Raw genomic sequence first — 410,090 nt, forward strand, 5'->3', positions numbered from 1 at the left:
TCCCGTATCAAAAACACTCATTGATGCGGACGCGAAATTTAGCTTCGAAGAGGTACCTAACTATGATGAGCTTTATTATCAAGCTAATCTAATAAAGATTAAAGGTATTCTTAACAATGAAAAAGACGATGATAATGTTGCTGCAGTAGCTACAATTGAAGAAGCAGATTATATTTTAAAGAATATGTCCACCCCGACGCCTTTCAAAGACCCTAAAGAGGCTTTATTTGGTATTGGTGATTTTATTTCTAATTACTCATCAAATATCTATGAGGCTCATCGTGTTACTAGAATTATCAATGAATTTAGAAATATTAATATCCAAGCAACTGAATATGTTGGCCCAAACGGTAATGTTTATATTCGCCTATCTGGGCATGCTGGAGTTAGAGCTTACTTAAATGGGACTCGGTATTTAATCAACAATCCTCGCATTCTATACATGGGTGTAGGAACCCAAGGTATGAATAACATATCCGTTGGTGCAACTCGATTCGCAATCGTTTTTTCAGCAGCTTACAGAGTAGTAGAATTAATATTCAAAAGTGAATATTCACTAGTGGATTTTTTTGTGAACATCACCATGGATATGGCAAAATTAGCTATTAGCACACAGATAAGTACTGCCATTGTAGGAGGTTTAACAACCGCAGGATTAATTACAGGAGGAAGCGTTATTGTCATATCCGTGGGGATATTTTTACTAGGAGCAGCAATCGCTTATGCTCTGTATAAATTAGATGATGAATTCCAAATTAGTGAGAGTATTATTAAAGCCTTAAAAACTCACAGGCCAAGAAAACCTGAAACACCTTATCACCCAGACCAATTTTTCTCACAGTGGGGGAGGTTCAGTCGTGGTTAAAATAAACCCATTTAAATTGTATTTAATTGCAGCGTTTCTTTTATTTTTAGCTTTATTTTGTTTCTATAACTCTATCATTTATTATAAAAATTATTTCATGATGAAAGATAGAATTTTATTTTCATTTCAAACTGGTCTACTTTGTTTTGCAGCACCTTTTATTATTTATTTTTCATACCTATCTTTTACATGTGGATATACAAAAAAACCACAAAAAATGAATAATAAATTAGCCAGTTTGTTTGCCGGAATCGGGGTAGTGGGTATCATATTTAGCTTTTTCTTTTCCGCCTATGTCAGCATTGATTTAGCATCGAAAGGCTACTACACCTGCTACAAGCCATCTATTTTCGCGCCAAATGAATACGTTATATCAAAAGAGATGTGTAAGTAATATTCATCTCTTTTGATACTAAAAACTACTTAACCATCTCACTATTAATACTGTAGCTTGATGTGTTCGCCATTAAATGACTTCTTGATATAGATTCGTATTTCATTTGAACCCGTTGATATGGCATGGATTCATTATCTTTTATTGAATCAGGAAATATGTCGGAAATCTCAATCAAGGAAACACCAGTAAGTTTGATTTCATAATATCTTTCAAGTTGACCAGCTTGACTTGTTCGGTAAAACATAAATTTTGCTTCTAGCACTTCGTTACTATCCAAAGCCACCGAAAGTAAAGGAGATGATTTATCAATCGGCTTAGTAAATACGACGGGTTTATATGAAGCATTCTGCTCGCGAAAAGAACCGCTATTTAGGCCTATTACTTGAATTTCGTCTTCATGGCCTATCTGATAGCGATTACCGATTGAATCCTGAGATGAGCACCCTGCCGAAATCAAACCTTGGCTTTTACCTTTTAACACTAAATACGTCGGATATGCCATACTCTCTCCTGTAATCGTTGGCCTTTAACTATTCATTGTTCATATTACCTGAATTTAGGTTAAGTACACCAATTTAATTCACGTTTAAAGGCTGAATCAAGAATGGTAAGAGTGAAAACCTACAGCCCTTTGTAGGGCTTGGCATATGTCAGGCAGGGTTATCTAAGAACAGAGGCATTTTGTGGCTGTACGCGTTGCTGGAGGCAGGGAAAGCCATAAAATCTAGCTCTAAAGGCTCATCTACCGCGATTAAACAGCCTAAGATAAAGCTCTCCGCTATCGCCATGCGTTTGGGCTTTAAAACCTCTATTTGCTTAACGTTGAGTGGCATTGATGGGGCACCTATAACAATCGAATTGAAGTGCCCCTTATTTGGCCCTTTTTGGGGATGGACACAAGAGACGTTATAAGATGCCACTGGATAAAGTTGTCATTAATTTTTTTTAGATATTTTTTATTTTATGGATGATTTGAGACGTTAGCATACGTCAAGATAGTGCGAAGGCCGGACTCATACATAATACTTAACCTCATGATCTAAATTAAAATATAAAAGTATAAAATTATTTATACCAACGCATGTACCAACAGATGAAATTCTTACTTTTTCTGATGGTTATCCAATTCAGGTAATTGTGATTCTAGTAAGCAGACCAACATCACTAACTTTAACATGGTATTATTGCATTATACCCTGTAAGAGACCTTATTTAAGTAAAGTATTTTACTTTACTCTTTCTCGGAATCATTAAACCACTTAGGCATGGAGCTCCCATCTATAGGTAATCTTATATATCTATCATCACCAAGTTCATCCTTGATGCATCTCAACTCTTCAAAGCCCCACTTTCCATCTCTATCAGAAAAATATACGGTGTATTTATCAACATGGAAGCCAAAGTATCTTTCTTGAGGTTCTGAAATTTCCAATTGACCGCAATGTGCTGAGACTCTCCACTCATAATCAGTAGAAATATCTAGAGCTAGCACCATGAAATTTGGAATCCACCGTAAAACTAATGATAATACGATGGTAGCAGCAGCCAAAAGAAGTACTGTAGTCATGAAGCGAATTCCCTTCAATTTACCAGCCATTTTCAAAAAGAATATATACAAAAGCGGCTGAAGAACTAAAAAGAAAATAAATACCATGGATGAGAATGTCCATATTAACTCAAGAAATGGTGAATTAGTTATATCCATATTACTTATTTTCATGAAAAAACTAGCTGCTATAGCGCTTACAACAAAATATACTATAGATATTACTGATAAAAGAAAAAACCAAAATCTCGAAATAAATTTATTCCCCTTTCTTTCAAGATCATAAAAGAAAAAAACACCATTAAACAACACTAAAATGATAAATACGAGAAGAACATATCTAGCAATTCCCACTTCATTCAAATTAATAAGTACCGATAGTAATAAAAATGAAAAACAAGAAAGTAACGTTAAGAACTTAGAGTAATCAATTTCTATTTCATCTTCATCTATAACTAAAAACCTTAGAAATGAATATCCCATTTTAAAACACAGGACACAGAAAAGTATAATTATTATAAAAAAAGAAAGAATAACAATTTCGTATTTAAGTGGGAAGCTAAAATTAACGATAAGAAAATTAAAGGTCAATAATAATAAAAATACAATTAGATAAATATTTTCTTTTATTTCTTTAAATATTTTCATGTGATCCTTTCATCTTCAATATGTTAAATTAATAAACCTTATAGTTTGAGAGTAATGCTGACGAAACCATCAACATTACTAACATATCACTTTCCTGCTACCGAAACCTTAGCCAACTCTGGATTATTAGCCTGAAAGATCGATAGCGGTAACTCAACCTTACGCCCATTCTGATCTTCCACCGCTTTAACGACTTCAAACTCAGCGACGTCCTCGCAAGGAATTTCTAATCCAGTAAACGTGGCACGAGTAGCGCTAGAATCGCCAAAAGGTTCCACTTCCAGTATCGTATCCCCTAATACTTTTCCTTTTCCATCTTTCATTCGCAGCGTTAGTTCAAGCGCACCAAACTCCGCATGGTCTAGAACCATATGGCTACCACCATTATCGAGGGTAAATGAGTAACCACAGTAACCTTGGTTAATAAAATTTGAGCTGGTATGTGTGATGCTCGCATAACGCTGTTGTTCTTCAGCCAAACTAAATGCACTGACTGCTAATAAACTCATCGCAAATATACTTTTTATCTTATTCATTCCGTTACCTTTTGTTATCTTGTATAGTCCTCGCTACCGCAAGTAACGGTAGCGAGAATGTTATTTATTGTTGGTTGGTTTGGAATCCACCTTTAGTACGATCTTTTTCTTTCCAGCGCGGTCGATTCTTGCCTGATAATTCTTTTTGCTGGTTCCAATAACCTATCGGATAGCGTTTGACGATAGTACCGCTGACACCAATGTCAACTGACGAATATTGCCCGTTATTAATGTATCCTTTTTGGACATAAGCATTAGGGCTACAAGTGCCTGTATCACGTTGTTGCCAGTTTCCGTCAGTTCTTGCCACGATATAAAAATCACCAAATGCGCAACCTGACGCAGATTTATGATTCAATATAGCAACATAGTGCTTGGTTGAACCAACAATCCTACAAGTACTATTTTGGCTTCCACACACTTGCCATAAGGTTTTACCGCCATCGCCTTTATATTCCCAAATGGTATTTTTAGGGGGCCGGCTGGTGGCAGAGGCGGATGATGTCATCAACCACAGTGAGGCCAATACAGTTACAACTACATATCTTTTCATTATAAATTCCTATCAACATAAATAGAAACGTCAGATTGACGCTTGATGAACACCGTCTAATGGGTGCTTGGTTTTCCCTGATATGGCGTATTCGATGGTTATCGGGTGAATGGTGAATAAGGTATCCACAACAAAAATTGCTGATCATGTTTAATGTGATGACTGACGGTTAAGTCGCACTAAAATCCAGTGACGAATTCGCCGATGAAGATAAAAGGCAATACCAGTGGCGATAAGCAAATCAACCAGTAATATCGTGGTGGCGATACCTTCAGTAAAACCGTATAGCCAACCGGATGACATGATGATCAGTAGGCTAGAGAGGGCTAATCCGATAATGATGGACGAGATAATGGCAATTAATTTGGGATTGAAATGGATTTTATAGTCAATCCCCTTAAAAGCACTCAAAACCCATAAGCCTAATTGCGCCAAGAGTTGTGGGGTAACCAAAGCTAAGAGATATAAAACGAAGTACATCAATGTGATCCCATACGGATTCATGATGAGAGCGATAAGTTGGAAATGTGTTAACAATACGCCAGTGATCCAAAGGCATAACAAAATACTGATAACAATAGCGATGCGTTCTAAACCCCGTTGTAAGTGTGAAATGGTGTTCATATTTTTAAGCTTCCTTATGTGATGATGAATTCACAGTGTGATGGTGACTTTGAATGGGCATGGCCCATTCGTGACCGCAATCGCGACATATCCAGCCCGTACCCCATGCAATGATGTCTTGCTCAGAAGAACAGTGAGGGCAATGTGTGGGATGCGATGCTGGTGGGGTTAATAACGTCATGGTCGGTTCCTTTCTTTGTGTGATGGAAGAGAGGTAAGTACTTGTGATATCAATCGAAAATGCGGTAAGGCTGCGATAAAACTGTTTTGTTGTGACAGTTGCATCACTGCGTGTTTCGGTGTGAAGGGGGTATTGAGTGATTGAACTTGCTGGATATCCTCTAACAACAAGACATGTACTTGCTGGTGGTATTCCGCCAATAAATACCACTGGCCTTCACGATAAATGAGTTGATAAGGTTGTAGTGGATTAAAACGACGCTCAGGCGTGAGTAAGCTAATGGATTGCTTACTGGTAATGGCATACACCAATTGATAGAAATGGCCGGCATGCAAAGCCGAAATCTTATGGGCATGATGCCAAATCAAACAAGGCGCATGGGGCTGCTGGGTTAACAGTAACCCGAGTAAGCGGCTATCTAGCCCCGGAAACAACCGAGTCATCCCAATCTGTTTCACAAAGGTAAGAACATCTTTGTCTCGATAAGCTTTTAGTGTATTGATGGGCAAGCGATAGCAACCTTGCCGACCTTCTACCCCCAGATAAGCCAAGCGTTCACGTAGATCGCGCTGTAACGTGCGTTCAGAAACATTGAACTCTTGGGCTAAACATGAGAGCACAAGGCTTTCTCCTGCCATTAAGCGGGCAATCAACGCAGAGAGTCGCACAGCCATGCGGTCATATTTTCGGTTAGTCTGAAACATAACGTATTGCTCTCAATAACAGGCGTTAGGAAATTAAGAAGTGAGGGAGTTTAACTTAGGGGATTGACAGGTTATGTCTGTTGGGAAAAATTCTCATTGGACTTTTTAGTGAAAAATCACTATAAGTAATTCATTGATAAATAACGTTATGCTTTTTATTTGAACGATAAGAAAGTAAGGCGTAACGACACAACCTGTCAGGGCGGGAAAATTAGTTGGGCTGGCGAGGGGCGAGTTGGTTAAATAAAGTATCCGCCATCACCCACAGGGCTTTATTGAGTTTGATATCGCCATCAATCCCATTTACTGAACGAGTACGAGCACGTTTTCCTTTTGCGGTTCTGCCTGATAATCCCCCTTTAATCAGGTTTTCTTGTAAACGTTGGTATACCGTCCAAAGGTCTTCTTTCTTATCTTCAACGCGCCGAGGCTGTAGAATTTGCTCTCGTGTGACTGGCTGGAACTCTTCACCAAAGCGGTAGGTCAAAGCCGCTTCAGCAAAGGCTTGCTGGGCTGGTGGGGGTAACAATAACGACTGCATACTTTCGCGTTTTTCAGCCACTTGCTCAAACGTATCGAGTACCTCATACGCCCCTTCAATTACTTTCCCCACCACATCCCCTTTGTGAAGTACTCTCACTTCCCCTAATACATCGCCGCACACCAAACCGTTGGAGCATACGGCTCTAAAGAGTCCCGGCAACATCTGATAGCTGCTTGAGCCATCATGGCTATTAAGCAGAATAATTTCAGGGACTTGTATACCCGTGATTTGGTCATGTCGTCTGAGCCGTAACATATGCTTGGTGTGCTCTCGACGACTGATATCCCGTACCCGAGTCTGGCAGGCAAAGAACGGATAGAAGCCTTCTTTTTGCAGGCTATCTAACAAGGTAATGGTCGGAATGTAGGTATAGCGTTCACTGCGAGAATCGTGCTTTTCTTCAGAAAACACACTCGGTACAGTACGGAATAACTCTTCGATAGTGAGTGGACGCTCACGACGAATACTGTTAGCAGAGCCAAAACGCGAAGCTAATAAACTCATGATAGACTCCTGATTAATCAATTAAGCGGAAAATGGCAGCGGATTCGGGATGTTGTGAAGCGTAGTCACGCAATTGATAAAAACGGTCGCACATCACTTCGCTTTCCGTTTGGAACGACCAGATGCTGTACAGGATCAGACACACCACAATCCCTGCCGCTTCTTGACTCACAGTGGCTTCATTGCCGTTGTGCATGTTGAATAGGGTTAAGGTGTCTGCGTTGATATCGGGGAATATAAAGGCACCGCCATTACTGAGCACGCCGTACTCCCAGTAACCGCCATGATATTCGTCGCAGAATTGACCCATCGTGGTGAAGATCACCACTTCAAAGGTAGCCCAGCCTTTTACTGCACCAAAATGGTTGAACCAAAAATCTAGGCGTTGCTCATCAGGGACTAATTCCATTGTGATAGCAGATTCAGTTGAATGATTCATTAGTTGATACTCCATTAAAAAGAAATAAAAAAGCGCCAATCCCGTTAAGGAGTGGCGCTAGATGTCATTAATGTTGCGTTAATTTAAGAAGCTAAAAGAATACGCTCCACAGGGACTTAGCGACGGAAACGATGCTGTTTTTGACTGTACCAATCGTGCTTTTTATCAAGACAGGTAGGGGAAGGATGTCTATCAGCGTATCGACGATATCACTGACGCATTGCCCAAAATCATTACGTGCAGAGTTCTCTACGGATTGCGTCCGGTAAGTGCTGCTCAGTTGTCTAGCTACCCCGCTACTGGCTTGCACCGGTAACGCCTGTATTAATTGCTCTGCTAATACAGTCAGTTGATAGTTTTCGATTGCAGATACAACCATCACAGGGTGATTCGGCTTAAATGCTGTTATCACGGCTTGTTGCTTCAATTCTAAGTTAGCTGCTTGCTCTAAGGATGGCTGGTGAGACAGTTCATTCCACTGGCGACAGGGTTCTATCTTGTCAGCTTGATTCAGCACAAATAGAAAGCGGTTTGGTTGATAACCACATTGCTCAGTGAGAAAGCGATAACACTGTTCATCAGAAGACCATGCCCTATCATCGGCTTTGAGTACCCAGATAATTAAATCCAGTTCTGGTAATAAGTTACGATATAGCTGGTGGTACTCTTTATCTCGTTCTATGCTTTCCCCCAGGCCGGGTAAATCAACAAAGGTGAGTGTATGGTTGTTCATCGTCATACTGTAGCGTTGGGCTTGGCGCGTACAACCTGAAACATTACTCACAGACGATAGACGGGATTGGAACAGAGCATTAATCAGACTGGATTTTCCAGCCCCTGTTTTACCCATTAAGCCTATGGTGGGGGAGTAATTGATAAGTTTATTCAAATGGGATAAAAACATATCCTTAACCCCTTTAGGGAGGAAAAGAAAATGATTTTCGAGTTTATTCATCGTTGCAACCTTAATATATGTTAAGTTCGCATAGATGATATATATTTGAAATTTATTTCATTTTTTCATATTCATCAATAATGAAGCTATTTAACCACTCCGACGCGGGTACACCATAGTTAAGGGCTAACTCTGTCAATTTAGTTCTTGCCTCTGCTGAAAGTTGAATATCTTTCGGTGTTTTTTTTGGCCTTACCGAACCTTTTGATTTAGTAGTTGTTCTGTGTTTTCGCTCATTTCGAGCTAGAAGTAATTTTTTATAGCGCTTATCTTTTTCATCTTGGGGTGATTGCCATAAATAAAAACCAGTCACAATGTAAAGATAAAGCTCTTCACTATCCTGATATTCGGTTTTAGTCAATGCTTTACTTTTGACCAGATAGTTATAGGCCCACTTGCACATTTTTATATCGGATGGTTTTAACCAATCAAAGTACTTGTAATGGCAGGTTTTCTTAATTACGTCATTTCTTAAGTAGTCAAGCATACTATATATATCAGTAACATAATCTGAGTATTGAAAAGCATTAAGCCTAGCTACAACAAAGTTAATATATTCAATAGATTCTACATATCGCCCTTCATGACTCTTCGGTGCAAAAATAAATTTCTTATCAAAAAAACCGTTCGTTACTGTTTTTATAACACTACTAAAGTCGTCCTTAACTGTGAGATCTGTTAAGTAGTTTCGTATTTTGAACATATAAAAATTAGCGTCTTTGCTGTTGCTCAACACACGCCATATGAGGTAACAAAAAACTTTATTCTTTCTCATATAACCATAAATTTCATTCTCTATATATGAATAATTCATCGTCATGAAAGCCTCATTTTTTCATCAATTAAAATATGATTATTATTTTATAATACGGTAATAAAAAACTATTAAAACCACCAATAAATAGCTAATTAAAACACATTTTTATTCATGATTTAATCGTGATATTCATGTTCTTTCATTCCTTAATTTTAAAGGGTTATACATAGATTATTAGGCTTATACTAATACAATAGTGCTGTTTTTATTGATAAGCATACTAAAAAAATAATTCTAATATTGTGAAAGTGACGCTGTTATCCATTTCGCGTTAGAAAATTAATATCAGAGTACTTTTTAATGAGATGAGTCACTGAGTCTCTGACAAGCAGGACTTCTGTGTGTAAAAACGGTGCTGGTATAGTTATATATTTAATAGAGTAAGAATGGCATTTTATAGACCTAAAGATCACTCAAACAATCTTGACTAACTTATCTATTTTTTACATCCATCGAACTAGATATGACTTAAAAAACCTTAAGGAATAAATCATGTCTAGTTATACCTACAATGAGGACTATCTTCGTCAGATAGACCGAACAGTCCGTAAATCACTCCTCACCAATAATCGTGTCACAGCTATTCGCGTAGATTTACGCTTCCCGTCATCGACAACTTGTTACCATGAGGATTCAACAGTCATAACTCGTTTTATTGAATCCCTAAAAGCCAAAATAGGCGCAGACCTAAAACGCAAAAATAAAGTATGGGCTCGTAATTATTCATGCCCCTTATCTTATGTTTGGGTGAGAGAGTTTGGTGAAATCAATCGCAGAAAGCACTATCACTTATTGCTGCTAGTCAATAAGGACGTCTATTGGAGTTTAGGTGATTACACTAGAGCGGAAGGAACGCTTTATGCATTAGTACAACAAGCATGGTGTAGTGCAATTGGTGTTAACTACTCTACGGAGCGTTATTTAGTTCATATCCCAGATAACGCTGTTACTTGGCTAGATAACAATAATGCCAACAATGAAAGTACGATATTCGAATTAAACCAGCGCTGTCGTTACTTAGCCAAAGAACATACAAAATATTATGGTGATGGTGAGCGTTCATTTGGATGTAGCCGTTAATCTACCAATAAAAAACATGAGGGGGATATCTTTTGGAAGAGAGATATCCCTAAACACTTATCGATATCCCTTCTGCCTTTTAACTTTAAAGACAGGAGTTCAATAATGAGCACTCAAGCTATTCCCTTATTAGATGATCAATTCGTTGATATGAAATTTATAACCCGTTTAACTGGACTAACTGATAAATGGTTTTATAAGTTGATACAAGATGGGGAGTTTCCAAAGCCGATAAAACTGGGGCGTAGTTCTCGTTGGTTAAAGAGCGAGGTTGAAAATTGGCTACAGGCACGTATTGCCGAATCCAGAGCTTAACCCATCTCCCCGCCTTCCGTATCAATCGCATCAGCTTTTAAATCACACCGAAAATTCAACAATAAAAAAGTATCATGACTCTCATGAGGTATAGCTACACTACGACTAGAGCTAGCTGGCTTTACCAAAATCGCCATTTATCGGTGAAGGAGACATCCCTAACGAAAATAACCGCCAGTGTATGGCAGCTGATATATGCTTTCATGACACCGACAACACACTCGCTGTTGTTCCGGTATAACTGTACCGCTTGATACTTACTAAAATGCTTCCTGAATTATTATCTGTCCAAGATGAAATGGATGTCAGCTTAATCACCGATAACCCCCTGCTAAGATCCCCCCCGATGCTGGAGAGTATCTTTCTCAACGAGTACGTGAGGATTGGACAATGTTTATTTGCCAACAAACTTATTGGTCTGTTTAACCAGTACAATAACTCTGAGCTAGGCCCCAAACTGATGTGGTTGTGCTGGTATGATTTGATGTTAGGTTTTCCTTTAGATGATGGGCTGAATACCCTGAAGATGAAAACTGAAGAACAGTTGGTAAAACGGATAATTGGCAGGCAAATGGAGAACTGGGGACTGACGAGGATAATGGATGATTATGTGTTGTTTGGTTGATAAAGAAAACGTCTAGAATATCCCCACAGTAACTTAGTCCGTCAATGAATCTAAAGCTTCACTAGGAATAAAAACATTTAAAACAAATTATTAGGGCTTTAATTTTAGGAAAATAGACACTAAAAACAGCGTTACCTAAGTACACGAAAAACAATCCTATATTCAGAAAGAATTAAAAAATATCGTTCATATCTATTTTAGAATGGCAAAGCAGGATAGATCTTAAATAATGGCACTCACATTCAAAAGAAAAATGTGAAAAAAAATGATTGAACACATAATCTAAATATCTATCCATGTTGTCGGAGAGACACAAATCAAGATTGTGAATTTTTATACTTGTGCTCCCTCACTGACACGGTATGATTTTATGCTTTGTTTCGCCGTATTATGCTTACCGCCTTTACTATTCATAAAGCGCAATGAAAAGCATCATTATCAGCTAAGGATATTGAAAATGAGTTTCTGGATATTTATTTTTGCGCTGTTCGTTATTTGGTCATTATTTTTCAAAAAGAAAAAACCGGTGGCTCCTAAGGTGAATAACAAAAAACCAATTAACAAAGTATCTTCTGGTAAATCAACTAACAACTTATCAAATATACACTCTCGGGCACCTGACGAAGATGAACTAGCAACTTTTACTTTCATTAACGAGCAAGTAGTTGATTTTCACGCTAGGCAAGAACAACCACAAAAAAATTTATCCCAACGCCATACAACACCCGCACGATGGATAAAACCAGATGAAAGCGTAACAATTGAAAATATCGTCATTAATGGTGGTTATTTTTATTTCGGTGGACAGTTAAAAGCGGGTTCATCAGGAGAGCATCACTATCGTTATAACGACAATTCCGATGCATCTCTAGTTAACAGTGCTTTATCAATCCAACATGCTTCGGTACATCATCAGGATGAATCACTGGGATACTGGCCTAGCTTTTCAACACTATCTCCACCTTCTCGAGGGGCTTATCTTAGCTGGTTAGCAAGCGATAGAAATGATGCAAGCTGCCCTATTGGTTATGTTTTTATCTATTTCTATGGTCTTGAACGTCGCATACTGGTAGATGGAGCACAGAAAGCAATACCTGCCGATGAATTCAAATCATTATTTGGAGAAGTTTCACGTTTAAGGTCGATATTTAAATTAAACAACTCCTTCTATCGGTATTCTACTCAATTAATAGAAACCATGTTACTTCTTCGACCTGATGTTATCAAAATTGAAAATGAGAGCGATTACTTTGCATCAGGGAGTTCACTTTTGTTCCGATTCCGCCTAGCTACAGTAGTGGAACAAGGGGAACCATTGCCAGTCGATCTGGCTTTGGCTTGGGTAAAATATTACGCCGAATATGCTCTACGAACTCCAGCAAGACGTTGTGTTAATGAATTTACGGCTCTATTTAAACAACGTTATGCAGATAAATTCAACAATGGCCTTATCATCAAGCCAAACAAGACCCGTTTGGAGTTAAATTATTATCCAGCAAGCAGTACACTACGTGGAATTAACATTGAGCATCTTAATCTACCTGACCCTAGCGTATTAAGAGCTCCGGTACAGAAATTAATACAAATTGCAGAATCTTGTACCGATTCTTTGGATGCTTATAGCCGCTATCTCGGCAAGAAAGAAGCGTCAAGAAGTGATATTGCCGCCATAATGCTTCTCCCTGATGAAGTCCTAAACGAAGATGCAGAACATACGTTTACGAAGTTTAAACGCTGGGCTGATGAACAAATTAGTGAAAATGCAGGATTAGTAAAAGTTGCTAGCTTTTGGGCAATACTTGATATTCCTGCCCCAGATAAGATCAATAAAAAAGAAGCCGAATTGATACAAAATTTTATTCAACGCACAGGTTACGGCGTTGCACCAGATACACGTTATCACCATGTAAAACCTGAGCCTGACGGAAATATCGTTTTATTTTTAGAGGGTCATGGTGAATTCTTCACGCCCTCTACAGAGTTTTTGTCAGTGTCTGTAGCACTTCGATTGGGTGCAATGATTGCGCAAATGGACCAAGATGTAGACATTACTGAACAGATTGTACTGGAAAAAACGATTGATCATAATGGCACCTTGTCACCAACTGAAAAACGCTCGCTACATGCCTACCTAAGATGGTTACTCAATACACCTGCCAATATGGCTGGCTTGAAAAATAAAATTGAACAACTGAACGATAAAGAAAAATCTACTATTGGTAATGTAATTCTTAGGGTCGCTTGCGCTGATGGAAAAATTGACTTAGCTGAAATTAAGCAACTAGAAAAAATCTACTCCAGCCTTGGCTTAGACAGCAAAGCTGTTACTAACGATCTCCATCATCTGTCAATGACAGGAAAAACTTCAGAGCACAGAACACAAACAGTATTGGAAAGAAATAATATTTTCTCACTTGATGAACACGCTCTTGCCCGTCATGAATCCGATACAGCAAATGTTCATCAGTTGCTGAGCACAATTTTTGAAGAAGATAGTGCCACAGAAGAGCGACCAAAAGATATTCCATCAAATTCAACAGTTACTCTTGATGAAACACACCATCAACTCTATCAACTTTTGTTAGAGAAAAATCGCTGGGAAAGAAATGAAGTCGCTGAACTATGTCAGCAACTTAATTTGATGTTAATCGGTGCAATCGAAGCTATTAATGATTGGTCTTTCGAACAGGTTGATGCACCTCTTCTTGATGAAGACGATGATGGCATTTACGTCGACTTAGAAATTGCACAAGAACTCAAAGGATAATTTATGTCTGATATTCGTATTCGACTCAAAGAACGAGACGCCATTATTAACTCATTGAAATCAGGCGTGACCCCTAAAATTGGTATCCAGTATATTCAAGTTGGTCGAGTTAACGAAATAAAAGCTTTGTATCAAGATATCGAGCGTATTGTTGATGGCGGTGCGTGTTTCCGACTAATTATCGGAGATTACGGTTCAGGTAAGACATTTTTTCTAAGTGTCGTTCGTTCAATTGCATTAGAGAAAAAGCTAGTAACTGTCAGTGCTGATTTATCACCAGAGCGCCGTATTCATGCTACAGGAGGGCAGGCACGCAACCTCTATTCAGAACTAATGAAAAATCTATCCACTCGAAGCAAACCGGATGGCAATGCTTTATTAACCGTGGTTGAGCGGTTTATCACCGAAGCTAGAAAGGAAGCCGATAGTAAAAACTCCTCTGTTCCGACAATCATTCATCAAAAACTTTCTGAGCTCTCTGATATGGTTGGTGGCTATGACTTTGCTAAAGTTATTGAGAGTTACTGGCTGGGTTATGAGCAAGATAATGAAACATTAAGATCAAATGCTATCCGGTGGTTGAGGGGTGAATACACGACAAAAACCGACGCTCGTATCGACCTAGGTGTACGTTCCATTATTTCGGACTCTTCCTTTTATGACTCACTAAAGCTAATGAGTCTATTTGTTCGACAAGCTGGATATGCTGGTTTGCTGATTAATTTGGATGAACTAGTTAATTTATACAAACTGAGTAATACCCAAGCCCGGGTTGCTAACTATGAGCAAATACTTCGTATTTTAAATGATTGTCTACAAGGAACGGCTGAGTATATTGGTTTTTTACTTGGCGGCACACCGGAGTTCCTATTTGATCCACGTAAGGGATTATACAGTTACGAAGCGCTCCAATCACGATTAGCTGAAAATAGTTTTGCTCAGCGAGCGGGGGTTATTGATTATTCATCTCCATCACTACATTTAGCAAGTCTGACACCCGAAGAATTATATATCTTGCTAAAAAATCTTCGTCACGTTTACTCCAGCGGAAACATGGATAACTATCTTGTTCCTGATGAGGCATTAACAGCATTTTTACACCATTGTAGTAATACTATCGGTGATGCTTACTTTCGTACACCACGAAACACCATTAAAGCTTTCCTAGACATGCTAGCTGTACTCGAACAAAACCCTTCCATTCAATGGACTCAATTAATTTCAAATGTCACCATTGAGAAAGAGAAGCCGAGTGATATGGATGAAATTATATCAACAGGGAATACTGATGAGGACGGCCTCGCGGATTTCAAATTATGACGGCTGAATATCAGTTGTTAGATCCACGCATACAAAAGTGGATATATCGGCAAGGCTGGACAGATCTCCGAGAGCTGCAAAAAAAAGCAATTCCTTCAATATTGTCTGGTGATAGAGATGTGTTAATCAGCGCGGCTACCGCCGCGGGTAAAACTGAAGCTTTTTTTCTACCAGCCTGCTCTGTGACTGCAAACATTAGGAATGGCTTTGGAATTTTGTATATTAGCCCGTTAAAAGCCTTAATTAATGACCAGTACCGACGATTGGAAAGCTTAGGTGATACACTAGAAATGCCAGTCACACCTTGGCACGGCGATGTTACACAAAGCAAAAAATTAAAGATTAAAAAAAATCCTTCTGGGATTTTACTGATAACGCCTGAATCACTAGAAGCAATGCTTATCCGTAATACAGGATGGCTAAAACAGGCTTTTACTCCATTATCTTATATCGTCATTGACGAGTTTCATGCCTTTATCGGATCCGAGCGAGGTATGCAGCTTCTCTCTTTATTAAACCGTATCGACCATCTTCTAGGAAGGATTAATAATCCGATACCCAGAGTCGCGTTAAGTGCCACTCTAGGTGAACTGGAACAAGTACCATTATCTCTCCGACCGAATCAAAGTTTGCCCTGTGATATAGTTACTGACAATCAAACTCACTCTACACTGAAGGTACAGGTTAAGGGCTATTTGGAACCTCTAGTCATTTCAGGCAAGCAACCCCCTATGTCAGCCGAAATACAAATCTGCCACGATATTTTTCGATTTTGCCGTGGTGATTCCCATTTAGTGTTTGCTAATAGCCGTAAGAGAACAGAAAGTATTGCAGCTACACTTAGCGATCTCAGTGAAATGAATATCGTCCCCAATGAGTTCTTTCCTCATCATGGCTCATTATCAAAAGAGCTGCGAGAAACGCTCGAACAACGGCTCCAGAAAGGTAATATCCCTACCACCGCTATTTGTACAATGACTTTAGAACTCGGTATTGATATTGGTAAAGTTAGCTCTGTAGTGCAAGTTACTGCCCCTCACTCCGTCACTAGTTTACGCCAGCGAATGGGCCGTTCAGGCCGACGTGGTTCTCCCGCTATATTAAGAATGTTAATTGCCGAGAATGAACTGGTGCCTACATCAGGTATAGTTGACCAACTCAGGCTTCAGCTTGTTCAGTCATTGGCAATGATACGCTTACTTATTGGCAGTAAATGGTTTGAGCCAGCGGATATTCGTCAAATGCATTATTCCACGCTGTTTCACCAAATATTGGCGATTATTGCACAATGGGGAGGTGTACGAGCAGATCAACTCTGGCTACAGTTATGTCAACAAGGACCGTTTCGAAACGTTTGCATCGATGACTTTAAAATGCTGTTACACCATATGGGGAAACATCAATTTCTGACGCAAACTTCTAGTGGTGAATTAGTTCTCGGAGTAGAAGGTGAATATCACGTTAATCAGTACACTTTTTATGCCGTATTCAATACCCCAGAAGAGTTTCGTATTGTTGCAGGAAATAAAACACTAGGTTCCATTCCTGTTGATTCACCACTAATGCCAGAACAGCATATTATTTTTGGTGGGCGACGCTGGAAAGTGACTGATATCGACGATGAAAAAAAAATTATTTATGTCGAAACAACAAAGGGAGGGCAACCACCTATTTTTGGCGGTGAAGGAATGTCTATTCATGATATCGTTCGCCAAGAAATGTTTATGATTTATCAAGAAGGCGACTACCGTATCGCTATTGATGATCGTAAAGCTGATTTTGCTGATACTACAGCCAGAGCATTATTTGATGAGGGGCTACAATGTTTTCGTAGTAATAATCTAGCTTCGGAATATTTTATCCAACAGGGACAGCATGTTTATATTTTCCCTTGGTTGGGCGATCAAACTGTAAATACTCTGTCAGCATTGCTTATCCTACATGGCTTTAAAGCAGGCTCATTCGCAGGTGTTATTGAAGTTGAAAAAACAACAGTTATTGAAGTTAAACAGATGCTAGCTAACATTCTTCGAGAGGGATTACCTACAGAATCAGTCTTAGCGGAAAAAATCTCAGAAAAATGCCTTGAAAAATATGATGAATTTTTACCAGAAATATTACTTAACAAGGAATACGGGCTGCGAGCTTTCGATATTAATAGCATATCCAATTGGATAAAAAAATATTGTTAGAAAATACAATGCCACAATAAAAAATAGCCACAAATCGAAAGTGGCTAGTATAGTTATGACTTGTGACATATATAAATTATATTATCATTTTATAACATATTGTTTTTATAGTTATTCGTCTATGGCGAAACAAATATTTTAAGATCCACATCATAGTCATGAGCTGTCGCTAACCAACTATTGATTAATTGAAAAGCTTGTAATGTTTCACCATTTGCCTCTGGGCCAAGTTTTAATTGATTTTCAAAATGATCAGCAGAAAAACTATTTGCTGATACAATCCAAATTTCTTTCTTAACGGCAGTAGAACGTCTTCTTGCAGCGACAGTATCCCAAAGTTCGTTGAGTCTTTCTTGCCTATCCTGTTCATTATGGGCACTAAACAAATCACCGTTAAAAATTCGAATCCTTTCACGAATGCATTGAGTCGCTCCTGATGAAGGCCAAGCAGTACTAAGTCTTCCCCAATTACTTGGTCGTAAGTTGACATCACTGCTAATAAGCATTTCGATATTTTTAATAGCTTGAGTACCAACTTCCGCAAGCGCGCCTGCAGATGATTGAGGATTAACAGAACTACCGCATTTTACATGAACAAAAACCAACTTATTTTTAGATGAAACAATAAAATCTGCAGGTTCAGTGCCCATGTCAGTAATAATTAATAAATCGGCTTCTGGGATATATGGAGCAAATGGACCTAGATCACGTAGAGTGGGATTAGCTAAACCATTAGATTTCAATTGATCTACCAAATAAAAAATAGAGTCAGAACAAAAACCTTCATTTATAATTTGATAATTATTGTTTTGATAGCCTTTCTCATCTAGATTATCTCCAAGCAAAGAATCAAGACCTATAATTACATTAGCAAGGTTAGAAGTACCTAGTTCAAAAGTTTCCGCCAATGGTAACTTTAATTGATAAAATTTTCCTTGAGAAAATCCTATTCCATCAGCAAGCAAAGCTTTGTATAATTTTTCATTGAGAAGATTTTTTATTTCTTGATAATTTTCACCATCTATTGAATAAAGCATATCTGTTTCTGGCACTATATTTAAAAATGGTTCTTCACTTTGTAAATTAACTAATATTTTACTCTCATCAATACCCTCAACAAGTAAAGCACCATCATTATATTCCAAATATAAAAATGAATTATCCAGAGAGTATCTATTGCCATTTATCAAAAGATGAATAGGTGAATTGAAATCAGTTAAAAAATCAAAAATCAAACTCTGTACTTCAAAAGTTTCATCAACTAGAATTGGTTTTGCATATGAGTGAACCAATGCATTATTTAGATTTATATTCGCAGATATCACATTATCAATACCCAAAAGCCAGTCATTCAAGTCTGCTAAACTAAATGATGATTCCTTTTGATCTGATATACGGCCAGAATCAATACCTACGTAATAACTACCTTTCTTTTTTTTCCACTGATCATATGTATCACATCTCATAGTCGCTAGCCTATATGATGCATTTGATTGTATGTCAATCATTTGCTCTAAATTACGACCTTTTACAGCAATACTCTCTGGTCGTTTTCTTGCAGAACTGATTGATTTACTGCTCGTTTCCTTTGCTGATGACGACTCACCCAATGACATCACATTAAATAACTTATCTTGAGACAATACAGAACCAAGATTTAAATCTTTATCGCCACTAAACCGACGTCCACGGCTATCATAAATAGCAACAACATTATTTGATAGTTGTTTAAACAATGTAATCTCAAGCGATGGTTCGAAGAAAAACTGATCTGTCAAAAATCTAGATTTATTAAAGGCAATAGATATAATGCCACGAATACCCATTTCAGTATCAAACTCTTTCGCAAGCTCACCTTCTTTATTGCAACGCCAATAAAGCTGATCAGACATTAGCTGACTACAAAAACCTGTTGATTGGTTTAGAAAACAGATAGAAGCTGTTGGAATATTTAATGATTTTATTGGATCAAATGTGTTTAAATCAAACTTGCTTACAAAACGATTTCCATAATAGCTAGCATTAGGGAATGCTTCCAAATACCGCTCAATCAGTTTATTACTATCTAAGGAGGCTATAAATTTTTTAACCGCAGCTGAACTATTAAGTGAACTATCAAATTGTCTGTAGTTTTGCCACATTTTTTCATTTGCATCATTATTTATTTCTAAAACTATTGGTTCCACTTCCTCGTATAAACGAACAACCCGCCCAATAGTTTGGACTAACTCTCTCCCACTATTTACCGTATAAGTCAATACTAACAATTTTGCTTGAGGGATATCGATACCTTCATCAAGTTTTCGCTGATGAATAATTACTTCATAGCTAGAATTTTTAATATCTGCAGGAACGGAAACTTTTACATTTTCCCTTTCGTCTCTCATAAACTGCTCATGAATTGCCAGAACATTAAATTCATCAGTTAACAGCTGGTAATAGTGACTTATATCTTCAAATTTTTCACATTTTATTATGCATTTTATCCCTTCATTCATATCTAAGAACTGACGAATATTTGAGACTAAATTATCAGGGGCCACAGATATAAAAGTAGGATCTTTTAAAACATTATCAGCCAGCGCTCTTTCAAAAGTATAAATATAACTAGCATCAGACGTAATATCGAATTGAAATAGATCATTACGGTAAGGAGTTGCCGTAATAACAATTTTGTGAGCATCAAAACCTCGAACTAAAGTGCTCCAAACTGGTGAAGGTTCAGCATGTCCTTCATCAATAATAATAAGGTCTATATTTTGCTTTAACAGCTCAAGTTGATCACTGGTAAAAGTTTGCAATTTTTGGAAAGTGGAAACATAAATTCCATTTTTAGAAATATCATTTACACAATCAAATACTGGCTTGAGTGTGATTTCTTCATTTTTTGCTCTATCGTTAAAAAATTTTCCATTTATCTCCTTGAAAAGCTGATCACATACAGCTCTTCGATGACATAGTACTAAGACTCTTTTTTGTGTAGCCTTATGTGATAAAATACTGATTACACCAGATTTTCCAGCACCTGTAGGTAAACTAATTAAGCAAGAATTAATATCTTCATTTAATGGTTTTCTCAAGTAACTAAGTGCAGTTCTAATACTTTCTTTCTGACAGTTTCTAAGACTTTGCCATAAAATAGGATTAATAGTAAAACCACTCACATTCATATCAATATCCTCAAACTAGTCCATTAAAGATGAATTCAATTTTGTGATATATTAAAGAATTAAAATATATCTGAGCTTAATTTTTTATAATTAATTACAATTTATTTTGATTAAAATATTTACCTGTATACTACCACAAATAAGGATAGCTAGTTTTAGTTAAAAGTTCCCCCAAATTACGCCCCTCCCCCAACTCATCCATGTAATCTACATACCATTGCATAATTTTACACCCTCCAAATACTGAGCATAGTTATACGCGCCACGAATAACATTCTTGTCAATATGCACGAGCTGAATTTCAATCCATACTGAATTAAATTCCTTCTCATGCAATATCAACTCATCATGCCGCGGAAACCATTCTTTATACTCTAATAAATCAATAACCTAATTTAAATCTCCTTTAATGAGTCACCCAACTTAGCAAAACTAAACGGTGAAATCTCCCTCTCCCTATTCGCATCCAGATAATCCGCCCACCACTGTACCATCAGCCGCCTTTCCTCAATATGCTCCGCCTTATGAATATAAGCAGCCCTGACTGAATTACGCTCTTGGTGGCTCATCTGCCTTTCTACAGCATCCTTCGACCATAGCCCTGACTCAATTAACGAACTACATGCCATCGTTCTGAAACCATGACCACACACCTCCGTCTTAGTGTCATAGCCCATCACACGTAATGCGTTGTTTACCGTGTTCTCACTCATTGGCTTTCTAGGATTATGATCGCCGATAAAGATCAGTTCGTGGTTGCCGCTGAATTGATAGATCTGTTTTAAGATCTCAATGGCTTGTCGACTTAAAGGTACTAAGTGAGTAGTACGCATTTTTGATCCGCGATGTGAGTGTTTAACGCCTTCTATCGCTTCTCGTTCAGCAGGTATCGTCCACATGGCATTTTCAAAATCGATTTCATCCCAACGTGCAAAACGCAGTTCGCTGGAACGAATAAAGACTAATAAGGTAAGTTTGACTGCAAGTTTAGTTAAAGGTCTTCCCTTATAATCATCGATGCGTTGTAAGAACTCAGGTAGGCGTTTAAGCTCTAATGCCGCTCTATGAACTCGTTTGCCTGTCGCAACTGCGCCAGCCATATCTTGTGCAGGGTTATAGTCGATTAAACCGCTTTGTACGGCATAACGCATAATAGCTGTCACACGTTGTTGTAAACGTGCAGCGACCTCAAGACGTCCAGACATCTCTACAGCTTTAATCGGTTCGAGGAGATCACGAGTTTTCAGTTCGGCAATATTACGTTTACCAATAGCAGCGAAGATATTGTCCTCAAGACTTTTTAGAACTCGATGGCTATGCCCTTCCGACCACTTCTTATTTGTTGCATGCCAATCACGTGCAACCTTCTCGAATGTATTAAATTCTTTTTGTTGCTCTTCTTTCACTTCTTTGCGTTTTTCGCTTGGATCAAATCCGTTAGCAATTAACTTTCTGGCGGCATCTCTTTTCTCTCTGGCTTCTGCGAGTGAAATATCAGGGTAAACACCCAGAGCTAACATTTTTTGCTTACCGCCAAAGCGATACTGTAAACGCCAATATTTTGAGCCGTTGGTATGTACCATCAAGTGCATACCATCACCATCAGTCAATTTATACGATTTATCCAAAGGCTTGGCAGCCCTGACTTTAGCATCAGTAAGAGCCATAATTTATCTCCTTGCGTTGGTACAAACTATTATCGAATCGAGAGATACCAACACATATACCAACAATAGGTACTTGATGTGGGTTGACCTTAGTATACTTGGGAAGACTGAAAAGTGGGGAAAAGCCTTGTAAAACTGGGATTTCAGATACAAAAAAAGACGTCGGTTGACGTCTCTTGATGTTCTTATGGTGCCGAAGGCCGGACTCGAACCGGCACACCCGAAGGCGGTTGATTTTGAATCAACTGCGTCTACCAATTCCGCCACTCCGGCACGAAGTGATGTGTTTCTTGGAAAACGCTGCCATTATACTTGCCTTGTGTCTACTGGCAACACTTATTCGTGAAGATACTGTTTGTTCGATTAAAAAAAAAGCATATTCCTTAGATCTGATAAAATCACAAAGAAAGCTTCTTTTGTTTATATATCTATTAATGAGTATGTTAACTTCTCCCAAATTATTTTTCTTATCGCAAGGCTCTGTGGCTGGCGGCAGGTCATTATTTTTGTTAGTTTATCTGCAATCTAATGTCAATATTTAAGGTTTAATCATGGGTTTTGTTGGGTGGATAGCAACAGGTATCTTTATTGGCATCTTAATTGGTGTCGTAATGAAGATTTTCGCTAAGAAAAAATAATATTGGCTGAAAGGTCATTTGCAAACAATCATATCGGCTGGCTTCCAACATGAAGAAATCATTTCTAAAAATTCTGTCTGTATCTGCATTGTCTTTGGTGTTAATGGCGTGCTCAAGTAAGACAGAAAAAGCACCAAAGTTTCTGCAAAGTAATGATATTGAATCCTCAGATTGGCAGGTTTTTGAGGGAGATAGAAGGACTTACGAGCGCGTCGCTAAGATTGTCGATTTGTATGCTAACCGCATTTTTAATGAAAGCAATGCACGGGGCATGGCAATCATTGTTATCGATAATAATCAGGCGTTATCACGCTATTATGGTGAAACCGCACCTGGCAATGGTAAAAAACCCGGTCCAAATTCATTAATTCGCATTGCATCAATTACCAAATTAATGACAAGCGAAATATTAATTAAGCTCGAACAGGATAAGAAGCTGTTAATTACTGATCCGTTACAGCTGTATGCCTACCACGGCGTTAATGTGCCTGATAATGCCAGCGGGCAGCCTATTCGCTTATATCATTTAGCGAGCCATACCAGTGGATTACCTCGAGAACAACCCGGTGGAAAATGGGGCCGCCCTGTTTTTATTTGGCCAACTCAAGATAACCGTTGGACATGGCTAAAAACAGGTAAGTTAGATGCGACACCAGGCACAGAAGCTTCTTATTCCAACTTAGCATATGACTTATTGGCTGATGCGATGGTTAAAGCTTCGGGAGTCTCTTACCCGCAATTATTTAACCACTATGTGACGTCTCCCGCCAAAATGACGAATACCACTTATACCCCCAATAATGCGCAGTGCGCACGGTTAATGGAAGGAACAAAACCAAGCCCTTGCCATAACACACTCGCAGCAGCAGGAAGTGGTGGCGTGTATTCTACCCCTGCAGATATGCAAAAATGGATGCAGCAATTTTTATCGACAGACAGTAACTTAAGAAAAGTCACAGCAGCCCGTGAACAAGGCATCTATTTTCCACGCGAAAAGCTTTTAGAAATTAAAGGGATGGATGTTGCAGGCCATGCTGATGGGCTCGGTCTTGGGTGGGTGTATATGAAGCCTAAAAACGGCACTCCGGGAATTTATCAAAAAACTGGCGGTGGCGGTGGGTTTAATACCTATATGGCGATGATCCCACAGCAAAATATTGGGGTATTTGTGGTGATGACCCGCAAAGATAACAGTAAATTCAGTAAATTAACAATTGGAGTTAACGAACTGGTCGCTTCACTGTCTGCTAACCATGCGTATGGGAAACATTGAAGGAGTACCGCCGAAGCGTTACAAGCAATGGCGAGTTACACCCCAACCTTAAAACGTGGATTTACCCGCATTATTACATTAATTGCGACAACAGCCTGAGATATTCAGGCTGTTTTTGATAATTTTCTTAGCCTTTTTTATAATCAATTTTATTAGGTTCTCGATAATATTTTAGTAATGTCATTTACTTATAAGAGTCCATAATGAGAACCAAGAACTCCTCAACAATACTGAACTATCATTCCGAACCACAACGTAAAATTAGCCCAATCGAGTTTAATAACATTCTGAATGATATTAAAAACCACTGTATTAACAGCCCAAAAGAGTTAAAAGCAAGATCAATAACTATCTCAATCCCCAAAAGCTATTCTGATGATTTTGAAATGCTAGCGATTAAAGCCTATCGACAAGAAGAGCGGCGTATTTATCGAGAAGAATGTTCTGCTGCTTTCAAATTCAAAACACATAATGGGATGAAACGAGGCATTTTTTCTTTAGCTCAACAACTGGCTAATAAAAGCGGTGAAAATATTTTAGCGATGGATCCCCAGCCTCACGCAGCCCTCCCCAAAAGAAAATTATTTCGGCCACAACCGCCATTTATCGCCTTTATCAGCGCACTCGGTTATACACTTTTTAGCTAACAGTAAAAAACGCTGAGTTATAACCGCCAAAATAGTTAGCAAAACCATGTCGTTACCTGATAAATATAATAGCTTGGCCCTTCAAGCTATTATTTCACTCTCGATGTCGCTTTATACAATGTTTTTACCTGCCGAAAAGCTAGGATTATTTTCTCTCTCATTTTGTTAAAATAGGAAGTCAGATGAACATATCTTCACTTTTCTCACACCATATACTGCCCCCTTCCACGATTAAACAAGGTAGAGCATCTGAATTAGTTTTACGGCTCAGAAAAATCTATAATCACCACACAGCTTACCCCACTCCCCAGCAGCCTACTCAGATAGAAATCGATCTTAGCCAGCTTAATTATCTCAAACTGGGAAACAATCAAAAAGAGTTAGAAAAAACCGCTGAATATAAACAGTTAGTCGATAACACTCGCCAAAAAGCACAAAATGAATTTACCGAAAAAGTATGGAATTACGCCTACCCTCTTCGTCAGTCATATACCGCTAACGGTGGAATGTTTTCTTACGCCCAACAATTAGCTAACAAAAGCCGTTGCAATGTCATTGGTGTTAAAGGTGAGTATATCCCTGCATCAGAGGAAAATAAGCTGCAATACTTTATTTTTCACCCTAAAAACAAACTGTTAGGGATTATTTGTCACTTAGGTAATGCCCTGCTAAGTCAGCGATGCTAAAAAGAAAAAGGGCTGTGCCTCCGAAGACGCACAGCCCTTTATTTGCCTATAAACGGTTATTTTCGTTTAACTAACAATGTGATACTTACTATCAGGAATAGGACGCTTGGCAATGCTGCTGCAATAATCGGTGGCACCGAATACACTAAGCTCCAATTACCGAATCCTTGGTTAAGTACGTAAAAGAGGAATCCCCCCACAATACCTGAAATAACACGAACGCCCATAGGAACGGTACGTAACGGCCCAAAAATAAATGAAACTGCCATTAGCATCATAACTGCCGCAGAAAGTGGTGCGAGGATTTTTTTCCACATGCTCAGCTCATAAACCGCAGCCACTTGGCCACTTTCTTTTAAATATGAGACATATTGATACAGGCCGCGGATTGATAGCGAATCAGCATTCAGTGAAACTATTCCTAGTTTTTCTGGGGTTAGGTTGGTCTTCCAATCCACCGTCAATCGCTGTGAACCTGTGATTTTTTTCTCGCTACTTAGAATTGACTCATCCACTTGAGATAACACCCAAAGCTGATTTGTCGAATCGTACTCACCATTCGCAGCAAACATCACCGACTTCAATTTACGTTGGTCATCAAAACGATAAATCGACACATCTTGAATCGATGTCGCATTATTAATCCGCTGAATATGAATAAAATCATTGGCATCTTTTGCCCACATACCTTCATCTGTCACAACTAATGAGTTACCCACGATTTTTTCTGCGCGATAATTTCTTGCCCACTGTTCTCCCGCAGGTGCGATCCACTCACCAATAAACATTGCGACAATGACCAATGGAACTGCTGTTTTCATCACCGATAATGCGATTTGTAAGCGGGTAAAACCGGAAGCTTGCATGACGACTAGCTCACTACGTGAAGCCAGTGCCCCTAACCCCATGAGTGCTCCCAACAAGGCTGCCATTGGAAAGAAGATATCAATATCTTTTGGGACAGTTAATAAAGTGAATACACCTGCGCTCAATGCCGTATAGTCGCCATCACCCACTTTGCGAAGCTGCTCGACAAATTTAATGATCCCTGCCAGTGAAACGAGCAGAAATAGCGTCACTAAAATCGAATTTAAAATGGTCCGACCGATATACCTATCTAAAACACCAAACATCAGGCAACCCCTTTACTCAATTTAAGACGCATACGTCGCATTGGGACGGTATTCCACGCATTTAGGACTATCGCTAATATCAAATACCCCACATTCACCGCCCACATAGTATACCTTGGGTCAAGGTCACCCTTATCGGCACTATTACGCAATGTACTTTGTAATAAAAAGAAAATGAGGTATAGCAGCATCGCTGGAAGCATACTTAATACCCGTCCTTGACGTGGATTAACCTCGCTTAATGGCACGACCATCAAGGCCATAACGACAACGGAGAATACAATCGTTAAACGCCAATGGAACTCCGCGTTCACTTCAGGAGTATTTTCAGACCACAGTTGTAGCATATTTTTTTGCTCGACTCGGTCACTACGCGTTTCTGCGGTTTGGTGGTCAACAATAGCTTGGTAATTAACAAAGTCAGTTATTCGAAAATCTCGCAGTAACGCGGTTCCTTCATAGCGAGTACCTTCGTTTAAAACAACGACTTGTCGGCCATCGGGGTCTTCTTTCATATAACCGCTATCAGCCACCACAACTGAAGGCCGTTGTTCATTTGCAGCGCGTAGCTGTGCAAGAAATACGTTCTTAAAATTACTACCTTTTACATCACCAATGTACAGGACATAATTGCCATCTTTAGTGGTTTTAAATTGCCCTTCCACCATCGCGGCTAACCCAGGGTTCGCTTTTGCATCAGCCAATACTTGCTCTTGATATTGAGATGACCACGGCAACATCCATGTGATATTAGCCACCGCAACCATCGCGGTAATGACCGCTAGGACTAACGCGGCTTTTACTAAAACACTTTTACCTAAACCGCAGGCGTGCATTACCGTGATTTCACTTTCAGTGTAAAGTTTACTGTAGGTCATCAAAAGCCCAAGGAATAGGCTCAAAGGTAAGATAAGCTGCGCCATTTCAGGCACACCTAACCCCAGTAAAGGAAGTACTAAGTTTGAGGGAATGTTGCCCTGAACCGCAGCGCCAAGAATATCTATCGACTTCTGGCTAAAAAAGATTAGCATCAATACAAAAAGTATGGCTAACTGACTTTTCAGGGTTTCCCGTACCAAATATCTAATAATGATCACGCTTATTACGCCTGTGAAAACTTGTCTTTTGGGAAGAAAATGGCTAAGTTCGTTCGATGTCTGCCATTTACTAACATATACTCTAGTTTATTGTATGGCTACAATGATATAAAAGCATTCTCTATACTGGTTGAAATATCAGAACATGCTTAATATTCGAGAAACCAGATATACCCGCCATACTTCATGGTGTATCGCAATTAACAGCATACAACGTGAGCTATTTCGCGTATAGATGGTTAGTTTAACATAAAGAGTTCATTCTCTATGAGGTAGATCATGCGAAACGCTAATTTTAGCGGGAGCATCGGCCTTTGTCTTTAAGATTCAGGAGAACGCATGGAGTTTAGTGTAAAAAGTGGTAGCCCGGAAAAACAACGCAGCGCTTGTATTGTTGTCGGAGTCTTTGAACCACGCCGTCTGTCCCCAATTGCTGAACAGCTGGACAAAATCAGTGACGGATATATCAGCGCCCTGCTGCGCCGCGGCGAACTTGAGGGTAAAGTAGGGCAATCCCTGCTACTCCATCATGTACCCAACGTTCTGTCTGAACGCATTCTACTTATCGGTTGCGGTAAAGAACGCGAATTAGATGAGCGCCAATTTAAACAAATTATTCAGAAAACAATCAGCACATTGAATGAAACTGGCTCAATGGAAGCCGTCTGCTTCCTAACTGAATTACACGTTAAAGGCCGCAATAATTACTGGAAAGTGCGCCAAGCCGTCGAAACAGCCAAAGAATCACTGTATGTGTTTGATCAACTGAAAAGTAATAAAACAGAACATCGTCGTCCACTGCGTAAACTGGTTTTCAATGTGCCAACTCGCCGTGAATTGACCAGTGGTGAACGTGCTATTTCCCATGGTTTAGCGATTGCTTCAGGTGTTAAAGCGGCAAAAGATTTAAGTAATATGCCACCAAATATCTGTAACGCAGGTTATTTAGCGTCTCAAGCACGTCAATTAGCAGATATTTCAGACAGCAAACTCACCACTCGAGTCATTGGTGAGGAGCAAATGAAAGAGTTAGGAATGAACGCCTATCTCGCGGTGGGTCAAGGTTCACAAAATGAATCACTGATGTCCATCATGGAATATAAAGGCAATCCAGATCCCGACTGCAAACCTATCGTACTCGTAGGTAAAGGGTTAACCTTTGACTCTGGCGGTATTTCAATCAAACCATCCGAAGGCATGGATGAAATGAAATACGATATGTGCGGCGCGGCTTCTGTTTACGGTGTAATGCGCTTTATCACTGAATTGCAGTTGCCAATTAATGTCATTGGGGTATTAGCAGGCTGTGAAAACATGCCTGGTGGGCGTGCTTATCGTCCGGGTGATATTCTTACTACCATGTCTGGGCAAACCGTTGAAGTCCTCAATACGGATGCCGAAGGCCGTTTAGTTCTGTGTGATGCACTCACCTATGTTGAGCGTTTTGAACCTGAGCTAGTTATTGATATCGCGACCTTAACAGGGGCTTGTGTCATTGCATTAGGCAGTCACTACACTGGGTTGATGTCAAACCACAACCCATTGGCTCATGAGTTATTAAACGCATCAGAGCAAGCGGGTGACCGTGCATGGCGTCTACCACTGGCTGATGAGTATTTTGACCAAATCACGCCTAATTTTGCTGATTTAGCCAATACGGGTGGCCGTCCTGCTGGTGCTATCACCGCGGGTTGTTTCTTGTCTCGTTTTGCGACGAAATATAACTGGGCACACCTTGATATCGCAGGGACTGCTTGGCGTTCAGGTGCAGCAAAAGGCGCTACTGGTCGCCCTGTATCCATGCTAGCGCAGTTCTTATTGAACCGCGCAGGCCTTAATGGTGATGAGTAATCCCATTTAGCGCTTTAGCTGTACATCACTCATAAAAATATCCCGATGAGCATTTATGCGACTCGGGATATTATTTTTGGTTTTTTGATACACCAAGAAAGCCATTTTGAGGCAGCTATAAAAAAGGTTATAATTCAACATAGACATAATTCCGCGCTTGGTCACCAAAAACGCGTAGCCAACACCCCTACAAATTGAAGTATAGCAATTTAAGCTATACCCTAAATAATTCAGTTTGTAGGTAGGCGGCAAGCGGTTGAGGCCTTGGGAGCATACAAAAGTATGTGACTAAGGCGAAAGCGTGTAGCCAACACCCCTACAAATTGAAGTATGGCAATTTAAGCTATACCCTAAATAATTCAGTTTGTAGGTAGGCGGCAAGCGGTTGAGGCCTTGGGAGCATACAAAAGTATGTGACTAAGGCGAAAGCGCGTAGCCAACACCCCTACAAATTGAAGTATGACGGGTATATGAAAAAAGGTACGTTTTACCAACTAGAACAAGCATCACCATTTCCTGAGCTTGAAGCCCATGAATGGTTAGCTTGTGAGCTCGCCGCCCAAATGTGGCGCAGTGGAAAGCGTGTTTTGATTGCTTGCGAAACACAGCAACAAGCTGAAAAGATTGATGAGGCCTTGTGGCAACGCGATCCACACCAGTTTGTCCCGCATAATTTGGCGGGTGAAGGGCCGCGTTATGGTGCACCGATTGAAATTTGTTGGCCTGCTAAACGGGGAAATACCCCACGTGATATCCTGATTAATTTACAAAATCAGTTCGCAGATTTTGCCACGGCTTTCCATGAAGTGGTAGACTTCGTACCTATTGATGAAACTTTAAAACAGTTGGCGCGTGAGCGGTATAAAACTTACCGTAGCGTCGGCTTCAATTTGACTATGGCGGCGCCGCCAACTTACTGAATACAAAAAGATAATGGAAAAGAAACCAGATAGCCCAATGAATGAGCCTTCGCTCGATAAAACGTATAACCCCGCAGAAATTGAGCAATCTTTATATGCTCACTGGGAGAAAAGCGGTTATTTTAAACCTAATGGGGATACCACCCAAGACAGCTTCTGTGTCGTCATTCCACCGCCAAACGTCACTGGTAGTTTGCACATGGGGCACGCCTTCCAGCAAACCATCATGGATACGATGATCCGCTACCAACGTATGCAAGGTAAAAATACCTTATGGCAAACGGGGACAGACCATGCAGGTATCGCAACTCAGATGGTTGTTGAGCGTAAAATTGCAGCAGAAGAAGGTAAAAACCGTCACGACTACGGCCGCGATGCGTTCATTGACAAAATCTGGGAGTGGAAAGCGGAATCCGGCGGTACAATTTCACAGCAAATGCGCCGTTTAGGCGATTCTGTTGATTGGGATCGCGAGCGTTTTACTATGGATGAAGGCTTATCTAAAGCCGTTAAAGAAGCGTTCGTTCGCCTTTATAAAGAAAACTTGATTTATCGTGGTAAGCGCTTAGTTAACTGGGACCCAAAACTGCACACGGCAATTTCTGACTTAGAAGTTGAAAATCGTGAAATCAAAGGGTCTATGTGGCACCTGCGTTATCCATTGGCTGATGGCGCAAAAACGGCTGAAGGCAAAGACTATTTAGTGGTCGCAACTACCCGCCCTGAGACCATGCTAGGAGATACCGGTGTCGCCGTTAACCCTGAAGATCCACGTTATAAAGATTTAATTGGTAAAGAAATTATTTTGCCAATCGTTAACCGCCGTATTCCAATTGTTGGTGATGAACACGCTGACATGGAAAAAGGTACTGGCTGTGTGAAAATCACTCCAGCTCATGACTTTAATGACTATGAAGTCGGTAAACGCCATCAGTTAACAATGATTAACATGATGGACTTAGACGGCAACGTTCGTAACGAAGCGGAAATTTTCGATACCAACGGTAACCCATCTACCGCTTATAGCTGCGAAATCCCAGAAGCTTACCGTGGAATGGAACGTTTTGCAGCGCGTAAAGCTATCGTCGCAGAATTCGAACAACTTGGCCTGCTGGTTGAAGTGAAACCTCATGACCTGACGGTGCCTTACGGTGACCGTGGTGGTGTGGTTATTGAGCCTATGCTAACCGACCAATGGTACGTGCGTACCGAGCCTTTGGCTCGTGATGCCATTAAAGCCGTTGAAGATGGCCGTATTCAGTTCGTTCCTCGTCAGTACGAAAACATGTATTTCTCTTGGATGCGTGATATTCAAGACTGGTGTATTTCTCGCCAACTGTGGTGGGGCCACCGCATTCCTGCATGGTATGACGAAAAAGGCAATGTCTACGTGGGTCGCGATGAAGACGAAGTTCGTCGTGAAAATAATTTAGGTGCGGATATTGCTCTGCGCCAAGACGACGACGTACTGGATACGTGGTTCTCTTCCGGTCTGTGGACATTCTCTACTCTCGGCTGGCCTGAAAATACCGACGCACTGAAAACATTCCATCCAACAGATGTATTAGTCAGTGGCTTCGATATTATTTTCTTCTGGATTGCCCGTATGATCATGATGACCATGCATTTCATCAAAGATGAAAACGGCGAGCCACAAGTGCCATTCAAAACCGTTTATATGACAGGCCTGATCCGTGATGAAGAAGGCCAAAAAATGTCGAAATCCAAAGGGAACGTTATCGACCCATTAGATATGATTGACGGTATCTCTTTGGAAGATTTACTTGAAAAACGTACTGGCAACATGATGCAGCCACAATTGGCTGAAAAAATTGCTAAACGTACTCGTAAAGAGTATCCAGAAGGGATCGAAGCCCATGGTACTGATGCACTACGCTTCACTTTGGCGGCATTAGCGTCAACAGGCCGTGATATCAACTGGGATATGAAACGCCTGTCCGGCTATCGCAACTTCTGTAATAAATTATGGAATGCGAGCCGTTTCGTTCTGATGAATACTGAAGGCCAAGATTGTGGTCAAAACGGCGGCGAAATGAGCTTCTCACTGGCTGACCGCTGGATCATGGCGCAATTCAATCAAACAGTGAAAGCTTACCGTGAAGCGTTAGATACTCACCGTTACGATATCGCAGCGGGTATTTTGTATGATTTCACATGGAATGAATTCTGTGACTGGTACTTAGAGCTGTCTAAACCTGCTGTTCATAAAGGTAACGAAGCACAAGTACGTGCGGCTCGCTTCACCTTAATTGAGGTATTAGAAGGCTTACTGCGCCTTGCTCACCCAATCATTCCATTTATCACTGAAACCATCTGGCAGCGCGTCAAAGTGGTTAAAGGTATTGATGCCGATACCATTATGTTGCAAGCGTTCCCTGAGTTCGATGCGGCTAAAGTGGATGAGCTCGCGCTAAGTGACCTTGAGTGGATCAAAGAAGCCATTATTGCTGTACGTAATATTCGTGCAGAAATGAACATCTCCCCAGGTAAGCCACTGGATGTGATGCTGCGTGGTGCTTCTGCTGATGCAAAACGTCGCGTTGAAGAAAACCAAAGCTTTATCAAATCAATGGCACGTTTAGAAAGCATCCGCGTACTGGCTGATGGTGAAGAAGCACCGGTTTCTGTCACTAAACTCGTTGGCGGTGCAGAGCTGCTGATCCCAATGGCTGGCTTAGTCGATAAAGACGCAGAACTGGCTCGTTTAGATAAAGAGCTGGAAAAAGTGGTGAAAGAAATCGAAACCATTGAAAGCAAGTTAGCTAACGAAGGTTTTGTGAGCCGTGCGCCTGCTGCCGTTGTTGAAAAAGAACGTGAACGCTTAACTGCCAATATTGAAGCAAAAGCTAAAATTGAAGCGCAAAAAGTGACCATCGCCTCTTTGTAATTATTAATCAGCTAATCATTTTTAAGCCCTTATCGATTCATTGATAAGGGCTTTTTATTCGAGTATCATCAAATGACTGCGTTCGCAGTTCTCAGATTGAAGTTCCCTTCTGGTTCTCTCTACACTGAGTTGTACACAATAATAATCAAGAGTTTCACATGACAACACAAAACTACAAAATTCGTCTTATCGAACAACAAGATAACGCAGGTATTGCCGCGGTGATCCGCGAAGTTTCTGCTGAGCATGGCTTAACCGCAGACAAAGGCTTTGCTGTTGCTGACCCTATTTTAGATACCTTATTTGAGGTTTATAGCAAACCGCGCAGTGCTTACTGGGTGGTGGAAATGGATGGCAAAATTGTTGGCGGTGGCGGTGTTTCACAAGTCGCGGGAGGCGATAACGATACGGCAGAATTACAGAAAATGTATTTATCTTCCGTGCTACGTGGCAAAGGCTTAGCAAAACAAATCGTACTGATGTCACTGGAATTTGCTAAAGCGCAAGGCTACACTCGTTGCTATTTAGAAACGACCAAAGAACTTCAAGCTGCTATTAAGTTATATGAAAAATTAGGGTTTGAATTTATTGATGAACCGTTAGGAAATACGGGTCATAGTGACTGTGAAATTCGTATGTTAAAGGCATTATAATTCTACGCTAAACAAAAAAGGATAGTTTTTAGCTATCCTTTTAAGTAATTATATGATGCGACTAATAATTAATGCACGCGATCTTCAGGGTCAACATCATCACCGTCTTCGTCGTCATACTCTGCATCTGGGTCTTCAAAATACGTGCCCCAACCATCATAGTTGATGCCCATTTTTTCAGCCAACTTCATTAATTGCTCAACCTGTGCGTCAATCAGCTCTGCATTTAAAGCACTTTCACTGATTACATCGCAACACATCAGGGTTTCACCCGTTTCAATTTCGAGCTCTTCTGCATCCGTGACTTCATATCCTAGTTTAAAAGCTTCAACGGCTGCTTTCTCTAACAGAGCAAAGTTGTCCGCAGAGAAGTGATGCTCAATCGCATACAATGCATCAGGATCGCTACCATCTTCCAGTAATTCCTCGATGATCAAGCGAGTTTCTTCGTACTGCGCATCGAGTTCAGCTTTATCTACCATATCCACACCCCTTTTGTTTCTTTGTCGCTCATCTTTCTTTGCGCCATTCTCCCACACGGTTGACAGTGAAACCATATATTTAAAGATAATTTCTTTTACATTGGGGGTTGATTTTGAATTTTTATGAATATAAATTGAATATTAATTCAAATCAAAAAGGCTACCAATTATGAATCCCCTATATAATAAACCTTTTTTAAGGTTACTTGATTTTACTTCTAGCGAAATTCATTCACTTTTAAAACTCTCTTCTTGGTTAAAATCAGAAAAAAAAGCGGGCACAGAGCAGCCCCTCCTTTCAGGGAAAAACTTTGCCCTTATTTTTGAGAAAGACTCAACACGGACACGCTGTGCATTTGAAGTTGGAGCATTTGACCAAGGTGCTAGAGTCACTTATTTAGGGCCTTCTGGTAGCCAAATCGGCCATAAAGAAACCATGAAAGACACCGCTAGAGTGTTGGGTCGGATGTATGACGGTATCCAGTACCGTGGATTCGCCCAAAACACGGTAGAACTCTTAGCCGCGCATTCGGGAGTGCCTGTATGGAATGGATTAACTAACGAATTCCATCCCACACAGTTATTAGCCGATCTGCTGACCATTCAAGAGCACCGACCAAATACGCCATTCTCAGAAATTAAATTTGCCTATTTAGGCGATGCGCGTAACAACATGGGCAACTCGATGTTAGAAGCTGCTGCTCTCACAGGTTTAGATTTACGCCTTGTTGCGCCAAAAAGTTGCTGGCCGGAGGAAGACTTAGTGAACACTTGCCAAGCACTAGCTCAAAAAACGGGTGCGAAAATCACGCTCACGGAAGATGTCGCCGAAGGCGTTAAAGATGCTGATTTTATCTATACCGATGTGTGGGTATCGATGGGAGAAGCCAAAGAAGTATGGGCACAGCGCATTAATTTATTAAAACCATACCAAGTGAATATGAATGTGATTAAGCTCACTGGCAACCCAAATGTGAAGTTCCTACATTGTTTGCCTGCCTTTCATAATGAAGACACCACATTGGGCGCACAATTAGCTAAAGAATTCAATATGTTTGGTGGCTTAGAAGTCACGGAAGAAGTCTTTGAATCGCCTTATAGCATTGTCTTTGACCAAGCAGAAAACCGTTTACATACTATCAAAGCGGTGATGGTGGCGACATTAGCGCCAGAATTGCCTGCTAATATATTTTAATTATGCTGCTCTGTAGACATCAATTTAAGCAAAGGATGTCTACAGAAAAGTTTGACGAGTTAGAAGTGGCTATCAGGGATAGATCAGGTGCTACAACAAAATTACATTGTAAAATCTTTATTTTTGAAGTGTTGATATCACTTTCTTTTTTTGACCAGTAACTTCAGGGGCTGTTGTTCTAAACCGGTCAGACATTAATACTTTAGCATTCGCTAACATAATATCGCGCATTTCTTGAGGCGATAATCTTTCAACCTTATTATTCCCCATAAATCACCCCGTATCATTAATGTTCCCAAGCTGTATTGTATCAAATTCCACAATAATTTTACAGCATGGTGAAAAATAGACTATTTTAATAGCACTATTGATTCGACAGTAATTCCGTAAGTAACGATAGCTGAATTAATCGCAAAGCGTCACTGGTTGCAAACATAACATTTTCATCCCTTAATAATTTGAAACCAAACTTTTGATAATGTGAGATCAAACCTTCATCAGGTTCAATAATATAAACGGCTTTACTATCTGGATATTGAGTAAGGAAAAAAGTTACCGCAATAATAACTAAAGTAGTTAAACGCCCATTTAGAGGGTGCTCAGGGAGGTCTCGCACAAAAGACTCAATCAAAAAAATATGTAAGTCACCACGCTTAGTCGCGTAAACACCAAGTACTGCACCATCAATTTCAGAACCTTTCTCTAATCTGAACCCCATATGAAAGCTGTCTTCACTGAGAAAATGTCCAAATTTGCTAAGCCAATTTAACACAGACCGTTTATCTCTCACTAAGGACTCAAAGTCATCTTCTGATAGCGTACTTACTTGTAAATCTAAGAGAGCTTCATCAACAAACTCCTGTAAAAAATCGACTGTTTTATGTAGATTAGACTCCGAAGACACATGCGACTCCCTATATTGTTATCCGTTATACTCTGCTCCTCATACCTCACCTACAAAAATATTTTGGCCTACTTTGCTGAAAATTTATATCAAATAAAAGTAGGCCATTCAGATAGAAAAAAGTGATTAATAAAGAAATAATATATACTGATTAGGATCTTTCACCATTAGCCAATCGGCTATTAATTATTTCAATAACTGATGGCAAATCAGCTAAAGTATCAATCACATAATGAGCGCCAGCAGCATATAGTTTCTCTGTGGCTTGTTGTTTCAACGCGTTAACTTCATCAATTGGCATCCCTTGATATTCATCCCATGTTTTACCAAATTCATTACCCGAAACCGCTAACCCAACGCTCCACATTCCCGCATTGCGCCCTTCTTCAATTCCGGGAACGGCATCATCCACTTTGATACAAGCGGATACGGAACCAACACCTAGCTCAATGACGTTCTGTAATGCCATCCAAGGTCCCGGACGCCCACCAGCAAGTAGATCATCACTTGCTATCCAGTAGTCGGGTTGGTAGCCCAATGCCTTTGCTGCTGGAACTAACTTTTCCATCACGGCACGAGGGTAACCTGAACAAGAGCCAATTTTAATATTTTGGTTGCGTAATGTAGCGATTGTGTCGACAACTCCGGTGATTGGCGCAGCAAAATCGACAACTTTAGCAATTTGCAATGGCATAAAGGCCGCGTAGATTTTATCGATATCCTCACTACTCATTGAGCGGCCAAACTTTGCGTTCCATAAAGCGTCTACTTCAGGCAATTTACCCAGTGCTTCAATATGTTGCCATTTTCCTAGTCCCATAGGAATGCGCGCTTGAGCCAATGTAATATTTATATCAAACACAGATTTAAATGCTTCGATGAAAATCTGAGTAGGGGCAAAAGAACCAAAATCTACAGTGGTACCCGCCCAGTCAAGGATAACGGCTTCAATACGGTACATTTCTTTTCCTTATTTTTCCCAGTAAATGGCTTTTTTTATTGCTACCAACAATGCATCAATGTCTTTTTCATAAACTTCACCAATATTTCCAATACGGAAACAATCACTTTGCGAGACCTTGCCCGGATAAATGACAAAACCCTGAGATTTTAAACTCTGATAAAATTGCTTAAATTGGTAATCAGATGAATTTGGTGAGTAAAATGCGGTGATAATTGGCGAATGGAGGTTATCTTCTAACAACGTGGTAAAACCTAATTTACGCATACCGGACACCAACTTGTATTGATTCCCCTGATAACGTTGAAAGCGAGCGGCTACGCCACCTTCTTGAGCTAACTCCTTGAGTGCTTGGTCAAACGCCAATACGGTATGAGTTGGAGAAGTAAATCGCCACTTACCTTGGAAATCTTCCATACAGCGCCACTGCGCATATAAATCTAACGATAATGAACGGGAATGCCCCTTACAAAGTTCAAGCGCCTCGGTACGAGCGATAACAAAAGCGAACCCTGGAACCCCTTGAATACATTTATTCGCAGAGCTAATTAAAAAATCAATGTTAAGCTCAGCAACATCCATAGGGATCCCACCAAAACTGCTCATTGCATCCACGATATAGCATTTTTGATACTGCTTCGCTAACTTCGCGACTTTCTCGATCGGGTTTAAAATCCCTGTCGTAGTTTCACAGTGCACCATCGCAATATGAGTGATTTGGCTATCTTGTTGCAATAACTGTTCAATCTGTTGCACATTTGGCAACGACACTTCACCGCAATCATAAACACAATGAGCCACACCCAATCGCTGAGCCATTTCAGCCATTCGAGCACCGTAAGCGCCATTACTGATAATCAAAACTTTCTCTTTATCACCGATTGCACTACCTAAAACCGCTTCAACCGCATAGCTTCCACTTCCTTGAAGCAGGACCGAAGAATACCCTGCTTTGGCCGTTGCCAGTGCCACTAATTGTTGACGAATATTTTGTACAACGCCTAAATTATAATCATCATCCCATGTACAGCTATCAAACAGCATGGCTTCTTTCACCGTTTTAGACGTCGTAAGCGGCCCCGGTGTTAATAGCAAATAATTATTGTTTGTCATTCAATCCACCTATTGGTCTATACCAGATTTCCATTATAATGGTCGTAGGCTGCTCAAAAGGTCAAAGGAAAAGTGCTCGTGAAACAAAAAATTCATATAACTATGTATAATATGACTGAAACAATGACAGGAAATAACCATGAAATTATCAGCGGATGAAGCCCCGCAATATCTGCTTATCAAAGCCCAATTACAGGAAAAGATTCAAAATGGCTCGCTAAAATGTGGTGATAAACTCCCCTCGGAACGCGAACTTTGTGCCATTTTCAATACCACTCGTGTCACTATTCGCGAAAGTTTGGCACAGCTAGAATCCAGTGGGGCAATTTACCGGTCTGAACGTCGTGGTTGGTTTGTCACACCTGAGCGCCTTTGGTTAGACCCAACCCAAAATACTAATTTCCATAAACTTTGCCTCGAACAAGGTCGCCAACCGAAGACAGTTTTACTGGATGGAAGAGTTATTACAGTTCCTCTCGAAGCTATAGAGCCGTTAAAACTTCAATCATTTGAACAAATTTATTTACTCACCCGCCTACGTTTTGCTGATGACAGACCCGTTTGTTACTGTGAGAACCATTGTTTACCTGCTCGCGTTCCTGAACTGCTACGCCACGACCTCAACGGCAGTTTAACGGAAGTGTACGAAGCTCATTTCAATTTAATCTATACCAGTATGCATTTGTCTTTCTACCCAACGGCAATGCCTGCCCAAGCAGCACAAGCACTGGGGGTTACGGTTGGCCGTCCAGCCTTATTGTTGCAACGCTTAAACTATGACCAACATGGGCGAATTTTAGATTATGATGTTGAATACTGGCGCCACGATAGCTTGCGCATCGAAGTCGATACTTTGTGATTATTTCTATTTATAGAAAATAATTTTAGCTATTTAGCTGCATTTCATCTTTCTGTCATATAAACCCGTTAGCGTAAAAAAACATCTGGTATATACCAGAATACATTTTACCTTAACAGGAGATAACCATGAAACGCACCTACTTAGCTGGTCTATTAATGGCAACCCTTTGCTCTACCTCTGTTTTTGCCGCTGATGTTGTGACTGTTTACTCCGCTGATGGCCTGCACGATGGCAACAACAGTTGGTATAAAAATCAGTTCGAGGCATTTACCAAACAAACAGGCATTAAAGTACAATATGTCGAAAGTGGTTCAGGGGCGATAGTTGAAAGGCTCGCTAAAGAACGCACCAATCCACAAGCCGATGTGCTTATTACCGTTCCGCCTTTTATCCAACGTGCCGCAAAAAACCAGTTATTAGCTGAATTTATGCCAGAAAATGCAGCAAATATTCCTAATTCAAATCACTTTTACACGCCGTTGGTCAATAATTACCTGACCTTTATCTATAACGCTAAGCTGCTTAAGTCTCCTCCTGAAAATTGGGACTCCCTACTCGATTCTCGCTTTAAAAATAAACTTCAATATTCAACACCGGGACAAGCTGGGGATGGTACTGCAGTGATGTTACAAGTTTTCCACAGTTTTAATGGCAAAGACGCAGGGTTTGATTATCTCGGTAAGTTGCAGGCTAATAACGTTGGCCCATCCGCCTCGACAGGTAAGCTTACCGCCCTCGTGAATAAAGGGGAGCTCTATGTCGCTAATGGCGACTTACAAATGAATTTATCCCAAATGGTACGTAACCCTAATGTCCAAATTTTCTGGCCAAAAGATGCCAATGGGGAACGTAGTACACTGGTTTTACCTTATGTTGTCGGCTTAGTTAACAACGGCCCTGAAACCGAAAACGGTAAAAAACTCATTAATTTCCTGCTGGATAAACCATCACAAAGCCGTGTTAGTGAGCTTTCATGGGGTATGCCTGTTCGTTCAGATATCACACCATCTGATAAGCAATACCAGAGCGCTGTCCAAATGTTAGAAGGTGTGAAAACTTGGCAGCCTAATTGGGATGAAGTTGAAGTTTCCCTATCCGATGATATTTCCCGTTGGCAAAAAGTCACTGATGGTGAGTAACTTGTGATGTTGATGAAACGAAAAGCCACTACTACAATGCAGCAAACCGAGCACTCTGGGATCACATTAGAGTCTTTACGTGTCTCATATCATAATAATGTCGTGCTAAAACCTTTAGATTTAACCATCGACTCTGGGGAAATATTGGTGTTGATTGGCCCGTCTGGTTCAGGAAAAACCACGGTATTGCGAGCCATTGCGGGGTTTGCTCAACCTGACAGCGGGCGCATCTTATTAGGTGATATGGATATCACCCACCTTCCCCCATACCAACGCGGACTCGGTATGGTTGTACAAAATTATGCGCTATTTCCCCATATGAAAGTGGAAGAGAATGTCGCATTTGGCTTACGAGCTCAGAAACAACCTAAAGCACTCATTAACGAGCGAGTCATTGAAGCCCTTAAAATCGTCGGAATGACGGATTACGCAACCCGCTACCCTCACCAACTTTCAGGGGGGCAGCAACAGCGAGTTGCGATTGCTAGAGCGATAGCCGTAAGGCCTCGTGTTCTGTTACTCGACGAACCGCTTTCTGCGCTAGATGCGCAAATTCGTCATAATATGGTTGAAGAAATTGCCCGTTTACACCGCGAACTGCCCGATTTAACTATTCTTTATGTGACTCATGACCAAACTGAAGCTCTCGCACTTGGTGATAAAATTGGCATTATGAAAGATGGCTACTTAGTCGCACATGGTGAGAAAAATGCCTTATATCACCGCCCACCCAACCGTTTTGCTGCTGAGTTTTTAGGCCGAGCCAATATTCTAGCCGCTACTGCGCTTGGTTTTTCAACAAGCCCTGGAAAAGTGAATGTCAGTTGTGGTGGAACATTGTTGGAGGCTCATACATTAGGCATGCGAGCAGGCACTCACAAATGGGTGTGTATCCGCCCACAGCACATCACGCTAGTACCAAATTCCAATGCCACCAATCAATTACAGGCCACATTGACGTCTATTCGCTGGCAGGGGGATTTAACGCATTTAATTTGTGATGTTGCTGGTGAAACCGTGAGTGTTGCCATCACCCATTTGGCCTCTCCGCCTAAAATAGGCGACAAACTCACTTTATGGTTTTCACCTGCGGATACCGTTTTAATTGAGGAATAACATGTCACATATTAGCGTGCCAAAAGGTTCATCAATAACGATAAAGCCCATTTATTGGATATTGCCGCCATTACTGGTGTTAGTTACGTTGTTTTTTTATCCCTTATTGTTGATAGCCCAACAAGCACTACAAAATGAGGCGGGTAGATGGGGGTTGGATGCATTTTGGCAACTTATTGAGTCAAAACGCTTTATTAATGGGTTATGGAATACACTCTACATCGCCATTTTGGCCACCTTAGGTTGCCTTGTGATAGGTAGTGTATTGTCACTGATCTTAGTGTTTATTCCTTTTCCGGGAAGCCGTTTTATCACGCAAGTGATTGATACTTTTATTGCTCTACCGACCTTTTTGATTACCCTAGCTTTTACCTTCATTTATGGTTCTGCAGGGCTACTCAATGGCACCTTGATGGCATTGTTTGATTTAGAATTCCCCCCCGTTGAGTTTCTTTATTCTATCCATGGGGTGATTTTGGCAGAAATTACCGTTTTTACCCCTTTGGTCATGCGTCCCCTTATGGCGGCACTGCGGCAAATCGACAAGAGCCAGTTAGAAGCGGCAAGTATTTTAGGCGCACACCCTGCACGGGTTATCGCGCAAGTTATTTTCCCTGCGGCGCTACCCGCCTTATTAGCAGGGGGTAGCCTGTGCCTGCTGTTAACCACCAATGAATTTGGCATCGTACTGTTTATCGGGGCGAAAGGCGTCAATACCTTGCCGATGATGGTATACAGCAAGGCAATATTAGAGTCAGATTATGCGGTGGCATGCATGATTGCCTTAATTAACATCTTGCTTTCACTCGGGTTATTTTTCCTATACAGAATGGCGACCACTCGCCTTGGGGTAAGGAATTAATTATGTTGATTTGGTCTAAAAAAGGACGAGCCACTGCCACTATCATTGCCATCAGCTTATTTGGTTTATTGTTTTTACTGCCTTTAGTGATGATTTTAATGTCGAGTTTCAGCCGCCAATGGAATGGCATTTTACCTTCAGGCTTTACTTTTGAACATTTTATGAATGCGTTTAGTGGGCCAGCTTGGGATGCCATTTTATCCAGCCTAGTGGTTGGTTTTAGTGCCAGTCTATTTGCGCTGTTTTGTGGGCTTTGGGCTGCGTTAGCACTAAGAAGACACAGTGGAAAAATACAAAAGTGGCTGAGTATTGCATTTTATCTCCCCAGCGCTATTCCTTCTGTGTCGATTGGGCTTGGGATCCTTGTAGCATTCAGCCAAGGCTATTTACAGATGAACGGCACTTTTTGGATTGTATTTAGTGCTCATTTTGTGTTGATTTCTGCTTTTACGTTTAGCAATGTTTCCACTGGGTTAACCCGTATTTCTCCCGATATTGAAAATGTGGCTTTTAGCTTAGGCGCTTCTCCTTGGTATCGTTTATGCCATGTCACCCTACCACTATTGATGCCATGGATGATTTCAGCATTAGCATTAAGCCTATCACTGTCCTTAGGGGAACTTGGTGCCACAATGATGTTATATCCCCCCGGCTGGGCGACATTACCTGTTTCCATTTTCAGTTTAACCGATAGAGGCAATATTGCTGATGGTTCGGCACTAACGATTGTATTAGTTTCGATTACATTATTACTAATGATGAAATTAGAGAAAGTAGCAAAAAGGCTTGGGCAAAAATAAAAGTTATCACGCTAAATAGCCAAGTAACCTCTACCTACTGGGCTATTTAGCGGCCTGTATACTATTCCCACATATACTTATCTTTTTTTGTCCAGCCTTTGGATACCATACATTCCAAGTAATAATTATTACGGGTATCTTCATTGACATCAATCACATAGCTTTCCATAACTGGTGTTTGTTCTTTATAAGTTTTGTCTTTTCCACAATCATCATCTTTTTTGCATTTTTTTTCGACATAAGACATAACAGAGCGCTGCGCAACTTCATTTTTGATTGGGTACAAATGAAGGGCTTCGGGTTTACAAACTGCATTCGCCTCAGCTTGAGTGAATTTTGAGCCACCGGAAACAGGTACCCAAACAGATGAACAGCCAGAAAGAAGGAATGCCAATAGAATAAAAAGTCGTGATTTCATAATGATCATATTTAATTAAAAAGAAAAAATATCTTACTCGTACATAAAATGTGTGTAAATAAATGTACTGTATATTCAATCATGTGATTTAATTTTGGTTTAAAAAACACCAATGCTCAGCACATTCCCTATTGAGAGATACTATTTCTCCCATTTTTCAGTTAGTTCAAATATTCACCAAAACGCAAAAATAAAAAAAATGTATTTTTCTTTATGCAAACGCTTGCGTCATGGAATGAGATGCGTATAATGCGCCACAATTTGCCGGGAGAAACCATGAACGCTGCTGCTCTATTTTTTACAGAGAACACCTCCACTGCACTGCCTTCTGGCGGTCTGGACAGCCTGTTTTTCCCCTTCTTATTTACAGAAAAGCCCCTCAATTGAGGGGCTTTTTTTTGGCCTATAGACCTAACATGTCTTGCTGACACAGGAGAACAACAATGCCGAACCCTTTATACCACCGCGATATCATCTCGATTAATGATTTAGACCGTTCAGACCTTGAATTAGTGCTTAATGTTGCGGCTTCATTAAAAAAACAGCCGCAACCTGAGTTTCTAAAACATAAAGTCATCGCAAGTTGTTTTTTTGAGGCCTCTACACGCACACGCTTGTCATTTGAAACAGCTATTCATCGTTTAGGCGCTTCCGTTGTTGGTTTCTCTGATAGCACCAACACATCCCTCGGTAAAAAAGGGGAAACATTAGCCGATACCATTTCTGTTATCAGCCAATATGTCGATGCTATTGTCATGCGCCATCCGCAAGAAGGTGCCGCTCGCCTCGCTAGCCAGTTTGCAGGCCACATTCCTGTCATTAATGCAGGCGATGGTTCAAACCAACATCCCACACAAACATTACTCGACTTGTTTACTATCCAAGAGACCCAAGACCGTTTAGAAAACCTACAAATTGCCATGGTCGGTGACCTAAAATATGGCAGAACCGTACATTCCTTAACCCAAGCATTGTCTAAATTTGAAGGCAATCACTTCTACTTTATTGCCCCTGAAGCGCTTTCAATGCCAAACCATATTCTGCACATTTTAGAAGAAAAAGGCGCAACCTACAGCCTGCATAATAATATTGATGAAGTGATGCCAGAACTCGACATTCTGTATATGACCCGTGTACAAAAAGAGCGCCTCGACCCCTCTGAATACGCGAATGTGAAAGCACAATTTATTTTAAGTGCGGCTGACCTGCATTGTGCAAAACCAAATTTAAAAGTCTTACACCCACTACCACGGGTTGATGAAATCGCAGTTGATGTGGATAGCACACCTTATGCTTACTATTTCCAACAAGCAGGAAATGGGATTTATGCAAGGCAGGCATTGTTATCTCTAGTTTTAAATAAAGAATTAGCTATCTGAGGAGGACATACCATGACACAAGATCATAAATTACAAGTTGAAGCAATCAGCCACGGTACCGTTATTGACCACATTCCTGCTCAAATTGGTTTCAAATTACTAAAGTTATTTAAACTAACAAAAACAGATGAACGCATCACAATTGGTTTAAATTTGCCATCAAGCAATCTAGGTAAAAAAGACATTATCAAAATCGAAAATACCTTTTTAACTCCAGAGCAAGCTAACCAATTAGCCATGTATGCCCCTGAAGCCACCGTTAACCGTATTGAAGATTACCAAGTGGTAGAAAAGCTTGAACTCACACTGCCTCAGTATATCGACAATGTGTTAATTTGCCCAAACAGCAACTGTATTAGCCATAATGAACCTGTATCAAGCAGTTTCCGTGTGAAAAAAATCGGCAAAGAAGTCGCACTGACGTGTAAATTCTGCGAAAAAGAGTTCGATAGAGACGCTGTGATCAATAACCAATAGGTTGTTTTTGCGTAGACTGCGGTGTTGTGTAGGTGCAATCCATGTTTATAATGGTGCCTAACACCCCATAAAGTTATACTCAAAGTCACACCAAGCCACAAACACCGCTGTGGCTTGCCATATGACGAGTATTTTCTCTTTACGTGATGAAACGGAGTAGTTATGTCATACGAAATCAATACAGAAAACGCACCAGCAGCGATCGGTCCTTACGTTCAAGGCGTAGATTTGGGTAGTATGGTTATCACATCAGGGCAAATCCCTGTTGACCCTAAAACGGGTGAAGTGCCTGAAGATATCGCAGCACAAACTCGCCAATCACTGGCTAACGTAAAAGCAATTTTAGAAAAAGCTGGCTTAAGTGCGGCTAATATCGTGAAAACAACGGTATTTGTAAAAGATTTAAATGACTTTGCGACAGTGAATGCAACCTACGAAGAATTTTTCAAACAACATAATGCACCATTCCCAGCGCGCTCTTGCGTTGAAGTTGCTCGTCTGCCAAAAGACGTGAAAATTGAAATCGAAGCAATCGCAGTACGTAAATAACGATTAGTTCGAGCCAAACACCCCATGCTTTGGGTGGGGTGTCTTTCATTACTGTCTACCTCCGATACAGAATAAACTCCCCGCCACAGTAGTCATTTTCATGCTTTGCGAATAAAGAAAATCACATCTCTTTTTTTATTTAGCTCACTGATATGAATACTGGCAACTGAAAAGATTTATTTCCTCTGCGCTTTTGATCTTCATACAAATTATTTTTTTCTTTGTTTTAAATCAAATGTTGGCGATCTAAATAAAAGCAAAATACCACATATTGTGCTTTAATTACACCCAATGACACAACATATAGTATTTATTCACATTTTATCCACAGATTAGTCCCCGTGATAAACATGGCAAATAGCTGAAGTCGTATTGTGGATAACTTAACAAGGAGAATGCCCGTGGGAACGGTTGTTATAAAAAGAGATGGTTGTCAGGTCGGTTTTGACCTTCCACGAATTCAGGAAGCCGTTAAACGTGCAGCGGCTGCTGTGAATGTTAAGGATGACGATTATTGTCTTCAGGTTGCTTCTGTTGTCACAGAGCAACTTTGCAGCCGTGACCGAGTAGATATCGCTGAAATTCAAGATGCTGTCGAAAACCAATTGATGGCAGGGCCTTATAAAGACTTAGCCCGTGCTTATATTGAATATCGCCACGATAGAGACAGCGAACGCGAAAAACGCAGCCAATTGACACATGACATTCGTGGGCTAATCGAACAAAGTAACGTCTCTTTACTTAATGAAAACGCCAATAAAGACAGTAAAGTGATCCCGACACAGCGGGATTTACTCGCCGGTATTGTCGCTAAGCACTATGCAAAACAACATATTTTGCCAAGAGATGTCGTTATTGCACACGAACGAGGCGAAATTCACTATCATGACCTCGACTATGCACCGTTCTTCCCGATGTTTAACTGTATGTTAATTGACCTTGAAGGCATGTTAACTAACGGGTTTAAAATGGGAAATGCAGAAATAGAGCCACCAAAGTCTATTTCAACCGCAACAGCTGTTACAGCACAAATTATTGCACAGGTTGCGAGCCATATTTATGGGGGCACAACCATTAACCGTATTGACGAAATTTTAGCGCCATATGTCGCTATCAGCTACGAAAAGCACCTAAAAGTCGCCAAAGAATGGGGAATAGCCGACGCAGAAAGTTATGCACACAGCCGCACCGATAAAGAGTGTTACGACGCCTTTCAATCCTTAGAATATGAAGTCAATACGCTTCACACCGCAAATGGCCAAACCCCGTTTGTCACCTTTGGTTTTGGTCTCGGAACCTCTAAAGAAGCACGATTAATTCAGCAATCTATTCTGAAAAACCGCATTGCGGGCCTTGGCAAAAACCGCAAAACGGCGGTTTTCCCTAAGCTCGTTTTTGCGATTAAAGATGGCCTAAACCATAAACTGGGTGACCCTAATTACGACATCAAACAACTCGCTTTAGAGTGTGCCAGTAAGCGCATGTACCCCGATATTCTTAACTACGACCGTGTCGTTGATGTTACTGGGTCATTTAAAACGCCAATGGGCTGCCGCAGTTTCCTTGGCACCTATGAAGAAAATGGGCAACAAATTCATGATGGCCGCAACAATTTAGGCGTTATCAGCCTCAATTTGCCTCGTATTGCTATCGAAGCACAGGGCAGTGAAGATGCGTTCTGGGCATTACTGGATGAACGTTTAGCTATTGCCAAAAAAGCCTTAATGACTCGCATTGCCCGTTTAGAAACCGTAAAAGCACGTGTTGCGCCAATTTTATATATGGAAGGCGCTTGTGGAGTTCGCTTAAAAGCGGATGATAACGTCGCTGAGATATTCAAAAATGGTCGTGCATCTATTTCTTTAGGTTACATTGGGTTGCATGAAACCATCAATGCACTTTTTGGCACACAAACTCATGTCTATGATAATGAAAAATTGCGCGAAAAAGCTGTCGAGATTGTCAGCCACTTACGTCAAGCCACTGATGAGTGGAAAGCCCAAACAGGCTATGGTTTCAGTTTATACAGCACACCAAGTGAAAATTTGTGTGACCGTTTTTGCCGTCTCGATACCGCTGAATTTGGTGTGATACAAGGTGTTACCGACAAAGGCTACTACACAAACAGCTTCCACTTAGATGTTGAAAAACAAGTGAATCCTTACGATAAAATTGATTTTGAAGCGCCTTACCCTGCACTCGCGAATGGCGGTTTTATCTGTTATGGCGAATATCCAAACTTACAACATAATGTTAGAGCCTTAGAAGACGTGTGGGATTACAGCTATCAACATGTGCCTTATTATGGAACTAACACCCCCATTGATGAGTGTTATGAATGCGGTTTTTCCGGTGAATTTTCCTGCACCAGCAAAGGTTTTACCTGCCCGACTTGTGGTAATCATGATACTAACCGAGTTTCAGTTATCCGCCGTGTCTGTGGCTATTTAGGCAGCCCAGATGCAAGGCCATTTAATGCAGGAAAACAAGAGGAAGTCAAACGCCGTATTAAGCATTTAGGTAACGGCCAAATAGGTTAATGCCATGAATTATCACCAATATTATCCTGTTGATGTGGTCAATGGCCCCGGAACCCGCTGTACACTGTTTGTGGCAGGGTGTGTTCATCAATGCCGTGGTTGCTACAACCAAAGTACATGGCGAGTGGATTCAGGTGTGCCATTCACCCAAGAAATGGAAGACCAAATTATCCAAGACTTGCAAGACACGCGTATTCGTCGACAGGGATTATCCCTGTCCGGCGGAGACCCGCTACACCCAGCCAATTTGCCTGCAGTGCTCAAGTTGGTAAAACGCGTTAAAGCAGTTTGCCCAGATAAAGACATCTGGTTATGGACAGGATACACATTGGGTGATTTAACGCTTGAACAGCAAAAAGTGGTGAGTTTTGTCAATACCGTGATTGACGGTAAATTTGAGCAGGATTTACATGACCCGCGCTTAATTTGGCGCGGTAGCTCAAATCAGGTGATCCATAGGCTTCGTTAAATTTGGCATTCCCAATATAGCTTGGTGCCAAAACCTAATTTATTATCCACCATTTTGACATTCTGTAAGTGAAGCAGCCAAACTGGCAGTTTCGCTGCTATTGCCACAGGGAAACGACGGCAGTAGAAACTGCGAGCGAGCTGTGCTTCCTCACTTTCTAATATTTTAATTTCACCTGTAAATTGAATACCTTGTATTGCATTCACAGCTTTAGTTTGCGCCGATATTGTGCCAGCCACTTGCGGGTTAGCCACCATCAATTGCCCATGCTTGGAATTCGGGTCTGTCATTAAAATCAGACACATCGTTTTCGCATCAAATGCATAGTAACAACTGGCAGGCCAGATATCATTGTTGTGATGAGCAAAAAGGGAAAAAACGTGTTGGCGAGCAATATAGCGTTGGATGTGTTTTAAAGTTTGTTCAGGCGTCATAGCGGTTTCCATATAAACCCGTTCAGAACAAGCTTTCGGGTTACCCCTAAGCTTGCTTAAACTGTTCTGAACGTAGGCATAAAATTCGCTATTACTATAGCCTAACTAATTAAAAAATGGTTCTAATTAGTTTTATCACTCTAATTAACTTGGGTTTTTACACTATATCCCCCAAGCCTTTACTCTAAATAATTCGAGTTGTAGCTAGGCGGCAATTGAACGAGGCGCTAGGAGCATACATAAGTATGTGACTAGTGCGAATGAACGCGGCCAACAACGCTACGGCTCGAAGTATGACGAGTAAATATGACGAATAAATTTATTTATAAATAGCCGCGGTACCACTCATGCTATTCTCACCGCCAGCAGAAATCACACGGAATGAGGTTGCGCCAGCTTCATCAGCTTTTTTGGCTAATTGTGCGGTCAGGTCATTTACACTCACAGCACCCGTTACTGAGACATAACCAGCTGCAGGCTGATTAGTATGTTGAACTTCTTCAGCCGCCATTGAACCAAATGAAACAGCACCCAAAGTTAAAGCAGCAGCGAATAATGTTGATTTTTTCATTGTATATACCTTCTTGTAAAATTGATTTTTAGTTGGGATTTTTACTGTCCCTCTGTGATATGGATCATATTATGCGCTTTATTTTGAAAAGAGAATTAGCTAATTTTGCTATAGTCATTCAAATATTTTGAATATTAACCTAGGTTGAGGTTACAAATTTGTGACAGTTTAATATCATTTTTTATTTAAATTTTAATATGTTATAAATATCTTACTTAACGAATATATTCGTTGTTAACCTAATATTTTCTTCTTATAAATCAGCACAGAATGATAAAAACAACCCTAGAAAAAAAACAATCAAAACAAAGTGATTGGTATCTTTACTTAGTAAGAGAGAAAAATAACGCCTTGTATTGTGGTATCACCACCGATGTACAACGTCGTTTTGAGCAACATAAGGCAGGAACAGGGGCAAAAGCATTGAAAGGAAAAATGCCACTAGAACTGGTATTTTCTTGTTTTATTGGTTCTCGCTCAGCCGCGTCAAAAATAGAATATCAAGTTAAGCAACTGAATAAAAAGATAAAAGAAAGGCTGGTCATTGACCAGCCTGATGATTTAACTGACTACTTAGCTAACTATAAATTATTGAAGTGTGAAGAGTAAGTCACCAAACCTTGGTGTTCCCCGATTTCGCCATTTTCTAAGCCACAAACCAAAAAATGAGCCTGTTGTTCAGGCCATTGGCAGCTTACGCCGTGGCTTGAAGCCGGTTCAAAACCAAAACGCGAATAGTAGCGTTCATCTCCCAGTACAACGACAGCACCATAACCAAACTCATTAAGGCTATCTAACCCTTCATAGACCAGTTTTTCTGCGATCCCTTGGCCTTGATGCGCTTTACTTACCGCTAATGGCGCAAGACCTACCCATTGTACGTCTTCGTCGTTAACATCAACGGGTGTGAAGCCAACATAGCCAATCACTTCACCATCATCATTTGTTGCCACAACCCCGAGAGTTAACAAACCATCCTCACGCAAATGTTGAACAAGGTTAGCTTCCGCTTCAGTTGGAAATGTTTCACGCAATAATTTATCAATACCCATTGCATCGACAGGGATTTCAACTCGAATTAGCATGAAGTTAACGCAGGCGATTTAGGCTCTGCGTCCTCAGCTTCATTCACGGTTTTAATCACATCGGCTAATTGTAATAGAGCAAAACGCAGCGGTGCTGGCATGTTTTCGAGTTCGAAAGCGTCCATTAAATTCTTCACATAAAGTCCGAGCTCAGTATCCCCTTCAATCACCAATCTACGTTGGAAAAAGAGCGTATCGGGGTCTTCTTTACGCGCGGCGATCAGTACCAGATCATTCGCATTACCACTCACACTAACATCAGCCTCTGCATGCTGTTTTACAGACAATTGACCATCTTGCAAACTGATAAACCAGACTAATGCTAAGTCACGAACTTCAACTTTTAGCCATTTGTCTTCGAGAAAATCAAGTTCCCCTTCTTTTACTGATTCGCGAAATTGCCAACTTAGCAACTGCTCGAGAACCTGACGCTGTAATGCGAATGGGGTCACTTTTAAAGGCAGTTTCAAAAATGAAGGGCCTTTTGTGATGAGTTGAGAACGAATTTTACCTAACACAGTACTGACTCCCGTAGTAATTGTCTGCCCGTTTTCGTGTAACTACTTAACCGCAGTAGCAGCTCGAATTATTTAGGGTAACATATTGCATATTTAGATGATTAAATTTTCAACGCTAATAACCCCATTTATTGAAGTCATTAACCTAACATTTGACTCACGATAAGTTATCTTGCCAAAAAATGACATTATTGGTTTGATCCTATATCAATTTTTGCCCATCCCGCCAATATTTATTTCTCACTTCCCATTGATAAAAAACTATCTCTAATTACCGATACTATCCAATTAACGTTCAAAATTTAGTCAAAAATGATTTATTTTCCCTATTTAATAAACTTATTCTCTACTATTTGATACAGTTTCTTTATTACCCACCAGTCCCCTTATTTCCCTAACAACCTTAATTAACGAATACTGATATCCATTAACAATTTCTCTGCTCTAAATCAAAATCTATAACAGTTCTGTTGACTAGAATGGCAGCTATTAAATTTTATACAGGGATAGGACAATGGAATTACTCTGCCCAGCAGGGAATTTGCCCGCGTTAAAAGCGGCTGTCGATAACGGTGCTGATGCCGTTTATATTGGATTAAAAAATGATACCAATGCGCGCCATTTCGCAGGACTCAATTTTACTGAAAAAAAACTGCACGAAGCTGAGCGCTATATTCATAACCGTAAACGAAAATTACATATTGCGATTAATACATTTGCGCACCCTAATGGTTACGAACGTTGGCAAAACTCCGTCGATCTTGCTGCAGATCTCGGTGCCGATGCCTTGATCTTAGCCGATATCGCAATGTTAGAGTACGCGGCAAATAAATACCCGCATATTGAAAGGCATGTTTCTGTTCAAGCCTCTGCGACCAATACTGAAGCCATACGCTTCTATGAACGTAATTTTCAAGTCCATCGTGTCGTCCTGCCGCGCGTGCTATCTATTCACCAAGTGAAACAATTAGCCAAAAATAGCCCTGTACCGCTTGAAGTGTTTGCTTTTGGTAGTTTATGCATCATGGCTGAAGGCCGCTGCTATCTGTCTTCTTATCTCACGGGTGAGTCGCCAAATACCGTAGGTGCATGCTCTCCAGCCCGTTTTGTTCGTTGGCAACAAACTGAAGAAGGAATGGAATCGCGCCTTAATAATGTGCTGATAGACCGTTACCAAAAAGATGAAAATGCCGGTTATCCAACACTATGTAAAGGACGTTATCTTGTCGATGAACAGAAATATCATGTCCTTGAAGAGCCCACCAGCCTCAATACTATTGAATTATTACCTGAATTAATGGCAGCGAATATTGCCTCTGTCAAAATTGAAGGCCGCCAGCGCAGCCCAGCTTACGTGACTGAAGTGACCCGTATTTGGCGCCAAGCCATCGACCGTTACAAATCCAACCCGAATAACTTTGTCACCGACCCTAAATGGCTAAAAGCATTAGGTGGGCTTTCTGAAGGAAGCCAAACTACATTGGGTGCCTATCATCGTAAATGGCAGTAATTTAAAAGGTAAATATCATGCAGTACTCGTTAGGATCTATTCTTTATTACTGGCCAAAGCAAACGCTGGAAGATTTTTATCAACACGCCGTTCAAAGTGACGCCGATATTATCTATCTCGGTGAGACTGTGTGCAGTAAACGTCGAGAAATGAAGCCCAATGATTGGATAGAACTCGCACAACAACTCGCGAAAAGTGGTAAACAGATTGTGCTGAGCACCCTTGCTCTCCTTCAAGCACCTTCAGAACTTAAAGAGATCAGCAAATTAGTTGATAATGGCGAGTTTCTCGTTGAAGCCCATGATTTTGGTGTGGTCAACATGTTAGCCGAGAGAGGACTTCCTTTTGTCGCGGGCCACGGTTTGAATTGCTATAACGCACAAACCTTAAATATTCTCTTACGCCAAGGCATGGTGCGCTGGTGTATGCCTGTAGAGCTTTCTCGTGATTGGCTAGTCAATTTACTTCACCAATGTGATGATATCGGTATTCGTGGCAAATTTGATGTTGAAGTGATGAGCTACGGTCACTTACCACTTGCCTATTCCGCACGTTGTTTTACTGCTCGCTCTGAAAATAAGCAAAAAGACGAGTGTGAAACTTGTTGTATAAACTACCCACAAGGGCGCAAAGTACTTTCCCAAGAACACCAACAGGTGTTTACATTAAATGGCATTCAAACGCTCAGCGGCGCTTGCTATAACCTCGGTAATGACCTGCATTCAATGCATGATCTTGTAGATATTGTGCGCATTTCCCCTGAAAGTATAGAGTCCCTTGAGATAATCAAACAGTTTAAAGCCAATGAAAATGGGGATATTCCGCTGAATATCGTAAACCAAAACTGTAATGGTTATTGGCGACAAATTGCAGGGTTGTTGCTAGTGCCTTGATATACAATAGGTAATGAGCTCGAACTATAGCTCATTACCTTAACCAAATAATTCACTGTGCGAACCAATATCAACGAAAGTGATTAAATTACCTTTATCTGACAAGCGATAAACCAGTAAGAAATCACCACCAATATGAAGCTCCCTAGCTCCTTGCCATTCATGACCTTCTAATTCATGGTCAAGATATTCTTTTGGTATTATTTTTTGAGAAAACAGTATTTCCATAACGAGAACAGCCGCATTCATATCCCTACGGCCCGCTCGGTTATATCGTTCCCATGACTCCTTAAACGTTGGTGTATAAGCAACCTGCCTTGGTTGCTTAGCTCGCTTATTACTTGGCTTCTGAGTCAACTTTGCTTAACTCCACCATCATTTCGTTAATTGAATCGTAGTGCTGCTCAATAGCTTTAGCTTCTTTCAACGCTAGTGTAGTTTTCAGCGAAGGTTGCTTACGTTTTATTTCAAAGGGAACTCTTTGCTCTTGAACTACTTGTTCTAAAAACAAACGAATAGCTGCGCTAATAGTCAAACCACAATCTTGTAATACACTCGTGGCTTCCGCTTTTAATTGTTCATCAATTCGACTACGAACATCTGTTGTTTTCAATAGTGTTGACATATCATCCCCCTACACATATCAAACGTAGCTACATTGTGACTACATTGTGGTTGAGTTTAGCATTTGTCGATTAATTAGTCATTATTTCTTTAGGCCGCCTTTTCTAATAGACCATAAACACGATTAAATATTAATGCCGATGCCTGCGCCAGCGGTTAAACATATGGCTAATATGACGCAGTTCGCCATCTCGGAGCATACCAATAAATACCCCAATGACCGTATAAATAACCCCTAAAATCAGCATCATCACGATATCCATCAGGACATCGCTAAACGGTAGTCCCATTTGGTTAAGACCTGCCATGGCGTTTGTGGCCCATGTTGATGGTAGAGCCGATGCTATCATACGTACCCAATCAGGCATCGCTTGCAGTGGCCAAATCGTACCTGACATGTAAAACACAGGAGTCGTAATAAACGCCAAAGTTAAATAAATCATTTCGACACTGCGCAAACATTCCGTCACTAACTTGCCAAGCCCCAGAACAGCCAAGAGGAATGGGAACGTGAACATCCAAATCACATACAATGGCGCTTCTTGCCGGTAACCCAATACCCACGGCCAAAGGGCAAAAAATACGGTAGATAAAAATAACCAAATCGGAATTAAAGCAGATAGCGCCCCTAAATAAACGGCTAATGGCGGTTTTCCTTTCGGCGTAGAACGGACCGCGATACTGACTCGCACACAGGCAATCAACAGGGAGTGCTGTAATAACATCACTAACAAGCCAGGAAAAACGATTGCTGCGAAGCTGATCCCTGGGTTATACAGTGGCTCAGTTTCACTGCGAATAGGGGTAATAATCACTTTCGCTTGCTCTTGGCTATAGCCTGCTTTAGTGAGTAACTGGGTGTTATAGGCATTGAGCAGTGTTTGGTAGGCTTTTGATAACTCTTGCTGAATTTGCCCACTTGCTAGCCGGTTGGTGCCATCACCATACACTGGCACAGTGATATTTTTACCACTCAATAAGTGTTGTTGAAAATCTGTTGGAATGATAATTATCGCAAATAACTTTCTCGCAATCATATCCTGACGAGCTTGAGCAAGGTTATCATAACTCTGCAATTGCACCTTCGGCGTCGCATCAAGATCACGGATTAACTCACGACTTGCTGTGCTGTGGTCCATATCAATAACTGCAACAGGTAAGTCCCAAAGAACAGGCTTGGCATAAACTAAGCTCATAACGCATAGAGAAACCAATAATAACAGCCACATCGGTTTTTCCAACATCCCCAGCAGCACTTTACGAAAGGTTGCAAAATAGATAGCCATTAGACAACCCCTCCTTGGTTTTCTAACCGTTTTACTAGTCGCTTACGGATTAAAAAGCCAATCACGAATGGGTAAATCAATAAAAATAGACACACTTGAACGATGCGAGTAAAAGAAATCTCCCGCAAGAAAATATCAAACATAGCATTCAATGTATGTGTAAGTGGTTCAATATTAGAAATAATCTGTGCAGGCAATATCATTGATAGCTCAGGCACAGCCATACCCGAAAAGGCTAAGGCGATACTCACCAGCATCCCTATCAAGCTATACGCCATGATGGCACTTGAGGTAAAACTAAACAGCAATAAACCGATACTTTGCGCTGCTATCACATAGAAAAACCCTAATACAATCATATATAACGGGTTCCCTACCACTTTAGCATCAAAAATAGTGACTAGCGCCGCAATCTCTACGGCGAGCAATATACTGAAAAATAAGGTGTAAGGAGCTAACTTCCCAAGTAACGCCATGACAAACGGTTTAACACTTTGTAAGGTAGAACCTCGTGACATGGTGTAGATTGTTGCGGTAACAACAAATAGCTGTAGCATATGAATAGTTGCAGCAAACTGTTGATAATAAATATAACTACCGCTCGGATTGAACAAACTGTCATAAGAAAGTGTGACTTGAGCTAATGGCGGCAATGCCTTTCCCATGGACTTAGCCATTTCTTGGCGATACTTCGCATTCAGCTCTGCCACTAGCCCACTAAAATCTTGAATCGCATAACTGCCTGATGCATAAAAGAGCGCATTATAATACATCCGCAGCTCTGGCTGACGCCCCCGTAAAACATCTTCTTCAAAGTTATGAGGAATATACAATAACGCGTAATCTTTTGAACTACCGAGTCTTTTTAATGACGTACTCAAATTATCATCAATCGTTTTTACATCAGCGTGCGGGCCTGCGTTAAGGTCACGAATAATTTGCCGAGACACGGGACTATGGTTGTCATCCACCACAGAAACGGGTAAATCCATTAATGTCCCCTCTGAAAAGTTAGCGCTAACTAACGTAAACAGCATTAATGGAAACAGCCAACTTAACCAATGAAAAACAGGGCTACGAATAGCCATTTGGGTTTCACGGCTAAAGGCGTGCTCAAAACCGTGCCAAGCGAACTTAAATTTCATGGCAACACCTTTTACTTATCCCAGTGCCATAACACACTCATGCCAGGCCTTAACCCTTCGATCGGCTCTACAGGATATAAGCGAATTTCAAATGTTTTTAAATCGAAGTCACCCGTTGCACGTGTTGCTCGCTTAGTAGCATAGTCACCTTTTGGTGCAATATAACGAATTTCAGCTTCAACCACCTTATTACCCAACGCTGGGATATCCAGCTGTACTTTATCGCCTTTTTTCACATCAACTAAAATATCTTCACGCAAGTTATAGACAAAATAAGCTTGCGGCAGGCGTATTAATGAGACCAAAGGGCTTCCTGCATTAAATAGTTCGCCAATTTCAGCGGGGATAGGTCCTACTTCCCCATCAACCGGGGCTTTAACTTGCAAATCATCCACCTGAACTTGCAATTCAGCCAATTTTTGTTCTGCTTGGTCAAGCGCCGCCTCATATTGCTGACGTAATTCAATACGGTCACCATGTAAGCCTTCTTCTAACCGTGCTTTTGCCCCCTGGACTTGCGAAAATGCCACTTCTTTGGCCTTACGTGCGTTATCTAACTCATTCGCTGAAACATACCCTTTGTTTTTTAAATTACTTAAACGGGCATATTCACGAGAGGCATTTTGATATTGAGAGTTGGCTTGTGCCAAGGTGGCTTGAAGATCACGAATAGTTTCTTCGCGAGTACCATTAATAGAGAGTTCTAGCTGCGCCTTTGCTTGGTCTCTTGCCGCTTTTGATGCTGCATACTGCGCCTGTAGCTCAGGGCTTTCTAATGTTAAGAGAAGTTGCCCTTGTTTTACATCATCACCACGCTCAATATGGCGCTCAATCACCCGCCCTTTTGCTTTCGAGGTTACGATAACTTCAGGTGCATCTACTTCCCCCTGTAACAATAAATATTGGTTATGGGAATGAAAAAGTGCCGCTGCTGCTATTAAGATAAGCATCAGCAAAATCAGTGCTATTGTTCTTTTTTTCATTATTTATGTGAACCTTAAATAATAACGGGGGAAACTACCATCCCTAGAGTATGACAAGAAAGTTAAATACAGCGTTAATAAATTCGTGCGCAAGATCACGAAAAGGTAGGTCATTGACTAATATTGAAGCGATTTCAGCCTTATGTCAAATATTGATGAGTGTACTTTTCTCAAATGTCGATTACTTAACCAGTGACTTACGATATAATTTCAAGCCGAATAAAGACTAATAATAGATAGCAAGAATAAATAATTCCGCCACAAAATAAAAATCCCACAATGTATCATGCTCTAAATAGTTCACATTGTGGGTAGGCGACAAGAGAAGATAGCTTGGGGAGCATACACAAGTATGTGACCCAAGGAGCTGAACGTAGTCAACACCCCCAGAATGTGAAACATGACGAGCCATGCTCTAAATAGTTCGCATTATGGGTAGGCGACAAGAGAAGATAGCTTGGGGAGCATACACAAGTATGTGACCCAAGGAGCTGAACGTAGTCAACACCCCCAGAATGTGAAATATGACGAGCCATGCTCTAAATAGTTCGCATTATGGGTAGGCGACAAGAGAAGATAGCTTGGGGAGCATACACAAGTATGTGACCCAAGGAGCTGAACGTAGTCAACACCCCCAGAATGTGAAATATGACGAGCATGTACGAATTTGACTTAATATTACTCCTCCTCCAGCAAATGTGCGTCTACTTAGTGATCGCATGGGTCCTCAGTCGTACCCCGCTGGTTACCCCATTACTTAAAGTCACTATTCGCTTACCTCACAAGGTGATGTGCTACCTGATTTTCTCAGTATTTTGCATTATCGGTACTTATTTTGGTTTGCATATCAATGATTCTATTGCCAATACTCGCGCCATTGGTGCCGTGCTTGGGGGCCTATTAGGCGGTCCCGCTGTCGGCTTTGCCGTTGGTTTTACTGGTGGGTTGCATCGTTATTCATTGGGTGGTATGAGTGCATTTGCCTGTATGGTTTCAACGATTGTTGAAGGGTTGATTGGCGGGTTAGTTCATCGTTACTTTATGAAACGTGGCGAAATTAATAAAATTTTTAATCCTATGATTGCCAGCTGTGTCACTTTTATTGCTGAAATCATACAAATGCTAATTATTTTATTGTTGGCAAAACCTTTCGATGAAGCCCTCGAACTTGTTAAAAATATCGCTGCACCTATGGTCATCGCAAATACGATTGGCGCAGCTATGTTTATTCGTATTTTACTCGACCGCCGCGCTATTGTTGAAAAATACACAACTGCATTCTCTGCTCAGGCGCTAAAAATCGCCTTAACCACTGAAGGAATTCTGCGTAAAGGCTTTAATGCTGATAACAGTATGAAAGTTGCCAAGATTATTTATCAAGAACTAGAAATTGGCGCCGTCGCCATCACTGATCGTGAAAAAATACTCGCATTTATTGGTATTGGCGCTGATCACCATCGCCCGGGAACACCGATTTCGTCGAGTCAGTCAAGGCAAGCTATTGAGAATAATGAAGTTGTATATGCCGATGGCAATGAAACTCCTTACAAGTGTTCATTAAGCCCCACCTGTAAACTCGGTTCTGCATTAGTGATCCCATTACGCGGGGAAAACGAAAAAGTCATTGGTACAATTAAACTGTATGAAGCGAAAAATAGCCTATTTAGCTCCATAAATCGTACCCTTGGTGAAGGCATCGCCAGCTTATTTTCCGCGCAAATTCTCGCGGGCCAATATGAACGCAATAAGCAATCACTGTTACAATCCGAAGTTAAGCTACTTCATGCGCAAGTGAATCCACACTTTTTGTTTAATGTACTCAATACTCTGCAAGCCGTGATCCGCAAAGATAGCCAGCAAGCAGGCCAGCTTGTGCAATATATTTCGACATTTTTCCGCAATAATTTAAAACGACCTGAACAAAATGCCACGCTTGGTGAAGAAATTGAACATATCAACGCCTATTTGCAGATAGAAAAAGCCCGCTTTCAAGAAAGCTTACAAATTCATATTGAGATCCCAGATGAAGTCAAACAGGTTGAACTTCCGGCATTTACCCTGCAACCACTGGTTGAAAATGCAATTAAACACGGCACCTCACAGTTATTAGAAACAGGATATATTACAATACGTAGTTATATTGGCAGTGAACATGTCTACATCGAAATAGAAGATAACGCGGGGCTATACAAGCCCACTAAAAAGTCCGATGGCTTAGGAATGGGGCTAGTCGATAAACGCTTACGTTTAAAATATGGTGAGCAATATGGCATCAGCGTAGAACATGAACCAGAAAAATTCACTCGAATGAAAATTCGCCTGCCTTATTTGGCTACAACATAATAATGATTAAATTACCTCTATGAATGTATTGATTGTTGATGACGAACCTCTTGCACGGGAAAATGTGCGTTGCCTACTTGAAGAACACGATGATATTGAAATTATCGGTGAATGCGCCAATGCGATTGAAGCGATTGGGGTCATTCACAAAAAAAAGCCTGATGTGGTTTTTCTTGATATTCAAATGCCGCGCCTAACTGGCCTTGAAATGGTACGTATGTTAGATCCAGAAGACCGCCCCTATATCGTCTTTCTTACCGCTTTTAATGAATTTGCCATCCAAGCTTTTGAAGAGCATGCATTTGATTACTTGTTAAAGCCCCTTGAAACAGAGCGATTAAAAAAAACCTTAAACCGCCTACGTCAAGGTAAGCAAAAACAGAACCTTGAACTGCTCAGCAACAATGAGCCGCTCAAATTTATCCCTTGTACTGGCCATAGCCGCATCTATTTGATGAAGCTTGATGAAGTGCTATATGCCACCTCACGTATGAGTGGCGTGTATGTGATGAGCACACAAGGGCAAGAAGGCTTTACTGAGCTCACATTACGCACATTAGAAACTCGTACACCGTTAGTGCGCTGCCATCGCCAATATTTGGTTAACATGACTCAGTTAAATGAAATTCTGTTTGGCGACGGTGGACAAGCCGAGTTGGTACTCAGTTCCGGTGAACATATACCTGTCAGCCGCCGTTATCTCAAGCCACTAAAAGAGGCATTGGGGTTAGTTTGAGTCGCGCTTCAACTTCCTACGCACAAACTTGGTGTATAAATTAATAATAAATTTGTACATCTAACTGATTTTTTCTATAATCAGAAATATAAGTTCAAAAAATACACAATACGTTATTCTGGGTTGTGTGTTCACTATTTATAGGAACAAAATATGTCTAATACAATGTCGCAAAAAGCAGCACGTGAAGGCCTTGGTAACCCTGAGCTCTTTAAGGGCGGCGTTTTTGTAACAAAAAATGGGCAATCTGAGCTGTTTATCCAAACAAGTGAAGAACGTGAAATAGAGCTAAAAGAAAGGGAAAGAGAGCGCCAAGCAAATGCGCTGCTAAAATTGGTGATGGCAGCAAAAGATGATGTTAAAAATAAGAGAATCTTATCACCAGAAGAAGCGCTAGAAAAATTACGTGCAGCAAGAAAATAATGAAAGGAAATTGTGATGGAACAACCCTATACGGTCACCCTCGCAGAAACTGCATTATGGTCACTACAGGATGTAGAATCGTTTAAAATCAATTTTATGAGCAGTGTTCAAGCAGCCGCGTTTGTTGATGAGCTACTTTTATCATCCGTTAGAGCAATATCAGAAGATCCAAAGCGTTATCGCCCAAATCAAATGTTAGCCGATAATGGTCTACTAATTCGGGAGCGAATCGATATAACTAGCCAATATCGTTGTTTATATGAATTTGATATGCAAACAAATAACGTTGTTATCCTACTTTTTATCAGTACAGCACAAGATTTAGAAAAAACGCTTTATCGCTACTACATACTTAGGTAAAAATGGCTAGCAAAAAACCCGCATTTCCAAGAAGTGCGGGTTTTCATTTTATTAGGGAATAACTTCCCTAAAACCTAGCAATTACGCGTTATGGCTGCTGCTACGACGACGAGGTGCTGCATTAGTACCATCTTGACGTGGAGCAGAGTTACCACGGTCACGGTTACCACCGCCACGACGCTCACCACCGCTACGACGTTCGCCGCCACGGTCATTACGACGACCTGCACCAAAGCCACCTTCGCTGCCGCCATCACGACGACCACCACCACGACGCTCACCACCGCCGCGACGTTCGAATGGCTGAGCATCACCGATCAGCTGCATTTGAGTTGGTTTATTCAAAATGCGTGCACGACTTAAATGCGTTAACACGTCAGTTGGCATGCCTTTTGGTAATTCAATTGTCGAGTGCGTTCCGTACAATTTGATATTACCGATATAACGGCTGCTGATATCCGCTTCGTTAGCAATCGCACCAACAATGTGACGAACTTCCACACCATCATCACGGCCAACTTCAATACGGTACATTTCCATATCACCGACATCACGACGCTCACGACGTCCGCCACGCTCACCACGTTCTGCACGGTCAAAACCATTGCCGTTGCTGTTGCGGCGATCACCACGGCGATCATCGCGATCATTAAATTCACGACGTGGACGACGTGGCGCATCTGGTGGCAGGATCAGAGCACGTTCACCTTGTGCCATTTTCAGTAATGCTGCGGCTAAAGTTTCCATATCTACATCTTCTGATGGAGACATTTTTGCTAACAGTGAACGATATTGGTCTAAATCGCTGCTTTCTAATTGCTGTTGAATTTTCTCAGCAAATTTCGCCTGACGACGTTGGCTCAGCAGATCTGCATCTGGTAATTCAACTTCAGGAATAGTCAGTTTCATCGTACGTTCAACGTTACGTAGCAGACGGCGTTCACGGTTCTCAACAAACAGTAACGCACGGCCCGCACGACCCGCACGGCCTGTACGGCCAATACGGTGAACGTAAGACTCGGCATCCATTGGGATGTCATAGTTAACAACTAAACTAATACGCTCAACGTCCAAACCACGCGCTGCAACGTCAGTTGCGATCAAGATATCTAAACGACCATCTTTTAAGCGCTCTAAAGTTTGCTCACGCAGTGCTTGGTTCATGTCACCATTTAGTGCAGCACTGTTGTAGCCATTGCGTTCTAACGCTTCAGCCACTTCTAATGTTGCATTTTTGGTACGCACGAAAATAATTGCTGCATCAAAGTCTTCTGCTTCTAAGAAACGCACTAACGCTTCATTTTTACGCATACCGTACACTGTCCAATAGCTCTGAGCAATGTCTGGACGGGTTGTAATGCTAGCCTGAATACGAATTTCTTTCGGGTCTTTCATAAAACGACGTGTAATACGACGAATTGGCTCAGGCATTGTTGCAGAGAACAGCGCAGTTTGGTGCTCAGCTGGAATTTGGCTCATGATGTTTTCAACATCTTCAATGAAGCCCATACGCAGCATTTCATCAGCTTCGTCTAAGACTAAGCCTTTTAATTTAGAAAGATCTAACGTGCCACGTTTTAAGTGATCAAGAAGGCGGCCTGGTGTACCCACAACAATTTGTGGTCCTTGGCGCAGTGCACGTAATTGTACGTCATAACGTTGACCACCATACAGGGCAACAACGTTAACGCGGTTCATATGTTTAGAGAAATCACTCATTGCTTCCGCTACCTGAACAGCCAACTCACGAGTTGGAGCAAGTACTAAAATTTGCGGAGCTTTTAAATCTGGGTCGATGTTATGCAGTAATGGCAAACTAAATGCAGCAGTTTTACCGCTACCTGTTTGTGCCATACCTAATACATCGTTGCCATCCATTAACAATGGAATACATTGCTGTTGGATTGGTGATGGTTTTTCATATCCCAGGTCATTTAGTGCTGTCAAAATAGATGCTGATAAACCTAACTCAGCAAAAGAAATATCGGTCTCAGTAGTCATGTAAAGGTGCCTCATACATAATGGCAGCCAGTTTACATAACCATGCGAAAATCATTTCGGTCATTTTCATTTAAAATGTGAACTGGCTCAAATTGTGTTTATTAAACGAACAAATAGGCCGTCACCCCGAGGGATGATGACTTAAAAATTTATCATGAAATGTTCGTCAGCTATTGCTGGCCCGATTCTAAAAGGTCGTCTTGTTCTTGGCCTAACAGCGCCAATTCCAACAATGCATAGCGGTGTTCAACAAAGCTGTGAGCGTTGTTAGCTACCGTCAGTTTGAATAACGCAACTGCGCTATCCTTATCCCCCAGACTTAGGTAATGCTTACCTAAATAGAAGTTAGTTTCACTGAGATGCTCAGCGAGCGAAGTGTTATCCGTAGATGTTTCTTTCAAACGCTCCATCAATGTATTTTCATTGATATTGCCAAGATAGAATTCTACGATATTCCAGCCCCATTGCCCTTTCTCCGCTTGGTTGTAGCGGGCAGCAAGATTATCTTGCGCCATACGCGGGTCTATGTCTTTCTCTACGAGGTAAAGCCACAGAGTACGAAAAGGATCATTTGGATCTATCTGATAATACGCCAGCAGATCATCCTGCGCTAGTTTGTACCGTTCACCGTAATATAATGCGATGCCACGATTCATTCGCGCGAAATTGTAAGTTGGATCAAGCTCTAAAACAGAATCAAACGCTTCATAGGCAGCATCATAATTGCCTGCCTGCGTAAAATATATCCCTAAAAAATTAAAAACTTCAGGAATATCAGGACGAATGGCTAACGCAGTTGAAAAATCATTACGTGCCAGCGCCCTTAAACCGAGACTATCATACAACACACCGCGCTCATATAAAAGCTGTGCGTATTCATCATCGGTTAAAGACCGACTCGCAAGGATTTGTTCCATACGAGCCAGTATCACTTCTTGTTGCAATGAAGGTTGAAGTGGAACGGCAAATACCTCGTTCTTTCGCCAATCTTTGCTACTACATCCAATAATAACAAAAAAGATAAGCGCCAAGAGCACACGCGGTAACGTGCGATAATCTCTCACCCGAAGACAGATACTGTTCAACATACTCCGCCCTTACATTACCACGCTTTACAAATGATGGTTTCAGCAAATTTAGGCTGATAGCGCCCTAACTTAATAGAGCGCTGTTAAGTCAGCTTACTCTGCTGAGTCCTGCGGTTGTGCACTTGCTTCTTCAGTTGCTACCGCTTCTTTCATGCTAAGACGGATACGGCCCTGACGGTCGATTTCCAATACCTTAACAGGAACTTCTTGACCCATTTGTAGGTAATCAGTCACTTTCTCAACACGTTTGTCCGCGATTTGAGAAATATGAACCAGACCTTCTTTACCGCCGCCAATCGCAACAAATGCACCAAAGTCGACAATACGGGTTACTTTACCTGGATAAATGCGGCCAACTTCAACTTCTGCTGTGATATCTTCAATACGACGAATTGCTTCTTTCGCTTTAATACCATCAGTTGCTGCAATTTTCACAGTACCGTCATCTTCGATCTCGATAGTCGTGCCTGTTTCTTCCGTTAACGCACGGATCACAGAACCACCTTTACCGATGACATCTTTGATTTTGTCTGGATTGATGCGGATAGTGTAAATACGTGGAGCAAATTCAGAGATTTCTTCACGTGGGCCATTGATTGCTTGTTCCATCGTACCAAGAATGTGCAAACGCGCACCTTTTGCTTGGTTTAAGGCAACTTGCATAATTTCACGCGTGATCCCTTCAATTTTGATGTCCATTTGCAGTGCACTGATACCTTCACGGCTACCAGCCACTTTAAAGTCCATATCACCTAAGTGGTCTTCGTCACCTAAGATATCAGACAGAACAACGAAATCTTCGCCTTCTTTTACCAGCCCCATTGCAATACCTGCAACAGCGGCTTTAATTGGCACACCAGCATCCATCAGTGCTAATGACGCACCGCAAACTGATGCCATTGATGATGAACCATTGGATTCAGTGATTTCAGACACAACACGTACAGTGTATGGGAAATCTGCGTGGTCAGGCATCACAGCTAACACACCGCGTTTCGCTAAACGGCCGTGACCGATTTCACGACGTTTTGGTGAACCCACCATGCCAGTTTCACCGACAGAGTATGGAGGGAAGTTGTAATGGAATAAGAAACGGTCAGTATATTCGCCCATTAATTGGTCGATAACCTGTGCATCACGCTCTGTACCTAAAGTTGCAGTTACCAGTGCTTGAGTTTCACCACGAGTAAACAACGCAGAACCATGAGTACGTGGCAGAACCCCCGTACGAACGTCCAGTGCACGAACCATATCTTTTTCGCGGCCATCGATACGTGGCTCACCACGGATAACACGGCTACGAACAACTTGTTTTTCTAAGCTTGCTAAAATATCTGCAACTTCAGAAACATCAACGTTTTCGTCTTCAGCAACTAATACTGCAGTGACTTCTTCTTTGATTAAGTCAACCTGCGCGTAGCGCTCTTGTTTCTCAGTGATGCGGTAAGCATCGCCCATACGGCTTTCAGCTAATTGTGCAACACGGTCATGAAGAGCTTGGTTAACTGGCTCTGGCTGCCAATCCCATTTCTCTTTACCAGCTTCTTTCACTAATTCATTGATATTCTGAATAACAACTTGTTGTTGATCGTGACCAAATACCACTGCACCTAACATTTGCTCTTCGCTCAACAAATCAGCTTCAGATTCAACCATTAATACCGCGTTATCAGTACCTGCAACCACTAAATCCAAACGGCTGTTTTTCAGTTCGTCTGCTGTAGGGTTCAGAACATATTGGTCATTGATAAAACCAACACGTGCAGCACCGATTGGGCCATTGAATGGAACACCTGACAGCGCTAATACCGCTGATGCACCAATCATCGCAACGATATCTGGGTTAACTTGTGGGTTAACAGATACAACGGTCGCAATGATTTGAATTTCGTTATAAAAACCTTCTGGGAACAGAGGGCGTAGAGGACGGTCAATCAGACGTGCGATTAACGTTTCGCCTTCACCAGGACGACCTTCACGACGGAAGAAACTTCCAGGGATGCGGCCCGCTGCATATGTACGTTCTTGATAGTTAACAGTTAAAGGGAAGAAATCTTGACCTTCTTTCACTTTTTTCTGTGCAACTGCAGTCACGAATACTGCAGTGTCATCCATGTTAACCATAACAGCAGCAGATGCTTGGCGTGCAATCATACCGGTTTCAATCGAAACAGTATGTTGACCGTATTGGAATTTACGAACAATAGGATTTAACACTATATTACCCTTTTTGTAAGGCTACCTGAGATTCTCAGGGAGCATTGGTTTACTCTTCCTACTACAGCCTCGCGACTAATGAGAATACTGATGTTCTAGTGATCAATTCTCTCATTAGCCGCGCGAATCGGATGTAGCGAAGAGGCATTAATAAAAACAACTCACTACGATTTATAGCTTAGCATTTAAGTTAAGTATAATTCGAGTATTACTTCAACTTTCAAAATAACTTTTAGAAGAAAAGGGGCCTCTGGCCCCTTTTCTCTGAAACTGACTCTACTCGTCATACTTCAAGTTGCAACGTTGTTGACTACATTCACTCGTACTAGCCACATACTCATGTATGTACCTAGTAACTCACTCATTTGTCGCCTAGCTGCAACTCAAATTATCTAGAGTAAGATTAGCGGCGCAGACCTAAACGCTCGATAAGAGCAGTGTAACGCGCGATATCTTTACCTTTCAAGTAAGCTTGTAAGCGACGACGCTGAGCAACCATACGCAGCAGACCACGACGGCTGTGGTGATCTTTTTTGTGCTCTGCAAAGTGACTTTGCAGGTGGTTGATTTGTGCTGTCAGCAGAGCGATTTGAACTTCGCTTGAACCAGTGTCATTTTCACCGCGGCCGAACTCAGCAACGATTTTAGCTTTCGCTTCATTACTTAGAGACATAATAAACTCCAAAATGATTAATGTAAGTGATGAGAGCCAATCTCTAATTTAGCATCTCAAGATTAAGCGCCGCTATTCTACGCTGCTTAAGGCAGCAAAGCAATAAGCGCCACTACACGGACTGTTCATTTTCTACAACCAAACGCTTCGGTGCTATACGGCCATCTTCACTCACCAGAGCAATACCGATAAACCGCTGCTCAGCGCCACAAGTGACTCGAACCATACAACCTTCTTCAAGGCCTTGGACTGCGGCTCTCACAGGTTGACCCTGCTTAAAATAAGCCGCTGTTTCCTCTGTAATATTTACAGCTGGAAAATGAACGACTGCCGTATCCATTGGCAACAATAGAGAGTCGAGCAATGACTCAAAAGAACCTTCACCCGCATCTACTTTTTCCCGTAAAGCAGCTAATTGTTCTAATGTTACCATTCGCTCATAAGGGTAATTAGCCACTTGCACTCGACGCAGGTAAATCACATGCGCACCACAGCCTAACATCTCACCTAAATCATCGATAATTGTACGAATATAGGTTCCTTTAGAACAGTGTATCTCCAGTTCTAATTCATTATTTTCTAAACGAATAAACTGCAATTCATACACTGTAATTGGGCGAGCTTCACGCTCAACTGTAATCCCTTTACGCGCATATTCATACAACGGACGACCTTGGTGTTTCAACGCTGAATACATTGAAGGAACTTGTAATGTATCACCACGGAAAAATTCTAAAGCATCATCTAGTTGCTGCTGTGTAAACTCTACGTTACGCTCACTAATAATTTCGCCATGTGAATCTGACGTATCAGTGCGTTGCCCAAGACGTGCAATCACGCGATAACGTTTATCTGAATCGAGTAAAAACTGGGAAAATTTCGTCGCTTCGCCGAGACAAACAGGCAACATACCTGTTGCGAGAGGGTCAAGTGCCCCCGTGTGCCCGGCTTTATTGGCATTAAAAAAGCGCCGCACTTTTTGCAGCGCATCATTTGAAGAAATGTCCGTGGGTTTATCCAGCAGCACTACGCCGTCAATATTACGGCCGCTACGACGACGCCCCATTATTTTTCCTCTTTATCACTAACATCCGCACGACGTTTTTCATCATCGCGGATCACATTTGACACTAAATTAGACATCCGCATACCGTCAACAAGAGAGTTGTCATATTCAAATGTTAACTCAGGAATAATACGCAAACGCATTGCTTTTCCAATTAATGAACGTATAAAGCCTGATGCTTCATTTAATGCTTTAATGCCATCTGCAACCATTTCTTCTTCGCTTTTATCGTTAGCGATATTGAAGAAGGTCACAAAGACTTTACCGTATGCGAGATCGCGAGATAACTCGACACCTGAAACGGTAGCCATACCAATACGTGGGTCTTTGATCTCACGTTGTAAGATGATCGCAATTTCTTTTTGCATCTCTTGCGCAACGCGTTGTGCACGACTGAATTCTTTTGCCATCGTTATATCTCCTGACAATAAAGGGGGCAAGCGCCCCCTCATTCATACTGTTTTCTCACCACGACATTTCGTGGGTACTCACAAAATTAACCGTCAATAGAACGTTTAACTTCAATAATTTCGAAAACTTCAATCATATCGCCTACACGAACATCGTTGTAGTTCTTAACGCCGATACCACATTCCATACCGTTACGAACTTCATTGACGTCATCTTTAAAGCGACGTAGTGACTCTAGCTCACCTTCATAAATAACCACGTTATCACGTAATACGCGGATTGGGTTATTACGTTTGATAGTGCCTTCAGTGACCATACAACCAGCAACCGCGCCGAATTTCGGTGATTTAAATACATCACGAACTTCTGCAAGTCCAATAATTTGCTGTTTGTACTCAGGCGCTAACATACCGCTCATAGCTTGTTTGATTTCATCAATTAAGCTATAGATAACAGAGTAGTAGCGTAAGTCAACACTTTCACTTTCAATTACGCGACGAGCAGAAGCATCTGCACGTACGTTGAAGCCTAAGATGATAGCATTCGATGCCGCAGCTAATGTTGCGTCAGTTTCAGTGATACCACCTACACCAGAACCGATGATTTTAATTTTAACTTCATCAGTCGACAGCTTCATTAGAGAGTCAGTAATTGCTTCGCAAGTACCTTGTACGTCGGTTTTCAGAACGATGTTCAGCTCAGACACTTTACCTTCTTCCATGTTAGCAAACATGTTTTCCAGTTTAGATTTCTGCTGGCGAGCTAATTTAACATCACGGAATTTACCTTGACGATACAAGGCAACTTCACGTGCTTTTTTCTCGTCACGTACAACGGTAGCTTCATCACCCGCTGAAGGCACGTTAGATAAGCCTAAGATCTCAACAGGCATTGAAGGGCCTGCAGATTGAACTTCTTTACCTAATTCGTTACGCATTGCACGAATACGGCCATATTCGAAACCACACAGGACGATATCGCCTTTGTTCAGTGTACCTTCTTGAACTAAGATTGTTGCAACTGGGCCACGACCTTTGTCTAAGTACGACTCAACAACGACACCACTTGCCATGCCTGCATATACCGCTTTCAGTTCTAAAACTTCAGCTTGCAGCAAGATAGCATCGAGCAACTCGTCAATACCGGTACCTTTCTTAGCAGAAACACTGATGAACTGAGTATCACCACCCCAGTCTTCAGAAATAACACCGTACTGAGACAGCTCATTTCTAACGCGGTCTGGATCAGCTTCTGGTTTATCAATTTTGTTTACTGCAACAACAATTGGTACACCCGCTGCTTTCGCATGCTGAATAGCTTCAATTGTTTGTGGCATAACACCATCGTCTGCAGCAACAACCAGAACAACGATATCCGTTGCCTGAGCACCACGAGCACGCATTGAAGTAAACGCGGCGTGACCTGGGGTATCTAAGAAGGTAATCATACCCTTATCAGTTTGTACGTGGTAAGCACCAATGTGCTGAGTAATACCCCCCGCTTCACCTGATGCCACTTTCGTTGAGCGAATGTAGTCAAGTAGAGAGGTTTTACCATGGTCAACGTGACCCATAATGGTCACAACTGGCGCACGTGGCTCTTGAAGTGCAGAACCTGTATCACGGTCATTCATTACCGCTTCTTCTAATTCGTTTTCACGACGCAGAATAACTTTGTGACCCATTTCTTCTGCAACTAACTGTGCAGTTTCTTGGTCAATCACTTGGTTGATAGTCGCCATTGCGCCCATCTTCATCATCGTTTTGATGACTTGAGAACCTTTTACTGCCATTTTATTAGCAAGTTCACCAACAGTGATTGTTTCACCAATCACAACATCACGGTTAACCGCAACTGCTGGTTTAGTAAAGCTTTGTTGTAAAGAACTACCTTTACGTTGCTTACCTTTGCTGCGACCCGAACGGCCTGCGGCACGTTCTTCTTCGCGATCTGCTTTTTCAGAAAGTTTATTACCTTTCTTCTGGCGAGGTGCTTTTGCAGTACGATTACGTGAACGACGGCCTTCTTCTTTCTCATCACTTTCATCTTCAGCTGCACGAGCGTGCGTTGAAGTTGTTGTGTGATAATCGCTGTCTTCTTCAGTTTTCGTTTCAGCAGTCCACTTTTCACCGTTTTCTTCTGCCATTTTGCGTGCTTCTTCAGCTACGCGACGTGCTTCTGCTTCAACTTTGCGCTGAGTTTCTTCTTCAGCTTTACGTTTTAGCTCCGCAGCTTCAGCTTCACGGCGTTGTTTGTCGGCATTACTTTCTACAGCTTTGCCTGGTTTTTGTTGATTTTCGCTTGGTTTCACTTTTTCTCTTTCCGCTGCTTCGCGCGTAGCTTTATCTGCTGCTTCACGTTTTGCTTTCTCTTCGGCTTCACGTTTTGCCTTTTCTTCCGCTTCACGTTTAGCTGTTTCTTCTGCTAATCGTTTTGCTTCTGCTTGACGTTGTGCCAGTTCTTCAGCTTCGCGCTGTGCCTGCTCTTCCGCTTCACGCTGCGCCTGCTCTTCCGCTTTTGCTTCTTCAGCATCACGGTTCACATAAGTGCGTTTTTTGCGGACTTCGACATTTACCGATTTGCTTTTGCCACCGGTGACGGGGACACTCAGCGTACTACGAGTTTTGCGCTGTAGTGTCAATTTGCTTGGCTGACCCGCTACCCCGCCTTGTTCACGGTTTAAATGGCTCAGTAAAGCTTCTTTTTCTGACTGGCTAACAGAGTCATTCTCACCTTTTTTGATCCCTGCTTCAGCAAATTGCTGTACCAGGCGATCAACTGTGGTTTGAATTTCCGTTGCCAATGTTTTTACAGTTTCTGTCATGCCGTTCCTTCCTGCTACAGTGTTTACGCATCGTTACCGAACCAGCAAATATTACGTGCGGCCATGATGAGCGTACCTGCTTTCTCATCATCCAGACCTTCAATATCAATCAGGTCGTCGATGCCCTGCTCAGCAAGATCTTCCAGTGTACAGATTCCACGAGTAGCCAAATTATAGGCAAGAGTACGATCCATACCTTCAAGATTCAATAAATCTTCTGCTGGCTGATTATCACCTAGGCTCTCTTTTTGAGCCAATTCTATTGTGGTGAGGGCCGCTTTCGCTCTTTCACGTAGAACTTCAACAGTCTCTTCGTCAAGACCATCAATTTCCAGAAGTTCATTAATAGGCACGTAAGCCAGTTCTTCTAACGTCGAGAAGCCTTCTTCAACAAGTGCAGTGGCAAACTCTTCATCAATATCAAGATGCTTGGTGAATGTATCAATAGAAGCATGTGCTTCTGCCTGATGTTTTGCATTAAGCTCTTCTGCGGTCATGACATTTAATTCCCATTTGTCATCACCACGGTGTTTTTTCAGTAACTGAGCTGCCAGACGAACGTTTTGACCGTTACGTCCAATGGCTTGTGCCAAATTACTACTTTCTACGGCAACATCCATCGTACATTTGTCTTCATCGACTACGATAGATGCAACATCAGCCGGAGCCATTGCATTAATAACGAATTGAGCTGGGTTATCATCCCATAACACAATATCAATTCTTTCGCCGCCTAATTCACTAGAAACGGCTTGAACACGTGCACCACGCATACCAACACAAGCACCAACTGGGTCGATACGCTTGTCATTAGTTTTAACTGCGATTTTTGCACGAGAGCCTGGGTCACGAGCAGCGGCTTTAATTTCAATAATTTCTTCGCCGATTTCTGGCACTTCAATGCGGAATAATTCAATCAGCATTTCAGGGCGAGAACGCGTAACAAAAAGTTGCGCGCCGCGTGCTTCAGGACGAACATCATACAGGACTCCGCGGATACGGTCACCTGGACGGAAGTTTTCACGTGGCAACATATCTTCACGCAGAATAACGGCTTCCGCGTTATTGCCTAAATCTAACGTGATATTTTCACGATTAACTTTTTTCACCTGAGCAGTGATAATTTCACCTTGTTGCTCACGGAATTGGTCAACAACCATCGCACGTTCTGCTTCGCGCACTTTCTGTACGATAACTTGTTTAGCTGTTTGGGTAGTAATACGGTCGAATACAACAGATTCAATTTGATCTTCGACGTACTCTCCAAGCTGGAGCGCTGGGTCTTCATACTGAGCCGCTTCCAACGTAATTTCACGCGTTGGCATTGTGACTTCTTCCACAATTAACCAACGACGGAACGTGTCGAAATCACCTGATTTACGGTCAATTTCCACACGAACATCAATTTCTTGCTCGTATTTCTTTTTAGTCGCCGTCGCTAATGCAGTTTCCAGAGCCTCGAAGATTTTTTCACGAGGGAGGGATTTTTCGTTAGAAACCGCTTCTACAACAGCCAGAATTTCTTTATTCATCCTAGTTGCCTCATTGAACTTTATTAAAAGTGGGGTACCAAGTTAGCTTTCTGGATGTTGCCGAGGGCGAACACCTCATCCTTACCATCTACAGTAACCGTAATCATTTCACCGTCTATGGCCTTAATAATTCCTTGCCACTTACGGCGGTTCTGCATTGCTATACGCAAAGTCAATGCCACCTCTTCCCCCATAAAACGCTCATAATGCGCAATGGTGAATAATGGACGTTCAAGCCCTGGTGACGATATTTCCAGGTTATAAATGACAGAGATTGGATCTTCAACGTCCAATACTGCACTGACCTGATGGCTGACATCAGCACAATCATCAACAGTGATGCCTTCTTCACTATCAATGAAGACACGCAGTGTTGATGTACGGCCACGGACAAACTCTAAGCCTACAAATTCAAAGCCTAGCGCCTCCACAGGTGCTGAGATCATCTCTGTTAATTTCTGTTCTAATGTGGACAAGCCCACCCCCAGACATAAAAAAAGGGCTATAAAAGCCCAGTTAATTCGATTGTCAAATAACAAAAAACCCCGAAATTCGGGGCTTTATGCAACTGGACCCTGTAGTGCACGGGTTCACCATATTCTTATTATACCTGTAAAATCTAGAGAAATCGATGAGAAATTTTGAGAGCTGTTAGATAACTGCACTTGATTACTACACCGGATAACTACTATAGACCACGATACTGACAAGGTATGTTGAATAAGAAATGGTTGCGGGAGCCGGATTTGAACCGACGACCTTCGGGTTATGAGCCCGACGAGCTACCAAACTGCTCCATCCCGCGTTCGAAAGCGTGTCATATTCTACACAGATAACCTGTAAATCACAAGCATCTTAAATAATGGTGCCGAGGACGGGACTTGAACCCGTACGCCCGTTTTGTAGGCACTACCACCTCAAGGTAGCGTGTATACCAATTTCACCACCTCGGCACTGAGGCGAGGTTATCAATATTCAATCAATAACCTCAAATTTTAACTTCTTGCTCATCGCTGAGCTTACTACTTAATGATGGCATTAGTTGCCTTCATTCGGAATCTTTCACACTTAACGAGGGATATCGCTCGTTGGTGTAGCTGGTGCTGCCGGAACGTCTGTTGGTTGCTCGACTTTTGTAGGTTCACTAATGTTTTCCCACTTACTACCACTACCAGTTCCGTACTTGTTGGCAGTCATGTTGCCAAGTATTAAACTGATGATGAAAAACACAGCAGCCAAGATTCCAGTCATACGGGTCATGAAGTTACCTGAGCCCGATGAACCAAACAGTGTTGCAGAAGCGCCCGCACCGAATGAAGCTCCCATGTCAGCACCTTTACCTTGCTGTAACATAATCAGACCAATAAGCCCGATAGCCGCTAGCAAGAAAATAATTAAAAGAGCTACATACATTTGAGTTACCTATTCAGTTGCGGTGCATAGCCTAATGCTATGACCTTTATCACTGCACACCTGCTCATTTCGGCCGTAAAGAAACACTCTTACGGGATTGAGCAGGTGCGAATACTAACCAAAGCTGAGCCGACAAGCAAGTCTATTTTAATTCCATTTGATTATTTGCAGAAAAAAACAACAAATTATCAAAATATTGCTCAGCTTCACCAATAACAACTTAGCCAGCTGCTTTTACTGCATCAGCAATATGGTTTGCCATTGCAGTCACATCAGCTTCGTTTTCACCTTCAACCATAACTCGGATTAATGGCTCTGTTCCTGATTTTCTCAGTAATACGCGGCCTTTTCCTGCCAATTGTTTTTCGACTTCTTCGTTCGCTGCAACAACTGCATCACTTTGTAATGGGTCGTGTTGGCCTTTGAAACGTACGTTAACTAGCACTTGTGGTAATAATTTCATACCGCTGCATAAATCATGTAGGCTCATATGGTTACGTACCATAGCGCTTAATACCTGCAAGCCTGCAACAATCCCATCACCAGTGGTCGTTTTATCTAATAAAATCACGTGGCCTGAGTTTTCAGCCCCCATGCGCCAACCTTTTTCCTGTAATTTTTCGAGAACATAGCGGTCGCCCACTTTTGCACGCTCAAAAGGAATTCCTAGCTGTTTTAGGGCGATTTCTAAACCCATATTACTCATTAATGTTCCCACTACCCCACCTTTTAACTGGCCTTGGCGTAGCGCTTCACGAGCAATAATGAAGAGAATTTGGTCACCATCGACTTTTTCACCGAGGTGATCAACCATAATAATGCGGTCACCATCACCATCAAATGCTAAACCGACATGCGCTTTTTCTTCCAAAACTTTTTGTTGTAACTGGCGAACGTCTGTAGCGCCACACTCTTCGTTGATGTTGATTCCGTTAGGATCGCAACCGATAGTGATGACTTCTGCCCCTAACTCACGGAACACATTTGGTGCGATGTGGTAAGTAGCCCCATTAGCACAATCAATGACAATTTTTAAACTTGCAAGGCTTTGTTCGTTCGGGAACGTACCTTTACAAAATTCAATATAACGGCCGGCAGCATCTACAATACGGTTTGCACGACCTAATTCAGCTGACTCAACGCAGGTGATCGGCTTTTCCATTTCAGCTTCAATGGCTTCTTCGACTTCATCAGGCAGCTTAGTCCCATCAATTGAGAAGAATTTAATCCCATTATCATAATATGGGTTATGAGACGCTGAAATAACAATTCCCGCTTCTGCGCGGAAAGTACGTGTCAAATAAGCAACCGCTGGGGTTGGCATTGGACCTGTGAAAGATGCGGATAAACCCGCCGCTGCTAAGCCCGCTTCTAATGAAGATTCCAACATATAGCCAGAAATACGCGTATCTTTACCAATAATAATTTTACGTGAACCATGACGAGCGAGGACTTTCCCTGCCGCCCAGCCTAATTTTAAAACAAAATCAGGGGTAATTGGGCTATCACCCACTTTGCCACGAATACCATCAGTACCAAAATATTTACGGTCGCTCATACGCTTATTTTTCCTTTTCTGACAGAGTCATCTGTACCACTTGCATCGCTTGCACGGTTTCTTTGACATCATGAACTCGAATGATTTGTGCCCCTTGCATCGCAGCAATCACTGCACAAGTTAGGCTGCCTGCGAGGCGTTCTTGTGGTGGAACATTCAATAATTGTCCAATCATAGATTTACGTGACATCCCTGCCAATAGCGGTAGTCCGAAATTATGAAATTGTTCTAAGTTTGCCAATAACTGGTAATTATGCGACAAGTTCTTACCAAAACCAAAGCCTGGATCAAGGATAATTTGTTGCCTCTCTATCCCTGCGCTCACACACCGGGTGATTTCAGCATCAAGATAGTCTTTTACCTCACGCACCACATTTTCATAATTTGGCGCTTCTTGCATCGTTCTTGGCTGGCCTTGCATATGCATAATGCAAACGGGTAAACCTGTTTTCGCGGCGACGACTAATGCGTCTGGCTCATGTAGAGAACGAATATCATTGATGATATGCATACCTGCGTTTGCTGCTTCCGCCATGACTTGGGCTTTAGAGGTATCGACTGAAATCCATACATCAAAACGCTGGGCTATTGCTTCAACAACAGGAATAACCCTATCAAGTTCCTCATTCACAGAAACTTCGGCAGCCCCTGGACGGGTAGATTCACCACCAATATCAATGATAGTCGCACCGTGTTCCACCATTTTTGCCACATGTTCAAGCGCATCATGATAACGATTATGAGTGCCACCATCTGAAAATGAATCAGGAGTGACATTCAAAATCCCCATCACCTTAGGTGTGGATAAGTCAAGGACACTGCCTCTCGCTTTGATTTGCATTGTTATTTTTCCTTAACGAAAAAAACCCCAGCGAACTGGGGTCTTAATATTTTATTTCACGACCGCTTATTGTGGTTTGCTGTCGTTATTATCTGATGGGTTTGATTCATCAGCATTATTACTATTACTTGTGTTATTTGGTTCTTCAGACTGTGGTTTTTCCGCTGTAGGTTCCGCTTTTGGCGCACCTGTACCGAACGAACCAGTGACATTACTCACTTTTTTGTCTTCATCCCAACCTGCTGGCTCACGCACTGGACGGCGGTTCATCAGGTCATCAATCTGTGGCATATCAATGGTTTCATATTTCAATAATGCATCTTTAGTCGCATGCAGAATATCAATATTGTCTTCCAATGTTTTGTATGCCAATTGATAACAGTGGTCCAGAATTTTTTTAATTTCTTCATCGACAATACGTGCTGTCTCATCAGAAATTCCTGAACCATTACCTGAAGAGCGACCTAAGAACGCTGGGCCTTCTTCTTTCGAATACTGCATTGGGCCTAAGCGGTCAGAGAAGCCCCACTGAGTCACCATGTTACGCGCCGTATTCGTCGCAAACTGAATGTCGGAAGAAGCCCCCGTTGTGACTTTATCGCGACCATAAATCAGTTCTTCTGCAATACGACCTGCATATGCCGTTGCAATCATACCTTCGAGCTTCAAGCGGCTACGACTGACTTCATCACCTTCTGGTAAGAAGAAAGCAACACCTAACGCTTGCCCACGCGGAACGATCGTGACTTTGTGGACAGGGTCATGTTCTGGCATTAAATGACCGATAATCATATGACCACCTTCATGGTAAGCCGTTGATTCTTTTTGCTCTTCGGTCATCATCAGAGAACGACGCTCTGCACCCATCCAAATCTTGTCACGCGCTTTTTCAAACTCAACCATAGAAACAACACGCTTATTCGCGCGAGCAGCAAACAATGCGGCTTCGTTCACTAAGTTTGCGAGTTCAGCACCTGAAAATCCAGGTGTTGCACGTGCAAGAATGAAAGTATCTACACTTGGGTCAATAGGAACACGACGCATATGTACTTTCAGAATTTGTTCACGGCCACGAACGTCTGGTAAGCCAACGACTACCTGACGGTCAAAACGACCTGGACGTAATAAAGCAGGGTCAAGTACGTCAGCACGGTTAGTTGCTGCGATAACAATGATCCCCTCATTACCTTCGAAACCGTCCATCTCAACTAGCATTTGGTTCAGTGTTTGTTCACGCTCATCGTGACCACCACCAAGACCTGCACCACGTTGACGACCTACCGCATCGATCTCATCGATAAAGATGATACAAGGCGCTGCTTTTTTCGCTTGTTCGAACATGTCACGAACACGAGAAGCACCCACCCCCACAAACATTTCCACAAAGTCAGAACCGGAAATGGTGAAGAATGGAACTTTTGCCTCACCAGCGATAGCTTTTGCCAGTAATGTTTTACCTGTTCCTGGAGGCCCTACCATCAGTACGCCTTTTGGAATTTTACCGCCAAGTTTTTGGAAACGAGCAGGTTCACGTAGAAACTCTACGATTTCGCCCACTTCTTCTTTGGCTTCATCACACCCAGCAACGTCTGCAAATGTTGTTTTGATCTGATCTTCTGTCAGCATGCGGGCTTTACTTTTGCCAAATGACATTGCCCCCTTGCCGCCACCGCCTTGCATCTGGCGCATGAAGAAAATCCAGACACCAATCAACAGAAGCATTGGGAACCAGGAAATAAAAATAGATGTCAGTAAGCTAGGTTCTTCTGGTGGTTCACCAACAACCGTCACATGCTTATTTAGCAAAGTGTCTAACAGCTTCTCATCCTGCATAGGAAGATAAGTTGTATAGCGGCTATTATCAGCCTTTCTGACGTTCAGTTCACGACCTGTGATACGAACTTCACGTACCTGATCCTGGGCTAACTCATTGATAAACGTAGAATAATCAACTCTGCGACTATTCGAATCGCTTGGGCCAAAACTCTGGAACAAGGACATCAGAACAACTGCGATGACTAACCAGAGAATCAGGTTTTTCGCCATGTCACTCAAGGGATTAACCTCATATTACAACTGTGTTAACAAATAACGCTCAGGGTACTACAGTTTTAGCCCTGTCGCTACAATGTATACTTCACGTGACCGTGCCCGCGAAGATTCGGGTTTACGAACTTTTACTTTCGTAAACAGGGAGCGGATATCCCTAAGGTAATCGTCAAAGCCTTCTCCCTGAAACACTTTAACAATGAAACTCCCCCCAGGCGCCAATACAGCACGGCACATATCCAATGCTAATTCAACTAGATACATAGAGCGAGGAATATCAACCGCTGGTGTCCCACTCATATTTGGAGCCATGTCAGACATGACCACCTGTACTTTTTTGTCGCCAACGCGTTCTAACAAAGCGGCGAGAACGGCTTCATCGCGAAAATCCCCTTGCAGGAAATCAACGCCAACGATTGGGTCCATCGGCAATAAGTCACAAGCAATAACCCGCCCATTATGACCTATTTGGCTAACAACGTATTGCGACCAACCACCAGGGGCTGCTCCTAAATCAACAACGGTCATACCTGGTTTAAAAATTTTATCACCTTGCTGGATTTCTTCCAGCTTAAACCATGCACGTGAGCGTAGCCCTTTTTTTTGTGCTTGCTGAACATATTTATCACTAAAATGCTCTTGCAACCAGCGACTTGAGCTTGCCGAACGTTTTTTATTGGCCATTGTGCTTTCCAACTATACTAAAAGAACTTCACCTAACTTGCTGCTTCTTTACCATCAAAAAGATATAATTGATGGTGATAGATATCAGATGGCGGTAGAATAAGCCATTTTCAATACTAACCAAGCAAAAAATCAATGAATCTTAATAAAAAACAAATTCAGCACCTAAAAAGTCTCGCTCACCATTTAAACCCTGTTGTTATGATCGGCAACAATGGTTTAACCGAAGGTGTTTTGGCTGAGATTGAACTCTCATTAGCACATCATGAGCTTATCAAAGTCAAGATCGCAGGCGAAGACCGTGATTCTAAAAATTTGATCGCTGATGCGATTGTTCGCGAAACTGGTGCAGTAAATGTACAAATTATTGGTAAAATTCTTGTTATCTACCGTCCTTCGGCAGACCGCAAAATCATTTTACCTAAATAATCCCCCATCATTTATATAAAAATGCCATTGAAAGCATGTTTTATATGATGAAAAAGGCCGCCTGCGGCCTTTTTCTTTAAATCAGGGAAATAATATAACCAATTCAGGGAAATAGGAATCAGATATACTCAACTTTAAGAATTTCGAACTCGACATCACCACCTGGGGTTTTAATCGAGACCGCATCATCAACTTCTTTACCCACTAAACCGCGTGCTATCGGTGAGTTCACAGAAATCAGATTGATCTTAATATCTGCTTCATCATCACCAACAATACGATACGTTAGCTCTTCGTCAGTATCAACATTCAATACAGTCACCGTCGCACCAAAGATAACACGACCGTTATTGACCATTTTAGTTACATCGATCACTTGAGCGTGAGAAAGTTTCCCTTCGATTTCTTGAATACGGCCCTCACAGAAACCTTGTTGCTCACGTGCTGCATGATATTCTGCATTTTCTTTTAAGTCACCGTGCTCACGCGCTTCTGCAATAGAGGCAATAATTTCTGGGCGACGGACAGATTTAAGGAATTCAAGCTCTTCTCTTAGCTTATCCGCACCAAGTACCGTCATCGGGATCTGTTTCATTAATAAATACCTCGGTTCAATCCTATCTAAAAACAAGTATCTTCCTGATTTTGTAACAACAGTACACCGAACACCTGCGTAAAACCGGGGGTGTTCTAGTAAAAAAACGCAATCAGACTTATGTACTCATTTATCTTATCATAATGTACGCTATTTTAACTGAGACTTAATAACGGGTCACCGTTTACTTTCTTGGGCATTACACTTTAGTATGTATTATATGTCCACCCTAATGCGTGAAATATATGTCATTATTAACTTTAACCAGAAAATGGATAATCTCTTTAGGAATTACCTTAGCTAGTACGCAAGTTTTTGCGATTCCTATTGATGAATACAAACAATATTTACCTGATGGCACTAACCTTGCTCTGGTCGCGCAAAAAGTGGGAAGTAGCACCCCATTAATTGATTATAATGCACAGCAAATGGCATTACCTGCAAGTACACAAAAGGTTGTGACCGCTCTTGCTGCCCTATTGCAACTGGGGCCAGATTACCGTTTTGTCACCAATTTTGAAACTGATGCAAAACTTAGCAACAACACGCTGACGGGTGATTTAGTGATCCGCTTCAGTGGTGACCCGACATTAACCCGCCAACAAATTCGCAATATGGCTAATGCATTAAAGCAGCTTGGGATCCATAAAGTTGACGGCGACCTTGTCGTTGATATTTCTGCGTTTACTAGCCATGACAAAGCACCGGGATGGGTTTGGAATGATATGACCCAATGCTTTAGTGCGCCCCCCGCTGCGGCTATCATTGACCGTAACTGTTTTTCAGTTTCTCTTTACCCTGCTGAAAAAGCAGGAGATTTTGCATTCATTAAGGCGGCTAGTTTTTACCCTGTCAATATGTTCAGCGAAGTCAAAACATTAGCTAAAGGTTCCCCTGAAGCGCGCTATTGCGAACTTGATGTCGTTCCTGGTGAACTGAACCGCTACACCCTAACAGGTTGTTTAACTCAACGCAGCGAGCCCTTGCCACTTGCCTTTGCGGTACAAAATGGAGCGAGTTACTCCGGAGCGATTGTCAAAAATGAACTCACTACAGCAGGAATTGAACTGACTGGCCATGTGAAAAAACGTACATTTCCTGCGGCTCAATCACAAGTATTAGTCAAAACCGAATCTAAGCCGCTACATGAGTTGTTAAAAGTGATGCTCAAAAAATCCGATAATATGATAGCGGATACCGTTTTTCGTACCATTGGGCGTGAATATTATGGTGTTCCGGGAACTTGGCGTTCAGGATCCGATGCGGTAAGACAAGTACTGAAGCAAAAAGCGGGGATCGACCTTGGCAATACCGTGATGGTAGATGGATCGGGATTATCTCGCCATAATTTAATCACCCCAGCAACCATGATGGAGATCTTGCAGTTTATCGCTAAAAATGATCAACAACTCGATTTTATTTCTATGCTTCCACTTGCCGGCCATGATGGCACTTTACGTTACCGTGGTGGTTTTGATGAGGCGGGTGTTAATGGAAAAGTTTCCGCCAAAACGGGAGCATTACAAGGGGTTTATAATCTCGCTGGTTTTATCACAACCGCCAGTGGTCAACGTGTGGCTTTTGTGCAATTTATCTCTGCTTATGCAGTACCACAGAGCCAGCAACGTACTCGTCGAGTTCCATTAGTACGATTTGAAAGCCGTTTGTATAAAGATCTGTATCAGAAAAACTGATCATACGTGATTTAGACAGTAAAAAGGCGCTTTCGCGCCTTTCAGACTGCTGACAAACATATTATGTTTGGCGGCAAGTCGAATAGGTTTTGAAAATAAACTAGGAAAATCAATTTATTGATTTTCGGCTGATAACACAAAGTGGGAAAAACCACGCTTTTATCCCACTTTGTCAACAACCTCAAAGGCGCTTTCGCGCCTTTTTACATTTCTAAGATAAACTATTTTTGATAAATAATTTCGACACCTTCGTCGTCATCTTCATCCCAATCGTCATCCCAGTCATCATCAAAATCTTCAGTACCAGAAAGTTGTTCTTTGTGATAATCATCCCACATGAATTCAACTTTTTCAGGTTGCTGTGTATCTTCAGTCGTTGCCATATCACGCGGTTGAGTATTCATAAATTCCATGATATCCCAACACAGTGCTTTCACACCTTCGTGGTTAACTGCTGAAATCATATAGAATTTATCTTCCCAGCCCATCGCTTTGGCAATTTCTGCTGCGCGCTGTGCTGATTCCTCTTCACCTAAGATATCAATCTTATTGAAGACTAACCAACGTGGTTTTGCTGCCAGCTTTTCACTGTATTTTTCTAACTCACTGATGATGATCTTCGCATTTTCGACAGGATCAGACTCATCAATAGGGCAAATATCAATCAGGTGAAGTAAGACACGACAACGTTCTAAGTGTTTCAGGAATTGGATCCCAAGGCCTGCACCTTCCGCTGCACCTTCGATCAACCCTGGAATATCCGCAACCACAAAGCTTTGTTCGTTATCCATACGCACGACACCCAAGCTTGGGACTAAAGTGGTAAATGGATAATCAGCAACTTTTGGTTTTGCTGCTGACACTGAACGAATAAAGGTAGATTTACCTGCATTCGGCATACCAAGCATACCAACATCTGCTAACAGCATCAGTTCTAACAGTATTTCGCGAGTTTCCCCTTTTGTCCCCATGGTACGTTGACGTGGAGCACGATTCACTGAAGATTTAAAACGGGTATTTCCAAGCCCATGGAAACCGCCTTTAGCGACCATATGACGTTGATCATGACGAGTCATATCACAAAGTACTTCATTGGTCCCTAAATCGCGTACACGCGTTCCTACAGGCACTTTAACTGTGATATCTTGACCCCGTTTACCTGTACATTCACGGCTCTGGCCATTCTGGCCGCGCTCTGCACGAAAGGATTTTTCAAAACGATAGTCGATTAGCGTGTTGAGGTTTTCGTCTGCTTGTAAGTAAACGTCCCCACCATCACCACCGTCACCACCGTCCGGTCCCCCTTTAGGGATGTATTTTTCACGGCGGAAGCTGACACAACCATTGCCACCATCTCCTGCCACGACCAATATTTTGGCTTCATCTACAAATTTCATAATTCTCTCTCCGCTTCTGAGCCGCATAACGCTGGATGGCTGTTCTACTCAGAGATGGTGCATCTTTAATACGTGTGTAGTTCATTAAAGATCAAATATCTGAATATAAAAAGCCCCGCAAAAGGTTTTTGCAGGGCTTTAATTCTGAATTAAAGGTCAGAAAACTTATTCAGCTTCGATGCTGATAAATTTACGATTGTTTGGACCTTTAACTTCAAATTTAACTTTACCGTCCGCTAATGCGAACAGAGTGTGGTCACGGCCACAACCTACGTTGTTACCTGCGTGGAACTTAGTACCACGTTGACGAACGATGATGCTACCTGCTAATACAGCTTCACCACCAAAACGTTTAACACCTAAACGTTTTGCTTCTGAGTCACGACCGTTACGAGTCGAACCACCAGCCTTTTTGTGTGCCATTAATCTGCTCTCCTAAATCTTAAGCGATGACAGTGATCTTAACATCAGTGAACCACTGACGATGACCCTGTTGTTTACGGCTATGTTTACGACGACGGAATTTGACGATTTTAACTTTTTCGCCACGACCGTGTGCAACCACTTCCGCTTTCACTTTAACGCCTTCAACGACAGGAGCGCCGATTTGGATCTCATCGCCATTAGCAACCATCAGAACTTGATCAAATTCAACAGTTTCACCTGTTGCGATGTCCAGCTTTTCTAGGCGGACAGTTTGACCTTCGCTAACTCGGTGTTGTTTACCACCACTTTGGAAAACCGCGTACATATTAACTCCGCTTTCCGCGTACCCGCTAAATATTTCAATTCCAGAGCACGCTATAAAATATTCACAATAGGGCGCGAATTCTACGCAAAAAAGCAGCAGAACACAAGCCAATAATGCGGTTAGATGACAAAAAATACGACTTTTTTCTCAATAACCGTTTTTGAACGTTGATTTTGTCCCTATTCACTCAATTGTTACTTATTTAAACATTTTTTGCATCACACCTGATAATCTTATAATTAATAATGTTATGCTAGAAAGATAACTGTTCTATCGGTCTCCCAACTTTTTATTTCGGGAATGAACCAAAAACTAATAATATGAATAAATTAAGATGAATTTAGAATCTATTATTGAACTGACAACTGAGGATATGTCAGCGGTAAACGAAGCCATCCTCAGTCAATTGAATTCAGATGTTGCGCTAATTAACCAGCTTGGTTATTACATCGTCAGTGGTGGCGGTAAAAGGATCCGGCCGATGATCGCAGTGCTTGCTGGTCGATCCTTAGGTTACTCGGGTCATAAACATACCCAAGTTGCTGCATTGATCGAGTTCATTCATACAGCAACTTTGCTGCATGATGACGTCGTTGATGAGTCCGATATGCGTCGCGGAAAGCAAACTGCAAATGCTGTTTTTGGTAATGCAGCGAGTGTCTTAGTTGGTGATTTTATTTACACTCGATCATTCCAGATGATGACGGATCTCGATTCAATGCGGGTGCTAAAACTGATGTCTGAAGCGACGAATGTGATCGCTGAAGGGGAGGTTTTGCAATTGATGAACTGCAACGATCCTAACATTACTGAAGAAAACTATATGCAAGTGATCTACAGTAAAACCGCACGTCTTTTTGAAGCAGCAGCCCATGCATCTGCGATTTTAGCCAATGCGACACCAGAGCAAGAAAAAGCACTACAAGATTATGGTCGTTATATTGGGACAGCTTTTCAGTTAATTGACGATCTACTCGATTATGATGCAGACAATACTCAGCTGGGGAAAAATACGGGGGATGATTTAGATGAAGGTAAGCCTACACTTCCCCTACTTCACGCGATGCAAAATGGTAATGAAGAAGAGTCAGCATTGATCCGCCAAGCGATTGAACAAGGTAATGGGCGTCATCTGTTAGATACTGTTCTTGCAACTATGAAACGCTGTGGTTCCCTTGAATATACTTATGCAAGAGCCCAAGAAGAAGCACAAAAAGCGATTGATGCCTTAAACATAATTGAAGATTCAATTTATAAAGATGCATTGATCGGCTTAGCTTATATCGCAATCCAACGCCATTCTTAGTCACTAGAAAAGGCAAAACAGGTCAAGAAAAGGGGAAACGCTATTTTTCCCCTTTGTCTTCTTCATCGATTTGCGCAAGCAGTGACGACAAACCATAACGCAGGATATATTTCACTATTTTATTGCGCTCAGACTCTGTCAATTGATAATACGCTTCTGACCAGATCTGTAATGCATCTGTTCTTTGACTTTGGTAAGTTACCGAAGGCTCATGCAGGCTAAGTTGCCCTTGGATTTCCCCCGGTAAGCTTTCATAATAATACTCAACAGCCTTACCTTGCACCCCTCTTTTACGGCGGTTTTTCCAGCCTTCTCGTCTTGCCATTAGGTTAATTCCCTGGGGTGATGTCGGGAGTCCTTCTAACCCAGCTAATTCTTTGGCAGTGAACCACAATTTTTTCATTTTTCACTTCACACTTATATTATGAAACCTGCTGTTGCAGCTTTACTAAAATGTCATCTGTTAAAAAATTTTTTAAATTCAATATAATATTATTTTTATATATTAATTATTTACACCTTAAGTAATTGTAAATTATTTATTATTAATTAAATCAATTAGTGCTAATGTGCCTTCACGCATAATAAATGTCAGGATAGTGTCTCGTTCATCATTAGAAAGCTGGTTATAAGCTTCCTGCCAAATAAAGGCATTATCATTTCGTTTTACTTGATAAGGAGATGAAGTTTCGTTAGCAAACTGCCCCTCAAAAATATCGATAGGTAAAGAACTAATATGGTACTCCAACGCTTTGCCTTGAATACCTCGCCTTTTACGGCTTACCCAGTTTTCACGCCTTGCCATTGCATTAATACCTTGAGTTGTCATGGGAAGCCCTTGTAACCCAAGCAGCTCTTTTGCCGTTAGCCATTCCTTGTACATGCTGACCCTCCTAGTCATGATGACAATTTAATTTTCAGTTGTTGAAAACTATCTATATTTTCTAAAAACCTCATTAACTCATTCGTTTTATTTATGCCTATAAATAATAATATACAAATTATATTTGTTATTAGCATTCTAATTTCTTTTAATAACAGATAATTAAATAATTTACTCTCTAATAATTTAACTAATTTTATTAACTAATCTAGATATATTACGAGTACGAGTAAAAAGTAGCATTAAATATGCCATTTCTATCCCTAACTAGAAAGAGTTAGTTTTAACATCAAAGTTTTATCCTAATTCACAGTTATTCATTCTGACTTTCTATTTAATTTCATAAAAACCACGATAGTTTCATAAAATGAATTTTTAAGAAAAAATCAGAAATTATTTTGGGAAATTTCTGTTATTTTATTTCCAATAACTAAACGGATGTACTGAATGTATCATAATTTTCGGTTACTCGTACCACTAACTCTACATGATTCTAAGTGAAAAAAGGACTAAAAAATGATTTTACGGAAGTCGGACTGGCACCCTGCAGATATCATTGCAGCTTTACGTAAGCGTGGGACAACTCTTGCCGCAATTTCGCGCGAGGCAGGACTAAGCTCTTCAACGTTAGCAAATGCACTATCACGCCCTTGGCCTAAAGGGGAATGGATTATTGCCAATTTCTTAGCGATCCACCCCGCTGAAATTTGGCCAAGTCGTTATTATGACCCAATCACAGGGGATTTATTAGAAAGAAAAGTCAGAGTAAAAACACCAGCAGAAGATTAAAAATTGAATTGATATAATTATAACGCCGTGAATAATCAATCAATTTATTCACGGCATTATTTTTTGATAACAAGCATATAAAAAAAGGTTGAGTTCTAAACGAAACTCAACCCTTCACATTCACTATTAGGAAAAATTAATTGGCATTAGCCATTAATGAATTTTTCACCTAATTCGATATCTGCTTTTAATACATCTAGCATGTCTTTCAGCGCTTTCTCTTCAAATGCGCTTAATTTACCGATTGGTAAGTGCTTTTCGATACCGTTTTTGCCTAAAACAACTGGTTGTGCGAAGAAGCGAGCGTGTTCACCATCACCTTCGGTGTAAACACATTCAACCACATTGCTTTCGCCTTGGAGACCACGAATTAAAGATAAACCTAAACGTGCAGCTGCTTGGCCCATAGATAAAGTTGCAGACCCGCCACCGGCTTTCGCTTCAACGACTTCTGTGCCTGCGTTTTGAATACGTTTGGTTAACGCGGCAACTTCCTCATCAGTGAAGCTAACACCTTCAATTTGAGATAACAATGGCAGAATAGTCACACCTGAGTGGCCGCCAATCACAGGCACTTCAAGGTCATTAACATTTTTGCCTTTCAGCTCAGCAACAAACGTATTAGAACGAATGATATCTAACGTCGTCACACCGAATAAACGGTTTTTATCGTATACTCCTGCTTTTTTCAGGACTTCCGCAGCGATAGCAACGGTAGTATTCACTGGGTTAGTGATAATACCAATCAATGCCTTAGGGCAGGTTTCAGCAATTTGTTGGATCAGATTACGGACAATACCCGCATTGATGTTAAATAAGTCAGAACGATCCATACCTGGTTTACGTGCAACACCCGCAGAAATAAGAACAATGTCAGCACCTTTCAATGCAGGTTTTGCATCTTCGCCGGCAAAGCCTGTCACTTTAACATCAGTTGGGATATGGCTTAGGTCAGCAGCAACACCTGGAGTAACTGGTGCGATGTCGTAGAGGGAGAGTTCTGAACCTGCTGGGAGCTGGTTTTTGAGAAGAAGGGCGAGAGCCTGACCGATACCACCTGCTGCACCTAGGACTGCAACTTTCATTCTGAAACTCCTTAATTTGTACTTTAAAAAGATATCACTTTATTTGTTATACACTTAACACATTACGTATAAAAAACAATTTGTTAACAGATAGAGAGAGAGTTTAACGCAAGAGAACTTGTTTATTAATTGCCAGTATTCTAAACAAATTCCTTATCTGTTAATGAGATAACGGGCACTTTTTTAACAAATAGTTTTTCAGGGTATTGCATTTCGCACAATAAGTTGTTTTTAGTGTATATTATTCAATCAAAAATATTTTTATTAACAATAAATTTACAGCAGACATCTGAAAAATTCATTGTTCTATTATGCTAATTTTTCATTCCCACAATTTACGATAAATAAATACTTCTGACTATCAGCTCGAAACAAGCTTATCTAACTTTAAGTTATTCACTGGTTATAAAATCATCATAACGCAATTTTGTTGCATAAAAATGCACTTTTACGGATAATACAACTTGGTTCAATGCAAAAGAATGGGTTAATTATGCGCACTCCGTCTAAACAAGAAGACTTGGTTAAGGCTTTTAAAGCCCTACTTAAAGAAGAAAAATTTAGCTCGCAAGCTGAGATCGTCACAGCTTTGCAAGAAGAAGGCTTCGAAAATATTAACCAATCAAAAATTTCCAGAATGCTTACCAAATTTGGTGCAGTTCGCACCCGTAATGCAAAAATGGAAATGGTATATTGCCTGCCTACAGAGCCTGGTGTCCCTACCGCTACCAGTCCACTCAAAAACTTGGTTTTGGATATAGACTATAACCCTTCTGTTGTCGTGATCAGAACTAGCCCTGGAGCTGCACAGCTTATTGCACGTTTGTTAGATTCATTAGGCAAAGCAGAAGGAATTTTAGGTAGTATTGCTGGTGATGATACTATCTTCTCAACACCGGCAAATAATTTCACCACAAAAGAACTGTATGAAGCGATTCTAGCGTTATTTGAACAAGAGCTTTAATCTATTGATATACATTAGCTTAAGAGGGAAATTGATTTCCCTCTTATTGTTTTTGTCTGTTTCTATTCTATTTTGAGACATCATTTTGCTATTTGATATTTTCCGTAACTTCATACACTACGGCTTTCACTTCCTAATGCCAATTGCCTTTGGTTACCTATTTTGGCGAAAAAATTGGAAACTAGCGGCCCTGATTATGATTGCCACGATGGCTATCGACTTAGATCATCTGCTAGCTGATCCGATTTTCGACCCAGAGCGCTGTGGCATTGGTTTCCACCCACTCCATTCCTTTTGGGCTGCGGTTGTCTATGTCGTATTATTATTCATGCCATCATGGAAACTTAAAGCCATTGCTGTTGGTTGTTTATTCCACCTTTTTACTGATTCAGTAGATTGTTATATGGGAAGTTTAAAAAAAGAAATGAATAGTCCAATAACATTAAGTCTCGTCACAGAACAGTGCCCATTGGGTATGCCAAACATAAAAAAACCCCAGTAATCATAAGAATCACTGGGGTTATCAAATAGCTAGCTAAGAGAATTTAATCATCTCGCTCTGTTTCTGCTTTCGCTTTCAAACCTGCGAGCAATTTGCCATGAATGCCACTAAAGCCACCGTTGCTCATCACCAAAATATGATCGCCCGGTTGTGCGGTTTCAATAATCATATTGGTAAATGCCTCAATATCTGCACTCCAACGCGCGGGTTGGACGCATTTTTCAGCGATGTCTGTCACCATCCAAGGGATATTGGCGGGTTGGAAAAGAAACACTTCATCTGCACGGCCAAGCGCAGGCGCAATATCATTTTTATTGATACCCATTTTCATCGTATTCGAGCGAGGTTCGAGCACCGCAAGAATACGTGAAGTTCCCCCAACTTTGCTGCGAAGTGCTTCTAACGTCGCCAAAATAGCAGTTGGATGATGTGCGAAGTCATCGTAAACACTGACACCATTTTCAACGCCTCGTAGCTCAAGACGACGACGTGCATTGATAAAACTATTCAAGGCGAGACAAGCTTCTTTTACTGGAACGCCCACATGGTGAGCCGCTGCAATCGCCATCAATGCATTTTGGATATTGTGGTTACCCACTTGTGACCAAGTGACTTCTCCAACTTTTTCTTGTTGGTAATACACCGCAAAATGGCTGCCATCGTGGCTGAGCTTCTCAGCTTGCCATCCGCCATGCTCCCCGCCCACCAGCTCTTGTTCACTCCAGCAGCCCATTCCAATCACTTGTTTTAAATGATTGTCGTTGTCCGGTGTGAAAATTTTGCCACTGGCGGGCACAATACGTACAAGATGATGGAACTGTTTTTGAATCGCTTCGAGGTTTTCAAAGATATCCGCATGGTCGAATTCAAGGTTGTTCAATACCAAGGTTTTCGGGCTGTAATGAACAAATTTAGAACGTTTATCGAAGAATGCACAGTCATATTCATCAGCTTCGATGACAAAAAACGGGCTTTCACCAATCTTAGCGGAGACATCAAAGTTACCTGGGACACCGCCGATTAGAAAACCTGGCTTGTAACCGCAGTCTTCTAAGATCCACGCAAGCATCCCCGCGGTGGTCGTTTTTCCATGGGTCCCCGCCACAGCCAGTACCCAACGTTCCGGTAACACATAGTCATGGAGCCACTGTGGGCCAGAAGTATACGGCAAACCTCTTTCTAATACGGCTTCAACACAAGGGTTTCCACGCGTCATTGCATTACCAATCACCACCATATCCGGTATTGGGTCAAGCTGAGCCGGATCATACCCCTGAATAAGCTCAATCCCTTGATTTTCAAGCAATGTGCTCATCGGTGGATACACATTGGCATCCGAACCCGTCACTTTATGTCCTAAAGAACGAGCCAATATTGCTAAGCTTCCCATAAAGGTACCGCATATACCTAAAATATGTATGTGCATTCTTTTTCATCCAATTAGCATGAGGTTGGTCACTATTCTACCCATCAAAAACAGGTTTATAAATGCATTAACCTATTAATCTTTTTTTTATTTAGTTAAACTCTTCCCGCGCGAGGGTAAATGCCCCGCAAAACCTCTGTCAATTTTATTCAGGACCTTCGTCATGAAAACATTAGGCGAATTCATCGTCGAAAAGCAACAAGATTTTCCTCATGCAACAGGTGAGCTGACTTCTTTATTATCAGCTATCAAACTGGGCGCTAAAATTATCCATCGTGATATTAATAAAGCTGGACTTGTCGATATTCTTGGCACTAACGGTGTTTCGAATATTCAAGGTGAAGTTCAGATGAAGCTTGACCTGTATGCAAACGAAAAACTGAAAGCGGCTTTAAAAGCACGCGGAGAAGTCGCCGGTATCGCCTCTGAAGAAGAAGATGAAATTGTCATTTTCGAAGGAGACCGCGCAGAAAACGCAAAATATGTTGTTTTAATGGACCCACTTGATGGTTCTTCAAACATCGATGTAAACGTTTCCGTTGGAACAATTTTCTCAATCTACCATCGTATCACGCCAATTGGCCAACCGGTTACAGAAGCGGATTTCCTGCAACCTGGTAACCGCCAAGTGGCTGCGGGCTACGTGGTTTACGGTTCATCAACGATGTTGGTTTACACCACTGGTGTTGGTGTACATGCGTTTACTTACGACCCATCATTGGGCGTGTTCTGCTTGTCTCATGAAAAAGTGATGTTCCCATCAGAAGGAAAAATGTACTCCATCAATGAAGGTAACTATATTAAGTTCCCGATGGGTGTTAAAAAGTACATTAAATATTGCCAAGAAGAAGATAAAGCAACAAATCGTCCGTATACCACGCGTTATATCGGTTCTTTGGTTGCAGACTTCCATCGTAACTTGCTCAAAGGGGGAATTTATATTTACCCAAGTACGGCAAGCCATCCAAATGGGAAACTGCGCCTTCTGTACGAATGTAACCCAATTGCATTTTTAGCAGAACAAGCCGGTGGTAAAGCCAGTGACGGAGCAAACCGCATTTTAGATATCATACCTAGCGAATTACACCAACGTGCGCCGTTCTTTGTCGGAACTGAGTCGATGGTAGAAAAAGCAGAATCATTTATGCGTGAATTCCCTGACACGGAATAATCTAATTCATTAATTATAAGGCGGGGCTTCCCGCCTTTTTTGTCCCTTTTTTTCACCAACTAGTGAGTTTTGTCCCCTTTTACGGCTATAATGTCCCTCACGCTATCTACTCTATTATTTAATTTGCCTAAAGGCGGCAATAAATGCGATGCCAGCGACAAATTAAAATGAGTAAATTCATTATTCACACAAAGGATACATTTAAATGGGCCTGAACAATGTACCGGCAGGTAAAGATCTGCCAGAAGATATCTATGTTATCATCGAAATCCCTGCGAACGCAGATCCTATCAAATATGAAGTTGATAAAGAGTCTGGTGCGCTGTTTGTAGACCGTTTCATGTCAACAGCGATGTTCTATCCATGCAACTATGGTTACATCAACAACACCCTGTCTTTAGATGGTGACCCAGTTGATGTATTAGTTCCAACTCCATACCCATTACAACCAGGCTCAGTCATCCGTTGCCGTCCTGTTGGCGTACTGAAAATGACTGACGAGTCTGGTGAAGATGCAAAATTAGTGGCTGTTCCGCACACTAAATTAAGCAAAGAATACGATCACATTAAAGATGTGAACGACCTGCCAGAATTACTGCGTGCTCAAATTACTCACTTCTTTGAACATTACAAAGATTTAGAAAAAGGTAAGTGGGTTAAAGTTGATGGTTGGGAAGACGCGGCATCTGCAAAAGCAGAGATCATCGAATCTTTCGAACGCGCTGCAAAAAAATAATATCCCTCTAGGGAGATTATGAAAGCTCTGGTTAATACCAGGGCTTTTTTTATGGGTTATAACCCGTTGATTGGTTCATAAAAAACGCCAGCTATCATGGCTGGCGTCCTGTATAACTATAGCATTCAATATAATATTGGATAGCTACTTTTCTTCATCACGTTTCAACCAGTCGCCACTTTTTATTTGGCGTAGACCATCAACGGAATGTTTATATAGATAAATCCAAGCATTGCCATACGGCGTTGGGATGAGCTCCCTCACATAGTCTTGAGAATTTTTCTTTAGCTCATCTAACTCTGTCAAAATGGACGGGTTGATTCGATAAACTTCGCACTCTATCGCCCCATCCCCTTTGACAACCGCTGGATAATATCCAAGATCATACAGTTCATAGCCTTCTAGCTTATGCTCACCAAGTAGCTGGGCATAAGTCATCCAGTGATGATTTCCTTGCTTTTGTCTTAAGCTGCCATAAACAATTACACGCATAATCTAAAACTCAAATTGGTAAAGGAGATCCAATGCCTGATTAACACCAGACACAGCTTCTAAATACAGTTTTGGCATCAATCGATAACGTAAAGTTAACGTCGCCAATGAGTCAAAGATACCAACTCCATACTTCACTTGTAAATCATTAGTGATCTTACCACTTACAACGACTTGAGAACCATCCCCCACACCTTGGGTATCGACGGCTAAATCAGAGACCCCAAATGTCTCACCAATTTTGCCCACGAGTTGCCCACTTTGTGCTACACCTAAGCCTATTAACATAGATGTCATTTGTGAACCATTTGCGTCCCCACTGTCTAAGCCCTCTCCTCTTAATAAGTAAGACAGCGCTTCTTGTTGTGTTTTCGCCGGTTCAGAGAATATTTCTACTTTCGGTTTATCTGCAAGCCCAGTGACCTTCACCCCTGCAATCACGCCATCTGCCGTGTTGTCTGGGTTACGTATAGCTTCTAAGTTTAAGAATGGTTGGTCCGCAGGGCCTGAGAACTGAATTTGCCCCTTACGTACAATCAAATCTTGCCCATAAGCACGGAAACGACCAGCTGGAATATCCACCTGACCATTGATGTGCAAGCCATGGATATTTTGAACCACTTTCAATAAACCCGTCAGGCGCGCTTTTAAGCCAAACGCATCCAATCGAACATCGTTACCAATTTTAATATCCAAATTGGTCTGAATAGGAATGGATGGCGCTTTTTGTTCAATTGGCTGTAAGTTGCTATCTAACATCACCACATCTGAAGATGCGCTTACCGCCGACTCAGGGAGCTCTTGAACAGTAATTCGAGCCCATGGAATATTGACCGTACCATTTAACGTGAGTACCGAAGGTGATGCATCAAATACAATATCCGGTTGAACATCAATTTGGATCATCGGCGGTAAAGAAACACGGAGGTTATTACCTCGCGCCATGATTTTTGCTCGCCATGCATCAATATTGCGCCAATCTGCGTCACCATCAATGTTCAGATAGCCCTCTGGCGTGTTTATCTGACCATTCATGACTGAGCTCGTGCCGTTGAAATTAACACCTAAATGACCACTTTTGATATCAAACGGGATCATTGCAGATCTCACTTCTAAACTCGAAAGCGCTAAATTACCATTTAATAACGGGTTATTCGCTGACCCGCCTAAGCGTAGATTTCCACTTAAACGGCCATTCGCCACTTCCTTCTGGCCCAGTAACGGCTTGATTAAATCTAATGTCACCGAATTAATTTCAACATTACCCGACAACAAGCGACGTTTCTCAATATCAGACACTTGGATGTTACCGCGCATCTGTCCGTTATTAGCCAACCCAAATAACCAACTAAGGTCAGCCTTACCATTTTTCAACCCAGCACTTAACGTTAAGGTATCAAAAGCAATAGGCAAACGGGTTCCATCCACGAACTGAACCGCTTTGACATCATTTCCTCGCAAGTCCAGCTTCACTTGTGGCATGCTGCCATCCGCTTTCCAAATGGCATTGGCTTTACCCGTAAATACGCCACTGACTCGAGTATCTTGTGGCATAAATGGTTTAAGCATTGCGAGATCAAAACGTTCTAGCACGATATCCGCGCTACCACTTTTACCCGCTTTAATCGGTTTTGGTACACACAAACGGGCATTCGGGTTAACCCAACAATGTCTGCCAATGGTCACTTCTTGTGTTTGGTTGGCATAATCGAGTGACATTGCTTGGTTTAAGCGCCATTCACCCACCACCGTATCAAATAAGGTATTGGTTAAATTCCCTTTCCACACTTCAGTCTGCCGGTCAAAACTCCCCGCTAATGCTAATTGCCCAGAAACCGGCTCACCCTTCATATTTAATTTTAAAGTGTGCTGTTTTTCACTGCCTTTTGCATCTAAAGTCAGGTTATTGACGACAAGATCGCCTTGTTTTAGCTGACGCAGAACAACGGATAAATCCCCTTTAATTTGTTCGCCTGTTGCCACATTTCCTTTGATAACAACATTTTCGATAGCAAGCTCATCCTGCCACTTCACACCGCGTGCCGTAAGGTCAACAAGGGCTTCTGGTGTTTGTAAATTACCACGTAATTTCACATCACCCGCAATCACACCACCTAAGCCCGGTAGCAAACCATTGAGTGCAGGGGCATTAATTTTGGCATCAAGATTCCATTTATCGGCAAGAGAACCTTTTACATCAACATTGTTTTTACCTAATGCCAAATTAAAGTTCGGAATATCCCATTGGCCTGCTGCGTTACCTTTGGCTTTACCCCGTGCTTTTAAAAGATTATTTTTAACATTACCGTCTAAGATAATTTCAGGAATATCCAACTGCCAGCTGCCACCGTATAAACTTCCGCGTGTGGCAATTTTGCCATCCACTTTAGCAGGCCATTCAGGGTACTGTTTTGCCGTATTAATACCCGAAAGAGTCAATACTGCATTCCAACTAATCGCCTTGCTCCAGTCCGCAACGCCAGTAATATCCGCATTACCTTGCAAAGCGGCTAAACGTAAGCGAGTTAAATTAATTTGCTCTTCATTACCTTTCGCATCTAATAACAAGGTAGAAGGAGGGAGATCCTTCCCAGTGATCGCTGAGCGTACAGACATATCATAAGCCGATGGCCGGCCATTTAGGCGCAGACGTGTCCCATCGAGTTGATATTGCGCATCCCCCACTAACGGCCACGTTAACTTATCACTTTCTAATGTAAGCAAAATAGGCAGGTCTGCTTGTGACAAATCCGTTTCTGCATCTAGTTTTGCATTAATTGGCCCATGTAAATTCAATGCCAATTTTAGCTCATCAATCAAACCGCCTTTTAAGGAGAGATCTACCTTTTGCCCATCTAAATCGTCTAAACGGCTTTCCCCCACGACTGACAATGAGACTGGCCATTTATCTTGCAAGGTCGCCGTGCCAGATAACGCAATATTCCCCTGCGGTGCATCGACTTTTAACTGTTTAACGAGAACTTGTTGCCCTTCATTTGAAAGACTCAGGTGCAATTGGTTAATTTTGAGATCAGTCGCACCCGTTAATTGAAAATTCGAAGCATTAATACCGTCGACATTCAAATCAACAGGTAAAATAACTTCGGGTAATTCAGCAAGTAACGGTTTAGAAAATAGCGCTTTTAATTCATCTGCCAATGATTTTTGTTCATTTATCGGCGTTGGCTCTGGCTGTTTCTCTTCAACGACGACATCTGATTTGGTTTCAGGTAAATTAATCGCCAAATCAATGATATCAGTTGGAATAATAGTGATCGCTTTCCCTTCCCACGTGACCCCTGTGGTAAATTTAGCTAAATCAATATCCATACCATCCACATTGACGTGCGTTGAAACCAAAGCCAATTGATTCAAACGAATAGTCAAAGGCGCCTTGAGTTCAGTCAAAGGTTCAGATGGTGGCGTTTCTTCAGCAGGGGGAAATTGGGTAGTATCGACAGTAACAGTAACATTTTCCGTGCCTAAATTGTCGACACATAGCTCACGGCTTGTTAAACAACCTAGACGTACCGCTAAATTTAATTTCCCCGCATTAACATCAACTCCCGGCATTTGATATTTAACGCCACTTAGCGTTAAGTTACTAATATCACCGTCAATTTTATCAATGGTTAATTCAGGAACAAAACGTGTCGCTGTATTTAATGCAAAGTGAAGACCTGATTGCGTTCCAATCACCCAACTGAGTACGGCAACAACCAGAACGAGAATTAATAAAATGGAAAGACTGGTCCATTTTAGCCACTTCAACCACCTCATAACTCAGTCCCCAAGCCGATATAAAACTGTATTTTGTTGTTATCTGGATCACCGATAGGTTTTGCTAAGTCTAATTTTATTGGACCAACCGGTGAGACCCAGCGGATACCGACTCCCGCACCCGTTTTAAAATCATTATCTTTAAAGTTATCAACGGCTTCACCACTATCAATAAAGGTCGCTCCCCACCAATTTCCTGTAAAGTTATATTGGTATTCCACAGAGCCTACCGCCAATTTTGATGCCCCTGTCAGCTTACCTTTACTATCTTCTGGCGAGATCTTTTGATAACCATATCCACGCACGCTGCCATCACCACCCGCAAAGAAACGCAAGTCCGGTGGAACTTTGTCGAAGTCATTGGTTTCAATCCAACCGATATTTCCACGAACGACAAAGCGATGACCCTCCCATGGCGTTCTGATCCATACATTTTTGGCTTGTAGTACAGCGAAGTCGATATCTGAACCCCAAATTTTATTCGAATAATCAATAGAATAACGTTGGCTATCTCCCCATGTTGGCATCACACCGCCGCGTTGGCGAATGCGGCTCACATAGGCCCCGGGATACAGCAACATCGTCGTATTCGTCACGTTAGCTTGGGTAAAGTTACTCAGCATCCAACGCATGTTTACGCCATATTGCCAACCGGATGAATAATCCCAGTTACGAGACACATTCAAGGTTGTTGTATTCGCTTGTGTATCATTCAAATCTGTCCGTTTAAAGCCCCCTTGAACCGCATAATATTGCTCAAGCGGGTTCGCTTTTAATGGAATTTTATAACTCGCATCAATTAATTGTTCTGGTTGGGATAAACTAATATTTGACGTTAAACTCTGCCCACGAGAGTTAATCCAAGGCTTATTCCATGTGGCTTTAACGCGAGGGCCGACATCGGTGGCATAGCCTCCCCCAAGCTCAATAAAGTTTTTCGCTCTAGGGGTCATTACCGCTTCCATCGGTAACTCATAAGAGTTTGCTTTGCGCGCACTCACAATACGCGGTGTCACAATTGCAGAAGAGAACCAACCTGTTTCAGCTAACCGACGGTTAAACTCAGCAAGTTGCTCTGATGTGTAGTATTCCCCTTTTTTAAAAGGGGCTAGGTTATTCAGGTAATCTTCTCGGATTTGCGAACCTGAATAAGAAATTGCACCAAACCGATAACGTTCACCACTGTTAAAATCAAAATCCCAATAAGCCGCATGGTGATCAAGAGAAATACCCAGTTGGCTTTTCTCCATCATCGCATCAAAATAACCTTTGCGAACAGCTAAACTACTAAAGCGCCCTTTAAATTCTTCGTATTCGCCATCATTTTGAACTGTATCAAGCTTTGGCGTATATTGTTTGAGCATCTTTTCATAGTCGGGATCCGTTTTTGCTCCACCTTGCAATTCAACAGTCACTCCCTTCAATAAAATAGGTTCTCCAGGAGTGACCTTGGCGGTTAAAACGGAACGAGCAGGCGGGGTTTTTTCTTCATAGCTAAATTCAACCGTGGGTTGGTAGTAACCTAAAGGCTTTAAACCTTCTTTAATTGCTTTCTCAACACGGGCTCGAAAACGACCATTTGGCACAACTTCATCTTGCGATATATTAGACAGTTGTACTCGAACGTTTTGATTAAGTTGTCCTTCAAGGCCTTCAATATTAAGACGAAGATTAGCTGCGTGTACCACTGGCACTGCCGCAGTTAGGCAGAGAAAACAAATTAGAGGGTATTTCGACACGCCTACTCCTAAGGTGATTGTTCGATTGACTAAATACTTCATATCAATTTATTTTGAGTAAAATTCGCCATATACACAAGTTTTTATCCCTATTTTTAGATTATTTGTGTGGTCAATACATATAGGAATCATTATGCCTTTTAATAAATTTCACTCTGCAAGTATTGCACAACCTCTGCCCGGCAGAGCAACTGCTATGACTTACTCACCATATCATGCGCTTAACCATCATTCGATTGAGATTATTCCTAAGAATATGGAAATTGCTTATTTTGCCATGGGCTGTTTTTGGGGAGTTGAACGATTATTTTGGCAGCAAGCTGGGGTTTATTCAACTTCTGCTGGGTATTGTGGTGGAGTGACCCCTAACCCGACCTACGAGGAAGTTTGCTCTGGACGAACTGGCCACGCAGAAGCGGTTCGTGTCGTTTTTGATCCGCAAGTTATCAGTTACTCTCAACTATTGACATTATTTTGGGAAAACCATGACCCTGCACAAGGCATGCGCCAAGGAAATGACATGGGAAGCCAATATCGTTCCGCAATTTATACTGTGTCAGATGAGCAAGACCAGCAAGCGATGGAAACACTGCAAGCTTACCAAAATGCAATGAAAGCGCAGCATGACTCTCGTGCAATCACGACCGAAATAGCGCCCTTAGACACGTTCTATTTTGCCGAAGATTACCACCAGCAGTACTTATACAAAAACCCGAATGGATATTGCGGATTAGGAGGGATTGGTATCTGTTTACCACCTTCGTTAAACAAATAAATCAATAACATAATACAGTGAGTTCATTTTCCCAACCATTCAAGTTGCTTTTCAATATGACTTAAAGCAGCTTGAATGATGATGAATATCTAGGCAGATAAATCACCTCAGTGCTATACTAATGCAACATATCAACAATTTGCGCATATTGCGCAACATATATTTGCATACTCAATATATTTAAATACACGAGACTATGCCTTCAGAGATTTTTGAATTTTATGGATTCTTCCTTTGATTGGCTGGATAACTTATGCTCAACAGTTTATTAATTGTTCTATTATTATGTGCAATTAGCGCATTCTTTTCTTTGTCAGAAATTTCTCTGGCAGCTTCCCGCCGCATTAAACTTAAACTTATGGCCGACGAAGGCAACATTAATGCGGCTCGCGTGCTTAAATTACAAGAAATGCCGGGAATGTTTTTTACCGTCGTTCAAATTGGTTTAAATGCCGTTGCTATCCTTGCCGGTATTGTGGGGGAATCTGCTTTTTCTCCAGCTTTGTACGATATCTTTATTCAATTTTTATCCCCAAGCTGGGCTCAACAAGTTTCATCAATCCTGTCATTCACCATTGTGACAAGCTTGTTTATTTTAGTGGCTGATTTAACGCCTAAACGCATCGGTATGGTAAAACCTGAAGCCATTGCGATTCGTATTGTGAATCCGATGCGCTTCTGTTTAGTGGTACTGAGCCCATTCGTCTGGTTTTTTAATGGCCTTGCTAACCTGTTTTTTAAATTATTCAAATTACCTACATCACGCAATGAAGATATCACTTCTGATGATATTTTTGCGGTCGTTGAAGCGGGTGCTGTAGCAGGTGTGTTACGTAAACAAGAACACGAATTAATTGAGAACGTGTTTGAGCTGGAATCACGTACTGTACCATCAGCGATGACTCCGCGTGAAAGTATCATTTATTTTGACAAAGACGAGTCAGAAGAAAGCATCAAACATAAAATTTCAACCCAGCCACATTCTAAGTTTCTAGTATGTGCAGGGGGTATTGACCATGTTATTGGTTATGTTGATTCAAAAGAATTACTTAATCGCGTGCTCAATGGGCAGAGCTTAAGTTTAAAAGATGGTGTTCACATTAGAAATACGCTCATGATCCCTGACACCCTCTCATTATCAGATACCTTAGAAGCATTTAAAACAAACGCCGTCGATTTTGCTGTGATTCTCAACGAATATGCATTAGTCATGGGTATCATTACCATCAATGATGTAATGATCACTTTAATGGGGGACTTAATTGGCCCAGGGCAAGAAGAGCAAATCGTAGTACGTGATGAGAATTCGTGGTTAGTTGAAGGCGGAACGCCAATTGAAGATGTGATGCGCATTTTAGATATTGATGATTTCCCTGACTTTAGCAACTATGAAACCATCGCAGGGTTTATGATGTACCGGCTAAGAAGAATGCCGAAACGGACAGATTATGTGAAATATGCGGGCTATAAATTTGAAGTCGTCGATATTGATAATTACAAAATTGACCAATTACTCGTAACTCGCCTGACTACAGCGCCATCACCTGTCGTTGTACAACCCGGAAAAAATACTATTGAAACGGCTGGCGCAAAACAACAAACAAAAGATACAGGACATTAATGCTTGATAGCGAAGCCGTTTCTTTCAATGCGCCACCTATGTGGCGCGTTGTTAACCAAAAACTGCTGATTAACCTACCCCAGTTCTGCCTGCAATAATGAAACCTGTTTATTGACCTCACTCATCACATTGTAATGGCGCTTATCACTGATTTTAGGTGGTAGAATTTTCCCATAGTTAAACTCAAATGCCCCAAAATCCTTAATATAGAGCCTGCCACGGAATAGCGTTTTGACGTAAAGAGCAATCTTAGATGGGTTATAACGGTTAAAAATTTTCATTAGAACTTTGCCTCCCCTTTGTTCTTACGATATTCAATAACTCATACCGTACAATAATCATAGACCAGAAATTTTTATTTTGGTTCTAAAATTGCAGTTTTATTCAATTTACTGACATAACATGACACTGTAAATTAACTGTTAAAACCCCATAAACTTTGCTTTTATTCTAAATTTTAAGAAAATGTTAAATTACCTCTTGTAACTCATCCGATGAGCTATGCTATAAATAGTAGTCATCAGACAAACCACTAGGCTCACATGGCAAAATAATCAATCAAGGGGCTTTTATGATAAAAAATTATTTACTTTTAATATGCTTGCTTGGGGTATCTGCAGTAGTTTCTGCAGAAAATATTCAATTAAATCAATCTGTTCCTGCTGTTTCTGTCAGTGACAAGGGTGAGCTTGCCATGAATAATGACGGGAAATTGGATTATCAACCGTGGAAAAGCCAACAGCTCGTTGGAAAGGTGCGTACTATCCAACACATTGCTGGCCGTTCTTCAGCAAAAGAACTCAATGCCCCCTTAGTTGAGGCTATCAAGCAAGCCAAGTTCCCTCATGATAGCTATCAAACAACAACAATCATTAATACCGATGATGCAATTTTCGGTACGGGTGTATTTGTGAAAAACAGCGTTGAAGATAGCAAAAAAGAGTTTCCATATTCACAATTTATTGTTGATAGCGAAGGTACGGTGAAGAACGCATGGGGCTTGAAACCAGAAAGCTCAGCAATTATCGTATTGGATAATCAAGGGAAAGTGTTGTTTTTCAAAGATGGTGAATTAAATACCCAAGAAATTCAAAAAGTCATTAGTTTGTTAGTCTCATCACTAAACCAATAACGTCTACCTTTTGCTGTTACTAAGTTAGTATGTAGTGTGCGCAATTTCGCACACTACAATTTCTCACACACGACAGGTAGTTAGCCCTATCTCACTTGAGTTAAAAATAGTGAGTTATGCTAAAATGCCCTTACATTAAATATGCATAATTATGATTATTATTTTAATAAACAATCATAATTAATGTGCTCATTATCACGTTTTAGTTTCATTCCAATACACTTTGGCACAAAAGCCCCCATTAACTCCATGAGTAAAAATAACTTGTAAATGATGCAATTGCGCAATCCGTTTAACAATAGAGAGCCCTAAGCCACTCCCAGTTTTTTCTTGTCCCGGCGGGCGATAGAAGCGCTCACCTAACCGCCGTAAAACTTCAGGTGTCACGCCATTACCATCATCTTGAATTTCAAGGTGATCAGCATACAAAATAATCTCCACTCGCCCCTCTATTTTTCCATAACGGATTGCATTATTGAGCAAATTTCTCAGCAACGCATTGAGTAGTAATGGCTGACCTTGAAAATCAGGGGGGCTAGCAACTAAAGTATTTATTATCGTTGTTTGCTGCTCTTTAGCTTCCGGCTCTACATCTTTTATCGCCGCTTCAATTAACTCAGGCCAAGATACAACTGTAATATCATCAAGTTGCGTGGATGACTCTAACCGAGACAACATCAGTAGTTGGTCAACAAGCCTTGTCGCCCTATCAATACCTTCCGATAAATTAGCCACTGCATGGTTACGGATATCTGCATTATTCCCTGCAATTTGCACCACTTCTGCCTGCACCCTTAATGCTGCAAGTGGGCTACGTAGTTCATGAGCCGCATCCGAGGTAAATTGTCGTTCACGAGCAAACATTTCATTAATACGGCCAAACAATACATTCATAGAGTCAATAATAGGTCTTACTTCACTGGGAATTCGCGTCACTTGTACTGGGGTTAGTTCATCAGGTTTTCGGTGATACAACTGGTTTGCTACGTCCTTCAATGGGCGTAAAGCTCGTGTCAACAGCCATAAAAATAGTAATAACATGATTGGCAAAGCAATCAACCAAGGCATAAATTGTGCAACCATAATATCGGTTGCCATTTCTTGTCGGTATTCCCACTCTTGCCCTACTGCAATGATATATCGACCATCTTGAGATTTTAACCACACAAAACGCCAAGGGTCATCACTTCCTTGGATCATCCCATCGCTAAACCCTTCTCGCTTAAATTGATAGACGATGTCTCTACCGTTATCACCGTCGTTTAATACCATTTCGCCGCCTGGTGTAAAAATAGCAAATGCCAGTGCATCGTCATCTTGATGGCCACGGTTCTTTCGCAATAGTTTTTTGGTTTTAGTCAGTGAAGGCTGGCTCAATTCAAAGCCTGATGGTAAAACAGATAACCGTTTAGCAAACGCCATTTGCTGGGTATCAAACAGCTCATTAATCGTTTTATAGCTTTGGTACCACGCTAACGAACTGGCGATCCCCCATGTCAGTAAAGCTAACAAGAGCAGCATTAAAGTGAGTTTCAGCCTAAGACTAAATGTCTTCATCATTTATCATCACCTAATCGATAACCAACACCATGAATGGTTCGAATAAACTTATTGCCTAATTTACGCCTTAAATGATGGATATGTACCTCAACAGAGTTACTAGAGACCTCTTCATCCCAGTTATATAATTTCTCTTCAATTAAAGGGCGAGAAAAAACTTTATTTGGGTTATGCATAAATAAAGAAAGTAAAGCAAACTCTTTCCCTTTTAGTTGTACAGGTTCACCTTGCTGTGTCACCGTCATTGCAACTGGATCCATTTCGACATCACCATGCGTAAGTTTAGAAGATAATTGCCCACTTCGGCGGCGGATCAACGCTTGCAAACGCGCCATGACTTCCATTAAAGCGAATGGTTTACAAAGATAATCATCAGCCCCTTGTTGAAGTCCTTGAACACGCTGATCCAAAGCATCCCGTGCCGTCAAAATCAAGACTGGCTCATCACGCCCCTCCTTACGCCAATGCTTCAAAATATCCATTCCATCAATATTTGGTAACGAAAGATCGAGTACAACAGCGTCATAAGGTGCATCAAATAAAGCGAGTTGCCCCTGTTTACCATCCATAAACCAATCAATGGTAAACCCTAATTGGGTTAAACCCACTTTTAAGCCATCACCAATTAACCGGTCATCTTCAATTAGTAGAATTCGCATAATCTACCCCCATATTAGAATATTATTATATTTATCCTATCAGCTATAATATGACTAGCTATTATTGGCAAAATTAAAAATATAATTCGTTAGTTAAGTTTCTTAAGATCCTGTTAAGATTTACTTGGTTTAATACCCTCCATACAAACAAGTTTACATCCAATTTGGAGATACCGATGATGAAAAAATTACCTGTAATTGCTTTAGTTGCTGCACTCGCAAGTGCACCTGTTTTCGCTGCAAATGGCGGGTTTGACGGCCCTGGCGCTGCCACAAATACAACAGCCCAAACCTCTCCAACCGGTGGTTTCATCGGCCCAAATAGTGGGGAAATGACTGTCGCAAAAGCACTTGATATGTCAGATGACAGCTGGGTTATTTTACGAGGGAATATCGTCAAACAACTTGACCATAAACATTATGAATTCACCGATGGTACTGGCACTATTAATTTAGAAATCAGCGAAAAGCGTTGGAATGGCATAAATGTAACGCCAAAAGATAAAGTTGAAATTCGCGGTAAAATTGATAAAGACTGGAATTCAAGAGAAGTCGAAGTTAAACAAATCCAAATAATTAAATAACCCGCAAGTTTACAATGGGATCTGCTCTAAAGCAGGTCCCATCTAAATCCTATTTCATACAGAAATTAACAGTGCTAAATTAACAAAATCATTTTTGGTTACTAAGGCTGCTTAATGACTGTAAAACTCCCTAACATACGGAATATTCGTGAGAAACTGCTTTCAGATAATTGGTATATTTTAAAAAAATATACTTATGAGTTACAACGTCGAGATGGTAGTTGGCAACAACAAGAGCGCGAAGTCTATGATAGAGGCAATGGTGCCGTTATTTTGTTATATAACAAAATAAAAAATAGCATTATTTTAATTCGTCAATTTCGTATGCCTGTTTATGTTAATGGCTATTCTGATTTTCTGATCGAAGCCGCCGCTGGTTTACTAGAAAACGCCTCACCAGAAGCTCGTATTATTGCTGAAGCAGAAGAAGAAACGGGTTTTAAAGTCGATAAAATTCAAAAAGTTTTTGAAGCCTTTATGAGCCCTGGTTCAGTCACCGAAAAACTCCACTTTTACATTGCTGAATATAGCGATAATAATCGTCGTAACGCAGGTGGTGGGCTTGAAGAAGAAGGGGAAGATATTGAAGTTTTAGAGTGGCCCTTCTCTAAAGCCGTTGATGCGATAAGAACGGGAGAAATAGTTGATGGTAAAACCATTATGCTAATCCAATATCTCGCCCTAAACTCTATTCTAAAAAGCTGATCCTATACTTATAGCTCATAATGATAAAATAAGTCATCGTGAGCTCTCCTATTTTTTATCAGTCATTAAACGAACGATAAAAATAAAACAAATCATAAAAAGACAATCAACTTTTATTATTTTGTTATTTAATTAAAAAATAAAATCATAAAGCCAAGATAAAACATATTTAGCTTTGACCTATTCGCTAAAAAACTTTAAATTCAAATAATATTAATTTTATATATCATCATTTTAAGAGTCTTATTTTTGCATCCAATGAATATCAAATAATTGTTATACATTACAGTCGGTGATTAAGGAGCTAAATAAAATGATACGCTGCGTTCGTATGTGGACAGGAGAAGATGGAAATTCTCTATTTGAAGAGGGCACTCTTGAGCTCAATAATATAGCAGGAGGCGATAACCAAACCCCTACCATTGCAGTCAACGAGCTTACCTTTCGTGAAACAGTTTCTGGCGGCTCTTTTGATTGGCATCAAGACCCAGTTCCTCGCTATGTCATTACACTTTCAGGCACTTTAGAATTCGAAACCAAAGATGGTTCTAAATTTATCATCAATCCAGGTGATATTTTACTTGCGCAAGATAATACAGGAACAGGCCATAAATGGCGGCTTATTGGTGATGAGCCTTGGCGTCGTGCTTATGTTGTCTATCAAGAAGGCACCGATCTTTGCTTCACTCCAACAAAAAAATAGGGGGCATCATGAGCAAACCCATTGCTGAGAATGTCGATATTGCTCTCATAGGTGCAGGGATCATGAGTGCAACGCTTGGTACATTTCTCAAAGAACTTGAACCTTCACTGACGATCGCCGTTTTTGAAAGGCTAAACGACTGTGCCCAAGAAAGTTCCCACCCGTGGAACAATGCGGGAACAGGGCATGCCGCTAACTGTGAGATGAACTATACACCACCAAATCCAGATGGTACGGTGGACATCAGTAAAGCCCTTGAAGTCAATACTGAATTCGATCTCTCTCGTCAGCTTTGGTCTTATCTGGTCACCAAAGGCAAAATTAAAGACCCACGTGACTTTATTCACCCATGCCCACACATGAGCTTTGTTTGGGGTGAAGACAATGTAAAATTCTTGAAACAACGCTACCAACAGATGTCTGCTCACCACTGTTACCACAACATGGAATACAGTGATGATCCAAAGCAGATCAACGAGTGGGCACCTCTGATCATGGAAGGTCGAGACCCTAAAGAAGCGATTGCGGTTACCCGTGTTAATACCGGTGCTGATGTCGATTACGGTGCGCTAACGCATTTATTAATCGCACAATTAAGCGAACAGCCCGGTTTTTCAATTCACTATAAACATGAAGTCATCGATGTTAAAAAAACCGCCGATGGCAGATGGAATATTGAAGTTAAAAACCTACTCACGCACGAGAAAACAATGACTTCCGCGAAGTTTGTGTTCGTTGGTGCAGGCGGTAGAGCAATCGAATTACTACAGAAATCAGGGATCCCTGAAGGAAAAGGGTATGGTGGATTCCCTGTCAGTGGTATCTGGCTGCGTTGTGATAACGAAGAAATTGCCTCTCGCCACCATGCAAAAGTCTATGGTAAAGCAGACAAAGGCTCACCACCAATGTCTGTTCCACACTTGGACACTCGTATTATTGGTGGTAAACGTTCTCTATTATTCGGGCCTTATGCCGGTTTTTCGAGTAAATTCCTTAAGCACGGCTCTTATTTAGACCTGTTTGAATCGGTTAAATTGAATAACATTGAACCAATGCTTGCGGTTGCGAAAGATAACTGGTCACTCGCAGAATACTTAGTGGGCCAAGTCCTGCAAACTTCTGCTCACCAATTTGCTATGCTGCAACAATTCTACCCAGAAGCACAGCATGAGGATTGGAAAGAGGTGGTTGCAGGGCAACGAGTACAAATTATTAAGCCTGACCATGATAAAAAAGGGGTTTTAGAGTTTGGTACAGAACTGATTACTAGTGCGGATAAATCATTTACTGTATTGATGGGAGCATCTCCGGGGGCCTCCACAGCGGCATTTATTGCGCTAAACGTATTAAAAACGTGTTTTGATGAGCAACTCAAAGCTGATGGATGGGAAACACGTTTAAAAGACATCATTCCAACCTATGGGATTGACTTAAAAACGGATGCAAAAGCCTGTTTAGATATTCGTACAGTCACTGCCAAAGTGCTGCAACTAGATAATTAGTTATTAATTAGGTTGGGAAATCACTTCCCAACCTTTATTGATGTTTAGAATAAAATCACCCGAAAACCTGGATTTAAGAAAGACTCTCGAGGTGTATAATCGAGCGTTTTTCCATGCCAATCAACGACTTTTGCCCCTGCACCAATGGCAACCGCATGTCCAGCTGCAGTGTCCCAAATATTTGTAGGCCCAAAACGTGGGTAAAGCTGTGCTTTTCCTTCCGCAACCAAACAAAATTTGAGTGAAGAACCAATTTCTACTGTCGTGTGTTCACCCATTTGTTTTAAATAATCCATTAATTCATTGTCTTGATGGGAACGGCTGATAACAATGACTGGTGGCTTGGCATCATTCACATGAATAAGTTGCTTATGGCCACCCTCCTCCTTCCATGCCTGATTACCTTCAGCGTAGTACAGCAGCCCTTTCGCTGGGGCATATACCACCCCCATCGTTGGTACACCGTTCTCGATAAGGGCAATGTTAACCGTAAAATCCCCATTACGATTAATAAATTCTTTCGTTCCATCCAATGGGTCAATCAACCAATAGCGTTGCCAATTCTGCCTGACTGGCCATTCAGGAGGGTCTTCTTCCGACAGTTGGGGGATATCAGGAGCAATACGAGCAAGGCCCGCGGTAATCACATTGTGGGCGGCAATATCAGCCTCGGTAACAGGCGAATTATCACTTTTGTGTTCAACCTGTAAAGGTTCTTGCGCATTATAAGTTTCCATAATCGCATAACCCGCTTCTTGAGCTAATTCGCAAATTTGCTGTAGCATATTATTCACCTCTCTGATGACCCTTTACTGCAAGAGTAGCAATTGTGTGAAATTAACGCCATAAAAAAAGCCCCAAAGTCCAAAGACGATGAGGCTTTTTAGCTGTGAACTGAACTAACAGAAATTATAAAATTTCAAGTAATTCAACTTCAAATACTAATGTACTGAATGGCGGGATTGATGCACCTGCACCACGCTCACCATAAGCTAATTGGTGGGGGATATATAATTCCCATTTAGAGCCGACTGGCATCAGGGTCAATGCTTCAATCCAACCTGGAATAACGCCGCTTACAGGAAACTCTGCTGGCTGCCCACGCTGTACTGAGCTATCAAACACAGAGCCATCAATTAAACGCCCTGTATAGTGAACACGTACGCGGTCTGAGCGAGATGGAATAGCACCATCACCTTGGTTAATCACTGAAAATTGTAAGCCAGACTCAGTCGTTGAAACACCATCACGTTTTTGGTTTTCATCTAGGAATTTTTGGCCTTCTTCCGCTAATGCTGCCTGGCGGGATACACGAACAGCATCGGCACGCTCATGCACTTCACGCAATGCTTTGTGCAGAGTTTCAACAGGTACCGATGGCATATTGCCTTCTAAAGCGTCAACGAGGCCTGCTAAAATTGCATTTGGCACTAAACCTTCTAGCCCTGACTCTAATAATTGCTGCCCAACTTGTAAACCTATGCCATAACTCGCTTGAGCTTCTACCGAATCGAAATTTTGGTTTGCCATGAAAATACCCATATGATTTTGAGAAAAAACCAAGAATAGCAGCCCCATCCTTATGGGTAAACCCAAACAATCAATCTAAAGAATAAAACTGATTGATTCCCGACAAATTTATTCAGTGTTCTCTGAAAAATTCAGCCCAACGCTAAAAAAGCCTAAAAAGGGTGCTAGTATGCGTATTAATACGGTCTAATTTACTCATTGCCTCATCAAGGAGGAGTGATGTTTAAACTTTCAAAATTTCATCGCTATGGTATTGCACTGCTCGCTTTAATTGTCGTGGTCGCTTTTTTTTGGCCTGCAAGCGAAAAATCCCCCAGCGATATTGTTCAAAACCAGCCTATCGTTATCCCACCACCTACTACCCCTGAGGTTGTGCCTGAACCGACTATTACACCGCCGATACCAGAGCCCGTGCCGGCACCTGAAGATAATTCACCTCTTTTACCTACTGAGCCCGAAATTATCCCAGAACCTATTGAGCCTGAACCTAATGAGCCTACGACGGTAACATCACCAGAAAAAACGCCTGAGCCCAAAACAACTCGCCCTTCTGCTAATGAATGGCAAAACTACCGAGTACAAAAAGGGAAGACGCTCGCACAACTCTTTCGTGATAATAACTTACAAGCCAATGATGCTTTTATTATGGCTCGCGTTGAAGGGGCTGAGAAGCCACTAAGTAATTTACGCCAAGGGCAAAAAATTCGTCTGAAAGCGAATGCAAAAGGTGAAGTTCAATTATTAGAAACTACTGGCTCTGATGGGAAAACTTATAGTTTCGCGCGGTTAAGTGACGGAAGCTATTACCGTACACCTTAGTTTAAACACCGACTTTAGGGTAGCATCCCGCTACCCTAATACTTAGTCTGAATTTGTACTATTTACCCCCGCCTTGACTTAACAATATATAAATTTAGCGATATATAATAAATAGTCTCTCACTAACATGTTAAGCGATAAAAACTATCATGCTAAAGCGCAAATGGATTAACATATTTTTAGGTGTGGTTTTTTTATTACTTATCGTGATTGTTAGCTCTATTTCATGGTTCAAGATCAATTCAAATGCGCTGTGGAACATCGTTAATACTCAATGTATTCCATTACTTCCAACAACGCTGCCCTGCTTGAAAGTAGAACAGGAAAAACACTATGTATTATTCAAAGATAAAAAAGGGCCTTTACACAACTTAATTATCCCGACTGAAAAGATCACGGGGATAGAATCTAGCCAATTATTGGAACAACACTCACCCGACTATTTTGCTATCGCTTGGCAAGAAAGGGGCAGTTTGTCACAACAAACAACCCACCCAATTCCTGAACATTTATTGGCCATTGCGGTAAACTCCCAATATGGTCGCTCCCAAGACCAACTCCATATTCATATTGCCTGCTTAAAACCTGAGATAAATGAAACGCTTAATCAACTTTCATCAACAATAACAACACATTGGGCTTCTTTATCTTCTGAACTAGCGGGTCATCATTACTTAGCCAAAAAATTTCCGGAAGGCTCACCCCATGTAGAAAATTCGTTTCATCAACTAAACGAATATGTCATCAAGCATCACGATAAAATGGGTAATTTTGGCCTAGCAATGGTACAGCTTAAAGATGGTTCTAAGGTATTACTTGCCAACCGATTGAATTTTTGGGATTTGAACTTAGGTTCTGCGGGTGAATTACTCGACTACCAATGCTTAGCTAATCAATAAATACAAAAATATTGTCTAGAAAATAAAAAACACCGGACTTAGCCGGTGTTTTTATTCGCATCATGGATAACCCAGTGATGCATATCATCATTATTGATTACTCAGCAACGATGATAACGTTCAGCTCTGCGAAAACATCGCTGTGTAACTGGAAGTGAACTTCGTGGTCACCAGTAGTACGCAGAACGCCGTTTGGCAGGCGAACTTCGCTTTTCGCGATTTGAACGCCAGCCGCAGTAATTGCGTCAGCGATATCACGAGTACCGATTGAACCGAACAGTTTACCTTCGTCACCAGCTTTAGAAGCTAAAGTTACAGAACCCAGAGCAGTAACAGCTGCTGCACGAGCCTGTGCTGCTGCCAGAACGTCAGCTAATTTAGCTTCCAGTTCAGCGCGGCGAGCTTCGAAGAATTCGATGTTTTTCTTAGTCGCAGGAACAGCTTTGCCCTGTGGAACTAAGAAGTTACGAGCATAGCCCGATTTAACGTTAACCTGATCACCCAGGCTACCTAGGTTAGCTACTTTATCAAGCAGAATAACTTGCATTACCTTATCCTCTATTAGTCGTTAATGGACTGTACCAATTACTGATGACGATCAGTGTATGGTAACAGAGACAGGTAGCGAGCGCGCTTGATAGCACGAGCGAGCTGGCGTTGATATTTTGCACGAGTACCGGTGATACGGCTTGGTACAATTTTACCACTTTCAGTGATATAGTTTTTCAGCGTTGCGATATCTTTATAGTCGATCTCTTGAACGCCTTCCGCTGTGAAACGGCAGAACTTGCGACGACGGAAATAACGTGCCATATGGCTAGTCTCCAGAATCTATCAAATCAATCTGCTCGGCATGGAGGACTATCTTGCTAATTCCATTGCGCCCTTGATGGGTACTAATGAAACCGCTTACTGTAATCCAACTGCCGACCGTTATACTGTGAGTATGGGCTTGTAAGGTTTGTCCGCTGGCGATAATGGGCATTCTGCACCATGCTTGCCTTGACAGTCCTGCTTCCAGCTGCTGTGAACGATGTTCTAAAACAAACTGGCAGTGAGGAATGCCTGACGGACTCACTTTTCGAATCAATGCTTTACAGACTATGCCTGTTAACACCAAACGATTAGTGGTCACCTGCGCAATTACTCTTCAGAATCCCCAGTTTCTTCTACTTCTTCATCCTGATATTCATCAGACATGTCACGGCCACGACGTTCGTCTTTAGCTTTGACCATTGGAGAAGCTTCTGTTACTGCGTGTTTTAAGCGCATAACCATGCTGCGGATAACGGCATCGTTGAAGCGGAAGTTAGTTTCCAGCTCATCAATCGCTTCCTGCGGCGCTTCTACGTTCAGAAGAACATAGTGTGCTTTGTGCAGTTTATTGATTGGGTAAGCCAGTTGACGGCGGCCCCAGTCTTCCAGACGGTGAATCTGACCTTGTGCGTTAGTGATAACAGCACTGTAACGCTCGATCATGCCCGGAACCTGTTCGCTTTGGTCAGGATGGACCATAAAAACGATTTCGTAATGACGCATTAGTAGTTGCTCCTTACGGATTATTAGCCTCCTGTCTGGGTTAACCGCGGCCCGCGGAGGCAAGGAACTTATTGAGTGCGGCTAAAAAATTGACGCGTAACTATACCCATCCCTGAGATAAAACTCAAGAGATGGATACCGTTTTACATTAAATATTATTTTTCTACAGAAACAGGTAAGCGCTGACGCACCGCTTCAAATAAACAAACCCCTGTCGCCACTGACACATTTAATGATGACACAGAGCCCGCCATTGGAATACTAATTAACTCATCACAGTGCTCACGAGTTAAACGGCGCATGCCTTCGCCTTCAGCTCCCATAACTAAGGCTATCGAGCCGGTTAATTTGCTTTGGTATAAATTATGGTCAGCTTCACCCGCCGTTCCCACAATCCATACATTGTATTCTTGTAGCAAACGCAATGTCCTTGCCAGATTCGTCACACGAATAAGTGGAACATTTTCTGCCGCGCCACAGGCCACTTTTTTCGCGGTTGCATTAAGCTGAGCAGATTTATCTTTAGGAACAATCACAGCATGAACGCCAGCGGCATCAGCGCTACGTAAACACGCGCCTAAGTTATGTGGGTCTGTTACGCCATCTAATACTAATAAAAATGGCGATGATGTGTTCTCCAATAAATCAGGCAGATCACCTTCTTGATACTGTTTACCCGGTAATACTTTCGCAATGATACCTTGGTGAACGGCGCCTTCGGTTTGGCTATCCATCCATTGACGGTTCGCCACTTGAACAACAACACCTAACGCTTCGATTTCATGCACCAGCGGCATTAATCGGCGGTCTTCACGACCTTTCAAAATATAGACTTCTTTAATGCGTTGCGGTGAACGCTCAAGTAAGGCTTTCACTGCGTGAATGCCATAAATCATTTCGCTCATAAATTTCTTATTTATATTAATAAATAGTAAAGTGGCGTGTTAGCGCCACTTTGGTTAATAACGATGGTTAATAACTACAGCAATACCATTATCCCTCTTGTTTTTGGGATTTTTTTGCAACGCGTTTAGCTTTTAATTTTGCTGTAATTTTTCTGGTTTTATCGGAAGGCTTTTTGCCTTTTCCTTTCCCTTTCGCCTCTGGCTTAGCCTCAGCTTTTTTTCCTTTTTTATCGGAACGACGAAATGCAGAATCAGGCTCGAAGTTTTTATCTTTACTCGCATCCGCTTTTCGACGAGCTGGGCGTGTAGCATTTTTAACTTCTTGCTTCATTTTGTCCCGCGCCGTTTTGCCCGGGTTTTTCGCTTTACGAGTGGTTGAAATTAATGCGAAATCGATGGTGCGTTCATCCATATGCACCGCTTCAACACGAATTTCCACTTCATCGCCAAGACGGTAAGTGGTACCTGATGATTCACCAATTAATCGCTGACCGACCGCATCATAACGATAGTAGTCATTATCCAACGTTGAAATATGCACTAAACCATCAATAAATAAATCATTAAGGCGAACAAAGAAGCCAAAACCGGTCACACTGGTAATTAAACCTGTAAAGGTTTGGCCTACTTGGTCCTGCATGAAATCACATTTCAGCCAGTCAGCCACATCACGTGTTGCTTCATCAGCACGGCGCTCAGTCATTGAGCAGTGCTCGCCAAGCTGTAACATGCTATCCATGTCTGAATGCCAGCCACCCGTTTCCGTCCAGCGTTTATCTGAATGACCATGTTCTTTAGCCAGCAGATATTTTATCCCGCGGTGTAACGTCAGATCTGGGTAACGACGAATTGGTGATGTAAAGTGAGCATACGATTTCAAACCTAGACCAAAGTGACCGCGATTTTCAGGATCATAAATCGCTTGTTTCATCGATCGTAAAATCATGGTTTGTAGTAATTCATGATCAGGGCGTTCAGCCACTTCATTCATTACCTGCGCATAATCTTTCGGCTCAGGCTTCATTCCGCCCGGCAAAGTCAACCCTAATTCACTAAAAACAGAGCGTAAATTCATCACGCTTTCTTCTTTAGGGCGGTCATGCACACGGTACAATGCAGGCTCTTCATTTTTCTCAACGAACCGAGCCGCCGCAATGTTAGCCAAAATCATGCACTCTTCAATCAATTTATGTGCATCATTGCGCTCTACTGGCTCAATACTTTCAATACGTCGCTCCGCATTAAAAATAAATTTCGCTTCTTCAGATTCAAAAGAAATCGCACCACGCTCAATACGTGCAGCATCAAGTGCTTTATATAATTGATGCAAATGCTCAATATGTGGCACTAGCGCTTTATAGTGCTCGCGCAGTTCTTCGTCTCCTTCCAAGATTTTCCATACTTTTGTATAAGTTAACCTTGCATGAGAACTCATAACGGCTTCATAGAACTTGTATGAAGAAAGCTTACCAGATGCCGACACCGTCATTTCACACACCATACACAGGCGGTCAACACCTGGGTTAAGTGAGCACAGACCGTTCGATAAGACTTCCGGTAGCATAGGAACGACTTGAGATGGGAAATATACCGAATTACCGCGGCTACGCGCTTCTGTATCCAGAGCCGTTTGTGGGCGGACATAATAGCTTACATCCGCAATCGCCACCCATAAGCGCCAGCCACCGCCTTTCTTCGGTGCACAGTACACTGCATCATCAAAGTCACGAGCATCTTCACCATCAATCGTGACTAACGGTAAGTCGCGTAAATCCACGCGCCCTTTTTTCGCAGACTCAGGGACATGTTCACTTAGGTCAGCGACTTGTTTTTCAACTTGTGGTGGCCATGAATGTGGGATTTCATGAGTACGTAAAGCGATTTCCACCGCCATACCTGTGCCCATTGTTTCGCCTAATACTTCAATGATATTCCCCACCGCTTGCGAGCGACGTTGTGGACGAGTGACTAATTCAACCACCACTACATTACCCATTCGAGCGCCAAGAACACGATCTTTCGGTATCAAAATATCAAAGCTTAAACGGCTATCATCCGGTACGACAAACCCCATACCCGATTCAATAAAATAGCGACCAACAATTTGGTTATTACGCGGCTCTAACACACGAACAACCCGAACTTCTGTACGCCCTTTACGATCTTGCCCATAAGGTTGCGCCAAAATAACGTCGCCATGCATGGCGCGTTTCATTTCATCTTGAGATAAATAGTAATCTTCTTTTTTACCATCAACACGTAGGAAGCCGTAACCATCACGGTGACCAATGACTTTCCCTTTTAATAAGTCTAAACGCTCCGGTAATGCATAACACTGACGGCGAGTGAAGACCAGTTGACCATCACGTTCCATGGCTCTTAACCGACGACGTAATGCCTCTAATTCATCTTCTGTCGATAAATTCAATAATTGTGCGATTTCTTCGCGGTTAGCTGGTGCAGTACGCTTCGAGATAAGGTCAAGAATATATTCTCGACTTGGAATTGGGGACTCGTATTTTTCTGCTTCTCTTTCCTGAAAAGGATCTTGTGACATCGTTACCTCCGTTGTCATCAGAATTCATAACTACCGCAAATGCTAATCAAGCAGTAGTTGATAGAGCGGGCTGTTATCTTTCACCATGTCCGCCAGCGTGTATTGATCAAGTTCTTGTAAAAACTGCTGTATTGCTTGGTGTAGCACACCTTTTAAACGACACGCAGGTGTAATGTGGCAAAACTCGCCACTACAATTAACAAGAGTCAGGGGTTCTAATGCTCTAACAACGTCCCCTATACGAATTGATTCTGCTGGTTGTCCTAGTGTAATCCCGCCATTTTTGCCACGAGTGGCTTTAATATAACCTAAGTGACTGAGTTGATTAATAATTTTTACCATATGGTTACGAGATACACCGTAGACCTCGGTGACCTCAGTAATACTGGTCATTTTCCCTTCACCCAGAGAAGCCAGATAAATAAGAGCTCGTAACCCATAATCTGTAAAACTAGTCAGTTGCACAATCACCTCAAAATTTTAGCTATAACGCTGTTGGCCGCAAATCAGTGGCCTAAAAACATGTGACTTCTTTTAAAATTCACATTTACTATTTCTAACCCAACACATTCAGTTTTCTGAATAAAATATAGCATGCTAATAAATTATATGTTGCTAAATACAGTTTAACGTATAACACAGGTCAAATATGCATTTAATTGCACAGAATTTGCACACAAAAGTGACTTAATTCAATCATTATGGGGAATTTTGACTGTTTTATCAAAGAAGCTGCATATTGGAAGGAGGTAAAGCAGTAAAAAAACTGCGCCCGTTTAAGGCGCAGTCAGTGTTATTACTCAACATCAAATGGATCACGCAGGATCATGGTCTCTGAACGATCTGGGCCCGTTGAAATAATATCAACTGGAATACCCGTGAGTTCTTCAACACGTTCGATGTAATTCAGAGCTGCTTGTGGCAGTAATTCTCTTTGTTTCACACCAAAAGTTGTTTCTTTCCAACCTGGCATTGATTCATAAACTGGCTCTAAACCATCCCACTCATCAGCAGCTAAAGGTGTTGTTTCTAACACTTTACCATCTGGACGACGGTAGCCTACACAAATTTTGACTTCTTCTAAACCGTCTAAAACATCCAGTTTAGTCATACAGAAGCCTGACAGTGAGTTGATTTGTACCGCACGATTAATCGCAACGATATCTAACCAACCAGTACGGCGTTTACGGCCTGTAGTTGCACCAAATTCTTGGCCTTTTTCACGCAGGAACTCACCCACTTCGTCAAACAGCTCAGTAGGGAATGGGCCCGCACCAACACGTGTTGAGTAAGCTTTGATGATACCTAATACGTAGTTTACATAGCGAGGACCTAAACCAGAACCCGTCGCCACACCGCCAGCAGTCGTATTTGAAGAAGTTACATAAGGATAAGTACCGTGGTCGATATCTAATAATGTCCCTTGTGCGCCTTCAAACATCACTAATTCATTCTTCTGATTTGCTTTATAGAGCAGATCAGAAACATCAATTACCATGCCAGTTAGGATATCAGCCACAGCCATAATATCATCTAACGTTTTTTGGTAATCGACAGCAGGTTCTTTATAGTAATGAACAAGTTGGAAGTTGTGGTATTCAACGATTTCTTTTAATTTTTCTGCAAACGTTGCTTTATCGAATAAATCACCAACGCGCAAACCACGACGTGCAACTTTATCTTCATAAGCAGGACCAATACCACGACCTGTTGTCCCAATCGCTTTGGAACCACGAGCTTTTTCACGCGCATTATCTAATGCGATATGATAAGGCAGGATCAGTGGGCATGCTTCAGAAAGACGTAAACGTTCCCGAACAGGAACACCGCGGTCTTCCAATTCTTTCATCTCTTTCATTAATGCGTCTGGCGCTAAAACAACACCATTAGCAATAATGCTGATGACATTTTCACGAAGAATACCGGATGGAATTAAGTGGAGAACGGTTTTTTCACCGTTTACAACAAGAGTATGGCCAGCATTATGGCCGCCCTGATAGCGAACTACATATTTAGCACGCTCTGTCAGCAAGTCAACGATCTTGCCCTTCCCTTCGTCACCCCATTGGGTGCCCAGTACGACAACGTTCTTACCCATTTTGAAATACACTCGGTTGCTTAAAAATGAATTCTACCATCAAAAATGAACTGTTCCAGTGATATTTTGGCAATACAAAAATTTTTTTCTGGAAAGCAAGTAAAATGGTATTTTTTATTTCTGCCGTAAACTCAAAATGAATGCCATCAGTTGAGCAGCTCAAATTTTCCCTGAAAAATCCTATACTTAAAACGACAGGCGAAAAAAAGCCCACCGAAGCGGGCTTTTCTTTAATAGATTAACAGTTATTTTGCTAGGTTGCACGCAACTTAGCTTGTTATTAATCTGTCGCGCGAAGCTTAGTTGGCGCCTTCATAAAGCGGAAGAAGTCAGTGTCTGGGCTTAATACCATCACGTCTTCACCACTCTTGAAGCTTTGCTCATAGGCACGCAAGCTACGAATAAACGCATAGAACTCTGGATCTTGGTTGAATGCATCAGCAAACAGTTTCGTTGCCATCGCATCACCCTCACCTCGGTAAGTTAGGGCGGTACGTTCTGCTTCAGCCAACGTTTCTGTTACTGTTTTATCTGCAACAGCGCGAATCTTAGTCGCTTCTTCTTGACCTTGTGAACGATGTTGACGTGCAACTGCTTCACGTTCTGCACGCATACGCGCATAGATAGCTTCAGAAACTTCGTTTGGCAGCTCAATACGTTTAATACGTACATCGACAACCTCGATACCTAACGCCGCCATACTGTTTGCATTCACAACCAGTGGCTTCAGGTTCGTTTCCTCTTCAACACGTTTTGCTGCATCCGCAATCGCTGCATCCGCTTCTTTTGTTGAGTCGTCAATTGCAGTACCTTTGTTCAAGGCATCACGCACATCAACAGTTAAACGGCCACGTGAATCAGTGATAATGTCTTTAACGCTTAAACGACCAAACTCAGAACGTAAACGGTCACTAAATTTACGTTTTAACAGGGTTTCCGCTTGGAATGGATTACCACCGCCAGTCGCTACATAATAACGACTGAAATCAGTAACACGCCATTTCAGGTAGGAGTCCACCATTAAGTCTTTGTTTTCACTTGTCAGATAGCGGTCAGCTTGAATTTCAAGAGTCTGAATACGTGCATCCAACATTTTCACAGTTTCAATAAATGGAACTTTGAAATGCAGACCCGGCTCATAAATGATCGGTTTGTTTTCAGAGTCACGTAGAACTTTACCAAAACGCAATACGATACCGCGGTCAGTTTGAGGAACAATAAAGATAGATGCGTATGCAACTGCCAAGATGGCAATAACGATAACAATTAGCGATTTACGCATGATTATTGTCTCCCTACTCTAACAGCATCACCACGAACAGCGTTGTTTGGCTGTGCTGGTGTTGCAGCAGATGATGACGAACTATTGCTTGGCGTCGCCATTCTTGCTGACGGATTAGCTTTTGACGTTGAAGCCGCATCTGAATTTGTACCGCGCATGATTTGATCCAGCGGCAACACTAACATGCTGTTGCTCTTATCATTCGCAATCACTTTACGTGTATTACTTAACACACGCTCCATTGTGTCGATATACAAACGCTCACGGGTGATTTCTGGCGCAGCACGATATTCAGGTAACATTTTCGCAAAACTTGCCACCTCACCCTCTGCTTTGAAGACCACACTCGCTTTATACGCTTCAGCTTCTTCAATTAGGCGTTGTGCGTTACCTTTTGCCAGTGGAAGAACTTCATTTCGATAAGCGTGCGCTTCACGAATGGTTTTTTGTTCTTCTTCCCTTGCTGAGATTACGTCATCAAATGCCGCTTTAACATCTTCAGGTGGACGTGCTGCTTGGAAGTTGACGTCAAGCAGTGTGATACCCATCTTGTATGGTGCAATTGTTGCTTCGAGCTCTTTTTGTGTAACATCACGGATAAAAGCACGATTCGTAGTCAGTACTTGCTCCATCGCAGACTGACCGATTACACCACGCACAGCACTATCTAGCGCCTGACGCAGACTATTGTCTGGGTTTGTGACACTAAATAAATATTGCGCAGGGTCGGTAACACGATATTGAACGTTCATTTCAACGCGGATCACGTTTTCATCTGACGTTAACATCATGCCATTTGTCGCTTGTTCACGTACGGTTTCTACGTTGACAGGAATGACCCTATCAATGAAGGTTGGTTTCCAGTTCAAACCAGGCCCAACAATACCACTATATTCACCAAAACGTAATACTACGCCACGGTCACTTTCTTTGATGGTGTAGAAGCCTGAACCTGCCCATACAACAACGATAGCAGCAAGAGCTAACATACCTAAACGGCCACTGATTTGTGATGGTTGTTTATTATCACCATCACCACCGCCGCCTTTATTTCCACCAAGCTTGCTGCCTAGTTTACGAAAGAGATCGTCGAGATCATAAGCCCCACGTTTTCGACCACCTTTGTTCCCGCCAGAGTTGCCGCCTTTATTGCCGCTTCCCCACGGATCGCGGTCTTGTCCGTCATTACCGGGCTGATTCCACGCCATGTTTTAGCTCCATTCTTTATGATTGATTTTCAGGGCTAAGAGCGATAGGGCTCTTAATATCAATTCCATTGCCTAACTATATTATTAACGGCCAAATTATTAACGGCCAAAGCATTATTAATAACCAAAGCGATTAAATAACATAGTCAGGTAATTGCTGCTCTTGTTTGCACAGACGCCGCCAATCCACCATTGGCATACGCACCTCAAGGCCAATTGAGCCGTCTTCTTCCTGCCATTCACGTTCGATTGACTGAAGTTGATAGAAACGGCTACGTAAACGGCCTTCATTCGGTGGTAAACGCAATTCAACATGTGCGATTTCACCTGAAAGACGTTCCGTCAATGCCTGTAGCAACAATGGGATACCATCGCCCGTTTGCGCTGAAACCCAGACACGAACCGGCTTGTTATCCTCATCTCTGTCAATACGCGGGACAAAATCCTCCAGCATATCAACTTTGTTCATCACTAAAAGTGTTGGTATTTCATCCGCTTCGATTTCTTCTAACACACTTTCAACTGCATGAATATTTTCATCCAAGCGATTGTCAGCTGCATCGATAACGTGCAGCAATAACGTTGCTTCACGTGTTTCTTGCAGGGTTGCTTTAAAAGCTGCAACCAAATCATGGGGTAAATGGCGGATAAAACCCACAGTATCTGCAAGAACGACAACACCAACATCTTCTACATCAATACGACGAAGTGTTGGGTCAAGTGTTGCAAATAACTGGTCAGCAGCATAAACATCCGCGGCCGTCATGCGGTTAAACAAGCTAGACTTACCAGCATTGGTATAACCGACAAGCGAAATAGTCGGGATATCTGCCTTACTTCTCGCTTGACGCCCTTGTTCACGCTGTTTTTCCACCCGACTAAGACGAGATAAGATTTGTTTAATTTTATCTCTTAATAGCCGGCGGTCGGTTTCAAGTTGAGTTTCACCGGGGCCTCGTAAACCAATCCCGCCTTTTTGTCGCTCTAAGTGCGTCCATCCCCTCACTAAGCGAGTCGATAAATGCCTTAATTGAGCCAATTCAACTTGAAGCTTACCTTCGTGTGTACGTGCGCGTTGAGCAAAAATATCTAAAATTACCCCTGTACGGTCAACCACCTTACATTGGCAAATCCTTTCGAGATTACGTTCTTGAGCAGGGCTTAGAGTATGATTAAACAACACCACATCTGCACCACTTTCCTCAACAGCTTGGGCAATTTCTTCTGCTTTACCTTCCCCAACAAAAAACTTTGGATGAGGAGCTTTACGACTGCCCGTGACTATTTGTACTGGTTTTACCCCAGCAGATGTCACAAGTGACTCAAATTCTGCCAGATTATCAACGTCTTTCTCTTGAGAAAAAAAGACATGGACTAATACAGCTAGTTCACCGCCTTCATACCTATCAAACAAGGTGTAACCTCTTAGGCTAAACAATAATTGCAAAGGAAAAACACAGGTACAGTCTCCCTACCCATGCTTTCCTTGTCTTTTAGCGTACAAACTTACTCAGTTACTTCGCCATCTTGCGCTGCAGGGTTACCTGAATGGTAATTACCATTACCAGTGCTACCCGCAGTACCGCTATGATGAGAAACAGGGCGAGCAGGGACAACAGTCGAGATAGCGTGTTTATAAACCATCTGGCTAACTGTGTTTTTTAATAAAATGACAAATTGGTCAAAAGACTCAATTTGCCCCTGCAATTTGATGCCATTAACGAGATAAATAGAGACCGGAACCCTTTCACGACGTAATGCGTTCAGGAACGGATCTTGCAAAGATTGCCCCTTAGCCATTCTATGTTTTCCTTATTTTGTTGTTTTTAAAAGAGAATCTTTTAGATTCCAAAAAGTAACTACTCAAAAATTGCGCTTAACGTTCTAATTGTACACAAACATCAGTCCTATGCACGCATAACCTGCATAACGGTGCTAAGCGCTTGCTGAGGTTGTTCACTATCTAGCCAATGAACATTCTCCCAGCTTCTTAACCAGGTAATTTGACGTTTTGCCAATTGGCGAGTTGCACAAATCCCCCGATAAATCATTTCATCATGGCCAATTTCACCATCTAAATATGACCACATTTGCCGATACCCCACACAACGAATTGAAGGGAGGTCAACATGTAAATCATTTCGTTGATGTAACTTGCGAACTTCTTCTTCAAAACCCGCATCTATCATCAGATGAAAACGTTGTTCTATGCGCTCATGTAAAATTTTACGATCTTGTGGCGCAATAGCAAACTGAAACACATTATAAGGTAATTCTTCCCCTGCTGTTTGTATCATTTCAGTCAAAGTTTGTCCCGAAATGAGATATACCTCTAAAGCACGGGATAATCTTTGTGGGTCGTTAGGATGAATCCTTGCCGCGGCAACTGGGTCAACCTCAGTAAGACGACGGTGAATTTCCCCCCACCCTTGTTCTTTCGCAATGTGTTCAATTTCAGTACGAACTGCTTGGTCAGCTGAAGGAAGAGGTGAAAGCCCTTCTAATAAGGCTTTAAAATACAACATTGTGCCGCCAACTAATAATGGAATTTTACCTTGTGAGGTAATTTCAGCCATGGCATTTAATGCGTCACGGCGAAAATCGGCAGCACTGTATGGTAGAGACGGATCGAGGATATCAATCAGACGATGGGGAGCTTGGCTGAGTTCTTCTGTTGTTGGTTTTGCTGTGCCAATATCCATCCCTCGGTAAATTAATGCCGAATCGACACTAATAATTTCCACAGGCAAATGCTTGCGAAGTTCTATCGCCAAAGCGGTTTTACCTGAGGCCGTTGGACCCATTAGGAATATTGCGTCAGGTTTTTTCTGAGTTGCTAAATCACTCATTTGTTAGTGTAGCTACCACGGATTGTAAATTAATTAATTGTAATAATGTTGGTGGAGGGTTTTTCACCCACTGCGGACATACCCGCTCAACATCAGCCAGCAACTGAACAGCCTGTGCTAAACTCCAACTTTCTTCTGTTTTAACCTGTGAAACTGCTTTAGCGAGCCATTGTGCTATATCTTCGTCAGTGACACTTTCTTTTCTCGATAAAAAATCGAGTAGCTCAGAAAAAAGCTGTGATAAATTTTGTGTTCTTAATGGTAACGATACCGTATGAATTGTTACTTTTCCATGTAATATCGTGGCTTCGATACCAAATATTGTCAATTGTTCCTTGTACCGCTGTAAAACCTCTATTTCATCATTTTTAAGTGACAATTTTAGAGGTATTAACAATGGTTGGGGCTTTAAGGCTCCACCACTCGGTGACAATTGTGACAACTTCAATAAATAATTAGCTTCCGTTAAGGATAACAGGATTAGCCCCAACGAAGACTCAATTAATGCAAAGTTTTTTGCGTAAATTGTCAATACTTTGCCAAAAAGGTAGTTATCCGCATTTTTTGCTACAGGTTGTGAGGATATTTGCGGTGAACTGATTGGGTTACGTTCAGGAAAAAGCGGCTTTTTATCTTCAGGAGCAACCGGAATGGACATTAAGCTCTGATACAGTTCGCCTGCTTTTTTGTCATAAGTTGAGCCAAACGTTTTTGCTGGTACATTTTCTGAAAAACCTGACGTTGATTTCGGCGAAGAAAAAGCGTGATTTTTAGCATTATCCTTTAAGTGGCTAGCCTGCTTATAAGGTGTTTTAGGCTCTAGAAGGGTATTCTCGACTATCGTCTTGTTTTCTGCCTTATGTTGCTTAGGAGCCACACTAGGAGAAGAAAAATAATTTTCCCCCGCAGAAGGCCGATTTTCCAGTTCTGTATTTACAGGTTCGATACCCGGAAGCTCATCAATAGATGCGGCTTCTAATAATACTGTTCGTACCGCTTGATAAATAAAATCATGTACCAGACGAGCTTGGTGAAAACGAACCTCATGTTTTGCTGGGTGTACGTTAACATCAACTTGTTTTGGGTCAATGGTCAAATACAGGACATAAGCTGGCTGCTGGTTTTCGTCTAAATGCCCTTCATAAGCTTGACGAATAGCATGATTAATCAGGCGATCACGCATCATACGGCCATTGACATAGCAATATTGTGTTTCACTACCCGACGTCATTGATGGAGAAACGACCCACCCTTTGATAGCAAGATCGCTATGTTCCCAAGATAACGCCAAAGCGCCTTGCATAAAGCCCGTTCCACAAATCGTCCCAAGACGCCTCTCTTGCTGTGCCTCATCATGAGCCGCTCGGTATTGCTTTACTAATTTCCCATTGTGAGTCAGGTTGATAGCCACATCAGGGCGAGAAAGCGCAATTCGGCGAACAATTTCATCGATATGACCGAATTCAGTTTTTTCTGTGCGCATAAATTTACGACGAGCTGGCGTATTATAGAATAAATCTAATACTTCAACCGTTGTGCCATTGGGATGCGCTGCGGGTTTAACTATTACCTCCATATCCCGACCTTCGGCATAGGATTGCCATGCTTCTGTCTGGTCTGCAGGCTTTGATGTCAACGTTAAACGTGAAACAGAACTGATACTCGCTAGTGCCTCACCGCGAAACCCCATACTCATAATGGCTTCAAGATCATCTAATGTGGCAATTTTACTGGTCGCATGGCGAGCTAAAGCCAAAATCAGTTCATCTTTACTGATACCACAACCATTATCACGAATACGGATCAGTTTTTCTCCACCGCGCTCAATGTCGATATCAATACGCGTTGCCCCTGCATCAAGACTATTCTCAACGAGCTCTTTAACCACTGACGCAGGCCTTTCAACCACCTCACCTGCTGCGATTTGGTTGGCAAGTTGTGGGGATAGAATATGTATAGCCATGCCTCCCCCTTATTGTGGCGCTGCTTGTATTGGATTCGCCAAGAAATATTGACGTAACCCTAAATGGATAGCTTCTGCGACTTTGTCTTGGAATTCATTCGATTTTAGCAACTGCTCTTCCGCTGCATTACTAATAAACCCAGTTTCGACTAAAATCGATGGGATATCAGGAGAACGCAATACACCTAAGCTTGCATGTTCAGGGGTTCTTTTGTGAATATTACCTACTTTTCGCAGCTGTTCGATCACTTTAACTGCAACATCGTACCCCACACGCTGAGAATGACCGAATTGTAAATCTAAAACGGCTTGGCTTAAGTAAGGGTCCGCGCCACTCAGTGCATCACCCGCCCCACCTAATAATTCCGATTGTTTTTCACGTTGTTCCAGCCAACTACCCAGTTCACTGTTTGCACGCCGATTAGACAATACCCATACTGATGCGCCCCGTGCACTGCTATTCGGAGCCGAGTCCGCGTGAATTGACACCAACATATTAGCCCCTTTCTTACGTGCCACATCAGAACGACCACTAACAGAAATAAAATAGTCACCGTCACGTGTCATCGCGGGCTTAAACATTGGGTCGGCTTCAAGGCGTTGGTATAATTTACGTGCGACGCTGAGAGTCACATCTTTTTCTTTATAACCATTCTTGCCTATCGCACCAGGGTCTTTTCCACCGTGTCCTGCATCAATAGCAATGACGACCTGCTTGCTACCCTTTGGCATATTTTTATATTTGGTTGGTGTTGGTGTAGCCACAGGTGCAGGGTTACTCATCTTCAATGGTTTATCTTGAGTATTATTTGCCGCTGGTTTAACTGTATTATTGGTTTGATTAAAAGAGGTAGAACCGGATGCATTTCCAGTCGATATCGTTAACACCAACTGATATTTACCTGAAACCTGTTTAAGTGTCGCTTTTGTTTTCGCTGCGCGAGATAGCTCTAAAACTAAGCGTTTGTGTTGGTTATCAGAAGGTTGGCTCGCCCGTACCAGTTTTACAAGGTCTCCTGCGGGAACTTTAAGTGGTAAACCAATAATCTCACCTCGTTGTTTGATATCAACAACAAGGCGCTCAGGTGAATGCAATGGGAAATAGGAGTAGTCGGGCTTACCATCAATAAAACTTAGCACCACTTCTGCTTGTGATGGGCTGTTATTAACTTGAATATTTGTTAATGTTGCCGCTTGTGCTTTTGCTCCAAACAGCCACATAGCTAATGCCATAAACAAGACGAAAACAGTAAAAAAACCCTTTGTTGTTATTCTGTGGATTGATGCATTCAACATGAGCAATAGCTTCCTTAGAGTAGGGGTAATGCTTCTAACAACGACTCCCCATTGGCAGAAAAAGCAACAAAGTGAGCCTGACGCCCTTCGCCTTGATAGGTCAGATGGAGCTCAAGATCCGCTTCAGGTAAAAAACCTTTACCTTGTTGCGGCCATTCGACCAAACAGATCGAATTTCCAGAAAAATAGTCACGAATCCCCATAAATTCAAGTTCTTCAGGGTCTGCTAACCGATAGAGATCAAAGTGAAAAACTTGACGATCTGCTAATTCATAAGGTTCAACCAAAGTGTAGGTTGGGCTTTTTACGTGACCTTGATGGCCCAGCGCTTGTAAGAAACCTCGGCTAAAGGTGGTTTTCCCTGCTCCGAGATCACCATATAAGTGAATAATTGTGCCTTGATGGCAAGCCTTAGCGATAGCATTACCTAAAGCGACAGTTTGCGCTTCATTGGCAAGTTGTATTGTACGTTCTTTCATATTGTTCTTTTATTATGTCATTAATAGGCGGTGTCGCCTGTTTATCCTTTAAATGCATAGTTTATCTTGCTGATCAAAATGCATAAAGAGATATCAACAAACATCAATATTACTGCTTATCTTAACCTAAGATGGGGCTTTTTTCTTAATTAACATTGCTTGAATGATGAGTTCAGAAATATCCTATAATTGTTCTCAATATTGAAGGCATTTTTTCATGCGTTTTGATGAATAACGCAGGTCATGTTAGAGTGCCAGCCGTTTTAATCTTTCTCAATATAGGATCTGATGCCAAGATACCTCGATCTCGATCTTCTCGCTCAGAATATTAAACAATGGGGTGTTGAAGCAGGTTTCCAACAAGTCGGGATCTGCGATACTGACCTTTCAGCGGAAGAGCCCAAATTACAAGCATGGCTAGATAAACAATTTCATGGTGAGATGGAATGGATGAATCGCCATGGGATGATGCGAGCCAGACCACACGAACTGCACCCTGGCACGTTACGTGTCATTAGCGTGCGTATGAATTACTTGCCTGCCAAAGCCGCATTTGCTAGTACATTAAATAACCCTGAATTAGGTTATATCAGCCGTTATGCCCTAGGGCGAGACTACCACAAACTATTAAAAAAACGTCTAAAACAACTTTCAGATCGTATTTTAGACTATTGTCGTGAATTTAACGGAGTGATACTGGCCGATGGCACCACCATTGACGATCTTAATTTTCGACCTTTTGTCGACTCTGCGCCAATCTTAGAGCGCCCTCTCGCCGTCAAAGCGGGTTTAGGATGGACAGGAAAACATTCATTAGTCTTAAATCGTGAAGCAGGATCTTGGTTTTTTCTCGGTGAATTATTGATTAATTTACCCGTTTCTGTTGATAAACCTGTCGAAGAAGATTGCGGCCGCTGTGTTGCTTGTATGACAACTTGCCCAACAGGTGCAATTGTCGAACCTTACACCGTAGATGCTAGGCGCTGTATTTCTTATCTTACCATTGAGCTAGATAGTGCTATCCCTGAAGAATTTCGCCCTCTAATGGGAAATCGGATCTACGGTTGTGATGACTGCCAGCTTATTTGCCCGTGGAACCGTTTTTCCCAGCTAACTGATGAAGATGATTTCAGTCCAAGAAAGGACTTACATACACCAGAGTTGCTCGACTTGTTCTCATGGGATGAAAAAACCTTTTTAAAGGTGACCGAAGGCTCTGCAATCCGCCGCATTGGTTATATTAAGTGGTTGCGAAATATCAGTGTGGCGCTAGGTAACGCACCTTATCAAGACAGTATTGTACTGGCTTTACAAAATAGGTTGGGAATTAACGAAATGCTAGATGAGCACTTCCAATGGTCTATACAACAACAGCTTAACCGACGTAATGCAAACCAAGTCACAATTCAAACTTCACAGCAAAAACGCCTTGTACGTGCGATTAACAAAGGTTTACCGAGAGATGCATAGAAAAAAGTCAGCTATATACCTGAAATGAAGAATTGTCAAATTGATGTGAATAAAGTAAAAAGTGCTTAGCAGACAATAGGTAAAGAATTTGCAAGATGTGCTAGCCTCATTTTGACAAAATAAATCACTTAACAAATAAATCAATAAGTTACAACAATGCTATTTAAATACTAGAATTAAATAGCACAACAGAAATTTGTTAATTAGCCTGTGGATAACTCTGTGTAATAAGTTATTTCAAATCGCGATAAAAACCCAGATTGATTGAGCGGGCTGTGGATAACTTTCTAATGGCACATTGAAAAGAAAAATACTGATTTTACGTTTACTAGCAATACAAAAGTTACCAAAAAACAAGACTAAAATGAAAAGTGACTCGAAGTAAATAAAAAAGCATATTTTTGTTTATTATTTAAACTTCTAATCATCATCTTAGAGATGGAAGCAAAACACCCTATTGCTAAGGGGTGGCTATTCTATGGCGACCTGAAAATGAATGCAAGAGGAAATCTGGATCTGATCCAAAAAAGATCGCAAAACCCATGTAGATCCTAGTGTTCAAGGTATAAAAGGATAAAAACAGTGAACAAGCGCAATTCATATGCACACTAGGTGATTCTACTTAAGTTAAATAGGTATTGTGTAAGAATTAATTAAGAAGAAAAGTTAAGAGACTAAGAAAATATTGGAGCGGGAAACGAGACTCGAACTCGCGACCCCGACCTTGGCAAGGTCGTGCTCTACCAACTGAGCTATTCCCGCATTTGGTGGGTACTACTATCGAACTAAGAAATACTAAAATATTTAACTAAAACACTAAGAAAGTTTGGAGCGGGAAACGAGACTCGAACTCGCGACCCCGACCTTGGCAAGGTCGTGCTCTACCAACTGAGCTATTCCCGCATCACGAAAATAGTGCTTTAGCTAAAACATCAAAAAATTTGGAGCGGGAAACGAGACTCGAACTCGCGACCCCGACCTTGGCAAGGTCGTGCTCTACCAACTGAGCTATTCCCGCATCACATTTTTGTATGTTTCACGTGCCGACTTAATAACAAAAACTTCATCGGTACGGGGAGCGCATTATACGAAAAATTCAGATACTAGCAAGCCCTTACACTCAAAATTTTTATTTTTTTATTCGTTTGCTGACAATTCAATCACAATGGTGATTTTATCAACACCCGTTGTAATAAATTGATTTCAATACGTTAACATTGTTAACTTATTGGGAGAGAACAGCTTATGAAAGCCGCTCAAGTGAAGTGAACCCACAAAGTTGGACACTTTTAGTTAAGCGGCTTATTCGTTAATTTAACATTTATTCTTTAATAAATGTTTCTCGATAATAAGCTAATTCAGCCACAGATTCACGAATATCATCGAGGGCCTGATGAGTATTTTTCTTAGTAAAACCCGCTAGAATTTCAGGTTTCCATCGGCGAGCAAGCTCTTTTAATGTACTGACATCAAGATAGCGATAATGAAAATAGCTTTCTAATTCAGGCATGTAGTTGAACAGAAAACGTCTATCTTGCCCAACACTATTACCACAGATTGGGGATGCCCCTTGAGGAACCCATTTTTCTAAAAACGCAATCGTGGCTAACTCAGCTTCACGCTCACTCACGGTACTTTTACGTACACGTTCAACTAAGCCGCTATTAGTGTGGGTGTTTACATTCCACTCATCCATCAAAGCGAGTTGTTCATCCGTTTGATGTACTGCAATTACAGGGCCTTCTGCTAAAATATTAAGATGACTATCTGTTACAATGGTCGCTATTTCAATAATACGATCACGAACAGGATCGAGCCCCGTCATTTCTAAATCGATCCAAATTAAATTATTCTCATTCTTTTGCATGATATACCCTAACTGCATTCTATGAAGTTAAGGTATGATAGCACTCTTCATGCCATCAGTGACAGGCGTGAGTAACCCCCTAAAATACAGCCCATAGTAAAGAGAGGACAGGTGGCTAAACAGAAACTTTCGAAAGGCCAACAGCGCCGAGTTCAAGAAAATCATCAAAAAAGACTTAAAAAGCAAAAAACAGTTGAAATTGATGATAGCCAATTAGGTGAAGCGCAAGAAGGCTTAGTCATTAGCCGTTTTGGGCAGCATGCTGATATTCAGGCAAGTGACGGGACTATCCAACGCTGTAACTTGCGCAGAACGATTTCGTCCCTCGTTACAGGGGATAATGTGGTGTGGCGACCAGCCTTGAACACACAAAGTGATATCAAAGTAAATGGCATCGTCGAAGCGGTTCACGAGCGCCGTTCTGTTCTAACTCGTCCCGATTATTATGATGGCTTAAAACCGATTGCCGCTAACATTGACCAAATTGTTGTGGTTTCAGCTATTTTACCTGAGCTTTCGCTGAATATTATTGACCGCTATTTAGTTGCCTGCGAAACCACCGGGATTAAGCCTGTTATCGTTCTCAATAAAGTCGACCTACTCGACGACGAAAACCGTGAGTGGGTAAGCGATTTAATGACAATTTATCGTGATATTGGCTATCAAGTTCTCGAAGTTTCAAGCCATACCAATGAAGGCATGGAAGCGCTTACTAACGCGCTAGCAGGTAAAGTATCTGTATTTGTTGGTCAGTCTGGTGTGGGCAAATCAAGTTTATTAAATGCATTACTCCCACATAACGAAGAAGCGATTTTAGTTAATGAGGTTTCAGACAACTCAGGGCTAGGACAACATACAACAACAACAGCTCGTTTATATCACTTCCCATTGGGCGGTGATGTGATTGACTCCCCTGGTGTCCGTGAGTTTGGTTTATGGCATCTAACAACGGAACAAGTGACCAAAGGATTTGTCGAATTTAAAGATTACCTTGGCGGCTGTAAATTCCGTGACTGTAAACATTTAGATGACCCTGGTTGCCTGTTACGTGAAGCCGTAGAAGCAAATAAAATTGCTGAATCACGCTTTGAAAACTACCATCGCATTTTAGAAAGCATGGAACAAATCAAACCTCGTGGTAATTTTACGGCGAAAGATAAATAATGTTAGTGAGTGCTTACAAATAACTCACTAACGCTAAACCCGCTCTAAATAATTTAATGATGGTTAGCCAATGATGCGGCCGTTTGAAATATGACGAGTAAACTGTGTACAATAGCCGCCCTTTTGCTAACATACCTTTAAAAATCAGAGGTTAACGTGCTAGATAAAATTAAAATTCGCTTGCAATATATGCTTCCAAAACAATGTCTTACTGAATTTGCAGGCTGGTTCGCAAGTCGCAATGCGGGTTTCATGACGCAATGGGCAATTAAACTGTTCGCAAAAGTCTATAAAGTGAACATGAATGAAGCGCAAAAAAGTGAGCTTACTGCTTATGCCACTTTTAATGATTTCTTTATCCGTCTGCTAAAAGAAGGCGCTCGCCCAATTGTGGAGAAAGAACACCAACTTGCTCAACCTGCTGACGGTGCAGTTAGTCAATTAGGCCCAATAAATGATGACCTTATCTTCCAAGCTAAAGGCCATAATTACACAGTTGAAGCGTTACTTGCTGGCCAATACCAATTAGCAGAGCGTTTTCGTGGTGGTGACTTTATTACCACTTACCTCTCCCCAAGTGACTATCACCGTGTACACATGCCATGTGATGGTTTACTCAAAGAGATGATTTATGTGCCAGGCGATTTATTCTCTGTAAATCCATTAACGGCACAAAATGTTCCCAACCTGTTTGCACGAAATGAACGCTTGATTTGTGTTTTTGACACCCCTGTTGGCTTAATGGTACAAATCCTTGTAGGTGCAACCATCGTTGGTAGTATTGAGACGGTTTGGAGCGGTTGCGTCAATTCCAGTCGTGAAGGCGTCATTAAGCGCTGGGTTTACCCTGAGTTGAACTCTGAAGGTGCCGTTTTCTTGAAGAAAGGTGAGGAAATGGGGCTGTTTAAACTGGGCTCAACGGTGATTAATTTATTTGAACCTAACAAAGTGATATTTAATTCATCACTGATCCCCGGTTATGCAACTCGTATGGGCGAATTACTCGCTGAAACTGTTGCAAATACAGTAACAGAAGAACCTGCTGACGCTTAATTAAATTATTATCCCTTGAAGGAGCTCCTCACTGTGCGTGTGATTATCAGTTTTTTTCTTAGCCTGTTAATCGTTTTTTCTTCCGTTGCAGCACCGACTGCAGCGCAGGATGAAGCACAGATTAAGCAGGAGCTCAAACAACTTGAGTCAAGTACCAACCCCAAAGATGCAGAGATAGCACAAGCATTACAGGGTGCTTTGAATTGGATGAGTGAAACACGTGATTCCGATGCAAAGGCCAAGTCTTATCAAGAAGCCATTGATAACTTCCCTAGAATTATCAAAGAAATAAGACAAAAAATCCTCAATGAAAGTGATGAACCAGCACCTATACCTGTGGGTATCAGCTTAGGTGAACTTGAACAACGTATTATTCAGCTTAGCAGCCAATTACTCGATCAAAGCCGCTTAACTCAGCAAGAGCAAGATAAAGGCCGCGAAATCAGTGAATCACTAAGTATTCTGCCACAACAACTTTCTGAAGCTAGACGCTTACTCACTGAAGCCTCTTCGCGCTTTCAGTCTCTGAGTACACCCTCAACGCCATTAGCCGATGCCCAGTACACGTTAGCTCAAGCCGAAGTAAGTGCTCGCAAATCAACAGTTAATGAACTGGAAATGGCGCAGCTTTCTGCCAATAACCGCCAAGAAATCTCACGCCTTACGTTGGAGTTATACAAAAAACGCTATCAACGTATGGAACTTGAGTTACAAAACCTGCGTGATTTCCAAAATACCCAACGCCAACAAAAAGCAATTTTAGCGTTAGAACATACCGAGATGTTGGCTGCGCAAGGTGAACTGACCCCATTTTTAACTGAGCAGCTTGATATTAACCGTAAAATGTCTCAGGAATTAACCGCTCAGGCACAGCGCATGAGCGCAATCACCAATAGCCAAGCTGAAATTTCAACGAGTATCCGCGATGCTCGACAAGCGCTCACAACTATTCGCGAGCAAGCTCAGTGGATCAGCAGCTCAAGTACATTAGGGGAAGCGCTCAGAACACAACTCTCCCGTTTGCCTGATATTCCAAAGAGCCAGCAGCTTGATCGGGAAATGGCAGATTTACGCGTTCAACGCTTAAATTATGAAGATAGCCTCGATAGGCTAAGTAAAATAGATACAACCGAGCAAGAAAGCGAGCATGAGCTCAATACAGCTCAAGTACAAGTTTATCAGTCATTGATTAAAACCCGCCGTGAGCTACTAACCTCTTTAATTTCAGGTCTCGATGCTGAAATGTTAGAGCTAACAAAGCTCAATGTCGCCACTGGGCAATTGACCGATGCATTAAAAGAAGTCAAAGATGCTTCAAACCGTTATCTTTTCTGGGTCGCAGATGTTCCGCCAATAAGCATCAGCTATCCTGTCATGTTAGTAACGGATATTACTCAATTACTTTCTCTGGATACCTTGTCCCAACTGGCCGGTGCTCTACGTGTTATGCTGACAACACAAGATACATTTTTGTATCTTTTAGGTTCGATAGCATTAGTCATTTTCAGTATTAGCACTCGCAAGCACTACCAAGCATTTCTTGACCGCTCCAGTTTACGGATTGGTAAGGTGACACAAGACCGGTTTTACTTAACCATTCGAACTATTTTTTGGTCAATAATTGTTGCTCTTCCTCTCCCTATGATGTGGTCAGCCATCGGTTATGGCTTACAAAGTGCATGGCAATATCCCATGGCCGCGGCGATAGGTTATGGTGTCAGTGCGACGACACCTTTACTATGGCTGTTTATGATCAGCGAAACCTTTTCTCGCCCTACTGGGTTATTTATTTCTCACTTCGGTTGGGACAAAGATTCTGTTAAACGTGCGATGCGTTATTACCGAATGGCGATTTTTGTCATCGTTCCACTCGTGATGGCAATTATTACCTTTGAACATTATAGCGATAGGGAATTTGCAGCTAGTATTGGCCGCTTATGCTTTATCTTTTTATGTGTCGCACTTAGCTTAATTACCAACAACTTACGCCGCTCACAAATCCCTCTCTACTTAGATAGACATGGCTCCGGTGAGAATATTGTTAATAAAGCATTATGGTGGATGATATTACTCGCACCTATCGTTGCTGGGTTCTTCTCCATTTTAGGTTATTTTTCAACTTCACAGGCCTTGCTTGCTCGTTTAGAAACCTCTGTCGCCATTTGGTTTGTTATCCTTATCGTTTATCATACGATCCGCCGTTGGATGTCAATGCAGCGCCGTAAATTAGCCTTCGAGCGTGCGAAACAACGCCGTGCTGAGATATTAGCTCAACGTGCTAAAGGTGAGGACGATAACCAGCAAGCAAACGCCAGTAGTGAAGGAAATATTGATATCGAAGAACAGGTTATCGACTTAGATACCATCAGTACCCAATCCGTTGGGTTAGTTCGTTCGATTTTAACCATGATTGCCTTGGTCTCATTGATTTGGCTGTGGTCCGAGCTACATACCGCATTCTCTTTTCTTGAAAATATTCGCTTATGGGATGTGACATCAACGGTTAATGGCGTTGATACCGTACAACCTATCACCATGGGCTCTATTTTCATTGCCATTTTGACTATTATCGTTACCGCACAATTGGTTCGTAACTTACCGGCTTTGCTTGAGTTGGCCGTACTCCAACATTTGGATTTAACACCAGGTACTGGTTACGCCATTAGCACATTAACAAAGTATACGATAACTATTATAGGGACCATTGTTGGCTTCTCTATGTTAGGAATTGAGTGGTCAAAACTGCAATGGCTTGTTGCGGCAATGGGGGTCGGGCTTGGTTTTGGTTTACAAGAAATTTTCGCCAATATTATCTCAGGGTTAATGATCTTATTTGAGAAACCGATCCGGATTGGAGACACAGTAACTATCCGTAACTTGACGGGGAGTATTACCAAGATCAACACCCGTGCTACTACGCTGACAGACTGGGATAGAAAAGAAATTATTGTGCCAAATAAGGCATTTATTACTGAACAATTTATTAACTGGTCACTGTCTGACACGATCACACGTATTGTCATGACTATTCCTGCACCTTCTGATGCCAATAGTGAATTAGTAACAGATACCATTTTACGTGCAGCCAAACGCTCTACGATGATTTTAGATAACCCAGCACCTGAAGTATATCTTGTTGATTTACAACAAGGTATTCAGATTTTTGAATTACGTGTCTATGCCGCTGAAATGGGCCATCGGTTACCTGCGCGCCATGAAATTCACCAAAACATCTTAGTTTCCTTTGCTGAACAAGGAATTACCTTGCCATTCCCACCATTCCAAGCAAGGGTGGATGTCCGTGATAATTCTCTGCAAAGTGCGACAAACAATCTTTCAGGGCGTAATCCTAGTCGTAAGTCAGGGGAATTGTAAGCCGTATTATGCCATTACAATTAAATGAAAAAGACGAATTAGTGATGTTGAGGATCGCCCAACTTGAACGTGTTGGGTCGATTTTATTCTTTTTAATTCCATTAATTATCTTATTAATTGTTGGGAAAGCTTTTGCATTTAATACACTGTACCTTTGGCAAGTATATTGTGCGGTTTATATCGTTGGGTTTCGTGTACTTTGTAGCAAGCTATCATCACAACAGCAACAGCTAGCTATTCGTCGAGGCTGGGGAAACAATCGTTTTTATCGGCTTTCTTGGTGCTATCTTGTATTATCTGTTGTCATACTGGTGGGATACAAAATCGTATCCCACACATCTGCTTAATCATTAGCTGGCTTTAAAACCATACGATTTAATATAACCTTCCGCTAATTTTTGTGCTTGCTGTAATTCTTCAGGGCTTAACTGAGCCGCAATCTTATTTTGTAGACGATGACTTTCTGCGTTGCCGCTGTACACCGCAGTTGCAAGCCATGCGTAGGCTTGCTGCAAGTTTTTCTTCACACCACGTCCTTCAGAATACATGACACCTAAGCGGTCTTGAGACTTGGCATCTTTTTGTTTCGCGGCTTTTCTAAACCAAAACACTGCTTTCTCGTCATCTAAATCAACGCCACTCCCAATCGAGTACATTTGGCCTATTTGGAATTGAGCAAGTATATTTCCGCCTTGCGCTGCTTTTCTAAACCAAAATGCCGCTTTTTCTAGGTTTTGACTGACACCTAAGCCTTGTGCGTACATCATAGCCATGTTGGTTTCAGCTCGGGTATCACCTTGAGCCGCTGCTTGTTCATACCATAGCATCGCTTTGTCATAATCACGACGCACACCAAAACCATTTACAAACATCGTACCTAAGCGAAACTGTGCATCTGAATTCCCTTGGTTCCCCGCCTTAATAAACCACTCAGCCGCTGCTTTAGAATCTTGAGAAACACCTAAACCTTTAAAATAACGCTCTCCTAGCTGAAATTGAGCTTTAGGATCACCTTTTTGTGCTAACTGCGTAATTTGTTCAATCGAGGGTTCTTGTGCTGCTGTCGCCGGTGCCGGCGCAGTGGTAGGTTTAGCGGTTAAAACAGAACTATAACAAATCGAGCCTAACAACAGTGCTAACGCAATTTTTTTCATCCTAAGGAACCCTCAACAGTGCAATATGCAACCTGTGAAAACAGTACTATCCATTAATATCGACCGAAACACTCATCCCCCTAGTTTAAATTTACTTTTTGTCAGAAAAAATAGGAAAAGTGGCCTAAATTTCACAAAAAGCACGTTTCGCTGTATTTTCGCTATGGGAACTTACGTTTTTCATCTAATTGAGATAATAAAAAACCAGATAAACATATTGCCTATCTGGTTCCTCTATTTCAAATAACAAAATAAATTATGCGTTATTAAGGTATTTATTTCTCAGATAACGAGCAACAGCATCATCACTATTCGAACCAATGACTTCCATGTGTGGTAACGCATCTTTTAGCAATTGATGAGCATTTTGCATGATGCAGCCTTTTCCAGCCATAGTCAGCATTTCTTTGTCATTCATGCCATCGCCAAAAGCAATACTATCACTCGGTGTATAGCCATGTAGTGCCGCAACTTGCTTCAGAGCCTCACCTTTAGAAACAGCACCAGCCATAACTTCTAAACAGCTACGCAATGAAAACGTGACATTCACTTTATCTTGCCAGCGTGCTTGAATGCGCTGCTGTAAATCCACCAGCAGGTCATGATCTTCACTGGTGTAGTAAACTTTACAGACTTCAGAAGTGACAAAATTATGGCGGTCAAACAACTGGTAGTTAAATACCGATTCTTTAAAAAATTCTTTTTGTTCAGGGCTTTCCCGGTTGATAAACCAATCATCACCATGGTAGTAATTAGTGATAAGTTCAGGGTTATCAAATTCCATCAAACACAGTTCATGAGCTATTTGAGGATCAACATTGTGCTCAAAAATTAAGTCACCGCGGGTATTATGGATCCGTGCACCGTTAGATGTGATCATATACGCGTCGATGCCTAAACCATCACGGATTTGAGCAACATCCACATGGTGACGGCCTGTTGCAAACACAAAATGCACATCTTGGGAAGTCACTAGCTGTTTCAAGGTGTCTTTTGTATAAGACGTTAAATCATGATTGGGAGATAACAGTGTCCCATCCAAATCGGAAGCAACTACAGGATATTTCATATTCAAACCCTAACTAATACTGCTCAAAAAAATCACAGATAGCATTAAGCGCCATCGCCCTTAATGCATCCACTTCAAATAGGATTTCATGGTGTGCCCCTTCAATGATGAGAGGTAATTTTTCTTCTCGTCCTATTTGCGCTTTTTGTCGGCTTTGACAAAAAGCTTGTAGCTCTTTATTGCTGACCACTTTTTCTTCGCTGGCTTCCAACACCATCAGTGGTACATCAATTTCTCCCGCTTTCGCAATTAGCTCATCGCCAATCACAAAACTTTCACGTAACCAATGGTAAGTCGGCCCACCTAAGCGCAATTCAGGATAATCGGCATAATAACGTAAGTAGCGCCGATAACGCTCTGGACTGTGTGTTAATACATTGATTAAATAAGGTAATGGCTGCCATTTCCCAGTAGAAGCCGCATAATCATTGCGGACACTTTCGCGAGATTCGGCTCTATCAACAATAAAGCTCGCCATCCAACGAGGCATCGGTAAATTAATACCAATCATCGGCGCACATAAGGTTGCAGCATCAAAAGTGACGTTATCTCGCAACAAATACCCGGCTAAGATAGCACTCCCCATTGAGTGAGCTAATGCATAACATTTTGGATAATGCCGATATTTAACCTCAAGCTCAATGAACTTTTCAAAATCGTCAATGTAATCAGTGAATTTTTCAACATGGCCTTTTTGAGGATCCGCTAACATGCGCCCTGATCGCCCTTGCCCACGATGATCAATAATAAACACATCATAGCCTAAATGATAAAAATCATAAGCCACTTCAGGGTACTTCACATAACTTTCACTGCGCCCCGGTGAAATGACAATCGCTTTATGATGCTTTGGATGAATAAAACGGACATAGTGAATGGGGATATCATCAACCCCCACGAATTGAGATTCTTCACGGTGTTGCCAGAAATCTAAAAGCGGGCCATTTGTAAAAGCAGAAAATTGAGTTTCTCGATTCAGCCAACTCTCTTTTAGGTTTTCAGGCGTCATCCTGCAGTTTCCTTATCTATTCATTCATAACCTTCAAGATGGTCTTGGATAAGCGCCATAAATGCTACTCCAAAACGTTCGAGCTTGCGTTCGCCAACACCATTGATTAACAGTAATTCGGCAGGTGAAGTCGGGGTGTTCTCAGCCATTTCAATTAATGTTGCATCATTAAACACCACAAATGGCGGAATATTTTCTTCATCTGCAATGGATTTACGCAATTTACGCAGTTTAGCAAAGAGCTTTTTATCATAATTGCCATGATAAATTTTGTTTTGTTGATTACGGCTTTTTACCACTAAAACACGAGGAACTGCGAGTTTTAGTGCAGCTTCACCACGTAATACTGGCCGTGCTGCCTCCGTTAATTGAAGCGCTGAAAAATGCGTAATATTCTGTGTGATCATACCTAAATGGATCAGTTGGCGAATCACACTGACCCAATGTTCATTACTTTGTTCTTTACCAATGCCATAGACGGGCAGTTTATCATGGCCTAAGTCACGAATACGCTGATTATTAGCGCCACGCAGAACCTCAACAATATAGCCGATACCAAAGCGCTGACCAACACGATAAATACAGGACAGCGCTTTTTGCGCATCCACTAACCCATCGTACTGTTTTGGTGGGTCTAAGCAAATATCACAATTGCCACAAGGCTGCTGGCGATTTTCACCAAAATAATTGAGTAGCACCAAACGGCGGCAAGTTTGTGCTTCAGCAAAAGCCGCGATGGCATTCAGCTTATGCCGTTCTATATCTTGCTGCATACCCGCAGGCTTTTCTTCAAGACAACGACGTAACCATGCCATATCTGCAGGGTCATAAAATAAAATGGCTTCGGCTTCAACACCGTCACGACCTGCCCGCCCTGTTTCTTGATAATACGCTTCGATATTACGCGGAATATCAAAATGAGCGACAAACCGAACGTTTGATTTGTTAATTCCCATCCCAAAAGCCACTGTCGCCACGACAACTTGTAGGTTATCTTTTAGAAATGCATCTTGTACCCACTCCCGTTGGGCAGCGTCTAACCCTGCATGGTATGCCGCAACACTTAAGCCTCGCTTTTGCAAGCGCTCTGTCGTTTCTTCAACCTTACTGCGACTATTACAATAAACAATACCTGCTTTTCCTTTTTGCCCTTTAATAAAAAACCAAAGTTGATCTAAAGGCTTATATTTTTCGACTAAGGTATAACGAATATTTGGCCTATCAAAGCTACTCACATGGACTAATGGCTCATGTAGCTCTAATAAACGAATAATGTCTGCACGTGTGGTTTCATCCGCAGTTGCGGTTAACGCCATCACGGGTACATTAGGTAATGATTGCCGTAATTGGCCTAGTGCGCGGTATTCAGGGCGAAAATCATGTCCCCATTGGGAAATACAGTGGGCTTCATCCACTGCTAGCAAGGTGATGTTCCATCCTGCTAATTGGCTTAAGAAATAATCAGTTAACAACCGTTCAGGAGCAACATACAGTAATTTTATTTCCCCCTGACTGCACAATTCCATGATTTGACGTTGTTCTTGTGACGTTTGTGATGAATTTAAACACGCAGCATTAACCCCATGTAACCTTAATTGGTCAACTTGGTCTTTCATTAATGATATTAATGGCGAAACGACCAGTGTGACACCTTCTTTAACTAAAGCAGGAACTTGGTAGCAAAGGGATTTACCACCCCCTGTTGGCATTAACACTAAGCAATCACGGTTATCCAAAATAGCCCCAATGACAGCATCTTGCCCAGGGCGAAATGACTGGTAGCCGAATGTACTATTGAGCACATGTTCAGCCAATGAAAGTTGGTTAATGACGCAAGCAGTGGACACAAACTTCCTCAATCGATAAAACAAGCCGCTGCCCAATTGAGCAGCGAAGTTGTTGATTCATGACTTGGTATTCAACTCAGAACAAAATAGAGAGCTGAGTTTTTCTTCCATTACAGCATATCGTTTAGCATAACACCGATACCAAAACGTGTTTGGCGATAATTGTAGTCTATCATCGACTCACCATATCCGCTAAACAACTGGGTATAAAAACGCACATGTTTACTAATTGGATAGCTCCACCCCAATTCTGCACCACCATACCCTGTATTCCAGTTATAGCGCCCAGTCGTAGTAAACACGCTGTCTCCCAACGCATACCCTACTTTTAAGCGATAGTAACCCATATATTTGGTAATATCAGAATTATCATCACGCCCTTCACTTTCATGAATGCGGTACCAAGGTTTGAGATCAACTTGCCAGTTACCATTTTGCGCCATTGCCCTTGCATATACTCGGTTCCAGCTGCGAGAAGTAGGCTCTGAACGACCATTTGACTCGTGGTTAAAACCTGTTTCAATCTCACGCAACGTCCAACCCGCAAATTGGTAGTCGGTTAACCAGCCAACAAACACTTGAGGCTCATAGTTAGTTTCTCTAAATGGTGAAGACTCTTTTTTATTACTTAGCTGCCACCAAGAACGCTGAGTATAAGAAACAGCTAAAATTGAGTCATCACCCGCAATACCCGCCCATAATGGAAACGCTAAACTTAATTGAAATTTAACTTCATCCTTTAAAGCATCATCACCCCAATTGTAGCTAGAAATGGCTTCTTTATTCATCGAGGATGTATAGGTATAAAGGATATAATTCGATTCATATGGATACAGCACAAATGGGTTATCATGGTGTTGCAGTAATCCTGAAATGATGCTTCCACGTATTGGCAAGGTATTTTTGACATCTTCTACAGGCTGAACACCTGTATTTTCAGTCGCAAACAATGAAGCAGACCAAAAGCAGAGCACTGCACTTAACAAAATCGGTAAAGCGCGCATTAGTCATTCCTATTTTCAACATCGTCCAAAAAAAGTTTGTCCTATTTTACACACAAAACTGAATAACTGTTGAAAGATTATTCATTCGTTTGTTAGAGACATAATTTACACATAATGTTAACTTATCATTCACATATTTTTAAAGGATGAAAACGATGAATGACCGTACTTATACTTTAGAAGAAGCCAGTGACTTAATGAGCCATGCATTTATTTATAAAATGCCATTTAACCAGCTACTTGGTATTAAATTAATGAGTTTAAATGATGATTTTGTTCAGCTTACTGTTGAAAATCGTCAACAATTAATTGGTAATTTTACTCAGAACATTTTACATGGCGGTGTGATCGCTTCGGTTTTAGATGTTGCAGGGGGGATGGTATGCATCAATCGTATTTTGCAGCGTATTAATCCATTAACCCACACCGAGATTGTCGATAAAATGTCCCGAATGGGGACAATCGACTTACGAGTTGATTATTTACGCCCCGGTCGAGGGCAAATTTTTACTGCTAGTGCTAGCTTATTAAGAGACGGCAATAAAATAGCCGTGACCCGCTGCGAGCTTCATAATGAAAACAACCAGCATATTGCAACAGCAACGGCAACTTATCTGGTTGGATAGAAATAAAATATAAATAATTAGTCACCTGCTAAACTAATAACTTGTAAAAAAACCTGAGCAATGTCACATTAGTGGTATCAAAAATCGAGCCGCTTAAATCGGCTCGGTCTCTCTGTATAAGTATCTTTTTAGTCTTTAATTCAATTTCAGAGCCAACAATGAGCCAGCAAAATACTACCAAAGGCGTGTTATGTGCCTTAGGCGCCTATTTTATATGGGGTGTCGCACCTATTTATTTTAAAAGCATCCAAGAAGTGCCCGCAGAAGAAATCCTGACTCATCGTATTATTTGGTCATTTTTCTTTATGATTTTATTATTAACAGTTTCACGGCATTGGAGTTATGTTCGCCAAGTACTAAAGCAACCAAAGAAAATATTAGTTCTTGGTGTAACGGCAACGACAATTGCTTGTAACTGGTTAATTTATATTTGGGCAGTTAATAATGGTTATATGCTACAAGCTAGCTTAGGTTACTTTATTAACCCACTAGTTAACGTACTGTTTGGAATGCTATTCTTACAAGAACGTTTTCGCCGCATGCAGTGGATTGCTGTTGGTCTTGCACTAACAGGTGTATTGATCCAGCTTTGGCAATTTGGCTCAGTGCCTGTGATTGGGCTAAGTTTAGCTGTTACATTTGCCACCTATGGATTATTACGTAAAAAATTAGGGGTCGACGCACAAACAGGAATGACATTCGAAACACTTTGGCTGCTTCCTGTCGGGATTATCTTCTTATTATTTTTTGCAGATAGTCCAACGAGTGATATGGCAATGAATGATTGGCATTTGAATGCACTTCTGATTGCTGCCGGGGTAATTACTACAGTGCCACTGTTACTATTTACAGAAGCAGCTAACCATTTAAGGCTTTCAACGCTAGGCTTTTTCCAATATATGGGGCCAAGTATTATGTTCTTACTCGCCGTCTTTGTGTACGGTGAAGTTATGACACCTGAATTGTTAGTCACTTTTGGGTTTATCTGGGTTGCATTAATTTTATTTACATTAGATGCATTATATACCCAGCAGAAACTGAGAAAAAAATAATGGGTAACTGTTTACAGAAACTCAGATAGCCGGTAAATAGCGTTAATATTAAATACCGACTCTCGTTTTATATTCTAAACGAAGTCGGTGTTTCATTATATGGAACTCAAATAGTTAATTTAATTAATGCAAATAGGCTATTTAATTAAGTGGTAAATTCTTTATCTACCACATGATAAATCAAAATTAATTTAAATCTTTTTGTTCTTATCTATATATACGCAATTGTAACAAAATAAACTTAACCACATAAAATCAATAAGTTAAACAGAAAAAATTCATCTTGATTTTCTATACATAATGGCTATCATTTAACTTATCTTAAATCCACTTCAATTAATAAACACATCCATCAAACAACTCTTTGAAATAAAAGTAGTTGTTTATTTTTTTCAATTAATGATTGCTTAATAGGAACTTGGTAATTATATTGTACGCCGCTTGTATTCACCCCAGCGGATGGTGATGGTCCGATTCATCACTGACGTTTCATTAAAGTGCGCACGATGACATTTCATTTTAAAAATGTCCTGGTGCGAGGTTTTCTGAAATTGAATGCAGACGGTTCTAAGATTTAATTTAATACAACCATGTAGCGTTAAGACTCTAAATAATTCGAAAACACAACTAGGCGGCAAGCAAAAGAGTCGCTAGGAGCATACAAAAGTATGTGACTAGTGCGAACGAGTGAAGCCAACAACGTTGTGATTCGAAGTATGACGAGTACGGCTGCATTTTAGGTTCACTCGGCCTGTGCATTCAGACAGAGTTAACGTTGTTAAGGGCTTTTGGGAAGGGCTTAAAAATGCAACAGAATACCGTTCAAATGAAACGCGTACTGACCACTCCTGCGTTAGTTTTTTTCGGGCTGGCTTATATGGTGCCACTCGGAATTTTCACCACCTATGGACAAGTAACTGTATTGAGTGAGGGCCATCTGCCTATCGCTTATTTAATTACATTAGCTGCCGTCTTTTTTACCGCCATGAGCTATTGCCGCATGACAAGCGCACTTCCTCTTTCAGGATCTGCTTATTCATACGTGCAAAAAACCTTTGGCGGCACACTCGGGTTTTTAGTGGGTTGGGCACAATTGCTCGACTATCTCTTTCTGCCAATTATTAACTACATTGCAATTGGGATCTTTGTTCATGAAGCGTTCCCCGATATCCCAATGTATGTGATTATTTGCAGTACCATCACAATTGTTAGCATTATGAATATTTTGGGAATTAAATTAGTTTCCTCAATGAATATGCTAATCATTTTAATGCAATTTGTATTTATCGCAGTGTTCCTATACTTGAGTTTTAAAACTTCATTTGTATTGGATACTGATGCTTTATTGGCACCTATTACGGTAATGTCAGAACAAGTATCAGGATTATTTGCTGGTGCAGCGGTACTCTGCTTAGCCTTCCTTGGCTTTGATGCGATCTCCACCATGGCAGAAGAAACCAAAGATGCACGTAGTGCGTTACCAAAAGCGATTCTATACACCGTGTTTATCGCAGGTACGCTATTTGTCATCATTTCCTATGGTGCGCACTTGGTTTACCCGATGTGGCAAGATTTCATTCCTAACACAGATATTGCTAGCCTTGCGGTAATGAAACAAGTTGGTGGTGCGATGATGGCTTCTAGCTTTATCACCGCTTATGTTATCGGTGTATTTGCCTCAGCAATGACCTCACAAGCCAGTATTGTACGTATTTTCTATGCGATGGGCCGTGAAGGCGTGTTACCACGTTCGCTGTTTGCTTATCTGCATCCAAGACTCAATACACCGATTTACTCAATTATCTTTGTTGCGTTAGCATCACTACTTTCATTAGTGCTTTCACTCAGCATGGTCGCCTCAATGATTAGTTTTGGTGCCTTAATTGCATTCACTTTTGTGAATTTATCGGTCATTAAACATTTTTACATTGACCGTAAAGCACCGCTGGATAATACAAAAATTATCACTTGCCTGATTATGCCTTCTATTGGTGTTATCCTAACATTATGGTTATGGACAAGCCTTGATAGCGAAGCCTTTAAAGTGGGTTTATGGTGGCTAGCCGCAGGAGCAATTTACTTAGCACTGCTGACCCATGGTTTTACTCGTCGTCCACCTGCAATCTCTGACGATGAAACTGAAATGATTATTAACTAAGCATTTCAAGTCTTATAAATGATTACGGGGGAGCACTTGCCTTCCCCGTTGTTTTTTTAGCTCTGGTGCCACCAAAGCACCACTGATACAGACGGTTTACAATGAATAATCAATTAGCTGACGTTATTTATTTTAACGGTTATATATATACTGCGGATGATAAAAATCGCGTTGTCGATGCGGTTGCTGTTCGTGATGGTTACATTCTTGCCACAGGCACTTCTGATGAACTTCATCAGTATGTTGGCCCTGAAACAGAGAGTATCGATCTCGAAGGCAAAATGATGATGCCTGGTATCATTGATGGCCATATGCACCCTTTTTGGGGCGGTATTCAACTCTTCGGTTGTCATTTAAATTATGAATCGTTAACTATCGAGCAAATTTTAGAGCGTGTACAAGATCACCTCGATAAAGACCCTCGTACCGGGGAAAATGATTGGCTCAAAGTCACTGCATGGCTACGTCAAGGAATGATCCCGGCGGGTGTTGATATGTATCGTGAAGATATGGACAAGCTCAATACAAAACGCCCTGTCGTATTATTTTCAAATGACTGCCATACATTGCTAGCCAATAGCCGTGCTCTCGAACTATTTGGTATCACTAAAGACACACCTGAGCCACCTGATGGTAAAATTGGCAAATACGAGAACGGTGAGTTGAATGGCATCCTTGAAGATGCACCCGCTATGCGTGCTGCCGATAGCATTCCTTCAATTCGTGACGACCAAGCAATTGAAGTTGCTGAATTAGTACAGAAAGTACTTAACCAGCAAGGTGTGACTATGGTGATGGATGCCCGCGTTTCAGAACAACAGCTTGAAGCCTTTTCTCAATTACAGCAACGTGGTGACCTTACGATCCGTTTCCAAGCTGCTCGTGAAATCACCCCCGATGAAACACCAGATGTTGCTTCAGTAGCGGTAGCAGTGGATAAAGCCGTTGCATTTGCCAAAAAATGGCACCAAGCTGATTGGACACCAACCCCAGGTATTGGCTTGAATAATATTAAAATGTTTGTTGATGGTGTCATGCAATTTCCAACAATGACAGCGTCGTTATTGCAGCCATACCGCATTAATCAAGGCACAGATGACACGCCTAATTGGGTAGAAACGGATAACTATGGTGACCTGTATTTCACAGCTGAAATTCTTGATGAATTAATGGAAAAAATTGCCGCAGCAGGCTATGACCCTCACTTGCATACTGTTGGTGAAGGTGCCGTTTCCATCGTATTAGATGCGATTGAAAAAATGCGAGCAGCGCACCCAGAAAAAGATATTCGCCCAGGACTCGCTCACAATGAACTAGTCCATGCGGATGATTACGCCCGTTTTGCGCGCTTAAAAACCATCGCTTGTTTATCTTTCCAGTGGGCAGCCCCAACTCCAGAGCTAGCGGCTTTTGAGAAAAAAATGCTCGGTGATGAACGTTTTGAGCAACTTGAACCCATCGCTAAATTTGTCGATGCTGGCGCGGTTGTTGCATTTGGTAGTGACTGGCCAATCGATGATTTCGATGAGTGGTATGATTTAAAAGTCGCAGCGACACGCCGTGGCCGCGATATTAATGGTCAAAAAGCACCGAGACTCGATAATGACCGAGACTTGACGGTAATTGAAGTTTTGCGCTCTGCTACGATAGACTCAGCTTATGCACAACACCGTGAAGATGTACTCGGCTCATTAGAGGCTGGAAAATTTGCTGATATGATCGTGCTAGATCGCAATGTATTTGAGATCCCTGCTGATGATATTGAAAATGTAAAAGTATTACGTACAATTATTGGTGGAAAAACTGTACATATTGCTTAATTATTTATTTAGATAACTAATTAAATAAACACCCCAAAGATTCAATAATATCTTGGGGTGTTTTTAATTGGGCACTTAATTCCAAACCTGAATACTCACAATTAAATCGGGAAATTACGAGGGAATAAACTCCCTCGTAAAGCAACATTATTCTTCGTAAGAAAACGTTGTTTGAACAACTGTATTTCCATGACTAATGACAATTAGGCAAAGCCTATCCCGCATTAATAGTGAAATACCGAACACGGTAATACACGCCGAAACAAACGCAATCACTGCGAACTTGCTCATTTCCCTTGACCTCTTAATGGTTAAGAGGCACAATCTCAACTGTTCAGGTTTAGATCGGGCCTCGTTGGTTAATAATAACTAACGGGGCTTTTCCATTTCTAATCCAAACATTTTATCCAACATAATAAGCTTGAACCAGAAAGGCTCAAGCACCCGTCTAAATGATAGCAAATTTTTATATTTCACTCACGCTCAATTCCATTGGAATAAATAAAAATATAAATTTAATTATCTAATTATTAGTTTGTATAATATTAATTAATTTATATATTGATTTCAGAAAAAGGCTAAAAATCGGCTATCTTTAAAATAGCCCTTGCAAAAGAAAAAAGTTACCGTTAATATCCGCAGCGTTTTATATTCATCTACTAACTGCAAGGAGGTTTACCATGACAACAATTAATCAAACTCTTTGCGGGCACACTCAGAAATAGCCACTCTCGTTAGTTAATCTATTTTCTTAATTTTGCCTGCTAATTCACCTTATTTTTCAATTAAAAATGAGTTAATAGCTTATGGGCAATACCTTACATACTGTGGATCAGCAAGTTAGCTATATCGCCACAGAATCAACATGGATTGAAAGTAAAGCAATCCAACAATTACAAACAACTGCAAGCTTACCTGATATGGTATCTGTTGTCGGCATGCCTGATCTTCATCCAGGTCGAGGATACCCGATTGGCGCGGCATTTTTCTCTACCAAGCGCTTTTATCCTGCGCTAGTTGGTAATGACATCGGTTGTGGAATGGCGCTGTTCCAAACTGATATTAAAAAATCGAAAGTTAACCTCGATAAACTCGAAAAACAACTTTCTGAAATGTTAGATCATGCGCCTTTGTCATGGCTTGAAGAGCATGTTCCAAATAACATGCAATCACATGACTTTATGTCATCATTAAGTTCTATTGGTGGCGGAAATCATTTTGCTGAATTTCAGGGCGTTGATGAAATATTAAATCCAGAATTATTCAGCATGAGTGGATTAAATAAACAACAATTACTGTTATTAGTGCATAGTGGCTCTCGTGGTTTAGGCCAATCAATACTTCGCCAGCATGTAGAAAAATATAGTCATGATGGGCTTATAGACAATACTCAAGATGCAAAAGATTATCTGGAAGCACATCAGAATGCATTGGATTTTGCCCAACTAAATCGGCAAATGATCGGTTTACGTATGCTGCAACAAGTAAAGTCAAAGGGTAAACTCGTACTCGACCTTAATCATAACCTAGTTGAATCCTGTAAAATCAATGGTATTGAAGGGTGGATACATCGAAAAGGAGCGACACCATCAGATCGCGGGCTAGTCGTTATCCCTGGTTCTCGAGGTGATTACAGTTATCTCGTTTCTCCACAACCAAGTGAAGTTTGTCTGAATTCTCTTGCTCATGGAGCTGGACGGAAATGGATGCGAACTGAGTGTAAAGGGCGTTTATCACATAAATATACACCTACTCAATTATCAAGGACGGTATTAGGTAGTCGTGTTATCTGCGCAAACAAGCAATTGATTTACGAAGAGGCCCCTCAATCTTATAAATCTATTGATACTGTAATTGAAAGCATGGTGAATATTGGCATCATCCAAGTTGTTGCACGCCTTAAACCTGTTATAACCTATAAAACCAGTGGAGATTGCTAATGATATTATTACAGTTTTCCTCTGCGCAGGGGCCTGAAGAATGTTGCATAGCGGTGGAAAAAGCACTTACTTGTTTTTTCCAAGAGGCTAAAAAACTTTCAGTCATTGCCGATACACTTGAGTTTTTCCCATCACGCTATGGACTAAAATCTGCCTTAATTTCATTGGAAGGTGAGAATGCAGACATACTATCCCAAAAATGGACTGGCACTATTCAATGGCAGTGCCAAAGCCAACTTAGGCCACGACATAAACGTAAAAATTGGTTTTTGAGTGTCACCCGTTTCTCTCCCATTAAACCAATTGAAGATAGTGAAATTGAGTTTGAATTTACTAAAGCACAGGGGGCTGGAGGGCAGCACGTTAATAAAACCTCGTCTGCGGTTAGAGCAAAACATGTCGCTACGGGTATCACTGTCAAAGTGCAATCTGAACGCAGCCAGCACGCTAACAAAAAGCTTGCGAAACAGTTAATTCAATGGAAATTGAATGAACATCAATCACAGCAACTTAATGAACTGGATAAACAACGTCATCATTCCCATTATCAAATTGAAAGAGGAAACGCTGTAATTACTTTTTCAGGAAATGAATTTAAACGTTTAAAATAAAACAATACCACCTCAGATAAGAGGTGGTATATAATTTAAGATATCTACCTTACTGTTTTGTGCTTTACTACCCAGACAATGCTTAATTCACTAAATAACACATTGAATTATTAAATTGACATTCAGCAATATAATGATTTGGCTCAATGATAAAACTATATTCTTTTTGTGAAGAAAAACAATTTGTTGTTTGTATTAGTGACGAATGATCAATATCATAATTAATAGGTACAATATCACCCTTATTTTTATTCATTAAGCTATTAAATGCTGTTTCTAATTGTTTTTCATATTCCATGATACTCATTCCTTGTTGAATCTGCTTATCACCATAACCAAATTTATCAACGCTGTTCATCTATAAACTCCTTTTATATGTACATTGAAAAATAAAAAATTAAAATGACTGATATAACCGATTAAAACAAGATAAATTGAATAAAGTTAATCTTAAATTTTAAAGAAAATAATATAGTATTAATTAGATATTATAAATATGGAAGAATATCTATCAGCCACCTCAATAAGAGGTGGTAATAGCCTGAACGGATTAGAGTATTTTTTCTGTTAAAAACCAGCCAGCAATACTTTCTCTTTTTTGTTGAGTCGGTAACACTTCATGTGGAAACTCTTCAGACATAAAAAAAATCATTCGACCTGCAAGCGGTTCTAATTCAAACAATTGATTGTTTTCTTTATCATAGACAACAAGTTCACCTCCATCTCCAGCTTGCCATGCTTCATTCATATATAAAACAGTGGTTACCTTGCGACGCCCTTGTCCTCTTGGGTTATCAAGATGTTTTTTATAAAACCCACCATTAGGATAACGGCAGAAATGCGTTTCAAAATCACGCAGACCAAGATAAAGCTGGCAGTTAAGCTCTTGCCTAACCTGCTCCATTTTATCTAGATAATTAACGATAGGCTCCCCCATTTCAGGTTCTAGCCAAACAGTTTGATCAGCACGAATACTTTTATTTCCTTGTAAGGTATCGCCGCGCCCAATACGTGCATCCTGTAGGGTATCTGGGATACTATTTTTGATGGTTTGTATATGTTGCAGGCTCATGAAATCGTCCCACACATACCAACCTTGTGAGGAAAGTGAATCAATAAGTTTATCCATTGACATGATGAGTCTTAGAAAAGTTAATTAGGTAATATTTTATACTTCATTGAGATATAGTTTTAAAATTAAAAACTTAAATCCTGATGATTGATACGGCATATCAAAGTCAATCACTAAAAAGATAGTGATAGTTATCATAGAGTAAACTAGAAAAGAGATTCAAAATTACATAAATAACATACTCATTCCATAGTAAAAAAGCACTCCATCCATATTGAGTGCTTACTATAAAATCAAATTAAACGATTGATTGACTTAGCAGAATGCAGTTCTTCCAATACCACCACAAGAACAACGTGCCACTGGGTTAAGAAGACTTACCTGCCCTAGGTTTTTATTTACTTCACTATTCCCCTCTTCCGTCGATTGGAAAGCCGTAATTCGTTCTGAAATTAATTCGCTTTGAATTACGGGTTGAACTAATGTATTACCATCTTGATTTTCAATCATTTTTTGAGAACGAATTGACCAGTGAAGTTCAACATCTTTGATAGTTTCTTTAATGCTATGCATTTCTTCATTATATCTTTTAATATTTAAAGATAGATGATTTTTAAAAGGCCCTGAATTCACTTCTAATTCGCCTTGTTTTTCCATTTCAATATTTAGCTTATCAATATATTGATTTAATTCGTCTAATACTTTTAGTAAATTTGATTCCTGTAGTTCACTTATCCTACTTAACTCATTTAATACATGCTTATCTTTTGCTATGCTAGGGCTTTCTACTCTATACAATGAAATATTTCTACGTAATGACCTTATTTCTTCTATTTCTGAATTAGTTTTATGTTCGTTCAACTCACTTAGGCCTTTAAACACATTTAATTGTTCATCAAATACTTTTACATTTTTATGAACTTTTTCCTCTAACATTCTCATCGAATCATCTATCTGTTTTTGGCTATATTTATCAGTAACAACCGAACTGGAGCCCCAAGCTCTTCCTTTATTTAATAGCTGTACTGAACGAGATTTCAAATCATTTATAGACGAAACAAATTTTTCAATTTCATCATCTATCTCTTTTTTATTTTTTATTGTCTCAATTTCTATGTTATCTAACTGTAAATCAATTTTTCGTTCATCTTCTAATAACTTAGATGCTCTATTTTTCAATGATTTTAGCTTAGCGTTATGATAATTTATTGAGATAGATACAATACCTGTTTTAACTTTATTAAACGAAGTATTTAGATGGGTTATTTCATTATTTATCTTTACTAAAGTAGATTTTTCATGATTTAACATACCCTCTTTTGTCTCATGAGGGATTTTTTTGATTACAAAAATACTTTCTAGTAGTTTATGGTCACCACCAATATTTTTATTTTGCTTATTTATTTCCAACTCTATTTTATACTTAGAAAACTTACTAGCCTCAAAATATAAAATCTCATTACCGATATTTTCCTTGTTATATTTGCTAGCAAGATTTTTCATTGCTAGTAAATTACCTTCAAAAAATTTAATAGCTTTATTTACCTCATCTATTTTAGCGGTCACTTCACTATTTATATTTGTTTTTTCAGATAAATATTCATAGCCATATTCATCTTGAATTTTCATTACTAATGAAGACTTCAGTTTCTTAATTTTATTTAAACGATTTTCAGCAGAAAAAATTAACGAGTCTATTTTTTTAAAATCATAACTATTTAAATTAAAATCAATTTTCATATTAATTCCTTTGATTTTCATATAATTAAAAACATAATTTGATATCTATACTGCGTTTTTATCTTATATTAAAGACAAAGGAGTGACTAATTTATTATTTGTATAATAAAAACAAATTATAATTATTTTAAACCTATATTTCATTTAAATAAATAAAGTAGAAATATTATTCAGATTTCTACTTTATTTATACTTGTCTATTACAGTTTCTCAAGCTTCGCATATGAAGCCACCAGCCATTTAATTCCTTGACCTTGGAAAGCGATTTGTAAACGACAGTGTTCACCACTACCTTCAAGGTTAATAATCGTGCCTTCTCCAAATTTAGGATGAACTACACGCTGCCCTAATGCATAACCCGAATCATTTTGGCTAATCGGGGTACCAAGGCGTTGATGGCTAACTGGTCTTGAAACCTGCGCTCGCAAACGAACTTCTTCAACACACTCGGTTGGTAGCTCACCGATAAAACGAGAAGGCCTGTGATAAACTTCTTTGCCATATAAACGACGACTTTCAGCGTAGGTGATAGTCAGTTTTTCCATTGCTCGGGTAATACCGACATAAGCAAGGCGACGTTCTTCTTCAAGACGACCACTTTCATCCATCGACATTTGGCTTGGGAACATACCTTCTTCCATTCCCACAATGAATACAACTGGAAACTCCAGGCCTTTAGCCGAATGCAAAGTCATCAATTGAACGGCATCTTGACTAACATCCGCTTGTCCATCTCCTGCTTCCAATGCTGCATGAGAAAGAAAAGCCTGCAATGGCATTAAGTCTTGGTCTTCGTCTTGATAGCTGAAATCACGGGTTGCATTGACTAACTCTTCCAAGTTTTCAATTCGAGCCTGTGCTTTTTCGCCTTTTTCTTGCTCATACATCGCTCGTAGGCCTGAGTCGTTAATCACTCTATCAGCTTGAACGTGTAATGGCATGTCTTGGGTTTCTTTAGCTAATGCATCGACTAATTCTAAGAAACGCTCGATTGCAGCGGCTGCCCGACCTCCCAACACCTGCTCGCGAAGTAAGTACTCACAACTTTCCCATAATGTTAGTTGTTGATCCCGTGCAGTTTGGCGAACAGTATCTAATGTTCTATCTCCGATGCCACGTGTTGGTGTATTGACCACCCGCTCGAAGGAAGCATCATCATTACGATTTGCTATTAATCTTAAATAAGAAAGTGCATCTTTAATCTCTTGGCGTTCAAAGAAACGTTGCCCACCATAAATACGATATGGCATAGCACCTTGGATGAGCGCCTCTTCTAATACACGAGACTGTGCATTACTCCGGTACAGCATGGCACAATCTTGTAGGGCTCCACCATTTTCATGCCATTGTTTAATGCGCCCAACCACATAACGTGCTTCATCTAACTCATTAAAAGCGCAGTAGAGGGAAATGGGTTCACCATCTCCGCCTTCTGTCCATAAATTTTTCCCTAAGCGGTCACTGTTATTCGCGATCAATGCGTTCGCCGCTTTTAATATATTATTCGTCGAGCGATAATTTTGCTCAAGGCGGATAGTTTCTGCACCAGGAAAATCATTGAGAAAACGCTGGATATTTTCTACTTGAGCCCCACGCCAGCCATAGATTGATTGGTCATCATCACCAACAATCATGACTTTGCCAGTTTCCCCAGCGAGTACACGGATCCATGCATATTGGATATTATTGGTATCTTGGAATTCATCGACGAGAATATTCGTAAAACGCTCACGATAATGCTGTAGTACATGGGGCTTGTTTAACCACAGTTCATGGGCACGTAATAGTAGCTCAGCAAAATCCACCAGTCCGGCTCTATCACAGGCCTCTTGGTAAGCTTGGTATACTTTTAGCCATGTGGCTTCGACTGGGTTTCCGTAAGCTTCAATGTGCTGAGGACGCAAACCCTCATCTTTTTTACCGTTGATGTACCACATACCCTGACGTGGTGGCCATTGTTTTTCATCTAAATTCATCGCCTTAAGTAAGCGACGAATTAAACGGTATTGGTCATCACTATCGAGAATTTGAAAATCCTGCGGTAAATTGGCATCCATATAATGTTGGCGTAATAAACGATGCGCTAAGCCATGGAATGTTCCTATCCACATACCGCCTTCACTAGTACCAATCAATTGATTGATTCTATGGCGCATTTCTGCTGCCGCTTTGTTCGTGAACGTCACTGCCATAATTGAAAATGGGGAAGCATTTTCCACAGACATCAGCCATGCAATTCGATGCACTAGCACCCGAGTTTTACCACTACCTGCCCCCGCAAGGACAAGTAAATTGGTACGCGGGGCGGCAACCGCTTCGCGCTGTTTGTCATTAAGGCCTTCAAGCAGATAAGAGACGTCCATAGTTACCATCAAAGCAAAACAGTGGTTAATACCACTGTGAGGTTATTAACAATGGCTATTGCCACTGTATTTTTATACAGGAAATAATTATACCAATGATAAGAGAGAATCCAACCGCGAAATTTCTACATGCGGTAATAAACGACCCTCTTTCTCTTCCATCAGTGTTTTTTGTTCTGTGTTTATCCAGCAAGCTTGCATACCGCTGTTAATTGCACCTTCAACATCCGTTAACAGGTTGTCCCCGACATGAAGAATAAATTGTGGCTCAATTTCAAGTCGCTTTGCTGCTAAACGATACATATCACAAAATGGCTTTGAGCGCCCATCAGGCCCCGCTTTCAATACAAATTGAAAATATTGGCCTAACCCACACGCTTCCGGCTCTGCGTTACCATTAGTAATCGCCACCAACGGAACTTTTTCTGCAAGTTGGCACAATGTTTCATGGGTGGATTTCGGGACATCGATTCTATTTCGCCAATATGTGAAATGCGCCATGATGTCATCCGCCCCTTTTTGTGCCGCTTCTTTCGAATAACCATAATGGCAAAGCATCATTTTGGAAGAGAGCCAACGCCAACGTGATATATCATGATAAATATCAGGCTCTTGTTCTTCAACAAGACGGCGAAAAGCATAAAGATCTTCATTACTAAAATGATTAAAGCGCGGATCATATTCACGAACAAAACGTAAAACTTCTTCTTCCGTTTTATCAATAACTGGGTGGTTATCGTAAAGCGTGTCATCCAAATCAAACGTGATCGCCAGAATGGGTGATAACGGACGGTAAAAATGCATTAAGGTTTCTCCCTCTTTGCTCTCGGATGAGCCACATCATACACGTTTGCTAAGTGCTGAAAATCAAGGTGCGTATAGATTTGTGTTGTTGATAAATTTGCATGCCCAAGAAGTTCTTGCACTCCACGTAAATTCCCACTTGATTCAAGGATATGTGTCGCAAAAGAGTGGCGTAATTTATGGGGATTAATGTGGCTATTAACCCCTTGTTTTATTCCCCATTGCTCAAAACGTTTCTGTACGTTCCGATTCGAAATACGTTTACCGCTTTGGGTTGAAATAAAAACGGCGTCATCTTCAGGGTCATAGAGCTCTCGCATCTCAAGCCAACGTTGTAGCCAACTCACCGCAGTTTTACCCATTGGCACTCTGCGCTCTTTACTCCCTTTCCCCATTACCCACACTTCGCCCGTATTTAAATCAAGATGGCGAACATCTAGCCCGACTAGTTCAGATAAGCGTAACCCCGCACCATACATCACTTCAAGCATCGTTCGGTCACGTACAACAAGAGGGTCGCCACTATCCATGTTCAAAAGTTGGGAGACTTCATCCACATCCATATTCTTAGGAAGGCGCTTTTTGGATTTAGGGGCATGGATTGCTTTTGCGGGGTTTGCGGGTAATTCCCCCTGGTGTACCATCCAATCAAAAAAACTACGCAGCGATGATAACCGCAACGCCATACTTGCTGCTTGTAAACCCGATTTGCGACTTTTAGCCGCAATGTTGCGCACAATCGCCGCATCCACTTTTTGCCATTCGTGGATATTTAATAAGGCTAACATCTCCACAATAACGCTCAGTTGGCGACGATAGTTAGTAATAGTAACCGGACTTAACCGGCGTTCAACACGCAGATAATACAGAAAGGCCTCAATTTGGCTCATCAGCCCTTCCGGCTGGTTTTTTACAGGCGTTCTATCCATTGGCATAATAACCTCGGTAGAATTTGAGCGACTTTCTCCAACATGACCGTTCCCATACCATGTTGATAATGTTCACGATCACGGCTAGTAAAAATGACCATACCTGATTCACCATGATGACCAAACAATGAAATGGCGACTGAGCCGACATTTAACGCATCAGGTAAAAGTAGTTGGATTTCAGGGCCATTTAACCGGCCGAGGTAGTTACGCTTATCACCAAAGCGTTGAATCCTCACTGGTTCAAAAACACGACGCGAGATAACTAATTGATGTGCATCCAAAGGTGCAGACAAATGCCAACTGTCACTAAACAAGCGTACCTGAGCACCGGATAAACCCAGTTTTTTTGCCCAACGGTTTAACGCTAACAGCATTTGCTGTAAACTTTCTGCTGATGACATTTCAATCACCAACACTAACAATTCATCAAAAAGCTCTACATTTTCATGAGCTTGCTCAACCATAAACCGAATATCTTGTTCGAGCTCTTTGATTTTCAACCGTTGACGGCTCATGACTAACTCAGGCAATGAAATCGCTTCCCGCACAACATGTGGGACTTTTAGTTGCTCCAACAGCTGTGCATTACGAAGAAAAAAATAAGGGTTTTCCGTTAAATAGCGCACGACATCAAGCTCATCAATTTGATGAACCATTTCCTGCGCTTTTTTGGTTTTATCCATTTTTTCCTCTTCGGCTATTCAAAATTAGAGTTGAATGACTCCATCATAAACATGCGTTGCAGGACCTGTCATATAAAGAGGCGACCCAGGACCTTCCCAAGAAATATCTAATGAGCCCCCCGGCAAATCGACTTTAACCCGCTTCGCCAGTAGCCCTTGAGTAATCCCAACCGCGACAGCTGCGCATGCTCCGCTACCACAAGCTTGAGTTTCCCCAGCTCCACGTTCATAAACGCGCAAGCGAATATGGTCAGCACTGATAATTTCCATAAAGCCAATATTGGCACGTTCTGGAAAACGCTCATGATTTTCTAAAGCGGGGCCTAAAACTTCGACTTCTGCCGTATGAATACTTTCAACTTGAATGACACAATGCGGGTTACCCATTGAGACAACCCCACACAGCACTGTACGTTCTTGTGCTCGAATAATATAGGTCTTTTCTTCTTTAACTGCGCGAAATGGCACTCTCTGTGGTTCAAAATCAGGTTCGCCCATATTAACGCAGACATCATCATTCTCATTTATGGTTAATGTCATACGACCCGACTGAGTGCTGACTTTAATTTTTTGCTTATTCGTTAAGCCTTTGAGCCTAACAAAACGAGCAAAACAGCGGGCTCCATTACCACATTGAGCGACCTCACTGCCATCTGCATTAAAAATACGGTAATGAAAATCAAGGTCAGGGTCATAAGGGGCTTCAACTAATAGTAGTTGATCGAACCCAACGCCTGTATGCCTATCTGCTAACCGACAAATCAATTCAGGCGAAAAATATACATTTTGTGTAACGCCATCGACAACCATGAAGTCATTACCTAAGCCATGCATTTTAGAAAATTGCATTTCACGCTCCATAGAGGCGACTTACTGATTATTCGTGGTTTGAGCAGGCTCTTTGGCAGTACTGTCTTGTGCGGTAGGTTGCACATCAGATGCCTTAGCCGGAGCTGCAGTTTCTTCCGGCGGAAAATACAACGGGCCTTTTAAGCCACAGCCAGAAAGGGTAAATAAAACAACTAGTGCACTAAGCCCAATTAAACTTTTTTTCATTCTTTTTCGCCCGTAATACTCACTTTTGACATCTGATATTTTACACAATAACAGGAGTGGCCTCGCAAATCACGCCTGTTTATCCAGCATGTTGATATTATATACTTTAGGCTAAATTTAGTCTGAAATTTTTAGCGGGTATGCTGAGATTGACCCCAATGCAGGTTCCCTCCTATAATTTCAATTAACAATAATAATTTCAATTAAACCATTGTGAGCAAACAGGAAATTAATCGTGAATGACAGCGAATTTCATCAGCTAGCAGAAACGCTACTGAGCACCATCGAGGAGCATTTAGATAATTATGAGGGTGATGCCGATATTGATTGTGAAATCAATGGTGGTGTGATGACTCTTAGCTTTGAAGATGGCAGTAAAATTATTATTAACAAACAAGAGGCATTCCACCAAATATGGTTAGCAACTAAACAGGGTGGGTACCATTATGATTATAAACAAGGTAATTGGGTTTGTGACCGTTCAGGGCATGAATTCAAAACTAAACTAGCCGAGGCAATTGCTTTTCAAAGCCAAGAGCCCTTTTCGTTCTAAGCTTTACGAATTTATACGGTGGGCAGCGCAAAACTGCCTACCATCAATAATAATGTGCTTGTGGGTGCTGTGGTTGACTAGATTGCCTTTCATACCCAACGTCATCATCTTCTGCCGTAAATGGCCATGTCGCACCAGAAAATGCAACAACTTGGTTTTTACCATCTTGATTAATGATTTGGTAAAACTGCGGTAAATTGAAATTGATAAAGTTTGCACCATAGGTAAACCGGTCGTGGGAAGAAGAATAGAATTTACTCACGTCACGGACGAGGTCTTCTTTTGACCCTTCGCAGTGGGAATAAATTTCAACCCGATTTGCTTCATCTAAAACGTAAATATTAAAACCCGTGTTATCTGCGGTATTTTCAAAGAAAAACTGTACAATCCCTTCACTTGCATAACCATCGACAACGGCAGGCAAATGGTTATCACCCTTCGCCTGAAGTTTAACTGGCCAGCCATGTAGTTTGTTATGGGAGATAGCCCCATAGAACTCAACGGCATTTTCAAGTTTTTGCACAGATACATTCAGGCGCTCAAAAAATAAACCCCAAGTCTGCCCCGCGATACGTAATGCTTTAAAACGCCCAGGGTCATTTCGGTTGCTTGATAAACGCAGTTCTACACACTCCGATACCAGCTGTTGTACACGGGTACGAATCAGCCCGCGTAAGTGCTCACTATAACAAAACACTTCAACCGCTTCAGGAGGTGATGCATCTTGATGCATTTTCCCTAAAATGGTCTTAAGTGCTTCTAACATGCATTGTTCTCCGCTGAAATGTAACGTTCTTACCTCATTCCACGAATTACGATACAACAAATCAATACTACCAATCAGACACCGTTGTGATTCTCCAAAACTGAAAATATCCAGTTTTCTAAAATCAACATGGACGACTTGCTCAGAATATACCTGTGTTGGGTCTTTTTCTAAGTTAACAATGATTGCAAGATGGCGGATTTCACAAGGGCTATAAAGCGCTTTTGGCGTTGGAGCGGGTAACCTGATAGGGAAATGGCTTGATACATCATGCATCAACTCAAGCAGCTTTCGTTCATCACACTGAGACTTCCCGTTATGCATATAAACCTGAGTATTCTCAGTCAACAGGCCGTTAAAATATGCCCACGCCACTAATTTATTTAAATAGCGATTATATTCAAGAGGTTGATGACCAATAATGGCCTCAATATTTGGCGCTTGGTTATACAAATACCAACCACTACGGTTAGCTCTCCCCTCGGGTACATAAATAAAGGTGAGATGCGCTTCGCTCAAATCAGGTGAAATTTGTGGATTAACTAATGTCACCTTACCAGGTAGCGCCTCGAAAGCCGCATATAATTTACGGGTTAGTACCCCAATATCTTGTGGGCTTGCACTAACACTTAAATTATTTCTACGCGCAAAGCGAATGAGATTACGATAACTTTGCATCATCGTATCAAGTAACTCGTTATGTGCCTCACGGACACGCTCAATTTTCCATTGATTACGTGTGTCGAGAATAGACAAACGTTCTGCTCCCCAACCCCATGATTCAACCAATTGAGACAACACATCACGGCGCCAGCCTGAGCATGCGTTATCCTCTTTTTCAGATAGTTTTTCACACACTTTTAGGTAGAAACAACGGCGGATAAGGTCAAGACGAGTTAGATCATTAATTTCAGTCAGGTAACGTGTCACACGCTCTAACATCAAACAGTATGAGTCCAAGCCATAACACACAATTTCGCCTGCATGTAAATGACGCTTAAACTCCATCGCTAATAATTTACCGTTAGGGTAATCCCATGAATAGGATTCCAGTAAAATACTCTTCAATACGGCTTTATAGGGGGAATCAACACTTTTGTATAGCTGCCATAGACTTGCACCGAAGTATTCCGCCGCAGAAAGCTCACTTAAACCACCTAAATCAAGCCATTCATTCGGTGTTAGCACGCCTTGTGCATATAACCCCATAACATATTCATCGTAATGCTGCTCTTCTTCAACTGGCACCATAGTCCACAGCAAACGTTTACCCGCCATACGTACAGCTGTTCGATAAAATTCATCTAACAATAAGATATGTTGCGTTGAACCACAGTTTTCCCCACCAATATGCCCACTAGCATGATGGCGAAAACGATTTTCATCGATTAAAAAAACAGTGACATCAATCCCCAAAGACGCAGCCCACTGCTCAATTAAGGTACACTTCTTTTGCAAAAAACGTTTTTCTTCGTGGTCCAACCAAGAAGGATGGCAAACCCAAACGTCAATATCTGAACACTGACTTTGCCCAACAGATGAAGTGCTTCCCATCGAATAAATACCCGTAATAGGTAATTCGCCATTCGCTTCGGTTTCAATCGTGGGTAAAAAACGTTCGAAAGGTGCCAACCATTTTTTTTGCTCTGTATCAGGAGAGAAAAAACAGACACCATGGGGGACATTACCTTCAATAAAACCAGGTATCATTGGATGATGATAATGAAACAAGACAGGCAGCAAGCTATAAACCTTCGAGAAGGTTTCACTCATAGAAGCTGTTGCACGTTCTAACCGTAATTGGTTTATCGCATCCAGTCTTTGTTTTAAGGTTTCAATATAGAGATACAAAGGTTACGCCTGATTGAATGAAAGTAATACAAACCTGAGAATTTCCCAGCACCCAACAGATAGAGATAGATTTAAAATAATTTTCAAATGGATTGTCGGAAACGTGATCAATTTAACACCTTGCATCAAAAGGGTAAAGTAGATCACATAATTTTATACGCTTATTTTTGATACAAAATGCTTTTCAACATATTGTATAAAAAGGCTTTTTATTTTTTAATCTATAAAATATCCCTTGTTTTTCAATGGAATAATTTCTTTTTACCCAATTGTTTAGTAAAACAGCAAAATCAAACGATATTAAGTACAATACGCACAGTGTCTGCGCTTACTCGCTTCAACACGAATTAATACAAACCGCAGAGTGTTTCACACGAAAGATAGCACGATAAGCTAAAGAAATTGCTTAATAGCTATTCTAGGTCATCTCATTTTGAATCGCGTTCTTGCATCATGGAAGAAAAAGTAAATCAGTTATCAACAATTCAGAGAGTGGTTTTGCGCCTAACTGGAAAAAATATCCTTAACATGTTAAAACTAAGGCCAATTGTATGGTTAATCTGCGGCATTTTTCGCCAGAGAAAACAGTAAAATGACATCAACAAATATCGTGCGTATTGCAACGCGCAAAAGCCCTTTAGCCCTATGGCAAGCGCACTTTGTCAAAGACAAATTAGAGCAACTTCACCCAGGTTTGCTGGTTGAACTCGTGCCTATGGTGACAAAAGGCGACATCATCCTTGATACACCTCTCGCGAAAGTTGGCGGGAAAGGGTTATTCGTCAAAGAATTAGAACTTGCCTTATTAGAAGGGCGCGCAGACATTGCCGTTCATTCGATGAAAGATGTCCCTGTTGAATTTCCTGAAGGCTTAGGATTAGTCACGATTTGTGAACGTGAAGACCCCCGAGATGCCTTTGTCTCAAACCACTATGACAACCTTGAGGCACTACCAAAAGGCAGTATTGTCGGAACATCGAGTTTGCGTCGTCAATGCCAATTAAGGGAGCTCCGCCCTGATTTAGTCATTCGTGACTTACGCGGCAATGTCGGAACACGCTTATCAAAACTAGATAACGGTGAATATGATGCCATTATTTTGGCCGTTGCAGGGTTAAAACGTTTGGGGTTAGAAACTCGAATTAAAACCGCCCTTGCCCCTGAACAATGCTTGCCTGCCGTTGGCCAAGGTGCTGTCGGCATCGAATGCCGTTTAAATGATAGTAAAACCCGTGAGTTACTCGCGAAACTAAATAATGACGCAACATCGACCTGTGTTCTTGCCGAACGAGCAATGAATATGCGCCTTGAAGGTGGTTGCCAAGTTCCCATTGGCAGTTATGCTATTTGGCAAGATGACAAAATATGGCTACGCGCCTTGGTTGGAGCGCCAGACGGTAGTGTGATTATTCGTGGAGAACGACGAGTTTCACCAAGTGAAGCTAACCAAGCAGGGGTATCATTGGCTGAAGAATTACTTGAACGCGGTGCAAGGGATATTTTGGCGGATGTCTACCAAGGAAACCCGCCTGCATGAAAGTGCTTGTCACTCGCCCTGAGCCCGCATGTTCAGAGCTGATCACGGCAATCACCACCAAAGGGGGGGAAGCCTTCGCCTCTCCTTTAATTCGCATAGGGCCCGGTGCTGAATTAAATACCCTTATTCCTCAACTTGATAGCCTTACTGCGAATGATTTAGTCTTTCTTTTATCTAAAAATGCAGTCGAATATGCAAATTTAACACTTGAACAAATGGGGCGTAGCTGGTCAGATAAGTTATCTTACTACGGAATTGGCCGCTCTACAGGGCAATATTTTCAGCAAGTAACCGGAAAAGACATACGTTGGGCGGAGCAAGGCGAAACCAGTGAAATACTACTGACACACCCTGAGCTTCAATTTCTCGAAGGGAAAAACGCCCTGTTATTACGTGGAAATGGCGGGCGAGAGCTTCTCGCGTCAACATTACGGGCTCGAGGTGCGCAAGTCAGTTATTGTGAATGTTATACAAGGTACCCGGTTGATTATGATAAAGCTCTGTTCAATCAGCAGTGGTTTCAAACCGGTATTACAGATGTTGTGATCACGAGTGGTCAAATGTTAGCCTTGTTAGAAGAATTAATCACTGAAGAATACCAAACTTGGTGGTTTTCCCGCCGCCTACTTGTCGTCAGTGAACGGATTGCAGACCAAGCCCGCAGAGGCGGATGGCAAAAGGTCTGTGTAGCTAATAGCGCAGATAATAATGCTTTATTAGAAGCATTAATTTCAATCGATATGGGATGCTAATTTATGACGGAACACGATAAAACAACCGAGACGGTTACCCCAGAAGCTGGTGCAGAACAACAGCACCCAAAAACTAAACCTTCTTCGGAACAAAAACGTTCTGGTCTGATAGGCGGTGTAATTGCTATCGCTATTATCATCGCTATTGGCGGTGGGCTGTACTATTTCACTCAACAAAGTAATGCCACCTTAGTCAATGAAAACAATGAATTAAAACAAAAATTAAGTGATTTAATCGAACAACAAAACTCAGACAGGCAGCGGTTAGATGCATTAGTTGCGGCTAATGCTGAAATAAAAAGCCATTCTCGTGAATATGAAGAGAATCTCAACCGCCGCATGCAAGAGCTGCAAGCGCACGTTACTGCGTTATCTAGCGCTGATGTTAAAAGTTGGCTACTTGCACAAGCTGACTTTATGGTCAAAATGGCGGGAAGAAAGCTGTGGAATGATCGCGACCCAGTAACCGCGGCCGTTCTGCTAAAAAGCGCTGACTCAAGCTTGGCAGAAATGAATGACCCAAGCCTACTCGACATTCGTAAATCAATTAACAGTGATATGGCTAAATTAGCCGCAATCAACCAAGTTGACTATGACGGCATTATTTTACGTTTAAACCAGCTAAGCAATGAAGTCGATAACTTACGTTTAGCGGATTTAAACAGTGGAGATGCGAAAGCTGAAGATAACGCTGACGTTAGCGATGATATTTCGGATTGGAAACAAAATTTGGCGCGTAGCTGGAAAAGTTTTGCAAATGACTTTGTCACAGTACGAGCTCGTGATGGCTCAGAAGCCCCTCTCCTTGCACCAAATCAAGATATTTACCTACGTGAAAACATTCGCTCTCAGCTATTAATTGCAGCGCAAGCCGTACCACGTTATCAAGAAGCCACCTACAAACAGTCATTAGAGCAGGCATCGACTTGGGTAAGAGCCTATTTTGATACTGAGGCGCCTGAAACCAAAGCATTCCTATCAACCATTGACGACCTAATCAATCAGCCGATTGATATTGACATGCCTGATACCTTGGAAAGCCAAGAAAAGCTAGAAAAAATCATGCAAACACGGGTTCGTAGCTTACTTTCTCAGTCATCCGACAATACAAAAGTTAGCGATGGTGCCATTGATGCCGCAGCGGATGCGACTGAAGCACCAACAGAAGCCGCAGCAGATGCCGCTGTTCCTGCCACGGATACGCAAAAAGCAGAGTCAGCTGACAATTCACACCCTTCAGAATCCGCAGAGCCTGCTGGCAATAGGGGGTAATTATGATAAAAGTCCTGATCCTATTTATAGTACTTATTGCAGGGATAATCTTAGGCCCATTATTAGCGGGTCACCAAGGTTATGTTTTTATCCGTACAGATAATTATGACATTACGACCAGTGTAACCAGCCTCGTTTTGGGCTTTATCTTGCTCCAGTTTGTGCTGTTATTCCTTGGTTGGTGCTACCGCCGCTTTATCAGCACGACATCACGTACCCGAGGTTGGGTAAGTGGTCGTAAATACCACAAAGCGCATACTCAAACACAAAAAGCGCTACTGAAATTAGCAGAAGGTGATTTCGAGCAAGTTGAAAAATTAATGAGCAAACATGCTGATTTTTCTCAACAACCGGTCATTAACTACCTCATGGCAGCCGAAGCTGCTCAACAGCGTGGTGATGAATATCGCACTCACCAATACTTGGATAGAGCCGCCGAAGCCGCAGGAAGTGACCAGCTTCCTGTCGATATCAGCCGTGTCCGTATCCAATTAGCGGAAGGAGAAGTCCATGCTGCTCGCAATGGTATTGATAAACTTCTCGACAAAGCCCCAAGACACCCTGAAGTATTGCGTCTTGCGGAACAAGCTTATTTACGTTCGGGCGCCTATCAGTCACTGATTGAATTACTTCCTGTTATGGCTAAAGTACAGTTACACAATGAAGATGAGCTCGATGCATTGAAATTAAAGGCTTACAAAGGGTTGATGAACCAATATATGGCTGAAGGGGGTAGTGATGGGCTAAAAGCTTGGTGGAAAGCACAACCTCGCCGAGTTCGTCATGAAACCGCATTGCAAGCTTTCTTAGCAGAACATTTAATTGAATGTGGTGATACTGCAAGTGCAGAAAAAATGATTATTGATGGTTTAAAACAGCAATATGATGAACGCTTACTCCTGCTAGTGCCAAAACTGAATAGTGAACGCCCTGAAGTTATCGAAAAAACCCTTTTACATCTGCAAAAGCAAAACGGTGCCACCCCGTTACTCAACAGTACATTAGGTGTTTTATCGCTACAGCATGCCCAATGGGACAAAGCAGAGACCTACTTTAAGGCCGCTTTAGCACAACGTTTTGATGTTCAGGATGCATCATGGTTAGCCGATGCGTTTGACAGGCAACATAAATCTAGTGATGCGGCAAAAATTCGCCAAGATGCATTAAACCATTCATTGAAACAAGAACGAAACTAATATTCTTGCTTATCCTTTTCTAAAAACTCCACACCTTTTAGTGGAGTTTTTTTATTCATAAACTTAACTGCCACTAAGCCTAGCTTCCCCAATCAAAACGCAGAAAAGAATTTAAATACATTGCGTTAGTCGTATTAAATCATCGTAAAAGGAGAATATGAGGTTTATGATTGGTAACATTACAGATCAATAACTCAATGTTTAATCAATAATCGTTATTTAAGGATCAGCAAAACACACTTGGCTATGTTATAAAATAAACACATAGTGTATAAAGCTTTATATACATCTTTGCTTTGAATGAATTAGGGATATCGATATGAATGTAATTAAAACTATTTGGCGCTGGATTATTGCAACCCCAAACCGTTTACAAATATTCTTTGATCTTCTGCTGTTAGTATTATCACCTTTTGTTTTTATTATGATTATTGGTTTTAATACCGAAGATCTTAGTAAAGACATTTTCATTATTACATTCATTATCCTCTGCTATACCTATATTACTCGCTGGTTCAGTAAATGGTTTAGTAAAGGTAGAAGCTAATACCTATCTTATTTTCAGCCTCTTAGTCATTTTCTAAGGGGCTTGGTTTTTTACATAAACAAAAAAAAACACCTGCACAAGGCAGGTGTAAAATACAATCAGGTCTACAGACGGATGGTGCCTCACTCAACGTTTCGCCCGTTCGTTGATGGTAAGAGGATGAGCTCTTGATCATCTAAGTTGGACAATAGGCACCGATAATCGGCTTTGCGTCATCTCTGGGTTTATGAAGCTTCGCTGTCATAAGAAGTGAGATGAGCATCTACATATAAAATAATGCACAATGCATGCCAACTTTTTAAAACGAAGTTTTTTTAAGCTTACTCTTTTGGCTTCGCTCTCATCTCTCGGTTTTACACATAATTTTCCTTCTTGGAAAGAAATCCCCCTAACATTAAAGAATTCACTAATGTGGTGCCTGTATCTTATCTTGCTATTTTGTCGCAGTTTAGAGACAGCATAAAACAGTTATTTATATTCCCTTATAAATCAACAAGTAAAATGTCTCCTTTTGACGACACCAATATAATGAATTGTATCTATTTTACGACACAGGCTAGTTAACCTGCTAAATTACAAATAAAAACAAGCAATTAACCATAGCCAATCATTATTGAAGAAACAACACTAAGTAGACTTTAAACAATTCAGGTTATAACTAGGCGACAAGTGAAGATATACCGATGAGTATACACAAATATGTGATTCTAGGAGACTAACGCAGACAACAACGCGATGGGTCAAAGTGTGATGATTATAAAGCATAAAAAGCAAAAAACCCATCGGTTAAGACGGGTTTCTTTAAATTGGTCGGCGAGAGAGGATTCGAACCTCCGACCCACTGGTCCCAAACCAGTTGCGCTACCAAGCTGCGCTACTCGCCGAAATTTTGTAGTGCTTATTACATTTCTTCGTGGTGCGAAAGGGGGGACTTGAACCCCCACGTCCATAGGACACTAACACCTGAAGCTAGCGCGTCTACCAATTCCGCCACCCTCGCAATGTCACAAAAAAATGGGGTGGCTAATGGGACTCGAACCCACGACAACTGGAATCACAATCCAGGGCTCTACCAACTGAGCTATAGCCACCATAACTTCACTTTTTTCAAAGCGTTGCTATATTACTACATACAACGTCATTTTGCCAACCGTAGCGAAGCGCTAAAACTGGTGCGCCCGACAGGATTCGAACCTGAGACCTCTGCCTCCGGAGGGCAGCGCTCTATCCAGCTGAGCTACGGGCGCTTAACGCCGTTGCGGGAGAGGATAGTACGGATTTATCCTCCCGCTGTCTAGTCCTTTTTGAAATAAAAATATCGATTGCTTGCCTTTTATCCATTTCGCTGAGAAAGAGAGCATATTTACCCTCTTTTTCACTGTACGACTAATAAAAATCCGTCGAAGCACCACCACTAAATTTTTGCATTGCGGCTATTGAACAGGCGAATAATGAAATAAAGCAGTGAAACGCCCCCTAAAAAGATAGCACCAACGATTAAAGATAAACGGGTGTCTGGATTAATCGCCATCCCAACTAATACGCAGGCTAAAAATAACAAGGTCGCATAGTTAACCCATGGAAAAAGGATCGATTTGAAAGGATGCCCAATAAGCTTTTCTTTGTTTTGTTGGCGAAAACGGATTTGGCTAGTCAATAGCACTAACCAAGGCACCATACCTGGTAACACACTCGCACTATAGACATACACAAAGACTTTTTCTGGATTCGGTATGATGTAATTCAAGCTAGAACCCGCCACTAAACAGAGAATAGTAAAGCCAACGCAACGTGCTGGTACGCCATTTTTCGTTAATTTCAATAATGACTTAGGTAATTGCTTATTTTGCGCTAAGGCATATAGCATTCGCCCACCACTATACATGCCACTATTGCAACCAGATAACGCCGCAGTTAACACCACAAAGTTAATTACAGCGGCTGCGGACACAATCCCCACTTTCGCAAACGTAAGAACAAATGGGCTACCTTGTGAACCCACTTCCGTCCACGGAAAGAGTGTCACAACAATAAAAATAGCACCCACATAAAAAATTAATATGCGCCATAAAATATTATTGATCGCTTTTTTTAATGTAACTTGAGGATTTTTCGCTTCACCTGCCGTGATCCCAACTAATTCAACCCCTTGATAAGAGGCCACAACGATACACAACGCAAATAAGAAACCTTTCCAACCCCCTGCAAAGAAACCACCATGTTCAGTGAGGTTTGCTAGCCCAATCGGTTCAAAATTATTACCAAGGCCAAAAAAAATCAGCCCTAAGCCAATTAAAATCATAACTACAATTGTGGTCACTTTGATCATGGCAAACCAGAACTCAAGCTCTCCATACAGCCGAACAGCAGCTAGGTTAGCTAATGCGACTAATACCACGGCAATAATGGCAAAAATCCATTGAGGCACGTCAGGGAACCAATATTCAGCATATACGCCAATGGCAGTGATCTCTGAGATACCAACGGCCACCCACATGAACCAGTAGCCCCACGCAGTGAGACATCCCCAAAACGGACTTAAGTATTTATAACCAAACGAAGCAAAAGAACCGGTTACAGGCTCAAGAAATAGCATTTCCCCCATTGAACGCATAATGAAGAAAACAAAAATTCCTGCGATGATATAAGCCAGTAAGACAGAAGGCCCAGCCCATTTTAGTGTACTGGCCGACCCCATAAATAACCCAACGCCAATAGTCCCACCGAGCGCAATCAGCTCGATATGCCGTGCTTCTAACCCACGTTGAAGCCCTTGCTGTGGATTTCCCATACATACCCCTGTCAAAATTAGATATTTAAAATGCAGTTTTAATTGAAACTCAGTTAGTAATAATCACTGCAATTATTTGAAAAGCATCAATTAGGCGATTAAAAAAATGCCATAGCCGCAAGATTAAGCACAAACTGGTGCGAATATGATTATTTTTGAGGGATTATAGAAATATTTGAAGAAAGAGACCAGTCATTCGGAGAATTCAGACCGCAAGCAAGGGATTAGGCCTACTTGCGGCCAGTAAAATACATCGATAATAACGATAAAAATCAAATCACTATAAAAATTAAAGCTTACCGCCGTAATAGTAACCTAAAAATTTCAGTAATTTAAACTGGCGAGTAATACGGGAAGGCTGAGATAGTAAGCGATACAACCATTCCAACCCTAAGTTTTGCCAAACTTTCGGTGCACGTTTTACATGCCCTGTAAACACATCATAAGTCCCCCCAACGCCCATATATAAGGCATCTGGGTACACACTTCGGCAATCTCGCATAAAAATTTCTTGTTTCGGGGACCCCATCGCAACAGTGACAATTTTGGCACCACTTGCACGAATACGTTCGAACAATGCACTTCGCTCTTCAGCAGTAAAATAGCCGTTTTGCGAACCTACAATGTTCACATTCCACTGCGAGCGTAGCTTGCTTTCAGTTTGCTCTAGAATTTCTGGTTTGCCACCCACTAGGAAAACTGGCGTACCTTCTTTACCGGCCCGTTCCATTAACCCTTCCCACAAGTCAGCACCAGCCACGCGGGAAACTTCAGCTTGGGGGTATTTACGACGAATAGCACGGACAATACTAATTCCGTCAGCATATAAATATTCGGCTTGGCCTAGTAACGTATTTAAAGCCGTATCTTGTTCAGCGATCATCACTTTTTCTGCATTAATCGCAACGAGTGTTCCCGTTTTCGTTTCCCCACCAGCAAATAAGTAGTCTAAAAAATGGGCCATATTTTTAAAGCCCCAAATATTATGACCACGAATACTATATTGTGGAATAGATGGCTGTGTAACGGATGAAGACTGAGTTGATGACGATTCCATGATACTCCTTTAGCGGCTTTCACGCTGTTGGCTTCTTAAAAAAGAAACTGTTTTTGTGCGAATAAGCCCTGCACTTTCAAATAACCAATACAGTAATTTTGCTAATACCAGACACAGTCCAAATATTAAGCAGAAGAAAACCACCCGTGAGACGAAAGAATCCACGCCTTCACGCGCTAAAACAATGATGTTAAAAATGGCACCAAAACAAAATGCCTGCATAATGGCGGCCTTATAGCGATTCGGTTCTTTCAGGCTCATGCCATAGATCCAATCAAACCATTTGATGATAAGCCCCACAACTATGGCTCCGAGTGGTATAAAAATCACCCCACCCATCACCACCAATGAACCAATCAGTGTGGGGGAAATTGCCAGTCCAGAATGGTTGTTTAGTACTTCCCACGTAAAATAGTTGGCGGAATTCAATACCGTATCTGGGCGTTCTGGCCAAACCCAAGAAGGAATAAAAACATAAAAGTCACGGATAATCGGCGCTAGGCCTTGAAAGTCCATCTCATCATAGTGGCTTAGCAGTAATGCTAAGTTTTCCCACGGGGAGAATGTGTCCCGTGTTAAATACAAGAAAGTGTAATACGCTTCGGCACCACTGACATCTAGCCCATAGCGCTTTAAGGCTAACCAGAACATACCTACAATACTTGCGACCCCGGCTGCAGCTAGCATCCACAGCGTAATCCAACCCCTGACAATCCCAATAAATAAGAATAGTGCGAAAGCAATAATAATGTTCGCTCTGGTTCCTCCAACGATAACATAGGTCAAGAAACCAAATGCAACGGTACTAACGAGGAAGAAAATCCAACGTTTCTGTGTCGGTCGCAAGAAATAAACAATCAACATTGCCGGTATGAAGAAATAGAAAAAGCGTTTTAATGCCACGCCAGAAACTTGGCTGGAGAATATTTGGCTATAGGATTTTAGCTTAAACAGCAAAAAACCGTTCTGCATGAAAAAGATACCTACTGTCACGACTGCAATCAGTATCAATAACAGACAGGTTAGATTCGTTTCCACTTTGTTCATGCTAAACAACGCACGCCGTGGTGCGTCTGGTTGCCTAGAAAGCCGTGTTTTATAAGCAACATAATAAATCGCATAAAAACTGGTAGCCGCTAGTTGGGCGTAAAGTAAGTAATCCGCTTTCACAACCGCAACATCAAATTGGAACACTAACGCACAAGTTAATGGAAAACCAAAGTAAAACGTCAATAAATACAACATTGAAAAGAAAATATTGAAGTTAAACCGAGCACGTAAAAACTCTTTGTACAACAAAGTACCAATAAAAATAATTGATATCAGGTAGACCAGTGCTAAGCCACCTAACTCCGTCAGTGTCATGCTCGCTCCTCCACGGCACTGAGAACGGCTTTCCAGCCTTCAGTAAAGTTAGGAGCAAAAAATTCGATATGCTGTTTATCTAATAAGCTCATTTGGCGCTGAGCTTCATCCACCAGCGGTATCGTCAGGTTGTCACCATAGAAAAATACAGGGACATTTTGAGCAGTTAAATCCTGCCAAAATGTATTTTGACGACTGATCACAAATGGAATACCAAATTGGATTAACAAACAAACCGTACCAACACCTTGCTGGCGATTAAAAATAAAATAGCCAAGATCACAGGATTTGAGCAAATTAAGGTACTCGCTAAACTCCATGCGCTCTTTCAGAATTTCTACTTGCCCTGAAGTAAACTCACTATTTGCAGCCTGTTCGACTTGTTCAATATAGCCTTGGTTATTTGCAGGATAGCCCATTGGGACAATAACCTTAACCTCATCACCAAATTGCTGTTTAATCGCACTCAGCGCCTCTACATGACGATTAGAACGGTCACCTGAGTTACCCAACAAAATAGTCAGTTGAGAGCCTTCACGTGCCTTAGGCTCGCTAATTGTCAATGCGGGGTCCATTCGTGTTGGAAAATACAACACAGTGGCAGGCACTTTAGGGTTCGACTGGTGGAAATAGCACAAATCCCCACGTGTTGCACACACATGCCCTACTTTTTTCTGCGCTAAACGACGCAAAATATAGAATAACTTAAATTTTAGAGAGCTAGATTCTTCATAGAGGTCAGCTCCCCATATATGCCACCAAAACTGATGGGATTTGATTTGACCAAATAATAGCGCTAACCAAATAGGGGCGTTGAATTGCCCATGAAAGAAAAAGCGAGTACGGCGGTCTGCCTTGGCACGCTGTATAACACTATTAGCAATGGCCTGTTTATTCGCAAAAACATCTATTTTTAGCTGAGGATAAGCGTCAGCAAGCTGCGCATCATCGCTTACCACCATAAAATGCGGCGTTGATGACGAAGCCATTTCTTGGCAAATGACGTCATTAAAAAACGTCAGTACCGTCTGGTTGTGGTGTGGGAGATTCGATCCCAGTACATGTATTAAGGTTGTCATGCTCGCCTACGGTAAATCAAAAATACGCAACAACATAAGGTAAAATAGACAATATAAGTGGCCATATAAGCCTGAGTTGCACCTACTGCACCATGTTCAGGGATAAGCCAATGGGCAAAGCCCGTTAATAATAAAAATTGACTCACTTCAGTGAGGACATAAAAACGCAATGCGGCTTTGGCAATGACCAAATAGCCAAATACGTAAGCCCCCACTTTCAATACATCACCGACCAACTGCCATGCAAACAGGTCTCTCATCCCTGTAAATTCTTTTGAGAACAGCAACCAAATCGCGAAATCACGTAGTAACCAAACTGTAAAACTCACAACGGCAACGGCAGGTAAAACAAATTTCAATGCCTTAACAATCTCTGCGGAAATTTCATTTTTATGCTGCAAACGCGATAGCGTCGGCAATAAATACACTGAAAATGTCGCGGTAATAAACTGCAAATAGGCATCTGAAATGGTGGTCACACCGGTCCATAGCCCCACTTCATCCCAACTATAGGTTTGGGCGAGCAGATTTCGCATCATGATATAAGCGACTGGCAGTGTGACTGCGGTTAGCATCGCCATGACCGTAAATTTGCCTAAATTAGTCGCAATCGCTTTGTCCCATGCTGGCTTCAATGACGATAACGCAAATTGCTTGCGCTTAATTATCATCCCAGCCGCAGGCAGTACTACTAGCGCAGGGACTAATGCTAACCCTGCTAATGCACCTTCATACCCGCCAACTAGATAGCATAAATAATAAGCTATTACACCAATTACACTACCAAAAATAATGGCTAATGCGTTTGCTGATGCGTCTCGGTAACCCTTCAAAATAGCCAGAAAATAGTTCGCATACGCGATACCCATTTGAATTAAGGCGACTATTTGAATAACTGAGCTGTATTTTTCACTATCAAATAACGCCATGCTAATTGGCGCACTACAAAGTAAAAAGATAAGCGCAAGTAGCGCTGAAAATCCTAGAATAATCGTCGATGAAGTTCCCAGAACCGCACGTAATTTTTGTGGGTCTTGGTGGTGCTCTGCAACATATTTTGTGACACCATTGAAAATCCCTGCACCAGATAACACCCCTAGTACAGTAATCAATTGGCGGAAGTTACCCGCCAGCCCCACACCGCTGGGCCCAAATGAGACTGCAAACAACTTAACGATTAACAGGCCTACCCCGATTTTAATCAGGGTAGAGCCAGCAGTCCAAACCGATGCTTTAGCAAGAGACATTAGGCAAAGAACGCTTTGATTCGCTCAATGACTGTCTGCTGCTCGTCATCAGTCATGTTGTAGAACATCGGTAAACGCACTAAGCGGTCACTTTCTGATGTCGTGTATTTATCTTCACCATGGAAACGGCCAAACTCAATACCTGCCGGGCTAGTGTGTAATGCAACGTAGTGGAATACCGTCAAAATGCCATGAGATTTCATGTAATCATTGAATTCGGTACGCTCTTCGATATCTTTAAGTTTGATGTAGAACATATGGGCATTATGTTTTAAGCCTTCTGGCACAGTTGCTAGGACTAAACGTCCCGCATCAACCAATGGCTGCAACGCTTCATCATACCGTTTCCATAGTAGTAAACGGCGCTCATTAATTTTGTCGGCTTCTTCTAACTGTGCCCATAAGTAAGCCGCTTGCAAATCAGACAACAGGTAGCTTGAGCCGATATCACGCCATGTGTATTTATCGACTTGACCACGGAAAAATTGGCTACGGTTCGTTCCTTTTTCACGGATCACTTCAGCACGGCTAATCAAGTCTTTATCATTGATAAGCGTTGCCCCACCTTCACCGCCTGAAGAATAGTTTTTAGTTTCATGGAAGCTATAACAGCCAATGTGGCCGATAGTCCCCAGTGCTTTGCCTTTATACGTCGACATCACACCTTGTGCCGCATCTTCAATCACGAATAAATCGTGTTTTTTCGCGATAGCCATAATGGTGTCCATCTCGCAAGCAACACCTGCATAATGGACTGGAACGATGGCACGCGTACGTTCAGTGATTGCGGCTTCAATTTTAGTTTCATCGATATTCATGGTATCCGGACGGATATCAACAAACACGATTTTAGCGCCACGTAATACAAATGCGTTAGAGGTTGATACAAAAGTAAAGCTTGGCATGATGATTTCATCACCCGGCTTAGTATCAATCAGGATCGCCGCCATTTCTAATGAGGCCGTACAAGATGGCGTTAACTGCACTTTCGGGCAATTAAACCGTTTTTCCATCCATTCTTCACAACGTTTCGTGAAGCCACCGTCACCACACAGTTTGCCACTTTCCATGGCTTGTCTCATATACTCTAATTCAGTACCTACAACTGGTGGTTTATTAAATGGAATCATGTTGTCCCCTGTATAACCAATAAGCGGTACTGGCAATTGCTGCACCGCTACGTGAATAAAGATTTAATGCCGCAACATTACTGATTTGCGTGGCCACATTTAACTGTGTTTTTTGGTGTTCCACACACCAATTAAATGCTGCAGACATCAACTTACGCCCTACACCTTGCCCCTTCGCTTCTGGCATTTTCGCTAGTAGGCCAACCCGTGCTGTTTCTGCATCAAGATGCCGTAAACTCACAAAGCCCAATATCGCACCAGACGCGTCTTTAACTAGTAAACAAGTGTGATCAAACGTACCAAGTACTGATTTTTCTATCCACAACGCATAAAACTGACCGCTATCACCATCACGATACCAAGGTGCTCTAAAGCGGCTTTTGCTAAAGACAGACTCAGCGGCTTGCCGTAAAGTAGGAATATCATCCACTTGTGCGACAACAATGTGATCTTCCGCTGTTAAACCTGCCTTTAAATAAGCATTTTCTGTGCCAATAGTAAGAGCGAAATCGATTTCACCTTCAACAAATGAAAAACCCATACCAGCCAAATCATCAATCAGCTGCGTTTCAGACGCGGCGACTTTTGCTTGCACGATATCGTATTCATTTATTTGATAAGCAAGGAGGGGTTCGAGATTATCCCCCGTAAAATTCAACTTTGCCGTTGAGCGATGAAAAAATTCGCTCTCCCATGGCTGGCTCTCAATACTGGCGCGGACGGACACGTAATAAATCCTCTAAGTATTGCCCATAACCTGTTTTTTTCAGCTGTTGTGCTGAAAAAGCGACTTGCTCGTCTGTCAGCCAGCCGTTACGCCATGCTATTTCCTCTAAACAAGCAACTTTGAAACCTTGACGTTTTTCAACGGTTTGCACAAAAGTACCTGCCTCAATGAGGCTATCGTGGGTGCCTGTATCTAACCAAGCAAAACCACGACCGAGCAATTCAACGTTTAATTCGCCACGTTCTAAGTACATTTGGTTAATTGACGTGATTTCTAACTCACCTCGTTCAGAAGGCTTAACTTGTTTTGCAAATTCAACTACTTGTGAGTCATAGAAATACAGCCCTGTCACCGCCCAATTCGATTTAGGTTTAACCGGCTTTTCTTCAATCGACAGTGCTTTAAAATTATCGTCAAATTCCACGACACCAAAACGCTCAGGATCCATCACTTGGTAACCAAAAACTGTTGCGCCATTTACTCGTTTAGCAACAGATTTTAATTTTGGGCTAAATGAATGGCCGAAAAAGATATTGTCGCCCAATACTAAACAGCACGAATCACCGTTAATGAACTCTTCACCAATGATAAACGCTTGCGCAAGGCCGTCTGGTGATGGTTGTTCTGCATAGCTCAGCTCAATCCCAAACTCATGACCATCCCCTAATAAACGCTTAAACATCGGCAAGTCGTCAGGGGTAGAGATAATTAAAATCTCACGGACTCCCGCCAACATCAGGACTGAAAGCGGGTAGTAAATCATCGGCTTATCGTAGATAGGCAATAACTGTTTAGAAATACCGCGAGTGATAGGATGCAAACGCGTCCCCGACCCTCCAGCTAATATAATACCTTTCATACTATCACCTAATTTCCTAGACCTAGACGTTCGCCCGCATAGGAACCGTCTTGTACGCGGCGCCACCACGTTTCATTGTTCAAATACCACTGCACCGTTTTGCGGATACCTGATTCGAAGGTTTCTTGTGGCGCCCACCCCAATTCGCGCTCAATTTTCGCGGCATCAATGGCATAACGCATATCGTGACCCGGTCTGTCTTTCACAAACGTGATTAAGTCACGGTAGTGCGCCACACCTTGTGGCTTCTGCGGATGCAGCTCTTCAAGCAGCTCACAAATCGTTTCTACAACGTCAATATTACGGCGCTCGTTATGACCACCAATATTATAGGTGGTGCCAGGTTGCGCTGTTGTCGCAACTAAATGCAGTGCTCGTGCATGGTCTTCAACAAACAGCCAGTCACGAATTTGCTCACCTTTCCCATAAACAGGCAGAGGCTTACCCGCTAAAGCATTCAAAATAATTAAGGGGATCAATTTCTCTGGGAAATGATACGGCCCGTAGTTATTTGAACAATTGGTGATCATCGTCGGCAGACCATAGGTTCTTTGCCATGCACGAACCAAGTGATCGCTCGATGCTTTCGATGCGGAATAAGGGCTACTTGGCGCATAAGGCGTGGTTTCTGTGAAGAAACCATCAGGCCCCTCGAGGTCGCCATAAACTTCATCTGTCGAAATATGATGAAAACGGAAAGCCGCTTTTTTCTCATCATTCAGTGCAGACCAGTAATGGCGCGCCGCCTCTAACAATGTGTAAGTTCCCACAATGTTGGTTTCGATAAATGCCGCAGGGCCATCAATTGAACGGTCAACATGGCTTTCTGCCGCTAAATGCATAACGGCATCGGGTTGGTATTTTTCAAAAACGGCATCTAATGCAGCTCTATCACAAATATTCACCTGCTCAAAAGCATAGCGCGGGTTATTCGCAACCGTTGCAAGGGACTCTAAGTTACCTGCATAGGTTAAGCAATCCAGAACCACTGCGCTGTCGTCAGTGTTTTCAATAATATGACGAACAACAGCAGAGCCGATAAACCCGGCGCCTCCAGTGATTAAAATGCGTTTCAACGCCATACTCCTTTTGTATCCACAACCCATTTTTGTGGGATCGCAGAGCCTTGGATGCCTTTGAACATATTGTGGTCAACTAACATTAAGATCACATCCGCTTCATTAACGGCTTTTTCAATCGAAACTAGCTCAGAAATGCCTTTTAAAGAGGTCGGTAATTCATGGATGTGTGGCTCAACCGCATACGTTTTACCTGGGTTCCAGTTCGCTACCATTTTGGTGATGTGCATTGCTGGGCTTTCACGTAAATCATCAATATTAGGTTTAAATGACAGGCCGAAACAGGCAATGGTCACTTCACTGGCTTTTTTACCGGTTTCCACTAAGCAATCAGCCACTGCCGCTTTCACTTGGTCAACAACCCAAATTGGTTTGCCATCATTGACTAAACGAGCGGTATGAATGAGGCGTGATTGTTTTGGATTTTGCGCAACGATAAACCATGGGTCAACCGCGATGCAGTGCCCACCAACACCTGGGCCTGGTTGCAAAATATTAACGCGTGGATGACGATTCGCGAGGCTGATTAACTCCCACACATTGATGTCTTGTTCCGCACAAATTAATGATAATTCATTCGCAAAAGCAATATTCACATCACGGAAGCTATTTTCCGTTAACTTACACATTTCCGCAGTTCTTGAGTTAGTAATTACACACTCACCTTCAAGGAAAATATTGTATAGCTCACTTGCACGCAGAGAGGATTTTGGCGTCATACCACCAACAACGCGGTCATTTTTAATTAATTCGACCATCACTTGACCTGGTAACACACGCTCAGGGCAGTACGCTACATCGATATCGGCTTCTTCCCCTGCTTGATGAGGGAAGGTTAAATCAGGGCGAGCAGCTGCCATCCACTCTGCCATTTGCTCTGTTGTTCCTACTGGCGATGTAGACTCAAGGATGACTAAATCCCCTTTCTTCAGCACCGGAGCAACAGACTCAGCTGCAGCACGTACATACGCGAGGTCAGGTTCGTGCTCGCCTTTAAATGGCGTAGGCACAGCAATCAGATAAGCATCTGCAGGTTGCGGCTTAGTAAAAGCTTTCAGATGGCCTTCTTCAACCGCCTTTTTGACCACGATATCCAGTTCTGGCTCCACGATGTGGATTTTACCCTGGTTAATAGTATCAACGGCATGTTGGTTAACATCGACACCAACCACTTGTTTTTTACGTGATGCAAAGGCTGCTGCTGTTGGTAAACCAATATAACCAAGGCCAATAACAGAAATAGTTTCAAAACTCATAATTTCACCTGATTACTTTTCAATGCTGCAAGAATACGCTGACATGCATGACCATCCCCATAAGGGTTATGTGCGCGGCTCATTTCGTGATACTCCGCGTCATCTGTCAGTAACCGATTAACTTCTTTCACAATTTTTTGTGTATCTGTTCCCACAAGACGAACAGTACCTGCATCAACAGCTTCTGGTCGTTCTGTGGTATCTCTCATCACCAAAACAGGCTTACCGAGAGAAGGCGCTTCCTCTTGAATACCACCTGAGTCTGTTAGAATTAAATAAGCATGGTTCATCAAATAAACAAACGGTAGGTAGTCTTGAGGGCTAATTAAAATAATATTATCAATATCATGCAGTATACGTTTAACAGGCTCACTCACATTTGGATTTAAGTGAACTGGATATACGACTTGCACATCGGGATGCGCTTGTGCAATTTCTGCTAAAGCGTGACAAATACGTTCAAAGCCACCACCAAAACTTTCTCGACGATGGCCCGTGACTAAAATCATTTTTTTATTTGGGTCGATAAATGGGTAATTTGCAGCCAATTTCTCCATCATATGCTGGTCGCTCATGACTTTATCACGTACCCACAATAACGCATCAATTACGCTATTACCGGTGACAAAAATATGGCTGTCAGGGATAGATTCTTTTAACAAATTTTGGCGTGAATTTTCAGTTGGCGCGAAGTGATACATCGCTAAATGGCCAGCAATCTTACGGTTTGCCTCTTCAGGCCATGGAGAATACAGGTTTCCTGTACGTAATCCCGCTTCAACATGCCCTACTGGTATACGATGGTAAAATGCCGCAAGGCTAGTTGCCATCGTTGTAGCTGTGTCGCCATGAACAAGAACAACATCCGGTTGAAAATCAGCAAAAACGCTTTTCAACCCTTCAAGAATACGACAAGTGATATCAGTTAAATCTTGCCCTGGCTTCATAATATTGAGATCGTAATCTGGAATGATCTCAAACAGTTTCAGTACTTGATCTAGCATTTCACGATGCTGTGCCGTAACACAAACTTTAGCTTCAAAGTCTGTATCTTCAGCCAATGCATGAACCAGTGGTGCCATTTTAATAGCTTCAGGTCGTGTGCCGAATACAGTCAATACTTTCACAGTGACTCTCTTATATTTATCTTTCGCAGTGAGCTGCTTTGTATAATCTTAATAACTTTATATGCCACTGGAAAATTCGCCAGTGGCTTATCCCAAAATCAAGATGGGCGGCGGCGAGCAAGTACCACTCCGGCACCTACTAACATCCCTATGGCTCCCCATAGAACCATCATAAAGGCTCGACGAGGACTATCGCGTTTAACGGGCTCTTCAGGAGTACGTAAATAGCGATATGCTTGAAAATTATCTTGGAGGGTAGGCCCGACGCTCAATGTTGATAACATGGCAATATTTTGGTCGTAATCACTGTCGTGATCGGGGCCGGTTGCTTTCAATGTTTCAATTTGTGCTTGTAATAAAGGGGCACCTAGCATAAACATTTTTGAATCTGGGATTTCATCCACAGGTGTTGCGCTTTGGTTACGTACAATACCTTGTTTTTCTGCAACTTTTAATGCTTGTTCCAGTGCATTCAAACGTCGCTCATAAGCGGCCTTGGCCACCATATCTTCACGTTTAACTAATGCCTTCATGGATTGCATTTTCGTTGCCCAAGTGCCTTTAATTTCATCATTTAGATTCGTTGTGGCACGTTGGTTAGCAAACTGAGTGTATTGACGCAGCAACTGGTTCGCATCTGCGGAAGTTTCCGCCACTAACTTAATGCTATCGGTTAAATTTTTGACTTCATCTGCTGGCGTAAACTCAATATCATTGATGAGCTCATCCAATAATGCGGCATCTGCTTTAGGATCATTCTCTAAGCGCTGCTTATAGTAATCCGTATTTAGCCAAAATTGACGACGTGTATCATAAGAGCCAAGCTGCTTTGTGAATTCTTGATAAGCTTCTTTTGCAATTGTCGGTAATTGCCCTTCTTGCCCCGTAGTATTAATACGGGAATCGAGGTTGCGCAGAAATTGCTGCTGAGAATAGTAACTTCCCAGATTATTGACGGTTGGTAAATCCGTAATTGCTGTCGCACTCCACTTCGGCTGCATAAAATAGGACGCTCCCAAGGCAATTGCTGCAAAAATAACGGCAAATGCAACGATCCAAATTTTACCTTGCCACAGTGAGCGACATAAACCACGGATATCCAATTCCGGCTCTATTGGCGATTGATGCTGACTCGGTTGTGTTTCTGAGTTATTCACTGCACAGAACCTCTATTTTCGTTTTGTCGTTACCGTACTGCTCCTCTACGTGCTCTACGTCTCACTCGCTTAATAAAACGGGCGACTTTCCAAGCTCGTTTGATGCAGTAACCATACATCATAAATACAAGCAAAAATAATGCCAACATTACCCATTCAGGTACAAATGTTAAGTGTTCACCAATAATACCGACACATGCTAAAGCGGCCGCTGATAGTGTAATCAGTACAAATGCCCCTTTTGGTGTAAAACCAGAACGCATAATTAAATGATGAATGTGCTGGCGATCGGGTGAAAATGGGCTCATCCCTTTACGAATTCGACGATACATAATGGCAACCATGTCCATTAGCGGGATCGCAATAATCCATAAAGCGGTAACTGGGTTAATCGGATGTACTTCTTCTTGGGTCGAAGCCACAAGGATCCAAATAATAGTGAACCCAATCAGCGTACTTCCCGCATCTCCCATGAAGACTTTAAAACGACGGCCTAGCACACCTAAATTAAGAAGAATATAAGGAAGGATAGCTGCAATAAAGGCAAAACACCAAAATGCTAACGCATAGTTACCGTTTTGATATAGCAAAAAGCCGAGAGCGCCAAAAGAAACAGAAGATAAGCCACCGAGTAACCCATCAATGCCATCAACCATGTTAAAAGCATTAATTGCTGCCCATACTGCAAATAGGGTAACGATATAACCGAATGGACCCAGTACCAGTTCCCATGGGCCAAAGGCATGACCGAGTGAATCAAGTTTCAACCCTGCCGCTGTCATCATAACAACCGCAACGATCGCTTGAATACCAGCCCTTAGTTTCACACTGATGTCAAACCTATCATCTAATGCGCCAATAAAGACTAATAACCCTGCACAAGCGATATATAGCCACTTATGAGGGATATATTCTCCGGTAATATAAAACGCAAAACAGATCCCAAAGAAAACGGAAATTCCCCCAACAAGAGGAACTAATCCTACGTGTTTCTTTCTGAAATTAGGTTTATCAACTAACCCGATTTTTATTGCAACAACTCGAGCCAGAAAAATAAAAACTAATGAAAACAAGAAAACGTAGAAGAGATTGGTTACAAAGTGTATGGTGTCCACTGTTTGACTCTCTTAATCTTTATATTTAACTTTCAAAACTAATTTTTTAGCGAATGCAGATAAACCAGCATACGCCAATGCATTATCATCTTGGTACTAAAATTCGCTATAAGACGAATCTTTATTCATAAAGAGATCCCTGTAACATTATTAGTTTTTACACTTTATTAGTGTGTTTGATTTAATAACGAAACATCCCGTAATTTTATACTGAATAGCTGCAATATGCATGCCATAAAAGCAATACTCTAAAGTTGAGTTAATCGATTGATGTTTAAATAGGCGCTTGATGATTAAATAATAAAGTGGCGAAAATAAATTTAACGCTAATCACAAAATAAATATTTTCATAAATTTGTCTTTTGATTCAATCAATTAAAGAATATTCGTTAGTATTTCCTATCGTTTATTATTAATTTTTTAATAAAAACTCCATCTGTTACCCAATGCTATTTATAAATGAACCAAATAAAACATGTTCTTAATTTATTGAAAATAAATCAGTAAAATATTAAACCTGCTTAATATGGTAGGCTTTAATTTTTATACACAACTATCGAGTATGAAAACAAAAAAAAGGTGCCATAACAGGCACCTTTTTTATAATACGCAGAGAACCTTAACGGTTACGCTCTTTTCATAAAATCAAAGAACTCTTCGTTGGTTTTTGTCATCGCTAACTTACTGATGAGGAACTCCATCGCATCGATTTCGCCCATTGGGTGAATAATCTTACGTAGGATCCACATTTTTTGTAACTCATCTTGCGATGTAAGTAACTCTTCTTTACGCGTACCTGAACGGTTGTAGTCTATTGCAGGGAAAACACGTTTTTCTGCAATCTTACGAGATAGGTGCAGTTCCATGTTACCTGTACCTTTAAACTCTTCGTAAATAACTTCATCCATCTTAGAACCAGTATCAACCAGTGCAGTTGCAATGATTGTCAGGCTTCCACCTTCTTCAACATTACGAGCAGCACCGAAGAAACGTTTTGGACGGTGTAATGCGTTAGCATCCACACCACCGGTTAATACTTTCCCAGAGGAAGGTACAACCGTGTTATATGCACGAGCTAGACGCGTAATAGAGTCGAGTAAAATGATAACGTCTTTTTTATGTTCAACTAGACGTTTCGCTTTTTCAATCACCATTTCAGCGACTTGGACGTGACGTGCTGCAGGCTCATCGAAAGTTGAAGCAATAACTTCACCTTTAACCAAACGCTGCATTTCTGTCACTTCCTCAGGACGTTCATCGATCAACAGAACCATCAGAACGCAATCAGGGTAATTGTGTGCAATATTCGCTGCAATATTTTGCAGTAACATTGTTTTACCAGCTTTCGGTGGAGCCACAATCAGGCCACGTTGACCACGACCGATTGGAGCCGCTAAGTCTAGTACACGAGCAGTTAAATCTTCAGTTGAACCATTACCACGTTCCATGCGCAGACGACGGTTTGCATGTAATGGAGTGAGGTTTTCGAAAAGAATTTTACTGCGGGCATTTTCAGGTTTGTCGTAATTAACTTCGTTGACTTTCAGGAGGGCAAAATAACGTTCACCTTCTTTAGGAGGACGAATTTTTCCTGAAATTGTGTCACCTGTACGTAGGTTAAAACGGCGGATTTGGCTAGGAGAAACGTAGATATCATCAGGACCTGCGAGGTAAGAACTGTCTGCTGAACGGAGGAAACCAAATCCATCCTGCAATATTTCCAGTACGCCATCGCCGAAAATATCTTCGCCACTTTTCGCATGCTGCTTCAAAATAGAGAAAATAATATCCTGCTTTCTCATACGGGCTAAGTTCTCTAGCCCCATGTTTTCGCCTAACGTAATCAATTCTGATACTGGCGTATTTTTTAATTCGGTAAGATTCATAATGGTGGGTTCTTTAACTCGGGGTAATTCTCGAACTATGAACGTAAATTGACGGCAGCTTACTATTAAGTGCCAGTTTAACTTTATACTGCCCTGTTGCTCACTAATTTTTACCAAAAGCAAACAACAATGCAAAAAAATCTTGTGCTAGCCATTACTAAGATTGCTCTAACATTTGACTGCAACTCATCTTGATGATGTGTGACATATTATTAGAAACACACACAATATTAGCAATAGTTTTTTGTACATTTAGGACAACATCCATCCCAATATCGCAAAATTAATGTCAGATTAGCATTAAAAAACACATAATTGCTAAAGACTAACCTTGTCCCACTTCGTTTTTATATCCCTATGATATAAAAATATTGAATTTCATTGCGTTCGCTTATGCGCTATCTTTAATTCATATGAGAGATGCATTGAAACCGAAGATATTGAATACTGCTATAACTCAATGCCTAAACTTTCAATTTTCATATTTAAAATCATTACGCCATCAGTTTTTTGATCAATAACAATCATCACAATACTGAACTAACAAGCTAGATATGTAAGATAAGAGCAATGGAATACAAGGTAATTCATATGGGTGCTATACGAGGAATGACGATAACTTATCATGCTTAAGTGAAGACGTCTAGCGGCTCTCTAGATAAAATAGATATACCGCTAAACGTTTTAGCTTACATATAACGATAACTTACAGATTTTCGTCTAAAAATTCTTTCAGTTGCGTTTTTGATAATGCCCCAACTTTCGTTGCTGCGACTTCACCATTTTTGAATAAAAGCAAGGTCGGGATACCACGAATTCCATATTTTGGAGCGGTAGCAGGGTTTTCATCAATATTCAGTTTTGCGATGGTCAGTTTGCCTGTATATTCTTCAGCAACTTCATCAAGAATAGGCGCGATCATTTTACAAGGACCACACCATGCTGCCCAAAAATCGACGAGAACAGGTGAACTTGCGTTCAGAACTTCAGTTGCAAAACTTGCATCAGTTATATGTATAATTTTATCGCTCATGTTGTACTCCAAAGGATCATCTTTTGCAGACTTAGTGTAACATTATTGGCAGCAGTATGCTTTATTTCAAAAGATACACTTTCGTAAACCAACCGTTAACTGATATTCTAACATACTATGAGTAAAGCACACTTGACAGAAAAGAAGTTTTCCGACTTCGCATTGCACCCTAAAGTCATTGAAGCTCTGAATAAAAAAGGCTTCAATTTTTGCACGCCTATACAGGCGTCCACCTTGCCTTTTACTGTCGAAGGCAAAGACGTGGCGGGTCAAGCGCAAACTGGTACAGGTAAAACGTTAGCTTTTTTAACGTCTACATTCCATTATTTATTAACTCACCCCGCTATTGAGGGTAAAAAAGCGAATCAGCCTCGTGCGCTGATTATGGCACCGACACGCGAACTCGCGGTACAAATTTATTCGGATGCGAAAGAGCTAGCTGAGTACACTGGCCTGAAAATGGGGCTAGCTTACGGTGGTGACGGCTATGATGAGCAGCTTAAGGTTTTACAAAACGGTGTTGATATCCTTATTGGTACAACAGGCCGTTTAATCGACTACGCGAAACAAGGCCATGTCGACTTAAGTGCAGTTCAAGTTGTGGTACTTGATGAAGCCGACCGCATGTATGACCTTGGTTTTATTAAAGATATTCGCTGGATTTTCCGTCGTATGCCAGGTGCTGCAGAAAGGCTTAATTTGCTGTTTTCTGCAACTTTATCTTACCGAGTAAGAGAATTAGCTTTCGAGCAAATGAATAACCCTGAATATGTTGAGGTCGAACCTTTACAAAAAACAGGTCACCGTATCAAAGAAGAGTTATTTTACCCTTCTAATGAAGAAAAAATGCGCTTACTCCAAACGCTTCTTGAAGAAGAGTGGCCAGAGCGTTGTATTATTTTCGCCAATACAAAACACCGTTGTGATGATATTTGGGCGCATTTAGCTGCTGATGGTCATCGTGTAGGTTTGTTGACCGGCGATGTCGCACAAAAAAAACGACTGCGTATATTAGAGCAATTCACACAAGGCCATTTAGATATTTTAGTGGCAACTGATGTTGCAGCTCGTGGTTTACATATTCCATCAGTCACTCATGTATTTAATTACGACTTACCTGATGACTGTGAAGATTACGTACACCGTATTGGTCGTACTGGTCGTGCTGGTGAAAGTGGAAACTCAATTAGCTTAGCCTGTGAAGAATATTCACTTAACCTGCCTGCTATTGAAGAATATATTCAACACTCAATCCCTGTTAGTAAGTATAACAGTGATGCATTATTGAGCGATTTACCGGCACCAAAACGCCGTCATCGCCCACGTCCTGGAGGCCAGCGCCGTAATTCAAATTCGCAGCGTCGCCACAATGGCCCACGTAACAACCATAAACGTCCAGGCTGAGTAAAAACGATATGCTGAAATCTTCTTCTCTTTATGCCGCCATCGATTTAGGCTCAAACAGTTTTCATATGCTAGTCGTACGTGAAACCGCTGGTAGCATTCAGGTGATCTCTAGGGTTAAACGCAAAGTTCGTCTTGCTGCAGGATTAGATAACAACAACCTGCTTTCTGAGCAAGCAATGGAGCGAGGCTGGCAATGTTTACGCCTGTTTTCGGAACACTTACAAGATATTCCGAATACACAAATTCGTGTTGTCGCGACTGCGACTTTGCGTTTAGCTAAAAATGCCGATGTTTTCATCGAAAAAGCCAGTCAAATTTTAGGAAACCCTGTAAAAGTTATTCAAGGGGAAGAAGAAGCTCGCTTAATTTATCAAGGTGTTGCACATACAACTGGTGGGCCAGATCAACGCTTAGTGGTTGATATTGGTGGGGGAAGTACTGAACTTGTTACAGGTACTGGCGCAAAAGCGGAGCAACTCTATAGTCTTGAAATGGGTTGTGTGACTTGGCTTGAACGCTACTTTGGCGATAGAAGTTTAACCGAAGAAAACTTCTCAGCGGCTCAAGCCGCTGCACATAGTGTCATCGCCCCTATTGCAGAGTCACTCAAGACACATGGGTGGAAAATATGTGTTGGAGCATCCGGTACTGTACAAGCCATTCAGGAAATCATGATTGCCCAAGGCATGGATGAACTGATCACCCTTTCTAAGTTACAACAGCTTAAGCGCAAAGCCATTCAATGCCAAAAACTTGAAGAGCTTGAAATTGACGGCTTAACCTTCGAACGTGCCCTTGTTTTTCCAAGCGGCTTGTCTATTTTGATTGCTATCTTTGAAGCATTAGACATTGATAACATGACACTTGCTGGCGGAGCACTTCGTGAAGGGCTTGTCTATGGTATGTTACAGCTTCCTATTGAGCAGGATATTCGCGCTCGTACCGTTCGCAATATTCAACGGCGCTTCCAAGTCGATATCGAACAAGCTGGCCGAGTCCGTCAACTTGCAGAATATTTTTATTTACAAGTCGCGAAAGATTGGGGCTTAGATACACGCTGTCGTGATTTACTATCGAGTGCATGCGCCTTACATGAAATCGGCTTGAGTGTCGATTTCCGTAAAGGCCCCGAGCACGCGAGCTACCTCATAACACACCTTGATTTACCTGGCTTCACTCCAGCTCAAAAACGGTTACTTGCTGCATTATTGAAAAATCAGCAAGGCCCTATCGATTTAACACCATTAAGCCAACAAAATGCGCTACCCATACAGCATGCATATGATTTATGTCGTTTACTCCGCCTCGCCATTATTTTTGCGAGCCGCAGACGGGATGATACCTTGCCTGCATTAAGACTTAATGTGAATGCACAAAGGTTAACCATTACACTGCCTTATCGTTGGTTATCTGCTCACCCTCTACGAGCGGAAAATTTACAGCAAGAAGTTCAATGGCAGGGCTATGTGAATTGGGTTTTAGAGTTGGAAGAACGTAATAGTTCAAATTGATAATATATTCCACACTAGACCTACTCTAGTGTGGAAATTCAATTAGTTGTGGTTACTCACTTTTTTTATTTAGCCCTAAGCGCGCTTTAATATCGGCTAAAGCTGATTGCCCTTTCTGCATACGCTCCTGCGCACTAACCACTTTACGCTGTTGCTCCCATTGTAAATCATCTTGTGGCAATTCAAGGAGAAAACGGCTTAATTCGGGACGGATCAATTCACCATATTGACGACGCTCACGACAATGAGAAAAGAATAACTCTCTTTGCGCTCTTGTGATCCCTACATAAGCTAAACGGCGTTCTTCATCAATATTATTTTCATCAATACTGCTTTGATGTGGCAGCAGCCCTTCTTCCATACCGACCAAAAAAACATAAGGAAATTCAAGGCCTTTAGACGCATGCAACGTCATGAGTTGAACTTGGTCTGATTCTTCATCATCCTCACCACGCTCCATCATATCGCGCAGCGTAAAGCGTGTAACCACTTGGCTCAATGTCATTGGGTCATTGAGATCATCACCTTCCACCATTTCACTCATCCATGTGAACAATTGGTTGACGTTTTTCATTCGCATTTCAGCAGCTTTAGTACTGGTCGACGTTTCATATAACCAGCTTTCATAATCCATTTCGCGCAGTAAATCACGCACCGCAATTAAAGGTTCGCGTTCCGACGTTCTAACAATACTGTCCATCCAATGAGTGAAACGCTGTAATGCTTCTAATCCTTTACCTTGTAAAATTTGTTCAAGCCCTAGATCAAAGCTGGCTTGATATAAGCTTTTCCCTCGTTGGTTTGCCCATTCCCCAAGTTTTTGGATAGTTTTAGGACCAATCTCTCGTCGTGGAGTATTTACTATGCGTAAAAAAGCACTGTCATCTTCAGGGTTCGTCAATACTCGCAAATAAGCTAATAAGTCTTTAATTTCAGGGCGGGAGAAAAACGAAGTCCCCCCCGAAATGCGATACGGAATACGATTTTGCATCAACATTTTTTCAAAAATACGCGATTGATGATTACCGCGATACAAAATGGCGTAATCTTTATATTCCGTCTTATTAATAAAATGGTGTGCAATAAGCTCCCCAATCACTCTTTCGGCTTCATGGTCTTCATTGTTTGCCGTAAGAACCCGAAGTGGCGCTCCATATCCCAATTCAGAAAATAATTTTTTTTCAAATACATGAGGGTTATTGGCAATTAAAATATTTGCAGCCTTTAAAATTCGTTCAGATGAACGGTAATTTTGCTCAAGCTTAATGACATTTAACTTAGGGAAGTCCTGATTCAATAAAACCAAGTTTTGTGGCCTTGCGCCACGCCATGAATAGATTGACTGGTCGTCATCACCCACAACCGTAAACCTTGCTCGCTGCCCCACAAGCAATTTAACCAACTGATATTGGCTCGTATTGGTATCTTGATATTCATCCACCAGCAAGTAGCGAATTTTTTGCTGCCAGCGTTCACGAACTTCTTCATTTTGATATAACAACATGGTAGGTTTGCTGATTAAGTCATCAAAATCCAACACATTGCAACTTTTCAGATGAAGTTCATAGCGGCGATAACACTCGGCAAAATGATGCTCTTTCTCACTCCGTGCTTGGCCTATAACTTGTTGTGGCGAGATAAGATCATTTTTCCAATTAGAGATCGCTGAGATCAATTGTTTGAGTAAGTCTTTATCTTCTTCTAGCAAGTCAAAAGTGAGTTCTTTCAACAATGCCATCTGGTCTTGGTCGTCAAATAGCGAAAAGTTGGCTTTAATACCCAGCGCTTTATATTCACGCTTAATAATTTCCAAGCCTAATGTATGGAAGGTGGATATGATCAAACCACGCGCTTCTTTTTTACCCAAGGTTTGTGCCACGCGCTCTTTCATTTCCCGCGCCGCTTTATTGGTGAAAGTCACCGCTGCAATTTGCCGAGGCTGATAACCGCATTGGCGAATTAAATGCGCAATTTTATTGGTAATAACACGTGTTTTGCCTGACCCCGCCCCCGCCAATACAAGGCACGGGCCATCGACAAATTCAACTGCCTGCTGTTGGCTAGGATTCAATCGCATGGCTTATCTACATCACTCAGTTATTCAAAAAGGAATTCGCTACAGATTGTAGCAGAAACCGACCCAACTCTTGAGCAACGATCTTCTCTATTTATAAAAAACAAAAAACCACATCATCCATCCGAATAATGTGGTTTTGTTCTTTTTCTTTTATAACATCAATGCTTTTTTCTACACTATTGCAAGAGAAAACATGGTGATTATCCAAAGCATTTCGCGTTCTAGGTAGGAAGCAAATAAGATTATCCCAAGGAGCATACTAAAGTATGTGACTTGGGTAATCTTAAGAAGCTGACACCCCTAGAGCGTGAAAGGGGAAGGATAATGAGTTAGCCGACCGCAATCTTCTTCATATCCGTCATATAACCACGTAACGTCTTACCGATTTTCTCGATAGGATGGTTACGGATAGCTTCATTGATATCACGTAACTGTGCATTATCAGTACCATTATCGGCAACTGGTTTCGCTAAATCCCCTGCTTGTAACTTCGTCATGAAATCCTTCAGCATTGGCACAACTGCGAATGAGAATAGATAGTTACCATATTCTGCGGTATCAGAGATAACCACGTTCATTTCATATAAACGTTTACGAGCAATGGTGTTCGCAATCAGTGGTAATTCATGCAGTGATTCATAGTAAGCCGATTCTTCTAAGATACCCGCTTCTAACATCGTATCGAACGCTAATTCAACACCCGCTTTAACCATAGCAACTAACAAAACACCGTGGTCGAAGTACTCTTGTTCTGCGATTTTCCCTTCATATTCAGGGTAATTTTCAAATGCTGTTTTGCCTGTCTCTTCACGCCATGTCAGCAAGTTTTTATCATCATTTGCCCAGTCTGCCATCATGGTTGCAGAAAATTCACCTGAAATGATGTCATCCATATGTTTTTGGAACAATGGCGCCATAATGGTTTTCAGTTGCTCAGATAACGCATAAGCACGTACTTTCGCAGGGTTAGACAAACGGTCCATCATCAGCGTGATACCGCCCTGTTTCAGCGCTTCAGTGATAGTTTCCCAACCAAACTGAATTAATTTTCCTGCGTAGCCTGGCTCAACACCGTCTGCAACCATTTTGTCGTAACTCAGTAATGCACCCGCTTGCAGCATTCCACACAGAATAGTTTGCTCGCCCATCAGGTCAGACTTAACTTCTGCAACAAATGAGGATTCCAGAACACCTGCACGGTGGCCACCAGTCGCTGCTGCCCACGCTTTGGCAATCGCCATACCCTCACCTTTCGGGTCATTTTCTGGGTGTACTGCAATCAGCGTTGGAACACCAAAACCACGCTTGTATTCTTCACGAACTTCAGTACCTGGGCATTTTGGCGCTACCATCACAACAGTAATATCTTTACGAATTTCTTCGCCAACTTCAACAATGTTGAAGCCATGTGAATAACCCAGTGCTGCACCTTGTTTCATCATAGGCTGAACAGCGCGAACAACGGTTGAGTGCTGCTTGTCTGGCGTTAAGTTAATAACCAAATCAGCGGTAGGGATCAGTTCTTCATAAGTACCAACTTTGAAACCATTTTCTGTCGCTTTGCGCCATGAAGCACGTTTCTCTGCAATTGCTTCATCACGTAATGCATAAGCAATATCTAAACCTGAATCACGCATATTCAGGCCTTGGTTTAAACCTTGCGCTCCACAACCGACGATGACGATTTTTTTACCTTTCAGAAAACCTGCTTCATCTGCAAACTCTTCGCGCTGCATAAAGCGGCACTTGCCTAACTGAGCTAACTGCTCACGCAAATTCAATGTGTTAAAATAATTCGCCATTGTCATACTCCATTGTTCTGTTGTGTTCGTTATGTCAGGCAGTCTGCCTGTCGCTCATTTTTGAGCGTTTATGGATTTACTATATGCGATGTTTCGCATTGCTTAAATTGATATATTAACAATACAATGTTGCAATATCTGCAACGCCATTAATTATGTTAATTAGAGGGCAAAATGGACATTCGCGATCTCAAGCTTTTTTTGCATTTAGCACAAAGTTGCCACTTCGGGCGCACATCTAAAGCGATGCATGTCAGCCCTTCCACGTTGTCTCGACAAATACAACGTCTCGAAGAACAGCTTGGTCACCCACTATTTGTGCGAGATAACCGCTCAGTTAAATTGACCCAAGCAGGGGAACACCTTAAGCAATTTGCCCAACAAACATTATTGCAATATCAACAGCTGCAACATGCTCTCAACCAGCAAAGTCCATCGCTCAGTGGGGAACTACATCTTTTTTGCTCAGTTACAGCAGCTTATAGTCATTTACCCGAAGTTTTAGATAAATTCCGTGCGCTACACCCATTAGTGGAAATTAAACTCACGACAGGGGACGCAGCGGATGCTGTCGAAAAAGTAGAAACTCATGAAGCTGATCTTGGCATCGCCGGGAAACCCGAGCGCTTACCTGATAACGTCCGTTTTGCAAAAATCGGCGAAATCCCTCTCGTTTTGATTGCTCCATCACTACCCTGTGCTGTACGAAGCATGGTAACAGAAGCGGAACCTGATTGGTCTACCGTCCCCTTCATCCTGCCTGAGCACGGCCCATCTCGTAAACGTATCGAACTCTGGTTCCGTCGCCATAATATCAATAACCCTGTCATTTATGCGACGGTATCAGGCCATGAGGCAATTGTGTCAATGGTGGCTTTGGGATGCGGTATTGCCTTGATTCCTAGTGTGGTCGTTGATAACAGCCCAGAACCCGTACGCAGCCGTATTTCACAGCTCGATAATATTTCAATGGTAGAACCTTTTGAACTCGGCGTTTGCCTATTAAGCAAACGCCTGAGTGAACCATTAATTAAAGCGTTTTGGGAATTACTCCCAGACAACTCAATCTAAGGTTCTTTGGCTATCTTGCGGCGCTAAGAAAAAACGGAAAGACGGGTTTCCTGTTTCATCATGATATTCATAACCTAACGCATCAAGATGCCTATCAAAACGTACTTCTGGCCCAGCCAGTTCAAACGCCGCCAGCACTCGCCCATAATCTGTACCATGGCTGCGATAATGAAATAACGTAATATTCCAATGAGTCCCGAGTGTTTCTAAGAATCTCAGTAATGCACCTGGAGACTCTGGAAATTCAAAGCTATACAATCTTTCATCTAATGGCTTTGATGGGCGACCACCAATCATATAACGCACATGAAGTTTTGCCATTTCATCATCTGATAAATCATCGACTTCATAGCCGTTACTTCTAAGTTCTTGGATAATCTCCGAGCGCTCGCCATCACGGCCACTTAAACGCACCCCAACAAAAATACAAGCACGGTCAGGATCGGCATCCGTATATCGATAGTTAAACTCCGTAATGGCTCGATGGCCTAGTAACTGGCAAAAACGTAAGAAACTCCCTTTTTGCTCAGGAATGGTCACTGCCAGCAAAGCTTCTCGTTGTTCACCAATTTCACAGCGCTCAGAAACATAACGCAGCCCGTGGAAATTCATATTCGCACCGGACAAAATATGTGCTAAACGTTCGCCTTTGATGTTGTGCTGCTGTACATATTTTTTCAATCCAGCCAATGCCAAAGCGCCTGAAGGCTCTGCTATCGCGCGAATATCTTCAAAAATATCTTTCAATGCTGCACAAATGGAATCACTATCAACAGTGATAACATCATCAACATATTGCTGGCACAATCTGAAGGTTTCATCGCCAATACGTTTGACTGCCACACCTTCTGCGAACAAGCCAACACGCGGTAAATCAACAGGGTGCCCAGCCTCCAATGCCGCTTTTAGACAGGCGGCATCTTCAGACTCCACACCAATAATTTTAATCTCTGGCATTAACTGCTTAATAATCACAGCGACGCCCGCAATTAACCCACCGCCACCTACTGGGATAAAAATTCGGTCTAAATGAACATCTTGTTGCAATAGTTCGAGTGCTATCGTGGCTTGCCCTGCAATGACAGAAGGGTGATCAAAAGGTGGAACGAAGGTGTAGCCATCCTCTTCTGCCATTGCAATGGCTTTCGCTTTCGCTTCATCAAAATTAGCGCCATGTAAAATAGCTTCGCCACCGAAGCTTCGTACTGCATCCACTTTGATATCTGCTGTTGCGACTGGCATGACGATTTTTGCTTTCACACCCACACGGTTTGCCGATAATGCAACGCCTTGAGCGTGGTTCCCTGCAGAAGCGGTCACCACACCTTTGCTTTTTTGCTCTTCGGTTAAACTCGCAATCATGGCGTAAGCACCACGGAGCTTAAAGCTATGTACAGGCTGCCTATCTTCACGCTTGACTAAAATGGTGTTCCCCAAGCGTGAAGATATTTTATCCATCTGTTGAAGAGGTGTAACCTGTGCAGCTTCATAAACCGGCGCACTCAGCGCCGCTTTTAAGTAATCTGCTCCGGTTGGGGCAACCGGTAATGGTTTTGCTGCCGCCACAATTAGCCCCCTAATTTCGACTTGTCACGAACAGCACCTTTGTCTGCGCTCGTCGCCAAAGAAGCGTAAGCACGCAGAGCAAAAGAAACCTCACGCTGACGATTACGCGGAGTATAAGCTTTATCACCTCGAGCCAATTCAGCTTCACGACGTTGATTCAATTCGCTTTCACTAACATCCAGCACAATCGTTCTTTTTGGAATATCAATATCAATAATATCGCCATCTTGAACTAATGCTAATAAGCCACCACTCGCGGCTTCTGGCGAAATATGGCCGATAGAAAGCCCAGAGCTACCACCTGAAAAGCGGCCATCCGTTATCAATGCACAGCTTTTGCCTAACCCCATTGATTTCAGATATGAGGTTGGATACAGCATTTCTTGCATGCCTGGGCCACCTTTAGGCCCTTCATAACGAATAACAACCACATCACCTTCAACAACTTTTCCACCGAGGATCGACTCAACGGCATCATCTTGGCTTTCAAACACTTTGGCTGGGCCACGGAATGTTAGGCTACCTTCATCAACCCCTGCTGTTTTAACAATACAGCCATCCTCTGCAATATTTCCAGACAGGACAGCAAGGCCCCCATCCAAACTATACGCATGCTCAATACTACGGATACACCCATTTTCACGGTCAGTATCCAATGACGGCCAACGGCAATTCTGCGAAAAAGCTTTTGTCGTGCGGATCCCGGCAGGGCCTGCGGAAAACATCGATTTGACAGACTCGTCCTTTGTTAACATCACATCATATTGCGCTAGTGTTTCTTGGAAGCTAAGGCCTAAAATATTAGTCACATTTTCTTGCAGCAAACCTGCACGGCTCAGTTCACCTAAAATACCGATAACACCACCAGCACGGTGAACATCTTCCATATGGTATTTTTGTGTACTCGGTGCAACCTTACACAGATGTGGAACTTTACGTGATAAGCGGTCGATATCATCCATGGTGAAATCGATCTCTGCTTCCTGAGCGGCTGCCAGTAAGTGCAGGACGGTGTTAGTTGAACCACCCATGGCAATATCCAACGTCATCGCATTTTCAAATGCAGATTTATTGGCGATATTGCGTGGTAACGCACTTTCATCATCTTGTTCGTAATAGCGTTTGGTTAATTCAACAATGCGCTTACCTGCATTGATAAATAAAGTTTCGCGGTCTGCGTGAGTCGCTAATAATGAGCCATTTCCTGGTTGAGATAACCCCAGCGCCTCAGTTAAGCAGTTCATTGAGTTTGCAGTAAACATTCCTGAGCAAGAACCACACGTTGGGCATGCTGAACGTTCTATTTGCTCGCTATCTGCATCGCTCACATTTGGGTTCGCCCCTTGGATCATGGCATCAACCAAATCGAGCTTGATAATTTGGTCTGAAAGCTTGGTTTTACCCGCTTCCATCGGGCCACCCGAAACAAAAATAACTGGAATATTGAGGCGCAATGACGCCATCAACATGCCTGGGGTGATCTTATCGCAGTTTGAAATACATACCATGGCATCCGCACAGTGTGCATTCACCATATATTCAACCGAGTCTGCAATTAATTCACGAGAAGGTAAGGAATACAGCATTCCGCCATGTCCCATGGCAATCCCATCGTCAACTGCGATTGTATTAAACTCTTTCGCAACACCACCTGCATTTTCAATTTGCTCTGCAACTAATTTGCCTAAATCACGTAGATGTACGTGACCAGGAACAAACTGTGTGAATGAGTTAACAACAGCAATAATGGGCTTTCCAAAATCAGCATCGGTCATGCCTGTTGCACGCCATAATGCACGAGCCCCAGCCATATTACGACCATGAGTTGTTGTTGCTGAACGGTACTTAGGCATATCTTTAACTCCCGTGTTTAAAACAGGCGGGGAACGTCCGCCTGTAACATCTATTTCAATTTAGTTATTAAGGGTTTACTGGATCTAACCAGCCCCATTTATCTTCTGTTGTGCCATCAAATAAGCCAAAGAATGCTTGCTGAATTTTCTTGGTTACTGGGCCACAACGACCAATGCCGACTTGGATACCATCAACGCTACGTACTGGCGTAATTTCGGCAGCTGTGCCTGTCATAAAGACTTCATCAGCAAGATAGAGAGATTCACGTGATAGTGTTTGCTCACGAACTTCAATACCCATATCTTTTGCTAAGGTTAAAATTGCATCACGTGTAATACCCGGTAATGCAGATGATGTGAACGGAGGCGTATACAGGATGCCATCTTTCACCTCAAAAATATTTTCCCCTGCACCTTCTGATAAATACCCATGAACATCTAATGCAATACCTTCTTGGTAACCATGACGACGAGCTTCGCTACCAACTAGCAAAGAAGATAAATAATTACCTCCTGCTTTCGCCCCTGTAGGGATAGTATTTGGCGCCACACGGTTCCAAGAAGACACCATCGCATCAATACCTTGGTCTAACGCTTCTTCACCTAAATACGCCCCCCATGGGAACGCCGCTAAAATAACATCGGTTTTGTAACCGTCTGGTGGGTTAACACCCATACCAACATCACCAATAAACACTAATGGACGAATATACGCACTGACTAAGTTATTTTTACGCAAAGTTGCACGGCAAGCTTCCATTAACTCTTCAACGCTATAGCTGACAGGCATACGGTAAATTTTCGCTGAATCATGCAAACGTTGCATATGCTCACGGTGCCGGAAGACCACAGGACCTTTATGTGAGTCATAACAACGGACGCCTTCAAACACCGATGTACCATAGTGCAGAGCATGAGACATAACATGAACCTTTGCATCAGCCCATGGCGTCATTTCACCGTTAAACCAAATAAAGTCAGCTTTCTTAGTCATTTGTATATTCCTTACATTGCACTTTGTGTGCGTAATAGTCGTGATTCTTGTTGTAGTACTTCAACTTCTGTAATGTCTGAAAGCTTAGTTAACTGTGCACAAAGCTGAGTTAATGGCCTTTGACTACTTACAGTGAGTTCAATATTAACATTGTCGCCGTCTGTTGATTGCCCCATATTCATGGAATTAATACGAAATCCACGATGGCGAGTGACCCTTAATATACGCTCTAAAACCTCAGGACGGAAACGGGCCAATATCGAGATTTGATGTTGCATCATAATGGTTTCTCCATCATTTTTTCATTACTAGCCCCAGGTGGAACCAACGGCCAGACATTTTCTAGTTCATTAATTGATACCTGTAATAAATAGGCACCTTCGCTATTCAGCAATTCATCTAATGCAGCATTAACTTCTGACTTATCAGTAATTCGTTGGCCTTTGATACCAAACGCACTGGCTAATGCCACAAAATCAGGGTTATCCGTCAAAATCGTTTCACTATAACGCTGCTCAAAAAACAGTTCCTGCCATTGGCGAACCATGCCTAAGCGTTGGTTATCGATCAAAAGGATTTTTACAGGAAGTTGCTTACGTTTGATGGTTCCCAGCTCTTGGACATTCATCATGAATGACCCATCCCCAGATACACAGACTACAGTATCCTCAGGCCTAGCAACCTGTGCTCCAATTGCCGCAGGGATACCAAACCCCATGGTGCCAAGCCCACTAGAGGTTAAGAAATTTTCAGGGCCATCAACGGTGATATGCTGTGCTGACCACATTTGGTGTTGCCCTACATCGGTGGTCACAACCGTATTTGGCTTCATTTTATCCGACAGCTGTTTCAATAACAGTGGCGCATAAATAGGTTCACCAGGGTGGTCATAACGCCAACCAAATTCTTTTTTAAGTTGCTGAACTTCCTGCTGCCAAGGTGCAATTGATTTTTTAAGCATTAATTCAGGGAGTAATACTTTTGCATCACCATGTAACGCAACATGTGTTTGACGTAATTTGTCTAATTCTACGTGGTCTATATCGATATGAATCACTTTGGCGTTCGGTGCAAAAGTATTCAACTTACCTGTTACCCTATCATCAAAACGAGCACCAACAGCGATGAGTAAGTCACAGCGTTGCACTGAAATATTGGCTGCTTTAGTACCATGCATACCTAACATGCCTAAATAGTTTTCATCTAAAGGGCTCACGGCACCAAGCCCTTTTAACGTTGCAACTGAAGGAACACCTGTAAACTCAATAAATTCACGTAATTCTTTAACGGCACCAGACATTCCAACACCGCCACCAACGTACAACATAGGCTTTTCTGATTGTTCTAATAGCATTCTTGCCTGTTGTATTTCAGATAAAGGTGAAGTGACTTCTTGCTCTACCGGCATTAAAAATGGAGACAACTCAGCTTGTTGTAGCTGAATATCTTTCGGAATATCAATCAGTACAGGACCAGGACGCCCACTATTTGCGATTGCGAAAGCCTCAGCAAGAATGCGAGGTAAGTCCTCGATATCTTCAACCAAAAAACTGTGCTTAGTACAAGCTAAGGACAACCCTAAAACATCGATTTCTTGAAAGGCATCGGTTCCAATAAACTCAGAAGCAACCTGCCCAGTAATGGCGACAACAGGAACGGAATCTAACAATGCATCAGCCAATCCCGTGATAACATTTGTTGCGCCAGGACCCGATGTTGCGATACATACCCCTGTTTTCCCTGTTGAACGTGCATATCCAATCGCAGCAATTACAGCCCCTTGCTCATGTCGACACAACAAATGCTCAACTCCGCCATCATACAATGCGTCATAAACTGGCATAATTGCGCCACCAGGATACCCAAATACGGTATCAACTCCCTGTGTTCGCAATGCTTGAACTAACCATTGTGCTCCGTTCATGCTTTATCTCCTGTCCGTCTACTTTATCTATTTGTATTTGTTATGTTTTATTTAGTGTATTTGCATTCATCAACATTTATGTCAAAAAAAACCCCGCGCCTTTCGGTGCGGGGTTCTCGTGAGATCTGGCTGTTATTTTAGCCTTCGTCGTCCAAGTGCAGCCCCGCACGGTGGGATAATAATCACCACCACGCTAATAATAATTAGGCTAACTGCTTGGATAAATGCGTTCATGAGTTTTACTTTTTCAATATTCTTAATTATCTATTATTTAGAGTTATCATTTTAAAATCGTTTTGACAACTTTTATTTAATTTATTTATTTTCAAAACATTAAATTATTTAAAAATCATATCGTTACAAACAAAATAGCATTATAAACTGCTTAAACTACCATTTCTCAGTAAAATTCAATAGAATACATAGCATAATCAGCTACATCATCCGCACCAGCCATTCAATACCATTAAGATTCACGCCAAAAAACTAATTACTTTTTCTTATGAATATCCAAGTTCAGTATAGCTTCCACTCTTTATAAAACTAACGCAATCACTGTTATAACAAGTCCTCGAAGCTACTCGACGCAAATTGAAACAGCCTAGTAACTAAGCAATTAAATTATCGAGCAGCTTCGCAAATATGTTATCAACTCAAGATAAACAAACCTAATTTCAGCAGAATATTACTCTGTAAAAAATATTGGAGGGCTTATGACATTAGCAATTGTTTACACTAGAGCATCAATTGGGTTAGAAGCACCTCTTGTTACTGTTGAGGCACATATTAGTAATGGGCTTCCAGGTTTAACACTTGTTGGGCTACCAGAAACAGCAGTAAAAGAAGCAAGAGATCGAGTTCGAAGCGCTCTACTAAATAGCGGGTTTGAATATCCAGCTAAAAAAATGACGGTTAATTTAGCCCCAGCAGATTTACCAAAAGAAAGTGGTCGGTATGACCTTGCCATCGCTATTGCCATACTCGCATCATCAGGGCAAATCCCCCACGAGCCATTAAAACAGTATGAATTTTTAGGCGAACTTGCTTTGTCTGGCGATGTTCGCTATGTCAACAGTGCTATTCCAGCGGCCCAATCAGCATTAAAACAACAGCGCTCTTTAATACTATCAACGGAGAACCAATACCAACTAGGCCTACTTCCAGACAATAGCGTTTATTTCACGACATCCTTATTAGAGCTCTGCCATTTTTTACATAACAAACACACATTAGTTTGTAATCAACAAGTTCATCAAGCGTCTATCCCAACCAAGCAAGAAGGTGATATCAACGATATTATTGGCCAAGAACATGGAAAACGGGCATTAGAAATCTGTGCTGCAGGTGGACATAATTTACTCTTGTTGGGTCCTCCTGGGACAGGAAAAACTATGCTAGCAAGCCGTCTAATGACTTTACTTCCCCCATTAACTTCTCAGGAAGCCTTAGAAGTTGCTTCACTACATAGCTTGAGTGAAAACACAAGAGAAGACATGAATTGGCCGATAAGGCCTTTTAGAGCGCCCCACCATAGTGCATCAATTGCCGCTTTAATTGGCGGTGGCTCTCTTCCCAAACCTGGTGAGATCTCACTTGCACACCATGGTGTTTTATTTTTAGATGAATTACCCGAATTTAGCCGCTCGGTATTAGATTCTTTACGAGAACCTCTAGAATCTAGAAAAATTAGCATTTCTCGAGCAAAAGCAAAAGTTTGCTATCCTGCGAGTTTCCAGCTAATTGCGGCCCTAAATCCTAGCCCAACAGGCCATTACCAAGGAGAAATGAGCCGCTCAGCTCCTACTCGCATACTACGTTATCTTTCACGCATATCAGGGCCTTTTATTGACCGATTTGATCTTTCAATAGAGATTCCATTGTTACCTCTCGGTTCATTAAGTAATCAAACTAACCAAGGTGAAACAAGTGAACAGGTTAGACAAAGAGTCATCGAAGCCAGAAATAGGCAACTTAGGCGAGCTGGAAAAATTAATAGTTTACTAACACCAAGAGAAACCACACAATTTTGCCTGCTAACAACAAAAGATGCGTTATTCTTAGAACATGCATTAAATAAGCTAGGTCTTTCCATTCGAGCTTGGCACAGAATTTTAAGGGTTGCTAGAACAATCGCCGACCTTAATGCCGCAGAAACTATTGAACGTTCAGATTTATTAGAAGCTTTGGGGTATCGAGCAATGGATAAGTTATTGCTTCATTTGCAAAAACAAGTAAGCTGAGAAGAGTGGACAGATAAGTACTTATTATCCCGTAGAAATAAAGGGACCGAAGTCCCTCTTATCATACGATGATAATATTAATCATCTGTATCAGTGTAGTCTTCCGATGGGTCTATCTGCGGTTTACCGCCAGATAAAGTATGGAAGCGTTTTGGACGGTTAATACGGCTAGAATATTTTGTCCAAACTTTTTCTTCTGGGGTAGCTGGTTCACGTTCACCACGGCATACAGCGACGAAAAGTTTTTCTTCTTCTGTCTGAGGTGCACGCTTACCTGTATCAAGCTCATTAAAAGCTTGGCCGAGACGTTCTAGCAACTGAGCTTCTTTAATGGTGAAATCACCATGACGAGAAAAGCCACGTGGGTAATGTTTGTTATCAAAAAAACGATTAGTCGTGATGAAGCTATCTGCCATCTGACACACTCCTAACTTATTACAGTCAAACTCTATATGGCGCGGAGTATTAGACAGCATTGACAATCTGTAAAACAAAACATTTAAATCATCACGACAAAAATAATTGGAGATGCATGTGGACAGCGAGTTATTGAGAACTTTTTTAGAGGTCAGTAAAACTAGGCACTTTGGTCGAGCTGCAGAATCACTCTATTTAACGCAATCAGCGGTTAGCTTCCGTATTAGGCAATTAGAAACACAATTAGGTACAAGCCTATTTACGCGGCATAGAAACAATATCCGGTTAACAGCTGCAGGAGAAAGGCTTGTTCCATATGCTGAATCGTTAATGAATACCTGGCTGCAAGCTAAAAAAGAAATATCTCATGCCTCACAACACACAGAGCTTTCTATTGGTGCAACAGCTTCACTTTGGGAAGGTTATCTAACTGACTGGGTAGAAGAACTTTATAATCAACATGATGAACTGCGGCTCGAAGCTAGGGTTTCAACGCGCCAGTCTCTTGTTAAGCAACTACATTCTAGAGAATTAGACTTATTAATCGCAACTGAACCGCCTAAAATGGATGAGTTTGAAAGTACAATCATCGGTACGATTGACTTACAACTCATGGCTTCCCAAAAAAATATTGCACTCACAAAATATAATTTTATAAGGCTTGAATGGGGTGCTGACTTCCATCCAAAAAATGAACCTTCATTAACTCAAGATGACACACCTGTTATGATCACTACCTCAGCCCATATTACCCGCCAATTACTTCCTGTATCGCTTTCAGCGGCATTTTTACCTGCTCATTGGGTATATCAATATCCAGGCTTAAAAACGCTCTCAGAAACCTCAATAAACAAACCTTTGTATGCAGTTTGGCTCCAGAAAAATGATCAGCAAGCTCTTATCAATCAACTGATTAAAACTCCAATAAAAAATGCACAGTTAAGTGAATAAAAATAGGAAGGTGAGTAAAGATTTCACTCACCTTCCTATGATCCCATAAATAAACTATAGATCTCTGCAAAATAATCTTAATTGATACTTCATTTTATTTTTTAATCAGATATATCAATAACAGATAACTGACCAATATTCATACAGAAATACAATGACATTTTGCTTCTTCAGCAAGGTAATTTGTGATCTTAATAAAAATTAAACCACCAACTTTATATATATGCTCATTTTTCTAACTTAAATATTGAACACAACAAAATATCATTCAACCTGTGAATACTATTGAGAAGTATAAAGTCGTAAGTAACAACTCACTGATGATGCGAAAAATAAATATAAAATGATGAAAATAAAAAGTAGCTGGGAGAACGTAACGTCACAGTGTATTTAAATAGTGAATACGATTAAGAGATACAAAACAGTGGGATGGTTAATGGGATAAAATAAATTGAAAATTAGCAGAAGGGGAAAATAACTTTATATTTATAGTCACACGAATAAAGAAAAACCCGATTAAGCTAATCGGGTTATCAATAGATACTTCTTTTATTATTACTTAATTGGTAACTGGCAGGGGCGGAGAGACTCGAACTCCCAACACCCGGTTTTGGAGACCGGTGCTCTACCAATTGAACTACGCCCCTAAATTAAGTGGCGGAACGGACGGGACTCGAACCCGCGACCCCCTGCGTGACAGGCAGGTATTCTAACCAACTGAACTACCGCTCCACTTATTCTTTTGCCTTTCGGCTATTTACTGCTTATTGAGCAATAAACCTTTAATTAATGTCTGGCAGTTCCCTACTCTCACATGGGGAGACCCCACACTACCATCGGCGCTACGGCGTTTCACTGCTGAGTTCGGCATGGGGTCAGGTGGGACCACCGCGCTATTGCCGCCAGACAAATTCTGTTTGTTCCCGTTTAGTTTTTTTCGTCACTAAACCAGAACGTCAATCTCAAACAAGCTGTGTGTCCTTCACCTTTCGGCTTCTCACTTCTCGAAAACAACTCAATCTCTCTAAAACACCTTCGGTGTTGTCAGGTTAAGCCTCACGGTTCATTAGTATTGGTTAGCTCAACGTATCGCTACGCTTACACACCCAACCTATCAACGTCTTAGTCTTAAACGTTCCTTTAGGACCCTTTAAGGGTCAGGGAAGACTCATCTCAAGGCAAGTTTCCCGCTTAGATGCTTTCAGCGGTTATCTCTTCCGCACTTAGCTACCGGGCAATGCCATTGGCATGACAACCCGAACACCAGTGGTGCGTCCACTCCGGTCCTCTCGTACTAGGAGCAGCCCCTTTCAATCTTCCAACGCCCACGGCAGATAGGGACCGAACTGTCTCACGACGTTCTAAACCCAGCTCGCGTACCACTTTAAACGGCGAACAGCCGTACCCTTGGGACCTACTTCAGCCCCAGGATGTGATGAGCCGACATCGAGGTGCCAAACACCGCCGTCGATATGAACTCTTGGGCGGTATCAGCCTGTTATCCCCGGAGTACCTTTTATCCGTTGAGCGATGGCCCTTCCATTCAGAACCACCGGATCACTAAGACCTACTTTCGTACCTGCTCGAGCCGTCACTCTCGCAGTCAAGCTGGCTTATGCCTTTGCACTAACCGCATGATGTCCGACCATGCTTAGCCAACCTTCGTGCTCCTCCGTTACTCTTTGGGAGGAGACCGCCCCAGTCAAACTACCCACCAGACACTGTCCGCACCCCGGATAACGGGGCAACGTTAGAACATCAAACATTAAAGGGTGGTATTTCAAGGTTGGCTCCACGCAGACTGGCGTCCACGCTTCAAAGCCTCCCACCTATCCTACACATCAAGGCTCAATGTTCAGTGTCAAGCTATAGTAAAGGTTCACGGGGTCTTTCCGTCTTGCCGCGGGTACACTGCATCTTCACAGCGAGTTCAATTTCACTGAGTCTCGGGTGGAGACAGCCTGGCCATCATTACGCCATTCGTGCAGGTCGGAACTTACCCGACAAGGAATTTCGCTACCTTAGGACCGTTATAGTTACGGCCGCCGTTTACTGGGGCTTCGATCAAGAGCTTCTCCTTACGGATAACCCCATCAATTAACCTTCCAGCACCGGGCAGGCGTCACACCGTATACGTCCACTTTCGTGTTTGCACAGTGCTGTGTTTTTAATAAACAGTTGCAGCCAGCTGGTATCTGCGACTGGCTTCAGCTCCATGAGTAAATCACTTCACCTAATGCCAGCGTGCCTTCTCCCGAAGTTACGGCACCATTTTGCCTAGTTCCTTCACCCGAGTTCTCTCAAGCGCCTGAGTATTCTCTACCTGACCACCTGTGTCGGTTTGGGGTACGATTAATGATAATCTAGAGCTTAGAGGCTTTTCCTGGAAGCGGGGCATGAGCTACTTCATCACCGTAGTGACTCGTCATCGGACCTCAGCATATAGTGAACCGGATTTGCCTAATTCACCTGCCTACATCCTTAAACCGGGACAACCGTCGCCCGGATAGCCTAGCCTTCTCCGTCCCCCCATCGCAATTATCACCAGTACGGGAATATTAACCCGTTTCCCATCGACTACGCATTTCTGCCTCGCCTTAGGGGTCGACTCACCCTGCCCCGATTAACGTTGGACAGGAACCCTTGGTCTTCCGGCGTGCGGGTTTTTCACCCGCATTATCGTTACTTATGTCAGCATTCGCACTTCTGATACCTCCAGCATGCCTCACAGCACACCTTCACAGGCTTACAGAACGCTCCCCTACCCAACAATATTTACATATCGCTGCCGCAGCTTCGGTGCATAGTTTAGCCCCGTTACATCTTCCGCGCAGGCCGACTCGACCAGTGAGCTATTACGCTTTCTTTAAATGATGGCTGCTTCTAAGCCAACATCCTGGCTGTCTGAGCCTTCCCACTTCGTTTCCCACTTAACTATGACTTTGGGACCTTAGCTGGCGGTCTGGGTTGTTTCCCTCTTCACGACGAACGTTAGCACCCGCCGTGTGTCTCCCGTGATAACATTCTTCGGTATTCGTAGTTTGCATCGAGTTGGTAAGTCGGGATGACCCCCTAGTCGAAACAGTGCTCTACCCCCGAAGATGAGTTCACGAGGCGCTACCTAAATAGCTTTCGGGGAGAACCAGCTATCTCCCGGTTTGATTGGCCTTTCACCCCCAGCCACAAGTCATCCGCTAATTTTTCAACATTAGTCGGTTCGGTCCTCCAGTTAGTGTTACCCAACCTTCAACCTGCCCATGGCTAGATCACCGGGTTTCGGGTCTATACCCTGCAACTTATTCGCCCAGTTAAGACTCGGTTTCCCTACGGCTCCCCTATACGGTTAACCTTGCTACAGAATATAAGTCGCTGACCCATTATACAAAAGGTACGCAGTCACCCCATCCTCAAATGTCCCGCTTGTCTTTGCGGCCAATCTTGCCCGATTTTTTAACTTCCGTTGCTCGTGTACTTCGATGTACACTGCGCGACGGCTTGAAAAAATCGACCAATCTTGTTGGCAAATTCTGCGCTGTTATTGTGATGGTTTTACACCGTCACTCAATTGCCGAGGCACTTGAGTGATGGGGCTCCCACTGCTTGTACGTACACGGTTTCAGGTTCTATTTCACTCCCCCGCCGGGGTTCTTTTCGCCTTTCCCTCACGGTACTGGTTCACTATCGGTCAATCAGGAGTATTTAGCCTTGGAGGATGGTCCCCCCATATTCAGACAGGATAACACGTGTCCCGCCCTACTCGTCGAGTTCACAACACTAACACCTTCGGATACGGGGCTATCACCCTTTACTGCCGGACTTTCCAGACCGTTCTCCTGATGCTAATGCTGATTAAGACTCTGGGCTGCTCCCCGTTCGCTCGCCGCTACTAGGGGAATCTCGGTTGATTTCTTTTCCTCGGGGTACTGAGATGTTTCAGTTCCCCCGGTTCGCTTCGTTTGACTATGTATTCATCAAACGATAGTGCAACGAATTGCACTGGGTTTCCCCATTCGGAAATCGTCGGTTGTAACGGTTCATATCACCTTACCGACGCTTATCGCAGATTAGCACGTCCTTCATCGCCTCTGATTGCCTAGGCATCCACCGTGTACGCTTAGTCGCTTAACCTCACAACCCGAAATTGTTTCAACGTTCACCTTACTGTCATGGCTGTGCGTGCATTCCTTCTTTGTTGGGCAGTGCGCGCAATGCTCACATACTTATGTATGCTGCGCTTGCTGTGCGCTGGCCGCCTTGAATTTCACACTGCTCGCGCATGCCGCTCGAGTTTGTGACCGAAAATTTCAGGTCTGAAATTTTGAGAGACTCTCACATTGTTTAAGCGATAAACAATGTGCGTTGTTTTCAATTTTCAGCTTGTTCCAGATTGTTAAAGAGCATAATTGTTAAACCAACTACAATATAATTGGCTTAATCATTATTGGGGACATCGTCTTTCACTCGATATCGGCGCAATTGGCGTCCCCTAGGGGATTCGAACCCCTGTTACCGCCGTGAAAGGGCGGTGTCCTAGGCCTCTAGACGAAGGGGACACAAGATATTGCACATACTGCTGCGGTATCTCATGTAAGTCCTATTCTCTCGAATAAGTCTCCCACGTATAGCCTATTGCTCTACTTTCTATCAGACAATCTGTGTGAGCACTTCACAAAAACACTTCAATGGTAAGGAGGTGATCCAACCGCAGGTTCCCCTACGGTTACCTTGTTACGACTTCACCCCAGTCATGAATCACAAAGTGGTAAGCGCCCTCCCGAAGGTTAAGCTACCTACTTCTTTTGCAACCCACTCCCATGGTGTGACGGGCGGTGTGTACAAGGCCCGGGAACGTATTCACCGTAGCATTCTGATCTACGATTACTAGCGATTCCGACTTCATGGAGTCGAGTTGCAGACTCCAATCCGGACTACGACGTACTTTATGAGTTCCGCTTGCTCTCGCGAGGTCGCTTCTCTTTGTATACGCCATTGTAGCACGTGTGTAGCCCTACTCGTAAGGGCCATGATGACTTGACGTCATCCCCACCTTCCTCCGGTTTATCACCGGCAGTCTCCTTTGAGTTCCCGACCGAATCGCTGGCAACAAAGGATAAGGGTTGCGCTCGTTGCGGGACTTAACCCAACATTTCACAACACGAGCTGACGACAGCCATGCAGCACCTGTCTCAGAGTTCCCGAAGGCACTAAAGCATCTCTGCTAAATTCTCTGGATGTCAAGAGTAGGTAAGGTTCTTCGCGTTGCATCGAATTAAACCACATGCTCCACCGCTTGTGCGGGCCCCCGTCAATTCATTTGAGTTTTAACCTTGCGGCCGTACTCCCCAGGCGGTCGATTTAACGCGTTAGCTCCGAAAGCCACTCCTCTAGGGAACAACCTTCAAATCGACATCGTTTACAGCGTGGACTACCAGGGTATCTAATCCTGTTTGCTCCCCACGCTTTCGCACCTGAGCGTCAGTCTTTGTCCAGGGGGCCGCCTTCGCCACCGGTATTCCTCCACATCTCTACGCATTTCACCGCTACACATGGAATTCTACCCCCCTCTACAAGACTCTAGCTGACCAGTCTTAGATGCCATTCCCAGGTTAAGCCCGGGGATTTCACATCTAACTTAATCAACCGCCTGCGTGCGCTTTACGCCCAGTAATTCCGATTAACGCTTGCACCCTCCGTATTACCGCGGCTGCTGGCACGGAGTTAGCCGGTGCTTCTTCTGTCGGTAACGTCAATCGTTGATGATATTAGCATCAACGCCTTCCTCCCGACTGAAAGTACTTTACAACCCTAGGGCCTTCTTCATACACGCGGCATGGCTGCATCAGGCTTGCGCCCATTGTGCAATATTCCCCACTGCTGCCTCCCGTAGGAGTCTGGGCCGTGTCTCAGTCCCAGTGTGGCTGATCATCCTCTCAGACCAGCTAGGGATCGTCGCCTAGGTGAGCCATTACCTCACCTACTAGCTAATCCCATATGGGTTCATCCGATAGCGCAAGGACCGAAGTTCCCCTGCTTTGCTCCTGAGAGATTATGCGGTATTAGCTACCGTTTCCAGTAGTTATCCCCCTCTATCAGGCAGATCCCCATACATTACTCACCCGTCCGCCGCTCGTCAGCGAGAAGCAAGCTTCCCCTGTTACCGCTCGACTTGCATGTGTTAGGCCTGCCGCCAGCGTTCAATCTGAGCCATGATCAAACTCTTCAATTAAAAGTAGCTTGATGCTCAAAGAATGTTTACTGTCGTATGTCTTCTTGCGAAAACATATTACCTATTAGTTCATATATATGAATTAACGTGTTAGTCACTCTTCAAGACTTAAAATCAAATATTTTTTTGATAGTGTCCTGTGAGTGCCCACACAGATTGTCTGATAAATTGTTAAAGAGCGTTGCGACTGAATCTTTCGATTTTTGAACCGGATTTTGTGAATCAGGTCATTGTCGCGAGGTGTCGTATAATACGTTTTTTATTTAGAAAGTCAAGCGTTTATTTTCAACTTTTTTCTTTCTCACCTCTGTTATCACTGGGTTATGAAGTTTTCTTCTAACCGGTTTGTCGTGACAACGGATGCGCATTATAGGGAGCCTTCAGAATTACACAACCTTTTTTTTAAAAAAAAACTCTGTTTGCGGATAAAATAGCCACCTTGTGCTTTTTCACCGCATAACGGTTATAAAAGAAACGACTTCATGCCTATAATTCTAGCTTTAGCAACCTACTGGCTCATAAATTCATAATGAACTAATGGGTTATTTAACAGCTATCTTTTATTTCTTTTTATGGTTATCACTATGAACACACTTTTACGTCCTTATTTAGGTATTTACCCTTCTATTAATGCACGCGTTTTCATTGACCCATCTTCTGTTGTAATTGGAGATGTTCGCATAGCTGATGATGTCAGTATTTGGCCTCTTTCTGTTTTGCGTGGTGATGTTAACTATATTTCTATTGGTGCACGCACCAATATTCAAGATGGCTCAGTTCTACATGTCACACATAAATCCGCAAGTAACCCTGAGGGGAACCCGTTAATTATTGGAGAAGATGTCACCATTGGTCATAAAGTTATGTTACATGGTTGCACTATAGGAAATAGAGTGCTGGTTGGAATGGGGTCAATTGTCATTGATGGGGCTATAGTAGAAGATGACGTTATTATTGGGGCTAACAGTTTAGTAACTCAAGGAAAAAGACTCGAATCCGGTTACTTATATACAGGGAGCCCAGCAAAAGCCATCCGAAAATTGACTGATGCTGAGTTAGGTCATTTACGTTATTCAGCAAATAACTATGTCGAATGGAAAAATAACTATTTAGCATCTGATAATATGTAAAGCCCATCGTCATCATCGAGGCCTTGTTCAATCAAGGCTTCAAACTCTTCTTCTATATCCCATCGATGCTGCTGAAATAAACTCAAAGGTGTTTCTTCTTTACCATAACGTTGAAATAACAATGACTGAGGAATTGCACATTCCGCAAGCATTCCGCTGATCAACACAGGAAAGCGTACTTGCTTGGATAGCGCATCCCACTCTTCTCTATCAGGGAATTGAATTTGCTGATTCACCCTTTCAATTCCTTATATAAGGCAGATAGAACAGGTGTAATTTCAGGAAGAATGCCATGCCATAGTTTAAAAGAAAACGCGGCTTGCCCTACTAGCATACCTAGGCCATCGGCTATTTTAGTCACTTGATGTTGAGTCGCAAACTCAAGGAAGGGCGTTAATGATGATTGATAAAACATATCATAACATGCAGCTTGATCGCTAAACACATTTGGATTGATTGCAGGAACCTCTCCACTTACACCAGATGAAGTCGCATTGATAATCAGATCAAAATCAGCAGATACGATCTGTGAGATCTCTTTCCCGCACATTTTACCTAGTGCTGAAAATTCATTAACTAATGATTCAACCTTAGAAAAGGTTCTATTTGTCAAAGTGATATCACAGCCATATTCTAAAAGTGGCAATAATGCTCCACGTGTCGCACCACCAGCACCAATCATTAATATTCGGCTATTTGGATGAACAAACTTTAAACGTTGTAAATCTAACAAAAGCCCCATTCCATCGGTGTTGTCGCCCAACAATCGATTATCATCAAGCTTCATCACCGTATTAACAGCGCCACAAACTTGAGCTCTTGCAGTTAATTCAGAAACAACCTGAAAAGCACGCTCCTTAAATGGCAAAGTAATGTTTGCGCCCTTTCCACCCTGAGAAAAAAAACCTATTAGACTTTGTTCGAATCCCTCGATTGGTGCTAGGACTTTTTCATATTCAAGGCAAACCCCTGTTTGCTCTGCAAACATTTTATGTATAACAGGTGATTTACTGTGTTGAATTGGATTACCAAAAACCGCAAACATTTCCATCAATATTATCCTTTACGATATAGTTGCCCTGTTTTTGCGTCTCTTATTTCAGATGGGTTTTGACGACCACCAACCATTCCATCAAGAACAGGAATACCCCCGTTGAACTGTGCAATAACCTCCTCAGTTGTTCTACAAGGCTCTAACCCACTTAAATTAGCACTTGTAGATACCAAAGGTTTGCCATAATGACGGCATAATTTTTTTACTAATTCATGGTCTGTAACTCTCACTGCGATGGTATCAAACCGACCTGTCAACCATTTTGGAGTCGTTACTTTTGCCGGGATCACCCATGTTACTGGCCCCGGCCATGTTGCAAACATCGCTTGCTTTTGTTCTTCTGTTAGTTGCTCATCATCTATATAGTCTTTTAATTGCTCGTAGCTATCAGCGATAAGGATTAATCCTTTTTCCCAAGGGCGTTGCTTTAACTCTAATAACTTATATACCGCTGTTTCACTATCAGGGTCACAACCTAAACCAAATACGGCTTCTGTTGGATAGGCAATAACCTCCTCATGTTGTAATGAACTAATAATACTTTCAATTGCAGGTGTAGATATATTTGACATAGTTTTAACTCATTATTCTTCTTGTTGTTTACCGCAGCGTTTGCTGGCACAAAATAATCTTACTCCCTGTCCCCCCCTTTTTTCCATAAGTAGTGGATACTCACAATACTTACATTTACCATTAATAGGCTTATTATTTAATATAAACTGACAGTTAGGGTAATTGTCGCAAGCATAAAAAGTTTTACCATAACGCGATTTTCTCTGTAATAAATTCCCTTTTTGGCATTGAGGACAAGAAATTTTAGTTTCATCCGGTTTATCTATTAGCTCAATATGTTCACATTCAGGATAATTACTACAACCAATAAACATGCCAAATCGGCCTTGCTTAAGCACTAGGTCGTGACTACATTTAGGACAATGTTGACCTTCTAATACTTTAATTATATGACTTTCCACCGTAGGTCTTAGCGGTCTCATATAATGACATTGTGGATAACTTGAACAACCTAAAAAAGGCCCATGTGAACTATTGCGGATAACAAGCAAAGAATCGCATTCTGGACAATGTTCATTTTTTTCTGTATCGAAGGGCAGTTGTTTAGACATGTTTTTCTCTACTGTTGCTTTTAACTAAGTTACTCTGGTATACCCACCAGCCCCCGAGCTAACTACCCCATTAATTTCCATCTCAGTTAATATGGTAATAATTTGAGTAACTGGAATTTGGGTTTGTTCTGCAATGACATCTACTGGTGTCGCTTGGTACCCAACCATACCTAAAATTTTATTTTCTACCACATTAAACTCAAGTGGTGCCTGTTCTATAGGTAATTCGGTTTGTATCCAATTTAACCCATCACCTATATGCTGTAAAACATCCTCAGGTTCAGCTAATAGATAAGCTCCCTGCTGTAATAACCAATGGTTGCCATGAAATGCAGAGTTACCTAATGGAGCAGGCAATGTAAATAAGTCGCGGTTTTGCTCTAATGCATACCTAGCGGTTATCAGTGAGCCACTTTTCATCCCTGCTTCGATTACAATAACTGCTTTACTTAACCCACTAATAATACGGTTTCTCTTGGGAAATTGTTTAGGTAATGGTGGTGCATCAGGCCAATATTCTGAAATCAAAGCACCATAATTTTTGATTTTTTCAGCCAATTCAGTATGTTGTCGTGGATAAATATTCGCTAACCCGCTACCTAAAACCGCAATTGTTTCACCTCGATTATCAAGGGCAGCCTTATGGCTTATACCGTCGATACCTAATGCAAGCCCACTGGTGATGGTTATACCATGATGGACAAAGCTCTTCACAAATAGGTTAGTCCATATTCTGCCGTATTCACTTGCTCTACGACTTCCAACTACAGCAATTTGTGGCGTTACCAATAATTCACTTTTTCCCACGACAAATAATAAAAGAGGAGGACGGTAAATTTGCTTTAATAAAAAAGGGTAATGGGAATCACAGAAAGTAATCATTTGATGATGTTTATTTGAAAGCCATGCCTGTACTTTCTCAAGCCGGTGCATAGAGACATTCATAAACTGTAATTGCTGTATTTCATTCAAACCATGATGGTGTAAAGTCTGATAGCTAATTTTATTTAGTTGTTTTAGCTCATTAATTATTCTTACTGCATTCAGAGGTAATAACCTTTTAACCTGTGACATTCTTAACCAAATTTCTTGGATATTCATTATTGTCATCCTGACTCATCAACAAATAGGTTCTTCAGTGAACAAATCATAACCAATACTGTCAATATGAATGAGAAATGTCTAGAATAGTCATTAATTCCCATTCACATTTTGGAAACTGCTCGAAAAATTTATGTCAGTCTTAAACGTATTACATTACCCAGACGAACGCTTACGCACAATTGCTAAGCCAGTAGACAAAGTTGATGCTTCTATACAGCGTATCGTTGATGATATGTTCGATACCATGTATGAAGAAGAAGGTATTGGCCTTGCAGCAACACAAGTTGATATCCACCAGAGAATCATCGTTATTGATGTGTCTGAAACTCGTGATGATCGCTTAGTTCTTATTAACCCTGAATTACTAGATAAATCAGGGGAAACGGGGATCGAAGAAGGTTGCTTGTCTATTCCAGAACAACATGGCTTCGTCCCTCGTGCTGAGCAGGTAAAAGTTCGCGCGCTAAACTATAACGGAGAGTCTTTTGAACTGGAGGCTGATGGTTTATTAGCTATCTGTATCCAACATGAGATGGACCACCTTGTTGGTAAACTATTCGTTGACTATTTATCGCCTTTAAAACGTCAGCGCATCCGCCAGAAAGTTGAAAAGTTAGACAGACTAAGAGCAAAAGAAGCCAAAAATAGCTAATTCGCTACATATAAATAGGGAAATTAACGTGTCAGAGCCATTAAAAATTATTTTTGCGGGTACCCCCGATTTTGCGGCCAAACATTTAGCTGCTCTCTTAGATACTAGACACCAAATCGTTGGCGTCCTCACTCGCCATGATAAACCTGCGGGAAGAGGTAAAAAGTTAACTCCGAGCCCTGTCAAGGTTCTCGCTGAAGAACACCAAATCCCTGTTTTTCAACCAGTATCTCTTAAAGATAGCGAAAACCAGCAGTGGATAAAAAACCAAAATGCAGACTTAATGATAGTTGTTGCCTATGGCCTGATTCTACCGCAAGCCGTTCTCGATATTCCTCGCTTAGGTTGCTTGAATGTTCACGGCTCTTTGTTACCTCGCTGGAGAGGAGCAGCACCAATTCAACGTTCTATTTGGGCTGGTGATACTGAAACGGGTGTGACTATTATGCAAATGGATGCAGGTTTAGATACTGGAGACATGCTTTACAAAGCAATTTGTCCAATTAACCCTAGTGATACAAGCGCCTCGTTATATGACAAGTTAGCAATAATAGGCCCAGAAGCATTAATTCATACTGTTGAAATGCTATCCTCAGGCCAATGCACAGCTGAAAAACAAGATGATTCATTAGCAAATTACGCTGAAAAATTATCAAAAGAAGAAGCTCGCATTAATTGGCAAGATGATGCTGTACATATTGAGCGTTGTATTCGTGCTTTCAATCCTTGGCCAATGAGTTATTTCATGGTTGAAGAGCAACTCATTAAAGTTTGGCAAGCTGAAGTATTCACCGACGAACATGACAAGCAACCAGGAACAATTATTAGCGCTGATAAAAAAGGTATATGTATCGCCACAGGAAATGGCATACTAAATATTACTCAGCTACAACCGCCTGGCAAAAAAGCAATGAGTGCACAAGATATCCTAAACTCTCGTCGCGAATGGTTTACTCCAGAGCAAATTCTAGCATAACGAACTTGTAAACTGCCTGATACCTTCAGGCAGTTTTATTTCAGTCACTAATATATTCATCTTCACCATATGAAAAACACATATAATTTGCGTAGTATCGCGGCAACAGCAATTAATCAAGTCCTTGATAACGGACAATCACTAAGCACTGTATTGCCTGACTTACAACGCAATATCAATGATAAAGATAAAGCTTTATTACAAGAAATTTGCTTTGGCGTTTTACGTTATTTACCTAAGCTTGAATGGTTTATTAGTCAGCTAATGGAAAAACCATTAACTGGTAAACAAAGAACCCTGCATTACTTAATTATGGTAGGTATCTATCAGCTACTTTATACTCGCATTCCGCCTCATGCTGCATTAGCAGAAACAGTAAATGGAGCAGTAGCACTGAAAAAACCCCAATTAAAAGGGCTTATTAATGGCGTGTTGCGTTCATTTCAACGCCAACAAGTACAATTAGAAGAAAGAATTACTAACAACACTAGCCAATATTTACATCCAAGCTGGTTATTAAAACGCCTACAAACTGCCTATCCAGAGGATTGGCAATCTATTATTGAAGCAAATAATCAACGCCCACCTATGTGGTTAAGAGTAAACTCTCAACATCACACTGCTGCACAATATCTCAACTTACTAGAACAATCTGAGATAACCGCACATTTGCACCCCTCACATCCAAATGCTATTCGGTTAGATGAACCCACCGCAGTATCTCGTCTTCCGGGCTTTGAAGATGGCTGGTCAACAGTACAAGATGTCTCAGCTCAAGGCTGCGCTGAATTGCTAGAACCTCAAAATGGGGAAAGTATTTTAGATTTATGTGCAGCACCAGGTGGAAAAACAACCCATATTTTAGAATTAGCCCCTAGAGCGAATGTTATTGCTGTAGATATCGATGAATATCGTCTTAAAAGAGTGAAAGAAAATCTAATTCGTCTTAAGCAACATGCTGTTGTTATACAAGGAGACGGCACACAGCCTGAAAAATGGGCGAAAGATCAGCAATTTGACCGTATTTTACTTGATGCACCTTGCTCCGCTACAGGCGTTATTAGGCGTCATCCTGATATTAAATGGCTACGCCGTGATTCGGATATAAATGAATTGGCGCAACTACAAGCTCAAATTCTCGAAGCTATCTGGCCTTATTTAAAACCGGGCGGTACTCTACTTTATGCGACATGCTCAATTATGCCCGAAGAAAATGGAAAGCAAATACAAAATTTCCTATCTAAACATAATGACGCCAGTCTAAATGATGGAACCGATGCTGGGTTACAAGTATTACCAAGTACTAATGGTGGTGATGGTTTCTTTTATGCACGCTTAGTCAAAAAAGTGTAGGAAATGGTAGCCAGCTCTCTGATATAGGAATATGTAATGAAGATCATTATTCTAGGTGCTGGGCAAGTTGGCGGCACGCTTGCTGAAAATTTAGTTGATGAGAACAATGATATTACCGTCGTCGATACCGATGCTGATCGCTTACGTCAATTACAGGATCAATTCGATCTGCGAGTGGTAAATGGCCATGGTTCTCATCCCCGGGTACTTCGAGATGCAGGTGCAGAAGATGCAGATATGTTAGTAGCAGTGACCAATTCCGATGAAACTAACATGATTGCTTGCCAGATTGCCTATAGCCTATTTAATACCCCAAATAAAATAGCGCGTATCAGGGCAACTGAATATATCCGTGAAGCCGACAAATTGTTCCTGCCTGAACAAATCCCGATTGACTACTTAATATCGCCAGAACAATTAGTTATCGATTATATCTATAAATTAATTCAATACCCTGGTGCTCTTCAAGTTGTAAACTTTGCAGAAGGCAAAGTCAGTATTGTTGCTGTAAAAGCTTATTACGGCGGTTCCCTCGTGGGTAATGCATTATCGAGTTTACGCGAACATATGCCACATATTGATACTCGCGTTGTCGCTATTTTCCGCCAAGATAGGCCTATCCGGCCTCAAGGCTCAACAATTATTGAAGCGGGTGATGAGGTTTTTTTTGTTGCTTCAACACAACATATCCGAGCCGTAATGAGCGAGCTGCAAAGACTAGAAAAGCCATACAAACGTTTGATGATAGTCGGTGGTGGTAACGTCGGAGCTGGTCTAGCAAGGCGACTAGAAAAAGATTACAGCGTGAAACTTATTGAGCGAAACCAGAAGCGTGCAACAGAACTTGCTGAGTTACTGCATGATACCATTGTATTTTATGGCGATGCATCCGACCAAGAACTACTCACAGAAGAACATATTGAGCAAATGGATGTTTTTATTGCCCTAACAAATGATGATGAAGCTAATATTATGTCTGCTATGTTAGCAAAAAAAATGGGGGCTAAAAAAGCAATGGTTCTTATACAACGCTCTGCATACGTTGAACTCGTTCAAGGTGGGGTGATTGATATTGCGATTTCACCTCAACAGGCAACTATTTCTGCTTTATTAAGCCATGTAAGAAAAGCGGATATAGTCAATGTTTCATCTTTAAGAAGAGGCGTTGCGGAAGCTATTGAGGCAATTGCACACGGTGATGAAAATACGTCAAAAGTTGTTGGCAAAAAAATATCTGAAATTAAACTTCCTCCTGGAACTATTATTGGTGCAATTGTTCGTGAAGAAGAAGTCATTATAGCTAGTGATTACCATATAATTGAACAAGGTGACCATGTCATTATGTTTATTACAGATAAAAAGTATGTACCCGAAGTTGAAAAATTATTTCAACCAAGTCCATTCTTTTTATAAAAATAAAAATAGTAAATATTTGTAGCTTAATAATTTTAGCGACTATAATTTGTTAACCTAATACATGTTTTGTTTCAATTGAGTTATTTATTAAGGGGTCGTCTAATGAGCTTTTTAAAAGATTTCCGCGAATTTGCTATGAAGGGCAATGTAGTGGATATGGCAGTTGGTATTATTATTGGTGCTGCATTTGGTAAAATTGTATCTTCATTAGTTGCTGATGTCATTATGCCTCCGCTAGGTTTACTAATCGGAGGTGTTGATTTCAAATCATTCAGCGTAGTATTAAAAGAAGCACAAGGTGATTTACCAGCAGTAGTACTAAATTATGGTATGTTTATACAAACCGTTTTTGACTTCGTTATTGTTGCGTTCGCTATCTTTATGGCAATTAAGGTCATGAATAAAGTTCGCCGTGAAAAAGAAGCCGCACCAGCAGAGCCAGCCCCACCATCTAAAGAAGAAGTTCTGTTATCAGAAATTCGTGATCTTTTAAAAGAACAAAATAAAAATTAACTAAAAGGCCAGTGGTAATAAGTAAATAAACCTATTACCGCTGGCCTCCCAGTTAACTGACTTCTTATTTTTTTCTTTTCTTGTATAACTACCTTTTCCTTTTTTGTTTTTTTCAACTCTTTGGCGAAATAGTGGATCATGTAGTAATGCTTCAATCGCATTATCTTTAATCTCACCACGTTTATGTTGATATTTACTCATGATATACCCTCATATAATTAGCAGATTGTATAATTAATAAACTTTAGATGCACCTTTTTCTAATATTTCCATAATGGAGCAATAGGTTGTCGCATGTTCTTCACCACAGCACGCTGAACTTAACATCTTCAGCGAATCGCGCATAATAATAAGCTCTTGTATCTTTTTTTCAACTTCAAGTAATCTGAGATCAACAATCTGTTTAGATTCTTGGCAGGTATGATGCTCAGGATCCACTCGTATTGAAAGTAATTCAGTGATAGCTTCTAAAGTAAAACCTAACTGTTTTGCATAACGAATAAAACGCAGTCGCTGTAGGTCTTGTTCCGTAAATAACCGATACCCACCTTCTGTTCTTTCTTTATGTCCCATCAAACCTTGTTTTTCATAAAAACGAATCGTATCAGGCGTCACATCTGCTAGCCTAGCAAGTTCACCTATCTTATACATGCTCATAATACTTACCTGTAAATATGGGTTAACCACGAAAAAATCAAGGGAATAAATTTATTTGAAGAAGTAAGAATAGCAGGTACAAAAAAACCGGGCAAATATACCCGGTTTTCTTGAAAGCGACAGCAGATTACTCTGCAGCTGCTTCTTGAGACTCAACAGCACGGTCAACAAGCTCGATGTAAGCCATCGGAGCGTTGTCACCTGTGCGGTAGCCACACTTAAGAATACGAGTGTAACCACCTGCACGAGCTGCGAAACGAGGTCCCAGTTCATTAAATAATTTTGCAACGATCTCGTTATCACGAGTACGTGCGAATGCCAGACGACGATTAGCTACGCTGTCGGTCTTGGCAAGAGTAATCAGCGGCTCAACGACGCGACGCAGTTCTTTCGCTTTAGGCAGAGTCGTCTTGATGATTTCATGACGAACTAAAGAACCTGCCATGTTACGGAACATAGCTTGGCGGTGGCTGCTGTTGCGGTTCAATTGACGACCACTCTTACGATGGCGCATGACCTTATCCTTCTCAGTAAAACCTTAACCTGTGATCTTAGTCATCAGCAATACTTGCTGGTGGCCAATTTTCTAAGCGCATGCCCAGAGAAAGACCACGAGATGCCAAGACGTCCTTAATTTCAGTAAGAGATTTCTTACCAAGATTCGGAGTTTTAAGCAACTCAACTTCTGTACGCTGTACCAGATCACCGATGTAGTGGATAGCTTCTGCTTTGAGGCAGTTAGCAGAGCGGACAGTCAATTCCAGATCGTCAACTGGGCGCAATAAGATAGGATCGAATTCTGGTTTTTCTTCTTTAACTTCAGGCTGACGTACATCACGTAAGTCAACAAAAGCTTCAAGTTGTTCAGCCAGAATGGTTGCCGCACGGCGAATCGCCTCTTCAGGATCGATTGTACCGTTAGTTTCCATTTCAATAACTAACTTATCCAAGTCTGTACGTTGCTCAACACGAGCTGCTTCAACATTGTAGGCAATACGCTCTACTGGGCTGTAGCAAGCATCGACTAACAAACGACCGATTGGGCGCTCATCTTCTTCCGAATGAACTCGGGCAGAAGCCGGCACATAACCACGACCACGCTGTACTTTAATTCGCATATTAATAGATGCGCTTTCGTCAGTCAGGTGGCAGATGATGTGCTGTGGCTTGACGATTTCGACATCACCATCATGGATGATGTCGGCTGCAGTCACAGGGCCAATGCCAGATTTATTCAAGGTTAAAATAACTTCATCTTTCCCCTGAACTTTTACCGCCAGCCCTTTCAGGTTGAGGAGAATCTCCAGGATATCTTCCTGTACACCTTCTTTGGTGCTGTACTCATGCAGTACACCATCAATCTCAACCTCTGTCACCGCACAACCCGGCATAGACGAAAGCAGAATACGGCGCAGTGCGTTACCAAGAGTATGGCCAAAGCCACGCTCTAAAGGCTCAAGGGTCACCTTAGCGTGCGTCGAACTCACTTGCTCGATATCTACCAGGCGCGGTTTTAGAAACTCTGTCACAGAACCCTGCATTGTGTCCTCTCTTTGGTGCTAAGCTTTACTTGGAGTAAAGCTCGACGATCAGGTGTTCGTTAATGTCCGCAGACAAGTCAGTACGTTCAGGAATACGTTTGAACACACCTTCCATTTTAGCAGCATCAACTTCCAGCCAAGTTGGCTTCTCACGCTGTTCAGCCAGCTCTAAAGCAGCCTTAATACGAGACTGTTTTTTAGCTTTCTCACGAACGCTGATAACGTCATTCGGGGAAACCTGATAAGAAGCGATATTAACTACACGGCCATTTACCATGATAGCTTTATGGCTAACCATTTGACGTGCTTCTGCGCGAGTTGCGCCAAAGCCCATACGGTAAACGACGTTATCAAGACGACCTTCCAGCAAAGTCAGCAGGTTTTCACCTGTGTTGCCTTTCAGACGTGTTGCTTCTTTGTAATAGTTACGGAATTGACGTTCCAGAACACCGTAGATACGACGAACTTTTTGTTTTTCACGTAACTGGACGCCATAGTCAGACAGACGCGGTTTACGCGCACCGTGCTGGCCTGGAGCCTGTTCTAATTTACACTTGGTGTCAATCGCGCGAACACCAGACTTCAGGAAGAGGTCTGTTCCTTCGCGACGGCTCAGCTTGAGCTTAGGACCCAAATATCTAGCCATTTTCTTTCTCCAACAGTCCTAAAAAAAACGAAACGTATTAAACGCGACGTTTTTTCGGTGGGCGACAACCGTTATGAGGGATAGGAGTCACATCAGTAATATTAGTGATGCGGAAACCAGCGGCGTTCAGAGCACGAATTGTTGATTCGCGACCCGGACCCGGTCCCTTAACCATAACTTCCAGGTTCTTGATACCGTATTCTTTCACGGCTTCTGCGCAACGCTCTGCTGCAACCTGAGCTGCAAACGGAGTGGATTTGCGAGAACCACGGAAACCGGAACCACCGGCAGTTGCCCAACCCAATGCGTTACCTTGACGGTCTGTAATAGTAACGATTGTGTTGTTGAAAGAAGCATGGATATGAGCCACACCGTCTGAGACTTGTTTTCTTACACGCTTACGTGCACGAATTGGTGCTTTTGCCATTATTCAATACCCCGACTTATTTCTTGATCGGCTTACGCGGACCCTTACGGGTACGAGCGTTAGTCTTAGTACGCTGTCCGCGCACAGGAAGACCACGACGATGACGTAAACCACGGTAACATCCAAGGTCCATCAGACGCTTGATGCTCAGGGTAATTTCACGACGTAAGTCACCTTCTACAACGTATTTAGCAACTTCGTCACGCAGCTTGTCGATTTGTTCTTCAGACAGCTCACTGATCTTAACATTTTCAGCAATACCAGTTGCTTCACAGATAGCCTGTGAACGAGTTTTGCCGATACCGAAAATCGATGTTAAAGCGATTACAGTATGTTTATGATCAGGAATGTTAATGCCTGCTATACGGGCCACTATGCACTCCTAAGTTAAAATATACATTACTGTGCTGAAAAGCCCGTTTTCAGGATACTCAAACAATAATGTATCTTAGATAAAAAAGATTGGCTGGCTAATTTAGCCAGCTCAACCCAACTTTGCAAGAAAAAAATGCTTTTTCTTAACCTTGACGTTGTTTATGTCTTGGTTCAACACTACAAATTACACGAACGCTACCATTGCGACGAATAATTTTGCAGTTACGGCATAATTTCTTGACGGAAGCACGAACTTTCATTTTTACTCTCCGTAACTTCTAAGCAAACCATAATCACACTAAATGATTACTTACCTTTCAGGTTTGCTTTCTTCAATGCAGACTCATACTGACTTGACATCATCAGAGTTTGCACTTGAGCCATAAAGTCCATGATAACGACAACCACGATTAAGAGGGAAGTACCACCAAAATAGAAAGGTACTTTCATTGCGTCACGCATGAACTCCGGGATTAGGCAGATGAAGGTAATATATAATGCGCCAACTAATGTTAAGCGAGTCATTACCTTATCAATGTACTTGGCCGTTTGCTCTCCCGGACGAATTCCTGGTACAAATGCACCGGACTTCTTCAGGTTATCTGCTGTTTCTCTCGGGTTGAAAACCAACGCCGTATAGAAGAAACAGAAGAAGATGATCGCAGATGCATAAAGTAACACATATAACGGTTGACCAGGCTGTAAATACATAGAAATTGTAGTCAGCCAGTCCCAGCCAGTTCCATCACCAAACCAAGAAGCTATTGTACCCGGGAATAGTATGATACTGGAAGCAAAAATTGCAGGAATTACACCCGCCATATTCACTTTTAACGGTAAATGTGTACTTTGTGCTGCGTAAACACGGCGACCTTGCTGACGTTTAGCGTAATTAACGACGATACGACGTTGACCACGTTCCATAAACACAACAAAGAATGTAACCGCGAATACTAACACCGCAACCAACAGCAACAGGAGGAAGTGCAGATCGCCTTGCCGAGCTTGCTCGATGGTATGGCCAATAGCCGGCGGTAATCCCGCAACAATACCAGCGAAGATAATGATAGAAATACCGTTACCGATACCTCTTTCAGTTATCTGCTCACCTAACCACATAAGGAACATAGTCCCCGTGACCAAGCTAACAACAGCCGTAAAGTAGAACGGGAGACCCGGATCAATAACTAACCCTTGCATCCCTGGCATATTCGGTAGACCCATTGCAATACCAATAGATTGGAATATTGCTAATACCAGAGTACCCCAACGAGTATATTGGCTTATCTTCCGACGACCTGCTTCTCCTTCCTTCTTAATCTCTGCTAACCGTGGATTAACCACTGATAATAATTGGATGATAATCGATGCCGAAATATACGGCATGATACCCAAAGCAAAGATAGAAGCACGGCTAAGAGCACCACCAGAGAACATGTTAAACATTTCAATGATGGTGCCTTGTTGCTGTTCGAGCAATTTGGCAAGCACAGTGGCATCAATACCAGGGATTGGAATAAAAGAACCAATTCGGAAAACAATTAGCGCACCAATTACAAACAAAAGTCTGCGTTTAAGTTCGCCAGCTCCACCCTTGGCACTTTGAAAATCTAATCCTGGTTGTTTAGCCATCTGTCACTTATTCCTCAATTTTACCGCCGGCAGCTTCGATTGCAGCGCGAGCACCTTTAGTAACACGAAGGCCACGTACAGTAACTGCACGGTTCACTTCGCCAGACAGAATAACTTTCGCATATTCAATCTGGATGCCAACAACGTTCGCGGCTTTCAGTGCGTTCAGATCAATAACATCGCCTTCAACAGCAGCAAAATCAGACAGACGAATCTCTGCAGTGATCATTGCTTTGCGTGAAGTGAAGCCGAATTTCGGCAGACGACGGTATAAAGGCATCTGGCCACCTTCGAAACCACGACGTACGCCACCGCCAGAACGAGATTTCTGACCTTTGTGACCACGGCCGCCGGTTTTACCGAGACCAGAACCGATACCACGACCTACGCGTTTAGGCGCGTGCTTGGCACCTTCAGCCGGAGACAGAGTATTTAAACGCATCTCTTACTCCTCAACTTTAACCATGTAGGAAACCAAGTTGACCATACCACGTACAGCAGGAGTATCCTCGCGCTCTACTGTATGACCAATGCGACGCAGACCTAAACCGACCAGTGTTGCCTTATGCTTAGGCAGACGACCGATTGAACTGCGAACTTGTGTAATTTTAATAGTCTTAGCCATAGCCGATTACCCCAGAATTTCTTCGACGGATTTTCCACGCTTAGCTGCGACCATTTCTGGAGACTTCATGCTGTCTAAAGCATCCAGTGTTGCACGAACCACGTTGATTGGGTTAGTGGAACCATAGGTTTTAGCCAGTACGTTGCGAACTCCAGCTACTTCTAAAACAGCACGCATTGCACCGCCGGCAATGATACCGGTACCTTCGTGAGCAGGTTGCATAAACACACGAGAACCAGTGTGTGTACCTTTCACAGGGTGGAACAATGTGCCGTTGTTTAGAGCAACGGTTTTCATACTGCGACGGGCTTTTTCCATCGCTTTCTGGATTGCTGCCGGAACTTCGCGCGCTTTGCCGTAGCCAAAACCAACGCGACCGTTACCATCACCAACTACAGTCAGTGCGGTAAAGCTGAAAATACGGCCACCTTTAACGGTTTTTGCTACGCGGTTTACCGCGATCAGCTTTTCCTGCAGTTCGCCAGCTTGTTTTTCGATGTGAGCCATCTTACACCTCTACCTTAGAACTGAAGGCCAGCTTCACGGGCAGCATCTGCCAGTGCCTGGACTCTACCATGATATTGGAAACCAGAACGGTCAAAAGCAACAACAGTGATGCCTTTTTCCAGTGCGCGTTCAGCAATTAATTTACCAACTACTGCTGCTGCATCTTTGTTTCCAGTGAATTTCACTTGCTCATTGATAGCTTTTTCTGTAGTAGAAGCTGCAACCAATGTTTCAGAACCGTTCGGTGCGATAACCTGCGCATAAATATGGCGTGGAGTACGATGTACCACCAGGCGAGTCGCACCCAACTCTTGGATCTTACGGCGTGCGCGGGTCGCACGACGGATACGAGCTGCTTTCTTATCCATAGTGTTACCTTACTTCTTCTTAGCCTCTTTGGTACGCACGATTTCATCGGCGTAACGAACACCTTTACCTTTGTAAGGTTCAGGACGACGGTAAGCACGCAGTTCTGCTGCAACTTGACCAATCACTTGCTTATCCGCACCTTTCAGTACGATTTCAGTTTGTGTTGGACATTCAGCAGTAATGCCTGCTGGCAGTGCGTGTTCAACCGGATGCGAGAAACCTAAAGACAAGCTTACTGCATTGCCTTTGATTGCTGCACGGTAACCAACACCGACCAGTTGAAGCTTTTTAGTGAAGCCTTCGGTAACACCAACAACCATTGCATTGCACAGTGAACGAGTAGTACCCGCTTGTGCCCATGCATCATCAAAACCTTCGCGTGGTGCGAAAGTCAGTTGATTGTCTTCGCTTTTAACTTCAACTGCATTATGGATAGTACGAGTAAGCTCGCCGTTTTTACCCTTAATCGAAATAACCTGACCGTTGAGTTTTACCTCTACGCCGGCAGGAATGACGACGGGTGCTTTTGCCACACGAGACATTCTTTCCTCCCGAATTAAGCTACGTAGCAGAGAATCTCGCCACCAAGACCAGCTTGGCGAGCTGCACGATCAGTCATGACACCTTTAGAGGTAGAAACAACAGCGATACCTAAACCAGCCATAACTTGTGGCAGCTCATCTTTTTTCTTATAGATGCGCAGACTTGGGCGGCTTACACGCTGAATGCTTTCTACAACAGCCTTACCTTGGAAATAACGTAAAGTCAGTTCCAGTTCTGGCTTGATGTCGCCTTCAATTTTAAAATCTTCAATATAACCTTCTTCCTTCAGCACTTTGGCAATTGCCACTTTCAGCTTGGAGGAAGGCATGGTGACCGCAACTTTGTTCGCGGCCTGACCGTTACGGATACGGGTCAGCATATCCGCGATGGGATCTTGCATGCTCATCTGTCTTTACTCCCGTGATTCAAATGGAATTACCAACTTGCCTTTTTAAGGCCCGGGATTTCACCGCGCATAGCGGCTTCACGGACTTTAATACGGCTCAGACCAAACTTCCGCAGGAAACCGTGCGGACGCCCTGTTTGACGGCAGCGGTTACGCTGACGAGAAGGACTTGAATCACGTGGCAGTGTTTGCAGCTTGAGAACAGCGTCCCAGCGATCTTCATCAGATGCTTTAACATCAGAGATGATAGCTTTCAGTTCTACGCGTTTTGCGAAGAATTTCTCAGCTAATTTAGCACGTTTAACATCACGCGCTTTCATAGATTTCTTAGCCATGAGTACCCTGCCTTACTTGCGGAACGGGAAGTTGAACGCTGCTAACAGTGCGCGACCTTCGTCATCTGATTTCGCAGTAGTGGTGATAGTAATATCTAAACCACGTACGCGATCCACTTTATCGTAATCGATTTCAGGGAAGATGATTTGTTCACGAACACCCATGCTGTAGTTACCGCGACCATCGAAAGACTTAGCGGACAAGCCACGGAAGTCACGAATACGTGGTACAGCAATAGAAATCAGACGCTCAAGGAACTCCCACATGCGTTCGCCACGCAGGGTTACTTTACAGCCGATTGGATAGCCCTGACGGATTTTGAAGCCTGCAACAGATTTGCGTGCTTTGGTGATCAAAGGTTTTTGACCTGAGATCGCTGTTAAATCAGCTGCTGCGTTATCCAGCAGTTTTTTATCAGCAATCGCTTCACCAACACCCATATTCAGGGTGATCTTCTCGACCCGAGGGACTTGCATGACAGAAGTGTAGCTAAACTCGGTCATGAGTTTATTAACTACTTCGTCTTTATAGTAATCATGCAGTTTCGCCATCGTATACTCCAAAAATTACTTGATAGTTTCACTGTTAGATTTGAAGAAACGGACTTTTTTGCCGTCTTCGAATCTAAAGCCTACACGGTCAGCCTTACCAGTTGCCGCGTTAAAGATTGCAACGTTAGAAACTTGAATAGCCGCTTCTTTTTCAACGATGCCACCTGGTTGGTTCAGAGCCGGTACAGGCTTCTGATGTTTTTTAACCAGATTGATACCTTCAACGATAACTTTACTAGAAGAAATAACCTGCTTTACTTTACCGCGCTTACCTTTGTCTTTCCCAGTTAGCACGATAACTTCGTCATCACGACGGATTTTCGCTGCCATAGTTCGCTCCTTAGAGTACTTCAGGTGCCAGAGAGATAATTTTCATAAACTTCTCGTTACGAAGTTCACGAGTTACCGGCCCAAAAATACGCGTACCGATTACTTGCTCACTGTTATTATTTAATAACACACAAGCATTACCATCGAAGCGAATGACAGAACCGTCAGGGCGACGTACACCCTTCTTGGTGCGCACCACTACCGCTTTCAGGACATCACCCTTTTTAACTTTACCGCGTGGAATTGCTTCTTTAACAGTAATTTTAATGATGTCGCCTACATGTGCATAGCGACGGTGCGAGCCACCTAGAACCTTGATACACATTACGCGACGTGCACCGGAGTTGTCGGCCACGTTCAGCATAGTCTGTTCTTGGATCATTTTAGTGCTCCGCTAAATGTCAACTACTACTGAGCCACCTCATTATGAAGAGGCCGTTCAAATATACCCATACTACGAGGGCGCGGCATTATAACACCACATCATCGTGTTGGACAGAAAAAAATAAACGGCTCAATCAAAAAGAGCCGTTTATTCATCAAGAAAAGTTATTCTATTACAGAACAGCTTTTTCTACAACGCGAACTAAGGCCCAAGACTTAGTCTTAGACAGTGGACGAGTTTGGCGGATTTCTACCACGTCACCAATTCCACATTCATTGTTCTCGTCATGTACGTGCAATTTAGTCGTACGACGGATGAATTTACCATACAGAGGGTGTTTCACCATACGTTCGATAGCAACAACAATAGATTTCTCCATTTTATCGCTAACTACACGACCTTGCAGAGTACGGATTTTATCGCTCATTACGCACCTGCCTTCTCAGTCAGTAAAGTCTTCACACGTGCGATATCGCGACGCACTTGTTTCAACAGATGAGACTGTTGCAGCTGACCGCTTGCAGCCTGCATACGTAAATTAAATTGTTCACGTAACAGGTTCAAAAGTTCAGCATTCAGCTCTTCAACGCTTTTTTCGCGCAGCTCTTGTGCTTTCATTACATCACCGTCTTAGTTACAAAGGTGGTTTTGATAGGCAGTTTCGCTGCTGCCAGAGAGAATGCCTCACGAGCCAGCTCTTCAGGCACACCGTCCATTTCGTACAGTACTTTACCAGGCTGAATTAAGGCAACCCAATATTCTACGTTACCTTTACCTTTACCCATACGAACTTCGAGTGGTTTCTCAGTGATTGGTTTGTCTGGGAACACACGGATCCAGATTTTACCTTGACGCTTAATAGCACGGGTCATAGCACGACGTGCCGCTTCGATCTGACGTGCAGTCAGACGACCACGGCCAACAGCTTTAAGACCGAAAGTGCCGAAGCTAACATCCGTACCTTGCGCTAGACCACGGTTGCGGCCTTTGTGCACCTTACGAAATTTTGTACGCTTTGGTTGTAACATCAGCGACTCTCCTTACTTGCGGCCTTTACGCTGCTGCTTTTTAGGTTGAGCAGCTGGTTTCTCAGCTTGTTCAACAGCAGCCATACCACCCAGAATCTCACCTTTGAAGATCCATACCTTAACGCCGAGAACACCGTAAGTGGTGTGCGCTTCTGAAGTGTTGTAATCGATATCAGCACGTAATGTGTGCAGTGGCACACGGCCTTCACGATACCACTCGGTACGAGCGATTTCAGCACCGCCTAAACGGCCACTGACTTCAACTTTAATACCTTTAGCGCCCAGACGCATTGCGTTCTGTACTGCACGCTTCATAGCACGACGGAACATAACACGACGTTCCAGCTGTGAAGAAATGCTGTCAGCAACTAATTTAGCGTCTAGTTCTGGTTTACGAACTTCGGCGATATTGATTTGCGCAGGAACACCAGCGATATCCGCTACTGTTTTACGCAGTTTTTCAACGTCTTCACCTTTCTTACCGATAACGATACCTGGGCGAGCAGTGTGAATAGTCACACGGATGCTTTTCGCAGGACGTTCGATAACGATGCGAGAGATTGACGCTTTTGCCAATTCTTTATTCAAGTACTGGCGTACTTTGTAATCGCTGTCTAGGTTGTCAGCGAATTCATTGGTGTTCGCATACCAAGTAGAGTTCCAAGGTTTGACAATACCCAGGCGAATACCATTAGGATGTACTTTCTGACCCATTGCTAGTCTCCAGAGTCTCAGCGATCGGACACAACCACAGTAATGTGGCTGGTGCGCTTAAGAATACGATCTGCACGGCCTTTCGCACGCGGCATGATGCGTTTCATGGTTGGACCTTCGTCTACGAAAATTTTCGCAACTTTCAGGTCATCAATGTCAGCGCCATCGTTTTGCTCTGCGTTAGCAATTGCAGATTCAAGTACTTTCTTCACTAAACCAGCAGCTTTCTTGTTGGTGTAGGTCAGAATTTCCAGAGCTTGCGACACTTTCTTACCGCGAATCAGGTCGGCAACTAAGCGAACCTTCTGGGCAGAAGAACGAGCGTGGCGATGCATAGCTAAAGTTTCCATCTCTTCCTCCTATCCTTAACGTTTCTTAGCTTTCTTATCTGCCGCGTGGCCGCGATAAGTGCGAGTCGGTGCGAATTCACCCAGTTTGTGACCAACCATTTCGTCGGTTACAAAAACTGGAACATGCTGACGACCATTATGGACAGCGATGGTCAATCCGATCATATTAGGAAAGATCGTTGAACGACGGGACCAAGTCTTAAGAGGCTTCTTGTCTCCGCTTTCCACCGCTTTCTCTACCTTCTTCAGCAAGTGCAGGTCAATAAAAGGACCTTTCTTGAGAGAACGTGGCATGGTTTATCCTCTAATTATTTTTTAGAACGATGACGTACGATGAATTGATCAGTACGCTTGTTACTACGAGTTTTCTTACCTTTGGTTTGAACGCCCCATGGTGTTACTGGGTGTTTACCAAAGTTACGGCCTTCACCACCACCATGTGGATGGTCTACTGGGTTCATCGCAGTACCACGAACGGTAGGACGAACACCACGCCAGCGGCTAGCACCAGCTTTACCGAGAACACGTAACATATGTTCAGCGTTACCAACTTCACCAAGAGTTGCACGGCAATCAGCTAAAACTTTACGCATTTCACCAGAACGCAGACGTAATGTGACATAAGCACCATCACGAGCAACGATTTGAGCGTAAGTACCTGCTGAACGCGCTAACTGTCCACCTTTACCTGGTTTCAGTTCGATGTTATGAACTGTAGAACCAACAGGGATGTTGCGCATCGGCAGTGCGTTACCAGCTTTGATTGCTGAATCAACACCAGATTGAATCTGGTCGCCAGCTTTCAGGCCTTTTGGTGCAAGAATATAACGACGTTCACCGTCTTTATATAGAACCAGTGCAATGTTCGCAGAACGATTTGGATCATATTCCAAACGCTCAACAACTGCAGGAACACCGTCTTTGTTGCGTTTAAAGTCAACTAAACGATAATGCTGCTTATGGCCACCACCGATATGACGGGTAGTGATACGGCCATTGTTGTTACGACCACCGGATTTGCTGTTTTTTTCTAACAGCGGAGCATAAGGTTTACCCTTATGCAGCTCAGGGTTAACCACTTTAACTACGTGGCGACGGCCCGGAGACGTAGGTTTACATTTAACAACTGCCATTGTTCTTTACTCCTCCGACTTACTCAGCACCGCTAATGAAGTCCAAATTTTGGCCTTCTTTCAGCGTGACGTAAGCTTTTTTCCAGTCGCTACGACGACCGAAACGCTGACCGTGGCGTTTAGTTTTGCCTTTAACCAGCAAAGTGTTAACACCTTCAACTTCAACTTCAAACAGTTTCTGTACAGCAGCTTTGATTTCTGCTTTAGTCGCGTCTTTCGCAACTTTGAGAACGATGGTATTGCTTTTTTCCATCGCTGTAGAAGCTTTTTCAGATACATGCGGCGCGCGCAGTACTTTTAGCAGACGTTCTTCACGGATCATGCCAGCATCTCCTCAACTTGCTTCACAGCATCAGCAGTCATAACCACTTTGTCGAAGGCGATCAGGCTAACCGGGTCAATACCTGCTGCATCACGAACGTCAACCTTATACAGGTTACGCGCTGCTAAAAACAGATTTTCATCTAATTCAGCAGTGATGATCAGAACATCTTCCAGAGCCATATCTTTCAGTTTCTGTGCCAGCAACTTAGTTTTAGGTGCTTCAACAGAGAACTTCTCGACAACGATCAGACGATCTTGACGTACCAACTCAGAGAGGATGCTTTTTAAAGCACCACGGTACATCTTCTTATTAACTTTTTGACTGTGGTCCTGTGGTTTAGCTGCGAAGCTAACACCACCAGAGCGCCAAATTGGGCTCTTTACTGAACCAGAACGTGCACGGCCAGTACCTTTTTGACGCCATGGTTTTTTACCTGAACCAGAAACTTCAGCACGAGTTTTCTGAGCACGAGTACCTTGACGAGCACCAGCTGCATACGCAACAACTACTTGGTGAACAAGCGCTTCATTGAAATCACGCCCGAAGGTAGTTTCGGAAACAGTCAGCGCGCTTTGCGCGTCTTTCATTACCAATTCCATTCCTATCTCCTCGACGTTAAGCCTTGACAGCCGGTTTTACGATCAGGTTGCTACCAGTTGCTCCTGGAACAGCACCTTTGACCAGCAGCAGGTTGCGCTCAGCGTCAACACGTACTACATCTAGGCTTTGAACAGTTACACGCTCATTACCCAGTTGGCCTGCCATTTTCTTGCCTTTAAACACTTTGCCCGGAGTCTGGTTTTGACCGATAGAACCCGGAACACGGTGAGACAAGGAGTTACCGTGAGTAGCATCTTGAGTACGGAAATTCCAGCGCTTAACTGTGCCGGCAAAACCTTTACCTTTAGATGTACCAGTAACGTCGACTTTTTTAACGTCAGCGAAAATTTCAACGCTAATGCTTTGACCTACTGTGTATTCTGCACTGTCTTCAATGCGGAATTCACGCAGGATACGGCCAGCTTCGACGCCAGCTTTAGCGAAATGACCTGCTTCAGGCTTAGTTACACGATTAGCTTTTTTGCTACCGGTAGTAACCTGAATTGCATTATAACCGTCAGTTTCTGCAGTTTTAACCTGAGTAACACGGTTATTTTCAATTTCGATAACAGTTACAGGTATAGAAACGCCATCTTCAGTGAAGATACGAGTCATACCGACTTTCTTACCGACTAAACCTTTCATTGTTTCAACCTCTCAATCGTTCGACGACCTGATTAACCCAGGCTGATCTGCACGTCAACGCCGGCAGCCAGGTCCAGACGCATCAGAGCATCAACGGTCTTTTCGGTTGGCTCAACGATGTCAACCAGACGCTTGTGAGTGCGAATTTCGTACTGATCACGCGCATCTTTGTTAACGTGCGGAGAAATCAGAACGGTAAAACGCTCTTTACGTGTCGGCAGCGGGATAGGACCACGAACTTGCGCACCAGTGCGCTTAGCAGTCTCTACGATTTCCGCAGTTGATTGATCGATTAAACGATGATCAAAAGCTTTCAGGCGGATACGGATTCTTTGGTTCTGCATGAGACCAGAGCTCCAACTATTTTATAAACGTAAATGATTACTCCTCGTGCCCATTTCGATTGATGGGAGAGTGTAATCGTTCTTGATGTAACTTCCAAATCGGAAGTATTGTCTAAATGAGCAACAAATCGTTAACTCAATACTGATATTTCAGTCCTAAAATATAGGGCTTACTCATCAGTAAGCCCGCGCATTATACGTAAATTATAGGGAAACGCAAGCAATCGAGGAAAATATGTGCGAATTTTCTAGGGGGGTAATAAAAAAAACCTCAACCATGGAATACACAGTGGTTGAGGTTAGTTATTAACTTAATAAAACAACAGTACGGAATAAGACTTTATTCTTCTTTAACTTGTGCTTGAAGATAGTTTTGAATTCCCAAACGATTAATCAGCTCTAGTTGAGTTTCTATCCAATCAATATGATTTTCTTCATCAGCTAAAATTTCAATCATCAGGTCTCGACTTACGTAGTCATGAACCGAATCTGCATACTTAATAGCTTCCTTTAGATTTTTTGCCCCATCGATTTCAAGCTGTAAATCTGACTTCAGCATTTCTTCAACATCTTCACCAATATTCAATTTGCCAAGATCTTGTAAGTTAGGAATACCTTCGAGGAAAAGAATTCGCTCTATATATTTATCTGCGTGCTTCATTTCATCAATTGATTCGTGATATTCCATCTCATTGAGACGTGTAAGCCCCCAATTTTTAAACATGCGTGCATGCAAAAAATATTGGTTAATTGCAACTAACTCATTGCCCAGTAGTTTATTTAGGTGGGCTATCATTTTTTTATCGCCTTTCATTTCTACCCTCCATCGCTTCCAGTCTTTTAAGTGTAGTACTGAAATTGATGTTAGTGTGATTTTTACACAATGTATTTAAACAAAAGGTGATAAATATGGTGGGAATAATTTGACTGGTATTAAATACTATGCGACTTCAGTTGCGCACGCATCCTCAAAAATCATTTGCTCTTCATATAAAATTGCCTTCGTCTGCCGAATACATTTTCCACATTCTAAGCCTACAGGCAGAATTTGTCGTAGACCCTTTAGTGAGGTCACTTGATACTTTCTTGCGGCATTTCTGATCTGTTTATCAGTAATGGCTTCACAAAGGCAGATGTACATGATGCTTACCTGTATAAATCACATACAGATAGTTTAAATAAAAATGATTTGCATTTCAATTATCATTACTAATGATTTACAAAGATCATTTACCACTGAGCGATTAATTACACAAGCAAATGAAATCAAAAGAAAAAATAACTTTTAATATGAATAATTCGGCTAATATATAGCAACGTAATACTGTAATTTTATGTAGTCAAAATTTTGCTTATAACAACAAAAGGGCACCTAAATAAGGTGCCCTTTTTTAAAACTAGATAAAGCTATGTATTATGCAATAATTTTTGCAACAACACCCGCACCTACAGTACGGCCACCTTCACGGATTGCGAAACGTAAACCGTCGTCCATCGCGATTGGGTGGATCAGGGTAACGATCATGTTGATGTTATCACCTGGCATTACCATCTCTACGCCTTCTGGCAGTTCGATAGTACCTGTTACGTCAGTTGTACGGAAGTAGAACTGTGGACGGTAACCTTTGAAGAATGGAGTATGACGACCACCTTCATCTTTGCTCAGAATATAAACTTCTGATTCAAATTTAGTGTGTGGCTTGATTGAACCTGGTTTCGCCAGTACTTGACCACGTTGAATTTCTTCACGCTTAGTACCACGCAGCAGAACACCAACGTTCTCACCTGCACGACCTTCGTCTAACAGTTTACGGAACATTTCAACGCCAGTACACGTTGTTTTAACCGTGTCTTGAATACCAACGATTTCAACTTCTTCACCAACTTTGATGATACCACGCTCAACACGGCCTGTTACTACTGTACCACGACCTGAGATTGAGAATACGTCTTCGATTGGCAGCAGGAATGGCTTGTCAATTGCACGCTCTGGTTCTGGAATGTAAGTATCCAGGTGGCCTGCTAATTCAACAATTTTCGCTTCCCACTCTGGGTTGCCTTCCAGCGCTTTCAGTGCTGAACCACGGACAACTGGCGTGTCGTCGCCTGGGAAATCGTATTGAGACAGAAGTTCACGAACTTCCATTTCGACTAATTCTAACAGCTCTTCGTCGTCTACCATGTCACATTTGTTCAGGAAAACGATGATGTAAGGAACACCAACCTGACGACCTAACAGGATGTGCTCACGAGTTTGTGGCATTGGGCCATCTGTCGCAGCAACAACCAGAATTGCACCGTCCATCTGAGCAGCACCAGTGATCATGTTTTTAACATAGTCGGCGTGTCCTGGGCAGTCTACGTGTGCGTAGTGGCGAGTTGGAGTATCATATTCTACGTGTGAAGTAGAGATGGTGATACCACGCGCTTTTTCTTCTGGTGCGTTATCGATTTGGTCGAATGCGCGAGCAGAACCGCCGTAAGTTTTAGCCAGAACAGTAGTGATAGCTGCTGTCAGAGTAGTTTTACCGTGGTCAACGTGGCCGATAGTACCAACGTTAACGTGCGGTTTTGAACGTTCAAATTTTTCTTTAGACATTAGATTGTCCCTCTAAGACACGGAATCGGTGGTTAAACCACATCAACCAAGCAAGAATTATTTCGCTTGTTTTTTTTCAGGAGACAAATCAGGGAGATAAGTGAGAACATAAAGGAAGTGGTGCTGATAGGCAGATTCGAACTGCCGACCTCACCCTTACCAAGGGTGTGCTCTACCAACTGAGCCATATCAGCACATCTTGGAGCGGGCAGCGGGAATCGAACCCGCATCATCAGCTTGGAAGGCTGAGGTAATAGCCATTATACGATGCCCGCAATGAACTCGGCTACCTGAGTTATCAGCTGTTAAACTGTTCCTCAAAATTTTCTCTTAAGAAAATTTCTTGGAGATGGTGGTGGGAGAAGGATTCGAACCTTCGAAGTCTGTGACGGCAGATTTACAGTCTGCTCCCTTTGGCCGCTTGGGTATCCCACCTATCCAAATTTTTAATGGTGCCGGCACCAAGAGTCGAACTCGGGACCTACTGATTACAAGTCAGTTGCTCTACCAACTGAGCTATGCCGGCATCAAGTGCTGCGCATTCTAGGTAGAGTCGGCGCAGGTTGCAACAAAAAAATTAACTTTTTTGTTTGTTCGCTCACATTTTGTTCGCTTTTTCGCATTTTTGTTGATTTTTTAACTGCTTTAAGCTTAAAACATCAACAGCAGCTGTTAACTATAGTCCATTATCATTTGGTCAGTAAAGGGAGAAAGAGACTTAAAATTTTTAAAATCATTATTTTTTATTCGATATCACAGTTTTCCCCTCTTATTCTTAGGCGTTTTTTTCATCACTCAGTATCATTTTTTCTGCCTACATCAAAAAAAACTGATAAAAAATAGAAAAAAACCTACGCCTCCCCACTTTCCCTCGCTATGATGCTAGCAAATTTTATGGATACGGGTGTTTAGGCAACCTGTCCAACCTGCATAAAATAGGCAGATGTTGGTTTATGAAAAAGAAAGAAAATTTTATTACTACGCCATACTTAGAGTTTGATAGAGAACACTGGGCAACTTTACGTGATTCAGTACCGCTTACATTAACATCGAGTGAACTTCTAGAGTTAAAAGGGATTAACGAAGAACTCTCTATGGAAGATGTTATAGAAATTTATCTACCTTTATCGCGTTTACTGAATTTTTATATTAGTTCAAACTTACGTCGTCAGGCTGTTCTAGAGCAATTCCTTGGAACTAATGGCGCAAAAGTGCCTTATATTATTGGTATAGCAGGTAGTGTGGCCGTTGGTAAAAGTACAACAGCACGTTTACTTCAAGCGCTACTCACTCGTTGGCCTGAACACCGTAAAGTTGACTTGATCACAACTGATGGTTTTTTACATCCTAATCAAGTATTAAAAGATAGAAATATCATGAAGAAAAAAGGTTTTCCGCAATCTTATGATATGCGAAAACTAGTCAACTTCGTGTCGCAAATAAAATCAGGTGCACGTAATGTTAAGGCTCCGGTTTATTCGCATTTAACGTATGACATTGTCCCTGATGAAGAACAGGTAATTGATCAACCTGATATTTTAATACTCGAAGGGCTGAATGTCTTACAAAGTGATATGGATTATCCACAAGACCCCCATCATGTATTTGTATCTGACTTTGTTGATTTCTCCATTTATGTTGATGCTGCACCTGAATTATTAAAGCAATGGTATATCGGTCGGTTCCTTAAATTTAGGCAAGGTGCATTCTCAGATCCTGATTCTTACTTCCATAGTTATTCTAAACTTAGGGAAGAAGAGGCAATTAATATTGCTAGCTCTATTTGGGATGAAATTAATGGGCTAAACCTTGAAGAAAATATATTACCAACAAAGGAAAGAGCCAGTTTAATTATGACTAAAGGTGAGAATCATTCTATTCAGAGTGTTAGATTAAGAAAGTGATTATTTATATTGGCCGATTTCTCCCCGGCCAATAATATATTATTCATTTGGTCTTAAAGATATTTCACCACCAATATAGGGAATTATTTCGCCATTATCCTTCTGTAGCAATAATGCACCTTGCTCATTAATCCCACGTTCGATACCCGAAATTATTTCGCTACCAATCAATAACTTAACACTTCTATCTAAAAAATTATCTAATTCAATCCATCTTTCTAAAAATGGTTTTAACCCTTCCTTTTCAAATAAAACCAATGAATTCCTCAAAGCTTGAATTATATTTGCTGATAATTCATTTCTCTCTATATTTTCAAATTCGTCAGATAGAGAGGACCAGGCTTGAGTTATGTTTTCGCTACTGTCAGAATTTTCTTTATTCATGCCAATATTAATACCAATACCGATAATAATATGAGCTGCATCCCCTGTTTTACCCGTTAATTCAACCAAAATTCCTGCAAGCTTTTTATCATTCATATATAGGTCATTAGGCCATTTGACTTTGACTTTATTACCAATTAATTTATTTAACGTTTCAGCGACAACAATACCAACAACTAAGCTTAACCCTATTGCCGCCGCAGGACCTTGGTCTAATTTCCAGTACATGGATAAGTAAAGGTTACATCCAAATGGTGATATCCATTGCCTTCCTCTTCTGCCTCGCCCAGCACTTTGATACTCAGCAAGACACGTATCCCCTGACTGTAATTCAGTAATTCTCTCCAACATGTACTGATTAGTAGAATCAATAACAGGTTCAACTATAATATTTACGTCATCAACTCGCTGTTTTATTGTATCTTCGTTAAGTAGGTTAATAGGATAAGGTAGCTTATACCCTTTACCGGTTACCGTTTGTACATTCACTCCCCACGAACGTAGCGTTTTTATATGCTTATTGATCGCTGCGCGGGTCATCCCTAGTTTATCTCCTAGCTGTTCTCCTGAATGCACTTGTGCATCGGCCAAGATATTTATGAGATCTAGTGGGGTGTTTCTTTCTTTCATTGAATACATTCCATTGCGTTGATTTCGCCATTTTTACCAATAAACCTGACCTCTGGCTCTAAATGTATACCAAAACGCTCTAAAACCTTTTGGCTCACATATTTTGCTAGATTGACAATGTCTTGCCCTGTTGCTCGGTTTTTATTAATTAAAACCAATGCTTGCTGTTTATGTACCGCAGCACCACCGATTTCATGACCTTTCAGACCACATTGGTCGATAAGCCACCCTGCTGCTAGCTTTACGCTTCCATCTTCTTGGTTATATTGAGGACAATTAGGGTAAGCTATTTTTATGGCTTGTGCTTTTTCTGCTGAAATAATAGGATTTTTAAAGAAACTCCCTGCATTACCTGTTATTGCCGGATCAGGTAATTTGCTTCTGCGCGTTTGGCATACAGAGTTAAATACTTGTTCTGGTGTTACTGTATTGGGGTCAAGCTGAGCAAGGTCACCATATATAAGCTTAGGCGTCCATTCTTTAGCAAGTTTTAACCCAACACTGATAATGACATAGCCATATTGATATTCATGCTTAAAAATGCTATCACGGTAGCCAAACTGACACTCTGCAGCTGTTAGCCGTGTTACTTTACCTGTATCTAGAGAAAGTACATCAACATACTGACATATATCTTTTAGCTCTAAACCATAAGCACCAATATTTTGAATGGGCGCAGAACCTACACAACCTGGGATCAACGCTAAATTTTCCGCACCACAAACACCTTCACTCAATAACGTTTCAAGTAATTGATGCCAATTTTCACCTGCTTGAGCATGAACATACCAATAGCTGATATCTTCTGTTATTTGTACACCCTTTAGCTGATTGATGATTACTACACCTGCAAAGTCTTCAACAAATAGAACATTGCTTCCCCCTCCTAATAATAATACTGGGAGTTGCTGATTTTTAGCCTCGCTCCATTGCTGGAGTAGAGATTCTTGGTTATCCACAAAAACAATTGATAGTGCTTTTGCTTGAATGCCAAAGCTATTAAATGATTTAAGTTCAGACGTTAGGTTCATTACAGCCTTCAGTACAAATAAAACAAAGATAAGATAAGTCTATCAGGCTGGATTAAGAGTGAATAGCAGGATTAAGAAAATAAGATAATTAGTGAAAATTACTCTATTAGTAGAATGCAAAAAGCCACCCAATGGGTGGCTTCTTTATATTTAAAACCTAGCAGTTCCCTACTCTCACATGGGGAGACCCCACACTACCATCGGCGCTACGGCGTTTCACTACTGAGTTCGGCATGGGGTCAGGTGGGACCACCGCGCTATTGCCGCTAGGTAAATTCTTTTTAAATGCCGATTATATGGTGCTGATACCCAGATTCGAACTGGGGACCTCACCCTTACCAAGGGTGTGCTCTACCAACTGAGCCATATCAGCAATATGGTGCGGTCAGTTAGTACTGACACAACCTTAAAATTTAATGTCTGGCAGTTCCCTACTCTCACATGGGGAGACCCCACACTACCATCGGCGCTACGGCGTTTCACTGCTGAGTTCGGCATGGGGTCAGGTGGGACCACCGCGCTATTGCCGCCAGACAAATTCTGTTTTGTTCCCGTTTAATTTGGTTTTCACCTTCCTTAAACCAGAACCTCAATCTCAAACAAGCTGCGTGTCCTTCACCTTGCGGCTTCTCACTTTCTTTGAAAACAACTCTATCTCTCTAAAACACCTTCGGTGTTGTCAGGTTAAGCCTCACGGTTCATTAGTATTGGTTAGCTCAACGTATCGCTACGCTTACACACCCAACCTATCAACGTCTTAGTCTTAAACGTTCCTTTAGGACTCTTAAAGAGTCAGGGAAGACTCATCTCAAGGCAAGTTTCCCGCTTAGATGCTTTCAGCGGTTATCTCTTCCGCACTTAGCTACCGGGCAATGCCATTGGCATGACAACCCGAACACCAGTGGTGCGTCCACTCCGGTCCTCTCGTACTAGGAGCAGCCCCTTTCAATCTTCCAACGCCCACGGCAGATAGGGACCGAACTGTCTCACGACGTTCTAAACCCAGCTCGCGTACCACTTTAAACGGCGAACAGCCGTACCCTTGGGACCTACTTCAGCCCCAGGATGTGATGAGCCGACATCGAGGTGCCAAACACCGCCGTCGATATGAACTCTTGGGCGGTATCAGCCTGTTATCCCCGGAGTACCTTTTATCCGTTGAGCGATGGCCCTTCCATTCAGAACCACCGGATCACTAAGACCTACTTTCGTACCTGCTCGAGCCGTCACTCTCGCAGTCAAGCTGGCTTATGCCTTTGCACTAACCGCATGATGTCCGACCATGCTTAGCCAACCTTCGTGCTCCTCCGTTACTCTTTGGGAGGAGACCGCCCCAGTCAAACTACCCACCAGACACTGTCCGCACCCCGGATAACGGGGCAACGTTAGAACATCAAACATTAAAGGGTGGTATTTCAAGGTTGGCTCCACGCAGACTGGCGTCCACGCTTCAAAGCCTCCCACCTATCCTACACATCAAGGCTCAATGTTCAGTGTCAAGCTATAGTAAAGGTTCACGGGGTCTTTCCGTCTTGCCGCGGGTACACTGCATCTTCACAGCGAGTTCAATTTCACTGAGTCTCGGGTGGAGACAGCCTGGCCATCATTACGCCATTCGTGCAGGTCGGAACTTACCCGACAAGGAATTTCGCTACCTTAGGACCGTTATAGTTACGGCCGCCGTTTACTGGGGCTTCGATCAAGAGCTTCTCCTTACGGATAACCCCATCAATTAACCTTCCAGCACCGGGCAGGCGTCACACCGTATACGTCCACTTTCGTGTTTGCACAGTGCTGTGTTTTTAATAAACAGTTGCAGCCAGCTGGTATCTGCGACTGGCTTCAGCTCCATGGGTAAACCACTTCACCTAATGCCAGCGTGCCTTCTCCCGAAGTTACGGCACCATTTTGCCTAGTTCCTTCACCCGAGTTCTCTCAAGCGCCTGAGTATTCTCTACCTGACCACCTGTGTCGGTTTGGGGTACGATTAATGATAATCTAGAGCTTAGAGGCTTTTCCTGGAAGCGGGGCATGAGCTACTTCATCACCGTAGTGACTCGTCGTCGGACCTCAGCATATAGTGAACCGGATTTGCCTAATTCACCTGCCTACATCCTTAAACCGGGACAACCGTCGCCCGGATAGCCTAGCCTTCTCCGTCCCCCCATCGCAATTATCACCAGTACGGGAATATTAACCCGTTTCCCATCGACTACGCATTTCTGCCTCGCCTTAGGGGTCGACTCACCCTGCCCCGATTAACGTTGGACAGGAACCCTTGGTCTTCCGGCGTGCGGGTTTTTCACCCGCATTATCGTTACTTATGTCAGCATTCGCACTTCTGATACCTCCAGCATGCCTCACAGCACACCTTCACAGGCTTACAGAACGCTCCCCTACCCAACAATATTTACATATCGCTGCCGCAGCTTCGGTGCATAGTTTAGCCCCGTTACATCTTCCGCGCAGGCCGACTCGACCAGTGAGCTATTACGCTTTCTTTAAATGATGGCTGCTTCTAAGCCAACATCCTGGCTGTCTGAGCCTTCCCACTTCGTTTCCCACTTAACTATGACTTTGGGACCTTAGCTGGCGGTCTGGGTTGTTTCCCTCTTCACGACGAACGTTAGCACCCGCCGTGTGTCTCCCGTGATAACATTCTTCGGTATTCGTAGTTTGCATCGAGTTGGTAAGTCGGGATGACCCCCTAGTCGAAACAGTGCTCTACCCCCGAAGATGAGTTCACGAGGCGCTACCTAAATAGCTTTCGGGGAGAACCAGCTATCTCCCGGTTTGATTGGCCTTTCACCCCCAGCCACAAGTCATCCGCTAATTTTTCAACATTAGTCGGTTCGGTCCTCCAGTTAGTGTTACCCAACCTTCAACCTGCCCATGGCTAGATCACCGGGTTTCGGGTCTATACCCTGCAACTTATTCGCCCAGTTAAGACTCGGTTTCCCTACGGCTCCCCTATACGGTTAACCTTGCTACAGAATATAAGTCGCTGACCCATTATACAAAAGGTACGCAGTCACCCTGATAAATCAAGGCTCCCACTGCTTGTACGTACACGGTTTCAGGTTCTATTTCACTCCCCTCGCCGGGGTTCTTTTCGCCTTTCCCTCACGGTACTGGTTCACTATCGGTCAATCAGGAGTATTTAGCCTTGGAGGATGGTCCCCCCATATTCAGACAGGATAACACGTGTCCCGCCCTACTCGTCGAGTTCACAACACTAACACCTTCGGATACGGGGCTATCACCCTTTACTGCCGGACTTTCCAGACCGTTCTCCTGATGCTAATGCTGATTAAGACTCTGGGCTGCTCCCCGTTCGCTCGCCGCTACTAGGGGAATCTCGGTTGATTTCTTTTCCTCGGGGTACTGAGATGTTTCAGTTCCCCCGGTTCGCTTCGTTTGACTATGTATTCATCAAACGATAGTGCAACGAATTGCACTGGGTTTCCCCATTCGGAAATCGTCGGTTGTAACGGTTCATATCACCTTACCGACGCTTATCGCAGATTAGCACGTCCTTCATCGCCTCTGATTGCCTAGGCATCCACCGTGTACGCTTAGTCGCTTAACCTCACAACCCGAAATTGTTTCAACGTTCACCTTACTGTCATGGCTGTGCGTGCATTCCTTCTTTATTGGGCAGTGCTCGCAATGCTCACATACTTATGTATGCTGCGCTTGCTGTGCGCTGGCCGCCGCGAAGGACTGACTGCTCGCTCATGCCACTCGCTAAAGTGACCGAAAATTTCAGGTCTGAAATTTTGAGAGACTCTCACATTGTTTAAGCGATAAACAATGTGCGTTGTTTTCAATTTTCAGCTTGTTCCAGATTGTTAAAGAGCATAATTGTTAAACCAACTACAATATAATTGGCTTAATCATTATTGGGGACATCGTCTTTCACTCGATATCGGCGCAATTGGCGTCCCCTAGGGGATTCGAACCCCTGTTACCGCCGTGAAAGGGCGGTGTCCTAGGCCTCTAGACGAAGGGGACACAAGATATTGCACATACTGCTGCGGTATCTCATGTAAGTCCTATTCTCTCGAATAAGTCTCCCACGTATAGCCTATTGCTCTACTTTCTATCAGACAATCTGTGTGAGCACTTCACAAAAACACTTCAATGGTAAGGAGGTGATCCAACCGCAGGTTCCCCTACGGTTACCTTGTTACGACTTCACCCCAGTCATGAATCACAAAGTGGTAAGCGCCCTCCCGAAGGTTAAGCTACCTACTTCTTTTGCAACCCACTCCCATGGTGTGACGGGCGGTGTGTACAAGGCCCGGGAACGTATTCACCGTAGCATTCTGATCTACGATTACTAGCGATTCCGACTTCATGGAGTCGAGTTGCAGACTCCAATCCGGACTACGACGTACTTTATGAGTTCCGCTTGCTCTCGCGAGGTCGCTTCTCTTTGTATACGCCATTGTAGCACGTGTGTAGCCCTACTCGTAAGGGCCATGATGACTTGACGTCATCCCCACCTTCCTCCGGTTTATCACCGGCAGTCTCCTTTGAGTTCCCGACCGAATCGCTGGCAACAAAGGATAAGGGTTGCGCTCGTTGCGGGACTTAACCCAACATTTCACAACACGAGCTGACGACAGCCATGCAGCACCTGTCTCAGAGTTCCCGAAGGCACTAAAGCATCTCTGCTAAATTCTCTGGATGTCAAGAGTAGGTAAGGTTCTTCGCGTTGCATCGAATTAAACCACATGCTCCACCGCTTGTGCGGGCCCCCGTCAATTCATTTGAGTTTTAACCTTGCGGCCGTACTCCCCAGGCGGTCGATTTAACGCGTTAGCTCCGAAAGCCACTCCTCTAGGGAACAACCTTCAAATCGACATCGTTTACAGCGTGGACTACCAGGGTATCTAATCCTGTTTGCTCCCCACGCTTTCGCACCTGAGCGTCAGTCTTTGTCCAGGGGGCCGCCTTCGCCACCGGTATTCCTCCACATCTCTACGCATTTCACCGCTACACATGGAATTCTACCCCCCTCTACAAGACTCTAGCTGACCAGTCTTAGATGCCATTCCCAGGTTAAGCCCGGGGATTTCACATCTAACTTAATCAACCGCCTGCGTGCGCTTTACGCCCAGTAATTCCGATTAACGCTTGCACCCTCCGTATTACCGCGGCTGCTGGCACGGAGTTAGCCGGTGCTTCTTCTGTCGGTAACGTCAATCGTTGATGATATTAGCATCAACGCCTTCCTCCCGACTGAAAGTACTTTACAACCCTAGGGCCTTCTTCATACACGCGGCATGGCTGCATCAGGCTTGCGCCCATTGTGCAATATTCCCCACTGCTGCCTCCCGTAGGAGTCTGGGCCGTGTCTCAGTCCCAGTGTGGCTGATCATCCTCTCAGACCAGCTAGGGATCGTCGCCTAGGTGAGCCATTACCTCACCTACTAGCTAATCCCATATGGGTTCATCCGATAGCGCAAGGACCGAAGTTCCCCTGCTTTGCTCCTGAGAGATTATGCGGTATTAGCTACCGTTTCCAGTAGTTATCCCCCTCTATCAGGCAGATCCCCATACATTACTCACCCGTCCGCCGCTCGTCAGCGAGAAGCAAGCTTCCCCTGTTACCGCTCGACTTGCATGTGTTAGGCCTGCCGCCAGCGTTCAATCTGAGCCATGATCAAACTCTTCAATTAAAAGTAGCTTGATGCTCAAAGAATGTTTACTGTCGTATGTCTTCTTGCGAAAACATATTACCTATTAGTTCATATATATGAATTAACGTGTTAGTCACTCTTCAAGACTTAAAATCAAATATTTTTTTGATAGTGTCCTGTGAGTGCCCACACAGATTGTCTGATAAATTGTTAAAGAGCGTTGCAGCTTTTCTTTATGAAAACCAACCTTTCGGTCGTTGCTGCGAGGAGGCGTATATTACGTTTTCCTCCGTGAGAGTCAAGCAATTTTTTGCTTTTTCTTTTCAGAATCTCTCGCTGCCGTTTCAGTGTTCATCGCGCTTTGCGTTGTCTTGTTCCCGGTCAGTGGATGCGCATTATAGGGAGTCAGAAAAATCTGGCAACCCCTTTTTTCATATTTTTTTCTGTTCGCTCAGCTTTCCACCAAATTTGACTTAGATAGCTAGTTTTTCCAGCGTTTTGAGCCCTTCAGCTTCGAGAACTGGCTGTAATCCTTTTGCGTTGTCATCCATTAATAAGCAATATGCGAAGTTTTCTTCCTCTGAATTGGCGATTTCTTCTTGATTATTAATGAGCCAAACGGTTCTTCTGGCGATTGCAGAACCTGAATCAATGAATCGAGTTCCATTTGGTAGCACTTTTTCGAGTTCTTCTATTAATAGAGGAAAATGCGTGCAACCCAAAATAACAGTATCGGGCGGCTCTGGCATTCGAATCCATGGCCTGACAGTTTGAGCAACTTCATCTAGTGGTAAAGTTTCCCCATGTAACTTTCTTTCTGCAAGTTGAACTAATTCCGCAGAACCGAGAGAAATCACTTTGCAGTCTGTTGCAAACCGTTCGATCAGCTCTTTGGTGTATTCGCGGTTTACAGTGCCTTTCGTCGCCAATAAACCAACTACGCCATTACGCGTTAACTTGGTTGCGGGTTTAATGGCTGGAACAACCCCAACAACTGGGAACGTAAAATGTGCTCTCAAATTAGGAAGGCTGACCGTACTTGCGGTATTACACGCAATAATCGCAATGGTTAAAGGATGTTTTGCAGCTATTACATTTACGATTTGATAGACCCTATCAATAATGAACTCTTCGCTTTTTTCACCATAAGGGAAGGCTTCATTGTCGAATGCATAGATATAGTGAGCATTCGGGATCATTTTTTTGACTTCACGATAAACAGATAACCCGCCCACTCCAGAGTCAAACACTAGAATGGTCGGGCGAACAGATAGGTTGTTATCAGAAGTTGTAGCTTCCTGTAAGGAAATATTCTCTTCCAGCGGTGCGATAACCATACGCGGTCTCATAGTCTTTATCGAACATATTAGCTATTTTACCACGAATTGTGAGATGTGAAGTGATTGGATATGCAGCGGTGAGATCCCAGATGCTAACGCCGCCGACTTTAGTGCGTTGATAAGTTTCATTGGTATCATAACGACTGCCTATATATTGGTAAGTCAACCCCATATCTACAGCAGCAATGTTCCAATCTAGCTGGTATTTGACTTGTTGTTTTGCTCTACGATTAAGCACTTTATTTGTTTTTTCATTTCTTGGGTCTAGATACTGTAACGTGAGTTGATGGCTAAATAGGCCTGTTTGTAATTCACCATTCCACTCGACTCCTTTAATCTTTGCCTTGCCAATATTGTTATAAGAACTAGTTTGCGTCACTGGATCCGAAGTGAAATCAATCAGATTAGTTATCTCGTTTTCATACCCAGTTAATTGCCAAAACAATAACCCTGTTTCGCCTTCTAAACCAATTTCCCACTGCTTACTTTCTTCTGGTTTTAAATTTGGATTTCCTTTGATGTTCCAAGCAACATTATCCGTATAAAGCTGACCTAAGTTAGGGGCTTTATACGCTGTAGCATAAGAGCCGATTAACTTATATCCATCATAAAATTCCCAGCTTAAACCTGATTGCCATGTCGTGTGCCAGTTAAATTCAGAATGGTGATCTGAACGTACTGCCCCTTCCGCATTGACAGAGTCGATGAGTACATATTGTCCTGTAAGATAAATACCTGTGTTATTGACGGTTTCTTTTTTACTTGTCATCGTATAACCACCGGGCTCAATGCTTTGACGTTGATAATCAACCCCAGCACTGATATTTCCTTTTTCTAATCTATAGCTATTACCCCATTGAAAGTTGTATTGGTCTGATTCATCAATTACAGAACCGCTACCATACCGCCCATTGTGATAGTTGTAGTTGTAATCTTTCATATGGCTATAGCTCCCAAGCAAACTTGTAGAGTACTTACCATTCGCATATTTCAACCCAGACTCATATGTTCTGCTGTATAGCTTACGAGTGTCTGCTGGCGTACCGTCATAACTCGTACGATTGTCATAACCATAAGCGCGTGCATAAGCAGAAAGAACGGAAGAGAATTGATGCTCAACACCTAACCATAATGTTTTATTCAAAAAACCATCTTTATCGGGTTGAGGGCCCCCGCCTGTATTTCCTCTGGCTTCAACATCAAACCCTTTTGTATGAGTATAAGCACCCGCTGCCGTTACCGTTGTATTCTCACCAATTTTTTGCTGAGTCGAACCGTTATAGTTTTGGTAACTGTGTGAGCCAATACCTGCATTTAAAGTAGTGCCATCGTTATCACGACGAGTAATAATATTCACCACACCACCAACAGCATCAGAACCATAAACCGCTGAGCGTGCGCCGCGAATATACTCAATGCGCTGTACCAGAGAAATTGGGATTTGGCTCATATCAGATGAACCTGAAATGCCCGCCTGATTCAAACGAACGCCATCAATTAGAACTAAAACATGACGAGATTCTGTTCCCCTAATAAAAAGAGAACTCTGTTGTCCCATCCCCCCATTTTGAGCAATATCCACCCCCGGCAAGTGCCTTAATACATCAATAATGGTATTTGACTGCCAATGGTCGATATCTTCACGAGTGACCACCGTCACTGGCGCTAATATAGAAGAAATAGGTTGTTCGAAACGATTAGCTGACACAACCACTTGGTCAGTTTTGCCATTTGCACTTGCCAAAGAAGAAGTAGCGCACAGTACTGCCAGCGCAGCGGCCGATAGCGGCAGCGACTTTTTATTATTCATTATGGTTACACTCGGAAAATCAATTTAATTAACATTCCGCGAGGTTGAATATAAGATCCGCGCGAATATTCAACGAAGCGATTGGATGCGTGGCAGGTATCGGACTTTTACCGTTGCGCGTCAGTCTTGGATTCACACCAAATTCCCTAAACCACAGTCTATTATCGTAAGTTGAATAGTAGTGAGTGTCTATGGATGGATAATGAAAACTGGACATCTTCGCCGCATTCCCTACAATTTCGCTCCTGATACGAATTTATTACTGCTTTATGGAGCCAAACATGCCAAACACCTTGCATACTGAAGACTACGAACAACAACTCGTAGAAAAAACGGATCGTTTAAAGGCGATGATGGCTCCTTTTAACGCCCCTGAACCTGAAATATTTTCATCTCCAACATCCCATTATCGGATGCGTGCTGAATTTCGTATTTGGCATGAAGGTGATGACCTGTTTCATATTATGTTCAATAAAGAAACGAAAGAGCGTATTCGTATTGACCAGTTTCCTGTCGCAAGTCAGTTAATTAATGACATGATGGCGGCGTTATTGCCGTTAATTAAGCAAAATGAATTACTGCGCCATAAATTATTTCAAATTGACTATTTATCAACACTAAGTAATAAGCTGATTGTTTCGCTGCTTTACCATAAAAAATTAGGTGAAGAATGGATGGCAGAAGCAAAAGCGTTAAAAGCCGCTTTAGTTGAACAAGGCTTTGATGTGCAATTGATTGGCCGAGCGTCAAAAACAAAAATCATGTTAGATAATGATTATGTCGATGAAGTCTTACCTGTTATGGGTAAAAATATGGTGTATCGCCAAGTTGAAAATAGCTTCACGCAACCTAATGCACAGGTCAATATCAAAATGTTGGAGTGGGCAATTGAGTCAACGCAGAATTCGACGGGTGATTTATTGGAACTGTACTGTGGAAATGGAAATTTCTCTTTAGCATTAGCGCAAAACTTCGAACGCGTATTAGCCACTGAAATTGCAAAGCCCTCAGTGGCCGCTGCTCAATATAATATCGAAGCCAATAATATTGAAAATGTACAAATTATTCGTATGTCCGCAGAGGATTTTACCCAAGCCATGCAAGGTGCCCGTGAATTTAGGCGCTTGGAAGGTATTTCTTTAGCCGATTACCAATGCAATACTATATTCGTTGACCCGCCTCGCAGTGGTTTAGATGCAGAAACAGTGAAACTAGTTCAGGGTTATGAGCATATCCTATATATTTCATGTAACCCAGAAACGCTATGCGATAACTTAGCTGAGCTGACTAAAACCCATAAAATAGAGAAATTAGCCTTATTCGACCAGTTCCCTTATACCCACCATATGGAAAGTGGGGTATTACTGAGCCGCTATTAATTTACTAAAAAACAAAAACGCCGCAGTGATTTGAACTGCGGCGCCTTACTATTAGAAAAATCGTATAAACTTAATTTTCAACTTCTTGTTCAAGTGCTAGCTCCGCTTTTTCTTTCTTACGTGCTTTCCAGCTTGAGTACATCCACAATGCGATAATGACAATAAATGTTGCGGGAATAAAATTAGAGCCTATTTCAGGATTTTGCACACGTAAAATCGCGGCATAGCCAAAAAGCCCAATAAAAAAACTACCTGCAACAAATTTTGGCAGCCCCATAGGCATCGCTTGATGCAAATAGCGCTGATGTAAACAATACACTGCCAATATCAGGGTTAAAATTGGGAAAAATGAAAAATCGACCAGCGAGTTAAACAGCGTTGAAAAGGTTCCATGGGTTGCAAGGCCAATCACAAAGGCTAGCAATAATGTGCTTCTTTCATAACTTTTTTGATCCGTCATTGATTCTCCTTATTATTTAGTCAGGTCTGGGTCAGTTTGATTTTGTTTTTCCTGTTCCCGGCGGTACCAGTAATAGGCGCCTTTCGCTATCATTCTTAACTGTAATACCAGCCGTTCTTCGAGATTTCTGCGTTTTTCTTCATCAATATCTAGCGCCTCTGCACCTGCGCTAAAGACAATCGTTACCATGGCCTCTGCTTGCATTTCAGTAAAATGGCGAGGCATACGGCTTTCAAGTTCAAGATAATCGGCCAATTCCGCAATAAAATGCTGGATTTCCCGAGCGACTGCCGCACGAAACTCAGCAGATGTTCCTGAACGCTCCCGCAATAATAACCTAAAGGCGTTAGGGTTATTACCAATAAACTCCATAAAAGTTGAGACTGATGTACGGATCACACTCCCGCCTTTTGCAATACGCTGCCTTGCTTGGCGCATTAGCTGGCGTAACATCAAGCCGCTTTCGTCGACCATCGTCAGCCCGAGTTCATCAACATCCTTGAAATGACGGTAAAATGAAGTCGGTGCAATCCCAGCTTCACGCGCAACTTCTCGCAAACTAAGGCTAGTAAAACTCCGTTCAGCGCTTAATTGGCTAAATGCGGCTTCGACGAGTGAACGCCGAGTTTTTTCTTTTTGTTTTGCTCTAACGCCAATTGTGTTACTCACGGTGATCCTAGTTTCTTATCATGAAAGGTAAATGTAATAAGCCTTACTCTTCGCCTAGCATACCTGAAAATAGTTAAACTGTTTTGGAGAAAAAGCGACTATCACTACAATTTACTCATTTTCAGAATTTAACTTAGCCTTTTTCAATTAGTTTTTTAACACTGATATACTACCAACCTTTTATTAAACAATGCGTCAGCAAATCCTTGGGAGCATGCATAAATATGTGACTAGGGTAAGCGAGTGTAGCCAACGCTGTATCAATTTGAAAAACGACGAGGAAATTAGGTGAAATAACCAACTAATGATAACATCTTGTTGTCATTTTGTTTTAGAGCAGGTCTTACCTCATGCAACTTACCCATTTTGATGCAATAGTCATTGGTTCCGGTCCTGGTGGTGAAGGCGCCGCCATGGGGCTAGTGAAACAAGGAAAAAACGTTGCTGTTATAGAACGTTATAATAATGTCGGCGGAGGCTGTACCCACTGGGGAACCATTCCCTCAAAAGCCCTCCGTCATGCTGTTAGCCGTATTATCGAATTCAACCAAAACCCTCTTTATAGTGATAACTCCCGTAGCTTAAGCTCCTCTTTCTCTGAAATTCTTCGTCATGCTGAAACGGTAATTAGCCAACAAACACGCATGCGCCAAGGTTTTTATGAGCGTAATGGTTGCCAAATGTTTTCGGGTGAAGCCACCTTTATCGATGAGCAACATATCAGTGTCCGTTACGCAGATGGTAGTTGTGACGTTTTAAGTGCGGATAAAATCGTGATTGCCACAGGTTCTCGTCCATACTGTCCTTCCGATGTTGATTTCAATCATTCTCGAATTTATAACAGTGATACGATCCTCAACCTAACTCACGAACCTCGCCATGTCATTATTTATGGTGCTGGTGTTATCGGCTGTGAATATGCATCTATTTTCCGTGGATTAGGGGTTAAAGTTGATTTAATCAATACCCGCGATCATCTATTGGCCTTTCTTGACCAAGAAATGTCAGATGCCTTGTCGTATCATTTTTGGAATAGTGGCGTTGTTATTCGCCATAATGAAGAATATGAAAAAATCGAAGGGGTCGAAGACGGTGTTATTGTTCACCTGAAGTCGGGTAAAAAAGTCAAAGCAGACTGCTTACTGTATGCGAACGGAAGAACGGGTAACACAGATAGCTTAGGTCTCGCTAATGTCGGGATTGAGGCTGATGGCCGCGGTTTAGTTAAAGTCAATAAAGCATATCGCACCACTAATGAACATATCTATGCTGTTGGTGATGTCATCGGCTACCCAAGCTTAGCCTCTGCGGCCTACGACCAAGGACGAATTGCGGCCCGAGCCATTGGTGGTAGTTTAGGTGATGCTCATTTAGTAGAAGATATTCCAACAGGGATTTATACCATTCCTGAAATTAGTTCAGTTGGTAAAACAGAGCAAGAATTGACCGCAATGAAAGTGCCTTATGAAGTCGGTCGGGCACAATTTAAACATTTAGCACGTGCACAAATCGCAGGTATGAATGTCGGTAGTTTGAAAATATTATTCCATAGAGAAACATTACAGATACTAGGTATTCACTGTTTTGGTGAAAGAGCGGCTGAAATTATCCATATCGGCCAAGCTATCATGGAACAAAAAGGTGAAGGTAATACTATAGAATATTTCGTGAATACAACCTTCAATTACCCAACAATGGCGGAAGCTTTCCGTGTTGCGGCTTTAAATGGTTTAAATCGACTATTTTAATTATTTTGTGATTTATGGTTGCCAATAACCTGGCAACCATCATCAACTAAAAAATAATATTGGCGGCTTAACCTTAAACTCTATTTTTATAATAGTTATCCATTGAGTTATAGATGGTCTCAGCTAATTGTTCATAGCGCCCACGTAACGGTGAACCCGGGCGATAAACTAATACAATTGTACGTTTCGGCTCAGGCTCAATACAATTTAAATAACATACCCCATCACGACAAACTTCATTTGGTACCGATAAATCAGGTAAAAGTGTAATTCCACTCCCTGCGGCCACCATATTTCTTAACGTTTCTAAGCTCGTTGCCCTAAAGTGTGTGTCTTCTTTCGCGCCCGCTTGGAAGCAGAAGCCCATCGCTTGGTCACGTAAACAGTGGCCATCTTCTAACATTAATAGCTTTTCACCTGACAACTCACTCATTTCAATCGTATCACGATCATGCCATGGGTGACTCTCATAAATAGCCAGTTTCATCGGTTCTTCGAATAACGGAACAACAATAAAAGGTTCCGTTTCTTTAACTTCCGCTAAAATAGCGCAATCTAATTTACCGCTGTCTAACTGAGCTAATAATTGCTGAGTTTGCGCTTCATGCAAATAGATTTCTAATTTCGGATGAGCTTGGTGCAATTGCGGAATAATATGAGGTAATAGATATGGCGCAACCGTTGGGATTAAACCAATATGTAATGGGCCCGACATGCTTTCCCCTTGGAGGGCGGCCATTTCTTGTAATACTTTAATTTCACGCAAAATAGTACGGGCTTGTTCAACCAATAATAAACCTTGTTGAGTGAAAAGAACTTTGCGGCTGGTTCTTTCTAACAACATAACGCCAAGTTCTTCTTCTAATTTACGAATTTGGCCACTAAGAGTAGGTTGGCTAACATGACAAGAATCCGCGGCACGTCTAAAGTGTTTATGTTCGGCGAGTGCGACAAGATACTCTAAATCTCGAATATTCATATTTCTTTTCCTTTCGTGAATTCTCTGTCAAACCAAAGATAGATAATACCAATCACTATATCGATATTGTTTTGTTTTATCTATTGATAAATTGAAAAATAGGGAGAAAACCTCATTTTCTGTACAAAACACGCAATAAAATGAAACAAAATGTAATATTTAGAAACAAAATGTGTCATTATTTACCCTCCTGTTATTTACAAAGAAAACACAACACCAGAAAAACATTAAGTTTTACTTATCATACTTAAAGCGGTATTAAATATCAGTGTAAACTCTGCTTAAGATCGATATTAAAGTAAAAATCCAATTGACCAACCTCAAAAACATTTCAAGCTAGTACATGGATACAAGATTAAAAAAAAGAAGAAGTAATTTTTTTAAATTTGCATTAATTTATTATTTTAGTTTTATAATTTCATGAGTGAAAATAACGTCATGTATAAAGTCCTTTAAAATCTTACACATAATTACACACACTTTTATTGTGGATAAACTCAAAATAACACCCTATATTTATTATAAGAAAAGAAAAGCATAGAACAGCATCAATTCAAATTAATAGTTTTATATAGTCACCTAACTTCTGCAATATCCTCATCAATGATGATAATACGGAGGGCTAAATACTATGAACACTATTATCAGCTTTACCTTCCCCATAAATGATCTAAATAGCAAACAAAGTTATTACAGAAAACCACAAGCATGCCGATATAAGATATGCATGTATATGATGAGCAGTGATACAAGCATAAGTTTGAAAACTGCACATACCAATAAAAATCCTCTAGGGGGTATAACAACATAAATAGGTAATTCAAAATACTGATGAATACCAATATGAATGAGGTAATAAAAATGAAGAGTAAAAGCATCAAATACAAATTCAAGTATCGAAAACATAATTTAGAGCAATACTGAAACGTTTTCATTAATAATAAGGTGGTATTAACCAATATTATTTTGGAAACAAAGAACATCACTCTCCAAAGGTTTAAAAAAGAAATCACAATGCCTTATTTCTGAAACATTTTGTCATATTCATTTTCACTTTCAATTAAACTTTGTAAATTTGTATTTAAAAACAAATTAAAAATCTCAATATAACAGCCATTTTTTATATCTAAAAATGAATATATTCAAGGCGGTTTTAAAAAACGCCACAATAGATTAAACCACCCAAAAGGGGGGTTTTGATGCAAACACAGAACATTAAACACTAACAAACCAAATTTAACGGAATATTGTAAATATAAATCATTAAAAAATGACCCTAGAGATATATTAAAGCAGGTCATTTAGAATTATATTTTAATACATTTTTAGCTTTTAGATTTACACCTTTTTAGAGTTTTTCATTTTATAATTCTTCCCATAGCAAGATATATGAAAACTTAAACAAACCGAATTACAGAAATTTGAAATTAGGAGCAAACATTATGACTATTAAAAAAATCACTTCAGTATTAACTTTAACTTTCGCTTTAGCTGCAACATCATTCTTTACTACGAATGTACAAGCTGAAGGAAATCAAACAACCATTACTTTTAAAGCCATGATTGTCTCTCCACCATGTACCTATGACATTAATCAAAACAACACAACTTTGAATTGTTTTAATAATGAAAAAAACAAAATGGAATCTAGCCCAATTAACTTTTCCAAAGAGAAAAAATCACCAGAATGGAAAGAATTAAATGGAAGCACGAGTATTTACCAATTCAATTGGACTAATAAAGAAAAAGGATATGCATTATTATCCGTGCAACACGCTTAATTAGAAAATAACCCAACCTTAAAAATACATTATATAAACAACTGATTTAAAACGAATTAAGTTGTAGGGCTCTATTATGCAAAAATCAATAACAGAAAGAGTATTTAATCGTTCATTAACAGCTTTAATATTAGTTTTAGCATTCAGTACATTCAATACCTATGCGAACCAAAGCCAAGAATCAGGCACTATTAGCTTCAATGGCGCAGTGGTTCACCCAACTTGTACGAATGCTGTCTCTGATACACATATTAAATTGAGTTGCTTGAATAATACTGAGTCTACAATGATAAATATTGGGCTAAATAATATTACTCAAGGAAAAGATTGGAACGTTATTAATGATGGTCGAAATGAATACTCATACAATTGGATCAATGAGGAGAAGCAATTAAGAATGTTAACCATTAAATATATTTAAAAACAAACGCGTTATGGGAATTGGGGTAGTCATGCTACCCCCCATTTTTATCTTCTATAACCGATCACAGCTCTAATCGTTTTTTTGCTTCTACAATAGCATTTGCCACTTGTTTCTGAGATACCCCGCCTTTTGCTAACCGCTTATCTAAACAAGATTGTAGTGATAAAACTTCATAGACATCCAACTGAATAGTGCTACTGAATTTTTGCAAATCACTTAAAGCCATTTCCTCTAAAGCTTTACCTTGCCCAATTGCGGCAACAACGGCCTCACCCACAATATGATGCGCTTCACGGAATGGAACACCTTTAGCAACCAGATAATCAGCGAGTTCGGTTGCATTCGCATAACCTTGCTTTGCGGCATCTTCACAACGACCACGACGAATTTGAATACCATCAAGAACCAACGCAGCCATGTGCATGCAATCTAACCAAGTATCTAATGCATCAAATAACCCTTCTTTGTCTTCTTGCATATCTTTGTTGTAAGCAAGAGGGAGCCCTTTTAGGGTCATCATCATACCTGTCAATGCACCTTGGACACGCCCACATTTTCCACGGATCAATTCCAATGCATCAGGGTTTTTCTTTTGCGGCATGAGTGATGAACCCGATGTCACTTTGTCTGATAGCTCAACAAAGCCAGCTTCTCCACTATTAAAGAAAATTAAATCTTCAGCAAAGCGGGATAAATGAACCATACCGATACTTGCGTTCGATAATAATTCAAGAACGTGATCTCTGTCTGATACCGTATCCAAGCTATTACGCGTTGCAGAAGCAAAACCTAACCAAGAGGCAAGCTGCTCACGGTCGATATCATAAGCCGTTCCTGCTAATGCCCCACACCCTAATGGGCTAACATCTAAACGTTTTAAGGTATCTTTTAAACGACTTTCGTCACGCGCTAGCATTTCGCTATAGGCTAAACACCAGTGGGCAAATGTCACCGGTTGGGCACGTTGTAAATGGGTATAACCTGGCATTACTGCATCTTGGTTATTTTCTGCGGTGATGACCAACGCTTTTTGTAATTCGCTTACCGCTTCAAGCAACAATGCGACTTGGTCTTTACACCACAGTTTTAAATCTGTTGCCACTTGGTCATTACGGCTACGACCGGTATGTAATTTTTTCCCTAAATCACCGACTTTATCAATCAGCTTACCTTCAACCCAGCTATGAATATCTTCTGCGTCACTTTGCAGGATAATTTCAGGGTTATCTTGCACTTCTTTCAGTAAGGAGTTTAGCGCTTGTTCTAAAGTTTGTTGTTCGCTATCAGACAATACACCAACTGTTACTAGTGATTTTGACCATGCGACTGAGCCGATAATATCTTGTTGCGCCAGGCGATAATCGAAACGCAATGAATCATTAAACTGTTTGAACCGTTGATCCGCTTGCTGACTAAAACGTCCACCCCAAAGTGCCATAACTAATCCCTACCTGATTGATAAAATAAGTTTTTAACCCCGACAGCAGTCTTGGCTGCCGGGAGACTACTATTTGATTTACTTCGCTTTGTTTTGTTCTTTCAGCGCACGGATACGTGAAGACAGCGAGTAAAGACGAATAAACCCACCTGCATGACTGTGGTCATAAACTTCATCTTCACCAAATGTGGCAAATTCCTCAGAATACAGGCTCTTATCCGCTTTTTTCTGAATCGCAGTCACTTGCCCTTTATATAATTTCAGAACAACTTCCCCTGTCACATCTTGTGCTAATGATTCAGCAGCCGCTTGCAGCGAGTGACGTAGTGGTGCGAACCAACGGCCATCATAAACCACATATGACATTTCTAAGCCGAGTTGCTCACGCCATTTGTAGCTGTCACGGTCAAGAACCAGTTGTTCAATACCACGTAATGCCGCCATCATAATGGTGCCTCCCGGGGTTTCATAGCAACCACGAGATTTCATACCCACTAAACGGTTTTCAACAATATCAATACGGCCCACTCCATGTTTTGCACCTAAAGTATTTAATGCTTCTAAACAGCCAAGTGGAGACAATGCTTGACCATTTACCGAAACGACTTCACCGTGTTTGACACCAACGGTAACTAATTCAGCTTCATCTGGTGCATCTTGCGGATCGACAGTCCATACCCAACAATCTTGGTTTGCAGCATTCCATGTGCTTTCTAAAACACCACCTTCCGTAGAAATGTGCCATGCGTTTTCATCACGGCTGTAGATTTTTTCAAGGCTAGCTGTTGTTGGAATATTACGCTCTTTCAGATAATCGAGCAGCGCTTCACGGGAACGTAAGTCCCACTCACGCCATGGTGCAACCACTTGTAACTGTGGTGCTAATGCCGTATAGGTGCTTTCGAAACGCACTTGGTCATTACCTTTACCTGTTGCGCCATGGGCAACAGCATCTGCACCCACTTTTAAGGCAATTTCAACTTGCGCTTTAGCAATGATTGGACGAGCCATTGACGTACCTAATAAATAGCTACCTTCATATAGCGCCCCCGTTTTCAATACAGGGTAAATATATTCTTTGATGAACTCTTCACGTAAATCGACGACATAGCACTCGGATGCACCTGATTGTAGAGCTTTTTTCTCTACGCCTACTAAATCTTCACGGTCTTGCCCCACATCCGCAACGAAGGCCACGACTTCGCAATCGTCATAGTTTTCTTTTAGCCATGGAATAATTGCTGATGTATCCAGGCCACCTGAATATGCTAATACTATCTTTTTAATGCCCTTTTTCATAACGTACCTATCCGCTCAATTAATATAGTTATTCCATGGCTCATTTATGATGCCAAGATCCGTGTTCCGATTGCTGTTCCATTAAACAGCTCGGGAAGTTGTTCTGCATGACGCCAACTTGCGATATCAACAGAGCGTTGTAAGGCTGCCGCAGCGTCTAACGCCGCATTGACCTTTACAATCATTCCATCGGTAATAATTCCCTGTTCAATGAGCTTTTGCGCTTTTTGCGTCGTCATTTCATCAATTTTTTGGCCTTTACCATCCAAAATACCGCTCACGTCAGACAATAAAACCAAATCTGCATTTAAGGCTTGGGCGATAGCGGTTGCAGCTTGGTCCGCATTTACATTCATCAACTCACCTCCTGGTGTGATACCTATAGAACTGATAATGGGTAAATAGCCCGCACCTAACAATAATTTCAATAATTTCGCATCGCCAGGTTTGGCATCACCGACATGACCTAATTCTTCGTTTAATTGAGTCACTGTGGCACTTTGCCCATCACCGAGAGAAAGCCCTACGGCTGGAAGTTGATACTTCGTTGCCCATGCCAGTAATGTTTTATTCGCCGTACCCGCTAATGCCCCTGTAATGATATCGATTTGGTCTGCTGGCGTGACTCGTAACCCTTGCTTTTTAACGACAGGTAATTGCAGTTTTTGCATCAATTCATCAACTAAACAGCCACCGCCATGTACAATCACCAACTCACGTTGATGTTCTTGCCGATAGGTTTGAATCGCTGTAAATAATTTTTCAAGTGCCTCGACGCTATCAAGTAACACTCCGCCCAATTTAATCACTAAGGGTTGCATGGGGTTAATCCTTCTTAAAATAAAGACTGAGTTTCAGCAAAACCAAAACGAATATTCATGCACTGAACGGCTTGTGCTGCCGCACCTTTAAGTAGGTTATCTTCTGTACCCACTAAAATCAGGTGTTCACCTTTCAATACATAGCCAATATCACAAAACGGCGTACCAACTACCGATTTCAATGCAGGAACGCCTTTTTCATATAACCGCACTAACGGTTTATTTTGATAAGCATCTTTAAACGTTTGTGTGATTTTTTCTGCCGAAACACCCGCTTTTACTTTGCACGTAATCGTTGCAAGGATGCCTCGAGAGAAATTGCCTAAATGTGGTGTAAAAATAACCTCTCTTCCCAAGTGAGTCGCAATTTCTGGCTGATGGCGATGAGTAAAGATGCCATAAGGTTGCAAACTCACTTCACAAAAGCTGTTGGTCATCGAGGCTTTACGGCCTGCTCCAGAGACTCCGCTGGTGGCATTAATCACTGGCCACATAGCTTCATCTAGCAAATTGCCTTCAATCAATGGTTTAAGTGCTAATTGGGAAACCGTTGGGTAACACCCTGGTACTGCGATCAGTTGCGCTTGACGAATTTTATCGGCCTGCCATTCTGCTAAACCGTAAACTGCTTGCATTAGCCATTCAGTATTTGTATGTTCAAAGCCATAGTATTGCGTATAGAACGCAGGATCTTGAACACGATAAGCACCCGATAAGTCGAACACAACGCAGCCCGCTTCAAGAAACTGAGGGGCTATGTCGTGGCTTACTTCATGTGCAGTGGCAAGAAAAATAACATCAATACCTTCCGCTGCTTCTGCGACATCGGTTAATGGCAGAACGGGAAGGTCTATGATGCCTTTATACTGAGGATGTAAATCAGAAAAACGTTTATTTGCATCCGCACTTTGCTTCGATACCATCAATCCTTGAAGATTAACTTCAGGATGGCGTTGCAAATAACCGGCTAATTCTGCTCCAGTATAGCCACTGGCCCCGATAATGAGTGTGTTCAACATATGCTTTCTACCTTGTACTCGTGACCCAAACAGTTTAATGTGTATTTTTATTCAAATAAAGTGCATGAATATTGATACTATTATGGATAAAGGCTGTCAACAGTGAATATTAAATTACCTGCATTTATTGAGATTTATCGTCAATTAATTGCGACTCCGTCGATTAGTGCGACTGATTCTCATTTGGACCAAAGCAATAAAGCCCTAGTGGAACTTCTCGGTGGGTGGCTGGAGACGTTAGGTTTTTCGGTCAACATTCAACCTGTGCCGGAAACGCGAGATAAATATAATTTGCTTGCATCTATTGGTGAAGGAAATGGTGGGCTGATGCTATGCGGCCATACCGATACCGTGCCCTTTGATGATGGACGTTGGAGCAAAAACCCGTTTGAGCTAACAGAGCATGACGGCAAGTTATATGGGCTCGGAACCGCAGATATGAAAGGCTTTTTTGCTTTTATTGTTGATGCGTTACGCGATATGGATTTAACTCAGCTCAAACGCCCACTGCATATATTGGCCACTGCGGATGAAGAAACATCGATGGCTGGCGCACGTTATTTTGCAGCCAGTACAGCGCTAAGACCAGATTTTGCGATTATTGGAGAACCAACTTCGTTACAACCGATTCGTGCGCACAAAGGACATTTATCAAATGCTATCCGCATTACTGGGCAATCGGGGCATTCTAGTGACCCAGAACGTGGGGTCAATGCCATTGAATTAATGCATGAGTCTATTTCCCATTTGATGGACTTACGAAATACGTTAAAAGAACGATTTAACAACCCTGCATTTGTCATTCCCTACCCGACGATGAACTTTGGTCATATTCATGGCGGTGATGCAGCCAACCGAATTTGTGGTTGTTGTGAATTACACATGGACATTCGCCCACTCCCCGGCCTGACTTTGCAGGACTTAGATGAACTACTCAATGAAGCTCTTGAGCCTGTTAGTGCCCGTTGGCCAGGTCGCTTGGCGATTGAGCCCATGCATCCGCCGATCCCTGGCTATGAATGCCCAACGGACCACAAGATGGTGGCAGTAATTGAACAGTTGTTGGGGCAAAAAGCGGATACCGTGAATTACTGTACTGAAGCGCCGTTTATCCAAGAGCTCTGCCCGACGTTGGTTCTTGGCCCTGGTTCTATTGAGCAAGCACATCAGCCTGATGAATTTATCGATATGCGCTTTATTGAACCTACTCGCCAATTAATTAGCCAAATGGTTGAGCACTTCTGTTTCACTGAGTAAATCTGACTAGCCATCGATTTAAGCGCGACACTGAACAGGGTCGCGTTTTTTATCATGAATTATTTTCCTGTTGCCTTTGAAAAAACCTCAGCGTCATAATTTAATTTAAGTATTGACTATTGGTACCGATCTGGTAATTTCTATTTGGACGTCTAAACGTATAGACGCACAAATGGATATAATAACGTACAAAAAATAGTTAGTTTGCAAATTGCGAGGTTACAGGGTATGAGTTTTTTTCACGCAAATCAGCGCGAAGCGCTAAATCAAAACTTAGCTGAGTTAGATGGCCAAATTAATGTTTCATTTGAGTTTTTCCCACCTCGCAGTGAAGAGATGGAGCAGACACTATGGAAATCTATTGATAGGCTCAAAAACCTGAAACCTCAATTTGTCTCTGTGACTTATGGTGCGAATTCCGGCGAACGCGACAGAACGCACAGCATCATCAAAGATATTAAAGATAAAACGGGCTTAATTGCAGCCCCTCACCTAACGTGTATTGATGCAAGCCCTGATGAACTGAAAGCCATTGCTCGTGATTATTGGAATAATGGTATTCGTCATATTGTTGCATTGCGTGGTGATTTACCTGACAACAGCCGTAAACCGGATATGTATGCTGTTGATCTAGTTGAGTTGTTAAAAAGTGAAGCGGATTTTGATATTTCTGTTGCGGCCTACCCTGAAGTTCACCCTGAAGCCAAAAGCGCTCAAGCCGATTTAATTAGTTTAAAAAAGAAGATTGATGCGGGAGCTAACCGTGCAATCACTCAGTTTTTCTTTGATGTTGAGAGCTATTTACGTTTTCGTGACCGCTGCGTCGCGACAGGTATTGATGTAGAAATCGTGCCGGGGATTTTACCCGTCTCTAACTTTCGTCAACTCGAGCGCTTTGCCAAACTGACTAACGTACGCATTCCTGCATGGATGAGTAAAATGTACGAAGGGTTAGATGACGACCCTGAGAGCCGTAACCTTGTCGGCGCATCAATCGCCATGGATATGGTCAAAATTCTTAGCCGTGAAGGCGTGAAAGATTTTCATTTTTACACGTTGAACCGCTCTGAGCTCACCTATGCTATCTGCCATACTTTGGGAGTTAGGCCTTAATTTAGTCGGATGAGGCGAATATTTTGTCTCATCCCTTTGCTATTTTCTTCTATTCTTATAAATATCTTCTATTTTCCCAGAAAAAAATATCAAATAGCTAGAACTAGTTATTTCTTGTTTAAAAAAGAACCAGTGTTTTTAAGGTAAATATATTAACGTGATATCTAAACTGATTAGATTTGCGAACTACTTTTCCACAATATAACTCATGCTATTATTTTCTTTATATTCAAATTCATTTTGCCACAATAATTATATTTAACGGTTAACGGTATAAATTAACTTTAAACATTATGAAAATCAGGGTTTAAATAAAAGTTACATAACTTAACATTATTGAAATATTAGTTTTTTATGAACATTTATTTATTTCCACTACATTTTTCGCCCATATAAAATCAAATAAAAACAACTAAAAAGCTAAATACATAGAAATAAAAACCATAAAAATGTAATAATTTAGTTAAATTGAGTGATTTTTAGCATCATTTTATGAACATAATCAGCTATTGAGAAAAATTATCTATAACCAAAATAACCATAAACCATCATTCACTCTACTGTTACTTTCTAATTATGACGGTTTTCATTAAATTATCTTTTTTATTTGAACACTTTTGAATTTTTAAAAAGACGGCGTATATTTAATATTGAGCTCAAGATTAATAGTATTTAATTACCACATGGTCATTGAGGAATTAAAACATGAGTAATAATGCATTAAATTCAAAACACAGTGGAATGGATGATGTCTACGCATCATTAGAATTATCCAAATCATTACCAAAAACCAAGTTTCCATTGAAAGAACAAGCACCACGTAATGTATTTAGTGCAGTACGCGATGAATTAATGCTAGATGGGAATTCACGCCAAAACTTAGCAACATTTTGCCAGACATGGGTGGATGATGAAATTCGTGATTTGATGGATTTGTCTATCGACAAAAACATGATAGATAAAGACGAATATCCACAAACAGCAGAAATTGAAAACCGCTGCGTACATATGTTAGCGGACTTATGGAATTCACCGGATGCAGAAAATACCCTTGGTTGCTCAACCATCGGGTCCTCAGAGGCTGCAATGCTTGGTGGACTAGCGCTAAAATGGCAATGGCGCAAAAAACAAGCCGCTAAAGGAAAACCGACCGATAAACCTAATTTAATTTGTGGCCCAGTTCAAATCTGTTGGCACAAATTTGCTCGTTATTTCGATGTTGAACTCCGAGAGATCCCTCTTGAAGGTGACCGCCTCATCATGACACCGGAAGAGGTGCTCAAACGTGTCGATGAAAATACTATTGGTGTCGTACCGACCCTTGGGGTGACATTTACCTGCCAATATGAGCCCGTAAAAGCTGTACACGATGCGCTCGATAAACTGCAAAAAGAAACTGGACTGGATATTCCTATCCATGTGGATGGTGCTAGTGGCGGCTTCTTAGCTCCATTTTGTGCACCAGATTTAGAATGGGATTTCCGCTTACCACGTGTAAAATCCATTAATGCATCAGGCCATAAATTTGGTTTGGCGCCATTAGGCGCTGGCTGGGTTATTTGGCGTGAAGCCAAAGACCTTCCAGAAGAATTGATTTTTAATGTGAATTATTTAGGCGGTAATATGCCAACATTCGCACTGAATTTCTCTCGCCCTGGCGGTCAAATCATTACTCAATATTATAATTTCTTGAGACTGGGTCGCGAAGGCTATGCAAAAATCCACAACGCTTGCTATGCAACTGCACAATACCTCAGCCGTGAAATTGAAAAATTAGGGCCATTTGAAATGATTTTTGATGGTGATAGCCAAACTGGTATCCCTGCATTAGCATGGAAACTGAAAGAAGGCACCGCCACCAGCAAATATTCCCTCTATGACATCGCAGACAAACTGCGTAGCCGTGGCTGGCAAGTTCCTGCTTACTCCATGCCAGCAAACCGTGAAGACCTTGTTATTCAACGTATTCTAGTGCGTCATGGGGTTAGTTTAGATTTAGCCGCATTACTCATTGATGACTTCAAACGCACCTTAGAGTATTTCGATAAGCACCCTGTCAATAAACCGCTAACAGAAGAAGAAGGCGGCGGCTTTAATCACAGTTAATTCTTTTATTCATGATTGTGTTGTTAACGAGCCAAAGAGCCTTAGGTTCTTTGGCTCCTACTGAGATCCGCCCTGAAAAGGCAGATTGTTTATCGATTTGAGGAGAACTCGTATGGCAACAACGACAGCTCCAGCCGCAAAGCAACTGACACTACTTGGCTTTTTTGCCATCACTGCATCAATGGTGATGGCCGTTTATGAATATCCAACATTTGCAACATCTGGCTTTAGCCTCGTATTTTTCCTGCTATTAGGAGGATTATTGTGGTTTATTCCTGTCGCATTGTGTGCCGCAGAAATGGCAACCGTAGAAGGTTGGGAGGAAGGTGGTGTATTTGCATGGGTTTCTAATACATTAGGCGAACGTTGGGGATTTGCCGCCATTTCATTTGGTTATTTACAAATTGCGATTGGCTTTATTCCTATGCTGTATTTCGTATTAGGGGCACTGTCTTATATTTTGAATTGGCCAGAACTTAATACAGACCCAATCACCAAAACGATAGGGGCACTTGTTATTCTCTGGGTATTGGCTTTCACCCAATTTGGCGGAACTAAATATACTGCCACGATTGCGAAAGTCGGTTTTTTCGCAGGCATCTTGCTTCCAGCGCTAATTTTGGTCTTTCTAGCGATCAGCTATTTAGCCAGCGGCTCTCCATTGGCCATTGAAATTAGTACTGAAACCTTTATTCCTGATTTCACCAAAATTGGCACACTCGTGGTATTTGTCGCCTTTATTTTGAGCTATATGGGTGTTGAAGCTTCAGCAACTCACGTTAATGAAATGAAAAACCCCGGTCGAGATTACCCCGCAGCGATGTTTTTACTCATGATAGCGGCAATTTGTTTAAGCTCAATTGGTGGGTTATCGGTAGCAGCGGTGATCCCAAACAGTGAAATTAATTTATCTGCTGGTGTGGTACAAACATTCAATGTGCTTATCACACACTTTAATTCATCCCTTGAATGGGCAGTGAGAATTATTGCGGCGCTATTATTGCTTGGCGTGCTGGCTGAGATTGCTTCTTGGATTGTGGGGCCATCCCGCGGGATGTATGTCGCGGCACAGAAAGGTATTCTGCCGCAAGGCTTTGCCAAGGTGAATAAAAATGGCGTACCGGTAACACTGGTGATTTCGCAGTTGTTGATCACAACAGTCGCGATTATCGTCCTCACCAATACTGGGGGCGGTGGTAATATGTCATTCCTTATTGCTCTAGCCTTAACGGTAGTTATCTATTTATGTAGCTATTTCATGCTATTTTTAGGTTATATGCAGTTAGTTTGCAAACAACCAGAGAAAAAACGTGTCTTCAATATACCGGGAGGTAAAGGCATTAAACTTCTCATTGCGTTAGTCGGCCTAATTGTTTCTATTTTAGCCTTCGTGATTTCATTCTTCCCACCGAGTTCTTTACCGAATGGTGCGAGCAATACCACCTATGTGACGTTACTTGCGGTTAGCTTTGTGATTATTTTCTTACTGCCTTTTGTAATTTATGCTTTCCATAACAAACAAGGTAAGAAAACTAATGTCTCTATGGTGCATATCAAAACGCATAATGCGCCAGCTAACCATTTCTTTATTCACCCTCGAGCCCGCTCTGCATATCACTTAATTCATCATGATAAACCAGACGATGACTAATCCAACTCGTAATAACCCGTAAAAATAATGAGGGCTACCATTTGGTAGCCCTCAGATTATTCAAGTACTTTAAAAATCAACAAACTAACCCGTATTACGCATGCCTGCTGCCACACCAGCAATCGTCACCATCAAGGCTTGCTCGACACGTGGGTCGGGCTGCTCTTGTTGGCGGGAACGGTGTAAAAGCTCTGCTTGTAAGACATTTAATGGGTCAGTATAAACATTACGTAACGCGATGGATTCCGCTATCCAAGGTAAATCCGCCATTAGCGCTTCATCTTTTGAAACCGCCAGCACGCTTTTAATATCTTCAGATAACTGGTCACGCAGTTTTTGCCCTAATGGCCATAAGCGCTCTTCCACCAAGCGGTGGTCGTAATATTCCGCCAGCCATAAATCTGCTTTTGCATAAACCATTTCTAACATCGCAATACGCGTATTAAAGAATGGCCACTGCTGCCACATTTCATCAAGAATGGCTTGTTTGCCTTCTTTCTCAATGACATGTTTTAGCGCCGCTCCTGCCCCTAACCATGCGGGTAACATTAAGCGGTTTTGCGTCCATGCAAAAATCCATGGGATCGCACGCAAAGTTTCCACACCACCAGTTGGGCGGCGTTTTGCAGGACGCGACCCAAGCGGTAATTTACCTAGCTCTAGCTCCGGTGTTGCGGCACGGAAATAAGGCACAAAATCCGGTTGTTCACGTACATAATCACGGTACATCGCACAAGACACATCAGATAGCGAATCCATCACGGACTTCCACTCATCTTTTGGCTCTGGTGGCGGTAAAAGGTTCGCTTCTAATATAGCACTGGCGTATAACGCAAGGCTGCTAATGGTAACTTGCGGCAAACCGAATTTAAAACGGATCATCTCGCCTTGCTCGGTTACCCGCAACCCTCCTTTTAAACTACCCGGCGGTTGAGAAAGTAATGCAGAATGTGCAGGCGCACCACCGCGTCCAATTGTGCCGCCACGCCCATGGAATAATGTCAGTGTGACACCTTCTTTCTCACACAATTTAATCAGTGCATCTTGCGCGCGATACTGTGCCCATGAAGCCGCCATTACCCCTGCATCTTTAGCAGAATCCGAGTAACCAATCATCACCATTTGGCGATCATCGATAAGGTTGCGATACCACTCAATGCTTAACAGCTTGGTCATCACACTTTCTGCGTTATTTAAATCTTCCAGTGTTTCGAATAGTGGCGCGACGGGTAAGCGGACTGACGCCCCATTCTCTTTTAGCAGTAATTTAACCGCCAACACATCTGATGGGACTTTCGCCATTGAAATAACATAAGCCGCAACAGAATCATTTTTGGCTTTCGCAATCACTCGACAAGTTTCAAACACTTCCTGTGTTTCTGCACTCGGCTGCCAATCTTGCGGGATAAGTGGGCGTAAAGATTGTAGTTCTTCCAGCAAGAACTGTTGTTTTTCCTCTTCTGACCACTGCGAGTAATCACCCAACCCTAAATACTGAGTCAGCTCTGCAATGGCTTCAGTGTGACGAGTACTTTCTTGGCGCACATCAATACGTACCAGTTGCAAACCAAAGCTACGAATACGGCGCAGAGTATCCAACAACTGACCATTGGCAATAATTTTCATATTGCAGGCAATTAATGATTGGTAGCATGCGTATAGCGGGTCCCATAATTGGGCGTTATCCACCAATAAGTCTGCCGGTGGTAAAACTTGCTCGCCTTTTACACGGCGCTCTAAGTACTCTAGCGTCGAAAATAGTTGGCTACGTAAATTTTTCGCGATTTGGCGATAAGGCTCATCAACGTCATCCCCCCCAGCTAGCGCACGCAGCTCTGGGGTCGCTTCCGTCATCGAAAGCTCTGAAACCAATACTTGAATATCTTTGAGGAATAAGTCTGCCGCTTTCCAGCGACTCAGCAATAGAACTTGGCGAGTCACATCCGCAGTTACGTTCGGGTTACCATCACGGTCTCCACCCATCCATGAGGTAAAACGAATAGGATTGGCTTCAACCGGTAATACTGCCCCAATAGAGTCCTCAAGTTGTTCGTTAAATTCACGTAAGAAAGCAGGAACCCCTTCCCACAATGAATTTTCCACAACAGCAAAACCCCATTTAGCTTCATCAATGGGTGTTGGACGAATTTTACGAATTTCATCGGTATGCCATGATTGAGCCACCAATTGACGCAAGCGGCGCATGATATTATTGCGTTCATAATCCGCAATGTCATCATGGTCGAGTTGTGACAAACAGTTATTTACCTCAACTAATTTATGGATCAACGTACGGCGAGCAATTTCCGTTGGGTGAGCCGTTAAAACCAGCTCAATTGAAAGCTGTTCAACTGCTTTTTGGATATCACCATCAGTGAAGTTTTTGCCTTTTAATCGGCTAAACAGATTTTTCAATGCTACTGGGTTACTTGCCGCTTCGCCGTGAGGCGAAATACTGTGGTATTGCTCAGCGACGTTTGTCAGGTTTAAGAATTGGTTAAATGCCCTTGCAACGGGTAGCAATTCATCATTAGAAAGATTTTGTAATGTCATCAGCAGTTTTTGCCGCTGAACTTCATTACCTGCACGAGAAGATTTGGAAAGCTTACGAATGGACTCAACTTTGTCGAGTATGTCCTCACCTAAGGCTTCCTTGATGGTATCGCCGAGTAGCTTACCCAGCATACTGACATTACTGCGCATTGCGGAATATTGCTGATTCATGAGACTCCTGACCTTGTGCTTCTGGCAGAATGCATTCCCGCACGGTTCACGGTTAACAGACTGCTACCTGTTTCCTGTAACAAAATTTCAGTCGGCTGCGTTAGAGTTGTCGTTTTGTGATGCAGGCCGCTAAATTTACCCTTCAGTGTATATTCATATCAGAAAAAAATGACTTTGGGGGATTTTTCTGAAATTTAATTACAGCCTTATTTTTATTAATTTTTCTTATTTAAGTATTGTTTCAGCGCAATATATCGTCGATTCAGCACTTTTAAGACATGAATAATGTTTAAGAATTAAATCATCAGAATAAAAAATAGAAAATGAAGGGATAAATTAAAAATCTTCATGATGCATTGGTGCCCTCAATACCGAAGAGAACACCAATGCACTGAATAAATAATTATAAAAGTTGAGAGAGTCGGTTCAGATCCGATTGAATAGCCCCCGCAGTCACATCGCGCCCCGCTCCAGGCCCACGGATCACTAATGGGTTATCTCGATACCAACGGCTTTCAATAGCAAACACATTGTCACCCGGTAATAATGAGGCCAGTGGATGTTCCGGCTTCACCGCTTCCACCCCCACTTTTGCCTTGCCTTTTACCGCATCAAACCGTGCGACATAACGTAGCACTAACCCAAGTTCTTGCGCTGCTTCTAAGCGCTGCTGCATTTGCTCGTTAATAACCGCACTGTTTTCAAAAAACGCGTCCAAAGAACCTGCCTGTGCTTGTTTTGGCACTAAAGACTCAACTCTCACATCATCCGGCTCGATGTCATAACCCGCTTCACGGGCTAAAATAATTAATTTGCGCATCACATCTTGCCCCGACAGGTCAATACGTGGGTCTGGTTCAGTTAACCCTTGCTGCCAAGCTTGCTCTACTAGCTCACTAAATGGGATGGAGCCGTCAAACTGTAAAAATAGCCATGATAGCGTTCCAGAAAAAATACCACTGATAGTCAGGATAGAGTCACCGCTTTCTTTTAAATCACGTACTGTATAGTTAATCGGTAGCCCTGCCCCTACCGTCGCGTTATATAACCAGTGACGACCTGTTTTTGCGAACGCATCGCGAATTTGACGATATTGTGCCGTTTGCGCCGCCCCCGCAATTTTATTTGCACTAATCACATGAAAACCATAACTGGCAAAATCTACATAGTCATCTGCCAACGTTTCACTGGCTGTGACGTCTAACACCACTAAATCATCATAAGGGTGGGAACGCATCCATAAAAATAGGTTATCGTCCTCATGCTCTACAGCTTCATCATCAAAGAAAGCTAGTGCACGACTTGGGTCAATCCCTTGGTAATTCAGTAAACTACGGCGGCTGTCTACTACGCCAGCTAGGACGAAATCAAAGTCACTACGTGCAGAAATTTTGTGTTGCTCCGCGGCAAAAAGTTCTAACCAACGCGCGCCAATATTCCCTTTACCAAATAACACTAAACCGATGCGTTTTTCTGCGCGGAATAAGCTTTGGTGCATCCCTTTAATTAGATGTTCCGTTTGGTTAGAACGCAAAACAGCAACTAAACTAATATCGTCCTCTGAATGCCAAATAAATTCAACAGGTTGCCCTTTTAATTCCTCATAAAAACGGTGGCTATGTAACGGTTTTTTACACACCCCCGCACCGACTAATGCAACCAGAGAAAAACCTTCACGTAATGATAATGACCCCGGTAAACCGGCTTCTTCAAGGGTATTTAAGGCACTTTCGACAATCTCGGAGGTATAGCACAATTGCAGTAAAGAACGGTCATGATGAATACCGCGAGCCAAAGGGCGCAATTGAGCACGTTTAAGTAATAAATCCACATCTTTGCAGATTTGTTTAAAATCACGCCCCGCGGCGATACGCAATTCAATCAGACACACATCATCATGACTAGTCACGATTTTCGCACCAGCCCCTGATGCAAGCACCCGTTCAATTTTTGTTGAACCCTGTTCGGGTTGATAGCTACACCTTAATTGCAAATCAATGTTGCTCACAGAAACAGGCTGTAAAGTCCGTGTATGTAAAACGGGAGCCGCTAAACGCGCTAATTCACTCGCTTCATCAAGACGTAACAAAGGCAGCAAACACGCATCTTTCACCTTGCGAGGATCCGCGCTATATACCCCAGCGACATCACTCCAAATCGTCACTTTAGCAGCATCCGCCAACGCACCAACTTGTGTTGCAGAATAATCACTGCCATTGCGCCCGAGTAATACAGTTTCACCTTGCTGATTCCGTGAAATAAACCCTGTTACCACAATACGACGGTTAGGTAATTGCGTTAGCTGTTGCTGTAACAAATACCGTGACTGTATTTCATCAACTTGTGGCTGTGCCGCACGTTCCGCACGTAGAAATAAACGTGCATCGAGCCATGCACTTGCCATATCGGCTTGGGCAAGCACTTCTGCCATCAAGCGAGCAGACCAAATTTCACCGTGCCCGACCACTTCTGCATAAATCGCATCATTTATGGGTTGATCCAGCAATGCACTTAAACGCTCTAAATCGTGAATAAATAACTGGCTTAGCTCTGCAGCCTTTTGTTCAGGTAAAAGAGATTCAATTAAATCAAGTTGATAGCGGCGTAATGATTGCTGAGCTTGATGAGCCGAAATACGATCACTTTGGCTTAACTTTAACCAGCTAATCAACTGATTTGTTGTACTACCTGCGGCAGAAACCACCATTAAATCACCGGGTTGGCTATAGTTGGCCATAATTGTTGCAACGCGTTGATAGCACTTCGCATCGGCTAAACTACTGCCCCCAAACTTATGTAACTGGCGGTGGCAAGGAGCCACCTCAACCGCTGTTAGTACACTCATCAAAAAACTCCGCTAACGTTGTGCCGCAACCTGAAATGCGTGATCTAAGTCTGTGATTAAGTCCTGAGGATCTTCAATCCCCACTGAAATTCTTAGCAAGCTATCTGTGATCCCCGCTTGCGCACGGGCTTCTGCTGACATACCTGCATGTGTCATTGTGGCCGTATGGGAAATCAATGTTTCCACACCACCTAATGACTCCGCTAGTGTAAACAGGCTGAGTGAACGAAGAAAATGGCGAAGTTGTGGCTCATCACCTGCAAATTCAAAACTCAGCATCGCGCCAAAGCCTTTTTGCTGTTTCACTGCTATTTCGTGCCCGGGGTGATCTTCTAATGCAGGATAATACAATTTTTTTACTAAAGGCTGTGATTTAAGATATTTTACGATCTCTTGTGCATTTTGCTGTTGCTGTAATACACGTGGAGATAATGTCCGAATACCTCTCAATAGTAGATAGCTATCAAAAGCGCCCCCAGTAACACCAATATTATTTGCCCACCAAGCAAGCTCTGTTACCCATTTTTCTTCTTTTGCAATCACCACCCCTGCAACAATATCAGAATGGCCATTCAAGTATTTAGTGCATGAATGCACCACAAAATCTGCACCGAGCGAAAGAGGCTGCTGCAAAATTGGGCTTAAAAAAGTATTATCTACAACGACTAATGCACCTACATCATGAGCCAACTGTGCAATATGCTGTATATCAAAAATTCTTAATAGTGGGTTGCTGGGTGTTTCGATTAACACTAATTTGGGCTTTTTCGCTAATGCCGCCTGCAATGCAGATTCATCACTTTGGTCGACAAATTGCACCTGATAAGCCCCACGCTGGCTTTGGCTATTAAACAACCGATAGCTTCCGCCGTAACAGTCATGTGGCGCAACAAGTAAATCCCCCGGTTGCAAAAAAACTGTACATAGCAGGTGAAGCGCAGACATCCCACTGTTAGTCATTACCGAACCACTACCACCCTCAAGTTGTGCCAATGTTTTTTGCACAATATCACGCCCTGGATTTCCACGACGTGAATAATCATGAGCTCTCGGTTCATTAAAGTCAGTAAAATTATAGGTACTGGATAAATAAATGGGAGGCACAACGCAACCAAATTGTTGGTCTTCATTTAATCCATTATGAATTGCGATGGTTGACGGCTTGTAAGTCATAAACGCTTCTCCTGAACAGTGATAGGCTAAATCATACCCATCGGATGTTTAGACGTCAACATATCTAGACGTCTAAACCTCTTTACGTTTATATCTAGTAATGGAATAATCAGCCCTAATAATTATGTGTAAATTGATAGTCAATCGCATAAGTGAACTTAACTCGTTAATTTTATATAATATCTTGTGATAAAATAAGTTAAGTCACGTCTAACATATATGCAGACGTTCTCGATTTAGGGCTTAGATTAAGTTTCTATTAAAAAGAATATGCATATTATTTTTTATTATTATTGAAAATATCCAAGGTAACCCATGGCTGAATGGAATGGTGAGTATGTCAGTCCGTATGCTGAACATGGCAAAAAGAGTGAGCAAGTAAAAAAAATTACAGTATCTATCCCTTTGAAGGTACTAAAAATTTTAACTGACGAACGTACTCGTCGTCAGATTAATAACTTGCGACACGCGACAAATAGTGAGCTCCTGTGTGAAGCTTTTTTACATGCATTCACAGGCCAACCACTGCCAAATGATGAAGATTTACGTAAAGAACGTAATGACGAGATCCCTGAAGCCGCAAAAGAAATTATGCGCGAATTAGGTATCGACCCTGAAACGTGGGAATACTAGCCCCAATTAGTCACCATTACGTATCTCAAAACTTTAACTACGTCGCACGCCTTGCGACGTAGTGCCTTTCCTTATGTTTTATTCAAGATAGCTATAACGATGATGGCGACGCGCTCAAGTCTAAAGTGAAAGTACGAATAATGATATTATGTTCGCCGTGCTTTACCGCTTCTAATTTCTTCATTTAGACATAAAAACACTTATTTTAGGCATTAAAAAAGGGAAACTCAGTTTCCCTTTTTTTCGCATTTCACAAGTTCGATTATTTTTTAGAACCTGGGATGCTGAAACGTTGGTTGAAGCGATCAACACGACCACCAGTCGCAACATCACGCTGTTTACCAGTATAGAACGGGTGGCAGTTACCACAAACGTCCAGGTTCAGCGAGTGACCAGCAGTTGAATTAATTTTCATTACATTACCGCAAGAACAAGTTGCAGTAACTTCTTCGTATTTAGGGTGAATACCTTTTTTCATGGGAGAACCTCTATTAAGGCCGTGTCGCCATTCCAGCCCTAACGCCGGACACCACACGTCGTGTTGATTGAATTTAATATATTGGTAAAAATAGATACCAAAGGCGGCGGATCATACAGAAATTCTGTTTATCACGCAATGAAAACCGAGTAAATTTTGTGGTACTCTAGTCAACAATCGCTCGCATTATCGCATAAAAAATAGACGGAAACCCAGATATGATCGTCGTTCAGGTGGCTTTACCTGTCCCTTTAAACCGCACATTTGATTATCGCCTTCCTGATAACATGCCACTACCAGTGATTGGCAGCCGTGTTATGGTGCCATTTGGCAAGCGCCAAGCCTTGGGTATTGTGGTAAAGCACAGCGATAAAAGCGAATTTGCTGAAGATAAATTAAAAGCCATCGAACTGGTTCTCGACCACCAAACGCTCTTCCCTGACGATATTTGGCAGCTCTTATTGTGGTCTTCACAATACTATCATTACCCAATAGGTGAAGTGCTCTTCCACGCATTACCCACACTATTGCGCCAAGGTAAACCTGCGGAATTTACCCCTATTTGGCAATGGCAAGTGACGGATGAAGGCTTAGCCGTTGACCTTAATGAGCTAAAACGTTCCCCAAAGCAGCAACAAGCTCTTGCACTTTTGCGTCGTAGAGCCGTTTATCGCCATCAAGTGAGTGAGCTTGAAATCAGTGAAAGTGCTCTGCAAGCATTGAAAAAGAAAGCTTATATTGAGTTACATCCCGTTCAACCGACTAGCGAAAAGTGGCAACCAAGCTTTACAGTTTGTGGGGAAAGGTTGCGGCTTAATAGTGAACAAGCGACCGCTGTCGGTGCTATACGTGCTGAAGATGACCTATTTTCGCCATGGCTACTCGCTGGGATCACAGGGTCCGGTAAGACGGAAGTGTACCTGAGTGTATTGGAAAATGTCCTTGCCCAAGGTAAACAAGCTTTAGTTTTGGTGCCTGAAATTGGCTTAACCCCACAAACGATTAGCCGTTTTCGCGAGCGCTTCAATGCGCCTGTTGATGTGTTGCACTCAGGCTTGAACGATAGCGAACGCTTAGCGGTTTGGTTACGCACTAAGCAAGGACAAAACGCCATTATTATTGGCACTCGCTCAGCGCTGTTCACCCCTTTCGCCCGCCTTGGCATTATTATTATTGATGAAGAGCATGACAGCTCATATAAACAGCAAGATGGCTGGCGTTATCATGCACGTGACTTAGCTGTTTTTCGCGCTAAAAAGAACAATATTCCCATTGTGATGGGTACTGCGACGCCATCACTAGAAACCTTATTCAATGTACAGCAACATAAGTATCGGCAATTAAATCTCACTATTCGTGCAGGTAATGCACGCCCTGCGGCTCAGCACCTTATTGATTTAAAAGGCCAGCCGTTAAAATTTGGCCTTTCTCACTTATTAATTCAACACATTAAAGAACACCTTGCACAAAACAACCAAGTCATTCTATTTTTAAATCGTCGTGGTTATTCCCCTGCATTAATTTGCCATGAATGTGGCTGGATTGCAGAGTGCCAGCGCTGTGACCACTATTACACCTTGCACCAAAATTTTCATCAATTACGCTGCCACCATTGTGATAGCCAGCGCCCGGTTCCTCGTCAGTGCCCACAATGTGGTTCAACTCATTTAGTGCCTGTAGGAATGGGAACGGAGCAACTTGAGGAAGGGATTTGTGAACTGTTCCCTGATACCCCCGTTACCCGTATTGACCGTGATACCACGAGCCGTAAAGGGGAACTGGAACAGCATTTAAACCAAGTACATGAAGGGGGGGCTAGAATTCTTATTGGCACACAGATGTTGGCCAAGGGCCACCACTTCCCTGATGTCACCTTAGTCGCCTTGTTAGATGTCGACGGGGCTTTATTCTCGAGTGATTTTCGTGCAGCCGAACGGTTTGCTCAATTATACGTGCAAGTTTCTGGTCGAGCAGGACGAGCTGGTAAACAAGGTGAAGTGTTCTTGCAAACCCACCACCCCGAACACCCATTGTTGCTCACGCTTCTTGAAAAGGGTTATCACGCATTTACCCAAGAAGCGATGGAAGAACGGCAAATCGCAATGTTACCACCTTACACCAGTCATATATTGATCCGTTCAGAAGACCACAATAACCAAGATTCGCGCCAATTTTTGCAAAATGTACGGCAATATATTAGTGAACATCCACAAAGTGATGCCAAAATGTGGATTTTAGGCCCCTCGCCGTCGATTCAAGCCAAACGTGGCGGGCGATTCCGCTGGCAATTGCTATTGCAACACCCTTCGCGGCTTTATTTACAACAATTTATGGCGAAACTGTTGCCAGAAATTATTCAACAGCCAGAAAGTCGCAAAGTAAAATGGAACATCGATGTGGACCCGACCGATTGTTAACTCATTATCAATGCTAAAGGATTCATTTTACCTAACCATTTAACTTTATAGGCCATACCAGTATTGTCTTTGCAGCATGTTGATAAATTTGAATTATTTGCCATATAATTCTAAACGACCAAATTGAGTATTTTTCATACACATTGAGTTTCATTTATCTTTTTGCCCTTAGAATTATTTTCAAAATTTGCGAAGTAGCTCTAAAAAATGACGCAAGTCACATTTTTTATGCAAACTAGGTAACAGATATTCTTGAGAAACCAATTAGAATAACCACTAATAATGACGTACTTGCGCCATTCAAAAAAAGCAAACGATTAAATCAATCTAAGGAAGGCGTTGTGGAAAGTAAAAAACACAATAACACGGCAACGATGAAAGATGTTGCTAGTGCCGCGGGCGTTTCGACAGCGACGGTGTCTAGAACACTTATGAACCCGGAAAAAGTTTCTTTGCAAACACGCCAAAAAGTCGAACAAGCGGTGATGGATGTTGGCTATTATCCTCATAACCTTGCTAGAAGCTATAAGCGCAATGAATCAAAGACTATTCTTGTACTCGTTCCTAATATTCGCGACCCTTTCTTTAGTGATGTCGTGTGCGGCATTGAAGAAATTGCCGCTCAAGAAGGCTATTTTGTTTTGATTGGGGACTGTAAACACCAAGAAAAACAAGAAAATGCTTTTATTAATCTCATTATTACCAAACAAATTGATGGCATGGTCTTACTGGGTTCCAATATTCCATTCGATATCTCAACCGAAGAGCAAAAAAACCTCCCTCCAATTGTGATGGCCAATGAGTTCGCACCTGAGCTAAAACTGCCTACCGTGCATATCGATAACCTCACCGCCGCATTTAACGCAACACATTACCTACAAAAACAAGGCCATAAACTGATCGCTTGTATTGCAGGCCCTGACCATATGCCTTTAAGCCAATATCGTTTAGAAGGTTATAAAAAAGCCATGTTACGCACAGGTGAAAAACTGCGTGAAAATTATATTATTCGTGGTGATTTTACCCATGAGGGTGGCGCTGAAGCAGTGAAAACATTGATGTCACTTCCTGAACCACCGACAGCTATCTTTTGCCATAGTGATATCATGGCAATTGGTGCAATGTGGCAAGCGAAAAAAATGGGCTTAAAGCTCCCTGATGACCTTTCTTTTGTTGGTTTCGATAACTTAGAGCAAGCAAAATACACCTTGCCAGCCCTAACGACTATCAACCAACCTCGTGCTGAAATTGGCCATCATGCGATGCAATTACTGCTCGAGCAGATTCATGGGCACAATGTTAATCCAGGCTCACGTCTCCTAGATTCTGATTTAATCATTAGAGAGAGCACAAAAGCGCCTAAAAGCTAGTCAAAGTTGCTCAGGTTAAGTAACATGTTAACCCAAATGATGACTAACAATTGATAACTAGTGAATTAATAGCGTGGCACAAAAAGATTATGTAGCTCGAGGGCGCTCATCCGCCCGTAAAAAAAGCAAAGGTAAATCAAAGAAAGCACAAGGACTACCAATGACAACATTGGTTGTTGCTGTCACGATTGTCGTGCTATTTGTTGGCGGCCTGTTTTATATCACTCAAAATAAAAAGGACACACCACAACCTCAGGTAGCTACTCCCACAACACCGGGTAGTACGCTTCCACCAAAGCCTGAAGAACGTTGGCGTTATATTAAGGAACTCGAACGTCGTGGTGTGGATATGCCAAATATTCAACAGCCGAGCACGGGGAATAATATTGTGCGCCCATCAGATTTAACACCTGAACAGCGCCAGCTATTAGAGCAAATTGATTCTGACAGACGCCAGCCTGTCACTAACTTGCAAGAAATACCTGCAAACGGTAAACCAGTACCGCGTTCACAAGTGCTCATCAATGAGCCTGCTCAACCTATCGAGCCAGTACAACGTAAACCGGCGGCCAATATCCCTCCAAAACTTGAGGCTCAACCAACCGCGCCCACAACTCAACCACAAACGGCACCAAGCACTAAACCGACAAACAGCTTGCAAAATATGGTTGTTCAATGTGGTTCATTCCGTACAGCAGAACAAGCCGAGTCTGTTCAAGCTACTTTAGCATTCTCAGGTATTGAAAGCCGTGTAAGCGCAGGTGGAGGTTGGCACCGTATCGTTTTAGGGCCTTATTCCAAGTCTACTGCCGAGAAAATGCGTGACCGTGCAGCAGGTGCAGGTGTTTCCGGTTGTATTCTTCGTGCTTCTGGGGGTTGAAAAATTCCTCCTTCCCCCCCATGTACTGTTTTAATGTACTCATGAGCGGTACTTTGTGTCTTCAACCTAGTTCAAGTGATAGTTAATTAGACAACTATCACTTGAATTTAATCTTTTGAAAATCACATTCAACCGCATTCTTTTTTGTAATAAAACCAGGGGCTAACTCATGACAACAATCGTAAGTGTTCGCCGTAATGGCCAGGTCGTAATTGGTGGTGATGGACAGGCGACGATGGGTAATACCGTCATGAAAGGCAATGTCCGCAAAGTTCGCCGTTTATACAACGACAAAGTCATTGCCGGATTTGCCGGTGGCACCGCAGACGCATTCACATTATTTGAACTGTTTGAGCGCAAACTCGAACTGCATCAAGGCCATTTAACGAAAGCGGCCGTTGAACTTGCTAAAGATTGGCGTACCGACCGCATGCTTCGTAAATTAGAAGCCTTGTTAGCTGTCGCTGATGAACACACTTCACTGATCATTACGGGTAATGGTGATGTGGTTCAACCGGAAAACGACTTAATTGCGATTGGCTCCGGTGGCCCATATGCACAATCAGCCGCACGTGCTTTGTTAGAAAATACAGACTTAAGTGCTAAAGAAATCGCTGAAAAAGCGCTCGCTATTGCAGGTGATATCTGTATTTACACCAACCATAATGTCAACTTTGAAGAAATTTCTTCAAAATCATAAGGATTGCTAGTATGTCCGAAATGACTCCACGCGAGATTGTCAGCGAACTCGACAATCATATTATTGGCCAAAATAAAGCCAAACGTTCTGTTGCGATTGCTCTGCGTAACCGCTGGCGCCGTATGCAGTTAAACGAAGTATTACGTCACGAAGTCACACCAAAAAATATTTTGATGATTGGGCCAACAGGGGTAGGTAAAACTGAAATTGCCCGCCGCCTTGCGAAATTAGCCAATGCGCCATTTATCAAAGTTGAAGCGACCAAATTTACTGAAGTCGGCTATGTTGGTAAAGAAGTTGACTCGATTATTCGCGATTTAACTGACTCTGCCGTTAAAATGGTGCGTTTACAGTCTATCGAAAAAAATCGCTATCGCGCCGAAGAAATGGCTGAAGAACGTATTTTAGACGTTCTTATCCCACCAGCAAAAAATAACTGGGGGCAATCTGAACCAACGGATGAGCATTCTCCAGCCCGCCAAGCATTCCGTAAGAAATTACGTGAAGGCCAATTAGACGATAAAGAAATTGAAATCGAAGTCGCTGCATCCCCTATGGGTGTTGAAATTATGGCACCTCCAGGCATGGAAGAGATGACTAACCAGTTACAATCCATGTTCCAAAACCTAGCAGGCCAAAAACAGAAACCTCGTAAGATGAAAATCAAAGAGGCATTCAAACTGCTAGTTGAAGAAGAAGCGGCTAAATTAGTCAACCCTGAAGAGCTAAAAGAACAAGCGATTGAAGCGGTTGAACAGAATGGTATCGTCTTCATCGATGAGTTCGACAAAATTTGTAAACGCGGTGGCCAAAGTTCGGGGCCAGATGTATCCCGTGAAGGGGTTCAACGTGATTTACTGCCATTAATCGAAGGCTGTACCATTTCCACTAAGCACGGCATGGTCAAAACTGACCATATCCTGTTTATTGCTTCAGGTGCGTTCCAAGTTTCGAGCCCATCAGACTTAATCCCTGAACTCCAAGGCCGCTTGCCAATTCGCGTTGAGCTACAAGCTCTGACAACTGAAGATTTTGTGCGTATTTTGACTGAGCCAAATGCCTCATTAACTGAACAGTATAAAGCGCTGATGGCAACAGAAGGCGTGAATATTGAATTCACGACTGACGGTATTCGTAAAATTGCAGAATCAGCATGGCAAGTGAATGAGTCAACCGAAAATATTGGTGCTCGTCGCTTACACACAGTGCTTGAACGCTTAATGGAAGATATTTCTTTCGATGCCAGTGACCGTAACGGGCAAACTATCCAAATCGATGCAGACTATGTCAGACAGCACTTAGATGAGCTGGTGGCAGATGAAGACTTGAGTAGATTTATTTTATAATCTTATTAATTATCTGGTTTTCATGTATCCTTAATATACATCGACTAAAGTGCAGCTTTTATCGCTGCACTTTTTTCTATGAAATATTCTGCCCATTGCATTGAAAATACTCAAGTATCTCTCTATATGATGGGTTATTAAATTATTAAGATCACATCTCTAAAGAGTTTGAATTATAGGTAACTGCATGCAGTCGACATCCTCAACAATAAGTCGTAAACAAGCTTGGATTGAAAGTCTCCGCCCTAAAACCCTACCATTAGGGGTGATTGCGATTGTGACAGGCTCTGCACTCGCTTATTTAACTAATAATTTTAAATGGCCTGTCGCTTTATTAGCACTTATCACAGCGGGTTTATTACAGATTTTATCTAACCTTGCGAATGACTATGGTGATGCGGTCAAAGGCTCTGATACGGCTGAACGTATTGGTCCATTACGTGGCATGCAAAAAGGCGTTATCACGCAAGCGGATATGAAAAAGGCACTGAAGCTAAATATTACGGCGGCCTGTCTTTCCGGCTTACTGTTAATTATTGTCGCATGCGAAAAACCCGAGGATGCCATTGGTTTTGTCGCATTAGGGCTTATTGCTATCGTCGCTGCAATTACCTATACCGTGGGCAAAAAACCGTATGGCTACCTAGGGTTAGGGGATATTTCTGTTTTAATCTTCTTTGGCTGGCTAAGTGTTATTGGGACTTATTATTTACAAGCAAATAGTTTTAATATCATCACTGTCCTACCCGCAACGGCTTGTGGGTTGCTCTCTGTCGCAGTATTGAATATCAATAATATGCGTGATATCGAAAATGATATTAAAGCAGGTAAAAATACCTTAGCGGTACGCTTAGGTCCCCAAGGGGCTCGAATTTATCACACCATTATTATTGTTGCGGCTATTTTATGTTTGGCCTTTTTTAATCTAATTTATTTACACGGCTGGAGCGGTTGGCTATTTTTACTCGCCGTACCAATGCTAATGAACCATTTACGCCGTGTTCTCAGCGACCCAACCCCCGAAGGTATGCGCCCTCTATTGGAAAATATGGTGAAAGCTGCACTCGTGACCAACGTTTTATTTTCCATCGGCGTCGTAATGAGCAAATAATATTCACTATTTGTCGTTTTTTTGACTTTTTCCGCCTATTTTTAGGCGGGTAACTTTGCCAAGTACGGTTCAAAAGGGATATACTGGTTGCCTCTTGCAGCAAAAAAGACCTAACTCCTATGAAATATGATACTTCCGAACTCTGCGATATTTACCAAGAAAGCGTCAACGTGGTAGAACCCCTTTTCTCCAATTTTGGTGGACGTACTTCATTTGGCGGTCAAATCATTACAGTTAAGTGTTTTGAAGATAACGGCCTAGTGTATGATTTGCTGGAAGAGGATGGTACAGGGCGTATCCTACTCGTTGATGGGGGCGGTTCTGTCCGTAAGGCACTTATTGATGCTGAAATTGCAAGGCTAGCTGTTGACAACCACTGGGAAGGAATTGTGGTTTACGGTGCGGTTCGTCAGGTAGATACCCTGATGGAACTCGACCTCGGTATTCAAGCTATTGCTGCGATGCCGGCAGGCTGTCCAGATGAAGGCATCGGTGAAAGTGATATTCGTGTTAATTTCGGCGGTGTGACTTTCTTTTCAGGTGATTACCTTTATGCCGATAACACCGGTATTATCCTTTCTGAAGAGCCATTAACACCTTATGAGAACAACGGTTTTGTCGAAGATGACAATATCGACGCATAATCCGTTAAAAATTCTATAAATAAGGGCTGCAATAATTTGCAGCCCTTATTTTTATACTCTACTACGCGAGGTATGACGAAAGTTTCTCTAAACCCTACAATGCGAGATATAACAAAGATTTCTCTAAATAATTCGTGTTGTAGGTAGGCGGCAAAGTCGATAAGACCCTAGGAGCATACACAAGTATGTGACTAGGGCGAAGAGACGAAGCCAACACCCCTACAACGCGAAGTATGACGAGAAATTACACTTCTTCCATCTTACCGAGTAAAGTCCGTAAACGCTCTTGCCAAGCTTGCTGCTCTTGTTTTAACTGTTCATTTTCACGCACCAGTGAATCCGTGCCTGATTTTGCTGTTTCAAGCTCTTGGCTTAACGCACCATTTTTATCTTTTAATTCATCGATTTCCATTTGTAACAGTGTGATTGTATCAATCGCTTGTTGCACTTTGGATTCTAGTTTCTCAAATACTTCAAATGACATAATTCTGGTCTCCCTTATCAGCTTTTACACGATTGTAAGTAGCATGATCCTCTGTGTCCAGTTCCTTCCTTCTGAATCGTAATAACCTTCATTAAAAAACACTGGTCAGATCACATCACAAAGGTCGAATCCATCACTATTTTTGATTGTTTTGTTTCGCTTTAGTGATGTAACACACACTTTTCAATTTCGATATTTCTCGTTTATGTTCTTTAACGATAAATTTACAGTTAATGATTTTCGATTAGAAAATCTTAACTTAAAAAAACATTACAATATTTTTCATTTTCGTAGGATAGAAACATATGAGCCAAATGACGACTACATCACTCACGGGTCAGTGCATCTCAGAGTTTTTAGGGACTGCGCTACTGGTCTTTTTTGGTCTAGGTTGTGTTGCTGCCGTTAGAATAGCGGGCGCACAACTAGGCTTGTGGGAAATTAGTATTATATGGGGCTTTGGCGTTGCTTTAGCCGTTTACCTAACCGCTGGCACCTCGGGTGCCCATCTAAACCCAGCCGTTACTCTCGCACTATGGCTATTCGCGTGTTTTGATAAGCGCAAAGTTGTTCCTTATATCATCGCACAGATGCTAGGTGGCTTCTTTGCTGCCGCATTAGTTTACTCAATGTATTCCCCTGTATTTTTCGATTACGATCAAGTTCATCACATCATTAGAGGCTCACAAGAAAGCTTATTTACTGCGGGTGTTTTCTCAACCTACCCAGCACCACAAATTAGTGTTCCTCATGCATTCTTTATTGAGGTCATTATTGCGGCCATTCTTGTTTGCTTAATACTCGCGCTAACCGATGATGGCAATGGTGTCCCACGTGGCCCACTTGCACCATTGTTAATCGGTATTTTGATTGCTGTTATCGGTGGGTCATTTGGCGCGCTCACTGGGTTCGCACTCAACCCTGCTCGTGACTTTGGTCCAAAGGTTGTCGCTTATCTCGCTGGTTGGGGTGATATCGCTCTGACTGGTGGCCGCGATATTCCTTATTTCCTTGTCCCATTGACAGCACCTATTGTTGGTGGTCTGCTAGGCGCATTCGCCTATCGCAAACTGATTGGTCGCCACTTACCTTGCATGGTATGTGAAGAAGAGACCAAAACAGAAAAATTATCCGTTAAAAACACCAAATCCTCGGAACAGGCTTAAATTATGACTACTGAAACCACTATTGCGAAAAAGTATATTGTTGCACTCGACCAAGGCACAACCAGCTCACGTGCTGTCGTACTCGACCATGATGCGAATATTGTCAGTATTTCACAACGTGAATTCACCCAAATTTATCCTAAGCCAGGTTGGGTGGAACATGACCCAATGGAAATTTGGGCATCACAAAGCTCAACACTAGTGGAAGTACTCGCTAAAGCGGATATCCGTACCGATGAAGTCGCTGGGATTGGGATCACTAACCAACGTGAAACCACTATTGTTTGGGAAAAAGCCACAGGTAAGCCTGTTTATAATGCAATTGTGTGGCAATGTCGCCGTACTGCTGACTTTTGTACCCATCTGAAACAAAATGACCGCGATTTAGAAGAGTATATTCGCCAAAACACCGGTCTGGTTGTTGACCCATATTTCTCCGGTACAAAAGTCAAATGGATTTTAGATCATGTTGAAGGCGCACGTGAGCGAGCTGAAAAAGGGGAGTTATTGTTTGGTACTGTCGATACTTGGCTCGTTTGGAAAATGACACAAGGGCGTGTTCATGTCACCGACTACACCAATGCCTCTCGAACCATGTTGTTCAATATCCGCAACCTCGAGTGGGATGACAAAATTCTCAAAGCGCTCAATATTCCACGAGCAATGCTTCCTGAGGTACGCCCTTCTTCCGAAGTCTACGGGCAAACCAATATTGGGGGGAAAGGTGGGACTCGTATTCCAATTTCAGGAATGGCGGGAGACCAACAAGCCGCTCTGTATGGCCAACTGTGTGTCAAATCAGGAATGGCCAAAAATACCTATGGAACAGGCTGTTTCCTACTTCTGAACACGGGAGAGACTGCTGTACGTTCAAATCATGGCCTACTGACGACTATCGCATGTGGCCCAAAAGGTGAAGTCAATTATGCACTTGAAGGCGCTGTATTTGTCGGAGGTGCCTCTATCCAATGGCTGCGTGATGAATTGAAATTAATTGATGAATCAACAGACTCAGAGTACTTTGCCACTAAAGTGAAAGACAGCAATGGCGTGTATGTTGTTCCTGCCTTTACTGGTTTGGGAGCTCCATATTGGGACCCATATGCGCGCGGTGCTATTTTTGGCCTGACACGTGGTGCAAACCGCAACCATATTATCCGTGCAACATTAGAATCTATCGCTTATCAAACCCGTGATGTACTTGATGCAATGCAAGCAGATTCAGGTGAGCGCTTAAAAGCACTACGTGTTGATGGTGGAGCTGTCGCCAATAACTTCTTAATGCAATTCCAGTCAGATATTTTAGGTACTCCTGTTGAACGCCCTGAAGTGCGAGAAAGCACTGCATTGGGAGCCGCTTACCTTGCAGGCTTAGCCGTTGGTTTCTGGAGTAATCTTGATGAGTTACAGAGCAAGGCGACCATTGAGCGTGTATTCAAACCAGGTATTGAAACGACGGAACGTAATTTCAAATACGAGGGATGGAAAAAAGCCGTAGCTCGTGCCCAAGAGTGGGAAGATCGTGGCTAATCCATCTTTTAATCTGTTTTATTTCTAATATCCCAAAGGCCATATGAATCATATGGCCTTTTTTATTTTATCCCTACAAGTATGACTTTCTTCTAATAACTAATTAGTTAATCAATGAAAATGCAGTTATTAAAACAATAATAAATTAGACCGTTTTTTGCGGTTTATTTAGAATAATATTTCAATAAAATTCAAAATTAACCCTCAAAAAATGGATTATGGTAATGGATAACCTTAAAATATTTGCTGATGAGATACAGCAAGACAACTTACAACTAGGATGGTATAAAAAAGGGAGAGTGGCAATTATTCAACAAGATACCACCTTAATAAATGCATTAAAGGATAACCCTGAACAATCAGCTGACGGCGAAAAAGCATTTAAGTTATTTAGTTGGTTAAATAATAGCCCCCGGCTAGCGGGTGAAAATAAAAAAACTTATTTATTGAGTGCGCTCGGTACTGAACATTTCTCTGGATTTAGTTTCCACCCCAAGCAAAATTTATTTGTCGAAAGCTTTAATTCACCCCATGAATGGATTAATGGAGAAACCAGAGCACAAGCTCAGCTCGCTGATTTATTATTACCAAGCGGGCAATGGCATCGCCATTATAACATCGTAGTCTTGCCTGAAAATGCCAATGACAAACAAGTCGAGCTAGTTCGCCATTGGTTGGAACTCACCGGCGGCAGTTTATTGATAGTCAAAAATAAACACAAAAAACCATCAGCATCGACCCAACAACTCATTGATGAACTTAATCCAGTAGAGCCTATTGAGCAAGCCAGCCGCACCTTAGAAAATCACAGTTTCCAGCAAATTATCACCCTACCAACCCAAGCAATAAACTCATTGAAGCTAACCGATGAGTTACGAAAAAACAGCCAATATTTCTCAATATCTATAGAAAATATGAAGTATAACAAGGTGTTGTCTTTACATGACGTTCCAATTACAAAAACATCATCTTGGCAACAGATTGCCCATTCTGTCGAAACCGATGTAAATAAAATAATGGCAGTAAATCAGCTTCCTGCGGTTAAAATCCGCTATGAAAAGAATACCTTAAAACTTGTTGGTGAAAATATCATTTTTCGCCAGTTCCAATTGAAACAAACAAAACCGGCGATCTCTCGACATGATGCGCAAGAAAGCGTTCCTCAAATTCTACCTATTTTAGTAGCAGAAAACCCAGATGAGCTCCCAAATCAGTTAGTTGTAGGTGCCATAACAGGAAAACTACCAAATAGCCCCCATATTAAGGGTTACAAAATCCTTGAGCAGCCCAAATTTGGTCAATTAACGCTAAATAACACCACCAACGAATGGCAATACATTGCCAATAATGCAAAATTTAAAACCCACTCAGATCAATTTGATTTTATTGCTATGCTACCTAACGGGCAGCAATCCCAACCCTTTTCCATTCAGTTACAAACCGCAAATGCACCACAACTGCGCATTCCTGGTAAACGCACATATTCCACTCCAGACCCTGTTTATCATGAACCTCAACGGCGTTACAACCCAACACCAAGTGATATGCAAATCCATCATATTCAACTTGCGCAAACTCACCTGCAGAGTATGACCGATAAGCACATGAGCTTAACAGCTAACCGCTGGGCGTTATTGAATGTAGAAATTACCAGCGAAACGGCGGCAAAATCCCCTGATATTGAAGCCATCGTCAGCAATAAAGAAAGAAAAATATTAGGTCGAGTGAGATTAACTGGCCCGGATCATTTGCTCCAAAAATTAACAGCGCTCCCCCAACAGATGAATGTTTCAGCGCAAAATTGGCATCAGCAACGCTTTACAGCTCCGCTAAAAGGTGAGTGGATACAACCGGATATCAACCTCGTTATCACTGTTAATGGCAAACCCATTATCACCGAAGAAACCAACCAACATGGCCTATTCTCCCCCAATGTCACCCTTGATAACCACTTAATTGTTCATGTTGATAGCCACAGTTTATATCAACAAGGACATGGAGTTTATTCATCCTCTCCATTAAGTTGGGGAAAAGAAGCGGCGACAATCTTACCAATTGGGCAGCTCACAGTGCATAGCCTTCCTGCTACGGTGAGTCACCCAAGCTTAACGCCACTTAGGACTGACACCAATAGCAACACCATTCCGTTTATTCATCCTCATTATGATAACCCTGAAGAGATTGACTATCACCCCAATGCACAAATTTTTTGGGCTTATAATAATAGCCATAAATACCAAACTGCTAACAATGCTGATTCTGATTATCAATATACTGCGATTGAAACCCTACCTTCAAATGTTGGCACTGCGCTATTAGGGCTTGGGTCGCCCAACAACGGTGGCGGGGTTCATGAACCTAACGTGATGTTTCATGAGATTTTTGGTCACGGTCTTGGCTTGCCTCATACCAATAAACTAGGTGATGATGATAAGTTAGTATACCCTTACGACCCTCACAGCCATGGCAAAAACCCAGCTTATAACCAATCTAGGCAATATTATGTCACTTATCACGATCTCCATAGTCACTTAAAACAGGCTATGCCGACCATGCTTTCTAGTTTTGTACCTTTTAGGAGCGGTGCTTATGATGCATTTTTGCCTCATCCTGATGTCTACAACCAAAAAATTCACCAATTTTTAAGCAAAAGAATACGCTGGCAAAGCAATAAAACTAAAGGGGAGGATACTGAAGATGGCGGGTTTGCAGGAGACGGTTTTTATCAACGCTGGGATCAAATTAACAAACAATGGGTCACACTAACTCAACAGAATTACTCAAAATATTATCACCTAACGCAAATTGAACAACTTCCTCATCAACGTGATGTAGCGATTTATTGGATACAGCACCAGTTCGCTAAAATGGCAGATAATACCCCACACCCTTATAGCACCATCGCAGTTGACCGTACCATAGGAAGCTTACCGGCCGATTACCATAACCTAAAAACAGGGGTTGGCCGTCCATTTGATATTAATGGTGACTATGCATTAACCGTCACTTATGCAACTCCGAATGGGTTATCGACCGAAGTATTACAAATCCGACGTACAGAGAGCTTCAATATTGCAGATAAAGGCGAATTGGTTCAGTTTACTGTACATGAATTGAACTACAAAAAAGAGCTTGGGCAGTTGATCTCCCACTATAACAACCCGGATTCATTAGCTTGCCGTGTATTAACAAACAGTGATGGCTATTTATTACCAAAACAGCTGATTCTCGATAATTATTGGCAAGGTGCCCCTATTTACTGGGCAGCAACAGAAGAAGGCTTAATTGATTTTTCGACAGGTAAAATCAATCTCGACAAAATCACCTCAAAAAGTGCACTTTGCGCCAAGTGGGTTGAAAAAGGCCGGTTACATCAACAATATTTTTCATTATCTGACCCATTTGGCCAAGATTCGCAGATTGATACCTCTTTGAACTTTATTGCGCTCAATCACCTTGAAACTCACGCAATGGGTTATTCCGTGATACCTGATGTGATCTACTACACAGTCGAGCAACCTTTAGTTGCGGATGTAAACTTCGAACAAACGGTGGATATTACTCACCTAAACTTGCCTGATGGCCAGTACTCTTTTTGGGTCACACTAAGGACAAGTGATGACCAAAAACAAATTCAAGAAAGCATACCAATAGAGGAATGGTATTTTTCAGTACAACAAAATCAATTAACAATAAAAGGCACGATAGACAGTACCCCTGAGTTAAAACTGGATGGAATAATCATTCATATAGACCAACACTTGCAGGACCATACTGTACCAAAGTTGATTTGGCTCCAACAAAACACTCAAAATCCAACAGGACAATTAGCAGAAAATACAAAATTTCTAGATTATAACCAACCAGTGATATTTAATTCAGGAGTCATGTTGCCGGAACTTATATCATCAATGCCAGAAGAGGAACCTAGCTCCTTGTATTCATCGGTGCTATCAATTCCGCCACAAAAGCAAGCTGATATACTGCTAAGCGCGTAATTTGATGGTCAGGCTGTCTTTTGCAGCCTGACCATATCCCATTAAACCATGCGTTCTGAGTGATTCATACGTTTTGCTAAAGGTAACCAGCACAACAATACAAGCGTCGACATTAAAAACATCAACAATCCTAAACTAAACTGCCCGTTCTGTGGTAACAAGGCGGAAACCCAAGTCGCAACACCTGAACCGACATTTTGTAAGCCGCCAACGAGTGCACCTGCGGCACCTGCCAAATAAGGGAAAGGCTCCATAGCCCCTGTCGTTGCTAATGGAAATAACATACCAGCGCCAAAGAAAAATACCGCTGCTGGGACTAACAATGTCCATGTATTCATAATCCCAAACCAGCCTGGTACCCACATCATAAAGCCAGCCAATAAACAAATAAGCACTGAGTGCCACATCAAATTATAAAACGTTTTTCCCTCTCGCCCTGCATACCAAGCGCCAAAGAAAGCGGCAGGAATCGGCAATATAAATAAAATACTCACGGTGATACTGCTTAGCCCTAATACACCGCCCATCAATACACCACTGCTGGCTTCAAATACCGCTATCCCAGCTAACGCACCAACTAGCATGGCAAGGTAAGAGAGAAATGAACCACTTGAAAGTAATTCACGATATGAGGCCAACATTCTGTACTTTTCTGGGGAAACAGGCCGCGTTTCTGGTAGCCAACGATACATACTCAATAATACTGAGGCTCCTAAGATAAATAGGAAAATATAGCAAGCATGCCAGCCCCAAAAGTGCGCTAATATTCCGCCAAACATGGGAGCCAATAATGGGCTGACTAACACCCCCATATTTAATAGGCTATTTGCATAACGCAGCGCTGTGCCTTTATATAAGTCACGAGGCATTGTTCTTGCCATTACACCGGCAACACCAGTTCCTAGCCCTTGTAACCCACTTGCCACTGTAAGTATATTTAGCGTTGGCGCGAAAATTGCCACAACCGTTGAAAATAAGAAAATCGTTAAACCGGTTAAAATAACAGGTCGGCGACCAATTCGGTCAGATAGCGGCCCATAAACTAACTGCGAAAAACCATAAGAAAATAAATAAGCTGCCATCACTTGTTGAACAGCACCAGAGGGCTCATTAAAATAAGCGGCAATTTCAGCAATGACAGGAACATAAATAGTTTGTGTCATTTGGCCGACCGCTGCCAATGCAATTAGCATTAATAGCAAATTAAAATGTTCCAGTTTTCTCATTTTTCTCTCAAATACATCCAATAATTCAAATGCACGCTATTTCGGACACAAAATAACGCCGCATTATTTCATTGTAATAACGCAAAATTATTTAGGTTCTTAATTATCAATATAAAAATACTGCTCTACGCTTTTATGCCATTTTTAATAAATAGCAAATAATGCGTTTTGCTTGAGTGTGACTAAGATAACAAAAGCAGCTATCTTTTCGTAGTAGTGCGACATTTTATATTTTTCGACAATGGCAGTAATATTCGCCAGTATTGTCAACATAACTGTACATTGAACTTTAAAACAGACCAATATTAAGAATAAAACACTGGAACACATTATCGATAAGCATAAATAATGAACTGTTTTAGTATTAAATCCTAGTGAACCATGCTTTGGCTCATTCACATCAAAAATGAGTTATTTTTCAGATGGTCGATTTTACAATATGAAGAGGTGGGATCTATGGCAAATTGGGTAACAGGAACAGTGATTGAAGCCAAATTTTGGACTGATTCATTATTCAGCTTAGTCATTGAGGCGCCAATTAAACCCTTTACCGCCGGACAATACGCCAAACTGGCACTCGAAATCGAAGGCGAACGTATTCAGCGAGCTTATTCTTACGTCAACGCACCTAGTGATAACCGACTTGAATTTTATTTTGTCATCGTCCCCGAAGGGAAACTTAGCCCAAAATTAGCACAATTAAAACCCAATGATACGTTACAGATCACGGATGAAGCTGCGGGTTTCTTCGTTTTAGACGAAATACCCGAATGTAAAAACTTATGGATGTTATCAACAGGTACCGCCATTGGGCCTTTTTTGTCCATCTTACAGGAAGGCAAAGACCTTGAGCGCTTCGAGAACATTGTTTTACTCCACGCGGTCCGTTATGAGAAAGATTTAAGTTATTTGTCCTTAATGAAAAAGTTGGAACAACAATATCAAGGGAAATTAAAAATTGTCACCGTGGTGAGCCGCGAACAATGTACAGGTTCATTATATGGCCGTGTTCCAGCCTTAATTGAAAATCATGCACTCGAAGACGCTGTTGGCCTAGCCCTTTCGCCTGACACCTGCCACGTTATGCTATGCGGTAACCCTGAAATGGTCAGGGACACTCGCGATACACTAAAAAATAACCGTAACATGGTTAAACATTTACGCCGCAAACCTGGTCATATTTCGAGTGAGCAATACTGGTAATTTAGCATGCTACCCTGAAATATTTTCAGGGTAGCATTCATGTTATATGGTAGTCGGACTACATGGCATTGACGCTATAAATAATCCACCGTTTCTGTTTCTTCACCGTAGTGATTAACACCATCCATCCCCACAAAAGCTCCACAATCAAGTACCATTATCATAGTAATTAATAATGGTAAAAAGCGCCCTATCCCCCATTGCCATACAGGTTCAAATTGGCTGACGTCGATTGAAAAAAGAGCAAATGCCAATAAAATCAGCGCAAACCACCCACCCGATTTTCCACGGTCATGTAAACGCTTCACAAAGATAGCGGCCAAAGGGTAAAGTAGTAAAATAAATAACGATATAGCAAGTGTTTCAGAGAATAGCAGTGCATTTTGTAACAGGGCAATTACCGTCATTAAAATAAAAATGACTGCAATACCTACCCAAAATGGCCGGCGACCGATACGGCCTTTGAAGGAAAAAGCCCATTGTTGTAATGTCATTACCTATAATCCTGATACAATGTGGAAAACTAAAAATGAGTGGCTCAAAAATGACCCAAACTTTATTTCGTTCTGTATACGCCATCATAACCATTTTTGTACTTAGTGTGCCACAACTGGCTTTTGCTCAAAAAGTCCCAACGCTGCCAGATACTGACTTTGAGGTCTCCTATTTGGCCCCTGATGCGCCTTCTTTTAACCTCACTATTCCTGAATTACGTAACCAATTCAATCAAGCATACAAAGACTTATATCTTCATGAATATAAAGTAATTGCTAGCCAAGATATCGCAGCTCCCTATATTCGAGCAGCTTCTCGAATTAACCAACAAATTTATTCCTCTGCGGTGTTAGAACGCGGAAGTGAAAAAATTAAAAGTTTACAGATCACATTACTACCGTCTGATAACCCACAAGAAAACCAAAAAAATCGACAATTAATGGAAAGTTATACCATTGCAATGGTCCGTATATTCGCCCCTGAAGTTTCACAGGATAAAGCCCCTGAACTTACGGAAGCCTTAAATAAATTTATTGCCAATAATAGTGCAACTCACGCGGAAGAAGCTCGATTAGGCGCTTTAAGATATATTTTAGTAAAAAGTGACAATAATGTGCTTACTTTTGCTGTTGAACCGATTAAGCTAGAACAACAAACACCCTAAACTGACTGTGATCACGCTCTAAGAACAAGCATGATGAAAAGCAAAGCTATTATTATCCATTGTTCTTATAATGCAGAAGGTGAATGGCGACAACATTGTCACGTTACGCGTGTAACATAAGCGTGTGATGAATAACTTATTGATTAATCATTCAAACTCTCTGGTTGGAGGAAATAACATGCGACATCCATTGGTAATGGGTAACTGGAAACTAAACGGCAGCACACAGATGGTCAATGACCTCGTCGCTGGCTTGCGTAATGAACTCAGCAGCGTTGATGGCTGTGATGTGGCTATTGCACCACCTGCGATTTATTTGACTCAAGCTAAACATGCGTTAGCAGGCAGTCGCATTGCATTAGGTGCACAAAACGTTGACGTTAACCTATCAGGTGCATTTACAGGTGAAACCTCTGCTGAAATGTTAAAAGATGTTGGCGCCAAATACATCATTATCGGCCACTCAGAGCGCCGTACTTATCACAACGAAAGTGATGAATTTGTCGCTAAGAAATTTGCTGTCTTAAAAGAACAAGGTCTGATCCCAGTACTGTGTATTGGTGAAACTGAAGCTGAAAATGAAGCGGGTAAAACCGAAGAAGTCTGCGCTCGTCAAATCGATGCCGTATTGAATTCTTTAGGTGCAGAAGCTTTCCAAGGTGCCGTTATCGCTTATGAGCCAATCTGGGCTATCGGTACAGGTAAATCAGCAACACCAGCACAAGCACAAGCAATCCATAAATTTATTCGTACTCATATTGCGAAAAAAGATGCAGCCATTGCTGAACAAGTTATCATCCAATACGGCGGCTCTGTTAATGCCAGCAACGCAGCTGAGCTATTTACCCAGCCAGATATCGATGGTGCCTTAGTGGGTGGCGCTTCTCTGAAAGCTGACGCTTTTGCTGTTATTGTTAAAGCGGCTGCTGAAGCGAAAAAATCTAAATAAGGTTATTTTAATACCTTGAGATTAACCGCCAAATATTGGCGGTTTTTTATTTTAATTAATTCCAACTTGAATAAAAGCATCACATCAATATTTTTATTATTCTCATAATTACCAACCATATAATACAATTACCACTTAGTTTTAAATTTAATTAATATTTATTAATTAAATTTAAAACTAACAAATAAACATATGATTAAAAATCTTAAATAAAGTTATAAATAAAAATACACCTTTATACCGACAATAATAAAACTCCCAAAAATAACAACAAGATGCAACTTATTAGATTTTTAATTTATATATACCATTCATCATCTATTAAATAATAACGGTAGACAATCTATAAAAGTTAATACACATTTATCTCTCTAATCGCTCAACTAGATAATTAACACTAATAAAACTCACCCTGAAGGATAAATATGAAATATATAGTTGGTTTAATCTATAGCATCATAATTATATTCCCTACAATTTGTTTCTCTGAATTAAATAATGACTCTTGGCGAGTTAATACCAATATCTATTTGGAAATAGAAGAATATCAAGGACAACGGGATTCATTTAATAATAAAGTCTACGATAAAATCAGCACCGTTGGGCAACTAAAGCTTTTCAACCCGCAATCTGCCTGGCGCTTTGCTCTTGAACACCGCGAATCTTTAAGGAATCATGGCCGTAACTTCACGACTTCACGGGATTCTTACATTAGAAATCGCACGCAAATTGATGCTATCAAGAAAATGATTAACACCCCAACATCAGACTTAGAGCTTGGTTTTCGTTACAGAAAAGAGTCAAACGATGTCGAACCCAACACCAAAGCACGTTCTTCGAATCGTTTATATGGCTTAACTCCTGCCGGCGAGTACCGTTTCAATGATGATTGGTCTTTTAACTTTTGGCTCTCTTATTTTTATTACAGTAATTATTTCAATGACAGCAGTCATGAAGCAGAAACCGAATTTGGTGTGACCTATAAATATTCAGATGCATTAAAAGCAAAATTCACTGTTTATATTGATAACCAATGGGATAAACATTTCAGTACCCGCTTTTTACAATCACAAGTTCGTGCGTACCTACCCATTACCATTAAACCCAACTGGAAAATCACCCCCTATGCACGTTATTTCTTACAAGAAAATACCTATGATAAAAATAATTATTTAACACAGGAAATTAAAAATGGCTTCCGCATTGGCTCTCTCGTGGAATACCAAGTCACCCCATCACTGACTTTATGGAGTGAGTTTGCCTATGAACCTTCAACATGGAAATCACCTAAAAAGAATGGAATTACGTCAGGATATGATAATAAACAAACTCTATACCTAAGTAAAATTGGCGTAAAATACCAATGGTAACCTTTGGTTTGTAACTAACTTATTTCTCTTAAAAAAATAAGCCATGTGAAATATCATATGGCTTATATATTTTAAATTAGAAAACTACTTAAATATAAGAATAAAATATATTAAAAAGTAAATAATTAGTGAAAACATTAATTTTTTACGCTCTACCGTCGATTTAAATACCATTTAATTATAATTTATACTTACGTCACATAACAAAATAATATCAAGTTGAAATTATTCTAGGTTAAAATTAATTATTCTTGATAATTTGCTATTTAATATCAATGAGATAAATAAAGCCCCCTTCTCTATCTATTTGTACTCTATTCCTCTTACTCTGAAAGAGAGAATACTATCAACTGTGAGCACTCTCACATCATAAATATATCCAGCCACTTATTATTTTTTGAAAAATAACTTAGGGAAAATGAAAAATGAAGAAATTCACTTTACTTAGTGCTTGTATTTTCAGTGCATTTTCAATGGCGAACCCAATAACACAAGCCCAATTGAATGAATTATGGCAAGACAAACAAAAGTCTGCACAAGAAATAGTAAATAATATGTCCGAGGCTGAGAAAATTGGTCAGCTCTTCATGTTAGATTTCAGATATTGGAATAAAGACAGCCATGGAGAACCCGCTCCTTTTCTCGTTATGAATGATGAAGTTTCTAAGGTTATCAATCAGTACCACCTCGGTTCGGTGATCCTATTTAGAGAAAATCTGATTGATACACCACAAACTGTGGAGTTAATTAATAAACTTCAATCTTCCCGCAGTAACCTTCCACTATTTATTGGCACCGACCAAGAAGGGGGTTATGTCACCCGCTTACGCGTAGGCACCGAAATGCCCGGAAATATGGCATTAGGCGCAGCACGTAACCCAGCCCTTGCAGAGCTAACAGGGATGATCCACGGATATGAGCTATCCAGTCTTGGTTTTAATATCAATTTTGGCCCAGTTGTTGATGTTAATAACAACCAAAATAACCCAGTGATTGGGGTACGCTCATACTCAGATGATAAAAATTTAGTTGGCACTCTGGCCACCAGCTATATTCAAGGCATTCATAAATATAATTTATTGACGTCACTTAAACATTTCCCGGGTCATGGAAATGTCTCTGCTGACTCCCATGTTGATTTACCCGTTGTTAATTCCGACGCGAAAACATGGCGAGACACTGAACTCGTCCCATTCAAATACGCGTTATCTCATGGTGCTGATGCCGTCATGACCGCACATATCATTGTACCAGCACTGGATGACGATAAGATCACCACACTTGCAGGTAAACAAGTTGGCACCCCAGCGACGCTTTCCAAACCTATTTTGCATGGTATTTTACGCGATGAGCTCAACTATGATGGCTTGATAGTGACAGATGCCATGGACATGGGGGCTATTGCTGACAACTTCGATATTAATTGGGCGGTAGAAACCTCGTTACTCGCTGGCTCAGATATTATTCTTATGCCAATTAAAATGTGGGACTCCCAAGCGGTTTCTCGTTTAGATAACATGTACCGCTATTTAGAAACACAAGCAGAGAAAAACCCAGAACTGAAAAAACGTATTGATGAATCCGCAAAACGTGTAGTGCTGAAAAAGCTTCAGCAAGAAATTACAGCACAACCAATAGACTTAGTGAAGGCAGAACAAGTCGTCGCATCAAAAGGCCATAAAGATATTGAAAATATGGTTTCTGAGCAGGCTATCACATTAATTAAAAATGAGAATGTGCTGCCCTATCAATTAAAACCGCTAAATCGAATTTTCATTATTTCTGATGAAAAGCCACGCAATACCTTAATTCAAAAACAGTTAAATGATATCGCACAGGAAACGGGGGTTGCTATTATTACAGGCGAAAGTGTCGTTAAATTGAATGAAAGTACGCTAACTCAAGATGAAGCAAAAAAACTGGTTCAAAACCAAGATTTAGTATTACTGACGACCTATAATTTAAAGGATACGCCAACGAATGCTCAGCTTATCATTGATGCTGCAAACCAACTTAAAACCCCTATTGTTGTTATCTCTTCACGTAACCCCTATGACATTGCATACCTAAACGATGTAAACGCAAATATTGCCATCTATGGTATTACCGGATTTGATATCACCAATAATAACCGCAATTCGTTAGAAACCAATATTCGCAGCGGTTTACGGACATTATTTGCTAACACTCACGGCCAGCCGCTAAACCCACCTCAAGGGTTGCTACCCGTTAATATTAAAAACCCACAAGGTAACAAAGTGCTGTTCCCTTATGGTCATGGTGAAACCTACTCCACAATCAATTAATTACACAACCTATTAATTATTAACAATGATTTAGCCTTTATACCCCACGGTATAAAGGCCAGACACTAACGCCTTGAACTAAGGCATAAAAAACAAAATATACATAAAAATTAAAGGGTTAAAATGAAAACTTCACTGAATGGTTTACTTTTTGTTACTCTCACAGGATTGACAACATCCGTTTTCGCAGCTGATCAGGTCAATAATGATTACTGGCGCGTTTCTTCCAACGTCTATATGGAACTCGAAAAATTTGAAGGACACCATAATACCAGCGGTCGTAAGGTCTACGACAAAACCACGATGGTTGGCCAACTATTTTTAGCGAATCCTGAATCAAAATGGAGCTTTTTTCTGGAACATAAGGAATCATTAAGAAGCTACAACCACAATTTCTCAACATCCAAAGATTCTTTTATTCGTAATCGTACACAAATTGGCGCTACTCGGAAAATGTATGCGAGCGATATTGGTCAGTTCAATTTGAATGTCACCTATCGTAAGGAATCAAATGACTCCGCACCGGGCACACAGGCACGGCCATCGAATACTATGTTTTGGTTAATGCCTAGCGGGACATACAATTTCAATGATAAGTGGGCATTTAACTTTTGGGATGCGGTTTACCATTACGATAATTTCCATGCCCCCAATAGTTATGAGTGGGAATCCGAACACGGACTTGTTTATAAGGTCAACGACTCTGCAACCGCCAAAGTCTATCTATACACCGATTGGACATGGGATAAAGACTTTAATAAGACATGGGAACAAAACCAAATTCGCGGTTATTTTCCTATCACGTTAAATCAGGACTGGAGCGTAATGCCTTATTTTCGTTATTATTTAAATGAACATAACTACGATAGTAACAAACGCACTACCCAGAAAGTTAAAGACGGCTACCGTGTCGGGACACAAGTTTTTTATAACTTAACACCAAAACTAACACTATGGGGCGGCTTCGCAGTTGAACCTAGTACTTGGGAAAACCCAAAAAATGCAGGTATCACCTCAGGTGGCAACAACCGTCAAACATTTTATCTTGGCCAGTTAGGTGTCAAATACCAGTGGCAATAAATTAACCTCATTCCTAGTCTGCCCCTCACAGGCTAGGAATAATACCCCATTTTAATTCTGTTTTTATTATACCCGCCCTTAACTATCATTACTCAAAATATTTATTACACCTAAGATAATACTCTAAATAGTTCAAATTGTAGGTAGGCGGCAAACAAACGAGACCCTAGGAGCATACACCAGTATGTGACTAGGGTGAGAGCGTGCAGCCAACACCCCTACAAATTGAAATATGACGAGTATTTAGGCGGCAAACAAACGAGACCCTAGAAGCATACACCAGTATGTGACTAGGGTTAGCGAACGTAGCCAACAACGCTACAGTGCGAAATATGAAGAGTATTAGCGTTGGATGATTTCGTCGAACACCCCCCCATTCGCAAAATGAGTTGCTTGTGCCGCTTGCCACCCTCCGAAACTTTCATCTACCGTCAGTAACTTAAGCTCAGGAAACTGCTGCTGATATTTTTTAGCCACTTCCACATTTCGTGGACGATAGTAGTTTTTCGCTGCAATTTCCTGCCCTTCAACTGAATAGAGGTGCTCTAGGTAAGCTTCGGCAACTGCCCTGCGGTCACGTTTATCGACAGTTTTATCAACAACAGCGACAGTTGGCTCAGCAAGAATCGAAATACTTGGCGTCACTATCTCAAACTGCCCACTTTCCCCTAACTCATTGATAGCGAGTAAAGCCTCATTCTCCCAAGCAATTAATACATCACCTATACCGCGTTCAACAAAACTATTGGTTGCGCCGCGAGCCCCCGAATCGAGTACTTCCACATTTTTATAGAGCTGTTTAACGAATTGTTTCGCTTTTTCAGGGTCTTGCTGATTTTTATCTAACGCATAGCCCCATGCTGCTAAGTAATTCCAACGTGCTCCGCCGGAGGTTTTCGGGTTGGGTGTCACCACGGAAACGTCTTTGCGGACTAAGTCGTCCCAATCTTTGATATTTTTCGGGTTATCTTTACGAACGAGAAAGACGATAGTCGATGTATAAGGAGCTGAATTATCGGGGAGCTTTTTTATCCAATTTTTATCTATACGGCCACTTTGTGCTATAGCATCAACATCATAAGCTAAAGCTAAGGTAACAACATCGGCTTCTAATCCATTCACCACTGATATGGCTTGCTTACCTGAGCCACCATGAGATTGCCGAACGGTAACGGTATCGCCCGTTTTCTTTTTCCAATAATCACTGAACTCCTGATTATATTGCTGATAAAACTCACGAGTCGGATCATAAGACACATTCAACAATTGAACATTTTTCGCCCAAGCCCCTGTTGCTAACAGCAATAGCAATGCCGTCGTAAATTGTGATTTTGTTACCTGCCATGAACGTGTCATCCACATTTCCTCATTAAATTTATGATAAGAAGAGGCTGACAGATAGCATCAATTACGGGAAATAATTAAAAAGAAAAACTTATAAGAATGAGGAATATGTGAACAAAGAATAAAAGATAAAGACTTACAAATAGCCCTATTTTAAATAGTTTGAGTTGTGACTAGGCGGCAGCTCGGGGTGCATACATAAGTATGTGACCCGAGTAACCGAGAGCTGCCAACAACGTCACAGCTCAAAATATGACGAAGAAAAAGAAGAGGAAGAATTAGTACAGCTTCTTCGCCGTATCAAACCAATCCTTCTTAAAGACGCGCTTCATATTCATAACAGCATCAATAATGTCATGATGAACTAATTTTTCATTTTGGATACCAACACAGCGCCCACCATAGCCTTCTAACAGAAGTTGAATGGAATAGGCTCCCATGCGTGATGCCAAAATGCGGTCATAAGCAACTGGAGATCCGCCACGCTGGATATGGCCTAGAACCGTTGCGCGAGTTTCATGATGTGTTTCTTGCTCTATATATTTCGCTAACTCACCCACATCACAAACGTGTTCGGTAATAGCGACAATCGCATGGCGTTTACCTTTTTCAATGCCACGCTTGATTTCAGATAACAGTTCTTCGCGGTCAAAAGCCATTTCTTGCTCAGGTAATACTAAGAATTCACAGCCCCCTGCAATCGCAGCAGATAATGTTAAATCACCACAGTAACGCCCCATGACTTCAACAATCGAAATACGTTTATGGGAAGTCGAAGTATCACGAAGGCGGTCAATGGCCTCAACAACCGTTTCGAGGGCAGTAAAATAGCCGATGGTATAGTCTGTGCCAGCAACGTCATTATCAATCGTTCCAGGTAGACCAATACATGGGAACCCTGCTTCCGTCAGTGCTTTAGCCCCCAAATAAGAGCCATCACCACCGATGACAACTAATGCGTCAATATGGTTTTTCTTCAGATTATCAAATGCGACTGCACGCACTTTTTCATCACGGAATTGTGGAAAACGAGCTGAACCTAAAAAGGTACCACCACGGTTAATCATATCCGACACGCTATACCGGTCTAATTGCTTCATGCGGTTTTCATATAAGCCAAGGTAACCGTCAAAAATACCCATGACTTCTAAACCTTCACCTAGTGCCGCACGAACCACACCGCGGATAGCGGCATTCATGCCTGGCGCGTCACCACCACTCGTTAAAACCCCAATTCTTTTAATCTGCTTGACCATGATGACCTCTGATTAATGAACATAAAATTGCAAATCGATAAAACCGTTACGCTGTTAATCTTTTTAACGCTAATTACACTGACTGACTAGTGCTGAATTGATTCACCTAACAGCATAATACGGCAAAGAGTGAATTATGCATCTGCTTTCCATCAAGCTTTTATGTTTTATTGTGATCCAGTTTACATAATTCTAGCCGATCACCCCAATAGGTAAATCCTTCAAGGTAAAAAAAGCCCTAGAGTACAAAATACAGCGTATTACCCTAGTCATACCTTAGTTTGAAATAAAAATTAAGTATTAATGATAACACTTAAATTCCTTCGATGCTGTACCTATAAAACAAAAGAAAAGCACCATTTTGGTGCTCTTTTGATTAACGAACAAAAACGAAAATAAAATGGGATTATGTATAGTAATAACGCGTTAAATGGAAAAAAATAGGCGCAGCAAAACACAATGAGTCAATACGATCCAGCATCCCACCATGCCCTTCAATAATCGCCCCAAAATCTTTAATACCACTATCACGCTTAATTGCTGACATACATAACCCACCCACAAACCCCATAATGGTAATAGCGAATGACATCAGCCCCGCAACCCACCAGCTAAACGGGGTTACCCAGTAAAGACAAACACCAATGAGTACTGAAGATAATACTCCGCCAATAAAACCTTCAATGGTCTTATTTGGGCTCAACTTAGGCACAATAGGCCGCTTACCCATTAACTTGCCAAAAACATACTGCAACACATCTGAAATTTGCGTCACAATAATCAAGAAAAGTAATAATTTTACGTTTTCGCCTTCATAGCCTTGAATATTCAACATCAATAACGCAGGGACGTGGCTTAAACAGAAAACAGCCACCAACATCCCCCACTGAATTTTTGCAGTGCGTTCAAGAAAATGAAAGGTATCTCCAGCTAAAGCAATACGGGTAGGCAAGAAAAGGAATACAAAAACAGGTACGAAAATTGAAAATAACCCATACCATTCAATACCTACCAATACATATTGCAATGGAATAAAAACAAAGAAGCACCAAAATAATGCCTCGTGGTCACTTCGCCGTGTTGGCGTTAAGGTAATAAATTCTCTTAGTGCAAAGAACGATATCAGTGCGAATAAGATCACGACACCTATATTGCCAAGCACCACAGCAAGTACACAAATAATGCACATAACCCACCATGCGCGGATACGAGCATTCAAATTATCAATGGTTGGGTTACTTTTTTCATCTGAATAACGATATGCAAGAATACCACCAATAACACTAGCAAATACTAGTATCCCAAACACACCTGACAACAATAATACTAATTCCCTGTCCCCAATACTCATGGCATTAGCTCCTCAAGTGCTTCTTTGGCTCGCTGCAAAAAGTCGATTTTATTTTCATTCTCCATAATAGGCTCCAGAGGCTTACCAACGATAGCTGAGCAAATCACAGGCACAACAAGCTTTGACCCCTTCGGTAATACACGATTTAAATTTTCCAAATAGACTGGAACAACTTCAACATCAGGGTATTTTTTCGCGAGATGGTAGAGCCCACTTTTAAATTGACTTAGCGTTTCCCCATCTCCACGCGTACCCTCAGGAAAAAATATTAATGAATGCTTTGACTCTAATACTGATTCTAAAGGAGCTAATGTATTATTTTGTGCGGGCTTATCGCCTTTTCTATCGACTAATACAGTGCGAAAAACCTTATTAACTAAATAACGCCGAAATGGTGTCTTAACCCAATAATCTTTAGCGGCAACAGGGTGAACAAAATGGCGCATTAACGGCGGCAACCCAGACCAAATAACCAAACCATCAAGATGACTGGAATGATTAGCATAATAAATACGCGAAGCCATTGAAGGTTGGCACCCGACCCAACGAGTGCGAACGCCAGTTAATAAACGGCAGGTTCCCGATAACAGCATGCCCATTCCCTTAGCTAAAAGAGAAATTCTCTGCACTTTTTCCATCTTTTTTCCTTGCTAACGTTTTATCAAACGAAAATTTGCAAAATTACGAAAAGACCTGAATATCGTTTAATTAACAAGATAGAGAGTCAGTTACAGGAGTACAACGGGATAAGTTCTGATTTATAATATAAGAAAAGTAATATTGAGATAAACAGCAGGGAATAAGTGATTGGTGTAGCAATATATCATCACATTACTACACCAGAACGACATCCAACTAACATCAATAATTAAATATTATTTTTTGTCAGCGGCAATACGGTCACGGATGTTTTGTGCGCGCTCGCTTGATGGTGGGTGAGAATCAAACATACTTGTTTCACTGCTACCCATTTTCGCTAATTTTTCAAAACCAGTAACTAAACCTTCAGTTTTAACACCGCGTTTTTTCAGTAAATCGTAAGAGAAGTTATCAGCTTCACTTTCTTGGTGCTGAGAGAACTGTGAGTTAATCAGTTTTTCACCTAGTGCAGCAACTTGTGATGCGCTCAGTTGTTCTGCTACGCCACCCGCTGATGATGCAGCAGTACGTGCAGCAACCGTTGCATAAGCAACTTGCATAGCTTTACGTGTATGACCTAATGCAACGTGGCCCATTTCATGACCTAAAACACCTTCGACTTCATTGTCATTCATCACATCCATCAGGCCACTGTATACACGTACACAACCATTCGCCATCGCCCATGCATTTACATCGCTAGTCATATAAACTTTATAGTTTACTGGGGTACCATCAACTTCGTTACCCAATGCTTTTGCGATTTTATCTAAACGTTTTGCATATTTGCTAGACGCTGGTGCGATTTTGTTTTGCGCATCCATTTCTTTACATGATTCATCACTGAATTTTTTAACGTCTGCATCACTCAGTGTTGCCGCTTGGAATAATTGCATACCTGAGTTAGTCAACATCCCTTGGTCTAAATTTTTACAACCCGTTAAAATGACAGCAGAAACAGCAACTGCCACAAGCGCTTTCATCTTCATAGAACATTTTCCTTTAGTATATAGGTATTATTTTTTAACAACGCTAAAGACTATGAATTTTGCGAAAAATAACAATAGGAATAAAGCCATAATTATCTAATATATGAATTTGATAACGTTTTGACTAAAATTGCAAAATGGGCAGAATATTATTCCAATAATAAGTACTATATAAGCTTCATACAAATAGTACTTAAATTTAGAGTGAAAAAATTCTAACTATTTAATAAATAACTCAATAATGCAAAAATCATTTTCTGTATTTTGCTCAATAGTAAATTGTAGATTCTCTCGATTTTCTTTGATTAGTAGAGTCTCGAATGGTTTTAAATAAAAGCAATCTGAATTAATAGTCACCCCCAAATTAGGGGTAATATTAAAAATTAAGATCTCACTTGCTCCACTGACCCAAGAGTTAATAAGCGCAGTATTCACCCATTGTAAGCGGGCTTGATATTTTTCAGGATTATAGATGACATTAAAATCACGAATTGCACCTTGGATAAGCTCCGCATAAACCTCACTTTCCCCATTAAAAGCAAAAAACTCTTTTTGCTTTAACGTCACCGCAGGGTTCTTATCCACATGTAAAATAAATCCTTCCCCTTCCAATACTCCAATAATACGTTGTCGATTTTGGAAAAACGAAAATGATCCCGCCGCTTTAACATCTGCAATAGACACTCGCCAATCAAAATCATCTAAACCTTCACCATGACTGCGTGCCAATTCAAGTGTCGACCCTTGGCCATTTTTCCAAGGCATATTGCGATAATCTTGCGTCGTTAATATCTGAGTCATAAAGTGAACCCTACTTTGGTGGATACGTTATTTTTATAGTGAGCTTAGCTAATGGCTAGCCTAATCATAGATAAGCTATTTTTTAGATACTCTTAAACTGTAGCTTTAATCCGAGAGAATTAACGATTTTTATAATCGTCATAAATGTTGGATTTCCCTGTCCTGATAGCGCCTTATATAAACCTTCACGACTCATTCCAACTTCTTTAGCTAATTGGCTCATATTTCTTGCCTTCGCAATATCACCAAGTGCAGCGAGAACTAGACTAGGGTCACCTTCTTCTAGAATTTCGTTTAGATACATTTGTATTTCTTCTTCACTGTTTAAATACTCAGCGATATCAAATTCTTTTAATTTAGTATTCATAGTTCCCCCTCAACTTCACCAAAAAGGAGTTTAGCTTTATGGATATCCTTCTGCTGCATTGCCTTTGTCCCACCACAAAGTAAAATTACAATAACCTTGTTTTTCTGCTTTAGATAAACACGATACCCTTGTCCTTCATGTACCCTCAGTTCCGAAAAGCCATCACCAATGGGTTGAACATCACCATAATTTCCATTTTTTAACCGCCTAATTCTCATTAGAATTTTAGTTTTAGCTCAAATATCTCTAAGATTTTTGATCCAACTATCAAAACATTCCGTTGTTAGAACCGTGATCATAAGACTGCTCCTTGTCTTTATGTTTTTATCTTAGCAATCTTCGTTTAGTTGTCAACTATAGTTAACAGCCATGAATAAAGGACTAGTTTAGAAACAAAAAAAAAGCCCCTAACAGGGGCTATAAAAGACAGGGATGGTGTCTATGGCAAGGAAAAACTTCACTTACTGCTACTTCACTACTTACTATGGAACTCAATATATGAAACTAACTAACTTGCATTACTACAGGCATTACTATAGGTACTAACAACTAAATTTACTGAAACTGCATCGCTTGAAATTCCGCCATTTTGTGTTGGTGAATATTTTCAAGCTCAGTTTTCTGCTCTGGCGTTAACAACCGGTACAATTCATGGTGAATTCGAGCCATTTCAACACGTTGTTCCAGTTCTTTTTGCATTCGTTTTTCAAGTTCTTCACGAACCGCTTTGTCATCAAAGCTATCCGCTATAATTAATTTGTGCAGCGCTTCACGTTCTTTAACTAAAGCAGTGTTATCAACATGATAATGGCGCTGTGTTGCCATTAAATCGCGTAATTGCTGGCGCTGTTTTTCATTTAACGTGATACCATTAAACATAAAGGTACTGGCACGTTCTTCACTGCTAAATAACTCATGATGTTGAAAGGGCACAACCGCATTACCTGACGGCGTAGTTGGCTCAGACTGCATCTGTAACATCAAAGGTGTTGAACTTTCATTTGCAGCACTTTGTGGCTCTTCTGCAAAAGTAGCCGCTGGCCCGAACACAAACGCAGAAGCTAAAACTAACATTGCGGTTTTATGTACTGTATTATGTACTTTGCTATGTGTTGTTCTCAGCATTTGACACCTTGTCTCCGAACTGTGCTCGTGATTCAATGTGAACAAATATACACCTGTGGCTGCAAACTAGCGTCAGAGCATGTAAAAGAACGTAAAGTCATGGAATCGTACAGATTGTTATCGTATTTTGGCAGTTGGAGGACTTAAAAAATGCATAAAATCCTATTAGTTGATGACGACCGTGAACTCACGTCGCTATTAAAAGAACTGCTGGAAATGGAAGGTTTCAATGTTGTCATCGCCTATGATGGTGAACAGGCATTACAGCAAATTGACTCATCCATTGACCTGTTACTACTTGATGTCATGATGCCGAAAAAAAATGGTATTGAGACATTAAAAGAACTGCGCCAAATCCATCAGACCCCCGTAATCATGTTAACGGCTCGCGGTAGTGAGCTAGATAAAGTTCTGGGCCTAGAATTAGGTGCAGACGACTATCTACCTAAACCGTTCAATGACCGTGAACTAGTCGCGCGTATTCGTGCTTTATTACGCCGTTCTAACTGGAGCGAACAAACCCAAGGCGACAATAGCAATACCCCTGTTTTACAAGTTGATAAACTGCAACTTAACCCAGGCCGCCAAGAAGCCAGCTTTGATGATGAAATTTTGGACTTAACAGGTACCGAATTTACGTTGTTATATCTGCTCGCACAGCACCTAGGCCAAGTTGTTTCTCGTGAACACCTTAGCCAAGAAGTACTTGGGAAGCGCTTAACACCGTTTGACCGTGCTATTGATATGCATATTTCAAACTTACGCCGCAAACTTCCGGAACGCACTGATGGCCAGCCGTGGTTTAAAACCTTACGTGGCCGTGGATACTTAATGGTTTCTGCCACATGATCAACAGCTTAACCGCAAGGATCTTTGCGATCTTCTGGTTTACCCTCGCACTAGTATTAATGCTAGTGCTGATGGTGCCCAAGCTCGACTCTCGGCAAATCACCGTCCTTATGGAAAGTGAACAACGCCAAGGGGAGATGCTTGAGCAGCATATTGAAGCCGAACTCGCACAAGCTCCGATGAATGACCTACTTTGGTGGCGGCGTATTTCTAACGCCATCAAAAAATGGGCACCTCCCGGCCAACGGTTGATTATCGTCACCAGTGAAGGCCGTGTGATTGGTGCTATGCCAAGTGAAATGCAGGTGATACGTAACTTTATTGGCCAGTCCGATAACGCAGATCACCCGAAAAAGAAAAAATATGGACGAGCTGAAATCCTCGGGCCATTCTCCATTCGCGATGGGGAAGACCACTACCAGCTATATTTAGTTCGCCCAGCAAGCAGCCCGCAATCTGACTTTATTAACTTATTGTTTGATAGGCCTTTCTTATTACTGATTGCCACAATGCTGATCAGTGCTCCGTTATTATTATGGCTATCTTGGAGTCTTGCCCGCCCTGCCCGTAAGTTAAAAATGGCGGCCGACGATGTGGCGAAAGGAAATTTACGGCCACACCCAGAGCTAGAAGCCGGCCCACAAGAGTTCTTGTCTGCTGGGAATAGCTTTAACCAGATGATCAGCGCCCTTGATGGTATGGTTAGCGCACAGCAACGCTTAATCTCTGATATTTCTCATGAATTACGAACTCCATTGACACGTTTACAGTTAGCAACAGCCTTATTGCGCCGTCGCCATGGGGAAAGTAAAGAGTTAGAACGCATCGAAACCGAGACCCATCGCCTAGATAGCATGATTAACGATTTGCTGGTGCTATCTCGTAGCCAGCACAAAAACGAGATCTTGCGTGAAAATATCAAAGCCGATGAACTTTGGGGCGATATCTTAGATGACGCTAGCTTTGAAGCCGAACAAATGAACAAAACCCTCGAGGTCACTTCTAACCCTGGACCTTGGCCGCTATATTGCAACCCTTCTGCTGTCGGGAGTGCTTTTGAAAATATTGTGCGTAACGCACTACGCTATTCGCACACGCATATTGCCGTTGATTTCAAAGAAGAAAATAACGGTATTTTAATCACTGTCGATGATGATGGCCCTGGTGTTAGCCCTGCTGACCGTGAGCACATTTTCCGTCCGTTCTACCGCACGGATGAAGCTCGGGACAGGGAGACGGGTGGGACTGGTTTAGGTCTTGCAATTGTTGAAACCGCAATAACACAACATAAAGGTTGGGTGAAGGCGGATGATAGCCCATTAGGTGGTTTAAGGTTACAAATCTGGCTACCTGAACACGGCCGGTAAATTAATTTTATTCATACAAATAAACCCCCTTATTTTATTCACAATATGGGGGTTTATTTTTTCAGTCAACTTATACCTATTAATAGGGAATAGTCCTATATTGCATCTAAAAACAACAACTCCCAAATACCTAACCAATATAAAACTCTATTTTGCTGTTTTTCACACGCAAAAAAAAGAATAATAGAAAAGAATTTTTGAAATTAGCAACGTACTAGCCTAGTAAAAAGTATATCGCTTTACATCTTAAGATGTTACTAATTCCTATACCTAACATATTAATCTGATATTCTGTTATTACTTAGTTAAAGTGTGATAGCTGAATTAATAGAAAGCACAGAAGCCCAACTCAATGCAAATTAAGATACTTATAATGTGGCGGATAATAATCATATTTTAACTCTATTTATAGGTTTTCATTTATTAACCTGTTCAATATTAGGCGAACTCAACTTCAAATGGATTTATCAATGAAAAATTTCAAGCTCACTAAGCTAGCAATACTTGCTGTGCTCGGAAACATCAGTGCACAAAGCATTGCAGGGGGATTAGTTCTACCAGATAACAACTTACGCAGTGACCTTGCTTGGCTTTCTGAACGTAACGTTATTCAAATTAGCTTATCTACTTGGCCACTGTCCCAAGAAGAAATCACACGTTCTTTAAATAATGCAAATATTACTAATAGCGAACAAGAAGCCATTATTCAGCGCATTAAAAAGAACCTTGACCGTAAGAAAAACAGTGTTCAACTAGAAACTCACCTTGCATCTAGCCACAACTCAATGCCACAAGGCTTTGCTCAAAGTGAATATAGTGATATTCGCTATACCGTTTCAGGTAACTACAGCACTGACGATGTAGACTTAAACCTCACCGCGAATGGCGAACGTGCTTTACGTGTTGAAAATGGTTCTGATTACAACCTCAATGGTTCATACGGTGGTGTAAAAATTTGGAACCAGTGGGTAACTTTTGGTGAGATCCCACAATGGTGGGGCCCCGGCCACGACGGCAGCTTAATTCGAACTGATGCCGCACGCCCTATGACCGGCTTCTTAATTCAGCGTGCAGACCAAAGCCCATTTGAAACACCATGGCTTTCTTGGATTGGTTCATGGCAATATCAGTTAACAGCTGCACAATTCAAACAGTATGATCCCAAAAATACTAAACTGATTGGCCTGCGCATGACCATGAACCCAACTGATTTCTTCGAACTCGGTGGTTCACGCGTGGTCATGTGGGGAGGCGATGGCCGCCCTAATAACTGGGATTCCTTCTGGGATGCCATGGGCGGCAAAGATAATACAGGCGACAAAAACAAAGACCCAGGTAACCAGTTAGCCGGTTTAGATTTCAAACTAAAACTTTACCCATTAGTCGACCTACCTGTCAGCTTATATGGCCAAATGGTCGGTGAAGACGAGGCTAACCTCTTCCCATCGAAAAACGCCTTTATGGGCGGTATCGAAGGCTACCACACCTTATGGGGCCAGCCACTGAATTGGTATATTGAAGGTGCGAACACCCATACAGAGTGGGACAAAGATGGCGTAATGTATCGCCACTTTATCTACAAAAATGGCTATTACCAACAAGGTGCATCACTAGGCCACGCAATGGGCGGTGACGGGCGCATGCTCACGACCAAAGTGGAATACACTCTCGATGATGACAACCGTGTTAGCACCCGCCTCATGTATGCGAAAGTGAATAAATCTAACTTTGATGGCAACAAGTTATTCCCTAAATCAGAAACCATCAAAGGTGTTGATTTCGGTTGGTGGCATAACTTTGACTATGACATCAGCACTGACGCGAAGGTTTGGGTATCTAAAACTGATTACGAAACACGCAATGACTTAGGTGCAGCCGTTACAGTAAACGTGCCGTTTAAGTGGTAATTGGCACACATTGAGTATATTTAATCGAAAACGGGTTATGTTTTGGCATAATCCGTTTTTTTATCCAAAAAAAATTGTCATCCTAGTCAAAAATATATTACACATATAATTTCTACCGATTGCCAAGTGAATTAACATGATCAATTAAGCATTTTATTAATCTATTACTACTCTAAATTAGGATAAATATGGAGATATAAGCATCTCGTTTTTATTAAACCCACACTAAAAGCAATGATATACAAGGAATAACTTAACTTAAATATATAATCACATACAAGGCGTAAGAATAGGATTATAACCTGATAATTTAAAATAATTTATTGTATTGCTACTCCCCTTAGGACTATTCCCTAACACTATCACAGTGATAGTCAGTAACTAGCTTTAATGGTATTATTAAGCGCTTTTTACTTGACCAAATAAATGCTGAGGCATACCCTTTGGCAGTCAAAAAACAATAAGCTATGCTTATCAATTGAACAAGTTAGCAAAAAATGCAATGTTTTCAATTAATAAGTATGCATTTACAAATTCAATGGTGCTCTGGGACCCGACAACCCAGTGCGGTAGCTATGGTTATATTTATAATACCCATAACATTTATAATCAAAATTACTATAATTTTTTAGAGGTTCTTTTAGAAATGTTATATATCGTCACATTTAATAATTATTTTGGGCAACATTTAAAAACTGAGTGTAGTCTAGATATATTAAAGATAAAGAGTACTTTAAATAATAAAGATATAGAGACTGAAATAATCGAACTGCATGATTTGATAAATAATGGAATAGAGCCAAATAGCTACTATTGGATCACAAGCCATCAAAACCAACATATAAAAAAATATTTGAATGACATTGTCCTATCCTTATTTATAAATAAAAATGAAAATTTAGTAACATCTTTAGAACTCTATTTTGCTCATGAGAATAAAGGTATTCAATCACTCCTATATAATAATGGTAACGATATAAACTTAGTCAAACAGGACTATCTTATCGACAGCGAAGATGTTAAAGAACAAAGTGTATTTAAACTAATAGATGGCTCTGGAAGCAGTGGCGTGTATCTAGTTGAAAGCAAAAAAAACATTGAAAAAATAATAAAAAATAAAAATCTGATCAACTTATCAATATATAACTTAGCTAAGTTAACAAAAAAAATGATAAGGAGATTAGCGTCTGGAAAATATAATATCAAAGCAGAAAAATATTACGAAAAGAAAACTCCTTATGTGTTACAATCATTTATAAATGGTTTAAAATATGACTATAAAGTTTTAGTGTTCTGGGATCATTTATATGTTTTAGAAAGAAAAGTCAGAGAGAATGATTTTAGGGCAAGTGGAAGCGGATTATTTAATTTTATAGAACCCGACGATAATTTGTTAATTTTTTGTAATGACATAAGAAAAACAATCAATAGCCCATTTGTATCTATCGATGTTATAAGTCTAGATAATGGTAATTATCATTGCATTGAATACCAAGCAACTCATTTTGGCCCATATACACAATTAAATTCGGACTTTTACTACCAAGTAAGCGACTCAAATGATATCATCAGAAAAGAAAAAAACTGTACATTAGAAGATGAATACGCTTATTCAATTTACCAGTTTTTAATAAAAATCAAAAAAATCAAAAAAATCAAAAAAATCAAATGCATTTAACAGAAAATATGATTCACATTAACAAACTAGTACTTTCAATTTAAAATATATCAAATATAATCACTGCTATATAATCAAAATAAAAATGTCTCATAAGAAAGAAGTAATAAAAAATATCCTTAGCTTTGGTTCAATAGATATTTTAGGATTATTAGTCCCAATTATAACAATGCCTATATTGACTAGAGCTTTAGGCCCTCGCCAATACGGTATTTATATGTTGCTCCTTACTATATTATATTTTGGTCATACTATTATAGATTATGGCACTCAATATACTTCAGTCAGACTATTAGCTAGAAACCGTGGCAATCCAAAAAAAATAAATTACATATACAGAAAAACACAAGGGTTACGGCTATTTTTATATTTTTTTTATAGCATGATAGTGATTCTATACTGTCTATTTTTTACAGAAAAAAATGTAGCTCATTATATGATTTTTGCTATATTTACATATTTACTTGGATATGCGCTAACTCCATTGTGGTTTTATCAAGGTATTGGAGCTGTTGATATAGCAATGAGAGTATCTCTAATAGTTAAGCTAGCTAACTTAACTGTTATAATACTTTTTGTTAAAACTCCAAATGATATGTTTATAGTAATTACCTCATTATGTCTTCCAATGCTATTAGGCGGCTTGTTATTAAGTTACCTTGCACATAGTCGTTATAATATCGGACTACCAACCTTAAGCAAACTTAATCGCTCCTTTCTAGAAGGAAGAGATGTGTTTTTAGGGTTATTAGCACCTAATTTATACAATTCAATTCCTACAATTGCACTAGGAACCATATATACTCCTGCTGAATTTGCTAGCTTTGCTATTGCTTCACGCTTATCATCTGTGATTGTTACCGTACAGAATGTAATAGCGAAAGCAATATATCCTATAATCACAATCCAGAAAAATAACCACGTTAATAAACTACTTATAACAAACTTTGTTGTATCTATTATCCCTGCCATATTAATTTATTTTATAGGGGAGTGGGCATTACAAATTTTTCTTGGCAAGAGTTTTTCTGGTGTTAATCAGTATTTATTTATTCTTTGTATAGGTATTGTTTTTATAGGCTTATCTAATGCTATTAGCCAAGGGTACTTTCTACCAAATGGATACGACAAATTATATAGAAATATATCCTTAAGAGTCTCAATTATCTCTGCAATTATTGTCATTATTATGATTTACTATTACGGTTTATTAGGTGGGGCAATCGCAGTTACAATTGCAAGAATTTTATTCTTTATTGATTATTTAACTGTATATCAAAATTTAAAATCAGCTAAACCGACTGTTTTTTAAATCATTAATCAATGAATATAACATGAGTTAACGGGGCACACATGAAAAGCATATTAATATATTTACCAAATTTAAACTGTGGAGGGGCAGAATCAGTCACAGTACGCCTTGCAAATTTTTTGGCTAATAATGGATACTCTGTAAATCTAATTACATCCCTAGGTGGAGGTGTTTTAGAAGAAATTTTAGATAAAAAAATCGAGTACTCAGATTTAAACATTAAAAGTCAATGGTTTTCTATTTTTAAAATGCCTTTTGTTATACGAAGAACGAAACCAGATATAATTTTTACAACTATGAAAGAAAGTTGCTTTATAATGATCTTATCTAAATATTTTTCTTTTTCAAATGCAAAAATGATTATTCGTGAAGCAAATACCATTTCTCTTCAATTAAAAAAAGAAAATAAACTACCGCAGAAGATAAAGAATCGATTAATTAGATTTTCATATCATTATGCAGATAAGATAATTGCACTTTCAGATGAAATAAAAGCAGATCTCATTCAATCTTTTAAGTTGTCTAAGGAAATAGAAGTCATTCCTAATCCAATCAATTTTGAAAACATAGAATTAAATTCCAAAAAATTAACTGATGTAAGTTTAAATTTAAATAGTAACTATTTAAACTTAGTCACAGTAGCTCGACTACATCCTCAAAAAAATCATCTTTTCATGGTTGAAGCAGTTGCAAAATATATAAAGGATTATGGTGGAGTAAAATGGTATCTAGTTGGCGATGGTCCGTTAAGAGAGGAAATTCAGCATAAAGCTGACAGTTTAGGAATCTCTGACAATATAATTTTTCTAGGTTTTCAAAAAAAACCCATATCAATAGTAAATGCGTGTGATATTTTTGTTCTTCCCTCTTTATATGAAGGTTTATCAAATGCACTTTTAGAAGCCGCTGCTTTAAATAAAAAAATAATTGTATCAGATACACAAACAACTTCAGTCGCGCTCCTAAATAAATTAAAAACCGGAACCTCCTATCAAAATAATAACATTGACGATTTTTGTGAAAAATTGAAAGCTCTCTCTACTGAGCCAAACAATAGCGAAACGTCAAAATCAATGAGAGCTACTTACAGTGAATCATCAGTGTTCCATTCTTACATGAAGCTAATGGACTCTTAATAATATGTTAATAATTACTATCTCAACTTTATTCAATCGATTAGATAAAATAAAACCAGAGCAGTTCCCAATAGATAAAAATATCAGATATGTTATTTCATGCCAAGGTGAAAAAAATCGTTCTGATGCAGATTATGAATCACACATTATCTCTCTTTTTGGTGATACCGCTATATGGGGAGAACAATTAATACCAGGTCTTTCTAATAATAGAAACAACGCGATAAAAATGGCGAGTGACAACTTCGCTAAGCAAGGATATTATATTTACATATGTGATGATGATGTTACCTTAGTAAAGGAAGGTTTACTCGAAGCTATTAATATCATGAAAAATAAAAATTTGGCATGTTTAACAGCTGTAGTTGGTACAGAAACAGGCTTTTTTAAAAATTACAAAAGTAAACCTTACAAACATACAAAACTTAGTATTGCCAAAGTTAGTAGTATTGAAATTTTAGCCGACCTTGACTTTATAAATAGTCATCAAATACAGTTTGATGCTCGTTTTGGTCTTGGCAGTAAATATCCATCAGGTGAAGAATTTATATTCTTAAATGATATTATTACAAAAAAAGGTAGAGTCATTTATTATCCAGCACAAATATGCACTCACCCTCCTGTCTCAAGTGGTAGTGATTTTTATACTGATAGCGGTAAAATAATAGCTAAAGGGGCTATGTTAAGCAAAGTATTTTCATTCCCTTTAAACTACATAATGATACTAGCCTTTTCCATTAAAAAACATAAAATTTATCAACATAAACTATCTTTACTTAAATTTTTGCGCCAAATGCTAAAAGGCTCCATCGAAGTTAATAAGTAATGTAGTTAAAATGCTATAGAGATTGTTAAAATAACAACATAACCGTAATTTATATTTATTCTATTTCTCACGGATGCCTCGAGATGATCTACTTGGTTTTATGTTTTTTTTGCACGTTGTACATGTACACTATACAACGCTATAAGATAAACTTTATTATTCTATTACCTCCATTTATAGCATATTTTTTGCTTTCATCTCTTCAGTTCAATGTAGGATCAGATTACTTTTCATATATTCATATATATGAAAATCAGTGGGTAATGGATAAATACTTCAACTCAAGAGAGTATTTTTTCTATTATGCAAATTTGATATTAAATTATTTTAACTTCCCATCTCAATCTATTTTTTTTGTTTTCTCTTTTGTTCAATCTTTCTTTACATTCTATTATTTCAAAGAAATAAAGAAACGTGGATTTATAATTTGGTTGTTATTTTTTATTTTTTTTACTGTAACTAATATCCTGCACAACCAAATGAATGGAATACGACAGTATGCCGCACTTACTTTATTGCCTATGATATCTATTTTTCTATATGAGAAAAAATATTATAAGTTCATAATATCTGTTTTTTTAGCCACTTGTTTTCATTCAACAGCACTCATATTCCTTGGCTTAATAGCATTTTCCTTTATCCATAGATATAAGTTTCGTCATTATTTCTCTATATTTATAATATCTATTCCTTTCTATCTCTTGATTGCTGTATATACCCCAACAATATTAGAGAGTCTTGGCCTTAGGTTTACATCTTATATAGGGAGTAAATATTTCGAAGAAGGTAATTATATAACAATAGTGACGAAAATGTATTACCTTCCTGTACTACTATTTTTTTACTATTTATATAAAAAGAATAATGGAAATAATTATGAATCTAGCTACTTTTCCTTTGTTATATTAATTTTTTCATTTACCTATTGGTCATTCTTAATGAGCTTAGACATAGCCATTCTTTCAAGGATATCTAGTTATTTTTGGTTTTTCATTATATTCCCACTATATTATGTTGGAATCTATTTTTCTAAGCGAGGCTCAGCTTCTATATGCTTTTATATTTTATATATTTCAGCACCATATTTTGCAAAAGTCACTTTTCTGGCCAAAAATGAGTTTATATATAGAAGTATAATTTTTAATTAATATCTTAACATTAACTAATTAAGGAAACCTGTGTGAAATATTTGGTAACTGGGGCTGCTGGATTTATTGGTAGTATGGTTAGTCATCAACTTTGTCGATTAGGTCATCAAGTTATTGGTATTGATAATTTGAATGATTATTATGATGTTTCTTTAAAAGAAGCAAGGCTATCTGCCCTATTAGATAGCTCTAACTTTATATTTAATGAAATCGATATAGTCGACCGAGAAACGATTAACTCTTTCTTTATACGAGAAAAGTTTGATAAAGTGATCCATCTCGCTGCACAAGCGGGTGTGCGTTATTCATTAGAAAACCCGTTTGCCTATGCAGATAGCAACTTAACAGGCCATTTAGCTATTCTTGAAGGTTGTCGCCAAACCAAAGTGAAACACTTAGTGTATGCCTCTTCTAGCTCAGTTTACGGTGTGACAGATAACGCGCCATTTACTACTGACATGCCGACCGATCATCCTATCTCACTGTATGCAGCAACAAAGAAAGCCAATGAATTAATGGCGCACTCATATTCACATTTATATCAGTTGCCGACTACAGGGCTGCGCTTCTTTACGGTTTATGGCCCATGGGGGCGCCCAGACATGGCTTTATTCAAATTTACGAAAGCTATTTTGGCGGGCGAGCCTATCGATGTCTATAATAACGGCAATCTCAGCCGTGATTTCACTTTTGTTGATGATATTGTCGAAGGTGTGATCCGAATTTCAGATATCATTCCACAAGCAGTCCCCAAAAATTATTCGACCTCGCAAACAGAAAGCAGCGCGCCATATCGTATTTACAATATTGGGAATGGTCAACCAGTGAAGTTAATAGAATTCATTTCTGCGCTAGAAAAAGCGCTGGGTAAAGATGCGATTAAAAACTTCTTACCAATGCAAGCAGGGGATGTGTATACCACTTGGGCAGATACTGAAGACCTGTTTAACGTGACAGGTTATCGCCCACAAGTGTCTATTGAACAGGGTGTTCAAGCCTTTGTTGATTGGTATCGTTCTTATTACCGCAATTAATTATATTTCCATCTTTCTAATAAACAATTTTTGAGGGGTCATTATCGTGAAAATAGCAATTGCAGGCACTGGCTATGTCGGCTTATCTAACGCCATGTTACTGTCACAACACCACGAAGTGGTTGCGGTGGACATCATCCCTGAAAAAGTGGCGATGTTAAACAGCCATCAATCACCCATTGTTGATGCAGAAATTGAGCAGTTTTTAACGGAAAAGACCCTCAATTTTCGCGCAACAGAAGATAAAACTGAAGCTTACACCGGTGCACAATACGTCATTGTCGCAACGCCAACCGACTATGACCCAAAAACCAATTACTTCAATACAAGATCGGTTGAATCTGTTATTCATGATGTGAATGAAATTAACCCGCAAGCGACGATTATCGTGAAATCCACTATTCCTGTGGGCTTTACCGCGCGCTTACGTGAAGAATTTGGTTATACCAACGTGATTTTCTCTCCTGAATTTTTACGTGAGGGGCGTGCTTTGTGGGATAACTTACATCCTTCCCGTATCGTGGTGGGAGAGCGTTCAGAGCGCGCGAAAATTTTTGCAGATTTGTTGCTGGAAGGCGCAATTAAGAAAGATGTGCCCGTGTTATTTACCGATGGAACCGAAGCCGAAGCCATTAAACTGTTTGCCAACACTTATTTAGCCATGCGTGTGGCGTACTTTAATGAGCTCGATACCTACGCAGAAAGCCGCAGTTTAAATGCCCGCCAAATTATTGAGGGAGTCTCTTTAGACCCACGTATTGGTAGCCATTATAACAACCCATCATTCGGTTACGGTGGTTATTGTTTACCGAAAGATACCAAGCAACTGCTAGCTAACTACGATGACGTGCCAAATAACTTGATTAACGCCATTGTGGAATCGAACCGTACCCGCAAAGACTTTATTTCCGATGCAATTATTGCTAAAGCACCACGTAAAGTCGGTGTTTATCGCTTAGTCATGAAAGCGGGCTCTGATAATTTCCGCGCCTCGGCGGTACAAGGTGTAATGAAGCGCATCAAGGCCAAGGGCATCGAAGTGGTGGTGTATGAGCCGGTTTTAAAAGAAGAAGAGTTTTTCCATTCGAAGGTTATCCGTGATCTCGACACTTTCAAAGCAGAAAGCGACATTATTCTAGCCAACCGTATGGTGCCTGAGCTGGAAGATGTGGCAGAGAAAGTCTATACCCGCGATTTATTTGGTAATGATTAATTCAATGGCGATAAGATGTCTGAAACTGTAACCCAAGAATTAGTTTCTATTATTATGCCTTGCTATAATGCAGAGCAATATATTAAAGATTCAATTAATTCTGTATTAAACCAAACCTATCCTCATTTTGAGTTAATTATTATTGATGATTTATCTACAGATAATTCGATTAATATTGTTAATTCATTTAGTGATAACAGAATCAAACTTATTCAGTTAGCACAAAATGGCGGTGCAGGGGTAGCTAGAAATACTGGTATAGAAGCAGCTCAAGGGCGGTTTATTGCTTTTCTAGATAGTGATGACTTATGGCGCCCAAATAAATTGGAAATGCAATTGAAACATATGATAAAAGGAAATCACTCTCTGTCATATACCCAATATCAAAAGTTTACAAAAGAAGGGAAAGGCAAACTCGTTATTCCTCCAAATACCGTAACATACAATGAATTACTTTATTGCAATGTTATTGGTTGCTTAACTGCCATCTATGACACAAAAATATTAGGCAAGCAATTTATGCCACTGATACGGAAAAGACAGGATATGGGTTTATGGTTAAAAATATTAGCCCAAGGCCATACTGCTTACTGTTGCCCTCAAGTCCTTGCCGACTATCGAACTGACTCAGGTATGACTCAAAATAAAATTGACGCTGCAAAATATCAATGGAAATTTTACCGCCAGGAATTAAGTTTTAATATCATAAAATCAACTAAATATTTTATTGGCTATGCCATTAAAGGCATAATCAGGAAATAAAACTCAGGATTAACTATGCTAACTATCATCGGTGGTTCCGGTTTTATCGGCACCCGTCTCTCTAATCAATTAAAGTCCCAAAATATCGATTTCAAAATTGTTGATATTCAAAAAAGCGAAGCTCATCCTGAAAAATGGGAATTTGGTGATGTGACCAAACCTGAAACACTTATTGAGCCATTAAAAGGCAGTGATGTTATTATTAATTTATCTGCTCAACATAAAGATAATGTGCACCCAATTAGCCTGTACTATGAAGTGAATGTTGATGGTGCTAAAAATGTCTGTGATGTGGCTGAACAGCTTGGCATTAAACATATTGTATTTACCTCTTCTGTCGCTGTTTATGGCTTTGTTGAAAAAGAAACTGGCGAAGACGGTGAATACCATCCGTTTAATGACTATGGCAAATCAAAACTTGAAGCCGAATATGTCTATGATGCATGGCAAGCCAAGTCAGCGGATAATATTTTAGTCACCATACGCCCAACGGTTGTTTTTGGTGAAAATAACCGTGGTAACGTTTATAATTTATTCCGCCAAATTGCTTCAGGCCGTTTCTTAATGATCGGCGCAGGGAATAACCAAAAATCGATGGCTTATGTTGAAAATGTCGCTGCATTTATTTATTTTGCGACCACGTTTACAACTGGAAAACATGTTTTCAATTATATTGATAAACCTGACTTTACTATGAATGAACTAACCACTGTAATTTGTGGTGCGTTAGATAAACCAAAATCAAATATCCGAGTTCCTTATCCAATCGGAATATTAGGCGGTTACTGCTTCGACATTCTTTCTAAAGTGACAGGTAAAGAGTTTCCTGTCAGCAGTATTAGAGTGAAAAAATTCTGTGCAAGAACACAATTTAAATCAAACTACATTGCTGATACCTCATTTACACCACCAGTTACACTGGAAAAAGGTATCGCTAATACAGTTCAATACGAATTCAAATAAAATAGGCGAGTGCCTTTAACCATATTGCTATAGGGATAGAGTGTATTTATGAAGCGTCTTTCTGTTGCTGTACTTATGCTAACCGCATTAACAGGCTGCACCGTCACCCCCGGCGCCTATGTATCAACCTCGGGCAAAAATGTGGTTGATACGGGTGACCGTGACATTACCAAATTAGTTGATATCTACCCAATTTCGCCAAAATTGTTGGATGATATGTACACTGCACCTACCATTGCTAAGCCCAATGCACAGTTAGAAAAACAACTGACTCACTATGAATACCGTGTGGGTGCAGGTGATGTATTAACCATTACGGTTTGGGACCACCCTGAATTGACTATCCCTGCGGGTTCTTACCGTAGTGCGCAAGACTCCGGTAACTGGGTACATTCCGATGGGACTATCTACTACCCGTATATTGGTAAAGTCAAAGTTATCGGTAAAACCGTCACTGAAATCCGTACCCTAATCAGTAACCGCTTAGCCACCTATATCGAATCCCCACAAGTGGATGTCAGTATTGCCGCCTTCCGTTCGCAAAAAATGTATGTTTCGGGTGAAGTGGCCAAACCGGGTACACTGCCTATCACTAACGTTCCACTCACTATCTTAGAAGCCTTTAATAATGCCGGTGGCTTAACTGAGAAAGCCGATTGGGATAATGTCGTGCTTACCCGTAATGGCAAAGAAATTAAAGTGTCATTACAAGATTTAGTTCAGTACGGCGATTTAACTCAAAACTACCTGATGCTACCAGGTGATGTGTTGTATGTGCCACGTAATGATAGCCAAAAAGTGTTTGTGATGGGTGAAGTCGGTCAACCAACGACCTTAACTATTGATCGCGCAGGTATGAGTATTACTGAAGCATTAAGCAAAGCAAGCGGTCTCAACCAAACAACCGCTAATGCAACAGGCGTATTTGTTATTCGCCCAATTAAAAACCAGCCAGCGGAAGACAAAGAGCTCGAAGCACTATTACCGAAAAAAATGGCCGCGGTTTATCAGTTAGACTTATCGGATGCTACCTCACTCGTGATGGGAACTGAATTTAAATTACAACCTTATGACTTAGTGTATGTTACCGCAGCCCCTGTGGTACGTTGGAACCGTCTAATCACTCAATTATTACCAACTATCGCTTCATATAATCAGTTAACCGAAGGTACCAAGCGTATTCACGACTGGTAATCCATATGTTTAATAATATTCTCGTTGTTTGTATGGGAAATATCTGTCGCTCTCCTACGGGGGAGCGTTTATTGCAGCACTATTTTCCCAAAAAAACTGTCCACTCTGCAGGCATTATCGCTAAAAATGACATGCCCGCTTATGACAGCGCCATCCGGATTGCCGAGCAACATCAGCTTTCCCTTGAAAACCATCAATCACGTCGGTTAACTAGCGAAATATGCCATAAAGCAGACTTAATCCTAGTGATGGAAAACGATCATATTGCTAAAATCCACCAACAGTTTCCTGAAACACGCGGTAAAGTGATGTTATTTGGGCAATGGGTCAATAAAACCGAAATCCCTGACCCGCATAAACGCAGCGATGAAATGTTTGAACATGTTTACCAGTTGATGGAAAAAGCCGCAATTGCTTGGCAAGGCAAAATTTAATTTTATTTATTGGATGACTTAACATTTAACCTATTATGAACACACAAAAAAATAGCTCCCCTGCCTCAGATGAAATCGATCTGCTCGCTCTGTTTAAAGTTTTGAAATCCAACACGATTAAAATTGGGTTTTTTACCGTATTTTTTGCTGCTGTTGCAGTGGCATATAGCCTATTGGCAACCCCTATTTACCAAGCCAATGCGACCTTACAGTATGACAAATTAGGCCAGGTTTCATTACTTGACCAAATGAGTGATGTTATGCCATTTGGTAACAGCAATAACCAAGTCGACTCTGAAATTGAAGTTATCAAGTCCCGCATGGTGTTAGGTAAAACCGTTGCAGACCTGAACCTTGACACTCAAGCAGCTCCTGAAGGCTTTGTCAGTAAATTACTGGGTGAAGTGGCTCCCGTTCATATTGCCCTATTTCAGTTACCTGAAAACTTAATTGGCCAGCCATTTACCCTAACTTATTTAGGGGATAACAATTATTCCCTCAATGTAGATGGCCAAGTCTTACAAGGTAAAGTAGGTGAAGTCCTCAAACAAGGGGAAATTAACTTATTGATTTCCAGTTTCACGGCTGAAGCTGGCGAAGAGTTTTCATTAATCAAAAATGCCCGTTACTCCACCATTGAAGACTTACGCAACACCCTAACCATCGCTGAAGTCGGGAAAGGCACTGGTATTATCAGCTTAGCCATTAAAGGGGCGGATAAAACTGAGAATGTTAAAATCCTCAACAGTGTTATCCAAAACTATGTTGACCAAAATACCGAACGTAAAAAAGAAGTCACTAACAATACGCTTGTTTTTTTAGATGACTACTTACCTACGATTAAAAAGAAATTAGATAACTACGAAAACCAGCTCAATGCCTTTCGTAAAAAGAATGAATCCATTGACCTCTCTTTAGAAGCCAAAGCCGCTCTTGACAGTGCATTACAGGTAGAAGAAAAACTTAATGAATTGACCTTTAAAGAGGTGGAGATTCAGCAGTTATATACCCGTAACCACCCCGCTTATCAGTCCCTGTTAGATAAACGCCAACAGTTGTTACGTGAAAAAGAAAAAATCAGTAAAAGTATTCAAAAGTTACCCAATACCCAACAAGAAATCGTCCGTTTAACCCGTGATGTTGAAGCAGAACAGGCCATCTACACCCAATTAGTGGCTAAACAACAAGAGCTGAGTGTGTTGAACTCCGGTATTACGGCGGATGTGCGTATTATTGACTCTGCTGAATCCCAACCAAAACCAGTGGCACCGAAAAAATCATTGATTGTTGTTCTCGCCACTATCCTTGGCTTTATTATCGGCTGTGCATATGTGATTGCCCGTGAGTTCTTTAATAATAAAATTAAGAGCACGGAAGACATTGATGCATTGGGTGTCAACGTCTATGCCACTATCCCATTCTCTGCTCATGAGAAAAAACTGATTGAAGCTGGTAATAAGAGCCCATTAGCAATAGAAAACCCAGCAGATACAGCTGTCGAAGCTATCCGTTCATTACGTACCAGCGTGTACTTCTCGGTGATGAACCAAGGTAACAACCTAGTTATGGTCACCAGTGCGTCACCGGGTGTTGGGAAAAGTTTTGTTACCTCCAATATGGCGGTGGTACTGGCTAACGCGGGTAAGAAAGTATTATTAATCGATACCGACTTACGTAAAGGCCGTTTGCACAAAGCCTTTGGGTTAAACAATAAAGCAGGCTTATCTGAATATTTGTCACAGCAAAGCTTAGAATCGCCAACTATTCATGCCAACGTGATTGAAAACCTCGATGTAATTTGTCGTGGTAAAAATGTTACTCACTCTTCTGAGTTATTAATGGGCGAGCGCTTTAAGCAGTTATTAGATAAAGTCAAAAACCAATACGATATTGTGGTGATCGATACCGCACCAATCTTAGCAATTACTGATTCAGCGATTATTGGTAAGTATGTCGGTACTTCATTACTGATTGCTTTCTACGGTGTGAATACCGTGAAAGATGTTGATCTATCACTGAAACGCTTTAAGCAAAATGATATCGACATTACCGGTGTGATCTTGAATGGTATTGATGCAAGGTCTGACGACTATAACTACCATTACGAATATTAAGACTCAGGAATATTGAGATGAATAATCAACAAGTTCTCGTCACGGGTGGCCTTGGTTACATTGGTAGCCATACCTGTGTACAGATGATCCAGCATGGGATGCAGCCGGTTATTCTAGATAACTTGCATAATGCTAACCTTGAAGTGCTTAACCGTATTGAAGCTATCACAGGTGTTAAGCCAACCTTTTACCAAGGTGATGTGCGTGATGGGCAAATTTTAGCGTCCATTTTTGCTAATCATCAAATTCATTCAGTCATCCACTTTGCTGGGTTGAAAGCTGTTGGTGAGTCGGTACAAAAACCAATTGAATACTATGATGTTAACGTCAATGGCACATTGGTATTAGTGGAAAGTATGAAAAAAGCAGGTGTTAAGAGCCTGATTTTTAGTTCCTCCGCTACCGTTTATGGTGACCCTGAAGAAGTGCCATTAACAGAAGACTCCAAAGTTGGTGGAACCACTAACCCATACGGAACCAGTAAGTATATGGTTGAGCGTATACTTTCGGATTTATATATTGCGGAAGATGATTGGTCACTGACCTTACTGCGTTATTTTAACCCTGTTGGCGCACACCCATCTGGAACCATGGGTGAAGACCCGCAAGGGATTCCGAATAACTTGGCACCGTTTGTTTCCCAAGTCGCTGTAGGCCGCCGCCCACAAGTGATGGTATTTGGTAATGATTACCCAACACCGGATGGTACTGGTGTGCGTGACTATATTCACGTGATGGATTTGGCTGATGGCCATATTGCCGCGCTGAATAAAGTTAGCCCGCAAGCAGGCTTACATGTTTACAATCTTGGTACAGGGACTGGCACAAGTGTGCTGGAAATTATTACTGCTTTTGAAAAAGCGGCAGGTAAGCCCATTAAATATGAGATTGTAGCAAGGCGCCCTGGTGATATTGCGGAATGTTGGTCTAGCCCAGACAAAGCATTCAAAGATCTAGGCTGGAAAGCGCAGTATTCTATTCAAGATATGGTGAATGATAGCTGGCGTTGGCAGTCGATGAACCCTAATGGTTATAACAGCTAACCTCAACGAGTTATTTCAGAGACGAGCCTTTATGGCTCGTTTTTGGTTTTCAGGGTACAAATAATTTTTACGGCTGCTATAAAAGTTCCACATGAAAACAAACCCATTTGCGCGTAAACTCTTCCCATCATTTATTATCACAAATATCAGCTTAACGTTATGCCACACATTGTTTTATTCGAACCAGAAATACCGCCAAATACTGGCAATATCATTCGCCTTTGTGCCAATACTGGCTTTGATTTACATCTTATTCACCCTCTTGGGTTTACATGGGATGATAAACGCCTACGCCGTGCAGGGTTGGACTATAGCGAGTTTGCCGATATCAAACACCATCATGATTATTTTGCTTTTTTAAAAAGTGAAGGGCTGAACCCAGATAATAACCAATCTGAAAGTGGTGCCCGTGTGTTTGCCTTAACCACTAAAGGTAAACCAAGTCATAGTAATGTTAGCTATCAAGAAAATGATTATTTGATGTTTGGCCCTGAAACCCGGGGGCTACCGCCTTATGTGCTAGATAACATGCCAATGGAGCAAAAAATTCGTATTCCGATGTTGGCAGATAGCCGCAGTATGAATTTATCCAACTCTGTGGCAGTCGTGGTGTTTGAGGCATGGAGGCAGTTGGGGTATGCAGGGGCGTTATTGAAAGATTAATGCCATATTCGAGCTGTATAGTATGGACTCCGATTCTTTGAATCCTATTACAGCTCGATTTATGAAAATAAGCTTTTATTTTCTCATTAAATAATGAAGGAGGAGATTAGGTGAAAATTAGTCTTAAAAAGCAAATTAAAAATACGACTACTGAAACTGTAAATAGTGATAGTAAACTGACAGAAACCGCCTACTTATTATATTCTCCAGCCAATGCTGAACACCTAAAAAAATCTATTGCTCAGTTTAAAGCAGGTAACATATTCAAAAGAAAGATCTTTGAAAAATAGGCATAACGAGTTTCAGAAATAATTAACTCTCTCAAATCCCATCCCCATCTTCAAAACCCCAAATAATGCCATTAAAGTTTTGATCCATTTCTAAGGACGGTTTATCGCTGGTTGGTTTACCGACAATGCGTGCTGGAACCCCGGCTACTGTGGTGTGTGGTGGAACGGGGTGAAGTACAACAGAACCTGCGCCAATTTTTGCACCGCGGCCAATTTCAATATTGCCTAAAATTTTTGCCCCTGCGCCAATCATCACCCCTTCTCTTACTTTAGGATGGCGGTCGCCACAGGTTTTCCCAGTACCGCCTAATGTGACGGATTGCAAAATTGAGACATCATTTTCGACAATGGCCGTTTCCCCAATTACAATACCCGTTGCGTGGTCAAGCATGATGCCACAACCAATACGGGCGGCTGGGTGGATATCGACACCGAAAGAAACAGAAATTTGATTTTGCAAATAAACCGCCAGCGCTTGGCGGCCTTCTTTCCACAGCCAATTACCGATGCGATAGGCTTGCAAGGCGTGAAAACCTTTTAAGTACAATAATGGCGTGGAGTATTTATCAACGGCAGGGTCACGTAAGCGAACCGCCGCTAAGTCCATTGCCGCAGAGAAAATCATACTTTCGTCATTGCGATAAGCGGCTTCCACAATTTCGCGCACTTCAAGAGCAGGCATAATAGGTGAGCTCAGTTTGTTAGCTAGCATATAACTGAGCGCACTGCCTAAATTGTCGTGCTTTAATAATGTCGCGTTAAAAAAACTGGCAAGAAGTGGTTCGCAGTCCGCAAGAGACTTCGCTTCATCTTTAATGAAACCCCAAATTCTATCCAGTTCTTCACGCGACATAATCACTCACCTATCTATTTTTATTAATCATGCAGCTTTGGCATATCGGCAATTTCATCTTTCGTCGCACGCCCTAATAGGGCTTGCGCTGCCTCTAACACATTTTTATGGCGATAGAGGATTTGATAAATTTGCTCAGTAATTGGCATTTCAACACCTGCCCGCTCAGCCAGTGCGCGAACTTCTTTGGTATTACGATAGCCTTCAACCACTTGGCCAATCTCTTTTTCTGCATCTTCAACGCTAACGCCATCGCCTAGCATCATGCCAAAACGGCGGTTACGGGATTGGTTATCGGTACAGGTTAACACAAGGTCACCTAAGCCTGCCATCCCCATAAAAGTTGCAGGGTCTGCTCCCAAAGCTGCACCTAAACGGCTCATTTCCGCTAAACCACGGGTAATCAATGCGGTACGTGCGTTCGCACCAAACCCCATACCATCGGAGATCCCTGCGCCAATTGCGATGACATTTTTTACGGCACCACCCAGTTGCACTCCAACCATGTCAGGGTTCTTATAGACGCGAAAACTCTTACCACAATGGAATAATTTTTGTAAATCATCACCAAATTGGCTATCGCTTGCCGCCACGGAAATTGCCGTTGGTAAACCTGCGGCTAATTCTTTCGCAAATGTCGGGCCAGAAAGTACTGCCAGCGGAATTTCATTGCCTAATACCTCACGTGCCACTTCTTGCAACAAACGGCCAGTATCCCTTTCTAAGCCCTTAGTCGCCCAAATAATACGGGAGTCTGCGCGTAAGTATGGCTGGATTTGTTTTAGTACATCACCAAAAACATGGCTCGGTACTACAATCAAGATATTGGGGCTCGACTCAACGGCGCGTTTTAAGTCCGTTTCGAGAGATAAACTATCAGGGAAAGAAACGCCAGGCAAAAACGCCTGATTACTGCGGTCTTGTTCTAATTGATGAATGTGTTTTGGGTCATGGCCCCATAGCACAACCTGATGTGCATTACGTGCAAGCGTAATGGCTAAAGCGGTGCCGTACGAGCCGGCACCGATCACTGTCATTGAAGCAGTATTCATTAAGCGTCCTGTTGAGCTTCTGAGTTCTGCGCTTGTTCACCTTGTTGCTGCTGTAAATAATTCATGAACAGTGCATCAAAGTTAACTGGCGCTAAGTTCAATTGTGGGAATGTACCACGGCCCACTAAGCTAGTGATCGCTTCACGTGCATATGGGAACAGGATGTTCGGGCAGTATGCACCTAAGCAATGTGCCATTTGAGTACCTTCAATGCCTTCGATAGAGAAAACACCCGCCTGCTGCACTTCACACAAGAAAGCTGTTTCTTCACCTAAAGTTGCCGTAGTCGTGACACGTAAAACAACCTCATAAACACCTTCAGACAGCTGAGTTGAAGAAGTATCTAAATCTAATTTGATTTCTGGTTGCCACTCGTGTTGAAAGATGTGTGGTGCGTTAGGTGCTTCAAATGAAACGTCTTTTGCATAAATGCGTTGAATTTGAAAGACCATTTCTGAGTTGTTTTGTTCTGACATAGTTTATGTACCTTTAACTTCCATATGAATTTTCCCTGTTATTCTTTGAGCTACAGGGGTGTTCGCTGCGTTGTGCTACCCAAGTCACATACTGATGTATGCTCCTTGGATATCTTCACTTGCTGCCTACCTGTAGCCCAAATAATTTAAGGGAAACCCTGTTATTCTGAGCTACTGAGGTGTTCGCTGCATTGTGCTACAGAAAAATTTTCTGCATTGTGCTCCCCAAATTACTCGTTGCGCATATAACTTGGGGGCAACTCGATACCAGATAATTACTTCTTACCACGAGCTAAAGGAAGGTTTTCACCTGCCCAGCCAGAGATCCCTTCTTTCAGGACAAAGACTTTTTCAAAACCGTGTTGTGCCAGCTGTTCAGCAGGTTTACCTGATTCCATACCACTTGCAGAAACGATAATCACTGGTTTCTGTTTGTGTTTTTCTAATTCACCTAAATTATTCTCTTTAATTTCAGACGGTGTTAAGTTAATAGAATCAATAATGTGCCCTTTACGGAAATCGTCACGAGAACGTAAATCGACAACAACCGCTTCTTCTTTATTAATCAGTGTAATCGCTTGTGAACGAGCAATCACTTTCGTTTTAGAGAAAAGGCCTTTAAAGGTCATAACAACCACAGCCACTAATAGCGCTATCCAAACCAGACTCAATAACATGTTCCGGCTTACAAATTGCATGATTTCTTGGATCATGGGGGGCAATCACTCCCGTTAGTTAAAAACAAATATCAAAGGGTTCTGAGTATACCTTTGTGTTGAGCTAATTACAGCCAATTCCCGCAAACTCGCTTGTTTTTTTTGCGCTAAGGCACGCAAAATTAACACTGTTCACTGAAAAACTGCGTTTCTGTTTCGAGGCGGTACGCAAATATTTTAACATAAACGTGCGAAACAGGTCTAAGTCGTGCTTCAAATAGGCAGTGAATAAGAAAAAAGTATTGAATACTGGCTATACAAAATAAATCAGTGATAATAAAACTGTATTATTTAACTTAATATAGTTCTAGTTCAGGGCAAAAATCCGAATTTATAAATGTTTTCAATACTATTTGTTAGACAGTGCTGGAAACCATCACTTGCAGATGAAATAATCAGCTATTGCATTTAATTGAGGTGATTTATCACGATGGCCAATACACATTATCGAATGAAAATTTCATTTATTCGTCAGGCTATTAGCGCTCTCTTTGGGTTAGGGCTGCTTGTTCTCGCCCCAACACAAACTGTGTTTGCCAACCAGATCACTGAAAATAAAGGCCAGCTACATGATTTACTCAAAAGTATTGCTGAAAAAGAGAAAAGCGTAAAAGAACAACAAGCCAAGCGCTCAGCACTACTTGAGCAACTCAAACAACAAGAACAAAGTATTTCTGCGGCTGGTCGTAGCCTACATGAGACTCAAAACCAGCTAAAACAATTAGATAAAGAAATTGTTTCCTTAAATAGCAATATCAAGCAGCTACAAACCAAAAAACAACAACAAGAGAAATTATTAGCTGACCAACTAGATGCGGCCTTTCGGTTAGGTAAACACCAAGGGTTAACCCTAATGTTCAAAGGTGAAGAAGGCCAACGAGAAGAACGTATTTTGGCCTATTACAGCTATTTAAATCAGGCGCGTGAAAAAAATATTGTTGCTTTAGAAGAAACCACTAAAGAATTACAAGAACAAAAAGAACTCGAACAAAAAAAACAAGCCGAACAAAAAACAACGCTGGCACGCCAACAACAAGAAAAGCGTAAGCTGGATAACGCACGCGCTTCGCGGCAAAAAACCCTAAATGCCCTTGAAAGTACATTAAAAGAAGACCAAAAAAATCTTGCTGTTCTAAAACAAAACGAAGCGAGATTACGCGATAAGATTGCCCGCGCTGAACGTGAAGCCAAAGCCCGAGCAGAGCGAGAAGCCAAAGAAGCGGCACGTATTCGCGTGCAAGTGGCTGAAAAAGAACGGCAAGCCAAACAGAAAGGCTCAACCTATAAACCATCTGAAAGTGAACGCTCACTGATGTCACGTACAGGTGGTTTAGGGCGCCCTGCTGGGCAAGCTATTTGGCCTGTTCGCGGCTCATTACTCCATAACTATGGGGATGTCATTTCCAGCGAGTTACGTTGGAAAGGCATGGTTATCGCGGCTAATGAAGGAACCCAAGTCAAAGCTATCGCCGATGGGCGCGTGCTACTGGCTGACTGGTTACAAGGCTATGGGCTAGTTGTCGTCGTTGAACACGGTAAAGGCGATATGAGCCTCTATGGCTATAACCAGAGCGCCTTAGTGAATGTCGGCCAAGAGGTTAGAGCAGGGCAGCCGATCGCCTTAGTGGGTAGCAGTGGCGGCCAAGAGCGACCAGCACTCTATTTTGAAATCCGCAGACAAGGTAAAACCGTAAACCCACGTCCATGGTTAGGCCGATAAATATAGTTAGGGCGATAAATTTTAAATTCAATTAATTAGGATAACGTTATGCTGAAGCACTTACCCGTTCGACCACTCATTGTTTTGTCATTATTAATGATGTGTCTACCGGTGAGTGCGGCAAAATTGGCGATTGTGATTGATGATTTTGGTTATCGCGTTAAAGAAGACAACCAAATTCTAGCGTTATCCCCTGCGGTAACTATTGCAATTTTACCGAGCTCTCCCCATGGCCGTGAAGTCGCAGAAAAAGCCCATCAGCAAGGGCGCGATATTCTCATCCATATGCCAATGAAACCATTGAGCAAACAACCGCTAGAGAAAGACACATTAGCTCCATCAATGAGTGCAGAGGAAATTGACCGTATTATTAAAAATGCGATAACCCGAGTTCCTTATGCAAAAGGGATGAATAACCATATGGGGAGCGAGATGACATCAAGCTTACCCGGTATGCAGAACGTGATGCGCAGCCTGTCAAAGTCAAACTTGTTTTTCCTCGATAGCGTAACCATTGGGAATACCCAAGCAGGTAATGCCGCCAAAGAATACGGCGTTCCCACGTTACGTCGCCATATTTTTATTGATAACCACCAATCGGAAGAAGAAACGCGCACTCAATTGAATAAAGCCGTTGCCTATGCGCGCAAACACGGTAGTGCGGTAGCAATTGGCCATCCACACCCATCTACCGTACGCGCCTTACAAAAATACCTTGCCCAACTCCCTGCTGATGTCGAGTTAGTGGCCATTAGTGCTCTGCTTAGCCCTCAATCTTCAACTAAACAACCAACATCATTAAGAATGTTATCTGAAGAAGCGAAAAAGACACCGACACAACCGCAAACTAAGCAAGCAGTACAAGATGAAATAAAAACACCACCAACCAAAGATGCTACTGTTGTGCAACCCGAAGCGGCTAGCCAACCAGAAAATGTGATTATTCCGCAAGAACTCGGTATATGTGAGTTTACATTACCGCCTTCTAAGCCACAGGGGATTGATTTTATTATGTTTGTGGTTGAGAGTATTTATAACGATAAGGCTTTACAACCTTTGTTGGTACAGGGCGATAGAGCCCAAAAGCGCCCGCTTTTCAAGCAACAGCAGTAGATCATTTTCGGTTCCCCTTCTTGGTTCAAAAAAGCCAAAAAGGGGAATCGAGATAATTAATTTAATCCCAGTTTAAAATCACTTTACCAGATTGGCCTGAACGCATGATATCAAAGCCTTTTTGGAACTCATCAATCGAGAATTGATGGGTAATTATCGGTGATAAATCCAAACCAGATTGAATGAGTGTCGCCATTTTATACCATGTTTCAAACATCTCACGGCCGTAAATTCCTTTAATAAACAGACCCTTGAATATTACCTGGCTCCAATCTGTTGCCATCGAAGCAGGGGGAATTCCTAATAGTGCAATTCTGCCACCGTGGTTCATGGTGTCTAACATGGTCTGGAAAGCTGCTGGTGAACCAGAAACTTCCAGTGCAACATCAAAACCTTCTTTCATCCCCAACTCAGTCATCACGTCTTTTAAATTTTCACGACTAACGTTCACTGCACGGGAAACACCCATTTTTTTCGCCAATTCAAGTCGATAGTCATTCACATCCGTGATAACAACATGACGGGCCCCCACATGTCGGCACACTGCAGCCGCCATGATACCTATAGGGCCAGCACCTGAAACCAGCACATCTTCCCCCACTAAATCAAAGGAAAGAGCCGTATGAACTGCGTTGCCAAATGGGTCAAAAATAGCCGCTATTTCATCAGGGATATTATCGGGAATTTTAAAAGCATTAAATGCAGGGATCACCAGATATTCAGCAAAACACCCTTCTCGGTTAACCCCCACCCCAATCGTATTGCGGCAAAGATGAGTACGGCCACCACGGCAGTTTCGGCAGTGGCCGCAAGTAATATGCCCTTCCCCTGACACTCGGTCACCAATTTTAAAGCCTTTGACTTCCTGCCCAATCGCAACAATTTCCCCTATATATTCATGACCGACAACCATTGGGACAGGAATGGTTTTCTGCGACCATTCATCCCAGTTATAGATATGTACATCCGTACCGCAAATCGCAGTTTTACGAATTTTGATCATCACATCATTGTGCCCGAGTTCCGGTTTCGGAACATCTGTCATCCATATACCTGGTTCAGCTTTCAGTTTGGACAGTGCTTTCATAAAAGACCTTTTATTTGATTATTTTTAGTTTTCTACCAATGCGGGTGAATGCTTCAACAGCGTGTAAAATATCCTCCTCACTATGTGCTGCAGACATCTGAGTACGAATACGTGCCTGGCCTTGTGGTACAACAGGGTAGAAAAAGCCCGTGACATAAATACCTTCATCGAGTAGCTCTTTCGCAAAAATTTGGGCGAGTTTGGCATCACCTAACATGACAGGGATGATGGCGTGGTCAGCGCCAGCGAGGGTGAAACCCGCTGTGGTCATTTTTTCTCTAAATAACACGGCATTACGCCATAATTTTTCACGTAATGAATGGCCTTCTTTCATCATATCAATCACTTTGATTGATGCGGCAACAATCGCAGGGGCGAGAGAATTCGAAAACAAATAAGGACGAGAACGCTGACGCAGCCATTCAACGACCTCTTTTTTCGCTGCCGTATAACCACCAGATGCGCCGCCAAGGGCTTTACCTAATGTCCCCGTGATAATATCGATACGCCCCATCACATCGCAGTACTCATGGCTACCACGACCATTTTCCCCAACAAAACCAACAGCATGTGAGTCATCTACCATCACCAACGCTTGGTATTCATCCGCAAGGTCACAAATGGATTTTAAATCAGCGATAACGCCATCCATTGAGAACACGCCATCTGTGGCAATTAAAATATGGCGAGCTCCTGCTGTTTTGGCTTCCTCTAAACGTGCTTTCAATTCCACCATATTATTATTGCTGTAGCGGTAGCGTTTTGCCTTGCTTAGCCTGACCCCATCAATAATGGATGCATGATTTAATGCATCTGAAATAATCGCATCTTCCGGCCCTAACAAGGTTTCAAATAGCCCACCATTTGCATCAAAACAGGATGAATAGAGAATCGCATCTTCCATGCCCAGAAAATCTGCCAATTTGCGCTCTAAAACTTTGTGGCTGTCTTGCGTTCCACAAATAAAGCGTACAGACGCCATACCAAAACCATAGCTATCCATTCCCCGTTTAGCGGCTTCGATGAGCGCGGAATGGTTAGCAAGACCAAGGTAATTATTTGCACAGAAATTAATAACCCGCTGGCCACCTACAATTTCAATGTCAGCATCTTGTGAAGTCGTAATAATACGTTCATTTTTAAATAATCCATCGGCTTCAATTTGTACCAATTGTTCTTGAATCTGCTGATAAAATCTTTTTGACATGATTTCTTCCTGAATAGTTTCTATTAATAGAGTTTAATAATAGTCTCTATGTGTGGCGATATTCACAGCATAAATAAGTCAAGTTTGTAGCCAAGATCACGATATTTACCTTGTTCTCATTTAAGTGTCAGCTCAATTCTCTTCTATCAATGCTACCGTCTGCGCCAAGAGATGTTATTATAGTCACCAATTACGATTCTATTTTCTTAACCCATTTGAGGTATACCCAATGATCATAGTCACTGGTGGAGCTGGTTTTATTGGCAGCAATATTATTAAAGCCCTAAACGCAATCGGCCGTACAGATATCTTAGTCGTTGATAATCTGAAAGACGGCACTAAATTCGCTAACCTTGTTGACCTTGATATTGCGGATTATGCAGATAAAGAAGATTTTATTGGCAGCATCATTGCGGGTGATGATTTCGGCGATGTCGATGCGGTATTCCATGAAGGCGCTTGCTCGTCAACCACTGAATGGGATGGTAAATATATGATGGACAATAACTACCAGTACTCGAAAGAGCTACTGCACTATTGTCTAGACCGTGAAATCCCGTTCTTATACGCTTCTTCCGCAGCAACTTATGGCGGCCGCAGTGATAACTTTATTGAAGAACGCCAATTCGAAAAACCATTGAATGTCTATGGTTACTCAAAATTCCAATTTGACCAATATGTACGTGAAATTCTGCCAGAAGCGGACTCACAAGTCTGTGGTTTCCGCTATTTCAATGTCTATGGGCCAAATGAAGACCATAAAGGCAGCATGGCAAGCGTTGCTTATCACTTAAATAAACAAATTAATGAAGGGCAAAACCCAAAACTGTTCGAAGGTAGCGATACTTTCCGTCGTGACTTTATTTATGTAGGTGATGTGGCTGCGGTCAATTTATGGTTCTGGGAAAATAATGTTTCCGGTATTTTTAACTGTGGTACAGGACGTGCGGAATCTTTCCAAGCTGTTGCTGATGCTGTTACTGAATTCCACAAAGATAAAAATGTAGCCATCGAATACATTGAGTTCCCTGAAAAATTAAAAGGTCGTTACCAAAGCTTCACACAAGCTGACCTCACTAAGCTACGTGCCGCTGGCTATACTGCACCATTTAAAACGGTTGCAGAAGGTGTCACCGAATATATGCACTTGCTCAATAAAGACGCGTAACGCTTATTTCTGAAAAATCATTTATGAAAATATTGGTGATCGGCCCTTCATGGGTAGGGGATATGATGATGTCACAAAGCCTTTATCGCACGATCAAGGCTTTACATCCCCATGCACAGATTGACGTGATGGCGCCACAATGGTGCCGTCCTTTACTCGCCAAAATGCCTGAAGTTAGCGAAGCCATTCCTATGCCTCTTGGGCATGGTACACTGGAAATTAGTGAACGTCGTCGATTAGGCCAAAGTTTACAGGCAAATGGCTATGACCAAGCGATTGTGCTACCCAATTCCTTAAAGTCTGCACTTGTGCCTTTCTTCGCAAAAATCCCCAAAAGAACGGGATGGCGTGGTGAAATGCGCTATGGTCTACTCAATGATATTCGCCCACTCAATAAAGACGCTTTTCCTTTAATGGTGCAGCGGTATGTTGCGCTTGCTTATGATAAGCAAACTATTCGATCAGCTGCTGATATTCCGACACCCATTTTACCGCCTAAACTGGTGACTATACCGCAAGAAGTTACTGAGACTCTGCAAACCTTTGGGGTTGATGGTTCTCGCCCTGTTATTGGTTTTTGCCCAGGCGCAGAATTTGGGCCCGCCAAACGTTGGCCCCACTACCACTACGCTTCTCTTGCTCAAACACTCATTAGCCAAAAAGGCTATCAAGTGCTGCTATTTGGTTCACAAAAAGACCACGAAGCGGGTGAAGCCATTCGTTTAGAGCTGACCGATGATGCTAAATTGCATTGCCATAATTTTTCAGGGAAAACATCTTTAGAACAAGCTGTTAATCTAATCGATGCCTGTACTGCAGTTGTCAGTAATGACTCTGGTTTGATGCATGTCGCGGCAGCGCTAGGTAAACCTCTTGTCGCCTTATATGGCCCAAGTAGCCCTGACTTTACACCGCCATTATCAGATAAAGCAGAAGTGATCCGCCTAATTACGGGGTACCACAAAGTGCGTAAAGGTGACGGTGAAAGTGGTTATCACCAAAGTTTGATTGATATCCAACCCCAATTAGTTATCGATGCGTTAGCTCGGTTAAATATAGGTATTGAATGATGAGAGTATTATTAGTCAAGACATCTTCAATGGGAGATGTTTTACACTCATTACCTGCGCTGACCGATGCACAACAAGCCATACCCGATATCCAGTTCGATTGGGTCGTTGAAGAAGGCTTTGCACAAATTCCAACATGGCATAGTGCCGTTAACCAAGTGATCCCTGTGGCCATTCGTCGCTGGCGTAAAAATTGGTTTTCTGTACCGATCAGAGCCGAACGTGCAGAATTTTGCAAGAAATTACAAGCAACTCATTATGACGCAATCATTGATGCGCAAGGGTTATTGAAGAGCGCCTTTCTTGTCACCCGCTTAGCTCATGGCGATAAACATGGCTATGACCGCCATAGTATTCGCGAACCATTAGCCAGCTTCTTTTATGACCATCGTTACGCAATTAGTAAGCAACAACATGCCGTTGAACGTATTCGCCAGTTATTTGCCAAAAGTCTTGGTTACGCCTGCCCAACACAGCAAGGCGATTACGCAATTGCTCGACACTTTTTACAGTCAGAAGAAGAGCATCAAAGCCCTTATGTCATTTTCCTGCACTCAACTACTCGTGATGATAAGCACTGGCCTGAAAAAAATTGGCGAGAACTCATCGGGCTAATGGCTGGGAGTGGTATCAAAATCAAATTACCGTGGGGAGCACCTCATGAGCAACAGCGCGCAGAGCGATTAGCAAAAGACTTTGATTTTGTAGAGGTTTTACCTAAACTTACTTTAGCCGAAGTTGCACAGCAAATTGCTAATGCTAAAGCCGTGGTTTCTGTCGATACTGGGCTTAGCCATTTAACCGCCGCGCTTGATAAACCCAATTTTACCCTGTTTGGCCCCACTGACCCCGGCTTGATTGGAGGATATGGGCAAGGGCAGCATGAAATTAAGTCAGTTGATAATTCAATGACAAGTATTAGTGCTGACGAAGTTTATCAGCAACTAATTGACACGATAAAATAAACGGTTAGCGTTTGAATATAAAGTAACCGTTTATTTATATCAGCTTACTATGCCCTATTTCATATTCTCTGGCGCAATAAACCCAAAGCACATAGTTTCAGGTTCTGCATCTGGCTCAGAACGATAAATCACATCTTCTTTTTCTATCGTAAACTGTGGCCAGAACTTACGAACCTTAGCGAAGTTTTCATGGGCACAATCATCGTATTTTTTACCCAGTAATAAAGCTCCATGTTGACGAATTTCAGCTTCCGTAATCTCACGGTTATACACATTCGGTGGCATATGCTTTTCCATAGACCAAGGCTGAATGACATGTGGCCTGTCCTTGCCATAAATAATAAACCATTGATACTGATTATCTTCGCCACCGACATATTTTACAGGTGTGTTATAACGTTCATGCCAACGCTGTTCCCCATCTGCAATTAAGGTTTTAACACCAATAAATTTTTGCCCCGCCCCACGAATATTCGCAGCCTGAACGGTAATATAACCAACTACCACTAAAACACCAAAAATTGCAAAACCCACTAATGACTTCTTAAACGGTTTTCTTGGCATTTCTATTATTGAGCCAACAAATAGCGGTGCGCTGATAGCCATAAATGGCTGCAGCCATTCAGTTATTCGACCACCATCGTGGAAAGAGAACCAGCCATATATCACCACTAATGGAAATAAAATAATGAAGTTAGCCATGCGGTTAGGCAAAGCTTTAGGCCACCCTAGCTTTCCACCACAGCTATAAACGACAATCGCCGCAATCACTAATGGGTAAAACACGCTTAGTGCCGCTTGTGTGGTGTGAAGATTAAACCCAGGGTCGATTTGTGAATCCACCCATTTGAAAGCCGAAAAGTCCGTTGCCATCAACCAAAAGAAATTTGGCAATACCAAAGCAAACCACAATGCAATCGCAAGGTAAAAAACAGGATGACGGTAACTTTGGCGAACTTGTTTCACAAATATAGTTAACAAGAAAACAGACCCAACTAGCGCCAATGTTGAATATTTTCCCATTGTTGCAAGGCCTGCAAATAAGGCAAATGGTAACCACCATACTGGGTTATCATCAACCGCACGTAAAAAGAAATAAATAACCCAAGGCCATAATGTCACTAGAATATAGTTATCATTATAAGGAATGATATCGAAATTAATGACACCCGATAAATTCAACATTAGCATTGCAAACCAAGCGAAATCGCGACGCCCAGTTAAACGGAAGGCTAGTTTCCATACCCCAAGTAAGCCAAATGCAATACCCACAAAATGGCTAAAATACCAATAAAAGCTATAGGGGATATCGAGGTAAATTGCAGGCCACATCATTACGCCAACAAACCATGGGTTTTTAGGTGATCCCCACTCCCCATTCATTCCCCAATTCACTGCCTCTACTGTGTCATAAGGTACAGTAGGGTCGAAATAAAAACTCGCTAAGATCCAAACTATGGCATAGCTTATGACCCATACATAAACATATTTATTTGAAATTGATTGATTAATGGCTGGCATATAGTCTTAGAAAGATAAGCAAAAGTTCCAACATTCCATTTGGATACTACCCTAATAGTAATAAACCAAATCGAATGACTCTATAATAAACGAGGCAGTGTACTATAGTTTAAATGCAATGCTAGGATGTGCCAGAAAATATTCACAATCTATTGTTGTAATGTTCAAGTTAATATTCAAAAAAAGACATTACTTGGGATTATTGCTCTCGCGGGGGCAAATAGGGCTGCAATAGTTTTAATAATCTTTGAAGGGCACCTTGGTTCTCATGAAGAACTTCGGCGGCATGACGTCCATAATATAACCGGTAATCTTCATCAGAAAGCAAACTCGTCACGGCTTGAGCCATAGATTCACTGTCTGTCACCGTAATTAAGCCATCTGCTTGAGTCAGTTTTCCGCAAATATCTTTAAAATTAAATGTGTGAGGCCCCATTAACACAGGTAGCGCATGGGCTGCTGCTTCGAGTGGGTTATGCCCCCCAGTTTCGACCAAGCTTCCCCCAACAAAGGCAATATCCGCAATTCCATATAGCAACATCAATTCGCCCATGGTATCGCCAATCACCACTTGGACATCTGCAGTAGGGATCGTATTGGCACTACGACGAATAAACGTTAAACCAGCTTTTTGAGTTAGTTCTTCCGCTTTTGCAAAGCGTTCAGGGTGACGCGGTACTAAAATTAATAATAGATCAGGAAATCGTTTTAATAACTGTTGATGTGTTTCTAAAACAATGGCTTCCTCACCCTCATGAGTGCTGGTCGCTATCCAAACTGGGCGATGTGCTGCCCATTGGCGGCGTAAAGTTATTGCCCTGACAGCTAATTCAGGCGTCACTGAGATATCAAACTTCAAGCTCCCCGTTACACTCAATTGCATCCGCCGTAACCCTAATTGAACGAAGCGTTCACCATCTTCCTGATGTTGTGCTGCGACCATAGTGACATTACGTAGCATACGTTTCACAAAGCTACCGAGCTTTTGATACCCAGCAGCAGAGCGCTCAGAAAGTCTCGCATTTGCAATAACCAATGGAATTTTACGTTTATACAATTGGTTAATCATGTTTGGCCATAATTCAGTTTCCATAATGATCACAAGTTTTGGGTCGACTTGTTTCAGGAAACGACGCATAGAACCAGGGAGGTCATAAGGTAAATAGACGTGGTCAACATCATCGCCAAATGCAGAAAGAACACGCTCTGAGCCAGTTGGCGTCATTGTTGTTACTGTAATTGGCAGAGACGGATAGTGATGGCGAAGTGCACGGACTAGTGGAACGGCTGCAAGAGTTTCCCCGACAGAAACTGAATGTAATAAAATGCCTTGAGGTTTTACTTTTCCTGCACAAAAGCCGTAACGTTCGCCCCAACGTTTACGATACGCAGGCGCTTTACGGCTGCGCAGCAATAGGCGAACCCATATAAATGGCTGGATAAGATAAAGAAGTACCTGATATAAACGCAGCAATAACATTCGATCTGATTCACTTACCAAAATTGGCGCTATCTTACCATAAAGCTCAGATAAAAGTGTGCAGAATATGCACCTAAAAATAGCAGTAAAATCTTATCTACAGTTGCAACCATGCTAGATAGCCGATAATGTTAGCGCTTATTCATGCTATTTTTTCGAATAGAAAATACAAACAACGAGATACTATCGCCATGAAACATAAGGCTATTTACCCTGGTACGTTTGACCCTGTGACATCAGGACATGTTGATATTGTTACCCGAGCAGCAGCAATGTTTGACCATGTCTTGTTGGCTATTGCAAATAGCCAACGAAAAAACCCGATGTTTTCCCTTGATGAGCGCGTTGCCCTTGCTAAAGAGGTGACTTCTCACCTTGATAATGTTGAAGTTGTTGGGTTTTCTGAATTGATGGCTAATTTTGCACAAAAAAATGGCGCTAATATTCTTATTCGTGGCGTTCGTTCTGTGGCTGATTTCGAATATGAGTGGCAATTAGCGAATATGAACCGCCATTTTGTTCCTGACTTGGAAACCGTATTTTTATTACCATCGCAAAGTTTGTCCTTTGTTTCTTCTTCTTTAATCAAAGATGTTGCCCTTCACGATGGTGATATTTCGTCTTTCCTACCCCCAGTGGTTGCTGAGGCAATGCTAAAGAAACTCAATAAAAAATAGCAAAAGCGCACTATTTTTGACACTGCGGACAAAAGAAAGTACTGCGTTGCCCCTGTTTAATGCTTTCTATTGGCGTACCACACATTGAGCAGGGTTCCCCCTTTTTCCCATAGACAAACAATTCTTGGGCAAAGTAACCCGGCTTACCATCCGACTGTAAAAAATCTTTTAGTGTCGTGCCGCCTTGCTCAATGGAGCGTTGTAACACCTTTTTGATCTGTTGCACGAGTTCAGTAATTTCAGCCAATGTTAATGTATTAGTGATTTTTTCAGGTGATATTTTCGTCGCAAATAATGCTTCATTGGCATAAATATTACCCACACCAACAACCACTTTGTTATCCATTAACCACGGCTTAACGGCCACTTTTTTCTTTTGCGCTAATTCATAAAGATATTGGGGATTAAAGGCATCTGATAATGGCTCAGGTCCTAAGTGTGCAAGTACCGAACTGTTTTCTAAATCATCACACCAGAGCCATGCGCCAAAACGACGAGGGTCCGTATAGCGCAGCACTTTGCCATCTCGCATAACTAAATCCACATGGTCATGTTTTTCTTCAGGTAATTCTTCGGTCAAAATACGCACACTACCAGACATTCCCAAATGAACAATAATCCAACCTGTTTGCAATTCAATCAGTAGATATTTGGCCCGACGTTGGACACTCAGAACCGCTTCATCTGATAAGCTTTTAATTTGTTCACTGACCGGCCAACGTAATCGACTGTTGCGTACAACTGCATAAGAGATTGTATTTCCGACTAAATGTGGCTCTATTCCACGGCGGCTGGTTTCAACTTCTGGTAGTTCTGGCATATATAAACTCACATTTCTTGCTTAGGGATACCATTTTGCAATCACCCTCATGAGCTCATCTTTAACAATTTCCCAAGTGAAATTATCATAAGCATGTTTTTTGGCATGATAGGCTATGTCTTGGCTATTTGGGTGCTCTAACGCACTAGTAATATCTTCAGCCATACTTAAAGGCGAAAGTGGCTCCCTGAAAATAAACCCAGTTTCATTATGTGAAATAAATTCCACCATTGCTCCTCACTGGCTCGCTATCACAGGGCGCCCGGAAGCCATCGCCTCTAATGCGACCATACAAAATGGCTCTGGGGCGATGGAAGGTACAGCAACCACATCCGCAAGAGAATAATAGTGTCGGATCTTTTCAGGATGAACACCACCTAAGAAAATACATTGTTCATCCAAATTTTTTGCATAATCTTTTACTTCATCTTGATATTGCGCTAATTCACCTTTTAACGCGGCATTTGGGTCACCCACAATGACGAGCTTATAACGAGGGCCTTTTTTAAAGAAAGTCTCGCACGCCTGCATTAATTCAAGTAATCCTTTATCCCTAGCGATTCGGCCAGCGAATAAAACTATTTTATCTTCTGCTGTTAGCCCAAAATCCTCACGTTTGACCTCAGGAGGCTGAGCATAAATTTCACCATCAAACCCATTACGGACCACTTCAATAAGCGCATTTGGTAAACGTTCTCTGTACCAGTTTTTCATAAAATGACTTGGCACAATGATTTTTATGTCTTCAGGGACATCTTTAGGCTCATACAAATTATGCATGTGTAACACAACGTTATTATGCCCTTCTTTCTTAATTATTTTTTTGAAGGATTTAATATGATTGTGAACAAAAATAACGCTTTCATTCGGATTTGGCGAAAATTGATGTTTAATTTTGACAATTCTATCTGCATAAGAATATGGATCTAATCTTGTCCATTTCTTAAATAGCCTTGTATACACTTTTCCAAACTTAATACGCTTAATTTCACAATACTTATTAACAACAGAATGAGCACTATACCCATCATTTCGTATACAAACGATTCGGTTTTCAATGTCTAATCGTTTGGCGACATTGTACATCCACGATTCAATTGCTGCCGCACTTTTAGGCGGTATAGAAAATATAGGAGAAACTGTTAAGATAATTTTATTAATCATCATATTATTTTCTTTTTTTTGCGTATTTTTCAAACAAATAGCAAATGCCCGACAAAATACCTGATAAATACGCACCCCGCTTTAATAGGTGTTTATATTCCTTTTTCCTTTCAACAAATTTAGTGGCATGTTTTAAATCATCCTTTGTCCAAGGTGATTGTGCTAATGCTTTATAAAAAGACTGAGAAGAAGGATAATTCGCCCATGTGTGCCAAGGTTTACTCACACCAGTGTAATGAATTAAAACCGTTTCGGGTGTAATAATGGTTTGGTATTTTTGATGTGTTCGGTCATACAGCTCATTTTTTAGGGTGTAAACTGTATTAAATTTTTTATTAAGCAGTATCAGGTCATTTCTTAAAATAAGGTTTAATACATCTTGATCAGGGTATTTAAACCGTTGTTTCGCATTTTTTGCAGACAATAACTCAAAACATTGCTGAGTAACTCGTTTTTCATGCCACTTCTTTAAATTCACAAACATAACACCCGAGTTAAAATAGGTCTCAGCTAACTGTGGTGTGTGTAGTCGCGTTTCACTTTTTGTTCTTACACCGATGTCATCAGCAATAACACCACAAACTTTGTCTTCAATTAAATTGGCTGCCAAATCTAATTGACCATCACAGATAACATCCGCATCTAAATATAAGGCAACATCATAATCTTTCGAAAGATAATCTAAAGCAACTAACCGAAAATACATCGCTGAGGACCAAACATCAGAAGCCGGCAATGTTTTTAATAATTGATTATCCAATTCATAAACATGAAATTCAGCTAGAAACTGATGAGAAATAACCTTCAATTTCTCTAAAAAGCTAGGGCTGACTTTATCTAAAAAATAATGAAATCTGAAGAACGTATTTGGGTTATTAATAAGTAAAGAGACCGCTGAAACACCCGCACCAAACTGATAGTTTTCATCCGAACCATAAATAACATCAAGACATGGTAAAGAGGTATTACTAGCATTAGCCCCCTCATTTAGCAGATATTTATTTGTTATCAGGTTATTCATGACACACTCTCTTCTGCTTGGTTGAACTATGCCCCATCATGGCGATTAAAAACCCCAAAAGAATACCTAAGGGTTTAAGGTCCACTTGTTCAAACATTCCACGAACCAGATAAAAGCCAATAAGACTTAACAACAATGCAATGAAGGCAAAGTAAATTTCCGGTTCTTCAGACCTATTTTTAATCCCTTGCATTGAGGAATAGCACATTGACAAAAATACCGCACTAAATATCGCTAACCCTACAATACCCGCACCAAACCAAATATAAAGCCAAATATTATGGGGCCCAATAGATCGCTTAAATTTCCATTCCGAATGATTTTTTACAACACTATTGTACTTTTCATGATAGATTTTATCGCCAAAACCATACCCGATAACTGGATTTTCCAGTATAAGCTCAAAAGCGGTTCCTTGGGTTCCATTAGCATAACGGTAAGAACTGTCTGTCTGCTCCAGCTTATAAAATAATTGTTTACTTGTATCAGGATAAATTAGCTTAATAGAAATAAGTGAAATTACCGAAAGGCATAATACAACCCCAATTAGCTTCCAAGGTCGTTTGAAACATAAAAATAATAACCCAGCGGCTGCAACTGCAACCCATGCCCCCCGAGCTAGCGTTCCAAGCAAAACAAACAGAAATACAATACTTAAAATATAGAAATAAATAATTTTAGATTTAGGCAATAAATACCAAAGAATAGGAAGTATTGGAAAGAAAAAAACTAACGCATCCGAAACATGCCTAAAATCATAGGTAGTAAACGGCAAGATACCCTGCTGATAAGCTATATAGTAGCGGTATAACTCAACAAGTAAAACTAAGGCTAACGATGCAGTAAAACTCGTTAATAATAGTTTTGAAATATCTTTTAGGCTTTCTCTATATAAAATAATCGGCAATAAAAGAGATAAACTTAGTATTCCATAATTTAATAAATTATTGTTGAGGGTCTTAATCGATACACTTGGTATATCTGAATAAGTTACTGATATATAAAGAAATACAGAAAAAGCACCAACCAAATATAATAGCTTATTATTTAATTTTTCCAACACTTTTTTTGTATCTAAAGATAGATAAACCAAAGATGTCGCTATCATCAAATAGAACAGAATATGCTTATATCTCGTTACATTTTCCACAAAAAAAAGAACAACAAAAATTAGTACCAAAGTCTTGTTATACTTTGAGAGAATACTTTCATTTCTTTCTAAAAAAGACATAACTTACCCAATTATTATTTAATTTAGTTTGACCCAGAAATACTGAAGATTATTTTTTATCCCAGAGAAAACCTTTCCTTGGTTAAACATATGCTTCGCACAATAACGCAAATGATTACTGCTTTTAGCCTTCAGTAACGGAATATCTTTCCAAGGCGATGCGTCCTTTGCACTAATAAAGGGTTGAGCTGTTGGATAATTCGCCCACTCATGCCAAGGCTTAGTTGGGCCAATATAATGAATCAATACCGTTTCAGGCGTGATTGGGTTTTCTTTTTTGCCTTTTTGCAGCTCATAATTGATGCTGTATTGAGTGTTATATTTGCCATCAAGGTAAATGACTTTCCCTGTTAATAGCATATTTAAAATGTCTTGGTCTAAATAGGATAATTTTGCTTTCACAGCATCTTGGGAAAGTAAATCCATTGCTTTAGTTGAGATATCAAATTTTGACCAATTCACTAAATTTAAAACTAAAAACCCTGCATTAAAATACCCCGAAGCAATACTTGGGACTCCTAGAGCATCAGCTCTTTTTTGCCACCAATTGCGATCCCTTTCAGGCACAACAGCAGCGATTTCATCATCTTTAAATTGAATATTTAGCAATGGCTGCAGCGTTCCTTGGCACATAATATCTGCATCCATATAGATCATTCTATTTAACTGGTTTGAAAAGTAGTCCGCAATAATAAACCTAAAATAAGTTGCATATGACCAATTTTTGGTACTTGGAAGCGATTTAAGCTGCTCACAGTCAACTAAATAAACTTTAATACTCGTCTTATATTGCTCAGCGAGCTGTTTAAATAATTTATTTTGCTCATCATCAAAATAGTCAGTAAATACATGAAATGAAAAAGAGATATCAGGATTGGTTTTCAATAAAGAAGCAATCGAGATCCCACAACCATATAGAAAATTACGGTCAATCCCATAGGAAATATGTAAGCTATCATTATTAACAATCGCATCAGATGACGATAAATCAATTTGTTGTGTAACCGCATTTTCTTTATTGAAGAACATTTATATCTCTCTTCTTTCTTTGACTTACAATGACTTTCTAATTGTACGTTCTTTAATTTGTGCAGCTTTGCTTTCCGCTTTAGCGATCAATGACGCTTCCTGTTGCAGAATATCTCGTAGCGATAAGCCAAAGTAGACTTTCATAAAACGAAGAACATCACGCTGAGTGAGCCCAATATTTAATGATGAATAATATAAACCAATTAAGTCTTTATTTCGCCAACGAATTGGAACAGAATTTCTGAGTTGTGCTCTGTGCAAATCAATAACCGATATTTTTAGCTGTTCTTCATTTCCCGTAAATGGCAAATGCAGTAAAAAATGGCAAATATAACAATCACGATGGTTAATACCCGTTGCGTGCATTTTACGCACCATTTTCGCGACCCGACGAATAATCATTTGCTTGGTACTGAAAGTTGGCGGGTTATCTAACCAATTTGCACAATAATCCTCCAAACTCACCGTCGGGGTCAAATCTTCAGTAATAATAAAGGAGTGGCGACGAAGAGGATTAACCCCTTTTTGCCCGAAAGCTCGGCCATTCATAGTATCTACCCCCACTTGGGTAAGTTGATGAATAGCATTCCACTCTCTATCAGCCCCTAATACCGGCAACCGAAAAGATAATAAGTTTTTAAGGACTTCTTTCAGTGTAGTCCCATAATGAATTTTTATAAAATAGCTACGCCCTTCAAGTTCAAAGCGCAGCGTTTTACGTGTCTCTAACGCACGAAAAACTTCACCTTGTAACTTATCAGCTTCGATAAAGGGATCTTTATTTTTCCACAACTCGCTAAAAGGGGTTTTTAACTCAATCATTTGCTTCCCCCTAAAATAATATCTGCGGCTTTTTCTGGTAAACTATACAAATCTTCTGTATCCGCAAAATAGCACGCATTACTTGCCCATTGTGCTAATTGAGCCGGATTTTTTAAACTATTTTCTAAAGCCAAGTTTAAAACGGTTTGTTCAAAAGGTTCATTTACCACAATACCGCATTGAGCTTGGCTAATAAATGAAGCATATCCACACACTTCTGTGACAATAATCGGTAAACCTGCAGTAATCGCTTCTAATAACACGATACCTGCAGCTTCTTGATAGGCCGGATGCATTAATATATCGGCTGCTGCCATTAATTCGGCAATATCATTACGTCCGCTAAAGAAAGAGACTTGTGAGCCGATTCCCAGTGTTTTCGCTAACTGCTGGTATTTCACCGGTTTATCTTGGCCAACTACCATCAATAACGTGTTTTTCTTAATGTCTTCGGGCAATGCCGCAATGGCTTTTATGGTCCGGTCAACACCTTTACGTTTGAAGTCAGAGCCTACCTGCAATACTAAAAATGCAGATTCAGGTATTTGATTTTTTTCACGATAAACTCTTTTGGCGTCAGCAATTTGTTTATCATATTTTCTATCTTGGGCAATACCGGGAGGTAGCATATGAAAACGCTCATTTTCAGTTCCATAATGCTTTTTAAAATGACTAATTTGATGTGGCGTTAACATTAATAGCTGTGTCGGTTTCCCCACTGCAAAAACCGCTTTTTCAAATGCGGCATAGTGTTTATAGCGAGGTGTCAGCTTATACAAAAACCCTTTTTCTTCAGCGACTTTTTGTGCATAACAGACATCAGCTGCATAATAAACATCCAACCCTGGCATTTTATTGAAACCAATTATCCGCTCAGCAGGGTGCCGCTTTAAATGAGCTAACACCCAGTCACAATATTGTGCATTTCGCCCATGATTCGTCTTTGAAGTTACCGGCACGATAATAATTTCAAAACCACTAGGCTTATCACCTTCCCATGATTGGGTATAAACACGGACGTGATGACCACGTGACTGGCATTCAGTTGCAATACGTAGGAAATCCCGCTGTAACCCACCAAACGGAAAGTATTTATATAAGCAAAATGCCAGATTCATGTTAATACCTTGTCATCATAGAGCGAATATTCATCGGCAACATTTTCTCTGTTGCTTTAATTACATCAGAAGCTGGAATAATGGATAAATACTTTTTATCACGATCTAGCTCTTCTCTCGGTGGCATAGTTTCATAATCACCCGCCCAAAACTGAACGACATTATCGCTCCAAGGCCGCCAAAAAATATGATTTGTCGCACCGAAAAGGCACACTATTGGCGTTTTAACTGCAGCAGCAATGTGCATTGGTGCCGAATCAACACCAATAAATAAAGCGGCATGAGCAATCAATGCACCTAGCTCAGGAAATGAAGTTTTCCCTGCAAGCTCAGTAACGGGCTTTGTTTGGCAGCCATTTGCAATATCACTGATACATTCCAAATCTTCTTTACTCGGCCCCGAAGTTAAAACCACTTGATAACCACGAGACTGCAATGCATCAATGACGGCTGAGAATTTTTCATTATCCCAACACTTAAAAGCTTGGCGCGCTGTTGGTTGGATGACGACATAGCTGCTATGGACACCAAGGCTTAATAACCTTTCATCAATATTTTTCCAATCCTGCTCTGAATAAGACATAGTTAGATGTGTTTTTAGTTCTTTTATTTCTAACGGCTTGAGCACAGATAAGTTATTTAGAACAACATGTTCACCCTCAGGCTCTGTCAGATGCGTAAAACTATTACACCAATATTTAGAGCCTCGATGGGCAAACTGATGGGAAATTTTTGTACTAGCAGGAATTGCTCGAACCAATACACTCACCATCCATTGGTCTGCTAGATTAACAACTAAATCATATTTATTTTTACGCAGCTTTAGCAGTAATTTAATAAAATTACATGCTTTACTCAGCCCACCACTTTTTTTCCCCGCCATGCCGTACAAAGCATTAATTTCAGCATTTTCAGAGAGGATAGGGATAGTATCCTGATAAAGCAAAACATCAATTTCAGCATCAGGATATTGGTGTTTTAATGAGCTGATAACTGGTGTTGTCAGCAGCATGTCCCCATGAAACCTCATCTTGATCACAAGAATTTTTTTAAACTGTTTTTTCACCAGGCACTCTTAATCAAGTCTATATGTAAAAGACAATAGTCATTCGACAACAAATATCATTATTAATTCAATGAATACTCTCTATGTTACTACTTTCATTATAATGGTCATAGCTTCGAATGCGCATATCATCGATAACCCAAATTTTAGGTAAAAAAAAACTCAGCCGAAGCTGAGTTTTTAACGCAGAAAGCAAAATTATTTAATTTTTGCTTCTTTGTAGATCACATGCTTACGAACAACTGGATCGAATTTTTTCAGTTCCAGTTTTTCTGGCATTGTGCGCTTGTTCTTCGTAGTGGTATAGAAATGACCTGTACCTTCAGAAGAGACTAGCTTGATTTTCTCGCGAATACCTTTAGCCATTTTTTAGCTCCTTAGTACTTCTCACCACGGGTACGCAGTTCAGCAAGAACAGCATCAATACCCTTTTTATCGATAACACGCATACCTTTAGCAGATACACGCAGTGTTACGAAACGTTTCTCAGACTCAACCCAGAAACGGTGAGAGTGCAGGTTTGGCAAAAAACGACGTTTGGTCGCGTTTAATGCGTGTGAACGGTTGTTACCGCTCATTGGACGCTTGCCAGTAACTTGGCAGACTCGTGACATGTCTATTCTCCAAAAATCTAATCAGCTCGAGCTTTTTTGTTCTGGGTATGGCCGCCTCGTCAGGCTTAGGAGCCCATCTCAGCAAACTTTCATTGACTGAAAAAACCGTTAATACCTGAATAAAGATTTACTTTACTAAGACGTAAAAATTTACTGAGATAGGCCCTTCTCGCCAAACCCAAGATCCTTAAAGGTGGCGTAGTATACGCTTTCAATCGTTTTCACTCAAGCCCAACACAAAGAAAGTTGTCATTTTTTAGGCAAAAAAATAATTTTATAACCACCCTCGTTCTACAAATGAGACACATTGCTTATGCCCGACGACAAAATGGTCAAGTAGTTTAATCCCCATAATAGCGCAAGCTCGCTGGATTCGCTCTGTCACTTGCCTATCAGCTGTACTGGGTTCTGGGTTACCCGATGGATGATTATGGGCTAATATAATACCGTTCGCATTCATTTTTATGGCAAAGCGAATAATTTCTCTGGGGTGGACTTCAACTTTGTTCAAAGTACCTTTAAACAACTCTTCATGGCAAATAATTTGATTTTTATTATTTAAAAATATCACGACAAAAACTTCACGCTCTTGCCCTGCGAATAAATCCAACAACTTTGCTTTCAACTGTTCAGGCCCAGTCATCACATCTTCATATAAAAATTGTTCAGAGAAAAAGCGTCGAGCTAGTTCACTGACGGCCTGTAGTTGGGTAAATTTACAACTCCCCATTCCTTTACAGTGTTTTAGTTTTTCGTAGTCTGCTTGTAGAAGCAAATACACTGAACCAAACTCCTGTATTAAACGCTTCGCAAGCTGCAAAACAGGTTCACCTTGGCTCCCTGTACGCAAAAAAATAGCGAGTAGCTCAGCATCAGATAACGCAGCCGCCCCGTATGCGAGTAGCTTTTCTCTTGGTGGTAAATCTAGATGTTCACTCATCATATTCTTTGTCCCTAAATCCCTTGCATCCTTTTTATCTAGCCTAAAAAACATTCACAACCCCTCACATATGGGTTTGCGTAGCGCTTCGCAAAAATAGTACTGTGACGAAAAATCGAGCGCGCCACCTCTAGCTTCTCTGTGGTAATATGCCTCCCATGTTGACCGAATTGGATAAAAATAATGAATCAACTATCACTATTAGGTAAGCAGATAGTTATTGGTATTAGTGGGGGCATTGCCGCTTATAAAATCCCTGAACTTACCCGCCGTTTGCGCGATAAAGGTGCGATTGTGCGTGTTGTAATGACTCAAGGTGCAAAAGCCTTTATTACACCTTTAACCTTACAAGCCGTTTCAGGGCATCCTGTTTCCGATGACTTACTCGACCCAGCCGCTGAGGCTGCCATGGGACATATTGAACTCGCTAAGTGGGCAGATATCATTATTCTAGCGCCTGCTACTGCGGATTTAATTGCTCGCCTCAGTGCAGGAATGGCAAATGATTTACTCACAACAGTTTGTCTTGCTTCCGCTGCACCGATTGCACTTGTGCCAGCAATGAACCAACAAATGTACAAAGCAAAAGCAACGCAAGAAAATTTAATCAAATTGCAACAACGCCAATGTATGATTTGGGGGCCGGACGCAGGTAGCCAAGCTTGCGGTGATATTGGTCCTGGTCGCATGATTGACCCACTAGAAATTGTTCGTCTAACCAGTGAGTTTTTTACCCCTAAACTCGACTTACAAGGTATCAAATTAATGATCACTGCTGGCCCAACACGGGAAGCACTCGACCCCGTTCGTTTCATCAGCAACCATAGTTCGGGGAAAATGGGTTTTGCCATTGCTAAGGCAGCCAGTCAACGTGGTGCTGACGTCACTTTGATTGCGGGCCCTGTAAATATTGAAACACCAGAAGGGGTTAAGCGGATTGATGTCACGAGCGGCCTAGAAATGTATGAGCAAGTTCATCAAACCATTACAGAGCAAAATATTTTTATTGGTTGCGCCGCAGTTGCAGATTACCGAGCAAAAAACATTGCTGAAAACAAAATAAAAAAACAAGGTGATGAAGTTTCGATTACACTTATCAAAAATCCAGATATCGTGGCTAGTGTCGGCAACCTAAAACACAATAGGCCATATGTTGTTGGGTTTGCAGCTGAGACCCAAAATGTGGAAGAATACGCACGCCAAAAACGACAGCAAAAACAACTCGATCTCATTTGTGCCAATGACGTCTCACTAGCAGACAATGGATTTAATAGCGATAACAACGCGTTACATATTTTTGATGCTAACGGTGATACACGTTTGCCTCACTGCAATAAAAACGAATTAAGCCACTATTTACTTGACGAGATACTTCAACGTTATGAAAAAAATTGACCTAAAAATCCTTGATAGCCGTATCGGTAATGAATTTCCTCTACCAGCCTACGCCACTACAGGTTCTGCTGGTTTAGATTTACGTGCATGCCTTGATGCACCTATCGATCTGGCGCCAGGTCAAACAGAACTTATTCCAACGGGTTTAGCCATTCACATTGCTGATGAAAGCCTTGCTGCTGTGATCTTACCTCGTTCAGGTTTAGGACATAAACATGGCGTCGTACTTGGTAACCTAGTTGGGCTCATTGACTCTGATTATCAAGGGCAACTTATGGTGTCTGTCTGGAACCGTAGTGATAAAACTTTTACTATTGAACCCGGTGAACGTATGGCTCAAATGGTATTTGTCCCGGTTGTTCAGGCGGAATTTAATATTGTTGATGATTTTGACGCAACAGAGCGTGGGGCTGGCGGTTTCGGCCATTCCGGCCGTCAATAAATAGAATATCCTGATAACAAATATGCTAGATAGAACCTGAATTAGGTTCTATCTTTATGAATAAAAACAATCAGCCGCATATTTTCTTTCAGGAAGCTTGCTCAACATTACTTATATTTTAAACATTTTTTAAATCCATTTTGCTTTGTAAGTCTCTTTACTAAGAGCAAAATTTTGGATAGTTTGTTTTGCTGTTTTAGCAGGGGTCTTATTAGACATGGCAGAAAAAGCGACAACACAAAAACGTAACAGACGTGATGAGATTTTACAGGCTCTTGCGTTAATGTTAGAAAGTAGTGATGGTAGCCAACGCATTACAACAGCAAAACTTGCTGCTACGGTTGGTGTATCAGAGGCTGCGCTGTATCGTCATTTTCCGAGTAAAATGAAAATGTTCGATAGCCTCATTGGGTTTATTGAAGACTCATTGGTTTCGCGCATTAATCTGATTTTAAGTGATGAAAAAGATACGATAATTAGAATTAAACTAATACTAGCGCTAATACTTGGTTTTTCAGAGAAAAACCCTGGGCTAACGCGTATAATGACAGGCCACGCTCTGATGTTTGAGCAAGATAGGCTTCAAGATCGTATTAATCAATTATTTGAACGTATAGAATCGCAATTGCGGCAGGTGTTGAAAGAGAAAAAAATACGTGATGGTCATGGGTTTATTCATGATGAGTCACTGCTTGCTTCTCAGCTATTAGCCTTTTGTGAAGGAATGCTCTCACGTTTTGTACGTTCTGAATTTCGTTATCGGCCAACCGTCGAGTTTGAATCGCGCTGGCCTTTAATTCTAGCTCAGTTACAATAACCGATTGTTTATACTACTCACCCCGCCCATCATTGGGCGAGGGCTTTTTTTACTCGATTCCGTATTGTTCGCGGTAAGCCTTCATAGCCGCTAAATGTTCCTGCATACCTTCCTGTTCAGAGAGGTAAGTGATTAAATCGCTCATGGTAATAATTGAGTAAACTTTACAGCCATAATCACGCTCAACCTCTTGCACTGCTGAAATGTCACCTTTACCTTTTTCTTGGCGATCAAGGCATAGCAAAACACCATTCAACGTCGCTTGTTGTTGTTTAATAATTTCCATTGACTCACGAATTGCCGTTCCTGCAGTAATAACATCATCAACTACCACAACACGCCCTTTCAAAGGACTCCCAACTAACACGCCACCTTCCCCATGGTCTTTAGCTTCTTTGCGATTGAAGCAATATGGCATATCGATGTCATGATGTTCAGAAAGTGCTACCGCTGTCGTCGTTGCGATAGGGATCCCTTTATACGCAGGGCCAAAGATGACATCACACTCAATTGCGCTATCTTGTAATGCTTGTGCATAAAAACGACCGACAAGTGCCAGATCACGCCCTGTATTAAATAACCCCGCATTGAAAAAATAAGGGCTTTTACGACCTGATTTCAGCGTAAACTCACCAAATTTAAGTACCTGTTTTTTCATGGCAAGTTCAATAAAATCGCGCTGATAGGCTTTCATTGGTCATTCTCCTCGTTGATGATTATTTATCTATATTCAAAGCTGCTAATTGGTTGATGAACCAGCAGACATAAAAAAGGCGACTATTTAGCCGCCTAATTAATGATTAACTTACTTCAGCGCTTCTCGCTGAGCTTCAAAAATGGTATTTAAACCTGTTTTAGCTAATGCCAATAGAGCAAGTAGCTCTTCATGACTAAATGGTTCGCCTTCTGCGGTGCCCTGCACTTCAATCATTCGGCCATCATCCATCATGACAACATTCATATCTGTTTCAGCTGCAGAATCTTCAACATATTCAAGGTCACATAGGGCTTCTTGATTTACAATTCCGACAGAAACGGCTGCAACCATTGATTTTAGTGGACTTTTTGCAATTTTACCTTGCTCAACCATATTGTTCAGTGCATCAACTAGAGCTACACAGGCACCAGAAATCGCTGCTGTACGTGTACCGCCATCCGCTTGGATAACATCACAGTCTAAAGTAATGGTGTATTCACCTAATTTTTTAAGGTCAACAGCAGCACGTAAAGAACGTGCGATTAACCGTTGGATTTCCATCGTACGACCCGTTTGTTTTCCTCGTGCAGCTTCACGTTGATTACGTGAATTTGTTGCGCGCGGTAACATACCATACTCCGCTGTAACCCAACCTTGCCCCTGCCCTTTTAAAAAACGAGGAACACCTTCTTCAACAGTTGCATTACATAACACCTTCGTGTCGCCAAACTCAATAAGAACAGAGCCTTCTGCATGCTTAGTATAGTTGCGCGTGATGGTAATCGGGCGCATTTGGTCTGCTTGTCTATCTGCTGGGCGCATGGTGTTATCTCCATTATCAACTCAAATTGGGACGCATTATACGTTGTTCAAGCGATAATGCCTATCCTGTCATCCTGCATAGCGTTATAATCTCCTAAATCTTTACGATAATGGGAACGAATTATGATCCGTAGTATGACCGCTTTTGCCCGTCGGGACATCAAGGGTGAATGGGGGAATGCGGCCTGGGAGCTGCGTTCCGTGAACCAACGTTATTTAGAAACGTATATTCGCTTACCTGAGCAATTCAGAAGTCTTGAGCCCGTCATTCGCGAGCGCCTGCGTTCTCGCTTAACACGTGGAAAGGTGGAATGTAGTCTACGCTTTGAGTTAGATGGCGCAAATCGTGGCGAGTTAATCCTAAATGAGCAATTAGCACGACAATTAATCAGTGCTGCGAATTGGGTTAAAAATTACAGCCATGAAGGTGAAATCAACCCATTAGAAATTTTGCGTTGGCCTGGAGTGATGTCAGCTGGCGAGCAAGATTTAGACATAATTAGCGAACAACTAATGGCAGGGTTAGATGAAGCGATTGATGCCTTTATCCAAAGCCGTGAAGCTGAAGGGGCATCCTTACATACACTTATTGAGCAGCGACTTGACGGTGTGCTAGCAGAGGTCGCCAAAGTACGTCAACACATGCCAGAAATTCTACAATGGCAACGTGAACGCTTACAAAACAAGTTAGAAGAAGCTGACATTCAAGTGGATAACAACCGCTTGGAACAGGAACTTATTCTATTGGCTCAACGTGTTGATGTTGCAGAAGAATTGGATAGATTAGAAGCACACGTTAAAGAAACACGTAATATCTTGAAGAAAAAAGAGGCAACTGGCCGCCGTCTTGACTTTATGATGCAAGAATTCAACCGCGAAGCGAATACGTTAGCATCAAAATCAATTAATAGCGAAGTCACAACTTCAGCAGTTGAGCTCAAAGTATTAATCGAACAAATGAGAGAACAGATTCAGAACATCGAATAATCACTCTGTTACGATTTTAATCCATAAAAAAGCCAACCGATGAAGTGACCTTATTTATCGTTTGGCTTTTTTCTTTGAAAAGATTCTCAAATTCACTCGAAATAGGTGCTAATTGTCACGATTTTTGAACCTGTATTCCACAACAACCCTTCGAAGATATTAAAAAATTTTTACCCAAGAAGTATTCGGGGAAAAATAGACTATTACCACGATATTCATTATTTCTTTCCAAATAATGAATAGAAACGATTAAATCAATTTCCATAAAAATACATAATCATTTGATTTTTAATCATAAATATTATTTTCTTCCTGTTTTTTCCAAAAATAAGATCTCGCTCATAAATCAATCAAATGTTTTGAGTTCAATCACAGATAACAAAACAGATCTTTGACACCACAATAACGGCTTATTAACATCCATCTTGTATACAAGTTGAATTCAATATAAATACAATAAGGTTGATTACCTCGACAAACCAATAAAAAGGTAACTCTATGTCACATAATGATTCTGTTGTAACACCAGCAACAAAAGACTCACCAGGGCGTTTACGTTGGGGATTAGCAGCAATATTTTTTATTATCGGTTTGATTGCATATATGGATCGCGCCAATATTTCCATTGTTGCCGAACATATGATGACCGATTTAGGAATGAGCAAAGTTCAATTTGGCTTTTTGGGTGCGTTATTTTCGCTTGGCTATGCACTTGCCCAAATTCCAAGCGGAATACTTGCAGAACGGTTTGGTAGCAGGCTTATCGCAACCATTAGCCTTTACGTTTGGTCCGCATTCACAATATTAACGGTCGTTGCCCCTACCTATATTTGGCTATGCATCGTACGCTTCCTATTTGGTGTTGGAGAAGCGCCGCTCTATCCTGCGAATGCCGTCTTTAATACATGGTGGTTTCGCCAAAATGAAAAGGCACGAGCCGCTAGCTTCTTACTTGCCGGTTCCTATTTCGGGCCTGTGATTGCCCCCACCCTTACCGTATTTATTATGATTTCGTTCGGGTGGCATGCCGTTTTTTATATCTTCGGTGTGATTGGTATTCTTATCGGTATGGTCTGGTATTTCTTTGCCAGAAATAAACCTGAACAACATCCAAAAATTTCTCAAAGTGAAATTGTATTTATTCAAGGAGGCCGAACAATTAGTGAGCAAGGAGGTGCTGATGTTAAAGCCCCTTGGCGCAAATTTATGAAAGAACGTCCGTTCTGGGCTGTTGGTTTCCAATATTTTTTTGTCGCCTACATGACCACCTTATTTATGATTTGGCTCCCCACCTATTTACAAGAGGCTCGTGGTTTCTCATTAACCCAAATGGGCGTTGCCGCCAGTTTTCCTTGGCTAGCAATTTGTATCGCGGTACTCACTGCAGGTTCAATTTCTGATTGGTTACTCAACAAAGGGTACTCACAGTTAGTCGCTAGGGGATATATCGCCATTACCGGTTTTATTCTCTTTATTGTGGGTATTTGCGGCGCTGCTCAAACTGAAAGTGCCATTGCGAGTGTTGCATGGCTAACTCTTGCACTCGGTTCTCTAGGATTACCAGTTGTGACCTCTTGGGCAATTGCAGCAGATAAGGGCCGCCAATATGCAGGCTCTGTCAGTGGATGGATGAATTTATGGGGTAATCTCGGTGGTGTTATTTCCCCCATTCTATGTGGCTGGCTTGCACAGCATTTCGGCTGGACCGTCGCTTTACTTTTCAATGTGATACCTATCAGTTTAGCGATTGTTTGCTGGTTTTTCATTCAGCCAGATAAACCATTAGCTGCGGCAGTTAATCCTGACTAATTTTCACCCATATACATTATGTTCAATACAATAAATAAAGGTGTCCCTATGTTTACATTAAATCCTCGTGTTGCCTGTTTTAGCTCGGAAATTATCGAAAGTTGCCGTGATGTTTGCCCGTCAACTATTGGACACATGACTGACTTCGGTTTTCTCAAAACATTACGCCCACAAATTGAACAATGCCAATTTATTGGTAATGCTGTAACTGTTCGTATTCCACATATGGACTCATCTGCCGTACACAAGGTTTTCGACATTGTGCAAGAAGGCGATGTTGTCTGTATCGATATGTCAGGGGATTATGATCGTGCTTGTTGGGGGGAAATGGTTTCTTATATGGCACGGGCAAAGAAAATTGCCGGTGCTGTCATTGATGGTTGTGTCACTGATATCAAAGCATTACGTGAGATTGGCGTTCCTATTTATGCACGTAAAGTGAGTCCGTTAACAACTCGAATTTTAGGTATTGAAGGCGCAATTAATGTGCCGGTTAGCATAGATGGCGTAACGATCCATCCTGGTAACTTAATCATCGCAGATGGCGATGGCATTTTAGTCGCAGATGAAGTTACTCTGCAAGAGTATCGCCAACGAGCCCTTAATGCCCAACATGCTGAAATTGATGTTAAAAAGCGTATTGATGCCGGTGAAACATTAGCGGCAATTTCAGGTGCTGCGAAATTTTTTGAATAAGGAGGCTCTATGAAGATTGCAATTGCTCAGCTAGCCAGTAGCTCAGATAAAGCTCTAAATTTAAAAAAAGCATGCGAAGCTATACAAAAAGCCGCTCAAGGTGGTGCCGACCTCGTCCTATTACCGGAAATGTTTATGGCTTTTGTTCCAGCGGATAGTGGTATTAGCTATGCCGATGTCGCAGAGGCTGTTGATGGCCCTTTTGTCTCTCAGTTGGCAAAAGCCGCTCAACAATACGGTATTTATGTAACCTGTGGCATTTATGAAAGTGCCCCGAATGAGCCGAAAAGAGCATTCAACACGACAATTATGTTGAACCGCCAAGGTGAGCTTATCTATCACTACCAAAAAACCCACCTGTACGATGCCTTTTCATATCAGGAATCCCTTAATATCATTCAAAGTAATAATGAATTAAAACCTGTGGAAACGGAATTTGGCAAAATTGGCGTTTTAGTCTGTTATGAACTGCGTTTCCCAGAAGTTGCTCGAAAACTAACCTTAGCTGGCGCTGACCTTATACTCGTTCCCACAGCATGGGTTAGCGGGCCACTAAAAGAGGAGCATTACCAAACATTAGTTAAAGCACGTGCTTTGGAGAACACGATCCCTGTCTGCGCATGTGACCAAACGGGTAATATTTTTATTGGTCGCAGCCTTGTTTGTGATGCACTTGGAGTAACTATCGCATCTGCTGGCTACGATGAAACACTATTTTTTGCTGAAATATCAACACAGCATACCGCAGAGACACGAGAAAAATTACCTTGTATGCAAAACCGACGCCCTGAGCTGTATTAGTCTAAAAACTGGCAAGGATGCCGGTTTATTCAACAAGCTAAGTTCAATTATCCACCCAAATTTAACAGCATCCTAAATAATATAAAACTAGTGTATTACTTGTATACCAATCTATTCCTTTCTATACTCACTAAAATTTCTATTGTTAACACAAGATCCTGATGAAAGATAAACCACTAAGCCAACAGGCCTATACTGCAATTAAACATAAAATTCTCAGCAAGCAATTTGGAGAGGAAAGTTACACCTCTGAAAATAGCTTAGTTGAGGAACTCGGTATGAGTCGTACCCCAATTCGTGAAGCCTTATATCAATTACAAAATGAAGGCTTAGTCAAAATTATCCCTCGTAAAGGTGTTTTTATTCAGAAACTATCGTTAAAAGAAACCAGAGATAATTATGATTTACGCTTAGCAATTGAGTCCCATGCAATTAAATTAGTTCGTGAATATTTAACTGATGAACATTTTTCTATCTTAAAGACGATTATTGAGCGGCAAGATGAATTATTGAAGAAAAATGACTATCAAGGTTGGATAAAAGAAGATGAACGCTTCCACCGTTTCTTCTTGGAATTACTGGATAACTCGGTTTTCTTAGATTTAGCGGATAATATTCGCCAGCGAGTCTATTTCCAACCTGACCCTATTTATCGCAATGAATATTATCATGAGTCTACACGCCAACATCAGCAATTAGTTGAACAACTCAAAGCAAAAGAATTTACCCTTGCGGAAGAAACGCTAACTGAGCATATATTGCGCGGCAAGCGTAATTATGTTTAGTGTTAAAACCAACAAAAAAAGAGAAAACCAAATTGATGGTTTTCCCTTAGATTAAATGTTATTTCTAACAACTTATCTTAGCTAGACTTAGCCTCTTTCAGTGCGGCGTCTTTATCGTGATGATAATGGAAGGTAAATTGGAAGATTATTGCTAATACAACAGTATAAGAAGCAAAAACTAACCAGATCATTTGCCAATCTTTAATACCATCCACCGTGTAATAGTCGACAACCAATCCACTTAATATCGCACCAAAATAGGCACCAACACCATTAACCATCGTCATAAATAAGCCCTGAGCACTCGCGCGCATACGCGTATCCACTTCTCTTTCAATAAAAATAGAGCCTGAAATATTGAAGAAGTCGAATGCACAGCCATATACGATCATCGACATTATTAAGAACATCAAGCCAATTGCTGATGGGTCACCAAAGGCAAAGAATCCAAAGCGTAATGTCCACGCAAACATGCTTAATAGCATGACAGTTTTAATGCCATAGCGTTTCAAGAAAAATGGAATTGCTAAGATAAAGCACACTTCTGCCATCTGAGAGATCGATAATAATATCGATGGATACTGAACCACCAAACTATCTTGGTATAACGGATTCAGACCGAAGTCATGCAAGAATGGATTACCAAACGTATTGGTAATTTGTAAAACCGCACCAAGTAACATAGCGAATAAGAAAAATACCGCCATAATAGGTTTTTTAAATAACACCAGAGCATCTAAACCTAGCTTACTGATCCAGCTACTTGAAATCGCTTTTTTATTAACATCAATTTTTGGCAAAGTTAATGAATAAAGCGCTAAAAGTAATGAACAGCCACCTGCAATATAAAGCTGCATACTACTTAGCTCAAATTTCATTAAGCTAATACTCCACATAGCAACAATAAAACCTACCGTACCAAATACACGAATAGGTGGGAAGTTACTCACTGAATCGAGCTGATATTGGCTTAATGATGAATAACTGATGCTATTTGAAAGTGCAATAGTTGGCATAAAGGCCATTGCATTAATTAACATCACCCAGAACATCACTGTTGAACTCGTGACTGTTGCAGCATAAAACAATGCGGCAGCCCCAATCAAATGACAAATCATATATAAACGATTTGCTGGAATATATTTATCTGCAATGATTCCGATAAGCCCGGGCATTAGAATGGCAGCAATACCCTTTGAGCTATACACCATACCGACTTCTGCACCTGAGAAACTCAATGTTTTCATCATGTAGGAGCCGAGTGTAACTAACCAACTTCCCCAAACAAAATATTGCAGGAAAAGCATGATTTTCAAGCGGGATTTAATATTCATACAAGGCTCCGTTTGGAGTTATATTTATTTGTTTTTATTTTCAACTCAGCAATGGCGACACCCATAAGGATGACAGCAACGCCAACAAACTGAATGAACTCAAGAGGTAACTGCAATACAGTCACAGATAATAAAATCGTGACGGGCAACTGCATTGAGCTAACAATGGTCGCTAAACTGGTACCGATCAGTGGAGTACCTTTGGCAAACATCCACATACCAAAGAAAGAACCAAAGAAAGCTAGGGGTAAGCCATAAGAGAAAAATAGAGAATGAAACGTTGATGCACTCAATAAGAATGTTGGAGGAACGACAATCGATGTCAAAATTGCGCCCCCTGTTACCATAATTGCAGAACGCATCATAGGATCTGTTTTAACCGCTAATGCACCACTGACATAAACACGAATAGCATTCGATAATGCTGCACATAGTCCTAATAGCACACCAAGCCAGTGAAATACGATCCCTGAACTATTTAATAAACCTGTCGCTAATACTGTCCCAATTAATATCACCACAACCGATACCAGGGTCATTATGGGAGGAGCTTGGCGGCTGACAACCGCATTAATGGCAACCCCCATCCATGTAAATTGCAAAAATAAGACGACACCAAGCGCCGGGGACAAATATTGCAATGATGCATAATACAAGAGTCCGGTTAGCCCTGTTGTCGTCCCAGTGAGTAACATTAATAGGCCTTGTTGTCGTGTTGGCCATACTAGACGTACTTTTTTAATTAATGCGCCTGCGGCAACAAAAAACCACAGTAAAATCGCACCTAATACCGTTTGGCTACCGATGACATCATTCAAGGAATATCCTGCGCGGTAGGCCAACACGACAAGTGTTGAAAGAATGCCATAACTGCAAGCGCCTAAAGAAACTAAAATTAGACCTTTAAATTTCATTTCAATATTCACCTTATTTAGCGTTATGAACATCTTTATGTTGTTTTGAGAAAAAGAACCTAAAAACTAGAAGCGAGCGATCACACCCGTTACCAATTTCAAGAAGGTGGCTTTAACTTTCTCTGCAGTTTCAATAACTTCATCATGGCTAAGAGGTTGTTCTAAAATACCGCAAGCCATATTAGTTAAACAGGAGATGCCCACTGTCTTAATTTGTGAATGATGAGCGACCAGAGCTTCTGGTACGGTAGACATACCAACAGCATCAGCGCCTAAGGTTCTGATCATGCGAATTTCGGCAGGTGTTTCATAAGTTGGACCAGTCCACCATGCATAAACACCTTCACGAACAGAAACACCTTGCTCGGCCGCTACATCCTTGATTGTTTGGCGTAATTCTTTGTTATACACCTCACTAACATCCAAGAAACGCACCCCTAATTCAGGGTTATTTGGCCCCATCAATGGGTTATTTGCAGTTAAATTAATATGATCGGTAATAATCATCAGGTCACCTGGGTTGAAATCGGTATTTACTGCACCGCAGGCGTTGGTAATAATCAATTTTTCGACGCCCAATGCTTTCATCAAACGCACAGGGAAAGTGACTTGGTCGAGGGTAAAGCCTTCGTAGTAGTGGAAACGGCCTTTCATCGCAACCACATTTTTACCTGCGATGGTGCCAATCACCAATTCATTGGCATGCCCTACGGCTTCAGATTTGGCAAAATGTGGAATTTCGCTATAAGGAATATGTACTGCATTTTCTAATGTGTCCGCAAACGGGCCTAATCCTGAACCCAGAATAATGCCCACTGTTGGTTTAATATCTGTGCGAGACTGAATAAAGCTTAAGCTTTCTAGAATATCTTTTGTATGATGCATGGTTGTCTCCAAATTGACATCGACTAAAAATTGTTAAAATCGATCATAAAGCAATTTAGAAACAGAACAGCGATCTTAATCTCATTTTAAGAAAAAGAATTTAGATATGATGTGTCACATGAAGCAGAATCTTATGCGTATATTTGCTAATCTTTAGCGCAAGAGTCGGAATGAAAAGGAGTGAGGCGCTTGTTACATACACTATTAAATGAATTTCGCACCTCAAAAAATTCAAAAACACAAAAACTCAAAACGCTTTACCGGTTAATTTTAAACCATGGTCCCATTAGGGCAGAGACGTTGACATCACTGGCTAGCATGAAACCAGCAACTTGTGCTCGGTTACTCGACGAACTGGGGAGAAATCACTTAATTTCGACTTCTGAGCTCGGAGAGTCGACCGGTGGCCGCAAACCTATCCTCTATAATATCAATGCCGCTGATGGCTACCTAGTTGGCATTGAAATGAGTGATATATATTCGACGATAGTTTTACAGAACCTAAAGTTGGATATTTTAGGGATGGTAAAAGTCAAATATGAGCACCTAGAAACCGCAGAAAATATGGTGGATCATCTGCTCAATAAATTAGATATTTTATTAGCTGAACATGGACTTAACGTAAAAAGTTTGTTGGGTATAGGCATCGCCATCGACCATATATTAGAACGCGATAAACTGCCATATCATCAATATAACTCACGAATAAAAGAACTTCACGACTATATATCCAGTAAAGTCCCTTGCTTCGTATTACTCGGAAGTGGGATCAGTTTTGCGGCTTTTGCTGAGTATCGTTTACGCTATACCTCTGATAGCCAAAGGTTTTTATTTACAACCTGTGATACCGATATTCGCAGCTGTACCATCATCAACAATCAATACGCTCCAGCACCCATTAGCACCGCTCAAGCCTTTGGTCATACGACAATTGATATTAATGGTCAACGCTGCGAATGCGGGTCATTTGGCTGTTTAAAGCAATATAGTTCACTGTCTGCGATTAAGTCACGGGTGATCCAGCAACTCAGGTTGGGTAAAAGCTCAATAATCAATGAATTAGTTAATAATGAGTCTGAAATTAGCTACCATACTATTTTCCAAGCTCTCACATTGGACGATGCCCTGTGTCTCGAAGCACTTGGCGAGGCAGCCTATTATTATGGTATTGCCATCGCTAATGCGATTTTAACGACTCAAGCAGATGTGGTGGTGTGCGGCGGAACCCTAACACCTAAAAATCACTTTTTTGAGATGACCAAAAAGTCTATTGAAGAAAAACTCTCTATTTTTCCTCATATTAAGACACGTATTTACCCCGCCAATGATTCATACGAAATTGTTGCTCAAGGCGCTGGTGGAATGGTCATGGAGAAATACCTTGCTGATTAAGTGGTTCTTTCATTAAAACAGATAGAGTGTAGAATAAATCAACGAACCTATGCTCTATCACTATTAATGAGGGGATCATGTTAGAATTTGAACACATCAGCAACACGACAAAATCATTGGTACTACAACAGATTACTTCTCAATCCCCTCTTGTTCATTGCATGACAAACGATGTTGTTCAGACCTTCACTGCCAATGTCCTGTTAGCGCTCGGCTGCTCTCCCGCCATGGTCATTGAACCCGAAGAAGCGGAGCAGTTTGCCGCTATCGCACATGGCTTGCTGATTAATGTAGGCACATTAACCACTGAGCGCCGACATGCAATGAAATGTGCGGTTAACAGTGCGAATCAAGCGAAAAAACCTTGGGTACTTGACCCTGTTGCCGCAGGTGCGCTTAGCTTTCGCACCCATTTTTGCCATGAATTGCTGACTCTCAAGCCTGCCGCTATTCGCGGTAATGCCTCTGAAATTATGGCATTGGTAGGAAGCAGTGCTGGCGGCAGAGGCGTTGATTCCCTTAACACCACTGATGACGCTCTTCCCGCAGCACAATTATTAGCGAGACAAGCTAAGACAATTGTTGCGATAAGCGGGGAAGTGGATTACATCACTGATGGAATACGCACCTTTGCAGTTACTGGCGGCCATATTTTAATGACTCGTGTGGTCGGTACGGGATGCGCTCTTTCCGCGGTGGTTGCTGCATGTTGCGCTCTACCTGGTGATAGGCTAAAAAATGTTGCCGCTGCTTGCGCTATCATGAAACAAGCTGGAGAAACCGCAACCCAGCGTTGCCATGGGACGGGCAGTTTTATCCCTGAATTTTTAGATGCGCTTTATCAATAGTTTTGTTGTGATCGATAACTTTGTTTTTTTCGGTAGTTTTGTGGTAATGAAAACTTGGCATAGCGAACTAGAGCCGAGTTTTCTTCCCTCTTATCTTTCTTGACCAATGACGAAAGTTATCTCTAAAACGAATAAAGCGATAAACAAAATTTTTGCTATCGGGTTCGATACCGTAAAAACGCTGTAATGCAATTAAATCATTTGCTTTGCAAATAGCAAAATTACCATAATCTGATAAATCAATAACCTTAAGTCCTTCCTTGGTTATAACAAAGTTCCCTGCATGGATATCATTAGAAGATAAACCATACCAATGCAATTGGTTGATAATGGCTTTCATCTCTGCATAATAAGGCTTGATATCATCAACTTCAGATAAAACAGTTCCTTCCACATACTCCGCAATAATCCATGTTTCTACTGACTCACGACCCACCATTTTTTCTGCGACAAAGTAAATATCATTCGTTACGGTACAACCGTTATTTTGTGCGGTTACTAAACGTTTCAATAAACGTGAATAAAAAGGGCCAGAAATAATACGCATCAGCCGTTTTTCAATACGCTTATCGCGTTCTTTTTCGCATTTAATAATATAACTCTGTCCATTTACATGAATACGAGCAACACTTCTTTCAATATTTCCGCTACTTAAATTCTTACCCGCGATCTTGCCATCAATATAATCATTAACAATTTGCCAAAAATCTATCTCACCTTCTTTTTGAAAGGTGATAAAACCGTCTCTTTGTTTTTTTATTATTTTCTGCATAACAAAATAGCCAATTTTTAATCAATTGACGGATGCTAGCAAATGGCAAACAACATTTCTTAGCGATTGTTGCAGAGTAGCGTTTAAAAATAGGTAACTTGTGCACTATGGCACAAAATAGATAGGGTTATTAGGTCTTAATATACAGAGATAGGTTAGCACGATACCAACCTACCCCATAAACGCGTTTTAATCATTACCAAATAAATCTCGGGTATAGACTTTCTCTGCCACATCTTCCAGCTCAGGCACCATACGGTTGGCTAGAATAATGTCGCTTTCTGCTTTGAAAGTGTCGAGATCACGGATAACCTTCGAACGGAAAAATTCTTCTTCTTTTAAAACCGGCTCATACACCACCACTTCAATGCCCTTGGCTTTGATGCGTTTCATCACACCTTGTACCGCAGAGGCACGGAAATTATCAGAGCCCGCTTTCATGACTAAGCGATAAACACCGACTTTACGTGGTGCTTTAGCAATAATTGCATCGGAAATAAAGTCTTTACGGGTGCGGTTTGATTCCACAATGGCGTTAATCAGGTTATTTGGCACATCATCGTAGTTAGCTAACAACTGCTTGGTATCTTTCGGTAAACAATAACCACCGTAACCGAATGATGGGTTGTTATAATGGCTACCAATACGTGGGTCTAAAGAGACTCCCTCAATAATTTGGCGTGCATTTAAACCGCGACTTTCTGCGTAGGTATCGAGCTCATTAAAGTACGCCACACGCATCGCTAAATAAGTGTTGGCAAACAGTTTAATGGCTTCGGCTTCAGTTCCATCGGTAAATAACACGGGCACATCTTTCTTAATTGCGCCTTCCAGCAGCAAATCCGCAAAAATTTTCGCACGCTCTGAACGCTCTCCCACCACGATACGGGAAGGATGCAAGTTATCCCACAAGGCGCGCCCCTCACGTAAAAATTCAGGAGAGAAAATCACGTTGGTATAACCAAACTCTTCACGTAAGCGCGCGGTAAATCCCACCGGAATAGTGGATTTCACGATAATCGTCGCTTGTGGGTTAATTTCATTCACATCATGAATAACAGACTCAACCGATCTTGTATTGAAGTAATTGGTTTTTGGGTCATAGTCGGTTGGCGTTGCGACAATGACGTATTGTGCACCGGTGTAAGCTTCAGTTTTATCTTCTGTGGCACGGAAATTGAGGGTCTTTTCCGTTAAAAACTGTTCAATTTCTGCATCAACAATCGGTGATTGATGGTTGTTTAACATCGCCACTTTTTCAGGGATGATGTCCACCGCAACCACTTCGTGGTTTTGTGACAGCAACATGGCGTTAGATAGGCCGACGTAACCGGTTCCTGCGATTGCTATTTTCAAACTTGCCTCTCAAATCCTGCTAAAGATGTTACAGCTTATTGATATTATTGGTGGTAATAAGAACGGTACCAATCCACAAATGCCTGAACACCCTGCTCAATAGAAACTTGTGGGCGATAACCTGTCACATTAAACAAGTCTTCCGTATCCGCCCAAGTGGTGTACACATCACCCGCTTGCATAGGTAAAAAGTTTTTAATCGCTTCTTTACCCAGTGCCTTTTCCAGTGCAGAAATAAATTCAATCAACTTAACAGGCTGCCCATTACCAATATTATAGATTCGATATGGCGCGCTGCTTTCTGCAGGTGATGCCGAATGATTATTCGGGTTCGCTTGTGGAATTATATCTGAAATACGGATCACACCTTCGACAATATCATCAACAAAAGTGAAATCACGGCTGAGATTGCCGTTATTATAGACATCGATAGGCTCACCCGCCAAAATAGCTTTCGTAAACTTAAATAAAGCCATATCTGGGCGCCCCCAAGGGCCATAAACCGTAAAGAACCGCAGCCCAGTGGTCGGTAGCTGGTATAAATGTGAATAGGAGTGTGCCATTAATTCATTGGCTTTCTTTGTTGCCGCATAGAGTGAAATCGGGTGATCGGTTGCCATGTCAGTGGTAAATGGCGTCTTATCGGTTACGCCGTACACCGAACTTGAAGAGGCATAGACTAAATGCTTCACTTTTGCTTGGCGACAACCTTCTAAAATGGCGAGGTGGCCAGTTAAATTACTATCTGCGTAAGCAAATGGGTTTTCCAACGAGTAACGAACACCCGCTTGTGCCGCTAAGTGAATGACTCGGTCAAATTGTTCTTGTGTACACAATACACGGACAGTCTCACGGTCTGTGATATCAAGATGAATAAAACGAAATAACGGAAACTGTTCCAATAAATGTAAACGGGATTGTTTAAGCCCCTGATCGTAATACGCATTTAAGTTATCAATCCCGACAACTTCATGCCCACTCTCTAATAAACGTTGGCAAAGCGTGAAACCAATAAAGCCCGCACTTCCCGTGACCAAATATTTCATATTCATTGTCTTCTAGCGTTAAACCATTCTAAAGCTCGAAATGAGCACCTAATTTCACAGAAAAATTAACTAAAATTAAGACAAAAAAAATAACGAATGGTTTTGTTATTAAAACAAGAAAGCGTAAAAAAATAATAAATTTTAAGAAAATATTAATATTTTAGGCAGGAAATAACAAAAAAGAGGGTATCAGCCGTAAATATCTACGGCTGATAATAACATACTCTTACATATCACCTTTATTGGCATTAGCTGCTTCTAAAGTTCCATAAACATAGTTGCGATAGCTATCAAGTAACTTTTGGTCTTCACAATCATTCAATTTGCCATCACATAAGTGACGCATTTTGATGTTGGCTTCATAAAATGGGGAAATATTTAAATTTGCCCTTTCTAATAAGATTCCGCCTAAGAAGGAAATATCTGTTAACTGGCCCGTTGTTATTGCAGTTCCTGATTTCAAGTTATCCCGCAAAGTAAATTGTGTTAGGTAAGCGGGTGATGAAAATGAAGAATTATACTGATTTAAGCTAATTCCTGGTTGATGGTCACCAAAATATAAAAACATCAACGGACGCTTACGTTTTTCAATGAATTCTGCGAAATCACGTATTGATGCATCTGAGGTTACGATTTTGTCCATATAATGGCTAAATTCACCTGCAGCATCTGAGTTTTTAATTTTGTCTTTTATACCGTAGTCATCACTATGGCTCTCTTTGTAAGGACCATGCTCATACATTGTAAGAGAGAAAATAAATACGGGTTTATCTGTTTCTTTCGCTAAGATTTCTTTTACATATTTCAGCATATCATCGGTGCTGATTGTCCATAAGTTATCTTGCAGTTTACCTGGATAGCCGAGCTCTTGTGGTTGAATAATTCGATCAACCCCAAGCGTTTCATAGGCATGCCCTGAATGGTATGCGCCTTTATTAAAGGGGGTAAGTACCACAGTATAATAACCGTTGGCCTTCATTTCTTTGAATAAGCTATTTTTAAGGTGGTCAACGATAAAATAAAAGACACCGCTTTTTTGCGCACCAAAATCATCACTATTTAAGCCAGTTAGCGCTGAGAATTCAGATAACCAAGTTCCTCCCCCAAAAGTTTGTACCCGCATCTGACTATGCGCACTTACGCCACTATCTTGCTGGAACATAAATAAATCAGGAAGCTTAGTTCCTTCAGGTAAGTCATAAATATGTGGGTCAACAGTAGACTCTTGCAGTAATAAAACGATGTCTGGTTTTTCTGAGGCTGCATTATTTTCTAGGGATATTGCTGCTGCTTTTTCCATAAAATAATCGGCTGAACCTGCGAATTCAGGGGATCGGTAACTCGCATTTTGTGCCGACATAATAATATTGGTTACTGTTCCTCGGCCTTTTGGCAACGTCTGAGACCATCTGTCATAATAATGTGAGCTTGTGAAGTTAATACCAAAGTAACCCGCAACAATAAGAACAACACCAATAACGCGAGTCATTTTTGATTTACTCGGCTTGAGCAATCGCCAGCTAATAACCCCATTAATGACTAATAATATAAGCAACCCAACCAGTGCGACACCTGCTAACCAATAATGGCCCAAGGTCCCCATATTGGAAGTGTCTGTCATAATATTGATATCACTAAAGAAGAGTTGTTCTTTGTAATAATGAACTTTTAACTGATTCAGGAATTTTATGATGATAAATAATGTACTGGTAATAATAGCGGAAAATAACCAGCGAGCTGTTAGCACCATTAAAATACCGAATAAAACGGCATATACACTGACCGATATGAGAGCAGGATAAATTACGCTACCTTTTTCAAAGACTAAGAAAAGGGAGCCAATAAAGATCAATGCCAGATAAAAGCCTGCAAATAACTTTTTCTTCATCAGTTTTACCACAAGTTTAATATTGGAGGTTGCTATGAGGCACTACTATAACGGATTAAAACACTCAATTTATTCAACGAAAATGCCTTTATCTCGTAAATGGTGACCATCGCCTTTACGACGAGTAAAACCGCTTTTATCAAAAAACTCAAGAATTTGAATCGCAAGTTTCCGACCAATCCCTAATTCGTTACGGAAATCAGCCGCAAAAATGACTTCATTTTCCATGCAATAACGGTGAATAAGTGACGCAAAATAATTAATTTGCTCATGGCTATAATAGCGGTCACGAACTATCGCCGTAATTAATCCCATTTGCGCCGCCTTTTTTAGAACGCGACGCATCGTATCTTCTTCATAGCCACTTTCTAATGCTAAATCACGTACCCACCACGCTTCATTACGTGAAAATAATGGGTGTATTTGCTGCCAAATCAATTGCTGTTGGGCATCAAACACCAGCCCATGTTGGGGCATATGCAACCAACCGCGAGTTTGCTTAATAACATTTTCACCAATGAGATCATCAATGAATTTAAATGCTAATGCCTCGCTCATTGAAGGCAGAGCCATACGTTTTAAACGTGCTTTGCCTACACCGATTTGGTCACTGTGTATTTCATTGAATTCTTCAAGGGTTTGAACGATACGTTCTTTCGCTATTTGCGCTTTAAATGTGGATAAAACATGGTTGCCAACACGCTCCACATCCATTTGAGCCAATAAATTATCTAACACATCATGGGTGAGTTGCCGCGCCCAACTGTAATCCCGTAAATTAAGTTCACCTTGAGGAAGCTGTAGCTTAAAGTGAGCCAGTTCATCTTGTTCTCGGCAAAGCTTAGATAACCAATCCAAAAACTCCGGAAGCCTTTTACCTCGCCGTGGGGAAACCAAACGTATCACTCGAGCCCCACCTAACGTTTGGCGAGCGCTAATATCACGGATAATTAACCGGTCATTCTCGACTAACCATAATGGGGTATCTAAAATTAACTCAGCAAGCACGGGGGTTTCCCCTTGCTCCACTAATAATGACACTCGTCCTGTGATGTGGCTTGCACCATGGTAAAGATGCACAGGTTGCCAGTGCTTAATTAATGCATCGCATTCCAATTCAACAATAACCCGTGTTGCAATAAACGCAGGTTGCTCTGCAAGTAACCAATCCCCTCGGGTAATATTTTCTTTATCAATATCGCCCACCAAGTTTAAGGCCACTCGATCACCTGCAACAGCGAATTCAGATATTTGGTTTTGCCGATGAATACCTCTGACGCGAACTTGCTTATCCGCTCCTGTCACCCATAGTGACTCACCAACTTGAATTTTTCCCGCTAATGCAGTGCCAGTCACCACTACCCCTGCACCTTTAACCAAAAAAACGCGGTCAATGGCTAAACGAAAACGACGTTGGATATTGGGATGTGAACCACTTTGCTGATGAAGTTGTTGCAGATATAAACGCAGCGCATCAATACCGCGCCCATCTTCAATAGACGTAATGAATAGTTTTGCATCTGGCCAACCTTGTTTAGCCAGCTCGGAGGTGACTTGCTCCGTAACCTGTTCAATTCGCGAATGATCGACTCGGTCAGCCTTCGTCAGTATAACACTGATATTTTCACAACCCGCTAGCCTTAAAATCGAAAGGTGTTCAAGGGTTTGCGCCATCACGCCATCATCACAAGCTACTACCAAAAGCGCATGGTTTATACCACCAATCCCAGCCAACATATTGGCTAAGAATTTTTCATGTCCTGGAACGTCGATAAAACCAATAGAGCTCCCATCTGGCTGTGGCCAGTAGGCATACCCTAGGTCAATGGTCATTCCGCGCTTTTTCTCCTCAGGGAGGTGTGCGGTATTTACGCCAGTAATGGCTTGAATTAAAGAAGTTTTACCATGGTCAACATGGCCTGCTGTCGCAAAAATCATGAAAGTAAAACCTGTAATAACGCGTGTTCATCATCAAGACAGCGCAGGTCAAGCCACAATTTACCGTCTTTCATACGCCCAATCACTGGTTGAGGTAGCTGGCGCCACTGCGTAGCGAGTTGCTCTAATGTACTACCTTTTCCATTTAGCGGTATGAATGTTACCGCAAAGCTAGGAAGGCGGTCGACAGGAAGTGAACCGCTCCCTATTTGTGAGAGACAAGGCTCAACTTCAACAATAAATTTATCCCCATAAAAGGCTTGTAGAGCAACAACTATGCTTTCTGTGCTATCACGAATAGTTTCAGGATCTCGTGTTAGCCAACGCAATGTGGGTAATTCTGTTGTGAGTTTTTCGGGAGTTAAATACAGTTTTAGCGTTGCTTCAAGTGCAGCTAGAACCATTTTATCAACCCGTAAAGCGCGTTTTAATGGATGTTTTTGAATTGCATCAATCCATTTCTTCTTCCCTAAAATAATCCCTGCTTGTGGACCGCCGAGAAGTTTATCTCCAGAAATTGAAACTAAATCAATACCTTGAGAAAGGTAACTTTGTGGCATAGGCTCTGCAGGTAGCCCATAAGCCGTCATATCAATCATCGAACCACTGCCTAAATCAATTGCCGTTGGTAATTGATACTTTCTACCTAGCTCTGCAAGCTCTTCACCTTCAACTTCAGCAGTAAATCCTTCAATACTGTAATTGCTGGTATGCACTTTCATTAATAGTGCAGTTTGATCATTAATCGCGTTCTCATAGTCACGTAAGTGAGTCCGATTCGTTGTACCCACTTCAACTAATTGGCAGCCAGCCTGCGCCATCACATCTGGCACACGGAAAGCCCCACCAATCTCAACCAATTCACCACGAGAAACAATAACTTGCTGGCCATTTGCAACCGTTGCTAGCAATAATAAAACTGCGGCAGCATTATTATTAACAATACAGGCATCTTCGGCGCCAGTGAGCTCACACAGCAAGTCAGCAATCGCACGGTCACGATGCCCACGCATCGCACCATCTAGAGAATATTCTAATGTGACAGGCGAACTCATCACTTGGCTAACTGCATTCACCGCCGTGGTTGACATGACCGCGCGGCCTAAATTGGTATGTAGCACCGTACCCGTCAAGTTAAACACATTTTTTAGGGCGCTTTGCCCTAAAGCTTGATGGCGTTGTGCTAACTCTTTTACCCAATCTTCCTGCCAAGCAGGTAATTTCCCTGCCTGAGCAATACTGGCTCGAGCTTGCTCTTGCATCTCACGTAAACATGCAGTGACCCAGTGAGCCCCTGATTGTTCAACCAATATTTGCACTTCATCGAGCTGCAATAATTTATCAATAGCAGGAAGTTGGCGATATAAAGCCAAGTCTGATTCAGACATAGTCACGATTCTCTTTTACCGCTTATTTTTCACCAGGGAACAAGAACGGATTAATACTACTACGCGCAAAGCCTTCTTCTTCCATGCGTGCATCTAAAATAATTGAGGCTAAATCATCCGCGACAGCTTCAACTTTGGCTTCTTTCTCTTGATAAAGGATTTTCAAGTAGCTACCGCAATCACCACAGCTTTCGGCTTTAACTGCCGCATTTTCGTCATCTAATGACCAATAATTCAATTTACCTGTTTGCTCACAGTTACTGCATTTAACGCGCACCATATGCCATTCAGTTTCACATAAATTACAGTGTAAATAACGTAAACCTTGTGATGTACCAATTTGCACAATACTCGACACTGGCATGCTATTACATACAGGACAGAAATGGCGATGGTCTCCATGTTCTGCACGTGCTTTACCTGGGATATTTGCTGCCATTTGTGCCCAATACACCGATAATGCAGCCCAAATGAACATCGATTTGTCCGCAGGAACTTTTTCAAACTCTTCATTTAGCAACGCAGTTGCCATGGCTTCGAGTTCTGTTTCAGACGCTTTATTCAGATTTTCTAACGCCGGACGTACAGACTCAGGCACGACTGGCATTAATTCGGCAATAATAGCCGTTAATAATTTGTGCCAATGTGTTGTCCGTGGAAATGTTTTTGCATCCAATGGCGAATTATTGGTATTTGTTGAGCGCTCAAGGATAGATGCCATATCCATTTCTAATGGATTATCATGCTGTGCATTATGTTGTGCGGTTGCCACTTCAGCAGCAAAATTCAGATAATCTGCAAAAGGATGTTCTCCCGCACCAAGTTCTTTGAGTCGCTCAGCACGGCGTTGATATAAACTTTTTAAGTTAGGAAACAGAACTGGTGGAATAAAACCAATTCCCTTTTCTTTCAATCTTTCTTGTCCTAACTCTTCTTTAGGAACGATACGAATACCCATTGCGTTCTCACTTTTCTATTTTCTGAACAATTTTTTGAGCATAGGGTAAACCTATACTCAAATTAATCATTCCTATTTTATGCCATCGGCGGAAATTGCTGCCACTTACTGCTCAGGATAAAACAAAAACGGTTAGGTCGCTACCTTGATGCCCTTGTATCAAGGCGGGTATTTGATCTGATAAGGGTTTTGTAGGCAACAAAGGAAAAAATGCAGACAAATTTACCTTAAGCAAAGAACAATTATGATACAAAATCACCGATGATAAAGGCATTTTCAAAGGTGTAAATCAATCTATTTCAAGATCATAAATGACCGATTGTGGTGGCCTTAAAATCATCTATTCTTGTTAAAATATGTGGGGTTAATCAAACTTTAACGATATAAGAATAATTAATAAGCTAATAGATACAGCTAAATAAAGTTTTTATTGAAACATTAGCAAGGATATTTAAATTACTGCATTAATTTTCTTTGATATAGTTTTAAAACTAAATTATAGCGGAGGCCGTAGAAATGAGAGAGTTATTAATCACACTAATAATTATACTTCATATTTATTCAATTTTATTTATTAGCGAATTATAGATAAATGTTTAATTAGAATTCTAATAGCTGTATTTTATATTAATTTAACTTATAAAAACAACTTTTAGATTAAACTACCGTAATAGATTATTAATGGATTGAGATCCTAATTTAGAGTTTTCCAACCGACTAAGGACAGTTATGTTTTTCTCGAAACAATTAAACCAGTTTATTGCTTTGGCTAAAAATGGTTCGCTAAATCAAGCGGCAGAGTCTACCAATGTCACGTCTTCAGCGATATCACAAGGTTTGATTCTTCTCGAAAAAAAGCTAGGAAAGAATATTTTAGTTAAAAAAAAAATAAAATACTAATTTCCGATTATGGCATGGAGCTATTTAATAAAATAAACCCTCACTATGAAAGTATAAATAAAATATTAAACAACTTAACTGTGCCAAACAATGAAAAAAAAATTAAAATTCTTATTGATGGATTTCCATTCTATGGGATACATTCGATAATAAACAACCTATTGAAAAATAAGAGTATTAGCATTGAAGTTGAATGCAAGATTTCAAATGATATTTTGTATGAAATAAAAAACCACCACTATGACATCATAATATCACCTGTAGATATCGACGTTGACCATAAAAGTATACAAAAAATAAATTTAAAAACTGAAATATTAGGTTTAGTTTTTCATAAAGAATTAATGAAAAAAAGTATGAGCGTTGAGAAAATGATGAGTAATGAAATTCTTATTCAAACAAAATCATCATTCGAACATTGTACCATGATAGAATTTTTAAAAGAAATAAAAAAAATCGGTATAAACTTTAAAACACTTACAATAAACGAACTGGATTTATTACATTCATTAGAAAATAAAACTGGCTATTCATTCATGACTGAGGAATACTTTAATAAAAAATCGAATCCTGATTTGGTGTTTAAAAAAGAACCCTTTAATTTTTTTCTTAATAGGAGAGCTTATCTACTAAAAGAAAGTAATATTGAAATTTATTAATGAATAATTTTACTTTAAATAAAAATCAATTTAAATAATTCGAGACTAACAATGAAAATCATTTCTTTTTTTATGTTTTCTTTATTTTTATCTTCTTGCCAAAACAGTTTTATTAATGAAATTCAAGACAGTACAATTGAAATAAAAAACCCCAATCAGACAAAAAACAATGGACTATAATTTTCAACTCATTTTAAAAGGAAATTTCGTATGATAATTGGTGTAATTAGTGATATTCATATAGGCTCAGATCATGATAAAGAAGTATTGGCAACGTCTATTAAAAATATTAATCACTGTGGAGCCGAAGGGTTATTAATGGCTGGGGATATTGGTGATTATCATCAACATAGAAAAGATTCTTTTGATATTTTCCTAGAACAATTTCCAAAAAAATATCATCAAAATTTATTATTGATGTTAGGCAACCATGATGTCCGAACTGGGGCCGAACCCCATGAGCCATTAGACCCCGATTTAGTCGGATTATATGACTCTTACTTAGAAAAATGCAATATTGACCGGCAAGAAGATACAATGTGCATTGATGCATGGATTGATGGTTATCATTTTATTTGTTTGAACACAGATGTTCCTTTAAAAAATCAAATGGAATTAAATGAAGCATCACTTCTCTGGTTAGAAAAAAAACTGGCTGAAGGCGTTGATGCGAATAAACCGATTTTTGTGATGACACATCAAGCATTCAATTGTTCACATTGGCGGTCATACTTATATGGCGGATTTGGACCGCAAGATGAAAGACTAAAAAGTCTATTTTCTCGTTATCCCCAAATAATTATGTTAAGTGGTCATATTCATAATGGCTTTGGGATTATTGAAGCTATTCAACGTCCATTTGGAACATTAATTGATATTCCAAGTTTAACATTAGGTGAAAACGGGGTTACAGATAAAGGTACAGGCTATTTATTAAAAATTGAAGGTGATAAGCTAACCTTTGAAGCTTGGAATTTTTATCAAAATATTCATTTATCTGAATATGATACGGTAATATTATTGCCTACTTTATCAAGTTTAGCCGCTGAGCTACCGGATTATGCTGACGAAGAAACTGATTCATTAATTTCAGAATCAAATCGCTTAATGAATAAAGAATACAAAGATGAATATATAAAAATCTATGACGAGAAAACATGGGAAGAAATTAATACCCTAAGAAATAAAATTATTAAATACAAATCTAAACCTAAATCTAATGAAATTAATTACCATAAATTAAAATTTAATAATGACGATAATATCACCATTGAGGTATTGAATGCAGCACTAAATCAGCACAACCATATTCTTATTGAATCAAAAAATGGTCACTGGGCTGACCAAATTACAATACCGCCACTAAAAAATAATCAATCCATTACCATTGATCCTACTGCGGCCTATTGTAGTACACTGATCGTGAATAAAGAGAAGCATAGGATTTCAACAGGTGAAAAATGTACGGTTTCCTGTAAGTCTTATTGGCAGTTTGAAATGAAAAATGACGTAGATTCGTTGGAGCAAAAATCAGCTTATCAGCTTACGTTTAAGAATGAAGATTCTATTACACAAAAAATGATAAAGGATATTTTTAAAACTAACGATAGTATATATATTGAAATTAAAAATGAGAAATGGCTAAATAAAATTTCCATTCCCAAACTGCCCCTAAGTAATAAAAAGATTATAGTTAAATCAACAGCGGATCGTAATAGTTCAATAGTTGGTGGCTACTATACGTATATTATTAAGTCAGGCGACTTATTGACTATTTCTGCAAAACAGGATTGGAGTATTGATAAAAAAAAATTAAAATAACTTAACAACTAGTTCAATACGCGACTAATTATAATTTAGTCGCGTATTTTTATGCGTACTCAACCCTTTGATATCACGTAAATACCAAATAATAAAAGCCAATATTGCAAAGAAAATTATACTTTTAGTAATTCTGGATAATACATCCGCTTCAGCGCTAATTCTAACCCTCTCACCTCTGCTAGGCCTTTTAAGCGGCCAATAGCGGAATAACCAGGGTTAGTCACTTTCTTCAAATCATCCAAAATTTGGTGACCATGATCTGGTCTCATTGGAATTGGTGCAAGCCCCGCAGCATGCCGTTTTTGTTCAACCGCTAAAATGGCTTTGACCACTTCAAACATATCGACATCACCTGCAATATGATTTCCTTCATGGAAAGTATTTGGGTTGTTTTCTCTCACTGTTGAACGTAAATGTGTGAAATGAATACGATCACCAAATTCATTAATCATTTTTACTAGGTCGTTATCGGCTCGCACACCATAAGAACCTGTGCACATAGTAAACCCATTATGAATGCTATCGCAACTTTGCTTAATAAACCGCATATCTTCAATGGTAGAAACAATACGTGGCAGGCCTAAAATTGGGCGCGGAGGGTCATCAGGGTGAATAGCTAAAACCACATTTTCTTCTTCACACACAGGAACGATTTTCTGCAAGAAATAACGTAAGTTCTCACGTAACTGATTTTCATCAATATTATTATATAGCGCCAAACGCTCACGGAATTGGTCTAATGTATAACCTTCTTCTGCGCCCGGTAACCCTGCAATGATGGTTTTAATCAAGTTTTCGATATCATCAGATGACATATTGGCATAATACTCAGCCGCTTCTTTAACTTCTTGTTCTGAATAACTCGCCACCGCATTTTCACGTTTTAAAATATGAATTTCAAACGCAGCAAAGGCAATATTGTCGAACCGTAACGCTTTGGAGCCATCTGGTAGCGTATAAGCAAGGTCAGTACGCGTCCAATCTAGAATTGGCATAAAATTATAGCAAATGGTCTTAATACCACAGGATGCTAAATTACGAATACTTTGTTGGTAATTTTGAATATAGAGATCAAAATTACCTTGTTGAGTTTTAATATCTTCGTGAACAGGAATACTTTCCACGACAGACCAAACTAACCCAGCATCTTCAATGATAGCTTTACGCTTTAAAATCTCCTCAACACTCCAAACTTCACCGTTAGGAATATGGTGGAGCGCAGAGACGATTCCCGTCGCCTCTGCTTGCCTAGCATCACTTAAAGAAACAGGGTCATTAGGACCGTACCAACGCCACGTATGCTCCATGAGTACTTCTCCTGCGATTATTCAAAAATAGTCTGATAAGGAATTGTTTCAAATAAGTAACCATCAAAATTGGGGTCATCAAAATCAGAAAGCTGCATTAGCGTATTTTTGACATTCTCTAAATGCTGCCACATCTCTTTTTTAGCCAATTCAGGATCACGTTTTTGTAGTGCATTTAAAATATTTTCATGATCAATCAACCACTTCTTCCGGTAAGTCGTATTGTCGATATGCTCATGTAGCTTATCCCACATAGGGCTTTGTAACCGCACAGCCCAGATATCATCAATAATCTTCGCCATCATGTCGTTCTTGCTTGCGCGAGCAATTAACACATGAAACTTATGATCATTCGCATCGTCACTTTCATTATTCGCAACTTTGATTCGCTCATCTTCTAATAATGCACGGATCTCTTGGATATCGGCTTTTGTTGCTGACAAGGCCGCACATGCAGCTATCGCACTTTCAATCACTTGGCGAGCTTGCAGTATTTCAAAAGGGCCATGGTCTAAGCTTTTGACTTCATCAATTAATAGATTTGGGTGATTGATGACATAAACACCAGAACCTTTCTTGATAGAAACCAATTTTTCAATTTCTAACATGATGAGTGCTTCACGTACCAATGAGCGACTAACATCATATTTTTTAGCGATCTCACGCTCTGGCATTAAACGACTTCCTATCGGATATTCACCAGATGCAATGAGCTCTTTTAACTGCTGACCTAGGTATTGGTACGAGCGGTATTGAGTTTTCATATATATGTACAACGCGTTGTCGAATTAAATTTAGTTCTTCCATTGTAGATTATCGTCCCTCACCACAATGGTCAACCAATTTATCCACTATTTCCACAAAATTAGTTAACCAATTTGTGATCAGATTCACTTATTGTCGTCTTTTTAGTCATTGTTTTTTAATTTACCGATTGATAGAGTGAAAAAAAGAAAATTTGGTTAACCAATAAATAAACCAGTTTGAGTAACAAGGGGTAATTTGGTTGATCAGTTGGTTAACAAGTAATAGGGATTTAGGCCAAAATGAAAATCATAAAAGCAGAAGTCTTTGTATGTAGCCCCGGTCGTAATTTTGTCACATTAAAAATTACCACCGATGAAGGCATATATGGACTAGGTGATGCTACCCTTAACGGGAGAGAACTCTCAGTGGCATCCTATCTTCAAGATCACCTCTGTCCTCAGCTAATAGGCCGTGACCCACATAAAATTGAAGATATTTATCAGTTCTTCTATAAGGGAGCTTACTGGCGTAGAGGCCCAGTTACGATGTCCGCCATTTCTGCGATTGATATGGCACTGTGGGATATTAAAGGCAAAATTGCCAACCTTCCGGTCTATCAATTACTCGGTGGCGCTTCTCGTGAAGGAGTGATGGTTTATTGCCATACCACGGGTACCGATATTGCCGAAACACTAGATAACTACGCGAAATATAAAGAAAAAGGTTTTAAAGCGATCCGTGTGCAGTGCGGCATACCAGGCATGGCAACCACCTATGGGCAGAGTAAAGGAAAAAACCTTGCTTATGAACCTGCCACAAAAGGCCATCACCCTGAAGAGCAATTTTGGTCAACCGAAAAATACCTCGATTTTATGCCCAAACTGTTTGAAGCCGTACGGGACAAATATGGCTTCAATGAGCACCTTCTACACGATATGCACCATCGCTTGACCCCTATTGAAGCAGCTCGCTTCGGTAAAAGTATTGAAGATTATCGATTATTTTGGATGGAAGACCCAACACCAGCGGAAAACCAAGCTTGTTTTAGATTAATTCGTCAACATACCGTCACCCCAATCGCTGTAGGTGAAGTTTTTAATAGCATTTGGGATTGTAAACAATTGATTGAAGAGCAACTCATCGATTATATCCGCACCACAATCACGCATGCTGGAGGGATCACGGGTATGCGCCGGATTGCTGATTTCGCTTCACTTTACCAAGTCAGAACCGGTTCTCATGGTCCATCTGACCTATCCCCTATTTGCCATGCTGCCGCCTTACACTTTGATCTATGGGTACCAAATTTCGGCGTTCAAGAGTTTATGGGCTACTCCGAAGAAATGTTGTCCGTATTTACGACCAACTGGACGTTCAACGATGGTTATATGCACCCAAGTGATAAGCCCGGTTTAGGTATCGATTTTGATGAAAAACTGGCAGCGAAATACCCGTACAACCCAGCTTATCTTCCAGTTGCTCGTCTCGAAGACGGCACGTTGTGGAACTGGTAATTTTTATTTTATTCGGAGTTAAATATGAAAGCTGTAAAATCGGTAGTAATTAAAGAACCTAATACATTATTGATTGAAGAGCGTTCAGTTCCTGAACCAACTGAAAATCAAGTACAAATAAAAGTCCGATTAGCCGGTATTTGTGGTTCTGACAGCCATATCTACCGTGGCCATAACCCATTTGCAAAATATCCACGAGTGATTGGTCATGAATTTTTCGGTGTCATTGAAAAAGTCGGTTCCAGCGTAGACAGTAAACGCATTGGTGAACGTGTCTCTATCGACCCTGTTCTCAGTTGTGGTCATTGCTACCCATGTTCAATTGGTAAACCAAATGTTTGCGAGACACTAGAAGTATTAGGCGTTCATACTGATGGCGGATTCACTGAATATGTTAATGTCCCTGCGGCAAACGCTTATACCATTCCTGATTCAATCAGCGATGAATGTGCCGTTACCGTTGAACCATACTCTATTGCCGCCAACGTGACTTCGCATGTTCATCCAACTCAAGATGATGTCGCATTAGTCTATGGTGCGGGTACGATTGGGTTAACCTGCGCACAGGTTCTTAAAGGCGTTTATCAGGTCAAAACCTTAATTGTAGTTGACCGCGTGACTGAACGCTTAGCAAGAGCAAAAGATTGTGGCGCTGATATTGTCATTGATAATTCACAAACCCCACTACCAGAGCAACTCAAAGCACTGGGGCTCCGCCCAACGTTAGTACTTGATGCAGCTTGCCATCCCGCTATCTTACAAGAAGCCATCTTGATTGCTTCCCCTGCGGCAAGAGTTTCTATTATGGGCTTTTCAAGTGAAGCAAGTGCCGTTACACAGCAAAGTATTACCAGCAAAGAGATTTCATTGTTTTCTTCGCGCCTGAATGCCAAAAAATTCCCAGAAGTGATTAGCTGGATAGAATCTAAAAAAATTGACCCAACAAAAATCTTAACCCATCAGTTCCCATTCACTGAAGCGCAAGAGGCAATATTAACCTTTGAAAAAGACCAGAAGACCTGCTGTAAAATTCTTTTAACCTTTTAATTTAATTAAAAAAACTAAATCCGATTTTGGATACTACTCTACGTGATTAATAGGATAATAATATGAATACTCAGTCAATTGATCCATCAGGGAAAGTGGAACGCAGCTCTGGCGATCTGACCAAAGCTGCAGTTTCAGGCTGGCTAGGAACCGCTCTGGAGTTTATGGATTTCCAGCTTTACTCGTTAGGCGCAGCACTTGTTTTCCATGAAATATTTTTCCCTGAACAATCCGCTTCAATGGCATTAATTCTTGCTATGGGAACTTACGGTGCCGGATATGTCGCACGTATTGTTGGTGCGATTTTCTTTGGTCAAATGGGCGACCGAATCGGTCGTAAAAAAGTACTCTTTATCACCATCACCATGATGGGGGTGTGTACTACATTAATCGGGGTATTACCAACCTACGCACAGGTAGGTATCCTCGCACCGCTATTATTAGTTCTTTTGCGAATTATTCAAGGCTTAGGAGCAGGCGCTGAAATTTCAGGTGCAGGAACCATGCTGGCAGAATATGCGCCAAAAGGCCGCCGGGGTATTGTGGCTTCACTCGTGGGTCTGGGGACAAACTGCGGCACATTAAGCGCCACTGCGATTTGGGCGGTTATGTTCTTCTGGTTAGACAAATCAGACTTGCTGGCGTGGGGCTGGCGTGTACCTTTCTTGGCAAGCTTCGTTGTGATGCTGTTTGCCGTGTGGTTACGACTGAATCTGAAAGAAAGCCCTGTATTTGAGAAAGTACAAAATACGGAAGAACAAGAAGCCAAAGTTGCGGTACAAACGCCACCGAAAGAAAGTTTCTTTGCCATGTTTAAATCTAAAGCATTTTGGTTAGCAACTGGTATTCGTTTCGGTCAAGCGGGTAACTCTGGGTTAATTCAAACTTTCTTAGCGGGATATTTAGTTCAAAGCTTATTATTTGATAAAAGTATTCCAACTGATGCGATCATGATCAGCTCCGTTGTCGGTTTCCTGACCATTCCTGTGATTGGTCTGCTATCTGATAAATTCGGGCGCCGTATTCCTTATATTATTCTTAGTTTATCTGCCATGTTGCTCGCCTATCCGATGTTATCTGTCATCGTCGATGGTGCGAACAGCGTTAGCTTAATTACCATCTGTATTATTATCGTTCATAACTGTTCAGTACTCGGATTATTTGCCTTAGAAAATATTACGATGGCTGAAATGTTCAACTCACGTAACCGTTTTACTGGTATGGCTGTGGCCAAAGAAATTGGTGGCTTAATTGCCTCTGGTTTAGGCCCAGTTCTAGCGGGTATTTTCTGTAGCATCACCGGAAGCTGGTGGCCAATTGCAATCATGATCATCATTTACTCTGCCATTTCATTAATCAGTGCCATTATCATGCCTGAAGTGAAAGATCGTGATTTAACCAGCACGTTGGATGCGGTTGAAGAGGCTGAACAACAAAAAGGTAAAGTGAAATATGCAACTGTCAACCAATAACCTAAACCAATTACCCGCCACAATCAAAGTACCAAGCTATGATAGGGAGCAGGTAAAGGTAAAAATGCTTCACTTAGGTTTCGGCGCGTTCCACCGCGCCCACCAAGCCATCTTTGCGGATATTTTAGCTACGGAACAGCAGAGTGATTGGGGCTTTTGTGAGGTCAATTTAGTCGGTGGCGAGCAACAAATTGAAGATTTACTCGCTCAAGACTGCCTTTATAACGTAGTTGAAATGCAAGGCGATAATTGGCAAACCCGTACTGTCGGTGTGGTAAAAGAAGCATTACACCCAACCATTCACGGAATTGATGCCGTTATCAATCGCATGTTAGACCCTAATATTGCCATCGTTTCCATGACGGTTACTGAAAAAGGTTATTGCTATGTGCCCGCGACAGGTTCGATTGATTTTGCGAACCCCGCTATCGCACATGATTTAGCCTCACCAAATACCCCGAAATCACTGCCGGGTCTGATTGTTGAAGCCTTAAAACGCCGTAAGGTACTGGGTATTGCACCATTTACAGTCATGTCCTGTGACAATATGCCTGAAAATGGTCATATCACGAAAAATGTCATTTTAGCGATGGCTGCAAAACAGGATATTGCATTGGCCAATTGGATTGAAGCCAATGTCACCTTTCCATCTACCATGGTGGATAGAATTGTGCCTGCCATGACACCAGACACAGCGGAGAAAATTCAATCCCAGCTAGGCCCTGTCGTTGACAAAGTCGCCATTGCCTGTGAGCCATTTCGCCAATGGGTGATTGAAGACAATTTCGTCGCAGGTCGCCCTGAGTGGGAAAAAGCGGGCGCTCAGTTAGTTACGGATGTCGTTCCATTTGAAGAAATGAAGCTGCGCATGTTAAATGGTAGCCACTCTTTCCTTGCTTATTTAGGTTATTTGGCTGGTTACCAATATATTAATGAGTGCATGCAGGATAGCGCTTATGAAAAAGCCGCTTATCACTTGATGGTCAATGAGCAAGCACCAACGTTATCCATCAAAAATGTGGATTTACCCGCCTATGCTAATGCCCTGATTGAGCGTTTTAAAAATACGGGGTTGAAACATCGTACTTGGCAAATCGCGATGGATGGAACGTTGAAATTATCCCAACGTTTACTCGATTCTATCCAAATTCACCTGAAAAATGGCCAATCATTTGATTATTTAGCCTTAGCCGTCGCGGGATGGATGCGTTATGTCAGCGGAAAAGATGATCATGGCGCAGAAATTCAAGTCAGCGACCCACAGGCTGTAAAATTGGCTGAGCTGGTTGCAAACAGCACTGATGATGAAAGCCGTGTTCGCGCATTGCTGTCCCTCAACAGTTTGTTTACCGAAGAACTGGTTAATAATTCACTATTTACTGAAAAGGTGACTGCATTTTACCTTTCACTACGTGATAACGGTGCCAAGAAAACCATTGAAGCACTCAACCACCAGCACACCCTGTAATAACATATTAGTAGGCGGGTTTCCCCCGCCTTTTTCACTCAAACTTCGCTTAAACTATAATCTACTGTGTTAGCGGCGGAAACCAAATAGCTTGCTGACCACTCACCAACCGTTCTTGGTTAATCCAAGTAAAAGGTGCGGGTACCTGAGCTTGCAAACGCACATCTTCAGCCCCTCTTTGTGCTGTCAATGTGGGAGTAAGGACAACAGGCTCTGGCCCATAAATAGCCGCTGACGTAGAATCACGCTCGTTTCGCCCGCCACAAACCACCCATAACTGGTTTAATGTAGCAATTGCATAAGGGATAAAATCGACACGCCCTGTTGGCGGCTCTTCAACCGAAAAAAGATGGCTATCAATTTCCACTTTTAAATCACATGGGCTGCCCGCTGGTGCAGCAAGAATATCAGCACGTAACATACTGTATAACCCCCCTAATTCAGGAACGTCTAATTCATGTGCTGCCGCCAGTGCAATACGCCCAATTGGCGTTGCTGTCACACTCACAGCGCTACCCGCTGTTGCCCAGCCACTATCCCGTTCATTAAGATGTGTAACACGATAGCGGGCTAATATTTCCCCTGATGGGCCCGCAAGAATGACGGTGTGGAACACTTTATCAATCTCAATTTCAGGATAACTTCCAACAATATAGCCTTTTCCTTGATGAGCAGCCTGACACAGTGTTTGTTCAAATGCTCCCCCTTGCTTTTCAGCATGGGACAAAATAAGGTTCGGGTCATTCGTATAAGGAAGCGCAGAGAGCTCGGGTAAAACCAGCAATTCATTTTCTCCCACTTGAATTGCATCTAACTTAGAAATAGATTTTTCCCACTGAGCAGCAATAAGTGTCGTTTGAATTACTGTTTCTGTCGCATTGATATCTGTTGGGCTGCGGTGAAAAGCCAGTGTTGGGAAATATAATTCAGGGCGGCGCTTCGCGAGTAATACATCGCGTTGCTTATCTGCTTCGCCTAAATCAATCATTGCACTGTATATGCCATTTAGCCCGGGTTCTAGCTCTAACGGGCTAAGCACGGGAGATTGAGCCACTTTATGCCCTGAAGGCGACCACACACTTGAGCCCCCATTATAGTAAAGCTGCCCTTTAGTAATTGGGTTAGTTTCAATTCCACTTCGGGTAGCACAAATAACCCACAACCCATTGAATGCGCTCATATGTTGTACATGCGCAACCGTTGAGTGGTCGCCCAACATTTCAGCAGGGGTGGCATTTGGCATCATTCGGTCGGATACTGAATGCCAACCAATGATTTGCGCCCCTTCTAATGCAGCTAATCGAACGTATTGCCAGTAGGTATCATCATAACAAATCAATAATGCGATACGGCCAATCGGTGTTTCAAAAGTTTTGACACCAGTATTGCCCGGTGCAAATACTTTTTGATCTTGAGAATTCAGGCCTATTTTACGATATTTACCAATAATACCTTCCGGCCCCATCAAAACGGCTGAATTATAGGCGAGCCCTGTTTCGCTATCTCGCTCCGCGATACCGACACTCATATACATTCCTGTTCGAGCCAATACAGGCAGTATTGCAGCAGTCGTTTTGCCAAGGATAGTATCTAAATAAGGTGCTAATTCCGTAGAGTCCGAAAATAAATAACCACTCACTGCCGTTTCTGGAAATACGGCATAATTTACCCCTTGAGCAGCCACTTTTTCTGTCGCTTCGACTAAACGTTGAATATTCCCATTTAAGTCTCCCCATGCAGGAATAAAATCAACGGCTGCGACTTTACTGCTTTTTTTTATTTCAGCAATACTCATACAATAATCCTTATTCAAAGAATTTATTAATAAAAAAATAAAAACTAAATAGGGAAAAATATTTCTATAATTCCAATTGATTGAGGTAGTAATCGCCTGAATTTAGCGGCTATATTTGAATATATCTAATATCTGAATATAGCCGCTAATATTAATTAGCTTTTTTAGAAAATCATATTAAGAGCGAGTTTAATATTATTAATTAAATAACATTATTTTTTTTCATTTCCATAATTTGTTCATCACTATAACCAAGCTCTTTTAATACTTCGTTATTATGTTCCCCAAGCAATGGAGCACTTTTAATTTCAGGGATAAACGCTGAAAATTTCATTGGGCAACCCACCGTTAAATATGAGCCTCGTTTTGGTTGTTGAACTTCGACAATCGAACCACTACGACGCAAAGAAGGGTCATCCATAATTTCTTTCATACTTAATACTGCAGAACATGGCACATCAAACTGATCAAAATAATCAGTTAGTGCATGTTTATCTTTGTCTTTAGCGATTTCTTCAATTGCATCCCATACATCTTGGATATGACTTGCACGTGCCTGTGTAGTGGCAAAAGCAGGATCGGTTTTCCATTCTGGGCGCCCAATAGCATCACAGGTATTTTCCCAATTATGGTCTTGATTAATAAAATAAATATAGGCATTTGGGTCAACATCGCTACCTTTACATTTGAGCATTGTTCCCGGCTGACCGCCACCACTCGCATTCCCCCCACGAGGAACCGCATCACCAAACGTGCCATTTGGGTATTGAGGGTATTCCTCTAAGAAACCGAGTTTTTCTAAACGTTGTTGGTCACGTAATTTCACACGACATAAATTAAGCACCGCATCTTGCATTGACATAGTAACGCGTTGCCCTTTACCTGTTTTTTCACGGTGTAATAACGCCGTCAGTATGCCTATCAATAAATGCATACCCGTATTACTATCCCCCAATGCCGCAGCACTTACGGTCGGAGGGCCATCAGGAAAACCCGTCGTTGATGCTGAACCACCAGCAGATTGAGCAACATTTTCATAGGCTTTCACATTCGCATAGGGTGAATTCTCATTAAACCCTTTAATCGACCCAAAAATTAATCGAGGATTGAGTTCTTGGATGTGCTCCCACGTAAACCCCATATGGTCGATAGCCCCCGGATGAAAATTTTCAACTAATACATCAGATTGACGTATTAGTTTCTCCATCACGGCTTTTCCCTCTGGCGTTTTGGTGTTGAGCTCTAAAGAGCGTTTGTTACTGTTTAACATCGTAAAATACAGCGCATCCACATCAGGGATATCTCGCAATTGATTACGTGTCACATCCCCAACGCCTGGGCGTTCAATTTTGATCACATCAGCACCGAACCAAGCAAGCATTTGTGTACATGATGGCCCTGACTGAACCCCAGTAAAATCAAGAACGCGTATCCCATCAAGCGGTTTTGAAGAAGTCATAATTCACCTTTTTACAAAACTGCCATGACGTCATTTCTCACGCCATGGCAACTCATTTTGCCCCATTGACTCTTTCTATGAAACGAGTCGAGAGATGTAGATCCACGCTGGAGCTGCGATGATAAAACCAAGTACACTCACCGCCAGCGACGCAGTTCCTGTCCGGGTATACAGATTAAAGCGACTTGCAATAATTATTCCAGAGAAAGCAGGTGGCAATGCCCCAGCTAATACCATCATTTGCAGTTGCTCTGTTCCCATATTAAACATCATACCCGCCAGTAACATTAACCCTGGCATTAAAACTAGCTTTAATAACGTGTTATAAACTATCTCTCCATCGAACTCGAACTTATTGGCGGCTAATGTCAGACCGGCAGCAAATACCGCAACACCGGAGTTTGCTTTCGCAATTAAATCAAATGTTGGGTCCCAAACGGTAGGAATTTTCACACCAACCAATACCAGTGCGGTCGCAAGTACCGGAGCCCATACGACGGGTTCTTTAAAGGCGGATATTAATGCATCCATACCGCCACCACCCTTTTTCCCTTCCGCATCAGATGGGTTCAGTAGGAATAGGCCAATAGGGATTGTAATGGCATTAACGATGATGGAAATAATAGCGACAACTAACCCAGTTGAAACAGTTTCACCATAAATAGGGTCTAGAACCGCAAACCCTAAGAAACCAATTGTCGGAGAACCTGCAATTAATGCACATACCGCAGCTTCGCCACGACTATGTTTAAAAATATATTTACAGCTAAAGAAAGAGAAAAAGAAACAAACGAGCAAGACCACAAATGAAATAATAGTCAATTTAGCGTCTGCAAATATCATTTCTCGATTAGCGCGTGCGATAGAAACAAATAATGCAGCAGGTAATGCGTAATTTAATACCAACTTATTAAATGCTTTCGCTTGGTCACTGGTAAACACATTTCGTTTACCACTCACATAACCTAATACCATAATAATAATGATAGGTAATAGGTCGCTCATAAAAATCTTATACATAAAATCAGCCATAAGACCCACCTATTTTTGGCAATAAGACCCCGTACGCCACTCATTAAAAATGAGCCGCGTAGGGTTATCTTTGTTAGTTAACGTTATGCTGCGTTAATTTTTTACGACAGACTTCGGATTTAAATTACCAATATGGCCACTTTCCGTTCCAACTGCAGGGTCAATAACAACATTTATCAAAGTTGGATGACCCGATGCTAAACCGGCCCTCAAGGCTTCTTGTACCTCAGCAGGTGTTGTTGCTTGGTAGCCGATGCCACCAAAGGCCTCAATCATTTTGTCATAACGCGCTCCGCCCATTAAAACGGTAGGAGAAGGGTCTTGATCACCATGGAGGTTTACGCCATCACCACGGTAAATCCCACCATTATTGAAAATCAAAATAGTGACAGGCAATTTGTAGCGACAAATCGTTTCGATTTCCATACCACTAAAGCCAAATGCGCTATCGCCTTCAATCGCTACAACAGGCTTACCACTAGTTACAGCGGCTCCCACTGCATAACCCATTCCGACCCCCATAACGCCCCAGGTTCCACAATCTAAGCGTTTACGTGGTTGGTACATATCAATAATATTTCGCCCATTATCAAGCGTGTTAGCGCCTTCATTGACGACATAAACATCTTGGTGATCGACCAACACATCACGGATTGCACGTAATGCGTTGAAGTAATTCATCGGGGAAGTGTCAGTGTTTAACTTAACTGCCATTTTCTCGACATTGATTTTCTTGTGCTCATCAATACTGACAATCCATTCTGTTGGTGATTTAACAGGGGTTGATTTAAGTCCTGCCAATAATGACTCAATACTGGAGTAAATATCGCCAACAACTGGAGCCGCTATTGGGCGGTTACTATCAATTTCGGAAGGTTCAATATCTAACTGAATAAATTGCGTTTCTGGTGACCAATGCTTACCTTTACCATGGTCAAGTAACCAGTTAAGACGTGCTCCCATTAATACCACAACATCTGCACTGGATAAGGCATATGAGCGAGCTGATGCGGCTGATAGGGGATGTGTATCTGGCAGCAGCCCCTTAGCCATTGACATCGGTAAATAAGGGATACCGGTTGTTTCAATAAATTGACGAATATTGTCATCCGCTTGGGCATAAGCTGCACCTTTACCCAAAATAATTAATGGTCGCTTAGCCGAGGCGAGCAACTTAAGGGCTTTATTCACTGAATCTGGTGATGGAATTTGTCTTGGTGCAGGGTCTTCAACTGTAAAAATGGTTTTATCCGCTGCGTCCTTGTCCATCACGGCAGACAACACTTCCGTTGTTAAATCAAGATAAACCCCACCAGGACGACCTGATACCGAAGCTCGGATTGCCCGGGCTAGTGCGATACCAAGATCCTCAGGTTTATTCACACGATAAGACGCTTTTACAAAGGGTTTTGCCGTGTTCATTTGGTCTAACTCTTCGTAATCACCCTGCTGCAAATCAATTATCGCTCTGTCGCTTGAGCCACTGATTTGAATCATTGGAAAACCATTGGTCGTTGCATTAGCAAGAGCAACCATACCATTCAAGAAACCCGGCGCCGAAACCGTTAAACAGATACCCGGTTTTTGGGTAATAAAACCACTGATTGCAGCTGCGTTACCCGCAGATTGCTCATGGCGGAAACCAATATAGCGAATACCTTCAGCTTGCGCATGCCTTGCCATGTCAGTCACTGGAATTCCAACAACACCGTAGATTGTATCAATGCCATTTTTTTTAAGTGCATCGACAATAATATGCATACCATCAGTCAGGTTTTGGGTTTGATCAGCAGACATGTCTACCTCATAAATAACTGATTAAAAGATTAAATGGAGTGATTTCTCACCCCAATATTTAAAATTAGATCGCTTTGTTCGCTCGCATAGTCGCAATTTCATCTGCGCTATAACCTAACTCAGTTAGGACTTGCTCTGTATGCTCACCCAACAATGGTGCGCTTTTGATATCCGGTGTAAAGGAAGAGAATTTCATCGGGCAACCCACCGTCAAGTAAGTTCCGCGTTTTGGCTGCTCAACTTCAACAATACTTCCGCTCTTACGCAGAGATTGGTCTCGTGCTATTTCACGCATACTGAGTACAGGAGCACAAGGTACACCGTATTTACTTAAGTACTCGACCGCTTCATGTTTATCTTTATCCGCTAAGAATTTTTCAATTTCAGCAAAAATATCAAAGATATGAGGTTGACGAGCCTTTGGTGTATTGTAAGCGGGGTCAGTTGCCCATTCAGGCTTACCAATAGCGATACAGGTTTGCTCCCAGTCCTGCTCTTGGATAGTAAAATAAATATAAGCATTTGGGTCAGTTTCCCAGCCTTTACATTTTAAGATCCAGCCAGGCTGGCCACCACCACCAGCATTACCGCCACGAGGAACTGCATCACCAAATGTGCCATTTGGGTATTGTGGATATTCTTCAAGGTAGCCAATTTTCTCTAAACGTTGCTGGTCACGAAGTTTGACACGGCACAAGTTGAGTACGGCATCTTGCATCGACATAGTCACTCGCTGGCCTTTTCCTGTTTTCTCGCGATGTAATAACGCTGCGAGTAAGCCAATGAGCAAGTGCATACCTGTATTACTATCACCTAATGCTGCGGCGCTCACTAATGGCGGGCCGTCCCAAAACCCTGTGGTTGATGCGGCACCACCTGCGGCTTGGGCAACGTTTTCATAAGCTTTAACATCTGCATAAGGAGAGTCTTCATCAAAACCTTTGATGGAACCGAAAATCAAACGAGGATTTAATTCTTGAATGTGTTCCCAAGTGAAGCCCATATGGTCAATTGCACCTGGATGGAAGTTCTCAACGAGGACGTCGGCTTGCTTAATCAGCCGCTCCATAACCTCTTTACCTTCTGGCGTTTTTGTATTTAATTCCACTGATCGCTTATTACTATTAAGCATCGTGAAATACAGCGCATCCACATCAGGTATATCCCTTAATTGGTTACGCGTGACATCTCCAACTCCAGGGCGCTCAATCTTAATAACATCTGCGCCGAACCACGCTAACATTTGAGTACAAGATGGTCCTGATTGTACACCGGTGAAATCCAGTACTTTAATACCTTGTAAAGGAAGATCCATGTGGTACCTCTTTATTTAGCTATCGTAAATGGAATGAATTAGGGTTCTATTATTTAGCTGTGTTAAAAAGATATTTGAATATATGACTATTTTTATATTTATTAATAATTACATTACTATTTTTATTAAATAATATCACCAATGTCCAGCAATTAATTCTTTTAATATATATGCATTATAACATTCTTAAAAAAAACAAATATCAGAACATTAGTTTACTTTTAAATTAAAATAAAAAACAAAGTCTCGAATTAATCAGCAGTGACCATTTAAGATAGACCTTTATTGATCTAATATCAATATTCAATAGCTATTCACAAAAAAACAACAATCACAAAAATAGTTTATTATCAATAAATTAAAGGGTTGATGTCTTTTTTTTACATAATATAAAAACGAATAAATGTTTATTTGTTTATTATTGGTTTAAAAAAATTGTAAATCATACGCGAAATAAGAGCATCTTTATTTGATGTGTATTTTTTTATTAATCTTATTTTGATTAACTATAATGATAATAAATCGCAAACAGGTCATCAAATAAATATATCTAATTTTATTTCTTTCAAATAAATTGAATGTTTATATTTTTTAGATATAAAAAACCCACAAATAACATTAGTCATTTGTGGGTTTGATAACAACAATAATAAAACTTAGTTTTTCTCTTGTTGCTGTTTTTGCTGTTTTTCTTTTTCCAAAAGCTGGCGGTACCACAATGGATGGTGTTTTCTAGCCCAACCACGAGTCACCCAACCTTCAACCATCGCACGTACTGAACCTTTCACCCAAATCGCTGCATAAGCGTGAACCACAATCATGATGATCAACGCAATCGCAGAGAGCGAATGAATAAGAATCGCTGCACGATAAACAGGGATTGGGAAGTAATCTGCAAAATAAGGGCGCCACATAATCACTCCCGTGACCACCAGCGCTAATAAGCAGATAGTGACAACCCAATAAACCCCTTTCTGACCGAGGTTATATTGGCCGACATCGCCCGCCTCTTCGTTTTTCAGTACTTTGCCGATATTTTTTGCCCACTTGATATCTTCTTTATTAATGAAGTTATGATGGAAATAGCGGAAGAACATAAATACGAACAGCAAGAACATCGCCGTACCCACAAATGGATGCAAAATTCGCGACAGTTGTGGCGTACCTAAAATGTTCATAAACCAGTTTAGTGAAGGGAAAAAGAACCCTAATCCACTGATTGCCGTGAACAAAAAGCAAATCACAACCGCCCAGTGATTGATCCTTTCAATCGGTTTATGGCGAATAATTTTGTCGTTATCATCTGGCATCATTTCTGATCCTCCCCTTCTTTTGATTTCGAAGTGTCAGATGACATTGCATTATGCAAATCTTCTAAAGCCTCTTCTTCATCTTTTTTGGAGACGCGGTTTGGACCAATACCCACATAGTGGAAGATGGCCGCCGCAAATGTTGCAGCAAAACCAACCGCTGCTAACGGTTTCCAGATACCTTTCCAGAAAGTCACTGTTGGGCTGATTGTCGGGTTTTCTGGTAATCCGTGATACAACTGAGGTTTATCTGCATGGTGCAGAACGTACATCACGTGCGTACCACCAACGCCCTCTGGGTCATATAAACCTGCATTCGCATAACCACGGGTTTTCAGCTCTTCAACACGCTCACCAGCCATGTTAATCATGTCTTCTTTGCTACCGAAGTGGATAGCACCCGTTGGACATGTTTTCACACATGCAGGTTCTTGACCGACTTCAACACGGTCAACACACAGCGTACATTTGTATGCGCGGTTATCTTCTGAGTTAATACGTGGTACATCAAACGGGCAACCCGCAATACAATAACCACAACCAATACAGTGTTCCGATTGGAAGTCAACGATACCGTTTTTGTACTGTACTATCGCGCCTTCCGAAGGGCACGCCTTCAGACAGCCCGGGTCAGCACAGTGCATACAACCATCTTTACGGATCAGCCATTCAAATTTATCGTTCTCTTCCACTTCAGAGAAGCGCATTACCGTCCATGACTTAGCGGTTAAATCTGTTGGGTTATCATATACACCAACGTTAGTCCCGATCTTGTCACGGATATCGTTCCATTCGGAACAGGCGACCTGACAAGCTTTACAGCCGATACAGGTCGTCACATCGATAAGCTTTGCAACTTCTTCCTTATAATCCCGCACCTGAGGTGCGGGAGTCAGGGAATTGGTGGCAGAGCGACGAATAATGTCCTGAGATTGCATTGACATAATTTATCTCCTTACACCTTTTCCACATTGACAAGGAACGATTTAAATTCCGGTGTCTGAGTATTCGCATCACCGACAAACGGCGTTAACGTGTTCGCGATAAAGCCTTTCACAGCCAAACCTTCAAAGCCCCAGTGAATAGGAATACCGATTGTATCGATATCTTTACCTGCCACTTTCAGCGTATGAATACGTTTGGTGACCACGGCTTTCGCTTTGATATAACCGCGTTTAGAGCTGACTTTCACCGTATCGCCTTGTTTAATACCTTTTTCATTCGCCAGACGCTCACCAATTTCAATGAACTGCTGTGGCTGAATGATGGCATTTAGCAAAGCATGTTTTGTCCAATAGTGGAAATGTTCAGTCAAGCGATAAGTGGTTCCCACATAAGGGAATTCTGTCGCTTTACCCATTTGGGCCCAGTCGTCTTTAAACACACGAGCCGCAGGGTTTGACACAACTTTCGGGTGCAGTGGATTGGTATCCAATGGCGTTTCAATTGGTTCATAGTGCTCTGGGAATGGGCCTTCGGCCATTTTATCCAGTGCGAATAGACGTCCCATCCCTTCCGGTTGCATGATAAACGGACCAACACCACTTCCCGGCGCAGCATTGCTATAGTCAGGAATATCCATTCCTATCCATTTGCTACCGTTCCACTCGAGGATTTGGCGTTTTGGATCCCATGGTTTACCCATTGGGTCTGCTGATGCACGGTTATAAATCACACGGCGGTTCAGAGGCCATGCCCATGCCCAACCTAATGTATTCCCCAGACCTGTTGGGTCAGAGTTATCACGGTTAGCCATTTGATTGCCTTTTGGCGTCCAGCTTCCCGTAAATATCCAGCAGCCACTCGCCGTGGTACCGTCATCACGTAACTGAGCAAACGAGCTAAGCAGCTCACCTTTTTTCGCAATAACGTTGCCATCAGCATCTTTCAAATCAACTAAAGCATAGCCATTGTTTTCTTGAGCAACTTCTTCTGGCGTTGGGTTATCACGGTCAAAGTAATTCCAAGTCATACTTAGAACTTGTTCAGGTACCGCACCGCCTTCAGAGGCATACAGTTGGCGTAGACGGTGGAAAATACCAGACAGGATTTCACCATCACTGATAGCTTCCCCAGGGGCATCCGCACCTTTCCAGTGCCACTGTAACCAACGTGCCGAGTTCACAATCGAACCATTTTCTTCAGCAAAACAGCAAGATGGCAGACGGAATACGGTAGTTTGAATTTCTGCCGGGTTCACATCATTCATTTCGCCGTGGTTTTGCCAGAAATTCGACGTTTCGGTGTTCAGCGGGTCAACGGTGATTAAATACTTCAGCTTAGAAAGCGATTTAATAACTTTGTTTTTATTCGGGAATGAAGCTACTGGGTTAAAGCCTTGGCAGATATAGCCATTCACTTCCCCTTTATCCATCATTTCGAAATAACGCAGTACATCGTAGCCTTGATCCCATTTCGGTAATAAATCAAAGCCCCAATTATTTTCTTTCTGCGCTTTATCGCCATAGAACGTCTTCATCAAACTAACAAAGAATTTCGGGTAGTTACCCCAATAGTTTACCTGGCCTTCAACCGTCGCTTTTGGCGTGTTTGCAGCTAAGTAACTTTCTAATGTCGTTTGTTTTTCTGATGGTAAGGTCAAATAACCCGGCAAGCTTTGTGACAATAAGCCTAAGTCAGTCAAGCCTTGGATATTGGAGTGTCCACGCAGGGCATTTACACCACCGCCTAACATCCCCATATTACCCAGCAGTAATTGGATCATCGCCATGGTACGGATATTTTGCGCACCCACAGTATGTTGAGTCCAACCTAATGCGTATAAGAACGAGGCTGTTTTATCTTTAGCACTGGTTTCAGCCAAATACTCACAAACTTGTAGGAAGTCTTTGATCGGCGTACCACAGATATTATTCACCACTTCAGGTGTATAACGGCTGACGTGCTCTTTTAATAGGTTTAACACACAGCGTGGGTGTTTCAGAGTCGGATCGCGCAGCGCAAGGCCGTTTTCATCCATCTCATAGTTCCACGTGGTTTTGTCGTATTGACGTTTTTCTTCGTCATAACCTGTGAACAAGCCGTCATCAAAACCATAATCTTCACGAATAACTAAACTGGCGTTGGTATACGCTTCCACGTATTCACGCTGAATTTTTTCATTATCCAGTAAGTATTTGATAACACCTGATAAGAACGCGATATCTGTACCAGAACGGATAGGCGTGTAAAAATCCGCCACTGCCGCTGTACGGGTAAAGCGTGGGTCAATCACAATTAATTTGGCTTTATTATGGATTTTAGCTTCCATCGCCCAGCGGAAACCGACTGGATGCGCTTCTGCCGCATTACCACCCATAACGACAACTAGGTTTGCATTTTTAATGTCAACCCAGTGGTTGGTCATCGCACCGCGACCAAATGTTGGAGCAAGACTTGCTACCGTTGGTCCGTGTCAGACACGCGCTTGGTTATCGACGGCAAGCATGCCGAGAGCGCGGGTAAATTTTTGTGTTACAAATCCACTTTCGTTACTGCCCGCCGATGCGCACAGCATACCAGTGGTCAGCCAACGGTTAACGGTGACACCCTCTTTATTTTTCTCAATAAAGTTCGCATCACGGTCTTCTTTCATTAACTTAGCGATACGGTCAAACGCGTCGTTCCACGTGATACGTTTCCACTCATTGGTACCCGGCTCACGCACTTCTGGGTATTTCAAGCGGCTTTCACTGTGGATGAAATCGATAAGTCCAGCACCTTTCGGACAAAGTGCACCACGGTTTACCGGATGATCCGGGTCCCCTTCAATATGGAAAATGCTCTCTTTTGCATTTTTCGCGCCATCACCGAGGCTGTACATTAACAGCCCACAGCCGACAGAACAGTAGGTACAGGTATTTCTGGTTTCCTTCGCACGCAGTAATTTATACTGGCGCGTTGACGCTAACGCGGTAGCGGGTGCAAAACCCAAAGCCGCTGCAGTCGTACCTGCCATACCGCCAGCGCAGATCTTAAAGAACTGCCTTCTGCTGACTTGCATGGGGATCTCCTCATTTACATTGCTCATGTTTACCTAACGTCAATCGCGATAATCAGGTAAACTGTTCTTATTCAACGTCTTCCTTACGTATCCAGGTTCATTGCCTGGCAAATGGTGTAAATTCTTTTTACCCATAATTAATATTATGTATCATTAATGCTAGGAATTCATCTAATGTATGAAACAAATACTACAAATGACTCCAAATTAATCAAAATGATTGGCTTAAACCAAACAACCGTGCAACAAAAAGGCAACCTTAATTTACCCGTTAATGATTATGTTGCGGAGGAATATCCTGTTGCTTTAGTCTTCAATGGTATATCTCACGTAGTGATGATGGCGACGCCAAAAGATTTGGCGGATTTTGCTATCGGGTTCGCCCTTTCGGAAGGAATAATACAGTCAGGTGATGAAATTCGTGGAATTGATATCGTTGAAGGCTGCAACCGCGGAATTGAAGTACAAGTTGAATTATCTAGCCGCCGGTTTATGGAGTTAAAAGAACGTCGTCGTAATCTAGCGGGGCGTACGGGCTGTGGTATTTGTGGAACAGAACAACTTGAAGAAATTTTCAAACCGATCGCCCCGCTACCTTTCACCCAAACCTTTTCTCTCTCGCACCTTGATAATGCATTACATGAATTGAAAAAAGTGCAAGAGATTGGTGCGCTGACGGGCTGTACCCATGCGGCCGCATGGATTTCACCAGAAGGGCAATTAGTCGGTGGATGCGAAGATGTCGGTCGCCATGTTGCACTCGATAAACTTTTGGGTATGAAACATCGCAACCAATGGCAACAAGGTGCAGTACTGGTTTCCAGCCGTGCCAGCTATGAAATGGTGCAAAAGGCGGCCAGTTGTGGCGCTGAAATTTTATTTGCCGTTTCTGCTGCCACCGCGCTTGCTATTGAGGTAGCAGAGAAAGCCAACTTAACGTTAGTTGGATTCTGTCGTCAGGGGAAAGCCACGGTGTTTACGCACGGGAGCCGAATTAAAGATTAAAGTGGCATAATTAGTCCCAGCCTTTATTTAATCTCGCTGCTTTGTGATGTAATCCGGATAGAATTGAGTCTGCGATATGCTCAGGGAAATCTGTGGGTAATTGTTCTCTCACTTTCTTAAGAACACTTTCCATTTGCTCACCAAATTCAATTAAGATTTTTTCCATCTCAGCACGATCAAATCCAACGGCTTTGGCCGTTGAAAAAAAATGTCTTGGGAAAATTTGCTCTATATTGTATTTCATCCCCTTTGTTCCCTTCAGTCCCATAGCCAATTTGGCATCTCTAGGGTTAATTCCCCTCCCCCCATAACTAGGATACATGGACAAAATATCGTAAAAAGGTGTTAACTGATAACGGCCTTCAGGTTCAATAAATAATGAAAAATTTTTAGCATGACCATCCGTCGCTGCAAGTAGCCAGAACAAAACTTGGCTCTTCATAAACTGATATCTATCTTTCTCTGCATTTATTGAACCCAATAAGTAATTCATAATTTCAGAAATACCCGGTCCACCATGATTTTGATATTTTCTTGCTGGTGAAATATTCAATGTTTGACAAAAATCTTCTTGTGGTAAACGCATAATCCACGAGGAATCAGAAGAATATTTACGGTCAAAACGTTCAACCGCTAACGCCTTTATTTCACCTACATTTAAAATAAAGCTACGAGGCACATCTAGGCCAAACTCTTTTGCTATCAATAAACATAAATATTCATTTTCTACACTATCCGACATATCTATCGAATAAGAATGGCTTTCTATTTTACCAATGGGAAGTTTAATAATATGGGTAGTTGGAGTCGCATTCTGAGGTAAGCACCAATGCCCATCTAAATAGAGTAATGCGGTTTTCTCTTGAGCGCCCGCAAGTGAGATCCTAAAGTCATCTTCATCTTCAATCATGCCTAAAGGAGCATTCGCTTTATACCCTGTTAATATTTTTTCTAGTTGCTTATTAGATAAGGGTTTATATTCAATTTTTCTGATATTACTGACTCTTTGCCCATCTAGAATGAGTTGTAAAGCCCCCACACTATCCTGGCCAATCTTAGATAATAAATCGAAAGGTTGATTTGAATCCGCTTGATAACGACTAACAATTCGATTCCGTATCTCAATATTGTCCGGTAGGAGATTATCAAAAAAATTATAAACTTCGTCTCCTCGATATTCTTGGTGCCTAAGTGGCATTGATAAAGAAATAGGTCGAGCACCTGATGTTTCCAACCAGTGACTATTATAAGTAAATTGGTGAGCACCAGTACTTGAACGAATCAAATCCCCAACCAAGTAACCATTCATGTATACATGCAAAGTCGCCATCACCACTCCTCCTTCCATCCGGAGTCTGAATTTGATGAGCCGCTTTCATTTCGCGGTTTAATATCGAGTTCTAAATTGAGGGCAGATAAAATCTTAAAAAAGGTTTCTAATTTGGTAGAGTCAGGAGAGAGTTCAAAGCTAGAAACAGTATCTTGCCGAATACCTACTTTACTAGCGACTTTGCTTTGAGATAACTTTTTCGTCTCTCTGACATCCTTCATATAAGCACTAAGTTGTCGGGTATTCGTCACTTTCATTTTAAAACCTACCTTATTTTTCACCCTAACAATATTTACACGCTATAACCGGTAAACATTATATTACACGCTATAGCCGGTAATATCAAGATTACACGCTATAGGAGGTAAACCATAAATTACACGCTACAGCGTGTGAAAAATATATTAATAAGTATGGCCCACAAAACAGCCAGTGCCATACCTTAGCAAGGTAAAGCTTATATATTACTTGGTTGCTAGAACTTAATAGAGAATTAAGACAGGAAAAATGGAGGGGAGTACCGATAAAGCAAACCTACACGTAATACCGTGTAGGTTATAGACGATAGATGATAGGTGATACCGTATCACTTCCCGATACAAAAACTTGAGAAAATACGGCCTAATAAATCATCAGAAGTAAATTCACCGGTGATTTCGCTAAGTTCCTGCTGAGCTAAACGTAATTCCTCCGCCAGTAACTCACCGGAGCGAGCATTCACTAACTGGTCATAGCCCTGTTCAAGGTGAACGGCTGCTGCATTCAGTGCTTGTAAATGACGACTACGAGCAAGGAAACCACCTTCTGTATTACTGTTAAAGCCAATGGCTTCTTTTAGGTGATCGCGCAACAAATCAACGCCTTTTTCTTCGCGCGCAGACAAACGAATTAACGGATAACGGGTATTATCAATAAACTCAACCGGTTCGCCTGTCATATCTGCTTTGTTACGAATGACGGTGACCGGAAGTTCATCAGGTAAACGCGCCATAAATTCAGGCCAAATCTCTTGCGGCTCTGTAGCATTGGTTGTGGTGCTATCTACCATAAACAGCACATGGTCCGCTTGTTCGATTTCTTTCCAAGCACGCTCAATACCAATTCGTTCCACTTCATCACTGGCTTCACGTAAGCCTGCGGTATCAATGATATGCAATGGCATACCATCAATATGAATATGTTCACGTAACACATCACGCGTCGTTCCCGCAATATCCGTCACAATCGCAGCTTCACGGCCCGCCAATGCATTTAGCAAGCTCGATTTTCCTGCATTTGGGCGCCCAGCAATAACCACCTTCATGCCTTCACGCAATAAACTGCCTTGGCGTGCTTGGGAGCGAACTTGTTCTAAATCTGCCACGACTTCGTTGAGTTTAGCTTCAATTTTGCCATCAGACAGAAAATCGATTTCTTCATCTGGGAAATCGATGGCGGCTTCCACATAGATGCGCAAGTGAGTGAGTGCTTCCACCAATTGGTGAATATGGGAAGAAAAAGCCCCTTGTAACGAATTCATCGCTGAACGTGCCGCTTGCTCTGAACTCGCATCAATCAAGTCAGCAATCGCCTCAGCTTGCGCTAAATCGAGCTTATCATTTAAAAATGCACGTTCAGAAAACTCACCTGGATTCGCAATACGAATGCCATCAATCGTTAATATTCTTCTTAACAATAAATCAAGAATAACAGGGCCACCGTGTCCTTGTAACTCAAGGACATCTTCTCCCGTAAATGAATTTGGTCCAGGGAAGTAAAGCGCAATACCTTGGTCAAGAACAGAGCCTTCCTCATCACGAAATGGCAGATAATCCGCATAACGTGGTTTAGGGAGTTTTCCTAGCACGATTTCAGCAACTTGTGCCGCTTTCGGGCCAGATACACGTAAAATACCGACACCACCACGACCGGGAGGTGTTGCCTGTGCGACGATAGTATCGTTGATTTGCATGATGTTTCTCTGTCATTCCTATAAAAAAATTAAGGCGGTCATTAAATGGCCGCCTTAATATTATATCGATAGCTGAGCAGAAGGCTCACCTAAAATTCAATTTATTTCTTTTCTTTCTTATCGCGACTATGCAGACCACGTTTTTCCAGACCACGGTAAATCACTTGTTGCTGGATGATGGTTACTAAGTTACTCACGATATAATACAGAACCAGACCTGATGGGAACCACAGGAAGAAGATAGTGAACACGACTGGCATGTACGTCATAATCTTCTGCTGCATTGGATCAGTCACAGCGGTCGGTGACATTTTCTGAATCACAAACATTGTCACACCCATCAATACAGGCAGGATGTAGTACGGGTCTTGTGCAGACAAGTCTTGAATCCAACCAAAGAACGGTGCGTGGCGCAGTTCAACAGAACCCATCAACATATAGTAAAGTGCAAGGAAGATAGGCATTTGAATCAGCAGAGGTAAACAGCCACCCAGTGGGTTTACTTTTTCTGCTTTATACATCGCCATCATTTCTTGGCTCATACGTTGTTTGTCATCACCAATACGCTCACGCATTGCAGCCAGTTTTGGTTGCAGTAAACGCATTTTCGCCATCGAGGTGTACTGTGCTTTAGTCAGCGGGTACATAATACCACGAACGATAAAGGTAATAACGATGATGGCAATACCCCAGTTACCCACAAAACCGTGAATAAATTTCAGCAGTTTAAACAGTGGCTGAGAGATAAACCATAACCAACCATAATCAACGGTTAAGTCTAAATGTGGTGCAACTGCGGCCATTTCAGACTGAATTTCAGGACCAACCCATAACGTTGATGAATAAGTACCTGCACCATTAGCTGCGATAGTCATTGGTTCACTCTTATAACCAATGATGGCAGACTTTTTATCTAGGTCGATGGTATAGAAAGTGCTCTTTTCTGCACTTGCAGGGATCCACGCCGTTGCAAAATATTGTTGCAACATTGCCACCCAGCCACCTTTAGTGGTCAAGTCGAGGTTTTTATCTTCGATGTCACCAAAGCTATATTTTTTATAGTTGTTTTCATCAGAAGAATACGCCGCACCACGATAAGTATGCAGAGCAAAGTTACTGCTACCGGTATCACGCTCTTTTGGTAACTCGATAGTTTGTTTTAACTGACCGAAGAAAGCGAGGCTCAGTGGTTGAGCTGTTGGGTTTTGAATACTGTATTCAACTTCAACAGTATATTGGCCACGTTTTACAATGTACGTTTTCTGATACACAACACCGTTGTTATCAGTAAATGTCATTGGTACGCGCAAGACGTCTTGGCCTTTCTCTAATGTGAAAGTTGTAGAATCTGCGCTATACAGCGGACGTTCGCCATTATTATTTGCTGGGTTGTCTGGGCCATGAAGACCAATCAAACCACTTTGTGCCTGGTAGACAAAACCTGGGTTAGTTTCCAGTAAACGGAAAGGGCTTTCCGAATGAAGGGTCGCAGGATAGGCTAACAGGTCAGCCTCATCGATATCACCACCACGAGTATTGATGCGAATATCCAGTACATCAGTCTTGACTGTGATGAGCTTACCTTGCCCACTGCCAGTTACGGCTTGAGCATCACTGCTTGGCATATCCGCTTGTTGCGAAGTTTGAACAGTTTTAACGTCCTGAGCAACTTTATCGCTCTCCCAGGCCTGCCAAACTAAGAACGACACGAACAACAAAGCGATGAGTAGAAGATTGCGTTGCGAATCCATCGTTATAATTCTCTATTATCATCAGTTTTTCTAGGTGGGACAGGATCATCTCCACCAGCGTGTAAAGGGTGGCATTTTAATACGCGTTTCGCCGTTAACCAACTCCCTTTTAGCATACCAAACCTGCGCAATGCCTCAATTCCGTAATTTGAACAAGTAGGATTGAAGCGACAACGAGGCCCTAACAACGGGCTAATTGCCAGTTGGTAGCCTCTGATCAGCATGATCAGGATTTTTGAGCCAAGCGACGGTGACGACGCCATAACTTATCCAATGCTTCCGTGATCTGTTGATTGTCCAGATTAGCGACCCCTTTCCTTACCAATACCACAAAATCCATTGAAGGCAACTCATGTTGATGCAGACGAAAATATTCACGCGCTAACCGTTTAATACGATTTCGCTCATGAGCTCGTTTAACATTTTTTTTGGCGATGGTAAGACCGATGCGGGGATGCCCCAGCTCGTTTAGGCGACCAAGGATTGTTATCTCTGGGGAACTCGCCCTCTGCGGCTGCTTAAAGACATTATCGAAATGCCTGGGAGTTAACAAACGTAACTCCCGGGTAAAAGCGAGCGTAACCACTTGAATAGAGGGCTAGCTTTATTACTTAGATGAAACGGTCAGACGAGCGCGGCCTTTAGCACGACGGCGAGCCAGAACCTGACGACCATTTTTAGTGGCCATACGAGCACGGAAACCGTGTGAACGGTTGCGCTTCAGTACGGACGGTTGAAAAGTGCGTTTCATAACGATTTCTACCTAACTTTTAAATTTATTACTGATTCAGTAAACGCGTTGGCAACCAGTGGAAACTGATTTACACCTGTGCCTCTATCGCAACAATATAGAAAGAGGCAGGATTGTAATAAAACATAGGGGGTCACGTCAATGAAATGACGCAATCAAACCACTTTTATTTATAGCCTGGCTGACCGGTTTGCCGACATATGTTGTGACAGCCGACGAATGATTACATCCGCATACTGGCTGAAAACCTGCTTTTGCCCCCGCCCTGCCTAACATTAACGTTAAAATAGAGCGATATAGCCCAACAAGTTTACCTCAGTTTCGTGTAAAAATCACATCAGTACTGTACACAGGGAGGAAGATTATACGGACTCCGCCCCAAAGCGCAAGGA

General features: G+C 41.4%; 378 protein-coding genes, 19 tRNA genes, 7 rRNA genes and 1 riboswitch (1 of these 405 cut by a window edge). Of the genes, 146 read left to right on the top strand and 258 right to left on the bottom strand.

Features of this window, described 5'->3' with window-relative positions:
• Both P3L40_RS20400 and P3L40_RS20405 read left to right on the top strand, forming a co-directional pair.
• Nucleotides 1–865 carry the 3' portion of a hypothetical protein gene (locus P3L40_RS20400; RefSeq protein WP_094961539.1) on the top strand. It extends 17 nt beyond the left edge of the window, so 865 of the gene's 882 nt are visible here — the last part of the coding sequence; its start codon lies off the left edge, out of view; it ends in the stop codon at nucleotides 863–865.
• Complete coding sequence (locus P3L40_RS20405; RefSeq protein WP_094961538.1) at nucleotides 858–1,259, top strand: DUF1240 domain-containing protein; 402 nt, start codon at nucleotides 858–860, stop codon at nucleotides 1,257–1,259. Before P3L40_RS20400 ends, P3L40_RS20405 begins: the two co-directional genes overlap by 8 nt.
• A 25-nt stretch (nucleotides 1,260–1,284) precedes the next feature.
• Here the strand turns inward: P3L40_RS20405 and P3L40_RS20410 are convergent, their stop codons facing one another.
• From P3L40_RS20410 to P3L40_RS20460, 11 genes are all read right to left on the bottom strand, one after another.
• On the bottom strand, nucleotides 1,285–1,764 hold the full coding sequence (locus P3L40_RS20410; protein WP_210853026.1) for an Hcp family type VI secretion system effector: 480 nt from the start codon (nucleotides 1,762–1,764) through the stop codon (nucleotides 1,285–1,287).
• Between the two features lie 148 nt (nucleotides 1,765–1,912).
• Nucleotides 1,913–2,095: a hypothetical protein gene (locus P3L40_RS20415; protein ID WP_247605825.1), complete on the bottom strand. Its 183-nt coding sequence runs from the start codon at nucleotides 2,093–2,095 to the stop codon at nucleotides 1,913–1,915.
• Nucleotides 2,096–2,493: 398 nt separating this feature from the next.
• Nucleotides 2,494–3,456 carry a hypothetical protein gene (locus tag P3L40_RS20420; RefSeq protein ID WP_210815400.1) on the bottom strand — a complete coding sequence of 321 codons (963 nt, stop codon included), beginning with the start codon at nucleotides 3,454–3,456 and terminating at the stop codon, nucleotides 2,494–2,496.
• Nucleotides 3,457–3,542: 86 nt separating this feature from the next.
• Nucleotides 3,543–3,992 carry an IrmA family protein gene (locus P3L40_RS20425; RefSeq protein WP_154637183.1) on the bottom strand — a complete coding sequence of 150 codons (450 nt, stop codon included), beginning with the start codon at nucleotides 3,990–3,992 and terminating at the stop codon, nucleotides 3,543–3,545.
• Nucleotides 3,993–4,056: 64 nt separating this feature from the next.
• Nucleotides 4,057–4,545: a hypothetical protein gene (locus P3L40_RS20430; RefSeq protein ID WP_154637182.1), complete on the bottom strand. Its 489-nt coding sequence runs from the start codon at nucleotides 4,543–4,545 to the stop codon at nucleotides 4,057–4,059.
• Between the two features lie 150 nt (nucleotides 4,546–4,695).
• Entirely contained in the window at nucleotides 4,696–5,169 is a 474-nt protein-coding gene (locus tag P3L40_RS20435; RefSeq protein ID WP_154637181.1) for a hypothetical protein, read from the bottom strand.
• 177 nt (nucleotides 5,170–5,346) lie between these two features.
• Nucleotides 5,347–6,054 carry a helix-turn-helix transcriptional regulator gene (locus P3L40_RS20440; RefSeq protein ID WP_210853025.1) on the bottom strand — a complete coding sequence of 236 codons (708 nt, stop codon included), beginning with the start codon at nucleotides 6,052–6,054 and terminating at the stop codon, nucleotides 5,347–5,349.
• Nucleotides 6,055–6,265: 211 nt separating this feature from the next.
• Nucleotides 6,266–7,102 (bottom strand): DUF932 domain-containing protein, encoded by an 837-nt coding sequence (locus tag P3L40_RS20445; RefSeq protein ID WP_154637192.1) that lies wholly within the window; start codon nucleotides 7,100–7,102, stop codon nucleotides 6,266–6,268.
• Nucleotides 7,103–7,115: 13 nt separating this feature from the next.
• Nucleotides 7,116–7,541, bottom strand: coding sequence for an antirestriction protein (locus tag P3L40_RS20450; RefSeq protein WP_154637193.1), 426 nt, complete (start codon nucleotides 7,539–7,541; stop codon nucleotides 7,116–7,118).
• Between the two features lie 91 nt (nucleotides 7,542–7,632).
• Nucleotides 7,633–8,496, bottom strand: a complete 864-nt coding sequence (locus P3L40_RS20455; protein ID WP_154637194.1) for a GTPase family protein — start codon at nucleotides 8,494–8,496, stop codon at nucleotides 7,633–7,635.
• Between the two features lie 52 nt (nucleotides 8,497–8,548).
• The gene (locus P3L40_RS20460; protein WP_154637195.1) at nucleotides 8,549–9,316 is read right to left on the bottom strand and encodes a hypothetical protein; all 768 of its coding nucleotides are present in this window, start codon (nucleotides 9,314–9,316) and stop codon (nucleotides 8,549–8,551) included.
• A gap of 489 nt (nucleotides 9,317–9,805) precedes the next feature.
• On the opposite strand from P3L40_RS20460, the gene P3L40_RS20465 reads away from it, so the two are divergent.
• The 6 genes from P3L40_RS20465 to P3L40_RS20490 all read left to right on the top strand — a co-directional run bounded on the left by P3L40_RS20465 (nucleotide 9,806) and on the right by P3L40_RS20490 (nucleotide 17,612).
• Nucleotides 9,806–10,393 (top strand): inovirus Gp2 family protein, encoded by a 588-nt coding sequence (locus P3L40_RS20465; protein WP_154637196.1) that lies wholly within the window; start codon nucleotides 9,806–9,808, stop codon nucleotides 10,391–10,393.
• A 105-nt stretch (nucleotides 10,394–10,498) separates the two neighbouring features.
• Nucleotides 10,499–10,708, top strand: coding sequence for a helix-turn-helix transcriptional regulator (locus tag P3L40_RS20470; protein ID WP_066749988.1), 210 nt, complete (start codon nucleotides 10,499–10,501; stop codon nucleotides 10,706–10,708).
• A 346-nt stretch (nucleotides 10,709–11,054) separates the two neighbouring features.
• Complete coding sequence (locus P3L40_RS20475; protein WP_316927998.1) at nucleotides 11,055–11,333, top strand: hypothetical protein; 279 nt, start codon at nucleotides 11,055–11,057, stop codon at nucleotides 11,331–11,333.
• 457 nt (nucleotides 11,334–11,790) lie between these two features.
• Nucleotides 11,791–14,100 (top strand): TerB N-terminal domain-containing protein, encoded by a 2,310-nt coding sequence (locus P3L40_RS20480; protein WP_154637198.1) that lies wholly within the window; start codon nucleotides 11,791–11,793, stop codon nucleotides 14,098–14,100.
• Nucleotides 14,101–14,103: 3 nt separating this feature from the next.
• A complete protein-coding gene (locus P3L40_RS20485; RefSeq protein WP_071548674.1) occupies nucleotides 14,104–15,420 on the top strand; it encodes an ATP-binding protein in 1,317 nt (438 codons plus the stop codon).
• The gene (locus P3L40_RS20490) at nucleotides 15,417–17,612 is read left to right on the top strand and encodes a DEAD/DEAH box helicase (RefSeq protein ID WP_154637199.1); all 2,196 of its coding nucleotides are present in this window, start codon (nucleotides 15,417–15,419) and stop codon (nucleotides 17,610–17,612) included. The genes P3L40_RS20485 and P3L40_RS20490 overlap by 4 nt, the downstream gene beginning before the upstream one ends.
• Before the next feature lie 119 nt (nucleotides 17,613–17,731).
• Here P3L40_RS20490 and P3L40_RS20495 read toward each other — a convergent pair whose 3' ends face one another.
• The 3 genes from P3L40_RS20495 to P3L40_RS20510 form a co-directional block, all read right to left on the bottom strand.
• The gene (locus P3L40_RS20495; protein ID WP_154637200.1) at nucleotides 17,732–20,782 is read right to left on the bottom strand and encodes a DEAD/DEAH box helicase; all 3,051 of its coding nucleotides are present in this window, start codon (nucleotides 20,780–20,782) and stop codon (nucleotides 17,732–17,734) included.
• A gap of 395 nt (nucleotides 20,783–21,177) precedes the next feature.
• Nucleotides 21,178–22,449, bottom strand: coding sequence for a tyrosine-type recombinase/integrase (locus P3L40_RS20505; RefSeq protein ID WP_154637201.1), 1,272 nt, complete (start codon nucleotides 22,447–22,449; stop codon nucleotides 21,178–21,180).
• A gap of 188 nt (nucleotides 22,450–22,637) precedes the next feature.
• Nucleotides 22,638–22,722: transfer RNA gene (locus tag P3L40_RS20510), tRNA-Leu, on the bottom strand.
• A gap of 414 nt (nucleotides 22,723–23,136) precedes the next feature.
• Between P3L40_RS20510 and ampH the strand changes: the two genes are divergently transcribed.
• The 3 genes from ampH to P3L40_RS20525 all read left to right on the top strand — a co-directional run bounded on the left by ampH (nucleotide 23,137) and on the right by P3L40_RS20525 (nucleotide 25,693).
• Nucleotides 23,137–24,360, top strand: coding sequence for a D-alanyl-D-alanine-carboxypeptidase/endopeptidase AmpH (gene ampH / locus P3L40_RS20515; protein WP_210853024.1), 1,224 nt, complete (start codon nucleotides 23,137–23,139; stop codon nucleotides 24,358–24,360).
• Between the two features lie 203 nt (nucleotides 24,361–24,563).
• Nucleotides 24,564–25,007 (top strand): hypothetical protein, encoded by a 444-nt coding sequence (locus P3L40_RS20520; RefSeq protein WP_136134054.1) that lies wholly within the window; start codon nucleotides 24,564–24,566, stop codon nucleotides 25,005–25,007.
• A 182-nt stretch (nucleotides 25,008–25,189) separates the two neighbouring features.
• Nucleotides 25,190–25,693, top strand: a complete 504-nt coding sequence (locus tag P3L40_RS20525) for a hypothetical protein (RefSeq protein ID WP_210853021.1) — start codon at nucleotides 25,190–25,192, stop codon at nucleotides 25,691–25,693.
• A 56-nt stretch (nucleotides 25,694–25,749) separates the two neighbouring features.
• Here the strand turns inward: P3L40_RS20525 and lptG are convergent, their stop codons facing one another.
• Together lptG and lptF are read right to left on the bottom strand one after the other, a co-directional pair.
• Complete coding sequence (gene lptG, locus P3L40_RS20530) at nucleotides 25,750–26,826, bottom strand: LPS export ABC transporter permease LptG (protein WP_004264322.1); 1,077 nt, start codon at nucleotides 26,824–26,826, stop codon at nucleotides 25,750–25,752.
• Nucleotides 26,826–27,923, bottom strand: coding sequence for an LPS export ABC transporter permease LptF (gene lptF / locus P3L40_RS20535; protein WP_036958756.1), 1,098 nt, complete (start codon nucleotides 27,921–27,923; stop codon nucleotides 26,826–26,828). Before lptF ends, lptG begins: the two co-directional genes overlap by 1 nt.
• A gap of 339 nt (nucleotides 27,924–28,262) precedes the next feature.
• Here lptF and pepA point away from each other — a divergent pair, with 339 nt between their 5' ends.
• The 4 genes from pepA to P3L40_RS20555 all read left to right on the top strand — a co-directional run bounded on the left by pepA (nucleotide 28,263) and on the right by P3L40_RS20555 (nucleotide 34,255).
• A complete protein-coding gene (gene pepA / locus P3L40_RS20540; protein WP_004264329.1) occupies nucleotides 28,263–29,774 on the top strand; it encodes a leucyl aminopeptidase in 1,512 nt (503 codons plus the stop codon).
• Between the two features lie 470 nt (nucleotides 29,775–30,244).
• Complete coding sequence (locus P3L40_RS20545; RefSeq protein WP_136134079.1) at nucleotides 30,245–30,694, top strand: DNA polymerase III subunit chi; 450 nt, start codon at nucleotides 30,245–30,247, stop codon at nucleotides 30,692–30,694.
• Nucleotides 30,695–30,731: 37 nt separating this feature from the next.
• Nucleotides 30,732–33,602: a valine--tRNA ligase gene (locus P3L40_RS20550; protein WP_172974385.1), complete on the top strand. Its 2,871-nt coding sequence runs from the start codon at nucleotides 30,732–30,734 to the stop codon at nucleotides 33,600–33,602.
• Between the two features lie 158 nt (nucleotides 33,603–33,760).
• Nucleotides 33,761–34,255 carry a GNAT family N-acetyltransferase gene (locus P3L40_RS20555; RefSeq protein WP_196732664.1) on the top strand — a complete coding sequence of 165 codons (495 nt, stop codon included), beginning with the start codon at nucleotides 33,761–33,763 and terminating at the stop codon, nucleotides 34,253–34,255.
• 68 nt (nucleotides 34,256–34,323) lie between these two features.
• On the opposite strand, the gene rraB is transcribed toward P3L40_RS20555, so the two are convergent.
• Complete coding sequence (gene rraB, locus P3L40_RS20560) at nucleotides 34,324–34,737, bottom strand: ribonuclease E inhibitor RraB (protein ID WP_172412242.1); 414 nt, start codon at nucleotides 34,735–34,737, stop codon at nucleotides 34,324–34,326.
• 169 nt (nucleotides 34,738–34,906) lie between these two features.
• On the opposite strand from rraB, the gene argF reads away from it, so the two are divergent.
• Nucleotides 34,907–35,932: an ornithine carbamoyltransferase gene (gene argF, locus P3L40_RS20565; protein WP_094961633.1), complete on the top strand. Its 1,026-nt coding sequence runs from the start codon at nucleotides 34,907–34,909 to the stop codon at nucleotides 35,930–35,932.
• A 117-nt stretch (nucleotides 35,933–36,049) separates the two neighbouring features.
• Here the strand turns inward: argF and P3L40_RS20570 are convergent, their stop codons facing one another.
• The 4 genes from P3L40_RS20570 to phnW all read right to left on the bottom strand — a co-directional run bounded on the left by P3L40_RS20570 (nucleotide 36,050) and on the right by phnW (nucleotide 38,910).
• Nucleotides 36,050–36,202: a hypothetical protein gene (locus tag P3L40_RS20570; protein WP_153673787.1), complete on the bottom strand. Its 153-nt coding sequence runs from the start codon at nucleotides 36,200–36,202 to the stop codon at nucleotides 36,050–36,052.
• A 94-nt stretch (nucleotides 36,203–36,296) separates the two neighbouring features.
• Nucleotides 36,297–36,836, bottom strand: a complete 540-nt coding sequence (locus tag P3L40_RS20575) for a hypothetical protein (protein ID WP_096864315.1) — start codon at nucleotides 36,834–36,836, stop codon at nucleotides 36,297–36,299.
• Between the two features lie 151 nt (nucleotides 36,837–36,987).
• Nucleotides 36,988–37,797, bottom strand: a complete 810-nt coding sequence (gene phnX, locus P3L40_RS20580) for a phosphonoacetaldehyde hydrolase (RefSeq protein ID WP_210853019.1) — start codon at nucleotides 37,795–37,797, stop codon at nucleotides 36,988–36,990.
• Nucleotides 37,798–37,806: 9 nt separating this feature from the next.
• Nucleotides 37,807–38,910 carry a 2-aminoethylphosphonate--pyruvate transaminase gene (gene phnW / locus P3L40_RS20585; protein WP_196732668.1) on the bottom strand — a complete coding sequence of 368 codons (1,104 nt, stop codon included), beginning with the start codon at nucleotides 38,908–38,910 and terminating at the stop codon, nucleotides 37,807–37,809.
• A 139-nt stretch (nucleotides 38,911–39,049) separates the two neighbouring features.
• On the opposite strand from phnW, the gene phnR reads away from it, so the two are divergent.
• From phnR to phnV, 5 genes are all read left to right on the top strand, one after another.
• Nucleotides 39,050–39,769: a phosphonate utilization transcriptional regulator PhnR gene (phnR, locus tag P3L40_RS20590; RefSeq protein WP_196732669.1), complete on the top strand. Its 720-nt coding sequence runs from the start codon at nucleotides 39,050–39,052 to the stop codon at nucleotides 39,767–39,769.
• A gap of 128 nt (nucleotides 39,770–39,897) precedes the next feature.
• Entirely contained in the window at nucleotides 39,898–40,911 is a 1,014-nt protein-coding gene (locus P3L40_RS20595) for a 2-aminoethylphosphonate ABC transporter substrate-binding protein (RefSeq protein WP_094961637.1), read from the top strand.
• A 6-nt stretch (nucleotides 40,912–40,917) separates the two neighbouring features.
• Nucleotides 40,918–42,027, top strand: coding sequence for a 2-aminoethylphosphonate ABC transport system ATP-binding subunit PhnT (gene phnT / locus P3L40_RS20600; protein ID WP_196732671.1), 1,110 nt, complete (start codon nucleotides 40,918–40,920; stop codon nucleotides 42,025–42,027).
• Nucleotide 42,028: 1 nt separating this feature from the next.
• On the top strand, nucleotides 42,029–42,889 hold the full coding sequence (gene phnU, locus P3L40_RS20605; RefSeq protein ID WP_112308095.1) for a 2-aminoethylphosphonate ABC transporter permease subunit: 861 nt from the start codon (nucleotides 42,029–42,031) through the stop codon (nucleotides 42,887–42,889).
• A 2-nt stretch (nucleotides 42,890–42,891) separates the two neighbouring features.
• Nucleotides 42,892–43,689 carry a 2-aminoethylphosphonate ABC transport system, membrane component PhnV gene (gene phnV / locus P3L40_RS20610; RefSeq protein ID WP_210853017.1) on the top strand — a complete coding sequence of 266 codons (798 nt, stop codon included), beginning with the start codon at nucleotides 42,892–42,894 and terminating at the stop codon, nucleotides 43,687–43,689.
• 61 nt (nucleotides 43,690–43,750) lie between these two features.
• Here phnV and P3L40_RS20615 read toward each other — a convergent pair whose 3' ends face one another.
• Nucleotides 43,751–44,107 carry a hypothetical protein gene (locus P3L40_RS20615; protein ID WP_036958764.1) on the bottom strand — a complete coding sequence of 119 codons (357 nt, stop codon included), beginning with the start codon at nucleotides 44,105–44,107 and terminating at the stop codon, nucleotides 43,751–43,753.
• Between the two features lie 443 nt (nucleotides 44,108–44,550).
• Here P3L40_RS20615 and pyrB point away from each other — a divergent pair, with 443 nt between their 5' ends.
• From pyrB to nrdG, 5 genes are all read left to right on the top strand, one after another.
• On the top strand, nucleotides 44,551–45,486 hold the full coding sequence (gene pyrB, locus P3L40_RS20620) for an aspartate carbamoyltransferase (RefSeq protein ID WP_094961640.1): 936 nt from the start codon (nucleotides 44,551–44,553) through the stop codon (nucleotides 45,484–45,486).
• Nucleotides 45,487–45,498: 12 nt separating this feature from the next.
• Nucleotides 45,499–45,963: an aspartate carbamoyltransferase regulatory subunit gene (gene pyrI, locus P3L40_RS20625; RefSeq protein ID WP_004905852.1), complete on the top strand. Its 465-nt coding sequence runs from the start codon at nucleotides 45,499–45,501 to the stop codon at nucleotides 45,961–45,963.
• Between the two features lie 162 nt (nucleotides 45,964–46,125).
• Nucleotides 46,126–46,512, top strand: coding sequence for a 2-iminobutanoate/2-iminopropanoate deaminase (gene ridA / locus P3L40_RS20630; protein WP_004907508.1), 387 nt, complete (start codon nucleotides 46,126–46,128; stop codon nucleotides 46,510–46,512).
• A 401-nt stretch (nucleotides 46,513–46,913) separates the two neighbouring features.
• Nucleotides 46,914–49,052: an anaerobic ribonucleoside-triphosphate reductase gene (nrdD, locus tag P3L40_RS20635; RefSeq protein ID WP_136134049.1), complete on the top strand. Its 2,139-nt coding sequence runs from the start codon at nucleotides 46,914–46,916 to the stop codon at nucleotides 49,050–49,052.
• 4 nt (nucleotides 49,053–49,056) lie between these two features.
• Entirely contained in the window at nucleotides 49,057–49,521 is a 465-nt protein-coding gene (nrdG, locus tag P3L40_RS20640) for an anaerobic ribonucleoside-triphosphate reductase-activating protein (protein WP_096864323.1), read from the top strand.
• Here nrdG and P3L40_RS20645 read toward each other — a convergent pair.
• Nucleotides 49,518–49,955: a YhbP family protein gene (locus P3L40_RS20645; protein WP_136134048.1), complete on the bottom strand. Its 438-nt coding sequence runs from the start codon at nucleotides 49,953–49,955 to the stop codon at nucleotides 49,518–49,520. The genes nrdG and P3L40_RS20645 overlap by 4 nt on opposite strands.
• Before the next feature lie 319 nt (nucleotides 49,956–50,274).
• Complete coding sequence (gene bhsA, locus P3L40_RS20650; RefSeq protein WP_136134047.1) at nucleotides 50,275–50,526, bottom strand: multiple stress resistance protein BhsA; 252 nt, start codon at nucleotides 50,524–50,526, stop codon at nucleotides 50,275–50,277.
• 270 nt (nucleotides 50,527–50,796) lie between these two features.
• Between bhsA and P3L40_RS20655 the strand changes: the two genes are divergently transcribed.
• Nucleotides 50,797–51,135: a GIY-YIG nuclease family protein gene (locus P3L40_RS20655; RefSeq protein WP_004905864.1), complete on the top strand. Its 339-nt coding sequence runs from the start codon at nucleotides 50,797–50,799 to the stop codon at nucleotides 51,133–51,135.
• Here P3L40_RS20655 and P3L40_RS20660 read toward each other — a convergent pair.
• Together P3L40_RS20660 and P3L40_RS20665 are read right to left on the bottom strand one after the other, a co-directional pair.
• A complete protein-coding gene (locus tag P3L40_RS20660; RefSeq protein ID WP_004905865.1) occupies nucleotides 51,108–51,611 on the bottom strand; it encodes a GNAT family N-acetyltransferase in 504 nt (167 codons plus the stop codon). The genes P3L40_RS20655 and P3L40_RS20660 overlap by 28 nt on opposite strands.
• Complete coding sequence (locus P3L40_RS20665; RefSeq protein ID WP_094961643.1) at nucleotides 51,605–52,129, bottom strand: SCP2 domain-containing protein; 525 nt, start codon at nucleotides 52,127–52,129, stop codon at nucleotides 51,605–51,607. The genes P3L40_RS20660 and P3L40_RS20665 overlap by 7 nt, the downstream gene beginning before the upstream one ends.
• Before the next feature lie 514 nt (nucleotides 52,130–52,643).
• On the opposite strand from P3L40_RS20665, the gene P3L40_RS20670 reads away from it, so the two are divergent.
• Together P3L40_RS20670 and P3L40_RS20675 are read left to right on the top strand one after the other, a co-directional pair.
• On the top strand, nucleotides 52,644–53,639 hold the full coding sequence (locus P3L40_RS20670) for a peptidase U32 family protein (RefSeq protein ID WP_094961644.1): 996 nt from the start codon (nucleotides 52,644–52,646) through the stop codon (nucleotides 53,637–53,639).
• A 17-nt stretch (nucleotides 53,640–53,656) separates the two neighbouring features.
• Nucleotides 53,657–54,532 (top strand): U32 family peptidase, encoded by an 876-nt coding sequence (locus P3L40_RS20675; RefSeq protein ID WP_096864325.1) that lies wholly within the window; start codon nucleotides 53,657–53,659, stop codon nucleotides 54,530–54,532.
• A gap of 39 nt (nucleotides 54,533–54,571) precedes the next feature.
• Here P3L40_RS20675 and P3L40_RS20680 read toward each other — a convergent pair whose 3' ends face one another.
• The 5 genes from P3L40_RS20680 to P3L40_RS20700 form a co-directional block, all read right to left on the bottom strand.
• Complete coding sequence (locus P3L40_RS20680) at nucleotides 54,572–54,889, bottom strand: type II toxin-antitoxin system YafQ family toxin (RefSeq protein ID WP_110591061.1); 318 nt, start codon at nucleotides 54,887–54,889, stop codon at nucleotides 54,572–54,574.
• The gene (locus P3L40_RS20685; protein WP_004905876.1) at nucleotides 54,870–55,157 is read right to left on the bottom strand and encodes a type II toxin-antitoxin system RelB/DinJ family antitoxin; all 288 of its coding nucleotides are present in this window, start codon (nucleotides 55,155–55,157) and stop codon (nucleotides 54,870–54,872) included. The genes P3L40_RS20680 and P3L40_RS20685 overlap by 20 nt, the downstream gene beginning before the upstream one ends.
• A gap of 130 nt (nucleotides 55,158–55,287) precedes the next feature.
• Entirely contained in the window at nucleotides 55,288–56,442 is a 1,155-nt protein-coding gene (locus P3L40_RS20690) for an ABC transporter permease (RefSeq protein WP_004905877.1), read from the bottom strand.
• A complete protein-coding gene (locus P3L40_RS20695) occupies nucleotides 56,442–57,587 on the bottom strand; it encodes an ABC transporter permease (RefSeq protein ID WP_004905879.1) in 1,146 nt (381 codons plus the stop codon). The genes P3L40_RS20690 and P3L40_RS20695 overlap by 1 nt, the downstream gene beginning before the upstream one ends.
• An 11-nt stretch (nucleotides 57,588–57,598) precedes the next feature.
• Nucleotides 57,599–58,570, bottom strand: a complete 972-nt coding sequence (locus tag P3L40_RS20700) for an HlyD family secretion protein (protein WP_004905881.1) — start codon at nucleotides 58,568–58,570, stop codon at nucleotides 57,599–57,601.
• A gap of 657 nt (nucleotides 58,571–59,227) precedes the next feature.
• Here P3L40_RS20700 and P3L40_RS20705 point away from each other — a divergent pair.
• The 4 genes from P3L40_RS20705 to P3L40_RS20720 all read left to right on the top strand — a co-directional run bounded on the left by P3L40_RS20705 (nucleotide 59,228) and on the right by P3L40_RS20720 (nucleotide 62,432).
• A complete protein-coding gene (locus P3L40_RS20705) occupies nucleotides 59,228–60,913 on the top strand; it encodes a sensor histidine kinase (protein ID WP_094961673.1) in 1,686 nt (561 codons plus the stop codon).
• 19 nt (nucleotides 60,914–60,932) lie between these two features.
• On the top strand, nucleotides 60,933–61,649 hold the full coding sequence (gene btsR / locus P3L40_RS20710; protein WP_004905884.1) for a two-component system response regulator BtsR: 717 nt from the start codon (nucleotides 60,933–60,935) through the stop codon (nucleotides 61,647–61,649).
• A 153-nt stretch (nucleotides 61,650–61,802) separates the two neighbouring features.
• On the top strand, nucleotides 61,803–62,072 hold the full coding sequence (locus tag P3L40_RS20715) for a hypothetical protein (RefSeq protein ID WP_110591059.1): 270 nt from the start codon (nucleotides 61,803–61,805) through the stop codon (nucleotides 62,070–62,072).
• Nucleotides 62,073–62,087: 15 nt separating this feature from the next.
• Nucleotides 62,088–62,432 (top strand): type II toxin-antitoxin system RelE/ParE family toxin, encoded by a 345-nt coding sequence (locus tag P3L40_RS20720; protein WP_164456148.1) that lies wholly within the window; start codon nucleotides 62,088–62,090, stop codon nucleotides 62,430–62,432.
• Between the two features lie 81 nt (nucleotides 62,433–62,513).
• Here P3L40_RS20720 and P3L40_RS20725 read toward each other — a convergent pair whose 3' ends face one another.
• From P3L40_RS20725 to rlmE, 16 genes are all read right to left on the bottom strand, one after another.
• Nucleotides 62,514–64,433 (bottom strand): DEAD/DEAH family ATP-dependent RNA helicase, encoded by a 1,920-nt coding sequence (locus P3L40_RS20725; protein ID WP_210853015.1) that lies wholly within the window; start codon nucleotides 64,431–64,433, stop codon nucleotides 62,514–62,516.
• A 170-nt stretch (nucleotides 64,434–64,603) separates the two neighbouring features.
• Nucleotides 64,604–65,521: a lipoprotein NlpI gene (nlpI, locus tag P3L40_RS20730; protein WP_226617020.1), complete on the bottom strand. Its 918-nt coding sequence runs from the start codon at nucleotides 65,519–65,521 to the stop codon at nucleotides 64,604–64,606.
• Between the two features lie 93 nt (nucleotides 65,522–65,614).
• Nucleotides 65,615–67,738: a polyribonucleotide nucleotidyltransferase gene (pnp, locus tag P3L40_RS20735; RefSeq protein ID WP_094961648.1), complete on the bottom strand. Its 2,124-nt coding sequence runs from the start codon at nucleotides 67,736–67,738 to the stop codon at nucleotides 65,615–65,617.
• A 403-nt stretch (nucleotides 67,739–68,141) separates the two neighbouring features.
• On the bottom strand, nucleotides 68,142–68,411 hold the full coding sequence (rpsO, locus tag P3L40_RS20740; RefSeq protein ID WP_004905890.1) for a 30S ribosomal protein S15: 270 nt from the start codon (nucleotides 68,409–68,411) through the stop codon (nucleotides 68,142–68,144).
• 112 nt (nucleotides 68,412–68,523) lie between these two features.
• On the bottom strand, nucleotides 68,524–69,477 hold the full coding sequence (gene truB, locus P3L40_RS20745; RefSeq protein ID WP_094961649.1) for a tRNA pseudouridine(55) synthase TruB: 954 nt from the start codon (nucleotides 69,475–69,477) through the stop codon (nucleotides 68,524–68,526).
• Complete coding sequence (gene rbfA, locus P3L40_RS20750) at nucleotides 69,477–69,887, bottom strand: 30S ribosome-binding factor RbfA (protein ID WP_004905894.1); 411 nt, start codon at nucleotides 69,885–69,887, stop codon at nucleotides 69,477–69,479. The genes truB and rbfA overlap by 1 nt, the downstream gene beginning before the upstream one ends.
• A gap of 86 nt (nucleotides 69,888–69,973) precedes the next feature.
• Nucleotides 69,974–72,712 carry a translation initiation factor IF-2 gene (gene infB / locus P3L40_RS20755; RefSeq protein ID WP_094961650.1) on the bottom strand — a complete coding sequence of 913 codons (2,739 nt, stop codon included), beginning with the start codon at nucleotides 72,710–72,712 and terminating at the stop codon, nucleotides 69,974–69,976.
• 23 nt (nucleotides 72,713–72,735) lie between these two features.
• Nucleotides 72,736–74,244: a transcription termination factor NusA gene (gene nusA, locus P3L40_RS20760; RefSeq protein WP_004905898.1), complete on the bottom strand. Its 1,509-nt coding sequence runs from the start codon at nucleotides 74,242–74,244 to the stop codon at nucleotides 72,736–72,738.
• A 23-nt stretch (nucleotides 74,245–74,267) separates the two neighbouring features.
• Nucleotides 74,268–74,720: a ribosome maturation factor RimP gene (rimP, locus tag P3L40_RS20765; protein ID WP_036958775.1), complete on the bottom strand. Its 453-nt coding sequence runs from the start codon at nucleotides 74,718–74,720 to the stop codon at nucleotides 74,268–74,270.
• A 252-nt stretch (nucleotides 74,721–74,972) separates the two neighbouring features.
• A tRNA-Met gene (locus tag P3L40_RS20770) sits at nucleotides 74,973–75,049 on the bottom strand.
• A gap of 58 nt (nucleotides 75,050–75,107) precedes the next feature.
• A tRNA-Leu gene (locus P3L40_RS20775) sits at nucleotides 75,108–75,197 on the bottom strand.
• A 115-nt stretch (nucleotides 75,198–75,312) separates the two neighbouring features.
• On the bottom strand, nucleotides 75,313–75,657 hold the full coding sequence (gene secG, locus P3L40_RS20780; protein WP_004905902.1) for a preprotein translocase subunit SecG: 345 nt from the start codon (nucleotides 75,655–75,657) through the stop codon (nucleotides 75,313–75,315).
• A gap of 220 nt (nucleotides 75,658–75,877) precedes the next feature.
• Entirely contained in the window at nucleotides 75,878–77,215 is a 1,338-nt protein-coding gene (gene glmM / locus P3L40_RS20785) for a phosphoglucosamine mutase (protein WP_004905906.1), read from the bottom strand.
• Nucleotides 77,216–77,219: 4 nt separating this feature from the next.
• Nucleotides 77,220–78,056, bottom strand: a complete 837-nt coding sequence (folP, locus tag P3L40_RS20790; RefSeq protein ID WP_210853013.1) for a dihydropteroate synthase — start codon at nucleotides 78,054–78,056, stop codon at nucleotides 77,220–77,222.
• Nucleotides 78,057–78,122: 66 nt separating this feature from the next.
• Nucleotides 78,123–80,102, bottom strand: coding sequence for an ATP-dependent zinc metalloprotease FtsH (gene ftsH / locus P3L40_RS20795; protein WP_004905910.1), 1,980 nt, complete (start codon nucleotides 80,100–80,102; stop codon nucleotides 78,123–78,125).
• 57 nt (nucleotides 80,103–80,159) lie between these two features.
• Nucleotides 80,160–80,789: a 23S rRNA (uridine(2552)-2'-O)-methyltransferase RlmE gene (rlmE, locus tag P3L40_RS20800; RefSeq protein ID WP_004905912.1), complete on the bottom strand. Its 630-nt coding sequence runs from the start codon at nucleotides 80,787–80,789 to the stop codon at nucleotides 80,160–80,162.
• 135 nt (nucleotides 80,790–80,924) lie between these two features.
• Between rlmE and yhbY the strand changes: the two genes are divergently transcribed.
• Nucleotides 80,925–81,218: a ribosome assembly RNA-binding protein YhbY gene (yhbY, locus tag P3L40_RS20805; RefSeq protein WP_196732300.1), complete on the top strand. Its 294-nt coding sequence runs from the start codon at nucleotides 80,925–80,927 to the stop codon at nucleotides 81,216–81,218.
• A 118-nt stretch (nucleotides 81,219–81,336) separates the two neighbouring features.
• Here the strand turns inward: yhbY and greA are convergent, their stop codons facing one another.
• Complete coding sequence (gene greA, locus P3L40_RS20810; RefSeq protein WP_004905916.1) at nucleotides 81,337–81,813, bottom strand: transcription elongation factor GreA; 477 nt, start codon at nucleotides 81,811–81,813, stop codon at nucleotides 81,337–81,339.
• Between the two features lie 245 nt (nucleotides 81,814–82,058).
• Between greA and dacB the strand changes: the two genes are divergently transcribed.
• Nucleotides 82,059–83,507, top strand: a complete 1,449-nt coding sequence (dacB, locus tag P3L40_RS20815; protein ID WP_004905918.1) for a serine-type D-Ala-D-Ala carboxypeptidase — start codon at nucleotides 82,059–82,061, stop codon at nucleotides 83,505–83,507.
• Nucleotides 83,508–83,728: 221 nt separating this feature from the next.
• Here the strand turns inward: dacB and cgtA are convergent, their stop codons facing one another.
• The 3 genes from cgtA to rplU all read right to left on the bottom strand — a co-directional run bounded on the left by cgtA (nucleotide 83,729) and on the right by rplU (nucleotide 85,655).
• Complete coding sequence (cgtA, locus tag P3L40_RS20820) at nucleotides 83,729–84,904, bottom strand: Obg family GTPase CgtA (protein WP_036958779.1); 1,176 nt, start codon at nucleotides 84,902–84,904, stop codon at nucleotides 83,729–83,731.
• A 165-nt stretch (nucleotides 84,905–85,069) separates the two neighbouring features.
• A complete protein-coding gene (gene rpmA, locus P3L40_RS20825; RefSeq protein ID WP_004905922.1) occupies nucleotides 85,070–85,327 on the bottom strand; it encodes a 50S ribosomal protein L27 in 258 nt (85 codons plus the stop codon).
• A gap of 19 nt (nucleotides 85,328–85,346) precedes the next feature.
• The gene (gene rplU, locus P3L40_RS20830; protein WP_004905925.1) at nucleotides 85,347–85,655 is read right to left on the bottom strand and encodes a 50S ribosomal protein L21; all 309 of its coding nucleotides are present in this window, start codon (nucleotides 85,653–85,655) and stop codon (nucleotides 85,347–85,349) included.
• 334 nt (nucleotides 85,656–85,989) lie between these two features.
• Between rplU and ispB the strand changes: the two genes are divergently transcribed.
• Nucleotides 85,990–86,961, top strand: a complete 972-nt coding sequence (ispB, locus tag P3L40_RS20835; RefSeq protein WP_136134044.1) for an octaprenyl diphosphate synthase — start codon at nucleotides 85,990–85,992, stop codon at nucleotides 86,959–86,961.
• A gap of 40 nt (nucleotides 86,962–87,001) precedes the next feature.
• Here ispB and P3L40_RS20840 read toward each other — a convergent pair whose 3' ends face one another.
• Together P3L40_RS20840 and P3L40_RS20845 are read right to left on the bottom strand one after the other, a co-directional pair.
• A complete protein-coding gene (locus P3L40_RS20840) occupies nucleotides 87,002–87,364 on the bottom strand; it encodes a DNA-binding protein (protein ID WP_004905928.1) in 363 nt (120 codons plus the stop codon).
• Nucleotides 87,365–87,496: 132 nt separating this feature from the next.
• Nucleotides 87,497–87,844, bottom strand: a complete 348-nt coding sequence (locus P3L40_RS20845; protein ID WP_004905929.1) for a DNA-binding protein — start codon at nucleotides 87,842–87,844, stop codon at nucleotides 87,497–87,499.
• A 516-nt stretch (nucleotides 87,845–88,360) separates the two neighbouring features.
• Here P3L40_RS20845 and P3L40_RS20850 point away from each other — a divergent pair.
• Nucleotides 88,361–88,633, top strand: a complete 273-nt coding sequence (locus P3L40_RS20850; RefSeq protein ID WP_004905930.1) for a helix-turn-helix domain-containing protein — start codon at nucleotides 88,361–88,363, stop codon at nucleotides 88,631–88,633.
• A gap of 146 nt (nucleotides 88,634–88,779) precedes the next feature.
• Here the strand turns inward: P3L40_RS20850 and mdh are convergent, their stop codons facing one another.
• Nucleotides 88,780–89,718 carry a malate dehydrogenase gene (gene mdh / locus P3L40_RS20855; RefSeq protein ID WP_004905937.1) on the bottom strand — a complete coding sequence of 313 codons (939 nt, stop codon included), beginning with the start codon at nucleotides 89,716–89,718 and terminating at the stop codon, nucleotides 88,780–88,782.
• Between the two features lie 493 nt (nucleotides 89,719–90,211).
• Here mdh and argR point away from each other — a divergent pair, with 493 nt between their 5' ends.
• Nucleotides 90,212–90,682, top strand: a complete 471-nt coding sequence (gene argR / locus P3L40_RS20860) for a transcriptional regulator ArgR (protein ID WP_004907450.1) — start codon at nucleotides 90,212–90,214, stop codon at nucleotides 90,680–90,682.
• Between the two features lie 85 nt (nucleotides 90,683–90,767).
• Nucleotides 90,768–91,184: a DUF6122 family protein gene (locus tag P3L40_RS20865; RefSeq protein ID WP_036958784.1), complete on the top strand. Its 417-nt coding sequence runs from the start codon at nucleotides 90,768–90,770 to the stop codon at nucleotides 91,182–91,184.
• Between the two features lie 43 nt (nucleotides 91,185–91,227).
• Here P3L40_RS20865 and mpl read toward each other — a convergent pair whose 3' ends face one another.
• Nucleotides 91,228–92,610 (bottom strand): UDP-N-acetylmuramate:L-alanyl-gamma-D-glutamyl-meso-diaminopimelate ligase, encoded by a 1,383-nt coding sequence (gene mpl / locus P3L40_RS20870; protein WP_110591052.1) that lies wholly within the window; start codon nucleotides 92,608–92,610, stop codon nucleotides 91,228–91,230.
• A gap of 163 nt (nucleotides 92,611–92,773) precedes the next feature.
• Here mpl and fbp point away from each other — a divergent pair, with 163 nt between their 5' ends.
• Both fbp and ppa read left to right on the top strand, forming a co-directional pair.
• Nucleotides 92,774–93,781 carry a class 1 fructose-bisphosphatase gene (gene fbp / locus P3L40_RS20875; protein WP_004905947.1) on the top strand — a complete coding sequence of 336 codons (1,008 nt, stop codon included), beginning with the start codon at nucleotides 92,774–92,776 and terminating at the stop codon, nucleotides 93,779–93,781.
• A gap of 205 nt (nucleotides 93,782–93,986) precedes the next feature.
• Entirely contained in the window at nucleotides 93,987–94,517 is a 531-nt protein-coding gene (gene ppa, locus P3L40_RS20880) for an inorganic diphosphatase (RefSeq protein ID WP_004905951.1), read from the top strand.
• 144 nt (nucleotides 94,518–94,661) lie between these two features.
• Here ppa and P3L40_RS20885 read toward each other — a convergent pair whose 3' ends face one another.
• The 3 genes from P3L40_RS20885 to P3L40_RS20895 are packed head-to-tail and all read right to left on the bottom strand — an operon-like array spanning nucleotide 94,662 to nucleotide 100,528.
• A complete protein-coding gene (locus tag P3L40_RS20885; RefSeq protein WP_004905952.1) occupies nucleotides 94,662–95,009 on the bottom strand; it encodes a gamma-glutamylcyclotransferase in 348 nt (115 codons plus the stop codon).
• A gap of 3 nt (nucleotides 95,010–95,012) precedes the next feature.
• Nucleotides 95,013–98,789 carry a translocation/assembly module TamB domain-containing protein gene (locus P3L40_RS20890; protein ID WP_210853011.1) on the bottom strand — a complete coding sequence of 1,259 codons (3,777 nt, stop codon included), beginning with the start codon at nucleotides 98,787–98,789 and terminating at the stop codon, nucleotides 95,013–95,015.
• Entirely contained in the window at nucleotides 98,786–100,528 is a 1,743-nt protein-coding gene (locus P3L40_RS20895; protein WP_094961660.1) for an autotransporter assembly complex protein TamA, read from the bottom strand. Before P3L40_RS20895 ends, P3L40_RS20890 begins: the two co-directional genes overlap by 4 nt.
• 133 nt (nucleotides 100,529–100,661) lie before the next feature.
• On the opposite strand from P3L40_RS20895, the gene msrA reads away from it, so the two are divergent.
• Complete coding sequence (gene msrA / locus P3L40_RS20900) at nucleotides 100,662–101,303, top strand: peptide-methionine (S)-S-oxide reductase MsrA (protein ID WP_004905960.1); 642 nt, start codon at nucleotides 100,662–100,664, stop codon at nucleotides 101,301–101,303.
• 253 nt (nucleotides 101,304–101,556) lie between these two features.
• Entirely contained in the window at nucleotides 101,557–102,924 is a 1,368-nt protein-coding gene (locus P3L40_RS20905; RefSeq protein WP_004905961.1) for a hemolysin family protein, read from the top strand.
• Between the two features lie 74 nt (nucleotides 102,925–102,998).
• On the opposite strand, the gene P3L40_RS20910 is transcribed toward P3L40_RS20905, so the two are convergent.
• Nucleotides 102,999–103,205 carry a DUF1107 domain-containing protein gene (locus P3L40_RS20910; RefSeq protein WP_004905964.1) on the bottom strand — a complete coding sequence of 69 codons (207 nt, stop codon included), beginning with the start codon at nucleotides 103,203–103,205 and terminating at the stop codon, nucleotides 102,999–103,001.
• 290 nt (nucleotides 103,206–103,495) lie between these two features.
• Between P3L40_RS20910 and P3L40_RS20915 the strand changes: the two genes are divergently transcribed.
• A complete protein-coding gene (locus P3L40_RS20915; protein ID WP_210853009.1) occupies nucleotides 103,496–104,056 on the top strand; it encodes a YtfJ family protein in 561 nt (186 codons plus the stop codon).
• A 195-nt stretch (nucleotides 104,057–104,251) separates the two neighbouring features.
• On the opposite strand, the gene qseC is transcribed toward P3L40_RS20915, so the two are convergent.
• Nucleotides 104,252–105,613 carry a quorum sensing histidine kinase QseC gene (qseC, locus tag P3L40_RS20920; RefSeq protein WP_094961676.1) on the bottom strand — a complete coding sequence of 454 codons (1,362 nt, stop codon included), beginning with the start codon at nucleotides 105,611–105,613 and terminating at the stop codon, nucleotides 104,252–104,254.
• Nucleotides 105,613–106,275, bottom strand: a complete 663-nt coding sequence (gene qseB / locus P3L40_RS20925; protein ID WP_004905970.1) for a quorum sensing response regulator transcription factor QseB — start codon at nucleotides 106,273–106,275, stop codon at nucleotides 105,613–105,615. The genes qseC and qseB overlap by 1 nt, the downstream gene beginning before the upstream one ends.
• A 179-nt stretch (nucleotides 106,276–106,454) precedes the next feature.
• Here qseB and P3L40_RS20930 point away from each other — a divergent pair, with 179 nt between their 5' ends.
• The 4 genes from P3L40_RS20930 (at nucleotide 106,455) to mqo (ending at nucleotide 109,769) form a co-directional block, all read left to right on the top strand.
• Nucleotides 106,455–106,859 (top strand): YgiW/YdeI family stress tolerance OB fold protein, encoded by a 405-nt coding sequence (locus P3L40_RS20930; protein WP_036958838.1) that lies wholly within the window; start codon nucleotides 106,455–106,457, stop codon nucleotides 106,857–106,859.
• Nucleotides 106,860–106,973: 114 nt separating this feature from the next.
• Nucleotides 106,974–107,564 (top strand): GDP-mannose pyrophosphatase NudK, encoded by a 591-nt coding sequence (nudK, locus tag P3L40_RS20935; RefSeq protein ID WP_004905973.1) that lies wholly within the window; start codon nucleotides 106,974–106,976, stop codon nucleotides 107,562–107,564.
• Nucleotides 107,565–107,877: 313 nt separating this feature from the next.
• Nucleotides 107,878–108,267 (top strand): cupin domain-containing protein, encoded by a 390-nt coding sequence (locus P3L40_RS20940; protein ID WP_036958789.1) that lies wholly within the window; start codon nucleotides 107,878–107,880, stop codon nucleotides 108,265–108,267.
• 8 nt (nucleotides 108,268–108,275) lie between these two features.
• Nucleotides 108,276–109,769: a malate dehydrogenase (quinone) gene (mqo, locus tag P3L40_RS20945; RefSeq protein ID WP_136134040.1), complete on the top strand. Its 1,494-nt coding sequence runs from the start codon at nucleotides 108,276–108,278 to the stop codon at nucleotides 109,767–109,769.
• Nucleotides 109,770–109,813: 44 nt separating this feature from the next.
• Here mqo and cysQ read toward each other — a convergent pair whose 3' ends face one another.
• Nucleotides 109,814–110,554, bottom strand: a complete 741-nt coding sequence (cysQ, locus tag P3L40_RS20950) for a 3'(2'),5'-bisphosphate nucleotidase CysQ (RefSeq protein WP_004905978.1) — start codon at nucleotides 110,552–110,554, stop codon at nucleotides 109,814–109,816.
• A gap of 124 nt (nucleotides 110,555–110,678) precedes the next feature.
• Entirely contained in the window at nucleotides 110,679–111,299 is a 621-nt protein-coding gene (locus tag P3L40_RS20955) for a peptidylprolyl isomerase (RefSeq protein WP_004907421.1), read from the bottom strand.
• Between the two features lie 219 nt (nucleotides 111,300–111,518).
• Between P3L40_RS20955 and P3L40_RS20960 the strand changes: the two genes are divergently transcribed.
• Together P3L40_RS20960 and P3L40_RS20965 are read left to right on the top strand one after the other, a co-directional pair.
• Nucleotides 111,519–112,118, top strand: coding sequence for a LysM-like peptidoglycan-binding domain-containing protein (locus P3L40_RS20960; protein ID WP_210853007.1), 600 nt, complete (start codon nucleotides 111,519–111,521; stop codon nucleotides 112,116–112,118).
• Between the two features lie 149 nt (nucleotides 112,119–112,267).
• Nucleotides 112,268–113,017 (top strand): CDP-diacylglycerol diphosphatase, encoded by a 750-nt coding sequence (locus P3L40_RS20965; RefSeq protein WP_136134038.1) that lies wholly within the window; start codon nucleotides 112,268–112,270, stop codon nucleotides 113,015–113,017.
• A 97-nt stretch (nucleotides 113,018–113,114) separates the two neighbouring features.
• On the opposite strand, the gene rplI is transcribed toward P3L40_RS20965, so the two are convergent.
• The 16 genes from rplI to tsaE form a co-directional block, all read right to left on the bottom strand.
• Nucleotides 113,115–113,564: a 50S ribosomal protein L9 gene (rplI, locus tag P3L40_RS20970; RefSeq protein ID WP_004905983.1), complete on the bottom strand. Its 450-nt coding sequence runs from the start codon at nucleotides 113,562–113,564 to the stop codon at nucleotides 113,115–113,117.
• A gap of 38 nt (nucleotides 113,565–113,602) precedes the next feature.
• On the bottom strand, nucleotides 113,603–113,830 hold the full coding sequence (rpsR, locus tag P3L40_RS20975) for a 30S ribosomal protein S18 (RefSeq protein ID WP_000135199.1): 228 nt from the start codon (nucleotides 113,828–113,830) through the stop codon (nucleotides 113,603–113,605).
• A gap of 4 nt (nucleotides 113,831–113,834) precedes the next feature.
• The gene (gene priB / locus P3L40_RS20980) at nucleotides 113,835–114,152 is read right to left on the bottom strand and encodes a primosomal replication protein N (RefSeq protein ID WP_136134037.1); all 318 of its coding nucleotides are present in this window, start codon (nucleotides 114,150–114,152) and stop codon (nucleotides 113,835–113,837) included.
• Between the two features lie 8 nt (nucleotides 114,153–114,160).
• Nucleotides 114,161–114,556, bottom strand: coding sequence for a 30S ribosomal protein S6 (rpsF, locus tag P3L40_RS20985; RefSeq protein ID WP_004905988.1), 396 nt, complete (start codon nucleotides 114,554–114,556; stop codon nucleotides 114,161–114,163).
• Nucleotides 114,557–114,711: 155 nt separating this feature from the next.
• On the bottom strand, nucleotides 114,712–115,461 hold the full coding sequence (gene rlmB / locus P3L40_RS20990) for a 23S rRNA (guanosine(2251)-2'-O)-methyltransferase RlmB (RefSeq protein ID WP_004905989.1): 750 nt from the start codon (nucleotides 115,459–115,461) through the stop codon (nucleotides 114,712–114,714).
• An 88-nt stretch (nucleotides 115,462–115,549) separates the two neighbouring features.
• On the bottom strand, nucleotides 115,550–118,018 hold the full coding sequence (gene rnr, locus P3L40_RS20995) for a ribonuclease R (RefSeq protein WP_036958793.1): 2,469 nt from the start codon (nucleotides 118,016–118,018) through the stop codon (nucleotides 115,550–115,552).
• A 42-nt stretch (nucleotides 118,019–118,060) separates the two neighbouring features.
• Nucleotides 118,061–118,483 (bottom strand): nitric oxide-sensing transcriptional repressor NsrR, encoded by a 423-nt coding sequence (gene nsrR, locus P3L40_RS21000; RefSeq protein ID WP_004907407.1) that lies wholly within the window; start codon nucleotides 118,481–118,483, stop codon nucleotides 118,061–118,063.
• Between the two features lie 331 nt (nucleotides 118,484–118,814).
• A complete protein-coding gene (locus tag P3L40_RS21005; protein ID WP_004905994.1) occupies nucleotides 118,815–120,116 on the bottom strand; it encodes an adenylosuccinate synthase in 1,302 nt (433 codons plus the stop codon).
• Between the two features lie 280 nt (nucleotides 120,117–120,396).
• Complete coding sequence (gene hflC / locus P3L40_RS21010) at nucleotides 120,397–121,398, bottom strand: protease modulator HflC (RefSeq protein WP_004905999.1); 1,002 nt, start codon at nucleotides 121,396–121,398, stop codon at nucleotides 120,397–120,399.
• Nucleotides 121,399–121,400: 2 nt separating this feature from the next.
• On the bottom strand, nucleotides 121,401–122,606 hold the full coding sequence (hflK, locus tag P3L40_RS21015) for an FtsH protease activity modulator HflK (protein ID WP_094961668.1): 1,206 nt from the start codon (nucleotides 122,604–122,606) through the stop codon (nucleotides 121,401–121,403).
• A 133-nt stretch (nucleotides 122,607–122,739) separates the two neighbouring features.
• Nucleotides 122,740–124,020, bottom strand: a complete 1,281-nt coding sequence (gene hflX, locus P3L40_RS21020) for a ribosome rescue GTPase HflX (RefSeq protein WP_004906004.1) — start codon at nucleotides 124,018–124,020, stop codon at nucleotides 122,740–122,742.
• Between the two features lie 92 nt (nucleotides 124,021–124,112).
• Nucleotides 124,113–124,406 (bottom strand): RNA chaperone Hfq, encoded by a 294-nt coding sequence (gene hfq / locus P3L40_RS21025; protein WP_004906005.1) that lies wholly within the window; start codon nucleotides 124,404–124,406, stop codon nucleotides 124,113–124,115.
• Between the two features lie 107 nt (nucleotides 124,407–124,513).
• Nucleotides 124,514–125,455 carry a tRNA (adenosine(37)-N6)-dimethylallyltransferase MiaA gene (gene miaA, locus P3L40_RS21030; RefSeq protein ID WP_004906008.1) on the bottom strand — a complete coding sequence of 314 codons (942 nt, stop codon included), beginning with the start codon at nucleotides 125,453–125,455 and terminating at the stop codon, nucleotides 124,514–124,516.
• Nucleotides 125,448–127,418 carry a DNA mismatch repair endonuclease MutL gene (gene mutL / locus P3L40_RS21035; RefSeq protein ID WP_196732289.1) on the bottom strand — a complete coding sequence of 657 codons (1,971 nt, stop codon included), beginning with the start codon at nucleotides 127,416–127,418 and terminating at the stop codon, nucleotides 125,448–125,450. The genes miaA and mutL overlap by 8 nt, the downstream gene beginning before the upstream one ends.
• A 9-nt stretch (nucleotides 127,419–127,427) precedes the next feature.
• On the bottom strand, nucleotides 127,428–128,714 hold the full coding sequence (amiB, locus tag P3L40_RS21040) for an N-acetylmuramoyl-L-alanine amidase AmiB (RefSeq protein WP_210853004.1): 1,287 nt from the start codon (nucleotides 128,712–128,714) through the stop codon (nucleotides 127,428–127,430).
• Nucleotides 128,715–128,728: 14 nt separating this feature from the next.
• The gene (gene tsaE / locus P3L40_RS21045; RefSeq protein ID WP_004906013.1) at nucleotides 128,729–129,193 is read right to left on the bottom strand and encodes a tRNA (adenosine(37)-N6)-threonylcarbamoyltransferase complex ATPase subunit type 1 TsaE; all 465 of its coding nucleotides are present in this window, start codon (nucleotides 129,191–129,193) and stop codon (nucleotides 128,729–128,731) included.
• A gap of 288 nt (nucleotides 129,194–129,481) precedes the next feature.
• Here tsaE and queG point away from each other — a divergent pair, with 288 nt between their 5' ends.
• A complete protein-coding gene (gene queG / locus P3L40_RS21050; RefSeq protein WP_136134035.1) occupies nucleotides 129,482–130,663 on the top strand; it encodes a tRNA epoxyqueuosine(34) reductase QueG in 1,182 nt (393 codons plus the stop codon).
• Nucleotides 130,664–131,349: 686 nt separating this feature from the next.
• On the opposite strand, the gene P3L40_RS21055 is transcribed toward queG, so the two are convergent.
• The 4 genes from P3L40_RS21055 to orn form a co-directional block, all read right to left on the bottom strand.
• Nucleotides 131,350–131,425, bottom strand: a tRNA-Gly gene (locus P3L40_RS21055).
• A 65-nt stretch (nucleotides 131,426–131,490) separates the two neighbouring features.
• A tRNA-Gly gene (locus P3L40_RS21060) sits at nucleotides 131,491–131,566 on the bottom strand.
• Between the two features lie 39 nt (nucleotides 131,567–131,605).
• Nucleotides 131,606–131,681 (bottom strand) — tRNA-Gly (locus P3L40_RS21065).
• 303 nt (nucleotides 131,682–131,984) lie between these two features.
• Entirely contained in the window at nucleotides 131,985–132,530 is a 546-nt protein-coding gene (gene orn, locus P3L40_RS21070) for an oligoribonuclease (protein WP_036958796.1), read from the bottom strand.
• A gap of 111 nt (nucleotides 132,531–132,641) precedes the next feature.
• Here orn and rsgA point away from each other — a divergent pair, with 111 nt between their 5' ends.
• The 4 genes from rsgA (at nucleotide 132,642) to P3L40_RS21090 (ending at nucleotide 138,469) form a co-directional block, all read left to right on the top strand.
• Nucleotides 132,642–133,694, top strand: a complete 1,053-nt coding sequence (gene rsgA / locus P3L40_RS21075) for a small ribosomal subunit biogenesis GTPase RsgA (RefSeq protein ID WP_004906021.1) — start codon at nucleotides 132,642–132,644, stop codon at nucleotides 133,692–133,694.
• A gap of 156 nt (nucleotides 133,695–133,850) precedes the next feature.
• Complete coding sequence (gene asd, locus P3L40_RS21080) at nucleotides 133,851–134,747, top strand: archaetidylserine decarboxylase (RefSeq protein WP_198633833.1); 897 nt, start codon at nucleotides 133,851–133,853, stop codon at nucleotides 134,745–134,747.
• A gap of 33 nt (nucleotides 134,748–134,780) precedes the next feature.
• Nucleotides 134,781–138,122 (top strand): miniconductance mechanosensitive channel MscM, encoded by a 3,342-nt coding sequence (gene mscM / locus P3L40_RS21085; protein ID WP_004906027.1) that lies wholly within the window; start codon nucleotides 134,781–134,783, stop codon nucleotides 138,120–138,122.
• 8 nt (nucleotides 138,123–138,130) lie between these two features.
• Nucleotides 138,131–138,469, top strand: a complete 339-nt coding sequence (locus P3L40_RS21090; protein WP_094962477.1) for a hypothetical protein — start codon at nucleotides 138,131–138,133, stop codon at nucleotides 138,467–138,469.
• Between the two features lie 3 nt (nucleotides 138,470–138,472).
• Here P3L40_RS21090 and P3L40_RS21095 read toward each other — a convergent pair whose 3' ends face one another.
• The 5 genes from P3L40_RS21095 to pldA form a co-directional block, all read right to left on the bottom strand.
• Nucleotides 138,473–139,276 carry a tetratricopeptide repeat protein gene (locus P3L40_RS21095; protein ID WP_004906030.1) on the bottom strand — a complete coding sequence of 268 codons (804 nt, stop codon included), beginning with the start codon at nucleotides 139,274–139,276 and terminating at the stop codon, nucleotides 138,473–138,475.
• Nucleotides 139,277–139,532: 256 nt separating this feature from the next.
• Nucleotides 139,533–140,345 carry a sugar/pyridoxal phosphate phosphatase YigL gene (gene yigL / locus P3L40_RS21100; RefSeq protein WP_004906033.1) on the bottom strand — a complete coding sequence of 271 codons (813 nt, stop codon included), beginning with the start codon at nucleotides 140,343–140,345 and terminating at the stop codon, nucleotides 139,533–139,535.
• A 13-nt stretch (nucleotides 140,346–140,358) separates the two neighbouring features.
• A complete protein-coding gene (gene pldB / locus P3L40_RS21105; protein ID WP_004906034.1) occupies nucleotides 140,359–141,354 on the bottom strand; it encodes a lysophospholipase L2 in 996 nt (331 codons plus the stop codon).
• Between the two features lie 20 nt (nucleotides 141,355–141,374).
• Nucleotides 141,375–143,201: an ATP-dependent DNA helicase RecQ gene (gene recQ / locus P3L40_RS21110; protein WP_136134030.1), complete on the bottom strand. Its 1,827-nt coding sequence runs from the start codon at nucleotides 143,199–143,201 to the stop codon at nucleotides 141,375–141,377.
• Nucleotides 143,202–143,311: 110 nt separating this feature from the next.
• On the bottom strand, nucleotides 143,312–144,205 hold the full coding sequence (gene pldA, locus P3L40_RS21115) for a phospholipase A (protein ID WP_094962474.1): 894 nt from the start codon (nucleotides 144,203–144,205) through the stop codon (nucleotides 143,312–143,314).
• 155 nt (nucleotides 144,206–144,360) lie between these two features.
• Between pldA and P3L40_RS21120 the strand changes: the two genes are divergently transcribed.
• The 4 genes from P3L40_RS21120 (at nucleotide 144,361) to P3L40_RS21135 (ending at nucleotide 149,861) form a co-directional block, all read left to right on the top strand.
• Nucleotides 144,361–144,831, top strand: coding sequence for a thioesterase family protein (locus tag P3L40_RS21120; protein WP_096864355.1), 471 nt, complete (start codon nucleotides 144,361–144,363; stop codon nucleotides 144,829–144,831).
• Nucleotides 144,832–144,989: 158 nt separating this feature from the next.
• The gene (gene rarD, locus P3L40_RS21125) at nucleotides 144,990–145,883 is read left to right on the top strand and encodes an EamA family transporter RarD (RefSeq protein ID WP_004906041.1); all 894 of its coding nucleotides are present in this window, start codon (nucleotides 144,990–144,992) and stop codon (nucleotides 145,881–145,883) included.
• A gap of 805 nt (nucleotides 145,884–146,688) precedes the next feature.
• Complete coding sequence (locus P3L40_RS21130) at nucleotides 146,689–148,041, top strand: APC family permease (protein WP_094962471.1); 1,353 nt, start codon at nucleotides 146,689–146,691, stop codon at nucleotides 148,039–148,041.
• A gap of 101 nt (nucleotides 148,042–148,142) precedes the next feature.
• The gene (locus P3L40_RS21135) at nucleotides 148,143–149,861 is read left to right on the top strand and encodes an amidohydrolase (RefSeq protein WP_196732283.1); all 1,719 of its coding nucleotides are present in this window, start codon (nucleotides 148,143–148,145) and stop codon (nucleotides 149,859–149,861) included.
• A gap of 147 nt (nucleotides 149,862–150,008) precedes the next feature.
• Here P3L40_RS21135 and P3L40_RS21140 read toward each other — a convergent pair whose 3' ends face one another.
• The gene (locus P3L40_RS21140; protein ID WP_110591039.1) at nucleotides 150,009–150,152 is read right to left on the bottom strand and encodes a Hok/Gef family protein; all 144 of its coding nucleotides are present in this window, start codon (nucleotides 150,150–150,152) and stop codon (nucleotides 150,009–150,011) included.
• Nucleotides 150,153–150,667: 515 nt separating this feature from the next.
• On the opposite strand from P3L40_RS21140, the gene P3L40_RS21145 reads away from it, so the two are divergent.
• Together P3L40_RS21145 and prfH are read left to right on the top strand one after the other, a co-directional pair.
• Nucleotides 150,668–151,801 (top strand): RNA ligase RtcB family protein, encoded by a 1,134-nt coding sequence (locus P3L40_RS21145; RefSeq protein WP_136134028.1) that lies wholly within the window; start codon nucleotides 150,668–150,670, stop codon nucleotides 151,799–151,801.
• The gene (gene prfH, locus P3L40_RS21150) at nucleotides 151,801–152,412 is read left to right on the top strand and encodes a peptide chain release factor H (RefSeq protein WP_136134027.1); all 612 of its coding nucleotides are present in this window, start codon (nucleotides 151,801–151,803) and stop codon (nucleotides 152,410–152,412) included. Before P3L40_RS21145 ends, prfH begins: the two co-directional genes overlap by 1 nt.
• A gap of 82 nt (nucleotides 152,413–152,494) precedes the next feature.
• Here the strand turns inward: prfH and P3L40_RS21155 are convergent, their stop codons facing one another.
• The 9 genes from P3L40_RS21155 to lptM form a co-directional block, all read right to left on the bottom strand.
• Nucleotides 152,495–152,770, bottom strand: coding sequence for a hypothetical protein (locus P3L40_RS21155; RefSeq protein WP_094962467.1), 276 nt, complete (start codon nucleotides 152,768–152,770; stop codon nucleotides 152,495–152,497).
• A gap of 192 nt (nucleotides 152,771–152,962) precedes the next feature.
• A complete protein-coding gene (locus P3L40_RS21160) occupies nucleotides 152,963–153,547 on the bottom strand; it encodes a 2OG-Fe(II) oxygenase (RefSeq protein WP_136134026.1) in 585 nt (194 codons plus the stop codon).
• Nucleotides 153,548–153,799: 252 nt separating this feature from the next.
• A complete protein-coding gene (locus P3L40_RS21165; RefSeq protein WP_210853001.1) occupies nucleotides 153,800–155,224 on the bottom strand; it encodes a hypothetical protein in 1,425 nt (474 codons plus the stop codon).
• A gap of 200 nt (nucleotides 155,225–155,424) precedes the next feature.
• Entirely contained in the window at nucleotides 155,425–157,587 is a 2,163-nt protein-coding gene (gene uvrD, locus P3L40_RS21170; RefSeq protein ID WP_036958803.1) for a DNA helicase II, read from the bottom strand.
• 87 nt (nucleotides 157,588–157,674) lie between these two features.
• On the bottom strand, nucleotides 157,675–158,391 hold the full coding sequence (yigB, locus tag P3L40_RS21175) for a 5-amino-6-(5-phospho-D-ribitylamino)uracil phosphatase YigB (RefSeq protein ID WP_004906059.1): 717 nt from the start codon (nucleotides 158,389–158,391) through the stop codon (nucleotides 157,675–157,677).
• On the bottom strand, nucleotides 158,391–159,320 hold the full coding sequence (gene xerC / locus P3L40_RS21180; protein ID WP_136134023.1) for a tyrosine recombinase XerC: 930 nt from the start codon (nucleotides 159,318–159,320) through the stop codon (nucleotides 158,391–158,393). Before xerC ends, yigB begins: the two co-directional genes overlap by 1 nt.
• On the bottom strand, nucleotides 159,302–160,006 hold the full coding sequence (locus tag P3L40_RS21185; protein ID WP_004906061.1) for a DUF484 family protein: 705 nt from the start codon (nucleotides 160,004–160,006) through the stop codon (nucleotides 159,302–159,304). The genes xerC and P3L40_RS21185 overlap by 19 nt, the downstream gene beginning before the upstream one ends.
• Before the next feature lie 24 nt (nucleotides 160,007–160,030).
• Nucleotides 160,031–160,855 carry a diaminopimelate epimerase gene (gene dapF, locus P3L40_RS21190; protein ID WP_094962463.1) on the bottom strand — a complete coding sequence of 275 codons (825 nt, stop codon included), beginning with the start codon at nucleotides 160,853–160,855 and terminating at the stop codon, nucleotides 160,031–160,033.
• Between the two features lie 21 nt (nucleotides 160,856–160,876).
• Nucleotides 160,877–161,062, bottom strand: coding sequence for an LPS translocon maturation chaperone LptM (gene lptM / locus P3L40_RS21195; protein ID WP_004906065.1), 186 nt, complete (start codon nucleotides 161,060–161,062; stop codon nucleotides 160,877–160,879).
• A gap of 235 nt (nucleotides 161,063–161,297) precedes the next feature.
• On the opposite strand from lptM, the gene cyaY reads away from it, so the two are divergent.
• Entirely contained in the window at nucleotides 161,298–161,615 is a 318-nt protein-coding gene (gene cyaY / locus P3L40_RS21200; protein WP_004906066.1) for an iron donor protein CyaY, read from the top strand.
• 43 nt (nucleotides 161,616–161,658) lie between these two features.
• Here the strand turns inward: cyaY and P3L40_RS21205 are convergent, their stop codons facing one another.
• On the bottom strand, nucleotides 161,659–164,232 hold the full coding sequence (locus P3L40_RS21205; protein WP_136134022.1) for a class I adenylate cyclase: 2,574 nt from the start codon (nucleotides 164,230–164,232) through the stop codon (nucleotides 161,659–161,661).
• A 592-nt stretch (nucleotides 164,233–164,824) separates the two neighbouring features.
• Between P3L40_RS21205 and hemC the strand changes: the two genes are divergently transcribed.
• From hemC to P3L40_RS21230, 5 genes are all read left to right on the top strand, one after another.
• Nucleotides 164,825–165,769, top strand: a complete 945-nt coding sequence (hemC, locus tag P3L40_RS21210; RefSeq protein WP_110591032.1) for a hydroxymethylbilane synthase — start codon at nucleotides 164,825–164,827, stop codon at nucleotides 165,767–165,769.
• Nucleotides 165,766–166,521: a uroporphyrinogen-III synthase gene (locus P3L40_RS21215; protein WP_094962459.1), complete on the top strand. Its 756-nt coding sequence runs from the start codon at nucleotides 165,766–165,768 to the stop codon at nucleotides 166,519–166,521. Before hemC ends, P3L40_RS21215 begins: the two co-directional genes overlap by 4 nt.
• A 3-nt stretch (nucleotides 166,522–166,524) precedes the next feature.
• Complete coding sequence (gene hemX / locus P3L40_RS21220; protein WP_136134021.1) at nucleotides 166,525–167,793, top strand: uroporphyrinogen-III C-methyltransferase; 1,269 nt, start codon at nucleotides 166,525–166,527, stop codon at nucleotides 167,791–167,793.
• Nucleotides 167,794–167,795: 2 nt separating this feature from the next.
• Complete coding sequence (gene hemY, locus P3L40_RS21225; protein ID WP_110591031.1) at nucleotides 167,796–168,989, top strand: protoheme IX biogenesis protein HemY; 1,194 nt, start codon at nucleotides 167,796–167,798, stop codon at nucleotides 168,987–168,989.
• A gap of 319 nt (nucleotides 168,990–169,308) precedes the next feature.
• Nucleotides 169,309–169,536, top strand: coding sequence for a hypothetical protein (locus P3L40_RS21230; RefSeq protein ID WP_004906084.1), 228 nt, complete (start codon nucleotides 169,309–169,311; stop codon nucleotides 169,534–169,536).
• Between the two features lie 807 nt (nucleotides 169,537–170,343).
• Here P3L40_RS21230 and P3L40_RS21235 read toward each other — a convergent pair.
• The 19 genes from P3L40_RS21235 to trxA all read right to left on the bottom strand — a co-directional run bounded on the left by P3L40_RS21235 (nucleotide 170,344) and on the right by trxA (nucleotide 188,444).
• Nucleotides 170,344–170,420, bottom strand: a tRNA-Pro gene (locus P3L40_RS21235).
• A gap of 30 nt (nucleotides 170,421–170,450) precedes the next feature.
• A tRNA-Leu gene (locus P3L40_RS21240) sits at nucleotides 170,451–170,536 on the bottom strand.
• Nucleotides 170,537–170,551: 15 nt separating this feature from the next.
• A tRNA-His gene (locus P3L40_RS21245) sits at nucleotides 170,552–170,627 on the bottom strand.
• A 79-nt stretch (nucleotides 170,628–170,706) separates the two neighbouring features.
• Nucleotides 170,707–170,783 (bottom strand) — tRNA-Arg (locus P3L40_RS21250).
• Nucleotides 170,784–170,950: 167 nt separating this feature from the next.
• On the bottom strand, nucleotides 170,951–172,327 hold the full coding sequence (thrP, locus tag P3L40_RS21255; protein ID WP_136134020.1) for a bifunctional threonine/serine APC transporter ThrP: 1,377 nt from the start codon (nucleotides 172,325–172,327) through the stop codon (nucleotides 170,951–170,953).
• A gap of 289 nt (nucleotides 172,328–172,616) precedes the next feature.
• A complete protein-coding gene (gene wecG / locus P3L40_RS21260; protein ID WP_036958810.1) occupies nucleotides 172,617–173,384 on the bottom strand; it encodes a lipopolysaccharide N-acetylmannosaminouronosyltransferase in 768 nt (255 codons plus the stop codon).
• A gap of 9 nt (nucleotides 173,385–173,393) precedes the next feature.
• Complete coding sequence (gene wzyE, locus P3L40_RS21265; protein ID WP_004906091.1) at nucleotides 173,394–174,749, bottom strand: ECA oligosaccharide polymerase; 1,356 nt, start codon at nucleotides 174,747–174,749, stop codon at nucleotides 173,394–173,396.
• On the bottom strand, nucleotides 174,746–175,828 hold the full coding sequence (locus P3L40_RS21270; protein WP_004906092.1) for a TDP-N-acetylfucosamine:lipid II N-acetylfucosaminyltransferase: 1,083 nt from the start codon (nucleotides 175,826–175,828) through the stop codon (nucleotides 174,746–174,748). Before P3L40_RS21270 ends, wzyE begins: the two co-directional genes overlap by 4 nt.
• Nucleotides 175,825–177,075: a lipid III flippase WzxE gene (gene wzxE, locus P3L40_RS21275; RefSeq protein ID WP_136134019.1), complete on the bottom strand. Its 1,251-nt coding sequence runs from the start codon at nucleotides 177,073–177,075 to the stop codon at nucleotides 175,825–175,827. The genes P3L40_RS21270 and wzxE overlap by 4 nt, the downstream gene beginning before the upstream one ends.
• The gene (rffA, locus tag P3L40_RS21280) at nucleotides 177,075–178,205 is read right to left on the bottom strand and encodes a dTDP-4-amino-4,6-dideoxygalactose transaminase (RefSeq protein WP_094962453.1); all 1,131 of its coding nucleotides are present in this window, start codon (nucleotides 178,203–178,205) and stop codon (nucleotides 177,075–177,077) included. Before rffA ends, wzxE begins: the two co-directional genes overlap by 1 nt.
• Nucleotides 178,192–178,932 (bottom strand): dTDP-4-amino-4,6-dideoxy-D-galactose acyltransferase, encoded by a 741-nt coding sequence (rffC, locus tag P3L40_RS21285; protein WP_210852999.1) that lies wholly within the window; start codon nucleotides 178,930–178,932, stop codon nucleotides 178,192–178,194. Before rffC ends, rffA begins: the two co-directional genes overlap by 14 nt.
• On the bottom strand, nucleotides 178,910–179,791 hold the full coding sequence (gene rfbA, locus P3L40_RS21290) for a glucose-1-phosphate thymidylyltransferase RfbA (RefSeq protein WP_004906097.1): 882 nt from the start codon (nucleotides 179,789–179,791) through the stop codon (nucleotides 178,910–178,912). The genes rffC and rfbA overlap by 23 nt, the downstream gene beginning before the upstream one ends.
• An 8-nt stretch (nucleotides 179,792–179,799) precedes the next feature.
• The gene (gene rffG, locus P3L40_RS21295; protein WP_210852996.1) at nucleotides 179,800–180,873 is read right to left on the bottom strand and encodes a dTDP-glucose 4,6-dehydratase; all 1,074 of its coding nucleotides are present in this window, start codon (nucleotides 180,871–180,873) and stop codon (nucleotides 179,800–179,802) included.
• Nucleotides 180,864–182,126, bottom strand: a complete 1,263-nt coding sequence (gene wecC, locus P3L40_RS21300) for a UDP-N-acetyl-D-mannosamine dehydrogenase (protein ID WP_181488801.1) — start codon at nucleotides 182,124–182,126, stop codon at nucleotides 180,864–180,866. Before wecC ends, rffG begins: the two co-directional genes overlap by 10 nt.
• Nucleotides 182,123–183,253 (bottom strand): non-hydrolyzing UDP-N-acetylglucosamine 2-epimerase, encoded by a 1,131-nt coding sequence (gene wecB / locus P3L40_RS21305; RefSeq protein ID WP_004906103.1) that lies wholly within the window; start codon nucleotides 183,251–183,253, stop codon nucleotides 182,123–182,125. The genes wecC and wecB overlap by 4 nt, the downstream gene beginning before the upstream one ends.
• Before the next feature lie 98 nt (nucleotides 183,254–183,351).
• The gene (wzzE, locus tag P3L40_RS21310) at nucleotides 183,352–184,410 is read right to left on the bottom strand and encodes an ECA polysaccharide chain length modulation protein (RefSeq protein ID WP_004906105.1); all 1,059 of its coding nucleotides are present in this window, start codon (nucleotides 184,408–184,410) and stop codon (nucleotides 183,352–183,354) included.
• 29 nt (nucleotides 184,411–184,439) lie between these two features.
• Nucleotides 184,440–185,525 carry a UDP-N-acetylglucosamine--undecaprenyl-phosphate N-acetylglucosaminephosphotransferase gene (gene wecA / locus P3L40_RS21315; protein ID WP_004906107.1) on the bottom strand — a complete coding sequence of 362 codons (1,086 nt, stop codon included), beginning with the start codon at nucleotides 185,523–185,525 and terminating at the stop codon, nucleotides 184,440–184,442.
• A gap of 626 nt (nucleotides 185,526–186,151) precedes the next feature.
• On the bottom strand, nucleotides 186,152–187,411 hold the full coding sequence (gene rho, locus P3L40_RS21320) for a transcription termination factor Rho (protein WP_004906109.1): 1,260 nt from the start codon (nucleotides 187,409–187,411) through the stop codon (nucleotides 186,152–186,154).
• A 706-nt stretch (nucleotides 187,412–188,117) separates the two neighbouring features.
• Nucleotides 188,118–188,444 carry a thioredoxin TrxA gene (gene trxA, locus P3L40_RS21325; protein WP_004906112.1) on the bottom strand — a complete coding sequence of 109 codons (327 nt, stop codon included), beginning with the start codon at nucleotides 188,442–188,444 and terminating at the stop codon, nucleotides 188,118–188,120.
• Nucleotides 188,445–188,561: 117 nt separating this feature from the next.
• Between trxA and rhlB the strand changes: the two genes are divergently transcribed.
• Complete coding sequence (rhlB, locus tag P3L40_RS21330; protein ID WP_004906115.1) at nucleotides 188,562–189,848, top strand: ATP-dependent RNA helicase RhlB; 1,287 nt, start codon at nucleotides 188,562–188,564, stop codon at nucleotides 189,846–189,848.
• 11 nt (nucleotides 189,849–189,859) lie between these two features.
• On the top strand, nucleotides 189,860–191,362 hold the full coding sequence (gene gppA / locus P3L40_RS21335) for a guanosine-5'-triphosphate,3'-diphosphate diphosphatase (RefSeq protein WP_210852994.1): 1,503 nt from the start codon (nucleotides 189,860–189,862) through the stop codon (nucleotides 191,360–191,362).
• A gap of 52 nt (nucleotides 191,363–191,414) precedes the next feature.
• Here gppA and rep read toward each other — a convergent pair whose 3' ends face one another.
• Nucleotides 191,415–193,439, bottom strand: coding sequence for a DNA helicase Rep (gene rep / locus P3L40_RS21340; protein WP_210852992.1), 2,025 nt, complete (start codon nucleotides 193,437–193,439; stop codon nucleotides 191,415–191,417).
• Nucleotides 193,440–193,768: 329 nt separating this feature from the next.
• Entirely contained in the window at nucleotides 193,769–195,241 is a 1,473-nt protein-coding gene (gene ilvC / locus P3L40_RS21345; RefSeq protein ID WP_181488803.1) for a ketol-acid reductoisomerase, read from the bottom strand.
• 174 nt (nucleotides 195,242–195,415) lie between these two features.
• Here ilvC and ilvY point away from each other — a divergent pair, with 174 nt between their 5' ends.
• Nucleotides 195,416–196,312, top strand: a complete 897-nt coding sequence (gene ilvY / locus P3L40_RS21350; RefSeq protein ID WP_004906122.1) for an HTH-type transcriptional activator IlvY — start codon at nucleotides 195,416–195,418, stop codon at nucleotides 196,310–196,312.
• Here the strand turns inward: ilvY and ilvA are convergent.
• From ilvA to ilvL, 6 genes are all read right to left on the bottom strand, one after another.
• Nucleotides 196,304–197,878 (bottom strand): threonine ammonia-lyase, biosynthetic, encoded by a 1,575-nt coding sequence (ilvA, locus tag P3L40_RS21355; RefSeq protein WP_210852990.1) that lies wholly within the window; start codon nucleotides 197,876–197,878, stop codon nucleotides 196,304–196,306. The two genes, ilvY and ilvA, sit on opposite strands and share 9 nt — an antisense overlap.
• Nucleotides 197,879–197,880: 2 nt before the next feature.
• Nucleotides 197,881–199,731, bottom strand: a complete 1,851-nt coding sequence (ilvD, locus tag P3L40_RS21360) for a dihydroxy-acid dehydratase (protein WP_166263923.1) — start codon at nucleotides 199,729–199,731, stop codon at nucleotides 197,881–197,883.
• Between the two features lie 67 nt (nucleotides 199,732–199,798).
• A complete protein-coding gene (locus P3L40_RS21365) occupies nucleotides 199,799–200,725 on the bottom strand; it encodes a branched-chain amino acid transaminase (protein ID WP_210852988.1) in 927 nt (308 codons plus the stop codon).
• Between the two features lie 11 nt (nucleotides 200,726–200,736).
• Nucleotides 200,737–201,006 (bottom strand): acetolactate synthase 2 small subunit, encoded by a 270-nt coding sequence (ilvM, locus tag P3L40_RS21370; protein ID WP_004906129.1) that lies wholly within the window; start codon nucleotides 201,004–201,006, stop codon nucleotides 200,737–200,739.
• Complete coding sequence (gene ilvG / locus P3L40_RS21375; RefSeq protein ID WP_004906130.1) at nucleotides 201,003–202,649, bottom strand: acetolactate synthase 2 catalytic subunit; 1,647 nt, start codon at nucleotides 202,647–202,649, stop codon at nucleotides 201,003–201,005. The genes ilvM and ilvG overlap by 4 nt, the downstream gene beginning before the upstream one ends.
• A 132-nt stretch (nucleotides 202,650–202,781) precedes the next feature.
• A complete protein-coding gene (ilvL, locus tag P3L40_RS21380) occupies nucleotides 202,782–202,883 on the bottom strand; it encodes an ilv operon leader peptide (protein ID WP_071524553.1) in 102 nt (33 codons plus the stop codon).
• 479 nt (nucleotides 202,884–203,362) lie between these two features.
• Between ilvL and P3L40_RS21385 the strand changes: the two genes are divergently transcribed.
• Complete coding sequence (locus tag P3L40_RS21385) at nucleotides 203,363–204,889, top strand: YifB family Mg chelatase-like AAA ATPase (protein ID WP_094962443.1); 1,527 nt, start codon at nucleotides 203,363–203,365, stop codon at nucleotides 204,887–204,889.
• 77 nt (nucleotides 204,890–204,966) lie between these two features.
• Here P3L40_RS21385 and P3L40_RS21390 read toward each other — a convergent pair whose 3' ends face one another.
• The gene (locus tag P3L40_RS21390; protein WP_036958821.1) at nucleotides 204,967–205,305 is read right to left on the bottom strand and encodes a DUF413 domain-containing protein; all 339 of its coding nucleotides are present in this window, start codon (nucleotides 205,303–205,305) and stop codon (nucleotides 204,967–204,969) included.
• 112 nt (nucleotides 205,306–205,417) lie between these two features.
• On the opposite strand from P3L40_RS21390, the gene hdfR reads away from it, so the two are divergent.
• Nucleotides 205,418–206,257: an HTH-type transcriptional regulator HdfR gene (gene hdfR / locus P3L40_RS21395; protein WP_004906133.1), complete on the top strand. Its 840-nt coding sequence runs from the start codon at nucleotides 205,418–205,420 to the stop codon at nucleotides 206,255–206,257.
• A gap of 571 nt (nucleotides 206,258–206,828) precedes the next feature.
• Here hdfR and P3L40_RS21400 read toward each other — a convergent pair.
• From P3L40_RS21400 to P3L40_RS21425, 6 genes are all read right to left on the bottom strand, one after another.
• A tRNA-Trp gene (locus P3L40_RS21400) sits at nucleotides 206,829–206,904 on the bottom strand.
• 8 nt (nucleotides 206,905–206,912) lie between these two features.
• A tRNA-Asp gene (locus P3L40_RS21405) sits at nucleotides 206,913–206,989 on the bottom strand.
• 59 nt (nucleotides 206,990–207,048) lie between these two features.
• Nucleotides 207,049–207,164: ribosomal RNA gene (gene rrf, locus P3L40_RS21410) — 5S ribosomal RNA — on the bottom strand.
• A gap of 138 nt (nucleotides 207,165–207,302) precedes the next feature.
• Nucleotides 207,303–210,385, bottom strand: a 23S ribosomal RNA gene (locus tag P3L40_RS21415).
• A gap of 349 nt (nucleotides 210,386–210,734) precedes the next feature.
• A tRNA-Glu gene (locus tag P3L40_RS21420) sits at nucleotides 210,735–210,810 on the bottom strand.
• 133 nt (nucleotides 210,811–210,943) lie between these two features.
• A 16S ribosomal RNA gene (locus P3L40_RS21425) occupies nucleotides 210,944–212,483 on the bottom strand.
• Together the 16S, 23S and 5S rRNA genes with 3 tRNA genes alongside form the textbook arrangement of a ribosomal RNA operon.
• Before the next feature lie 584 nt (nucleotides 212,484–213,067).
• Between P3L40_RS21425 and P3L40_RS21430 the strand changes: the two genes are divergently transcribed.
• Complete coding sequence (locus P3L40_RS21430; RefSeq protein ID WP_036959227.1) at nucleotides 213,068–213,613, top strand: gamma carbonic anhydrase family protein; 546 nt, start codon at nucleotides 213,068–213,070, stop codon at nucleotides 213,611–213,613.
• Here P3L40_RS21430 and P3L40_RS21435 read toward each other — a convergent pair.
• From P3L40_RS21435 to dprA, 5 genes are read right to left on the bottom strand one after another with little or no spacing between them, the layout of a single operon-like run.
• Nucleotides 213,589–213,849 (bottom strand): DUF1488 domain-containing protein, encoded by a 261-nt coding sequence (locus tag P3L40_RS21435; protein WP_004265524.1) that lies wholly within the window; start codon nucleotides 213,847–213,849, stop codon nucleotides 213,589–213,591. The genes P3L40_RS21430 and P3L40_RS21435 overlap by 25 nt on opposite strands.
• Nucleotides 213,846–214,664 carry a shikimate dehydrogenase gene (gene aroE / locus P3L40_RS21440; protein WP_004265523.1) on the bottom strand — a complete coding sequence of 273 codons (819 nt, stop codon included), beginning with the start codon at nucleotides 214,662–214,664 and terminating at the stop codon, nucleotides 213,846–213,848. The genes P3L40_RS21435 and aroE overlap by 4 nt, the downstream gene beginning before the upstream one ends.
• 5 nt (nucleotides 214,665–214,669) lie before the next feature.
• Complete coding sequence (gene tsaC / locus P3L40_RS21445) at nucleotides 214,670–215,239, bottom strand: L-threonylcarbamoyladenylate synthase type 1 TsaC (RefSeq protein ID WP_004265520.1); 570 nt, start codon at nucleotides 215,237–215,239, stop codon at nucleotides 214,670–214,672.
• Nucleotides 215,240–215,251: 12 nt separating this feature from the next.
• Nucleotides 215,252–215,791, bottom strand: coding sequence for a type I DNA topoisomerase (locus P3L40_RS21450; protein ID WP_036959223.1), 540 nt, complete (start codon nucleotides 215,789–215,791; stop codon nucleotides 215,252–215,254).
• Nucleotides 215,792–215,815: 24 nt separating this feature from the next.
• Nucleotides 215,816–216,892 carry a DNA-processing protein DprA gene (dprA, locus tag P3L40_RS21455; protein WP_036959221.1) on the bottom strand — a complete coding sequence of 359 codons (1,077 nt, stop codon included), beginning with the start codon at nucleotides 216,890–216,892 and terminating at the stop codon, nucleotides 215,816–215,818.
• Nucleotides 216,893–217,025: 133 nt separating this feature from the next.
• On the opposite strand from dprA, the gene def reads away from it, so the two are divergent.
• The 5 genes from def (at nucleotide 217,026) to mscL (ending at nucleotide 221,805) form a co-directional block, all read left to right on the top strand.
• A complete protein-coding gene (def, locus tag P3L40_RS21460) occupies nucleotides 217,026–217,547 on the top strand; it encodes a peptide deformylase (RefSeq protein WP_004265511.1) in 522 nt (173 codons plus the stop codon).
• A 28-nt stretch (nucleotides 217,548–217,575) separates the two neighbouring features.
• Nucleotides 217,576–218,523: a methionyl-tRNA formyltransferase gene (fmt, locus tag P3L40_RS21465; protein WP_210853690.1), complete on the top strand. Its 948-nt coding sequence runs from the start codon at nucleotides 217,576–217,578 to the stop codon at nucleotides 218,521–218,523.
• A 69-nt stretch (nucleotides 218,524–218,592) separates the two neighbouring features.
• On the top strand, nucleotides 218,593–219,876 hold the full coding sequence (gene rsmB / locus P3L40_RS21470) for a 16S rRNA (cytosine(967)-C(5))-methyltransferase RsmB (protein ID WP_210853692.1): 1,284 nt from the start codon (nucleotides 218,593–218,595) through the stop codon (nucleotides 219,874–219,876).
• Between the two features lie 36 nt (nucleotides 219,877–219,912).
• Nucleotides 219,913–221,289: a Trk system potassium transporter TrkA gene (gene trkA / locus P3L40_RS21475; RefSeq protein WP_004265502.1), complete on the top strand. Its 1,377-nt coding sequence runs from the start codon at nucleotides 219,913–219,915 to the stop codon at nucleotides 221,287–221,289.
• Nucleotides 221,290–221,394: 105 nt separating this feature from the next.
• The gene (mscL, locus tag P3L40_RS21480) at nucleotides 221,395–221,805 is read left to right on the top strand and encodes a large-conductance mechanosensitive channel protein MscL (RefSeq protein ID WP_004265501.1); all 411 of its coding nucleotides are present in this window, start codon (nucleotides 221,395–221,397) and stop codon (nucleotides 221,803–221,805) included.
• Here mscL and P3L40_RS21485 read toward each other — a convergent pair whose 3' ends face one another.
• From P3L40_RS21485 to P3L40_RS21665, 37 genes are all read right to left on the bottom strand, one after another.
• Nucleotides 221,806–222,006: an alternative ribosome-rescue factor A gene (locus tag P3L40_RS21485; protein WP_004265498.1), complete on the bottom strand. Its 201-nt coding sequence runs from the start codon at nucleotides 222,004–222,006 to the stop codon at nucleotides 221,806–221,808.
• A gap of 33 nt (nucleotides 222,007–222,039) precedes the next feature.
• Nucleotides 222,040–222,456 (bottom strand): Zn(2+)-responsive transcriptional regulator, encoded by a 417-nt coding sequence (zntR, locus tag P3L40_RS21490; protein WP_036959225.1) that lies wholly within the window; start codon nucleotides 222,454–222,456, stop codon nucleotides 222,040–222,042.
• Nucleotides 222,457–222,589: 133 nt separating this feature from the next.
• On the bottom strand, nucleotides 222,590–222,976 hold the full coding sequence (gene rplQ, locus P3L40_RS21495) for a 50S ribosomal protein L17 (RefSeq protein ID WP_004907152.1): 387 nt from the start codon (nucleotides 222,974–222,976) through the stop codon (nucleotides 222,590–222,592).
• Nucleotides 222,977–223,013: 37 nt separating this feature from the next.
• Nucleotides 223,014–224,003 carry a DNA-directed RNA polymerase subunit alpha gene (locus tag P3L40_RS21500; protein ID WP_004265491.1) on the bottom strand — a complete coding sequence of 330 codons (990 nt, stop codon included), beginning with the start codon at nucleotides 224,001–224,003 and terminating at the stop codon, nucleotides 223,014–223,016.
• Between the two features lie 25 nt (nucleotides 224,004–224,028).
• Complete coding sequence (gene rpsD / locus P3L40_RS21505; RefSeq protein WP_004265487.1) at nucleotides 224,029–224,649, bottom strand: 30S ribosomal protein S4; 621 nt, start codon at nucleotides 224,647–224,649, stop codon at nucleotides 224,029–224,031.
• A 37-nt stretch (nucleotides 224,650–224,686) separates the two neighbouring features.
• Nucleotides 224,687–225,076 (bottom strand): 30S ribosomal protein S11, encoded by a 390-nt coding sequence (gene rpsK, locus P3L40_RS21510; protein ID WP_002919257.1) that lies wholly within the window; start codon nucleotides 225,074–225,076, stop codon nucleotides 224,687–224,689.
• Nucleotides 225,077–225,092: 16 nt separating this feature from the next.
• Nucleotides 225,093–225,449: a 30S ribosomal protein S13 gene (gene rpsM / locus P3L40_RS21515; protein ID WP_004907144.1), complete on the bottom strand. Its 357-nt coding sequence runs from the start codon at nucleotides 225,447–225,449 to the stop codon at nucleotides 225,093–225,095.
• 145 nt (nucleotides 225,450–225,594) lie between these two features.
• On the bottom strand, nucleotides 225,595–225,711 hold the full coding sequence (gene rpmJ / locus P3L40_RS21520; RefSeq protein ID WP_004265484.1) for a 50S ribosomal protein L36: 117 nt from the start codon (nucleotides 225,709–225,711) through the stop codon (nucleotides 225,595–225,597).
• A gap of 46 nt (nucleotides 225,712–225,757) precedes the next feature.
• Nucleotides 225,758–227,083, bottom strand: a complete 1,326-nt coding sequence (gene secY, locus P3L40_RS21525; RefSeq protein ID WP_004265481.1) for a preprotein translocase subunit SecY — start codon at nucleotides 227,081–227,083, stop codon at nucleotides 225,758–225,760.
• Nucleotides 227,084–227,090: 7 nt separating this feature from the next.
• On the bottom strand, nucleotides 227,091–227,525 hold the full coding sequence (rplO, locus tag P3L40_RS21530; RefSeq protein ID WP_004265478.1) for a 50S ribosomal protein L15: 435 nt from the start codon (nucleotides 227,523–227,525) through the stop codon (nucleotides 227,091–227,093).
• 3 nt (nucleotides 227,526–227,528) lie between these two features.
• Nucleotides 227,529–227,708, bottom strand: coding sequence for a 50S ribosomal protein L30 (gene rpmD, locus P3L40_RS21535; RefSeq protein WP_004265475.1), 180 nt, complete (start codon nucleotides 227,706–227,708; stop codon nucleotides 227,529–227,531).
• Nucleotides 227,709–227,714: 6 nt separating this feature from the next.
• The gene (gene rpsE, locus P3L40_RS21540; protein ID WP_004265471.1) at nucleotides 227,715–228,215 is read right to left on the bottom strand and encodes a 30S ribosomal protein S5; all 501 of its coding nucleotides are present in this window, start codon (nucleotides 228,213–228,215) and stop codon (nucleotides 227,715–227,717) included.
• A gap of 14 nt (nucleotides 228,216–228,229) precedes the next feature.
• The gene (rplR, locus tag P3L40_RS21545; RefSeq protein ID WP_004265467.1) at nucleotides 228,230–228,583 is read right to left on the bottom strand and encodes a 50S ribosomal protein L18; all 354 of its coding nucleotides are present in this window, start codon (nucleotides 228,581–228,583) and stop codon (nucleotides 228,230–228,232) included.
• Nucleotides 228,584–228,592: 9 nt separating this feature from the next.
• Complete coding sequence (rplF, locus tag P3L40_RS21550; RefSeq protein ID WP_004265464.1) at nucleotides 228,593–229,126, bottom strand: 50S ribosomal protein L6; 534 nt, start codon at nucleotides 229,124–229,126, stop codon at nucleotides 228,593–228,595.
• A 14-nt stretch (nucleotides 229,127–229,140) separates the two neighbouring features.
• Nucleotides 229,141–229,533 carry a 30S ribosomal protein S8 gene (gene rpsH, locus P3L40_RS21555; RefSeq protein ID WP_004907134.1) on the bottom strand — a complete coding sequence of 131 codons (393 nt, stop codon included), beginning with the start codon at nucleotides 229,531–229,533 and terminating at the stop codon, nucleotides 229,141–229,143.
• 29 nt (nucleotides 229,534–229,562) lie between these two features.
• Nucleotides 229,563–229,868, bottom strand: a complete 306-nt coding sequence (gene rpsN, locus P3L40_RS21560) for a 30S ribosomal protein S14 (protein WP_004265458.1) — start codon at nucleotides 229,866–229,868, stop codon at nucleotides 229,563–229,565.
• A gap of 12 nt (nucleotides 229,869–229,880) precedes the next feature.
• Nucleotides 229,881–230,420 carry a 50S ribosomal protein L5 gene (gene rplE / locus P3L40_RS21565; RefSeq protein WP_004265455.1) on the bottom strand — a complete coding sequence of 180 codons (540 nt, stop codon included), beginning with the start codon at nucleotides 230,418–230,420 and terminating at the stop codon, nucleotides 229,881–229,883.
• A gap of 15 nt (nucleotides 230,421–230,435) precedes the next feature.
• Nucleotides 230,436–230,750: a 50S ribosomal protein L24 gene (rplX, locus tag P3L40_RS21570; protein ID WP_004265452.1), complete on the bottom strand. Its 315-nt coding sequence runs from the start codon at nucleotides 230,748–230,750 to the stop codon at nucleotides 230,436–230,438.
• Between the two features lie 10 nt (nucleotides 230,751–230,760).
• Nucleotides 230,761–231,132 (bottom strand): 50S ribosomal protein L14, encoded by a 372-nt coding sequence (gene rplN / locus P3L40_RS21575; RefSeq protein ID WP_004265449.1) that lies wholly within the window; start codon nucleotides 231,130–231,132, stop codon nucleotides 230,761–230,763.
• 175 nt (nucleotides 231,133–231,307) lie between these two features.
• Nucleotides 231,308–231,562 (bottom strand): 30S ribosomal protein S17, encoded by a 255-nt coding sequence (gene rpsQ / locus P3L40_RS21580; RefSeq protein WP_004265446.1) that lies wholly within the window; start codon nucleotides 231,560–231,562, stop codon nucleotides 231,308–231,310.
• Nucleotides 231,562–231,753 carry a 50S ribosomal protein L29 gene (gene rpmC / locus P3L40_RS21585; RefSeq protein WP_004265442.1) on the bottom strand — a complete coding sequence of 64 codons (192 nt, stop codon included), beginning with the start codon at nucleotides 231,751–231,753 and terminating at the stop codon, nucleotides 231,562–231,564. The genes rpsQ and rpmC overlap by 1 nt, the downstream gene beginning before the upstream one ends.
• Nucleotides 231,753–232,163 carry a 50S ribosomal protein L16 gene (gene rplP / locus P3L40_RS21590; RefSeq protein WP_004265436.1) on the bottom strand — a complete coding sequence of 137 codons (411 nt, stop codon included), beginning with the start codon at nucleotides 232,161–232,163 and terminating at the stop codon, nucleotides 231,753–231,755. Before rplP ends, rpmC begins: the two co-directional genes overlap by 1 nt.
• Before the next feature lie 12 nt (nucleotides 232,164–232,175).
• Nucleotides 232,176–232,877, bottom strand: coding sequence for a 30S ribosomal protein S3 (gene rpsC, locus P3L40_RS21595; RefSeq protein ID WP_004265433.1), 702 nt, complete (start codon nucleotides 232,875–232,877; stop codon nucleotides 232,176–232,178).
• A gap of 17 nt (nucleotides 232,878–232,894) precedes the next feature.
• A complete protein-coding gene (gene rplV / locus P3L40_RS21600) occupies nucleotides 232,895–233,227 on the bottom strand; it encodes a 50S ribosomal protein L22 (protein ID WP_004265430.1) in 333 nt (110 codons plus the stop codon).
• Nucleotides 233,228–233,242: 15 nt separating this feature from the next.
• Entirely contained in the window at nucleotides 233,243–233,521 is a 279-nt protein-coding gene (rpsS, locus tag P3L40_RS21605) for a 30S ribosomal protein S19 (RefSeq protein ID WP_004265426.1), read from the bottom strand.
• A gap of 14 nt (nucleotides 233,522–233,535) precedes the next feature.
• Nucleotides 233,536–234,360 carry a 50S ribosomal protein L2 gene (gene rplB / locus P3L40_RS21610; RefSeq protein WP_004265422.1) on the bottom strand — a complete coding sequence of 275 codons (825 nt, stop codon included), beginning with the start codon at nucleotides 234,358–234,360 and terminating at the stop codon, nucleotides 233,536–233,538.
• Nucleotides 234,361–234,379: 19 nt separating this feature from the next.
• Nucleotides 234,380–234,682: a 50S ribosomal protein L23 gene (gene rplW / locus P3L40_RS21615; protein WP_004265420.1), complete on the bottom strand. Its 303-nt coding sequence runs from the start codon at nucleotides 234,680–234,682 to the stop codon at nucleotides 234,380–234,382.
• Complete coding sequence (gene rplD / locus P3L40_RS21620; protein WP_004265418.1) at nucleotides 234,679–235,284, bottom strand: 50S ribosomal protein L4; 606 nt, start codon at nucleotides 235,282–235,284, stop codon at nucleotides 234,679–234,681. Before rplD ends, rplW begins: the two co-directional genes overlap by 4 nt.
• A 16-nt stretch (nucleotides 235,285–235,300) precedes the next feature.
• On the bottom strand, nucleotides 235,301–235,930 hold the full coding sequence (gene rplC / locus P3L40_RS21625) for a 50S ribosomal protein L3 (RefSeq protein ID WP_004265414.1): 630 nt from the start codon (nucleotides 235,928–235,930) through the stop codon (nucleotides 235,301–235,303).
• Nucleotides 235,931–235,962: 32 nt separating this feature from the next.
• Nucleotides 235,963–236,274, bottom strand: a complete 312-nt coding sequence (rpsJ, locus tag P3L40_RS21630; RefSeq protein WP_001181005.1) for a 30S ribosomal protein S10 — start codon at nucleotides 236,272–236,274, stop codon at nucleotides 235,963–235,965.
• Between the two features lie 340 nt (nucleotides 236,275–236,614).
• A complete protein-coding gene (bfr, locus tag P3L40_RS21635) occupies nucleotides 236,615–237,088 on the bottom strand; it encodes a bacterioferritin (RefSeq protein WP_094963184.1) in 474 nt (157 codons plus the stop codon).
• Between the two features lie 126 nt (nucleotides 237,089–237,214).
• Nucleotides 237,215–237,415 (bottom strand): bacterioferritin-associated ferredoxin, encoded by a 201-nt coding sequence (gene bfd, locus P3L40_RS21640; RefSeq protein ID WP_004265412.1) that lies wholly within the window; start codon nucleotides 237,413–237,415, stop codon nucleotides 237,215–237,217.
• 273 nt (nucleotides 237,416–237,688) lie between these two features.
• The gene (gene tuf, locus P3L40_RS21645; protein WP_004264373.1) at nucleotides 237,689–238,873 is read right to left on the bottom strand and encodes an elongation factor Tu; all 1,185 of its coding nucleotides are present in this window, start codon (nucleotides 238,871–238,873) and stop codon (nucleotides 237,689–237,691) included.
• Between the two features lie 118 nt (nucleotides 238,874–238,991).
• Nucleotides 238,992–239,067 (bottom strand) — tRNA-Thr (locus P3L40_RS21650).
• A gap of 6 nt (nucleotides 239,068–239,073) precedes the next feature.
• Nucleotides 239,074–239,148 (bottom strand) — tRNA-Gly (locus P3L40_RS21655).
• 75 nt (nucleotides 239,149–239,223) lie between these two features.
• Nucleotides 239,224–239,308, bottom strand: a tRNA-Tyr gene (locus tag P3L40_RS21660).
• A gap of 15 nt (nucleotides 239,309–239,323) precedes the next feature.
• Nucleotides 239,324–239,399, bottom strand: a tRNA-Thr gene (locus P3L40_RS21665).
• 427 nt (nucleotides 239,400–239,826) lie between these two features.
• Between P3L40_RS21665 and coaA the strand changes: the two genes are divergently transcribed.
• Nucleotides 239,827–240,777 (top strand): type I pantothenate kinase, encoded by a 951-nt coding sequence (gene coaA, locus P3L40_RS21670; protein WP_004264367.1) that lies wholly within the window; start codon nucleotides 239,827–239,829, stop codon nucleotides 240,775–240,777.
• A 39-nt stretch (nucleotides 240,778–240,816) separates the two neighbouring features.
• Here coaA and birA read toward each other — a convergent pair whose 3' ends face one another.
• The 10 genes from birA to btuB all read right to left on the bottom strand — a co-directional run bounded on the left by birA (nucleotide 240,817) and on the right by btuB (nucleotide 251,620).
• The gene (gene birA, locus P3L40_RS21675) at nucleotides 240,817–241,791 is read right to left on the bottom strand and encodes a bifunctional biotin--[acetyl-CoA-carboxylase] ligase/biotin operon repressor BirA (protein ID WP_136135599.1); all 975 of its coding nucleotides are present in this window, start codon (nucleotides 241,789–241,791) and stop codon (nucleotides 240,817–240,819) included.
• Nucleotides 241,788–242,822 (bottom strand): UDP-N-acetylmuramate dehydrogenase, encoded by a 1,035-nt coding sequence (gene murB / locus P3L40_RS21680; RefSeq protein ID WP_110591020.1) that lies wholly within the window; start codon nucleotides 242,820–242,822, stop codon nucleotides 241,788–241,790. Before murB ends, birA begins: the two co-directional genes overlap by 4 nt.
• A 155-nt stretch (nucleotides 242,823–242,977) precedes the next feature.
• A 5S ribosomal RNA gene (gene rrf, locus P3L40_RS21685) occupies nucleotides 242,978–243,093 on the bottom strand.
• Nucleotides 243,094–243,119: 26 nt separating this feature from the next.
• Nucleotides 243,120–243,195, bottom strand: a tRNA-Thr gene (locus P3L40_RS21690).
• Between the two features lie 45 nt (nucleotides 243,196–243,240).
• Nucleotides 243,241–243,356: ribosomal RNA gene (gene rrf, locus P3L40_RS21695) — 5S ribosomal RNA — on the bottom strand.
• Nucleotides 243,357–243,502: 146 nt separating this feature from the next.
• Nucleotides 243,503–246,411: ribosomal RNA gene (locus P3L40_RS21700) — 23S ribosomal RNA — on the bottom strand.
• Between the two features lie 349 nt (nucleotides 246,412–246,760).
• Nucleotides 246,761–246,836, bottom strand: a tRNA-Glu gene (locus tag P3L40_RS21705).
• A 133-nt stretch (nucleotides 246,837–246,969) separates the two neighbouring features.
• Nucleotides 246,970–248,509: ribosomal RNA gene (locus tag P3L40_RS21710) — 16S ribosomal RNA — on the bottom strand.
• 434 nt (nucleotides 248,510–248,943) lie between these two features.
• The gene (gene murI, locus P3L40_RS21715; RefSeq protein ID WP_136135437.1) at nucleotides 248,944–249,807 is read right to left on the bottom strand and encodes a glutamate racemase; all 864 of its coding nucleotides are present in this window, start codon (nucleotides 249,805–249,807) and stop codon (nucleotides 248,944–248,946) included.
• Nucleotides 249,752–251,620 (bottom strand): TonB-dependent vitamin B12 receptor BtuB, encoded by a 1,869-nt coding sequence (btuB, locus tag P3L40_RS21720; RefSeq protein WP_210852727.1) that lies wholly within the window; start codon nucleotides 251,618–251,620, stop codon nucleotides 249,752–249,754. Before btuB ends, murI begins: the two co-directional genes overlap by 56 nt.
• A 73-nt stretch (nucleotides 251,621–251,693) precedes the next feature.
• Nucleotides 251,694–251,791, bottom strand: a riboswitch (cobalamin riboswitch).
• A gap of 110 nt (nucleotides 251,792–251,901) precedes the next feature.
• Between btuB and trmA the strand changes: the two genes are divergently transcribed.
• A complete protein-coding gene (gene trmA, locus P3L40_RS21725; RefSeq protein ID WP_036959114.1) occupies nucleotides 251,902–252,999 on the top strand; it encodes a tRNA (uridine(54)-C5)-methyltransferase TrmA in 1,098 nt (365 codons plus the stop codon).
• A gap of 70 nt (nucleotides 253,000–253,069) precedes the next feature.
• Here the strand turns inward: trmA and P3L40_RS21730 are convergent, their stop codons facing one another.
• Entirely contained in the window at nucleotides 253,070–253,459 is a 390-nt protein-coding gene (locus tag P3L40_RS21730; protein WP_004265352.1) for a YijD family membrane protein, read from the bottom strand.
• A gap of 12 nt (nucleotides 253,460–253,471) precedes the next feature.
• On the bottom strand, nucleotides 253,472–254,128 hold the full coding sequence (gene fabR, locus P3L40_RS21735; RefSeq protein ID WP_004265350.1) for an HTH-type transcriptional repressor FabR: 657 nt from the start codon (nucleotides 254,126–254,128) through the stop codon (nucleotides 253,472–253,474).
• Between the two features lie 350 nt (nucleotides 254,129–254,478).
• Here fabR and sthA point away from each other — a divergent pair, with 350 nt between their 5' ends.
• Nucleotides 254,479–255,876: a Si-specific NAD(P)(+) transhydrogenase gene (gene sthA, locus P3L40_RS21740; RefSeq protein WP_004265342.1), complete on the top strand. Its 1,398-nt coding sequence runs from the start codon at nucleotides 254,479–254,481 to the stop codon at nucleotides 255,874–255,876.
• 73 nt (nucleotides 255,877–255,949) lie between these two features.
• Here sthA and oxyR read toward each other — a convergent pair whose 3' ends face one another.
• Nucleotides 255,950–256,855, bottom strand: a complete 906-nt coding sequence (oxyR, locus tag P3L40_RS21745; RefSeq protein WP_004265340.1) for a DNA-binding transcriptional regulator OxyR — start codon at nucleotides 256,853–256,855, stop codon at nucleotides 255,950–255,952.
• Nucleotides 256,856–258,297: 1,442 nt separating this feature from the next.
• On the opposite strand from oxyR, the gene P3L40_RS21750 reads away from it, so the two are divergent.
• Both P3L40_RS21750 and P3L40_RS21755 read left to right on the top strand, forming a co-directional pair.
• Nucleotides 258,298–258,636: a pilus assembly protein gene (locus P3L40_RS21750; RefSeq protein ID WP_094961910.1), complete on the top strand. Its 339-nt coding sequence runs from the start codon at nucleotides 258,298–258,300 to the stop codon at nucleotides 258,634–258,636.
• A gap of 76 nt (nucleotides 258,637–258,712) precedes the next feature.
• Entirely contained in the window at nucleotides 258,713–259,057 is a 345-nt protein-coding gene (locus P3L40_RS21755) for a hypothetical protein (RefSeq protein WP_136135434.1), read from the top strand.
• 64 nt (nucleotides 259,058–259,121) lie between these two features.
• On the opposite strand, the gene argH is transcribed toward P3L40_RS21755, so the two are convergent.
• The 4 genes from argH to argC all read right to left on the bottom strand — a co-directional run bounded on the left by argH (nucleotide 259,122) and on the right by argC (nucleotide 263,637).
• On the bottom strand, nucleotides 259,122–260,498 hold the full coding sequence (gene argH, locus P3L40_RS21760) for an argininosuccinate lyase (protein WP_136135433.1): 1,377 nt from the start codon (nucleotides 260,496–260,498) through the stop codon (nucleotides 259,122–259,124).
• A 78-nt stretch (nucleotides 260,499–260,576) separates the two neighbouring features.
• Nucleotides 260,577–261,797: an argininosuccinate synthase gene (locus tag P3L40_RS21765; protein WP_004265334.1), complete on the bottom strand. Its 1,221-nt coding sequence runs from the start codon at nucleotides 261,795–261,797 to the stop codon at nucleotides 260,577–260,579.
• A gap of 44 nt (nucleotides 261,798–261,841) precedes the next feature.
• Nucleotides 261,842–262,618: an acetylglutamate kinase gene (gene argB, locus P3L40_RS21770; protein WP_196731875.1), complete on the bottom strand. Its 777-nt coding sequence runs from the start codon at nucleotides 262,616–262,618 to the stop codon at nucleotides 261,842–261,844.
• A 14-nt stretch (nucleotides 262,619–262,632) separates the two neighbouring features.
• Nucleotides 262,633–263,637: an N-acetyl-gamma-glutamyl-phosphate reductase gene (gene argC / locus P3L40_RS21775; RefSeq protein ID WP_210852729.1), complete on the bottom strand. Its 1,005-nt coding sequence runs from the start codon at nucleotides 263,635–263,637 to the stop codon at nucleotides 262,633–262,635.
• 102 nt (nucleotides 263,638–263,739) lie between these two features.
• Here argC and argE point away from each other — a divergent pair, with 102 nt between their 5' ends.
• The 4 genes from argE (at nucleotide 263,740) to gadC (ending at nucleotide 269,764) form a co-directional block, all read left to right on the top strand.
• Nucleotides 263,740–264,894 carry an acetylornithine deacetylase gene (gene argE / locus P3L40_RS21780; RefSeq protein WP_112308370.1) on the top strand — a complete coding sequence of 385 codons (1,155 nt, stop codon included), beginning with the start codon at nucleotides 263,740–263,742 and terminating at the stop codon, nucleotides 264,892–264,894.
• 228 nt (nucleotides 264,895–265,122) lie between these two features.
• Nucleotides 265,123–266,007, top strand: coding sequence for a methylenetetrahydrofolate reductase (gene metF / locus P3L40_RS21785; protein ID WP_094961904.1), 885 nt, complete (start codon nucleotides 265,123–265,125; stop codon nucleotides 266,005–266,007).
• Between the two features lie 705 nt (nucleotides 266,008–266,712).
• A complete protein-coding gene (locus P3L40_RS21790; RefSeq protein WP_210852731.1) occupies nucleotides 266,713–268,113 on the top strand; it encodes a glutamate decarboxylase in 1,401 nt (466 codons plus the stop codon).
• A gap of 112 nt (nucleotides 268,114–268,225) precedes the next feature.
• Complete coding sequence (gene gadC, locus P3L40_RS21795) at nucleotides 268,226–269,764, top strand: glutamate:gamma-aminobutyrate antiporter (RefSeq protein ID WP_196731876.1); 1,539 nt, start codon at nucleotides 268,226–268,228, stop codon at nucleotides 269,762–269,764.
• Between the two features lie 84 nt (nucleotides 269,765–269,848).
• Here gadC and ppc read toward each other — a convergent pair whose 3' ends face one another.
• From ppc to metB, 3 genes are all read right to left on the bottom strand, one after another.
• Nucleotides 269,849–272,488: a phosphoenolpyruvate carboxylase gene (ppc, locus tag P3L40_RS21800; RefSeq protein WP_094961902.1), complete on the bottom strand. Its 2,640-nt coding sequence runs from the start codon at nucleotides 272,486–272,488 to the stop codon at nucleotides 269,849–269,851.
• A gap of 403 nt (nucleotides 272,489–272,891) precedes the next feature.
• Entirely contained in the window at nucleotides 272,892–275,333 is a 2,442-nt protein-coding gene (locus P3L40_RS21805) for a bifunctional aspartate kinase/homoserine dehydrogenase II (RefSeq protein WP_196731877.1), read from the bottom strand.
• A gap of 12 nt (nucleotides 275,334–275,345) precedes the next feature.
• Nucleotides 275,346–276,506, bottom strand: coding sequence for a cystathionine gamma-synthase (gene metB, locus P3L40_RS21810; protein WP_096863592.1), 1,161 nt, complete (start codon nucleotides 276,504–276,506; stop codon nucleotides 275,346–275,348).
• Between the two features lie 315 nt (nucleotides 276,507–276,821).
• Here metB and metJ point away from each other — a divergent pair, with 315 nt between their 5' ends.
• On the top strand, nucleotides 276,822–277,139 hold the full coding sequence (gene metJ, locus P3L40_RS21815; protein WP_004265315.1) for a met regulon transcriptional regulator MetJ: 318 nt from the start codon (nucleotides 276,822–276,824) through the stop codon (nucleotides 277,137–277,139).
• 262 nt (nucleotides 277,140–277,401) lie between these two features.
• Here metJ and rpmE read toward each other — a convergent pair whose 3' ends face one another.
• Nucleotides 277,402–277,617: a 50S ribosomal protein L31 gene (gene rpmE / locus P3L40_RS21820; RefSeq protein WP_004265313.1), complete on the bottom strand. Its 216-nt coding sequence runs from the start codon at nucleotides 277,615–277,617 to the stop codon at nucleotides 277,402–277,404.
• A 218-nt stretch (nucleotides 277,618–277,835) separates the two neighbouring features.
• Between rpmE and priA the strand changes: the two genes are divergently transcribed.
• The 7 genes from priA (at nucleotide 277,836) to rraA (ending at nucleotide 286,085) form a co-directional block, all read left to right on the top strand.
• Complete coding sequence (gene priA, locus P3L40_RS21825; protein ID WP_136135350.1) at nucleotides 277,836–280,034, top strand: primosomal protein N'; 2,199 nt, start codon at nucleotides 277,836–277,838, stop codon at nucleotides 280,032–280,034.
• Between the two features lie 341 nt (nucleotides 280,035–280,375).
• Nucleotides 280,376–281,404: a DNA-binding transcriptional regulator CytR gene (cytR, locus tag P3L40_RS21830; RefSeq protein WP_004265308.1), complete on the top strand. Its 1,029-nt coding sequence runs from the start codon at nucleotides 280,376–280,378 to the stop codon at nucleotides 281,402–281,404.
• Nucleotides 281,405–281,477: 73 nt separating this feature from the next.
• On the top strand, nucleotides 281,478–282,284 hold the full coding sequence (ftsN, locus tag P3L40_RS21835; protein WP_210852733.1) for a cell division protein FtsN: 807 nt from the start codon (nucleotides 281,478–281,480) through the stop codon (nucleotides 282,282–282,284).
• 169 nt (nucleotides 282,285–282,453) lie between these two features.
• Nucleotides 282,454–282,984: an ATP-dependent protease subunit HslV gene (gene hslV / locus P3L40_RS21840; protein WP_004265304.1), complete on the top strand. Its 531-nt coding sequence runs from the start codon at nucleotides 282,454–282,456 to the stop codon at nucleotides 282,982–282,984.
• Nucleotides 282,985–282,995: 11 nt separating this feature from the next.
• The gene (gene hslU, locus P3L40_RS21845; protein ID WP_004265302.1) at nucleotides 282,996–284,330 is read left to right on the top strand and encodes an HslU--HslV peptidase ATPase subunit; all 1,335 of its coding nucleotides are present in this window, start codon (nucleotides 282,996–282,998) and stop codon (nucleotides 284,328–284,330) included.
• 187 nt (nucleotides 284,331–284,517) lie between these two features.
• The gene (locus P3L40_RS21850) at nucleotides 284,518–285,441 is read left to right on the top strand and encodes a 1,4-dihydroxy-2-naphthoate polyprenyltransferase (protein WP_004265301.1); all 924 of its coding nucleotides are present in this window, start codon (nucleotides 284,518–284,520) and stop codon (nucleotides 285,439–285,441) included.
• A gap of 119 nt (nucleotides 285,442–285,560) precedes the next feature.
• Nucleotides 285,561–286,085, top strand: coding sequence for a ribonuclease E activity regulator RraA (gene rraA / locus P3L40_RS21855; protein ID WP_004265300.1), 525 nt, complete (start codon nucleotides 285,561–285,563; stop codon nucleotides 286,083–286,085).
• 244 nt (nucleotides 286,086–286,329) lie between these two features.
• Here rraA and zapB read toward each other — a convergent pair whose 3' ends face one another.
• Complete coding sequence (gene zapB, locus P3L40_RS21860) at nucleotides 286,330–286,569, bottom strand: cell division protein ZapB (RefSeq protein ID WP_004265299.1); 240 nt, start codon at nucleotides 286,567–286,569, stop codon at nucleotides 286,330–286,332.
• Nucleotides 286,570–286,874: 305 nt separating this feature from the next.
• Here zapB and P3L40_RS21865 point away from each other — a divergent pair, with 305 nt between their 5' ends.
• The 3 genes from P3L40_RS21865 to P3L40_RS21875 all read left to right on the top strand — a co-directional run bounded on the left by P3L40_RS21865 (nucleotide 286,875) and on the right by P3L40_RS21875 (nucleotide 293,263).
• Nucleotides 286,875–287,735: an MIP/aquaporin family protein gene (locus P3L40_RS21865; protein WP_004265297.1), complete on the top strand. Its 861-nt coding sequence runs from the start codon at nucleotides 286,875–286,877 to the stop codon at nucleotides 287,733–287,735.
• Nucleotides 287,736–287,738: 3 nt separating this feature from the next.
• Nucleotides 287,739–289,265 (top strand): glycerol kinase GlpK, encoded by a 1,527-nt coding sequence (gene glpK / locus P3L40_RS21870; RefSeq protein ID WP_004265295.1) that lies wholly within the window; start codon nucleotides 287,739–287,741, stop codon nucleotides 289,263–289,265.
• A gap of 224 nt (nucleotides 289,266–289,489) precedes the next feature.
• Nucleotides 289,490–293,263: a hypothetical protein gene (locus tag P3L40_RS21875; protein ID WP_210852735.1), complete on the top strand. Its 3,774-nt coding sequence runs from the start codon at nucleotides 289,490–289,492 to the stop codon at nucleotides 293,261–293,263.
• Between the two features lie 41 nt (nucleotides 293,264–293,304).
• Here P3L40_RS21875 and emrD read toward each other — a convergent pair whose 3' ends face one another.
• Nucleotides 293,305–294,489, bottom strand: a complete 1,185-nt coding sequence (gene emrD, locus P3L40_RS21880) for a multidrug efflux MFS transporter EmrD (protein ID WP_004265291.1) — start codon at nucleotides 294,487–294,489, stop codon at nucleotides 293,305–293,307.
• A gap of 144 nt (nucleotides 294,490–294,633) precedes the next feature.
• Nucleotides 294,634–294,762, bottom strand: a complete 129-nt coding sequence (locus P3L40_RS21885) for a hypothetical protein (protein ID WP_255468617.1) — start codon at nucleotides 294,760–294,762, stop codon at nucleotides 294,634–294,636.
• 183 nt (nucleotides 294,763–294,945) lie between these two features.
• Between P3L40_RS21885 and fpr the strand changes: the two genes are divergently transcribed.
• The gene (gene fpr, locus P3L40_RS21890; protein WP_136135347.1) at nucleotides 294,946–295,692 is read left to right on the top strand and encodes a ferredoxin--NADP(+) reductase; all 747 of its coding nucleotides are present in this window, start codon (nucleotides 294,946–294,948) and stop codon (nucleotides 295,690–295,692) included.
• Nucleotides 295,693–295,766: 74 nt separating this feature from the next.
• Here fpr and P3L40_RS21895 read toward each other — a convergent pair whose 3' ends face one another.
• On the bottom strand, nucleotides 295,767–296,186 hold the full coding sequence (locus P3L40_RS21895; RefSeq protein WP_094961896.1) for a DUF805 domain-containing protein: 420 nt from the start codon (nucleotides 296,184–296,186) through the stop codon (nucleotides 295,767–295,769).
• Between the two features lie 35 nt (nucleotides 296,187–296,221).
• Between P3L40_RS21895 and P3L40_RS21900 the strand changes: the two genes are divergently transcribed.
• The 5 genes from P3L40_RS21900 to P3L40_RS21920 all read left to right on the top strand — a co-directional run bounded on the left by P3L40_RS21900 (nucleotide 296,222) and on the right by P3L40_RS21920 (nucleotide 302,556).
• Complete coding sequence (locus P3L40_RS21900; protein WP_004265284.1) at nucleotides 296,222–296,851, top strand: DUF1454 family protein; 630 nt, start codon at nucleotides 296,222–296,224, stop codon at nucleotides 296,849–296,851.
• Between the two features lie 178 nt (nucleotides 296,852–297,029).
• Nucleotides 297,030–297,800: a triose-phosphate isomerase gene (gene tpiA, locus P3L40_RS21905; protein WP_036959102.1), complete on the top strand. Its 771-nt coding sequence runs from the start codon at nucleotides 297,030–297,032 to the stop codon at nucleotides 297,798–297,800.
• 425 nt (nucleotides 297,801–298,225) lie between these two features.
• Nucleotides 298,226–299,170, top strand: a complete 945-nt coding sequence (locus P3L40_RS21910) for an OmpG family monomeric porin (protein ID WP_004265280.1) — start codon at nucleotides 298,226–298,228, stop codon at nucleotides 299,168–299,170.
• Between the two features lie 425 nt (nucleotides 299,171–299,595).
• The gene (locus tag P3L40_RS21915) at nucleotides 299,596–301,476 is read left to right on the top strand and encodes a glycoside hydrolase family 3 protein (protein WP_004265278.1); all 1,881 of its coding nucleotides are present in this window, start codon (nucleotides 299,596–299,598) and stop codon (nucleotides 301,474–301,476) included.
• A 123-nt stretch (nucleotides 301,477–301,599) separates the two neighbouring features.
• Entirely contained in the window at nucleotides 301,600–302,556 is a 957-nt protein-coding gene (locus P3L40_RS21920) for an OmpG family monomeric porin (protein WP_004265276.1), read from the top strand.
• A gap of 342 nt (nucleotides 302,557–302,898) precedes the next feature.
• Here the strand turns inward: P3L40_RS21920 and P3L40_RS21925 are convergent, their stop codons facing one another.
• The 9 genes from P3L40_RS21925 to P3L40_RS21965 form a co-directional block, all read right to left on the bottom strand.
• The gene (locus tag P3L40_RS21925) at nucleotides 302,899–303,912 is read right to left on the bottom strand and encodes a sulfate ABC transporter substrate-binding protein (protein ID WP_210852737.1); all 1,014 of its coding nucleotides are present in this window, start codon (nucleotides 303,910–303,912) and stop codon (nucleotides 302,899–302,901) included.
• Nucleotides 303,913–304,178: 266 nt separating this feature from the next.
• The gene (gene pfkA, locus P3L40_RS21930) at nucleotides 304,179–305,156 is read right to left on the bottom strand and encodes a 6-phosphofructokinase (protein WP_004265237.1); all 978 of its coding nucleotides are present in this window, start codon (nucleotides 305,154–305,156) and stop codon (nucleotides 304,179–304,181) included.
• Nucleotides 305,157–305,562: 406 nt separating this feature from the next.
• Complete coding sequence (locus tag P3L40_RS21935) at nucleotides 305,563–306,507, bottom strand: phosphatidate cytidylyltransferase (protein WP_210852739.1); 945 nt, start codon at nucleotides 306,505–306,507, stop codon at nucleotides 305,563–305,565.
• Nucleotides 306,504–307,145: a lysophospholipid acyltransferase family protein gene (locus P3L40_RS21940; protein ID WP_210852741.1), complete on the bottom strand. Its 642-nt coding sequence runs from the start codon at nucleotides 307,143–307,145 to the stop codon at nucleotides 306,504–306,506. Before P3L40_RS21940 ends, P3L40_RS21935 begins: the two co-directional genes overlap by 4 nt.
• Nucleotides 307,146–307,382: 237 nt before the next feature.
• Nucleotides 307,383–308,135 carry a M48 family metallopeptidase gene (locus P3L40_RS21945; RefSeq protein ID WP_004265231.1) on the bottom strand — a complete coding sequence of 251 codons (753 nt, stop codon included), beginning with the start codon at nucleotides 308,133–308,135 and terminating at the stop codon, nucleotides 307,383–307,385.
• Nucleotides 308,136–308,354: 219 nt separating this feature from the next.
• Entirely contained in the window at nucleotides 308,355–308,936 is a 582-nt protein-coding gene (locus P3L40_RS21950) for a HutD family protein (RefSeq protein WP_112308379.1), read from the bottom strand.
• A gap of 82 nt (nucleotides 308,937–309,018) precedes the next feature.
• A complete protein-coding gene (locus P3L40_RS21955) occupies nucleotides 309,019–309,303 on the bottom strand; it encodes an addiction module antidote protein (RefSeq protein ID WP_004265229.1) in 285 nt (94 codons plus the stop codon).
• Nucleotides 309,300–309,521, bottom strand: a complete 222-nt coding sequence (locus P3L40_RS21960) for a type II toxin-antitoxin system RelE/ParE family toxin (RefSeq protein WP_410482065.1) — start codon at nucleotides 309,519–309,521, stop codon at nucleotides 309,300–309,302. The genes P3L40_RS21955 and P3L40_RS21960 overlap by 4 nt, the downstream gene beginning before the upstream one ends.
• Nucleotides 309,522–309,858: 337 nt before the next feature.
• Nucleotides 309,859–310,428 (bottom strand): Spy/CpxP family protein refolding chaperone, encoded by a 570-nt coding sequence (locus tag P3L40_RS21965; RefSeq protein WP_210852743.1) that lies wholly within the window; start codon nucleotides 310,426–310,428, stop codon nucleotides 309,859–309,861.
• A 150-nt stretch (nucleotides 310,429–310,578) separates the two neighbouring features.
• Between P3L40_RS21965 and cpxR the strand changes: the two genes are divergently transcribed.
• From cpxR to P3L40_RS22050, 18 genes are all read left to right on the top strand, one after another.
• Entirely contained in the window at nucleotides 310,579–311,277 is a 699-nt protein-coding gene (gene cpxR, locus P3L40_RS21970) for an envelope stress response regulator transcription factor CpxR (protein WP_004265224.1), read from the top strand.
• Nucleotides 311,274–312,644 carry an envelope stress sensor histidine kinase CpxA gene (gene cpxA / locus P3L40_RS21975; protein ID WP_004265222.1) on the top strand — a complete coding sequence of 457 codons (1,371 nt, stop codon included), beginning with the start codon at nucleotides 311,274–311,276 and terminating at the stop codon, nucleotides 312,642–312,644. Before cpxR ends, cpxA begins: the two co-directional genes overlap by 4 nt.
• Nucleotides 312,645–313,114: 470 nt before the next feature.
• Entirely contained in the window at nucleotides 313,115–314,551 is a 1,437-nt protein-coding gene (locus P3L40_RS21980) for a capsule assembly Wzi family protein (protein WP_210852746.1), read from the top strand.
• Nucleotides 314,552–315,053: 502 nt separating this feature from the next.
• Nucleotides 315,054–316,229, top strand: coding sequence for a hypothetical protein (locus tag P3L40_RS21985; RefSeq protein WP_272693278.1), 1,176 nt, complete (start codon nucleotides 315,054–315,056; stop codon nucleotides 316,227–316,229).
• A gap of 85 nt (nucleotides 316,230–316,314) precedes the next feature.
• Nucleotides 316,315–317,541: a lipopolysaccharide biosynthesis protein gene (locus tag P3L40_RS21990; RefSeq protein ID WP_210852750.1), complete on the top strand. Its 1,227-nt coding sequence runs from the start codon at nucleotides 316,315–316,317 to the stop codon at nucleotides 317,539–317,541.
• A gap of 41 nt (nucleotides 317,542–317,582) precedes the next feature.
• Nucleotides 317,583–318,677, top strand: a complete 1,095-nt coding sequence (locus P3L40_RS21995; RefSeq protein ID WP_210852753.1) for a glycosyltransferase — start codon at nucleotides 317,583–317,585, stop codon at nucleotides 318,675–318,677.
• A gap of 4 nt (nucleotides 318,678–318,681) precedes the next feature.
• Nucleotides 318,682–319,503 carry a hypothetical protein gene (locus P3L40_RS22000; RefSeq protein WP_210852754.1) on the top strand — a complete coding sequence of 274 codons (822 nt, stop codon included), beginning with the start codon at nucleotides 318,682–318,684 and terminating at the stop codon, nucleotides 319,501–319,503.
• 122 nt (nucleotides 319,504–319,625) lie between these two features.
• On the top strand, nucleotides 319,626–320,651 hold the full coding sequence (locus P3L40_RS25175; protein ID WP_210852756.1) for an EpsG family protein: 1,026 nt from the start codon (nucleotides 319,626–319,628) through the stop codon (nucleotides 320,649–320,651).
• A 32-nt stretch (nucleotides 320,652–320,683) separates the two neighbouring features.
• On the top strand, nucleotides 320,684–321,685 hold the full coding sequence (locus P3L40_RS22005; protein WP_210852758.1) for an NAD-dependent epimerase: 1,002 nt from the start codon (nucleotides 320,684–320,686) through the stop codon (nucleotides 321,683–321,685).
• Between the two features lie 46 nt (nucleotides 321,686–321,731).
• On the top strand, nucleotides 321,732–322,898 hold the full coding sequence (locus P3L40_RS22010; RefSeq protein ID WP_210852759.1) for a nucleotide sugar dehydrogenase: 1,167 nt from the start codon (nucleotides 321,732–321,734) through the stop codon (nucleotides 322,896–322,898).
• Between the two features lie 15 nt (nucleotides 322,899–322,913).
• Complete coding sequence (locus P3L40_RS22015; RefSeq protein WP_210852762.1) at nucleotides 322,914–323,660, top strand: glycosyltransferase family 2 protein; 747 nt, start codon at nucleotides 322,914–322,916, stop codon at nucleotides 323,658–323,660.
• A gap of 15 nt (nucleotides 323,661–323,675) precedes the next feature.
• Entirely contained in the window at nucleotides 323,676–324,623 is a 948-nt protein-coding gene (locus P3L40_RS22020; protein ID WP_109912514.1) for an NAD-dependent epimerase/dehydratase family protein, read from the top strand.
• 48 nt (nucleotides 324,624–324,671) lie between these two features.
• On the top strand, nucleotides 324,672–325,817 hold the full coding sequence (locus tag P3L40_RS22025) for a polysaccharide export protein (RefSeq protein WP_210852764.1): 1,146 nt from the start codon (nucleotides 324,672–324,674) through the stop codon (nucleotides 325,815–325,817).
• A 5-nt stretch (nucleotides 325,818–325,822) separates the two neighbouring features.
• Nucleotides 325,823–326,251, top strand: a complete 429-nt coding sequence (locus P3L40_RS22030; RefSeq protein WP_164565655.1) for a protein tyrosine phosphatase — start codon at nucleotides 325,823–325,825, stop codon at nucleotides 326,249–326,251.
• Nucleotides 326,252–326,286: 35 nt separating this feature from the next.
• The gene (locus P3L40_RS22035) at nucleotides 326,287–328,365 is read left to right on the top strand and encodes a polysaccharide biosynthesis tyrosine autokinase (RefSeq protein WP_210852766.1); all 2,079 of its coding nucleotides are present in this window, start codon (nucleotides 326,287–326,289) and stop codon (nucleotides 328,363–328,365) included.
• Nucleotides 328,366–328,382: 17 nt separating this feature from the next.
• Nucleotides 328,383–329,408 (top strand): UDP-glucose 4-epimerase GalE, encoded by a 1,026-nt coding sequence (galE, locus tag P3L40_RS22040; RefSeq protein ID WP_210852768.1) that lies wholly within the window; start codon nucleotides 328,383–328,385, stop codon nucleotides 329,406–329,408.
• A gap of 159 nt (nucleotides 329,409–329,567) precedes the next feature.
• Complete coding sequence (gene trmL, locus P3L40_RS22045) at nucleotides 329,568–330,071, top strand: tRNA (uridine(34)/cytosine(34)/5-carboxymethylaminomethyluridine(34)-2'-O)-methyltransferase TrmL (protein ID WP_096863620.1); 504 nt, start codon at nucleotides 329,568–329,570, stop codon at nucleotides 330,069–330,071.
• A gap of 110 nt (nucleotides 330,072–330,181) precedes the next feature.
• A complete protein-coding gene (locus P3L40_RS22050; RefSeq protein ID WP_004265164.1) occupies nucleotides 330,182–330,361 on the top strand; it encodes a hypothetical protein in 180 nt (59 codons plus the stop codon).
• 31 nt (nucleotides 330,362–330,392) lie between these two features.
• Here P3L40_RS22050 and cysE read toward each other — a convergent pair whose 3' ends face one another.
• From cysE to P3L40_RS22070, 4 genes are all read right to left on the bottom strand, one after another.
• Entirely contained in the window at nucleotides 330,393–331,214 is an 822-nt protein-coding gene (gene cysE / locus P3L40_RS22055) for a serine O-acetyltransferase (protein WP_153674037.1), read from the bottom strand.
• 23 nt (nucleotides 331,215–331,237) lie between these two features.
• The gene (gene gpsA / locus P3L40_RS22060; protein ID WP_110592793.1) at nucleotides 331,238–332,266 is read right to left on the bottom strand and encodes an NAD(P)H-dependent glycerol-3-phosphate dehydrogenase; all 1,029 of its coding nucleotides are present in this window, start codon (nucleotides 332,264–332,266) and stop codon (nucleotides 331,238–331,240) included.
• A complete protein-coding gene (gene secB / locus P3L40_RS22065; protein WP_004906947.1) occupies nucleotides 332,266–332,742 on the bottom strand; it encodes a protein-export chaperone SecB in 477 nt (158 codons plus the stop codon). The genes gpsA and secB overlap by 1 nt, the downstream gene beginning before the upstream one ends.
• Nucleotides 332,743–333,017: 275 nt before the next feature.
• Nucleotides 333,018–333,455, bottom strand: a complete 438-nt coding sequence (locus tag P3L40_RS22070; RefSeq protein WP_004265159.1) for a rhodanese-like domain-containing protein — start codon at nucleotides 333,453–333,455, stop codon at nucleotides 333,018–333,020.
• 433 nt (nucleotides 333,456–333,888) lie between these two features.
• Between P3L40_RS22070 and envC the strand changes: the two genes are divergently transcribed.
• Together envC and P3L40_RS22080 are read left to right on the top strand one after the other, a co-directional pair.
• Nucleotides 333,889–335,178 (top strand): murein hydrolase activator EnvC, encoded by a 1,290-nt coding sequence (envC, locus tag P3L40_RS22075; protein ID WP_036959090.1) that lies wholly within the window; start codon nucleotides 333,889–333,891, stop codon nucleotides 335,176–335,178.
• A 48-nt stretch (nucleotides 335,179–335,226) separates the two neighbouring features.
• On the top strand, nucleotides 335,227–336,291 hold the full coding sequence (locus tag P3L40_RS22080) for a divergent polysaccharide deacetylase family protein (protein ID WP_210852770.1): 1,065 nt from the start codon (nucleotides 335,227–335,229) through the stop codon (nucleotides 336,289–336,291).
• Nucleotides 336,292–336,352: 61 nt separating this feature from the next.
• Here P3L40_RS22080 and tdh read toward each other — a convergent pair whose 3' ends face one another.
• Both tdh and P3L40_RS22090 read right to left on the bottom strand, forming a co-directional pair.
• The gene (gene tdh, locus P3L40_RS22085; RefSeq protein ID WP_164456219.1) at nucleotides 336,353–337,378 is read right to left on the bottom strand and encodes an L-threonine 3-dehydrogenase; all 1,026 of its coding nucleotides are present in this window, start codon (nucleotides 337,376–337,378) and stop codon (nucleotides 336,353–336,355) included.
• Between the two features lie 10 nt (nucleotides 337,379–337,388).
• On the bottom strand, nucleotides 337,389–338,585 hold the full coding sequence (locus tag P3L40_RS22090; RefSeq protein WP_210852772.1) for a glycine C-acetyltransferase: 1,197 nt from the start codon (nucleotides 338,583–338,585) through the stop codon (nucleotides 337,389–337,391).
• A 229-nt stretch (nucleotides 338,586–338,814) separates the two neighbouring features.
• Between P3L40_RS22090 and rfaD the strand changes: the two genes are divergently transcribed.
• Genes rfaD through rfaC form a run of 3 tightly spaced genes read left to right on the top strand, consistent with a single transcriptional unit; the run spans nucleotide 338,815 to nucleotide 341,788 of the window.
• On the top strand, nucleotides 338,815–339,753 hold the full coding sequence (rfaD, locus tag P3L40_RS22095) for an ADP-glyceromanno-heptose 6-epimerase (RefSeq protein WP_004265152.1): 939 nt from the start codon (nucleotides 338,815–338,817) through the stop codon (nucleotides 339,751–339,753).
• A gap of 23 nt (nucleotides 339,754–339,776) precedes the next feature.
• Complete coding sequence (rfaF, locus tag P3L40_RS22100; RefSeq protein WP_210852774.1) at nucleotides 339,777–340,823, top strand: ADP-heptose--LPS heptosyltransferase RfaF; 1,047 nt, start codon at nucleotides 339,777–339,779, stop codon at nucleotides 340,821–340,823.
• The gene (rfaC, locus tag P3L40_RS22105) at nucleotides 340,823–341,788 is read left to right on the top strand and encodes a lipopolysaccharide heptosyltransferase RfaC (protein WP_210852802.1); all 966 of its coding nucleotides are present in this window, start codon (nucleotides 340,823–340,825) and stop codon (nucleotides 341,786–341,788) included. Before rfaF ends, rfaC begins: the two co-directional genes overlap by 1 nt.
• A 54-nt stretch (nucleotides 341,789–341,842) precedes the next feature.
• Here the strand turns inward: rfaC and P3L40_RS22110 are convergent, their stop codons facing one another.
• Both P3L40_RS22110 and waaA read right to left on the bottom strand, forming a co-directional pair.
• Nucleotides 341,843–343,309 (bottom strand): glycosyltransferase family 39 protein, encoded by a 1,467-nt coding sequence (locus P3L40_RS22110; RefSeq protein ID WP_196731886.1) that lies wholly within the window; start codon nucleotides 343,307–343,309, stop codon nucleotides 341,843–341,845.
• 199 nt (nucleotides 343,310–343,508) lie between these two features.
• The gene (gene waaA / locus P3L40_RS22115) at nucleotides 343,509–344,789 is read right to left on the bottom strand and encodes a lipid IV(A) 3-deoxy-D-manno-octulosonic acid transferase (RefSeq protein WP_004265144.1); all 1,281 of its coding nucleotides are present in this window, start codon (nucleotides 344,787–344,789) and stop codon (nucleotides 343,509–343,511) included.
• Between the two features lie 191 nt (nucleotides 344,790–344,980).
• Here waaA and coaD point away from each other — a divergent pair, with 191 nt between their 5' ends.
• Nucleotides 344,981–345,466, top strand: a complete 486-nt coding sequence (coaD, locus tag P3L40_RS22120) for a pantetheine-phosphate adenylyltransferase (RefSeq protein WP_036959128.1) — start codon at nucleotides 344,981–344,983, stop codon at nucleotides 345,464–345,466.
• Nucleotides 345,467–345,476: 10 nt separating this feature from the next.
• Here the strand turns inward: coaD and mutM are convergent, their stop codons facing one another.
• The 12 genes from mutM to radC form a co-directional block, all read right to left on the bottom strand.
• Nucleotides 345,477–346,286, bottom strand: a complete 810-nt coding sequence (gene mutM, locus P3L40_RS22125) for a bifunctional DNA-formamidopyrimidine glycosylase/DNA-(apurinic or apyrimidinic site) lyase (protein ID WP_004265140.1) — start codon at nucleotides 346,284–346,286, stop codon at nucleotides 345,477–345,479.
• A 21-nt stretch (nucleotides 346,287–346,307) separates the two neighbouring features.
• Nucleotides 346,308–346,514: a hypothetical protein gene (locus P3L40_RS22130; protein WP_316928001.1), complete on the bottom strand. Its 207-nt coding sequence runs from the start codon at nucleotides 346,512–346,514 to the stop codon at nucleotides 346,308–346,310.
• Nucleotides 346,515–346,523: 9 nt separating this feature from the next.
• Nucleotides 346,524–347,453 carry a glycosyltransferase gene (locus tag P3L40_RS22135; RefSeq protein ID WP_316928002.1) on the bottom strand — a complete coding sequence of 310 codons (930 nt, stop codon included), beginning with the start codon at nucleotides 347,451–347,453 and terminating at the stop codon, nucleotides 346,524–346,526.
• A gap of 1 nt (nucleotide 347,454) precedes the next feature.
• Entirely contained in the window at nucleotides 347,455–348,471 is a 1,017-nt protein-coding gene (locus tag P3L40_RS22140; protein ID WP_112308430.1) for a glycosyltransferase family 8 protein, read from the bottom strand.
• Nucleotides 348,464–349,702: an O-antigen ligase RfaL gene (rfaL, locus tag P3L40_RS22145; RefSeq protein ID WP_112308431.1), complete on the bottom strand. Its 1,239-nt coding sequence runs from the start codon at nucleotides 349,700–349,702 to the stop codon at nucleotides 348,464–348,466. Before rfaL ends, P3L40_RS22140 begins: the two co-directional genes overlap by 8 nt.
• 18 nt (nucleotides 349,703–349,720) lie before the next feature.
• Nucleotides 349,721–350,731: a lipopolysaccharide 3-alpha-galactosyltransferase gene (waaO, locus tag P3L40_RS22150; protein WP_110592784.1), complete on the bottom strand. Its 1,011-nt coding sequence runs from the start codon at nucleotides 350,729–350,731 to the stop codon at nucleotides 349,721–349,723.
• Nucleotides 350,732–350,755: 24 nt separating this feature from the next.
• Entirely contained in the window at nucleotides 350,756–351,553 is a 798-nt protein-coding gene (gene rfaP / locus P3L40_RS22155) for a lipopolysaccharide core heptose(I) kinase RfaP (protein ID WP_004265130.1), read from the bottom strand.
• Nucleotides 351,550–352,671 carry a glycosyltransferase family 4 protein gene (locus P3L40_RS22160; protein WP_210852776.1) on the bottom strand — a complete coding sequence of 374 codons (1,122 nt, stop codon included), beginning with the start codon at nucleotides 352,669–352,671 and terminating at the stop codon, nucleotides 351,550–351,552. The genes rfaP and P3L40_RS22160 overlap by 4 nt, the downstream gene beginning before the upstream one ends.
• Nucleotide 352,672: 1 nt before the next feature.
• Nucleotides 352,673–353,737 carry a lipopolysaccharide core heptosyltransferase RfaQ gene (gene rfaQ / locus P3L40_RS22165; protein ID WP_210852778.1) on the bottom strand — a complete coding sequence of 355 codons (1,065 nt, stop codon included), beginning with the start codon at nucleotides 353,735–353,737 and terminating at the stop codon, nucleotides 352,673–352,675.
• Nucleotides 353,738–353,935: 198 nt separating this feature from the next.
• Nucleotides 353,936–354,103 carry a 50S ribosomal protein L33 gene (rpmG, locus tag P3L40_RS22170; protein WP_004265124.1) on the bottom strand — a complete coding sequence of 56 codons (168 nt, stop codon included), beginning with the start codon at nucleotides 354,101–354,103 and terminating at the stop codon, nucleotides 353,936–353,938.
• Nucleotides 354,104–354,114: 11 nt separating this feature from the next.
• Nucleotides 354,115–354,351 carry a 50S ribosomal protein L28 gene (gene rpmB, locus P3L40_RS22175; RefSeq protein WP_004265123.1) on the bottom strand — a complete coding sequence of 79 codons (237 nt, stop codon included), beginning with the start codon at nucleotides 354,349–354,351 and terminating at the stop codon, nucleotides 354,115–354,117.
• A gap of 274 nt (nucleotides 354,352–354,625) precedes the next feature.
• Nucleotides 354,626–355,291: a RadC family protein gene (radC, locus tag P3L40_RS22180; protein WP_094962934.1), complete on the bottom strand. Its 666-nt coding sequence runs from the start codon at nucleotides 355,289–355,291 to the stop codon at nucleotides 354,626–354,628.
• A 183-nt stretch (nucleotides 355,292–355,474) separates the two neighbouring features.
• On the opposite strand from radC, the gene coaBC reads away from it, so the two are divergent.
• The 3 genes from coaBC to slmA all read left to right on the top strand — a co-directional run bounded on the left by coaBC (nucleotide 355,475) and on the right by slmA (nucleotide 357,945).
• Nucleotides 355,475–356,686: a bifunctional phosphopantothenoylcysteine decarboxylase/phosphopantothenate--cysteine ligase CoaBC gene (gene coaBC, locus P3L40_RS22185; RefSeq protein WP_004265117.1), complete on the top strand. Its 1,212-nt coding sequence runs from the start codon at nucleotides 355,475–355,477 to the stop codon at nucleotides 356,684–356,686.
• Nucleotides 356,673–357,128 (top strand): dUTP diphosphatase, encoded by a 456-nt coding sequence (dut, locus tag P3L40_RS22190; RefSeq protein WP_094962911.1) that lies wholly within the window; start codon nucleotides 356,673–356,675, stop codon nucleotides 357,126–357,128. Before coaBC ends, dut begins: the two co-directional genes overlap by 14 nt.
• Nucleotides 357,129–357,345: 217 nt before the next feature.
• Nucleotides 357,346–357,945: a nucleoid occlusion factor SlmA gene (gene slmA / locus P3L40_RS22195; protein ID WP_004265112.1), complete on the top strand. Its 600-nt coding sequence runs from the start codon at nucleotides 357,346–357,348 to the stop codon at nucleotides 357,943–357,945.
• Between the two features lie 49 nt (nucleotides 357,946–357,994).
• Here slmA and pyrE read toward each other — a convergent pair whose 3' ends face one another.
• Both pyrE and rph read right to left on the bottom strand, forming a co-directional pair.
• Nucleotides 357,995–358,639, bottom strand: a complete 645-nt coding sequence (pyrE, locus tag P3L40_RS22200) for an orotate phosphoribosyltransferase (protein WP_004265110.1) — start codon at nucleotides 358,637–358,639, stop codon at nucleotides 357,995–357,997.
• Nucleotides 358,640–358,750: 111 nt separating this feature from the next.
• A complete protein-coding gene (rph, locus tag P3L40_RS22205) occupies nucleotides 358,751–359,464 on the bottom strand; it encodes a ribonuclease PH (RefSeq protein WP_004265108.1) in 714 nt (237 codons plus the stop codon).
• 123 nt (nucleotides 359,465–359,587) lie between these two features.
• Between rph and P3L40_RS22210 the strand changes: the two genes are divergently transcribed.
• The 5 genes from P3L40_RS22210 (at nucleotide 359,588) to P3L40_RS22230 (ending at nucleotide 364,542) form a co-directional block, all read left to right on the top strand.
• Nucleotides 359,588–360,451: a YicC/YloC family endoribonuclease gene (locus P3L40_RS22210; protein WP_036959080.1), complete on the top strand. Its 864-nt coding sequence runs from the start codon at nucleotides 359,588–359,590 to the stop codon at nucleotides 360,449–360,451.
• A gap of 498 nt (nucleotides 360,452–360,949) precedes the next feature.
• Nucleotides 360,950–362,260, top strand: coding sequence for an MFS transporter (locus P3L40_RS22215; protein WP_004906166.1), 1,311 nt, complete (start codon nucleotides 360,950–360,952; stop codon nucleotides 362,258–362,260).
• Nucleotides 362,261–362,308: 48 nt separating this feature from the next.
• A complete protein-coding gene (locus P3L40_RS22220; protein WP_112308435.1) occupies nucleotides 362,309–362,956 on the top strand; it encodes an RraA family protein in 648 nt (215 codons plus the stop codon).
• A gap of 9 nt (nucleotides 362,957–362,965) precedes the next feature.
• Complete coding sequence (locus P3L40_RS22225; protein ID WP_136135264.1) at nucleotides 362,966–363,757, top strand: carbon-nitrogen hydrolase family protein; 792 nt, start codon at nucleotides 362,966–362,968, stop codon at nucleotides 363,755–363,757.
• A 161-nt stretch (nucleotides 363,758–363,918) separates the two neighbouring features.
• Nucleotides 363,919–364,542 (top strand): GntR family transcriptional regulator, encoded by a 624-nt coding sequence (locus P3L40_RS22230; RefSeq protein WP_004906170.1) that lies wholly within the window; start codon nucleotides 363,919–363,921, stop codon nucleotides 364,540–364,542.
• A 77-nt stretch (nucleotides 364,543–364,619) separates the two neighbouring features.
• Here P3L40_RS22230 and P3L40_RS22235 read toward each other — a convergent pair whose 3' ends face one another.
• From P3L40_RS22235 to P3L40_RS22245, 3 genes are all read right to left on the bottom strand, one after another.
• Entirely contained in the window at nucleotides 364,620–365,876 is a 1,257-nt protein-coding gene (locus P3L40_RS22235) for a nucleoside permease (protein WP_004906171.1), read from the bottom strand.
• Complete coding sequence (locus tag P3L40_RS22240; protein ID WP_036959168.1) at nucleotides 365,873–366,790, bottom strand: DMT family transporter; 918 nt, start codon at nucleotides 366,788–366,790, stop codon at nucleotides 365,873–365,875. The genes P3L40_RS22235 and P3L40_RS22240 overlap by 4 nt, the downstream gene beginning before the upstream one ends.
• A 66-nt stretch (nucleotides 366,791–366,856) precedes the next feature.
• Complete coding sequence (locus P3L40_RS22245) at nucleotides 366,857–367,675, bottom strand: purine-nucleoside phosphorylase (RefSeq protein ID WP_094962905.1); 819 nt, start codon at nucleotides 367,673–367,675, stop codon at nucleotides 366,857–366,859.
• A 189-nt stretch (nucleotides 367,676–367,864) separates the two neighbouring features.
• On the opposite strand from P3L40_RS22245, the gene P3L40_RS22250 reads away from it, so the two are divergent.
• Both P3L40_RS22250 and thiM read left to right on the top strand, forming a co-directional pair.
• Nucleotides 367,865–369,067: an ROK family protein gene (locus P3L40_RS22250; RefSeq protein ID WP_036959170.1), complete on the top strand. Its 1,203-nt coding sequence runs from the start codon at nucleotides 367,865–367,867 to the stop codon at nucleotides 369,065–369,067.
• 77 nt (nucleotides 369,068–369,144) lie between these two features.
• Complete coding sequence (thiM, locus tag P3L40_RS22255; protein ID WP_210852781.1) at nucleotides 369,145–369,915, top strand: hydroxyethylthiazole kinase; 771 nt, start codon at nucleotides 369,145–369,147, stop codon at nucleotides 369,913–369,915.
• A gap of 67 nt (nucleotides 369,916–369,982) precedes the next feature.
• On the opposite strand, the gene P3L40_RS22260 is transcribed toward thiM, so the two are convergent.
• The 7 genes from P3L40_RS22260 to fdhE all read right to left on the bottom strand — a co-directional run bounded on the left by P3L40_RS22260 (nucleotide 369,983) and on the right by fdhE (nucleotide 379,261).
• Nucleotides 369,983–370,687: a lipopolysaccharide core heptose(II) kinase RfaY gene (locus tag P3L40_RS22260; RefSeq protein WP_136135266.1), complete on the bottom strand. Its 705-nt coding sequence runs from the start codon at nucleotides 370,685–370,687 to the stop codon at nucleotides 369,983–369,985.
• 189 nt (nucleotides 370,688–370,876) lie between these two features.
• Nucleotides 370,877–372,043, bottom strand: coding sequence for a nucleotide sugar dehydrogenase (locus tag P3L40_RS22265; protein ID WP_196731894.1), 1,167 nt, complete (start codon nucleotides 372,041–372,043; stop codon nucleotides 370,877–370,879).
• 44 nt (nucleotides 372,044–372,087) lie between these two features.
• On the bottom strand, nucleotides 372,088–373,089 hold the full coding sequence (locus P3L40_RS22270) for an NAD-dependent epimerase (RefSeq protein ID WP_036959200.1): 1,002 nt from the start codon (nucleotides 373,087–373,089) through the stop codon (nucleotides 372,088–372,090).
• 226 nt (nucleotides 373,090–373,315) lie between these two features.
• Nucleotides 373,316–374,977 (bottom strand): LTA synthase family protein, encoded by a 1,662-nt coding sequence (locus P3L40_RS22275; protein WP_210852783.1) that lies wholly within the window; start codon nucleotides 374,975–374,977, stop codon nucleotides 373,316–373,318.
• 69 nt (nucleotides 374,978–375,046) lie between these two features.
• A complete protein-coding gene (gene selB, locus P3L40_RS22280; protein WP_094961964.1) occupies nucleotides 375,047–376,915 on the bottom strand; it encodes a selenocysteine-specific translation elongation factor in 1,869 nt (622 codons plus the stop codon).
• The gene (gene selA / locus P3L40_RS22285; protein ID WP_210852785.1) at nucleotides 376,912–378,303 is read right to left on the bottom strand and encodes an L-seryl-tRNA(Sec) selenium transferase; all 1,392 of its coding nucleotides are present in this window, start codon (nucleotides 378,301–378,303) and stop codon (nucleotides 376,912–376,914) included. The genes selB and selA overlap by 4 nt, the downstream gene beginning before the upstream one ends.
• Nucleotides 378,304–378,325: 22 nt before the next feature.
• Nucleotides 378,326–379,261, bottom strand: coding sequence for a formate dehydrogenase accessory protein FdhE (gene fdhE / locus P3L40_RS22290; protein ID WP_004906186.1), 936 nt, complete (start codon nucleotides 379,259–379,261; stop codon nucleotides 378,326–378,328).
• A 729-nt stretch (nucleotides 379,262–379,990) separates the two neighbouring features.
• Between fdhE and P3L40_RS22295 the strand changes: the two genes are divergently transcribed.
• The 3 genes from P3L40_RS22295 to P3L40_RS22305 all read left to right on the top strand — a co-directional run bounded on the left by P3L40_RS22295 (nucleotide 379,991) and on the right by P3L40_RS22305 (nucleotide 382,641).
• Nucleotides 379,991–380,161, top strand: a complete 171-nt coding sequence (locus tag P3L40_RS22295) for a LysR family transcriptional regulator (protein WP_112308442.1) — start codon at nucleotides 379,991–379,993, stop codon at nucleotides 380,159–380,161.
• Between the two features lie 14 nt (nucleotides 380,162–380,175).
• Entirely contained in the window at nucleotides 380,176–380,820 is a 645-nt protein-coding gene (locus P3L40_RS22300; RefSeq protein WP_094961968.1) for a hypothetical protein, read from the top strand.
• Between the two features lie 210 nt (nucleotides 380,821–381,030).
• Entirely contained in the window at nucleotides 381,031–382,641 is a 1,611-nt protein-coding gene (locus tag P3L40_RS22305) for a metallophosphoesterase (protein ID WP_210852787.1), read from the top strand.
• Nucleotides 382,642–382,757: 116 nt separating this feature from the next.
• Here P3L40_RS22305 and uxuA read toward each other — a convergent pair whose 3' ends face one another.
• Both uxuA and P3L40_RS22315 read right to left on the bottom strand, forming a co-directional pair.
• Complete coding sequence (uxuA, locus tag P3L40_RS22310) at nucleotides 382,758–383,951, bottom strand: mannonate dehydratase (RefSeq protein ID WP_144140288.1); 1,194 nt, start codon at nucleotides 383,949–383,951, stop codon at nucleotides 382,758–382,760.
• 17 nt (nucleotides 383,952–383,968) lie between these two features.
• Nucleotides 383,969–384,715: an FCD domain-containing protein gene (locus tag P3L40_RS22315; RefSeq protein ID WP_210852789.1), complete on the bottom strand. Its 747-nt coding sequence runs from the start codon at nucleotides 384,713–384,715 to the stop codon at nucleotides 383,969–383,971.
• 282 nt (nucleotides 384,716–384,997) lie between these two features.
• Between P3L40_RS22315 and manD the strand changes: the two genes are divergently transcribed.
• From manD to P3L40_RS22335, 4 genes are all read left to right on the top strand, one after another.
• Nucleotides 384,998–386,212, top strand: a complete 1,215-nt coding sequence (gene manD / locus P3L40_RS22320) for a D-mannonate dehydratase ManD (protein ID WP_004906197.1) — start codon at nucleotides 384,998–385,000, stop codon at nucleotides 386,210–386,212.
• 24 nt (nucleotides 386,213–386,236) lie between these two features.
• Complete coding sequence (locus tag P3L40_RS22325; protein WP_094961972.1) at nucleotides 386,237–387,259, top strand: Zn-dependent oxidoreductase; 1,023 nt, start codon at nucleotides 386,237–386,239, stop codon at nucleotides 387,257–387,259.
• A gap of 62 nt (nucleotides 387,260–387,321) precedes the next feature.
• Nucleotides 387,322–388,731 (top strand): MFS transporter, encoded by a 1,410-nt coding sequence (locus P3L40_RS22330; RefSeq protein ID WP_004906200.1) that lies wholly within the window; start codon nucleotides 387,322–387,324, stop codon nucleotides 388,729–388,731.
• The gene (locus P3L40_RS22335; RefSeq protein WP_094961973.1) at nucleotides 388,712–390,199 is read left to right on the top strand and encodes a mannitol dehydrogenase family protein; all 1,488 of its coding nucleotides are present in this window, start codon (nucleotides 388,712–388,714) and stop codon (nucleotides 390,197–390,199) included. The genes P3L40_RS22330 and P3L40_RS22335 overlap by 20 nt, the downstream gene beginning before the upstream one ends.
• 61 nt (nucleotides 390,200–390,260) lie before the next feature.
• Here P3L40_RS22335 and P3L40_RS22340 read toward each other — a convergent pair whose 3' ends face one another.
• From P3L40_RS22340 to fdnG, 8 genes are all read right to left on the bottom strand, one after another.
• Nucleotides 390,261–391,994, bottom strand: a complete 1,734-nt coding sequence (locus P3L40_RS22340) for a nitrilase-related carbon-nitrogen hydrolase (protein WP_210852791.1) — start codon at nucleotides 391,992–391,994, stop codon at nucleotides 390,261–390,263.
• A gap of 202 nt (nucleotides 391,995–392,196) precedes the next feature.
• Nucleotides 392,197–393,453, bottom strand: coding sequence for a formyl-CoA transferase (frc, locus tag P3L40_RS22345; protein ID WP_004906207.1), 1,257 nt, complete (start codon nucleotides 393,451–393,453; stop codon nucleotides 392,197–392,199).
• A gap of 75 nt (nucleotides 393,454–393,528) precedes the next feature.
• On the bottom strand, nucleotides 393,529–394,473 hold the full coding sequence (gene yfdV / locus P3L40_RS22350) for a transporter YfdV (RefSeq protein WP_004906833.1): 945 nt from the start codon (nucleotides 394,471–394,473) through the stop codon (nucleotides 393,529–393,531).
• A 105-nt stretch (nucleotides 394,474–394,578) separates the two neighbouring features.
• Nucleotides 394,579–396,282, bottom strand: a complete 1,704-nt coding sequence (oxc, locus tag P3L40_RS22355; RefSeq protein WP_094961976.1) for an oxalyl-CoA decarboxylase — start codon at nucleotides 396,280–396,282, stop codon at nucleotides 394,579–394,581.
• A 64-nt stretch (nucleotides 396,283–396,346) separates the two neighbouring features.
• Nucleotides 396,347–397,597: a formyl-CoA transferase gene (gene frc, locus P3L40_RS22360; protein ID WP_004906213.1), complete on the bottom strand. Its 1,251-nt coding sequence runs from the start codon at nucleotides 397,595–397,597 to the stop codon at nucleotides 396,347–396,349.
• A gap of 656 nt (nucleotides 397,598–398,253) precedes the next feature.
• Nucleotides 398,254–398,910, bottom strand: coding sequence for a formate dehydrogenase cytochrome b556 subunit (gene fdoI, locus P3L40_RS22365; protein WP_094961977.1), 657 nt, complete (start codon nucleotides 398,908–398,910; stop codon nucleotides 398,254–398,256).
• The gene (gene fdxH / locus P3L40_RS22370) at nucleotides 398,907–399,851 is read right to left on the bottom strand and encodes a formate dehydrogenase subunit beta (protein WP_136134575.1); all 945 of its coding nucleotides are present in this window, start codon (nucleotides 399,849–399,851) and stop codon (nucleotides 398,907–398,909) included. The genes fdoI and fdxH overlap by 4 nt, the downstream gene beginning before the upstream one ends.
• An 11-nt stretch (nucleotides 399,852–399,862) precedes the next feature.
• Nucleotides 399,863–402,910: a formate dehydrogenase-N subunit alpha gene (gene fdnG, locus P3L40_RS22375; protein WP_094961978.1), complete on the bottom strand. Its 3,048-nt coding sequence runs from the start codon at nucleotides 402,908–402,910 to the stop codon at nucleotides 399,863–399,865.
• Between the two features lie 174 nt (nucleotides 402,911–403,084).
• Between fdnG and fdhD the strand changes: the two genes are divergently transcribed.
• On the top strand, nucleotides 403,085–403,915 hold the full coding sequence (gene fdhD / locus P3L40_RS22380; protein WP_036959175.1) for a formate dehydrogenase accessory sulfurtransferase FdhD: 831 nt from the start codon (nucleotides 403,085–403,087) through the stop codon (nucleotides 403,913–403,915).
• Between the two features lie 10 nt (nucleotides 403,916–403,925).
• Here fdhD and P3L40_RS22385 read toward each other — a convergent pair whose 3' ends face one another.
• From P3L40_RS22385 to rpmH, 7 genes are all read right to left on the bottom strand, one after another.
• Complete coding sequence (locus P3L40_RS22385) at nucleotides 403,926–405,245, bottom strand: type II toxin-antitoxin system HipA family toxin (RefSeq protein ID WP_004906221.1); 1,320 nt, start codon at nucleotides 405,243–405,245, stop codon at nucleotides 403,926–403,928.
• Entirely contained in the window at nucleotides 405,245–405,502 is a 258-nt protein-coding gene (locus tag P3L40_RS22390; RefSeq protein ID WP_036959176.1) for a helix-turn-helix domain-containing protein, read from the bottom strand. Before P3L40_RS22390 ends, P3L40_RS22385 begins: the two co-directional genes overlap by 1 nt.
• Nucleotides 405,503–405,831: 329 nt before the next feature.
• Nucleotides 405,832–407,196, bottom strand: coding sequence for a tRNA uridine-5-carboxymethylaminomethyl(34) synthesis GTPase MnmE (gene mnmE, locus P3L40_RS22395; protein WP_136134574.1), 1,365 nt, complete (start codon nucleotides 407,194–407,196; stop codon nucleotides 405,832–405,834).
• Nucleotides 407,197–407,297: 101 nt separating this feature from the next.
• Entirely contained in the window at nucleotides 407,298–408,947 is a 1,650-nt protein-coding gene (gene yidC / locus P3L40_RS22400) for a membrane protein insertase YidC (protein ID WP_004906225.1), read from the bottom strand.
• A 2-nt stretch (nucleotides 408,948–408,949) separates the two neighbouring features.
• Nucleotides 408,950–409,210, bottom strand: a complete 261-nt coding sequence (gene yidD / locus P3L40_RS22405; protein ID WP_036959180.1) for a membrane protein insertion efficiency factor YidD — start codon at nucleotides 409,208–409,210, stop codon at nucleotides 408,950–408,952.
• Entirely contained in the window at nucleotides 409,174–409,533 is a 360-nt protein-coding gene (rnpA, locus tag P3L40_RS22410; protein ID WP_004906229.1) for a ribonuclease P protein component, read from the bottom strand. The genes yidD and rnpA overlap by 37 nt, the downstream gene beginning before the upstream one ends.
• A gap of 21 nt (nucleotides 409,534–409,554) precedes the next feature.
• Nucleotides 409,555–409,698, bottom strand: a complete 144-nt coding sequence (gene rpmH / locus P3L40_RS22415) for a 50S ribosomal protein L34 (RefSeq protein ID WP_004906236.1) — start codon at nucleotides 409,696–409,698, stop codon at nucleotides 409,555–409,557.
• Nucleotides 409,699–410,090: the final 392 nt, after the last annotated feature.

It is taken from the genome of Providencia sp. PROV040 (assembly GCF_032706145.1).
Taxonomy (GTDB): domain Bacteria; phylum Pseudomonadota; class Gammaproteobacteria; order Enterobacterales; family Enterobacteriaceae; genus Providencia; species Providencia hangzhouensis.

Coding starts and splice junctions, on each gene's coding strand:
- P3L40_RS20410 (WP_210853026.1), bottom strand. CDS start 1,764: ATGGCATATCCGACGTATTTAGTGTTAAAAGGTAAAAGCCAAGGTTTG.
- P3L40_RS20415 (WP_247605825.1), bottom strand. CDS start 2,095: ATGCCACTCAACGTTAAGCAAATAGAGGTTTTAAAGCCCAAACGCATG.
- P3L40_RS20420 (WP_210815400.1), bottom strand. CDS start 3,456: ATGAAAATATTTAAAGAAATAAAAGAAAATATTTATCTAATTGTATTT.
- P3L40_RS20425 (WP_154637183.1), bottom strand. CDS start 3,992: ATGAATAAGATAAAAAGTATATTTGCGATGAGTTTATTAGCAGTCAGT.
- P3L40_RS20430 (WP_154637182.1), bottom strand. CDS start 4,545: ATGAAAAGATATGTAGTTGTAACTGTATTGGCCTCACTGTGGTTGATG.
- P3L40_RS20435 (WP_154637181.1), bottom strand. CDS start 5,169: ATGAACACCATTTCACACTTACAACGGGGTTTAGAACGCATCGCTATT.
- P3L40_RS20440 (WP_210853025.1), bottom strand. CDS start 6,054: ATGTTTCAGACTAACCGAAAATATGACCGCATGGCTGTGCGACTCTCT.
- P3L40_RS20445 (WP_154637192.1), bottom strand. CDS start 7,102: ATGAGTTTATTAGCTTCGCGTTTTGGCTCTGCTAACAGTATTCGTCGT.
- P3L40_RS20450 (WP_154637193.1), bottom strand. CDS start 7,541: ATGAATCATTCAACTGAATCTGCTATCACAATGGAATTAGTCCCTGAT.
- P3L40_RS20455 (WP_154637194.1), bottom strand. CDS start 8,496: ATGAATAAACTCGAAAATCATTTTCTTTTCCTCCCTAAAGGGGTTAAG.
- P3L40_RS20460 (WP_154637195.1), bottom strand. CDS start 9,316: ATGACGATGAATTATTCATATATAGAGAATGAAATTTATGGTTATATG.
- P3L40_RS20465 (WP_154637196.1), top strand. CDS start 9,806: ATGTCTAGTTATACCTACAATGAGGACTATCTTCGTCAGATAGACCGA.
- P3L40_RS20470 (WP_066749988.1), top strand. CDS start 10,499: ATGAGCACTCAAGCTATTCCCTTATTAGATGATCAATTCGTTGATATG.
- P3L40_RS20475 (WP_316927998.1), top strand. CDS start 11,055: ATGCTGGAGAGTATCTTTCTCAACGAGTACGTGAGGATTGGACAATGT.
- P3L40_RS20480 (WP_154637198.1), top strand. CDS start 11,791: ATGAGTTTCTGGATATTTATTTTTGCGCTGTTCGTTATTTGGTCATTA.
- P3L40_RS20485 (WP_071548674.1), top strand. CDS start 14,104: ATGTCTGATATTCGTATTCGACTCAAAGAACGAGACGCCATTATTAAC.
- P3L40_RS20490 (WP_154637199.1), top strand. CDS start 15,417: ATGACGGCTGAATATCAGTTGTTAGATCCACGCATACAAAAGTGGATA.
- P3L40_RS20495 (WP_154637200.1), bottom strand. CDS start 20,782: ATGAATGTGAGTGGTTTTACTATTAATCCTATTTTATGGCAAAGTCTT.
- P3L40_RS20505 (WP_154637201.1), bottom strand. CDS start 22,449: ATGGCTCTTACTGATGCTAAAGTCAGGGCTGCCAAGCCTTTGGATAAA.
- ampH (WP_210853024.1), top strand. CDS start 23,137: ATGAAGAAATCATTTCTAAAAATTCTGTCTGTATCTGCATTGTCTTTG.
- P3L40_RS20520 (WP_136134054.1), top strand. CDS start 24,564: ATGAGAACCAAGAACTCCTCAACAATACTGAACTATCATTCCGAACCA.
- P3L40_RS20525 (WP_210853021.1), top strand. CDS start 25,190: ATGAACATATCTTCACTTTTCTCACACCATATACTGCCCCCTTCCACG.
- lptG (WP_004264322.1), bottom strand. CDS start 26,826: ATGTTTGGTGTTTTAGATAGGTATATCGGTCGGACCATTTTAAATTCG.
- pepA (WP_004264329.1), top strand. CDS start 28,263: ATGGAGTTTAGTGTAAAAAGTGGTAGCCCGGAAAAACAACGCAGCGCT.
- P3L40_RS20545 (WP_136134079.1), top strand. CDS start 30,245: ATGAAAAAAGGTACGTTTTACCAACTAGAACAAGCATCACCATTTCCT.
- P3L40_RS20550 (WP_172974385.1), top strand. CDS start 30,732: ATGAATGAGCCTTCGCTCGATAAAACGTATAACCCCGCAGAAATTGAG.
- P3L40_RS20555 (WP_196732664.1), top strand. CDS start 33,761: ATGACAACACAAAACTACAAAATTCGTCTTATCGAACAACAAGATAAC.
- rraB (WP_172412242.1), bottom strand. CDS start 34,737: ATGGTAGATAAAGCTGAACTCGATGCGCAGTACGAAGAAACTCGCTTG.
- argF (WP_094961633.1), top strand. CDS start 34,907: ATGAATCCCCTATATAATAAACCTTTTTTAAGGTTACTTGATTTTACT.
- P3L40_RS20570 (WP_153673787.1), bottom strand. CDS start 36,202: ATGGGGAATAATAAGGTTGAAAGATTATCGCCTCAAGAAATGCGCGAT.
- phnX (WP_210853019.1), bottom strand. CDS start 37,797: ATGTACCGTATTGAAGCCGTTATCCTTGACTGGGCGGGTACCACTGTA.
- phnW (WP_196732668.1), bottom strand. CDS start 38,910: ATGACAAACAATAATTATTTGCTATTAACACCGGGGCCGCTTACGACG.
- phnR (WP_196732669.1), top strand. CDS start 39,050: ATGAAATTATCAGCGGATGAAGCCCCGCAATATCTGCTTATCAAAGCC.
- P3L40_RS20595 (WP_094961637.1), top strand. CDS start 39,898: ATGAAACGCACCTACTTAGCTGGTCTATTAATGGCAACCCTTTGCTCT.
- phnT (WP_196732671.1), top strand. CDS start 40,918: ATGTTGATGAAACGAAAAGCCACTACTACAATGCAGCAAACCGAGCAC.
- phnU (WP_112308095.1), top strand. CDS start 42,029: ATGTCACATATTAGCGTGCCAAAAGGTTCATCAATAACGATAAAGCCC.
- phnV (WP_210853017.1), top strand. CDS start 42,892: ATGTTGATTTGGTCTAAAAAAGGACGAGCCACTGCCACTATCATTGCC.
- P3L40_RS20615 (WP_036958764.1), bottom strand. CDS start 44,107: ATGAAATCACGACTTTTTATTCTATTGGCATTCCTTCTTTCTGGCTGT.
- pyrB (WP_094961640.1), top strand. CDS start 44,551: ATGCCGAACCCTTTATACCACCGCGATATCATCTCGATTAATGATTTA.
- pyrI (WP_004905852.1), top strand. CDS start 45,499: ATGACACAAGATCATAAATTACAAGTTGAAGCAATCAGCCACGGTACC.
- ridA (WP_004907508.1), top strand. CDS start 46,126: ATGTCATACGAAATCAATACAGAAAACGCACCAGCAGCGATCGGTCCT.
- nrdG (WP_096864323.1), top strand. CDS start 49,057: ATGAATTATCACCAATATTATCCTGTTGATGTGGTCAATGGCCCCGGA.
- P3L40_RS20645 (WP_136134048.1), bottom strand. CDS start 49,955: ATGACGCCTGAACAAACTTTAAAACACATCCAACGCTATATTGCTCGC.
- bhsA (WP_136134047.1), bottom strand. CDS start 50,526: ATGAAAAAATCAACATTATTCGCTGCTGCTTTAACTTTGGGTGCTGTT.
- P3L40_RS20655 (WP_004905864.1), top strand. CDS start 50,797: ATGATAAAAACAACCCTAGAAAAAAAACAATCAAAACAAAGTGATTGG.
- P3L40_RS20660 (WP_004905865.1), bottom strand. CDS start 51,611: ATGCTAATTCGAGTTGAAATCCCTGTCGATGCAATGGGTATTGATAAA.
- P3L40_RS20670 (WP_094961644.1), top strand. CDS start 52,644: ATGGAATTACTCTGCCCAGCAGGGAATTTGCCCGCGTTAAAAGCGGCT.
- P3L40_RS20675 (WP_096864325.1), top strand. CDS start 53,657: ATGCAGTACTCGTTAGGATCTATTCTTTATTACTGGCCAAAGCAAACG.
- P3L40_RS20685 (WP_004905876.1), bottom strand. CDS start 55,157: ATGTCAACACTATTGAAAACAACAGATGTTCGTAGTCGAATTGATGAA.
- P3L40_RS20690 (WP_004905877.1), bottom strand. CDS start 56,442: ATGGCTATCTATTTTGCAACCTTTCGTAAAGTGCTGCTGGGGATGTTG.
- P3L40_RS20695 (WP_004905879.1), bottom strand. CDS start 57,587: ATGAAATTTAAGTTCGCTTGGCACGGTTTTGAGCACGCCTTTAGCCGT.
- P3L40_RS20700 (WP_004905881.1), bottom strand. CDS start 58,570: ATGAAAAAAAGAACAATAGCACTGATTTTGCTGATGCTTATCTTAATA.
- P3L40_RS20705 (WP_094961673.1), top strand. CDS start 59,228: ATGTACGAATTTGACTTAATATTACTCCTCCTCCAGCAAATGTGCGTC.
- btsR (WP_004905884.1), top strand. CDS start 60,933: ATGAATGTATTGATTGTTGATGACGAACCTCTTGCACGGGAAAATGTG.
- P3L40_RS20715 (WP_110591059.1), top strand. CDS start 61,803: ATGTCTAATACAATGTCGCAAAAAGCAGCACGTGAAGGCCTTGGTAAC.
- P3L40_RS20720 (WP_164456148.1), top strand. CDS start 62,088: ATGGAACAACCCTATACGGTCACCCTCGCAGAAACTGCATTATGGTCA.
- P3L40_RS20725 (WP_210853015.1), bottom strand. CDS start 64,433: ATGACTACTGAGACCGATATTTCTTTTGCTGAGTTAGGTTTATCAGCA.
- nlpI (WP_226617020.1), bottom strand. CDS start 65,521: ATGTTGAACAGTATCTGTCTTCGGGTGAGAGATTATCGCACGTTACCG.
- rpsO (WP_004905890.1), bottom strand. CDS start 68,411: ATGTCTCTAAGTAATGAAGCGAAAGCTAAAATCGTTGCTGAGTTCGGC.
- truB (WP_094961649.1), bottom strand. CDS start 69,477: ATGGGGCGTCGTCGTAGCGGCCGTAATATTGACGGCGTAGTGCTGCTG.
- rbfA (WP_004905894.1), bottom strand. CDS start 69,887: ATGGCAAAAGAATTCAGTCGTGCACAACGCGTTGCGCAAGAGATGCAA.
- infB (WP_094961650.1), bottom strand. CDS start 72,712: ATGACAGAAACTGTAAAAACATTGGCAACGGAAATTCAAACCACAGTT.
- nusA (WP_004905898.1), bottom strand. CDS start 74,244: ATGAATAAAGAAATTCTGGCTGTTGTAGAAGCGGTTTCTAACGAAAAA.
- secG (WP_004905902.1), bottom strand. CDS start 75,657: ATGTATGTAGCTCTTTTAATTATTTTCTTGCTAGCGGCTATCGGGCTT.
- glmM (WP_004905906.1), bottom strand. CDS start 77,215: ATGAGCGACCGTAAATATTTTGGTACTGATGGTATTCGTGGCAAAGTG.
- folP (WP_210853013.1), bottom strand. CDS start 78,056: ATGCAAATCAAAGCGAGAGGCAGTGTCCTTGACTTATCCACACCTAAG.
- ftsH (WP_004905910.1), bottom strand. CDS start 80,102: ATGGCGAAAAACCTGATTCTCTGGTTAGTCATCGCAGTTGTTCTGATG.
- rlmE (WP_004905912.1), bottom strand. CDS start 80,789: ATGGCCAATAAAAAACGTTCGGCAAGCTCAAGTCGCTGGTTGCAAGAG.
- yhbY (WP_196732300.1), top strand. CDS start 80,925: ATGAATCTTAATAAAAAACAAATTCAGCACCTAAAAAGTCTCGCTCAC.
- greA (WP_004905916.1), bottom strand. CDS start 81,813: ATGAAACAGATCCCGATGACGGTACTTGGTGCGGATAAGCTAAGAGAA.
- dacB (WP_004905918.1), top strand. CDS start 82,059: ATGTCATTATTAACTTTAACCAGAAAATGGATAATCTCTTTAGGAATT.
- cgtA (WP_036958779.1), bottom strand. CDS start 84,904: ATGAAATTTGTAGATGAAGCCAAAATATTGGTCGTGGCAGGAGATGGT.
- rpmA (WP_004905922.1), bottom strand. CDS start 85,327: ATGGCACACAAAAAGGCTGGTGGTTCGACTCGTAACGGTCGTGACTCA.
- rplU (WP_004905925.1), bottom strand. CDS start 85,655: ATGTACGCGGTTTTCCAAAGTGGTGGTAAACAACACCGAGTTAGCGAA.
- ispB (WP_136134044.1), top strand. CDS start 85,990: ATGAATTTAGAATCTATTATTGAACTGACAACTGAGGATATGTCAGCG.
- P3L40_RS20840 (WP_004905928.1), bottom strand. CDS start 87,364: ATGAAAAAATTGTGGTTCACTGCCAAAGAATTAGCTGGGTTAGAAGGA.
- P3L40_RS20845 (WP_004905929.1), bottom strand. CDS start 87,844: ATGTACAAGGAATGGCTAACGGCAAAAGAGCTGCTTGGGTTACAAGGG.
- P3L40_RS20850 (WP_004905930.1), top strand. CDS start 88,361: ATGATTTTACGGAAGTCGGACTGGCACCCTGCAGATATCATTGCAGCT.
- mdh (WP_004905937.1), bottom strand. CDS start 89,718: ATGAAAGTTGCAGTCCTAGGTGCAGCAGGTGGTATCGGTCAGGCTCTC.
- argR (WP_004907450.1), top strand. CDS start 90,212: ATGCGCACTCCGTCTAAACAAGAAGACTTGGTTAAGGCTTTTAAAGCC.
- mpl (WP_110591052.1), bottom strand. CDS start 92,610: ATGCACATACATATTTTAGGTATATGCGGTACCTTTATGGGAAGCTTA.
- fbp (WP_004905947.1), top strand. CDS start 92,774: ATGAAAACATTAGGCGAATTCATCGTCGAAAAGCAACAAGATTTTCCT.
- ppa (WP_004905951.1), top strand. CDS start 93,987: ATGGGCCTGAACAATGTACCGGCAGGTAAAGATCTGCCAGAAGATATC.
- P3L40_RS20885 (WP_004905952.1), bottom strand. CDS start 95,009: ATGCGTGTAATTGTTTATGGCAGCTTAAGACAAAAGCAAGGAAATCAT.
- P3L40_RS20890 (WP_210853011.1), bottom strand. CDS start 98,789: ATGAGGTGGTTGAAGTGGCTAAAATGGACCAGTCTTTCCATTTTATTA.
- msrA (WP_004905960.1), top strand. CDS start 100,662: ATGCCTTTTAATAAATTTCACTCTGCAAGTATTGCACAACCTCTGCCC.
- P3L40_RS20905 (WP_004905961.1), top strand. CDS start 101,557: ATGCTCAACAGTTTATTAATTGTTCTATTATTATGTGCAATTAGCGCA.
- P3L40_RS20910 (WP_004905964.1), bottom strand. CDS start 103,205: ATGAAAATTTTTAACCGTTATAACCCATCTAAGATTGCTCTTTACGTC.
- P3L40_RS20915 (WP_210853009.1), top strand. CDS start 103,496: ATGATAAAAAATTATTTACTTTTAATATGCTTGCTTGGGGTATCTGCA.
- qseC (WP_094961676.1), bottom strand. CDS start 105,613: ATGAAGACATTTAGTCTTAGGCTGAAACTCACTTTAATGCTGCTCTTG.
- qseB (WP_004905970.1), bottom strand. CDS start 106,275: ATGCGAATTCTACTAATTGAAGATGACCGGTTAATTGGTGATGGCTTA.
- P3L40_RS20930 (WP_036958838.1), top strand. CDS start 106,455: ATGAAAAAATTACCTGTAATTGCTTTAGTTGCTGCACTCGCAAGTGCA.
- nudK (WP_004905973.1), top strand. CDS start 106,974: ATGACTGTAAAACTCCCTAACATACGGAATATTCGTGAGAAACTGCTT.
- P3L40_RS20940 (WP_036958789.1), top strand. CDS start 107,878: ATGATACGCTGCGTTCGTATGTGGACAGGAGAAGATGGAAATTCTCTA.
- mqo (WP_136134040.1), top strand. CDS start 108,276: ATGAGCAAACCCATTGCTGAGAATGTCGATATTGCTCTCATAGGTGCA.
- cysQ (WP_004905978.1), bottom strand. CDS start 110,554: ATGCTACAGCAAATTTGCGAATTAGCTCAAGAAGCGGGTTATGCGATT.
- P3L40_RS20955 (WP_004907421.1), bottom strand. CDS start 111,299: ATGGCAAACCAAAATTTCGATTCGGTAGAAGCTCAAGCGAGTTATGGC.
- P3L40_RS20960 (WP_210853007.1), top strand. CDS start 111,519: ATGTTTAAACTTTCAAAATTTCATCGCTATGGTATTGCACTGCTCGCT.
- P3L40_RS20965 (WP_136134038.1), top strand. CDS start 112,268: ATGCTAAAGCGCAAATGGATTAACATATTTTTAGGTGTGGTTTTTTTA.
- rplI (WP_004905983.1), bottom strand. CDS start 113,564: ATGCAAGTTATTCTGCTTGATAAAGTAGCTAACCTAGGTAGCCTGGGT.
- rpsR (WP_000135199.1), bottom strand. CDS start 113,830: ATGGCACGTTATTTCCGTCGTCGCAAGTTCTGCCGTTTCACAGCGGAA.
- rpsF (WP_004905988.1), bottom strand. CDS start 114,556: ATGCGTCATTACGAAATCGTTTTTATGGTCCATCCTGACCAAAGCGAA.
- rlmB (WP_004905989.1), bottom strand. CDS start 115,461: ATGAGCGAAATGATTTATGGCATTCACGCAGTGAAAGCCTTACTTGAG.
- rnr (WP_036958793.1), bottom strand. CDS start 118,018: ATGTCACAAGATCCTTTTCAGGAAAGAGAAGCAGAAAAATACGAGTCC.
- P3L40_RS21005 (WP_004905994.1), bottom strand. CDS start 120,116: ATGGGTAAGAACGTTGTCGTACTGGGCACCCAATGGGGTGACGAAGGG.
- hflC (WP_004905999.1), bottom strand. CDS start 121,398: ATGCGTAAATCGCTAATTGTTATCGTTATTGCCATCTTGGCAGTTGCA.
- hflK (WP_094961668.1), bottom strand. CDS start 122,606: ATGGCGTGGAATCAGCCCGGTAATGACGGACAAGACCGCGATCCGTGG.
- hfq (WP_004906005.1), bottom strand. CDS start 124,406: ATGGCTAAGGGGCAATCTTTGCAAGATCCGTTCCTGAACGCATTACGT.
- miaA (WP_004906008.1), bottom strand. CDS start 125,455: ATGAGTGATTTAGCAACTCAGAAAAAACCTGACGCAATATTCCTAATG.
- mutL (WP_196732289.1), bottom strand. CDS start 127,418: ATGGCTATACATATTCTATCCCCACAACTTGCCAACCAAATCGCAGCA.
- amiB (WP_210853004.1), bottom strand. CDS start 128,714: ATGTTGAATGCATCAATCCACAGAATAACAACAAAGGGTTTTTTTACT.
- tsaE (WP_004906013.1), bottom strand. CDS start 129,193: ATGAAAGAACGTACAATACAACTTGCCAATGAAGCGCAAACTGTCGCT.
- queG (WP_136134035.1), top strand. CDS start 129,482: ATGCCAAGATACCTCGATCTCGATCTTCTCGCTCAGAATATTAAACAA.
- orn (WP_036958796.1), bottom strand. CDS start 132,530: ATGCAAAAGAATGAGAATAATTTAATTTGGATCGATTTAGAAATGACG.
- P3L40_RS21090 (WP_094962477.1), top strand. CDS start 138,131: ATGCCATTACAATTAAATGAAAAAGACGAATTAGTGATGTTGAGGATC.
- P3L40_RS21095 (WP_004906030.1), bottom strand. CDS start 139,276: ATGAAAAAAATTGCGTTAGCACTGTTGTTAGGCTCGATTTGTTATAGT.
- yigL (WP_004906033.1), bottom strand. CDS start 140,345: ATGAAATATCCTGTAGTTGCTTCCGATTTGGATGGGACACTGTTATCT.
- pldB (WP_004906034.1), bottom strand. CDS start 141,354: ATGACGCCTGAAAACCTAAAAGAGAGTTGGCTGAATCGAGAAACTCAA.
- pldA (WP_094962474.1), bottom strand. CDS start 144,205: ATGCGCGCTTTACCGATTTTGTTAAGTGCAGTGCTCTGCTTTTGGTCT.
- P3L40_RS21120 (WP_096864355.1), top strand. CDS start 144,361: ATGAATGACCGTACTTATACTTTAGAAGAAGCCAGTGACTTAATGAGC.
- rarD (WP_004906041.1), top strand. CDS start 144,990: ATGAGCCAGCAAAATACTACCAAAGGCGTGTTATGTGCCTTAGGCGCC.
- P3L40_RS21130 (WP_094962471.1), top strand. CDS start 146,689: ATGCAACAGAATACCGTTCAAATGAAACGCGTACTGACCACTCCTGCG.
- P3L40_RS21135 (WP_196732283.1), top strand. CDS start 148,143: ATGAATAATCAATTAGCTGACGTTATTTATTTTAACGGTTATATATAT.
- P3L40_RS21140 (WP_110591039.1), bottom strand. CDS start 150,152: ATGAGCAAGTTCGCAGTGATTGCGTTTGTTTCGGCGTGTATTACCGTG.
- P3L40_RS21145 (WP_136134028.1), top strand. CDS start 150,668: ATGGGCAATACCTTACATACTGTGGATCAGCAAGTTAGCTATATCGCC.
- prfH (WP_136134027.1), top strand. CDS start 151,801: ATGATATTATTACAGTTTTCCTCTGCGCAGGGGCCTGAAGAATGTTGC.
- P3L40_RS21155 (WP_094962467.1), bottom strand. CDS start 152,770: ATGAACAGCGTTGATAAATTTGGTTATGGTGATAAGCAGATTCAACAA.
- P3L40_RS21160 (WP_136134026.1), bottom strand. CDS start 153,547: ATGTCAATGGATAAACTTATTGATTCACTTTCCTCACAAGGTTGGTAT.
- P3L40_RS21165 (WP_210853001.1), bottom strand. CDS start 155,224: ATGAAAATTGATTTTAATTTAAATAGTTATGATTTTAAAAAAATAGAC.
- uvrD (WP_036958803.1), bottom strand. CDS start 157,587: ATGGACGTCTCTTATCTGCTTGAAGGCCTTAATGACAAACAGCGCGAA.
- yigB (WP_004906059.1), bottom strand. CDS start 158,391: ATGCATTTTTACCGTCCGTTATCACCCATTCTGGCGATCACGTTTGAT.
- xerC (WP_136134023.1), bottom strand. CDS start 159,320: ATGGATAGAACGCCTGTAAAAAACCAGCCGGAAGGGCTGATGAGCCAA.
- P3L40_RS21185 (WP_004906061.1), bottom strand. CDS start 160,006: ATGGATAAAACCAAAAAAGCGCAGGAAATGGTTCATCAAATTGATGAG.
- dapF (WP_094962463.1), bottom strand. CDS start 160,855: ATGCAATTTTCTAAAATGCATGGCTTAGGTAATGACTTCATGGTTGTC.
- lptM (WP_004906065.1), bottom strand. CDS start 161,062: ATGAAAAAAAGTTTAATTGGGCTTAGTGCACTAGTTGTTTTATTTACC.
- hemC (WP_110591032.1), top strand. CDS start 164,825: ATGACATCAACAAATATCGTGCGTATTGCAACGCGCAAAAGCCCTTTA.
- P3L40_RS21215 (WP_094962459.1), top strand. CDS start 165,766: ATGAAAGTGCTTGTCACTCGCCCTGAGCCCGCATGTTCAGAGCTGATC.
- hemX (WP_136134021.1), top strand. CDS start 166,525: ATGACGGAACACGATAAAACAACCGAGACGGTTACCCCAGAAGCTGGT.
- hemY (WP_110591031.1), top strand. CDS start 167,796: ATGATAAAAGTCCTGATCCTATTTATAGTACTTATTGCAGGGATAATC.
- P3L40_RS21230 (WP_004906084.1), top strand. CDS start 169,309: ATGAATGTAATTAAAACTATTTGGCGCTGGATTATTGCAACCCCAAAC.
- thrP (WP_136134020.1), bottom strand. CDS start 172,327: ATGGGAAATCCACAGCAAGGGCTTCAACGTGGGTTAGAAGCACGGCAT.
- wecG (WP_036958810.1), bottom strand. CDS start 173,384: ATGGAATCGTCATCAACTCAGTCTTCATCCGTTACACAGCCATCTATT.
- wzyE (WP_004906091.1), bottom strand. CDS start 174,749: ATGACACTGACGGAGTTAGGTGGCTTAGCACTGGTCTACCTGATATCA.
- P3L40_RS21270 (WP_004906092.1), bottom strand. CDS start 175,828: ATGACAACCTTAATACATGTACTGGGATCGAATCTCCCACACCACAAC.
- wzxE (WP_136134019.1), bottom strand. CDS start 177,075: ATGTCTCTTGCTAAAGCATCGGTTTGGACTGCTGGCTCTACCCTGATT.
- rffA (WP_094962453.1), bottom strand. CDS start 178,205: ATGATTCCATTTAATAAACCACCAGTTGTAGGTACTGAATTAGAGTAT.
- rfbA (WP_004906097.1), bottom strand. CDS start 179,791: ATGAAAGGTATTATATTAGCTGGAGGGTCGGGGACGCGTTTGCATCCT.
- rffG (WP_210852996.1), bottom strand. CDS start 180,873: ATGGCGTTGAAACGCATTTTAATCACTGGAGGCGCCGGGTTTATCGGC.
- wecC (WP_181488801.1), bottom strand. CDS start 182,126: ATGAGTTTTGAAACTATTTCTGTTATTGGCCTTGGTTATATTGGTTTA.
- rho (WP_004906109.1), bottom strand. CDS start 187,411: ATGAATCTTACCGAATTAAAAAATACGCCAGTATCAGAATTGATTACG.
- trxA (WP_004906112.1), bottom strand. CDS start 188,444: ATGAGCGATAAAATTATACATATAACTGATGCAAGTTTTGCAACTGAA.
- rhlB (WP_004906115.1), top strand. CDS start 188,562: ATGAGTAAAGCACACTTGACAGAAAAGAAGTTTTCCGACTTCGCATTG.
- gppA (WP_210852994.1), top strand. CDS start 189,860: ATGCTGAAATCTTCTTCTCTTTATGCCGCCATCGATTTAGGCTCAAAC.
- rep (WP_210852992.1), bottom strand. CDS start 193,439: ATGCGATTGAATCCTAGCCAACAGCAGGCAGTTGAATTTGTCGATGGC.
- ilvC (WP_181488803.1), bottom strand. CDS start 195,241: ATGGCGAATTATTTTAACACATTGAATTTGCGTGAGCAGTTAGCTCAG.
- ilvY (WP_004906122.1), top strand. CDS start 195,416: ATGGACATTCGCGATCTCAAGCTTTTTTTGCATTTAGCACAAAGTTGC.
- ilvD (WP_166263923.1), bottom strand. CDS start 199,731: ATGCCTAAGTACCGTTCAGCAACAACAACTCATGGTCGTAATATGGCT.
- P3L40_RS21365 (WP_210852988.1), bottom strand. CDS start 200,725: ATGACTAAGAAAGCTGACTTTATTTGGTTTAACGGTGAAATGACGCCA.
- ilvM (WP_004906129.1), bottom strand. CDS start 201,006: ATGATGCAACATCAAATCTCGATATTGGCCCGTTTCCGTCCTGAGGTT.
- ilvG (WP_004906130.1), bottom strand. CDS start 202,649: ATGAACGGAGCACAATGGTTAGTTCAAGCATTGCGAACACAGGGAGTT.
- ilvL (WP_071524553.1), bottom strand. CDS start 202,883: ATGAACGCATTTATCCAAGCAGTTAGCCTAATTATTATTAGCGTGGTG.
- P3L40_RS21385 (WP_094962443.1), top strand. CDS start 203,363: ATGACATTAGCAATTGTTTACACTAGAGCATCAATTGGGTTAGAAGCA.
- P3L40_RS21390 (WP_036958821.1), bottom strand. CDS start 205,305: ATGGCAGATAGCTTCATCACGACTAATCGTTTTTTTGATAACAAACAT.
- hdfR (WP_004906133.1), top strand. CDS start 205,418: ATGCATGTGGACAGCGAGTTATTGAGAACTTTTTTAGAGGTCAGTAAA.
- P3L40_RS21430 (WP_036959227.1), top strand. CDS start 213,068: ATGAACACACTTTTACGTCCTTATTTAGGTATTTACCCTTCTATTAAT.
- aroE (WP_004265523.1), bottom strand. CDS start 214,664: ATGGAAATGTTTGCGGTTTTTGGTAATCCAATTCAACACAGTAAATCA.
- tsaC (WP_004265520.1), bottom strand. CDS start 215,239: ATGTCAAATATATCTACACCTGCAATTGAAAGTATTATTAGTTCATTA.
- P3L40_RS21450 (WP_036959223.1), bottom strand. CDS start 215,791: ATGTCTAAACAACTGCCCTTCGATACAGAAAAAAATGAACATTGTCCA.
- dprA (WP_036959221.1), bottom strand. CDS start 216,892: ATGAATATCCAAGAAATTTGGTTAAGAATGTCACAGGTTAAAAGGTTA.
- def (WP_004265511.1), top strand. CDS start 217,026: ATGTCAGTCTTAAACGTATTACATTACCCAGACGAACGCTTACGCACA.
- rsmB (WP_210853692.1), top strand. CDS start 218,593: ATGAAAAACACATATAATTTGCGTAGTATCGCGGCAACAGCAATTAAT.
- trkA (WP_004265502.1), top strand. CDS start 219,913: ATGAAGATCATTATTCTAGGTGCTGGGCAAGTTGGCGGCACGCTTGCT.
- mscL (WP_004265501.1), top strand. CDS start 221,395: ATGAGCTTTTTAAAAGATTTCCGCGAATTTGCTATGAAGGGCAATGTA.
- P3L40_RS21485 (WP_004265498.1), bottom strand. CDS start 222,006: ATGAGTAAATATCAACATAAACGTGGTGAGATTAAAGATAATGCGATT.
- zntR (WP_036959225.1), bottom strand. CDS start 222,456: ATGTATAAGATAGGTGAACTTGCTAGGCTAGCAGATGTGACGCCTGAT.
- rplQ (WP_004907152.1), bottom strand. CDS start 222,976: ATGCGCCATCGTAAGAGTGGTCGTCAATTGAACCGCAACAGCAGCCAC.
- P3L40_RS21500 (WP_004265491.1), bottom strand. CDS start 224,003: ATGCAGGGTTCTGTGACAGAGTTTCTAAAACCGCGCCTGGTAGATATC.
- rpsD (WP_004265487.1), bottom strand. CDS start 224,649: ATGGCTAGATATTTGGGTCCTAAGCTCAAGCTGAGCCGTCGCGAAGGA.
- rpsK (WP_002919257.1), bottom strand. CDS start 225,076: ATGGCAAAAGCACCAATTCGTGCACGTAAGCGTGTAAGAAAACAAGTC.
- rpmJ (WP_004265484.1), bottom strand. CDS start 225,711: ATGAAAGTTCGTGCTTCCGTCAAGAAATTATGCCGTAACTGCAAAATT.
- secY (WP_004265481.1), bottom strand. CDS start 227,083: ATGGCTAAACAACCAGGATTAGATTTTCAAAGTGCCAAGGGTGGAGCT.
- rplO (WP_004265478.1), bottom strand. CDS start 227,525: ATGCGTTTAAATACTCTGTCTCCGGCTGAAGGTGCCAAGCACGCGCCT.
- rpmD (WP_004265475.1), bottom strand. CDS start 227,708: ATGGCTAAGACTATTAAAATTACACAAGTTCGCAGTTCAATCGGTCGT.
- rpsE (WP_004265471.1), bottom strand. CDS start 228,215: ATGGCTCACATCGAAAAACAAGCTGGCGAACTGCAGGAAAAGCTGATC.
- rplR (WP_004265467.1), bottom strand. CDS start 228,583: ATGGATAAGAAAGCAGCTCGTATCCGTCGTGCGACCCGCGCACGCCGT.
- rplF (WP_004265464.1), bottom strand. CDS start 229,126: ATGTCTCGTGTGGCAAAAGCACCCGTCGTCATTCCTGCCGGCGTAGAG.
- rpsH (WP_004907134.1), bottom strand. CDS start 229,533: ATGAGCATGCAAGATCCCATCGCGGATATGCTGACCCGTATCCGTAAC.
- rpsN (WP_004265458.1), bottom strand. CDS start 229,868: ATGGCTAAGAAATCTATGAAAGCGCGTGATGTTAAACGTGCTAAATTA.
- rplE (WP_004265455.1), bottom strand. CDS start 230,420: ATGGCGAAACTGCATGATTACTATAAAGACGAAGTAGTTAATAAACTC.
- rplX (WP_004265452.1), bottom strand. CDS start 230,750: ATGGCAGCGAAAATCCGTCGTGATGACGAAGTTATCGTGCTAACTGGG.
- rplN (WP_004265449.1), bottom strand. CDS start 231,132: ATGATCCAAGAACAGACTATGCTGAACGTGGCCGACAACTCCGGTGCA.
- rpsQ (WP_004265446.1), bottom strand. CDS start 231,562: ATGAGCGATAAAATCCGTACTCTGCAAGGTCGTGTAGTTAGCGATAAA.
- rpmC (WP_004265442.1), bottom strand. CDS start 231,753: ATGAAAGCACAAGAGCTGCGCGAAAAAAGCGTTGAAGAGCTGAATGCT.
- rplP (WP_004265436.1), bottom strand. CDS start 232,163: ATGTTACAACCAAAGCGTACAAAATTTCGTAAGGTGCACAAAGGCCGC.
- rpsC (WP_004265433.1), bottom strand. CDS start 232,877: ATGGGTCAGAAAGTACATCCTAATGGTATTCGCCTGGGTATTGTCAAA.
- rplV (WP_004265430.1), bottom strand. CDS start 233,227: ATGGAAACTTTAGCTATGCATCGCCACGCTCGTTCTTCTGCCCAGAAG.
- rpsS (WP_004265426.1), bottom strand. CDS start 233,521: ATGCCACGTTCTCTCAAGAAAGGTCCTTTTATTGACCTGCACTTGCTG.
- rplB (WP_004265422.1), bottom strand. CDS start 234,360: ATGGCAGTTGTTAAATGTAAACCTACGTCTCCGGGCCGTCGCCACGTA.
- rplW (WP_004265420.1), bottom strand. CDS start 234,682: ATGATCCGTGAAGAACGTCTGCTAAAAGTACTGCGCGCGCCGCATGTA.
- rplD (WP_004265418.1), bottom strand. CDS start 235,284: ATGGAATTGGTAATGAAAGACGCGCAAAGCGCGCTGACTGTTTCCGAA.
- rplC (WP_004265414.1), bottom strand. CDS start 235,930: ATGAAAGGTTTAGTCGGTAAGAAAGTCGGTATGACTCGTATCTTCACT.
- rpsJ (WP_001181005.1), bottom strand. CDS start 236,274: ATGCAGAACCAAAGAATCCGTATCCGCCTGAAAGCTTTTGATCATCGT.
- bfr (WP_094963184.1), bottom strand. CDS start 237,088: ATGAAAGGCGATAAAAAAATGATAGCCCACCTAAATAAACTACTGGGC.
- bfd (WP_004265412.1), bottom strand. CDS start 237,415: ATGTACATCTGCCTTTGTGAAGCCATTACTGATAAACAGATCAGAAAT.
- tuf (WP_004264373.1), bottom strand. CDS start 238,873: ATGTCTAAAGAAAAATTTGAACGTTCAAAACCGCACGTTAACGTTGGT.
- coaA (WP_004264367.1), top strand. CDS start 239,827: ATGAAAAAGAAAGAAAATTTTATTACTACGCCATACTTAGAGTTTGAT.
- birA (WP_136135599.1), bottom strand. CDS start 241,791: ATGAAAGAAAGAAACACCCCACTAGATCTCATAAATATCTTGGCCGAT.
- murB (WP_110591020.1), bottom strand. CDS start 242,822: ATGAACCTAACGTCTGAACTTAAATCATTTAATAGCTTTGGCATTCAA.
- murI (WP_136135437.1), bottom strand. CDS start 249,807: ATGGTTATCGCACCGCTGGAAGAGAATATTTCCTTACAGGAAGCTACA.
- btuB (WP_210852727.1), bottom strand. CDS start 251,620: ATGAATAATAAAAAGTCGCTGCCGCTATCGGCCGCTGCGCTGGCAGTA.
- trmA (WP_036959114.1), top strand. CDS start 251,902: ATGCCAAACACCTTGCATACTGAAGACTACGAACAACAACTCGTAGAA.
- P3L40_RS21730 (WP_004265352.1), bottom strand. CDS start 253,459: ATGACGGATCAAAAAAGTTATGAAAGAAGCACATTATTGCTAGCCTTT.
- sthA (WP_004265342.1), top strand. CDS start 254,479: ATGCAACTTACCCATTTTGATGCAATAGTCATTGGTTCCGGTCCTGGT.
- oxyR (WP_004265340.1), bottom strand. CDS start 256,855: ATGAATATTCGAGATTTAGAGTATCTTGTCGCACTCGCCGAACATAAA.
- P3L40_RS21750 (WP_094961910.1), top strand. CDS start 258,298: ATGACTATTAAAAAAATCACTTCAGTATTAACTTTAACTTTCGCTTTA.
- P3L40_RS21755 (WP_136135434.1), top strand. CDS start 258,713: ATGCAAAAATCAATAACAGAAAGAGTATTTAATCGTTCATTAACAGCT.
- argH (WP_136135433.1), bottom strand. CDS start 260,498: ATGGCACTTTGGGGTGGACGTTTTAGTCAGCAAGCGGATCAACGGTTC.
- P3L40_RS21765 (WP_004265334.1), bottom strand. CDS start 261,797: ATGAAAAAGGGCATTAAAAAGATAGTATTAGCATATTCAGGTGGCCTG.
- argB (WP_196731875.1), bottom strand. CDS start 262,618: ATGCAACCCTTAGTGATTAAATTGGGCGGAGTGTTACTTGATAGCGTC.
- argC (WP_210852729.1), bottom strand. CDS start 263,637: ATGTTGAACACACTCATTATCGGGGCCAGTGGCTATACTGGAGCAGAA.
- metF (WP_094961904.1), top strand. CDS start 265,123: ATGAGTTTTTTTCACGCAAATCAGCGCGAAGCGCTAAATCAAAACTTA.
- P3L40_RS21790 (WP_210852731.1), top strand. CDS start 266,713: ATGAGTAATAATGCATTAAATTCAAAACACAGTGGAATGGATGATGTC.
- gadC (WP_196731876.1), top strand. CDS start 268,226: ATGGCAACAACGACAGCTCCAGCCGCAAAGCAACTGACACTACTTGGC.
- ppc (WP_094961902.1), bottom strand. CDS start 272,488: ATGAATCAGCAATATTCCGCAATGCGCAGTAATGTCAGTATGCTGGGT.
- P3L40_RS21805 (WP_196731877.1), bottom strand. CDS start 275,333: ATGAGTGTACTAACAGCGGTTGAGGTGGCTCCTTGCCACCGCCAGTTA.
- metB (WP_096863592.1), bottom strand. CDS start 276,506: ATGACTTACAAGCCGTCAACCATCGCAATTCATAATGGATTAAATGAA.
- metJ (WP_004265315.1), top strand. CDS start 276,822: ATGGCTGAATGGAATGGTGAGTATGTCAGTCCGTATGCTGAACATGGC.
- rpmE (WP_004265313.1), bottom strand. CDS start 277,617: ATGAAAAAAGGTATTCACCCTAAATACGAAGAAGTTACTGCAACTTGT.
- priA (WP_136135350.1), top strand. CDS start 277,836: ATGATCGTCGTTCAGGTGGCTTTACCTGTCCCTTTAAACCGCACATTT.
- hslV (WP_004265304.1), top strand. CDS start 282,454: ATGACAACAATCGTAAGTGTTCGCCGTAATGGCCAGGTCGTAATTGGT.
- hslU (WP_004265302.1), top strand. CDS start 282,996: ATGTCCGAAATGACTCCACGCGAGATTGTCAGCGAACTCGACAATCAT.
- P3L40_RS21850 (WP_004265301.1), top strand. CDS start 284,518: ATGCAGTCGACATCCTCAACAATAAGTCGTAAACAAGCTTGGATTGAA.
- rraA (WP_004265300.1), top strand. CDS start 285,561: ATGAAATATGATACTTCCGAACTCTGCGATATTTACCAAGAAAGCGTC.
- zapB (WP_004265299.1), bottom strand. CDS start 286,569: ATGTCATTTGAAGTATTTGAGAAACTAGAATCCAAAGTGCAACAAGCG.
- P3L40_RS21865 (WP_004265297.1), top strand. CDS start 286,875: ATGAGCCAAATGACGACTACATCACTCACGGGTCAGTGCATCTCAGAG.
- glpK (WP_004265295.1), top strand. CDS start 287,739: ATGACTACTGAAACCACTATTGCGAAAAAGTATATTGTTGCACTCGAC.
- P3L40_RS21875 (WP_210852735.1), top strand. CDS start 289,490: ATGGATAACCTTAAAATATTTGCTGATGAGATACAGCAAGACAACTTA.
- emrD (WP_004265291.1), bottom strand. CDS start 294,489: ATGAGAAAACTGGAACATTTTAATTTGCTATTAATGCTAATTGCATTG.
- P3L40_RS21885 (WP_255468617.1), bottom strand. CDS start 294,762: ATGTTGACAATACTGGCGAATATTACTGCCATTGTCGAAAAATATAAA.
- fpr (WP_136135347.1), top strand. CDS start 294,946: ATGGCAAATTGGGTAACAGGAACAGTGATTGAAGCCAAATTTTGGACT.
- P3L40_RS21895 (WP_094961896.1), bottom strand. CDS start 296,186: ATGACATTACAACAATGGGCTTTTTCCTTCAAAGGCCGTATCGGTCGC.
- P3L40_RS21900 (WP_004265284.1), top strand. CDS start 296,222: ATGAGTGGCTCAAAAATGACCCAAACTTTATTTCGTTCTGTATACGCC.
- tpiA (WP_036959102.1), top strand. CDS start 297,030: ATGCGACATCCATTGGTAATGGGTAACTGGAAACTAAACGGCAGCACA.
- P3L40_RS21910 (WP_004265280.1), top strand. CDS start 298,226: ATGAAATATATAGTTGGTTTAATCTATAGCATCATAATTATATTCCCT.
- P3L40_RS21915 (WP_004265278.1), top strand. CDS start 299,596: ATGAAGAAATTCACTTTACTTAGTGCTTGTATTTTCAGTGCATTTTCA.
- P3L40_RS21920 (WP_004265276.1), top strand. CDS start 301,600: ATGAAAACTTCACTGAATGGTTTACTTTTTGTTACTCTCACAGGATTG.
- P3L40_RS21925 (WP_210852737.1), bottom strand. CDS start 303,912: ATGACACGTTCATGGCAGGTAACAAAATCACAATTTACGACGGCATTG.
- pfkA (WP_004265237.1), bottom strand. CDS start 305,156: ATGGTCAAGCAGATTAAAAGAATTGGGGTTTTAACGAGTGGTGGTGAC.
- P3L40_RS21935 (WP_210852739.1), bottom strand. CDS start 306,507: ATGAGTATTGGGGACAGGGAATTAGTATTATTGTTGTCAGGTGTGTTT.
- P3L40_RS21940 (WP_210852741.1), bottom strand. CDS start 307,145: ATGGAAAAAGTGCAGAGAATTTCTCTTTTAGCTAAGGGAATGGGCATG.
- P3L40_RS21945 (WP_004265231.1), bottom strand. CDS start 308,135: ATGAAGATGAAAGCGCTTGTGGCAGTTGCTGTTTCTGCTGTCATTTTA.
- P3L40_RS21950 (WP_112308379.1), bottom strand. CDS start 308,936: ATGACTCAGATATTAACGACGCAAGATTATCGCAATATGCCTTGGAAA.
- P3L40_RS21955 (WP_004265229.1), bottom strand. CDS start 309,303: ATGAATACTAAATTAAAAGAATTTGATATCGCTGAGTATTTAAACAGT.
- P3L40_RS21960 (WP_410482065.1), bottom strand. CDS start 309,521: ATGAGAATTAGGCGGTTAAAAAATGGAAATTATGGTGATGTTCAACCC.
- P3L40_RS21965 (WP_210852743.1), bottom strand. CDS start 310,428: ATGCTGAGAACAACACATAGCAAAGTACATAATACAGTACATAAAACC.
- cpxR (WP_004265224.1), top strand. CDS start 310,579: ATGCATAAAATCCTATTAGTTGATGACGACCGTGAACTCACGTCGCTA.
- cpxA (WP_004265222.1), top strand. CDS start 311,274: ATGATCAACAGCTTAACCGCAAGGATCTTTGCGATCTTCTGGTTTACC.
- P3L40_RS21980 (WP_210852746.1), top strand. CDS start 313,115: ATGAAAAATTTCAAGCTCACTAAGCTAGCAATACTTGCTGTGCTCGGA.
- P3L40_RS21985 (WP_272693278.1), top strand. CDS start 315,054: ATGTTTTCAATTAATAAGTATGCATTTACAAATTCAATGGTGCTCTGG.
- P3L40_RS21990 (WP_210852750.1), top strand. CDS start 316,315: ATGTCTCATAAGAAAGAAGTAATAAAAAATATCCTTAGCTTTGGTTCA.
- P3L40_RS21995 (WP_210852753.1), top strand. CDS start 317,583: ATGAAAAGCATATTAATATATTTACCAAATTTAAACTGTGGAGGGGCA.
- P3L40_RS22000 (WP_210852754.1), top strand. CDS start 318,682: ATGTTAATAATTACTATCTCAACTTTATTCAATCGATTAGATAAAATA.
- P3L40_RS25175 (WP_210852756.1), top strand. CDS start 319,626: ATGTACACTATACAACGCTATAAGATAAACTTTATTATTCTATTACCT.
- P3L40_RS22015 (WP_210852762.1), top strand. CDS start 322,914: ATGTCTGAAACTGTAACCCAAGAATTAGTTTCTATTATTATGCCTTGC.
- P3L40_RS22020 (WP_109912514.1), top strand. CDS start 323,676: ATGCTAACTATCATCGGTGGTTCCGGTTTTATCGGCACCCGTCTCTCT.
- P3L40_RS22025 (WP_210852764.1), top strand. CDS start 324,672: ATGAAGCGTCTTTCTGTTGCTGTACTTATGCTAACCGCATTAACAGGC.
- P3L40_RS22030 (WP_164565655.1), top strand. CDS start 325,823: ATGTTTAATAATATTCTCGTTGTTTGTATGGGAAATATCTGTCGCTCT.
- P3L40_RS22035 (WP_210852766.1), top strand. CDS start 326,287: ATGAACACACAAAAAAATAGCTCCCCTGCCTCAGATGAAATCGATCTG.
- galE (WP_210852768.1), top strand. CDS start 328,383: ATGAATAATCAACAAGTTCTCGTCACGGGTGGCCTTGGTTACATTGGT.
- trmL (WP_096863620.1), top strand. CDS start 329,568: ATGCCACACATTGTTTTATTCGAACCAGAAATACCGCCAAATACTGGC.
- cysE (WP_153674037.1), bottom strand. CDS start 331,214: ATGTCGCGTGAAGAACTGGATAGAATTTGGGGTTTCATTAAAGATGAA.
- gpsA (WP_110592793.1), bottom strand. CDS start 332,266: ATGAATACTGCTTCAATGACAGTGATCGGTGCCGGCTCGTACGGCACC.
- secB (WP_004906947.1), bottom strand. CDS start 332,742: ATGTCAGAACAAAACAACTCAGAAATGGTCTTTCAAATTCAACGCATT.
- P3L40_RS22070 (WP_004265159.1), bottom strand. CDS start 333,455: ATGATCCAAGAAATCATGCAATTTGTAAGCCGGAACATGTTATTGAGT.
- envC (WP_036959090.1), top strand. CDS start 333,889: ATGGCCAATACACATTATCGAATGAAAATTTCATTTATTCGTCAGGCT.
- P3L40_RS22080 (WP_210852770.1), top strand. CDS start 335,227: ATGCTGAAGCACTTACCCGTTCGACCACTCATTGTTTTGTCATTATTA.
- tdh (WP_164456219.1), bottom strand. CDS start 337,378: ATGAAAGCACTGTCCAAACTGAAAGCTGAACCAGGTATATGGATGACA.
- P3L40_RS22090 (WP_210852772.1), bottom strand. CDS start 338,585: ATGTCAAAAAGATTTTATCAGCAGATTCAAGAACAATTGGTACAAATT.
- rfaD (WP_004265152.1), top strand. CDS start 338,815: ATGATCATAGTCACTGGTGGAGCTGGTTTTATTGGCAGCAATATTATT.
- rfaF (WP_210852774.1), top strand. CDS start 339,777: ATGAAAATATTGGTGATCGGCCCTTCATGGGTAGGGGATATGATGATG.
- rfaC (WP_210852802.1), top strand. CDS start 340,823: ATGAGAGTATTATTAGTCAAGACATCTTCAATGGGAGATGTTTTACAC.
- P3L40_RS22110 (WP_196731886.1), bottom strand. CDS start 343,309: ATGCCAGCCATTAATCAATCAATTTCAAATAAATATGTTTATGTATGG.
- waaA (WP_004265144.1), bottom strand. CDS start 344,789: ATGTTATTGCTGCGTTTATATCAGGTACTTCTTTATCTTATCCAGCCA.
- coaD (WP_036959128.1), top strand. CDS start 344,981: ATGAAACATAAGGCTATTTACCCTGGTACGTTTGACCCTGTGACATCA.
- mutM (WP_004265140.1), bottom strand. CDS start 346,286: ATGCCAGAACTACCAGAAGTTGAAACCAGCCGCCGTGGAATAGAGCCA.
- P3L40_RS22135 (WP_316928002.1), bottom strand. CDS start 347,453: ATGATGATTAATAAAATTATCTTAACAGTTTCTCCTATATTTTCTATA.
- P3L40_RS22140 (WP_112308430.1), bottom strand. CDS start 348,471: ATGAATAACCTGATAACAAATAAATATCTGCTAAATGAGGGGGCTAAT.
- rfaL (WP_112308431.1), bottom strand. CDS start 349,702: ATGTCTTTTTTAGAAAGAAATGAAAGTATTCTCTCAAAGTATAACAAG.
- waaO (WP_110592784.1), bottom strand. CDS start 350,731: ATGTTCTTCAATAAAGAAAATGCGGTTACACAACAAATTGATTTATCG.
- rfaP (WP_004265130.1), bottom strand. CDS start 351,553: ATGATTGAGTTAAAAACCCCTTTTAGCGAGTTGTGGAAAAATAAAGAT.
- P3L40_RS22160 (WP_210852776.1), bottom strand. CDS start 352,671: ATGAATCTGGCATTTTGCTTATATAAATACTTTCCGTTTGGTGGGTTA.
- rpmG (WP_004265124.1), bottom strand. CDS start 354,103: ATGGCTAAAGGTATTCGCGAGAAAATCAAGCTAGTCTCTTCTGAAGGT.
- rpmB (WP_004265123.1), bottom strand. CDS start 354,351: ATGTCACGAGTCTGCCAAGTTACTGGCAAGCGTCCAATGAGCGGTAAC.
- radC (WP_094962934.1), bottom strand. CDS start 355,291: ATGAGTGAACATCTAGATTTACCACCAAGAGAAAAGCTACTCGCATAC.
- coaBC (WP_004265117.1), top strand. CDS start 355,475: ATGAATCAACTATCACTATTAGGTAAGCAGATAGTTATTGGTATTAGT.
- dut (WP_094962911.1), top strand. CDS start 356,673: ATGAAAAAAATTGACCTAAAAATCCTTGATAGCCGTATCGGTAATGAA.
- slmA (WP_004265112.1), top strand. CDS start 357,346: ATGGCAGAAAAAGCGACAACACAAAAACGTAACAGACGTGATGAGATT.
- pyrE (WP_004265110.1), bottom strand. CDS start 358,639: ATGAAAGCCTATCAGCGCGATTTTATTGAACTTGCCATGAAAAAACAG.
- rph (WP_004265108.1), bottom strand. CDS start 359,464: ATGCGCCCAGCAGATAGACAAGCAGACCAAATGCGCCCGATTACCATC.
- P3L40_RS22210 (WP_036959080.1), top strand. CDS start 359,588: ATGATCCGTAGTATGACCGCTTTTGCCCGTCGGGACATCAAGGGTGAA.
- P3L40_RS22215 (WP_004906166.1), top strand. CDS start 360,950: ATGTCACATAATGATTCTGTTGTAACACCAGCAACAAAAGACTCACCA.
- P3L40_RS22220 (WP_112308435.1), top strand. CDS start 362,309: ATGTTTACATTAAATCCTCGTGTTGCCTGTTTTAGCTCGGAAATTATC.
- P3L40_RS22225 (WP_136135264.1), top strand. CDS start 362,966: ATGAAGATTGCAATTGCTCAGCTAGCCAGTAGCTCAGATAAAGCTCTA.
- P3L40_RS22230 (WP_004906170.1), top strand. CDS start 363,919: ATGAAAGATAAACCACTAAGCCAACAGGCCTATACTGCAATTAAACAT.
- P3L40_RS22235 (WP_004906171.1), bottom strand. CDS start 365,876: ATGAATATTAAATCCCGCTTGAAAATCATGCTTTTCCTGCAATATTTT.
- P3L40_RS22240 (WP_036959168.1), bottom strand. CDS start 366,790: ATGAAATTTAAAGGTCTAATTTTAGTTTCTTTAGGCGCTTGCAGTTAT.
- P3L40_RS22245 (WP_094962905.1), bottom strand. CDS start 367,675: ATGCATCATACAAAAGATATTCTAGAAAGCTTAAGCTTTATTCAGTCT.
- thiM (WP_210852781.1), top strand. CDS start 369,145: ATGTTAGAATTTGAACACATCAGCAACACGACAAAATCATTGGTACTA.
- P3L40_RS22260 (WP_136135266.1), bottom strand. CDS start 370,687: ATGCAGAAAATAATAAAAAAACAAAGAGACGGTTTTATCACCTTTCAA.
- P3L40_RS22270 (WP_036959200.1), bottom strand. CDS start 373,089: ATGAAATATTTGGTCACGGGAAGTGCGGGCTTTATTGGTTTCACGCTT.
- P3L40_RS22275 (WP_210852783.1), bottom strand. CDS start 374,977: ATGAAGAAAAAGTTATTTGCAGGCTTTTATCTGGCATTGATCTTTATT.
- selB (WP_094961964.1), bottom strand. CDS start 376,915: ATGATTTTTGCGACAGCAGGCCATGTTGACCATGGTAAAACTTCTTTA.
- selA (WP_210852785.1), bottom strand. CDS start 378,303: ATGTCTGAATCAGACTTGGCTTTATATCGCCAACTTCCTGCTATTGAT.
- fdhE (WP_004906186.1), bottom strand. CDS start 379,261: ATGGGTATTCGTATCGTTCCTAAAGAAGAGTTAGGACAAGAAAGATTG.
- P3L40_RS22295 (WP_112308442.1), top strand. CDS start 379,991: ATGTTTTTCTCGAAACAATTAAACCAGTTTATTGCTTTGGCTAAAAAT.
- P3L40_RS22300 (WP_094961968.1), top strand. CDS start 380,176: ATGGAGCTATTTAATAAAATAAACCCTCACTATGAAAGTATAAATAAA.
- P3L40_RS22305 (WP_210852787.1), top strand. CDS start 381,031: ATGATAATTGGTGTAATTAGTGATATTCATATAGGCTCAGATCATGAT.
- uxuA (WP_144140288.1), bottom strand. CDS start 383,951: ATGGAGCATACGTGGCGTTGGTACGGTCCTAATGACCCTGTTTCTTTA.
- P3L40_RS22315 (WP_210852789.1), bottom strand. CDS start 384,715: ATGAAAACTCAATACCGCTCGTACCAATACCTAGGTCAGCAGTTAAAA.
- manD (WP_004906197.1), top strand. CDS start 384,998: ATGAAAATCATAAAAGCAGAAGTCTTTGTATGTAGCCCCGGTCGTAAT.
- P3L40_RS22325 (WP_094961972.1), top strand. CDS start 386,237: ATGAAAGCTGTAAAATCGGTAGTAATTAAAGAACCTAATACATTATTG.
- P3L40_RS22330 (WP_004906200.1), top strand. CDS start 387,322: ATGAATACTCAGTCAATTGATCCATCAGGGAAAGTGGAACGCAGCTCT.
- P3L40_RS22335 (WP_094961973.1), top strand. CDS start 388,712: ATGCAACTGTCAACCAATAACCTAAACCAATTACCCGCCACAATCAAA.
- P3L40_RS22340 (WP_210852791.1), bottom strand. CDS start 391,994: ATGAGTATTGCTGAAATAAAAAAAAGCAGTAAAGTCGCAGCCGTTGAT.
- frc (WP_004906207.1), bottom strand. CDS start 393,453: ATGACTTCTTCAAAACCGCTTGATGGGATACGCGTTCTTGATTTTACT.
- yfdV (WP_004906833.1), bottom strand. CDS start 394,473: ATGTATAAGATTTTTATGAGCGACCTATTACCTATCATTATTATTATG.
- oxc (WP_094961976.1), bottom strand. CDS start 396,282: ATGTCTGCTGATCAAACCCAAAACCTGACTGATGGTATGCATATTATT.
- frc (WP_004906213.1), bottom strand. CDS start 397,597: ATGGATCTTCCTTTACAAGGTATTAAAGTACTGGATTTCACCGGTGTA.
- fdoI (WP_094961977.1), bottom strand. CDS start 398,910: ATGATGCCAGATGATAACGACAAAATTATTCGCCATAAACCGATTGAA.
- fdxH (WP_136134575.1), bottom strand. CDS start 399,851: ATGTCAATGCAATCTCAGGACATTATTCGTCGCTCTGCCACCAATTCC.
- fdhD (WP_036959175.1), top strand. CDS start 403,085: ATGTATGAAACAAATACTACAAATGACTCCAAATTAATCAAAATGATT.
- P3L40_RS22385 (WP_004906221.1), bottom strand. CDS start 405,245: ATGGCGACTTTGCATGTATACATGAATGGTTACTTGGTTGGGGATTTG.
- P3L40_RS22390 (WP_036959176.1), bottom strand. CDS start 405,502: ATGAAAGTGACGAATACCCGACAACTTAGTGCTTATATGAAGGATGTC.
- mnmE (WP_136134574.1), bottom strand. CDS start 407,196: ATGCAAATCAACGATACTATCGTCGCACAGGCAACACCTCCCGGTCGT.
- yidC (WP_004906225.1), bottom strand. CDS start 408,947: ATGGATTCGCAACGCAATCTTCTACTCATCGCTTTGTTGTTCGTGTCG.
- yidD (WP_036959180.1), bottom strand. CDS start 409,210: ATGGCGTCGTCACCGTCGCTTGGCTCAAAAATCCTGATCATGCTGATC.
- rpmH (WP_004906236.1), bottom strand. CDS start 409,698: ATGAAACGCACTTTTCAACCGTCCGTACTGAAGCGCAACCGTTCACAC.